The 461,373-nt window shown below is 38.8% G+C and carries 429 protein-coding genes, 11 tRNA genes, 2 other RNA genes and 1 other annotated feature (1 of these 443 cut by a window edge); of the genes, 206 read left to right on the plus strand and 236 right to left on the minus strand.

Annotated elements, in window-relative coordinates; genetic code table 11:
- Nucleotides 1–815: 815 nt before the first annotated feature.
- Genes ACSHZO_RS00760 through folE form a run of 5 tightly spaced genes read right to left on the minus strand, consistent with a single transcriptional unit; the run spans nucleotide 816 to nucleotide 4,607 of the window.
- On the minus strand, nucleotides 816–1,313 hold the full coding sequence (locus tag ACSHZO_RS00760; protein WP_298246235.1) for a DUF192 domain-containing protein: 498 nt from the start codon (nucleotides 1,311–1,313) through the stop codon (nucleotides 816–818).
- 3 nt (nucleotides 1,314–1,316) lie between these two features.
- Nucleotides 1,317–2,129 (minus strand): prolipoprotein diacylglyceryl transferase, encoded by an 813-nt coding sequence (gene lgt, locus ACSHZO_RS00765; protein ID WP_298246236.1) that lies wholly within the window; start codon nucleotides 2,127–2,129, stop codon nucleotides 1,317–1,319.
- A 44-nt stretch (nucleotides 2,130–2,173) separates the two neighbouring features.
- The gene (gene yidD, locus ACSHZO_RS00770) at nucleotides 2,174–2,422 is read right to left on the minus strand and encodes a membrane protein insertion efficiency factor YidD (protein ID WP_295178012.1); all 249 of its coding nucleotides are present in this window, start codon (nucleotides 2,420–2,422) and stop codon (nucleotides 2,174–2,176) included.
- A 1-nt stretch (nucleotide 2,423) separates the two neighbouring features.
- Nucleotides 2,424–3,911, minus strand: a complete 1,488-nt coding sequence (cysS, locus tag ACSHZO_RS00775; RefSeq protein WP_298246237.1) for a cysteine--tRNA ligase — start codon at nucleotides 3,909–3,911, stop codon at nucleotides 2,424–2,426.
- An 18-nt stretch (nucleotides 3,912–3,929) separates the two neighbouring features.
- On the minus strand, nucleotides 3,930–4,607 hold the full coding sequence (folE, locus tag ACSHZO_RS00780; RefSeq protein WP_298246238.1) for a GTP cyclohydrolase I FolE: 678 nt from the start codon (nucleotides 4,605–4,607) through the stop codon (nucleotides 3,930–3,932).
- Between the two features lie 153 nt (nucleotides 4,608–4,760).
- Between folE and ACSHZO_RS00785 the strand changes: the two genes are divergently transcribed.
- On the plus strand, nucleotides 4,761–6,590 hold the full coding sequence (locus ACSHZO_RS00785) for a T9SS type B sorting domain-containing protein (protein ID WP_298246239.1): 1,830 nt from the start codon (nucleotides 4,761–4,763) through the stop codon (nucleotides 6,588–6,590).
- 54 nt (nucleotides 6,591–6,644) lie between these two features.
- On the opposite strand, the gene ACSHZO_RS00790 is transcribed toward ACSHZO_RS00785, so the two are convergent.
- Nucleotides 6,645–8,156: an OmpP1/FadL family transporter gene (locus ACSHZO_RS00790; RefSeq protein WP_298246240.1), complete on the minus strand. Its 1,512-nt coding sequence runs from the start codon at nucleotides 8,154–8,156 to the stop codon at nucleotides 6,645–6,647.
- 69 nt (nucleotides 8,157–8,225) lie between these two features.
- The gene (locus tag ACSHZO_RS00795; RefSeq protein ID WP_298246241.1) at nucleotides 8,226–9,362 is read right to left on the minus strand and encodes a hypothetical protein; all 1,137 of its coding nucleotides are present in this window, start codon (nucleotides 9,360–9,362) and stop codon (nucleotides 8,226–8,228) included.
- Nucleotides 9,363–9,468: 106 nt separating this feature from the next.
- On the opposite strand from ACSHZO_RS00795, the gene proS reads away from it, so the two are divergent.
- The 4 genes from proS to rpsT all read left to right on the plus strand — a co-directional run bounded on the left by proS (nucleotide 9,469) and on the right by rpsT (nucleotide 11,513).
- The gene (gene proS, locus ACSHZO_RS00800) at nucleotides 9,469–10,947 is read left to right on the plus strand and encodes a proline--tRNA ligase (protein ID WP_295177998.1); all 1,479 of its coding nucleotides are present in this window, start codon (nucleotides 9,469–9,471) and stop codon (nucleotides 10,945–10,947) included.
- 77 nt (nucleotides 10,948–11,024) lie between these two features.
- Nucleotides 11,025–11,096 (plus strand) — tRNA-Glu (locus ACSHZO_RS00805).
- Between the two features lie 66 nt (nucleotides 11,097–11,162).
- Nucleotides 11,163–11,234 (plus strand) — tRNA-Glu (locus ACSHZO_RS00810).
- 30 nt (nucleotides 11,235–11,264) lie between these two features.
- Nucleotides 11,265–11,513, plus strand: a complete 249-nt coding sequence (rpsT, locus tag ACSHZO_RS00815) for a 30S ribosomal protein S20 (protein ID WP_026915233.1) — start codon at nucleotides 11,265–11,267, stop codon at nucleotides 11,511–11,513.
- A 78-nt stretch (nucleotides 11,514–11,591) separates the two neighbouring features.
- On the opposite strand, the gene ACSHZO_RS00820 is transcribed toward rpsT, so the two are convergent.
- Together ACSHZO_RS00820 and pepE are read right to left on the minus strand one after the other, a co-directional pair.
- Nucleotides 11,592–12,506, minus strand: coding sequence for a glutaminase (locus ACSHZO_RS00820; RefSeq protein WP_298246242.1), 915 nt, complete (start codon nucleotides 12,504–12,506; stop codon nucleotides 11,592–11,594).
- Between the two features lies 1 nt (nucleotide 12,507).
- Nucleotides 12,508–13,212: a dipeptidase PepE gene (gene pepE, locus ACSHZO_RS00825; RefSeq protein ID WP_298246243.1), complete on the minus strand. Its 705-nt coding sequence runs from the start codon at nucleotides 13,210–13,212 to the stop codon at nucleotides 12,508–12,510.
- 115 nt (nucleotides 13,213–13,327) lie between these two features.
- Here pepE and ACSHZO_RS00830 point away from each other — a divergent pair, with 115 nt between their 5' ends.
- From ACSHZO_RS00830 to ACSHZO_RS00860, 7 genes are all read left to right on the plus strand, one after another.
- Nucleotides 13,328–14,143: a carboxypeptidase-like regulatory domain-containing protein gene (locus tag ACSHZO_RS00830; RefSeq protein WP_298246244.1), complete on the plus strand. Its 816-nt coding sequence runs from the start codon at nucleotides 13,328–13,330 to the stop codon at nucleotides 14,141–14,143.
- The gene (locus ACSHZO_RS00835; RefSeq protein WP_298246245.1) at nucleotides 14,136–14,906 is read left to right on the plus strand and encodes a hypothetical protein; all 771 of its coding nucleotides are present in this window, start codon (nucleotides 14,136–14,138) and stop codon (nucleotides 14,904–14,906) included. Before ACSHZO_RS00830 ends, ACSHZO_RS00835 begins: the two co-directional genes overlap by 8 nt.
- A 22-nt stretch (nucleotides 14,907–14,928) precedes the next feature.
- A complete protein-coding gene (locus tag ACSHZO_RS00840; protein WP_298246246.1) occupies nucleotides 14,929–15,756 on the plus strand; it encodes a hypothetical protein in 828 nt (275 codons plus the stop codon).
- A 99-nt stretch (nucleotides 15,757–15,855) separates the two neighbouring features.
- Nucleotides 15,856–16,356 (plus strand): DUF6702 family protein, encoded by a 501-nt coding sequence (locus ACSHZO_RS00845; RefSeq protein WP_298246247.1) that lies wholly within the window; start codon nucleotides 15,856–15,858, stop codon nucleotides 16,354–16,356.
- A gap of 61 nt (nucleotides 16,357–16,417) precedes the next feature.
- Nucleotides 16,418–18,715 (plus strand): M1 family metallopeptidase, encoded by a 2,298-nt coding sequence (locus ACSHZO_RS00850; RefSeq protein ID WP_298246248.1) that lies wholly within the window; start codon nucleotides 16,418–16,420, stop codon nucleotides 18,713–18,715.
- 81 nt (nucleotides 18,716–18,796) lie between these two features.
- Complete coding sequence (locus ACSHZO_RS00855; RefSeq protein ID WP_295180648.1) at nucleotides 18,797–19,078, plus strand: Sec-independent protein translocase subunit TatA/TatB; 282 nt, start codon at nucleotides 18,797–18,799, stop codon at nucleotides 19,076–19,078.
- Nucleotides 19,079–19,088: 10 nt separating this feature from the next.
- Nucleotides 19,089–19,646, plus strand: a complete 558-nt coding sequence (locus ACSHZO_RS00860; protein WP_298246249.1) for a phosphatase PAP2 family protein — start codon at nucleotides 19,089–19,091, stop codon at nucleotides 19,644–19,646.
- Here ACSHZO_RS00860 and ACSHZO_RS00865 read toward each other — a convergent pair whose 3' ends face one another.
- Nucleotides 19,647–20,288 (minus strand): O-methyltransferase, encoded by a 642-nt coding sequence (locus ACSHZO_RS00865; protein WP_298246250.1) that lies wholly within the window; start codon nucleotides 20,286–20,288, stop codon nucleotides 19,647–19,649.
- Between the two features lie 92 nt (nucleotides 20,289–20,380).
- On the opposite strand from ACSHZO_RS00865, the gene kynU reads away from it, so the two are divergent.
- Nucleotides 20,381–21,667 (plus strand): kynureninase, encoded by a 1,287-nt coding sequence (gene kynU / locus ACSHZO_RS00870; RefSeq protein WP_298246251.1) that lies wholly within the window; start codon nucleotides 20,381–20,383, stop codon nucleotides 21,665–21,667.
- A 43-nt stretch (nucleotides 21,668–21,710) separates the two neighbouring features.
- Here kynU and ACSHZO_RS00875 read toward each other — a convergent pair whose 3' ends face one another.
- From ACSHZO_RS00875 to ACSHZO_RS00915, 9 genes are all read right to left on the minus strand, one after another.
- Nucleotides 21,711–22,382, minus strand: a complete 672-nt coding sequence (locus ACSHZO_RS00875; RefSeq protein WP_298246252.1) for a hypothetical protein — start codon at nucleotides 22,380–22,382, stop codon at nucleotides 21,711–21,713.
- Between the two features lie 35 nt (nucleotides 22,383–22,417).
- A complete protein-coding gene (locus tag ACSHZO_RS00880) occupies nucleotides 22,418–23,176 on the minus strand; it encodes an SDR family oxidoreductase (protein ID WP_298246253.1) in 759 nt (252 codons plus the stop codon).
- A gap of 63 nt (nucleotides 23,177–23,239) precedes the next feature.
- Nucleotides 23,240–23,395 (minus strand): lmo0937 family membrane protein, encoded by a 156-nt coding sequence (locus ACSHZO_RS00885; RefSeq protein WP_157514598.1) that lies wholly within the window; start codon nucleotides 23,393–23,395, stop codon nucleotides 23,240–23,242.
- A gap of 136 nt (nucleotides 23,396–23,531) precedes the next feature.
- The gene (locus ACSHZO_RS00890) at nucleotides 23,532–25,079 is read right to left on the minus strand and encodes a cryptochrome/photolyase family protein (protein ID WP_298246254.1); all 1,548 of its coding nucleotides are present in this window, start codon (nucleotides 25,077–25,079) and stop codon (nucleotides 23,532–23,534) included.
- Complete coding sequence (locus ACSHZO_RS00895) at nucleotides 25,067–26,347, minus strand: DASH family cryptochrome (protein WP_298246255.1); 1,281 nt, start codon at nucleotides 26,345–26,347, stop codon at nucleotides 25,067–25,069. Before ACSHZO_RS00895 ends, ACSHZO_RS00890 begins: the two co-directional genes overlap by 13 nt.
- Nucleotides 26,344–26,490 (minus strand): DUF2256 domain-containing protein, encoded by a 147-nt coding sequence (locus ACSHZO_RS00900; protein WP_295180663.1) that lies wholly within the window; start codon nucleotides 26,488–26,490, stop codon nucleotides 26,344–26,346. The genes ACSHZO_RS00895 and ACSHZO_RS00900 overlap by 4 nt, the downstream gene beginning before the upstream one ends.
- Nucleotides 26,480–27,130: a flavin reductase family protein gene (locus ACSHZO_RS00905; RefSeq protein ID WP_298246256.1), complete on the minus strand. Its 651-nt coding sequence runs from the start codon at nucleotides 27,128–27,130 to the stop codon at nucleotides 26,480–26,482. Before ACSHZO_RS00905 ends, ACSHZO_RS00900 begins: the two co-directional genes overlap by 11 nt.
- Before the next feature lie 75 nt (nucleotides 27,131–27,205).
- On the minus strand, nucleotides 27,206–27,451 hold the full coding sequence (locus tag ACSHZO_RS00910) for a hypothetical protein (protein WP_141876933.1): 246 nt from the start codon (nucleotides 27,449–27,451) through the stop codon (nucleotides 27,206–27,208).
- 87 nt (nucleotides 27,452–27,538) lie between these two features.
- A complete protein-coding gene (locus ACSHZO_RS00915) occupies nucleotides 27,539–28,645 on the minus strand; it encodes an alkene reductase (RefSeq protein WP_435066422.1) in 1,107 nt (368 codons plus the stop codon).
- A 202-nt stretch (nucleotides 28,646–28,847) separates the two neighbouring features.
- Between ACSHZO_RS00915 and ACSHZO_RS00920 the strand changes: the two genes are divergently transcribed.
- The gene (locus ACSHZO_RS00920; protein WP_298246258.1) at nucleotides 28,848–30,191 is read left to right on the plus strand and encodes an FAD-dependent oxidoreductase; all 1,344 of its coding nucleotides are present in this window, start codon (nucleotides 28,848–28,850) and stop codon (nucleotides 30,189–30,191) included.
- A 28-nt stretch (nucleotides 30,192–30,219) separates the two neighbouring features.
- On the opposite strand, the gene msrA is transcribed toward ACSHZO_RS00920, so the two are convergent.
- From msrA to ACSHZO_RS00940, 4 genes are all read right to left on the minus strand, one after another.
- Nucleotides 30,220–30,882, minus strand: a complete 663-nt coding sequence (gene msrA / locus ACSHZO_RS00925; RefSeq protein WP_298246259.1) for a peptide-methionine (S)-S-oxide reductase MsrA — start codon at nucleotides 30,880–30,882, stop codon at nucleotides 30,220–30,222.
- 1 nt (nucleotide 30,883) lies between these two features.
- A complete protein-coding gene (locus ACSHZO_RS00930; protein WP_298246260.1) occupies nucleotides 30,884–31,471 on the minus strand; it encodes a hypothetical protein in 588 nt (195 codons plus the stop codon).
- A 182-nt stretch (nucleotides 31,472–31,653) separates the two neighbouring features.
- On the minus strand, nucleotides 31,654–32,433 hold the full coding sequence (locus ACSHZO_RS00935) for a zinc ribbon domain-containing protein (protein WP_295178830.1): 780 nt from the start codon (nucleotides 32,431–32,433) through the stop codon (nucleotides 31,654–31,656).
- A 1-nt stretch (nucleotide 32,434) separates the two neighbouring features.
- Nucleotides 32,435–33,529 (minus strand): Nif3-like dinuclear metal center hexameric protein, encoded by a 1,095-nt coding sequence (locus ACSHZO_RS00940; protein ID WP_298246261.1) that lies wholly within the window; start codon nucleotides 33,527–33,529, stop codon nucleotides 32,435–32,437.
- 88 nt (nucleotides 33,530–33,617) lie between these two features.
- Between ACSHZO_RS00940 and lpxK the strand changes: the two genes are divergently transcribed.
- Entirely contained in the window at nucleotides 33,618–34,622 is a 1,005-nt protein-coding gene (lpxK, locus tag ACSHZO_RS00945; protein ID WP_298246262.1) for a tetraacyldisaccharide 4'-kinase, read from the plus strand.
- Nucleotides 34,623–34,726: 104 nt separating this feature from the next.
- Here the strand turns inward: lpxK and ACSHZO_RS00950 are convergent, their stop codons facing one another.
- The 6 genes from ACSHZO_RS00950 to ACSHZO_RS00975 all read right to left on the minus strand — a co-directional run bounded on the left by ACSHZO_RS00950 (nucleotide 34,727) and on the right by ACSHZO_RS00975 (nucleotide 40,848).
- The gene (locus ACSHZO_RS00950; protein WP_298246263.1) at nucleotides 34,727–36,955 is read right to left on the minus strand and encodes a hybrid sensor histidine kinase/response regulator; all 2,229 of its coding nucleotides are present in this window, start codon (nucleotides 36,953–36,955) and stop codon (nucleotides 34,727–34,729) included.
- Nucleotides 36,956–36,998: 43 nt separating this feature from the next.
- Nucleotides 36,999–38,006: a type I glyceraldehyde-3-phosphate dehydrogenase gene (gap, locus tag ACSHZO_RS00955; protein WP_298246264.1), complete on the minus strand. Its 1,008-nt coding sequence runs from the start codon at nucleotides 38,004–38,006 to the stop codon at nucleotides 36,999–37,001.
- Nucleotides 38,007–38,015: 9 nt separating this feature from the next.
- Nucleotides 38,016–38,897, minus strand: a complete 882-nt coding sequence (lipA, locus tag ACSHZO_RS00960; RefSeq protein WP_141876943.1) for a lipoyl synthase — start codon at nucleotides 38,895–38,897, stop codon at nucleotides 38,016–38,018.
- Nucleotides 38,898–38,975: 78 nt separating this feature from the next.
- Entirely contained in the window at nucleotides 38,976–39,545 is a 570-nt protein-coding gene (locus ACSHZO_RS00965; protein WP_298246265.1) for an RNA polymerase sigma factor, read from the minus strand.
- A complete protein-coding gene (locus ACSHZO_RS00970; RefSeq protein WP_298246266.1) occupies nucleotides 39,536–40,636 on the minus strand; it encodes a glycosyltransferase in 1,101 nt (366 codons plus the stop codon). The genes ACSHZO_RS00965 and ACSHZO_RS00970 overlap by 10 nt, the downstream gene beginning before the upstream one ends.
- Before the next feature lie 5 nt (nucleotides 40,637–40,641).
- The gene (locus ACSHZO_RS00975; RefSeq protein WP_141876946.1) at nucleotides 40,642–40,848 is read right to left on the minus strand and encodes a membrane or secreted protein; all 207 of its coding nucleotides are present in this window, start codon (nucleotides 40,846–40,848) and stop codon (nucleotides 40,642–40,644) included.
- A gap of 166 nt (nucleotides 40,849–41,014) precedes the next feature.
- Between ACSHZO_RS00975 and ACSHZO_RS00980 the strand changes: the two genes are divergently transcribed.
- Entirely contained in the window at nucleotides 41,015–41,635 is a 621-nt protein-coding gene (locus ACSHZO_RS00980; RefSeq protein ID WP_295178843.1) for a fasciclin domain-containing protein, read from the plus strand.
- Between the two features lie 49 nt (nucleotides 41,636–41,684).
- Here the strand turns inward: ACSHZO_RS00980 and murB are convergent, their stop codons facing one another.
- The 3 genes from murB to ACSHZO_RS00995 form a co-directional block, all read right to left on the minus strand.
- Nucleotides 41,685–42,701 (minus strand): UDP-N-acetylmuramate dehydrogenase, encoded by a 1,017-nt coding sequence (gene murB, locus ACSHZO_RS00985; protein WP_298246267.1) that lies wholly within the window; start codon nucleotides 42,699–42,701, stop codon nucleotides 41,685–41,687.
- Nucleotides 42,701–43,897, minus strand: a complete 1,197-nt coding sequence (locus ACSHZO_RS00990) for a pyridoxal phosphate-dependent aminotransferase (RefSeq protein WP_298246268.1) — start codon at nucleotides 43,895–43,897, stop codon at nucleotides 42,701–42,703. The genes murB and ACSHZO_RS00990 overlap by 1 nt, the downstream gene beginning before the upstream one ends.
- Before the next feature lie 149 nt (nucleotides 43,898–44,046).
- A complete protein-coding gene (locus tag ACSHZO_RS00995; RefSeq protein WP_298246269.1) occupies nucleotides 44,047–44,433 on the minus strand; it encodes a DUF1573 domain-containing protein in 387 nt (128 codons plus the stop codon).
- A 134-nt stretch (nucleotides 44,434–44,567) separates the two neighbouring features.
- On the opposite strand from ACSHZO_RS00995, the gene ACSHZO_RS01000 reads away from it, so the two are divergent.
- Entirely contained in the window at nucleotides 44,568–47,198 is a 2,631-nt protein-coding gene (locus ACSHZO_RS01000; protein ID WP_298246270.1) for a valine--tRNA ligase, read from the plus strand.
- A gap of 59 nt (nucleotides 47,199–47,257) precedes the next feature.
- Here ACSHZO_RS01000 and ACSHZO_RS01005 read toward each other — a convergent pair whose 3' ends face one another.
- From ACSHZO_RS01005 to rsfS, 6 genes are all read right to left on the minus strand, one after another.
- Nucleotides 47,258–47,512: an acyl-CoA-binding protein gene (locus tag ACSHZO_RS01005; RefSeq protein ID WP_298246271.1), complete on the minus strand. Its 255-nt coding sequence runs from the start codon at nucleotides 47,510–47,512 to the stop codon at nucleotides 47,258–47,260.
- Nucleotides 47,513–47,534: 22 nt separating this feature from the next.
- Complete coding sequence (locus ACSHZO_RS01010) at nucleotides 47,535–48,191, minus strand: phosphatidylserine decarboxylase family protein (protein ID WP_298246272.1); 657 nt, start codon at nucleotides 48,189–48,191, stop codon at nucleotides 47,535–47,537.
- Nucleotides 48,181–49,017, minus strand: coding sequence for a phosphatidate cytidylyltransferase (locus ACSHZO_RS01015; RefSeq protein ID WP_141876954.1), 837 nt, complete (start codon nucleotides 49,015–49,017; stop codon nucleotides 48,181–48,183). The genes ACSHZO_RS01010 and ACSHZO_RS01015 overlap by 11 nt, the downstream gene beginning before the upstream one ends.
- Before the next feature lie 3 nt (nucleotides 49,018–49,020).
- Nucleotides 49,021–49,632 carry an LUD domain-containing protein gene (locus ACSHZO_RS01020; protein ID WP_298246273.1) on the minus strand — a complete coding sequence of 204 codons (612 nt, stop codon included), beginning with the start codon at nucleotides 49,630–49,632 and terminating at the stop codon, nucleotides 49,021–49,023.
- Between the two features lie 94 nt (nucleotides 49,633–49,726).
- Entirely contained in the window at nucleotides 49,727–51,784 is a 2,058-nt protein-coding gene (gene ftsH / locus ACSHZO_RS01025) for an ATP-dependent zinc metalloprotease FtsH (protein ID WP_298246274.1), read from the minus strand.
- 22 nt (nucleotides 51,785–51,806) lie between these two features.
- On the minus strand, nucleotides 51,807–52,178 hold the full coding sequence (rsfS, locus tag ACSHZO_RS01030; protein WP_141876957.1) for a ribosome silencing factor: 372 nt from the start codon (nucleotides 52,176–52,178) through the stop codon (nucleotides 51,807–51,809).
- Between the two features lie 92 nt (nucleotides 52,179–52,270).
- Here rsfS and ACSHZO_RS01035 point away from each other — a divergent pair, with 92 nt between their 5' ends.
- Nucleotides 52,271–52,999 carry a biotin--[acetyl-CoA-carboxylase] ligase gene (locus ACSHZO_RS01035; protein ID WP_298246275.1) on the plus strand — a complete coding sequence of 243 codons (729 nt, stop codon included), beginning with the start codon at nucleotides 52,271–52,273 and terminating at the stop codon, nucleotides 52,997–52,999.
- 33 nt (nucleotides 53,000–53,032) lie between these two features.
- Here ACSHZO_RS01035 and ACSHZO_RS01040 read toward each other — a convergent pair whose 3' ends face one another.
- A complete protein-coding gene (locus tag ACSHZO_RS01040) occupies nucleotides 53,033–53,425 on the minus strand; it encodes an SRPBCC family protein (RefSeq protein WP_298246276.1) in 393 nt (130 codons plus the stop codon).
- A 1-nt stretch (nucleotide 53,426) separates the two neighbouring features.
- Nucleotides 53,427–54,068, minus strand: a complete 642-nt coding sequence (pyrE, locus tag ACSHZO_RS01045) for an orotate phosphoribosyltransferase (RefSeq protein WP_295178870.1) — start codon at nucleotides 54,066–54,068, stop codon at nucleotides 53,427–53,429.
- A gap of 8 nt (nucleotides 54,069–54,076) precedes the next feature.
- On the opposite strand from pyrE, the gene ACSHZO_RS01050 reads away from it, so the two are divergent.
- Nucleotides 54,077–54,700: an NUDIX hydrolase gene (locus ACSHZO_RS01050; RefSeq protein ID WP_295178872.1), complete on the plus strand. Its 624-nt coding sequence runs from the start codon at nucleotides 54,077–54,079 to the stop codon at nucleotides 54,698–54,700.
- On the opposite strand, the gene ACSHZO_RS01055 is transcribed toward ACSHZO_RS01050, so the two are convergent.
- Nucleotides 54,668–56,419: a M14 family metallopeptidase gene (locus tag ACSHZO_RS01055; protein ID WP_298246277.1), complete on the minus strand. Its 1,752-nt coding sequence runs from the start codon at nucleotides 56,417–56,419 to the stop codon at nucleotides 54,668–54,670. The two genes, ACSHZO_RS01050 and ACSHZO_RS01055, sit on opposite strands and share 33 nt — an antisense overlap.
- 164 nt (nucleotides 56,420–56,583) lie before the next feature.
- Here ACSHZO_RS01055 and ACSHZO_RS01060 point away from each other — a divergent pair, with 164 nt between their 5' ends.
- On the plus strand, nucleotides 56,584–57,876 hold the full coding sequence (locus ACSHZO_RS01060; RefSeq protein ID WP_435066423.1) for a PQQ-dependent sugar dehydrogenase: 1,293 nt from the start codon (nucleotides 56,584–56,586) through the stop codon (nucleotides 57,874–57,876).
- Between the two features lie 9 nt (nucleotides 57,877–57,885).
- On the plus strand, nucleotides 57,886–60,177 hold the full coding sequence (locus tag ACSHZO_RS01065; RefSeq protein ID WP_298246278.1) for a TonB-dependent receptor domain-containing protein: 2,292 nt from the start codon (nucleotides 57,886–57,888) through the stop codon (nucleotides 60,175–60,177).
- Here ACSHZO_RS01065 and coaD read toward each other — a convergent pair.
- Entirely contained in the window at nucleotides 60,174–60,635 is a 462-nt protein-coding gene (gene coaD, locus ACSHZO_RS01070) for a pantetheine-phosphate adenylyltransferase (RefSeq protein ID WP_298246279.1), read from the minus strand. The genes ACSHZO_RS01065 and coaD overlap by 4 nt on opposite strands.
- Before the next feature lie 17 nt (nucleotides 60,636–60,652).
- Nucleotides 60,653–61,630 (minus strand): D-alanine--D-alanine ligase, encoded by a 978-nt coding sequence (locus ACSHZO_RS01075; protein WP_298246280.1) that lies wholly within the window; start codon nucleotides 61,628–61,630, stop codon nucleotides 60,653–60,655.
- A gap of 101 nt (nucleotides 61,631–61,731) precedes the next feature.
- On the opposite strand from ACSHZO_RS01075, the gene ACSHZO_RS01080 reads away from it, so the two are divergent.
- From ACSHZO_RS01080 to ACSHZO_RS01095, 4 genes are all read left to right on the plus strand, one after another.
- Nucleotides 61,732–62,355: a PASTA domain-containing protein gene (locus ACSHZO_RS01080; protein WP_295178882.1), complete on the plus strand. Its 624-nt coding sequence runs from the start codon at nucleotides 61,732–61,734 to the stop codon at nucleotides 62,353–62,355.
- A complete protein-coding gene (locus ACSHZO_RS01085) occupies nucleotides 62,345–63,403 on the plus strand; it encodes an RluA family pseudouridine synthase (protein WP_298246281.1) in 1,059 nt (352 codons plus the stop codon). The genes ACSHZO_RS01080 and ACSHZO_RS01085 overlap by 11 nt, the downstream gene beginning before the upstream one ends.
- 91 nt (nucleotides 63,404–63,494) lie before the next feature.
- The gene (yaaA, locus tag ACSHZO_RS01090; RefSeq protein ID WP_298246282.1) at nucleotides 63,495–64,256 is read left to right on the plus strand and encodes a peroxide stress protein YaaA; all 762 of its coding nucleotides are present in this window, start codon (nucleotides 63,495–63,497) and stop codon (nucleotides 64,254–64,256) included.
- 4 nt (nucleotides 64,257–64,260) lie between these two features.
- Nucleotides 64,261–64,926 (plus strand): uracil-DNA glycosylase family protein, encoded by a 666-nt coding sequence (locus ACSHZO_RS01095; protein ID WP_298246640.1) that lies wholly within the window; start codon nucleotides 64,261–64,263, stop codon nucleotides 64,924–64,926.
- Nucleotide 64,927: 1 nt separating this feature from the next.
- Here the strand turns inward: ACSHZO_RS01095 and ACSHZO_RS01100 are convergent, their stop codons facing one another.
- The 12 genes from ACSHZO_RS01100 to ACSHZO_RS01155 form a co-directional block, all read right to left on the minus strand.
- Nucleotides 64,928–65,062: a 30S ribosomal protein THX gene (locus ACSHZO_RS01100; protein ID WP_141876970.1), complete on the minus strand. Its 135-nt coding sequence runs from the start codon at nucleotides 65,060–65,062 to the stop codon at nucleotides 64,928–64,930.
- Nucleotides 65,063–65,206: a hypothetical protein gene (locus ACSHZO_RS01105; RefSeq protein ID WP_295178889.1), complete on the minus strand. Its 144-nt coding sequence runs from the start codon at nucleotides 65,204–65,206 to the stop codon at nucleotides 65,063–65,065. It lies immediately after the preceding gene.
- Between the two features lie 77 nt (nucleotides 65,207–65,283).
- Nucleotides 65,284–66,048, minus strand: a complete 765-nt coding sequence (gene trpA, locus ACSHZO_RS01110; protein WP_298246283.1) for a tryptophan synthase subunit alpha — start codon at nucleotides 66,046–66,048, stop codon at nucleotides 65,284–65,286.
- Nucleotides 66,049–66,051: 3 nt separating this feature from the next.
- On the minus strand, nucleotides 66,052–67,233 hold the full coding sequence (gene trpB, locus ACSHZO_RS01115) for a tryptophan synthase subunit beta (RefSeq protein ID WP_298246284.1): 1,182 nt from the start codon (nucleotides 67,231–67,233) through the stop codon (nucleotides 66,052–66,054).
- 1 nt (nucleotide 67,234) lies between these two features.
- Nucleotides 67,235–67,933 (minus strand): phosphoribosylanthranilate isomerase, encoded by a 699-nt coding sequence (locus ACSHZO_RS01120; protein WP_298246285.1) that lies wholly within the window; start codon nucleotides 67,931–67,933, stop codon nucleotides 67,235–67,237.
- An 8-nt stretch (nucleotides 67,934–67,941) separates the two neighbouring features.
- Complete coding sequence (gene trpC / locus ACSHZO_RS01125; protein ID WP_298246286.1) at nucleotides 67,942–68,733, minus strand: indole-3-glycerol phosphate synthase TrpC; 792 nt, start codon at nucleotides 68,731–68,733, stop codon at nucleotides 67,942–67,944.
- 12 nt (nucleotides 68,734–68,745) lie between these two features.
- The gene (gene trpD, locus ACSHZO_RS01130) at nucleotides 68,746–69,738 is read right to left on the minus strand and encodes an anthranilate phosphoribosyltransferase (protein WP_298246287.1); all 993 of its coding nucleotides are present in this window, start codon (nucleotides 69,736–69,738) and stop codon (nucleotides 68,746–68,748) included.
- Nucleotides 69,735–70,352, minus strand: coding sequence for an anthranilate synthase component II (locus ACSHZO_RS01135; RefSeq protein ID WP_298246641.1), 618 nt, complete (start codon nucleotides 70,350–70,352; stop codon nucleotides 69,735–69,737). The genes trpD and ACSHZO_RS01135 overlap by 4 nt, the downstream gene beginning before the upstream one ends.
- Nucleotides 70,353–70,362: 10 nt before the next feature.
- Nucleotides 70,363–71,757 carry an anthranilate synthase component I family protein gene (locus ACSHZO_RS01140; protein ID WP_298246288.1) on the minus strand — a complete coding sequence of 465 codons (1,395 nt, stop codon included), beginning with the start codon at nucleotides 71,755–71,757 and terminating at the stop codon, nucleotides 70,363–70,365.
- 216 nt (nucleotides 71,758–71,973) lie between these two features.
- Nucleotides 71,974–72,543: a YceI family protein gene (locus ACSHZO_RS01145; protein ID WP_295178904.1), complete on the minus strand. Its 570-nt coding sequence runs from the start codon at nucleotides 72,541–72,543 to the stop codon at nucleotides 71,974–71,976.
- A 16-nt stretch (nucleotides 72,544–72,559) separates the two neighbouring features.
- Nucleotides 72,560–73,213 (minus strand): NAD(P)H-dependent oxidoreductase, encoded by a 654-nt coding sequence (locus ACSHZO_RS01150; RefSeq protein WP_298246289.1) that lies wholly within the window; start codon nucleotides 73,211–73,213, stop codon nucleotides 72,560–72,562.
- Nucleotides 73,191–73,649 carry a MarR family winged helix-turn-helix transcriptional regulator gene (locus ACSHZO_RS01155; RefSeq protein WP_295178908.1) on the minus strand — a complete coding sequence of 153 codons (459 nt, stop codon included), beginning with the start codon at nucleotides 73,647–73,649 and terminating at the stop codon, nucleotides 73,191–73,193. Before ACSHZO_RS01155 ends, ACSHZO_RS01150 begins: the two co-directional genes overlap by 23 nt.
- Nucleotides 73,650–73,786: 137 nt before the next feature.
- Here ACSHZO_RS01155 and ACSHZO_RS01160 point away from each other — a divergent pair, with 137 nt between their 5' ends.
- Together ACSHZO_RS01160 and ACSHZO_RS01165 are read left to right on the plus strand one after the other, a co-directional pair.
- A complete protein-coding gene (locus ACSHZO_RS01160; protein WP_298246290.1) occupies nucleotides 73,787–74,101 on the plus strand; it encodes a rhodanese-like domain-containing protein in 315 nt (104 codons plus the stop codon).
- Nucleotides 74,102–74,258: 157 nt separating this feature from the next.
- Nucleotides 74,259–74,942, plus strand: a complete 684-nt coding sequence (locus ACSHZO_RS01165; RefSeq protein ID WP_298246291.1) for an outer membrane beta-barrel protein — start codon at nucleotides 74,259–74,261, stop codon at nucleotides 74,940–74,942.
- Between the two features lie 45 nt (nucleotides 74,943–74,987).
- Here ACSHZO_RS01165 and ACSHZO_RS01170 read toward each other — a convergent pair whose 3' ends face one another.
- The 8 genes from ACSHZO_RS01170 to ACSHZO_RS01205 form a co-directional block, all read right to left on the minus strand.
- Nucleotides 74,988–76,811, minus strand: coding sequence for a sodium:solute symporter family protein (locus ACSHZO_RS01170; RefSeq protein ID WP_298246292.1), 1,824 nt, complete (start codon nucleotides 76,809–76,811; stop codon nucleotides 74,988–74,990).
- 270 nt (nucleotides 76,812–77,081) lie between these two features.
- On the minus strand, nucleotides 77,082–77,930 hold the full coding sequence (gene rlmF / locus ACSHZO_RS01175; protein ID WP_298246293.1) for a 23S rRNA (adenine(1618)-N(6))-methyltransferase RlmF: 849 nt from the start codon (nucleotides 77,928–77,930) through the stop codon (nucleotides 77,082–77,084).
- A 60-nt stretch (nucleotides 77,931–77,990) separates the two neighbouring features.
- A complete protein-coding gene (locus tag ACSHZO_RS01180; RefSeq protein ID WP_298246294.1) occupies nucleotides 77,991–79,412 on the minus strand; it encodes an exonuclease domain-containing protein in 1,422 nt (473 codons plus the stop codon).
- Between the two features lie 99 nt (nucleotides 79,413–79,511).
- Nucleotides 79,512–80,636: a PepSY-associated TM helix domain-containing protein gene (locus tag ACSHZO_RS01185; protein ID WP_298246295.1), complete on the minus strand. Its 1,125-nt coding sequence runs from the start codon at nucleotides 80,634–80,636 to the stop codon at nucleotides 79,512–79,514.
- A gap of 60 nt (nucleotides 80,637–80,696) precedes the next feature.
- Complete coding sequence (locus ACSHZO_RS01190) at nucleotides 80,697–83,072, minus strand: TonB-dependent receptor (protein ID WP_298246296.1); 2,376 nt, start codon at nucleotides 83,070–83,072, stop codon at nucleotides 80,697–80,699.
- 167 nt (nucleotides 83,073–83,239) lie between these two features.
- Complete coding sequence (locus tag ACSHZO_RS01195; protein WP_295181468.1) at nucleotides 83,240–83,371, minus strand: hypothetical protein; 132 nt, start codon at nucleotides 83,369–83,371, stop codon at nucleotides 83,240–83,242.
- 64 nt (nucleotides 83,372–83,435) lie between these two features.
- The gene (locus ACSHZO_RS01200; RefSeq protein WP_298246297.1) at nucleotides 83,436–89,885 is read right to left on the minus strand and encodes a carboxypeptidase-like regulatory domain-containing protein; all 6,450 of its coding nucleotides are present in this window, start codon (nucleotides 89,883–89,885) and stop codon (nucleotides 83,436–83,438) included.
- Between the two features lie 102 nt (nucleotides 89,886–89,987).
- Nucleotides 89,988–90,752, minus strand: a complete 765-nt coding sequence (locus tag ACSHZO_RS01205; protein ID WP_298246298.1) for a helix-turn-helix domain-containing protein — start codon at nucleotides 90,750–90,752, stop codon at nucleotides 89,988–89,990.
- A gap of 265 nt (nucleotides 90,753–91,017) precedes the next feature.
- Here ACSHZO_RS01205 and ACSHZO_RS01210 point away from each other — a divergent pair, with 265 nt between their 5' ends.
- The 8 genes from ACSHZO_RS01210 to ACSHZO_RS01245 all read left to right on the plus strand — a co-directional run bounded on the left by ACSHZO_RS01210 (nucleotide 91,018) and on the right by ACSHZO_RS01245 (nucleotide 102,464).
- Nucleotides 91,018–91,413: a YbjN domain-containing protein gene (locus tag ACSHZO_RS01210; RefSeq protein ID WP_141876988.1), complete on the plus strand. Its 396-nt coding sequence runs from the start codon at nucleotides 91,018–91,020 to the stop codon at nucleotides 91,411–91,413.
- Nucleotides 91,414–91,424: 11 nt separating this feature from the next.
- Nucleotides 91,425–92,141 (plus strand): PspA/IM30 family protein, encoded by a 717-nt coding sequence (locus ACSHZO_RS01215; RefSeq protein ID WP_298246299.1) that lies wholly within the window; start codon nucleotides 91,425–91,427, stop codon nucleotides 92,139–92,141.
- Nucleotides 92,142–92,143: 2 nt separating this feature from the next.
- Nucleotides 92,144–92,854: a hypothetical protein gene (locus ACSHZO_RS01220; protein WP_298246300.1), complete on the plus strand. Its 711-nt coding sequence runs from the start codon at nucleotides 92,144–92,146 to the stop codon at nucleotides 92,852–92,854.
- A gap of 15 nt (nucleotides 92,855–92,869) precedes the next feature.
- Nucleotides 92,870–94,945: a flotillin family protein gene (locus ACSHZO_RS01225; protein WP_298246301.1), complete on the plus strand. Its 2,076-nt coding sequence runs from the start codon at nucleotides 92,870–92,872 to the stop codon at nucleotides 94,943–94,945.
- A gap of 75 nt (nucleotides 94,946–95,020) precedes the next feature.
- Nucleotides 95,021–99,898 carry a DNA repair ATPase gene (locus ACSHZO_RS01230; RefSeq protein ID WP_298246642.1) on the plus strand — a complete coding sequence of 1,626 codons (4,878 nt, stop codon included), beginning with the start codon at nucleotides 95,021–95,023 and terminating at the stop codon, nucleotides 99,896–99,898.
- Between the two features lie 81 nt (nucleotides 99,899–99,979).
- Nucleotides 99,980–100,858: a DUF808 domain-containing protein gene (locus ACSHZO_RS01235; protein WP_298246302.1), complete on the plus strand. Its 879-nt coding sequence runs from the start codon at nucleotides 99,980–99,982 to the stop codon at nucleotides 100,856–100,858.
- 21 nt (nucleotides 100,859–100,879) lie between these two features.
- Entirely contained in the window at nucleotides 100,880–101,737 is an 858-nt protein-coding gene (locus ACSHZO_RS01240) for a mechanosensitive ion channel family protein (RefSeq protein ID WP_298246303.1), read from the plus strand.
- 73 nt (nucleotides 101,738–101,810) lie between these two features.
- Nucleotides 101,811–102,464 (plus strand): class I SAM-dependent methyltransferase, encoded by a 654-nt coding sequence (locus tag ACSHZO_RS01245; RefSeq protein WP_298246304.1) that lies wholly within the window; start codon nucleotides 101,811–101,813, stop codon nucleotides 102,462–102,464.
- Between the two features lie 326 nt (nucleotides 102,465–102,790).
- On the opposite strand, the gene ACSHZO_RS01250 is transcribed toward ACSHZO_RS01245, so the two are convergent.
- The 3 genes from ACSHZO_RS01250 to aceB form a co-directional block, all read right to left on the minus strand.
- On the minus strand, nucleotides 102,791–103,006 hold the full coding sequence (locus ACSHZO_RS01250) for a hypothetical protein (RefSeq protein WP_141876995.1): 216 nt from the start codon (nucleotides 103,004–103,006) through the stop codon (nucleotides 102,791–102,793).
- Between the two features lie 568 nt (nucleotides 103,007–103,574).
- A complete protein-coding gene (locus tag ACSHZO_RS01255) occupies nucleotides 103,575–105,194 on the minus strand; it encodes an isocitrate lyase (RefSeq protein ID WP_298246305.1) in 1,620 nt (539 codons plus the stop codon).
- A gap of 81 nt (nucleotides 105,195–105,275) precedes the next feature.
- A complete protein-coding gene (gene aceB, locus ACSHZO_RS01260) occupies nucleotides 105,276–106,874 on the minus strand; it encodes a malate synthase A (protein WP_298246306.1) in 1,599 nt (532 codons plus the stop codon).
- A 119-nt stretch (nucleotides 106,875–106,993) separates the two neighbouring features.
- Here aceB and ACSHZO_RS01265 point away from each other — a divergent pair, with 119 nt between their 5' ends.
- Entirely contained in the window at nucleotides 106,994–108,472 is a 1,479-nt protein-coding gene (locus ACSHZO_RS01265; protein WP_298246307.1) for a helix-turn-helix domain-containing protein, read from the plus strand.
- Here the strand turns inward: ACSHZO_RS01265 and ACSHZO_RS01270 are convergent.
- The 8 genes from ACSHZO_RS01270 to ACSHZO_RS01305 form a co-directional block, all read right to left on the minus strand.
- Nucleotides 108,469–108,879, minus strand: a complete 411-nt coding sequence (locus tag ACSHZO_RS01270; protein ID WP_295179114.1) for a hypothetical protein — start codon at nucleotides 108,877–108,879, stop codon at nucleotides 108,469–108,471. The two genes, ACSHZO_RS01265 and ACSHZO_RS01270, sit on opposite strands and share 4 nt — an antisense overlap.
- A gap of 335 nt (nucleotides 108,880–109,214) precedes the next feature.
- Complete coding sequence (locus tag ACSHZO_RS01275; protein ID WP_298246308.1) at nucleotides 109,215–109,745, minus strand: cyclic-phosphate processing receiver domain-containing protein; 531 nt, start codon at nucleotides 109,743–109,745, stop codon at nucleotides 109,215–109,217.
- A gap of 358 nt (nucleotides 109,746–110,103) precedes the next feature.
- Nucleotides 110,104–110,526: a hypothetical protein gene (locus ACSHZO_RS01280; RefSeq protein ID WP_298246309.1), complete on the minus strand. Its 423-nt coding sequence runs from the start codon at nucleotides 110,524–110,526 to the stop codon at nucleotides 110,104–110,106.
- Nucleotides 110,495–110,938: a GreA/GreB family elongation factor gene (locus ACSHZO_RS01285; protein ID WP_298246310.1), complete on the minus strand. Its 444-nt coding sequence runs from the start codon at nucleotides 110,936–110,938 to the stop codon at nucleotides 110,495–110,497. Before ACSHZO_RS01285 ends, ACSHZO_RS01280 begins: the two co-directional genes overlap by 32 nt.
- 26 nt (nucleotides 110,939–110,964) lie before the next feature.
- Entirely contained in the window at nucleotides 110,965–112,245 is a 1,281-nt protein-coding gene (locus ACSHZO_RS01290) for a Glu/Leu/Phe/Val family dehydrogenase (RefSeq protein WP_298246311.1), read from the minus strand.
- 6 nt (nucleotides 112,246–112,251) lie between these two features.
- Nucleotides 112,252–112,413 (minus strand): hypothetical protein, encoded by a 162-nt coding sequence (locus ACSHZO_RS01295; protein ID WP_295179103.1) that lies wholly within the window; start codon nucleotides 112,411–112,413, stop codon nucleotides 112,252–112,254.
- Between the two features lie 189 nt (nucleotides 112,414–112,602).
- On the minus strand, nucleotides 112,603–113,925 hold the full coding sequence (locus tag ACSHZO_RS01300) for a sigma-54-dependent transcriptional regulator (protein ID WP_298246312.1): 1,323 nt from the start codon (nucleotides 113,923–113,925) through the stop codon (nucleotides 112,603–112,605).
- 3 nt (nucleotides 113,926–113,928) lie between these two features.
- Nucleotides 113,929–115,026 carry a sensor histidine kinase gene (locus tag ACSHZO_RS01305; protein ID WP_298246313.1) on the minus strand — a complete coding sequence of 366 codons (1,098 nt, stop codon included), beginning with the start codon at nucleotides 115,024–115,026 and terminating at the stop codon, nucleotides 113,929–113,931.
- A 670-nt stretch (nucleotides 115,027–115,696) separates the two neighbouring features.
- Here ACSHZO_RS01305 and ACSHZO_RS01310 point away from each other — a divergent pair.
- Complete coding sequence (locus ACSHZO_RS01310; protein WP_298246314.1) at nucleotides 115,697–116,269, plus strand: hypothetical protein; 573 nt, start codon at nucleotides 115,697–115,699, stop codon at nucleotides 116,267–116,269.
- 60 nt (nucleotides 116,270–116,329) lie between these two features.
- Here ACSHZO_RS01310 and ssrA read toward each other — a convergent pair.
- Nucleotides 116,330–116,729: a transfer-messenger RNA gene (gene ssrA, locus ACSHZO_RS01315) on the minus strand.
- A 314-nt stretch (nucleotides 116,730–117,043) separates the two neighbouring features.
- Here ssrA and ACSHZO_RS01320 point away from each other — a divergent pair.
- Nucleotides 117,044–118,252 carry an NAD(P)-dependent oxidoreductase gene (locus ACSHZO_RS01320; protein WP_298246315.1) on the plus strand — a complete coding sequence of 403 codons (1,209 nt, stop codon included), beginning with the start codon at nucleotides 117,044–117,046 and terminating at the stop codon, nucleotides 118,250–118,252.
- Between the two features lie 4 nt (nucleotides 118,253–118,256).
- Complete coding sequence (locus tag ACSHZO_RS01325; RefSeq protein WP_298246316.1) at nucleotides 118,257–119,090, plus strand: endonuclease/exonuclease/phosphatase family protein; 834 nt, start codon at nucleotides 118,257–118,259, stop codon at nucleotides 119,088–119,090.
- Nucleotides 119,091–119,207: 117 nt separating this feature from the next.
- On the opposite strand, the gene ACSHZO_RS01330 is transcribed toward ACSHZO_RS01325, so the two are convergent.
- The 9 genes from ACSHZO_RS01330 to kdsA all read right to left on the minus strand — a co-directional run bounded on the left by ACSHZO_RS01330 (nucleotide 119,208) and on the right by kdsA (nucleotide 127,666).
- The gene (locus tag ACSHZO_RS01330; RefSeq protein WP_298246317.1) at nucleotides 119,208–119,339 is read right to left on the minus strand and encodes a hypothetical protein; all 132 of its coding nucleotides are present in this window, start codon (nucleotides 119,337–119,339) and stop codon (nucleotides 119,208–119,210) included.
- Nucleotides 119,324–119,812 carry a hypothetical protein gene (locus tag ACSHZO_RS01335; protein ID WP_298246318.1) on the minus strand — a complete coding sequence of 163 codons (489 nt, stop codon included), beginning with the start codon at nucleotides 119,810–119,812 and terminating at the stop codon, nucleotides 119,324–119,326. The genes ACSHZO_RS01330 and ACSHZO_RS01335 overlap by 16 nt, the downstream gene beginning before the upstream one ends.
- Nucleotides 119,813–120,036: 224 nt before the next feature.
- Nucleotides 120,037–120,321, minus strand: a complete 285-nt coding sequence (locus ACSHZO_RS01340; RefSeq protein ID WP_295179094.1) for a hypothetical protein — start codon at nucleotides 120,319–120,321, stop codon at nucleotides 120,037–120,039.
- A gap of 99 nt (nucleotides 120,322–120,420) precedes the next feature.
- The gene (locus ACSHZO_RS01345; protein ID WP_298246319.1) at nucleotides 120,421–121,776 is read right to left on the minus strand and encodes a mechanosensitive ion channel; all 1,356 of its coding nucleotides are present in this window, start codon (nucleotides 121,774–121,776) and stop codon (nucleotides 120,421–120,423) included.
- Between the two features lie 155 nt (nucleotides 121,777–121,931).
- Complete coding sequence (locus tag ACSHZO_RS01350) at nucleotides 121,932–122,786, minus strand: universal stress protein (RefSeq protein WP_298246320.1); 855 nt, start codon at nucleotides 122,784–122,786, stop codon at nucleotides 121,932–121,934.
- Nucleotides 122,786–124,414 (minus strand): BCCT family transporter, encoded by a 1,629-nt coding sequence (locus ACSHZO_RS01355; protein ID WP_298246321.1) that lies wholly within the window; start codon nucleotides 124,412–124,414, stop codon nucleotides 122,786–122,788. The genes ACSHZO_RS01350 and ACSHZO_RS01355 overlap by 1 nt, the downstream gene beginning before the upstream one ends.
- Nucleotides 124,415–124,432: 18 nt before the next feature.
- Nucleotides 124,433–125,572, minus strand: a complete 1,140-nt coding sequence (locus tag ACSHZO_RS01360; RefSeq protein ID WP_435066424.1) for a hypothetical protein — start codon at nucleotides 125,570–125,572, stop codon at nucleotides 124,433–124,435.
- A gap of 38 nt (nucleotides 125,573–125,610) precedes the next feature.
- Nucleotides 125,611–126,747 (minus strand): porin, encoded by a 1,137-nt coding sequence (locus ACSHZO_RS01365; RefSeq protein ID WP_298246322.1) that lies wholly within the window; start codon nucleotides 126,745–126,747, stop codon nucleotides 125,611–125,613.
- Between the two features lie 100 nt (nucleotides 126,748–126,847).
- Nucleotides 126,848–127,666: a 3-deoxy-8-phosphooctulonate synthase gene (gene kdsA, locus ACSHZO_RS01370; protein WP_298246323.1), complete on the minus strand. Its 819-nt coding sequence runs from the start codon at nucleotides 127,664–127,666 to the stop codon at nucleotides 126,848–126,850.
- Between the two features lie 124 nt (nucleotides 127,667–127,790).
- On the opposite strand from kdsA, the gene ACSHZO_RS01375 reads away from it, so the two are divergent.
- The 3 genes from ACSHZO_RS01375 (at nucleotide 127,791) to ACSHZO_RS01385 (ending at nucleotide 131,309) form a co-directional block, all read left to right on the plus strand.
- Entirely contained in the window at nucleotides 127,791–128,276 is a 486-nt protein-coding gene (locus ACSHZO_RS01375; protein WP_298246324.1) for a DinB family protein, read from the plus strand.
- A gap of 185 nt (nucleotides 128,277–128,461) precedes the next feature.
- Complete coding sequence (gene typA, locus ACSHZO_RS01380) at nucleotides 128,462–130,264, plus strand: translational GTPase TypA (RefSeq protein ID WP_298246325.1); 1,803 nt, start codon at nucleotides 128,462–128,464, stop codon at nucleotides 130,262–130,264.
- A gap of 139 nt (nucleotides 130,265–130,403) precedes the next feature.
- Nucleotides 130,404–131,309, plus strand: coding sequence for an EamA family transporter (locus ACSHZO_RS01385; protein WP_298246326.1), 906 nt, complete (start codon nucleotides 130,404–130,406; stop codon nucleotides 131,307–131,309).
- Between the two features lie 86 nt (nucleotides 131,310–131,395).
- Here ACSHZO_RS01385 and ppgK read toward each other — a convergent pair whose 3' ends face one another.
- The 5 genes from ppgK to ACSHZO_RS01410 form a co-directional block, all read right to left on the minus strand.
- Nucleotides 131,396–132,142 carry a polyphosphate--glucose phosphotransferase gene (gene ppgK, locus ACSHZO_RS01390; protein ID WP_298246327.1) on the minus strand — a complete coding sequence of 249 codons (747 nt, stop codon included), beginning with the start codon at nucleotides 132,140–132,142 and terminating at the stop codon, nucleotides 131,396–131,398.
- Between the two features lie 213 nt (nucleotides 132,143–132,355).
- Nucleotides 132,356–132,610, minus strand: a complete 255-nt coding sequence (locus tag ACSHZO_RS01395; RefSeq protein ID WP_298331691.1) for a fasciclin domain-containing protein — start codon at nucleotides 132,608–132,610, stop codon at nucleotides 132,356–132,358.
- Nucleotides 132,540–132,752 carry a fasciclin domain-containing protein gene (locus ACSHZO_RS01400; protein ID WP_298246645.1) on the minus strand — a complete coding sequence of 71 codons (213 nt, stop codon included), beginning with the start codon at nucleotides 132,750–132,752 and terminating at the stop codon, nucleotides 132,540–132,542. The genes ACSHZO_RS01395 and ACSHZO_RS01400 overlap by 71 nt, the downstream gene beginning before the upstream one ends.
- A 15-nt stretch (nucleotides 132,753–132,767) precedes the next feature.
- The gene (locus ACSHZO_RS01405) at nucleotides 132,768–132,911 is read right to left on the minus strand and encodes a hypothetical protein (RefSeq protein ID WP_298246328.1); all 144 of its coding nucleotides are present in this window, start codon (nucleotides 132,909–132,911) and stop codon (nucleotides 132,768–132,770) included.
- Nucleotides 132,912–133,320: 409 nt separating this feature from the next.
- On the minus strand, nucleotides 133,321–134,004 hold the full coding sequence (locus tag ACSHZO_RS01410; RefSeq protein WP_298246329.1) for a cell division ATP-binding protein FtsE: 684 nt from the start codon (nucleotides 134,002–134,004) through the stop codon (nucleotides 133,321–133,323).
- A 161-nt stretch (nucleotides 134,005–134,165) separates the two neighbouring features.
- On the opposite strand from ACSHZO_RS01410, the gene ACSHZO_RS01415 reads away from it, so the two are divergent.
- The gene (locus ACSHZO_RS01415) at nucleotides 134,166–137,186 is read left to right on the plus strand and encodes a tetratricopeptide repeat protein (protein WP_298246330.1); all 3,021 of its coding nucleotides are present in this window, start codon (nucleotides 134,166–134,168) and stop codon (nucleotides 137,184–137,186) included.
- Between the two features lie 26 nt (nucleotides 137,187–137,212).
- A complete protein-coding gene (locus ACSHZO_RS01420) occupies nucleotides 137,213–138,949 on the plus strand; it encodes a TonB-dependent receptor (protein ID WP_298246331.1) in 1,737 nt (578 codons plus the stop codon).
- Between the two features lie 49 nt (nucleotides 138,950–138,998).
- On the opposite strand, the gene ACSHZO_RS01425 is transcribed toward ACSHZO_RS01420, so the two are convergent.
- A complete protein-coding gene (locus ACSHZO_RS01425; RefSeq protein WP_298246332.1) occupies nucleotides 138,999–139,568 on the minus strand; it encodes a hypothetical protein in 570 nt (189 codons plus the stop codon).
- A gap of 122 nt (nucleotides 139,569–139,690) precedes the next feature.
- Here ACSHZO_RS01425 and ACSHZO_RS01430 point away from each other — a divergent pair, with 122 nt between their 5' ends.
- From ACSHZO_RS01430 to ACSHZO_RS01440, 3 genes are all read left to right on the plus strand, one after another.
- The gene (locus ACSHZO_RS01430; RefSeq protein WP_298246333.1) at nucleotides 139,691–141,319 is read left to right on the plus strand and encodes an amidohydrolase; all 1,629 of its coding nucleotides are present in this window, start codon (nucleotides 139,691–139,693) and stop codon (nucleotides 141,317–141,319) included.
- A gap of 36 nt (nucleotides 141,320–141,355) precedes the next feature.
- On the plus strand, nucleotides 141,356–142,288 hold the full coding sequence (locus ACSHZO_RS01435) for a peptidylprolyl isomerase (RefSeq protein ID WP_298246334.1): 933 nt from the start codon (nucleotides 141,356–141,358) through the stop codon (nucleotides 142,286–142,288).
- A 61-nt stretch (nucleotides 142,289–142,349) separates the two neighbouring features.
- Nucleotides 142,350–142,898, plus strand: coding sequence for a YfiT family bacillithiol transferase (locus ACSHZO_RS01440; RefSeq protein WP_298246335.1), 549 nt, complete (start codon nucleotides 142,350–142,352; stop codon nucleotides 142,896–142,898).
- A gap of 30 nt (nucleotides 142,899–142,928) precedes the next feature.
- On the opposite strand, the gene ACSHZO_RS01445 is transcribed toward ACSHZO_RS01440, so the two are convergent.
- Both ACSHZO_RS01445 and ACSHZO_RS01450 read right to left on the minus strand, forming a co-directional pair.
- Nucleotides 142,929–143,573, minus strand: coding sequence for a peroxiredoxin (locus ACSHZO_RS01445; protein ID WP_298246336.1), 645 nt, complete (start codon nucleotides 143,571–143,573; stop codon nucleotides 142,929–142,931).
- Nucleotides 143,574–143,669: 96 nt separating this feature from the next.
- Nucleotides 143,670–144,227, minus strand: a complete 558-nt coding sequence (locus tag ACSHZO_RS01450) for a thioredoxin family protein (protein ID WP_295179362.1) — start codon at nucleotides 144,225–144,227, stop codon at nucleotides 143,670–143,672.
- Between the two features lie 65 nt (nucleotides 144,228–144,292).
- Between ACSHZO_RS01450 and ACSHZO_RS01455 the strand changes: the two genes are divergently transcribed.
- Nucleotides 144,293–144,634 (plus strand): tRNA-binding protein, encoded by a 342-nt coding sequence (locus ACSHZO_RS01455; protein WP_295179360.1) that lies wholly within the window; start codon nucleotides 144,293–144,295, stop codon nucleotides 144,632–144,634.
- Here the strand turns inward: ACSHZO_RS01455 and ACSHZO_RS01460 are convergent.
- From ACSHZO_RS01460 to ACSHZO_RS01480, 5 genes are all read right to left on the minus strand, one after another.
- A complete protein-coding gene (locus ACSHZO_RS01460; RefSeq protein ID WP_298246337.1) occupies nucleotides 144,631–145,341 on the minus strand; it encodes a potassium channel family protein in 711 nt (236 codons plus the stop codon). The genes ACSHZO_RS01455 and ACSHZO_RS01460 overlap by 4 nt on opposite strands.
- A 3-nt stretch (nucleotides 145,342–145,344) precedes the next feature.
- Nucleotides 145,345–147,135 carry a TrkH family potassium uptake protein gene (locus ACSHZO_RS01465; protein WP_298246338.1) on the minus strand — a complete coding sequence of 597 codons (1,791 nt, stop codon included), beginning with the start codon at nucleotides 147,133–147,135 and terminating at the stop codon, nucleotides 145,345–145,347.
- A 146-nt stretch (nucleotides 147,136–147,281) separates the two neighbouring features.
- On the minus strand, nucleotides 147,282–149,795 hold the full coding sequence (locus tag ACSHZO_RS01470) for a M14 family metallopeptidase (RefSeq protein WP_298246339.1): 2,514 nt from the start codon (nucleotides 149,793–149,795) through the stop codon (nucleotides 147,282–147,284).
- A gap of 77 nt (nucleotides 149,796–149,872) precedes the next feature.
- A complete protein-coding gene (locus ACSHZO_RS01475) occupies nucleotides 149,873–150,253 on the minus strand; it encodes a PUR family DNA/RNA-binding protein (RefSeq protein ID WP_295179352.1) in 381 nt (126 codons plus the stop codon).
- 73 nt (nucleotides 150,254–150,326) lie between these two features.
- Nucleotides 150,327–152,084, minus strand: coding sequence for an ABC transporter ATP-binding protein (locus ACSHZO_RS01480; protein WP_298246340.1), 1,758 nt, complete (start codon nucleotides 152,082–152,084; stop codon nucleotides 150,327–150,329).
- A 133-nt stretch (nucleotides 152,085–152,217) separates the two neighbouring features.
- Between ACSHZO_RS01480 and ACSHZO_RS01485 the strand changes: the two genes are divergently transcribed.
- From ACSHZO_RS01485 to yajC, 4 genes are all read left to right on the plus strand, one after another.
- Nucleotides 152,218–153,321 carry a Glu/Leu/Phe/Val family dehydrogenase gene (locus tag ACSHZO_RS01485; RefSeq protein ID WP_295179349.1) on the plus strand — a complete coding sequence of 368 codons (1,104 nt, stop codon included), beginning with the start codon at nucleotides 152,218–152,220 and terminating at the stop codon, nucleotides 153,319–153,321.
- 84 nt (nucleotides 153,322–153,405) lie between these two features.
- Nucleotides 153,406–154,350 carry a transcription antitermination factor NusB gene (gene nusB / locus ACSHZO_RS01490; protein WP_298246341.1) on the plus strand — a complete coding sequence of 315 codons (945 nt, stop codon included), beginning with the start codon at nucleotides 153,406–153,408 and terminating at the stop codon, nucleotides 154,348–154,350.
- 53 nt (nucleotides 154,351–154,403) lie between these two features.
- Nucleotides 154,404–154,868, plus strand: a complete 465-nt coding sequence (locus tag ACSHZO_RS01495) for a DUF1573 domain-containing protein (protein WP_295179344.1) — start codon at nucleotides 154,404–154,406, stop codon at nucleotides 154,866–154,868.
- 8 nt (nucleotides 154,869–154,876) lie between these two features.
- A complete protein-coding gene (gene yajC, locus ACSHZO_RS01500) occupies nucleotides 154,877–155,170 on the plus strand; it encodes a preprotein translocase subunit YajC (protein WP_295179343.1) in 294 nt (97 codons plus the stop codon).
- A 50-nt stretch (nucleotides 155,171–155,220) separates the two neighbouring features.
- On the opposite strand, the gene ACSHZO_RS01505 is transcribed toward yajC, so the two are convergent.
- The 3 genes from ACSHZO_RS01505 to pepT form a co-directional block, all read right to left on the minus strand.
- Nucleotides 155,221–155,382, minus strand: coding sequence for a YdeI/OmpD-associated family protein (locus ACSHZO_RS01505; RefSeq protein ID WP_298246342.1), 162 nt, complete (start codon nucleotides 155,380–155,382; stop codon nucleotides 155,221–155,223).
- 11 nt (nucleotides 155,383–155,393) lie between these two features.
- Nucleotides 155,394–155,633, minus strand: coding sequence for a DUF1801 domain-containing protein (locus ACSHZO_RS01510; protein WP_298246343.1), 240 nt, complete (start codon nucleotides 155,631–155,633; stop codon nucleotides 155,394–155,396).
- Nucleotides 155,634–155,821: 188 nt separating this feature from the next.
- Nucleotides 155,822–157,063 (minus strand): peptidase T, encoded by a 1,242-nt coding sequence (gene pepT, locus ACSHZO_RS01515; RefSeq protein WP_298246344.1) that lies wholly within the window; start codon nucleotides 157,061–157,063, stop codon nucleotides 155,822–155,824.
- Nucleotides 157,064–157,173: 110 nt separating this feature from the next.
- Here pepT and ACSHZO_RS01520 point away from each other — a divergent pair, with 110 nt between their 5' ends.
- The 7 genes from ACSHZO_RS01520 (at nucleotide 157,174) to ACSHZO_RS01550 (ending at nucleotide 166,078) form a co-directional block, all read left to right on the plus strand.
- On the plus strand, nucleotides 157,174–158,196 hold the full coding sequence (locus ACSHZO_RS01520) for a quinone-dependent dihydroorotate dehydrogenase (protein ID WP_298246345.1): 1,023 nt from the start codon (nucleotides 157,174–157,176) through the stop codon (nucleotides 158,194–158,196).
- A 5-nt stretch (nucleotides 158,197–158,201) separates the two neighbouring features.
- On the plus strand, nucleotides 158,202–158,816 hold the full coding sequence (locus ACSHZO_RS01525) for a LysE family translocator (protein ID WP_298246346.1): 615 nt from the start codon (nucleotides 158,202–158,204) through the stop codon (nucleotides 158,814–158,816).
- 105 nt (nucleotides 158,817–158,921) lie between these two features.
- Nucleotides 158,922–159,785 (plus strand): hydroxymethylglutaryl-CoA lyase, encoded by an 864-nt coding sequence (locus tag ACSHZO_RS01530; RefSeq protein ID WP_298246347.1) that lies wholly within the window; start codon nucleotides 158,922–158,924, stop codon nucleotides 159,783–159,785.
- A gap of 134 nt (nucleotides 159,786–159,919) precedes the next feature.
- On the plus strand, nucleotides 159,920–161,131 hold the full coding sequence (locus ACSHZO_RS01535; protein ID WP_298246348.1) for a DUF4856 domain-containing protein: 1,212 nt from the start codon (nucleotides 159,920–159,922) through the stop codon (nucleotides 161,129–161,131).
- Between the two features lie 43 nt (nucleotides 161,132–161,174).
- Nucleotides 161,175–162,293 (plus strand): imelysin family protein, encoded by a 1,119-nt coding sequence (locus ACSHZO_RS01540; RefSeq protein WP_298246349.1) that lies wholly within the window; start codon nucleotides 161,175–161,177, stop codon nucleotides 162,291–162,293.
- 7 nt (nucleotides 162,294–162,300) lie between these two features.
- A complete protein-coding gene (locus ACSHZO_RS01545; RefSeq protein WP_298246350.1) occupies nucleotides 162,301–163,665 on the plus strand; it encodes an HTTM domain-containing protein in 1,365 nt (454 codons plus the stop codon).
- Nucleotides 163,646–166,078 (plus strand): TonB-dependent receptor domain-containing protein, encoded by a 2,433-nt coding sequence (locus ACSHZO_RS01550; RefSeq protein ID WP_298246351.1) that lies wholly within the window; start codon nucleotides 163,646–163,648, stop codon nucleotides 166,076–166,078. Before ACSHZO_RS01545 ends, ACSHZO_RS01550 begins: the two co-directional genes overlap by 20 nt.
- Before the next feature lies 1 nt (nucleotide 166,079).
- Here ACSHZO_RS01550 and ACSHZO_RS01555 read toward each other — a convergent pair whose 3' ends face one another.
- A complete protein-coding gene (locus ACSHZO_RS01555; RefSeq protein WP_298246352.1) occupies nucleotides 166,080–166,322 on the minus strand; it encodes a hypothetical protein in 243 nt (80 codons plus the stop codon).
- Nucleotides 166,323–166,523: 201 nt separating this feature from the next.
- Between ACSHZO_RS01555 and guaB the strand changes: the two genes are divergently transcribed.
- Nucleotides 166,524–167,996 (plus strand): IMP dehydrogenase, encoded by a 1,473-nt coding sequence (gene guaB / locus ACSHZO_RS01560; protein WP_298246353.1) that lies wholly within the window; start codon nucleotides 166,524–166,526, stop codon nucleotides 167,994–167,996.
- A gap of 68 nt (nucleotides 167,997–168,064) precedes the next feature.
- Here the strand turns inward: guaB and ACSHZO_RS01565 are convergent, their stop codons facing one another.
- Nucleotides 168,065–168,616 (minus strand): OmpH family outer membrane protein, encoded by a 552-nt coding sequence (locus ACSHZO_RS01565; RefSeq protein ID WP_298246354.1) that lies wholly within the window; start codon nucleotides 168,614–168,616, stop codon nucleotides 168,065–168,067.
- 65 nt (nucleotides 168,617–168,681) lie between these two features.
- Complete coding sequence (locus ACSHZO_RS01570; protein ID WP_298246355.1) at nucleotides 168,682–169,134, minus strand: SRPBCC family protein; 453 nt, start codon at nucleotides 169,132–169,134, stop codon at nucleotides 168,682–168,684.
- A gap of 196 nt (nucleotides 169,135–169,330) precedes the next feature.
- Here ACSHZO_RS01570 and ACSHZO_RS01575 point away from each other — a divergent pair, with 196 nt between their 5' ends.
- The 5 genes from ACSHZO_RS01575 to ACSHZO_RS01595 all read left to right on the plus strand — a co-directional run bounded on the left by ACSHZO_RS01575 (nucleotide 169,331) and on the right by ACSHZO_RS01595 (nucleotide 176,045).
- Nucleotides 169,331–170,191, plus strand: coding sequence for a peptidyl-prolyl cis-trans isomerase (locus tag ACSHZO_RS01575; RefSeq protein ID WP_298246356.1), 861 nt, complete (start codon nucleotides 169,331–169,333; stop codon nucleotides 170,189–170,191).
- Nucleotides 170,154–171,602 (plus strand): peptidylprolyl isomerase, encoded by a 1,449-nt coding sequence (locus ACSHZO_RS01580; protein ID WP_298246357.1) that lies wholly within the window; start codon nucleotides 170,154–170,156, stop codon nucleotides 171,600–171,602. Before ACSHZO_RS01575 ends, ACSHZO_RS01580 begins: the two co-directional genes overlap by 38 nt.
- Before the next feature lie 3 nt (nucleotides 171,603–171,605).
- Entirely contained in the window at nucleotides 171,606–172,556 is a 951-nt protein-coding gene (locus ACSHZO_RS01585) for an AAA family ATPase (RefSeq protein ID WP_298246358.1), read from the plus strand.
- A gap of 488 nt (nucleotides 172,557–173,044) precedes the next feature.
- A complete protein-coding gene (locus tag ACSHZO_RS01590) occupies nucleotides 173,045–175,312 on the plus strand; it encodes an aconitate hydratase (RefSeq protein ID WP_298246359.1) in 2,268 nt (755 codons plus the stop codon).
- Between the two features lie 172 nt (nucleotides 175,313–175,484).
- The gene (locus ACSHZO_RS01595) at nucleotides 175,485–176,045 is read left to right on the plus strand and encodes a TlpA family protein disulfide reductase (RefSeq protein WP_298246360.1); all 561 of its coding nucleotides are present in this window, start codon (nucleotides 175,485–175,487) and stop codon (nucleotides 176,043–176,045) included.
- Here the strand turns inward: ACSHZO_RS01595 and ACSHZO_RS01600 are convergent, their stop codons facing one another.
- The 8 genes from ACSHZO_RS01600 to ACSHZO_RS01635 all read right to left on the minus strand — a co-directional run bounded on the left by ACSHZO_RS01600 (nucleotide 176,046) and on the right by ACSHZO_RS01635 (nucleotide 181,361).
- Nucleotides 176,046–177,182 (minus strand): lycopene cyclase family protein, encoded by a 1,137-nt coding sequence (locus tag ACSHZO_RS01600; RefSeq protein WP_298246361.1) that lies wholly within the window; start codon nucleotides 177,180–177,182, stop codon nucleotides 176,046–176,048. It lies immediately after the preceding gene.
- A gap of 13 nt (nucleotides 177,183–177,195) precedes the next feature.
- A complete protein-coding gene (locus ACSHZO_RS01605; protein ID WP_141879178.1) occupies nucleotides 177,196–177,645 on the minus strand; it encodes a sterol desaturase family protein in 450 nt (149 codons plus the stop codon).
- 9 nt (nucleotides 177,646–177,654) lie between these two features.
- Complete coding sequence (locus ACSHZO_RS01610) at nucleotides 177,655–178,494, minus strand: phytoene/squalene synthase family protein (protein ID WP_298246362.1); 840 nt, start codon at nucleotides 178,492–178,494, stop codon at nucleotides 177,655–177,657.
- Nucleotides 178,495–178,497: 3 nt separating this feature from the next.
- Nucleotides 178,498–179,964 carry a phytoene desaturase family protein gene (locus tag ACSHZO_RS01615; protein WP_298246363.1) on the minus strand — a complete coding sequence of 489 codons (1,467 nt, stop codon included), beginning with the start codon at nucleotides 179,962–179,964 and terminating at the stop codon, nucleotides 178,498–178,500.
- Nucleotides 179,965–179,973: 9 nt separating this feature from the next.
- On the minus strand, nucleotides 179,974–180,876 hold the full coding sequence (locus ACSHZO_RS01620) for a MerR family transcriptional regulator (RefSeq protein ID WP_298246364.1): 903 nt from the start codon (nucleotides 180,874–180,876) through the stop codon (nucleotides 179,974–179,976).
- 157 nt (nucleotides 180,877–181,033) lie between these two features.
- Nucleotides 181,034–181,117 (minus strand) — tRNA-Leu (locus ACSHZO_RS01625).
- Between the two features lie 71 nt (nucleotides 181,118–181,188).
- Nucleotides 181,189–181,261 (minus strand) — tRNA-Lys (locus ACSHZO_RS01630).
- Between the two features lie 27 nt (nucleotides 181,262–181,288).
- Nucleotides 181,289–181,361: transfer RNA gene (locus ACSHZO_RS01635), tRNA-Lys, on the minus strand.
- 125 nt (nucleotides 181,362–181,486) lie between these two features.
- Between ACSHZO_RS01635 and ACSHZO_RS01640 the strand changes: the two genes are divergently transcribed.
- Nucleotides 181,487–182,008 (plus strand): shikimate kinase, encoded by a 522-nt coding sequence (locus ACSHZO_RS01640; protein WP_298246365.1) that lies wholly within the window; start codon nucleotides 181,487–181,489, stop codon nucleotides 182,006–182,008.
- On the opposite strand, the gene ACSHZO_RS01645 is transcribed toward ACSHZO_RS01640, so the two are convergent.
- Genes ACSHZO_RS01645 through ACSHZO_RS01655 form a run of 3 tightly spaced genes read right to left on the minus strand, consistent with a single transcriptional unit; the run spans nucleotide 182,000 to nucleotide 183,494 of the window.
- Nucleotides 182,000–182,500 carry a phosphoribosyltransferase family protein gene (locus tag ACSHZO_RS01645; protein WP_298246366.1) on the minus strand — a complete coding sequence of 167 codons (501 nt, stop codon included), beginning with the start codon at nucleotides 182,498–182,500 and terminating at the stop codon, nucleotides 182,000–182,002. The genes ACSHZO_RS01640 and ACSHZO_RS01645 overlap by 9 nt on opposite strands.
- Nucleotides 182,501–182,503: 3 nt before the next feature.
- Nucleotides 182,504–183,079, minus strand: a complete 576-nt coding sequence (locus ACSHZO_RS01650) for an SAM-dependent methyltransferase (protein WP_298246367.1) — start codon at nucleotides 183,077–183,079, stop codon at nucleotides 182,504–182,506.
- The gene (locus ACSHZO_RS01655; RefSeq protein ID WP_295182313.1) at nucleotides 183,072–183,494 is read right to left on the minus strand and encodes an RNA-binding S4 domain-containing protein; all 423 of its coding nucleotides are present in this window, start codon (nucleotides 183,492–183,494) and stop codon (nucleotides 183,072–183,074) included. The genes ACSHZO_RS01650 and ACSHZO_RS01655 overlap by 8 nt, the downstream gene beginning before the upstream one ends.
- Before the next feature lie 80 nt (nucleotides 183,495–183,574).
- Here ACSHZO_RS01655 and ACSHZO_RS01660 point away from each other — a divergent pair, with 80 nt between their 5' ends.
- Nucleotides 183,575–184,522, plus strand: coding sequence for an FKBP-type peptidyl-prolyl cis-trans isomerase (locus ACSHZO_RS01660; protein WP_298246368.1), 948 nt, complete (start codon nucleotides 183,575–183,577; stop codon nucleotides 184,520–184,522).
- Between the two features lie 53 nt (nucleotides 184,523–184,575).
- On the opposite strand, the gene ACSHZO_RS01665 is transcribed toward ACSHZO_RS01660, so the two are convergent.
- Together ACSHZO_RS01665 and ACSHZO_RS01670 are read right to left on the minus strand one after the other, a co-directional pair.
- Nucleotides 184,576–185,352 (minus strand): hypothetical protein, encoded by a 777-nt coding sequence (locus ACSHZO_RS01665; RefSeq protein ID WP_298246369.1) that lies wholly within the window; start codon nucleotides 185,350–185,352, stop codon nucleotides 184,576–184,578.
- A 40-nt stretch (nucleotides 185,353–185,392) separates the two neighbouring features.
- Nucleotides 185,393–186,094: a class I SAM-dependent methyltransferase gene (locus ACSHZO_RS01670; RefSeq protein ID WP_298246370.1), complete on the minus strand. Its 702-nt coding sequence runs from the start codon at nucleotides 186,092–186,094 to the stop codon at nucleotides 185,393–185,395.
- Here ACSHZO_RS01670 and ACSHZO_RS01675 point away from each other — a divergent pair.
- Complete coding sequence (locus ACSHZO_RS01675) at nucleotides 186,094–186,588, plus strand: YkgJ family cysteine cluster protein (RefSeq protein WP_298246371.1); 495 nt, start codon at nucleotides 186,094–186,096, stop codon at nucleotides 186,586–186,588. The genes ACSHZO_RS01670 and ACSHZO_RS01675 overlap by 1 nt on opposite strands.
- A gap of 43 nt (nucleotides 186,589–186,631) precedes the next feature.
- Nucleotides 186,632–187,474: a thioredoxin family protein gene (locus ACSHZO_RS01680; RefSeq protein ID WP_298246372.1), complete on the plus strand. Its 843-nt coding sequence runs from the start codon at nucleotides 186,632–186,634 to the stop codon at nucleotides 187,472–187,474.
- Between the two features lie 4 nt (nucleotides 187,475–187,478).
- On the opposite strand, the gene ACSHZO_RS01685 is transcribed toward ACSHZO_RS01680, so the two are convergent.
- Entirely contained in the window at nucleotides 187,479–188,720 is a 1,242-nt protein-coding gene (locus ACSHZO_RS01685) for an exo-beta-N-acetylmuramidase NamZ family protein (RefSeq protein ID WP_298246373.1), read from the minus strand.
- Between the two features lie 6 nt (nucleotides 188,721–188,726).
- On the opposite strand from ACSHZO_RS01685, the gene ACSHZO_RS01690 reads away from it, so the two are divergent.
- The 3 genes from ACSHZO_RS01690 to ACSHZO_RS01700 all read left to right on the plus strand — a co-directional run bounded on the left by ACSHZO_RS01690 (nucleotide 188,727) and on the right by ACSHZO_RS01700 (nucleotide 193,173).
- Nucleotides 188,727–189,959, plus strand: a complete 1,233-nt coding sequence (locus tag ACSHZO_RS01690) for an ABC transporter permease (RefSeq protein ID WP_298246374.1) — start codon at nucleotides 188,727–188,729, stop codon at nucleotides 189,957–189,959.
- 89 nt (nucleotides 189,960–190,048) lie between these two features.
- Nucleotides 190,049–191,029, plus strand: coding sequence for a PLP-dependent cysteine synthase family protein (locus tag ACSHZO_RS01695; protein WP_295180514.1), 981 nt, complete (start codon nucleotides 190,049–190,051; stop codon nucleotides 191,027–191,029).
- Between the two features lie 38 nt (nucleotides 191,030–191,067).
- Nucleotides 191,068–193,173: an amino acid carrier protein gene (locus ACSHZO_RS01700; protein ID WP_298246375.1), complete on the plus strand. Its 2,106-nt coding sequence runs from the start codon at nucleotides 191,068–191,070 to the stop codon at nucleotides 193,171–193,173.
- Nucleotides 193,174–193,211: 38 nt separating this feature from the next.
- Here ACSHZO_RS01700 and ACSHZO_RS01705 read toward each other — a convergent pair whose 3' ends face one another.
- Both ACSHZO_RS01705 and ACSHZO_RS01710 read right to left on the minus strand, forming a co-directional pair.
- Nucleotides 193,212–193,583 carry a hypothetical protein gene (locus ACSHZO_RS01705; protein WP_298246376.1) on the minus strand — a complete coding sequence of 124 codons (372 nt, stop codon included), beginning with the start codon at nucleotides 193,581–193,583 and terminating at the stop codon, nucleotides 193,212–193,214.
- Entirely contained in the window at nucleotides 193,580–193,780 is a 201-nt protein-coding gene (locus tag ACSHZO_RS01710) for a hypothetical protein (RefSeq protein ID WP_298246377.1), read from the minus strand. The genes ACSHZO_RS01705 and ACSHZO_RS01710 overlap by 4 nt, the downstream gene beginning before the upstream one ends.
- Before the next feature lie 209 nt (nucleotides 193,781–193,989).
- Here ACSHZO_RS01710 and ACSHZO_RS01715 point away from each other — a divergent pair, with 209 nt between their 5' ends.
- The 7 genes from ACSHZO_RS01715 to ACSHZO_RS01745 all read left to right on the plus strand — a co-directional run bounded on the left by ACSHZO_RS01715 (nucleotide 193,990) and on the right by ACSHZO_RS01745 (nucleotide 201,595).
- Complete coding sequence (locus ACSHZO_RS01715; RefSeq protein ID WP_298246378.1) at nucleotides 193,990–194,682, plus strand: SGNH/GDSL hydrolase family protein; 693 nt, start codon at nucleotides 193,990–193,992, stop codon at nucleotides 194,680–194,682.
- Nucleotides 194,683–194,730: 48 nt separating this feature from the next.
- Entirely contained in the window at nucleotides 194,731–196,008 is a 1,278-nt protein-coding gene (locus tag ACSHZO_RS01720; protein WP_298246379.1) for a DUF2851 family protein, read from the plus strand.
- A 9-nt stretch (nucleotides 196,009–196,017) separates the two neighbouring features.
- Complete coding sequence (locus ACSHZO_RS01725; RefSeq protein WP_295180503.1) at nucleotides 196,018–196,248, plus strand: PspC domain-containing protein; 231 nt, start codon at nucleotides 196,018–196,020, stop codon at nucleotides 196,246–196,248.
- The gene (locus ACSHZO_RS01730; protein WP_298246380.1) at nucleotides 196,245–197,255 is read left to right on the plus strand and encodes a potassium channel family protein; all 1,011 of its coding nucleotides are present in this window, start codon (nucleotides 196,245–196,247) and stop codon (nucleotides 197,253–197,255) included. Before ACSHZO_RS01725 ends, ACSHZO_RS01730 begins: the two co-directional genes overlap by 4 nt.
- A gap of 144 nt (nucleotides 197,256–197,399) precedes the next feature.
- Nucleotides 197,400–199,472, plus strand: a complete 2,073-nt coding sequence (locus ACSHZO_RS01735; protein ID WP_298246381.1) for an amino acid carrier protein — start codon at nucleotides 197,400–197,402, stop codon at nucleotides 199,470–199,472.
- A gap of 12 nt (nucleotides 199,473–199,484) precedes the next feature.
- Nucleotides 199,485–200,348: a ComEA family DNA-binding protein gene (locus ACSHZO_RS01740; RefSeq protein WP_298246382.1), complete on the plus strand. Its 864-nt coding sequence runs from the start codon at nucleotides 199,485–199,487 to the stop codon at nucleotides 200,346–200,348.
- A gap of 80 nt (nucleotides 200,349–200,428) precedes the next feature.
- Nucleotides 200,429–201,595, plus strand: a complete 1,167-nt coding sequence (locus tag ACSHZO_RS01745) for an acyl-CoA dehydrogenase family protein (protein ID WP_298246383.1) — start codon at nucleotides 200,429–200,431, stop codon at nucleotides 201,593–201,595.
- 189 nt (nucleotides 201,596–201,784) lie between these two features.
- Here the strand turns inward: ACSHZO_RS01745 and ACSHZO_RS01750 are convergent, their stop codons facing one another.
- Entirely contained in the window at nucleotides 201,785–202,657 is an 873-nt protein-coding gene (locus ACSHZO_RS01750; protein WP_298246384.1) for an MBL fold metallo-hydrolase, read from the minus strand.
- Nucleotides 202,658–202,797: 140 nt separating this feature from the next.
- Between ACSHZO_RS01750 and rpsU the strand changes: the two genes are divergently transcribed.
- The 19 genes from rpsU (at nucleotide 202,798) to ACSHZO_RS01845 (ending at nucleotide 218,768) form a co-directional block, all read left to right on the plus strand.
- The gene (gene rpsU / locus ACSHZO_RS01755; protein WP_026915408.1) at nucleotides 202,798–202,992 is read left to right on the plus strand and encodes a 30S ribosomal protein S21; all 195 of its coding nucleotides are present in this window, start codon (nucleotides 202,798–202,800) and stop codon (nucleotides 202,990–202,992) included.
- A gap of 88 nt (nucleotides 202,993–203,080) precedes the next feature.
- Nucleotides 203,081–203,971 carry a tyrosine-type recombinase/integrase gene (locus ACSHZO_RS01760; protein ID WP_298246385.1) on the plus strand — a complete coding sequence of 297 codons (891 nt, stop codon included), beginning with the start codon at nucleotides 203,081–203,083 and terminating at the stop codon, nucleotides 203,969–203,971.
- Nucleotides 203,972–204,008: 37 nt separating this feature from the next.
- Nucleotides 204,009–204,311: a ribosome hibernation-promoting factor, HPF/YfiA family gene (gene hpf, locus ACSHZO_RS01765; RefSeq protein ID WP_298246386.1), complete on the plus strand. Its 303-nt coding sequence runs from the start codon at nucleotides 204,009–204,011 to the stop codon at nucleotides 204,309–204,311.
- A 103-nt stretch (nucleotides 204,312–204,414) separates the two neighbouring features.
- Nucleotides 204,415–204,488: transfer RNA gene (locus ACSHZO_RS01770), tRNA-Thr, on the plus strand.
- Between the two features lie 202 nt (nucleotides 204,489–204,690).
- Nucleotides 204,691–204,772: transfer RNA gene (locus ACSHZO_RS01775), tRNA-Tyr, on the plus strand.
- A gap of 137 nt (nucleotides 204,773–204,909) precedes the next feature.
- Nucleotides 204,910–204,982: transfer RNA gene (locus ACSHZO_RS01780), tRNA-Gly, on the plus strand.
- Between the two features lie 156 nt (nucleotides 204,983–205,138).
- Nucleotides 205,139–205,210, plus strand: a tRNA-Thr gene (locus tag ACSHZO_RS01785).
- Nucleotides 205,211–205,267: 57 nt separating this feature from the next.
- The gene (gene tuf / locus ACSHZO_RS01790) at nucleotides 205,268–206,455 is read left to right on the plus strand and encodes an elongation factor Tu (RefSeq protein WP_298246387.1); all 1,188 of its coding nucleotides are present in this window, start codon (nucleotides 205,268–205,270) and stop codon (nucleotides 206,453–206,455) included.
- 58 nt (nucleotides 206,456–206,513) lie between these two features.
- A tRNA-Trp gene (locus ACSHZO_RS01795) sits at nucleotides 206,514–206,586 on the plus strand.
- A gap of 18 nt (nucleotides 206,587–206,604) precedes the next feature.
- Nucleotides 206,605–206,802 carry a preprotein translocase subunit SecE gene (gene secE / locus ACSHZO_RS01800; RefSeq protein WP_026915412.1) on the plus strand — a complete coding sequence of 66 codons (198 nt, stop codon included), beginning with the start codon at nucleotides 206,605–206,607 and terminating at the stop codon, nucleotides 206,800–206,802.
- Nucleotides 206,803–206,816: 14 nt separating this feature from the next.
- Complete coding sequence (gene nusG / locus ACSHZO_RS01805; protein ID WP_141877088.1) at nucleotides 206,817–207,368, plus strand: transcription termination/antitermination protein NusG; 552 nt, start codon at nucleotides 206,817–206,819, stop codon at nucleotides 207,366–207,368.
- Nucleotides 207,369–207,444: 76 nt separating this feature from the next.
- Complete coding sequence (rplK, locus tag ACSHZO_RS01810) at nucleotides 207,445–207,882, plus strand: 50S ribosomal protein L11 (RefSeq protein ID WP_026915414.1); 438 nt, start codon at nucleotides 207,445–207,447, stop codon at nucleotides 207,880–207,882.
- Nucleotides 207,883–207,901: 19 nt separating this feature from the next.
- A complete protein-coding gene (rplA, locus tag ACSHZO_RS01815) occupies nucleotides 207,902–208,600 on the plus strand; it encodes a 50S ribosomal protein L1 (RefSeq protein WP_298246388.1) in 699 nt (232 codons plus the stop codon).
- 9 nt (nucleotides 208,601–208,609) lie between these two features.
- On the plus strand, nucleotides 208,610–209,131 hold the full coding sequence (gene rplJ / locus ACSHZO_RS01820) for a 50S ribosomal protein L10 (RefSeq protein WP_298246389.1): 522 nt from the start codon (nucleotides 208,610–208,612) through the stop codon (nucleotides 209,129–209,131).
- A gap of 56 nt (nucleotides 209,132–209,187) precedes the next feature.
- Nucleotides 209,188–209,562 carry a 50S ribosomal protein L7/L12 gene (gene rplL / locus ACSHZO_RS01825; protein ID WP_141877091.1) on the plus strand — a complete coding sequence of 125 codons (375 nt, stop codon included), beginning with the start codon at nucleotides 209,188–209,190 and terminating at the stop codon, nucleotides 209,560–209,562.
- Nucleotides 209,563–209,698: 136 nt separating this feature from the next.
- Entirely contained in the window at nucleotides 209,699–213,511 is a 3,813-nt protein-coding gene (gene rpoB / locus ACSHZO_RS01830) for a DNA-directed RNA polymerase subunit beta (RefSeq protein WP_298246646.1), read from the plus strand.
- 72 nt (nucleotides 213,512–213,583) lie between these two features.
- On the plus strand, nucleotides 213,584–217,885 hold the full coding sequence (gene rpoC / locus ACSHZO_RS01835; RefSeq protein WP_298246390.1) for a DNA-directed RNA polymerase subunit beta': 4,302 nt from the start codon (nucleotides 213,584–213,586) through the stop codon (nucleotides 217,883–217,885).
- 84 nt (nucleotides 217,886–217,969) lie between these two features.
- Entirely contained in the window at nucleotides 217,970–218,410 is a 441-nt protein-coding gene (locus ACSHZO_RS01840; RefSeq protein ID WP_298246391.1) for a DinB family protein, read from the plus strand.
- Between the two features lie 37 nt (nucleotides 218,411–218,447).
- A complete protein-coding gene (locus ACSHZO_RS01845) occupies nucleotides 218,448–218,768 on the plus strand; it encodes a DUF3467 domain-containing protein (protein WP_141877094.1) in 321 nt (106 codons plus the stop codon).
- Nucleotides 218,769–218,835: 67 nt separating this feature from the next.
- Here the strand turns inward: ACSHZO_RS01845 and ACSHZO_RS01850 are convergent, their stop codons facing one another.
- Nucleotides 218,836–220,203: an alanine/glycine:cation symporter family protein gene (locus ACSHZO_RS01850; RefSeq protein ID WP_298246392.1), complete on the minus strand. Its 1,368-nt coding sequence runs from the start codon at nucleotides 220,201–220,203 to the stop codon at nucleotides 218,836–218,838.
- Between the two features lie 88 nt (nucleotides 220,204–220,291).
- Entirely contained in the window at nucleotides 220,292–221,881 is a 1,590-nt protein-coding gene (locus ACSHZO_RS01855; protein WP_298246393.1) for a peptide chain release factor 3, read from the minus strand.
- 316 nt (nucleotides 221,882–222,197) lie between these two features.
- On the opposite strand from ACSHZO_RS01855, the gene idi reads away from it, so the two are divergent.
- The 5 genes from idi to ACSHZO_RS01880 all read left to right on the plus strand — a co-directional run bounded on the left by idi (nucleotide 222,198) and on the right by ACSHZO_RS01880 (nucleotide 223,985).
- A complete protein-coding gene (gene idi / locus ACSHZO_RS01860) occupies nucleotides 222,198–222,716 on the plus strand; it encodes an isopentenyl-diphosphate Delta-isomerase (protein WP_298246394.1) in 519 nt (172 codons plus the stop codon).
- Nucleotides 222,713–223,123 carry a 6-pyruvoyl trahydropterin synthase family protein gene (locus tag ACSHZO_RS01865; RefSeq protein WP_298246395.1) on the plus strand — a complete coding sequence of 137 codons (411 nt, stop codon included), beginning with the start codon at nucleotides 222,713–222,715 and terminating at the stop codon, nucleotides 223,121–223,123. Before idi ends, ACSHZO_RS01865 begins: the two co-directional genes overlap by 4 nt.
- Nucleotides 223,123–223,575, plus strand: a complete 453-nt coding sequence (locus ACSHZO_RS01870; RefSeq protein WP_298246396.1) for a peroxiredoxin — start codon at nucleotides 223,123–223,125, stop codon at nucleotides 223,573–223,575. Before ACSHZO_RS01865 ends, ACSHZO_RS01870 begins: the two co-directional genes overlap by 1 nt.
- A gap of 63 nt (nucleotides 223,576–223,638) precedes the next feature.
- A complete protein-coding gene (locus tag ACSHZO_RS01875; protein WP_141877100.1) occupies nucleotides 223,639–223,905 on the plus strand; it encodes a hypothetical protein in 267 nt (88 codons plus the stop codon).
- 6 nt (nucleotides 223,906–223,911) lie between these two features.
- Nucleotides 223,912–223,985, plus strand: a tRNA-Thr gene (locus ACSHZO_RS01880).
- Nucleotides 223,986–224,134: 149 nt separating this feature from the next.
- On the opposite strand, the gene mqo is transcribed toward ACSHZO_RS01880, so the two are convergent.
- From mqo to ACSHZO_RS01920, 8 genes are all read right to left on the minus strand, one after another.
- On the minus strand, nucleotides 224,135–225,631 hold the full coding sequence (gene mqo / locus ACSHZO_RS01885) for a malate dehydrogenase (quinone) (protein ID WP_298246397.1): 1,497 nt from the start codon (nucleotides 225,629–225,631) through the stop codon (nucleotides 224,135–224,137).
- Nucleotides 225,632–225,740: 109 nt separating this feature from the next.
- Entirely contained in the window at nucleotides 225,741–226,487 is a 747-nt protein-coding gene (locus ACSHZO_RS01890) for a DUF4369 domain-containing protein (protein WP_298246398.1), read from the minus strand.
- A 52-nt stretch (nucleotides 226,488–226,539) separates the two neighbouring features.
- A complete protein-coding gene (locus ACSHZO_RS01895; protein WP_298246399.1) occupies nucleotides 226,540–227,805 on the minus strand; it encodes a DUF819 domain-containing protein in 1,266 nt (421 codons plus the stop codon).
- Between the two features lie 63 nt (nucleotides 227,806–227,868).
- Complete coding sequence (locus ACSHZO_RS01900) at nucleotides 227,869–228,678, minus strand: HAD family hydrolase (RefSeq protein WP_298246400.1); 810 nt, start codon at nucleotides 228,676–228,678, stop codon at nucleotides 227,869–227,871.
- Nucleotides 228,678–228,848 (minus strand): Arc family DNA binding domain-containing protein, encoded by a 171-nt coding sequence (locus tag ACSHZO_RS01905; RefSeq protein ID WP_298246401.1) that lies wholly within the window; start codon nucleotides 228,846–228,848, stop codon nucleotides 228,678–228,680. The genes ACSHZO_RS01900 and ACSHZO_RS01905 overlap by 1 nt, the downstream gene beginning before the upstream one ends.
- Nucleotides 228,849–228,851: 3 nt before the next feature.
- Nucleotides 228,852–229,790 carry an alpha/beta hydrolase family protein gene (locus ACSHZO_RS01910; RefSeq protein ID WP_298246402.1) on the minus strand — a complete coding sequence of 313 codons (939 nt, stop codon included), beginning with the start codon at nucleotides 229,788–229,790 and terminating at the stop codon, nucleotides 228,852–228,854.
- Nucleotides 229,787–230,266, minus strand: coding sequence for a hypothetical protein (locus ACSHZO_RS01915; protein ID WP_298246403.1), 480 nt, complete (start codon nucleotides 230,264–230,266; stop codon nucleotides 229,787–229,789). The genes ACSHZO_RS01910 and ACSHZO_RS01915 overlap by 4 nt, the downstream gene beginning before the upstream one ends.
- 1 nt (nucleotide 230,267) lies before the next feature.
- Nucleotides 230,268–231,128, minus strand: coding sequence for an SPFH domain-containing protein (locus ACSHZO_RS01920; RefSeq protein ID WP_295182269.1), 861 nt, complete (start codon nucleotides 231,126–231,128; stop codon nucleotides 230,268–230,270).
- A 117-nt stretch (nucleotides 231,129–231,245) separates the two neighbouring features.
- Between ACSHZO_RS01920 and ACSHZO_RS01925 the strand changes: the two genes are divergently transcribed.
- Nucleotides 231,246–232,028, plus strand: coding sequence for a S1/P1 nuclease (locus ACSHZO_RS01925; RefSeq protein WP_298246404.1), 783 nt, complete (start codon nucleotides 231,246–231,248; stop codon nucleotides 232,026–232,028).
- Here ACSHZO_RS01925 and ACSHZO_RS01930 read toward each other — a convergent pair.
- On the minus strand, nucleotides 232,025–232,603 hold the full coding sequence (locus ACSHZO_RS01930) for an alpha-ketoglutarate-dependent dioxygenase AlkB family protein (RefSeq protein ID WP_298246405.1): 579 nt from the start codon (nucleotides 232,601–232,603) through the stop codon (nucleotides 232,025–232,027). The two genes, ACSHZO_RS01925 and ACSHZO_RS01930, sit on opposite strands and share 4 nt — an antisense overlap.
- Nucleotides 232,604–232,607: 4 nt before the next feature.
- Nucleotides 232,608–232,964, minus strand: a complete 357-nt coding sequence (locus ACSHZO_RS01935; protein WP_298246406.1) for a DoxX family protein — start codon at nucleotides 232,962–232,964, stop codon at nucleotides 232,608–232,610.
- Nucleotides 232,965–233,111: 147 nt separating this feature from the next.
- On the opposite strand from ACSHZO_RS01935, the gene ACSHZO_RS01940 reads away from it, so the two are divergent.
- Entirely contained in the window at nucleotides 233,112–235,343 is a 2,232-nt protein-coding gene (locus ACSHZO_RS01940; RefSeq protein WP_298246407.1) for a response regulator, read from the plus strand.
- A gap of 1 nt (nucleotide 235,344) precedes the next feature.
- Here ACSHZO_RS01940 and ACSHZO_RS01945 read toward each other — a convergent pair whose 3' ends face one another.
- The gene (locus tag ACSHZO_RS01945; protein ID WP_298246408.1) at nucleotides 235,345–236,160 is read right to left on the minus strand and encodes a DUF6503 family protein; all 816 of its coding nucleotides are present in this window, start codon (nucleotides 236,158–236,160) and stop codon (nucleotides 235,345–235,347) included.
- Between the two features lie 71 nt (nucleotides 236,161–236,231).
- Entirely contained in the window at nucleotides 236,232–238,118 is a 1,887-nt protein-coding gene (gene htpG / locus ACSHZO_RS01950) for a molecular chaperone HtpG (protein ID WP_298246409.1), read from the minus strand.
- A 211-nt stretch (nucleotides 238,119–238,329) separates the two neighbouring features.
- Here htpG and ACSHZO_RS01955 point away from each other — a divergent pair, with 211 nt between their 5' ends.
- Both ACSHZO_RS01955 and ACSHZO_RS01960 read left to right on the plus strand, forming a co-directional pair.
- Nucleotides 238,330–239,001, plus strand: a complete 672-nt coding sequence (locus ACSHZO_RS01955; RefSeq protein WP_298246410.1) for a TetR family transcriptional regulator C-terminal domain-containing protein — start codon at nucleotides 238,330–238,332, stop codon at nucleotides 238,999–239,001.
- Nucleotides 239,002–239,011: 10 nt separating this feature from the next.
- The gene (locus tag ACSHZO_RS01960; protein ID WP_298246411.1) at nucleotides 239,012–240,319 is read left to right on the plus strand and encodes an ABC1 kinase family protein; all 1,308 of its coding nucleotides are present in this window, start codon (nucleotides 239,012–239,014) and stop codon (nucleotides 240,317–240,319) included.
- 124 nt (nucleotides 240,320–240,443) lie between these two features.
- Here the strand turns inward: ACSHZO_RS01960 and ACSHZO_RS01965 are convergent, their stop codons facing one another.
- The gene (locus ACSHZO_RS01965) at nucleotides 240,444–242,900 is read right to left on the minus strand and encodes a S9 family peptidase (RefSeq protein WP_298246412.1); all 2,457 of its coding nucleotides are present in this window, start codon (nucleotides 242,898–242,900) and stop codon (nucleotides 240,444–240,446) included.
- A 135-nt stretch (nucleotides 242,901–243,035) separates the two neighbouring features.
- Between ACSHZO_RS01965 and ACSHZO_RS01970 the strand changes: the two genes are divergently transcribed.
- Nucleotides 243,036–244,046 (plus strand): 3-oxoacyl-ACP synthase III family protein, encoded by a 1,011-nt coding sequence (locus ACSHZO_RS01970; protein WP_298246413.1) that lies wholly within the window; start codon nucleotides 243,036–243,038, stop codon nucleotides 244,044–244,046.
- Between the two features lie 45 nt (nucleotides 244,047–244,091).
- Here the strand turns inward: ACSHZO_RS01970 and ACSHZO_RS01975 are convergent, their stop codons facing one another.
- The 3 genes from ACSHZO_RS01975 to ACSHZO_RS01985 all read right to left on the minus strand — a co-directional run bounded on the left by ACSHZO_RS01975 (nucleotide 244,092) and on the right by ACSHZO_RS01985 (nucleotide 245,312).
- The gene (locus ACSHZO_RS01975) at nucleotides 244,092–244,289 is read right to left on the minus strand and encodes a hypothetical protein (RefSeq protein ID WP_298246414.1); all 198 of its coding nucleotides are present in this window, start codon (nucleotides 244,287–244,289) and stop codon (nucleotides 244,092–244,094) included.
- Nucleotides 244,282–244,524, minus strand: coding sequence for a putative signal transducing protein (locus tag ACSHZO_RS01980; protein ID WP_295179489.1), 243 nt, complete (start codon nucleotides 244,522–244,524; stop codon nucleotides 244,282–244,284). Before ACSHZO_RS01980 ends, ACSHZO_RS01975 begins: the two co-directional genes overlap by 8 nt.
- Before the next feature lie 65 nt (nucleotides 244,525–244,589).
- Nucleotides 244,590–245,312, minus strand: coding sequence for a hypothetical protein (locus tag ACSHZO_RS01985; RefSeq protein ID WP_298246415.1), 723 nt, complete (start codon nucleotides 245,310–245,312; stop codon nucleotides 244,590–244,592).
- 192 nt (nucleotides 245,313–245,504) lie between these two features.
- Between ACSHZO_RS01985 and ACSHZO_RS01990 the strand changes: the two genes are divergently transcribed.
- Both ACSHZO_RS01990 and ACSHZO_RS01995 read left to right on the plus strand, forming a co-directional pair.
- Nucleotides 245,505–246,065, plus strand: a complete 561-nt coding sequence (locus ACSHZO_RS01990; RefSeq protein WP_298246416.1) for a fasciclin domain-containing protein — start codon at nucleotides 245,505–245,507, stop codon at nucleotides 246,063–246,065.
- Between the two features lie 129 nt (nucleotides 246,066–246,194).
- The gene (locus ACSHZO_RS01995) at nucleotides 246,195–246,773 is read left to right on the plus strand and encodes a DUF4136 domain-containing protein (RefSeq protein WP_295179483.1); all 579 of its coding nucleotides are present in this window, start codon (nucleotides 246,195–246,197) and stop codon (nucleotides 246,771–246,773) included.
- 74 nt (nucleotides 246,774–246,847) lie between these two features.
- Here the strand turns inward: ACSHZO_RS01995 and pheT are convergent, their stop codons facing one another.
- The 3 genes from pheT to recG all read right to left on the minus strand — a co-directional run bounded on the left by pheT (nucleotide 246,848) and on the right by recG (nucleotide 252,561).
- Nucleotides 246,848–249,280 (minus strand): phenylalanine--tRNA ligase subunit beta, encoded by a 2,433-nt coding sequence (gene pheT, locus ACSHZO_RS02000; RefSeq protein ID WP_298246417.1) that lies wholly within the window; start codon nucleotides 249,278–249,280, stop codon nucleotides 246,848–246,850.
- A 132-nt stretch (nucleotides 249,281–249,412) separates the two neighbouring features.
- Nucleotides 249,413–250,318, minus strand: coding sequence for a hypothetical protein (locus ACSHZO_RS02005; RefSeq protein WP_298246418.1), 906 nt, complete (start codon nucleotides 250,316–250,318; stop codon nucleotides 249,413–249,415).
- A gap of 143 nt (nucleotides 250,319–250,461) precedes the next feature.
- On the minus strand, nucleotides 250,462–252,561 hold the full coding sequence (gene recG, locus ACSHZO_RS02010) for an ATP-dependent DNA helicase RecG (RefSeq protein ID WP_298246419.1): 2,100 nt from the start codon (nucleotides 252,559–252,561) through the stop codon (nucleotides 250,462–250,464).
- Nucleotides 252,562–252,721: 160 nt separating this feature from the next.
- Between recG and ACSHZO_RS02015 the strand changes: the two genes are divergently transcribed.
- Genes ACSHZO_RS02015 through ACSHZO_RS02025 form a run of 3 tightly spaced genes read left to right on the plus strand, consistent with a single transcriptional unit; the run spans nucleotide 252,722 to nucleotide 256,627 of the window.
- Nucleotides 252,722–254,800, plus strand: coding sequence for a M1 family metallopeptidase (locus ACSHZO_RS02015; RefSeq protein ID WP_298246420.1), 2,079 nt, complete (start codon nucleotides 252,722–252,724; stop codon nucleotides 254,798–254,800).
- A 1-nt stretch (nucleotide 254,801) separates the two neighbouring features.
- A complete protein-coding gene (locus ACSHZO_RS02020; RefSeq protein WP_298246421.1) occupies nucleotides 254,802–255,704 on the plus strand; it encodes a patatin-like phospholipase family protein in 903 nt (300 codons plus the stop codon).
- The gene (locus tag ACSHZO_RS02025) at nucleotides 255,704–256,627 is read left to right on the plus strand and encodes a patatin-like phospholipase family protein (protein ID WP_298246422.1); all 924 of its coding nucleotides are present in this window, start codon (nucleotides 255,704–255,706) and stop codon (nucleotides 256,625–256,627) included. Before ACSHZO_RS02020 ends, ACSHZO_RS02025 begins: the two co-directional genes overlap by 1 nt.
- On the opposite strand, the gene ACSHZO_RS02030 is transcribed toward ACSHZO_RS02025, so the two are convergent.
- Genes ACSHZO_RS02030 through ACSHZO_RS02045 form a run of 4 tightly spaced genes read right to left on the minus strand, consistent with a single transcriptional unit; the run spans nucleotide 256,611 to nucleotide 260,554 of the window.
- Nucleotides 256,611–257,132, minus strand: coding sequence for a hypothetical protein (locus ACSHZO_RS02030; RefSeq protein ID WP_298246423.1), 522 nt, complete (start codon nucleotides 257,130–257,132; stop codon nucleotides 256,611–256,613). The two genes, ACSHZO_RS02025 and ACSHZO_RS02030, sit on opposite strands and share 17 nt — an antisense overlap.
- Before the next feature lie 5 nt (nucleotides 257,133–257,137).
- Complete coding sequence (locus ACSHZO_RS02035; RefSeq protein WP_298246424.1) at nucleotides 257,138–258,733, minus strand: FMN-binding glutamate synthase family protein; 1,596 nt, start codon at nucleotides 258,731–258,733, stop codon at nucleotides 257,138–257,140.
- Entirely contained in the window at nucleotides 258,733–260,007 is a 1,275-nt protein-coding gene (locus ACSHZO_RS02040; protein WP_298246425.1) for an amidohydrolase, read from the minus strand. Before ACSHZO_RS02040 ends, ACSHZO_RS02035 begins: the two co-directional genes overlap by 1 nt.
- A 10-nt stretch (nucleotides 260,008–260,017) precedes the next feature.
- A complete protein-coding gene (locus ACSHZO_RS02045) occupies nucleotides 260,018–260,554 on the minus strand; it encodes a DsrE family protein (RefSeq protein ID WP_298246426.1) in 537 nt (178 codons plus the stop codon).
- Nucleotides 260,555–260,707: 153 nt separating this feature from the next.
- Here ACSHZO_RS02045 and ACSHZO_RS02050 point away from each other — a divergent pair, with 153 nt between their 5' ends.
- The 4 genes from ACSHZO_RS02050 to ACSHZO_RS02065 all read left to right on the plus strand — a co-directional run bounded on the left by ACSHZO_RS02050 (nucleotide 260,708) and on the right by ACSHZO_RS02065 (nucleotide 265,091).
- A complete protein-coding gene (locus ACSHZO_RS02050; protein WP_298246427.1) occupies nucleotides 260,708–263,029 on the plus strand; it encodes an ATP-dependent helicase in 2,322 nt (773 codons plus the stop codon).
- 234 nt (nucleotides 263,030–263,263) lie between these two features.
- On the plus strand, nucleotides 263,264–263,476 hold the full coding sequence (locus ACSHZO_RS02055) for a DUF2945 domain-containing protein (RefSeq protein WP_141877135.1): 213 nt from the start codon (nucleotides 263,264–263,266) through the stop codon (nucleotides 263,474–263,476).
- A gap of 55 nt (nucleotides 263,477–263,531) precedes the next feature.
- Nucleotides 263,532–264,152, plus strand: coding sequence for an L-threonylcarbamoyladenylate synthase (locus ACSHZO_RS02060; RefSeq protein ID WP_298246428.1), 621 nt, complete (start codon nucleotides 263,532–263,534; stop codon nucleotides 264,150–264,152).
- Nucleotides 264,153–264,254: 102 nt separating this feature from the next.
- A complete protein-coding gene (locus ACSHZO_RS02065) occupies nucleotides 264,255–265,091 on the plus strand; it encodes an alpha/beta fold hydrolase (RefSeq protein WP_298246429.1) in 837 nt (278 codons plus the stop codon).
- A 47-nt stretch (nucleotides 265,092–265,138) separates the two neighbouring features.
- Here the strand turns inward: ACSHZO_RS02065 and ACSHZO_RS02070 are convergent, their stop codons facing one another.
- The 4 genes from ACSHZO_RS02070 to ACSHZO_RS02085 all read right to left on the minus strand — a co-directional run bounded on the left by ACSHZO_RS02070 (nucleotide 265,139) and on the right by ACSHZO_RS02085 (nucleotide 268,704).
- Complete coding sequence (locus ACSHZO_RS02070) at nucleotides 265,139–266,200, minus strand: hypothetical protein (RefSeq protein WP_298246430.1); 1,062 nt, start codon at nucleotides 266,198–266,200, stop codon at nucleotides 265,139–265,141.
- Nucleotides 266,201–266,323: 123 nt separating this feature from the next.
- Entirely contained in the window at nucleotides 266,324–267,169 is an 846-nt protein-coding gene (locus ACSHZO_RS02075; RefSeq protein ID WP_298246431.1) for an OmpA/MotB family protein, read from the minus strand.
- 90 nt (nucleotides 267,170–267,259) lie between these two features.
- Complete coding sequence (locus ACSHZO_RS02080) at nucleotides 267,260–268,258, minus strand: glycosyltransferase family 2 protein (protein ID WP_298246432.1); 999 nt, start codon at nucleotides 268,256–268,258, stop codon at nucleotides 267,260–267,262.
- On the minus strand, nucleotides 268,255–268,704 hold the full coding sequence (locus ACSHZO_RS02085) for a type I restriction enzyme HsdR N-terminal domain-containing protein (RefSeq protein ID WP_298246433.1): 450 nt from the start codon (nucleotides 268,702–268,704) through the stop codon (nucleotides 268,255–268,257). Before ACSHZO_RS02085 ends, ACSHZO_RS02080 begins: the two co-directional genes overlap by 4 nt.
- An 83-nt stretch (nucleotides 268,705–268,787) precedes the next feature.
- Between ACSHZO_RS02085 and holA the strand changes: the two genes are divergently transcribed.
- The 8 genes from holA (at nucleotide 268,788) to ACSHZO_RS02125 (ending at nucleotide 276,464) form a co-directional block, all read left to right on the plus strand.
- Nucleotides 268,788–269,792, plus strand: a complete 1,005-nt coding sequence (holA, locus tag ACSHZO_RS02090; protein ID WP_298246434.1) for a DNA polymerase III subunit delta — start codon at nucleotides 268,788–268,790, stop codon at nucleotides 269,790–269,792.
- Complete coding sequence (gene menA / locus ACSHZO_RS02095; RefSeq protein WP_298246435.1) at nucleotides 269,793–270,695, plus strand: 1,4-dihydroxy-2-naphthoate octaprenyltransferase; 903 nt, start codon at nucleotides 269,793–269,795, stop codon at nucleotides 270,693–270,695. It begins immediately after the preceding gene.
- 87 nt (nucleotides 270,696–270,782) lie between these two features.
- Nucleotides 270,783–271,463 carry a metal-dependent hydrolase gene (locus ACSHZO_RS02100; RefSeq protein WP_298246436.1) on the plus strand — a complete coding sequence of 227 codons (681 nt, stop codon included), beginning with the start codon at nucleotides 270,783–270,785 and terminating at the stop codon, nucleotides 271,461–271,463.
- Between the two features lie 2 nt (nucleotides 271,464–271,465).
- Entirely contained in the window at nucleotides 271,466–272,500 is a 1,035-nt protein-coding gene (locus ACSHZO_RS02105; RefSeq protein ID WP_298246437.1) for an o-succinylbenzoate synthase, read from the plus strand.
- A gap of 7 nt (nucleotides 272,501–272,507) precedes the next feature.
- Nucleotides 272,508–273,422 (plus strand): CPBP family intramembrane glutamic endopeptidase, encoded by a 915-nt coding sequence (locus ACSHZO_RS02110; protein ID WP_298246438.1) that lies wholly within the window; start codon nucleotides 272,508–272,510, stop codon nucleotides 273,420–273,422.
- 69 nt (nucleotides 273,423–273,491) lie between these two features.
- Complete coding sequence (locus tag ACSHZO_RS02115) at nucleotides 273,492–274,586, plus strand: AMP-binding protein (protein WP_298246439.1); 1,095 nt, start codon at nucleotides 273,492–273,494, stop codon at nucleotides 274,584–274,586.
- Nucleotides 274,587–274,628: 42 nt separating this feature from the next.
- The gene (locus tag ACSHZO_RS02120) at nucleotides 274,629–275,120 is read left to right on the plus strand and encodes a CIA30 family protein (RefSeq protein WP_298246440.1); all 492 of its coding nucleotides are present in this window, start codon (nucleotides 274,629–274,631) and stop codon (nucleotides 275,118–275,120) included.
- A gap of 24 nt (nucleotides 275,121–275,144) precedes the next feature.
- Entirely contained in the window at nucleotides 275,145–276,464 is a 1,320-nt protein-coding gene (locus tag ACSHZO_RS02125; protein ID WP_298246441.1) for a M24 family metallopeptidase, read from the plus strand.
- 27 nt (nucleotides 276,465–276,491) lie between these two features.
- Here the strand turns inward: ACSHZO_RS02125 and ACSHZO_RS02130 are convergent, their stop codons facing one another.
- Genes ACSHZO_RS02130 through ACSHZO_RS02140 form a run of 3 tightly spaced genes read right to left on the minus strand, consistent with a single transcriptional unit; the run spans nucleotide 276,492 to nucleotide 280,634 of the window.
- A complete protein-coding gene (locus tag ACSHZO_RS02130; RefSeq protein ID WP_435066539.1) occupies nucleotides 276,492–278,138 on the minus strand; it encodes a M1 family metallopeptidase in 1,647 nt (548 codons plus the stop codon).
- Nucleotides 278,128–279,000: a hypothetical protein gene (locus tag ACSHZO_RS02135; protein WP_298246443.1), complete on the minus strand. Its 873-nt coding sequence runs from the start codon at nucleotides 278,998–279,000 to the stop codon at nucleotides 278,128–278,130. Before ACSHZO_RS02135 ends, ACSHZO_RS02130 begins: the two co-directional genes overlap by 11 nt.
- A gap of 5 nt (nucleotides 279,001–279,005) precedes the next feature.
- Nucleotides 279,006–280,634 carry an acyl-CoA carboxylase subunit beta gene (locus ACSHZO_RS02140; RefSeq protein WP_298246444.1) on the minus strand — a complete coding sequence of 543 codons (1,629 nt, stop codon included), beginning with the start codon at nucleotides 280,632–280,634 and terminating at the stop codon, nucleotides 279,006–279,008.
- A 180-nt stretch (nucleotides 280,635–280,814) separates the two neighbouring features.
- Here ACSHZO_RS02140 and ACSHZO_RS02145 point away from each other — a divergent pair, with 180 nt between their 5' ends.
- The 3 genes from ACSHZO_RS02145 (at nucleotide 280,815) to ettA (ending at nucleotide 283,226) form a co-directional block, all read left to right on the plus strand.
- On the plus strand, nucleotides 280,815–280,994 hold the full coding sequence (locus ACSHZO_RS02145; protein WP_141877153.1) for a CAL67264 family membrane protein: 180 nt from the start codon (nucleotides 280,815–280,817) through the stop codon (nucleotides 280,992–280,994).
- A gap of 1 nt (nucleotide 280,995) precedes the next feature.
- Nucleotides 280,996–281,472 carry a DinB family protein gene (locus tag ACSHZO_RS02150; RefSeq protein WP_298246445.1) on the plus strand — a complete coding sequence of 159 codons (477 nt, stop codon included), beginning with the start codon at nucleotides 280,996–280,998 and terminating at the stop codon, nucleotides 281,470–281,472.
- Between the two features lie 62 nt (nucleotides 281,473–281,534).
- Nucleotides 281,535–283,226, plus strand: a complete 1,692-nt coding sequence (gene ettA / locus ACSHZO_RS02155) for an energy-dependent translational throttle protein EttA (protein ID WP_295181957.1) — start codon at nucleotides 281,535–281,537, stop codon at nucleotides 283,224–283,226.
- A gap of 121 nt (nucleotides 283,227–283,347) precedes the next feature.
- Here the strand turns inward: ettA and ACSHZO_RS02160 are convergent, their stop codons facing one another.
- Nucleotides 283,348–283,584: a DUF1456 family protein gene (locus ACSHZO_RS02160; protein WP_295181959.1), complete on the minus strand. Its 237-nt coding sequence runs from the start codon at nucleotides 283,582–283,584 to the stop codon at nucleotides 283,348–283,350.
- Between the two features lie 2 nt (nucleotides 283,585–283,586).
- Nucleotides 283,587–284,876: a DUF2254 domain-containing protein gene (locus tag ACSHZO_RS02165; protein ID WP_298246446.1), complete on the minus strand. Its 1,290-nt coding sequence runs from the start codon at nucleotides 284,874–284,876 to the stop codon at nucleotides 283,587–283,589.
- 196 nt (nucleotides 284,877–285,072) lie between these two features.
- Between ACSHZO_RS02165 and ACSHZO_RS02170 the strand changes: the two genes are divergently transcribed.
- Complete coding sequence (locus ACSHZO_RS02170) at nucleotides 285,073–285,516, plus strand: Hsp20/alpha crystallin family protein (protein ID WP_295181963.1); 444 nt, start codon at nucleotides 285,073–285,075, stop codon at nucleotides 285,514–285,516.
- A 53-nt stretch (nucleotides 285,517–285,569) separates the two neighbouring features.
- Here ACSHZO_RS02170 and ACSHZO_RS02175 read toward each other — a convergent pair whose 3' ends face one another.
- From ACSHZO_RS02175 to ACSHZO_RS02200, 6 genes are all read right to left on the minus strand, one after another.
- Nucleotides 285,570–286,790: a hypothetical protein gene (locus tag ACSHZO_RS02175; protein WP_298246447.1), complete on the minus strand. Its 1,221-nt coding sequence runs from the start codon at nucleotides 286,788–286,790 to the stop codon at nucleotides 285,570–285,572.
- A gap of 91 nt (nucleotides 286,791–286,881) precedes the next feature.
- Nucleotides 286,882–288,885, minus strand: a complete 2,004-nt coding sequence (uvrB, locus tag ACSHZO_RS02180; RefSeq protein WP_298246448.1) for an excinuclease ABC subunit UvrB — start codon at nucleotides 288,883–288,885, stop codon at nucleotides 286,882–286,884.
- 70 nt (nucleotides 288,886–288,955) lie between these two features.
- Nucleotides 288,956–290,560: a T9SS type B sorting domain-containing protein gene (locus ACSHZO_RS02185; RefSeq protein ID WP_298246449.1), complete on the minus strand. Its 1,605-nt coding sequence runs from the start codon at nucleotides 290,558–290,560 to the stop codon at nucleotides 288,956–288,958.
- Between the two features lies 1 nt (nucleotide 290,561).
- The gene (locus tag ACSHZO_RS02190; RefSeq protein WP_298246450.1) at nucleotides 290,562–293,318 is read right to left on the minus strand and encodes a T9SS type B sorting domain-containing protein; all 2,757 of its coding nucleotides are present in this window, start codon (nucleotides 293,316–293,318) and stop codon (nucleotides 290,562–290,564) included.
- Nucleotides 293,319–293,343: 25 nt separating this feature from the next.
- On the minus strand, nucleotides 293,344–294,180 hold the full coding sequence (locus ACSHZO_RS02195) for an ABC transporter permease (protein ID WP_141877163.1): 837 nt from the start codon (nucleotides 294,178–294,180) through the stop codon (nucleotides 293,344–293,346).
- Nucleotides 294,180–295,085: an ABC transporter ATP-binding protein gene (locus tag ACSHZO_RS02200; protein WP_295179664.1), complete on the minus strand. Its 906-nt coding sequence runs from the start codon at nucleotides 295,083–295,085 to the stop codon at nucleotides 294,180–294,182. Before ACSHZO_RS02200 ends, ACSHZO_RS02195 begins: the two co-directional genes overlap by 1 nt.
- A gap of 94 nt (nucleotides 295,086–295,179) precedes the next feature.
- Between ACSHZO_RS02200 and ACSHZO_RS02205 the strand changes: the two genes are divergently transcribed.
- Complete coding sequence (locus tag ACSHZO_RS02205; RefSeq protein WP_295179662.1) at nucleotides 295,180–296,244, plus strand: hypothetical protein; 1,065 nt, start codon at nucleotides 295,180–295,182, stop codon at nucleotides 296,242–296,244.
- Between the two features lie 47 nt (nucleotides 296,245–296,291).
- Here the strand turns inward: ACSHZO_RS02205 and ACSHZO_RS02210 are convergent, their stop codons facing one another.
- From ACSHZO_RS02210 to ACSHZO_RS02240, 7 genes are read right to left on the minus strand one after another with little or no spacing between them, the layout of a single operon-like run.
- Nucleotides 296,292–297,350 carry a nucleoid-associated protein gene (locus ACSHZO_RS02210; RefSeq protein ID WP_295179661.1) on the minus strand — a complete coding sequence of 353 codons (1,059 nt, stop codon included), beginning with the start codon at nucleotides 297,348–297,350 and terminating at the stop codon, nucleotides 296,292–296,294.
- A gap of 51 nt (nucleotides 297,351–297,401) precedes the next feature.
- A complete protein-coding gene (locus ACSHZO_RS02215; RefSeq protein ID WP_298246451.1) occupies nucleotides 297,402–297,920 on the minus strand; it encodes an IS1096 element passenger TnpR family protein in 519 nt (172 codons plus the stop codon).
- A 24-nt stretch (nucleotides 297,921–297,944) separates the two neighbouring features.
- Nucleotides 297,945–298,970: a COX15/CtaA family protein gene (locus ACSHZO_RS02220; RefSeq protein ID WP_298246452.1), complete on the minus strand. Its 1,026-nt coding sequence runs from the start codon at nucleotides 298,968–298,970 to the stop codon at nucleotides 297,945–297,947.
- Nucleotides 298,971–298,989: 19 nt separating this feature from the next.
- The gene (locus ACSHZO_RS02225; protein ID WP_298246453.1) at nucleotides 298,990–300,426 is read right to left on the minus strand and encodes a CCA tRNA nucleotidyltransferase; all 1,437 of its coding nucleotides are present in this window, start codon (nucleotides 300,424–300,426) and stop codon (nucleotides 298,990–298,992) included.
- Between the two features lie 2 nt (nucleotides 300,427–300,428).
- Nucleotides 300,429–300,998, minus strand: a complete 570-nt coding sequence (locus ACSHZO_RS02230) for an L-threonylcarbamoyladenylate synthase (protein ID WP_141877170.1) — start codon at nucleotides 300,996–300,998, stop codon at nucleotides 300,429–300,431.
- Nucleotides 300,973–302,094, minus strand: a complete 1,122-nt coding sequence (locus ACSHZO_RS02235; RefSeq protein WP_298246454.1) for a glycosyltransferase family 4 protein — start codon at nucleotides 302,092–302,094, stop codon at nucleotides 300,973–300,975. The genes ACSHZO_RS02230 and ACSHZO_RS02235 overlap by 26 nt, the downstream gene beginning before the upstream one ends.
- Before the next feature lie 9 nt (nucleotides 302,095–302,103).
- Entirely contained in the window at nucleotides 302,104–302,919 is an 816-nt protein-coding gene (locus ACSHZO_RS02240; protein WP_298246455.1) for a hypothetical protein, read from the minus strand.
- Nucleotides 302,920–303,162: 243 nt separating this feature from the next.
- On the opposite strand from ACSHZO_RS02240, the gene ACSHZO_RS02245 reads away from it, so the two are divergent.
- On the plus strand, nucleotides 303,163–303,909 hold the full coding sequence (locus ACSHZO_RS02245; RefSeq protein WP_298246456.1) for a lipopolysaccharide kinase InaA family protein: 747 nt from the start codon (nucleotides 303,163–303,165) through the stop codon (nucleotides 303,907–303,909).
- 193 nt (nucleotides 303,910–304,102) lie between these two features.
- Here the strand turns inward: ACSHZO_RS02245 and ACSHZO_RS02250 are convergent, their stop codons facing one another.
- From ACSHZO_RS02250 to ACSHZO_RS02265, 4 genes are all read right to left on the minus strand, one after another.
- Entirely contained in the window at nucleotides 304,103–305,092 is a 990-nt protein-coding gene (locus ACSHZO_RS02250) for a Stealth CR1 domain-containing protein (RefSeq protein WP_298246457.1), read from the minus strand.
- Between the two features lie 274 nt (nucleotides 305,093–305,366).
- Nucleotides 305,367–306,428, minus strand: coding sequence for a CDP-glycerol glycerophosphotransferase family protein (locus tag ACSHZO_RS02255; RefSeq protein WP_298246458.1), 1,062 nt, complete (start codon nucleotides 306,426–306,428; stop codon nucleotides 305,367–305,369).
- Nucleotides 306,429–306,430: 2 nt separating this feature from the next.
- Entirely contained in the window at nucleotides 306,431–307,444 is a 1,014-nt protein-coding gene (locus ACSHZO_RS02260; protein WP_298246459.1) for a glycosyltransferase family 9 protein, read from the minus strand.
- A 35-nt stretch (nucleotides 307,445–307,479) separates the two neighbouring features.
- On the minus strand, nucleotides 307,480–308,295 hold the full coding sequence (locus ACSHZO_RS02265; RefSeq protein WP_298246460.1) for a 2,3,4,5-tetrahydropyridine-2,6-dicarboxylate N-succinyltransferase: 816 nt from the start codon (nucleotides 308,293–308,295) through the stop codon (nucleotides 307,480–307,482).
- Nucleotides 308,296–308,381: 86 nt separating this feature from the next.
- On the opposite strand from ACSHZO_RS02265, the gene ruvX reads away from it, so the two are divergent.
- Genes ruvX through ACSHZO_RS02280 form a run of 3 tightly spaced genes read left to right on the plus strand, consistent with a single transcriptional unit; the run spans nucleotide 308,382 to nucleotide 309,907 of the window.
- Nucleotides 308,382–308,789: a Holliday junction resolvase RuvX gene (gene ruvX, locus ACSHZO_RS02270; protein WP_298246461.1), complete on the plus strand. Its 408-nt coding sequence runs from the start codon at nucleotides 308,382–308,384 to the stop codon at nucleotides 308,787–308,789.
- A 44-nt stretch (nucleotides 308,790–308,833) separates the two neighbouring features.
- A complete protein-coding gene (gene def, locus ACSHZO_RS02275) occupies nucleotides 308,834–309,424 on the plus strand; it encodes a peptide deformylase (RefSeq protein WP_295179642.1) in 591 nt (196 codons plus the stop codon).
- A 57-nt stretch (nucleotides 309,425–309,481) separates the two neighbouring features.
- Complete coding sequence (locus ACSHZO_RS02280) at nucleotides 309,482–309,907, plus strand: DUF5606 family protein (protein WP_298246462.1); 426 nt, start codon at nucleotides 309,482–309,484, stop codon at nucleotides 309,905–309,907.
- A gap of 98 nt (nucleotides 309,908–310,005) precedes the next feature.
- On the opposite strand, the gene ACSHZO_RS02285 is transcribed toward ACSHZO_RS02280, so the two are convergent.
- On the minus strand, nucleotides 310,006–312,471 hold the full coding sequence (locus tag ACSHZO_RS02285; RefSeq protein ID WP_298246463.1) for a DUF5686 and carboxypeptidase regulatory-like domain-containing protein: 2,466 nt from the start codon (nucleotides 312,469–312,471) through the stop codon (nucleotides 310,006–310,008).
- Nucleotides 312,472–312,516: 45 nt separating this feature from the next.
- Complete coding sequence (gene smpB, locus ACSHZO_RS02290; protein WP_295179636.1) at nucleotides 312,517–312,972, minus strand: SsrA-binding protein SmpB; 456 nt, start codon at nucleotides 312,970–312,972, stop codon at nucleotides 312,517–312,519.
- 109 nt (nucleotides 312,973–313,081) lie between these two features.
- Here smpB and ACSHZO_RS02295 point away from each other — a divergent pair, with 109 nt between their 5' ends.
- Entirely contained in the window at nucleotides 313,082–313,834 is a 753-nt protein-coding gene (locus ACSHZO_RS02295) for a DUF6503 family protein (RefSeq protein ID WP_298246464.1), read from the plus strand.
- Here the strand turns inward: ACSHZO_RS02295 and ACSHZO_RS02300 are convergent.
- Both ACSHZO_RS02300 and ACSHZO_RS02305 read right to left on the minus strand, forming a co-directional pair.
- Nucleotides 313,827–314,351: a SixA phosphatase family protein gene (locus tag ACSHZO_RS02300; protein WP_298246465.1), complete on the minus strand. Its 525-nt coding sequence runs from the start codon at nucleotides 314,349–314,351 to the stop codon at nucleotides 313,827–313,829. The two genes, ACSHZO_RS02295 and ACSHZO_RS02300, sit on opposite strands and share 8 nt — an antisense overlap.
- A 24-nt stretch (nucleotides 314,352–314,375) precedes the next feature.
- Complete coding sequence (locus ACSHZO_RS02305) at nucleotides 314,376–315,473, minus strand: esterase-like activity of phytase family protein (protein ID WP_298246466.1); 1,098 nt, start codon at nucleotides 315,471–315,473, stop codon at nucleotides 314,376–314,378.
- Between the two features lie 114 nt (nucleotides 315,474–315,587).
- Here ACSHZO_RS02305 and ACSHZO_RS02310 point away from each other — a divergent pair, with 114 nt between their 5' ends.
- Entirely contained in the window at nucleotides 315,588–315,773 is a 186-nt protein-coding gene (locus tag ACSHZO_RS02310; RefSeq protein ID WP_295179629.1) for a CsbD family protein, read from the plus strand.
- Between the two features lie 48 nt (nucleotides 315,774–315,821).
- Here the strand turns inward: ACSHZO_RS02310 and clpB are convergent, their stop codons facing one another.
- Nucleotides 315,822–318,425 (minus strand): ATP-dependent chaperone ClpB, encoded by a 2,604-nt coding sequence (clpB, locus tag ACSHZO_RS02315; protein ID WP_298246467.1) that lies wholly within the window; start codon nucleotides 318,423–318,425, stop codon nucleotides 315,822–315,824.
- 169 nt (nucleotides 318,426–318,594) lie between these two features.
- Here clpB and ytxJ point away from each other — a divergent pair, with 169 nt between their 5' ends.
- On the plus strand, nucleotides 318,595–318,993 hold the full coding sequence (gene ytxJ, locus ACSHZO_RS02320; protein WP_298246468.1) for a bacillithiol system redox-active protein YtxJ: 399 nt from the start codon (nucleotides 318,595–318,597) through the stop codon (nucleotides 318,991–318,993).
- Nucleotides 318,994–319,065: 72 nt separating this feature from the next.
- On the opposite strand, the gene fahA is transcribed toward ytxJ, so the two are convergent.
- Nucleotides 319,066–320,355, minus strand: a complete 1,290-nt coding sequence (gene fahA, locus ACSHZO_RS02325; protein ID WP_298246469.1) for a fumarylacetoacetase — start codon at nucleotides 320,353–320,355, stop codon at nucleotides 319,066–319,068.
- A 110-nt stretch (nucleotides 320,356–320,465) separates the two neighbouring features.
- Here fahA and glyA point away from each other — a divergent pair, with 110 nt between their 5' ends.
- On the plus strand, nucleotides 320,466–321,740 hold the full coding sequence (gene glyA / locus ACSHZO_RS02330; protein WP_298246470.1) for a serine hydroxymethyltransferase: 1,275 nt from the start codon (nucleotides 320,466–320,468) through the stop codon (nucleotides 321,738–321,740).
- A 72-nt stretch (nucleotides 321,741–321,812) separates the two neighbouring features.
- Here the strand turns inward: glyA and ACSHZO_RS02335 are convergent, their stop codons facing one another.
- From ACSHZO_RS02335 to ACSHZO_RS02345, 3 genes are all read right to left on the minus strand, one after another.
- On the minus strand, nucleotides 321,813–322,043 hold the full coding sequence (locus ACSHZO_RS02335) for a DoxX family protein (RefSeq protein WP_298246471.1): 231 nt from the start codon (nucleotides 322,041–322,043) through the stop codon (nucleotides 321,813–321,815).
- 220 nt (nucleotides 322,044–322,263) lie between these two features.
- The gene (locus ACSHZO_RS02340) at nucleotides 322,264–322,665 is read right to left on the minus strand and encodes an acyl-CoA thioesterase (protein ID WP_298246472.1); all 402 of its coding nucleotides are present in this window, start codon (nucleotides 322,663–322,665) and stop codon (nucleotides 322,264–322,266) included.
- Nucleotides 322,665–323,729 (minus strand): glutaminyl-peptide cyclotransferase, encoded by a 1,065-nt coding sequence (locus ACSHZO_RS02345; RefSeq protein ID WP_298246473.1) that lies wholly within the window; start codon nucleotides 323,727–323,729, stop codon nucleotides 322,665–322,667. The genes ACSHZO_RS02340 and ACSHZO_RS02345 overlap by 1 nt, the downstream gene beginning before the upstream one ends.
- An 87-nt stretch (nucleotides 323,730–323,816) precedes the next feature.
- Here ACSHZO_RS02345 and ffs point away from each other — a divergent pair.
- From ffs to fsa, 3 genes are all read left to right on the plus strand, one after another.
- Nucleotides 323,817–323,915, plus strand: an RNA gene (gene ffs / locus ACSHZO_RS02350) — signal recognition particle sRNA small type.
- 44 nt (nucleotides 323,916–323,959) lie between these two features.
- Nucleotides 323,960–324,781, plus strand: coding sequence for an SDR family oxidoreductase (locus ACSHZO_RS02355; RefSeq protein WP_298246474.1), 822 nt, complete (start codon nucleotides 323,960–323,962; stop codon nucleotides 324,779–324,781).
- A gap of 49 nt (nucleotides 324,782–324,830) precedes the next feature.
- Nucleotides 324,831–325,487, plus strand: a complete 657-nt coding sequence (gene fsa / locus ACSHZO_RS02360) for a fructose-6-phosphate aldolase (RefSeq protein ID WP_298246475.1) — start codon at nucleotides 324,831–324,833, stop codon at nucleotides 325,485–325,487.
- A 44-nt stretch (nucleotides 325,488–325,531) separates the two neighbouring features.
- Here the strand turns inward: fsa and ACSHZO_RS02365 are convergent, their stop codons facing one another.
- Complete coding sequence (locus ACSHZO_RS02365; protein ID WP_298246476.1) at nucleotides 325,532–326,944, minus strand: hypothetical protein; 1,413 nt, start codon at nucleotides 326,942–326,944, stop codon at nucleotides 325,532–325,534.
- A gap of 166 nt (nucleotides 326,945–327,110) precedes the next feature.
- Between ACSHZO_RS02365 and ACSHZO_RS02370 the strand changes: the two genes are divergently transcribed.
- Nucleotides 327,111–328,736, plus strand: coding sequence for an ABC-F family ATP-binding cassette domain-containing protein (locus ACSHZO_RS02370; protein WP_295178803.1), 1,626 nt, complete (start codon nucleotides 327,111–327,113; stop codon nucleotides 328,734–328,736).
- A gap of 67 nt (nucleotides 328,737–328,803) precedes the next feature.
- Here the strand turns inward: ACSHZO_RS02370 and ACSHZO_RS02375 are convergent, their stop codons facing one another.
- Entirely contained in the window at nucleotides 328,804–331,161 is a 2,358-nt protein-coding gene (locus ACSHZO_RS02375; protein WP_298246477.1) for a TonB-dependent receptor domain-containing protein, read from the minus strand.
- 293 nt (nucleotides 331,162–331,454) lie between these two features.
- Here ACSHZO_RS02375 and ACSHZO_RS02380 point away from each other — a divergent pair, with 293 nt between their 5' ends.
- Nucleotides 331,455–331,817, plus strand: a complete 363-nt coding sequence (locus tag ACSHZO_RS02380; RefSeq protein ID WP_298246478.1) for a CoA-binding protein — start codon at nucleotides 331,455–331,457, stop codon at nucleotides 331,815–331,817.
- Here the strand turns inward: ACSHZO_RS02380 and ACSHZO_RS02385 are convergent.
- A complete protein-coding gene (locus tag ACSHZO_RS02385; RefSeq protein ID WP_298246479.1) occupies nucleotides 331,794–333,233 on the minus strand; it encodes a sodium:solute symporter in 1,440 nt (479 codons plus the stop codon). The two genes, ACSHZO_RS02380 and ACSHZO_RS02385, sit on opposite strands and share 24 nt — an antisense overlap.
- A 77-nt stretch (nucleotides 333,234–333,310) precedes the next feature.
- Here ACSHZO_RS02385 and recR point away from each other — a divergent pair, with 77 nt between their 5' ends.
- Together recR and ACSHZO_RS02395 are read left to right on the plus strand one after the other, a co-directional pair.
- Nucleotides 333,311–333,928, plus strand: coding sequence for a recombination mediator RecR (recR, locus tag ACSHZO_RS02390; protein ID WP_298246480.1), 618 nt, complete (start codon nucleotides 333,311–333,313; stop codon nucleotides 333,926–333,928).
- A gap of 217 nt (nucleotides 333,929–334,145) precedes the next feature.
- Nucleotides 334,146–335,474 carry a dihydrolipoamide acetyltransferase family protein gene (locus ACSHZO_RS02395; RefSeq protein WP_298246481.1) on the plus strand — a complete coding sequence of 443 codons (1,329 nt, stop codon included), beginning with the start codon at nucleotides 334,146–334,148 and terminating at the stop codon, nucleotides 335,472–335,474.
- Between the two features lie 58 nt (nucleotides 335,475–335,532).
- Here ACSHZO_RS02395 and ACSHZO_RS02400 read toward each other — a convergent pair whose 3' ends face one another.
- Nucleotides 335,533–336,036, minus strand: coding sequence for a BLUF domain-containing protein (locus ACSHZO_RS02400; RefSeq protein WP_298246482.1), 504 nt, complete (start codon nucleotides 336,034–336,036; stop codon nucleotides 335,533–335,535).
- A gap of 90 nt (nucleotides 336,037–336,126) precedes the next feature.
- On the opposite strand from ACSHZO_RS02400, the gene ACSHZO_RS02405 reads away from it, so the two are divergent.
- The 15 genes from ACSHZO_RS02405 (at nucleotide 336,127) to ACSHZO_RS02475 (ending at nucleotide 347,210) form a co-directional block, all read left to right on the plus strand.
- Nucleotides 336,127–336,903 (plus strand): 3'-5' exonuclease, encoded by a 777-nt coding sequence (locus ACSHZO_RS02405; protein WP_295178789.1) that lies wholly within the window; start codon nucleotides 336,127–336,129, stop codon nucleotides 336,901–336,903.
- Nucleotides 336,904–337,854, plus strand: coding sequence for a carboxypeptidase-like regulatory domain-containing protein (locus ACSHZO_RS02410; protein ID WP_298246483.1), 951 nt, complete (start codon nucleotides 336,904–336,906; stop codon nucleotides 337,852–337,854).
- 1 nt (nucleotide 337,855) lies between these two features.
- Nucleotides 337,856–338,737, plus strand: coding sequence for a carboxypeptidase-like regulatory domain-containing protein (locus tag ACSHZO_RS02415; protein ID WP_298246484.1), 882 nt, complete (start codon nucleotides 337,856–337,858; stop codon nucleotides 338,735–338,737).
- A 1-nt stretch (nucleotide 338,738) separates the two neighbouring features.
- Nucleotides 338,739–339,353 carry a fumarylacetoacetate hydrolase family protein gene (locus ACSHZO_RS02420; protein ID WP_298246485.1) on the plus strand — a complete coding sequence of 205 codons (615 nt, stop codon included), beginning with the start codon at nucleotides 338,739–338,741 and terminating at the stop codon, nucleotides 339,351–339,353.
- Between the two features lie 6 nt (nucleotides 339,354–339,359).
- On the plus strand, nucleotides 339,360–339,701 hold the full coding sequence (locus ACSHZO_RS02425) for an Hpt domain-containing protein (RefSeq protein ID WP_298246486.1): 342 nt from the start codon (nucleotides 339,360–339,362) through the stop codon (nucleotides 339,699–339,701).
- Nucleotides 339,698–340,957: a competence/damage-inducible protein A gene (locus ACSHZO_RS02430; RefSeq protein WP_298246487.1), complete on the plus strand. Its 1,260-nt coding sequence runs from the start codon at nucleotides 339,698–339,700 to the stop codon at nucleotides 340,955–340,957. The genes ACSHZO_RS02425 and ACSHZO_RS02430 overlap by 4 nt, the downstream gene beginning before the upstream one ends.
- Nucleotides 340,958–341,184: 227 nt before the next feature.
- Nucleotides 341,185–341,424 (plus strand): 50S ribosomal protein L28, encoded by a 240-nt coding sequence (gene rpmB, locus ACSHZO_RS02435; protein ID WP_026915534.1) that lies wholly within the window; start codon nucleotides 341,185–341,187, stop codon nucleotides 341,422–341,424.
- A gap of 29 nt (nucleotides 341,425–341,453) precedes the next feature.
- Nucleotides 341,454–341,636, plus strand: a complete 183-nt coding sequence (rpmG, locus tag ACSHZO_RS02440) for a 50S ribosomal protein L33 (protein WP_057480125.1) — start codon at nucleotides 341,454–341,456, stop codon at nucleotides 341,634–341,636.
- A gap of 7 nt (nucleotides 341,637–341,643) precedes the next feature.
- Entirely contained in the window at nucleotides 341,644–341,793 is a 150-nt protein-coding gene (locus ACSHZO_RS02445; RefSeq protein ID WP_084509775.1) for a DUF4295 domain-containing protein, read from the plus strand.
- 140 nt (nucleotides 341,794–341,933) lie between these two features.
- Entirely contained in the window at nucleotides 341,934–342,887 is a 954-nt protein-coding gene (gene ftsY / locus ACSHZO_RS02450; protein ID WP_298246488.1) for a signal recognition particle-docking protein FtsY, read from the plus strand.
- On the plus strand, nucleotides 342,887–344,521 hold the full coding sequence (locus ACSHZO_RS02455) for an amidase family protein (RefSeq protein ID WP_298246489.1): 1,635 nt from the start codon (nucleotides 342,887–342,889) through the stop codon (nucleotides 344,519–344,521). Before ftsY ends, ACSHZO_RS02455 begins: the two co-directional genes overlap by 1 nt.
- Nucleotides 344,514–344,798 (plus strand): hypothetical protein, encoded by a 285-nt coding sequence (locus ACSHZO_RS02460; RefSeq protein WP_295178765.1) that lies wholly within the window; start codon nucleotides 344,514–344,516, stop codon nucleotides 344,796–344,798. The genes ACSHZO_RS02455 and ACSHZO_RS02460 overlap by 8 nt, the downstream gene beginning before the upstream one ends.
- 196 nt (nucleotides 344,799–344,994) lie before the next feature.
- The gene (gene rimO / locus ACSHZO_RS02465; RefSeq protein WP_298246490.1) at nucleotides 344,995–346,347 is read left to right on the plus strand and encodes a 30S ribosomal protein S12 methylthiotransferase RimO; all 1,353 of its coding nucleotides are present in this window, start codon (nucleotides 344,995–344,997) and stop codon (nucleotides 346,345–346,347) included.
- A 15-nt stretch (nucleotides 346,348–346,362) separates the two neighbouring features.
- Complete coding sequence (locus tag ACSHZO_RS02470) at nucleotides 346,363–346,776, plus strand: hypothetical protein (RefSeq protein WP_298246491.1); 414 nt, start codon at nucleotides 346,363–346,365, stop codon at nucleotides 346,774–346,776.
- Nucleotides 346,776–347,210: a hypothetical protein gene (locus ACSHZO_RS02475; protein ID WP_298246492.1), complete on the plus strand. Its 435-nt coding sequence runs from the start codon at nucleotides 346,776–346,778 to the stop codon at nucleotides 347,208–347,210. The genes ACSHZO_RS02470 and ACSHZO_RS02475 overlap by 1 nt, the downstream gene beginning before the upstream one ends.
- A 233-nt stretch (nucleotides 347,211–347,443) precedes the next feature.
- On the opposite strand, the gene ACSHZO_RS02480 is transcribed toward ACSHZO_RS02475, so the two are convergent.
- The 3 genes from ACSHZO_RS02480 to ACSHZO_RS02490 are packed head-to-tail and all read right to left on the minus strand — an operon-like array spanning nucleotide 347,444 to nucleotide 353,592.
- Nucleotides 347,444–350,278: a M16 family metallopeptidase gene (locus ACSHZO_RS02480; RefSeq protein WP_435066475.1), complete on the minus strand. Its 2,835-nt coding sequence runs from the start codon at nucleotides 350,276–350,278 to the stop codon at nucleotides 347,444–347,446.
- Nucleotides 350,268–352,754 carry a M14 family metallopeptidase gene (locus ACSHZO_RS02485; protein WP_435066541.1) on the minus strand — a complete coding sequence of 829 codons (2,487 nt, stop codon included), beginning with the start codon at nucleotides 352,752–352,754 and terminating at the stop codon, nucleotides 350,268–350,270. The genes ACSHZO_RS02480 and ACSHZO_RS02485 overlap by 11 nt, the downstream gene beginning before the upstream one ends.
- A 52-nt stretch (nucleotides 352,755–352,806) precedes the next feature.
- Nucleotides 352,807–353,592, minus strand: coding sequence for a prolyl oligopeptidase family serine peptidase (locus tag ACSHZO_RS02490; protein ID WP_298246494.1), 786 nt, complete (start codon nucleotides 353,590–353,592; stop codon nucleotides 352,807–352,809).
- Nucleotides 353,593–353,733: 141 nt separating this feature from the next.
- Between ACSHZO_RS02490 and bshC the strand changes: the two genes are divergently transcribed.
- The gene (gene bshC, locus ACSHZO_RS02495) at nucleotides 353,734–355,350 is read left to right on the plus strand and encodes a bacillithiol biosynthesis cysteine-adding enzyme BshC (protein ID WP_298246495.1); all 1,617 of its coding nucleotides are present in this window, start codon (nucleotides 353,734–353,736) and stop codon (nucleotides 355,348–355,350) included.
- 1 nt (nucleotide 355,351) lies between these two features.
- The gene (locus ACSHZO_RS02500; RefSeq protein ID WP_298246648.1) at nucleotides 355,352–356,716 is read left to right on the plus strand and encodes a pyridoxal phosphate-dependent decarboxylase family protein; all 1,365 of its coding nucleotides are present in this window, start codon (nucleotides 355,352–355,354) and stop codon (nucleotides 356,714–356,716) included.
- A gap of 3 nt (nucleotides 356,717–356,719) precedes the next feature.
- Here ACSHZO_RS02500 and ACSHZO_RS02505 read toward each other — a convergent pair whose 3' ends face one another.
- Nucleotides 356,720–357,445: an SIMPL domain-containing protein gene (locus ACSHZO_RS02505; RefSeq protein ID WP_298246496.1), complete on the minus strand. Its 726-nt coding sequence runs from the start codon at nucleotides 357,443–357,445 to the stop codon at nucleotides 356,720–356,722.
- 87 nt (nucleotides 357,446–357,532) lie between these two features.
- Here ACSHZO_RS02505 and guaA point away from each other — a divergent pair, with 87 nt between their 5' ends.
- Genes guaA through ACSHZO_RS02525 form a run of 4 tightly spaced genes read left to right on the plus strand, consistent with a single transcriptional unit; the run spans nucleotide 357,533 to nucleotide 362,039 of the window.
- A complete protein-coding gene (guaA, locus tag ACSHZO_RS02510; RefSeq protein WP_298246497.1) occupies nucleotides 357,533–359,062 on the plus strand; it encodes a glutamine-hydrolyzing GMP synthase in 1,530 nt (509 codons plus the stop codon).
- Between the two features lie 22 nt (nucleotides 359,063–359,084).
- Nucleotides 359,085–361,109, plus strand: a complete 2,025-nt coding sequence (locus ACSHZO_RS02515; RefSeq protein WP_298246498.1) for a LysM peptidoglycan-binding domain-containing protein — start codon at nucleotides 359,085–359,087, stop codon at nucleotides 361,107–361,109.
- Nucleotides 361,099–361,500, plus strand: coding sequence for an OsmC family protein (locus ACSHZO_RS02520; RefSeq protein ID WP_295178745.1), 402 nt, complete (start codon nucleotides 361,099–361,101; stop codon nucleotides 361,498–361,500). The genes ACSHZO_RS02515 and ACSHZO_RS02520 overlap by 11 nt, the downstream gene beginning before the upstream one ends.
- Entirely contained in the window at nucleotides 361,497–362,039 is a 543-nt protein-coding gene (locus ACSHZO_RS02525) for a DUF922 domain-containing protein (RefSeq protein WP_298246499.1), read from the plus strand. The genes ACSHZO_RS02520 and ACSHZO_RS02525 overlap by 4 nt, the downstream gene beginning before the upstream one ends.
- On the opposite strand, the gene ACSHZO_RS02530 is transcribed toward ACSHZO_RS02525, so the two are convergent.
- From ACSHZO_RS02530 to ACSHZO_RS02545, 4 genes are all read right to left on the minus strand, one after another.
- Nucleotides 362,036–362,986 carry an NAD(P)H-dependent flavin oxidoreductase gene (locus ACSHZO_RS02530; RefSeq protein ID WP_298246500.1) on the minus strand — a complete coding sequence of 317 codons (951 nt, stop codon included), beginning with the start codon at nucleotides 362,984–362,986 and terminating at the stop codon, nucleotides 362,036–362,038. The two genes, ACSHZO_RS02525 and ACSHZO_RS02530, sit on opposite strands and share 4 nt — an antisense overlap.
- Nucleotides 362,986–364,566, minus strand: a complete 1,581-nt coding sequence (locus tag ACSHZO_RS02535) for a S8 family serine peptidase (protein ID WP_298246501.1) — start codon at nucleotides 364,564–364,566, stop codon at nucleotides 362,986–362,988. The genes ACSHZO_RS02530 and ACSHZO_RS02535 overlap by 1 nt, the downstream gene beginning before the upstream one ends.
- A gap of 25 nt (nucleotides 364,567–364,591) precedes the next feature.
- Nucleotides 364,592–365,806, minus strand: a complete 1,215-nt coding sequence (gene mnmA, locus ACSHZO_RS02540) for a tRNA 2-thiouridine(34) synthase MnmA (RefSeq protein ID WP_298246502.1) — start codon at nucleotides 365,804–365,806, stop codon at nucleotides 364,592–364,594.
- A gap of 84 nt (nucleotides 365,807–365,890) precedes the next feature.
- Nucleotides 365,891–366,301 (minus strand): lipocalin family protein, encoded by a 411-nt coding sequence (locus ACSHZO_RS02545; RefSeq protein WP_298246503.1) that lies wholly within the window; start codon nucleotides 366,299–366,301, stop codon nucleotides 365,891–365,893.
- A gap of 186 nt (nucleotides 366,302–366,487) precedes the next feature.
- Between ACSHZO_RS02545 and ACSHZO_RS02550 the strand changes: the two genes are divergently transcribed.
- Nucleotides 366,488–367,498 (plus strand): fasciclin domain-containing protein, encoded by a 1,011-nt coding sequence (locus ACSHZO_RS02550; protein ID WP_298246504.1) that lies wholly within the window; start codon nucleotides 366,488–366,490, stop codon nucleotides 367,496–367,498.
- A 72-nt stretch (nucleotides 367,499–367,570) separates the two neighbouring features.
- Here ACSHZO_RS02550 and yidC read toward each other — a convergent pair whose 3' ends face one another.
- The 6 genes from yidC to ACSHZO_RS02580 all read right to left on the minus strand — a co-directional run bounded on the left by yidC (nucleotide 367,571) and on the right by ACSHZO_RS02580 (nucleotide 373,296).
- The gene (gene yidC / locus ACSHZO_RS02555) at nucleotides 367,571–369,424 is read right to left on the minus strand and encodes a membrane protein insertase YidC (RefSeq protein ID WP_295182175.1); all 1,854 of its coding nucleotides are present in this window, start codon (nucleotides 369,422–369,424) and stop codon (nucleotides 367,571–367,573) included.
- A gap of 45 nt (nucleotides 369,425–369,469) precedes the next feature.
- Entirely contained in the window at nucleotides 369,470–371,110 is a 1,641-nt protein-coding gene (locus tag ACSHZO_RS02560; protein WP_298246505.1) for a CTP synthase, read from the minus strand.
- A gap of 111 nt (nucleotides 371,111–371,221) precedes the next feature.
- Nucleotides 371,222–371,458 (minus strand): DUF3820 family protein, encoded by a 237-nt coding sequence (locus tag ACSHZO_RS02565; RefSeq protein WP_141877230.1) that lies wholly within the window; start codon nucleotides 371,456–371,458, stop codon nucleotides 371,222–371,224.
- Nucleotides 371,459–371,827, minus strand: a complete 369-nt coding sequence (locus ACSHZO_RS02570) for a response regulator (RefSeq protein ID WP_298246506.1) — start codon at nucleotides 371,825–371,827, stop codon at nucleotides 371,459–371,461. It lies immediately after the preceding gene.
- A complete protein-coding gene (locus ACSHZO_RS02575; RefSeq protein WP_298246507.1) occupies nucleotides 371,824–372,693 on the minus strand; it encodes a histidine kinase in 870 nt (289 codons plus the stop codon). The genes ACSHZO_RS02570 and ACSHZO_RS02575 overlap by 4 nt, the downstream gene beginning before the upstream one ends.
- 15 nt (nucleotides 372,694–372,708) lie before the next feature.
- Complete coding sequence (locus tag ACSHZO_RS02580) at nucleotides 372,709–373,296, minus strand: carboxymuconolactone decarboxylase family protein (RefSeq protein ID WP_298246508.1); 588 nt, start codon at nucleotides 373,294–373,296, stop codon at nucleotides 372,709–372,711.
- A 228-nt stretch (nucleotides 373,297–373,524) separates the two neighbouring features.
- Here ACSHZO_RS02580 and ACSHZO_RS02585 point away from each other — a divergent pair, with 228 nt between their 5' ends.
- Nucleotides 373,525–375,060, plus strand: coding sequence for a GH3 family domain-containing protein (locus tag ACSHZO_RS02585; RefSeq protein ID WP_298246509.1), 1,536 nt, complete (start codon nucleotides 373,525–373,527; stop codon nucleotides 375,058–375,060).
- Here ACSHZO_RS02585 and ACSHZO_RS02590 read toward each other — a convergent pair.
- The 12 genes from ACSHZO_RS02590 to ACSHZO_RS02645 form a co-directional block, all read right to left on the minus strand.
- Entirely contained in the window at nucleotides 375,057–375,638 is a 582-nt protein-coding gene (locus ACSHZO_RS02590) for a hypothetical protein (RefSeq protein ID WP_295182579.1), read from the minus strand. The two genes, ACSHZO_RS02585 and ACSHZO_RS02590, sit on opposite strands and share 4 nt — an antisense overlap.
- Nucleotides 375,639–375,860: 222 nt before the next feature.
- Nucleotides 375,861–376,319, minus strand: a complete 459-nt coding sequence (locus tag ACSHZO_RS02595) for a DUF4168 domain-containing protein (protein WP_298246511.1) — start codon at nucleotides 376,317–376,319, stop codon at nucleotides 375,861–375,863.
- A gap of 135 nt (nucleotides 376,320–376,454) precedes the next feature.
- A complete protein-coding gene (locus ACSHZO_RS02600; RefSeq protein WP_298246512.1) occupies nucleotides 376,455–376,901 on the minus strand; it encodes a DUF1801 domain-containing protein in 447 nt (148 codons plus the stop codon).
- A gap of 40 nt (nucleotides 376,902–376,941) precedes the next feature.
- Complete coding sequence (locus ACSHZO_RS02605; protein ID WP_298246513.1) at nucleotides 376,942–378,126, minus strand: MFS transporter; 1,185 nt, start codon at nucleotides 378,124–378,126, stop codon at nucleotides 376,942–376,944.
- 60 nt (nucleotides 378,127–378,186) lie between these two features.
- The gene (locus tag ACSHZO_RS02610; protein ID WP_298246514.1) at nucleotides 378,187–380,091 is read right to left on the minus strand and encodes a S9 family peptidase; all 1,905 of its coding nucleotides are present in this window, start codon (nucleotides 380,089–380,091) and stop codon (nucleotides 378,187–378,189) included.
- Between the two features lie 83 nt (nucleotides 380,092–380,174).
- Nucleotides 380,175–380,534, minus strand: a complete 360-nt coding sequence (locus ACSHZO_RS02615; protein ID WP_298246515.1) for a cupin domain-containing protein — start codon at nucleotides 380,532–380,534, stop codon at nucleotides 380,175–380,177.
- Nucleotides 380,534–381,349, minus strand: coding sequence for an alpha/beta hydrolase (locus tag ACSHZO_RS02620; RefSeq protein WP_298246516.1), 816 nt, complete (start codon nucleotides 381,347–381,349; stop codon nucleotides 380,534–380,536). The genes ACSHZO_RS02615 and ACSHZO_RS02620 overlap by 1 nt, the downstream gene beginning before the upstream one ends.
- Nucleotides 381,350–381,390: 41 nt before the next feature.
- Entirely contained in the window at nucleotides 381,391–382,671 is a 1,281-nt protein-coding gene (locus ACSHZO_RS02625) for a hypothetical protein (RefSeq protein WP_298246517.1), read from the minus strand.
- A gap of 137 nt (nucleotides 382,672–382,808) precedes the next feature.
- Nucleotides 382,809–383,861, minus strand: a complete 1,053-nt coding sequence (arsB, locus tag ACSHZO_RS02630; RefSeq protein WP_298246518.1) for an ACR3 family arsenite efflux transporter — start codon at nucleotides 383,859–383,861, stop codon at nucleotides 382,809–382,811.
- Nucleotides 383,854–384,468 (minus strand): protein-tyrosine-phosphatase, encoded by a 615-nt coding sequence (locus ACSHZO_RS02635; protein ID WP_298246519.1) that lies wholly within the window; start codon nucleotides 384,466–384,468, stop codon nucleotides 383,854–383,856. The genes arsB and ACSHZO_RS02635 overlap by 8 nt, the downstream gene beginning before the upstream one ends.
- Before the next feature lie 9 nt (nucleotides 384,469–384,477).
- Nucleotides 384,478–384,942: a DUF6428 family protein gene (locus ACSHZO_RS02640; RefSeq protein ID WP_298246520.1), complete on the minus strand. Its 465-nt coding sequence runs from the start codon at nucleotides 384,940–384,942 to the stop codon at nucleotides 384,478–384,480.
- A 46-nt stretch (nucleotides 384,943–384,988) separates the two neighbouring features.
- On the minus strand, nucleotides 384,989–385,324 hold the full coding sequence (locus tag ACSHZO_RS02645; RefSeq protein ID WP_298246521.1) for an ArsR/SmtB family transcription factor: 336 nt from the start codon (nucleotides 385,322–385,324) through the stop codon (nucleotides 384,989–384,991).
- A gap of 232 nt (nucleotides 385,325–385,556) precedes the next feature.
- On the opposite strand from ACSHZO_RS02645, the gene ACSHZO_RS02650 reads away from it, so the two are divergent.
- Together ACSHZO_RS02650 and ACSHZO_RS02655 are read left to right on the plus strand one after the other, a co-directional pair.
- On the plus strand, nucleotides 385,557–386,495 hold the full coding sequence (locus tag ACSHZO_RS02650; RefSeq protein ID WP_298246522.1) for a L,D-transpeptidase: 939 nt from the start codon (nucleotides 385,557–385,559) through the stop codon (nucleotides 386,493–386,495).
- 39 nt (nucleotides 386,496–386,534) lie between these two features.
- Nucleotides 386,535–387,293 (plus strand): hypothetical protein, encoded by a 759-nt coding sequence (locus ACSHZO_RS02655; protein ID WP_298246523.1) that lies wholly within the window; start codon nucleotides 386,535–386,537, stop codon nucleotides 387,291–387,293.
- Here ACSHZO_RS02655 and ACSHZO_RS02660 read toward each other — a convergent pair.
- Nucleotides 387,286–388,083 (minus strand): HAD family hydrolase, encoded by a 798-nt coding sequence (locus tag ACSHZO_RS02660; protein WP_295179234.1) that lies wholly within the window; start codon nucleotides 388,081–388,083, stop codon nucleotides 387,286–387,288. The genes ACSHZO_RS02655 and ACSHZO_RS02660 overlap by 8 nt on opposite strands.
- A 195-nt stretch (nucleotides 388,084–388,278) precedes the next feature.
- Here ACSHZO_RS02660 and ACSHZO_RS02665 point away from each other — a divergent pair, with 195 nt between their 5' ends.
- Nucleotides 388,279–390,717, plus strand: coding sequence for a TonB-dependent receptor (locus ACSHZO_RS02665; protein ID WP_298246524.1), 2,439 nt, complete (start codon nucleotides 388,279–388,281; stop codon nucleotides 390,715–390,717).
- Nucleotides 390,718–390,768: 51 nt separating this feature from the next.
- Nucleotides 390,769–391,890: a PepSY-associated TM helix domain-containing protein gene (locus ACSHZO_RS02670; RefSeq protein ID WP_298246525.1), complete on the plus strand. Its 1,122-nt coding sequence runs from the start codon at nucleotides 390,769–390,771 to the stop codon at nucleotides 391,888–391,890.
- A gap of 5 nt (nucleotides 391,891–391,895) precedes the next feature.
- On the opposite strand, the gene ACSHZO_RS02675 is transcribed toward ACSHZO_RS02670, so the two are convergent.
- The gene (locus ACSHZO_RS02675) at nucleotides 391,896–392,252 is read right to left on the minus strand and encodes a phage holin family protein (protein ID WP_141877250.1); all 357 of its coding nucleotides are present in this window, start codon (nucleotides 392,250–392,252) and stop codon (nucleotides 391,896–391,898) included.
- 51 nt (nucleotides 392,253–392,303) lie between these two features.
- Nucleotides 392,304–392,948: a SanA/YdcF family protein gene (locus ACSHZO_RS02680; RefSeq protein ID WP_298246526.1), complete on the minus strand. Its 645-nt coding sequence runs from the start codon at nucleotides 392,946–392,948 to the stop codon at nucleotides 392,304–392,306.
- A 120-nt stretch (nucleotides 392,949–393,068) separates the two neighbouring features.
- On the opposite strand from ACSHZO_RS02680, the gene ACSHZO_RS02685 reads away from it, so the two are divergent.
- Entirely contained in the window at nucleotides 393,069–393,701 is a 633-nt protein-coding gene (locus tag ACSHZO_RS02685; protein WP_298246527.1) for an NAD(P)H-dependent oxidoreductase, read from the plus strand.
- Here the strand turns inward: ACSHZO_RS02685 and ribB are convergent.
- The 12 genes from ribB to ACSHZO_RS02745 all read right to left on the minus strand — a co-directional run bounded on the left by ribB (nucleotide 393,698) and on the right by ACSHZO_RS02745 (nucleotide 405,735).
- Nucleotides 393,698–394,846 carry a 3,4-dihydroxy-2-butanone-4-phosphate synthase gene (ribB, locus tag ACSHZO_RS02690; protein ID WP_298246528.1) on the minus strand — a complete coding sequence of 383 codons (1,149 nt, stop codon included), beginning with the start codon at nucleotides 394,844–394,846 and terminating at the stop codon, nucleotides 393,698–393,700. The genes ACSHZO_RS02685 and ribB overlap by 4 nt on opposite strands.
- A 31-nt stretch (nucleotides 394,847–394,877) precedes the next feature.
- Complete coding sequence (locus ACSHZO_RS02695) at nucleotides 394,878–396,323, minus strand: LptF/LptG family permease (protein ID WP_298246529.1); 1,446 nt, start codon at nucleotides 396,321–396,323, stop codon at nucleotides 394,878–394,880.
- Nucleotide 396,324: 1 nt separating this feature from the next.
- Entirely contained in the window at nucleotides 396,325–396,966 is a 642-nt protein-coding gene (locus tag ACSHZO_RS02700; RefSeq protein WP_298246530.1) for a LolA family protein, read from the minus strand.
- Nucleotides 396,967–396,976: 10 nt separating this feature from the next.
- Complete coding sequence (locus ACSHZO_RS02705; protein ID WP_298246531.1) at nucleotides 396,977–399,358, minus strand: DNA translocase FtsK; 2,382 nt, start codon at nucleotides 399,356–399,358, stop codon at nucleotides 396,977–396,979.
- 112 nt (nucleotides 399,359–399,470) lie between these two features.
- Complete coding sequence (locus ACSHZO_RS02710; protein ID WP_298246532.1) at nucleotides 399,471–400,466, minus strand: alpha/beta fold hydrolase; 996 nt, start codon at nucleotides 400,464–400,466, stop codon at nucleotides 399,471–399,473.
- Between the two features lie 11 nt (nucleotides 400,467–400,477).
- Entirely contained in the window at nucleotides 400,478–400,843 is a 366-nt protein-coding gene (locus ACSHZO_RS02715; RefSeq protein ID WP_295179255.1) for a diacylglycerol kinase family protein, read from the minus strand.
- A complete protein-coding gene (gene tpx / locus ACSHZO_RS02720; protein ID WP_295179257.1) occupies nucleotides 400,843–401,343 on the minus strand; it encodes a thiol peroxidase in 501 nt (166 codons plus the stop codon). Before tpx ends, ACSHZO_RS02715 begins: the two co-directional genes overlap by 1 nt.
- Nucleotides 401,344–401,468: 125 nt before the next feature.
- Nucleotides 401,469–401,717, minus strand: a complete 249-nt coding sequence (locus ACSHZO_RS02725; RefSeq protein ID WP_295179259.1) for a DUF6952 family protein — start codon at nucleotides 401,715–401,717, stop codon at nucleotides 401,469–401,471.
- Nucleotides 401,698–402,012: a thioredoxin family protein gene (locus ACSHZO_RS02730; protein WP_298246533.1), complete on the minus strand. Its 315-nt coding sequence runs from the start codon at nucleotides 402,010–402,012 to the stop codon at nucleotides 401,698–401,700. Before ACSHZO_RS02730 ends, ACSHZO_RS02725 begins: the two co-directional genes overlap by 20 nt.
- A gap of 37 nt (nucleotides 402,013–402,049) precedes the next feature.
- Nucleotides 402,050–402,688: a peroxiredoxin gene (locus tag ACSHZO_RS02735; protein ID WP_298246534.1), complete on the minus strand. Its 639-nt coding sequence runs from the start codon at nucleotides 402,686–402,688 to the stop codon at nucleotides 402,050–402,052.
- A gap of 203 nt (nucleotides 402,689–402,891) precedes the next feature.
- Nucleotides 402,892–404,364, minus strand: coding sequence for a Na+/H+ antiporter NhaC (nhaC, locus tag ACSHZO_RS02740; RefSeq protein ID WP_298246535.1), 1,473 nt, complete (start codon nucleotides 404,362–404,364; stop codon nucleotides 402,892–402,894).
- Nucleotides 404,365–404,520: 156 nt separating this feature from the next.
- Complete coding sequence (locus ACSHZO_RS02745; RefSeq protein WP_298246536.1) at nucleotides 404,521–405,735, minus strand: aminotransferase class I/II-fold pyridoxal phosphate-dependent enzyme; 1,215 nt, start codon at nucleotides 405,733–405,735, stop codon at nucleotides 404,521–404,523.
- Nucleotides 405,736–405,914: 179 nt separating this feature from the next.
- Here ACSHZO_RS02745 and ACSHZO_RS02750 point away from each other — a divergent pair, with 179 nt between their 5' ends.
- Nucleotides 405,915–406,373, plus strand: a complete 459-nt coding sequence (locus ACSHZO_RS02750) for an Lrp/AsnC family transcriptional regulator (protein WP_298246537.1) — start codon at nucleotides 405,915–405,917, stop codon at nucleotides 406,371–406,373.
- 101 nt (nucleotides 406,374–406,474) lie between these two features.
- Nucleotides 406,475–407,878, plus strand: a complete 1,404-nt coding sequence (gene lpdA, locus ACSHZO_RS02755) for a dihydrolipoyl dehydrogenase (protein ID WP_298246538.1) — start codon at nucleotides 406,475–406,477, stop codon at nucleotides 407,876–407,878.
- Nucleotides 407,879–408,073: 195 nt separating this feature from the next.
- Here lpdA and ACSHZO_RS02760 read toward each other — a convergent pair whose 3' ends face one another.
- Complete coding sequence (locus tag ACSHZO_RS02760; RefSeq protein ID WP_298246539.1) at nucleotides 408,074–408,784, minus strand: LytR/AlgR family response regulator transcription factor; 711 nt, start codon at nucleotides 408,782–408,784, stop codon at nucleotides 408,074–408,076.
- Nucleotides 408,777–409,853 (minus strand): sensor histidine kinase, encoded by a 1,077-nt coding sequence (locus ACSHZO_RS02765; RefSeq protein ID WP_298246540.1) that lies wholly within the window; start codon nucleotides 409,851–409,853, stop codon nucleotides 408,777–408,779. Before ACSHZO_RS02765 ends, ACSHZO_RS02760 begins: the two co-directional genes overlap by 8 nt.
- Nucleotides 409,854–410,061: 208 nt before the next feature.
- Here ACSHZO_RS02765 and ACSHZO_RS02770 point away from each other — a divergent pair, with 208 nt between their 5' ends.
- Nucleotides 410,062–410,502: a hypothetical protein gene (locus ACSHZO_RS02770; protein ID WP_298246541.1), complete on the plus strand. Its 441-nt coding sequence runs from the start codon at nucleotides 410,062–410,064 to the stop codon at nucleotides 410,500–410,502.
- Between the two features lie 282 nt (nucleotides 410,503–410,784).
- Here the strand turns inward: ACSHZO_RS02770 and ACSHZO_RS02775 are convergent, their stop codons facing one another.
- Complete coding sequence (locus ACSHZO_RS02775; RefSeq protein WP_298246542.1) at nucleotides 410,785–412,128, minus strand: DEAD/DEAH box helicase; 1,344 nt, start codon at nucleotides 412,126–412,128, stop codon at nucleotides 410,785–410,787.
- A gap of 60 nt (nucleotides 412,129–412,188) precedes the next feature.
- Nucleotides 412,189–413,073, minus strand: coding sequence for an aldose 1-epimerase family protein (locus tag ACSHZO_RS02780; RefSeq protein ID WP_298246543.1), 885 nt, complete (start codon nucleotides 413,071–413,073; stop codon nucleotides 412,189–412,191).
- Between the two features lie 84 nt (nucleotides 413,074–413,157).
- Between ACSHZO_RS02780 and ACSHZO_RS02785 the strand changes: the two genes are divergently transcribed.
- From ACSHZO_RS02785 to ACSHZO_RS02815, 7 genes are all read left to right on the plus strand, one after another.
- On the plus strand, nucleotides 413,158–413,694 hold the full coding sequence (locus ACSHZO_RS02785; RefSeq protein WP_298246544.1) for an NADPH-dependent FMN reductase: 537 nt from the start codon (nucleotides 413,158–413,160) through the stop codon (nucleotides 413,692–413,694).
- Nucleotides 413,695–414,987, plus strand: a complete 1,293-nt coding sequence (gene pabB, locus ACSHZO_RS02790; protein ID WP_298246545.1) for an aminodeoxychorismate synthase component I — start codon at nucleotides 413,695–413,697, stop codon at nucleotides 414,985–414,987.
- Nucleotides 414,988–415,029: 42 nt separating this feature from the next.
- Nucleotides 415,030–416,343: a tRNA lysidine(34) synthetase TilS gene (gene tilS / locus ACSHZO_RS02795; RefSeq protein WP_298246546.1), complete on the plus strand. Its 1,314-nt coding sequence runs from the start codon at nucleotides 415,030–415,032 to the stop codon at nucleotides 416,341–416,343.
- Between the two features lie 102 nt (nucleotides 416,344–416,445).
- On the plus strand, nucleotides 416,446–418,299 hold the full coding sequence (locus ACSHZO_RS02800) for a CocE/NonD family hydrolase (protein ID WP_298246547.1): 1,854 nt from the start codon (nucleotides 416,446–416,448) through the stop codon (nucleotides 418,297–418,299).
- 8 nt (nucleotides 418,300–418,307) lie between these two features.
- Nucleotides 418,308–420,122 carry a DUF885 domain-containing protein gene (locus ACSHZO_RS02805; protein WP_298246548.1) on the plus strand — a complete coding sequence of 605 codons (1,815 nt, stop codon included), beginning with the start codon at nucleotides 418,308–418,310 and terminating at the stop codon, nucleotides 420,120–420,122.
- A 2-nt stretch (nucleotides 420,123–420,124) separates the two neighbouring features.
- The gene (locus ACSHZO_RS02810) at nucleotides 420,125–421,126 is read left to right on the plus strand and encodes an aldose epimerase family protein (protein ID WP_298246549.1); all 1,002 of its coding nucleotides are present in this window, start codon (nucleotides 420,125–420,127) and stop codon (nucleotides 421,124–421,126) included.
- A gap of 37 nt (nucleotides 421,127–421,163) precedes the next feature.
- On the plus strand, nucleotides 421,164–422,813 hold the full coding sequence (locus ACSHZO_RS02815; RefSeq protein WP_295181446.1) for a solute:sodium symporter family transporter: 1,650 nt from the start codon (nucleotides 421,164–421,166) through the stop codon (nucleotides 422,811–422,813).
- Nucleotides 422,773–422,875 (plus strand) — a sequence feature (His leader region). (Overlaps the previous gene by 41 nt.)
- 15 nt (nucleotides 422,876–422,890) lie before the next feature.
- On the opposite strand, the gene ACSHZO_RS02820 is transcribed toward ACSHZO_RS02815, so the two are convergent.
- Together ACSHZO_RS02820 and galK are read right to left on the minus strand one after the other, a co-directional pair.
- Nucleotides 422,891–423,931 (minus strand): UDP-glucose--hexose-1-phosphate uridylyltransferase, encoded by a 1,041-nt coding sequence (locus ACSHZO_RS02820; protein ID WP_298246550.1) that lies wholly within the window; start codon nucleotides 423,929–423,931, stop codon nucleotides 422,891–422,893.
- Nucleotides 423,924–425,099, minus strand: coding sequence for a galactokinase (gene galK, locus ACSHZO_RS02825; RefSeq protein ID WP_298246551.1), 1,176 nt, complete (start codon nucleotides 425,097–425,099; stop codon nucleotides 423,924–423,926). The genes ACSHZO_RS02820 and galK overlap by 8 nt, the downstream gene beginning before the upstream one ends.
- A 71-nt stretch (nucleotides 425,100–425,170) precedes the next feature.
- Between galK and ACSHZO_RS02830 the strand changes: the two genes are divergently transcribed.
- The 3 genes from ACSHZO_RS02830 (at nucleotide 425,171) to ACSHZO_RS02840 (ending at nucleotide 429,442) form a co-directional block, all read left to right on the plus strand.
- On the plus strand, nucleotides 425,171–425,899 hold the full coding sequence (locus tag ACSHZO_RS02830) for an NUDIX hydrolase (RefSeq protein ID WP_298246552.1): 729 nt from the start codon (nucleotides 425,171–425,173) through the stop codon (nucleotides 425,897–425,899).
- Between the two features lie 74 nt (nucleotides 425,900–425,973).
- Nucleotides 425,974–426,861, plus strand: coding sequence for a hydroxypyruvate isomerase family protein (locus tag ACSHZO_RS02835; RefSeq protein ID WP_298246553.1), 888 nt, complete (start codon nucleotides 425,974–425,976; stop codon nucleotides 426,859–426,861).
- Between the two features lie 13 nt (nucleotides 426,862–426,874).
- Nucleotides 426,875–429,442: a hypothetical protein gene (locus ACSHZO_RS02840; protein WP_298246554.1), complete on the plus strand. Its 2,568-nt coding sequence runs from the start codon at nucleotides 426,875–426,877 to the stop codon at nucleotides 429,440–429,442.
- Between the two features lie 74 nt (nucleotides 429,443–429,516).
- Here ACSHZO_RS02840 and ACSHZO_RS02845 read toward each other — a convergent pair whose 3' ends face one another.
- From ACSHZO_RS02845 to ACSHZO_RS02865, 5 genes are all read right to left on the minus strand, one after another.
- Complete coding sequence (locus tag ACSHZO_RS02845; protein WP_298246555.1) at nucleotides 429,517–432,072, minus strand: adenosylcobalamin-dependent ribonucleoside-diphosphate reductase; 2,556 nt, start codon at nucleotides 432,070–432,072, stop codon at nucleotides 429,517–429,519.
- 367 nt (nucleotides 432,073–432,439) lie between these two features.
- Nucleotides 432,440–433,894: an alpha-amylase gene (locus tag ACSHZO_RS02850; protein ID WP_298246556.1), complete on the minus strand. Its 1,455-nt coding sequence runs from the start codon at nucleotides 433,892–433,894 to the stop codon at nucleotides 432,440–432,442.
- Nucleotides 433,895–433,958: 64 nt separating this feature from the next.
- On the minus strand, nucleotides 433,959–435,116 hold the full coding sequence (locus tag ACSHZO_RS02855; RefSeq protein ID WP_298246557.1) for a SusF/SusE family outer membrane protein: 1,158 nt from the start codon (nucleotides 435,114–435,116) through the stop codon (nucleotides 433,959–433,961).
- Between the two features lie 18 nt (nucleotides 435,117–435,134).
- Nucleotides 435,135–436,745: a RagB/SusD family nutrient uptake outer membrane protein gene (locus tag ACSHZO_RS02860; RefSeq protein ID WP_298246558.1), complete on the minus strand. Its 1,611-nt coding sequence runs from the start codon at nucleotides 436,743–436,745 to the stop codon at nucleotides 435,135–435,137.
- A gap of 26 nt (nucleotides 436,746–436,771) precedes the next feature.
- Nucleotides 436,772–439,699 (minus strand): SusC/RagA family TonB-linked outer membrane protein, encoded by a 2,928-nt coding sequence (locus ACSHZO_RS02865; RefSeq protein ID WP_298246559.1) that lies wholly within the window; start codon nucleotides 439,697–439,699, stop codon nucleotides 436,772–436,774.
- A 222-nt stretch (nucleotides 439,700–439,921) separates the two neighbouring features.
- Here ACSHZO_RS02865 and ACSHZO_RS02870 point away from each other — a divergent pair, with 222 nt between their 5' ends.
- From ACSHZO_RS02870 to ACSHZO_RS02965, 20 genes are all read left to right on the plus strand, one after another.
- Nucleotides 439,922–440,950 (plus strand): LacI family DNA-binding transcriptional regulator, encoded by a 1,029-nt coding sequence (locus tag ACSHZO_RS02870; protein ID WP_295181038.1) that lies wholly within the window; start codon nucleotides 439,922–439,924, stop codon nucleotides 440,948–440,950.
- Nucleotides 440,951–441,079: 129 nt separating this feature from the next.
- A complete protein-coding gene (locus tag ACSHZO_RS02875) occupies nucleotides 441,080–442,513 on the plus strand; it encodes an MFS transporter (protein ID WP_298246560.1) in 1,434 nt (477 codons plus the stop codon).
- On the plus strand, nucleotides 442,500–443,180 hold the full coding sequence (gene pgmB / locus ACSHZO_RS02880) for a beta-phosphoglucomutase (protein ID WP_298246561.1): 681 nt from the start codon (nucleotides 442,500–442,502) through the stop codon (nucleotides 443,178–443,180). Before ACSHZO_RS02875 ends, pgmB begins: the two co-directional genes overlap by 14 nt.
- Nucleotides 443,180–445,486, plus strand: a complete 2,307-nt coding sequence (locus ACSHZO_RS02885) for a glycoside hydrolase family 65 protein (protein WP_298246562.1) — start codon at nucleotides 443,180–443,182, stop codon at nucleotides 445,484–445,486. Before pgmB ends, ACSHZO_RS02885 begins: the two co-directional genes overlap by 1 nt.
- Before the next feature lie 49 nt (nucleotides 445,487–445,535).
- Nucleotides 445,536–447,404 carry a glycoside hydrolase family 13 protein gene (locus ACSHZO_RS02890; RefSeq protein WP_298246563.1) on the plus strand — a complete coding sequence of 623 codons (1,869 nt, stop codon included), beginning with the start codon at nucleotides 445,536–445,538 and terminating at the stop codon, nucleotides 447,402–447,404.
- A gap of 5 nt (nucleotides 447,405–447,409) precedes the next feature.
- Nucleotides 447,410–448,855, plus strand: coding sequence for an alpha-amylase family glycosyl hydrolase (locus ACSHZO_RS02895; RefSeq protein ID WP_298246564.1), 1,446 nt, complete (start codon nucleotides 447,410–447,412; stop codon nucleotides 448,853–448,855).
- A gap of 125 nt (nucleotides 448,856–448,980) precedes the next feature.
- Complete coding sequence (pfkA, locus tag ACSHZO_RS02900) at nucleotides 448,981–449,967, plus strand: 6-phosphofructokinase (RefSeq protein WP_295181026.1); 987 nt, start codon at nucleotides 448,981–448,983, stop codon at nucleotides 449,965–449,967.
- A gap of 16 nt (nucleotides 449,968–449,983) precedes the next feature.
- Entirely contained in the window at nucleotides 449,984–450,982 is a 999-nt protein-coding gene (gap, locus tag ACSHZO_RS02905; RefSeq protein ID WP_298246565.1) for a type I glyceraldehyde-3-phosphate dehydrogenase, read from the plus strand.
- A 78-nt stretch (nucleotides 450,983–451,060) separates the two neighbouring features.
- A complete protein-coding gene (locus ACSHZO_RS02910) occupies nucleotides 451,061–451,918 on the plus strand; it encodes a BadF/BadG/BcrA/BcrD ATPase family protein (RefSeq protein WP_298246566.1) in 858 nt (285 codons plus the stop codon).
- A 153-nt stretch (nucleotides 451,919–452,071) separates the two neighbouring features.
- Nucleotides 452,072–453,610, plus strand: a complete 1,539-nt coding sequence (locus ACSHZO_RS02915; protein ID WP_298246567.1) for a YifB family Mg chelatase-like AAA ATPase — start codon at nucleotides 452,072–452,074, stop codon at nucleotides 453,608–453,610.
- Nucleotides 453,611–453,723: 113 nt separating this feature from the next.
- Entirely contained in the window at nucleotides 453,724–454,884 is a 1,161-nt protein-coding gene (locus ACSHZO_RS02920; RefSeq protein WP_298246568.1) for a DUF2891 domain-containing protein, read from the plus strand.
- Complete coding sequence (locus tag ACSHZO_RS02925; protein ID WP_298246569.1) at nucleotides 454,881–456,101, plus strand: Nramp family divalent metal transporter; 1,221 nt, start codon at nucleotides 454,881–454,883, stop codon at nucleotides 456,099–456,101. Before ACSHZO_RS02920 ends, ACSHZO_RS02925 begins: the two co-directional genes overlap by 4 nt.
- A complete protein-coding gene (pxpA, locus tag ACSHZO_RS02930; protein ID WP_298246570.1) occupies nucleotides 456,098–456,838 on the plus strand; it encodes a 5-oxoprolinase subunit PxpA in 741 nt (246 codons plus the stop codon). Before ACSHZO_RS02925 ends, pxpA begins: the two co-directional genes overlap by 4 nt.
- Before the next feature lie 5 nt (nucleotides 456,839–456,843).
- The gene (pxpB, locus tag ACSHZO_RS02935) at nucleotides 456,844–457,572 is read left to right on the plus strand and encodes a 5-oxoprolinase subunit PxpB (protein ID WP_298246571.1); all 729 of its coding nucleotides are present in this window, start codon (nucleotides 456,844–456,846) and stop codon (nucleotides 457,570–457,572) included.
- Nucleotides 457,541–458,419, plus strand: coding sequence for a biotin-dependent carboxyltransferase family protein (locus tag ACSHZO_RS02940; RefSeq protein ID WP_298246572.1), 879 nt, complete (start codon nucleotides 457,541–457,543; stop codon nucleotides 458,417–458,419). Before pxpB ends, ACSHZO_RS02940 begins: the two co-directional genes overlap by 32 nt.
- A 250-nt stretch (nucleotides 458,420–458,669) precedes the next feature.
- Complete coding sequence (locus ACSHZO_RS02945; protein WP_298246573.1) at nucleotides 458,670–459,062, plus strand: hypothetical protein; 393 nt, start codon at nucleotides 458,670–458,672, stop codon at nucleotides 459,060–459,062.
- 8 nt (nucleotides 459,063–459,070) lie between these two features.
- Nucleotides 459,071–459,808: a hypothetical protein gene (locus ACSHZO_RS02950; protein WP_298246574.1), complete on the plus strand. Its 738-nt coding sequence runs from the start codon at nucleotides 459,071–459,073 to the stop codon at nucleotides 459,806–459,808.
- Between the two features lie 59 nt (nucleotides 459,809–459,867).
- Nucleotides 459,868–460,656 carry a sensor histidine kinase gene (locus tag ACSHZO_RS02955; RefSeq protein ID WP_298246575.1) on the plus strand — a complete coding sequence of 263 codons (789 nt, stop codon included), beginning with the start codon at nucleotides 459,868–459,870 and terminating at the stop codon, nucleotides 460,654–460,656.
- Entirely contained in the window at nucleotides 460,649–461,281 is a 633-nt protein-coding gene (locus tag ACSHZO_RS02960; protein ID WP_298246576.1) for a response regulator transcription factor, read from the plus strand. Before ACSHZO_RS02955 ends, ACSHZO_RS02960 begins: the two co-directional genes overlap by 8 nt.
- Nucleotides 461,282–461,371: 90 nt before the next feature.
- Nucleotides 461,372–461,373, plus strand: partial view of a bifunctional GNAT family N-acetyltransferase/carbon-nitrogen hydrolase family protein gene (locus tag ACSHZO_RS02965; protein ID WP_295180317.1) — a 2-nt sliver only. It continues 1,522 nt past the right edge of the window; only 2 of the gene's 1,524 nt are visible here; the start codon is cut by the window's right edge — 2 of its three bases fall inside, at nucleotides 461,372–461,373; its stop codon lies beyond the right edge, outside the window.

Genomic DNA, 461,373 nt, shown 5'->3' on the forward strand with positions numbered 1-461,373 from the left:
TGCTGAATCATTGCTGAATCATTGCTGAATCATTGCTGAATCATTGCTGAATCATTGCTGAATCATTGCTGAATCATTGCTGAATCATTTCTGATTTTTTTGTTTTAGAATGACTTCCGAAGGCGAACTTCAACCTTTCTTCTGAAGCAATAAGCAAAATGGAGATTTTGAATATGTTAAAAGCTCGCTGATATTTCTGAATATCATTCTAAACGAGGTTGTACGCCTTAATTGCGTACTAAGCAGACTATATTCTAGCAAGAAGTTTCTACTGAAAATATATAATTGCCAACATCACTAACGAAGGTTGTGGGAGATGCTTATCTGTTGAGTTTGTATTAATTCACACAGTTAGACTGATTGTTTTCATCTAAATGTAACTGCTACCGTCTATTCAAGCTGGTAGTTTGCCTTCCTTTTCAGCGATAAAATTTTTCAGGTGTAGTCAATTAGAAAATTTGTAACAATAGTCATAATACCCACAATGATTGCTAGTCTTTTAAATCTGAAGTGTTTAAGAAGCAACACCACTATTAAACCCGAAATATTGGTCATTACAGTTTTTAGATAGGAAGTGTTTACTTCTGCCTTTGAGGCTTGGTCGATTAAAGGGTTGTTTAGGTCTAAATTGTTTCTTAGAACTTCGGCAATTGATACTATGATTAGAACAATAATTGAACTGATTACAATCAGGAAGATTGAATTAATTGCATTTTTGTCATTCATTGCTGAATTCGTATTTGAAGACGCATCCATTCTATAGAAATTTGACGTTTTGCGACATTGCTCAGAAGCAACGTAAATGTTAGGATTTACTATTCTCTATCTACACTAAATTTACTTTCTGAATTAATTCCCCACTCATCGGCAAGACCTGCATTGATCTCTAGTACAAATTGCGCTGGTCCATCTGAAGGTAGGTTGGTTTCATCACGCGGGGTCGCATTCTTTTGTATACTCACCAGCGTACTGTCTGTGTCATAATAGAGAATGTCCAGAGGTATATAGGTGTTTTTCATGTAAAAGTTCCTTACGCGAGCATTCTCGTATACAAATAACATTCCCTGATCGCTTCCCAGGCTTTCACGGTACATCAGCCCCGTTTGCTTTTCATAATCTGTTTCTGCAAGCTCTACGTCGATCTTTCGGAGTGTGTCACCATTAGAATGAATTAAGTACACTTCCCCTTCCTTGTTAAATACAATAGGATCGGTTTCAATAGATTCTTCTTTTTCCGTAGAATTATCACAGGAAGTAAAACCAAAACCAAGCAACATGACGAGCAATCCAATACGAAAGAGGCCTGTTCTCATGATCTATTTTTTAACAGGACGATACATGAAGTAAAGCCCTGCGATTACGAATGGAATACTTAACCATTGCCCTGTATTCAATAACCAGTTTGCGCGTTCACCTACTTGTGGTTCTTTAACAAACTCTACAAAGAATCTTACGGTCCATAGTAGTACCAGGAAGAGTCCGAAAATGTACCCAAGCTTTAGTCGCTTTTCAGTTTTCCAGTAAATGAACCAGAGAAGTAGAAATATTAGCAGGTAACAGCCAGATTCATAAAGTTGTGCAGGATGTCTCGCGAAATCTTCGCCTAATTTTTCAAATACTACTCCATAATCTGTTCCGGTAGGCTTTCCTATAATTTCAGAATTAATAAAGTTTCCAATTCTAACAAAGATAGCTCCACTGGCCACTGGAATTACGATCCTGTCCAGGATCCATAAAACTGGTTTTTGAAGTACTCTCTTAGCATATAAAAACATGGCCACTATAATTCCTATGGCAGCTCCATGACTCGCAAGTCCTCGAAATCCTGTAAATTGAAATTCTGGCTCAAACCTTACTGGCAAGAAAATCTCCAGCAGGTTATTTTGAAAATATTCCCAGTCGTAGAACAGGACATGTCCTAATCTGGCACCTATTAAAGTTGCCAGCACCGTGTAGATAAATAACGAATCCAGTTTCTCTATGTCTATTCCTTCGCGAACATAGATCTTTTTCATGATGTACCAGCCAAGCGTGAACGCGATGATAAACATTATACTATAATAGTGCAGATTGAAAAAGCCCAGATCCAGTCCTTCTGATGGATTCCAGTGTATAGCATTAAATAACATAGAGATTAATTTGAATAGCGGTAAATATACATATTTGAAGATTCTTAACCTTCTTTCGAGTCCGATTTTGGCGGTACGGGATCATAACCTTGGCCACCCCAAGGATTGCAGCTAAAGATTCTTTTGATAGCCAGCCAACTTCCATAAACTGGTCCATGAACTTCTATGGCTTTAACAGCATAGCTTGAACATGAAGGTGTGTATCTACAGGTAGCCGGTGTTAACGGAGAAATGACAGCCTTGTAAAATCTGACCAGTGAGATCAAAAATGCAGACAAAGCTTCGCGTAACATTTTAATTTAAACTAAATGTGGTTCCTTCTTTCCCATCCTTCAGCTGAATACCCATCTCCATTAACTGATCCCGGATCTGGTCGCTTAAGGCAAAATTCTTGTTTGCACGTGCTTCAGCTCTAAGTTGTATCAATAATTCGATCGTGCCACTTAGTTTATCGCCATCTGTTTCCGCTTCAGAATTCATTTCGCTTAAGCCTAGAATATCAAACATAAAGGCCTTCATGGTGCCCTTCAATTCTTCCCTGTCTTCCGAAGTAATACTTACAGAACCTTCCTTGATATTATTAATGATCTTAACTACATCAAAAAGTTTAGCGATGACGATCGGACTATTGAAGTCATCATTCATGGCGTCATAGCAGGATTGTTTCCACGATGACAGATCAAAATCTGTTTTATCTGAAGTCTGGATCTCATCAAGACTATTATAGGCGTCCATCAACCTGTTGAATCCTTTTTCACTACCCATAAGTGCATCACTACTAAAATCGAGGATGCTACGATAATGAGCCTGAAGAATGAAAAATCGAACTACGTTAGGGCTGAATGCTTTTTTTAGCACATCGTTTTTTCCGCTAAATATTTGTTCCGGTAGAATAAAATTACCGGTGCTTTTTGCCATTTTCTTCCCATTTAGGGTCAGCATGTTGGCATGTAGCCAGTAATTTACAGGAGACTTTCCGCTGGCAGCTTCTCCCTGAGCGATCTCGCATTCATGATGTGGAAATTTTAAATCCATTCCGCCACCATGAATATCGAATTCTTCTCCAAGGTACTTTGTGCTCATGACTGTGCACTCGAGATGCCATCCAGGAAAGCCATCACTCCATGGTGAAGGCCACCGCATGATATGTTGCGGTTCAGCTTTTTTCCATAAAGCAAAATCCTGAGGACTGCGTTTGTCACTTTGAGCGGCAAGTTCACGTGAATTGGCGATCATATCTTCGATCGCTCTACCGCTTAATTTCCCGTATTGATGATCCTCATTGAACTTGATAACATCAAAATAAACTGATCCGTTTGCTTCGTAAGCATAACCCTTTTCAAGTATAGTTTTGATGATCTCTATCTGCTCCACGATATGACCCGTTGCAGTAGGTTCGATACTGGGAGGCAGGTTATTGAATTTCTGAAGAATATTGTGGAAATCGACCGTATACTTCTGGACTACTTCCATAGGCTCTATCTGTTCCAGTCTGGCCTTTTTCGCGATGCGGTCCTCTCCGGTGCTATCTGCTTCATTTTCCAAATGCCCGGCATCGGTTATATTTCTTACATACCTAACTTTATAGCCAAGATGCTTTAAATACCTGAATACAAGATCAAAGGAGATAAAAGTTCTGCAGTTTCCTAAATGAACATTACTGTAAACGGTAGGTCCGCAAACATACATTCCAACATTACCTTCGTTTATTGGCGTGAAAATCTCTTTTTCACCGCTCATAGAGTTATAAAACTTAAGGCCTTGTTCCTGGTATAGCGCCATGAAGAAAATTTTTAATTCTTAGAAAGAAGTATCTAATTTAATGTAGTCAAGAAATTCTCTGCGAACTTCTTTTTCTTTGAAAGCTCCGCCAAACTCACTCGTTACGGTGCTACTTTCGATATCACGAATTCCACGGCTATTCACACATAAATGTTTTGCGTCAATGACACACGCGACATCTGGTGTTCCAAGTGCATTCTGCAATTCCTGAACGATCTGCATAGTCATTCTTTCCTGAACCTGTGGTCTTTTTGCGTAATAATCCACGATTCTATTCATCTTGGATAGACCTATTACCGTGCCGTTAGATATATAGGCAACATGTGCTTTTCCTACGATAGGCAGAAGGTGATGTTCGCAAGTAGAATAAACAGTGATATTTTTCTCCACAAGCATTTCTCCATACTTGTATTTATTCTCAAAAACTGAAGCTTTGGGTTTGCGTTTAGGATGTAGCCCTGAAAATATCTCGTTAACGAACATTTTTGCAACCCGCTGCGGAGTCCCTTTAATGCTGTCGTCTTCAAGGTCCATTCCAAGAATATCAAGAATATTTCTTACATCCTTTTTAATAAGTTCGATCTTTTCATCGTCGCTAATCTCAAAGGCGTCATCTCTAAGAGGGTTTACAGCGCTACTGCCAGCGTGTGCATCACCCATTTCATCTATATCGTTCAAAATTTTATCTACTTTCATGCGTTTTGCAATAATAGTCGGTCAAAACTGTTTTGGCTTGCAAAGATACATAATTTATAAGGTTTACAGAATCTGCAAAATCAAATGAACGTGGGAGATTGTTTGCCCATATTTTCATATTTTGCACTAGTTTGGTTGAGGCAGCCCGAAGGTATGAACATCAGATTTCAGTTATTTACATTTCTATTTATCATTGCGGGTTTTTCGGCCTTTGCTCAGGGATCAATTTGTTCGAATATTGAGCCTTTTTGCGCTGGAGACCAACGACTAACTTTCCCTAATTCAAATTCTACAAATAGCAGCCAGATTTCAGGTGAATTTGGTCCGGACTATGGTTGTCTGGAAGAACAGCCATATCCAGCATGGTTTTTCCTTCAGGTAGAGGATAATGGAAATTTAAGATTCAGAATAAGTCAGAATAGCAGAGAAGATGGAAGGGGCGTACCCCTTGATGTGGATTTTGTGGTTTGGGGACCATTTCAAAGAGATGAAGATTACTGCAGTGCAGCAAACCTTAGTGAAATGAACCAGGTGGATTGTAGTTATTTGCCAGATTCGATAGAAACTATGACCATTCCAAATGCCAGGGAGAATGAGATCTATGTCGTGGTGATCACTAATTTTGAACAGGTGCCGGGCTTTATAAGTCTCGAACAGACCAATACAGGAGAAGGCTCAACAGACTGTTCCATCCTTGAGTTTGATCTTGGAGATGATATTGCGGTTTGCGGCGAAGATGAATATTTGCTCGATGGAACTTCAGATGAGGATGCAGAGTACCAATGGTTTAAATATGATGAGTCATCACTGGAATATGTTGAGATTCCAAATGAAACCGGGCCAACCTTACTGGTAACTGAAGAAGGAGATTATAAGCTGATTGTTACTGATGTTCTGGAAGATAAAACTGAAGAAGATGAGATCAATATTTCCTTTTATGATATTCCTGAAATATTTCCTGCGGAAGATCTTGCCAAATGTGATTCGGGTGCTACTGTAGATTTGACACTAAGAAACTCACAATTACTTGGAGTTGGTGCTGAAGTATCCGATTTTACAGTGAATTTTTACGAAAGCTTACAGGCCGCTGAAGATAATAATGCAATTATAAGTCCTCAGAATTTTCCATTCGAGCAGGGGAAACAAATTTTTGCCAGAGTAATTCAGAATATGTCTGGATGTCTTTCTGAAATCGAATCATTTCATCTGACTATTTTCGATTTCCCGCAATATACCTTAGCTGAAGAAACAATTTTATGTGTCAATCTCTCTGGGGCTGCCATCGGTAGTTCCATCGTGGGGGAAGATCTTGGTGAAGGTTATCAATATGAATGGATTCTGGATGGAAATGTTGTTAGTACAGAAGCTCGTTATACTTTAAGAGAATTACCTGGCAATGGCATATTGGAGCAAAATATCATTCATGATGAATCTGGTTGTTTTCAGTCGTATTCTACAACCATTCAGCCAGTTTCCCGACCTGAAACTCTTGAAGTGAACATTTCAGGCTCAGATTTTGGAGATGGATACGTAATCAACCTTGCCACAACTGGAGGTATCGGACAGGATTTTGCATCTTACGAATATCGTTTAGATGGAGGAAACTGGAGAAGTTCACCAAGATTCAAAGACGTTAGACCTGGAAATCACGTAGCATATATTCGAGAATCGAATGGCTGCGGAGAAACCAAAAGCGCTTCATTTTTTTTGGTTGGTTATCCACGATTTTTCACTCCGAACGGCGATGGATTTAATGATGACTGGCAATTAATTACAGATCAGAACATAGAGATACACGAAGTGATGATCTTTGATCGCTATGGAAAATCTATTATAGAGCTTAAATCTGGAGAAGATTTTTCCTGGGATGGCACAACTAATGGTAGACCGCTTCCGGAAACCGACTATTGGTTCAAGGTAATTTTTAGTACTAGTGATAAAGACCGGGAAGAGTTCATGGCTAATTTTAGTCTTATTAGATAAAAAAAGAGCAGGTCTTAAGACCTGCTCTTTTCTGCGTTAAATATAATATTGAATTTACAAGCCTATAGTAAGGGTTGCCACAAATTGAGATAGATCTCTGTCCAAACTTACAGGATTGAGAACTCCAGAATTGAGTGGGCGAATCTGCTCTTCATAATTTGAATTTTCATAAGCTATATCCAGGTTTACCGACCCAAAATTATAACCTAAACCCGCGCTATAACCATTTAAATCACTACGAATCTCTTCATTTTCAAACGGACTGGCTTCATAGCGATATCCAGCTCGAAAACTTAAAGCTTTCAACCTGTATTCTCCACCAACTTTAAAAGCAGGTGCCATTTTCATTGTTTCAGATATAGCATCGTTCAAACTCTGGAAAAACAAATCGTTCTTTGGTTTAAACTGAACGTTACCATAATCGGTTAGTTTTAGATCACCGCTTATTAATCCATTTTTTCCGAATAGAAAGGCAACGCTACCAGTATGAGAAGAAGGAGTTTGGAAATTATATTCAGGATACACATTGATAATATTTGGAGAAACACTAACGAATTCACCGGTACTGCTATATGTTTCCAAGTACTGGGATGTCTCCTCGAACATGTTAAACCAGGTAGGTGATTGGTAGGTGTAACCAAGTCTTACATAATCACCAGCTTTTGCAATAGCACCTAATTGAAAACTAAAACCATCTCCATTGGTGCGTAGATTGTTTCCGAAATCAATTCTGGAAGTGACATTAGGATCATTTGAGGTATTAGAATGTAGTTCAGAGATCTCTGTGAACTTATCGTAGTTTATAAAATGACTATTTAAATTAAGTCCAAGATATAGCCAGTCTTCGTACTGTGTTGCGATATTAAAGCTCAATTTTCCATTAAGACCGGTTGTATTGTATCGGTATTGCTGATCAAAACTTCCGTCTTTAACAAGAGAAAAATACTCAGTATTATTGGGGTCGTCTTGGTTGGCTTCTATTACATAACCCTGGTAACCTAAAAAGGCCTGTTGTTCATCAAAACCAAAGTTTTCTCCAAGGAAAGAATACAAATCGGCTATATTCTCATCATCTCTAAGCTGAAGCTGGTCCAGTGGAATTCCGTTGGCTTTCTGCAGAAAGTAGGCGTCTACAGATTGACGGGATAATCCGCCGGTTAAAAAGTTATTATCAAAATTGGAAGTTGTATTGAAATTGAGTCCAAGGCTGAATTTACTTAACTTTTTATCTGAACTTCCCTGGAATACAAAAACTCCACCAACATTTCCCAGATCGATCTCGTCACTCTTGGAATATGAGGTGCTACCATGATACCTTAGATTATCATCTGTATTTCTTGACTTCAAACTGATAGTAGTAATACTATTCAGGAAAACTGCAGATGAGGCAGGATTAATGGATATTGCTGAAATGTCTCCACCCAAAGCTCCAAACGCACCACTCATACCTATATATCTGGCAGTTCCGTTAAGTTCTGATCTTGAATAACGATAAGCATCATCAATACTTTGTGACCATAGATTTCCTGCAAGAACTAGCAGGCATATTAGAAATATCTTATTCATATTGTATAAAATAAAGGATGAAAAAAGCCTTGCTGAAATTAACCAACAAGGCTTGAATATTGTGAAATTTTATCTTCCGCCTCTACCACCGCGCGAGGTTCTGCTAGACCCACCGGAAGAACCACGACTGGTACTTCCAGATCTTCTGGATGAACTACTAGAACTACGAACGCTTCTACTGTTCGAAGAACTTCTTCTTGATGGCGAAGTAGTTTGTGTTGACCTACTACTGCTAGTTCTTGTGGATCTATAAACTGGACTTGAAGTTCTTGTATTAGAAGTATCGTAGTATCCACTTCTCTCCGTTCTTCTACTAGTACGTGAATACACATTATTACGATCGTAACCATCACTTGTGCCTCTGGCTCGAGATCTGGATCTAGCTGCATCAGCCTGAGCATTTCTAATACTTCTTATGCTTTCAGAGTAACCGCTTCTTCTATCATTGGATGACCTATAATCATTAGTATTCCTTCTGCCACGATTATAGGCGACATTATTACGATTTCTACCTATATAAGGATACCCATAACCGTATCTATTATAAAAACCATTGTTAAACCAAGGATTTCCAAATCCAAAGTTATAACCGTAGGACCAGCCATATCCAAATCCACCATACCCCCAAGGTCCGCCAAATCCCCCATAACCCCAACGATTACCGAATCCAAAAGCCAAACCTCTACGTGCGTAAGGATTAAAGAATGGATCGAAAAATGGATCATAGAACGGATCATAAAATGCGCCAAAGTATGGGTGTCCAAATCCGTACCCCCAACCAAGTGGTCTTCCAAATCCGAAACCAGATCCATTATTTATAATGTTGACAGTATAAGTATCAGGATCATTACCCCATGGTACATTCCCTTCAACATACGCTACATCTCCTCCAACTTCAGAATAATTATCATAACCATCATTAGATGAGTAGCTATCCACATCTGTGAAAACATCACTCTCGAGAAGTTCACCAACCATTTCAGATTGCTGGGCAAACATATTTTTATAATAATTGTTCTGATTATTTGGTTTCACCTGTGTTTGCTCGTTACCTGCCTGTTCCCATATACCTGGTCTGGATTCGCCATAAATCCCATCAGTTTCATATCCAGAATACTGGTAAGATGAGCATGCTCCAAGACTTAAAATTATAGCAGGAAGAAACAACAGTTTTAGCCGGTTTCGTAAGAGGTAGTAAGTTTTCATCGGTTATTCTTTTTATTGTTGGGCATTCTAAAAATGGTTAGTTTTGCCCGAACGGTTAGTACTTGACTAACCTTAAAAACACAAGTTTTGTGCCAAATTACGAACTATGGGTAAGAAGTTAACAAGCAGGAGCGAAGATTATTCAAAATGGTATAACGAATTGGTGGTCAGGGCAGATCTGGCTGAGAATTCAGCAGTTAGAGGCTGTATGGTTATTAAGCCTTATGGATATGCGATCTGGGAGAAAATGCAGGCTGAATTGGATAGAATGTTCAAAGAAACAGGACATCAGAACGCTTATTTTCCACTTTTTGTACCCAAAAGTCTGTTTGAAGCAGAAGAAAAGAATGCAGAAGGCTTTGCTAAAGAATGTGCTGTCGTTACTCATTATCGATTGATGAATGATGAAGATAACCCTGGCAAGTTAAAAGTAGATCCTAATGCAAAACTAGAAGAAGAGCTCGTTGTAAGACCAACTTCAGAAGCGATCATTTGGAACACTTACAAAAACTGGATCCAGTCCTATAGAGATCTACCTATAAAGATTAATCAATGGGCGAATGTGGTTCGATGGGAGATGAGAACTCGCTTATTTCTAAGAACTGCGGAATTCCTCTGGCAGGAAGGTCATACTGCGCATGCAACCAAAACCGAAGCGCTTGAAGAGACTGAATTGATGAATAATATATATGCTGAATTTGCCGAAAACTTTATGGCAATTCCAGTAATAAAGGGTGCGAAAACTGAAAACGAACGATTTGCAGGAGCATTGGAAACTTACTGTATTGAAGCTCTTATGCAGGACGGAAAGGCTTTGCAAGCTGGAACCTCTCACTTTTTGGGTCAAAATTTTGCGAAAGCATTTGATGTGAAATACGCTACAAAGGAAGGTGGATTAGAGCATGTATGGGCGACGAGCTGGGGCGTTTCCACAAGATTGATGGGTGCATTGATCATGACCCACAGCGATGATCATGGACTGGTTTTACCTCCGAAACTTGCTCCCACGCAAGTCGTGATTGTTCCAATATATAAGGGAGAAGAGCAATTAGCTCAAATTTCGGAAGTTGCAGATGATTTGGTAAAAGATTTAAGAGCAGCAGGGGTATCGGTAAAGTTTGACAATAATGATAACCAGAAACCAGGCTGGAAATTCGCTCAGTATGAATTACAGGGAGTTCCATTAAGAATTGCAATTGGTCCTAAAGACCTGGAGAAAGGTACGGTTGAACTTGCCAGAAGAGATACGCTGTCGAAAGAATTCTTGAATAGAGATGAAGTAGTAGGTAAGATACCTGCATTATTAAACGAAATTCAGGAAACTTTATATACCAAGGCCAAGAATTTTCGGGATACTCATATTACAGAAGTAGAGACTTTTGATGAATTTAAAAATCAATTAAAAGACAAGGGTGGTTTTATCTCTGCTCACTGGGATGGTAGCCCGGAAACTGAAAATAAGATCAAAGAGCTTACGAAAGCTACTATTAGATGTATTCCTTTTAACAGGAAAGAGGAAACTGGTAAATGTGTTCTAACCGGTAATCCATCGGAAGGAAGAGTGCTTTTTGCAAAAGCCTATTAAAAAATTTAAAAATTTTTGTAGAACATTTGCGGCATTCCAAAAAAGTTGTATTTTTGCATCCGCATTTGAAACAAAATGGTCCGTTCGTCTAGGGGTTAGGACGCCAGGTTTTCATCCTGGTAACAGGGGTTCGATTCCCCTACGGACTACTAAAGAAACATCGCAGTGATGTTTTAATAATAGCAACTTGAATGTTGCGCATTGAAATAGATAATGGTCCGTTCGTCTAGGGGTTAGGACGCCAGGTTTTCATCCTGGTAACAGGGGTTCGATTCCCCTACGGACTACTTTTAAAACTTATTTAAATAATAATTGTAATGGCAAATCATAAGTCAGCGTTGAAGAGGATTCGTAGCAATGAGACTAAGCGTCTTAGAAATCGCTACCAGCATAAAACTACAAGAAACGCGATCAAGAAATTGCGTGAGGCCGATAAGAAAGAGGCTGAGGCTATGTTGCCTTCTGTAATTTCTATGATAGATAAATTGGCTAAGAAAAATATCATTCATGATAATAAGGCTGCTAACCTAAAGTCTAATATGGCTAAGCACGTTGCAGCACTATAATTTTAGCAGTGTTCAATTCATAAAAAAATGCTTTTCGATCTACGGAAAGCATTTTTTTGTGCATTAAATTTAAGTTCTCTAAAAGACAGAAACTCCAGTAAGGGTCGTAAGTCTTTCCAGCGCCTTCATTCCTAATTCTGAATTTCCTTTTTCATTCAGTATAGGGCTCCAGACGGCTACTGAATAATTTTCTGGATGTATGGCTACAATGCCACCTCCAACACCACTCTTTCCTGGTAATCCTACCTGGAAACTAAATTCACCAGCCTCATCATAGAACCCACAGGTTTGCATTAAGGCATTGATACGTTTTACGGTCTTTGGTTTAAGGATTTTTTTATCATTTTCAAGAATTCGTCCTCTGTTGGCGAAAAGCATAAATGCTTTTGAAAGCTGTTCACAGGTCATAGCGAGCGAACATTGGTGAAAATAGAAGTCTACAATGGATTTTACATCGCATTTAATGTTTCCCAGCGCTTTGATGTAATTGACCAGCGCTACATTACGGTATCCCGTTGCCTGTTCTGAAGCAGCGACGGTTTCATCATAGTGAATATCCTCATCCCCGGTAATTTCCCTTACAAAATCGAGTAATTCCTGTTTTGGATCTTTTAACTGGTCTACAAGAATGTCTGAAATTACCAGTGCACCGGCATTAATAAATGGATTCCTTGGAATTCCACTTTCGTATTCAAGCTGAGTAAGACTGTTGAAAGGATCACCAGAAGGTTCTACATCAACACGATCCCATAGATCTTCTCCCATAAGACGCATACCCATTGCCAAAGTGAAAACTTTAGATATACTTTGAATTGAAAATTTCTCTTTACTATCACCAAAATTAAAATGCTGGTTATCTCCGCAATATACATGCATTCCGAATTTACGGCGATCTACCTTGGCGAGTTCCGGGATATAGGACGCGACCTTTCCTGAAACGTCTCGATAGCTCATTTCATTATATATCGTATCTAAAATTTTCTGGTATTCCATATTAATTAAGGTCGCTAAGATCTGAATCTGTTTCTATTTCGAAAGGTACCTTATCCTTCCTGAAGATCCGGGCAGGTAGATCTCCTTTTAACGTAACTTTATTATCACTTAGCTCCAGCCAGCTTCCCTCCCTAAGTCCCACTACTGGCGGTGAATTAAGCGTATGAAATTCCTTAATTCGTGTTTCGCGGGTTTCTCCTTTATGCTTTGTGTTTAGATCTGGATCGAGATAATGCGGATTAATATTAAAAGGAACTAGTCCTAAAGTCTGAAAGGATGGAGGATACACTATAGGCATGTCATTGGTCGTTTGCATGCTTAAACCTCCAATATTGGTTCCGGCACTTGTTCCCATATAAGGAGTTCCGCTTTTTATTTTTTGCTTCAACACAGCCATCACCCGATTTCTGTATAATTCTGAAACCAGTAGAAACGTATTTCCGCCTCCAGTGAAAACGCCTTCAGAATTCTGGATGGCTTTTTCAGGATCTTCAAATTCATGAATACCCTTGATCTTAATTTCAGCTTTTGCAAATGCTTCCTTTGCCCGTAATGTGTATTCATCCAAAGATATGCCGCCAGGTCTGGCGTAAGGAATAAAGATGACTTCCGCTACATCCTTATATAGTTTGGGTAAATGTGGAATCAAGTATTCAAGATAGTCCTGGGAATGTAGGGTGGAGGTGCTGGCTAATATTGCGTTCATATACCTTTTTAAGGTAAAAATAAAGAATCGAATACGTTAACAAAAGTTTACAGAGTTAATAAAGGCTAATTTTAGTTTTGGAACGTTATGATTAAACCGAAACCAACTAACCAACTTGGAAATTACTTTTTGTAGTAGAATGAAATACCTGCTATTGTTCAGTTTTCTGGGCTTTAGCCTGAATTGCTTTGCACAGGATCCCGAAATGATCAGCGGTAGAATTCTAGCCGGAAACCAGCCACTGTCAGGGGTGCATGTGATTAATATGAATTCCAGAACCGGTACCACTTCAGATGATTCGGGAATTTTTAAAGTTTCTGTACGCCAGAGCGATATTCTTTTATTTACTTCTGTACAGTTCGAAAAAATAGAAATAGAGGTTTCCGAAGAACATTTGAGGTCCGGAACTATTGAAGTCATCGTCACAGATGCCAACAGACTGGAAGAAGTTGAAGTCGGTAAAAAGCAACTTAGCGGTTACCTTAACAACGATCTCAGGCAAATAGAATATTTTGATAGAGATCAATATCATATTCCGCATCCAGAGAGAAAACTTACTCCCAACGAATTAAGACTTTATACCGCGAGCGAAGGCATTACGAGCCGGTGGTCATACATTGGGATTCTTCTGGGCGGTGTATCACTCGATGTTTTGATAAACGATATCAATGGGAAAACGAAATACCTGAGGGAAATGATAGAACTGGACGAACTACAAGTGAAAGTGCAGGCAGCTATCGATCTCTTCGGAAGGGAATTTTTCAACGAACACTTAAATTTACACGGCGACGAGATTATCAACTTTATTTATTATTCTTTTGAAGATGAAGATTTCAGTTCGATGTATGAGCAGAGAAAAGAGCTTGAAATGATAGAATATTTCCAAAATAATATTGTTGAATTCCGAAGAATGAGAACTCAGGATGAATAGAAGTAAAAGAAAAATTACAATGTATGCACTGCTGTTTTTTCTTGTAGGTTTTGCATCCGAAGTAACAGCACAGGAAAGAAAAATTGTTTCAGGAAAAATTGTTAGTGATAGTTTAATGGATAAAAGCGGAGTTCACGTTATTAATATGACTGCGGAAAAAGGCACCGTGACCAATGAGAATGGTGAGTTTGATATGATGCTGAAGTTAGGTGACAGTATTTATTTCTCATCGGTACAATTCGAGAATGAATTCAAAGTGATTGGAGAACAGCAGCTGAAGAATGGCTGGACCAAACTTTTATATCCTAAAATGAATGAACTTGCTGAAGTTCAGCTCGATAATATTAAACTTTCGGGAGTGCTTGATCAGGATATCACCAGGATGCCTAAGAGTATTTACGAAAAACTTGGTATTCCCTTTCCTAAACCCAGGCGAACAAGTCTTGAGCTCGCCATGCAAGCAAATACAAATGATCCGGTTTCACAGGTAATAAATATGCTTAATGGGACCACCAAGCAACTAAAAAAGGCTGAAGAGAATGCGGAATTAACCAAGCTCGTCAATCGTGCAAGAGGTCGTATGCAGGAAGCTTATTTCGTAAATGGATTGGGATTACCTGAAAATGAGGTCGTCAATTTCCTTTATTACTGCGTCGATTTCCCCACCTTTGAAGCTCTGCTTGATGAGACAACAATTTTCGCACTCATGGAATTTTTTGAAGAGAAACTCCCGGAATTTAAATCAAGAAGGCAGCTTGAATAATACTATCCTTAAATCCTGAACGTTGAAGTACGACACGAGAATACATATGTTATATAAATACCTGGGCACCGTCCTAATTATTTTCTTATCCTCTGTGCAGCTGAAGGCCCAGGAAACGGGCTTGCTTAAAGGACAAATTATTTCTGAGAATAAAGATGTTCAGAATGTTCACATTGTAAACCTTACTCAGGAAACCGGAACTACGAGTGATGTTAAAGGGCAATTTTTCATTGGTGCTGCAATTAATGATAGTCTCTTTATTTCTTCGGTTCAGTTTCAGAATAGAACAATTGTGGTACGCCAGAATATGATCGAAAGCGGAGAAATTAAGATCGAGCTATACGAAGCCATGAACGAACTTTCCGAAGTTTTTATCGATGATATTGAGCTTAGCGGTTACCTCGCAAATGATCTAAATTTAATTTCCATTAAGGAAGTGGAGACCAAAAACCGTTTACAGCAGAATCTGGATGACTTCATTCGGAAAGACAGGGAACTAAATCCCTATTACCAGCCTAGTATGACCGAAGGTATTCGTATCGATAAAATTGCCATGGCTATTGCAGAGAAGTTGTCTAAGAATAAAGAGACTCCGATAGTTTATAGTCCGAAGGAACTAGCCAATCTTAGTCTGAAGATAGTAGGAGAGAAGTTTTTTAGCAAGGATCTTGATCTTGATGCGAATGAAATCTGTAACTTCCTATTATACTGCGATAGAGATCAGAATTTCGAGAAGCTGGTTCTTACTAATAATGCATTGGTTTTAATCGAATATTTTGAAACCAGGATCGAATCTTTCAGAAAACTTAGAGCTGAAAATCTCAACGCAGGAAGACAGCTTCCTGGCTAATTCTTCAAATTAAACCATTTACTTATTTCTAAGTCTAAAAGCTGACTGCTCAATCTCTATGTATGGCGCAGTAATTGTTTTATCTTCGGAAAAAAATATATGAAAAACCTCATTTTGAGTCTGTGCTGCCTGTTTATATTCAGCTCCTTCAGCAGTGCAGATCATGAGACCTACTTAAGTGTTACCGAAATTGAATACCGGCAGGAAAGCAAGTCGGTGCAGGTGATTTCCAGGGTTTTTATCGATGATATGGAAGATGTGCTTAGCAAACGTTTTGGTAAGGATGTAAGTCTTTCCTATAAAAAAGATCTTTCAGATAATAAGGATCTTCTGGAAAAATACTATTCCAAAAAATTAACTATCAAAGTAAAGAATCAGGATATTCCATTGAAATTGCTGGGGAGCAAATTTGATGCTGATCAAATTGTCTTATTCCTGGAAGGCAAAAACGTGGAAACTTTCAAAACCGTAGAAGTAGAAAATCTCGTGCTTACAGATCTATTCGATACACAGAAAAATATTGTTCATGTGAAGAAAGGTGATGTAATCGAAAGTATGTTGCTGGTGAAAGCCAAAGGTAGTGACACGGTTAATTTCTGAAAACTTTCTCAATGACGTTTAAAATCTTATTTTTAGCAACCTATAAATTAAAATTTAGTAAATGAAGCGATTAAAATTGTTGACCTCCGTGTTCATGATGTTTGTCTTTGCAGGTATCAACGCACAGGAAACTGAACAACAGGAGCCACGGCAGCAAGGCCATACCAATCAAAACAAATTCAGGCAGATGTATCAGGAACTGGCAACTCCAAACCAATATAGAACTGCATCTGGAGCTCCTGGACCTGCGTATTATCAGAATGAAGCAGATTACAAAATGGATATCGTTCTTGACGATAAGAATTCTGTGCTTACCGGAGAGGAAACTATTACCTACCACAATAATTCTCCACAGGATCTTGAATACCTATGGGTTCAATTAGATCAGAATATCAGAAAAAAAGATGCTCCTCAAAAAGATGGAGACGGAATGGCTCCGGTTGCTACTGCAGCTGGTTTCGCTAATAAATATCTGGAAACTCCTTTTGATGGTGGTTTCGATATTAAAGAAGTTTCTGCTAATGGATCAGATCTTAAATATACGATCAACCAGACAATGATGCGCGTTGATCTTCCAAAGCCTTTAAAAGCTGGGGAGACTTATACGTTCGATATCAAATGGTCTTACAATGTGAATAACCACGTAACTAATCGTGCTCGTTCAGGATATGAGTTATTTCCTGAGGATGGAAATAAGGCATATGTGATCGCTCAGTTCTTCCCGAGAATGGCCGTTTACAATGATGTTGAAGGTTGGCAGAACTACCAGTTCTGGGGCAATGGTGAATTTGCACTTCCATTTGGTGATTATGAAGTAAATATTACTGTACCTGCAGATCATATCATGGAAGCTACAGGTGAACTTCAGAATAGAAAGGATGTTTACTCTAAAGAAATGATGAAGCGCTATGAGCAGGCTAAGAAAAGTTATGACAAGCCAGTAATCATTGTAACCCAGGATGAAGCTGAAAAGGCTGAGAAGAACTTTTCAGAAAAAACTAAAACCTGGACTTACAAAGCAGATATGGTTCGTGATTTCGCTTTCTCAACTTCAAGAAAATTTATTCTTGATATGATGGCGGTTGATGTGATGGGAAAAGATGTTATGGCTGTTTCTGTTTATCCTAAAGAAGGAAATCCTCTTTGGGAAGAATGGTCTACAAAAGCTGTAGCTGCAACTTTAGAAAGCTACTCAAAGCATACTTTCCAGTATCCTTATCATAAGGCAGTTTCAGTTCATGCTAAGAATCAGGGGATGGAATATCCAATGATTTGCTGGAATTATGGTCGTCCTGATGAGAATGGTAACTATAGTGACCGTACTAAATTTGGGATGATAAGCGTGATTATTCATGAAGTTGGACACAACTTCTTCCCAATGATTGTAAATTCTGATGAAAGACAATGGGGTTGGATGGATGAAGGTATCAACACTTTTGTTCAGTATGTTGCAGAACAGGAATTTGGGAAAAAACATCCTGAAGCTATTGCACCAGAATCAAATTATCCTTCAAGAAGAGGAGCGCCAAGTAAGATCGTTCCCTATATGAAAGGAAACCAGGACTATATTTCGCCAATTATGTCCAATCCAGAGCAAGTTTATCAATTAGGAAATAATGCCTATGGTAAGCCGGCTACTGCGTTAAATATTCTTCGTGAGACGATCATGGGTAAAGAATTGTTCGACTATTCTTTCGCTACTTATTCTAAAAGATGGATGTTCAAGCACCCAACTCCGGAAGATTTCTTCAGAACGATGGAAGATGCTTCAGGCGTAGATCTTGATTGGTTCTGGAGAGGATGGTTCTATACGACAGATTATGTGGATATTGGAATTAAAGATGTTCAGAAATACTATGTGACCGATAATCCTACGGAAGCAGGCAGAGAAATGCTGAAGAGATACGGAACAACTCCTGAAGAAACTAAAGCACTTTATGTGGTTTCCGAAGATGATGAAGCATTTTCAGAAGATATGAAAGGCAAATCCTTAATGGAAAATTCTGAAACGTTACAGGCTTATGTAATGGATAACTTTAGCGAGGAAGAGCGTAAGAACCTTCAAGCGCCTAAGTATTTCTACCAGGTGACTTTTGAAAAACCAGGTGGGTTGGTAATGCCGATCATTGTAGAATTGAGCTATGCTGATGGAACTTCAGAAAAAGTTACGTATCCGGTTCAGATCTGGAGAAAGAATGATCATAATGTAAGCAAGGTAATTCCTTCTAATAAAGAGATTACTAAGATCACATTGGATCCAGATCTTGAGACAGCAGATGTTGATGTGAACAATAACAGCTGGCCTAAGAACGAAAACAAAAGTGAGTTCGATGAGTATAAAGAATCCACTCAGGACTAGGTTTTAAGCTAATAATATTTAAGCCGACTTTAACGAGTCGGCTTTTTTTATGCTTAGATTTGTATATATATTTGTTTTACTATGCATATGTTACCATTATTTATTAGCGGAGCTGAGATAGGCTTTATTTTGTTCATCCTGGTGATGGTTTTTGGAGCTGATAAAATTCCTGATATTGCCAAAGGTTTGGGTAAGGGGATGAAAGCGGTAAAGAACGCGTCTAATGATATTAAAAGCGAAATTCAGCGTAGTGCTGAAAAACAAGGCATAGATACAGACTTCACGAAAGACGTTCGGGGCGAGATTGACAAGGTTAAGGAAGATATCGATGAAATCACAGGTTCTGTTCGTCGTAAGCTATAATATGTAATCGATGTGGGACCAGATCGAAGAATGGGACAGGCAACTATTTGTATACCTGAACAACCTTGGAATAGAAAAGTATGATACTTTTTGGATCTTTGTCACCAATCCGGCTCACTGGATCCCGGTTTTTATAGTTTTCTTTTTACTTTTTTTTATAGCATTTCACTGGAAAAAAGGACTTTTCACCAGTTTATTTCTACTACTTACTGTAGCCGTCACTTATGGCTTTACAAATCTTGTAAAAGCTCTAGCTGTCCGTAACAGGCCTAATAATACGCCGGAATTATCGGAACTAATTAGAATATTACAGGAGCCAACTAACTATAGTTTCTTTTCAGGTCATGCTTCAACCTCTTTTGCTGCAACAACGTTTATCGTTCTCGCATTGAGACTATGGAGCAAATGGATATATCTTGCTTATATCTGGCCATTCCTTTTCGTTATGAGTAGGATCTATGTAGGAGTTCATTTTCCAGGCGATATCATCGTTGGGATGATCGTTGGAATAATAATGGCCTTTCTCTTCTTTAGTCTTTATAACAAAGCAGGAACAAGGATTTATTAGCTATATAACTCTTGAAAGTGTAAGCCCATCACGAATTGGCAGGATCACAGTTTCTACCCTTGGATCATTATTTAATAGAGCATTGTATTCCAGTAGAGCTTTTGTAGAGAGGTCGTCTTTTTTAAGGTCTTCCAAAACCTTCCCACTCCATAAAACATTATCTGAAAGTATAATTCCGCCGCTGTTCATTTTATCAATAATAAGCTCGAAATACTTTGGGTAATTAGGTTTATCGGCATCAATAAATACCAGGTCAAATGTTTCTTCAATATCGGGAATGATTTCTGTAGCATCACCAATATACTGTACGATTCTATCGCTATATGCTGAAGCCTGAAAATGTTTCTTCTGAAAGTCTTCTAGTTCTTCATTGATATCTATCGTATGTAAGATTCCGTCTTCAGTAAGACCTTCAGCCAGGCACAGGGCAGAATAGCCTGTATATGTGCCAATTTCCAGGATGGATCGAGGATTTTTAATTTTGGAAAGTAAACTTAGTACCCGGCCCTGGTAATGTCCGCTTAGCATTCTGGGCTGCATGACTTTCTGATTGGTTTCACGATTTAATTTTGCCAAATGTTGAGGTTCTGGTTGAGAATGTGCTACTATATACTCGTCAATATTTTCAGGTAAGAAATGCATATTCAAAGTTTAGGTAAAAATATGGATTTTCTCTTTCCTGCGGGTCCCGAAGTATTGAAAACGAAATTGTATTTTTACAAAAAACACAAGTTATGAAATTTGAAAATTCACTGGAATTTGCTCAGCGCCTGGATAAGGAAGATGAACTGGCAAATTACCGGAATGAATTTATCTTCCCGAAAATCAAAGGTAAGGACGCTATATATTTCGTCGGAAATTCTTTAGGTCTGCAACCTAGAACTGCAAAAAAGTACGTAGATGATATTATGCAGGATTGGGCAGAATTGGGAGTTGAAGGACATTTTAAAGCTGAAAAGCCCTGGTGGGATTATCATGAACGATTTGCCGGAAAACTTGCCAGCGTAGTAGGTGCAAATCCTTCTGAAGTAACCGTGATGAATACACTTACTGTAAATCTTCATCTTTTGATGGTAAGCTTTTATAGACCTGAAGGCAAACGTTATAAGATCATTTGTGAAGAAAAGGCATTTCCCAGCGATCAATATATGATCTCCAGCCAGGTTCGTTTTCATGGATTTAAACCTGAAGATGCCATCGTAGAGATCAAAAAGCGGGATGGAGAGCATAATTTTAGAACAGAGGATATCCTTCGTAAAATTGATGAAGTGGGAGAGGAATGTGCTCTTGTACTTATTGGTGGGGTAAATTACTACACTGGTCAGGTCATGGACATGGATACTATCACTAAAGCAGGTCACAAAGTTGGAGCCTTCGTTGGTTGGGATCTTGCACACGCAGCCGGAAATATAGAACTAAAATTGAGTGAATGGAATGTGGATTTTGCCGCCTGGTGCAGTTATAAATATATGAATTCCGGCCCGGGAAATGCTTCGGGATGTTTTATAAACGAGAAGTACCACAACAAAAAAGATATTCCCAGATTTGAAGGTTGGTGGGGACATAATAAAGAACGACGATTCTTGATGGAGCCAGAATTTCAACCAGAACCCAATGCAGATGCCTGGCAAATTAGCAATGCACCAGTTCTTGCCCTTGCTCCATATCTTGCATCTCTGGAAATGTTCGCTGAGGTTGGAATGACTAGCTTGCTAAATAAAAGAGACAAAATTGTCGCATACCTAGAGTTCGTATTGCACGAGATAGACAAGGATGTGGACAGTACTTTTGAAATTATTACTCCTTCAGAACAGAAGGAAAGAGGAACCCAGCTTTCAGTTTTTTTACACGGTGAAGGAAAAGATATTTTCAATTATTTAATGGAGAATGGGGTGATGCTGGATTGGCGTGAGCCGAACGTGATCAGGTTAGCACCTGCACCTTTTTACTGTTCCTATGAAGATATTTATAGATTTGGTCAAATTTTGAAAGAGGGGATACTCTCAAAAAATAAGTCATAAAAAAAGGAGGCAAGTGCCTCCTTTTTTTATGACCTGTTTAGTTCTATTCTACTGTAATGTCATCAAAGAATAACTCAAAACTATCATCCTTAGATTTATGCATGGTAGCAATCTTGATACCTTTAAAATCTTTATAATCTTCCCAGGTTGTAGCCATTTCACGACCTCCATCTGAAGATTTGTAAACCCACTCACGAATCATGAATTCATCATCGAAATAGATATCGTAGCTATCACCCGGAGTGTAACCACCATCTTTTGGATAACTTACTGTAAGCATCTGCATTTTGTCTCCGCTAATTGGTGCTGTTGCTTTCTTTGGTTCACTAAGATCTGCCAATGACCATTTTAATTGAAAAGGGAACAGTAACCAGTAGGAATCATTCACAAACCGCTGATCGATATATTTTTTATCTTCAGCCAGGCTATCTTTTCTCGTATAACTCATCACAGAGTCATTTTCGGTTAGACTAATCTTGTTTGTTCCCACATTCCAGTTCCATCGTCTTTCAGATCTAATAGAATCGTTCACTTTTACATTAAAGGTGAACTTAATTTTTTTAATACTATCAAATTCTTTGAAGCCATTGACCATAGCGATCTTTTCATGAACTTCAAGGTTTGGATTCTCTTCAGGAGTTACCTCTTTCTTTTTGTCTTCGTTGCAGGAGATAAGCGCAATTCCAGCAAGAAATGTAAGCAGTAGTTTTTTCATAGTTCTAGTTTATTTAAATATAGTTATTCTTTTCATTATAGTGCATTAATGCTCATTCCACCATCAGCTACGATGTTCTGACCGGTTACAAATGAGGAAGCTGGCATTGCTAAAAATGCTACAATGCTGGCAATCTCTTTTGCTTCTGCAACGCGGTAAAGCGGAGTTCTGGAAATAATAGATTTCATTTTTTCCTCATTGTGCAGGTAGCCTTCAGTTAGTGGTGTTTTCGTAAACCACGGTGAAACTGCATTAACTCTAATTCCTTCTGAAGCCCATTCCACAGCAAGACTTCTTGTTTGTTGTAATAAGCCTGCTTTGGACATGGCGTAAGGAGTTCCTGTACCAACATCCTGAAGTGCTGCGGAAGATGCGACATTGATAATCGTAGATTCGCCTGAAATTTTCAGAAGAGGAAATAAGAGTCGGCTGAGCGTAAACGGAGCTAACAGGTTAATGTCCAGAACATTCTTATATTCTTCTTCAGAATATTCATGAGCCTTTTTCCGGATATTGATACCGGCATTATTAACGAGTACATCCAGACTACTCCAATTTTCAGAAATCCATTTTAGAACATTTTCAGAATCAGATAATTTTGAAGCATCAGCAACCAGGCCTTTCACTTGATAGCCCTGATCTTTTAATTCAATTTCCAGGTCCTGCACCTCCTTTGATGTTCTGGAAGTGAACAGTACTTTTGCACCCAATTCCAGGAATTGTTCTACACATGCTTTTCCAATTCCTTTCGTTCCACCGGTTACCAATACCTTTTTAGATGCTAATCTCCACATATTTCGATTTTAAACAGAAAACCCTTTGATCGCTCAAAGGGTTAGTATCAATTATATTGAATATTATAGTCTACGACCTGTAAGTAACTTGTACAGGATTAGTATTACAGCTACAACAATAAGGATATGTATGATACTTCCTAAATCTGGGAATGCAAAATATCCAATTAGCCATCCAATTACTAGCAATACGATAATAAGCCAAATTAAATCTCTCATAATGTTCTGGTTTTAGACTGGTTTTATCCTGCCTTTGGTTAATGATTTTTAGTTAGGTGGTTTAATAATTCCAAGACTAAATTAGATAAAGCATTAACCCACTGGTTTTCATTTAACCTTGATTTAACTATAAGTACTAAAAGCGTTCAGGATTTGATATTATTTCTCCCGCACGATTTCTTATTTTCTGCATTTCTTCCGGAGGCTTCTTTTCCAGTAGGCTCATCATCATATTCATCCTCTGGTTTCCGGCAAAATGTTCCCGGTTAGCATCCAGAAAATTCCAGTAAAGACTGTTAAATGGGCAGGCATTATCTTCGGTCTTCTTGCTTACTTTATAGTGACAATCCTTGCAGTAGTTGCTCATTTTATTAATGTAACTACCGCTGGAAACGTAAGGTTTCGTTGCAACAATTCCACCATCTGCAAACTGGCTCATTCCACGAGTATTAGTGATCTCTACCCATTCAATGGCATCGATGTAAATTCCCAGATACCACTGGTCAACTTCGTCTGGGTGAGTTTCGGTAAGCAGGGCGTAGTTACCGGTAATCATTAGTCGCTGAATGTGATGGGCATAGGCATTTTCCAGACTATTCTTGATAGAATGATGCAGGCAATTCATTTTTGTATTCGCATCCCAGTAGAATCCAGCTAGTTTGTTTTGATTTCGAAGTTTATTACTCCGGCGATAACCTGGCATTTCTTTCCAGTAAATACCTCTCATGTATTCTCTCCATCCCAGTATCTGCCGTATAAATCCTTCTACCTGCGAAATATCGATCTCGTCCTTATGGTCGTAATAATAGTTCAGAACAGAGTCTATGACTTCTTTTGGACTCAGCATTTTTGTGTTCATGCTGAAGGATAGTCGGGAATGGAACAGGTAAGATTCATCGGTATGCAAAGCATCCTGGTAATCGCCAAAATGTACCAGTAAGTTTTTACAGAAATAATTTAATACTATAAGTGAGTCTTCGCGAGAGGTAGGCCAGTTGTAATTATTCGCTTCAATAGATCCAAAAGTTTCTACACCAGCATTTTTAATTTCTTCAACTAGATGAGATACATCTTTACGGAAACCTCTTTCGTGTGGAATTTCAGGCTTGCCTTTCCATTTCTGCCGATTACTTTTATCAAAATTCCATTTCCCTCCTTCAGGATCTTTAGCATTGATCATTAAAATATTGTTTTTCTTCCGCATATCACGGTAGAAATATTCCATGGTCATTTGCTTCTTGCCTTCGTAAAACCTTTCCAGGTCGCTACGGGTTGTGAAAAAATGTTCAGTATCAAAATTGTTAGTTTCGATCTCCAGATTTTCGCACAAATCTTTTAACTGCTCATCAAGACGATACTCATCTGGTAATTGATATTGAAAACTTTCAAAATCATGTTTATCGATCAGGTCTTTTATGTTCTTTTCAAGATTCTGAGTATTATCCTCATGATCGATCTTGTAATAGATGACGCGGTGATCTCTCTCTTCCAGGTAGCTGGCAAAATTGCGCATGCTTCTAAAGAAACCTACAACCTTTTGGATATGATGCTTCACATAATCGGTTTCCTGTCGCATTTCCATAAAAAGATATGTCACATCTTCAAGGTCGTCTTTGAACCAGCTATGTTGATGATTTAGTTGATCACCTAAAATAAGTCTCAGCGTTTTTTTTACTTCAGCCATAAATCTTGATAATCGTTATCGGGATCGTAGCGATCTGCCTGACTTTTAATATTAAATTTTCTATCGCGTGGATCATTTCCGACTCCGCTATTGTACATCCAGTTTCCCCAGTTGCTATGCACATCATAATCTATGAGCAGACTTTCAAAATATGCAGCGCCTTTTCGCCAGTCGTGTTTCAGCTCTTTCGCTAGATAACTATTCACATTTTGCCTTCCGCGATTGCTCATAAAGCCGGTATGGTCGATTTCCAGCATATTGGCGTTGACAAAATCCTCTTTAGTTTCTCCATTTATCCAGGTTCTGAAAGTTTCATTATCATCATTCCAGTCGTGAGATTTTCCTCGAATTCCCTCTAATTGAAAAATCTTGTTCCCATGCTTAAGGGAGATGTACTTAAAGAAGTCGCGCCATATTAATTCAAAAATAAGCCAGTATGTACTCTGATTGCTTTTAATTTCTTTTTCATATTGCTTGACTTTGAAATAGATCTGTTTGGGTGAGATGCTTCCATTGGCTAACCATGCTGAGAGCTTAGAGCTGTAATCTGTGCCAATTAAACCATTTCTTGTTTCCTTGTAAGTTTCCAGGTTCCTCTGTTTAAAGAAGTATTGTTCAACTCTTTTTAATGCTTCATCTTCTCCACCGTGAAATGGGAATGCAGACCGCTCGTCGATTGTAAATTCGGTAAAATCGAGGTCTTTTAAACTCGGTATTTTGGTGTCATTATCAAACTCAAATGCTTCAATTTTTGAATTGGTAAGTAATTCTCTTACTTCTGTTTTCTTCTCACATTTTTTTCTGAATTCAGTAAATACCTTTGGAATATCATTAAAGGAATCATAGGGGATATCGTCAGGATGAAATAAAAACTGCTGATAATGATCTTTGAATTTAACATCAGGAATAGCTTCCTTCAGATTTCTTTCAACTTTCTTCTCTTCATCTGTCCACTCTTTCTGAAAGTAAATGGTGTCTATCTGATGCTCATTTGTAAGTTCAGCGATTCTAACTTCCGGTTTATTCTGAAAAACCAACATTGGAATATGTAACTTCCCAAGGTTATTCCGCAGATGATGAATAGTTTCTATCAGAAATTTTGCCCTGAATTTTCCGGTTTTTCGAAAGCCTATGTCCAGTTCTTCATAATGTCTGGGATCGAAACAGTATACAGCGATAACTCTATCGTGATTGCTTGTAGCAGTTGCTATTCCTTCATGATCCTGGGTTCTAAGATCATTTCTAAACCATATTAATCCTGTACTCATTTCTTATTTTTTCTGCATTTATCACTGCAATAGCGCACCTGTTCCCAATCTTTTTCCCACTTTTTACGCCACGAGAAAGGACGTTCGCAAACCGGGCAGATCTTTTGGGGCAAATCAGACTTCTTAATCGTTCTATTCGCCATCTTTACTAAAGAAAGATCTTACTTCCTGTCCTGGGCGGGCGTAATGAAATCTGTCAAGCAGGCTTGGCAGGGAATAGCCATCAAGACCATTTACAGCTACTGTACCAGCGTCATCTAACCTCAGCCAGCCATCAGGCATTTGAATGCCTTCATCAAAATATATGTGTTCAATAGACGCAACGACAAGTACGGTGTCATTTTCTTTGATATGGTATTCATTCACGAATTTGCAGCCCAGCTTTACTTCAGATTGCTTCACGTAGGGAGCATGCAATCCATCAAGATATTCCTCATCCAGACCTGTTTTGTTAAATTCTGAAATCTCTTCATCATACTTCGCTGCAGTTTGATGAGCTTGCTCGATCATTTTATCCTGAATATGATTGACCGTAAAGTATTCCGTCTCTCGAATATTATTATAGGTGTTTCGAGCAACACTCAGTGGCCTGGTCACAAAACCAAGCATTGCCGGGTTGCTGCCAATATGAGTCACCGAGCTAAATACGGCTACATTGGGATTTCCAGATTTAGATCTGGTGGCAATGAGGTTTGCAGATTTATATCCTGTACAACTATTTACAAGGTTCAGGCGGTAAATTTTTTCCATTTCCTCAATGTCTGAGGCTTTGATATGTTTCATAAAAAAAGGTCAGTTTTTTAGACTGACCTCAAGTTATCGAATGCTTTACTATAAAGCTGTTAATGGATTTTTAAATTAACTTTGATTTTCCATCTTGTTGATGGCCATCTCATATTCTTCCATTGCTTCTCTTACTGCATCTATGTTGTCTGACGCTTTTTGGTGAGCATCTTCCATAACCTTCTCCAGGTTCTTGTCTGGATGCTGGAACAAATCTGTGATCACATGGTTAATTTTATCGATTATACTGCTTTGAGTATTCTTGATATCCTCCAGTTTGTTCAATGTAGACCTCATGTGGTCTAGTTTTTCCTGATCCATAATAATAAATTTAGTTTATCTAATATACCACCTCGCCTTTATGAAGCATTACCAGTTAACAGCTTTTAGAACAGCTTTATCAAAAAATTAGGATTCACGTTGCTCCTCGTAAGCAGGGTAATCTATGTACCCTTTCTTCCCAGGTGTATAGAAAGTATCCTCATTATACTCAGCCAATGGCCATTTATTTTCAAATCTCTCAACAAGATCTGGATTGGAAATATACCATTTTGCATAACTTACAAGATCTGCATCTCCATCTTCTATAACTTTGTTTCCAGATTCTCTGTCAAAACCGGCATTGATCATTAAAGTTCCTTTGTAGATCTTTCGATAGTGTTTCGCAATATCAGTTATAAGGTAAGGCACGTCGCTCACATCTGAGAATGGTTCTGAAAGGTGAACATAAGCCAGATCGTAAGCATTTAGTTTTTCCATAATATAATCAAAGGTCTCAATGCTTTCTTCTGAAGCTACAATTCCGAAGATCTTATGCAGAGAGGGATTGAATCTACAACCAATTCTATTTTCTGGCCACACTTCATTGATGGCATCCAGAACTTCAAAAAAGAATCTTGCCCTGTTTGGAATGCTACCTCCATATTCATCGGTACGCTGATTAGAATTTTTATTGAAGAACTGGTGTATGAGATATCCATTGGAAGAGTGAATTTCTACTCCATCAAAACCGGCATCTTTAGCATTTTGAGCAGCAGATTTAAACTCCTGCACAGTTTCCTGAATCTCCTGAAGGCTCATTGCTTTTGGATCAACGGTTTTTTCCTGACCATCGGGTGTGTACACGTCTGCATTTGGATTTATAGCACTGGGAGCAAGTGGCTTGTCTCCATTATGGAATTTAGGGTGTGAAATTCTACCAACATGCCATAGCTGAATAAAGATTTTTCCACCATCCTTATGAACTGCTTCGGTAACTTTCTTCCATCCTTCAACCTGTTCCGGCGAATGTATTCCCGCAGTATTTATATATCCAACAGCCCGGGAAGATACCTGTGAACCTTCAGAAATAATTAATCCGGCACCTGCACGTTGAGTGTAATAGGTTACATGCATATCTGTAGGAGCATTTGCATCATTCTCGGCACGGCTTCTGGTCATTGGCGCCATGATCACCCGGTTTTTTAAATTGAGGTCTCCCATCTGGTAGGATTGTAGTAAAGCTTGTTTTTCCATAGTCATAATTTAATTTTTCTTAAAATTACCAGTTTCAGGGTTTTCGGGGTGTTAATGAACTGGTAAATCAAAAAAGAGCTAGCGGAAAGAGACTCTAAGTCGTTGGGACTGCCAGTGAATTGAATATTATTGAGTAATTTCGTGATTCTAATTAATATATTTCTGGAGAGCATTTTACTTGCCAGGAATTAGTTTATACTTCATGCAAAATCAAAAAGAAGTAGCTATTGTAGGATCCGGACTGGTGGGATCTCTATTAGCCATTTTTCTTAGAAAACAAGGTTATAAAGTCACCATTTTCGATCGACGTCCCGATGTTCGTCTGGTAGAATTTTCCGGAAGATCTATAAACCTGGCCATGTCTAATCGCGGCTGGAAAGCTTTAAGAGAGGCTGGAATAGAGGATGAGATCAGGGAGTTGGCGTTACCGCTGGATAAACGGGCGATGCATGTAGACGACAAACCAGTTTACTTCCAGAAGTACGGAGAAGAGGGAGAAGCGATCTATTCCATTTCCAGAGGTATCCTTAATCGTAAGATGATAGATCTTGCGGAAGAAGCTGGTGCTGAATTCAGGTTTGAAGAGAAGATTTGGGATGTGGATCTGCCAAATGCTAAGTTGTATACAGGCGAATCTGAAAAGAGCGTCTGGAAAGAATATAAGTTCGATCTTATTTTTGGAGCAGATGGCGCGTTTTCAAGAACCCGTCATAAGATGCAAAGACAAAGCAGGTTCAATTATTCCCAACATTTTATTGATGTAGGATATAAAGAGCTTACAATTCCTGCGAATGCCGATGGATCCCATAAACTGGATAATGCTTCTTTCCATATCTGGCCTCGAGGTAATTTTATGTTGATCGCAATGCCCAATCTGGATGGAAGTTTTACCTGTACACTTTTTATGCCTTTTGAAGGAGATGTTTCTTTTGAAAGCATTCAAACAGAACAGCAGGCAGACCAGTTTTTTGAGCAGTATTTTCCTGATATTAAAGATGAAATATCGAATTTAAAGCGAGACTTTTTTAAAAATCCTACAAGTGCAATGGTAACGATCAAATGTTATCCGTGGTCTTATTTTGATAAGATCACTCTGGTAGGCGATTCTGCTCATGCAATTGTTCCATTTTACGGGCAGGGAATGAATGCGGGATTTGAAGACATTTCTGTTTTAAATGAAAAAATGAATCAACACAGGGATAATTGGGAAATTATCTTCGAAGAATATCAAAGAGAACGAAAACCTAATACAGATGCGATCGCAGAATTGAGCTATCGTAATTTTGTCGAAATGAGTAGTAAAACAGCCGATCCATCTTTTTTACTGCGGAAGAAAATAGAAAAGAAGTTCGCTCAGAAATATCCTGAATTATGGGTGCCTTTGTACTCACGGGTCACATTTTCAGACAAAGCTTATTCAGATGCGCTGGATATTGGAGATTACCAGAGAGGAATCATGGATGAAGTCATGAAAATCCCTGGAATTGAAGAAACCTGGGATTCTAAAGAAGTAGAACTTAAGATCAAGGATTTACTTAATAAATAAAAAAAAGCTGCCATCTGGCAGCTTTTTTTTAATGTGTATCCTTCTTAAGAATGTCCGGGAACTTTTCCTTAAATCGATTCAGCCTTGGAATTGACACATTCTGAATGTATGGATTTTGAGGATTATTTGCTTCGTAATTTTGATGGTAATCTTCAGCTACCCAGAATTTCTGAAAAGGCAGTATTTCTGCAGCAAGTGGTTTCTGGTAGTCTTTAGCAACTTCAATTTTCACTTCATTTATAATATTTTTCTGTTCTTCTGTTTGAAAGAATACGATCGAACGGTATTGTGATCCATTATCTGGTCCCTGGCCATTCACCTGCGTTGGGTTTTGAGAACCAAAGAATACCTGAACCAAGGTTTTGAAATCTACAACTTCAGGATCATAAATTACCTCTACTGCTTCTGCATGACCTGTTCTTCCAGTATTGCTTTCTTCATAGGTGGGATTCTTGGTATGCCCACCAGCGTAACCGCTTATTACTTCATCTACTCCTTCAATACTTTCATAGATAGCTTCAACGCACCAGAAACAACCACTGGCGAAATATGCCTTTTTCATCCCATCCTGCATCTCAACTTCTACCGGAGTAGCATTCGCAATTTCAGGTTTGGTAACAGATTGTTGGGTGTTTTGATTTCCACAGGCTAGAAGTACAAGGCTTATGAAATTAATAAATAATAGCTTCATGTTATTTAAGTTTATAAGTTCCTTCAAGAGTTTTCTTGCCTAACAATGCATATTCCACGGCAGTCTTACCATCGATTTGAAAACCCTTCCAGTCAAGTTTATATTCGTTTGCACTTACTTTGCTAAATGTAGCAACCGCTGTGCCAGTATCGAGATCATTCCACGGAATTTCATTCTGCTTACTTTTTACTGAAGCGCCTTTGTAGAAAACATGAATTTCATTACCTACTTTTTTAAAGTCGGCTTCCATATATAATTCATCGGGCTTCAGGCAAAGTTCTGAACTCTTTCCAGCTTCGACTTCCAGGCAGTAGCATTCGCAGTTAGTATCTTCAGCAAACGCGAGATTGGTATAAGTTCCAGAGTAATCTGTGTTCTTTTCTTTTGGTGTAGTTGTAGTGTCTTTGGTCTTAAGTTCTTCAGATTGATCTGAACTTTGTTCGTTCAAATCTTTAAAACCAGTTTCCTGAGTAGTAATGGTATCTTCCACCTTATTCTCATTTTCAGAATTAGCAGAATCCTTACAACCTGTCATAGTTAATATAGCCAGACAGATGGTACAGGTTTTAATTGCAGTGAGTAATTTCATAACGGGTTAAAGTTAGACTATAATTCATTGAAAAATTGTAAAATGAATGTTAATCCAGAGCCCGTGTGAATAGGAGAGTGGCTTAAAATTAGGCATAAAAAAACTGCCTGAAAAACTTTTGCTTCAGATCCTAAGATCTTACTGTTATTCTCCAGGCAGTTTAAAGTGTTGCTTAAGAAGTATTAGAACTTCTTGAACATTGATTCCATTTTTTCCTGCTCTTCTTTAGCTAGTTCTTCGTCTACCAGAATTCTACCACTGTGCTCATCTGTAATGATCTTTTTACGACCAGCAATTTCCATGATCACCTGTGGAGGAATAGTGAAGAAAGATCCTCCAGATGCTCCTCTTTCTACAGGAACCACGGCTAAACCATTCTTTACGTTTGTACGAATTCTTTTGTAAGCAGTAACAAGCCTGTCTTCAATGTTCTTTTCGTATTCCTTAGACTTGTCTATTAGTGCTTGCTCTTCTTTCTCAGTTTCCTTCAAAATTTCGTCAAGTTCACTTTTCTTATGCTTAAGGTGAGCTTCTCTTTCAGCTAATTTCTCTTTTGTTTGAGCAATAACTTCTTTCTTCTGCTCGATCTTCGCCTTGTACTCATTAATATGCTTCTCTGAAAGCTCTATTTCCAGTTCCTGGAATTCAACTTCTTTACTTAAAGCATTAAATTCACGATTATTTCGAACATTCTTTTGTTGCTCAGAATATTTTTTGATCGTCGTCTTAGACTCCTCTATCTGGTTCTTCTTGTTCTTGATATCATTATCAATCACTTCGATATCCGCATCCAGTTTTTCCAGGCGTCTGTTCAAACCTGCTACTTCATCTTCAAGATCTTCAACTTCAAGAGGAAGTTCTCCACGTACATTTCTAATCTCATCAATTCGTGAATCCACCAACTGAAGATCGTACAGGGATCTTAACTTCTCTTCTACAGTAACATCGTTTTTTTTCGCCATATTATAAATAATGTATTGGATTGGTATTTGTATCTGCTAAAATAAGTGCAAAACTACTAATTTTTTTGCTAAGAAAAGAATATAGTAAATTTTTTGTAAACTGTTCACTTTCATAGTGTCCAATATCTGCAACGACCAGCTTTTGCTCGGCTTTGTAGTAATCATGATATTTTAGATCTGCCGTGATGAATATATCTGCACCAGCACTTTTTGCATTCTCGATGGCAAAGGCTCCGCTACCTCCCAGAACAGCAACTTTTTTTATAGGTGATTTAAGTATTTCAGAATGACGAATTCCATTACTATTAAATGTTTCCTGAACTTGACTTAAGAAGCTTTTCCCATCTACAGGAGTTTCGAGTTCCCCAATCATGCCCATTCCTAGCTGCTGATTCCTGTTTTCAAGACTATGAATCTCATAGGCAACTTCCTCATAAGGATGACTTTGAAACAAAGCTTTCAATATTTTGGATTCGAGGTGTTTCTTATAGGTAATACCAATTTGCATCTCATCCTCAAAATGAATTGTGCCTTTTTCACCAACTACGGGATTTGAATCTTCGTTTCCTTTGAAGCTTCCGAAGCCTTGAACATTAAAACTGCAATTATCGTAATTTCCAATGTTACCTGCACCCGCCTGGAATAGAGCTTCTCTCACCTTAGCAGCATTTGAAACCGGAACATAAGTTTGCAGTTTTTTGATACTATCGCTTCGGGGGATCAGGATCTGCCTGTTCACCAGTCCCAGCTTTTCAGCGATCATATCGTTGACACCTTTGTGCTGATTGTCTAGAGCAGTGTGAATCGTATAGATCGCAATATCATTCTTAATTGCTTTAAGAACGGTACGCTCCACATAATTTTTCCCGGTTAGCTTTTTCAAACCTGAAAATATGATTGGATGAAAGCTTATGATCAGGTTGCAGTTTTTAGCAATGGCTTCATCTACGGTAGCCTCCAAAGTATCTAAAGTTATAAGTGCTCCTTTCACTTCTTCGGAAGCGTTTCCTACCAGCAAACCTACGTTGTCGAAATCTTCAGCATAATCAAGCGGTGCAAATTCTTCTATTATAGTAATTACTTCTTTAATAAGCATATTTTGATAATTTTGCCAGAAGCCTGGAAATTAAATTGTCTGCGTAATTCTCAGACTTCAGACTCAAAGATACTTATATTAAGCGTTTATGCCGAATCCCAGAAAATTGCTTTTACCTTTTTCCGTAGTCTACAAAACTGTGACTGGAGTTCGAAATCAATTATATGATCAGGGATTCTTTAATTCCTTGAAATTTGATATTCCTGTAATCGCCGTTGGAAATTTAAATATGGGAGGCACAGGGAAATCTCCCATGATCGAATATCTTATTCATCTGCTTTCGAAGGATGCTAAGCTTGCGACATTAAGTAGAGGTTATAAACGTGAGAGTTCAGGGTTCCAGATCGTGGAAATCAATGACACTGCGAGTAAGAGTGGGGATGAGCCTCTTCAGTTTAAGAATAAATTCCCAGAGATCACGGTAGCTGTAGATGCCAATAGGGTAGAAGGAATCAACAGGTTAAAAAAGTCCGGTTCCAATCTTATTTTGCTGGATGATGCGTTTCAACATCGAAAAGTGGAGGCGGGGTTGTATATTCTACTTACCTCTTATACCGACCTTTTTACAGAAGACTTTGTACTCCCTGCTGGAAATCTCCGAGAGTCACGTAAGTGCGCCAGTAGAGCCAATATAGTGGTGGTAACCAAATGTCCGCAGAATCTTGATGAAACTAAACAGGAAGAAATTCGGTCAAAGATCAAAGTATATTTTAAAGGACCGGTTTTCTTCAGTAGTATCATATATTCTGAACTGATCTTCGCAGAGAAAGAACGTAAGCTACTGAAGGATATCGAACAGAAAGATTTTGTACTTGTTACGGGAATTGCCAATCCCGATCCAATGATTTCATACCTGGCTGAAATGAATATTGAACTAAAGCATTTTAAGTTTTCAGATCATCATAATTTTTCCACAGACGAAATCGAAAACCTAGACACCTTCGAGAGTATACTTACGACGGAAAAAGATTACATGCGTTTGAAAAGTACAAAACTTGCCCGGAAGCTTTATTACCTACCTATTCAAACCAAAATAATTTATGATGCTGAAAAGTTTGATGAACTAATTTTGAGTTACGCACAAAAAAAATGAGGTGCGAAGCACCTCATTTTATCTTGGCTAATTCAAATTATATGTGTTTGTTGTCTTCAATATAATTCTACTAGCATTTACTTTACAAAGGCTGTGCCATTTTTCTAAACTGTTGTTTCTCTGGCAGCTAGATACTTGTTGATCTTGTGGAAGAACTCTTCTGTCTTATAAGGTTTGGGTATAATATCATTGAAACCGTTCATGTAAAATTCGTCTAGGTTATCATCTAGAGTTACTGCGGTTAACGCAATGATCGGTATGTCAGGATTGAACTTTCTAATTTCTATGGTAGCTTCTATTCCTGAGATTCCAGGCATATGAATATCCATAAGGATAAGATCAAATTCATTATTTTGAACTTTCTCGATCGCAATAGTACCATTGTCTGCGACATCACAGATCACTTTGTTTTTCTCAAGGATCTTGCGTGTGATCATTTGATTGATCTTATTATCCTCAACGATAAGGATATTTTTATCTTTCATAATATCGTTGGTAAGAACGATATCTTTAGATGGTGCTACTGGTTCAGCTGGTTTAGTTTCCAGAGTTTCAGCTTCAAATTGCAATTCAAAAGTGAAAGTAGATCCTTTGCCAAGATCGCTCTTCAGTTCAATTTCAGAATTAAGAAGACTTAGAAGGTTTTTGACAATGGATAAACCAAGTCCCGTTCCCCCAAATTTTCTGTTAATCTGGGTAGAACCTTGTGTAAAGTTTTCGAAGATTGCCTTTTGCTTCTCTTTACCAATTCCTTCACCATTATCCTTTATTTCGAATAGAAGAGAAACAAACTTCCCATCTTGTCGGGTTTTATTTACCGCGATCCAGATATCTCCATCTTCCGTAAACTTAATAGAGTTACCAATAAGATTGATGAGAATTTGAGAGACTTTTAGAGGGTCTCCAATCAGTTTAGCTGGAATGTCCTTATCATAGGAGAAATGTAATTTCGTATTCCTGTCGTCTGCGGAATTCTTTAACGCAATCAATACGTCTGAAATACGCTTTTCGAGATCAAAGTTAGTCTTAACGATTTCCACTTTGTTCGCTTCAAGCTTATTGAGGTCGAGTATATTATTGATGAGGGAAAGGAGATATTCACCTGAAAACTTTAATGAATTTAGATGCTCTTTCTGACTTTCTGTAGGGCTTTCTTCTAACAGTAAATGGGTTAGTCCTGTCACCGCATATAAAGGTGTTCTCAGCTCATGTGTTATGGTAGTTAAGAATTGAGCTTTTGCCAGAGAAGCTTTCTCAGCATTTTCCTTAGCCAGTATCAATTCTGAATTCTTCTTTTGAAGTAACTCATTCGCTCTAGCACGAAGATTGTTGTTTTTATATAAACTCAATGTTAGCAGCGAGAGAATTGTAATAAGAGCTACACTAAGTATTGTAGTTAGCTTGTTAACTTTTAGCGTCCTTTCATTTTCCGCCTGCTGTGCCGTTAGTTGATCTACCGTAGATTTCAAAGCAGAATTACCAAGTCTGGCATTTGCTTCAGTTGCAAGAGCTTCCTTATTAACATCGAAAATAGTTTCTCTTATCTTATTACCTTGTCGAAGTAATTCGAGTGCGCTGGCATAGTTACCTCTTTCCTGAGCAATTTCACTTAGCAAATTATAACTATACATGATCATACCCGTATAACCTGCTGCTTTTGATATTTCAAGCGATTTTTTAGCTGACTGCTCTGCTCGTTCGTAGTTTCCATCGTATTGAAATGCGCGAGCCAGGAAATAATTTAACCGGGTTTTTTCATATTGATTGTCCGAATCACTGAGATAGACTTCTGCGTTTCTTAATTCGGTCAGTGCTCTGGGCTTGGTGTTATTATCAGCAAAATAAATTACGGCTCTATTCAGGGCAATAATTCCTAGTTGTTCCCGGTTGTCTTGCTGGGTATAGTATTTTTCTGCAAGCACCAGGTAGTTTAATGCTCGATCAAATTCTCTTTTGGATGTAAGTATTTTGGAATAAAGTACATAAGAATAATTAAGGCCTGCGTCATCATTGATCTCTCTTTGAATGGACATAGCTCTATCCAACTGCGTTATACCTTTATCATATTCGTGCCTTACATGATACATACGACTTAGAATCGTACTGGTTAGCGCGATGTAACTCTTAGCGTTTATACGTTTAGATAATTTAAGTGACAGATCTAGTTGTTCCTGGGCTTTATCAAAATTCATGGTATTGATAGAACCCTCGGCTTCATTCAACAGTTTTTTGATCTGTTCAGGTTTTGGGTTTTCTTCATCGATCGTGGACTCTTGGAATCCAAAGATGGCGAAGCAACATACTAAAAGGATGAAACGCTTGAAGTTTTTCATTATGGAAAAATAGCTAGCAGCTTTAATAAGTTGTTAAATATAGCTATTTATCGTTAACAAGTGAAATTAAATCGATAAGACGATTAGAGTAACCAATTTCGTTGTCATACCATCCTATTAACTTGATGAGCGTACCATCGATGACTGAAGTCATTCCGGCGTCAAAAATGCAGCTATATTTATTATCAAGGATATCTACAGAAACTATGGGGTCTTCAGTATACTCCAGAATTCCAAACATCTCATTTTTTGCAGCATTCTTGAAAAGTTGGTTTACTTCTTCAATGCTCGTTGATTTTTCAACATTAAGTGTCATGTCTGTAAGAGATCCATTAGGAACAGGAACCCTGATTCCGCATCCACCAATGACCTCACTAAGGTCAGGGAAAATTCCTGTTAAGGCCTTCGCCGCTCCGGTGGTAGTTGGTATGATAGATTGTGCTGCTGCCCTACTTCTCCTTAGATCCTTATGAGGTTTATCATGTAAGCTCTGGTCTGATGTATAGGAGTGAACGGTTGTTATATAAGCCTGAGTAACTTTTAAGTGATCATGGACCACCTTGAGCATAGGGGCTGCATTATTAGTCGTACAGGAAGCGTTCGAGATGATTTTCTCGTCGCCCGTAAGTATATGTTCGTTTACCCCAAGTACGATCATCTTAATTTCATCGTCTGCTGGTGGAACCGAAAGTATCACCTTCTTTACCCCATCCTTCAGATGAGGTGATAGCGTTTCAGTAGTTTTGAATTTTCCGCTGCATTCTACCACCATTTCCACTCCAAAACTATTCCAGGGAATATCTGCAGGTTTTTCGAAATTCAGCAAAGGAATAGATCGACCGTCAACAATTATTTCACTGTCGCCCGCAGAAATATCATTGAATATTCTTCCGTGGATGCTATCATACTTGAGCAAATGTGCGAGACTGCCGGCATCATGAATATCATTGATGGCAATAACCTCAATCTCGGGATGACTCAGTAGAAGTCTGAAAAGGTTTCTGCCAATCCGACCAAAACCATTAATGGCAATTTTTACAGGACCCGCCATGTAAACTCCTTAATTTATATGCTTTTGAGCCTTATAAGAGGATCTTACCAGGGCACTACTTTCAACGTGTCTAAAACCTAGTTCAAGACCGTATTCTTCGTAACGCTTGAATTGATCTGGGGTGATAAATTGCTTGACAGGCAAATGCTTTTTACTTGGTTGAAGATACTGTCCAATAGTCACGACATCAACACCTGCACCGCGTAGATCTCTAAGCGTCTGAAATACTTCTTCTTCCTTTTCGCCAAGTCCTAGCATAATTCCCGACTTGGTTCTTCGAATTCCATTATCCTTAAGATACTTTAGAACTGCAAGGCTTCGGTCGTATTTCGCTTGTATACGAACTTCTCTGGTAAGACGCTTAACGGTTTCCATATTGTGGGAAACTACTTCAGGGCTTACTTCGATAATACGATCTATGTTACGTTCATTTCCCTGAAAATCGGGAATTAAAGTTTCCAGTGTAGTTTCAGGATTCATTCTTCGAATCGCTTTGACAGTCTCTGCCCAGATAATTGAACCCATATCCTTAAGATCATCACGGTCCACGCTGGTCACTACCGCATGCTTGATTCCCATGATCTTGATGGATCTGGCAACCTTTTCAGGTTCATCCCAGTCTACAGTTTCTGGTCGGCCGGTTTTAACACCGCAGAATCCACAGGACCTTGTACATACATTCCCAAGAATCATAAAAGTAGCGGTCCCTTCACTCCAGCATTCACCCATATTCGGGCAACTACCAGAGGTGCAAATAGTATGTAGATCGTATTTATCAACCAGGCTTCTTAATTCGGTATATTTCTTACCGGTAGGAAGTTTCACTCGCAACCACTTTGGTTTTGGAGTTCTTTGTGTTTTGGTTTTTACTGGAGCAACGTCTGTATTCATAGCAATAAATCTCTGTTTCAAAGATACAATAATAAGCTGAACTGCATAAATTAGACTCCCGCCGATTCTAATCCTTACTTAGCTCTTTCGGCTTTCAATAATAGCGGCGAGTAACTTCTTGGCACGCAACAGTTTTACCTTAATATTATTCATGGGTTCATCCAGGAATTCTGCGATTTCTTTATATGATTTCTCCTGAAAGAATCTAAGATTGATGACTTCCTGGTAATGAGGTTTCAATTGCTTAATGTCAAAGAGTAATTGCTCTAGATTTTGCTCCTTGATAAGCTTATCCTCAATTCCCGGAGTATCATCTGCGATCTGGTAGACCTGGTCTTCATCCTGCATGGAAGTTTTAGATCTAATAGAAGCTTTTTTCTTTCTTATTTGATCTATATGGATATTCTTGGAGATCGCAATAAGCCAGGTGGCGAAGGAATAATTAACATCAAAAGTTTCTATACGATTAAAAGCTTTAGAAAAGGTTTGAATCGTAATATCTTCAGCTTCATACTCATTTTGGGTCTTTTTAAGCTGAAAACCATAAACATCTCCCCAGAACCTGTCTACCAGGTAATTGAATGCCGACTGACTTCCTTTCTTGGCTTCACTGATTTTCTCAGAGAGCTGACTGGGGTTTACTTCCACTGTCCTGGTTTTGAAATGAGATTGGAGCTAAATATAGCTAATTGGAAAAATATTAAAAATATATCTAAAAATGGATAGAACCAGATGACGTCCTTTTCGTCTAGCTTTTCCGCAGCATTATAATAGACAATTCCGTCAAAGATCAACTTTATAAAAAGAATCGATAGTACGGCGATAGGGAAGATCTGAAGAATTGAAAGTAGAATAAAAAGTAGCCAAAAAAGTAATCTTGCCGAGTAATATACGCCAAGCAGAACCCGGTGTTTCTGTTGGTATTGTTTAACAGTAGAAACGTGTCTGCGTTTCTGTTTTGTCCATTCTGAAAAACTTTTTTTGGGAACACTTCGTGTGATTGAATTTTCAGAAAAACAGATGGCGGTATTTTCATGATTCGCAGCTTCATTAACGAATAGATCATCGTCGCCAGATTTTATGTGTAAATGACTCGCAAAACCTTTCAACTCATAAAACCTCTCAGAGGTGTATGCTAAATTACGGCCAACGCCCATATATGGTATCCCTAATTTTGCATAACTGAAATACTGAATGGCTGTTAATAGTGTTTCGAACCGAATTAACTTATTCAGCAGTGATTTCTTTTGTTTGAAGTAGCCACCATATCCAAGAACGATCTCCTTGGTTGTAAAATGATTTGTCATTTCTGTGATCCATTCCTTAGATTGAGGAACACAATCGGCATCTGTAAATAATAAGTATTTGTTCGAAGCTTTTTTAATACCCAGTGTAAGGGCATATTTTTTATTTGCCCAGAATGCTTCAATATTCTGCACATTTACAATTTTTACTCTTGGATCTATATTCTGAAAATGCTCCATTACTTCCAGACTATTATCTGCGGAAGCATCATTAATAAGGATAAGTTCAAAATCTGGATGATTCTGTTCAAGAATTTTTGGTATGCTGTTCTGAAGGTTCTCTTCTTCATTCTTTGCACACACAATTACTGAAACGGGAAGATTTAATGCTTGTGACTTTTCCGAAGAAGCAGATGTAAATGAAAAAAAACTTAAGTTATAGAGGATATTGATTATACCGGTGAGTATAAACAGGCCAAATAAAATTATCTCCATTTAATCTAGGTAGTCTTGGCGGTATCTGAACAATTTTCCATTTCATCCGGCAACTTACCACAGAAACTACATGGTTCACCAGATTTATTAAGGTATGGATTCTGGCTCGCGCAGGTACCAGCGAACTTTCCATCTTTTTTACCCCAGATTTTAATTGCAATTCCTGCAAATGCAAGACCTAGCAGGACTAAACTGATTATAAATAGTTTCATAGACTTTGGATTCTGTTGCAAAAATAATAATAAAAACAGGCAACTGAAAATTGGTCGTATCATTAGTATATCGTTTACAATATTTAACTAAACTTTAATCGAATAAGTAGCGCTATCAGTTAATTCAGAGATATCTTGCAGCGTTAACCACGAGAAAAACTACAATATGAAATTTAAAATGTTATTTACAACTCTTGCACTTTCAGCAGTCGTTTTCACTTCTTGTGAAGATGGTAATAAAAAAGAGCAGGAAGAAAAAGAGAAAATGGAGCAAATGGAAGCCGAAGAAAGGGAGGCTGAAATGCAAGCTGAGAAGGAAATGCAGGAAATGCAATCCAACAGCATCGCAGCAAAAGCTATGGCTACCGATACTTTAAGTACACTAGTATCTGCTCTACAAGCTGCTGATCTAGCAGAAATGATGAAGACAGAAGAAGGTCCTTTTACTGTATTCGCACCTAACAACGCTGCATTCTCTAAAGTAGACCAGGCAACACTAGAAAGCCTGATGATGGAAGAGAATAAAGATAAACTAGCTGGTGTTTTGAAATACCATGTAGTTGAAGGAGAAGTTATGGCTGCAGATCTTGTAAAAATGATCCAGGATAATGACGGAACTTATGCAGTTTCTACCGTTGGTGGAGGAGAGCTTACAGCATCTTTAGAAGGTGAAAATGTAATTCTTACTGACGAGAATGGAAACAAAGCGACTGTAGTTCAAGCTGATGTTGATGCTTCTAACGGAGTTGTTCACATCATTGATGCAGTAGTGATGAAGAAAGCTTAATTCGACAACGAATTATAAAGAAAAAAGGAGCGCATTTGCGCTCCTTTTTTTATTCAATTATATTGACTTCAGCTTCAAGGGAAATTCCAAACTTCTGAGACACCTTATCCTGAATCATTTTAGCGAGCATTAAAATCTCTTCTCCAGTAGCTTCACCATAATTAACCAGAACCAATGCCTGGTTTTTATGAACACCGGCATCTCCATTACGGTAACCTTTCAAGCCCGATTGATCAATGAGCCAGCCAGCAGGAACCTTTATTTCATCTTCAGATACATGGTAAGAAGGTATTTCAGGATGATCCCGCTGTAATTCTTCAAATTTATTCCTGGTGATCACAGGATTCTTAAAGAAACTACCACTATTTCCGATTTCCTTGGGATCGGGTAATTTTGATCGTCTAATAGTGATAACTGCATTCGAAATATCCTTGATTCCAGGGTTTTTTATTCCCGATTTCTCCAGTTCATTACGAATTGCTCCATAATCCAGATTTAATTGATGATCTTTTTTAGTTAGCCTGAAACGAACAGAGGTAATAATATAAAGACCTTTCAACTCATTCTTGAAAACTGAATTTCGATAACCAAAATTGCAATCTTTACGAGTGAACTCTTTCTCTTCAAGGGTTTGAATGTTCATCGCATGACAACTTACAAAGCTGTCTTTAAGTTCAACTCCATAAGCGCCTATATTCTGGATCGGAGAGGTGCCTACATTGCCAGGAATAAGAGATAGATTCTCTAATCCTCCGAACCCTTTTTCTATAGTATGAAGTACTAATTCATGCCAGTTTTCTCCGGCAGCAACTTCCAGAATTACTTCATTTTCATTTTCTGTTACGACTTCTATACCCTTTAGGGCAATATGAACTACCGTTTTATGAACATCCTGAGTAAGGAGCATGTTGCTGCCGCCTCCAAGAATAAATAATTCGGAAGAATAACTTTTTTTTAGAAGACGTCTCAGTGCGTCAATGCTTGAAACCGATACAAATTTATCTGCCCGAACATCGATGCCGAAACTATTGTAATTCTTCAGTGAAAAGTTACGAATAACCCGCATTAAGCCTTATTGTTATACTGCTTTAACGCTTTCTCAAGAATTACCAGCGCACGCTCAAGATTTTCTTTTTTCAATACATACGCGATTCTAACCTGGTTAAGTCCGGTATTAGGAGTAGAGTAGAATCCTGCAGCTGGTGCAACCATGATGGTTTCATTGTCATCTTCAAAATCTTCCAGTAACCATTTTGCAAAATCATCTGCATTATCGATAGGAAGCTCGGCGATACAATAGAAAGCGCCTTTTGGGTTTGCAACCTTAACACCGTCAATTTTTTCCAATCCTTTTACAAGAAGATCTCTTCTAAAAGTATATTGCTTGATCACCTCGTCAAAATAGCTCTGTGGTGTATCCAGTGCAGCTTCACTTGCAATTTGGGCGAAAGTAGGTGGGCTTAGTCTTGCCTGAGCAAATTTCATGGCGGTAGTGATCACTTCAGTGTTCTTAGACACCATGCAACCAATTCTTGCTCCACACATGCTATATCTCTTTGAAACTGAATCTACCATGATCGCATGGTTCGCCAGCTCAGGAATGCTCATAATTGAATGATGTTTTACACCATCATAGGCGAATTCACGATAAACCTCGTCTGAAACAATAAAAAGGTCGTGTTTTAGTGCAAGATCGGCAAGTTGTTGAATTTCTTCTTTTGTATACAGGTATCCTGTTGGATTGCCAGGATTACATATAAGTATAGCTTTAGTTTTCTCAGTGATCAGTTTCTCAAATTCTGAAATAGGAGGTAATGCAAAACCATCTTCAATTTTGGACTGAATTGGTTTTATAGTTACTCCTGAAGCCGTTGCGAAACCATTATAGTTCGCATAAAATGGTTCTGGAATGATTACTTCATCACCCTGATCTGTGATGCTTCCCATTGTGAATAGAAGCGCTTCAGACCCTCCGGTGGTGATTATGATATCCTGCTTTTCAACGGGAAGAGAGGTGTTTTTGTAATAGGAAGCGAGCTTTTCACGATAACTCTCAAAACCAGCAGAATGACTGTAAGACAGTACTTCAATGTCATGATTTTTTACGGCATCAAGCGCTACCTCAGGAGTCTTAATATCAGGCTGGCCAATATTTAACTGGTATATAACTTTACCCTTTGCAGCAGCTTCTTCAGCATAAGGGACTAATTTTCTTATAGGTGATTCGGGCATTTGCTGCCCTTTATTTGAAATCTTCGGCATGATAGTTCTTTTATAGGTTTGCAAAATTGCAAAAATAAAGCCTGAATCAAGAATAAACAATCCTGAATTATTCTGCTTAAGCCGTTAAATTTCAGCATAAAAAAGCCTCCTGTAAAGGAGGCTTAGGTATTTACTTTTAGAAGTTATCCTTAACTTTCTGTGTCATCTGTTATCTGACCCTTTATTTTCAATGCTTTGATAGGTTCTTCAGCGTTCGAATAAACCGTAACAGTTTTCCTGATATGTCCAACTCTTTTAGTGTCATACTTTACTTCTATCTCACCCATTTCGCCAGGCATGATCGCCTTTTCAGGTTTCTTGGGGATCGTACAACCACAGCTGGATTTCACATCTTCCACGATCAAAGGTTCGTCTCCTACGTTCTTAAATTTGAAGACACGTACTCCATCGCTACCTTTTTTTATAATACCATAGTCGATCGTCTCAGACTCGAACTCGAATTTGGCCGAGTTTTGCGCCTGGGTAGTAGCAAATCCTGCCAGTACGAAAACTACGATTGCAATAAATTTTCTCATAATTCAGTTATTTAATCGAATTAGTAAATATAAGCTGAAAAGGCTTAACTCTCAAAATTTTAATCATTTCAGCAGCTTTCATAATCCTTCATTAATAATTACTTTTGCCATTATTTCAAAAACCAGACCAAGAAATGGCAATTGCTTCACAATACAATGCGAAAAAAGTAGAGGATAAGTGGTATGACTACTGGATGAAGAATAACTACTTTCACTCTGAAGTAGACGAACGCGAACCTTATACTATAGTGATCCCGCCACCTAATGTTACGGGAGTTCTTCACATGGGACACATGCTGAACAATACCATTCAGGACGTGCTGGTTCGTAGAGCGAGATTGAAGGGCTATAATGCTTGCTGGGTGCCGGGTACAGATCATGCTTCCATCGCTACAGAGGCTAAAGTTGTAGCTAAATTGAAGGAGGAAGGTATTGATAAGAATGACCTAAGCCGTGATGAATTTCTACAACATGCCTGGGACTGGACTCATAAGCATGGTGGAATTATTCTACAGCAATTGAAACATCTTGGAGCCTCCTGTGACTGGGAGCGGACTAAGTTTACAATGGACGATAACATGTCTGCTTCAGTGATCAAAGTTTTTGTAGATCTTTACGAGAAAGGTCTTATTTACCGTGGTTACCGTATGGTGAACTGGGATCCTCAGGCAAAAACAACACTTTCAGACGAAGAAGTGAATTATGAAGAGCGTAATGGAAAGCTTTTCTATCTGAAATATAAAGTAGAAGGTAGCGATGATTATCTTACCATTGCTACGACAAGGCCGGAAACCATCCTTGGAGATACCGCAATTTGTATTAATCCTAATGACGAGCGTTTTGCACATCTTCGAGGCAAAAAAGCAATCGTACCAATTTGCAATCGAACTATTCCTATTATCGAGGATGAATATGTGGATATGGAGTTTGGAACCGGATGTTTAAAAGTTACTCCGGCGCATGATGAGAACGATAAAAATCTGGGTGAAAAGCATAATCTGGATGTTATCGATATCCTGAACGATGATGCAACCCTGAACAATTATGGTTTACATTATGAGGGAAAGGATCGTTTCGTTGTTCGTGCAGAGATTGTGGAAGAACTGGAGCTTTCTGGAAACCTTTCAAAAGTGGAAGATCACGTTAATAAAGTGGGAACCAGTGAAAGGACAGGTGCCGTGATCGAACCGAAACTTAGCGATCAATGGTTTCTGAAAATGAAAGAGATGGCGGAACCTGCTATCAAAGCTGTAGTAGGAGATGATATAAACCTGGTGCCAGAAAAGTTTTTGAACACTTATAAGCACTGGATGGAAAACGTTCGGGACTGGAATATCTCCCGACAGTTGTGGTGGGGACAGCAAATTCCTGCTTTTTTCTACGGAAATGGAAAAGAGGATTTTGTGGTAGCTGAAACTGCTGAACTGGCACTGGAGAAAGCCAGGAAAGTTACTCAGAATGATTCACTACAAGCTGAAGATCTTACTCAGGACAAAGATGCCTTGGACACATGGTTCTCATCATGGTTGTGGCCAATGAGCGTCTTTAACGGAATCCTGGAACCGGAAAACAAAGAGATACAATATTACTATCCTACCAATGACCTGGTAACAGCGCCTGAGATTTTATTCTTCTGGGTAGCGCGTATGATCATGGCAGGTTATGAATACCGTGGAGAGAAACCTTTTAAAAATGTATATCTTACCGGAATAGTTAGGGATAAGCAGCGTCGTAAGATGTCAAAATCTCTGGGGAATTCACCAGATCCTCTTGGTTTGATCGAGCAATACGGGGCAGATGGTGTTCGTGTGGGAATGCTATTGAGTTCTCCCGCCGGGAATGACCTCATGTTCGATGAAGATCTGTGTAAGCAGGGTAGTGCCTTTACAAATAAAATATGGAATGCTTTCAGACTCGTAAAAGGCTGGGAGATTTCCGAAGAAATAGAGCAACCGGAAACTGCGAAAAAAGCGATCGAGTGGTATAAAGCTAAATTTCAGCTTAGTCTTAGAGAGATTGAAGACCATTATTCTAAATACAGGATAAGTGATGCGCTTATGTCTACCTACAAGTTAATATGGGATGATTACTGTAGCTGGTTCCTTGAAATGGTGAAACCTGGTTACGGGGATCCAATAGATGCGGTTACTTACAACCAGATCATCGAAATACTTGAGGACAACTTAAAAATACTACATCCATTTATGCCATTCGTTTCTGAAGAGATCTGGCAAACTATTACTGAAAGATCTTCAGAAGAAGCATTGATCATTGCAAAGTGGCCGGAACAAACTTCATTTGATGAAACTATCATCAAGGAGTTCGCACATGCCTCTGAAGTGATTGCAGGAGTAAGAAAGATTAGAAAGGACAAGAACATTGCCTTTAAAAATCAGATAGAATTAATGGCAATGAATAATGAGAATACCAGCAATAGCTTTGATTCTGTTATTGCCAAAATGGGTAATATCTCTAGTTATAATTACGTAACTGAAGCTGCTGTAGGTGCTTTGTCTTTTAGAGTACGAAGCAACGAATACTATATACCTATTGTTGGAGCGATTGATGTAGATGCTGAAAAGGCCAAGATCCAGGAGGAATTATCTTATACTGAAGGTTTTCTGAAATCGGTAGATAAGAAATTATCCAACAAAAGATTTGTAGACAATGCGCCAGAAAAAGTGGTAGCTATAGAAAAGGCTAAAAAAGCAGATGCAGAAGCTAAAATCGAAGCGTTGAAAGCCAGTCTCAAATACCTGAGCTAGATATAAACAAATTAAAAAATAAAAAAGAGGATCATGTGATCCTCTTTTTTTGTTTTATACTAGTTGATCTTACCTATATATTCTTCAACCAGTTCTATATATCTATCTTCTGCTTCCTTCTTACTAAGTTTTCTTACCTGCACCAAAGCATTGATCTTAAAAGCGCTTCTTAGATCGCCCTGATTGCCTGGTGGAATATAGAAACCATTTCTTTCCGTAGCACGCTTGTAAAGTGCGTAGAAATGTAGCATAACATCTGGAGGAAACTGTTCCTCAGTCTTACTGGCCATTTCATAGGCTTTAAGAAATTTCATATTTTCTTCTGCCATGGTGTGGTTATGATACAACATCAGCAATTACGCTTACGCCGCCTTTTACTTTGTCATTAATTCCAACCCTGACCTTGGTCCCAATAGGTAAGAATACATCTACGCGGCTACCAAATTTGATAAAGCCACTATCACTTCCCTGAACTACCTCAGTTCCCTCTTCAGCATAATTCACAATACGTTTAGCAAGTGCTCCCGCAATTTGTCTATATAGAACTTCTCCAGCAACCTCATTTTCTACAACGACAGTAGTCCTTTCATTTTCTTCGCTGGATTTAGGATGCCACGCGACAAGAAATTTACCAGGATGATATTTGCTGAATTTCACTTTTCCTCCAACCGGGTGGCGGGTAACATGCACGTTCAATGGCGACATGAAAATTGAAACCTGTAATCTTTTATCTTTAAAGTATTCTTTTTCAAAAACTTCTTCGATTACTACAACTTTACCATCAACAGGAGAAACTACATGTTCGTTGTTATGAATTGTAGGTCTCTTGGGATTTCTGAAGAACTGAACGATCAATAAAAAGAAAAGTACTGAGGCTACCAGGATGGCAAATTTCAACCAGTAAAGGTCAATTAAGCTATAAGTTACTACGTTGATCGCAATTAGGATCAGCGCAGTCAATATCATTAATTTGTATCCTTCTTTATGAAACATAATTCAATATATATAAATATGCATAGACGAATGGGCTTGCAAATATAATACTATCCAGCCTGTCAAACAATCCACCGTGACCAGGCATCAATTTTCCGCTATCTTTTACGCCAGCCTGTCTCTTAAATTTTGACTGGATCAAATCTCCCAATGTACCGAAAATGCTCAGTATGATAGCCATTCCTAACCATATGAGCGGTGTGTTAAACTTGCTAAAATCAGAGAGAGTTGTGGGAAACAACGGGCTATAATACCATATCGCGTAACTCATAAGGCAGCTAAATACGAGTCCACCTAGGAATCCTTCAACCGTTTTATTCGGACTGATTTTTTCATAAAGTTTATGTTTTCCGAAATTTTTACCTACGAGATAAGCAAATGTATCGTTCGTCCATATCAAAAAGAATATTCCTATAACCAGCTTCGGAATAAATACACCTTCTATCGTAGGAATGAGGGTGAGGAAGATCGTAGAGGAAATAAGATAAAAGATAATGATGATGTATTTCTTCTTTTCGAAAACAGGAATTTTTTTAACGATGATAAGATCCTTGACCAGAAACAGGTTCACAAAAATCGTAATGAAGAGTAACATTACAGTGGCATCCTGGTTAAACTTAAGAAAACTAAATAGATAGAACAGTACCGCCTGTAAAATGAACAAAGCGTAGCTTTTGAGTCGGAGTAGTTTTTGCATCTCAACCAGGCAAACCAGGCTCAATAGGTAAAAAAGAATTATAAATATTAATTCTGAAGAGAGTATCGAAGCAACCAAAATGGCTGTATACAATAGTCCTGATACAGTACGTATAATGGTTTCCTTCATAAATTACAGATCTTCCAGCAGTAGCAGGTATAAGTTCTTCGTACTACTTCCGTAACTCATGAAATCACCTTCTTTTTGAGTTTCAAAATTCTTTATAGTAGTAATGTTTGAAGGGATTTGCTGCTTGTTTTTAAATTTGATACCTCTTAGTCCTTCTCCTATAGTGTCAATTAGCTGACTTGTACTCGAAAGGATGATGAAATTAGCAGGAAGGTCGTGAAGTTTTCTTTCCTTGATCTGGTTGGATGATATTAGAATCGAACCATCGTTGGCAACAAGAAATTCACAAGTTGAAAGATAGAATTCTGCTTTTGCCGAATGATTGAATTCGAGGTTGAAACCTTTGAACTTTTCCTGAAGGTTATCATCAAAGCAACAGCATTCTGTTTCGTACCAATCGTTTTCAAGGAGAATATTATCGAAAGCTTCCTGTACTTCAGTTTCATCAATGCAGTATAAGAATTTCCCCCCGTTATTTTTAAAATTGAGCATAAAACGCTCATCAGTAGGTAATTTTACCTCTGGCATATATTTCCCGCGGTCTGCTTTCTCAGGCGTGTCCTGATCCTGCTCTGCTCTCGCCTTGGGATTAAGAAACCTTTTGAATAGATTCATGGGGTTGGGTTCTGATTCTTAGACATTTTATCAAAGTTAAAAAATCTGAAATTAACCCTTGTTTAATTTCAGATTTTTTAGCTATAGTTCTACACTACTTATTAACCGAATCGGGATCGAGTTGATCATTCGGTTTTGCAGCTGAATCATTGGAGCTAATAGTTTCGTTTGAAACATCGTTCCCCTCTGGAAGTGTGTTGGTTTCTTTAACCGGTTTTCCAATTGGCTCTTCTCTTTCGTAAGGTCTTTTTCCGAAGATCTTTTCAAGGTCATCCTTAAAGATCACTTCCTTGTCAAGAAGAATATCGGCCAGTTGAGAAAGCTTATCCTTGTGCAGTTCCAAAAGATCAATTGCACGTTTATATTGTTCTTCAATAAGATTTGAAATTTCCTTATCAATTAATTCGGAAGTTTTCTCACTATAGGGCTTTGTAAAGTTGTATTCACCCTGTCCTGAACTATCGTAATAGGTAAGATTTCCAACAGCAGCATTTAAACCGTAAATGGTTACCATTGCTCTCGCTTGTTTTGTAACTTTTTCAAGATCACTGAGTGCTCCAGTAGATATCTTGTTGAAAATAACTTTCTCTGCGGCACGACCACCAAGAGCGGCACACATTTCATCAAGCATTTGCTCTGGACGAACTATTAGGCGTTCTTCCGGTAAGTACCATGCAGCTCCAAGAGATTGTCCACGGGGGACGATAGTAACTTTAACCAGCGGGGCAGCATGTTCTAACATCCAGCTTACTGTAGCATGACCAGCTTCGTGGAATGCAATAGCTTTCTTCTCACTAGGAGTAATGATTTTATTCTTTTTCTCTAAACCACCTACGATTCTATCAACAGCATCCAGAAAATCCTGTTTACCTACTGCTTTGTTTCCTTTACGAGCAGCGATCAAGGCCGCTTCGTTACAAACATTCGCAATATCTGCTCCAGAGAATCCCGGGGTTTGCTTCGCTAGAAATTCAGTATCAAGTTCATCTGCAACTCTTTTTAAAGGAGCTAAATGAACTTCGAATATTTCTTTTCTTTCATTTAAATCTGGAAGGTCTACATAGATCTGTCTGTCAAATCTCCCTGCACGCATTAAGGCTTTATCAAGAACATCTGCACGGTTGGTTGCAGCGATGACGATAACATTTGTATTCGTTCCAAAACCATCCATTTCAGTTAACAGCTGGTTCAAGGTGTTCTCTCTTTCGTCATTAGAACCGGAGAAATTACTTTTTCCTCTTGCTCTACCTATAGCATCGATCTCATCTATAAATATGATAGATGGAGACTTTTCTTTCGCCTGTTTGAATAGGTCACGTACTCTGGAAGCACCAACACCCACGAACATTTCTACGAAATCTGAACCAGATAAAGAGAAGAAAGGAACTTTCGCTTCACCAGCAACGGCTTTTGCTAATAAAGTCTTTCCTGTTCCAGGAGGTCCTACTAGTAAAGCTCCCTTTGGAATTTTACCTCCTAATGCTGTATATTTCTCTGGTTGCTTAAGAAAATCTACAATTTCCTGTACTTCTTCCTTGGCACCTTCAAGACCTGCAACATCTTTAAAAGAAGTTTTAACGTCTGTGTTCTGATCGAATAATTTTGCTTTGGACTTTCCTATGTTGAAGATCTGTCCGCCAGCTCCGCCACCACCTCCGGCGCTCATCTTTCTCATGATAAATATCCATACACCAATAATCAAGATGAATGGAAGCAGGGTAAGGAAAAGATCGCCCAGAATGTCGCTGCTCGTATCGTAAGTAACTACCGTCGTTAAATTGTTCTCGTTTTTGATCTCGTCGATGTCGTCTTCAAAATTCTGAAGATCACCAAATTGAAATGAGTAAACCGGAGAATCTCCGCTCGAAAACAGGTCTGGATCGATATTTTTCTTGTGTATTTCTTTCTCTTTTGCTTCCTGAGTAAGAAACACATGCGCTTGATTACGGTTGATGATCTCAACTCTCTCTACATCACCGTTTTTAAGATATTCTTTAAATTCTGCTGGGTTTGTTTTTGCAGGTTCAGAGAAGCCGCCGTTCCCGAACAAATTGAGACCAAGAAATATTATAATGATCGCAGCGTAAATCCAGTAAGCACTGAATTTAGGTTTTCTGGGATCGAGTTTTTTCTTCGCTTTTTGATTCGCCATTATGTCTTGCTAAAAATTAAATTTAATAACTTGTTTGGATAGAAGTGATCTTCGCGTCTCCCCAAAGGCTTTCAATATCGTAAAATTCCCGGATATGCTTCTGAAAAACATGTACAACAACGTTGACGTAGTCCATTAGCACCCATTCGGCATTCTCGCTACCTTCGATGTGCCAGGGTTTATCCTTTAATTCTTTACTAACCGTTTTTTGTATGGAATTGACTATGGCGTTAACCTGTGTGTTTGAAGTACCGTTACAGATTATAAAGTAGTCACAAACTGTGTTTTCAATTTCTCTAAGATCAAGGATATCAATGTCATTACCCTTTACTTCCTCAATCCCTTTAATAATATGTGCAATAAGTTGATCGCTGTTTTTTTCCTTTTCTGACATTAATTTGATTTATTTATGCAAATTTATCATTTTTTGCTCTTTTCGAAGAGATTCTTACAGAAGATTTAACGCCTATATCTCTTATAACTATCATGCGTATAATCAAAGTTGATGCCATTGACTCTACCAACACTTTCGTGCGTAAGTTCTATGACAATAAAGGTCATTTTGAACCTGTGTGTGTGAGTGCAGCTCATCAAACAAACGGCAGGGGGCAGAGAGGTGCTAACTGGGATGTGCAACCCGGTCATAATCTCACTTTTAGTATACTTTACCCACAACGGGAACTCAATATATCGCGATATTTCAATCTCAATATCTGTATATCCCTGGCTATTTTAGAGGTTCTTGGAGCTAAAAATATACCTCATCTCAAGGTTAAATGGCCTAACGACATTATGTCACAAAGAAAAAAGCTCGGAGGAATCCTTATCGAAAATATTGTCAAGACCGAAGGCATTGTCGCAAGTATCATTGGGATTGGTATTAATGTGAATCAAACCAACTTTAATAATCTGCCCCAGGCCACTTCTCTAAAGAATGTCACCGGTATGCACTGGAATGTTGATGAACTGCTTCACGAGCTTTGCGAAACGCTTGATCTACAATTGAAGGCATTAAGTAAAATGAGTACAAAAGAGCTAATGTATGAGTATCAGCAGAACTTATTCCGAAAGGATATCATTTCCACGTTTGAAACTAATGGATCCAGATTTAACGGCATTATAAGAGGGATTACTTCCGAAGGAAAATTGAAAGTAGAGCAGGAAGAAGATTTATTGCAAACTTATGATCTTAAGGAGATCAAATTGCTGTATTAAAAAAGCCGGATTTGAATCCGGCTTTTGTAAAGTTTAGAGCTTACCAATATTCTCCGTAAGAGAATTGATGAACTTCTGCAGCGGGCCTTTGATCATCATTCCCATCATCGCATTAAATTTTCCTACAAAATCCATATGCACTTCACTGCCGTTTTCACCAGCAGAAGCAATATGGGTATTTAAGCTAAATGGAAACTTATCTGAAGTAGATCCAAGAACCACTAATTCCGGTTCCTTTGTTTCTGTGATCTTCAGTTTAATTTCTGGCATACCTTTCAGTTGAAAAATAAAGGTATCTTCAGCAGTAACTACGAACTTTTCCTTGCTCTTAGGCATGATCTCCTCGTAGTTTTCAACATTGGTCAGGAAATTAAACATTTCCTGCTGACTTTTATTCGCTTGTACTTTTTGACTTTCTAATTTCATATTATGGTTTCCAGTTTGCCGGATCTTTTCTCCAGGTTCTAAGAATATCGGCTTCTTCAGTGTTTATATAATTAGTGTTCTGAGCAGTGTCTATCAAATGATCGTAATCGCTCAAAGTGTGTAGATCTATTTTTGCTGCTTTAAAATTTTCTTCGGAAGCATCAAAACCATAGGTGAAAATAGCGAACATCCCTTTAACATTGGCACCAGCTTCTTTTAGTGCGTTAACCGCATTCAGACTGCTTTTACCGGTACTTATAAGGTCTTCGATAACGACAACGCTTTGTCCCTGCTCCAGGTTTCCTTCGATCTGGTTTTTTCTACCATGGCTTTTTGGTTCAGGCCGCACATAGACAAATGGAAGACTCAAATATTCTGCTACCAGCATTCCAATTCCTATAGCACCGGTCGCAACTCCAGCAATAACATCTGCTTTGCCGTATTTCAATTCAATTTGCTTGGCGAAATGCTCTCTAACATAGTTTCTTATGCTAGGGTAGGAAAGAATAATTCTGTTATCGCAGTAGATTGGCGACTTCCAGCCGCTGGCCCATGTAAAAGGCTCTTGCGGTTCTAATTTTATTGCTTTAATTTGCATTAAAAGCTCAGCGGTCTTTTTTGCTGTTTCCTTATTCAAAATCATAGATACAAATGTATAAAGTTTTTGTGAATGATATCCCCATAATAATTTCTACGAGAAAGGATTTTGGAGGAAACTATAAGAACTATCGATTAAAAACAGTTCGTCTTAAAAAAATAGTCCGGAAGATCCTCGATGGCAGACTCACCCACGTAAATCTTTATAATAAGGATGAAACCAAATTGCTGGATCTTCTTCTGAAGAAAATGAAAGTAGTTACTGCTGCCGGTGGTATGGTGATCAACTCAAAGGAAGAAATCCTATTTATCTATCGCAATCATCGTTGGGACCTTCCGAAGGGGAAAACAGAAAAGGATGAAAGTATTGAGGATTCCGCTATTCGTGAGGTAGAGGAGGAGACCGGTGTTCAGGGACTCGAGATCAAACGTTTTATCACCAGAACTTTTCATATTTTCAAAAGAAATGGCAAACTTCGCCTGAAGGAAACTTACTGGTACGAAATGTATACTGAATATGAAGGTGAATTAGTTCCGGAAGCTAAAGAAGGGATTAAAAAAGCTAAATGGAAGAATTATGAGAAGACCCAGAAGGCACTCACCAAATCCTACGCAAATATCTTGATGCTTTTTCCTGAACGTTATTTAGCGGGGCAATCTAAAGATAGGATAGCGTAAATGTGCTTCTTCGTAGTTTGAAGATTGCTTATGCAACCAATCCAGTTGCGCATACCAGTTATTTCTGAAATCTGCGTCTTCCCTTTTCTTTTGATCGAATTCCCTCTGAAGATCAGGATCGTTTTCAAGCAATTCTTTCGCTTTATCTTCGAAAACATAAGGAGAAAAGCCTTCTTTCTGCTGAAGTACGGTATCAAAGAAATTCCAGTTGAAGAAAGAATCTGTCGCAGTAGGTTCCAGAGTTTCCAGAAGATACCGCGCTCCATCCTGAAAAGTAGTTACCAGGAAGTCACCTTTTCTAAAACGAACTTCCTCCGTGGATTTACTCACTTTTGTATTCTGATGTGGGTAATGACCTTCATATGGGTTTTTTGAAGTATCGTAATCCTCAATCTTATAGACTTCAACCTGAATTAGTGTATCACGATCGAACGATTCCATCTTAATATTATTCATTTTCAATCGATCCACAACTTGCCACCAACCCTGGGGAATTACATAAGCTCGTGGGATCTCTACTTCTTCAGTAACCTTGAAATTATCGTAATACTCTATCTCTTTAGTAAATTTTTTATTATCGTCGTACTTCAGGCGTTCGCCACCTGTCACTTCGCTGGCTATTTTTTCAGCTTCATAGCCTTTAAAATCTCTCTTGCTCGGGTTTTCCTCGTCAACTTCAAATTTCAGGTTATAATGCCTGTCTGTTAAATACTTTCTTTTAGCCTGGTTGCGTAAATCCTTGATTCTGGATGATTCTTTGTCCGTGATCCTGATCATGGACTGCATCAATTCGTAGGTTCCATATACCCGCCTGTCATATCTTTTAAGCATATGTGTCTCAACCATCATTCCAAGGGTATTCCACAAAGTGGTGTAACCTGTGCTGTATCTTGGTGAATCCATAAACTGGGAAAAACCTGCTTCAGGAACATCATTGAAGACATTTACATAAGGCGTGATATCCCAATTCTTGTTCTTTAAGGAGTCTTCCAGAGCGGGCATCATGGTTTCATTTAAATATTTACCAAGATTCCCTCCAAGTTTGTCATGCTGAGTGAAAAGGTGTGTAAGTGTATACTGGTAATCTGCGCCATTACTTACGTGATTATCGATAAATACTTCCGGGTCTATGTAATGAAAAATCTCGTAGAAGGTTTGAGCATTTTTGGTATCGGCTTTTATAAAATCCCGGTTAAGATCATAATTACGCGCATTTCCGCGGAAACCGTATTCCTTTGGGCCATTTTGATTGGTTCTTGTGCCGGAGTTACGATTTAGTGCTCCGCCAACATTGTAAATAGGAATGGTGGCAACGATCGTATTCTTTGGTGAGTTAATGGAATCTCCAGCCATATCTCGAAAAAGCATCATGGTCGCATCGATTCCGTCACTTTCTCCAGGATGAATCCCATTGTTGATGAGGATGAAACTGTGCGACTTACGTATTTTGTCCAGGTCAAATTCGCCATCGGCATTGTAAATTGCCAGGTGCAAAGGATAGCCGCTATCTGTGCTTCCAAATTCAATAAGGTCTACGGAAGGATATGCTTCAGCAAGTTTTTCATAATAGCTAATAACTTCCTCGTAGGTGCCAGTTTCCTTACCACCAGATTTTTCGAAACGCGTTTCGAAATCGTAATCCTTAACCAGTTTGTATTTCGAAAAGTCGCAAGAACTAAAGCCGATTGCCAGCCCCAATATCAACCACAATTTTTTCATAAATATTTCTAAAAATGGAAGCGTAAACTTACTCAAAAACTGACACTCTTGCTAAAAATGAGAGCATTTCTAGAAGCTTGCTGGTCGATGTTAAATTAAAACTAATCCCTTCGCCAGTTTCCTGCAGCCATTTAAAACAGGTTATTTTTGTTGAAAACAGAAAGATGAGAAAGAATATAAGAAATCTGTGTTTGGCTGGAACCGTCCTATTTTCGGTAAATATGACCGGTCAGGCTATCGAGAATTTAAGTGAGCAGAAAAAGAATGAATTAGCTCAATCTGGACCAGATATCGTTAAAACGACCGTTGGGGAACTAAAACTACCAGCACCGTTTTCAACTGAATCCGTAAGTAAGAAAAGCAAGCTAGTTGAATGGCCGAAAGGAGAGATGCCTAAGGCACCGGCTGGTTTTAAGGTAACAAAATTTGCCGAAGGCCTTGAACATCCAAGACGAACTTATGTCGCGCCAAATCATGATATTTTCGTGGTAGAGTCTGATGATGCCAAGAAAAGTGCGAATAAGATTACGATGTTTCGTGATAAGGATCAGGATGGAGTTCCCGATGAAAAATACAGTTTTCTTAAAAATCTGAATCAACCATATGGAATGCTGGTGATGGGAGATTGGTTTTACGTAGCCAATGTAGACGGCGTGGTTCGTTTTCCATATAAGGAAGGACAGAATGCTATTGACCATAAAGGGGAAGATGTTTACGCGCTTCCTGCGGGAGGTTATAACCACCACTGGACTAGAAATATGATCGCCGGTCCTGATAATAAGAAGATATACATCACTGTAGGTAGTTCCAGTAATGTTGGTGAACACGGGATGGAGAAAGAAGAACGTAGAGCCAATATAATCGAGATCAATCCTGATGGAAGTGGTGAAAGAATTTATGCTTCTGGTTTAAGAAATCCAGTTGGTGTGGATTGGAATCCAATTACTGGTGAACTTTGGGCAGCGGTAAATGAAAGAGATAAAATTGGTGATAACCTGGTGCCAGATTATGTGACCAGTGTGAAGGATGGTGGTTGGTATGGATGGCCATATTCTTACTATGGTGATATCAAAGATCCAAGATGGGCCAATGATCCACATGATGAATTGGTAGAAAAGGCTATTATTCCAGATGTGCCAGTGGGTGCTCATACTGCATCACTTGGATTGACTTTTTATACTCAAGAAGCATTTCCAGAGAAGTATCATAATGGAGCGTTTGTAGGGCAGCATGGATCATGGAACAGATCGAATTTTGCAGGATATAAAGTGGTATTTATTCCATTCGATGAGAACGGAATACCGCAGGAACCGGAGGATTTCCTTACTGGTTTTATTGCCAGCGACGATTCTAGCCAGGTTTATGGTAGGCCAGTTGGTGTAACAACGCTTCCTGATGGATCGCTGCTTGTGAATGATGACGACGGAAATACAATTTGGAGAGTCTCCGCAGAATAATTAGAAAATTTGAAGAAACTACATTTAGTCCTTACTTTCTTGCTATTCACCTCTGCTATAGTAAATTCTCAGAATTTTAGCGCGAAAGTGAAGGACTCCGAATCTGGAGAATTTCTGAATGACGTAACGGTAACTGCCTTAAGATCAGGTAAAATCCAGGTAACAGATACTAATGGATATTTCAGTTTTGACGGAATCAGTTTTCCGTTGAAGCTGAAGTTCTCATTTATAGGCTATAAGACCTCTACTGAAATTTTTGATGCTTCAGAAGAAGGAAAAATTATCAAACTACAGCGAGATATTGATGTGCTGTCTGAAGTTGTTTTACGTAGTTCCAATATTCCGCAGAAATTATTGAAGGAATCAGCTGCGGTGAGTGTGCTTTCAGCAGAAGATCTTAAGAGAGTTGATGATTTTAATCTGGTGCAAATTCTCAATTATGTGCCCGGTGTTTTTGTTAGCCTGGGTGCGCTGAATACCAATAAGATCGATATTAGAGGAATTGGTGCTCGTGCTCAATATAGTACCAACCGCATCAAGGCTTATATCAATGGAATCCCGCTCACAACTGCGGAGGGCGAGCTAACGCTGGATGATTTTGACAATTCATACCTTGACCGGATCGAGATCTATAAAGGTCCGGTTTCATCAATTTTTGGAGCTGGATTAGGAGGTGCCATCCATCTTTATACTCAGCGAAACAGGCAGGATCAACGCTCTGTAGAGACGAGTTTTAGCTACGGAAGTTTTAATACCATGAAAACGGGTGTGAATGTGAGCTATGTAGAAGATAGTCTTGATATTGCGATCAATTATAATAAACTGGATAGCGATGGGTATCGTGATAACGGTGCTTACGATCGAAATTCATTCGTGGTAACAGCTGGTTTGCTAAATAAAAACGGAAATCGCTGGGATCTTTTCTATAATTATACCAATCTAAAAGCCTATATTCCCAGTTCTCTGAATCTGGATGATTTCCTGAACTCACCCACAAAGGCTGCTTTTACATGGGCAAGTGCTGAAGGTTATGAATCTTATGATAAGAATATTCTTGGTTTAGCATATACTCATAACTTTTCTGAAAACTGGAAAAATCAAACCACCGTTTTTCTGAATTCTCGTGATGGATACGAACCACGACCATTTGATATTCTTGATGAAGACAGGAATTCTATAGGTCTGCGAACCAATTTTAATCACGAAACTGCAATCGCCAGTATGCCTGCGAAAGTCAGTTTTGGAGCTGAAGGGATGCTGGAGTTCTATGAAGTTCAAACTTTTCAGAATTTGTATCAGGATTTTGAGAATCAAGGCAGTGTTCAGGGAAACAGTCTAAGCAATAATGAACAGGATCGAAATTATATCAATTTCTTTGGTCAGGTTCAGCTGGAATTAAGCTCAAAATTGACTGCCGATCTTGGAATGAATTTTAATACTACTTCCTACGATCTGCAGGATAATTTTAATCAGGATTCAGAAGATCAGTCCGGGGATTATAGTTTTGATGCAGTACTTTCTCCTAGACTGGGATTAAGCTATGAAGCTTTTGGTGGAAAGCACTTCTATGCTTCAGCAAGTCATGGGTTTTCTACTCCTACGGTAGCGCAAACCTTAACTCCGGAAGGAAATATCAACACCAATCTTCAAACAGAAACTGGCTGGAACTACGAAATAGGCTTTAAAGGTAACTGGCTTGAAAACAGGTTATATACTGAAGTGAACGCTTATTCTATACAGATTCGGGATCTTCTGGTAGCCAGAAGGATCGACCAGGATCGATATGTGGGAGTCAATGCAGGAAAGTCTGATCATTATGGGCTGGAATTTACTTCAGTCTACCAAAAGCTAATTTCGAATGATCTCTCATTGAACTTTATGCTGAATGCAAATCTTACCGATTATACGTTTGATAAATTCGTGGATCTTGGTGAAAATTATTCTGGAAACCAATTACCAGGTGTTCCGGAATATATGGTGACACCAACTATTGGATTCTATTATAAGGACTTTTCAGCAAATATAAATTACCAGATGTTTGGAGAAATGGCGTTGGATGATTCAAATTCCGGATATACTGAAGCTTACGAATTGCTGAATTTCAGAATGAATTACAATACAAAACTAACCAGTTACTTGCAGGCAGGTGCGAGCTTTGGAATCAATAATATCACAGATGAGCTTTATGCTTCAAGTATTGTAACTAACGCGGTAGGTTTTGGAGGTTCTGCACCACGTTATTATTACCCGGGAATGCCAAGAAATTATTACGCGGGTCTAAATTTGAAATTAAGCCTTTAAGAAGACTGGGTTTTTACGACTTCAGGAACCATGAATTCATAACTTCCACCGTGACGCATCACATCTCTTACCACGGTGGAAGAAATATGAGCGAGGCCAGAACTGGATATTAGAAAAATGGTTTCGATACCAGACATTTTGTAATTAGTTTGTCCAATCGCTTTCTCAAATTCAAGATCCTGGGCATTACGCAAACCTCTTAAAATGAATTCTGAGTTTTTGGATTTGCAATAGTCTACGGTAAGTCCGCTGTAAGTTTCTACAAGTACTTTAGGTTCGTCTTTATAAGTTTCTTTTAGAAAATGCAATCTTTCTTCCAGGCTGAACATATATTTTTTACTGGAATTAGTGCCTATAGCCAGAATGATCTTGTCAAAAAGAGGCAAAGCTCTATCGATAATATCTGTATGACCTAAGGTTAGCGGGTCAAAACTACCTGGGAAAACTGCTATTTTCATAATTCGCGATTTAATTCCTATTGATTCAGTGCTGCTTCCACGGCACTACCAAATAGGTCTTTTAATGTGATTCCTGCTTTTTCGGCTTGTTGAGGTAAAATACTCGCCTGACTAATTCCAGGATTGGTATTCATTTCTATAAAATGTGGTTCACCATCATGAAAGATAAATTCTGATCTTGAAAAACCTTTCATTTTCAGTTTACGGTAAATCATTTTAGCGATCTCCTGTACTTTCAAAGTATCTTCTTCAGAAATTCTGGCTGGTGTGATTTCCTGGGATTTTCCGAGGTATTTAGCTTCATAATCGAAAAACTCCCCATCAGGAACGATTTCAGTAACCGGCAAAGCAACAATTTCACCTTTGTACATAATCACCCCAACAGAGACTTCAGTTCCATCCAGAAATGATTCAATGATCGCTTCATCATCTTCAGTAAAAGCAGTTTTTGCCGCAGAAACTATTTCTTCTTCGGTCTTAACTTTAGTTACCCCAAAACTACTTCCCGCACGATTTGCCTTCACGAAACATGGAAGACCAACGCGATCCACGATAGCCTTTGTGTCGATATCCTCACCTTTATTCAGAAAATAGTTTGTAGCAGTTTTGACTCCGTAAGGTCTTAAAACCGAAATAAGATCCCGTTTGTTGAAGGTCAATGCCGACTGGTAGTAGTCACAACTTGTTTGCGGTACTCCAATAAGCTCTAAATATGCCTGAAGTAGTCCGTTTTCTCCCGGTGTACCATGAATTGTGTTAAAAACGCAGTCAAAGCTAATAACCTTATCATCTATAGTTACTGTAAAGTTGCTTTTATTGATAGGATAAGGGGTGTCATCTTCTGTAACCACGAACCATTCGCTTTGCAGGATATGAACGCGGTATGGCACGTAAAGGTCACGATCAAGATTTTTATAAACGATATTACCACTGTTTATCGAAATGCGGTATTCACTGGAATAACCGCCCATAGCGATGGCGATAGTTTTCTTCATATTCAATATTTCCGGTTTGAAGTCGTTAAACAAAAATATCACTTAATAGGGCAGTCACCAAAACCAAAGGGTTTTATATCTTTGTCCATTATCATGAAACTATGGGATTTTTTCGATTTATTTTCAGCAAGACCTTTTTAATTCAATTGGTGCTTGCCGGTATTGTATTGGTTGTACTTGCTTTTCTGGCTATGCAATGGCTGGATTACTCCACTAATCAGGATCAGCGAATCGAAGTTCCCGACCTCGCCAAGATGAATCTGGATATAGTAGAGGATCGCCTGGATGAACTAAATCTTGATTTCGAAATCCTCGATTCTGCAAATTTCAATCCGGATTTCCCGAGATATTCAGTAATAGAACAGGCACCAGCACCAGGTAAATTTGTAAAGGAAGACCGTAAGATCTACTTGACCCTGAATCCTTCCGGATATCGTAAAGTTGAAATTCCGGAGAATTTGATTAGGAAAACTCGCAGACAGGTAGAACCAACCTTGAGATCTTTAGGTTTTGAGATTGGCGATGTTAGCTACAAGCCAGACATTGCTGAAGATGCTGTGCTGGAAATTAGACATAAAGGTAAGCTGGTGGAAGCTGGTGAGAAATTAATGAAAACTTCTGTATTAGACCTTGTGTTGGGCGATGGTAGTGGAAGATATAGAGAACTTGAAGACGATAGTCTGGATGTTCAACAGGAAACTGAAAGCGAAGTAGATGAATTCTAATATAGACCAGAACGACGAAATTGAAGATAACGACCAGAATGAAAGTCTTTATGAACATCATAAGTTCGTAGCAGATTCCGGTCAAAAACCACTAAGAGTAGATAAATTCCTGATGAATTTCATCGAGAATGCGACCAGGAATAAAATTCAGAAGTCGGCTAAGAGTGGAAACATTTATGTAAATGGTGAAACTGTAAAGCAAAATTTTAAGGTAAAAGCTGGAGACACCGTTCAGGTGATGTTCGAGCATCCTCCTTACGAGTTCTTGCTGGTGCCTGAAAATATTCCGCTTGATATTGAATATGAAGATGATACGCTACTGGTAGTTAATAAACCTCCCGGAATGGTAGTACATCCCGGTCATGGAAACTATAGTGGGACTCTTATCAACGCACTAGTACATCACTTTGATAATTTACCGAATAATAGTAGTGATCGACCAGGATTGGTTCACAGGATCGATAAGGACACAAGCGGACTACTGGTGATCGCGAAGACCGAAGAAGCGATGGCGCATCTATCAAAGCAATTTTTTGATAAGACCAGCGAAAGAGAATATGTAGCGATCGTCTGGGGAAACGTAGAGGAAGATGAGGGAACTATAGAGGGAAATATTGGAAGAAACCCAAAGAATAGATTACAGAACTTAGTTTACGAAGGAGACCTTGCAGATGAAGGGAAACCAGCGGTGACGCATTTTAAAGTGATTGAAAGACTTGGGTATGTAACCTTGGTGTCATGTAAACTGGAAACTGGTAGAACTCACCAGATACGAGTTCATATGAAATATATTGGACATACGCTTTTTAACGATGAGCGCTATGGAGGAGACAGGATCCTTAAGGGTACTACATTTACCAAGTACAAACAATTTGTAGATAATTGTTTCAAAATACTTCCTAGGCAGGCCCTGCATGCAAAAACTTTAGGCTTTACACATCCAAAAACAGGAAAATGGATGAGCTTTAATACTGAAATACCTGAGGATATTCAAAATTGTGTGGATAAGTGGAGATCTTATGCAAAAAGTCAGCTTGAGAATCTTTAGGATAAAAGCTGTCTATTGATCTATCGATAACTAATTTTATTAGGGTTCAGGAATTTTAGTGATTCGGCTTATATTTGGGAAAAACAGGAAAATGAAAATTGTTGTTTCCCCAGCCAAAAGTCTGGATTACGATTCAAAACTACCCAGCAATCGTGGTACACAGCCACAATTTCTGGAAACCACCGCTAAACTCAATAGAAAGCTGTCTCGCCAGACCAAGTCAGATCTTTCAGAATTAATGAGTATCAGCGATAAACTGGCTGACTTGAATTATACGAGGTACCAGGAATTCGAAGAAGATCACACCAAGAAGAATTCAAGACCGGCGATGTATGCGTTCGATGGGGATGTATATACCGGTTTGGATGCTTATACAATTCCTACAGATAAACTTGATAAACTTCAGGATACCCTAAGAATACTTTCCGGAATGTATGGGATTCTAAGACCATTGGATCTAATGCAGCCGTACAGGCTGGAAATGGGTACTTCTATTGGAATCGAAAGAAATGTTAATCTTTATGAAGTCTGGAAAGAAAAGATCACCAAGTTTCTCAATGATGAGTTGAAAGAAGATGAGTTGTTTCTGAATCTTGCCAGTAATGAATATTTCAAGGCTGTCGATACGAAACAATTAAAAGTTCCGGTTATTTCACCAGTTTTCAAAGATTACAAAAACGGGAAGCTTAAAATCATTAGTTTTTATGCGAAGAAGGCCAGGGGTTCTATGGTAAGATATATCATTGACAAGAATTGTGAGACTCTGGAAGATATTAAAGGATTTGATTACGATGATTATCGATTTAGTGAAGAACATACGGAGAAAGAAGATCAGCCAACCTTTATAAGATAATATTCTGGAGCTTTTTCATCATACCCATCCATTTCCGCCATTCATTCCTGAAAACGCCATAAAACTAATTGTTGGTACGTTGCCGCCTCCACGATTTACCCACAGAGAATTGAAGCCAGATGATGTCGATTTTTGCTACGGAAGCAGGGATGGTTTATTGTGGCCAGTTTTAGATCGTATATTTCAGTTGAACCTGAAATATGAGAATACTTCAGAAGCGATACAACAACGACAGGATTTTTTGAAAAGTAGAAACATTGGGATCTGCGATATAGTCGAAAGTAGCCGGCGCGAAAAGATCGATGCAAGTGATCTGGGAATGCAAAAAGTTGAACTACGCGATATGCTGCAAATTCTTCGGAAGTATCCAAAAATTGATACGCTTCTTTTCACCGGAGGTAATTCTAAAAACGGACCAGAATATTTCTTCAGAAAATATCTCAAAGAACAGTCGGCAGAGGTCGAGCTAAAGATCGTATCAAATAAATCACCCAGAGTTCATCAGTTTATTTTGGATGGACGATCAATCAAGACTGTTTCGCTTATAGCACCGTCTGGCGCTGCGAATATTTCAATTGGCAGTTCTGAACTTTATAAAGAAATGAAAAAGAAAAACCCTGAATTCAATACTCTTGATTTCAGGGTTCTTCAGTATAAAGAATTTTTCTAGATCATTGCAATTCTTTTTTATCTTGGTTAGCCAGTGTGGTAGGTTTGATCTTAAATTTACGACGTTTTGGTCTTAGCTTCCCGCTGGTTCCAATCGCGATCTTACCTCTTTTAGTTTTCTTATCACCTCTACCCATTTATTTTTTGTTTTGCTGATCTTTAATGGTCTTTTCATCGATATCCACCTTATTCGTCTTTTCATTGCGATTTCCGGTTGGATTCGTTGGATTTTTCTGCTCTTTCGTTCTTTCTCTCTTGTTATCTTCAATTGGTCCTCCCATAACTAGTAATTTTTATGATTTACTCTAAGATAAGGACAAGTAGTTTAAAAAGCTGCCAAGAGGCTGTTACAATTAGGTTAAAGCTTGATAGGTTCGATAAAATTTGAAATTTCTGAGGTTCCTTCGCTATCAAGATGTTTTATAAAAGCACTACCTATGATCGCACCTTTGGCAAATTGTGTAGCTGCTTTGAAAGTCTCCTGGTCCTTTATTCCAAAACCTACAATTTGAGGGTTCTTCAAATCCATTTCATGAATTCTGCGGAAGTAATCAGTAGTTTCACTTCCGAAACCTGAAGTAGATCCGGTGACACTGGCGCTACTTACCATATATATAAATCCGTTGGAAATGGAATCTATAAACCTGATTCTTTCTTCTGAAGTTTGAGGAGTGATTAGGAAAATATTGATCAATCCGTATTTTTCAAAAAGCTTCTGGTATTCTTCATGGTAAACATCTACTGGTAGATCTGGGATTATGAGTCCGTCGATACCAGTTTCAGCACACTTTTTACAAAAGTCCTCCACTCCGTATTGTAGCATGGGATTAAAATAACCCATGATGATCAGCGGAATCTCCACTTTAGGCCGGATATCTTTGAGTTGATCGAAAAGCTTTTGAGTGGTCATCCCATTTCGCAGAGCTTTGGTCGAACTTTCCTGAATAGTAGGCCCATCTGCCAGTGGATCGCTAAAGGGAAGTCCGATCTCAATAAAGTCAACACCGCTTTTTTCAAGATCCACAATGATCTGTTCAGTATCATCAAGGTTTGGAAATCCTGCACTAAAATATATGGAAAGAAGTTTTCTGTCTTCTTTTAATTTCTCCTGAATTCTATTCATTTTCTATAAATTGAAATATTCAATATATGTGTTCAAATCCTTGTCGCCTCTACCTGATAGATTGACCACCACGATATCATCCTTTTTAAATTTCCGGTTTTCAAAAACTGCCAGGGCATGGGAAGTTTCTATAGCGGGAATAATTCCTTCCAGTTTAGCTAGTTCTAAACCAGCCTTCATAGCTGCTTCATCTGTAATGCTAATAAATTCTCCTCTTTTACTGGTAAAAAGATTAGCATGCATTGGACCAACTCCCGGGTAATCCAGGCCAGCTGAAATACTATAAGGTTCAGTGATCTGTCCGTCGCCGGTTTGCATTAAAAGTGTTTTACTACCATGAATAATTCCGGGTTTTCCCAATGCTGAGGTTGCAGCACTTTCACCGGTATCAATACCTTTTCCAGCTGCTTCCACGGCGATGATCCCAACTTTTGGATTATCGAGATAATGGTAATAAGCTCCGGCAGCGTTGCTACCACCACCAACACAAGCGATCACATAGTCAGGATCTTCTGTATTCTCCTTTTCCATTAGCTGGTACTTGATCTCTTCAGAAATAACACTCTGAAATCTTGCCACCATGTCTGGATAAGGATGTGGTCCAACTACAGAACCAATGATATAGTGAGTATCTACAGGATTATTAATCCAGTCACGAATTGCTTCGTTAGTAGCATCCTTTAAGGTACGGCTTCCAGATTTTGCAGGAACTACTTTAGCTCCCAGCATTTTCATTCTGGCAACGTTTGGTGATTGCCTTTCAATATCCACCTCGCCCATATAAACAATGCATTCCATTCCCATCAAAGCGCAGACTGTTGCCGTCGCAACGCCATGTTGTCCAGCGCCGGTTTCAGCAATGATCCTCCTTTTTCCAAGTTTTTGCGCCATCAGGATCTGCCCGACTGTGTTGTTCACCTTATGTGCACCAGTATGGCAAAGATCCTCACGCTTTAAATATACCTTGGTTCCATAATGCTCACTAAAGCGTTTTGCATAATATAAAGGGGTAGGTCTGCCTACATATTCTCTCAATAGATCATGAAACTCTTCCTGGAATGAATCTTCCTGCATGATCTCGATATACCTTGAACGCAGTTCTTCTACGTTAGGATACAGCATTTCAGGAATATAAGCTCCACCAAAATCCCCGTAATATCCTTTTTCATCTACCTGATAGCTCATCTTATGAATTTATCTTTAGTTTGAACTCTTTTAATTCTTTCAATTTTTTTAACCCGGGTTTCAATTCGAATTTACTATTTACATCTACTGCATACAGAAGATCTGGTTTTCCTTCTCTATAGAAATGATTCTTCAACTCGGCGATGGCTTCCCCATGTTCGGGCCCAATGCCACCACTAAGGAAAAATGGTGTATTAGAAGGATATTCTTTTAAAATCTGCCAGTCGAATTCCTTACCATTACCTCCTCGTAGAACTCCTTTAGTATCAAATAGGAAATAGTCTGCGATACCCTCGAATGCCTGTATCTTCTGAAAATCGAAGTGGTCGCCAACACTGAAAACTTTTATCAACTCTGGAGTGTTGCCATGTTGCTGAAAATTACTCTTCAGCTTTTGACAGAATTCTGCCGACTCCTCCCCATGCAGCTGAATTGCATCAAGCTTATGCTGCTTTGCAATCTCCAGAATCCTTGAAACATCTTCATTAACGAAAACTCCTGTTTTTTTGATATCAGCAGGGAGTTCAGGAAGTTTTCCTTCAAAATAGCGGGGAGATTTTTCGTAAAATATAAAACCCATATAAGTAGGTTTTAGATCTGCTACCTGCAACATGTTTCCAGGTTGTTGCATCCCGCAAACTTTTAGACTCAATCCAGAACTTTGTCCTGAGGCCGGTGTTGTTAAGTTTCGTTCCTGCATAATGTGACTTATGACTTCCTGTTAATTTCGTTTATAAAATCTTTCGCTGCCCTCCCGGGATCTTCTGTTCTCATAAAATTTTCTCCAACCAGAAAACCCTGATATCCATAATCTTTAAGTTCTGCGATTACTTTTGGGTCGCTAATTCCACTTTCTGATACTTTCACGAATTCGTCTGGTATATGCCTGGATAGATCTTTGGAGTTTTGGATACTAACTTCAAATGTTTTAAGATTCCTATTATTTACCCCGATCATGTCCACATTCGCTTCAATTGAATTCTCAAGTTCCTTCAGGTCGTGTACTTCCAGTAAAACATCCATCCCAAGATTTCTCGCAAAAGTCGCCAGACGCTTCAATTCTTCAGTCGGTAATACCGCCGCTATCAGCAGGACTACATCAGCACCAAATGCTTTGGCTTCCAGGATCTGGTAATCATCTACGATAAAATCTTTACGCAAAACAGGCATTTCCACAACCGCCCTGGCATATAAAAGATCTTCCAGAGAACCTCCAAAATATTTACCATCGGTAAGGACAGACATACCGCAGACTCCGGCATCCCGATAACCACTCGCCACATCCTGTACATTAAGATCGTGGTTAATGACCTGCTTAGACGGTGATCTTCTTTTATGTTCCGCGATGATACCGCTGCTTGAATTTCTTAGTTTGTCTGCCAGTGAAACCGGATTTCTTTGAAATAAGATCGAATTTTCGAGCTGTTCTACCGGGAAAATCGATTTTTTCAGGTTTACTTCCCGACGTTTATCAGCAACAATTTTATCTAGAATATTCATAATCTCAGCTAATTATTTACTTAGGTCCTGTAATTTCTTGAAACATTTAAATGCATTACCAGATGCGATAGATTCCTTAGCGCGGGCGAAACCATCCTGAGCACTTAGATTTTCGACAGTTGCGATGGCCATACCGGCATTTGCGCATACGACATTTTCCTGTGCCTGTGTTCCATTGCCTTTTAAAATGCCCGTTAGAATTTCTGCTGAAGATTCAATTGAACCACCTCCGGCAATTTGTGATTTTTGCAATTCTGAAACTCCAAAATCTTCTGGTTTCAACATACTTTCAGAATCGTTCCGAATGCTTTTGGTCTCACAGGTTAACGAAATTTCATCGTAACCATCGAGAGCATGAAGTATCGTATAATTCTTATCGGTATTTTGATAAAGATACGCATACATACGTGCCAGCTCCAAACTGAAAACGCCTACGAGTTGATTCTTGGGAAATGCAGGATTTACCATAGGACCAAGCATATTAAAGAATGTTTTTACAGCTAGACTTTTTCTTACCGGTGCAACGTTTTTCATCGCGGGGTGAAAAAGTGGTGCATGGAGAATGCAGATATTGGCTTCTTCCAGAGTTTTCTGAAGAAATCCCTGGTCACTGCTAAACTTTATCCCAAGATATTCCATGACATTGGAACTTCCACTTACTGAAGATACACCATAATTACCATGCTTGGACACCTTAATTCCGGCGCCTGCGGTTACAAATGAGGCAGTTGTCGAAATATTGAAAGTATCTTTTCCATCACCGCCGGTTCCACAAAGATCCACGGTGTTGTAATCCTTGAGATCTACCTTTACACATAGTTCGAGCAATGCATCTCTAAAACCTTCCAGTTCCTGGATGGTAATACTTCTCATCATGTAAACCGTAAGAAATGCTGCGATCTGTGTTTCTGAATATCTCCCTTCAGAAATATTAAAAATAGCCTGTTTTGCCTCGCTGGTTGTTATAGTTTCGTGACTAATGAGCCTGTTTAAAAGATCTTTCATGAAGTTTTTTTCTCGTTTTCCTTATTCTGAAGTGATTCTGTTGAAGATTCATGTTCTACCCAGTTTTTTATCATCTTTTTACCATCTGGTGTCAACACAGATTCCGGGTGAAACTGAACTCCCCGAACATCATATTCTTTATGTCTCAACGACATGACCTCACCTTTTATATCATAACTGGTAGCCTGTAGCTGTGGAGGAAGTTCTTTGGCAACTACCCAACTGTGGTATCGTCCAACTTCCAGTTGTTTTTCCAGTCCTGAGTATAAATATTCATCTTCGACGAAAACCTCAATATTGGTAGCGACGCCATGATAAACCTCTTTTAGGTTCAATAATTTGCCTCCATAAACTTCACCTATCGCCTGCATGCCGAGACAAACCCCCAAAATACTTTTGGTAGCGCCATATTCTAAGATGATTTGCTTTAAAAGTCCTGCCTCATCTGGAATACCCGGACCCGGGGAAAGCAATATTTTATCATAATCAGCCACATCTTCCAGATCAAGCTGGTCATTTCTTTTAACGGTCACCTCACAATCCAGTTCTTCAAGATAATGAACAAGATTATATACGAAAGAATCGTAATTGTCTATTACAAGGATCTTTTTCATCTTTTCCATTCTAAATTTCTTCAGCTATTTCCAGAGCTTTGGTAAGTGCTCCCAGTTTATTATATACTTCCTGTAACTCATTCTCAGGCTTGGATTCTGATACGACTCCAGCACCTGCCTGGTAATGCAATTCGTGATTTTTACTTACAAAAGATCTAATGATGATCGCATGATTAAAATTGCCTTCAAAATCCATAAAACCAATCGCGCCTCCATAAGCTGAACGATTCACATTTTCGAATTTTTCAATAAGTCGTAATGCCATTGGTTTTGGAGCACCGCTTAATGTTCCAGCAGGAAAAGTGTCTGCAACGATCTGTGGTGTTGGCACATTGGCGGCAATCTTTCCGGTGACTTTGCTAACTAGATGAATAACATGAGAAAAGAATTGAATTTCGCGGTAATTTTCAACCAAAACATCACTTCCATTTCGGCTTAGATCATTACGGGCTAGATCAACAAGCATCACATGTTCCGAATTTTCCTTGCGATCTGCAGCGAGTTCCTTGGCGAGCTCTGCATCTTTTTCATCATTTCCGGTACGCTTGAAAGTTCCGGCAATTGGATGAATTTCAGCTCGACCCTCGTTTACTATTAACTGTGCTTCAGGTGAACTTCCGAAGATTTTAAAATTTCCGTAGTCAAAATAAAAGAGATAGGGGGAAGGGTTTACATTCCTTAGCGCCCGATAAACATTAAATTCATCTCCCTTAAATTTCTGAGAGAAACGTCTTGAAAGCACCAGTTGGAAAACATCACCACGCTGGCAGTGTTCCCTGGCCGCCTCTACAACATCACGATATTGATCATCATTCAGGTTCGAGTATGGCTGCTCGGTTCTGGAAAAATTATAGGAAGCAAAATTCTTAACCTTCAATAGTTGTTCAATTTCCTCTAATTTGGATTCAGATTCATAACTATGGTCGAAGATATAAGCCTCGTTCTTGAAGTGGTTGATCGCGATAATGTTTTGATATACTGCATAATAAACATCCGGGATTTTTAAATCCTTTTCTTTACGTTTGATCTCTACATTTTCAAAATACCGAACGGCATCATATCCTATATAGCCAAATATTCCATTATTGATAAACTTAAAATCTGAAGCATCAGCTTTAAAGCGCTTTGAGAACTTCTGTATCGCAGCAGGGACTGAAGCAGTTCTATCGATCTTAGTTGTTTGAACCGTACCGTCTGGTAGACTTTCAGTAATAACATCATTTTCTACTTTAAATGAGGCTATAGGATTGCAGCAGATATATGAAAAGCTATTATCACTTGCATGATAATCACTACTTTCCAGCAAAAGACTATTTGGATAACGGTCGCGAAGCTTCAAATAGATACTTACCGGAGTAATTGTATCTGCAAGGATCTTTTTTGAAGTTGTCTTTAATTCGAACATTGAATCTTAATTTTTTTGAATAAAAAAAGGCTTGTCGTGAGACAAGCCTTATATATCTATATATGAAATGGCGTATCAGCTCACGATCTATTGCGTAAGTTGCTCCACCACCAGTTATGTGTATTCGTGATAAACATAGCTCCAAAGATAGAAATCAATTATTTCTTATCAAACTAAATTTTAAAAAGAATCCCAAGATTTACCTAGGGAGTCAATTTAGAATTTCAAAGTGATGTCAAGATCAAAATTGTCGTAGATCGTCTTGTCTCCCAGATTGTCAAAGAAACTACCCGACCCGTAACGAACATCATATTTGGTTCTATCAATAGTTACCTGTGTAGTAGCCGTGTCACCGTTCATGGTAAGATCAAACGTTAATGGATGAGTTTGTTCCTTGATAGTAAGGTCTCCAACTATTCCGTATTTCCCATTGCCTTTAGAAGCTGCACTGGTAATTACAAGCTTTGCTTTAGGGTGATCACTCGTTCCAAAGAAATCATCAGACTTTAAATGACCTTCAAGTTTTTCTTTGCTGTCACCAGAAAGGTCGGTCACTGTAATAGTACTCATATCCATTACAAACTCTCCGCCGGTGATCTTATCATCTTCCATCAATAGGTATCCGCTTTCTAGCTGGATAGTTCCTTCATGAGATCCGGTCACTTTTTCTCCGGTCCATTTAATAGTACTTTCAGAGGTATTTACTTCTTTTTTCGAATTGGTAAATGCTACGGTAGTCAAAACTACCAGCATAATTACTGCTGAATTAATTAATTTACTTTTCATGATGTGAGTTATTATATTATATAAAATGAATTAAATCTGAAGTTGATTTTCTAACCTTTGCAAGGTGCTGATACTGATCTTCAGCGCTACGATATCCAATAGGAGCGATTACTGCGGTAGTTAGATCTTTATTTTCAAGCTGAAGAATTTCATCAAACTTGTCAGCATTGAAACCTTCCATTGGACAGGCGTCTATCTTCATATGAGCAGCTGCAGCTAATAAGTTACCTAATGCTATGTAAGCTTGTTTCGCAGCCCATAAGTTCTGTTTTTCCTGAGGCAATTGAAGTGTTGTATTCTTGATCATGTCCTCCATTCCTTTCAAATCTTCCCGGGACATGTCGCGTGTTGCCGCAATATTGTTTAAATAAGTATTAACATAATTTTCAGTCACCTTAGTAAGATTCGCAAAAATTACGAGATGAGATGCTTCAGTGATCTGGGTTTGATTCCAGGCTTCAGCTTTAAGTTTCTCCCTTATTTCAGGATTTTCAACCACGATCACCTCATAAGGCTGTAACCCATAAGAGGAAGCGGTAAGCTGAACGCTTTCCAGTAATTGATCAAGGTCTTCGCGATTTATCTTTTTCTCGCTATCAAATTTCTTTGTAGCATATCTCCAATTCAGGTCTTCATTAAATCTAGTTTTAGTTTGTGTTTCTAAGCTCATTTAATTTATTATTTAAATCTGTTAATTCTTTTGTTGTTAATTTTTCTGAAAATCTATTCTCCATTGATTCTACCAATGGATCAATCTCTTTTAAAAGTTCCTGTCCAGCTTCGGTAATAGTAATTTCAACTTTTCTTCTATTGGAAGGACACGTGATTCTCTGGCAGAATCCTTTTTCGATCAGTTTGTCAACCAGTCTTGTCGTGTTACTCATCTTGCTGACCATTCTTTCCTGAATGGTGCCTAAGTTCGCAGGTTTACCTTTTTGACCTCTTAAAATTCTTAGGACGTTGAACTGCTGAGAACTGATGCCGTATGGTTTTAATACTTCCTGCATTTCTTCGCTTAAAAAATTTGCAGTTACAATAAGATTAAGAACCAATCTTTTGGTTTCAGAAATCTTACCGGAAGTTTTTAAAAGATCCTCTATTTTCATTTGTTGTTACAACATTTGTACATACAAATATAATGAGTTTAGTCTTGACTGATAATAAAATATTGTTAAAAGTAGAATTGAAGACTTTACGGTTTTTCAGCAATCCTATCTTTACGGTAACCAAAAACTTGATTAACATGAAAGAATTATCACAGGATGAGTGGCAAAAGAAGGCCAAAAGCGACGATAAGGCAGTTCTCCTGGATGTGAGAACAGAGGAAGAAGTTGATGAGGGATATATTCCGAATTCTAAAAATATTGATATCTATAAGGGTCAGGAATTTGTTGATGAAGTAGACAAACTTGATCGTGACAAACATTACTATATATATTGTCGTTCCGGAATAAGAAGTTCTCAGGCCTGTACCTTACTAGATCAAATGGGCTTCGCAGAAACTTATAATCTTGCTGGCGGTTTCTCTGAATGGGAAGGCGAGAAAGAGACAAATTAAAATATTCAAAATCAGATTGAAAGCACCACTTGTTGGTGCTTTTTCATTTTCAGTAATACTGAAACACTTGTTTATGCGTTAAAAACTTAAAGCGGATTATTTGATTAGTCTATTTAATTGATATATTTAACCCCGATTGACCTCGAATTAAAGCATCATGAATAAATCTTTATTTTTTATAATTACAGCGCTATTGTTCGCTACGAGTCTAACTGCCCAGGATTTTAGCTTCGGAATAAAGGGAGGACCTAGTTACTCCTCAGGTGGTACTATTACCGGAATAAGTTCCAATGGATTATATTTTGACGGTGTAGTGGAAGCGGAATCTGAGATAACTTTTCACGCCGGTGCCTTTTTCGAAGTAAGATTCGGAAAATTCCTACTTAGACCAGAATTTATTTACAGCACAATGGAAACGGAATTTCCTTTTCCAACAGCATCTTCAATCTACGCAGTTGATAAAATTAATGTGCCATTATTAATAGGATATAATGTTTGGGGACCAATTGATATTTATGCTGGACCGGCTTACCAGAATATTTTGGATTCAAGTTTAGAAGGAACGGAACCACCAGATCAGGAAATAGTAGCTCAAAACTCACCACTTAGTGGACAGATAGGAATCAAGGGGTCTTTTGGAAGGTTTGAACTGGACCTGCGCTACGATCGTTCTTTATCTTCAGAAGAGAACCAGGGAATTGATATAGTAAATGCCGATTATGGAATTAATCGAGCCACTTTTAATGATACGAGATTAAACCAGATCATGCTAAGTATTGGTTTTAAAATCTTCGATAGTTCAGCTAATCCTGGAAGAAGAAAAGGTGGATGTTACTTTTAATTTGATAAAACATAAAAATTATAAAGGGCTCCATTGGAGCCTTTTTTATAGTACCTGAGTCCGGATCTTGAACCAAAGCCTTCTTAAAACAAATGCCAGAATTAGAACAATACCCGTAGTAATACTTGCTTTGAAATATTCACCGTAGATCCAGTACCCGGTGCTGAAAAGTGCGCTGTATACTGCAAAGCAACCAAGTATAGTAGCTAATATTCCGGAAGGAACATTCCAGGAATTATTCTTGCTATCTACAAAACCATCCATACCGATTGCTTTCCATCCCGGTCCGCCGGGTTGTGTGCGTTTGTAAAAGTTGATGAGTACTTCTTTTTTCTCAGGTCTTGTAAGGAAGGTAACCAATAACCAGGATAAGGTAGTGATGCCAACCACAATAGGATATGTTGCCCAGCCAGGAAGTAAACCTGCTATTTTAGTGTTTGTGGCATTATCTACACCTCCAAACATATAAATCCCAACACCGGTAAAATTAAAAACTACCGAAATAACGCCTGAAACCAACATGGCTGTAATTTCACTCCAGGCATTAATTCGCCACCAGAACCAGCGGAGTAAGAAAATAAGACCGGTTCCTGCACCAAACATCAGTATGATATTGAATAGTTGAAGTGCATTCTGTAATACCAGAGCCAGAACTGCACTAATAAGCATGAGTACTACGGTACTAATTCTTCCAACGTTAACAAGTTCTTTTTCTGAAGCAGTTTTTTTGATATATCGGGAGTAAAAGTCATTCACAATATAGGAAGATCCCCAATTTAGATGTGTTGAGATAGTAGACATGTATGCAGCAACTAAAGAAGCAATAACCAATCCCAATAGCCCGGCTGGTAATTTAGTTAGCATTGCAGAATATGCCAGATCCTGTCCAAGCTTATCTTCACTTACATTAGGGAATGCTATCTGAATGCTATCCAGATCTGGATAGACGATCAGGGAAGCGAGAGCCACCAGGATCCATGGCCATGGTCTTAATGCGTAATGAAGCACGTTGAAAAAGAAAGTGGCTCCGATAGCATGATTTTCGTTCTTTGCAGCCAGCATTCTCTGTGCTACGTAACCACCACCTCCTGGCTCTGCGCCAGGATACCAGGCGCTCCACCATTGAACTGCCAGTGGAATAATTAAAAGAGTGATAAGTGCTTCGGTGTTTGAGAAATCTGGAAGCATGCTAAGTTTACCGGAAACATTCTCGTGAGTTAGCATACTTTCCAGTCCGCCCACTTCAGGTAAATTCACACAATAGTAAGCAGCTCCAACACCACCAATAATTGCCGTAAAAAATAGTATGAAATCTGTGTAAACTACTCCTTTGAATCCTCCGAGAGTACTAAATATAACTGTCACGATTCCGGCTAGTGCCAAAGTTTCGATGGCAGATAGACCGAGCATAACCTGTCCAATTTTAATAGCGGCAAGACTTACTGCTGCCATGGCCATCACATTGAAAACGACCCCCAAATATAGTGCACGAAATCCTCTAAGGAACTTTGCAGGTTTTCCACCATACCTCAATTCGTAGAATTCAATATCTGTATCAACATTGGATTTACGCCATAATCTGGCATAAACGAACACAGTAAGCAGACCGGTTAATAGAAACGCCCACCACACCCAGTTACCAGAAACTCCATTATTGCGAACAATATCAGTTACCAGGTTTGGAGTATCAGTAGAAAACGTGGTCGCGACCATAGAAACACCAAGTAGCCACCACGGCATTGTTTTGCCAGATAGAAAATATTCTTTGGAACTTTTACCGGAAGTTTTTGAAACATAAAACCCTATGCCCAGGGTAAGCGCGAAAAAAGAGAAAATAAGGATATAATCTATTGTAGCTAATTCTATCATTCTAAGATCATGGTATTTGCTACAATAACGAAAATTAATTCGATATATGTAAGACCTATATTAGCATACAATAAAAAAGGGATAACTATGTTATCCCTTTTTTGGTTGGTTAGTTAAAGAATAAGGTAATTATACACCTATGCTATACTTACTCGATAACCAAAACTTTAAGCTTTAAATGTAGACATTTTTATGATAATACCTAATAAGGGTTTCCACTTAAAATTCAATTGTTTACGAACAGTTTGAGATTCAAAAATTCTAGAAGCTTTAAAATTTCCAGGCTACAAATCTTGTCTTTTTGTTTCCTAATTCCATGTGGATTATTTCAAAATCTGCATTGAGTTTGTTTAATTGTTTTTCTATAGCCGGTAAGTTTTCTTGTTTTGATACCAGGGAAGTGAACCACTGTACTTTTTTGTTCACACTAACACTATCTCTAATCATTCTCTTTAGAAATAAAGCTTCGCCACCACGGCACCATAGTTCATTGGACCGTCCTCCAAAATTTAATCTCCTGGTCTCGATTCCAAGATTAGTATTTTTCCTGAAATTAGCTTTGTTAGCTTCTTCTGCGGAATCATGAAAGGGAGGATTACACATACTGAAATCAAATGACTCATTTTCTTTGATCACATTTTTCAGGATGGAACCACGGTCTTCCTGTAGTCGAATTTCTATATTGGATTGAAGCTTATTGTTGATGACGTTTTGCTGCGCTGCTTCAATAGATTTGATTTCGATATCACTACCAAGCATTTTCCAGCCCATGTGCTTTGCAGCCAGAATTGGGTAAATACTGCTGGCTCCCACCCCAATATCAAGTCCGGAATAGTGTTCTTTTCCAATCTTAATATCCAGAAAATCTCTAAGATGTAACAAATAATCCATTCTTCCGGGAATTGGAGGACAGAGATATCCCTGCGGAATACTCCAGTTTTTAACCTGGTAATGGTAATTTAAGAGCGCTTTATTCAAATTGAGTACAGCTTCAGAAATACTGAAATCTATAGTAAGATTATCGTATTTGTTTCTGAATACATAAGGTTTGAGATCGCTATTGACTTTAACTAATTCAGTGAAATCGTATTGTTCCCTATGAGGGTTATCTGGATGCATAAATTCTTTTCAGAAGGTAAAAATAGGCGAAATATAAATGTCTCAACGGGGATCTGGCATCTATCCAAACCAAATATCGTTTTCTACCAATTCTTCGGAAGAATTTAATTTTACGGGAGAGAGATTCTTCTTCGTGTTCAAATACCGACTTACAATACGATCTGCATAGCTGGAAGTTTTCGCCTGGACTAAAAAATTCCGGAATTCATCAGGATGGTTAAAGTCATCTGAAGGTCCAATGTACCCGTAGCCGGCATACTTACCTTTATCCAGATAAATAAAACTTCTTTCACCTTTAGTTCGACCCTTTTCCATTAAAAGACAGGACTCATCATAGGTTCCAATAAAATCTACTGCTTTTGCAACCCGGGAGTTATATTCGGTAACTGAAATTCCTTCTTTACAAACTCCGCTACAGGCTTCCAGTTTGTAATGATTACAAGCGGAAGTAGCGCTTTGCAAGCCAGTATATTTCGGGCAGAGATCAAAATCCTTACACAGGTTTTCTAAAAAGCTTATCGCTTCTTCACGGGTATAGAATTTCATCCAGCTTACCGGTGCAATTTTGTTTTTGTGCAAGGCAAATACTTCAATGCCTTTTTGATTATGATAGGAGGTGAGCGTATAAGGTCTAGAAACTTTCTTCTGAGCTTTATTGTATTTTGGATAATATTTCAGAATCAATTCAGCTTCGCGAAGTAGCGCGAGAAATTCAGAACCAGTCAGCTCATAATCGATGCTATACGTTTCCTGCATCAACTGGTATTTGCGATTACTACGTTCCTGGAAATGCGATTTTATTCGGGTTTTGATATTTTTCGCCTTGCCAATATATAATGGAATACCATCTTTATCTCTGAAAAAGTAAACGCCGGTATATTTCGGAAGCTTTTCAAAATCGGCATTTTTAAAGTGCGGCGGTAAATATTCTGCACCACTTTTTCTGTTCAAAAATTCGGTAACAACTTCGAGTTCAGGATCTAGCGAAAGACAACGTTTTAACAAGATCACCGTTGCCTCACAATCACCCTGCGCACGATGTCTATCGTAAATGGGAATGTTGATGGAGGTACAGATATTTCCCAAACTGTAAGAAAACAAGCGTGGAATCAATTTCTTTGTAAGTCTTACGGTACAAAGACGCTTTCTTTTAAAATCCATGTCCAGCATCGCAAACTCAGCCCTCAGTATATTATAATCGAAGTTCACATTATGAGCGACGAAAATACAGTCCTTTGTAATTTCCATGATCTCTTCTGCGACTTCAGAAAACTGCGGTGCACTGCTTACCATTTCGTCATTGATTCCGGTAAGACTTTCGATATACAATGGAATGGACTGGCTGGGATTTACAAGCGATGTAAAGGTCTTTGTGATTTCACCATTCTCAAGAATGATCACGCAAACCTCTGTGATCCTGTTTCCTTTGATACCGTTCCCGGTAGTCTCAATATCAACAACCGCGTATTTCAACTCCTCCATGGCTGCAAATTACTACAATCTTCAGAAAAAATAAAGGAAAAAATCCAAACTAATGGAATTAATCCAAAAACGTTAATAATTCGAGCATTTGAGTTCAGCCTACAATTTTCGTTTTTTCTTCTTCATTTTATTCAGCCAGATGATAGTTCCAGTCACGGGTAGGGAAGTGGCAATCAGGCAAGCCAGGAAATAAATAATCTTGGAAAAGATCCCAAATATCTCACCGGTATGCAAAGGTTTAATGAGCGAGGCGATCTTCACATTGAGATCCTTATCATCAAAAAGTTCTTTTTTCAACACCGTTCCATTCCGATCAAGCACCAGCAGATCTGAAGGTGACGGAGACCAGTCGTTGTCATCATATTTTCTGATTTCGAACACATTGGTTTTTTCTTGTGGGATGCTGATACTTGTTTTTCCGGCATATTTCAACTCAGAATTGGAGATAGTATAGGCTTCTGAAAGTGAAATTATCTCAGAACCTGGCTCTTCAGAAGTGATTCCGGGACCACCTCTTCCTCCAAAGAGCTTAGTTCCCAGAACCTGGCTCCCTGCTTCCCGATACCATTCAAAAGACCAGCAAAGTCCCGTAAGAATCATGATCACTAAAAAAATACAGGAGTAGAAACCAAGAGTATTGTGAAGATCATGATTAATTCTTTTCCAGTTTGCAGACCATTTGATCTTGAATCCTGGTTTGAAAGCTTTCCATTTCCATCTCTTCGGAAACCAAATAATAATACCACTGATGGATAGAAATAAAAAGATAATTGTCGCCACACCTACAATGGGTCTTCCAATGCTGGTATCCAAAAGAAGCCACCGATGCATTCTAAACATTACACTGAAGAATCCGTCTAGAGGTGAAGGTTCAGGTTTGAGAATTTCTGCCGAATACGGATCCATCATAAAGGTGGTTCCACGACGATCTTCTGGTGAGGTCTTTACCCGAAATTCATAGGCTTCAGAAGCTTCAGTTGGAATTGAAACAGAAGAAACAGTACCTTTTTCCGACATTCTGCTGGTTAATTCATCGATCGATAACTTTTCCGAAGAGGGAACAACGTGAAGTTCTTCAGCAAAAATTGATTCGATCTCCTTTTCAAAAACCAGCATGGTTCCGCTAAAACAAACCAGAAATAGAATAATTCCGCTAGCCAGACCCAACCAGAGATGGACGTCTGTCATAAAGTTTCGAAAAGTATATGCTTTCTTTTTTTTCATTTTTAATATTTAAGGTTAGGAACCACGCTGTTTAGATTGTTATTTATGTAAATCGTTTAATTAGAATCTATAGGAAATTACTCCGCTAAAAGTTCTTGGGTCCGTTTGATTGATAAACCTGGTTCTATAGGCATTGTAGCCAATTTTATCAAAAATATTATTTGCGAGAATCCTAACATTCCAGTTCTTATCAACCTGGTATGCAGCCTGTAAGTTTACCTGCGTGAGACTTTCCACATCGAAAGGTTTTTGATTTGGTACAATTCCCTGGTGAGTTACTGCTCCGGCAGACCAGTCATTAACAGGTCTGTCACCCGTGTAGTAAACACCTCCACCAAGAGATAATCCTTCAAGATGCTCTAAAAATGAATAATTCACATAGGTGTTAAAGGTGTGTTTTGGTGTATTTAGAGGTGCAGAGCCATATACAAAGGAAGTGTGATCTTTATACTGCGCATCGATATACGAATATCCAGCGATCACTTCCAGATTTTGCAATGGCCGCCCCGTAAGTTCTACTTCAACTCCCTGCCGTTGATCATTTCCACCTTGTTGAAAAAATCCAGTTGCGATCCAGTTTTCATCGTATACCGGAAGATTGATGTTCTTATTATTTATTCTGAAGAGGGTAAGGTTAAAACGCAACCTGCTATTGAGCCAGTTGGTTTTGATACCTGCTTCTACCTGATCGTAACGTTCATTCCCCAATTCTTCACCATTTTCTCCAATTCTGGCTGCTGTTCTAGGGTAAGAGCTATTGGTATAAGATGCAAAAACATTTACATTTTCAAACGGAGAAACGATAATTCCAGCAAGCGGATTAAATGAATCACTTCTATTGTTTTCATCGCCGTTAATGGTTTCTACAGAAGAGTAACGCACTCCTAAAAAAGTCTTGAACCATTCAGTAAAAGTAATCACATCCTGAGCAACAAAACCTATAGCTTTAGACCTGGCGGTTCCTTCATTTGCTGCCGCAAAATTAATTCCATTTGGTAACGACCGGCTATTGGAATTATTGAAAACATCAATAGTATCCACAGCTGAAGCAGATTTGCTGAAGGTTTCGTAATTGGTTGTACGATAATCAAAACCAACCTGAAAAATATGACTCACGGCACCGGTTTCGATTTCATCTCCAATTAGATCAAATTGTACCACGCTGTTCTTGTCATTACGGGTGCTTATTCCGTAGCCACGAGTTCTCTGATTATAGACGGGTACATCGTTTTCCATTACCACATTTCCAAAACTGGCACCCTTGTTATCAAGATCCAGATTAGACCTGTAGTAGGCGGCGCGAAGGCTGAGTTTGTCGCTTAGATCCCGATTGATTCTAATGGCGTAAGTACTATTTTCTGTATTATTGCGATCGTTTTCGTAACCTAAAAAGACATCGTATGGCAGGTCGTAAATCGCGTTTTGATCATTTTCAGCAAGATTAACTGTTCCCACATCTGGAGTTCTGCTATCTGAGAAATAATCCATTTCAAGAGTTATTTCGGTTTTATCATCTGGCTTCCATTCCAGCGAAGGATTGATATAGAAGCTCTCTCCAGAAATTTCGCTGCGGTAAGAATCTTTTCTCTCCAGTGCTGCATTTATTCTGAAGGCAATATTCTTTTGCTCATTTAGAGGACCATATACATCGAAAGCCGGTCTAATTAGTCCGTAACTGCCAACTCTCATTGAAGCTTCACCACCAAACTGATATTTTGGAGTTTTGGTAACGATATTTACGACACCACCAGGACTTCCCAGGTCGGTAGCAACGCCTTGTGTAATGGAAGCTGCACCTTTAAGAACCTGGATGTTGTCAACACCCTGCATGTCGGTTAGAATACCTGTTCCTCTAAAATCTGAATGTACACGCACTCCATTTTTCAAGATTGGAATTCCACGAAATCCCCGGGAAGAAATACTCTCACTTCGGTTTCCATAAGTAGCAAATGTATAAACTCCGGGAACATTCCTTGTCGCTTCTGATATGCTGAGTGCTCCCTGTTGTTTGATGAGCTTATCTGAGATTACTGAGATACTTTGGATCTGTTCGTAAGGTTCTAAAGGCAATCGGGTAAGAGCCTCGATCTTATCTGGATGGCTAAACCTGTTTCCAAAAACCTCAACTTCCTGCAATTGATCATCAATTTCGAGATCAATATTTAATACAGCCGGGCGATCGCTGAATTGTACTTTCACTTCGGTAGTCTGGTAACCAATCGCCGAAATGCTTAGTTGAAGCTCTTCATCTGGTAAATTTTGAAATCTGAATTCGCCTTTAGCATCTGCCGAAATTCCCTTATTTAATTTCTGGATGATAATTGTAGCAAAAGGAACAGGTTCAGAATTATGAAGTATTTGACCTTTGATGGCTGGTTCGGTTTGAGCTAGTGTTAGAAAGGGTATTGCGAGTAGTAGAAGTAGTAATTTTTGCACCTTTATTTATTTAGACTAATTATAAACAAGCTGCGAATATATTTAGATTTATAAAAATTTAAAAATTGTTTAGAATGATTTTAATTAAAGTTTTATTCTGAAATGGCTAAGTGGTTGAGGTTCAAAAGAGAAAAGCTTTCGCATCGCGAAAGCTTTTCTCTTTTGATTTACTGAAACAAATAGAGCAGGATCATAATTCCTATTCCAGTAGTTAGAATAGCATACTTCATCATGTTGTAGCTTCTTTCTAAACGTTCGATCTTCTCAGTAAATTCATGGTCTTCATTTGATCTGTCCACGATTTTTAATTTGGGTGTTTCAATATCTAAAGATTTTGTTAAAACCCCAAATTACTACTCTATTTTATCTTTGTTGTTCTCTGATTTCCACTCGAATTCCGCTGGTATGTCCGGAAAATTCAGGAGCATACATAGATTCTATTGTGCTTATCCCATTCGAGAAAGATCCAGCATTATTGGCTCTTACGGTATATTCAAGAACATAAGTTCCCTTTCTTAGCGTATCAAAGAAGAAATGGGTAGCAGCATCTCTGGTGCTCTCATAATAGCTTGTACTATTTTGGTACTTATGTTCACTAATCACGTTTGTTGGCTCAAAACCACTGGCACGCATATCCTTCAAGTGAATGAATTCCATATCTGCTTCAGCTCGTACGACTAATCGAACACTTACCAGATCTCCAACTTTCAGTGGAGTATCGGTATCTATTCTCTTGAGTTCTTTATTTCCAGTATTCAGATATAATTCTTTTTCGATATTAAGCGGACTCTCAGAATGAGTTTTGATCTTATCCAGATTCTCAAAATACTGCCAGTAAGCGCCACCATATCCGGCGGTAGTATTATTGTTCTCTATTTCAATATTTCCGAAATCTTCTGAAAATTCTCCGGCTTTCCAGGTTGTTTTCACATAGCCAGATCCAGCTTCAGTATTACTCAATTCTTCCATGTCCAGTTTTTCTCCACCAATTACGAATTGAGTATTCGAGGACACTGGAAGTATATCCATTCCCTGCATTAGCAATGCATACACCGCTGCAGTGGTAGACTTAGTAGTTTCCCAGTAGTTGGTTCTCTTATTCTGAATTAACCAGATCTTAAGTTCTTCAATTGTTTCCATATCATTGGAAACTTCAGCAAATGCTTGAATTATTAAGGCTTGTACTTCAACAGGAGTATTAAATGATCTCCAGCTCGCAGTATTTTCTTTCCAGTACATGCCATAAGTTTTAGATTTTACTGCCGTCTGTTTCAGCGATTCAATGATCTCCAATGCTTTTGCGGAGTGACCAAATCGATTTAATATTATGGCCAGTTCAGCCTTTTCCGAAAGACTATAATCTGTCCAGCGTTCCTTTTGATATTCCAAAGCTTTGTCAATGAGATCTTTTTGTTCAGCCGGTATCGGAAACTCTTCCTGGTGCATGCTTCTGGTATGTGCATAGGCAAGTACAGTATAACTTTTATAAAACTCGGTTGAATTGCCAGACTCTCTTCTTTTCTTCTGCTCCATCAATTCCTTATCCAGATAAGCAATCGCATTGGCAAGAATTCTTCGATCATCCAGCTCAATTTTCATATTCTTTAGTTTTCCGAAGCCTTCGATGATATGAGAAGTAATATAATAATTATCCCTACCGCCGGCGAACCATGGAAAAGCTCCCGAAGAATTCTGCATTCTCCGCAACCTGGTCAACATAGAAGTTAGTTCTTTGTTGATTCGCCCGGTTTCGAACAACAATCCTACTCGTTGTTGCTGTAAACTTTCAGATTCAGCATCCTGTACCCACGGAGTTTCAGCAAGTAAAAGGCTCTTGAGTTCTTCATTTTTCTGAAGATTGCTCACCATACTGGAATCTTTTCTCCATGCTTCATAAACTTCAGCGATCTCAGGTTTTGAGTTCACAATTTTCTGTCCAACGGAATTAGCGAAGATCTTTGAAAACATCTGTTCAGAACATTCATGTTCGTACTCCATGAGGTATGGCAAACTTTGCAAGGCAAACCACCCGGGATTGGAAGTATATTCAAATGTAAACAGATGATTCTTCAGGGTTTTAGAGTCATTCGATTTCAGGTTTTCAAATTCAAAGCTTTTAGTTTCTCCAGCTCTTACAAACAGCGGGATGCTTTCGTAAACCAGCATCCTGTTCTTCAACACAGGAAGTAAATTCTCTTCCCCATCACTAAAATCTCCTGCTGTCGCAAGGATTCTATAGGTCACCGCAGGAATGGTTTCAGGAACGAAAAGTTTCCAGCTTACCACCCTGGTCTTTCCTTCCTGGATCTGGAAGGCTTGCAGCGTTTCAGTATTTCCCATCGGGATGTCCACAGGCTCCATCGTCACGGCATTGAATAACTTCAGCACTGCGTTGCCGGTCATTGGTTCACTGGAAAGGTTGGTCACTTTCGCCTTAAAAATGATACTATCACCTTCTCTTAAAAATCGTGGTGCATTTGGTACTACATTTAGATCCTTATTTGTAGTTACAATTTTCTCCAGTTTACCGGTGCTCCAGTTGCTGCTATGAGCCAGCAATCGTAATTTCCAGCTCGTTAGTGCTTCCGGAGTGGTAAAGCTGAACGATAAACCTCCATTTTCATCCAGTCTAAGATCCGGGAAGAAAAAAGCTGTTTCCTGTAAATTTGTTCTTGCATCAACATTTTCAAGCGCTTCCAGGGATTTGCTGGTGGTGATGATCACAACACCATCAACCGCTCTACTTCCATAAATTGCGGTAGCTTCAGCACCTTTTAGAATTTCGACGCTTACAATATCTTTTGAATCTAATTCGTAGTCCTCAACAGGCTTACCGTCTACGATAAACAGCGGACTTCCACTTATGCTTGAACTACCTCTAATTTTAAACTCGGTGTTGGCTCCGGTTCTGGATACCTCTACGCCGGCAACCTTGCCTTGTAACAAGGCTGTAGACTCACTTTCCTGATCGGCAACTTCCATGACTTCTTCGGCCACAGCCTCACCATAACCTACAGCTACGACTTCATCCAGACTGGCAGAATCGGCTTCAAGATCAATAAATACTTCAGTCTTATCACCAAGCTGGAATTCCTGACTCACATAACCTACATAACTAAAAATAAGAGTAGCATTTTTGGGAGCATCGATTCCAAATTCACCATCGAAGCCTGTCTGCGCTCCAAGACTCGAACCTTTGATTATTACATTCACTCCTGGTAGCGGTTCCCCGTTTTCATCAACCACTCTTCCCTGTACACGAGCATCAGAATCCACCTTACCGCTGACCTTTAATGTACGTAGATAATTCCTGTACTGGTAACTGTTAGGCTGTCCAAAATAAAAACCTAATTGAGAAAGCTGATCAAATCGAAGATTCACCCGACTGTAATAATTATTTCTACCAAAATATCTATACAGGTTGACGCTTCGACCTAAATTATCAAAATACAGGGATGGATAATCAGATCTAAATCCAGTAAACCCGGTATCTGTATTCCACTCATCTTTTTTAAATTGATCAAGCGAAATATCATACATAGAAGCCAGAACTTCAGCTTCTTTTTTCTCACCAGGAGTTGATACATTAAAACTCCAGGTTTCTTCAAGTCCAGGTTTTATTTTATTTCTGAAGGTTTCCGTAGAGATTTCAAGATCTTCGGAATCTTTTCTGAAGTTCACAACCTCGCTGAATTCAATTTGCCGGTTGTTCATCACTGAAGAAACATCCAGTTTAAATTCAGGGTCTTCCAGAGCCTTTAGCGGAATCTTCAATTTTAACTTCCCATCAAGCTTATAGTATTCTCTAAAAATAGAAGTACGACCGTTTCTGAATGCTGAAACACGAATTCGCAAATTATTTATGGGAGAGCTGATCTCAACCTGCGCGTGTTCATCTGAAGCTAATGTTTCTTTATTGATAATACTTACGAGAAGATCCTGATCTGTATAAGCCTTATTGCTTTCAGGATCCTGAATGCTAATAACCTTTAATAATTCTTCTGTTTTTTTTTCATGTCGCAGTTCGAAACTCAGTAAGTAACTACCTTCTTTCCAATTTCTGGTAGCGATATCATCCTCAAAATCCCCATCTGAATCAAAATTGGATTCGTATACTGTCTCCAGTTTCTCCCAATTTTCTGGCTTTGTCAACTTTCGGTAAGGTTCATTAGGGAATAGTCTTTCAAATTCAGCTTTAGAAATAAGTTCGAATTCTGGAGCCTCCCACCATCTTTCCTGGTAATGCTTTTCAGGACTCTTGAGTCTATAGATCTTATAAGTACCCGTAGCAGGAACCTTTTGATCATTCAGATTTCTTGTTGCCAGATCGATTTTCAGCGTATCGTTAATATCGATCTTTTCTGCAATTTCAAGTTTTGGAAGAAAATTCTTATTTCCGATTTTAAGAGACTGCTGTGCATCCCTGGTTTCTCCACTCACATCGGTTACAGCGGCAGATACGGAGTAGCGATATATGAGATCATTAAGGTTGGTGTTCTGGTCTGCCTTCGCTTCAAAAGGAATGATAAATTCCCCATTTTCATCTGTTTCAGTAGTATCAGTTTTAATAATTACTGCATCTGAATAATAACTTCTCCACCACGAATAATGCATACGTTCCCTGGTAACTGTGTAGGCAACTTTAAGATTTGGAAGCGAGGCACCAATATAAGCTTCAGCAGAACCCTTAAGTGCAATTTCTTCGCCTAACTCGTAAGCTTTATTTATGGTGTCAAAACTTACTTCAAAAGTTGGTCGTTTATATTCTTCTACACTAAAGTATTTGTAATCATCCTGAAAGTCATCCAACTCATCCCAGAAATTGGAATCAGTTTCAATATATTCGTCGGCATAAATAGAGAACTGGCCGGTAAGGTTATTGACTGGAAGATCAAAACTACCTTTAAAAGATCCATACTCATTGGTCTTGAATCTAAATTCATGAATTTCATTTTCATTCGGGTCATCTACGAATACGTCTATATATTCATTAGGAACTACGCTGGTAGAATCATTTCTATGCTGAAGAAAAACACCTTTAAAATGCACTTTCTGACCCGGACGGTAGATCGCACGATCCAGGAAGAAAAGTACCTTCGCCTGTGAATCTTCATCTTCATTATTGCTATAATTATAACGATTACCACCGCGATTGTAAGATGAAGAGTAGAAATCATCTCCCTTTGTAAATTCGGTATGTTCTTCCCAATAGCGACTACCGGAATAGTTATCCAATGCTATCTCCCCATTACGATCAGAGGTTCTGGAAAGAATCGTGGTATTGCCCTTTTTTACTCTTAGAACAACGTCACTTAGATTTTCTCCTGATTTTCGATCAACTACATGGAACAGGTTCTCTTTCTCGAAATCTGTTCTGGAGACGGCGATATTGGTTACCAGGTAAGTCCCGGAAGTATGATTGCCTTCTGAATCGTATAAATGAACAAGATACCATCCGAAATCATTTCCCGGAATTACAATTTCAGTGGAATGTTCATTATAATCTGTTTTTCCTGGTAGAATGATCTGTACGCTATCTGAAATTTTTGCAGCTTCTTTTTTTATAAAATCTGCTCTATCTCTGTAATTTACCTTATCCAGGAAATTCATGCTAACCTTACCTAATTTCATATAGATAGTATCTACATTTTTATAAGTAAGCTTGGCACGACCTGGTTCATCTCGGGTCAGGATATTTTGTAATTGTGCCTCCAGACTTGGTGCGGTAAGTCTTTTCAAAAGATTCTGGGCATTCTGCCGGGTAAGCGTATTGCTATAGTTGGACTCAATAAGTTTTAAAAGATTGACCCCTTTTGCATTATATTCGGGATACTTCAGTAGTCCTTCTTCATCTCTTTCTGAAGCTTTTTCAGCATAGGCATTAGCCAGTTTGAATAGAAGAAGAGCCTTAATTTTCCGGTCTTTTGAGTTTTCTTCCAGCTTCTCAATAGCACTAATGTATTTCTGAAAGTCATCATGAAATTCAGCATGAACAAATTCAATACGTTGTAACTTCCAGTAATTCAGCGATACATCACTTTTGTCTTTTGAGTGAATTTTTTCGAGTTCCTGATACCGTCGTAGAGCAAGCAGCCTGGAATTCTCAACCTCAGCAATCTCAGTATTTACAAATCTGGAGTCTGTCGCGAAAAGAACCTCTTTGCTAATTTCGGTTTTCGCAGCTTCAAATTCAGTACTAAAAAAGCTTTCGTCTCTTAGAAATTCCAGGTAACGTCCAGCCAGAAGATCATAGATAGAAGGTCTGAAATCTCTCGTTATGGTCTTAGCATTTAAAAGCACGTCAATTTCAGAATTGGGAAAGTTGGCCAGTTTGCCGGGATTGACAATAGATTTTTTATGAGCGGTATGAATACTGTCTTTTATAGTTTCGAGAGACCAGGTGCTCAAATCTTTTCGATCTGGATCATTGATTTGTTTCTGTTCACGGCGGCTCCACCGGTTCTGTCTGTAATAATCACTTAGTAACTCAGCTTTATAACTCTGCAACACCTGATCAAATGGAAAAGGGATCTGGGCAATAGTATTATTGATATCTTTTAGAATATAGCTCTCAGCGTTCTCGTGATTGATCTGGTATAGACGGTAATGATAGACCTTAGACTTAATAAGTTCATCATACTTTTTCTCACTTTTAGCGCGCTGCATTAAAATATTGGTACGCTCTAATGCAGTCTCAACTTTTCCATCTTTCTCAAGAGAATTGATCTGTATCCAACTTTCTTTATAACTTGGATTTTGGGCGAATAGTAAACTTTGGGATATGATGAAGATCCCTAAAAGCAATTTTTTCATAGGTAGCAGGTTAGGTTGTAATGCTATTAAAAAGGTACTAAAAGATTTAGCACCGCAATAGTTATGCCTGTAATTTTACAACTTTATCTGAACCATGAAAATTTAATTGTTGAGAGACGTACGCAGTTTATGAAATTCTTCCTCTAAAAAACTCAGTTGTTGTTTGATGTCGGTATTTCTACTATCTGGAATACGATGGTAAAAAGCGTATTTGATCTCCCATAGCTCTTTAACATCAGCGTAAAGAATCTCAATATCTTCAATGCCTTTATGGTCTGCTTTCAAAATGAATTTTTTAGCCGACTGGTATATTCTTCTCAGGAATACTTTTTCTTCGGAAACTATCAGGAACAAACATGCGCTCGCGAGATTAGGGTATTGCTTCTTCTGAACTTTCTCACCTATCACCACATCTTTCGGGTAAAATCCATCAGAATCTGTGCTCATCTCGAGGTCGTGAATTACAAAAGCTCGTAGATTTTCTTCATTATAGATAGGTAGATGAATTTCCGGTAGATCTTCTATAAAATTATTCTTTGTGTGATGCTGAATATATTCCTGTTGCTGTTCCGGGATGATGCAGGGCACCTTTTTGCAAATATCTGGTTTAGCTTTCAGGTCATCATGCTCAGGTTTGCCTCTAAACTTCAGCAGTTCATTTACCGTAAGTTCGCTGGTAAGCAGGTCATCTATTGGAATGCTAAAATAATTAGCAATCTTAATAATGGTTTCGATCTTAGGTTCGCTTCGTCCTTCTTCATAAGCACCCAATGTACCCCGTTTCAGGTCGAATAGCTCAGCAAATGCCTGCTGACTCAAACTACGAACCGATCTTATTTTCCTGATATTTTTTCCGAATAAAGACATTTATTGCTAATAATATTTGCAGAATTGAATAATTATTGTAAATTAGTCTAACAATATTAGCAAATACATTTCAGTATTGCTAATTTTTTTAGTCTGAAATGTTTGAACACTCAGAGATTATTATTAACCAACTAAAGAATTAGAATTATGATCTCATTTATTATCGATATAGCCACCGAGCTAATCACGTTTCTTTAACAAAGTCTTAATACTTTTTTGTATTATTAGGCTCTCAAAATAGTAGTACTAACCGTAATAACCACCTATGAAAAATCACTTTAATATTACGAGAGATTTTTTGCTGGAATTGAATTTTAATATCACCCGGGAGAATCCGGAAGATGGACTTTTGGTGATTCAAAAAGAAAATTCTGGAATTAGAAATCTCATCGTAGGCGTTGCTCCGCCAATCTTAATAATGGAGCAGTACATTTTCAAGATCAATAACCAGTCTGAAAAGATCTTTAAAAGCTTGTTACAGAAGAATCGCGATATCGTTCACGGCGCTTTTGTACTGGACGAGTCTGGTGAAAAAGTCATTTACCGCGATACCCTTCAGATTGAGAACATGGATCTGAACGAATTGGAAGGGAGCTTAAACTCACTCAGTTTATTAATGAGTGAATATTCAGATCATATCATAGAATTCTCAAAATATTAAAATTCAGCATTATGAACATCTTTAAGAGATTATTTAAAATAGGAGAGGCAGAAACAAATTCTGCCCTGGACAAAATGGAGGATCCAATCAAAATGACCGAACAGGGCATTAGAGACATGAAGCTTGACCTGGATAAAAGTCTGGAAGCACTGGCACAGGTGAAAGCACTTGCGATTAGAGCGAAGAACGACCAGGAGGAATTTCAGAATAAAGTGGACGATTACCAGAATAAAGCAATCATCATCCTGAAAAAAGCACATTCCAAAGACATGCAGCAGGCAGAAGCAGATCGCCTGGCGCAGGAAGCTCTTGTGCAAAAAGAAGCTGCGGAACAGCAGGTTTTAAGAGCCAAGGAGGAGTCGGTTAAATTCGATAATAACGTAGCTCAATTGCAAAAGAATATCCAGACCATAAAAGCAAATATTGGGAACTGGGAGAATGAACTCAAGACGCTAAAAGCAAGGGTTAAAGTATCGAATGCTACCAAAAACCTGAATAAACAAATGGCAGAGCTGGATAGTACCGGTACAGTATCTATGCTGGAAAGAATGAAGGAGAAAGTAGCCCAGGAAGAAGCGCTGGCCGAGGCTTACGGAGACATCGCCAATGCTTCTAAATCCATCGATGAGGAAATCGATAAGGCGGCAGATACCTCGAAAGCAAAAGCAAGTGATGAACTGGCGAAGCTTAAAGAACAACTTGGAATGAAAGATTCTAAAAACGAATAAACTTGGATAACCTAATCAACATACTTTTTTCAGAGGTAAACGTGATCCTGAGCGTGTTGCTCATTATTCTGATTCTCTACTGGATCATCACCATGATAGGAGGTCTGGATTTCGATCCGGACTTTGATATCGATGTGGATGTGGATGCAGATGTGGATCTGGATTCCGGGATCGAAGGTGGAAATATGGATTTTGAAGATATTTCCAATACCGAGATCAACCAGGAAGACGTGGTTGGGAAAAGGCGAAAACCTTTAAAGTGGTGGCAGATATTCCTGATCTATTTCAATTTCGTGGGACTGCCATTCATGTTCACTTTTACTTTCTGGATCTTTGTCTGGTGGTTCATAACTACCCTGGTTACCGCGATCACTTCAAGCTATGATAATTTTATAGGTTTTGGGATCATGCTGCTGGCATTATTTCCGGCACTATTCGTCACCAAGATACTTACCACACCTTTTAAAGGTTTCTTTAAAAATCTGAATAAGGATGGCGATGCTCCTATCGATTACCTGGGTCGCAAAGCAACCCTTTTATCCACGATTTCTAAGGATAGAATGGGAAATGCCGAGGTGAGCGTAAATGGCGACAGCCTTTCCATTTATGTAAAATCGCTCAGCGGAGAGCCTCTAAATTATGGAAGTAGCGTTCTTATTATCAAGCGGTCTGCAGATCGCAATTATTACCTCGTACAATCATACAACGAATAATCTAATCTAACTACAATGGAATCAATCTTACCAATTATTGGAATTGGAATAGGCGTATTACTATTTCTAATCATCGTTTACTTCGCGATCATCGCGATGTTCTACAAAAAAATTCCCCAGGGACAGGCGCTCATCAGGACCGGTTTTGGAGGAACAAAGGTCGCTACAGATAAAGGTCTGTATACGGTACCTGTTTTTCATAAAACCGAAATCATGGATATTTCTGTCAAGAAGATCCAGATCGAAAGACTGGCGCATGAAGGTCTTATTTGTAGAGACAATATGCGTGCAGATATCAAAGTTGCCTTTTTCGTTCGGGTGAACAATGATATTGAATATATTAAAAAAGTGGCGCAGACCATAGGTGTGGACCGTGCATCTAAAATTGCCACTCTGGAAGATCTTTTTGAAGCAAAATTTTCAGAAGCATTAAAGACGGTTGGTAAAAAATTCGATTTTATCGAATTGTATGAAGCCAGACGTGAATTTCGTGATGAGATCGTAAATATTATTGGCACAGATCTTAACGGCTATACGCTCGAAGATTGTGCGATAGACTTCCTGGAGCAGACTTCAGTAAAAGAATTAAAGCCAGACAATATTCTGGATGCAGAAGGGATTAAGAAGATCACCGAGCTTACGGCAGTTCAGAATATGAAAGCCAATCTTATCAAGCGTGATGAGGAAAAAACCATCAGAAAGCAAGATGTGGAAGCCAGGGAAGCAATTCTTGAACTGGATAAGCAATTAGCTGAAAAAGAAGAGCAGCAAAAACGTGAAATATCAAATATCAAAGCACGCGAAGAAGCTGAAACCTTGAAAGTAAATGAAGAAGAAAGACTAAAATCTGAAAGCGCCAGAATTGCTACGGAAGAAAAAGTAAAGGTTGCTGAAGAAAACATGCAGCGCCAGATTATCGTTGCTCTGAAGAATAAAGAGCGTACAGATGCTGTGGAGTCTGAAAGAGTTGAAAAAGACAGATTGCTGGAAGCTACCGAGCGTGAAAGAGTGGTAACTCTTGCTCAGATTGAGAAAGAAAAAGTAGTGGAGGTTGAGAAGAAAAACATCCAGGATGTGATTCGCGACCGCGTGATGCTGGAAAAAGGTGTGGTAGAAGAGCAGGAAAACATGAAAGATATCCAGGCATTCAAAACTGCCGACAGGGAAAAGCAGGTTAAAATTACTACTGCGGAAGCATCTGCCCAGGAAGAACTTATTAAAACGACCATTGCTGCGGAAGCTCAAAAAGAAGCTGCCAAGCAAAAAGCTGAAGAGATCAACATCGAAGCACTTGCTCATAAGGAAGCCAGCCAGAAACAAGCCGAAGCCAGAAAGATTCTTGCGGAAGCTCAGGCGAAAGAGGAAGCAACTGTTGGTATGTCGGAAGCTCAGGTAATGCATGCGAAGGCCGATGCTAACGAACGTCAGGGACTTGTAGAAGCAAATATCATCGAGAAAAAAGCACGTGCGGAAGCAGCCGGAATGGAAGCGAAAGCAGATGCGAAACGTAAAGATGGTCTTGCTGAAGCCGATGTTATTAAGGAAAAAGCGATTGCCGATGCTTCAGGAATCGAGGAGAAAGCTGCAGCCATGAAGAAACTTGATGGAGTAGGAAAAGAGCACGAAGAGTTCAAATTAAGACTGAACAAAGATCTTCAGGTAGATCTTGCCAATATCAATATTCAGAAGGAGATCGCTGATGCGCAGGCGCAGGTAATTGGAGATGCGTTAAAAGCTGCTAAGATCGATATCGTTGGTGGGGAAACTATGTTCTTCGATCAAATCGTTGGCCAGATCACCAGAGGTAAAGGATATGACAGGCTTGTGCAGAACTCTACGAACATCCAGGAGGTAAAAACTGCCATTCTTGGTAGTGAAGATGTAAAAGGGAATCTGCTTGAAAAAGTGAGAGACTTCGCTTCTAAATATGGAGTAAGTACCGAGGATATTAAAAACCTTAGTATTGCGTCACTCATCACAGATCTTAAAATAAAATCTGATGATCAGGAAGAGCAAACCATGCTCGGCAATCTTCTAAACCTTGCAAAAGGATTGGGAATTCAGGATAAACCGATCTCAAAACTTAGATAACTGGAAATGCCGGTGCCTGGCACCGGCTTCTTTTTTAATCTACATCAATTACATCACAAACTTCAGGAAGAGAACATGGCAAAGGAACCCATAAAGGAAGAGAATGCGCAAAAACTGGATGTTGGTACCTATGAGGTAATCCAGGGCAGACTGCAAAAGCAAAAAACTGAGTTGCAATCCCGACTTCAGAAATTAAATGAAGAGCGGCAAAAGGTTTTTGGCTCACTGGAAACAAGGCTTATTGCTAATGACCGTATCAATACTGAAAACAACTGCATCGCGAGGGATATCGTTTCACTTGGCAACACCTGCATTTTTGGTTACAATGTGCATTTTGGTTTGCGTAAAGAAATTTCTTTGAATGATGTGATGAGCGTTTACAGGTTTGAGAACAATGCTTTTGAAGCGATCGATACAGATCTACTCAAAAATGATGTTTTCGAATCTGATTTTAAAAATCTTTATAAGTATTATAGAAATACTATTTTTTCAAAATTCGCGGTTATTGGAAACTACCTTTATATGGTTTTCCGGTTAAGCGAGAGTGTAACCGATATTAAAACCTTCAAATGGCTTATTAAAGATGAAGGTTTGCAATATGTGGACAATCGCAGTGATCACGAGTACAAACTACCGTCACAACATGAATTTAATTGGCAGGAAGTTTCCAGGGATCAACACAGGCAGGGAGTTCATGCTCATGTTTCTATTCTGGATCGTGTTTTTGTAGAGACAATTGGCGGTGATCTTACGATCAAGATCGAGGATAATACCAATGATGGCAAAGGTATTTTTTCAGAAGAAGTGGAGCATAGAGATCAAACGCTTGACGACGGGCAGTATCGTTTTGCCAATCTTGGCAATCTTATCATCCTGGAGATCAAACCATTTCAGGAAGGTCCGCGTTATTTTGTGTACAATCATAAACTTCGGGAAGTTCAAAAGATCAGCAGTATTAAGGATACCTGCGTTTTGTTACCAGATGACCAGGGAATAATATTTCCAACCGGGTACTATTTGCAAACCGGGGAATATCATTTATTCGATCATAGTATTCCGAATTTAAGATTTCAAGAAAAGATAAGTTCTCCAAATGGCGAGGATTTTCTGTATGTATTCTACGCTCCGGAAAATGGACTTTACAACCTGATGAGCTATAATGTGATCTCCCAGGAAATTCAGACTCCAATTATTTGTAATGGTTTTACCATCCTCGAAAAAGGTGAACTATGCTATTTCAAGAACGAAAATGAACAAACCAAACACCATGTGATCCAGATCTGGCAAACGCCATATTTTAAAGGTGATTTTATGCCTTCCAGTCATGAGGATAGCATGTTATATAAGATAGGGAACAAGGATATCGTAAAAGCGATGGCTGAGGTAAACGGACTCGTAAATCTTCTAAATAAAGAGGATAATTATGATGGTTTGTATGCAGATCTTTCCAAACGTTCCAAGGATATCCTGGATGCCTATTACTGGCTGAAAGAAGAGGAAACTCAGCTTCTAAATGAACCACTTCGGGAAATTAACCAGGCTGCAAATGCGGCGATGGATGAGTTTCAAAAGGTGCTGGAACTCAAGAAAAATGCAAGGCAGAAAACGAATGAAATTGGGAAAAAAGCCGAGCAGATTTTTAATAAGATAAAAAGTTCAGGCTTTCGGAATATCAATGATTTCGTAAATGCATTAACTCAGCTCAGGTCATTAAGAGGAGAAGCGATCAGCCTTAAAGAAGTACGTTATGTAGATGAGCAATTTATTGAAAACCTCGAAGAGCAGATTGCAGAGCAAACTACGAAGATATCGCGAAGATGCGTAGATTTCTTACTGGATGAAAAAGCTCTGAATCCTTATCATAAAGCAGTAAGTGATAAAGAAGAGCAGCTATCTGATATCAAAAAGGTAGTTGATGCCCGTAAACTGGAGGAAGAAGTCAATAAAATTTCAGAAGATCTTGAATTATTAATTGATATTGTTTCAAATCTTGAAATAGAGGATACTTCGCATTCTACCAAGATTATCAATAATATTTCACTAATTTTTTCTTCGATCAACCAGTTAAAGGCAGAGATCAGGAAAAAACGAAAGTCCCTTGGTAGTGCAGAAGCTCAAGCCGACTTTGCCGCGCAATTAAAGCTTATCGATCAAAGTATCATCAATTACCTTGATATCGCTGATACTCCGGAAAAATGTGATGATTTTCAAACCAGGATTTCCATTCAGCTAGAAGAATTGGAGGGCAAGTTTGCCGATTTTGAGGAATTTATTGAGCTTATTATTGAGAAGCGGGAAGAAGTTTACAATGCTTTTGAAGCGCGTAAGAATACACTCGTAGAAAAACGGAATAAACGTGCGGTAACTTTACAAAATTCCGCAGAAAGAATCCTGAAAGGGGTGCGTAAGAAATCTCAATCTTTCAACGAGGTTTCAGAGATCAATGCCTATTTCGCTTCAGATATCCTGGTGAATAAAGCGCGTGATATTGCCGTGCAGCTTCAGGAAATGGATGACAGTGGTAAGGCTGAGGAAATCCAGTCCATGCTGAAGTCGGCCCGCGAGGATGCACTTCGAAAACTGAAGGATAAGAAGGAAATTTACGAGGATGGCGATTCGATCATCAGGCTTGGGAAACACAAATTCGGCGTTAATAAACAGGAGCTTGATCTAACGATCTTATTTGTGGATGATGCTTTACATTATCATATAACAGGAACCGACTTTTATCAGAAAATTGAAAATGAGACTCTTCTAAAGTCTGAAAGATTCTGGAGCCAGGATTATATTTCTGAAAATTCAACTATTTATCGTTCCGGTTTTCTGGCCTATAAGCTCTTCCGAAGATTTGGTAAAGAACTAAAAAACCATACGGAGGAAGATTTGGTCAGGCTGGTGCAGGAGGAAAGCAGCAAAGATTATTCTGAAGGATATGTGAAAGGAATTCATGATCTGGATGCGGCAAAAATCCTATCCGTACTGCTGGAAAAACACGAGGCTTTGGATTTGCTTCGCTATCATCCTGTTATTCGTTCCTGCGCGCAATTTTTCTGGAAATTTTCTTCTGCGGAAATACGGTCAAATTTAGATCAGAATATAAAAGCCGCGGGAGAAGTATTGCAAATTTTTCCAAATTCCAGAGAATACCACTCATTGCTGAAAACCCTAACCAAAGAGATTCAAGATTTTGGTCAGAAATCAGGAATTTTTGAACCTGAACTGGCTTCTGAAGTTGCTGAATATTTGTTTGAAGAATTGCAAAATGATGATGATTTTCAAAAAAGCGGAATAGCTATTGGGATCAAAGAAGATTTCCTGAATATGCTGAAGTCTGAGAATGCCGATCTTAAATTTAAGGACAGTCTTAAAAGCCTGAGTTCAAACCAGGCAAAAGTCGCCTTGATCGAGCAGTGGTTGAAGGCATTTTTGCAAAGCAATTTAGGTGAACAAACGAGTTTGAAAACCAAATACGTAAGTGAAGCAGCAGCGCTTATACTTTTTGAAGATGAATCTGTTTTAAACACAAAATTCACTTCGCCATCTCAGCATATTGAGAATTTAAGAGGTGAACATCGCCTGGTTAAAACAGGAGTACTCGATTTTAACTATCATGATTTTATAGCGACCTACAGAAGCTATTTTGAGATCGATGTTCCGGACTACCAGGAATTCAAGAAAGCGCGTCACGAAGTGACTATTCAGTTAAAGGAAGATCTAAAACTTGAAGAATTCAAGCCGGGAACACTAAATTCTTTTGTTCGTAATAAATTGATAGACCAGGTTTATTTTCCACTATTTGGAGATAATCTTGCCAAACAGCTGGGCACCGTTGGAGATCAGAAAAGAACCGATAGAATGGGTTTACTATTGCTCATTTCGCCTCCGGGTTATGGGAAAACCACCTTAATGGAATATATCGCGAACAGGCTCGGACTGGTTTTTATGAAAATCAATGGCCCCGCGATTGGTCACGATGTAACTTCAGTGGACCCATCTTCAGCAACGAATTCTGCCGCCCGTGAAGAGTTGAAAAAGCTGAATCTTGCATTTGAAATGGGGAATAATGTGATGCTGTATCTTGACGATATTCAACATTGCAATCCAGAATTTCTTCAGAAGTTTATATCACTTTCCGACGGAACCAGGAAAATTGAAGGGATTTACAATGGCAGATCACGAACTTATGATATGCGCGGGAAAAAGTTCTGCGTGATCATGGCTGGAAACCCGTATACTGAAACTGGTGAAAAGTTCAGAATTCCGGATATGCTGGCCAACCGCGCAGATATTTACAATCTTGGTGATATTATTGGCGATACCGCTCATCTATTCAGGCTGAGTTTGATCGAAAATTCACTGACCTCCAATCCTATTTTACATCAGCTAAGCAGTAAAAACTTTGATGATGTATATAGATTATTGGACAGAATTGAGAATAATAATCAGGAGATTCAATTGAGCGGAAATTATTCGAACCAGGAAGTGCAGGAATATGTGTCGGTTCTCGAAAAGGTCATACAGATTCGAAACAATGTTTTGAAGGTGAATGCTGCGTATATCAAAAGTGCTGCGATGGAAGATGAATATCGAACAGAACCATCTTTTAAACTACAAGGCTCCTACCGTGATATGAATAAACTGGTGGCGAAAGTGGTTCCGGTAATGAATGAAGCCGAATTGCAAGCGCTTATTCTGTCACATTATGAAAGCGAATCTCAAACGCTTACTTCAGCTGCGGAAGCAAACTTATTGAAATATAAGGATCTTACTGGCAGTTTGAACGAAGAGGAACGGATCAGATGGAATACCATCCAGGAAACATTTCAGAAGAATAATAAACTAAAAGGTTTTGGGAACAAAAATGAGATGGCGCAATTGCTTTCTCAAATGATGGAATTCACAGATAATCTGGAAGGTATCAAAGAAGCACTGCAGAATGGTTTGAAAAGGTAAAACCTGTGAATATTTGAATAAAATTTTTCAGATTTCAATTAATTGATGGAACTTTCCATGTTCTAACCAAACCAAATTTTTATGGCCTCAGGATTTTTTGCTTTATTGGATGATATTGCAGCGTTGATGGATGATGTTGCGGTGATGAGCAAAGTTGCCGGCAAGAAAACTGCCGGATTACTTGGTGATGATCTTGCTGTTAATGCAGAAAAAGCCAGCGGATTCATTTCTGATAGAGAATTGCCAGTATTATGGGCGATCACTAAAGGCTCCTTACTTAATAAACTCATTATTCTACCGGTCGCATTTTTACTGAGTGCTTTTGTTCCGGTGGCTATAAATATCATACTCCTTATTGGTGGATTGTACCTGGCTTATGAAGGTGCAGAGAAGATCCATGAATATTTGTTTCCTCATAAACATGCGAAATCCACACCTGTTCCAGAAGATCTCACCAAAGAACAGATGTTAGAACGAGAAGATGAGAAGGTTAAATCGGCTATTCTTACAGATTTTATACTTTCAGTAGAGATCGTAATTATTGCATTAGGAACGGTGAGCGGGGAGGAATTACCAACTCAAATTGGGGTAGTAAGTGTTATTGCATTTGTAGCTACCGTTGGTGTTTATGGAGTTGTTGCTCTTATCGTAAGGATGGACGAATTCGGCGCCAAACTTATCAATATGAATGAGCAAACGGATAGCTTTTCAGATAAAGTAGGTAAATTTTTAGTAAATGCATTGCCATGGGTGATCAAGGGTTTGGCCCTTATTGGTACGATAGCTTTGATGTTGGTTTCCGGAGGGATCTTCGTGCATAATCTTGAATTTATACATGACCTGGTACACTCTTTACCCACTATACTTGGGGAATTCCTGGTTGGATTGGTTGTAGGAGCAATTGTTTTACCTCTGGTTGGTTTAGGTAAGAAGTTATGGAAGTCGCTTTCCAGCAAATAAATTTTAAATTTAATTACATACATGGATAGAAATTTCTGGCTCGAACTTAAAGAACAACTGCTTGACTTTTTGATCGAAATTGGTCCAGAGATATTTTATTCTGTTATCACGCTCATCATTGGAATTTTTGCTATAAAAATTTTAATGAATTTGCTGAAAAGCACTTTACGAAGATCTAAAGTGGAACTTTCCCTGAAAACTTTCGTAGAGAGTCTGAGTGTCTTTGTGCTCTATGGCTTTTTGTTTTTTGTAATTGGTTCCATTCTAGGAATTAAGACGACCTCGTTTATTGCGATATTTGGAGCGGCTGGTATTGCCATTGGTCTCGCTTTACAAGGCAGTTTATCTAATTTTGCAGGTGGTGTGCTTATTCTGGTGTTTAAACCTTTTAAAGTTGGAGATCTTATTTATGTAAATGAGAACCTGGGTTTTGTTGAGCAGATAGATATTCTTTACACACGTATAAAAACGTTCGACGGAAGGATCATTACAATGCCCAACGGAAATGTATCTAACAGTGATATAGATAATCGTACGATGGAAAAGTATCGCCGGATAGATCTTAATCTGAAATTCGCTTTTGACGAAGACATTGATAATTTAAGAAAGATCATTATCGCAGGGATGAATAAGCATCAAAAATTAGCTACGCACTTACCTGTTGATGTCTGGCTAGATGAAATTGGAGAGTACGAAATGAAACTCAAGGCTAGATGTTGGGTTGAGTCTATTGAATTCTGGCCGGCATACTGGGAACAATTAGAGGCGGTTAAAAAGGAATTGGATCGTGAAGGGATCAAAATACCAATTCCACGCCACGAAATCTACAGAGGTGCTCAGGAAACCAATGAATTAGGTATAAGATCTTCTAATAATTGATTCGAACAAACATAATTGAGTGTAACTAGCTAGAATTAGTCAATCAATATTAAATCTACAATTGTATTTATCTGTGAAAAATAAAAAACCATGGCCTACTAAAGAAGCAATGGAACAGGTGTATGCCATGAACCTATGGGGGAAAGGTGAATCTGCGTTCTACTCAGGAAATGGTTCACATGATGAAGTTCTTGTGAAGCCATATCTTGAGGTAGTTAGAAACTTTCTAAAAGCACATCATAATAAATTTTCTGTATGTGATCTTGGTTGTGGTGATTTCAACATAGGAATGCAGCTGCTGGAATATGCAAAGCATTATCTTGCTGTAGATATCGTTCCAGCTTTGATCAACTACAATAAAACTCATTTTAAGTTTGATCATCTGGAGTTTCAATGCCTTAACATCGCGAAAGATGAACTTCCACCAGGAGATGTGGTAATTCTGAGACAGGTTTTGCAGCATTTATCCAATTCTGAAGTACTAAGTGTCCTGAATAAGATTGAAGCTTACAAATATCTCATATTGACGGAGCATCATCCCGAATCTATTTTTACTCCGAATAAGGATATTATATCTGGCCAGGGAATAAGATTGAAGAAGAATAGTGGCCTGGAAATTACTAAACCACCTTTCAATTTTAAATTTGACAATAAAAAGGAGCTTCTATCGATTCAAGATCCAGATGGGAAAGGTATAATTAAAACTACTCTTTATAGAATTCAGTAGAAAAAATACATAATCAATTTTTAAAGGTCTGAATAGAAAAATCAGGCTCATATTATTTCTTCACTCACAGGTATTTCAACGATCTAAAATAAGTTTTAGTTCACAAATTGGACTGCACTAATAAGCCTAATAAAGAATTAAGAAGTTTAGATAGAAGATGAAAGGGGCTACTCGTAAAATCTGGGTGGAATAGAGAACGAAAGGAATTGCGATTCCTGGAGTAAATGCAAGGTTTTGCTTCGGAAGGTAAGAATGAGCGAGTTGTAACTAGTTGTATAACTCGCTCGAAATTCTTTTATAGCTTTGTTTATCTGAAGATTTTCAGATTAGGATTCAAGTCCTGGAATAGGAGTGAACTTACCATTAGTGGATTTCCCAAGAATGATAACATCTTTGATATCGCGGTATTCTTCAATCGCTAATTTTAGTTGATCTACTGTGTCCCGGCGTACTTTAACTCCTCCTGTTTTTTTATTTTTGTTTCTAACTTCAATATAATAACCGTCTCTGAGATCTTTCGGTTTTGTAGAAGGTCTGCCCATAATTTTGATTATTCGAGATTAAATTAAATTTAGTGTTACGTATGTAAAACTAAGCAGTTATAAACTAGCAACTTGAGTGAATATATGAAATTCAGAACAATTATTTAGCGGCTTAAAGCACGAAAAAAGTTGAACGTCAAAAATTGTTGATAGAGATAACTACATTATACTATAATTAGGCAAAGGTAAGGAGTCTAAAAATTTATTTGGTGAAAATTGTAATATTTTTACTCAAATAATTCTAAATTCCATAATTTTTATTGTAGAATCTTATTAAATGTCGGGATTTGATTATGAGAATTCCGTTTTTATAAGCTTTGTGAAAGATGAACTAATTCATCTCATTCAAAGCGAGTAGGATTTCAGAAATGAGTAATTCCTTTTCAGAAAAACCTACAGTGGAGGATCCAATTACTATTAAACTTACAGGTAGATAGATAATTTCTATATTATATTCAGCAGGGATAAATTTCGGCTTTCATATCAGCAATATGATTCACTAAATATAGAAACAGCTCCATACATTGCTATTAAAATGCATGGAGCTGTCCATTATACAATTTTAAAATTAGCTTACCAATTCAAGTTTCTTTCCGGCGACTTTTTCGCTAAACTGATTACTGGTATTCTTTTCACCGCCAGCTTTCAAAGCTTTTTCTCCCGCAAAGAAACTTTTGTGATCATCACCTAGATCAGATCCTGCCATTCTCTGATGCTTAACGCAGGATACACCTTTTCTGATCTCCTGTCGCTGAACACCTTCTACATAGGCCAACATCCCTTCTTCGGAAAAATAACCTTTTGTGAGATCGTTCATATGTAAAGCAGTGGTGTGATAAGTTGGTAGGGTGATTAGGTGATGGAAAACCCCAGCTTCTTTGGCGGCATCCTTTTGAAATGTTCTGATCTTCTCATCTGCTCGATGGCATAGTTCAGATCCATCATATTCAGCAGCCATCAGGTTATTTCTATCGTATGCGGTCATATTCTCACCTTCAGCAAGCATTTCTTCATACACCTGGTTTCTGAAGTTCAATGTCCAGTTAAAAGAAGGCGAGTTATTATAAACCAGTTTGGCATTAGGAACAACCTCTTTTACACGGTTTACCATATGCGCGATCTGCTTTACATTTGGTGTAGGAGTCTCGATCCATAACAGATCTGCGCCGTTTTGAAGGCTGGTAATACAGTCTAAAACCACACGGTCTATATTTGAGCCTTCCTTAAATTTATACAACCCATTTGACAATCTAACTGGGCGAACCAGTTTCCCGTCTCTTTTAAGAAGAACATCGTCTTCTTTTGCTTCGCTAATATCAATGTTTTCAGCTTCCAAAAATGCAAGGTATTTTGAAGCCAGATCTCCTGGTTCATTACTTACCGGTAATTTCTGGGTTAGACCAGCACCTTCAGAATCTGTTCTGGCTACGATCACTCCGTCTTCCACCCCTAATTCAAGAAAAGCATATCTAACGGCGTTCAGCTTGGCGATAAAATCTTCATGAGGCACGGTTACTTTTCCATCCTGATGTCCGCATTGTTTTGCATCTGAAACCTGATTTTCTATCTGAATCGCACAGGCTCCAGCTTCGATCATTTCTTTAGCCAGAAGGTAAGTTGCTTCCTCATTTCCGAAGCCAGCATCAATGTCAGCAATAATTGGTACAATATGGGTTTCGAAATTATCGATCTGGTCCTTTACATCTTCACCTTTTTCAAGTCTTTTAAAAAGATCGTTGAGTTCTACAGCATCTGCCTGTCTAAGAAAAGTATATATTTCCTTGATCAAGGCAGGCACTGCGGTCTTTTCGTGCATAGATTGATCTGGCAGTGGACCAAATTCTGAACGTAAGGCAGCAACCATCCAGCCGGATAGATAGAGATATTTCCTATTAGTTGTTTTATGATGTTTTTTAACCGCGATCATATTTTGCTGAGCCACGAATCCATGCCAGCTACCAAGGGATTGGGTGTATTTGGAGGAGTCGGCATCATAAGCTGCCATATCCTTTCTAATAATGCCAGCGGTATATTTTGCAATATCCAGTCCTGTTCTAAAACGGTTCTGGCTCATCATTCTTGCGGCGTGTTCAGGTTTTACTGAGTTCCAGGTTTCCCCGTACTTTAGTTTCAGATTTTTGACCGTCTCCAGGGCAGATTGATAATTTGATTGCGATAAATTTTCCATAATTTTGTGTTTGATTATTAAGTTTTTTGAAAGTTTGATAATTAGGTCTCGCAATCTATGCCAGTAGTTGCGAGACATTTTTTATATATGTTTATATGCTGGGAGCGTTAAAAACTCTTGGAATCTTTCAGAAATAACGAGCGTATCAAAAAGTTTAAAAGCCAATTCGAATTTCGTGTTCTTAATATTGGATTCCCCATACTCGGTAATAATCTTCTCAATTTCATCTTCAAAGATTTCAATATAAAGTTCCATATTAAATTTCCTGCCGTCTTCGAGAACCACTTCATTTTTGAGCCATTGCCATAATTGTGTTCGTGAGATTTCAGCAGTAGCAGCGTCCTCCATCAGGTTGTATAGAGCGACCGCACCATATCCACGCAGCCAGGCTTCCAGGTACAGAATGCCTACATTGATATTTTTTCTAATCCCTTCTTCGGTAACCGTTCCATCAGGAATTTTGAGGAGATCCTGCTCTGTTATTTTTAAATCATCCCTGGTTACTGAGAGTTGATTAGCTTCAGGCATATGTTTATCGAACTCCTTGAGTGCTATTTCAACCAAAGCTGGATGAGCTACCCAGGTGCCGTCATGACCGTTCATAACTTCTCTTTCCTTGTCTTTTCGAACTTTTTCGATCGCTTGTTCATTGGCACGCGGGTTATTTTTAATTGGAATTTGGGCCGCCATTCCTCCAATTGCAAGAATTCCTCTTTTGTGACATTTCTGGATCACCAGTTTCGAGTAAGCATCCATAAACGGTGAGGTCATGGTGACCTGATCACGATTAGGAACGACGAAATCAGGGTGGTTTCTGAATTTTTTGATATAGGAGAATATGTAGTCCCAGCGACCGCAATTAAGTCCAACAATGTGTTCTTTTAGTTCATAGATGATCTCATCTAACTGGAAGCTCGCTGTGATCGTTTCAACAAGGACCGTTGCTTTAAATGTACCTGTGGGAACATTCAGGTATTCCTGTGCGAAAACAAAAACCTCATTCCACCAACGAGCTTCTTCGTAGTGTTCAAGTTTTGGCAAGTAAAAGTAAGGGGCTGTCCCATTTCCAAGCATCGTTTTGGTATTATGAAATACATACAGGCCAAAATCTACAAGGCTTCCAGATGCTTCCTCTTCAGTAATTAAAAGATGCTTTTCATTAAGGTGCAGTCCTCTAGGGCGCACGAGCAAGACTGCTGGGTCAGGATTCAAAGTATAGGATTTTCCACGTGCGGCGTCTTCCAGTGAGATAGTTCCTGCATTTGCATCTTTAAGGTTTTGCTGACCTTCGATCACATTTTCCCAGGTAGGAGAGGTGCTGTCTTCCAGGTCTGCCATAAAAGTTCTGGCGCCTGAGTTTAAAGCGTTAATAATCATTTTTCTGTCTACCGGTCCGGTGATCTCTACACGCCGGTCTTGAAGATCTCCTGGGATTTCACCGGCTTTCCAGTCTCCACTTCTTATTGAAGCTGTTTCAGCAGGGAATTCAGGTAGGTTACCGGAGTCAAAGTGTTGCTGCTGAGCTTCTCTTTTCTCGAGAAGAGCAAGTCTTTTATGGTTGAATTTTTCATGTAATGCGATTAGAAATTCTAGTGCTTCTTCGGAAAGTATTTGCGGATAGTAATTAGTAACCTCTTTACTGAAGTTTAATAGTAATGAATTTAGTGTGTTGTTTTCCATGGTGTTAGTGTTTTGCATGACAATATTATAATAAAGAATTCAATAAAACAAGCGAACGTTCGCTAAAAGTAATTATTCGCAGGATATGAGTATTCGCAGAATTGGTTATATTTGGTTTCATGGAGGAAGATTATATCAAGCTAATTTTTGGATTGAAGTTAAAACAGATAAGGACTGAGAAGAGTTTATCTCTATTTGGATTATCCAAACTTTCAGGGCTTTCCAAGTCCTATTTGAATGAGATTGAGAATGGAAAAAAATATCCTAAACCTGATAAAATCGCTTTACTTTCAGAAAAGTTAGAGGTTCCGTATGATCAAATGGTTTCCCTTAAGCTTGATAAGAACCTCGCGCCCATAGGAGAATTGCTTCAGTCAAAGATCCTCAAAGAAATTCCGCTTGAATTGTTCGGCATCAAGGAGAGCAACCTTATCGATATAGTTTCCAATGCTCCGGCAAAGGTGAATGCTTTCATTAGTACCATTATCGAGATAGCCAAGCACTATAACTTTAGCCGGGAAAGCTTTTTCCTGGCTTCCGTGCGCTCTTTTCAGGAAGCGAATAACAATTATTTTGATGATCTGGAACAGCAGGTTCTAAAATTCTCAAAAGCCTACCAGGTTGATCTTACCAAATCACCAGGTTCTAAAGTGCTTGAGGAGATTCTGGTAGAGGAGTATAACTATGTAATTAATGAAGAAGAGTTGGATAAATTTGAAGCTTTAGAGAATTTGCGCTCTGTTTTTGTTCCGAAAACCAATACACTTCTGCTGGCAAAGGGAATAGACGAAGATCAGCGCAGTTTTATATTTGCAAAGGAACTCGCGTATAATTACCTCGAAATTTCAGACCGGCTGCATTCTTTTCCGTGGATTAAATTTGAAAGATTTGATCAGGTATTAAATAATTTTTATGCCTCTTATTTTGCAGGAGCATTAGTGATCCCGAAGGATGAACTTACCATTCAGCTGGAAAATCTATTTCAGAAGGAAAGTTTTGATCATGTTCATTTTTTGAATATGATGCATAATTTCAATGCTTCTCCGGAAACATTCTACCAGAGACTCACCAATATACTTCCGAAGGAATTCAACATAAAGAACCTGTTTTTCCTAAGGATCACGCATAAAGCTGATAGCGGTAAGTTTTATTTGAACAAAGAGTTGCACCTAACCCACCATCATTCCCCTCGTGCGAATGAGACCAATGAGCATTACTGTAGGCGCTGGATGTCTTTAAAGGTGATCCAGGAAATAAGTAAGTCTAAGAATTCACACGAATTTGATGTGCAGATTTCTAACTATCCCAGTCATGAGAACAGGTATCTTATCTTTTCTTCAGCAACCAAAGATCCTTTTCGAGAGAATCAATTTAGAAGTATCAGCATTGGTTTGCTAATTAATAAACAACTCGAGCGAAAGCTGAAATTCCTTGAAGATCAAAATATCGTTAGAAAGAATGTTGGAGTAACCTGCGAGCGTTGCGCTATTGCCGACTGTAAAGTAAGAAAAGCACCTGCGATCGTTCTGGAAAAGCGAGAGAAGAACAGTAAAATTGAGTCTATTGTAGATGAATTAACGGCTAAGTTCCAGGCCTAAGAACTCTTTCTAGCTTTAAGTAAATTAAAAAATACATAGGTGAAGAACAGGAAGAATATCCAGTCGTTCACACCATATACCGCATAGAACATTCCGGCAAAAAGATCTTTTTCGAACACCTCTGTAATACTATTATTAAGATGCCAGTTGATCCATGTAAAGCCATAGATAAATTTCTCTATAGCAAAGACTGCGATTAGCCACTTCACTTTATGAAAATTATTGGCGACTGAAATATAAGCCAGACCCCATATCAGGATCATTAATAAGCCGAAATTTGACATGACCACCGGGTCAAATTCGGGAATAACCGGGTTGGTAAATAGTTTTGAAAATAAGAGCACGGACATATTCATTAAACCGGCGAGAATAAATCCTTTGCGAATGCTTGATGAGCTACTTTCCATGTTCTTCAAATTAAATACTTCTGAAATTTAGAAGGATCGTCATGTTTGACGAAATTTCAGAGGAAAGTTAAGTCTTTTCGGGTCATAAGAAATTATAACAGCAGACTTATTCAGATTAATACAAATGTTGGGCATTTGGAAGATAGAGATATATTCTAATTTCCAAAGCCAGATTTATTCTGAATGCTGTATCGTTGTAAAGGATATTTCCGAAGAAAAAAATAGAGAATTCCAGATCTGAGAGTGTTGTGCTTAGTCTGAAGAAACCGCTTTATAAAGTAAATTTCGGAAGCTTTCCGGATTAAAGGATCAGCTGTCTTCTGAGTTTGGTGCTTCTAATCTGTAAAACTTTTAAAATTCATGCGTTTGGCTAAGATCAGGTAATTCTTGAGAAGTCTGTTAATACGTGCTTTACCTTCAGGATTAGTGCTGTGAGAAGACCATTGCGGTGGTAGCAGTTGGTGATTATAGCAATAATCGATCAATACTTCGGCACAGTCCAAGCCATTGAATGAATTGCTTAAATCGTAATCAAAACAAATTGCATCTGGCAATCCATTTGTATGGATCCAGGTTTGAAATTCAATGATCTCTTTCAGCCATATAATATTGACATCACGGCCAATGGGACTGAATGCCAGCCAATCCATTTTTTTCTCCAGGGGATCTATTCGGTCATCCAACCATATTAGCGTTTTACGACCAATTTTTCTGCTTTTTTTAATAGGAACCGTGGATGATTTCTTTATAAAAGCTGGTCTATTCAAAGCAAAGAGATTCTGCAACCACATTGATAAGAAGTCTTTCAGGAACAAAAGATTCCGAAGAATATGACTCTGGTAAGCTTTCATTAAAAAATATCTCAAAGGTTGGTGAATTTAAAAACAGAGGAGGCTATAGTAAAATGAACCCGGGATCTCCTAAATCTTTTGAATTCGCACCACGAGAAAAATGAATAGCATGAAAATAGCTCCAATAAATAATACGGTGTACAGATTTTCTTCCCAAATGCGATAGTAGAATTCCTGATGTAGATAAATTGACCTGCATAGAACTGTAGCGATCACTAGACACAAACTCTTGTAAAATTTACTTTTCATATTATTGATCTTTAAAAAACCAGATAGCCCGCGCATTAATATTGCTGAAAATTAACTTCTTCTCTAAACCCTACGAGAAGAAAATGACGAAGACTATCTGGATCAACTAGGTTTGTTGAATTAATTAATCTAAAAACTTTTCAATCCCATCCTTCAAAAAGCAGAAGGCTGAAAATTTTATATTCCGCACCTCCTTCAGGTGCTTTTCAATTTTTTTTCGTAAAACGATATGAGCATTAATAAAAGCATGATCACACTGTATATCATCACATTCATTCATCTCATCCAGCCTGGGAAGAAATTTCTGACAGGTTTTCAAAATGCGGTGATTTACCTCTCTTAGATCCTGGAATTGATCGAAGAGATATTCAGCGTCAATACGATTTACCTTTGTTCTTTTAATAAGTGAAGAATTAAAAATATCCAAGTAAAATTCAATCTCCTGAGCCACAAAATCCAGTTCTAGTTTCCATTGTCTAACCTCATTTTGAAGCCTGATCGTTTCTATCTCCTCTTCACTGTGGTGTTCCTGAATGTTGCTTATCATAGTTCATATTCATTAATCCTGATTCTATTTGTTTTACTTCCTGGATATGTATGTGACTTTCTCCAAGTGGAAAGGTCCAGGTAATGTTGTCTCCCTTTGCATATCCAAAAAGCGCAAGTCCCATGGGAGCCAGAACAGAGATCCTGTTCTTACGCAAATCACCTTTATCTGGAGTCACGATCTGGTAAGTTCTTTCTACTGAGTAGGCAGTTTTAATACTTACAAACGAATTCAATCGAATCACATCTGCAGGCATCTTAGCATTGCTTACCACATTTGCACTTTTGAGCTCCTCATTCAATTTATGGAGCGATGCTTTGTACGAGGTATCTTTGTAGTATTTGGCCAGCGACATGATTTGTTTTAGAAAATCATATTCCTTTTTCTCAATTATTAATTCTCCGTATTTCATTTCTTACTTATTTATTTGCAGACCTATTAAGGAAAAATCCCTCTTTGTTTGTAGGCCGTTTCCACTCTGGAAATAGCCAGGATAAATGCCGCTGTTCTCCAGTCCACCTCACGCTTCTTTACTTCATTATGGATCTTATGAAAGTTTTCGGTTAATTTCTTCTGGATCTTGGCCATCACCTCATCCAGCTGCCATAACTCTCCGTTTCTATTCTGAAGCCATTCAAAATAACTTCCAATTACACCACCAGAGTTGCAGAAAATATCAGGAATGATCTTCACTCCATTTTGAAGCAGAATTTGTTCACCCTCTTTATCTGTAGGTCCGTTGGCTCCTTCAGCAACGATCGAAGCTTTGATTTTAAAGGCATTTTCAGCAGTGATCTGGTTCCCAAGAGCTGCAGGAATAACGATGTCGCAATCCAGTCCGAAAAATTCATCAGCATCAATTTCCGTAGCGCCATCGAATCCTTTTATAGATCCTTTTCTTGGTTCACAATGCTGAGCCAAAGCTTCAGTATCTATCCCATTTTCGCTGTATACTGTCGCGTGAGCATCCTGAACAGCTATTAGCTTTGCGCCATCCTGAGATAAAAAGTGGGAGGCCCAGTAGCCTACATTTCCAAATCCCTGTACGATGAATCTTTTATCTTTAAGATCCTGCTGTTCGGTTTCCAGCAATAACTTAATGGACAGATACACCCCAAACCCGGTTGCACGATCACGACCTTCCAGACCTCCTGCGCCTACAGGTTTTCCGGTCACCACATGCTGATTATGTGAACGTTCTGAGGATGAAATGGTAGACATATAGGTGTCTACGATCCACGCCATGGTCTGCGGATTGGTATTTACATCTGGTGCCGGGATGTCATGTTCCGGTCCAATGTTCTCGCCCAGAGAATAGGTGAATCTACGGGTAATACGTTCCAGCTCAGAATCTGAATAATTTCGAGGATCTATTTGAATACCTCCTTTTGCACCACCAAATGGTAGTCCGGCGAGGGAAGTTTTCCAGGTCATCCACATGGCAAGTGCCTTGGCAGCGTCAATATCTACTGTATCGTGGTATCGAAGTCCGCCTTTATAAGGTCCTAATGCATTATTATGTTGAACACGGTATCCGGTGAAGACCTCCACTTTGCCATTGTCCATTTTAACTGGAAAATGAACAATGATCTCATTATTGGTAATACCCAGGATCTTTCTAATGTTTGGGTTCAAATCTATCATATCTGCCGTATTATTGAACTGGTTCATTACGGTCTCGTACATAGATTGCTTAATCACTTTTTTAGTGTTTATCATTTTGTATTATTGAAAGTGTTCACAATGAAATTTTCTGTCCTCTTTCCAGGTACAGGTTCTGCGATTGTCGCAGTTAAAGCATAAGCCTTTGAGCATTTCCTGGGTGATACCTTCAGGATGCTCCCTATTTGGAATAGTGGCTGTAGCTATTTCCTTAATCAAATTCATTCGGTCATAGATTTAATTTTTTCTGATTACAGAAAGTCAAAACCTGTGCCTGTGCTAGGAACATTTCACAAAAAGGATTTTATGATACTGATAACCAGTAAATTATATAGGAAAAGAATATTTATGACTCTATTTAAATCGAGGAGAAACGCCCCGGCTGGGAAGAAACGTACCGGTACTATATGATCGTTATTTTAGCTTTTTTCGAAGTGTTTTACGATCGATTTGGAGAATTTCGGCTGCTTTGGTTTTATTATTATCCACACTGGCCATTATTTTAAGAATATGTTCCATTTCCATTTCTTTCAAAGACTTTGAAGTAGAATTATGGTCTGGGACCGGGTATTTGAGATGGTCTGGAAGCTGTTCTAAATCGATACAGTCTTCGCTCATAATAATAGCTCTCTGAACCACATTTTCCAGTTCACGTACATTTCCAGGCCAGTTATATCTTTCCAGAATTTCCAGGGCTTTTGAAGTGAACTCTATTCGTGGTCTGGCATATTCTGAAGCATATTTTCGAAGAAAATTCTTAGCGAGTAACGCGATATCACTTTTATGGTCTCGAAGTGGTGGAGTTTCGATATTCACGACATTTAACCTGTAATAGAGATCTTCTCTAAACCTACCTTTTTCGACCATATGGAGGAGGTCACTATTCGTTGCAGCGACTATGCGGAGTTCTATTTTTTTAGCTTTCTGTTCTCCAATTCTTCGAACTTCTTTCTCCTGAAGTACTCTCAACAACCGTGTTTGAACGGTTAATGGAGCAGTGCCAATTTCATCCAGAAATATTGTACCACCGGCGGCAGCCTGAAAAAAACCGGGTCGATCCTCATTCGCTCCTGTAAATGCTCCTTTCCTATAACCAAAAAGTTCGGCTTCCAGAAGTTCTCCCGGGATAGCACCACAGTTTACAGCGATAAAAGGGTTTGCAGCAAAGGAACCTTTATAGTGAATAGCTCGTGCAACCAGTTCTTTACCCGTCCCGCTTTCGCCCTGAATTAATACGGTGGCGCGGTTATTCTTAACCCGTTCTATCAGATCAATAAGTTGTTCGATCTTTTCTGAATCACCTACAATTCCGGCATAAGCGGTTGCTTTGTTATTGGAGGGAATTGTAACTTCAGAATTCTGGGATTTTTTAGGAAGTGATTTTTCTACAGATTGTTTTAATTCTTCCGCAGTAAATGGTTTCACGATATAATCGAGTGCGCCAGATCGCATGGCATTCAATGCGCCGTCCATGGATGGATATCCGGTGATGACCAGCTTCGGAACTTTCGGAAAATGCTCTTCTACATATTTTATGAGTTCCATACCACCAATACCAGGCATTTGCAGATCGGTAATAAGTAGATCCACGGCATTGAATTTTAGAATATCGATGGCTTCCTTTACTGAAGCCGCCTTGTAAGAGTGAAAGTGTTGCTCCTGAAGTTGACGTTGTACTAATTCAAGCATGTCATAATCATCATCAACTATGAGAATATTGGCCTTTTTTAGCAACATAACTTACATTTTTAGAGGTAGCTTAATTTGAAAAACAGAACCCGTAGGTTTATTATCAAAGTTAATGATTTCTCCTTGATGACTTTTAATAATTCCATGAACCACACTAAGTCCTAACCCGGAACCTTCGCCTACAGGTTTTGTAGTGAAAAATGGTTCGTAGATCCTGGCATTTAGATCGGCTGGAATACCAGGTCCCTGGTCTTGAATTTCCATTATAAAATGGGAAGCCGTGTTCGTTACTTGAATAGAGATGAGGCTTTTTTCAGGGGAAGCGTAAATAGCATTTATAAGCAGATTAAAAAGTACCTGAGTAAACTGAATCGTATCAATTTGAGCTTCCAGATCGGGATTGTCAATTTTAAATTTATGAGTAACCTCTGCTTTGTAAAAATTTTGAGATAGTAATTTTAATGCCTGGTCAATGATTGGTTTGATCTGAACAAACTCTTGATGCTGCGGCATTTCACAAGCAAAGAACATTAATTTTTTTACAATTTCGCGAGAATAAATAGCTGCTTTAATGATCTTGCCTGTATCTTTTCCGGTCTGATTTTCCTGAGTTTTTGATTTGATCAATTCAGCAAAACCTAAAATATTTCCAAGAGGTGTATTTAGTTCATGGGCAATTCCCGCAGTTATTTCTCCTAAAATGGAAAGTCTGTCATTTCTTTCTGCACTTCTCTTTAAAAGTTCTTCTTTTCTGGTGATTTCTCTGCGTTCAAAAAATTCACTAATCTCGATCGATATCTTGTTTAAAAGTTTTTGTTCTTCTTCCAGGAAGTATGCGTTTTTAAGCTTTGCAGTATCATAATATACCTTGATTGATCCTTTAGTCTCATTGAAAAGGCTGATAGGGCTTTCCTGAACAATAGAATTTTCTGGTATTTCTGAAGTTGAAATAAAAAGCTCATCTACTTTCAGCTCAACGATCGCATGGTTTGGGTAGAACCAGGCTTTTTTTGTGATCTCACAAATTTCTTCCATCGTGTTATCCACTGAATCTGAATGTTTGCGAATTGCGGAGGATACTTCGTAAAGGCAGGACAGTTCCTTGATGCGTTCTTCGAGCTTTTTAGATAAGGAGATTTCTTTCGGCATTTATATAGATTTTCGAACAGAATGATTCTATTATTCCAAAATTTAAGGATAACTATATGATGATTCCACGATCGCTAAAGATCAAGAAATATTATATAATTAGACTGGGAACGATGCTGAAGTTAATTATTTTCTTTCAGGCCTTTTTGCGATCAGCTATAAATATAATCTTCCCGACAAGTTTTAGAAGTAACGTTGAGGCATTCTTTAAAATTGAAATTTTGGATTACGTCATGTTGCCCACTCGATTTTCCAGTAAGGAGTATTCCACATTTAGCGCAATTTCAGCAATAAAAGCACGAATCATTTATAATAGTTATTTAAGTACTCAGATCTGAACGGTTATTGTCATTTAAAAAAGTGTTCATTTCTGGGTCAGTTATTTAAAACCAAAAAAATCCTGCTTGAGTCAATTCGGTAGGATTTCTTTGATTCAAATCACAATGCAATTGTGAATGATTGTCGAACTTGTTTTGTCTTGATTTTACTTAACCGTTATGTTTTTTAAAAGCCTGACTTGTTAGAAAACTTAAAATTTTATCATTTGATAATATACTAAGCAATATGTAATCCTATCACTTTAGATTGCCACCGGGTCTGTAAAAGATAATCCAAATCAAAAAAGGATTCATTAGTATACTTTTCTTGATATTTTTAGGAAAATTTAAATTTGAGAACTTATTTTATTTTAATTTTCTGTGCATTTGGCTCGCTGGTTTACCCGCAAGATCATTGTATAGTTAGAGCAGATATTTCATACACTAGTTCGGAAAAAGAGTATAAAATAGAACTTGACAGGAGGCAAAATGTCTCTAGTTTAATCATATATAAGCTCTCTTCGGAAAGAAAAAGCTATAGTCTGCGTGATCAAAAAAGAGTAGATGAATTACGTGGAAAGTGGAAAACTGCTGAAGAGCATAGAGAACTCGAAAAAATGATAAATAGATATAAAATTTTCGATAAGGATTCTATTTTAATTTCTAATAATAGTATAACCTTCAAATATTCTGACTCCCTATTATTCCACAGTGTGAAATTTCTGAAGGAAAAATTAAATCAACCAGTATTTACCGATGCTATGTATGTAGAGATTTATGAAAATGGACTTCAAAAGTATAAAGTCTATAATCCTCAGACAGATATTTATTCAATCGTTTATTACTTTATTCAATCGGCATTACAAGAATACTGGCAGAAGGTTTCAAAACCTATCTTAACAAAAGACTATACCTCTATTTATTAGTCACCTAGTTTGTCACCTGAAACTAATAAACCCCGTAAACACAATGCTTACGAGGCTTTAAAGTGGAGTCGGAGGGGTTCGAACCCTCGTCCAAACAAGCAATTCAGATGCTTTCTACACGTTTAGTTTTCACTTGATTGTCGATGCAAAGCCGGCCGAAAACCACCAACTTTACACGTATTCTCGATTAAGTTTCAGAAACTCATCAAGACCCTGAGCTTCCTATATTTACTTTATCGGTGCCTCTGTTGTGGATGCCGTAAATCAAGGCCTTCACGAGACATCTCGGCTCCCTGCCTTGCAGGGACTAAGTATAACCTACTGTAATTCGGTTACGCAGCCAAGGCGTAGTTATTCTCGCCGTTTGAAAAAGTGTGAAACATGAGATTTAAGAGCTATATCCCGGCGCTCTACGTGCTTACAACTCAATTAGACTCGCTGTCAAAACCAAGTCGACCCCATAAAATAATGAACATTTTCTTTGTAATCTTCTGGGCGTTCCGCTCCTCCCTTCGTCCCTTCGACAAGCTCAGGGCTCAGGGCCTCGCGGCGGGCTATACGCTTCAATCTTTTTATATCATCACCCTTCGACATGCTCAGGGCGACATAAAAAGGATTTCCGCTGCTATCCCTAACGCAACTACTATTTATTTCAAATAATAGCATTCAGAATTTCAAAGAATAGCCGATCTCTAAAAGAGTTCGGGCCTGCAAAGATACTCATTTTAATTTATATCTTTGAGACACATCAAATTCTACAAAAGCTATACCATAATGATAAAATTCGCCCTAATCAGGGAGCGAAAAACTCCACCAGACAGGCGTGTGGTTTTTTCTCCTCAAATGCTTCAGGAAGCCCAGAAACAGTTTCCGCAGGCAGTATTCAAAGTCGAAAGTTCTGATATCAGGATATTTAGCGACCAGCAATACAGAGAGGCTGGTTTTGAGGTAAGCGATAATGTGACAGATTGCGATGTGCTTATAGGAGTAAAGGAAGTTCCGATTCCCCATTTGATACCTGACAAAAAGTACTTCTTCTTTTCTCATACGATCAAAAAGCAGCCATATAATCGTGATCTGCTTCGTGAAGTTCTGAAAAGAAGGATTGAATTGTACGACCATGAGGTCATCACGAATAAGAATAATGGCAGGTTGATAGGTTTTGGACGTTATGCAGGTTTAGTAGGAGCTTATAACGGGATTCGAATGATTGGTAAGAAGGAAGATCTGTTTGATCTCCCTAAAGCAGAAGATCTTCCGGATCTTCATTCACTTTTGAAACAACTCGAAAAGATAGATCTGCCTAAGTATAAATTTGTGCTTACGGGCAGCGGCAAAGTAGCTCACGGAGCCAGAGAAATTCTGGAGCATTTAAAAATAAAACAGGTCGACCCAGAAACTTACCTGGTGCATGAGTTCGATGAACCGGTGTTTTGTCATATTGATGTCCTGGATTACGCCAAACGCAGGGATAAGGCTGAAGGCAGCCGAATGGAATTCTATAAAGTTCCGCAGAATTACGATCCAGATTTTATGAAATTTGCAAAAACCAGTGATGTCTTTATTGCTGGTCATTTTTACGGAGAAGGTGCTCCAGTGTTCTATTCCGAAGAAGATATGCAGCATAAAGATTTCAGAATAAAATATGTGGCAGATATTTCCTGTGACATCGCCGGACCCATAGCGAGTACTATACGACCTTCCACGATAGCGGAACCTTTTTATGGTGTCGACTTAATCACTAATGCGGAGGTAGATTTCAAAAGTAAAAATGCTCAGGCCGTAATGGCTGTAGATAATTTGCCATGTGAACTACCCAAAGATGCTAGCGAAGGTTTTGGAGAGATGTTTCTCAAACACGTAATTCCGTCATTTTTTAATGAGGATAAGGATACTATTCTTGGTAGATCTAAAATGACCGCAGATGGAAAATTGACCCCTTTGTACTCTTATTTACAGGATTTCGTAGATGGAAAAGAATAAAACTATGAGCAAAATTCTTAGTAGCTTCTTAGTTATTCTGATAAGTGCATTTTGTAGTGCGCAGGAAGTTAGCGTGATGAGCTATAATATTAAGTATGCCAACGAGAATGATGGTGAGAATAGCTGGTCTAAGCGGAAAGATTTTATTACTGATCAAATCCAGTTCTACGAACCTCAAATCCTGGGACTTCAGGAGGCGGTAAAAATTCAGATCGAGCATTTTCTAGTTGAGGTCGATGGTTACCAATCGATTGGAGTAGCCCGGGAAGATGGCCATAATAAAGGTGAATTCACCGCTATACTGTATAAAACCGAAGATTTTGAAGTTGAAGAGTCCAGTACTTTCTGGCTTTCAGCAACTCCAGAAGAAGTTTCAACAGGATGGGATGCAGCACTGCCCAGGATATGTACATATGCACTTTTCAGAAGTAAGGATAGCGGGAAAAAGTTCTGGGTATTCAATACTCATTTTGATCACATTGGTAAGAATGCCAGGACTAAAAGTGCTGAGTTGATCCTAAAAAAAATTGCAGAACTCAATACGAATCAACTTCCGGTATTTCTAATGGGTGACCTCAATTTAGAACCAGATGCAGAAGGCGTGATAAATATTCTGAAACAACTTCAGGATTCCTGGGAAATTGCACAAAAAACACTTGGACCGGAAGGAACTTTTAATGGATTCCAATTCGATAAACCAGTCGATCGACGCATAGATTACATTTTTGTGAATGACCAGATTAGTGTCAACAAATACGCTGTATTAACAGATTCGAATGATCTTAAATATCCTTCAGATCATTTCCCGATTTATATTGAAGCTGAATTCGAGGAATAATAGAGATAGTAAAAGCAACTTAGTTCCAAATATCTAATTTTTATAGAAGAAGGTGACAAAGTGCTTTCTCGTAGCGTAGTAAAGACTTTTTAACATAGTTTCTCTTGAATTAGAAATCTATTCAATTTCAATTACTTCTCCATCATTTGGTATAAATGTCTTCTCTGAAAGACCGTTTTCTGCCAGTTTTTCACGTAGCTGAGTTCTGGTAACGGGAGAATGAATGACTGCTTCTAAATGGTTTGCCACCACAGATCCTGTGTAGCTTTGCTGAATTTTACAATATCTTCCATAGTCATTAACAAAGGTTGAAATAGATCCAACTGTGCTGTTCCACAAGCAACAACTGCGACATCTGGTTTATATTTATGCAGTAATTTCTCTACATCATTTGTGTAAATCGTGTCAGCACTCAAATACAATGATTTTTCGTTTGGAAGTTGAACGTAAAAACCCATTACATTTCCCATTGGTTTAAATACAAATCCATAACCGTGTTTTGCAGGGATACCCTCAATAGTTCCATCTAAAAAATTAGATTCCTGCCAGTAATTAACTGTATTCACCACATTGAAACCTCGATTCTTCAGGTCTTTTTCGTCTTTGATACTGTAGGTAATTGATGTCTGATTCGATTTAAGAAATTCTTCTCCGGCAGCATCAAGATGGATGTAAATGAGTGATAAGACAATGTGTAGTCTTTCTAACGATCTCCATCGCATTAGTGGGTAAATCCAGGATTAGATTTCTTTTTGGTTTAAATCTGAATAGTGTAAAGGGTGGTCCCGCTGTTCTTCTTTCGCCTAACATAGGGTTCACTAGGATAAATTTATCCCCTGACTCTATTACCATCGTGGCATTACGTAAATGATGTATCTTTATTGAAATTGTTTTTTTCTAATTGATTGATGTTCTATTTCTAACATCAACTTTCAAAATTTTAGATTCAACTACCAGCGAAAGGAGTGCCAAAAATTCCGACTGCAAGTTCTGCCCATATAATGAATAGTAATATAAGAATCGCAAGGCTTGCGATAATTCTGTTTTTTCTGTTTTTTAACTTGTAACGCACAAACTGAATAGCAAGTCCGCTTAGAAATAATAGACTTCCCATCACTAGGAAATCAAAACCACTCCAATTTACTTCCTTGGTTAATTGCATAGCCAACAAGGGAATGAGTAAAATTGTTGCTACTATAAACAAGGTGATAGTCAAATCTTTAGTTCTCATTTTGCTAAAATTATAATTCCTTTCAATAAAGTTAAGTATTTATACCTTACTGTATAAAAAAACCCGCAAAATTTGCGGGTTTTATTTTCTAAATCTGGATTATAGATCCAGCCTGTTTTCATCAGACCTTCCCGGTGAAGGATTATCTGGCCTGTTTGGATTTGCAGGATCGTTGATATTTCCCGGTCTTGTTCCCGTATGTTTATCCTGTCTGGTGTTTCCAGTAATTCCGCTTGTACCTGGATTTTGAGTCGGATTCGTATTTCCACCATGCTGAATGTTGGAGTTATCATCCTTCAGTTTCTGCACGATCTCTTTAAAATGCTCGCCGGCAGCTTCGCGTCCACCAAGTCCATAACTCAGGGCTACCGCAACGGCAATGGCTCCAAGTGTAAGACCAAAAGCAAGTTCTACGATCTCATTGGCGATACCCATAGTTTCCAATGCGATTGCAAGGAACAATGCAAAAGAGGCCCAGCGAACTATCTTTGCGACGAAATTGCTTCCGTTCGCTTTACTCATACTGTTGTAAATAAGCAGCGAAATATAATTCCCTACCGCAAGAATGATCAATCCGAATAAGATCTGTCCTGTTAGAACAAGTATCTGGTCAAGGATCTCTGTTAGTTGAGTAAGTCCTATGATTTCGACAGCGGTGATAATTCCGAAGAAAACAAGAAAGAAATAAACCAGGTTAGCCACCATTTTAGAAAGTGACTGGTCTTTCCCTATCATATTATGGATCTGTATTTTCTCCGCAGCGCGGTCCAGTCCCATACTTCTAAATAGGTCTTCCAGGAAGTTTGCAAGATATTTTCCACCCCAGATAAACACTGCTAGAATAATTGCAGCGATCAGGATTTCACCAATAAGTGCTGTAAAATCTGCAAGAATATCATTTGCAGGACCCGAAATCGCGTCCAAACCTAAAGCATTGAATGCCTGGATGAGGAAGGGAATAAAGATTACGATAAATACAACTTTCTTAAGAATATTGATAAGTTTATCGGTATCCTTAAAACCGGTTTTATCAACCATTCTATCCAGAAAAGTTCCTCCAATGTTGATAAGATTGGAGACAAATTTTGCCAGAATATACCCAATAAATCCAATAAGTATAGCTGCTACCAGATTCGGTATGAAGCCAAGAAATTCACTTACCATATTTTCCAGTGGAGTCAGCACCTGATCTACACCTAGAATTTCCAGAACGATCAGTATCACAATGATCATGATAACATAGTATACAATGTTGGCAAGAAAGACGTTGGTATCCTCAATCTTACCTTTTCCAAAGACACGCTCATCCCAGCGAGTTTTTTTAAGTAAGCGTACAATGACCGCTTTGATACCCTTGGCAATAAGCCAACCGATCAACAAGACCAGCAAAGCACCTAATAAATCTGGCAGAAAGTCGCTAATCCTGTCTGCAATATTTTCCAATTCGTTTCTCATAATTTAATTTGGTTAGTTAGACCGAATGAAATTAGGGGAATTGTAAGTTTATTGTCAATTGATTAACAATAGTTTAGGTTATAAAATGTATAAAGTGTAATGAATTAACTGAAATCGTTAATTCATTACGCTTTTTTTATTCGAATTGAAAGAATCTACTTCGAGATCCAGACTGGAATATTTCGCTTCATTCTAAAGAGTTCACCTGCTACACTACCCACCAGCAATGATGAAAATACATTATTTCCTTTACTGGCAATAATTATAAGGTCTGCCTGTTCCTTGTAAGATTCCAGGACTAGACGTTCGGCGACACTAGCATCTTTAGCACGAAAGATCTTCGTGGTGGTATCTCTTATGAGGTAGCGCTTTAAAAATTTATCAAATTTCTCCTGACTATGCTTCTGAATCTTTGGTAGCATCGCATCCTTCTCAATATATGGTGTAAACTGCATTGGAATAGAATACACATGGATGGACGAAACTCCGGCTTCGGTGTAGTTTGCGAGCGTAGAGGATGTTTCAAAAGATTTAGCCGACTCGCGGGAAAAATCTGTTCCAACCCATATATTATTCATAGTAGCTAATGAATTCTCAGGAACAGAGACAATATCACATTTTAAAGTTTTCATCAGTTTTTCTGAGATTCCTCCAGAACCTTCGGTGATTCTTTTCTTTCCAACAATTACGAGATCGATCGCATATTTGTGAACTACGTAGCTCATCAAACTTTCGGTATAAGGATCTTCGGATATTAAAACTTCAAATTCAGTAGAAGCTGAAAAATGCTGAGAAACCTTCTCGTCCAGCTCATCACTGATCATAGTCTCCAGATCCAGATCCTTCAACTGCTCCTGAAAAATTTCAGAAATTTCATATTTCTTAATATTATGTACAAAATATATCTTTTCAGGCTTCAGAGTATCGGCAAGGAAAGATGCATATTGAATGAGGGTGTCATCTATTGTGCTCAAATCCAGAGCTACCAGAATGTTGTTGACTTTCTTCATTACTGATTGGTTTTATTTTCATTCTTAACATTACGCTTCTGTACAATTTCAGAAACGATCTCTTCATAATTCTTCATCTGCTTTTCAGACTTCTTCTCTTCCATTTGCTCATGATCTTCCTTCAATCCTTTGTACAAAGAATAACACATGACCATAAGAATAATGGCGAAGGGAAGTCCGGTGACAATGGTTGCGGTTTGTAATGCCTGCAAACCACCTCCAATGAGAAGCACGGCTGCCACTGCACCTTCAGTCACCGCCCAGAAAATTCGCTGTCCAACCGGAGCGTCGATCTTTCCACCGGTGGTCAAACTATCAATTACCAGTGATCCGGAATCTGAAGACGTGATAAAGAAACCTGCAATAAGTAAAATGGCGACCACATTAATTACCATCGATAATGGGTAATCCTGGAAAAATACAAAGAGGGCAGTAGCGATATCTGCATTTACAGCTTCACTTAAAACATTATTTCCAGACATGATCTGTTCAATAGCTACACTCCCGAAAGCAGACATCCAGAAAAATGTGACAATTGCCGGTACTAGTAGTACACCTAGAATAAATTCCCGAATCGTTCTTCCTTTGGAAATTCTGGCGATGAACATCCCAACGAAAGGAGACCATCCAATCCACCAACCCCAATAGAATACGGTCCAGTCATTTTGCCAGGTTCCATTAGTATAGGTTTCACTCCAGGTGGAGATTTCAAGGAAATTATATAAATAACTTCCTGTATTTTGAACAAAACTTCTGAAAATAAATAATGTAGGTCCTAATATGAGTGCAAGCACCAATAGAACGACAGCAATCCTTATGTTCCATTCACTAAGGATCTTTACTCCTTTGTCTACACCCAGGACTACGGAAGTAGTTGCGATCAAAGTAACGATTCCAATAATTATAACTTGTGTCGTAATACCGTCTGGTAAGCCAAATACATGGTTTAAACCTGAAGCGATCTGCTGCACCCCAAAACCAAGTGAAGTAGCCAGACCAAATAAAGTCGCAAGCACGGCGAAAATATCGATTATATCACCTATTTTTCCATAGATCTTGTCTCCCAAAAATGGATAAAAAATAGATCTAATTGTGAGAGGTAGCCCCCGCGAATAGGTGAAATATGCCAAGGATAAACCTACAAGTGCATATACTGCCCAGGCATGAAATCCCCAATGTAAAAAGGTGAAATTCATGGCTTCAGTAGCCGCAGCAGCAGTGCCCGCTTCAGCTGTTGGTGGGCTATTAAAATGCATAACGGGTTCACCAACTCCAAAGAAAAGGAGTCCAATCCCCATCCCGGCACTAAATAACATAGCGAACCAGGAACCGGTTTTAAACTCTGGTTTAGCTCCCATGCCCCCAATTCTCATATTTCCGAACTTTGACACCGCCAGATAGATCAGAAATACCAGAAAAATATTGATGGAGAGGATAAAAAACCAATCGGCATTTTCCGCAACTCCGTGCTGCAATTCACTGAAAAAGCTTTCAGCCTGTTTTTTAAATAAAAGCGTTAATGTAATTATTGCGATAATAATAGCGGTGGAAGTGAAAAATACCGGACCATTCACTTCAAGTCCGAATATTGATTTCTTTTCGTCGCTTCTAGTAACTTTTTTAGCCATAAATTAATCTAAGTCTGATTAAAAGTAATATCCTATATTAATATTAAATCGTGCTTCCCATTTCGCATCGGGATTTCCGGTGGAGAAGTCATCTACAAAATTTCCTCCTAGCCAGGATTGATTATATCCCGCGGCATAGTCTACATAAGTATAAACCTGGCCTGCGGTGATCAACATTCCTGTGACACTCATAAATGAATCTTCAAAACTCTCTACTTTCTTGTCCTGGTACCCAAAATCGTTGTAAAACTGAATATTGCTAATGGGCCCAAGTTCTACAGGGATGCTTTTGGAAACTGCAAGGGTATAGACATTAAAGTCTGATGCAACTTCATAAGGAAAACCGTATGCTCCCATTTTAATGATCTCTTTGGATTCTCCAGGTAAATTTTCAGGATCATGATCTATATTCATTGCCTGTAATTTTAAATTCCAGTTCTTATAAAAAATCTCGTAATGTAAGGCGAGCCCGTAATGAGTTCCTGTTTTTTCTGTATCAAGGTTGTATAAACCTCCGTATTGAACGGAAGTTCCCAGTCTATTCTTGATGGAATCACCAAATTTATAGATTAGCTTTCCATTAAATTGATTCACCTCTTTATTTCTGCCAACGACATCATATGAATATCTATCTGGAGAAACTTCAGAAGTTCCACCAAAACGTAATTCTTCAGCATTTTTAAAAAAGGCAAGATTATATTCAAACTTATCATCAATATGAACATATTTCACTCCCATATCGTGGTCGTCTTCTAGCCCGAAATAATAGGTAAGATTGAAAAACCAGTTGTGAGAATTATATTGCTGTATTCCGAAGGGAACCTGTGCTAATCCAACCTGGATTTCCTCTTTTTCATTGAAACGATAACCAAGCCAGCCTTGCTTTAGAAAACCTTCGCCAAAAGATCGGGAATATAATCTGTATTCTGCGTCCACATAAATTCCCTGGTAAGATCCATTTACATTGACCCGGAACATATCATACCCAAAATCACCACCACGGTCTTTCTGTCCTTCTTTCCAGGAGGATAGATTGTAATTGAATCTAAGCGCTCCGCCAATTTTCACTTCCGGATCTTCCTGAGCAAAAGAGGACTCGAAGCTCATAAATGCAAATAGCATCATTAATAGCAAGCTGGAAGAAGTAGTTCTTAGCATTCTTTAACGGTTATATCTTAATAGTTAATCCTGAAATTCTAGAAGTAATATCCAATGTTGATATTAAATCGTGCTTCCCATTTAGCATCAGGGTCTCCAACTCCAAAATCATCGACGAAATTTCCTCCAAGCCAGGAATGATTGTAACCTGCAGCATAGTCTACAAAGCAATAAATAGGACCAGAGCTGAACAATACACCTGTAACATTCATGAAGGAATCAGTGAAACCTTTTTCTCTCTTATCCATAAAGCCGAAATCATTATAAATTTCCAGGTGTCTAAAAAGCTTTGTGTCAATATCTATATATCTGGAAACCCCGAGAGTATATATCTCGAATTTAGCTGCAGTGTCATAAGGGACACCATAAGCTCCAAGCAATAGTTTATTTCTTGGTTCACCGGGTGCATTAATTGGATTAAATCCGGCAGTCAAAATTTGCGTTTTTATTAGCCAGTCTTCAGTATGATACTGATGGTGGATCGCAAAGGCATACCGGTCACCAATTTCTTCGGTATCCAGATTATAGATGCCACCATATTTTGCAGAGGCACCAACCCGGTGTTTTTTGGTTCCTAATGGCTTCCAGATAAATTTACCATTTACCTGGTTGATCTCTTTATTTCTACCAACGATGTCATAAGAATACCTGTTAGAAGAATTTTCAGAATTGCTTCCAAATCGCAATTCTTCAGAATTTTTAAAGAAACCAAGATGATACTCATAATCATCATTCTCATAGGTATAGGTAATTCCCATGTCGTAATCATCTTCCAGACCCACATAATATGGTAGATTCAGAAAAAAGTTATTGGAGTTATAGCGTTCTATTCCAAATGGGACTTTGGCTAGACCTACTTCTATTTTGCCATTTTCATTCAATTCATAACCAACGACTCCATGCTTCAGGAAATCTCCTCCGAAGGCTTCAGAATAAAATCTGTACTCCGCATCTACATAAATTCCCTGGTATGCTCCATTTACATTCAATCTGAATAGGTCATACCCAAAATCTCCACCTCGATCTTTCTGTCCTTCTTTCCAGGAAGAGAGGTTATAATTAAAGCGAAGGGCACCACCAATATCAAATTCCAGTTTTTCCTGTGAATGGGCCGAGCTGAAAAGGCATAAGCTAAGTGCTACCAGTAAACCCTGATAGTATTTTGAATAAAACATTGGTATAGTATTGTTAAGTAATCTTAAGTTACAGGAATATCTGAAGATTTTCCGCTTATGATTTAAAAAAAGAAACCGCTATAGGGCGGTTTTCAAAGTTTTAGAACGAATTGATGGTTTTTCGAATACTTACCAGGTTACTTAACAGATTCTCCAGGTATGCCAGATCGAGCATATTTGCACCATCACTTTTTGCGTTCGCAGGATCAAAATGAGTTTCGATGAAAAGTCCGTCAACATGATTCACCACTCCGGCACGGGCGATTGTTTCGATCATATCTGGTCGGCCTCCTGTTACACCACTGCTCTGATTTGGCTGTTGTAAGGAGTGAGTAACATCAAGAACTGTAGGAGCAAATTCTCTCATCGTAGGAATTCCTCTAAAATCCACGATCATATCCTGATACCCAAACATGGTTCCACGATCTGTGACCATTACCTGCCCATTGTTACAATCGGTTACCTTGGTAACGGCATGCTTCATGGATTCCGGACTCATAAACTGTCCTTTCTTCAGGTTAACCACTTTGCCGGTTTCTGCCGCTGCGACTACAAGATCTGTCTGTCTAACCAGAAATGCAGGAATTTGCAGCACATCCACATATTCGGCAGCCATGTGGGCATCACTTACTTCGTGAATATCGGTAACTGTAGGAATCTCAAAAGTTTCAGAAACCTTACGTAGGATCTTTAGAGCCTTCTCATCCCCAATTCCGGTAAAACTATCTATTCGACTACGGTTTGCCTTTTTAAAAGAACCTTTAAATATGTAAGGGATCTCCAGTTTAGAAGTGATCTCCACCACCTTTTCGGCAATTCGCAACGCCATCTCTTCACCTTCGATCGCACAAGGACCTGCAAGTAGAAAGAAATTATTGGAATCACTATGTTTTATCTGCGGAATTTTACTCAGTTCCATTTCGTTGGTTTTTTGCAAAGATAGTTCAATTAATTACGCATCAAAAAATTGGGAGAACTCGATTTTGCTCAATCTTAGCAGTAAAAGCTTTAATTTAGAAAGAATTAACTATAAACTTAATCTTATGAAGATCTATGAATTTCTTATTCCACAGTTAAAACAGGAAACGGCACTTACTCTAAAATTTCTTAAGCGCATTCCAGAAGATAGAATGAACTATAAGCCCCATGAAAAATCTATGAGCATCAAAGAGCTCGCAAATCACCTTGCGGAAATCCCAACCTGGATTAGCGGCACCATGGACCATGGGAGTATGGATCTCTCAGGATATAAAGCACCTTCAGAATCAACTGTTTCAGAAATTATCGCAACGCTTCAGAAAAATTCCGAAGAAGCTATGAAAGCTTTGCAGAAACCAGACGAAGCTTATCAGGAAAACTGGAAAATGACGCAGAATGGTGAGATTTTAATGGAGATGCCTAAGTTTAATGTTTTACAGACTATCGTGATGAATCAATTTCCGCATCACAGGGCGCAACTGGGTGTTTATTTTCGATTACTAGACTTACCGGTTCCTTCCACATATGGACCTTCTGCAGATGAGCAATAAACTGAATGAATTTTACTCGAAATTGTCATTTCCAGAATGTTTAAGCTTTTTCCATATTTAAGAAGTATAAATTCAGAATAGTATACTGATTAAAATAATTGATAATCAGCAAATTAAAATCTTTTAAAGATACGATGGATTAGCGAAAAATAGGTGTACATTTGCAGCCTTAAAAATAAGGCTTCATGACAGCTATTAGAAATATCGCGATTATCGCACACGTTGACCACGGTAAAACGACCCTGGTTGATAAAATAATGTATCACTGTGAATTGTTCCGTGATAACCAATCTACAGGTGATCTTATCCTGGACAACAATGATCTTGAAAGAGAGCGTGGAATCACGATTACTTCCAAGAACGTTTCTGTTGTTTATAAAGACACGAAGATCAATATCATTGATACTCCTGGTCACGCCGATTTTGGTGGTGAGGTAGAACGTGTTTTAAACATGGCAGATGGTGTTCTTCTATTAGTAGATGCTTTTGAAGGTCCTATGCCACAGACCAGATTCGTTTTGCAAAAAGCGATCGATCTTGGTTTAAAACCTTGTGTGGTTGTAAACAAAGTGGACAAAGAAAACTGTACTCCTGAAGAAGTTCATGAGAAGGTTTTTGATCTAATGTTCGAACTTGGTGCTGAAGAGTGGCAGTTGGATTTCCCAACAGTTTACGGATCTGCCAAGAACAACTGGATGAGTGACGACTGGAGAAATGAAACTGAAAATATTGAGCCGCTACTTGATATGGTAATGGAACATATTCCTGCACCTAAAGTAGATCTTGAAGGTTCTCCTCAAATGTTGATAACTTCTCTGGATTTCTCTTCATTTACAGGTCGTATCGCGATTGGTAGATTGCAAAGAGGAACTTTGAAAGAAGGTCAGCAGGTTTCTTTGGTGAAGCGTGATGGAAGCATTAAGAAAACAAGAATTAAAGAATTACATACTTTCGAAGGTTTAGGCCGTAGAAAGATTGAAGAAGTGCAGGCAGGTGATATTTGTGCTATCGTTGGACTGGAAGGATTCGAAATTGGTGATACTGTTGCCGATCTTGAAAATCCTGAAGGACTTAAGACGATCGCTATCGATGAGCCTACAATGAGCATGCTTTTCACTATTAACGATTCTCCTTTCTTCGGAAAAGATGGAAAGTTTGTGACTTCAAGACATATCAAGGAAAGACTGTACAAAGAACTTGAAAAGAACCTTGCGCTTCGTGTTCAGGAAACTGATAGTGCAGATAAATTCATGGTCTTTGGAAGAGGGGTACTTCACTTATCTGTTCTTATTGAGACAATGAGACGTGAAGGTTATGAGCTTCAAATTGGTCAGCCACAGGTAATTATTAAAGAAATTGACGGAGTGAAATGTGAGCCAATAGAAGAGCTTACGATCGATCTTCCGGAAGATGTTTCTGGAAAAGCTGTGGAAATGGTGACTATGAGAAAAGGGGAGATGCTTTCTATGGAATCAAAAGGAGAGCGAATGAATATTCAATTCCTTATTCCTTCAAGAGGTATTATTGGTCTTAGAAACCAATTGCTTACTGCTACTGCAGGTGAGGCGATCATGGCGCACAGATATAAAGAATATCAGCCGCTTAAAGGTGGAATTCCTGAAAGACAGAACGGTTCTTTAGTTTCTATGGAGAAAGGAAAAGCAATTCCTTATTCTATCGATAAACTTCAGGATAGAGGTAAGTTTTTCGTAGATCCGGGTGAGGATATTTACGAAGGTCAGGTAATTGGTGAGAATTCACGCCAGGATGATATGGCGGTGAATATCACTAAAACGAAAAAGCTTTCTAACGTACGTTCTTCAGGAGCAGACGACAAGGCGAAGATCGTTCCTGCAATTAAGTTCTCTTTAGAAGAAGCTTTAGAATATATTCAGAAGGATGAGTATGTTGAGGTAACTCCACAGCACTTAAGACTAAGAAAGATCTATCTTACCGAAAACGAACGTAAGAGAAATAAGATCGTATAATCTTATCAACCATAATTTTGAAAAGCCTACCGTAAGGTGGGCTTTTTCATGCAAAATTTTCGCCTGAAGTTTTAAAATAGCTGTCTGCGGGGGTGTTCTGCGAAGAAGGAACGCTCTAAACTTAATTGTTTAAAAATACATGGATAAATCTGTACTTAAAGGATCAATTCTGGTAGCACTTGGAGCGTGTAGCTACGGGATGCTTACCACTTTCGTGAAATTAGCCTATGAAGATGGTTATACTTCTCATGAAGTTACCTTTTCACAAATGGCACTTGGTCTACTGGGACTTTTACTTATAAATCTTTTTGTACGAAAGAAAGACAATACTGTCACCGGAACTTCCAGGAACCGCAGTAAATTGAAATTGATCGCGGCTGGAACTACATTAGGTCTAACCAGTTTTTTCTATTATCTCGCTGTGAAATATATACCGGTCTCTATTGGGATCGTAATGTTAATGCAGAGCGTATGGATGGGTGTTGTACTGGAAGCCATCATGAAAGGGAAAAAGCCAGGTACTAAGAAGATTCTAGCAGTAATTGCTATTCTTGCAGGGACGCTACTGGCCACTAATGTTTTTAAAGATTCATTCGAGATCGATTGGAGAGGAATAGGCTGGGGAGTTCTGGCTGCCATGTCCTACACAGGAACGATCTATTGCTCTAACACAGTTTCTCTGGAAATGCATTCCCTAAAACGAAGTTTATGGATGATGCTAGGTGGTTTTATCGTGGTGAGTGTCATTACATTGCCTTACCTGATCGTTGAGTTCAATACACGTATCTTCCTGAACTGGGGATTGATATTAGCCTTGTTTGGAACTATCCTGCCTCCGTTGTTATATACAGCTGGAATGCCGAAAATTGATGTGGGTCTTGGTGCGATAATTTCCTCTATCGAATTGCCTGCAGCTGTTTTGATGGCATATTTTTTACTGAATGAGCAGGTGGATCTTGCGCAATGGATGGGAATTGGTTTAATTCTGCTTGCCGTAGTTCAAATGAATTTAAAGAAGAGTCAGCACGTTACGGCAAAGGAGTAGTCTTTCTTCGGAATGGTACGAAAATTCTGGTTTGCCATCTGAAGTTTTTAAAAATAGCAAGATTCTGTGGTATTTAGAAAAGAGATTTACCTCGCATATTTTAAATAGGCTGCAAGTGCTGCACCCAATATACCGGAATCATTTCGAAGTTCAGCGGGAATTAAAGGGACTTTGATCTTTAGATGATCTTTAAATTTATCCCAGTCATTTGAAATTCCGCCACCAATAATGATGGTATCTGGATTCAGAATTTTTTCGACGTATTCAAGGAAGGTGTTAAATCTTTCACCCCATTCCTGGTAGCTAAGTCCTTCTTCGGTCTTAATGGAAGAAGCCGCCCATTGTTCAATTTTCTCGAACTCTTTGTATGGGATCTGGCCGAGTTCAAAATTTGGAATGAGTTCGCCTCGCAGGTAAGCACCACTGCCAAGGCCTGTTCCTATAGTGATCATTAATACAAAACCATCATGATCTTTTCCTGCACCAAAATTGATTTCAGCCAGACCGGCGGCATCTGCATCATTGATAACACTAAACTCAAGTCCGGTGGAGCCTTCGAATAAGTGATCTATATCTTTTTCCACCCAGTCGGGGTGTAAATTTCCTTCGTGTTTACAAATACCTTTTTTGACTATGGTTGGAAAACCACAGCCTACAGGTCCTTTATGATCGAAATAAGAAACCATTTGAGAAACGGCATTTACTATACCTTCAGGTTTGCGGTCTTGTGGAGTCGGAATTCTGTGAACGGCAGTTTTCAATGATCCAGTCTGCATGTTTACAATGGCTCCTTTCAAACTGGAACCGCCAATATCTATTCCTAAAATATCCATGAATTTATTTGAGAGGATACAAGTTAATAAAAATGAAGTTTTTACTCAGCTGTTTCCTGAAAATTCTCAATTCTGAAATTCTCATGAACGATGTCTAATTCTTAGGCAGTTGTATTTATGATCTAAATCTTAAATATCGATTTGTTTTGAAATTTAGAAATAAAAAAGCCACCCTAAGGTGACTTTATAAATATGGTAGATTATATATGAGCATTATAATTCGGGAACCAGTACTTCATCGATTACGTGAATCGCTCCATTGCTAGCTGGAATATCGAATAAGCCAGCACCTACCAGAATAGAAGCGTCTGTTTCCATGTCACTGTCGTTTGTATCTATTCCAGCAGAGCTGTTCACATAAATCGATGGACCAAGTAAGGTTTCAATTTGCCTTGGTTTATTTTTTGGGACTACACCATTGCTGAAACGTCTTCCCTTCAGTAACGTGATAAGAAAGAACTGCCGCAAGCTCTTCAGGTGTAAAATCGGTTAGAGAGTTATCTCCCAGAAATCTTTGAAATGCTGCATCTGTAGGAGCGAACACGGTATATTGATCAGATTCTGCGAATAATGAAGTAATACCAGCATAATTTAAGGCAGCTAAAAGCAGGGTGAACTGTGCGTCCTATTCAGCTGAAGCAAACTGTACTACGATAGCAGCAATACTTTCGTCACTTTTCTGGGCAGCAACAGAAGCTTTTGCACTAGCATCTGCAGTGTTCAGTTCTTCTGAGACAGGTTCCTGTTCACAGGAAATAAAAAGAATCATTAGCAGGGCAATTCCGAAGGAAGATCAAATTCTCATAATATTTAAGTATTTGATTATGAGATAAACATAGATTCAAAAACGATATTGTCTAATGTTATTAATCAAACTTTAAACAAAGTTTAATCTGTTGATAATGAAGGTTTTATACTTAAGGGTTAAGTATAGTTGCAATAGTAAAAATTAGGGTGAATAAGTGCTATCGCTGAAAGGCAATTCTAAAATTCGGATGAATCAGTCCTGTTTTTCCGCTTCCTGAAGCTTATAACAGATGCAATCAGAATAAACAAATTCGATATGGTAAGCAGGTAAAAAACAATATCAAAACTATCAGGGTAAGCGAGCCAGAAGTTTGCCGCTATCAAAATTACTGCAAGTATAGCAAGTATAGATGCCCCTTTTCCTAAATTCATTAAACCGATTTCTGAACTACCTCGAAAACTCTCTGGCCATCGCACTTTAAGGTTTTGGAAGGATACTTTAGCAGTAAGGCGTAATCATGGGTTGCCATAAGGATAGTGTTTCCATTCTTGCTAATTTCCTGCAATACCTCCATTACTTCCACAGAGGTTTGTGGATCCAGGTTTCCGGTAGGCTCATCTGCAAGGATCAATTCAGGATCATTCAACAATGCTCGGGCAATCGCCACACGCTGCTGTTCTCCACCAGAAAGCTGGTAAGGATATTTAAATCCTTTGGTTTTCATACCCACTTTATCCAGTACTTCATCGATTTTACTGTCCATTCCTTTTTTGTATTTCCAGCCTGTAGCCTTCAGTACAAAAAGCAGATTGTCTTTTATATTACGATCTGTTAGCAATTTAAAATCCTGAAAAACAACTCCCAGTTTTCGTCTTAGAAATGGGATATCCTTTTCCTTCAAGGTCCGAAGATTATAATCTACAATGCTTCCTTCACCTTCAGTTAAAGGCAGGTCTCCGTACAATGTTTTCATAAAGCTACTTTTACCAGTACCTGTTTTTCCTATCAGGTAAACGAAATCACCTTTGTAGACGGTTACATCCACTTCAGATAAAATAAGGCTTTCGCGTTGGTAGATGGCGGCGTTTTTTAGTTCAAGTACAGTTTGAGACATGGGTTGCTAACGTTGAATATTCGGGTAAAATTATGCTCAAATATACATTTTTCAAGGTGCAGCTACATACTTTTTTTACCATTAACATAATTATAGAAGTTAAACAACGTTATAGAATCAAGCTTTAAATTATCTTTGATTTCCAATCTAAAACATCATAAATGACACTGAGAAAAGCTTACCTGCTAGTCGTTTTCATATCCTTCTCATTTTCCGGTATTTGTCAGCAATCTGCTGCATATACACATGACCTGGTTGATTTCAATCGGGCACTGGAATTGTATAATAATGAGCAATATCTCGCCGCTCAAAACCTTTTTGACGAGGTGATGGACGAGACCGATGATGAAAAGATCAAGGGAGATGCTGCGTATTATATCGCCAATGCTGCGGTGAGATTGAATCAACCGGGAGCCGACAGGCTTATGGAGAATTTTGTGACCAGGTATCCTACCAGCACAAAAACCAATTCGGCTTACCTTGATGTAGCCGATTATTATTTCCAAACCGGTAAATATGCACTCTCCAGAAAGTGGTACGACCGCGTGGATGAGAATGCCATGAGCAAAAAAGACAGGGAGAGATATTACTTTAATAATGGGTATGCATATTTCCGTTCCAATCAATTCGAGGAGGCTCAAACTTACCTGAACCGCGTTCGGGATTCCAAAGAATATGGCGCACAGGCGAAATATTATCTTGGTTATATCGCCTATGAAGGGGACGACTATGAGGAGGCCAACGAGTATTTCGAAGAAGTAAAAGGAAACGATCGGTACACCGAAGATCTTTCTTATTTCCAGGCAGACATGAACTTCAAGCTTGGGAATTTCGAAAAAGCAATTGAACAGGGACTTGAGCAGTTACCGAAAGCTAACCGACAAGAGATTCCGCAGTTGAATAAAATAATAGGTGAGAGCTATTTCAATCTTGGGAACTACCAGGAAGCGATTCCTTATCTAAAAGGTTACAACGGCCTGCAAGGTAAATGGAATAACACAGATTATTACCAGCTTGGTTACGCTTATTACAAACAGGGTAATTATGAAGCGGCGATCAGTGAATTTAATAAGATCGTTGATGGTAAAAATGCGATCGCACAGAACGCTTACTATCACCTTGCTCAATCATATCTTGAGAGTGACCAGAAGCAACAGGCTTTAAACGCTTTTAAAAATGCGTCTGAAATGGAGTTTGATGCAAAGATCAAAGAAGACGCGCTTTTCAACTACGCCAAACTTAGTTACGAGATCGGAAATTCCTATGAGAGTCCATCACAAGTGTTGATCAATTACCTAAATGCCTATCCAGCATCAGAACACAAATCTGAAATGGAATCGCTACTTATTGATTCCTTTATTACTTCAAAAAATTACGAAGAAGCGATGAGATTGCTGGAAAATAACAGAAACTTCAGTGATAAACAGGCTTACCAGAAAGTTGCTTATTTCTACGGACTGGAACTTTTCGAAGAAGCAGAGTATTACGAGGCGATCAAGAATTTTGATAAAGCTCTTAAAGAACCTAGAAACCAGGATATCACAGCGAAAGCTACTTACTGGAAAGCTGAAAGTGAATACAATATTAATAGAATGGATGATGCCATTCTTGGATATCGCGAGTTTAAAGGAATGAGTGCTGCAAAAAATACTCCGGAATATGAAGATCTGGACTATAATATTGGGTATGCGTATTTTAAGAAGAACGATTATACTCAGGCGGTCAACTACTTTAAGTCATTTGCCTCTTCAGCTTCTGCGGAAGGAGCAAAGAAAAACGATGCACTTTTAAGACTTGGGGATACCTATTATGTAACCAGCCAGTACTGGCCAGCGATGGAAGCTTATCAAAAAGCTATAGACAACGGAGTGAGCAATGCAGATTATGCTGCTTTCCAGAAATCTATCAGTTACGGTTTCATAAATAGAAATGATACCAAACTGGAAGAATTGAATGGTTTCATTAATCGTTACCCACGCTCACCATATCGTGATGACGCGATGTATGAGTTGGGGAATACCTATGTAGCTGCAAATAATACAGACCAGGCGATTCAATCTTACAATCGACTTATTCGTGATGTGCCGGAAAGTGCACTGGTTCCAAAAGCGATGCTAAGGCAGGGGCTTATCTATTACAATAACAATGATGGGAATAAAGCATTGGAGAGACTGAGAAAAGTGGTTGCTGAATTCCCTAATACTCCGGAAGCAAAGCAAGCAGTGTCTACCGCAAGAAACGTATATGTAGATTTAGGTAGAACCGACGAGTACGCAAATTGGGTAAGAAATATTGACTTTGTAGAAGTAAGTGATTCAGATCTTGACAATGCTACGTATGAAGCAGCAGAAAATCAATATCTGAACAACAATACTGCGAAAGCAATGGCGAATTTTGAAAAATATGTTCAGAATTTCCCGAACGGGATTCACTCCATCAATGCTAATTTCTACCTCGCTCAGCTATATTATCGTGATGGAAAAGTGGACAGATCGATTGCTAATTATCGATATGTGACTTCCAAACCTAAAAACGAATTCAGCGAGCAGGCACTAACACGTTTATCTGAAATTTACCTGGAGAAGAAGGATTATGCACAGGCACTTCCTCTACTGGAAAAACTTGAAAAACAGGCAGATAATAACGAGAATGTGGTGTTTGCTCAGCAAAACCTAATGAAGTCTTATTATGAAACTGGAAACTTTGCAAAAGCTAATGTGTATGCTGAAAAAGTATTAAGCAACGCTACAGCAGATACTGAAGCCAGTAATGTTGCGAGGATTATGGTTGCTAGAGCAGCTATCAAATCGGGTAATGAATCTAAAGCGAGATCTGCTTACAAAGAAGTTCAGAAAACTGCTACGGGAGAACTTGGTGCAGAAGCATTATATTATGATGCTTATTTCAAGAACAGGGATAAGAACTTTGAAGCTTCGAATGCTGCTGTACAGATCCTGGCAAAAGATTTCTCAGGATATAAAATGTGGGGAGCGAAAGGTCTTGTGTTAATGGCTAAAAACTTCTACGCTCTGGGCGATGCTTACCAGGCGACTTACATTCTGGAGAATGTGATCAAGAACTTCCAGAATTACCCGGATATTGTTTCTGAAGCAAAAGCTGAACTAAGTAAGATCAAAGCTCAGGAAGCAAAAACCAATTCTTCAGTAGAAACCAACAACTAAAAATAATCTAATAGATTCACTGCTATATGCGATTTCAAGCAATTAAGAAAAATCTGTTTTTCGGTCTAATCCTGTTTGGTGGGATATTATATGCCCAGGACCCTTTAGGTAGCGAAACGGTAACCGTAGTTAAACCATATACACCATCTGTTCGAGATGCGAGTAAGATAAAAGCCAGTCCGGTTAGAAATGACTCGGTTACTTTGCAAAAAAAGCCTGTGCTATATTCCATTTTTTCTGTTCCGGTGGCCTCAACATTTACTCCGGTAAAAGGTCGGGCTACCACCGTGGAGCGTGTAAGACCACCAAAGGTCTATGATAATTACGCGACACTTGGATTTGGAAACTACTCCAATGTTCTCGCAGAATTCTACTCTAATATCGAAATTGATCGTAGTAAGAATTTTGGTGTATTTCTAACGCATAATTCGTCCCAGGGAGGGATTGATGATGTCTATCTGGATGATAAATTCTACGATACCGAGTTAAATTTAAATTACAACACGAGAAATCGGGATCTTTCCTGGATTGCCGAGTTTGGAGCTGAGCATCAATTGTTCAACTGGTATGGACTACCGGAATACAATGTGCCGGCAAATCCTGATACCTCTCAATTTCTGGCTAATCTAGATCCTCAGCAAAATTACTATTCTGTTTACGTTGGAAGTGAGATCGAATTATATGATAGCTTCTTCGAAAAGGCGAAAGCCAAATTCAGACATTCAGGAGATTCATTTTCCACTGCCGAAAATCACTTTAATGTAGATGGTCTTTTTGAAGTGGAGATCGCTGAGGAGTTGATCACAACCAAAGTTGGAGCAGATATTCTAAATGGGAAGTTCGAGCAACGTTATGATTCTAATGAAGGGTATGATTATACCTATATGATCTTTAATGCAAACCCAAGTTTATTGATCCTGAGAGATGATCTTAGTATTAATCTGGGTGTGAATTTCGTGTATGGCGCAGATGTGGAGAACAGCGATGGAGACATTTATATCTATCCTACTGTGAATGCTAGCTATAAACTTGCTGGAGATTACTTTACGGCATATGCTGGTCTAGATGGTGACCTTGAACAGAATACTTATTATAATTTCTACCAGGCAAATCCATATATTTCACCAACGCTTACGATCAGGCCAACCGATAGTAAATACAAAGGGTATATTGGTGGAAAAGGGAAGCTATCCAACGCGATCTCTTATAATCTAAAAGCCAGTTATCAGTCTCAATTTGACAAACCATTGTTCCGAAGAAATTACGATGCGATGGTCCTGGATGGGGAACCATATACTAATGGAAACAGTTTTGATGTGGTGTATGATGATGTGAAAACTCTTGCACTTGCTGCGGAATTGAATGTGGATGTAAATAGAAACTTCAGGTTAGGAATTAATACTGAATTTTTAAATTATAACACAGACGACCAGGCAGAAGCATGGAATTTGCCAAATATGACGGCTAGTCTGAATGCAGATTATCAGATAACTGAAAAATGGTATTCTGGAGCGAACCTGTTTTTTGTAGGTGAACGTAAAGATGAAAACAGGTCTCTAAGCCTGACCTTCGTAGATCCAATAGTTACTCTAGATAGTTATTTTGATGCTAACGCTCATGTTGGATATAGATTCAATGATCAATTATCTGCATTTGTAAAGGGAAGTAACCTGTTGAACAATAATTACCAGAAATGGATGGACTACAACGTTCAGGGTGTTCAGGTTCTGGGTGGAGTAACCTATAAATTCGATTTTAATTAATTATTACATCCACTATAAAATTCAAAGGAACCTGAATAGGTTCCTTTTTTTATTCTACAGTAAATCTAAATAGATCGGGTTCATCTGAATTTTTGAAAGTAGTAAGTAGATAAACTAGTACTCCGTTATTGCTATCTACATAAAGGTTGAGAGGTTGCTGATAGTAACTGCTAACAAAAAACTCTCCAGGCTGTTTTAGAACGATACCAAATTCACTTTGAAAGTTCTGTCCGTTTAAAAAAGCGGTAGCAATGAGCGCACTACTGGTAGAAACTTCCCCTTCACGAATTATTACTTCATTTTGGCTAAGGCTAAGTAGCGTAGGATTCTCGAATCCTGTTTGCTGGTACAGGTCCAGGTAGGCATACAACCTATCTGAATTTCCAGCTACTTCAGAAATATTAAGTACCTCACCATTATGTTCCAGATTCACGGGAACTTCTGTTTTGATCCATATCGTATCGTTCAATGTATAGTTTGTCCTTGAATCTTTAATTTGAATAAGGTCCGGAACTTGTATGGTGTAGGTGGCGGGTTCGATATAATCATCCTCTCCGGGACAGCAGAAACCTGCGCAAAGAAAACCAAGTGACCAGCTAAATGTGCTTAATTTCATCATGGTATTATGAAGATACAGATTTATATATTTGGTTGCGTGCCGCTACTCGCATTTCCTTAATTTTCCGTGAATTACACTTCAAGCTTATACTTCTTTGATTATTTTAGTTGAAAATTTAAAATATGAGAAGATTATTACTGGTTTTTGCCATTTTTCTTACGTTTTCAAGCGTAGCACAGAAACAGGAGGCAGATCTTTTAGTGTTCAATGGCGTAGTTTATACCGTCGATTCTGAATTTAATACTACGGAAGCTTTTGCCGTCAAAGATGGTAAGTTCCTTAAAGTTGGAACTGAAGAATCCTTGAGAGAAAAATTCGATTTTTCTGAAGAATTAGATGCTAAAGGAAAAGCAGTATATCCAGGTCTTATCGATGCTCATGCGCATTTCTACGGTCTTGGAATGCAGCAACAGCGAGTGGATCTTACCGAGACTAAAAGCTTTGCTGAAGTTGTTACAAGAATCGAAGAATTTCAGAAAAGAAATAAAACAGAATTTATCGTAGGTCGTGGATGGGATCAAAATGACTGGGAAGTAAAGGAATTTCCTTTAAAAGACACCCTCGATCAATTATTTCCTGATACGCCAATAGCAATTACCAGGATAGATGGTCATGCGATGCTGGTAAACCAGGCTGCTCTTGATAAAGCGGGTATTACTACGAATACAGAATTTGATGGTGGGGATATTGAGCAAAAAAACGGGAAACTAACCGGGATTCTTGTTGATAATCCAATGATGCTTATCGAAGAGATCACAGAACGCACAGACATTGAAACACAGAAGAAAGCCTTACTGGCTGCTCAGGAAATCTCATTTTCTTATGGATTAACCACGGTAGATGATGCAGGACTGGACAAGCAGGTAATTGAGCTTATTGATAGTTTAAATAATACTGGAGAATTGAAAATTCGCTTGTATGCGATGCTAAGTAACAGCGATAAGAATCTTGATTATTATCTTGCAAAAGGACCTTATAAAACTGATCTGCTCAACGTACGTTCAGTGAAATTCTACGGAGATGGAGCACTTGGTTCTCGTGGAGCAGCATTGAAAGAACCTTATTCAGATCGTGATGATCATTATGGTGCATTGCTTTCTCCGGTTTCAGAATTCAAAGCCACCGCCGAACGTATTGCGAAAACCGGTTTTCAAATGAATACGCATGCCATTGGTGATTCTGCTAATTATATGGTTCTCAAAACCTATGATTCACTTTTAAGTGATTCCGAAGATAGAAGATGGAGAGTGGAGCATTCGCAGGTGATCGATGCAGATGATTTCAAATATTTCAGTAAAAATATCCTCCCATCCATCCAACCCACGCATGCAACCAGCGATATGTACTGGGCTGAAGAAAGACTTGGAGAACAAAGGATCAAAGGCGCTTATGCATATAAAAAACTTTTAAACCAGGCGGGAATGGTAGCTCTTGGAACAGATTTTCCTGTAGAACAGGTTAATCCATTTCATACATTCTACGCTGCCGTAGACAGGCAGGATACCAAAAACTTTCCTGAAGGTGGATTTATGAGAGAAGAAGCACTAAGTAGGAAAGAGACCTTACGCGGTATGACCATCTGGGCTGCTTATTCAAATTTTGAAGAAAACGAAAAAGGTAGTATAGAAGAAGGGAAATTCGCAGATTTCGTGATCCTGGATCGTGATCTAATGAAAGTAGAGATCGACAAAGTGCCAGATACAAAAGTGATCTCAACTTTTGTAGCAGGGGAGCAGGTCTATAAGAACTAAAGCAATTATCTTTGTAGCTTATTAAAAATTAAAATAATGAACGACGGATTATACGCAAAATTCCATACTTCTAAAGGAGAGATCCTGGCTGAACTGGAATTTCAAAAAACACCTGGAACTGTAGGGAACTTTGTAGGTCTTGCAGAAGGGAAGATAGAAAATGACCCGAAAGATAAGGGAGTTCCTTATTACGACGGACTCAAATTTCACCGAGTGATTCCAGATTTTATGGTTCAGGGAGGAGATCCTCAGGGAACCGGAGCTGGTGGACCTGGTTACAATTTCGATGATGAGATCCATGCAGATCTTAGACACGATGCGCCTGGTAAACTGTCTATGGCGAATGCCGGACCGGGTACTAATGGAAGTCAGTTTTTTATCACTCACGTGGAAACGCCATGGTTAGATGGTAAACATACAGTCTTCGGAAGTGTAGTTGAAGGACAGGATGTAGTAGACAAGATTCAGCAAAACGATACGATCGAAAAGTTGGAGATCGTAAGAGTTGGTGCAGAAGCTGAAGCATTCGATGCAGCTAAAGCATTCAATTCATTCACCGCTCAAAAGCAGGAAAAAGAAGCTGAAGCAAAGAAGAAAGCTGCCGCTGAAGTTGACAAGCTTGCTGCAGGTTTTAAATCTACAGAAAGTGGTTTGCGATACCAGATCATCCAGAAGGGTGATGGCGTACAAGCTGAAAAAGGTAAGAACGTATCGGTACATTATAAAGGTCAGTTAGCTGATGGTACTGTTTTCGATTCTTCTTACAAAAGAAATCAGCCTTTGGAATTTCCAGTAGGTGTAGGCCATGTGATCCCGGGATGGGATGAAGGTATACAATTACTACAGGTTGGAGATAAGGCAAGAATGGTGATCCCATCAGACCTTGCTTACGGAGAGCGTGGTGCAGGTGGTGTCATTCCACCAAATGCCGTGCTTATTTTCGATGTGGAATTGATGGATGTAAAATAATATAGACTTATATATTTCTTAAAAACGCCCTGATTCTTCAGGGCGTTTTCTATTTTTAGATATGAGTACAGAAGAAGAGATTGAAAATTTGAAATTTCCTATCGGGGAATTTGAAATTCCGGAACAGGTTTCCGTGGAAAACATAAGAAATTATATTGATGAAGTGGCCAGATTGCCTCAGGCATTGATCGAGGAGGTCGAACATCTTGACCAGGCTCAATTACAAATGGTCTATCGTCCTGAAGGCTGGAACATCCGGCAATTGGTGCATCATATTGCCGATAGCCATATGAGTGCATTTATGCGCTTTAAATGGGCGCTTACTGAAGATGAGCCAACTATTAAGGCATTCAATGAGAAAGGTTTTGCAGAACTGGCAGATTCAAAATTCACACCTGTAACGTTATCCCTTGGATTCCTTAAAGCCCTGCACGCGAAATGGATCATCTTGCTGGAGAATATGAGCACAGAGGATTTCGAGAGAACTTTTATACATCCGGAATCTGGCTTTCGTTACAGTTTAAAACAAAGTCTGGCTAATTACGCCTGGCATGGGAAACATCATCTGGAGCACATCATCGAACTTAAAAAAAGAAAAGGCTGGGATTAACCAGCCTTTTAGATTTATTAAATCGAAATATTACTTTTTTAATTCCGGTTGTGCAGTTGTTCTCAGGTAAGGTTTTACCGTTTTGTAGCCTTTTGGGAACATTTTGTCTGCCTCCTCATTGCTTACCGATGGGCTAATTACAACATCATCACCATGTTTCCAGTTTGCTGGCGTTGCTACTTTATTGTAAGCAGTAAGTTGTAAAGAGTCAATTACCCTTAGTAATTCCTCAAAATTTCTACCTGTACTCGCAGGGTACGTAAGCGTCATTTTAATGGACTTATCTGGAGCGATCACGAATACCGAGCGTACGGTAAGTGTGTTGTCAGCTTTTGGATGGATCATTCCGTATAGATCTGAAACCTTTTTATCCTCATCTGCTATGATCGGAAAGTTCACCGTGGTATTCTGAGTTTCATTAATGTCCTTAATCCAGTCTTTGTGAGACTTTACTCCGTCAACACTAAGCGCCAGTACTTTTACATCCCTTTTCTTGAATTCTTCAGCATAATTCGCGGCAGCTCCTAATTCAGTTGTGCAAACTGGAGTATAATCTGCCGGGTGAGAGAATAGGATTCCCCAGCTATCGCCTAGAAATTCATGAAAACTAATTTTCCCTTCAGATGTATCTGCTGTAAAATCTGGTGCTATATCGCCTAATTTCAAATCACTCATAATCAATCTGTTTTTTTTGTTATTAAATCCTACTGAAATAGTAGGTTATTCAAATTTAAAGAATTGTAGGGAGTCAAATGAAAAGATCAAGTTAAATTAAGTGTTCCATTTGATGTTACAACCAATCGATGGCTTTTGATCTTTATTGACCTTACGATTATTCAACACCGCATCCATCGCTTCCCTGATGTCTCTTCCGTTGGAATGCAGACCATTATTTGGTCTGCTGTCATCCAGTTGCCCACGATATATCAATTTAAGTTCAGCGTCAAAAAGGAAAAAATCTGGAGTGCAGGCTGCCTGGTATTTTCTTGCGATCTCCTGAGTGCCATCGAATAAATAAGGAAATGAATATTGATTTTTCGATGCAACTTCTGTCATCAGGTCTGGATGATCTTCCGGGTAACTTTCGGGATCATTACTACTTATACCCGCGAAGCCAAAGCCAAGTTGCCTGTATTCATTCGCGAGTCTCACAATTTCCCCGTTAATATGTTTTACAAAAGGACAGTGATTTGAAAGAAACATGATAAGTGTTCCTTTTTCGCCTTTGATATTTTTTAGATCCAGCAGATGTCCGGTTCGGGTATCCATCAGTTTAAAGTCTGGAGCATCGCTTCCAAGCGGAAGCATTTTGGAGGATGTAAGTGACATCTTTTTCTTTAAAATTAATTATTAATGCTCAATATTCTCTATTTTTCCATCTTTAAATTCTGAATATGATAAGTGAAATTAGCTGGGAGGATTTCGAGAAAGTTGATATGCGAGTAGGAACAATTCTGGAAGCTGAGGAACTTCCGAAGGCTAGAAAGCCGGCCTATAAGATGCTGATAGATTTTGGAGAAGAAATTGGTACGAAGCGAACATCTGCACAGATCACCAGGCGGTACACGATAGAAGAACTTCCCGGTAGACAGGTGATCGCCGTAGTCAATTTCCCGGTAAAAAGAATTGCCGGTTTTAAAAGCGAATGTCTGGTGATGGGAGTGGTAAGTGATGAAACTGATGTTGTATTGCTCTCACCAGATCAAAAAGTACCAAATGGACTCAGGATCGCTTAATTCTGGGCTTCCTTAAACTTTTTATGTTGATCGAGTAATTTACGAATATCCTTATTGTGTCCATAAAGCACCATGATATCGTCTTTATATAATTTGGTATCTGCATGCACAATTCCCTGTACGGTGTTTCTTTCAGTTGGAGTTCCAAGCTCGTTTTTACCTACAGAAACATTCATGGTCGTAAGTATAAGAATATTGAATTCTCCCTTGATGTCCAGTTCCTTTACAGTTTTGTCGTGATACTCTTCAGGTATTTTAGTCTCAACAATGCTAAAATTACTGTCCAGTTCAAAACTATCTACCACACCTTCAAGATTTAATCTTTGTGCCCAGCGGTGAGCAGTTTCTTCTTCAGGATGAATAATTTCTGTAATACCCATCGTTTGCAATACCGTTCGCTGTAGTGGATCTATCGCGCGGCTTATAATTCTTTTCACCTTCATTTGCTTCATAAGCGCGGCTGCCATGATATTGGCACCTTTATCTTCTCCAATCCCAACGATCACCACGTCGCAATCCTTTAGTGGTAAATTCTTAACGGCTTCCATATCTGTTGCATCCAGACTAATAGCATGAGTAATTTTCTCCTTCATGCTTTCAACCTTGCTCATACTAATATCCACACCAATAACTTCGTTGCCCATTTCTGCAAGCTGTTCTGCAATGGACGATCCAAAGTTTCCAAGACCAATTACGATATATTTCATGTGTTAGTTTATTAAAATTTCATCTGTAGGCACTCTGTAATTAAGGTGTTTAGCCTTCCGAAGCATAGCAATTAAAAGGGTGAGCATGCTAACTCTTCCTATAAACATCGTAAATATAAGAACGATCTTAGACGAAGATGAAAGGCTGGAAGTAATTCCTGTGGAAAGTCCCACGGTACTATAAGCCGAAAATGCTTCAAATGCAATATCTATGATCGCTATATCTTTTTCGAAGATCGTCATCAGGAATATAGCGATGCTAATCACCATAAGTGAAAGCGATATAATCGCAAATGCCCGGCGAATAGAATTACTTGATACTTCTCTTTTGTACACCTCGATGCGATCCTTGCCTTTTCCAAGACTAACAAAATTTAAGGCGGCAATGGCGATAGTGCTCGTCTTTATTCCACCACCCGTAGATGCAGGAGAGGCTCCAATCCACATGAGCATAAAAATAAGCATAAGCGTACTTACATTTAATGCCTGCATGTCTACAGTATTAAAACCGGCTGTACGCGGCGTAGCAGCTCCAAAGAATGCAGTGACGATTTTCCCAAACCAGTTATGTTCCGCCAAAGTGTTGTTATATTCTAAAATATAGAAACCTAAAGTTCCCACGCTTAAGAGGATTATCGTGGTAACAATGACGATTCGTGTATTGAGATTGATCACCCATGGCGAGTAAGGTAAAGGCCGTTTATTATTGAGCTTAAGCAGTAGATTTGAAAATGTATATTTGAGATATTTATAAATATTCAGAACTATAGGAAAACCAATCCCTCCAAGAATGAATAATACGGCAATTACCAGATGCAGCGGATAATTAAATCTGAAAATTGGTTCATAAAGACTGTTTTCAAGCGTGGAGAATCCTGCATTACAAAAGCCACTTATCGCGTGAAATAACGAAAAGAATATGCGGTCACTAATCTGGCTCAATTCATTTTCGCTTAAGCTGAAATATATAAAAACAGCTCCCAGCAATTCAGTAATAAAAGTGATGGAAAGAATTTTCTTAAGTACGCTGAAAACTTCACCTATACGTTCTGAATTGGTAGCATCTTTGAGTAAAAGCTGATTCTCGAAACTGGTCTGTCCACGAAAAAAGTAGCTAAAATAACTGGCAAAGGTCATGACCCCGAGTCCGCCCAACTGCATCAAGAGTAAAAGGATAGACTGTCCAAAAGTGGTGAAATACGAACCAGTATCTACAACGATAAGACCGGTCACGCAAACTGCGCTGGTAGAAGTGAAAAGTGCATCCAGAAGTCCGATTCCTTCATGTGTGGCTTTAGGTAGCATCAGCAAACCAGTGCCAACTAATATAATTCCCAGGAAACTGCTAATAAATAGCTGAGCCGGATTTAAGTATGCTTTATTAAACCTGAAATTGATGGTGGCAAGCTCCCGTATAAAGTAAACGAGCGATGCGAAATACATGTAAGCCATCTTATTGAGGAATTGCAAACCCGGAAAATTCTCCATAAGAACATCCGTCTTCACAATGCTTAGCAGGAGAATAAGCGTTCCAAGGATTGCGTCGAGGATCCGTATTTTTGCAGGAACCTTAACCTTTAGAACAAAATACCTACACAGGATCGCAGCGATCCCAATCAATAAGACTACATAATAAAAGCTATTTAATTGTGCTTCCTGAAGATCTTCCTGTTTAAATCCTAGATCATATAGAGTTACAAGCAATGCAATGCAACTGGCGAAAAAGGAGAGCCTGTTGAGGTAACTCAAAAACCTCTCATTTCTCAACCATGATTTAAATCCGGAGAATTTCAATAACTGGAATTTATAAGCATGAAATTTAAGTGATAGAGAATAGGTCCAATAAGTTTGAGATTATAGGAGCTATTGTTCCTTAACAAACCGGTACAAAGTTATGTAACCGACTATATAAGATTGCTAAAATTTACCCAAACTATCGGTTACATTTCTGTTCCGAAGAAGATAGCATTCATGAGTAATTTATTAGTACCGTACCAGAATGCTCTAAAGTTTGTGTTGTCTGTAAAGAGCATCACTTCCCCGCGGCCAAGTCTGTCATATTTAAACGGAACCGTTCCGGCAAGAGAATCCAGGTTTGGTTTGCTTATATATCCACTCAGTAAGGGATTTTCAGTATATCGAATCGGGTTCTTATAGCTCTGCTTATCGGCTTCCATAAAAATCGTGGTGTTTCTGAAGAGCGCGATTTTATCTCTATTGTATCCAAAAGCGATTGGATGAGTTCTGTCCAGATCTGCTTCAAAGATCGCTCCACCAATTACTTGTGCGCCACGGAAGTCACCACGTTCTCCAAAACTGACATCCTTTGCAGTATTCTCTGTTTTTTTAGTCTCAAAATCAATGAAATCATTATTTTTTAGCCAGTTTACAGCACTTCTAAAGCCTATGATGGTTCCTCCGTTTTTAGTCCAATCCTTCAGCTGATTAGCAACTCCATCGTTCAATCCACCACCCCAGGCACTTGGAACGATAATATCGGTATACCTGCTCAGGTCACTTCCGGAGAGATCTTTAAGATCGAGTTTGGTAATTTTCATGTCGTAACGCTGATCGAACAAATGCCAGATCTCACCGGCATCATAGGAAGATATGGATCCACCAACCAGAATGGCAACCTGTTGGTGTTCGATTGCCCTAAACTGGTTACTTCCAGGATTAATTCCGCCGGTCATTCCGGTTGGAATTCCCTTAATGGCTATATGGCTTGCTTCTGAAACTTCAGTCATGAAATTATAAAGCTCATCCTGCTCTAATTTTTGATTCTGGACAGGAATCATGATCGTTCCTGTAGCGAATTCATTGCCTTCAAAGGTAAATGCTTCCATGGAAACTTTAGCGCGAAGACCTTTCTCCAGGATCATATTCAGAGCTTTTGGAGCAAGGTAATTTTGCCAGTCTAGCAAATACGCATAAGAACTTTTATCAGGTTGTTCTGGTGTAGGTATTTCCAGTTCCTGGATCTTCTGTCCGGCATTTTTCATCGCAACATCTTCAGAAAAGTCAAGATTGAACGCTAAGGGGAATGTCCATGCAGATATATCGTAGAACAGGCTATCCTGAAACTCAATTCTTCGTTCAAACATCGCCTTTAATAGTCGGTGTTGCCTTTGATTCTTTGGTACTACATAGGAATTTCCTTTTTTGAATTTTAAGCCCGCTTCCATAAAATCTTTATCCACTTTGTGAACTTCTATCTGGTGACGCTTCAAAATTTTTGCAAGTTCATAAGCCTTGATAGGATCATGTTCACTACCAAAAGCATAGGCACCGCTTGATGCACTATTCCGGGATTCTTTAAAGAAATTACGCTGATAGTTTAATAATTTTTCACGCATATTTTCAGCAGCTTTTAAAGTTGAAAGTGCCGCTGTGAACTGGTTGCGAATCGTAAATGGAAATGTAAGGATACCATTATCAGTTTCCTGAGCGTGACCCCGAGAACTTCCCTGCTCGAAAAGAATTCCTATACTTCCATTAATATCTGGGAAAGTAGAGCCTTTTCCGTAGTAGAAATCATCGTAATTTTCTTCGGTGTAATACAGAGATCCAATTTCATCGAAAGCCTGAGCATGATAAGTTCCAATTTCTTTAGTCAGATCCTGGTTTAGCTGTGGAGTAAGCGGGTGCGTACGTGAAGGAATCCCGGGTTGAAAGAAGAAAGAAGAATTTGATCCCATCTCATGATGATCTGTTAGAACATTGGGATACCAGTCATGAAATGTTTTGATCCTTGCCTGGGACTCCGGTAACTGCACAGGTAGCCAGTCACGATTCATATCGAACCAGTAATGATTGGTTCTTCCGCCCGGCCATATCTCGCTGTATTCTCTGTCCTGAGGATCTGGATTGATGTTTTTACTCTTATTAGTATTTGCCCAGTAGGCGAAACGTTGAAGCCCATCTGGATTGAAAGCGGGATCTAAGAGAATTACTGTATTTTTTAAAGTTTCTTCGATTTCGGGACCTTCAGCTGCGGCGAGGTAATAGGCGTAGAGAAGGGCAGCATTGGATCCACTGGCTTCGTTTCCGTGGATGGAGAATCCCTGGTTGATCACAACGGGCATGTTCGACAGATCTTCCGAAGAATTTTCAGAGACTAACCCAATATGTCTTATTCTAATATCTTCAAGATTAGCAATATTTTCTTCCGAAGAGACAGTGAGCAAGATCAATGGCCGACCTTCATAAGTAGTTCCACGATTTTCAATTTTTAGTCGGGGAGAGGCCGCTGCCAGGGTATGCATATACGAAACTAGACGATCATGACTAACATGCCATTCACCGGGTATAAATCCAATGCTTTCTTCAGGAGTAGGAATGGATTCATTGTAAGAAATATCAGCCGGTAAATAATAGCTCATAGACAGATCATCCTGCTGAGCGAAGCTGATCTGAAATACTAGAAAAAGAGAAAAAAATAAAAGTTTACGCATTGGTTTATTTTTGAAAAGCCCTAATATAAAAAAACCGTCCTGATAGGGACGGTTTATATAGTGTATAGACGTTTTGTCTAGATATCATCAAAACTTACATCTGTAAATTTCTCTGCTGCCGGAGACGCTGTTTGCTCAACTGGCTGCTCATCATATTCTTTCTTGAAATCTTTCTGGTGACGTTCGCTGATCACTTCCTCACCTTTTTCATTAACGATAAAGTCCGTCATTTCCTCAAGGATCTCTCTAAATCCATCAAAATCTTCTTTATAAAGGTAGATCTTGTGTTTTTTGTAGTAGAAAGAACCATCGTCGTTCGTGAACTTCTTGCTTTCAGTAATTGTAAGATAGTAATCATCTGCACGGGTACTTCTAACATCGAAAAAATAAGTTCTTCTTCCTGCTCTTAAAACTTTAGAGAATATTTCCTCTTTCTCCATCATTCCCTTGTCGCTCATAAAATAGATTCTTTAATGGTTGTTATTAACGAGCTCAAAAATCTAAAAATTTTTAACATCTAGCAAAAAATTTTCACATTTCTTTTTCATTTAGCTGTTTTGCGTAGAGTTCTTTGTAGTATCCTTCAGTAGTAATTAGTTGCTCATGACTGCCTTCCTGTACTACCAGTCCGTCTTCGAGGATAATGATCCTGTCGGCATTTTTAGCTGAAGAAATTCTGTGACTTACGATGATCGTGGTTTTCTCCTTTGTGATTTCGAAGAGATTATTGAGTATTTCCTCTTCAGTTTCAGTATCAACTGCAGATAAGCAATCGTCGAATAAGAGAATTTCGGGGTCATGTATAATTGCTCTCGCAATAGATACCCGTTGCTTTTGTCCGCCAGAAAGTGTGATTCCGCGTTCACCAAGAACTGTGTCGTAACCTTTACTGAAGCCTTCAATATTCTTGTGTACAGAAGCATTTTTCGCCGCTGTAATAATTTCTTCTTCGGAAGCATCTGTTTTTCCGAATTTGATATTATTTCTAATACTGTCACTAAACAGGAAAGCATCCTGTGGTACATAACCAATATTTTCCCGAAGACTTTCCAGGTTCACCGTATCTATTTTGCGACCATCGATCAATAATTCACCCTCATCAATATCGTAAAGACGACCAATTAATTCAAGAATGGTTGATTTTCCAGAACCAGTCTTTCCAATCACCGCCAGTGTTTCCCCTTTTTCCACCTTAAAGCTTACGTTCTTAAGTGCGGTAATATTAGTATCATCGTAAGTAAAGCTCACATTCTTAAATTCAATACTACCGTTGATCGCATCCTGTTCGGTCTTGGGATTGGTAATTTCAGGTTTCTCACTAAGAAATTCATTGATACGTTCCTGAGATGCTTCCGCCTGCTGAACCAGGGAGGTTACCCATCCAATGGCTGCAACCGGCCAGGTAAGCATATTCACATAAAGTATGAATTCTACCAGTACGTCGATATTCTCGATCTTTCCGGAAATTATCTGTCTTCCTCCAATATAAATCACGATAATATTACTGATCCCAATTAAAAGGATCATAAGCGGGAAGAAAAATGCCTGTACTTTTACCAGGTCAATATTCTTATCTCTACTACCATTAGAGAGCTCTGTAAAGTTTTTGTTGGTTTGAGGTTCAAGACCATAGGATTTTATAACAGCGATCCCGCTGAAACTTTCCTGGGTGAACGTATTAAGTTTTGAAAGATATTGCTGGACAACGGTACTTCTTTTGTGAATGGCAACACTTAATTTGTAAATGGAAAATGCCAGAATGGGTAAAGGAATTACTGTGTACAATGTTAGCAAAGGAGCGGCCTGAATCATGAAGATCAAAACCACAACTGTAGAGGTAAATGTGGTGACACTGTACATGATGGCCGGACCCAAATAAAGTCTGACCTTTGAAACATCCTCGCTAATCCTGTTCATGAGATCCCCGGTCCTGTTCTTCTTGTAAAAATTCAGGGAAAGATCCTGGTAGTGACGGTAAACTTCGTTTTTGAGATCATATTCAATATGTCTGGAAACCACAATAAAAGTTTGTCGCATTAGAAAAGTAAGAAATGCAGATATAAGAGTAGTTCCTACTATAAGGAGGATATTGTAAAGAAGTTCATCTTTGAGGACAGAGACATTGGTCACTTCGCCATTAATGTATTGTTCTATAATGACTGTACTTTTACCAATTAAAGGGATGTAGTAGATCCCAAAAATTCTGGCGGCAATCGTAATAACCAATCCAATAAGTAGTTTCCATTTGTATTTGTAGAAATATTTATTGAGATGCTGAAGATTTTTCATTCAGTGAGATTCTATAAAGTTGAGGATTCTGTAATTTAACACGTTTAGAATCCATGCTTTTTAAATAATTATTATTTTTGCGGCGGATTTTTGATCAAATTCAAAATCTGAATAATTTAAAAATCAACAAATTATGCAAGTTGACGTTCTAAATGCAAATGAACTAAAAAAAGCTGCTCCGGTTTTTGGACAGGTGTCTTTTGACGAACACGAACAAATCGTTTTTTGCAACGACAAAGATACAGGTTTAAAGGCAATAATTGGTATCCATAATACGGTTTTAGGACCAGCTCTGGGAGGAACCAGAATGTGGAATTATACCAGTGAATGGGAGGCTGTAAATGATGTATTGCGTCTTTCTCGTGGTATGACCTTTAAGAGTGCGATCACCGGTCTAAATCTTGGTGGTGGGAAAGCTGTTATTATAGGTGATGCTAAAACAGATAAAACTCCGGCGCTAATGAAGCGTTTTGGAGAATTTGTACATTCTTTAGGTGGTAAATACATTACTGCAGAGGATGTAGGTATGGAAACTTCAGATATGGATACCGTACGTGAAGTAACACCTTATGTAACCGGGATCTCAGAATCCCAGGGTGGAGCAGGGAATCCTTCTCCAATTACTGCCTATGGTGTATTTATGGGGATCAAAGCTTCAGCTAAGTTCAAGTATGGATCAGATGATCTTGAAGGTAAAAAAGTTCTGGTTCAGGGAATTGGTCATGTTGGAGAAACCCTGGTAGAATATTTAACCGGAGATGGAGCTGAAGTTTATATCACAGATATTAACGAGGACAGACTTGCAGAAGTAAGTAAGAAATACGGAGCTCATATATTTACAGATAGAGATATTTACTCTGCTGAAGTAGATATTTATGCACCTTGTGCACTTGGAGCGACCATTAACGATGATACCATAGACAGATTGAAGGTTGATATCATCGCCGGAGCTGCGAACAATCAACTTGCAGATGAGGTTGCTCACGGGCAAATCCTTCAGAACAGAGGTATCGTCTATGCGCCAGATTTCCTTATTAACGCAGGTGGGATCATTAATGTGTATGCTGAATTGGAAAATTACGACAAGCAGGAGATCATGCGCAAGACGGAGAATATCTACAATACCACTTTGAGAATTCTTGAAAAAGCTTCTAAAGACGATATCACTACGCACTTTGCAGCTTTGCAAATAGCGAAGCAACGTATTGCCGATAGAAAAAAACAGAATTTAAATTAGTCAGTTCTAATTTATTAATATTTTTGCAGGGCGAAAGCGAAAAGCTTTCGCCCTTTCTAATTCCTAAAAAGTTCTTTTACAATTATGTTGACAAGAAGACATATCAGGGTTAAAGTAATGCAGTCACTGTATGCATTTAACCAAAGCCAGAATGACAACCTTGCCACAGAAGAGAAATTCCTGCTGAAAAGTATGCAGGAAATGTACGACCTATTTCTGCTTCAGTTAAGTTTGATCACCGAGATAAGAGAACATGCTGAAGTGTACCTGGAGAAATCCCAGCAAAAGCACCTTGCCACTAACGAGGAAAAAGATCCCAATAGAAAATTTATCGATAACCAGATCTTCCAGATCCTGAATGAAAACGAAAGTATTCAGAAGGCATTAGAAGACCACAAGATCAATCACTGGAAACAGGATGATGAATATGTAGCGATCATCTGGAATGAGATTAGAAACAGCGAACTGTATTTAGAATATATGAATACTCGTGAAGGAAGTTTCAAGGATGATAAAGAGCTTATTATCCAGATTTTTAAGGAGATCATTGCTCCTAACGAGAAATTATACGATTACCTTGAAGATAAAAAGTTGACCTGGGTAGATGATCTTCCGTTAGTAAATACCGCCGCCCTTAAATTTCTTCAGAAGTTAAAAGAATCCACCGGTAGAGAAAAGCAGATCGCTCGTTTGTTCAAGAACGATGAGGATAGAGAGTTTGCCTTAAAATTATTCCAGAAAACCTATCTAAATGACGAGGACCTTTCCGAAGAAATGCTGGGGAAAACTCCAAACTGGGATAAAGACAGGATTGCTGAAGTAGATATGGTGCTTATAAAAATGGCCATCTGCGAGTTTTTAAAATTTAGCAGTATCCCTGTAAAGGTTACCATTAATGAATACCTGGAGATCGCAAAGGAGTATAGTACTCCAAAAAGTAGCATTTTCATTAATGGTGTACTGGACAAACTTTCCAAGGAATACCAGACAGAAGGCAAGCTAAATAAAATGGGCAGGGGCCTGATGTAGTAAAGAATTTTTAGTATTTTTACCCATTAGAAATTAAACAAAATAACTTCGTCATGAAAAGAACAATTTTGATGTTTGCAGCTGCAGGGGCTATGCTGTTTACCGGATGTAAAGACAATGCCTCAGACAAGGTAAAAGCAGAGAACGTAGAAGCTTCAGCTGAACGTGATGCACAGGCGACTGTTTATCCTGAAATCTCTTTCGAAGAAACTGAATTTGATTTCGGAAACATAGCTAAGGGAACAAACGTTGAGCACGTATTCAAATTCACTAACACTGGAAAAGCTCCTTTAGTGATCACCAATGCTTCAAGTTCTTGTGGATGTACGGTACCAACTTATCCTAAGAATGAAACTATCCAACCAGGTGAATCTGGAGAGATGTTAGTGAAATTCAATGGTTCTGGTAATGGACAGGTAACTAAGACTGTAACAGTATCTGCAAATACTGAAGCTGGAAAAGAACAATTAAAGATCAAAGCTTTTGTAGAAGCTGCGGAAACAGAAACAGCTAGCTAAAAGCATTTATGGATCAATTAACCCAGTTTGCACCGATTATATTGATGTTTGTGGTGGTGTATTTTTTTATGATACGCCCACAAATGAAGAAAGCAAAACAGGAAAAAACATTTGCCGCTGAACTTAAAAAAGGAGATCGTATTATTACTAAAAGTGGTATGCACGGTAAGATTATTGACTTCAGTGAAAAGAATAATTCGGTAATTATTGAAACAGGCGCCGGTAAGATTACTTTTGATCGTTCATCCATTTCAATGGAAATGAGTCAGAAACTGAATGCTCCGGTTGTAGAGAAGAAATAATCTTCGAAGACATATTATTAAACGAAAAAGCAGCTCATTGAGCTGCTTTTTTATTTTATATAGCGGTCGTAAAATCCTATTCCCTTTAAAATTAGAGGTTCGATCTTTTTGATCCTGTTTGTTCGAGTTGCTTGTTTTTTGGCTTCATCAATAAATTGAGCGTATTCCTTTTGATTACCAAAGCTTAGATCCTGAAATGCTCTTTGTAGCACTTTATTACCATTTATAATATAGCTTCAAGTTCTTCAGGTATTTCAAGCGACTTTGGTTTCACTTTTAATTCCAAACCCGCTTTCTGGTTGGCTATTGCTTCTTCTATATAAGAAATAATTGCATCCTTACTAATTCTATCATTTGGCTCAAACCTGATCTGCCTCAAGGACTTTGTCTTGCCTTCCTGAGCATTGACCAGCAGCGCTGTGTTCTTTTTAAGAAATACGCCGTGGAAGAACCAGATGGCCAAATGGTTTTTAAAAGCACTAAGGCCTATGAGATTTTTGCTATCCAGGCTATATACCGGTGCTCACCATTTGATGGAAGCTGTCAATTCGGTTTGTTCCATTAACCCTACAAGCTGCCTGAGTTGTACATCCCAATCGGCATGAAGGAGTACATATTCTTCAATGGAAGGTATCTTCTTACTCCAATCTTTTATTCGTATTTCTTAGCCGTAAGTTCCGCAAGTTTTACGATCACTTCCGCAGCTTTTTGCATACTCTCTACCGGGACATATTCATATTTACCATGGAAATTGTGACCACCAGCAAAGATGTTTGGGCAGGGAAGTCCCATAAAGCTCAGTTGAGCACCATCTGTCCCGCCACGAATTGGTTTGATAATAGGTTCGATGTCCACCGCTTTCATCGCATCACGGGCCAGGTCTACAATATGCATTACCGGTTCTACCTTTTCTCGCATATTCCGGTATTGGTCAGTGATTTCAACAGTAATCAGATCCCGGTCATATTGTGAGCAGATCTCACTGGCCAGATCCTGCATCATTTCTTTACGCGCCTGGAAGTGCCCCAGGTCATGATCTCTTATAATGTATTCCAGAATAGTTTCCTCCACATCTCCATTTATACTGCTTAGATGAAAGAAACCCTGCCTGTCTTCAGTATGCTCGGGGGTTTCCATTCTTGGTAGGGAATTGATAAAATCCTGAGCGATATACATGCTGTTCACCATTTTATCTTTGGCATAACCAGGATGTACGCTTTTGCCTTCCACTTTTACAACTGCGCGAGCTGCATTAAAATTCTCGTATTCCAGTTCTCCAATCTGGCTACCATCCATCGTATAAGCCCATTCTGCTCCAAACTTTTCTACATCAAATTTATGTGCTCCACGACCAATTTCTTCATCTGGCGTAAAACAAACTCTTATTTTTCCATGCGGAATTTCAGGATTATTAACCAGGTATTCCATAGCGGTCATGATCTCTGTGATCCCTGCTTTATCATCTGCGCCTAGAAGGGTTGTGCCATCTGTAGTGATAATCGTTTTGCCTTTATATTGTAATAGGTCGTCAAAGTATTCCGGAGAGAGAATGATATTTCTCTCTTTATTTAGAACAATGTCCTTACCGTCATAGTTTTCGATGATCTGCGGATTCACGTTAGTACCGGAAAAATCTGGAGTTGTATCAAAATGCGAAACAAAACCGATTACAGGAACTTCGTGTGGAACATTTGCAGGCAGACTTGCCATAACATAGGCATGCTCATCTATGGTTACATCCTGCATTCCAATAACCTTCAATTCATCTACAAGCTTATTCGCCAGGTCCCATTGCTTCATGGTGCTGGGCGTCGAAGTACTTTCAGGATCACTTTGTGTATCTATCCTTACGTAGCTTAGAAATCTGTCTATGATATGTTGTTTATTGGTCATGAAGTATAGCTTTTGCTCAAAAATACATATATAGCGTAGCGCGCCAAAACCTTTTAAGTTTTCATATAGATTTTGCTGAAATCCTGCTATTTTTGCATAAACCTACCTAGATGTATAAGTCACTTATAAGACCAGCGCTTTTCAAGTACGATCCAGAGCAGATTCATTATTTCACCTTTAATTTTCTTCGGAAATTTTGCAAGATCCCCGGAGCATTAGCCTTTCTAAGATCAAGATTTAATATTTCTGATAAACGTCTGGAACGGGAAGTCTTTGGACTGAAGTTTAAAAACCCTGTAGGTCTGGCCGCAGGTTTTGATAAAGATGCAAAGCTTTACAAAGAACTTTCAGCTTTAGGTTTTGGTTTCGTAGAAGTAGGAACTGTAACACCAAAGCCCCAGTCAGGGAATGAGAAAACCAGGTTATTCAGGTTACCCGAAGATTCAGCCATTATAAACCGTATGGGTTTCAATAATGAAGGAGTGGAGCAGATGGTTGCCAGATTAAAGGAAAATACAAACGTGCTTATTGGTGGTAATATTGGAAAGAACAAGCTTACTCCCAATGATAAAGCGGTAGATGATTATGTTTATTCTTTTGAAGCACTCTTTGATTATGTAGATTATTTTGTGGTGAATGTTAGCTCACCAAATACTCCGAACTTAAGGGAACTTCAGGATAAAGATCCACTAAAATTACTACTGAACACTCTTCAGAAGAAAAACGAACTTAAAAATAAGTCGAAGCCTATTTTATTAAAGATCGCACCAGATCTTACAGACGAGCAACTTTTGGATATCATTGAGATCGTTCAGGAAACCAGAATCGCCGGGGTGATCGCTACTAATACTACAATTTCGCGTGAAGGACTGCAGTCTGAGAACAAAAGCGAAATGGGCGGACTTAGTGGAAAACCTCTCACAAAAAGGGCTACACAAGTGATACGTTTTCTTTCTGAAAAAAGCGGTCGTTCTTTTCCTATAATCGGGGTTGGTGGAATACATTCTGCAGAAGATGCTGTTGAAAAACTGGAAGCCGGAGCAAGCTTGGTTCAGCTATACACAGGCTTTATTTATGAAGGTCCTCAGCTAATAAAAGATATCAATAAGAAGATTCTGCAGAAAGGATTATAGTTAAGATGCTCGAACAACTAATTCCTTTTCTTACCGCTTCCATACTACTTACATTTTCTCCCGGACCGGATATCATCTATGTATTGGTAAGATCGATCGCATACGGAGCGAAACAGGGTGTCGCTACGGCGTTCGGCCTTGTTTCTGGAATAATTATTCATACTAGCCTGGTAGCTTTTGGAGTTTCGGCGATCATCCGGCAGTCTGATACTACTTTTCTCATCATCAAAATACTCGGAGCTTTGTATTTACTATACCTCGCTTACCAGGTATACAGGTCTAATCCTGAAATTGCCTTTTCTTCGGAAGGAATTAGACATAAAAGTCTGTTGTCATTATTTCGACAGGGATTTATCATGAACGTCCTGAATCCAAAAGTTGGAATCTTTTTCCTGGCATTCTTTCCTGGATTTCTATGGGAACCTGATGGCAATACCGTCTGGCAGTTTTATGTACTTGGATTTGTATTCATGTTACAGGCACTGGTCATTTTCTGTCTGGTGGCTTTTGCCGCAAACAGGATATCTGGCTGGGTAAGATCATATCCTTCTTCTGGAATATTTCTTAAATGGTTACAGGTCGTCATTTTTATTCTTATAGCGATTCTAATTCTTATCTAATTATAGAATCCTTAGCTATCCTGGGAATAATTGATTCTGAAATTTCAGATTATCAATGAAACTATATTCTTTTTAAATTTTCTTTAAAATACTATCTTTGACCATATGGCTCAAGTGAAACTAATCGAGTGTCCCCGCGATGCGATGCAGGGAATTAAAGAATTCATTCCTACAGAGAAAAAGGCGCAGTATATTCAGTCACTTTTAAGGTGTGGATTCGATACTATCGACTTTGGAAGTTTTGTTTCACCCAAGGCTATCCCGCAAATGCAGGATACGGCAGATCTGCTTTCCAGATTAGATCTTTCAAAAACCCAATCCAAATTACTTGCTATCGTTGCTAATACTCGCGGAGCTCAGGATGCCTCTGTTTTTGAGGAAATAGATTACTTAGGTTATCCTTTCTCAATTTCTGAAAATTTTCAAATGCGGAATACCCACAAAACCATTGCAGAATCTGTAGAGGTATTGCAGGAGATCCTGGACATTGCCAATGGTTCAAATAAAGAAGTGGTTGCTTACCTGAGCATGGGATTTGGCAATCCTTATGGAGATCCATGGAACGTAGAAATCGTTGGAGAATGGACAGAAAAACTGGCGGGAATGGGAGTGAAGATTCTAAGTCTATCAGATACGGTTGGAACATCTTCGCCAGATATCATTGAATATTTGTTTTCAAACCTAATTCCCAAATACCCTGAGGTAGAATTTGGTGCGCATCTGCATACGACTCCATCGAAGTGGCATGAAAAGATCGACGCTGCTTATAAGGCAGGATGTAGAAGATTTGATGGCGCTATTCAGGGATTTGGTGGTTGCCCTATGGCTAAAGATGAGCTAACGGGGAATATGCCTTCAGAAAAAATGCTCTCTTATTTTAACGCAGCCAAAGCAGATCATAACATTAAAATGACAAGTTTCGAGTCATCCTACAACGAGGCTTCAAAGATCTTCAACGCCTATCATTAATAGCGTTTATCGAAATGAATACAGGTATTTAGAAAACCTATTTAAAATTAATCTAAATAAATTTGCGGTAATTATAAGCTCATATTATATTTGCGCTGGAATTAGTTATTTTAAACCGGTCTAAATAAAACTATATGAAAAAGCTGTTCGTTTCAGCCTTTGTTGCAGCCCTAACTTTAAGCTCTTGTTCATCTGATGATGACTCTGATATCCTAAACGAAAAAAATATTGAAGTCCCAGTTTCTTATGAATTTACAAGAAACGGAGCTTCTACCGTTAATTTTGAAGGCCAGACTACCAGGTTACAGATGTCTGCGGAAATCCTTTCAAACTTTACCGATTTTGACAACGCTTCAGAAGAAATGTTGCTGAATATGTTTGCGAATGAGAATTCACCTTTCGCGAATGCAGATCTTAATGCTTCCAGTAAAAGTATCAAATCCAAAGTAGCAGCTTCAAACCTGTACTTTGCTACCAATAATGTAGAAGCCAGTGAGATCAAAGCTGATTTTGAATCCTGGATTACCGAGCAAATGACTACTGTTAAAGCAAATAAAGATGTGCTTGCAGAAGCAGGTCAGGCAGGACAGATCGCTCAGGGAACGCTTGTAAGATACGTGAATGGAAAAGGTCTGGAATTAAATCAGGCATTTGCCAAGTCGCTAATTGGTGGTCTTCTGGCAGATCAAATTCTTAATAACTACCTGTCTCAGCCAGTTCTTGACGAAGCCGATAACAGGTTGAACAACGATGATGAGCTACCGGAAGAAGGTGAAAATTACACGACGATGGAACATAAGTGGGATGAAGCTTATGGTTACTTATATGGTGATCCATCAATTCCAGCTTCTAATCCAAATTCTATCCTGAATGAAAGCGATGATAGATTATTGTTCAGCTATTTAGGACAGGTTGATGAAGATGAAGATTTCACCGGATTGGCTGAAGAAACTTTTGAAGCCTTTAAAACTGGTAGAGCAGCAATCGTTGCAGGGAATTATATAGTACGTGATGAGCAGGTTGCTATTATTCGTGAGAATATTTCCAAAACGATCGCGGTAAGAGCAGTGTACTATTTGCAGGATGGTAAGAACCTTCTTGCGAATGGTGAGTTTGGCGCAGCATTCCATGCCTTATCTGAAGGTTATGGTTTCCTTTATAGCTTAAGATTTACCAATGATCCTATGACAAACATGCCTTATGTAAGCGTGTCTGATATCAACAATTTTAAAGATCAATTATTAAGCGGGAATGGTTTCTGGGAAGTAAGTCCTGATACTCTGGATAGTATTTCAGAAAAGATCGCTGCAGAATTTGATTTTAGTGTAGCTGAAGCTGCAGAATAATAATTTGCCGGAGTCCTGTGCTCCGGTTTTTCAATTAAACGATATGATTAAATTTTCAAGACTATTCATTGTATTTGCACTGATCTTCGCGGCTTGTTCTTCTGAAGATGACGGCACCGAGACAGGTGGGGAAACTGGAGGAACAGATTCTTTTGATCGTGGCGCAATGCTGGTAAACTGGGCAGATAATATCATTGTCCCTGCTTACAATAATATGGCTACCAAGACTCAGAATGTTGAAACCGCAGCCACTGCTTTTACCTCAGCTCCAGATGCTGCAGGTTTGCAGCAACTTCGTGAGGCTTATGTAGATGCATACAAGAGCTTCCAATCGGTTTCTATGTTCCAGGTTGGAAAGGCAGAGGAAATTAACTATCGTAGTTATCTAAATACCTATCCGGCTAATACTTCAAATATCGATTCTAAAATAAGTTCAGGTTCTTTCAATCTGGAATTACCATCCAGTTTTGCAGAACAGGGACTGCCAGCTTTGGATTACCTTTTATTCGGTATGGGAACTTCGGAAGAAACCGTGGCCCTATATAGCTCTAATGAGAATTACCGTACTTATTTAAATGCTGTAGCCTCAAGAATGAATGCTCTTACTACTGAAGTTTCAAATTCCTGGAATGGAGATTACAGAGATACTTTTGTAAGTAATACTTCATCATCAAGTACAGGTTCTGTAGATAAATTTACGAATGACTATGTAATGTACTTCGAGAAGATTCTTAGATCTGGAAAGATAGGATTTCCGGCAGGTGCATTTACAGGGACTGCGTCTCCTTCGAATGTAGAAGCGCGTTTCAATTCTGAGATTTCAAGAGAACTTTACCTGGAAGCGTTACAGAGCTTCGAAGACTTTTTCTACGGAAGACATTTTTCAGGAAACGGAACTGGAAGTAGTTACAAACAATACCTGGAGTATCTGGATAGTATGAAAGAAGGATCAGATCTGGCTAGTTTAATTGAAAACCAGTTAGATGCCATTCAATCTCAAAGTTCATCTCTGGAATCGAATTTGAAATCACAGGTAGAAAAAGATAACACTAAAATGCTGGAAGCTTATGACGAATTACAGAAGGCTGTGATTCTTCTAAAAGTTGACATGATGCAGGCATTATCCATTAGTGTGGATTATGTAGATTCAGATGGAGATTAATATCTGAATGCTGTTTTCTGCAAATAAATATCTAAAAAAGTATACGGAAGCTGCCCCTTTGGCAGCTTTTCGTTTATTTTTTGGTTTGATGATGTTTGCCAGTATCGTGCGTTTCTGGGCTAACGGCTGGATCGAGAAACTCTACATTGCCCCGAAATTTTTTTTCTCTTATTATGGATTTGAATGGGTACAGCCAATAGGTGAGTATACCTATTTTATATTTATCATCTGCGGACTTTCTTCCCTGGCTGTCGCAGCAGGTTTCAAATACCGACTTTCAATCATTTTGTTTTTCCTGAGTTTCACCTACATCGAGCTTATGGATAAAACAACTTATTTGAACCATTATTACTTTATTAGCATCCTGAGCTTTTTGATGATCTTTCTACCAGCGAATGTGTATTTTTCTATAGATGCCTGGAGAGATAGAAAGAAATCCTTTCAAAAAGTACCGGCCTGGTGCGTGGATTCTTTAAAACTGCTTCTGGCCATCGTATATTTCTATGCGGGACTGGCAAAACTAAATTCAGATTGGTTGTTAAGAGCCATGCCTTTGAAAATCTGGCTACCCTCCAAATACGATCTGCCGTGGCTGGGAGATCTCATGCAGCAGGAATGGTTGCATTACGCCTTTAGCTGGAGCGGAATGCTGTACGATCTCTTTATTCCATTTTTACTACTGTGGCGTCGTACACGATTTACAGCTTTTGTCATGGTGATCATTTTTCATGTTCTCACCCGTGTACTTTTCCCTATTGGAATGTTCCCTTACATCATGATCGTAAGCGCTTTGATATTTTTTAGTCCGAAGCTACACCACAGAATCCTGAATTTTATTGCTGAAATATTTAAGATCAATAAATCAAGATTCGATACTTCTGAAGTATACCAGTTTCCTGATATTACCGGCAAGATCGTGAGAACTGTCGTCGTAATATTCTTTACAATTCAGCTTTTACTACCGTGGAGATATTTAGCATACCCGGGAGAATTATTCTGGACTGAAGAAGGTTTTAGATTTAGCTGGAGGGTGATGCTTATGGAAAAAGCTGGTTACGCTCAATTTAAGATAGTAGATGCTGAAACCGGAAATCGCTTTTACGTAAATAATTCAGATTTTCTTACCCCTTTTCAGGAGAAGCAAATGTCTTTTCAGCCAGACTTTATTTTGCAATACGCGAAATTTCTTGAAGATCATTTCAGCAAAGATGGTCATCAAAACATAGAGATTTACGTAGAGAACTACGTGGCCCTTAACGGCAGAAAGAGTGCGCCTTACATCGATCCTGATGTAAATTTGCTTAATTTTGCCGACTCGTTTGAACACAAAGAATTCATATTACCATTCCAGGATGAAATTAAAGGTCTTTAGTATCATATTCTTGTTTACTTCACTGGCTCAGGCCCAATTCACGGTAAGTGGAACGGTTACTTCAGTAGAAGACGGCTCACCTATTGCTAATGCTGAAGTATGGAACAAAACAGTTTCAGAAATGGTCCTTACCAATGAAGATGGTGTTTTCAGCATAGAGAATCTTCAGCAGGGTAATTACGAATTTGCAGTTTTCAGTTTTGAATATGCGATCGCAGATAAAGAGATCTTTATCAATGCAGATACTCGAGTGAATTTTGAGCTTGCAAAACTTTCCAACAATCTTAGTGAAGTAATGATCACTAATCGCAGGGAAGAGATTTTCGCCCTACGAAAACTGCGTAAGGTTGAAGGAACTGCAATTTATGCAGGTAAGAAAAGTGAAGTGGTTCTGCTTGATAAAACAGTAGGAAACCTGGCGGCGAATAATGCCAGGCAGATCTATAACCAGGTTGTAGGACTAAATATCTATGATAATGGCGATGCAGGTTTGCAATTAAATATTGGAGGTCGCGGGCTTGATCCCAACCGAACCCAGAATTTTAATACCAGGCAAAACGGTTACGATATTTCTGCCGATGTTTTAGGATATCCTGAAAGCTACTATACACCGCCGGCAGAAGCTCTCAAAGAAATTCAGGTGGTTCGTGGAGCTGCTTCTTTGCAATACGGGACGCAGTTTGGTGGAATGATCAATTTCAAATTCAAGGAACCTGTAAAGGATAAGAAAATAGAACTGATTTCCAGGCAGAGTGTTGGTTCATATAACCTTTTTACCAGTTTCAACAGCCTTAGTGGGACTGTGGGAAAATTAAGTTACTATACTTATTTTCATTATAAGGGTGGCGAAGGTTTCCGTCCTAACTCTGGTTATGATTCCAGGAATGTGTTCGCACATCTTGGTTACCAGCTTAGTGATCGCACCAATATTAGTTTTGAGTATACTTACCTGGACTACCTGGCACAACAACCAGGAGGGCTTTCAGATTTTCAATTCTATGAAGATCCGGATTTCAGCAATCGGGAGAGAAACTGGTTCGATGTTAACTGGAATCTTTATGCATTCAAACTCCAACACAAACTTACAGACAGAACAGATGTTAGTGTAAATTTCTTCGGACTAGATGCCACAAGAAAAGCGCTCGGATTTAGAGTGGATAGAGTTTCCCAGGTAGACGATCTCGATGCACCAAGAGAATTGCTGGTAGATAATTTTTCGAACTGGGGAATCGAAACGAGGTTATTAACAAGGTACGATCTGCTTAATGATCAGTCAGTATTTTTAATTGGAGCAAAGTATTATGATGCCAATAATGACCAGAGACAAGGACCTGGCTCCAATGCGACCGGTCCCGATTTCTCATTTGCAGATACAACATATCCAGATTACGCGAGACAGGCTGAGTTTAACTTCCCTAATAAGAACCTTGCAATTTTTGGAGAAAACATTTTTAATATTTCTGAAAGATTATCGGTTACACCAGGCTTTAGATTTGAATATATAAATACGGCTTCTGAAGGCTCTTACAAAAATATTATTCTGGATCTGGCCGGAAATCCACTTCAGAATGAAACTGTAGAAGATAGTCGTGATTTCGAGCGATCTTTTGTCTTACTTGGTGTTGGTTCCAGTTATTCCCTGAATCCTAAGAACGAACTCTACGCAAATATCTCCCAGAATTATAGGTCTGTTACCTTTAATGACATAAGGGTTGTAAATCCCAATCTGGTCATTGATCCTGAAATTACCGATGAAGAAGGTTTCACTGCAGATATAGGTGTGCGCGGTAGACTGGCCGATAAGGTTTCTTACGATGTTAGCATTTTTGGATTAAGATATAATGACAGAATAGGGGTTGTAGATGTCGCTACAGCTACAGATTATTACCGATATAAATCCAATATTGGCGATGCCTTTATATACGGACTGGAAACATTCGCTGATTGGGATCTAAAGAATACTTTCTTTGAAACTTCGGAAGATCATAAGCTCAACTATTTTGTAAATACTGCCTTTACAAGTTCTGAATATGTGGATTCTAATGAGATCAACGTAGAAGGAAATGAAGTTGAATTTATTCCGAAGGTAAACCTGAAAACCGGTCTTAATTTTGGCTATAAAAACTTCCTCGCAGGTCTGCAATACACCTATTTATCTGAACAGTTCTCAGACGCTACAAATGCTCCTCAGGATGTGGATGACAGAATTAACGGAATTCGAGGTTCCATTCCATCTTATGGAATTATGGATGTATCGGCCAGCTATACACTTGGCAAATTTAAGCTGGAAGCCGGGATTAATAACCTGTTGGATAATAGTTACTTTACACGTAGGGCCACAGGATATCCTGGGCCCGGGATCATTCCTGCGCAACCGCTTACCTGGTACTCAAGTCTGCAAATTAAATTATAGATCACGCAGTAGCTTGCGGTGCCCAGTGACTGCATAACATTCCTGGCGCGGCCTTTTGGGGATTCGCACAGGTTGGACTTTCATATCTGGCACAATTAAGGCAGTTCTTCTCATTTTTAATAGACGCTCTCATTTGAAAACTGTCGCAGGTATGCTGAACATTGACCGCGGTCTCATGTTTGGTACAAAAATTATTCTGAAAATTGTCGCAATTGGTGCAGCTGTTTCCTAATCTAATACTCATAATCGATTCATTTTAAACTAAAGATAGCGAGCAATGCATTAAGAATGAATTTAAATATCTGTAAGCCATATAATTAGATAAAGGTGTAAACTTTTGCGGTCTTCTATTTCTTATAGGAGATTTATGTTTTGTTAAGTGGAATACTTCATTGATTGTCACTTATAAACCATATCTTTGCATGCAATTAAATCCCTAATTGCAATGATCGCACACGATTCCAAAATTCTAGGTGACGGACTAACTTATGACGATGTACTTTTAGTACCGGCATATTCTGAAGTTCTCCCAAGAGAAGTAAGTATTCAGTCAAAATTTACACGCAATATTCCAATTAACGTTCCTATCGTTTCCGCAGCGATGGATACCGTAACCGAATCCAGAATGGCAATTGCCATGGCAAGAGAAGGTGGAATTGGCGTACTTCACAAGAACATGACGATCGAGCAGCAGGCTTTGAAAGTTAGAAAGGTAAAGCGTGCAGAAAGTGGGATGATCATAGATCCTGTAACCCTGCCAATTACAGCCAAGGTTGGAGATGCTAAAGATTCCATGAAAGAACATAGCATTGGAGGAATTCCAATTGTAGATGATGCCGGGAAACTTATTGGAATTGTAACCAATCGTGACCTAAGATTCGAAAAGAATACAGGAAGACCTATACAAGAGGTAATGACCTCAGAAAACCTGGTAACAGTTTCTGAAGGGACTTCACTGGAGGATGCAGAAGTTATTCTACAGGAAAATAAAATTGAAAAACTTCCGGTCGTAAATGCTGAGGATAAACTGGTTGGTTTGATCACGTTTCGTGATATCACCAAGCTTACCCAAAAGCCAATGGCGAACAAAGATACCTACGGAAGACTTCGCGTAGCCGCAGCGGTGGGTGTTACCGGAGATGCAGTGGACCGCGCTGAAGCTTTAGTAAATGCAGGTGTGGACGCCATCATTATAGATACCGCTCATGGTCACACTAAAGGAGTGGTGCAGGTGCTTAAAGAAGTAAAAAAGAAATTCCCAGATCTTGACGTAGTTGTTGGAAATATAGCTACCGGAGAAGCTGCTAAATACCTGGTAGACGCAGGCGCAGATGCTGTTAAGGTGGGAATTGGACCAGGTTCTATTTGTACAACGCGAGTTGTAGCTGGAGTCGGTTTTCCACAATTTTCAGCCGTACTGGAGGTTGCAGCAGCAATCAAAGGTTCTGGCGTACCGGTAATTGCCGATGGAGGAATTCGTTATACCGGAGACATCCCAAAAGCGATCGCTGCAGGTGCAGATTGCGTGATGCTTGGTTCACTGCTCGCAGGAACTAAGGAATCACCGGGTGAAACGATCATATACGAAGGTCGTAAATTCAAGTCTTATCGTGGAATGGGATCTGTTGAAGCTATGGAAAAAGGTTCGAAAGATCGATACTTCCAGGATGTGGAAGATGACATCAAGAAACTTGTACCAGAAGGGATTGTTGGAAGAGTTCCTTATAAAGGAGACCTGGAAGAAAGTATTCACCAGTTCATTGGTGGGCTTAAAGCTGGAATGGGATATTGTGGTGCAGGAGATGTAGAAACCTTGAAGGAAACTGGAAAGTTCGTAAGAATCACAGCTGCCGGAGTTCACGAAAGTCATCCTCATGATGTAACGATCACGAAAGAATCTCCTAATTACAGTAGATAATTTAAGAAATTGAAATAAAAAAGCCCCGCAAGTTGCAGGGCTTTTTTTATTTGAAATGATTAAAATTTCTAGTTTTCTGTAGTAGTAGATCCGGCTGCCTGTTGAGTAGTTTCAGGTTTTAATTCTATACCCATTTTTTCCATCACTTTAAGCGTGATATCATCCTGTTCTCTTGAGAATGCAAGTCCGCCAGAACCAGAATGAAATATTTGAGTATAACCTTCTTCCTGGATCACTTCTTTCATTGCTGTATCGATCTTTGCATAAAGTGGACCGGTTAGTTCACTTCTTTTCATTTGAAGCATTACAGATGCTTTCTGTCTAAAGCCTTTGATCTCATTCTCCATTCCAATGATCTCGTTTTCTTTTTCTTTCTTGACATCATCTGTAAGACCTACATTGGTTTCCTGGTATTCCTTTACCGCTGTTTCATATTTCCCAATAGTGTTCTTCAGGTCGCCCTGAAGCTCTTCGTTGTAAACTTCCAGAGATTTATTTACATCAGCATTTTCTGGCATTTGAGCCAGGATATATTCTGCGTCAATAGTTCCAATTTTTGATTGTGCGTTTGCAGAAACTACTACAAATAGCATTAAAATGGCAATACTTAATCGTTTCATTCTAAATATTTTTTCGCAAATATAACAGGCTGAGGTAAATATCAGCTATCCTTCAGAAAAATTAATTATTTATCGAGCACACTTTTACCTTCTTCAGCAAAAGCTTTGAAGTCTGTCATGAATTGTTTTGATTGCTTTTTAAATGCTCCGGGCATCATCATTCCAATAGCTTTCATAAATCCTGAGAACCTGAACTCATTATGCGTGCGCCACAGCGTTTTCCCAGGTTCGATCTCCTCGAAATAATTTGCCTGTTGGTTAAATACACCTTTAGCGATATAAGTGGCTTCATATTTTTGAGGGAGTTCGTTGGCGAGTATGGTCTCGGTCATTTCGATCTCACGACCATTCATCTTGAACTTCAGAAGATTCTGAGAGCCTTTTTCTCCAAGTACTCCGTTTATGGGTTTCATGAAAATAAAACCTTCCTGCCAGTGTTTAAGACTATCCGGATCTGAAAATTTTTCTATGACCTCGTTAAGAGGTTTGTCGATCACAATTTTCTGTTCGTATTTCATATGATTTTGCGTTAGCTTCAGTCTAAGATACTACGGAAATAAAAATCTTTCAGAATTTATAATTTCGTAGGTTGCTTATTCGTTAAGCCTTTAGCTTGCAGAACCTCAAGTAATTGTTATTTTTGCGCGGATAGTAAGTTTAGTAAGAGCTGAAGGTGTTTTCAGCTTAATAAAAGAGGTGCTTAAACGATTGATTTTGAATAGACGTTTTTATTGGTTTTATCTTGGATTGTGCTCATTGCTGTTTGGCAGTTGTGAGTATTTTCAGCAAACCGATAACAGGGTACAGGTAGTAAGAGTCAATGATTCTTATTTATACGAGGAGGATATACAATCTCTTATTGATGAAGATACTTCTCCTGAAGACAGTTCGATAATCGTTGGGAATTACGTGACTCGCTGGGCGACTCAGCAATTGTTGATAGACAGGGCAAAACTCAATTTACCAGGAGAGCAACAGGCAGAATTCAATGCCCTTGTGGAGAACTATAAGAATGAGTTGTTTACCAATGCATATACAGACGCTATTGTCACCCGGGATCTTGATACCTCCCTCAACAAGAACGAGATCGAAGCTTATTATAAGAAGAATGGGGAAAATTTTATTCTGAATGAGGACCTTGTAAAACTCAGGTATATTAATCTTCCGAAGAATACGAACAACCTTGATGAAATAAGAACTAAATTTCGTCGCTTTGATGTTGAAGATCAGGACGCATTAAGCAATATGGCGATTCAGTTTAAAAATTACAGCATGAACGATTCTGTTTGGGTGAAAACAAAATCTGTTTATGATAAAATTGGTCCGCTTTCTGTAGAGGATCGGTCAAAGCTATTGCGAAATTCAAATTTCCTGGAGTTAAAGGATTCATTAAATGTGTACCTTGTTTATGTGAACGATGTACTGGCAAGAAATGAACAGGCTCCTTTAGATTATGCTTCAGCAACCATTCGCGAGATTTTACTGAATAAAAGAAAGCAGTCGCTTATTAAAGAATTAGAAAAGGATATTACTAAAGATGCAATTAAAAATAATGAATTTGAAATCTACAATTAAACCGCTATTTTCAGGAGTGTGCATGATGTTCACGGCTCTTGGATTTTCACAGGAAGTGATCGTAACAGATAGTACATCGATCCAGCCAGATGCTGAGGTGAAGAAGGTGGAAAACGAAATGCAGGGGAAACAGCGCATGAAAGTTGATGGGATCGCTGCAGTAGTTGGAGAATATATCATTCTTGAAAGTGATATCGACCTGATGTATAAGGATATGCAGTCACAGGGAATGACCACGGCAGAGGTGAATGATTGTAAGCTGGCTGGTTCTCTAATGGAGAACAAATTGTATGCGCACCATGCAATACAGGATAGTATCATCATTAACGACAACCAGATAAATGGGATCGTTGATCAACAGATACAGGGACTGCAGCAACAGGCTGGCTCTATGGAGAAAGTGCTTGAATTCTACAAAAAGGATAGCGAAGCCGAATTGAGGGATGAGATCTTTACACTTACCAAGCAAAGACAGCTTGCGCAGCAAATGCAGGAAAAGATCATTCAGGATCTGGAAGTTACTCCGGAAGAAGTGAGACAGTACTACGTGCAAATGGATGAAAAGCCAATGTTTGGTACTGAAATTGAACTTTCTCAAATCGTAATCGAACCTGAAATTCCTCAGGAAGAAAGTCAGAAGGTTATAGATAGATTGAAAGGTTTTAAAGCTGATATTGAAGAGAACGGTTCAAGTTTTTCTACCAAGGCAGTTTTATATTCCCAGGATCCAGGAACTGCTCCAGATGGAGGTAGAATTACACTTACCAGAAAAGATGCCTTTGTAAAGGAATTTAAGGATGTAGCCTTTAGTCTTCAGGAAGGTGAGGTTAGTGAACCTTTTGAAACTGAATTTGGTTACCATATTATCCAGATCGACAAGATTCGTGGACAAACCGTAGAACTTAGACATATATTGTTGATTCCAGATGTAACGAATGCATCTGTACAGGCAGCGAAAGCTGAAATCGATACCTTAAGAAGTAAGATCGTAAAAGGGGACTTAAAGTTTGCGGCAGCTGCTCGTGAAGCTTCAGATGAAGAAGAAACTAAAACTGAAGGTGGGAAACTGATCAATCCAAGAACTGGTGATACCAGATTTGAACTAACCAAGATCGATCCTAAACTATTTGAGCAGGTGGAATCTTTAGATGAAGGTGAAGTTTCCCTGGTTCTTACACAACAGGACAGGACAGGAAGACCTCAATTCAAGATCATCAAGGTTACTAAGAAAATTGAGGAGCACGAAGCAGATTACGCAACAGATTATCTTAAGATCAAGGAACTTGCGCTAAGAGACAAACAGCTAGATGTCATCGAGAAGTGGCAAAAAGAGAAGATCGCAGATACTTATATTAAAGTAAACGGAAAATACCGTGATTGTGATTACGCTAACGACTGGTTAAAACAATAATGCATGTCTGACGTTGCCCTGATAGAAAACCTGGTAAAGAAACATGCCGAACTTAGAACAGAGATCGCGAAAGTGATCGTTGGTCAGGATGAGGTTGTGCAGCAGGTTTTACTTTCTATATTTTCAGGGGGACACTCATTATTGATCGGAGTTCCAGGCCTTGCAAAAACGTTGATGGTCAATACCATCGCTAAAGCGCTTGGTCTGGATTTCAAAAGAATACAATTTACCCCAGATCTTATGCCCAGCGATATTCTAGGATCAGAGATCCTGGATGAAAATCGCAAATTCAAGTTCATAAAGGGTCCGGTTTTCACCAATATTTTACTGGCAGATGAGATCAACCGTACTCCGCCAAAAACTCAGGCAGCTTTACTTGAAGCCATGCAGGAACGAGCTGTTACGGTAGCCGGTCATCATTATAAGCTTGATAAACCCTATTTTGTTCTGGCTACGCAAAACCCGATAGAACAGGAGGGAACCTACCCTTTGCCTGAGGCCCAGCTGGACAGGTTTATGTTTGCAATAAATCTTGAATATCCAAGTTTTCAGGAAGAAGTGGATGTTGTCAAATCTACGACCACAGATGTTCAGAAAACAGTGAATCCATTATTTAATGCATCAGAAATATCTGAAATTCAACAAGTGATTCGGCGTATCCCGGTACCGGATAATGTTATAGAATATGCTGTGAGACTGGTAGGAAAAACAAGACCTGGCAAAGATGCTTCAGATTTTGTTAAGAATTATATTGATTGGGGGGCGGGACCAAGAGCTTCTCAGAATTTAATTCTGGCTGCCAAAACTCATGCCGCAGTACAGGGTAAATTCTCACCAGATATTGAAAATGTTCAGGCGGTTGCCATTGGAATTTTGAGACATCGTATCATTAGGAATTACAAAGCAGAAGCTGAAGGGATTTCTGCTGAAAAAATCATAAAAAATTTATTCTAGTGATCAATATTCTAGAGCGCTATAAAATTCTCTTTTCTATACTTTTTTTGATCTTGCTTTTGGGAATAAGTTTTTTGCTAGCATAGCAGGACTGGATGAATCTTCAGCATTTATCCTGAGATTTGTATCCTCTGTATTTTTATTCGGATTCTGGATCATCATTCTCCTGGATATGATTCTGAATAAGCTACGTGACAAAACATTCTGGATCCTGTCCATGTTTTTTATTGCTTTTATGGCTCCTGTAGTTTATTTATTCCGAAGACAAAAGTCGCTCCGCGAACCTGCCAAATATTCGATATAGACTTCGGAAGTTATCGAATTCTTAGAAATCTATCCTAAAATTCATTTTTATTGAATTTTATATCGTAAAAATTACAATTTCAGAAATAATTTACAGCGATTTCTGAGTATTGCTCCTTATTTTTAAAATCGGTCTAAATTTCCTATTTTTGCAAGACTTTTTTAGAATAAAAACAAAACAGAATATGGCATACGATATTGATATGATTAAGAAGGTGTATAGCCACATGGCTGAACGTGTGAATACAGCACGTGAAGTTGTTGGTAAACCTTTGACGCTTTCAGAAAAGATCCTTTATTCTCACTTATGGGATGGGAGTGCTAAAGAAGCATTCCAAAGAGGTAAGGATTATGTAGAATTTTCACCGGATAGAATTGCTTGTCAAGATGCGACTGCGCAAATGGCATTATTGCAATTTATGCAGGCAGGTAAGAAGCAGGTAGCTGTTCCTACAACTGTACATTGTGATCACCTTATCCAGGCGAAAATGGGAGCTGCGATAGATTTGCAATCTGCAAATAAAAGTAGTAGTGAGGTTTTCGATTTTCTGGAATCAGTATCAAACAAATATGGAATTGGTTTCTGGAAACCAGGTGCAGGTATTATCCACCAGGTTGTTCTTGAAAACTATGCATTTCCAGGTGGAATGATGATTGGAACCGATTCTCACACGGTGAACGCCGGTGGATTAGGAATGGTTGCTATTGGAGTAGGTGGAGCAGATGCTGTAGATGTAATGGCTGGAATGCCTTGGGAACTTAAATTTCCTAAACTTATTGGAGTGAAGTTAACCGGAAAACTTTCTGGTTGGACTTCTTCTAAAGATGTGATCTTAAAAGTTGCAGGTATCCTTACTGTAAAAGGTGGTACCGGAGCAATCATAGAATATTTTGGTGAAGGTGCGCGTAACCTTTCCTGTACTGGTAAAGGTACTATCTGTAATATGGGTGCTGAAGTTGGAGCGACAACTTCTACTTTTGGTTATGATGACTCGATGGAGCGTTACCTGAGAGCTACCAACCGTGCAGATGTTGCAGATGCAGCGAATGAAGTACGTGAGCACTTAACTGGTGATGAAGAAGTATATGCAAATCCAGAGCAGTATTTTGATGAATTGATCGAGATCAATTTAGATGAATTAAAGCCTCACTTAAATGGACCATTTACTCCAGATCTTGCAACTCCTATTTCTGAAATGGGAGCGAAAGCGAAGGAGCATGACTGGCCAATCAATGTTGATTGGGGTCTGATTGGTTCCTGTACGAACTCATCCTATGAAGATTTAACCAGAGCAGCTTCTATCGCAAAACAGGCGGTGGATAAGAAAGTAAAGGCTAAATCTGACTTCGGGATTAACCCGGGATCTGAACAAATTAGATTCACGGCTGAAAGAGATGGATTGCTTCAGATCTTTGAAGATCTTGATGCAACTATATTTACAAATGCCTGTGGACCATGTATTGGTCAATGGGATCGTTCAGATAGAAAAGGTGAAGAGAAGAACACGATCGTGCATTCTTTCAACCGTAACTTCTCTAAGCGTGCAGATGGAAACCCAAATACACACGCTTTTGTAGGTTCTCCTGAAATGGTTGCAGCAATTGCAATTTCTGGTAGACTGGATTTTGATCCAACCCGTGATAAGTTAATGAACGAGGATGGTGAAGAAGTAATGTTGGATGAACCTCAGGGAATTGAACTTCCCACAAAAGGATTTGCTGTAGAGGATGCTGGATATGTTGCTCCAAATGAGGATGGAAGCAGTGTGGAAGTTAAAGTGGCTGAAGATAGTGAAAGACTTCAATTGCTTACACCTTTCGAGCCTTGGGATGGTAAAAATCTTACTGGTGCTAAATTGCTGATCAAAGCATGGGGTAAATGTACTACCGACCATATTTCTATGGCAGGACCATGGTTAAGATATAGAGGACATTTAGATAATATTTCTAATAACTGTCTAATTGGAGCTATTAACGCTTACAATGAGAAGACCAACTTTGTTAAGAATCAGCTTACTGGTGAGTACGATGGTGTGCCGGCAGTACAGAGAGAGTACAAAAAAGCAGGGATTCCAACCGTTGTAGTAGGAGATCATAACTATGGTGAAGGTTCTTCCAGAGAGCACGCAGCTATGGAACCAAGACATTTAGGTGTTAAGGTGGTACTTGTAAAGTCCTTTGCTCGTATCCATGAGACAAACCTTAAGAAACAGGGAATGTTAGGTCTTACTTTCGCAAATGAAAGTGATTATGATCTAATCCAGGAAGATGATACTTTCAACTTTATAGATCTTGAAAACTTCGCACCAGATACGCCTCTTACTATAGAGATTGTACATGCAGATGGAAGTAAGGATACCATTAAAGCTAATCATACTTATAATCAGCCACAGATAGAGTGGTATAAGCATGGATCTGCATTAAACCTTATTAAAAAGGAGAACGCAGCATAAGCATTTAGTTATATAATTCTAAAGAACCTCAGGAGTAATCCTGAGGTTTTTTGTTTTTCGAGAATTTGTGATGATTTGGAGTCTTGAATTTTTAGTTACTATTCAAATTGAATCAAGATGATCACCGTCCAAAATGTAATTTTTCCGTTCTTTGCAGGACTTAAGCAATGCTATGAAATTATTCAAAAATCAGTGGTCAAATATTATTATTATCGTGATAATTCTGGTGATGGTGATTCCTCAAACCAGGAAGCCGGTTCAGATCTTTGTAAACAAACTTATTTCCTTTGCACCTTCTGTAAATGATGAAGAGGATCAGGAGAAATTAGCCAGTTATGATTGGGTACTGGAAGATAAAAGAGGTAAGAGAATAGAATTTTCTAAATTTGAAAATGAAGTTATCGTAGTCAATTTCTGGGCAACCTGGTGTCCGCCATGTATTGCAGAAATGCCAAGTTTCCAGGAAGTTTATGAGGATTATGGTGAAAAAGTACGTTTTGTATTTGTTTCAGGAGAACAGCATCAAACCACAGATAATTACATGAAGCGTAAACGTTTTACTTTACCTTCCTATAAGATGCGGACTAAAGCACCTGAGCCAATGCTGGGTAAAACGTTGCCAACTACTTATGTGATCTCAAAATCAGGAAAAATTGTGATCGACAAAGTTGGGTCTGCCGACTGGAACTCGGACAGCTTTCGAAGCACTCTTGATAAATTGCTGAAAGAGTAATTATAATTTATTGAAGAAAGATTTTAAGAACTGCGGGTGAAACATGCTTTGCATGATCTTGATCTCTTTGGAAAATGTGGTTTCTTCATCCAGAAATTTGAATATATTCTGAATACTATTTTTCGTATAGAACTTAGTGAAGAATGATTCACCAAGATCATTCCGCTTTTCCAGAACATCCAGAAATATCGCATCATACCGCTGAAATCTTTTGCTGAACAAACCTTGCGCTGGCTTCTTACCACTTTTGATGTTTGACAGTAACTTGCTTACTTTTCGTTCAGTACTCTTAAATGAATAGCCTGAAGATGCCTTTACCCAACCACCAGCCGTTCCTATCTTCGTAACATGTTTGGAATTATGCTTATGGAAAGGGTAGTCGGTCATTGGAATTACGCCCGTTTCACTTTCAGTGATGCTGTAATTATCAATTTTTAAAACTTCCCGAATATATTTTTCTAGTTGCTCATCATATACTTTTTCTTCGGTTAGAAAAGGAGTAAAAAAGGTAAACTCTATAAGAGCGTTTTTAGGAAATACTGGTAGGACATAAGTAAAACAAGTGCTGTTCTTGTATTTGCTCCGATAATCCATCATTGTAAAGCGGTCAGGGTCAAATTGAGCTTCCTGAGTTTCAATATAAATCCCTTTAAAGTGCTGATAGATTTTGGCGCTACCAGAATCATCTTTATAAGCATGTGGTGGTCTGCTGTCAAAAAAATGAGTAGCGGTGTAAGAATCTTTCTTGCCTAATGCAGTACGTGTAACTTCATCGATCTTACTAATCTCATCCTGAATGAAGTATGTGTCAGGATCCTTTGTTAATTCGCATTTCGCATAATCATAAAAGTCGATGGACCTTAACATCTTATAGGAATACGGTGCAAAATCCAGTTCTTTCTCTACAGAATCTGCTATAAATAATCCTTGCTGCCATTCCTTCTGAATAAGCTCGTCCCATTTACCTGAACCTTCTTCCCAGAAGCACCAGGTTTTGTCGTTTTCATCTTTGAGCGAAGGATCAATAATCGCAATCTTTTTTCCTTTAAAGAAAATGTCCTTCCTGATTTCAAGAGCAAGCTGTAGCCCAGCCAGTCCACCACCAACGATGATGTAGTAATAGTCTGGCGTGATCATTTGGGGGTATATTTTATTTTCTGAAATATTTGAAAGGTACGAATAGCATTCCGAAGCATTCGCCGTCATCCTTTCCTAAATGTTTATGGTGCATTTTATGCGCTCGTCTTATACCTTTTGCGTATTTATTATTCGCATTTCTAAAGATCTTAAACCTTTGGTGTATAAAAATATCGTGCACTGTAAAATATGTGATGCCATATGCGAGAATCCCAAGTCCAATAGGTAGGCCGAACCATACATCTTCATACCTCCAAAGCAGGAAACACCCAATACTTACAAGAGCGTAAAAAACGAAAAAGAGATCGTTTCGCTCCCACCAGCTACTGTGATCTTTGTGGTGGTGATCCTTATGCAATTTCCATAAGAAACCATGCATCACATATTTGTGTGTGAACCACGCCATTCCCTCCATCATCATAAAGGTTCCAAAAAATACTAATAGCCATAATATCACTTGCATCATCATCAATTATATTAAATTCAGTCTATAAGAAATATAGGATTTTGCCAGTAATCCTGCCTTTTGATAATTAGGAACACGAACCCGGCAATTTTTAATTTCCAAAGATGGCACGTTTTTAAGTTTCTGAAGTAGTTTTCTATAATATATATAAGCAGTATACACACCAAACTTCGCTTCTACCGGAAGATGAGCGATCCCGCTAAGACCTTTACTGAAGTCTTCTTCAATTTCAGCAACAATCTGTTGTTTATTTACTTCGTCTAATTCTGAAAGGTCCACATTTGGGAAATAGGATCTGCTAAGATCTTCATAATCTGCCTTAAGATCCCGTAGAAAGTTCACTTTCTGGAAAGCCGAACCTAGACTCATAGCCGATGATTTTAACTCCTCGTACTTCGCCTGGTCACCTTTTACAAAAACTTTTAAACACATAAGACCAACAACATCTGCACTGCCGTAGATATACTGGCGATATTCTTCCATGCTCAGGTATTCAGATTTATGCAGATCCAGTCGCATACTATCCATAAATGCCTTGTAAAGCTGAGGTTCTATATCGTAACGGTGAACCGTTTCCTGAAAAGCATTTAGAATAGGATTAAGAGAAATCCTTTGATCCAGCGCCTTATATAGATCAGCTTCAAAATCTTTAAATAATAAATCCTTGGCATAATCATGAAAGCTATCCACGATTTCATCAGCAAATCTTACAAATCCATAAATATTATAGATATCCTGCCTGATAGTGGGGGCCAGCATCTTAGTGGCCAGACTAAAAGAAGTACTGTAGCTATTGGTAACAGTTTTGCTACAGGACCGGGATACCGTATCAAAAATCGCCTTCATAAATTAGTTTTGTTCATTTTGTTGTATCAGTCCAGCTGCAAGTTTACCAGATATAAGGGATGGCGGTACACCCGGTCCGGGAACGGTTAACTGCCCGGTAAAATATAATTTTTCCACCTTTTTACTTCTAATTTTTGGTCTTAAAAATGCTGTCTGGAAAAGTGTATTTGCCATTCCGTAGGCATTCCCTTTATAGGAATTATAAGCTTCCTTGAAATCCTTTACACAAAAGGATTCCTTAAATATAATATTTGTTTTTATTTCCTGCCCTGTAAGCGCCTGAAAACGTTCGATTATCATATTAAAATAACGTTCCCGAATCTCATCGGTATCTTCGAGATCTGGAGCAAGAGGAATTAAGAATATTCCTGCTTCCTTTCCTTCCGGAGCTACGGTATCATCAGTCTTTGAAGGGAAACTGGCATAGAACAGTGGATCTTCAGGCCAGGCAGCTTCATCATAGATGGCTTTTGCATGATCCTTAAAACTACTATCAAAAAATAGTGTATGGTGAGATACATTCTTCAATTTCTTATCAAAGGCTACATAAAACAGTAGGGACGAGGGTGCAAACGTTTTCTTCTCCCAGTACTTTTCAGAATACTGTCTATCGAATTCCGGAAGTAAGGTTTCTGTATGATGATAATCTGCACCAGAAAGAATGATATCTGCAGGATAAAGTTTCCCGTCTATTTTCAACGCTTTTGCTGCACGATCTTCAGTAGTAATAGCCTCGACATTAGCATTGAGCTGAAACTTTACGCCTAAAGACTCTGCGAGCTCTTTAATGCCTTCTATAACTTTGTACATCCCTCCATGAGGATGCCAGGTGCCCAATCCAAAGTCGGCATAATTCATAAAACTATAAAAAGCTGGAGTATCACTTGGTTTTGCTCCCAGAAACAATACTGGAAATTCGAGAATCTGTCTTAGTTTCTCATTAGAAAACTCTTTGCGAACATCTCCGCTAATATTTGTAAAAAACCGGCCTAGTCTTGTTGCGGTCGCAGTTGTTACAAGTTCCATTGGAGAAACTCCAGGACGATAAACCAGATCTTTAATGGCTATATCATAATTGTCACGTGCTTTGGCAATGAATTTCTTCAGTTTTTCAGAACTTCCCTTTTCAACTTCTTCAAAGGTCTCATAGATCTCTTCAAGGCTACCCGGAATTATAACGGAATCATCTTTACCGAAGTAAACTTCATAAGCTGGATCTAATTTGTTCAGCTGAAAATAATCTGAAGCTGATTTTCCGAAGTCAGAAAAGAAACGTTCAAAAACATCTGGCATCCAGTACCAGGTTGGACCAATATCAAAAGTAAACCCAACACGTTTCAATTGGCGGGCTCTACCACCTACCGTATCATTCTTTTCGAATACTTCTACCTCGTAACCGGCTTGAGCCAGGTAGCAGGAAGCTGCTAGAGATGAAAAACCGGATCCTATAATATTTATCTTTTTTGGCATTGAGGATTTTTAGAGACTATTTATAAAATCTTTAATGGATGTCTGTACTTTGATGTTTTCAGGAAGAGTGGCCTGATCTATTTCTTTTGTTCTTTGTCCAAATAACAAGAATTCTCTTGGTTTATCCCGGCATAACTTCTCCTGGAACTCATTTATAAATTCTGAGACATCTGTATTTACAGGTGAGATGGTAAGATAACTTACGAATACCGGATCATTATGGATTTTCATCAGGTAATCCATATTGTCTAATGGTAAGCTTGGACCAACATAGATAACATTTTTACCTGCGTTTAAAAGCTCATAGTTGAGATACAAAATCCCAATATCGTGGATTTCATTGTAAGGAAGAAAAAGCACATATAATTTGTCATTATTCTCTTCCTCGCCGTTAGATTTTAGTTCGGCTATATTGATATATATCTTTTGTTTAATAAGCTCTATGATGTAATGCTCGTGAATAGGTTTGATGGTATCAGTCTGCCAAAGCAGCCCAATCTCTTCAAGCAGCGGAATAAAAACATCGTAGAAAACATCTCGAAATGATAATTTTGAGACCAGATCATTATAGGTTTTCTGAAACAATCTGTCATCAAAATTCATCATCGCGAGCTTGAGAGCATTCTTTGCTCTGTTCTCAACACTTGAAGATGCTGAAATTCGCCTAACAAGCGCATGAACTTCGTCTTCTTTCATTTTGGAGATCCGTGAAATCTTGTATCCATGAATATTCAAAAAAGAAATATTGAGTAGCTTCTGCAGGTCTTCACCATCATAAGTACGAATATTGGTATCTGTTCTCTCAGGATCAAGAATATTATATCTCTTTTCCCAGATCCTTATGGTGTGGGCTTTAATTCCACTTAGGTGCTCCAGATCCTTAATACTAAAGTTTTGTTTGATGTGTTCCATACTTCTTTTAAGCTATTAAACAAATCTAAACAATATTTAGAGTGAAAATGATAGAGAAAAGTTAAAATGTTTAATTAAATGTAATTTATATTAAACAAAATTGAGATAGGATATAAAAAAAAGCCTCAGCGGCTAATTGTAATTTTTTGGAAAGTAGTACCCGAGGCGGGACTTGAACCCGCACGCCCTAATGGACACATGGCCCTCAACCATGCCTGTCTACCAATTCCAGCACTCGGGTATGAGTTTATGGAATGCCTCCATAAGGCTGGTCAACAAGTTTCGATCAAAAGATCGAAGCGAGCAAAATAGTGATCTGGCTGGGGCTCGAACCCAGGACCCTCTCCTTAAAAGGGAGATGCTCTACCAACTGAGCTACCAGATCTTGAACAATAAAATATGAACTTATTTGTGATCTGGCTGGGGCTCGAACCCAGGACCCTCTCCTTAAAAGGGAGATGCTCTACCAACTGAGCTACCAGATCATTAAAAAGCATCCGTCTTTTTGCGAATGCGGGTGCAAATATACATGCATTAATTTATTTTTCAAGACATAATTGCTATAATTTTACCATAGTTTTGCCTTTTGCTCATTTTAAGTGATTTACAGATGAAAATTTTTTTGATTGGATACATGGGAAGCGGTAAATCAACCGTTGGAAAACTACTATCTGAAGAGTTAAACCATAAATTTTATGATCTTGATAACGAGATCGAAAAAGAATATGACTTGGCGATCTCTGAAATCTTTGCGAGAAAGGGAGAGATCTTCTTTAGAAAAGCTGAACGAAAGATGCTGGAGAAATTAATATACCTTAATGAGGACGCTGTAGTTTCTCTTGGAGGAGGAACTCCGTGTTATGGTGACAACATGGAGCTTATAAAAAATGCAGATTCGGTACGATCTATTTATCTCAAGCTGAACATTCCAACCTTATTGGAGAGATTGCAACGTGAAAAAACAGACAGGCCAATGATAAGTCATTTGGAAACTGAGGAGCTGCTGGAAGAGTTTATCAGAAAGCATTTGTTCGAAAGAGGCTTTTATTACAATCAAAGTGAGCTAATTTTAGATTGTGATGATAAAGATCCTTCAGAAATCACACGGGAATTAGTGAGGACTTTAAGATAACTCTACACGTTCATGATCCTTTTCAAAAATAACTTTTACTGTTTCGCTTAGAGAGGTCGATAGAGATAGACCTTTAAAATCGGCTTTCACCGGGTAGCGTTTGTGATTCCTGTCTACAAGCACTGCGGTCTTGAAATTTTTAATTGGAACGTCCAGAAAATATCGTACTCCATAAATAAGAGTGGAACCTGAATTCAATACATTGTCCACCAGGATCAAAGATTTGTTTTGATATTCTTCGGGCTTTAAGGAAACAATTATAGGATCTAATGGTGATTTTTTGTTGATCACCACCTTACCCAAAATAGTTTTTAAAGGTGAAATTTCCTGAAGTTCTTTTTCAAGTTTCTGAGCTAGAATATATCCATTACTCGCGATGCCTGCGATAATAATCTCTTTCTCGTCCACATTACTTTCATAGATCTGGTAAGCTATTCTCCTGATTTTATGCTTGATCTCGTCCTGGTTTAGAATTGAATGCTTAGCTTTCATAAATTACTTTTTTCGAAATTTGAAGAATAGTTCAGTCCCTAAACGAGGTTTTATGGAATTGTATGCTTTCTCCAGAATTTCAATATGATAATACGGACTAAAATAAGTTAAATATTCTTCACGACTGCCGCCAAAAGGTGGGCCGTCTTCCTTTAATTCAAAATTGAATAATAAACCTGCCAGTACTCCTCCAGATCTTAGAAGTTCACTGGTTTTTTGAGCATATGCACTTCGTTTAGTAACCGGTAACGCGCAGAAAAAGGTTTGCTCCAGGATTAGTTCGAAGGAATTCTCAATTTTAAAAAAATCCTGGTGCAGCATTTGGTCTTCAGGAAATTCAGGATTGCGAAGTGAAAATGAGTTTAAAGGTATTTCAGCAATATCGCATAGAAAGACATTTCTAAAACCATTTTTAAAAAGGCATTCTGCTTCATAAGCATTGCCTGCTCCTGGAATCAGGATTTTTAGATCCTTGTTCTCAATACCATCTGCAAATGCCTTAATTGGAGGGGAAACAGCTCCCAGATCCCATCCAGTTTGATGATTTTTATATCTACTGTTCCAGTAATTTTTAGTCATCTTTTTTCTTCTCTAAACCATCATCCTTCTTTTCGTCTAAGCCGTCATCTGTATTTTCAAACCAATCATCAATATCACGACGGTCCTTCTTCGTAGGGCGGCCAGTACCTTTCTTGCGGTAATAGTCCTTGGAGTATTTTAAAAGATCCAGTTTCTCAAAGGCTTCTTTCGGGGTGATATCATGAACATAGATATTTACAAGTTTCGCCCCAACACGACTTTTGGGGAGATCGAGGATTTCCAGCTCATAATTGATCTGGTTTTTCCGAACCCTTAGTTTATCACCAGGGAATACGTCCTTGCTAGGTTTCAGAATCTCATCGTTCAATCTTACCTTTCCTTGCTTGCAGGCAGTTGTTGCCAGACTTCGGGTTTTAAAATAGCGTACGCACCACAAAAACTTATCAACTCTCATACTTATACCTTCAAATCGCCGTTCAATATTGAACAAAAATACAAGATTATTGTATCTTGCGGCTCCAAAATAAAATTCTGATGAGAATAAACAAATTGATGCTGGTTGGTCTTACGGCTTTTCTTGCATTTGCATGTAATAATGATGATGATGGCGGTTTGGCCCGGGTTGAAGTTCGTGACCGTACAGAGGTTGCTGTCGAAGACGACCAGGCACTTTTAGAATACCTGTCAACGCACTTCTATAACTATGAAGACTTCGAAAGTCCTTCTGAAGATTTCAACTATCAAATCGTATTCGATACGATTGCAGGTGAGAATGCAGATAAGGAGCCGATCATCAATTCAGATAAATTGATAACGAAAATTGTTAATCATGAAGGTGTAGACCAGAATCTATATGTCCTCAAAGTACGTGAAGGTGCTGGAGCGAAACCTACCTTTGCAGATTCTACCTTTGTTACTTATGAAGGAGAACTTCTAACAGGAACTGTTTTTGACTCTAACTTAAGAAATCCTGTTTGGTTTAATCTTTCACCATATTTTGGAATCGTGGATAACCGTGTAACACCTCTTGGCGGAGTTATAAAAGGATTTCAGGCTGGATTGACTGAGTTTGGTTCAGCTACTGGTTTTGAAGTGAATGCAGACAATTCTGTAGAATGGAATAATGACTACGGGATTGGTGCTATTTTCATGCCTTCCGGGTTGGCCTATTACTTTAATTCACCGGAGACGATACCGGTTTACTCACCGCTCGTTTTTCAAATTAGTAGTTATGTGGTAAACCAGGCAGATCATGATAATGATGGTATCCCTTCATTTATGGAAGATCTGGATGGAGATAACGATGTGACTTCGGATGATACAGATGAGGACGGACTTCCAAATCTATCAGATCCAGATGATGATGGTGATGGTACTCCTACAAGGGATGAAATCGAAATTACTGAGGATGGAACTTTGATCTTAACTGATTCAGATAACGACGGAACTCCAGATTACCTGGATCCAGACGTGTTTCAATAGTGGAATAGCTATTATAAATGGAAATAAAAAAACCTGGCGATCGCCGGGTTTTTTTATTTTCCGCCCGCAGATTGTAAGTCCAGAATACAAGCATCATCCAACTGAGGAAGATTATTATTGTCTATAGTGTTGATGACTCCGCTACCAAATTCAATACTGGCTTTCATCAGGCATTTATCAGTAATGCAGTGTGCGGTGTTATTTGGGTCCTCGTGATCTGTGACCGGCTCAATGCCCAGGTTGACCAAACCAAATAAATGACCAAATTCATGATTTAAGGTCGCGGCCTCAATAATTGCTTTACTCGGTGCGTTGAACTTGCTTGCAAAGTTTTTGATTGTTTCCCCGTAGAGGATGATTGAAGTATTTCTGAATGCGGTACCCAGAGTGATCTTAGTTTCAGAGTCGTTGATCTTCTTGCCAGCTGCAAAATAGATCCAGACTCCAATTTCATCGCCTACAGTATAAACCGTTCGTGTGCTGCTTTCTACGGTTCTCAAATCATCTTCATCGAAAGGAGTGAGTCCGGAACTTGCTACAGAGCGTAAAATGATGGTTATTCCATCGGGTTTGTAAACCCTGCTTTCCAGAAAACTTCTGAAGGCATCGATTGCTGCAGTCTCTGGTCTAAATCCCTCAGCATAGACGACTTCAATATTCATTGAAGTAAATTCGGTATCACTTAATAGCTCTGAAGCAGATGAACCGGTAACCTTTAAGTTAGCCGCTTTATTGTTTCCTTCTTCGGAATCATTATCAGAATCCTTACTACACGATACAGCGAGGCTGCTCAGAAACAGGATTAAAAAAGCTTTGTAAATTTTATTCATTCTGTATTAGATCTTGCGCAAAAATATGAAAAATAACGAGTTAGACTTTTTTCAGAATCGCCAGGTAATCATAATGTTCTCCTTCAAAAACGATCTCACAAGAAAAATTGTTGTTGTTTGCTGCCTTCTGAAGAATTTCTTTATCGACATATAACCAGTCAAAAGGATCTGAAGTTTCTCCCTTGTAACTCAATTCATAAGTGAGTTCCCCGTAATATTCTTCGGAATCAATAAACTCGTCATCGAAAAGATAAGTAAGATCTGAAGAATCAAGAATCAGCTGTCCGTTATCATTCAAGAGCTCATGACAGTGCTGAAGGAAATCATTGATATTATCAAGTTTTCCAATGATCCCGGTTCCATTCATCAACATAAGAATGCTATCAAATCTTTCCGAAGAGATCTTATAGAAATCCTGAACAACCGCATTGTTGAGTCCGCGCTCTTTTGCGATCTCTATAGCTCCGGAAGAAGTATCTATAGCCTTAACCTCCAATTTGCGCTCATTTTGAAGATAAAGGGCATGACTGCCGGCCCCGCAACCAACATCAAGAATACTGCCTATGCAAAGTTTTAGTGCTTCCTGTTCGAGCTTTGGCATTTCTTCAAAATTCCGAAATAGATAAGCGACGGGAATTTCATCATTATCAAAATCTGGTGAATGTACCGTGATGGGAGTTTCATCTTTTTCTTTGTAGTAGCCTGCAATGGCTTTGCCGAATATATCCTTATTTTTGTCCAATGGATGAAGAGCTTAAAAGTTTACCTAATCGCGCCAAAGATAAGAAGAAGGAAAATAGAAAATTCTTTTCGCGACTAAAGAAGCGTCCTCCAAAGGATCTGGATAAGCTCATGGTGGAATTGCACGAGGAAGAATTTTCCAGAACCGACTGTTTGCAATGCGCCAATTGCTGTAAGACCACGGGACCTTTATTTACACAAAAAGATATTGGAAGGATCAGTAAACATTTTCGAATGAAGCCCGGGGATTTTATAGACACTTATCTCAGGCTGGATGAGGAGAACGATTATGTGCTACAGCAGGTGCCATGTCCTTTTTTAGGCGACGACAATTACTGTGGAATCTATGATCAGCGACCAAAAGCCTGCCAGGAATATCCTCATACAGACCGCAAGGACTTTCATAAAATATCTTCTATTACTATAAAAAATACTAGCATTTGTCCGGCTGCTTACAATATCGTCGAGGAAATGAAAAAAAGATTAAAATCGTAACACTTAGGTCTAAAAAATTTATATTTTTGGAAAAACCTTAACGATGAAAAGTCTTATTCTTCTCCTGCTTTTGTGTGGGTCTAATCTCTTTGCAAATAACTGGTATACAGATCTCGAAGCAGCGCAAAATGCAGCTATCGCCAGTAATAAATTAATATTGGTAGACTTCTGGGCTACCTGGTGCGGGCCATGTAAAGCTATGGATCGTGATGTTTGGAGTGATCAGGAGGTGCAGGAAGTGATGCAAAACTATATCCCTTTAAGAGTTGATTTCGACACTCAGCGACAATTGAACATGGAGTATGGCGTTAAAGGAATTCCGTATGTGGTGATCATGGATGCCAATGGCAAGGTGATCCATAACAATCTTGGCTATACCAATAAACTGGAGACCATGAGAGTTCTGGAGAAGTTTAAATTGAATACTTCGTTTTTGCAGGTAGAGTCAGCGTATTACAAAAGAAAACCAAGTTACTCCACTGCTCTTAGACTGGCACAGAAATACCTGGATTATAGTTTATACCTGGATAAGGATCTTCGACGACCGATTCTAAATATAACCGAAGAATATCTTAATGAAGCTCAGGATCTGCTGGACGAAAAACAGTCTAATTATAAGATGATTAGTCAGAAACTGGATTTACTAGTCACCAATGTTAATCTCTATCAGGGTAATTACAGAAAGGTTGAAAGGTTTTTAAAGAAGAAAATTAATGAAGAAGAATTGCGTAAATATAACTGGGGCTTATATACATTTCTTAATTACTGCATGGCCATAGAAAATGGTGAAGAGGCACAAATTAGTAAGTGGACCGAAGAATTGGAAAAACTAAACAATTCAGATCTTTATAAAACCAGGGCTAAAAATCTGCAGGAAATTAGCTGATCATCTAAGGGTACATCAAATATTTTTTACGAGTCTTTTGAAAAGCTTCGAGACCTGGCTTCCAGGATTCCCGGATTTCTTCAGCCGAGAGACCTTTTATAATTTGATCTTTCAGTAAAGAAGTTCCAGCCAGTTTCAGGAAGAAATCGTTAAAAAACTGGTCCTGATATTCTGTATTCTGATAAGCTTCCAGCAACCATTCCAGGTTGATGAAATTCAATGTTTCCGCAGTGCTTAAATTGCGCCCGAAACATTCCTTATTCTCATGCTTTGGATATTTGGCACCCTCCATGGACTTTGGAGTATAAGCATAATCGAAATCCTCCTCATCCAGAAAAGGGGAGCCAAAAACCTGGAATTGAAGATTCGTACCGCGGCCGGCATTCACATTCGTTCCTTCAAAAAAGCAAAGACTTGGGTAGAGATTGATCGATTTAGCGTTGGGGAGATTTGGGGATGGTTTTACAGGTAGTTTATACTTCATCGAATGCTGGTAATTCTGCATAGCAATTGTTTCCAGATCACACTGAATTCCGTTATCGAGCCATTTTTCTCCGTTGATCATTTTTGCATATTCAGCAATGGTCATTCCGTGCACTACCGGTACTGGATGCATTCCCACAAAGCTCTGATGTTGTTTTTCGAGAATTGGGCCATCGATATAATGTCCATTAGGATTTGGTCTGTCCAGAATTAGAACCGGAATTCCTTGTTCTGCACAGGCTTCCATGACATAATGCATGGTTGAGATGTACGTATAGAACCTGGCTCCAACATCCTGGATATCGAAGATTAGTAATTCTATGCCTTTCAGGTCTTCAGCAGTTGGTTTTTTATGGCTGCCGTAGAGAGAAATAACCGGAAGGCCACTAATTGGGTCCTTGCCGCTTTTAACGGTCTCACCAGCATCTGCAGTTCCGCGAAAACCATGTTCGGGTGCGAATACCTTTTTTATATGGACTTGCTTGCTTAATAAAGTATCCACAAGATGAGTATACTCTCCATTCTTTCTTTTTACTACGGAAGTTTGATTTCCCACAATCCCGATAGTTCTGTTTGCTATCTTCGGAAGTATAAGATCCATCCTGTTTGCAGCTGGTAAAATTTCAGAAGGAATCGAATCTGAAAGTTTTTCCTGTGTAACTACTTCAGAATTTTCCGAAGAGCTTTCACTATGAGCGTTTCCGCAGGAAAGAATTCCAAAAACAAAGAATAATAATGTACTTTTGACCAACCTCTTAATCATAGCAATTTGAATTTCGAGTACTTTATAGTAAAGCGCCTTATTAGCGCGAAAAAATATAAAAGTAGCATATCTGCTCCTATAATAAAAATAGCGATCACCGCAATTGCTATAGGGGTTGTGATGATGCTTGTGTCTTTTGCGACCGGCCTTGGTTTGCAGGAGAAAATAAGGGTTAAGATCGCTGCTTTTAACGGTCATATTAGTATCTCCAGCTATGATAACAATAGCTCCAAAGTTTCATTAACTCCAGTTTCAACAGATCAGGATTTTTATCCCGAATTCACCAGCGTGGAAGGTATCGATCATGTCCAGGCCGTTGCAAGTACTTTTGGCGTTATTCGAACAGAGGAAGATTTTGAAGGGATTGTGGCCAAAGGTGTAGGAGCCGATTACAAATGGGATTATTTCGAGGAATTCCTTACGCAGGGTAGATTACCCAGCTATTCTGAAAACCTTAATAACGAAATTCTAATCTCTGAATATCTCGCCAACAGGCTTAAGCTGAAGAATGGTGACCGGGTGGCTACCTATTTTATGCGTGATGATAGTGATCTGCCTTTACAGCGTAGTTTTGAAATTGTGGGTATTTACGAATCCGGTTTTCAGGAATTTGATGAGTTGTATATGCTTACAGATATCAGGCATATCCAGAGAATAAACCGGTGGGAAGAGGATGAGATTGGTAATTTTGAAGTTTTCGTAGAAGATTTTGATGAACTTGATTCTAAAGGAAATGAGGTTTATGAGAATACAGGGTCTTTTCTGGATACTCAAACGATCAGTCAGAAATACTACTCGATTTTCGAATGGTTGTCCCTTTTCGATTTTAATATGGCGCTTATTCTTGGTATTATGATCCTTGTTTCAGGAATTAATATGATCACCGCATTATTGGTTTTGATCCTGGAAAGAACCCAAATGATCGGAATGCTGAAAGGACTTGGAGCGGCAGATTGGAGTATTCGGAAGATCTTTCTGTATAATGCCGCTTATCTAATAGTGTTGGGACTCTTCTGGGGAAATTTAATTGGAATTGGTCTGCTGGCGCTTCAGAAATATTTTAAACTGATTCCGCTTGATCCCAGAACTTATTATGTCACCGAAGTTCCAATCTATTTAAGCTGGGATTATATTCTACTCGTGAATATCGGCACTTTGATTCTCTGCATGCTTATGCTGTTAATTCCATCAGTGATCATCTCCAAAATCTCTCCGGTTAAGGCGATCAAATTCGATTAATAATTACAGCTCTCATAGTTGACGTGGTAAAGCTTGGTTTAAGGCCAAAGGTTTTTTTACATTTGCAGACGTTAAAGAAAATTGTAAGCATGGATTACGCTGAGAATATTTTAGGAACCATTGGGAATACTCCTATGGTTAAGATGAACAAGATCGTTGAGGATATCGATGCGCTTGTACTGGCAAAGTATGAAACCTTTAATCCCGGGAATTCGGTAAAAGATAGAATGGCTGTGAAAATGGTAGAGGACGCCGAAGCCAAAGGTTTATTAAAACCAGGAGGAACCATCATTGAAGGAACTTCAGGGAATACTGGAATGGGGCTGGCACTTGCAGCCATCGTTAAAGGTTATAAAATGATCTGCGTGATGAGTGACAAGCAGAGCAAGGAAAAGATGGATATTCTTCGCGCAGTTGGAAGTGAAGTGGTGGTTTGTCCTACAGATGTGGAACCAGATGATCCCCAATCTTATTATTCTACTTCCCGCAGACTTGCTGAAGAAACTCCGAACAGCTGGTACGTAAATCAATATGATAATCTCGCAAATCGTGAAGCTCATTACGAATCTACAGGCCCTGAGATCTGGAAACAAACAGATGGAAAAGTAACCCATTTTGTTGTTGGAGTAGGGACTGGTGGAACTATTTCTGGTGTTGGAAAATATTTGAAAGAAAAAAATCCCGATATTAAGGTTTGGGGAATAGATACTTACGGTTCAGTATTCAAGAAATATCACGAAACTGGTGAATTCGATGAAAAGGAAATTTATCCTTACGTAACCGAAGGAATTGGAGAGGATATTTTGCCTAAAAACGTTGACTTTGATGTGATCGACGGTTTTACGAAGGTAACAGATAAAGATGCAGCAGTTTATACGCAGAAATTATCAAAGGAAGAAGGGTTTTTCTTAGGTAATAGTGCAGGTGCAGCGGTAAAAGGGCTGTTACAACTAAAAGAACATTTTACTAAGGATGATGTCGTGGTAGTGCTTTTCCATGACCACGGAAGCCGATATGTAGGTAAAATGTATAATGATGACTGGATGAGAAAAATGGGTTACATTGACTAACACCGGTTATAGAATGTAGGAACTAATTGATTTTTTATATGACTAAGAATGCGTGGTTTTTAACCAGTTTATTCTTTATGCTGTCGCTCTCAATACATGCGCAGGACGATGAAAGGAAAGAATCAGATCTTAAAGTAACTTTAGATCTGAATAATCCTACCAGGGAGATCAACGACGGGGTCACCATGGTTAATGTTGAAGGAGGAAAAGCTCCTTACACCTACAAATGGACAAAGCAAAGCACTCCCCTTCAATCTAATAAATCCACAGGTATAACTGAAGGTCAGGAAGAATCGGTAACTGTGACCGATGCCAACGGAGTAAGTGTTACCAAAAAGTTTGAAATACCTGCTGAAGCGATCACTGAAGTCGTAAACAGTAAAGTGCAGCCGGCAGTAGATTTTCTAGGCGGCATATTATTCTGGGATCCTTTTGCAGCAGTTGGGATCTACGACCCGGTTGTTTATACCAATGACAGAGAAATACCAATCCCGAACTGGGATGCAACTACAAGTAAAACTTTCAGTTTGAAGCGATGGCTGGTTGAGGATGGTGGTCAGGTAGCTGCAGGTGATAAAATTGCTATTATAGAAAGCGAATCTGGAGAGGAGAAAGAGATCTTTTCAGAAGTTGATGGTACCATGAACTACCTGGTTCTGGAAGGCAACGAGATTTTTGACCCAAATGACCAGGATGATGTGATTGAGCAAAATGCTCATATGATCGCCAAAATTGAATTCAACGAGCCTCAGCCTTTGCATCATCCCAATGGTGATGTGATCACGAACTCCATTCCTTTTATCGTGATCTGGCTTATTCTGGGAAGTATCTTCTTTACTATAAGACTTGGTTTCGTAAATATTCGTGGTTTCTCTCATTCTATTCAGTTAGCCAAAGGGAAATATGATGATCCGGATGCACCGGGTAGAATAACACATTTTCAGGCAATGGCTACGGCAGTTTCAGCAACCGTTGGTCTTGGGAATATAGCCGGTGTTGCGGTTGCAATTTCACTTGGTGGGGCCGGAGCAACTTTCTGGATGTTCTGTGCCGGATTCTTCGCGATGTCACTAAAGTTTACTGAGTGTACATTAGGGGTGAAATATAGAGAGATCAACGAAGATGGTAGAATCTTTGGTGGGCCAATGAATTATTTGCGTTACGGCCTGGAGAAAAGAAATATGAAAGGTCTTGGGAAATTCCTTGCCAGCCTTTTTGCAATATTAGGTGTTGGAGCTTCTTTTGGAGGTGGTAATATGATACAGTCCAACCAGGCATTTAAAATAGTTTCTGAACAATTACCTTTTCTGGAAGGTCAGGGATTCTTGTTTGGAGTTGGATTCGCCATCCTTGTTGGAGCGGTGATCCTTGGAGGAATTAACAGTATCGCACGGGTCACTGGTAAAGTAGTACCTGTAATGGCGATTATCTATATCCTAGGTTGCGCAGTTGTGATTGGGGTGAATATTGAAAATATTGGTGCTGCATTTTCAGCGATTTATAACGGAGCCTTTTCCGCAGATGCTTTAAAGGGTGGTTTTATCGGAGTACTAATTGTTGGTCTGCAAAGAGCAGCATTTTCCAGTGAGGCCGGGGTTGGTTCAGCAGCTATCGCACATAGTGCTACCAAAACCAATAATCCTATTGCAGATGGGTTTACTTCTTTAGTAGAGCCTTTTATCGATACGATGGTCGTGTGTACGATGACGGCATTGGTGCTTATTTTTACCGGAATGCATGAAGTAGGCGGTGGAATAAAAGGGGTTGAACTGACTTCAGATGCTTTCGGAAGCGTTATTTCCTGGTTCCCGGCAGTACTGGCACTTGCGGTTTTCTTATTTGCTTTTTCCACGATGGTTTCCTGGTCATATTACGGGATGCGTTCCTGGACCTATCTATTCGGGCAAAGCAAGAAATCTGAAATTATTTATAAAGTCTTATTCCTGATATTTGTAGTAGTAGGAGCATCAGTAAGTCTTGGAGCAGTTTTAAGCTTCTCAGATATGATGATTCTCGCGATGTCATTTCCCAATATCATTGGATTATATATTATGTCCGGGGAAGTCAGAGCTGATATGGAAAACTACTGGGAGCGACTCAAAAACGGAGAATTGTTTATCAATCCTAAATTCAGAGATGCCTGATGAGGTTTTTACTGAAAGATCTATAAAAACTCTTCCTTCTACGGAAGAGTTTTTTGTTTCATATTAGCAGATGCTTGTAAACAGAGAAATAGAGTGGCTCCTGTAAAATAGAGCAGAACATCAACGAGATCTGCAGTATATCTATCTACAAACTGCGGAAGTATCAATTCAAAATATATAGCATAAAAACACGTAAGCACTAGCGCCTGGGCAATACTTATTTTGATCGATCTATCCTTTGTGAGGTAATGCACCATTTTCAGACATATGGTCAAAATGATAGGCATGCATAAAATGTCGTTGAGGTATGATGTGGTCCATTCTGGAAAGTTCACTCCAGTAGACTTTAGAGCTTCGAAAATTATAAAGATCAATGCGTATAGAATAAAGGTGGCATTCAGTAATCTCATAAGAGCGCAACAGATACTACAAAGGCAATTACAATGCCTATTCCAAGTACAATGAGCCAGACTGTGTACCCGGTTCTGGCAAGGAAACGTACAATAGGATTTTTATGTTCTTCTGCAGGTTCCGGTGCTGACTTTCGTTTATATTCTCCGGGTCTTCGACTGGATTTTAATTTAGTTTTCTTCGGATTCTTCTCCATGTTGTACTGGGCTTTCTCGATTAGTTTAGTTGAATGAACTCGACTGCTGAAATTCTATTGATCTTCAAATTAATTTCTAAGATAGAAAAACTGGTCATGCATCAACTCCAATTAATGAAGCTTTATGAAAACCCTAGTCTTCAGAATTATACTAAATTCTATTTCAGAATAAATTTATATAAAGTAATTTCATTGCTGAAATTGAACTTATGAAAAAATTATACTTTTTACTCTTGGCAATACTAATGGTATCCTGTAATGCAACCATGGATACTACGAGCAACGAAACTCCAGAAACTCCGAAATATACCTACCTGGCACTCGGTGATTCTTATACGATAGGGGAGAGCGTTCGGGAAACTGAAAGATGGCCGGTACAATTAACCGAGCAACTTCGAAATAGAAATTATGAAATGGCGGCGCCAATGATTATTGCAAAAACGGGATGGACGACTTCAGATCTCTTGCGGGGAATGGACCAGAACCTGGAAGTGCAACGCGATTTTGACCTGGTTTCTATTTTGATCGGGGTTAACAACCAGTATCAGGGAAAACTTATTACAGAATACGAAGAAGAATTACGCCAGATCTTCAGGCGTGCAATCAATCATTCTAAAACCCTAGAAAAAGGTGTTTTCGCCGTAAGTATTCCGGATTATGGTTATACACCTTTTGGATCTTCAAACCAGGAGAAAATCAGTGCTGAAATTGACAGGTTCAACCAGGTTTTTAAAAGAGTTGCAGATGAATTTGGAGTAGTGTTCTATAACATTACCCCAATTTCAAGAAATAGCAGCAACCCTGAACTGGTAGCAAGTGATGGTTTGCATCCAAGTGCATTACAGTATCAACTTTGGGTAGAGCAATACATATCTCAGGTAGCAGAAAAATTACCTAATTAATTTTCTTAGCACTTCATTTTCAAATGAATAATTTGATACATTCGGAGAGTGAAAGAAGACCTTCTTTATTATCTCTGGAAGTTTCAGAAGTTTGATTCCGAATGTCTTAGAACTTCGGAAGGTGAGCCTTTACAGATCATTTCGACCGGTTCTCAAAACGACTTATCTGGTCCCGATTTCTTTAATGCTCATTTAATAATCACTGGAATCAAATGGGCTGGGAATGTTGAAATGCATTTAAAATCATCAGACTGGTACCTTCATCATCATGAAACAGATCCTGCCTATGACAATGTGATCCTGCATGTAGTATGGGAACACGATGAGAATATCTTCCGAAGAAATGGAAGCCTTCTACCAGTATTTGAACTGAAGAATATCGTCGATTTTTCTATGATCGCAAAATACCGTCACCTGCTGGAGAGTCGTCATCATAGTATCAATTGTGAAGACAGTTTTTCTGAATTTTCCAGTTTTGAGATTGACCACTGGTTCGAAAGATTATATTTCGAAAGACTCGAAAGAAAGTCAGCATTGATATTCGAAGTGCTGCAACGTTCCAATAATGATTGGAACACGGCATGCATGATCCTGCTTTTTAGAGCGTTTGGTTTAAACATCAACGGCGATTACTTTTCAAATATAGCGGAAAATCTGGGCTATTCTTTGGTTGCAAAATTAGGCGGGAATCAGTTTTCTTTAGAAGCACTGTTTATGGGTTATTCTAATTTGATCCATGGAGCAGATCAGTATTCAGATGAACTAGGCACAGAATTCGAGTTTCTAAAACACAAATTTCGTATACCTTTAATTGATACTAAACCAGAATTTTTCAGATTAAGACCTGATAACTTTCCTACGATTAGGCTGGCCCAGCTCGCAGGTTTGTATGCTCAGCGAGCCTCATTCTTTTCAGACATTATTACTGCGAAAGATTTAAATGAAATAAGATCTCTTTTTTCTATTGAGGTTTCAGACTACTGGAAGACTCACTATAACTTTGATAAACCACATAATTGCAGGTCAAAAAAATTAAGCAACACTTTCTTCGAACTTTTGGTGATCAATTTTGTAATCCCATTGAAATTCGCATTCTCAAAAAGTTCTGGAGAACCAGAGTCCAGTCTCTATGAAATAGTAACAAGCCTAAAGCCCGAAAAGAACTCGATAGTGAATATGTTTAATAATTTAAGAACGGGTACAGTCAGGAATGCACTAGAATCGCAGGCGGCGCTTGAGCTCAAGAAGAATTATTGTAGTAAGGATAGATGTTTGCACTGTGAATTAGGCGCGACAATATTGAAAAAATCTGTTAAATACGCTTAAATTTGTAATATGGCAGGCATGGTATCGAACATGAGACATTATCTCGAAAAGCACGGATTCTACGTATCTACAAGGATGGCAGATAAGATGGGAATTCGCGCTAAGAATGTTCGGTTGTTCTTTATATATGCCAGCTTTTTTACCATGGGTGCAGGCTTTATCGTATATCTGATCCTAGCATTCTGGCTAAAGCTTAAAGACCTGGTCTACACAAAAAGAACCTCTGTATTCGATCTATGAGACAATTAATAGATTCCAGGATCAGACTGGCTGTAGTCTTGATTATTATGGTATTCGTTACCGGAATCGTTGGTTTCAGGTTCTTATATGACTATACGTGGGTCGATGCGCTCTATATGACTATTATTACCGTAAGTACAGTAGGTTATGGGGAAGTCCAGCCTATGGGAGCCTACGGAAAACTATTTACTTCTTTTTTCATTATTTCCGGACTATTCATCTTTGGATTCGGTCTCTCCACAATCACAGAACATATCCTGAATAAAAATAACATTGGTAATCTAAAACGTAATAAAATGAAGAAAAGGATAGACTCCCTGAATGATCATATCATTGTTTGCGGTTACGGTCAGAACGGGAAGCAGGCAGTTCAGAAATTATTAGACTACCGAAAGGATTTTGTTATCATAGATGATCATGAGGAAGTCTTTCAGAATCTGGAAAATGACAGGCTCAATTATATTGTAGGAAATGCTACCGAAGATGAGGTGCTTAGCCTTGCTGGTGTGGAGCGAGCATCGACTTTGATCTGTGCACTTCCCAGGGATGCAGACAACCTGTTCATCGTTCTTTCAGCAAGACAGTTGAAAAAGGATCTTAAGATCATTAGCAGGGCCACGGAAGAAAACAGTTATAAAAAGTTGAAACTTGCCGGTGCAGATAATGTGATCATGCCCGATAGAATAGGAGGAAGTCACATGGCTTCGCTCGTAGTGGTTCCAGATCTGGTCGAATTTCTGGATAATCTTTCTGTCTCAGGAGAGCAGGACAGTATCAATGTAGAGCAGGTCTCATTTTCCAAGATTTGTACAGATGGAGTGGAAAGGTCAATTTCTGAAACCAATATTAGGAAAAAAACCGGTTGCTCTGTTATTGGGTATAAATCACCCTCTGGAACTTATGTGGTGAACCCGGAGCCATCTCAACGTATCGAGCGTGATTCTAAGTTGATTATGATTGGCAGACCTGATCAAATTGAGCATTTAAAAAAGTATTATTCAGTTTAGAAATTGGATTCAAATTTTAATAAAAGCCTCGTTTCCTTTAACATGACATTCACAATTTAACTCCCAAAAGTTTGTTTTAGCTCAATTTTTTAGCATATTCACGCGCTGAAAATTTAACTTCATTATAAATAACCAAATTTCCATATGAGAAAGTATTTGCTTTCAATGTTCTTTTTATTTTCGATTGTAGGACTATCTGCACAGGAACTAGACGTAAAAGCCCAGGTAGGAAACCCCTCCAAAGTAATAAATAATGGATTCATTGAACTGGATGTAAAAGGAGGAACTCCTCCTTACCAGTATAAATGGTCCAACCAGGGAACCAGCCTGGAATCTAATAAGACCGCAGGTCTTACAGAAGGTGTTCCTTATACGGTAGTAGTAACTGATGCTGCAGGAAACAAATTTGAAGGCGAGTACCAGGTAGAGGCAGAAGCTATTACCGAACACTTCAATGGAACTTTTTCTCCTATCGTAGCAAGTATGGGAAGTGTCCTTTTCTGGGATCCATTTACGGCTATGGGAGTTTACGATCCTGTTATTTATGCTGATATCAAAAGAATTGAAGCTCCAACCTGGAGTGCTTCTGAAGATGCTAAATTTGTTCTCGAAGAATGGCTGGTGGAAGATGGCGAGCATGTGAACGAAGGAGATCCTATCGCGATTGTTACTAAGAATGACGAAAGCATAGAAGTGCTTGCGAACGCTGATGGTACACTGGATCAATTTCAAGCGGAAGGTGAAGTTATTTATAATTCTGAAAATAAGCAACATGTTATTGAGCAGGGAGCTCAGTACTTTGGCAGCATTGTATATGATGAGCCGGTAGCGCTTCTTCATCCTAATGGAGATCCTCAAACTAAGAATATTCCATTTATCGTGGTCTGGCTTGTTCTTGGAGCATTGTTCTTCACGATCAGGTTAGGTTTTATTAATATTAGAGGATTCAAACACTCCTTGCAACTGGCTAAGGGTAAATATGATGATCCAAACGCTCCCGGACAGGTAACTCACTTCCAGGCTTTGGCTACTGCCGTTTCTGGTACAGTAGGTCTAGGTAATATTGCTGGTGTGGCAGTGGCGATCTCATTAGGAGGTGCCGGTGCAACGATGTGGATGATCCTTGCGGGACTTCTTGGAATGTCTTCTAAATTTGTAGAATGTACTTTAGGTGTAAAATATAGATTCATTAATGCTGATGGTCGTGTGTTTGGTGGTCCAATGAACTACCTGAGATATGGTCTTGAAAAAAGAAACAAAAGAGGTCTTGGTAAATTTCTTGCCGCTTTTTTCGCGATACTTGCGATCGGTGCCTCTTTTGGTGGTGGAAACATGTTTCAGGCCAACCAGTCATTCTCTATTCTTGCTGGAGAATTTCCAATGCTGGAAGGAAATGGATTTATATTTGGGATCGTAGTAGCAGTATTGGTAGGTATTGTAATTATTGGAGGTATTAGCAGTATTGCTAAGGTAACTGGTAAGATCGTGCCAATCATGGCAGGAGTATATGTATTGGGTGCTCTAGTCGTAATAGGTGTAAATATCGAAAATATAGGTCCTGCATTCACGGCGATCTGGGATGGAGCTTTTAATCCAAGTGCTCTTAAAGGTGGAGTTATTGGTGTTCTCATCGTAGGATTCCAGCGTGCAGCTTTCTCGAATGAGGCTGGTGTAGGTTCCGCAGCGATTGCGCATAGTGCAGCGAAAACGAATCATCCGCCATCTGAAGGTTTTGTTGCTCTTTTAGAACCATTTATCGATACCGTAGTAGTTTGTACGCTAACGGCATTAGTGTTGATTTTTACAGGAATGCACGAAGTAGAAGGTATTGGAGGAGTAGAATTAACATCTAGTGCTTTTGGAAGTGTGATCTCATGGTTCCCATATGTTCTGGCAACTGCAGTATTTTTATTCGCATTTTCAACGATGATCTCATGGTCTTATTATGGAATGAGAGCCTGGACTTATTTATTCGGAAAAAGTAAAACAAACGAAATCATTTATAAGGTTTTATTTCTAATATTCGTGGTAGTTGGAGCCTCTGTTAGTTTAGGAGCAGTGCTCGATTTCTCAGATATGATGATCCTGGCGATGTCCTTCCCTAATATTATAGGTCTCTATATTATGATTGGAGAAGTTAGTAAAGATCTTAAGGATTACTCAAGGAAGCTTAAGGCTGGAGAGTTATTCCATAAAACTGAAGAGCCAGCCGCATAGGCTCTCTCTAATATGAAATTTTTGAAATCCCATTTCGCGCTTTCAAGAAGTCAGCAGAATGGGATTTTTATTTTGGTGCTGGTCATTATCATCTTGCAGTTGATTCTCTTTGGAAGTGATTATGTATCTAAAGATAGCGAGCCTGTAAATGATGAAAAAATTATAAAATTCCAGAATCAGTTAGATTCTATCCGCAAGCTGAAACCTATAGTGAAGGATACGATATATCCTTTCAATCCAAATTATTTATCAGATTTCAAAGGATATCAAATAGGAATGAGCGTAGAAGAGATCGATAAATTATTGAAGTACCGTGCTACCAATAAATGGATTAATTCTGCTGAAGAATTCCAGACAGTGACCGGAGTAAGTGATAGTTTGATGATAATCATAGAACCTTCTTTCCGATTTCCTGAGTGGGTTAAGAACTCAGGAAAGCTTCAGAAACCTATAACTGAAAAAGCTGTTGATATTTCGATTGCCGACCTTAATACTGTTTCAGCTGAAGACCTTCAGGTTGTAAATGGCATTGGTGAAAAACTTTCAGAAAGGATCGTGAAATATAGAAAAAGTATTGGAGGTTTTCTTTCCGAAGAACAATTGAAGGATGTGTATGGATTAAGTCCTGATGTGATCGCCAGGATCAATGAAAAGTTCCAGGTTGTCAATAAACCACAGGTAATCCTCCAGAATATTAATTCTATCACAGAAGCCGAACTGGCAGAATTGCCTTATTTTAATCCTGCTCTGGCCAGGAAAATTATTAATTACAGAATCATGAATGAAGGGATTCGGTCTTTTGAAGAATTGACAAAAATCAGTGGGTTTCCTTCCGATAAAATCGATAGAATTAAATTATATTTGTCAGTACAGTGATTTTTGTTAGAAAATCGATCTGAAATTGTAAATATAATAATTGCTAATACGGCTTTTTTGCCGGGAAAAAATATATAGAAATGAGTAGATATTTTACAGAGGAACATGAACTTTTCAGGAAGAGTTTCCAGGAATTTCTTCAGAAGGAAGTAGTGCCTCACGTAGATAAATGGGAGGAAACCGGAACCATTGAAAGGTTTATCTGGAAGAAGTTTGGAGAAATGGGTTATTTCGGTCTTAATCAACCGGAAGAGTATGGAGGAATGGCCCTAGATCTGTTTTATACGATTATATTTCTTGAGGAACTTCAGAAAGTAAACTCAGGTGGTTTTGCAGCAGCGATGTGGGCGCATGCTTATCTTGCTATGACGCACTTAAAGGTTGAAGCCAGTCATGAGCTCAAAGAGAAATACCTTACACCTGCGATTGAAGGTGAAATGATTGGTTGTCTTGGGATATCAGAACCATTTGGAGGATCTGATGTTGCTGGTATGAAAACTACGGCTGTTAAGAAGGGTGATCATTATGTGATCAATGGTTCAAAAACTTTTATCACCAACGGAGTGTATGCAGATTTTTATGTGGTAGCTGCAAAAACAGATCCTGAAAAAGGAAATAAAGGAATGAGCATGTTCCTGTTGGATAAAGAGTTTGCAGGAATTTCAGCAAATAAACTAAATAAACTGGGCTGGAGAGCATCAGATACTGCAGAACTTGCATTTGATAATGTAAAAGTACCTGTTGAGAATTTACTTGGTGAAGAGGGAATGGGCTTTAATTATATCATGCAACATTTCGCTCTAGAGCGTTTGATCATGGGTGTAAATGCTCATGCACGCTCAGAATTTGCACTGGAATACACGATGGGTTATATGCATGAGCGTGAAGCTTTTGGACGTTCCCTGGATAAATTTCAGGCATTGAGACATACTGTTGCCGAAATGGTAAGTGAAGTAGAGGTGATCAAAGAGTTTAACTATGCAACGACTCAACGTTTGAATGATGGGGAATATGTAGTAAAAGAGGCAAGCATGTCTAAACTACTAGCGACTAAAATTTCAGACGAGGTAATGTATAAATGTCTGCAAATGTTAGGTGGATACGGATATATGGAAGATTACCCAATGGCAAGAATGTTCCGTGACAGTAGGTTAGGACCAATTGGCGGTGGAACTTCTGAAATTCTGAAAGAGATTATCGCAAAAATGGTAATCGATAAGAAGGAATACAAACCAGCAGCTAAGTAGCATTTTTGCGAAAATTCATTTTCGCGTAAAAATGGTAATTGATAAGAAAGAATACAAGCCTGCAGCTAAATAGTATTTTTGCGAAAATTCATTTTTCTTCCGAAAATGGTAATAGATAAGAAGGAGTACAAGCCAGCTGCTAAGTGGGCGAATAATTATTATAAGAAAATAGCCCTGGAATTTCCGGGGCTATTTTTTTAAACTATTATAAAAGGTTCTCCTGATCTTTTCTCCGTTGATAAAAAATTCACTGGCTTCTTGATCAGTATAAAATTCAGAAGTGAGCGATTCATCAAGTGCGATTTCTTCTTCAGTAGCACCCTGATCGATTTTCTTCTGAACATTTTCCCGGATACTTTTTAGCATAGATAGATAATTTGAATAATCCTCATAGCTTGCGAGATCACCATGTCCCGGAATTATCTTTGTTTTTTCATTGATAATAGACAGGCCTTTTTCCGCAGCTTCAATATCACCATCTACACTACCGCCGCTACTCAAATCTATATAGGGAAACATTCCGTTGAAAAAAGTGTCACCAGTGTGTAAAACATTGCTTTGTGGTAGGTATACAAGCGCATCACCATCTGTATGAGCGTTGTGAACGTGCAATACCATCACATCATTTGCATTGATATGTAGATTTAACTGCTCATTAAAAGTAATAACCGGAATGCCAGCAGTACTGTCTGTCGCTTTCTCTTTCAATCGCCCGCGAACATTTTCATGCGCCAGAATAAGCGCTCCCTGGTCATCAAAGTTTTCGTTCCCGCCAGTATGATCTCCATGATGATGTGTGTTCACCAGAAATCGAACGGGCTGTTCACTAATAGTAGCGATAGCCGCGATCAATTTATCTGATAGCGCCGCGAATTGATCATCTATCATGAACACTCCATCTGGCCCTGTAAGAATTCCAATATTCCCACCAGCACCCTGTAAGAGGTATACCTCTTTGGTAATCTGCTGCGTTTTAATTTCCACCTGTTCCATATTCTGGAATGCAAAACTGCTGAAACTGCAGGCAAAGGCAAATACTATTGATAGTGTAAGTTTTCTCATGGAAGCATACATTATTTAGGGAAGTTAGGTAAAATAGGCTTACGTCATATTAATAAGGAAATAAATCGCTAAATCATTGGAAGATTTAATAATTGAATTATCTTTGCAGCCGATTCCAAAAGAGAGGAGGTTATGACACTATGTTAATTATACCAGTTAAAGACGGAGAAAATATAGATAGAGCTCTTAAGCGTTTCAAGCGAAAGTTCGACAAGACAGGAACTATGCGCCAGCTAAGAAGCCGCCAGCATTTTACGAAACCATCTGTAGAGCGTAGAGCTCAGATTCAAAAAGCGGAGTACATCCAGCATTTGAGAGACGCAGAAGATATCTAGAGATATCAACAGGCCTTTGTAAAGCTGAAAATTATAAGAACTGTTGCTAGTTTAAAGTTTACTAACTTTGACTATCAACAGTTTTTTTATGCCTTTGAAATCCTTTCTTGAGTATCTTCAGTTAGAAAAGAATTATGCCGAAACTACCATTAGGGCATATAAGGCAGATCTCACCCAATTTCAGAAATTTATTAATCAGGAATTTTCCGAAGAGAAGATTGAGAAAGTATCATACAACCAGATTCGAAACTGGATCGTGGAGCTTTCAGATTCTGGTATTTCGAACCAGAGCATCAATCGAAAAATGTCCTCTCTTAAAGCTTACTATAAATTTCTACTGAAAACTTCAGCGATAGGAAGTTCTCCACTTGCAAAACATCGATCCCTAAAAGCGGCAAAGAAAATTCAGGTTCCATTCTCTGAAAAAGAGGTTTTGGCTGTACTGGATGATTTTCATGGTGATACTTTTGAAGAGCTGCGCGATAAATTGATGATAGAGCTATTTTATTCTACGGGAATAAGAAGGGCAGAATTAATCAATATAAAAGAGCAGGATCTTGATTTAGGTAGTAATATGCTAAAAGTACTGGGGAAAAGAAATAAGGAGCGTTATATACCGTTATTGAAACAGGTGGTTAGCACGGCAGAAAGGTATGTGTCACTTAAGCGCTCTAATCCATTGCTGCGAGATTGTCCTTATTTGTTCGTTACGGCGAAGGGATACAAAAGCTACGAAAGCCTTGTTTATAGAATTATAAATAATTATTTTAGTAAGGTGTCTGGTAAGGTTAAGAAGAGTCCGCATATACTGCGTCACACTTTTGCCACGCATTTATTGAACCAGGGAGCAAACATGAATGCTGTAAAAGAATTGCTGGGACATTCAAGTCTGGCATCTACGCAAGTTTATACGCATAATAGTATTGCTGAATTGAGTAAAATTCATAAGAGTGCTCATCCCAGGAACAATAATAAGTAACCGCTCTTTTATTTGTTTAATTAAATTCAACCTGATTATGAAAATGAATCTGCAGTCTGTGAACTTTAATGCTGATCAAAAGCTAATTGACTTCACTCAGAAAAAACTAGATAAGCTTGACAATTATTTTGATAAAATTATCCATGCGGATGTATTCTTTAAAGTTGAAAATACCAGTGGCAAGGAAAATAAGATAACAGAGATCTTATTGAGTATTCCTGGGGGCGAGCTAATGGTTAAAAAGACCTGTAATAAATTCGAAGCCTGTGTGGATGAATGTGTTAGTTCATTACAAAGGCAGCTTATCAAGAAAAAAGAAAAAATGAGTGCTCATGTTTAGGAGATTTTTTTTCTAATAATGTTTTGATAAAGAAATAATTTATATACATTTGCAGTCCGTTAGAAATAGCGGACTTTTTTATGCGGAATTTTAAGCATAAAAGGCCGATGTAGCTCAGCTGGCTAGAGCAGCTGATTTGTAATCAGCAGGTCGTGGGTTCGAGTCCCTCCATCGGCTCTTGAAATACTGAAAACACCGAAGTTTCTAAAGAACTTTCAAGTTTAAATCATTGCTGATGAATAGCTTGCAAAAAATCTGACAGAAATTTTAAAAAATGCTTTGGATGGTGCTGTAAAATTACTTTAATTTGCAGCCGTTAAAAAAACCATTATAAGCTAAGCTGTTTCAGTAATGGTTCTATGAAATAGTGGTAATTATTGGGGAGATACTCAAGCGGCCAACGAGGGCAGACTGTAAATCTGCTGACTACGTCTTCGCAGGTTCGAATCCTGCTCTCCCCACAAAGATTTTAAATAAAGCTGTTATCAAAAGATTGCTTTTGTATAACAGAGAGTTTAAAATCTGTGTTCGGGGCCACCCGAACAGGATCATCAAGCAAAGCGAGATAATTCTAAAGATTAAAGTCTAAAATGGTAATGCGGGAGTAGCTCAGTTGGTAGAGCGTCAGCCTTCCAAGCTGAATGTCGCCGGTTCGAACCCGGTCTCCCGCTCTAATTTTAATTGAATCAGGATTTATCCGGTCACTATAACCGACTTTTATCGGTTTGCTCTTTAAGGGTTAAAATGACTGAAGTACCTCGAGCCTGATCTTTTCCATAAGCCTGATAGGTTTATGGATATCGCTGTTTAAAACAGTCAATTGTCTGGCCGACGTAGCTCAGGGGTAGAGCGTTTCCTTGGTAAGGAAGAGGTCACGGGTTCAATTCCCGTCGTTGGCTCTAGTTTTGTATAAAATTGAACACTAATATATAACTAAGATTAAATAAGTATTAATTATGGCAAAGGAAACTTACGATCGTTCCAAACCGCACCTAAATATTGGTACAATTGGACACGTAGATCACGGAAAAACTACTTTAACTGCAGCTATTACTAAAGTAATGGCTGATGCTGGATATTCAGAAGCTAGTGCGTTTGATCAAATTGACAACGCTCCTGAAGAAAAGGAAAGAGGTATTACAATTAACTCTTCTCACGTTGAGTACTCAACAGCTAACCGTCACTACGCTCACGTTGACTGTCCTGGTCACGCCGATTACGTAAAGAACATGGTAACTGGTGCTGCTCAAATGGACGGTGCTATTCTTGTTGTCGCTGCGACTGATGGTCCTATGCCTCAAACTCGTGAGCACATCCTTCTTGGACGCCAGGTAGGTATTCCAAGAATCGTTGTATTCTTGAATAAAGTTGACCTTGTAGATGATGAGGAGCTTCTTGAACTAGTTGAAATGGAAGTAAGAGATCTTCTTTCTTTCTACGAGTATGATGGTGATAATGGTCCTGTAATTTCAGGTTCTGCACTTGGAGCGCTAGAAGGAGATGAGAAATGGTCTAAGACTGTTCTTGATCTTATGGAAGCAGTTGATAGCTGGATTGAACTTCCAGAACGTGATGTTGATAAGCCTTTCTTGATGCCTATCGAAGATGTATTCTCTATTACAGGTCGTGGTACAGTGGCAACTGGACGTATCGAAACTGGTGTTGCAAACACAGGAGATCCTGTAGAGATCATTGGTATGGGAGCTGGAAAACTTACTTCTACTATTACTGGAGTTGAAATGTTCCGTAAGATTCTTGATAGAGGTGAAGCTGGTGATAACGTAGGTATCCTACTAAGAGGTATTGAGAAGTCTCAAATCTCTAGAGGTATGGTAATTACTAAGCCAGGATCTGTAACTCCACACGCTAAATTTAAAGCTGAGGTTTACATCCTTAAGAAAGAAGAAGGTGGACGTCACACTCCATTCCATAACAACTACCGTCCACAGTTCTACGTACGTACAACTGATGTAACAGGAACAATCAACCTTCCTGAAGGTGTAGAAATGGTAATGCCAGGTGATAACCTTACTATTACTGTTGAACTTATTCAGCCAATCGCAATGAATACTGGTCTACGTTTCGCAATTCGTGAAGGTGGTAGAACTGTAGGTGCTGGACAGGTAACTGAAATTCTAGACTAAGAATTTTCAATATATAAAAAGGTATCCCGTGACAAGCGGGATGCCTTCACTTATATTTACGGGTTTAGCTCAGTTGGTAGAGCACTGGTCTCCAAAACCAGGTGTCGGGAGTTCGAGCCTCTCAACCCGTGCAAATATTTTTTTAGAACATGGCAGGATTTGTTAATTACATTTCAGAATCATATAACGAGTTAAAAAACCACGTTACCTGGACAAGCTGGTCTGAAGCTCAGAGGCTAACAGTGATTGTTGCTGTATTCTCGATTGTTTTTTCATTGGCAATTTGGGGTGTTGATACGCTTTTTAGTGGAGCGATTGAGCAGTACTTCGAATGGGTTAAATCATAAAACAATAAAGAGTGATGGCTGAAGCTAAGGAGAAAAAGTGGTATGTGGTTCGCGCTGTAAGTGGACAGGAAAATAAAGTTAAGGACTATATAGAGAAAGAGATTGCTCATATGGGTCTTGAAGATTTCGTGGACCAGGTTCTTGTGCCTACTGAAAAAGTAATACAAATTCGTAACGGGAAAAAAGTAAATAAAGAAAGAGTTTATTTTCCTGGTTATGTAATGATTCAAGCTAATATCAGCGGTGAGATTCCTCACATTATTAAAGGGATAAATGGCGTTATTGGATTTCTAGGTGAAACTAAAGGGGGGGACCCGGTGCCACTTAGAAAATCTGAAGTGAATAGAATGCTAGGAAAGGTAGATGAGCTATCTGTGAAGACAGACAATGTTGCAATCCCATTCACAATTGGAGAAACAATCAAAGTTATCGATGGTCCGTTTAATGGTTTCAATGGAACTGTAGAGAAGATCAACGAAGAAAAGCGTAAGCTTGAAGTAATGGTTAAGATTTTCGGAAGAAAAACTCCATTAGAGTTGAGTTATATGCAGGTAGAGAAAGTATAAAAAATTACTGTTACATATATTTTTTGATAGTTTTTTCAGCTTCCACTCAATAAACTATCATTTAAAAATTTGAAAAATGGCAAAAGAAGTAAGTAAAGTTGTAAAACTACAAGTTCGCGGAGGTGCTGCTAACCCATCACCACCAGTTGGACCTGCTTTAGGTGCTGCCGGAGTGAACATCATGGAATTCTGTAAGCAATTCAATGGTAGAACTCAGGATAAGCAAGGAAAGGTGCTTCCAGTAGCAATTACTGTTTATAAGGATAAGTCTTTTGATTTTGTAATCAAAACACCACCTGCAGCAGTGCAATTGATGGAAGCGGCAAAAACTAAAAAAGGTTCAGGTGAGCCGAACAGAAAAAAAGTAGCTAGTGTTTCTTGGGATCAGGTTAAAGCGATTGCAGAAGACAAAATGCAGGATCTTAACGCATTTACTGTTGAATCTGCAATGAAAATGGTTGCCGGAACAGCTCGTTCGATGGGAATAACTGTAAAAGGTGAAGCACCGTTTTAATCCAAAAAGAAATTAGAAAATGGCAAAATTAACTAAAAAGCAAAAAGAAGCTCAGGGAAAGATCGAGAACGGTAAAACGTACACGGTTGCTGAGGCGTCTGCTTTGATAAAAGATGTTACCAACGCAAATTTCGATCCTTCTGTAGATCTTGCAGTTCGTTTGAACGTGGATCCACGTAAAGCTAACCAAATGGTTAGAGGTGTTGTAACTCTTCCACACGGAACAGGTAAGGATGTTAAAGTTCTTGCGCTTGTTACTCCAGATAAGGAAGAAGAAGCAAAAGAAGCTGGTGCAGATTTTGTTGGATTAGATGAATACCTTGAGAAAATCAAAGGTGGTTGGACAGATGTTGATGTTATCATCACCATGCCTAGCGTTATGGGGAAACTTGGACCATTAGGACGTGTTCTAGGACCAAGAGGGCTTATGCCTAACCCAAAGACCGGTACGGTAACTATGGATATTGCTAAAGCAGTGTCTGATGTGAAGGCTGGAAAGATCGACTTTAAAGTTGACAAAACAGGGATTGTGCACGCTGCAATTGGAAAAGCATCCTTCGATGCTGAGAAAATCGCAGGTAATGCAAGAGAATTATTAACTACGCTGGTAAAATTGAAGCCTCAGGCAGCTAAAGGTCTATATATAAAGAGCATTTATATGACTAGTACCATGAGCCCGAGTATAGAGATAGATACTAAAAGGTTTACTGAGCAATAATTTACGATTATGACAAGAGAAGAAAAATCACAAGTTATAGAAGACTTAACTGCTCAGCTAGCCGGATTCCAAACTATCTACTTAGCTGATATTTCTGGCCTTGACGCTGGAAGTACTTCTAACTTACGTAGAGCTTGTTTCAAAGCAAACGTTAAGTTATCGGTAGTTAAAAACACGTTGCTTGCAAAAGCTATGGAGGCATCCGATAAAGATTTCGGAGAACTTCCTACAGTTTTAAAAGGTAACACATCAATTTTGCTTTCGGAAACTGGAAATGCTCCAGCGAAAGTAATTAAGGATTTCAGAAAGAAATCTGATAAGCCTCTACTTAAAGGTGCTTTCGTTGAAGAAGCTATCTATGTAGGTGATGATTATCTTGAGACATTGGTTAACATCAAGTCGAAAGAAGAAGTTATCGGGGATATCATTGGATTACTTCAGTCTCCTGCTAAAAATGTTGTTTCTGCACTTAAATCAGGTGGTGGAAAGATCGCAGGAATCCTTAAGACCCTTTCAGAAAAGGAAGGATAATATAGTACGCACTTTTTAACAATTATAATTAAAGAACTTTTTAAAAACGATAGAAAATGGCAGATTTAAAAGATTTCGCAGAACAACTAGTTAACCTTACTGTAAAAGAAGTAAACGAGTTAGCTGATATTTTGAAAGAAGAATACGGTATCGAGCCTGCAGCTGCTGCTGTAGCTGTTGCTGGTGGTGCTGCTGCTGGTGGTGAAGAAGCTGAAGAGCAAACAGAATTCGACGTAATTCTTACAGCTCCAGGTGGATCTAAGCTTGCTGTAGTTAAGCTTGTAAAAGAACTTACAGGTCTTGGTCTTAAAGACGCTAAAGCATTAGTAGATGGTGCTCCAGCTCCCGTAAAAGAAGGAGTAGCTAAAGACGAAGCAGAAGCTCTAAAATCACAATTAGAAGAAGCAGGAGCTGAGGTTGAGCTTAAATAAGCTTAGCACAAGCAATATTATTTAGGTTTAGACCTCAGGAATTACTCCTGGAGGTCTAAACCATTTTGCGTATATAGAACTCAACGTTTAACAAGCGCACTATTTTTTATATAATAAATTATAATCCCGTCCATTGATGTTAGCAAAGCAAACTGAAAGATTGAGTTTCTCTTCTGTTAAGAATAAGCCTGCTTATCCGGACTTTCTGGATCTGCAGATTAAGTCTTTTCAGGACTTCTTTCAATTAGAGACAAAATCAGAAGCGCGGGGAAATGAAGGTCTTTACAACACCTTCCTAGAAAACTTCCCCATTACGGACACCCGTAATCAATTTGTACTAGAATTCTTAGATTATTTTGTGGACCCACCAAGATACTCCATCCAGGAATGTATCGAACGTGGATTGACCTACAGTGTACCACTTAAGGCTAGACTTAAATTATACTGTACCGACCCTGAACACGAAGATTTTGAAACAATCGTACAGGACGTATACTTGGGAACTATCCCATATATGACACCTAGTGGAACTTTCTGCATTAACGGTGCTGAACGTGTAGTAGTTTCTCAGCTACACCGTTCTCCAGGGGTTTTCTTTGGACAATCATTCCATGCAAATGGAACAAAACTTTATTCTGCCCGTGTAATTCCTTTCAAAGGATCATGGATAGAATTTGCGACCGATATCAATAGCGTTATGTACGCTTATATCGACCGTAAGAAAAAATTACCTGTAACAACTCTTTTCCGTGCAATTGGATTTGAACGTGATAAGGATATTCTCGAGATCTTCGACCTTGCGGAAGAAGTGAAGGTGTCTAAAACAGGACTAAAAAAATACCTGGGTCGTAAATTAGCGGCCAGAGTACTTAATACATGGTATGAGGATTTCGTAGATGAAGATACTGGTGAGGTTGTTTCAATCGAACGTAACGAAATTGTTCTTGACCGTGATACTGAACTTGAAAAAGATCACATAGAAGAAATTCTTGAAACCGGATCTAAAACTATCCTACTGCATAAGGAGGATAATCAGACTGGTGACTATGCGATCATTCACAATACATTACAAAAAGATCCTACTAACTCTGAAAAAGAGGCAGTAGAACATATCTACCGTCAGCTGCGAAATGCTGAACCGCCAGATGAGGAAACTGCTCGTGGAATTATCGACAAGCTTTTCTTCTCAGATCAGCGTTACAGCCTTGGAGAAGTTGGTAGATATAGAATGAACAAAAAACTTGGTCTTGAAGTTGAAATGGATAAGCAAGTGCTTACCAAATTAGACATCATTACTATTGTAAAATATCTTATCGAGCTTATTAACTCTAAAGCTGAGATTGATGATATTGATCACTTATCTAACCGTCGTGTTAGGACTGTAGGTGAGCAACTATCTCAGCAGTTCGGTGTTGGTCTTGCACGTATGGCAAGAACAATCCGTGAGAGAATGAACGTTCGTGATAACGAGGTGTTTACTCCAATCGATTTGATCAATGCGAAGACATTGTCTTCTGTGATCAACTCATTCTTCGGAACAAACCAGTTATCTCAGTTCATGGACCAGACGAACCCTCTTGCAGAAATCACGCACAAGCGTAGACTTTCAGCATTAGGACCAGGTGGTTTATCAAGAGAAAGAGCAGGGTTCGAGGTACGTGATGTTCACTATACTCACTACGGAAGACTTTGTCCTATTGAAACTCCTGAGGGACCAAACATTGGTCTTATTTCATCACTTTCGGTTTATGCCAAAGTAAACGGAATGGGATTCATCGAAACACCATATAGAAGTGTTACCGATGGTAAGATCAACATTTCCGAAGAGCCTATTTATTTAAGTGCTGAAGAAGAAGAAGGTAAAAAAATTGCTCAAGCCAACATTCCTTTGAAGGATGATGGTACTATAAATACAGATCGTGTAATTGCACGAATGGAAGGTGACTTCCCGGTTGTAGATCCAAATGAGATTCACTATACCGATGTTGCACCAAATCAGATATCATCTATCTCCGCATCCCTTATTCCATTCTTGGAACATGATGATGCCAACCGTGCGTTGATGGGATCGAACATGATGCGTCAGGCTGTACCACTTTTAAGAACAGATTCTCCTATCGTTGGAACTGGACTTGAAAGACAGGTTGCAACAGACTCTCGTGTATTGATCAATGCCGAAGGTGAAGGAGAGGTTGAGTACGTTGATGCGAACAAGATTGTAATTAAGTACGATCGTACGGACGAAGCAAGGATGGTAAGTTTTGATGATGATTCAAAATCTTATAATCTTATTAAATTCCGTAAAACTAACCAGGGATCCTGTATCAACCTGAAACCAATCGTTAGTGTTGGGGATAGAGTTACTAAAGGACAGGTTCTTTGCCAGGGTTATGCAACCGAAAAAGGTGAGCTGGCTCTTGGTAGAAACATGAAGGTTGCCTTCATGCCTTGGAAAGGTTACAACTTTGAGGATGCGATCGTAATTTCAGAAAAAGTGGTAAGAGATGATATTTTTACCTCTATCCATATTGATGAATACTCGCTTGAAGTTAGAGATACAAAACTGGGTAACGAAGAATTGACTAATGATATTCCTAATGTTTCTGAAGAGGCTACTAAAGACCTTGATGAGTACGGAATGATTAGAGTTGGTGCTGAAGTGAAGCCTGGTGATATTCTTATTGGTAAAATCACTCCTAAAGGAGAAAGTGATCCTACGCCTGAAGAAAAATTATTACGTGCGATCTTTGGTGACAAAGCTGGTGATGTAAAAGACGCTTCTCTTAAAGCTTCTCCATCACTTAGTGGTGTTGTTATCAATAAAAAATTGTTCGCAAGAGCGATCAAGGATAAACGTAAGAGAGCTCAGGATAAAGAAGATGTTGCGGCATTAGAGAAAAAGTACGATGCTAAATTCGCTAATTTAAAAGCTGAACTTATTGAGAAGCTATTCGCCATTATTGGAGGAAAGACTGCTCAGGGAGTACAGAATGATCTTGGTGAAGAAGTAATGCCGAAAGGTAAGAAGTACACTCTTAAGATGCTTAACGCTGTAGACGATTATGCTCACTTAACTACGGGTACATGGACTACAGATGATCATCTTAATGAACTTGTAGCTGATCTTTTACATAATTATAAAATTAAGGAGAACGATCTTCAGGGTAACCTTAGAAGAGAGAAATTCACTATATCTGTTGGAGATGAACTTCCATCAGGAATTCTTAAACTAGCTAAAGTTTATATCGCTAAGAAGCGTAAACTTAAAGTAGGGGATAAGATGGCAGGACGCCACGGTAACAAAGGTATTGTTGCAAGAATCGTTCGCCAGGAAGATATGCCATTCCTTGAGGACGGGACACCAGTAGACATCGTCTTGAACCCACTTGGGGTACCATCGCGTATGAATATTGGACAGATCTACGAAACAGTTCTTGGATGGGCTGGACAGAAGAACGGGAAGAAGTACGCAACACCAATTTTTGATGGTGCTACTATTGAAGAGATCAATGATCTAACCGACAATGCTGGAATACCTAGATATGGTCATACTTATCTTTATGATGGTGGTACCGGGGAAAGATTTGACCAGCGTGCAACTGTTGGTGTGATCTACATGCTTAAGCTTGGTCATATGATCGACGATAAGATGCATGCTCGTTCTATTGGACCATACTCACTTATTACTCAACAACCGCTTGGTGGTAAGGCACAATTTGGTGGTCAGAGATTTGGAGAGATGGAGGTTTGGGCTCTTGAAGCTTACGGTGCATCTAGTACTCTAAGAGAAATTCTAACAGTGAAGTCTGATGACGTTATTGGTAGAGCTAAGACTTATGAGGCTATTGTGAAGGGTGAGCCAATGCCGGAACCAGGATTGCCGGAATCTTTCAACGTACTTATGCACGAATTGAAAGGTCTAGGTTTGGATATTAAACTTGAAGAATAACATTCAGTTTGTACCGGGACGTTCCGGCGTCCCGTCTAAACTGAATATTCACAATAAATAGCAGCAGTTATTATGGCTAGAAATAATGATAAAAATACAGTACAGAGGTTTAACCAGATCTCTATAGGTTTAGCTTCTCCAGAGTCCATCCTTGCGGAATCTCGTGGTGAAGTTCTTAAGCCTGAAACGATCAATTACCGTACGCACAAACCAGAGCGTGACGGTTTGTTCTGTGAGCGTATTTTTGGTCCTGTAAAGGATTATGAGTGTGCCTGTGGAAAATACAAAAGAATCCGATACAAAGGAATCGTTTGTGACCGTTGTGGTGTGGAAGTTACAGAGAAAAAGGTTCGTAGAGATCGTGTAGGTCACATCAACCTTGTAGTACCTGTAGCACATATCTGGTATTTCCGTTCTTTACCTAACAAAATTGGTTATTTGCTAGGTCTGCCGTCTAAAAAACTTGACATGATCATCTACTACGAAAGATATGTAGTGATTCAGGCAGGTAATGCGACAGATGAAGAAGGGAAGGCTCTACAAAAAATGGACTTCCTTACTGAAGAAGAATATCTAAATATATTAGATGAACTTCCTCAGGAGAACCAATATCTGGACGATAGCGATCCAAATAAATTTATCGCTAAGATGGGAGCTGAATGTCTAATCGAGATCCTTAAGAGAATCGATCTTGATGAGCTTTCTTATGAACTAAGACATAAAGCGAATAACGAAACTTCGAAGCAACGTAAAACTGAAGCACTTAAACGTCTTCAGGTTGTGGAAGCTTTCCGTGATGCGAATAAAAATAGAGAGAACAATCCAGAGTGGATGATCATGAAAGTTGTGCCGGTAATTCCGCCAGAACTTAGACCTTTGGTGCCTCTTGACGGTGGTCGTTTTGCGACTTCAGATTTAAATGATCTTTACCGTCGTGTGATTATTCGTAACAATCGTTTGAAGAGATTAATGGAGATCAAAGCTCCTGAAGTAATCTTACGTAATGAAAAACGTATGCTTCAGGAATCTGTAGATTCATTATTCGATAATACAAGAAAATCTTCAGCAGTAAAAACTGACTCTAACCGTCCTCTTAAATCACTTTCAGATTCATTGAAAGGTAAGCAGGGACGTTTCCGTCAGAACTTACTTGGTAAGCGTGTGGATTATTCAGCACGTTCTGTAATCGTTGTAGGACCAGAACTTAAAATGTTTGAGTGTGGTCTTCCGAAGAATATGGCAGCCGAGCTTTACAAGCCTTTTATCATCAGAAAACTGATTGAAAGAGGTATCGTTAAAACAGTGAAGTCTGCGAAGAAGATCATAGACAAAAAAGAGCCTGTAGTTTGGGACATTCTGGAAAATGTGCTTAAAGGGCATCCGGTACTATTAAACCGTGCTCCTACGCTTCACCGTCTGGGAATCCAGGCGTTCCAACCTAAACTTATTGAAGGTAAGGCAATTCAGCTTCACCCACTTGCATGTACTGCATTCAACGCCGATTTCGATGGTGATCAGATGGCAGTTCATTTACCACTTGGGCCAGAGGCTATTTTGGAAGCACAGTTATTAATGCTGGCTTCTCATAATATTTTGAACCCTGCAAACGGTTCTCCAATTACAGTACCTTCTCAGGATATGGTCTTGGGTCTTTACTATATGACCAAACATAAGATTGGTACGAAAGAGGAGCCGGTAAAAGGTGAAGGACTTACATTCTATTCTGCTGAAGAGCTAGTTATTGCTTACAACCAGAAGCGCGTGGATCTTAATGCAGGTATTAAGATTAGAACTAAAGATTTCAACGAAGAGGGTGAATTGGTTTATATGATCAAGGATACCACCGTTGGTAGAGTATTATTTAATGAAGCTGTTCCTGAAAAGGCCGGTTACATCAATGAAGTACTTACTAAGAAATCACTTCGTGAGATCATTGGTAATATTCTAAGAATTACTAGTGTTCCTGAAACTTCAGAATTCCTTGATGAGATCAAAGGTCTTGGATATGGATTCGCTTTCCGTGGTGGACTTTCCTTCAGTTTAGGTGATATTATTATCCCTGAAGAGAAGCAATCCATGATCGATGAAGCTAACGAACAGGTTGAAGGTATTATAGGAAACTATAACATGGGTCTTATTACCAACAATGAACGTTATAATCAGGTAATTGATATCTGGACTTCTACGAACGCAGGTCTTACAGATCTTGCCATGAAACGTATCCGTGAAGATAAGCAAGGGTTTAACTCTGTGTATATGATGCTTGATTCTGGTGCGCGTGGTTCGAAGGAACAGATTCGTCAGTTAACAGGTATGCGTGGATTGATGGCTAAACCTAAGAAATCCAACTCTGGTGGTGGTGAGATTATTGAAAACCCAATTCTTTCTAACTTTAAAGAAGGTCTTTCAATTCTTGAATACTTTATCTCTACCCACGGTGCGCGTAAAGGTCTTGCTGATACCGCTCTTAAAACTGCGGATGCTGGTTACCTAACCCGTCGTCTGGTAGATGTTTCACAGGATGTAATTGTTAATGAAGATGATTGCGGAACTTTAAGAGGTGTAGAAGTTAAGCCACTTAAGAAGAATGAGGAGATCGTTGAATCATTAGGAGAGAGAATCCTTGGACGTATTTCTCTACATGATGTAGTAAATCCTTCTACAGAAGAACTTATCGTTGGAACGAACGAAGAGATTACTGAAGAAATTGTAGCTAAGATCGAAGCTGCGCCAATCGAAGGTGTTGAAGTACGTTCACCACTTACCTGTGAGGCGAAGAAAGGAATCTGTATCAAGTGTTACGGTAGAAACCTTGCAACCAATAAGATCGTACAAACAGGTGAAGCTGTTGGTGTTGTTGCTGCACAATCTATTGGAGAACCTGGTACACAGCTTACACTACGTACCTTCCACGTTGGAGGTATTGCAGGTAACATTTCTGAAGACAATAAACTTGAAGCAAGATTTGATGGTGTTGCAGAAATAGAAGATCTAAAAGTTGTTAAAGGTGAAGCCCCTGATGGTGGAACTGCAGACATCGTGATCTCCCGTACTGCTGAACTAAAAATCAAGGATAAGAAAACAGGTGTTGTATTAAGTAATAACAACATCCCTTACGGTTCTCAGATCAATATCGAGAATGGTGCCAAGGTAACTAAAGGTGATGTCATCTGTACCTGGGATCCATATAACGGTGTAATTATTTCTGAATTTGCCGGTAAGATCAAATACGAAAATATCGACCAGGGTGTTACTTACCAGGTTGAGATTGATGAGCAGACAGGATTCCAGGAGAAAGTGATCTCTGAATCCAGAAACAAGAAGTTGATCCCAACACTACATATCTTAGGGAAGAAGGATGAAGTGATTCGTTCTTACAACCTACCGGTAGGAGCTCACCTTATGGTGGACAATGCTGAAAAGATTGGTGTAGGTAAGATTTTGGTGAAGATTCCACGTAAATCATCTAAAGCAGGTGATATTACCGGAGGTCTTCCAAGAGTTACTGAACTTTTCGAAGCACGTAACCCGTCTAATCCAGCTGTAGTATCTGAGATTGATGGTGTTGTTTCCTTCGGAAAAATCAAAAGAGGTAATCGTGAGATCATCGTAGAATCTAAACTTGGAGAGGTTAAGAAATATTTGGTTAAACTATCTAACCAGATCCTTGTACAGGAAAATGACTACGTGAGAGCGGGAATGCCATTATCTGATGGATCAATTACTCCTGAAGATATCTTGAATATTAAAGGACCAAATGCGGTACAACAGTATCTTGTGAACGAAGTTCAGGAAGTTTACCGACTACAGGGTGTGAAGATTAATGATAAGCACTTTGAAGTTGTTGTAAGACAAATGATGCGTAAAGTAAGAATTGTTGATCCAGGTGATACGATCTTCCTTGAGAATCAACTAGTACATAAAGCTGATTTCATTGACGAAAACAATAAGTTATTCGGAATGAAAGTAGTTGAAGACGCTGGTGATTCAGAAAGATTGAAAGCTGGACAGATCATTACTCCACGAGATCTAAGGGATGAGAATTCAATTCTTAGAAGAGAGGATAAGAACCTTGCAAGTGCAAGAGACGTGATCACTGCAACTGCTAATCCAGTACTTCAGGGTATAACGAGAGCATCGCTACAGACTAAGTCATTCATCTCGGCTGCTTCCTTCCAGGAAACAACTAAGGTGTTGAACGAAGCTGCAGTTAATGGTAAGATCGACAAACTTGAAGGATTGAAGGAAAATGTAATTGTTGGACATAGAATTCCAGCAGGTACAGGTATGAGAAAATACGATAGTATTATCGTTGGTTCTAAAGAGGAATTTGACGAAATGCTTGAGAAGAAACAGGAAGTTAATTATAACTAATTCCCTGATAAGTTTATCTTAAAAGGCTCCGCTCACCGCGGAGCCTTTTTTATTTATACCCATCTTTGCAGCATGAAGAAATTTATGAAAGAGATACTGCAGTATTCTCATGAGACGAACCTTGAAATCATTTCAAAATTCAACGATGGAGATCTGCATTATGTGATCGCAGAAAGTTCCAAAAAACTTATATCCCATATTTTAAACTCCCAGACCTTATGGAATAATAAAATTAATGGTGGTGGAGTGATCGATGTCTGGAAAGTATGGGACCCTGAGAAATTGAAAGAGATCGAAGAGCATAATTATAAGATTGCTCTAAAAATTCTGGAAGAGAGAGAACTGGATGAAATTATTTCATTTTCAAATACTAAAAATGAATCCCATCAGAATTCAATTAGTGATATTATATTCCACGTGGTGAATCGCGCTACTTATTATCGTGGACAGATCGCAGCTGAATTCAGGGAAAAGAAGATAGAGCCTGTAAGTGGCGATTTTGTTAACTACAAGAGAAAAGCCTAGGCATTATTTTATATCTTATGAGCTTAAAAATTAAATTATGAGTGACGACAATAAAAAGAATCAGGATAAAGGAAAGATCAATATAGAATTAGACGAGGCAGTTGCAGAAGGAACATATTCCAATCTCGCTATTATCAATCATTCAGTATCTGAATTTGTAGTTGATTTTGTGAATATCATGCCAGGTAGGCCTAAAAGCAAAGTGAAATCGAGGATCATCCTGACTCCTCAGCATGCTAAGCGATTGTTGAAAGCTCTGGGTGATAATATCCAGCGCTTTGAGAAAGCTCATGGAGAAATCAAGGATTACGATAAAGCACCAGTACCATTAAATTTCGGACCAACTGGTCAGGCATAATTTAGTACAAATACTTCAGTAAAAGGATTTCTATGGTATGGTTTAGTTTCCAGACTTTAGAAATCTTTTAATTATACTTCGCAAAATATATTTTTGCAGCTTTCATAACACGTGGAGCCATAATTAGAGTAGCAATCATTGTAGGAATCGCCATTAATGCGAAAAACCCATCAATAAGATTCAGAATAAAGCTTAAAGATGTGGTGGCTCCTACGAGAATGCTAAGAACATAGACGTAATTGTAATACTTCTTATTTTCAGCACCAGCCAGGAATGATAAACATTTTGTTCCGTAGTAGGAATAGGAGAATAGCGAGGATACGCTAAAAGCTAGTATACAAAGCAGCAATAGATAATTTCCAACATATGGTATTGCTTCGTCAAAAGCGGCCGCTGTCAGGCTTACTCCGTTGACATCTTCAGTTTGCCAGACGCCAGTGACCAGAATAGCCATCGCTGTGAGTGTACAAACAACCAGCGTGTCAATTGCCGGTCCCAGCATAGCTATAAGACCTTCACGAACAGGTTCAGATGTTTTACTGGCCCCATGCGCCATCGTAGCAGTTCCAATTCCAGCTTCATTGGAAAATGCACCTCTACGTATCCCAAGTAAGATCAAGCCACCCAGGACACCTCCTAGTAAAGGGTCTCCTTTATAATTTTCCGCAGCAAAAGCATCGGTAAAGATCATGCTAAAATAGCTGAGTACCACATCATAATGCACGAACAGTATGGCGACCACAGACACAAAATACAGGAGCACCATTGCCGGCACCAATTTTGAAACCGTTTTGCTAATACGATCCAGTCCGCCAATGATGACAATGGTGGTAATTATAGTCAGCATAATTCCTATGACCAGACTTGTTCCAAAGCCTGTTTGCACCCCATTAGGCTCGAGCAGAATATAATTAATAGCCTGAGTTAACTGATTTACATTAAAAACTGGCAGTGCACCTACCAGACCAGCGACCGCAAAAAAGGCAGCCATTGGTTTCCATTTCTTACCGAGCCCTTCAACGATAAAATACATCACACCTCCCTGAATCTTTCCTTCGGAATCCTTTCCACGATACATAACCGCAAGGGTATTGGTAAAAAACTTCGTAGCCATACCAACGATCGCACTTATCCACAACCAGAAAATAGCGCCTGGACCACCAACAGCAATGGCAACGGCCACACCGGCAATGTTTCCCATTCCAACGGTGGAGGATAGCGCCGTGGATAAAGCCTGAAAATGATTAATATCGCCTGGGTCTTCAGGGTTGTTATATTTCCCACGAAGTACTTCTACAGAATGCCCTAAATAACGAAAAGGTAAAAAACGTGAATAGATCAGGAGATAGATTCCGCCACCAATTAACAAAATTACAAGTGGTATTCCCCAAACGAGGGAAGCGAAATCTGCAATGAACTTATCTATCTGGGACATAGTAAAGATTTGTCCCGAAAATAGTGAATTTTATAGGTCTATTTTCAGGATATTTTAGTTTCTACGATTATCAAAATTTCTAGTAATTCTAAAATTCAGATGTACTATGGAATTTGATAGAAGGGTATTTTTGCTGAGTCATTTGGAGTGAAAACTGCGAATCTGCGAGAAATACCAATTGTCCAGATTTGTCTTTCGCAAGGTATTTTGACTTCACACGTTTAAATTCCTTAAACTCTTCAGACTTCTCATTTTCTGCTTCAACCCAGCTAGCTTTATGCACATTGAGATTTTCATAGGTACATTTTGCTCCGTATTCATGTTCCAGTCTGTATTGAATAACCTCGAACTGTAACGCACCAACCGTTCCAATCACCTTCCTGCCATTAAGTTCCAGGGTAAACAATTGCGCAACACCTTCATCCATCAACTGGTCGATACCTTTTTCCAATTGCTTGGATTTCATAGGATCTGCATTATTGATATATCTAAAGTGTTCTGGTGAAAAGCTAGGAATACCTTTGTACATGAGGTTCTCACCTTCAGTCAATGTATCACCAATCTTAAAACTACCGGTATCGTGAAGACCTACAATGTCCCCAGGGTAGGAAGTGTCTACAATTTCTTTCTTTTCAGCAAAGAAAGCATTTGGAGAAGAAAACTTCATGTTCTTATTATTCCGAACATGTAGGTAATTTTTATTTCGTTCGAATTTACCGGATACTATCTTTATGAACGCTAATCGATCCCGGTGTTTGGGGTCCATATTTGCGTGAATTTTAAAAACAAAACCTGTAAACTTTTCTTCTTCTGGTCTTACAATTCGGGTATCACCTTCTTTTGGGCGGGGAGGTGGTGCTATTTTGATAAAACAGTCCAGTAGTTCGCGTACACCGAAGTTATTCAGAGCAGATCCAAAAAATACGGGTTGCAATTTACCATCCAGGTAATCCTGCCTGTCAAAATCTGGGTAAACTCCTTGAGCTAATTCCAGCTCTTCACGTAAGTTATTAGCAGCTTTATCACCAATTAATTGATCAAGTTCCTCATTCTGCAGATCATCGATCTCAATAGTTTCTTCAATATCTCTTCTAGGATCCCCGGTGAATAGGTTTACATTTTTTTCCCAGATATTATAGATTCCCTTAAAGTCGTAACCCATCCCGATTGGAAAACTAAGCGGAGTTACTTTTAGATTCAATTTTTGCTCAATTTCATCCAGGAGTTCAAAAGCATCTTTTCCTTCACGATCAAGTTTATTAATAAAAACGATCATGGGAATATTCCGCATACGGCAAACTTCCACAAGTTTTTCAGTTTGCTCTTCTACACCTTTGGCAACATCTATTACAACGATCACACTATCTACAGCAGTTAGTGTTCGAAATGTATCTTCAGCAAAATCCTTATGCCCGGGAGTATCCAGGATATTGATCTTGATATCTCTGTATTCAAAAGCAAGTACTGATGTTGCTACCGAGATCCCACGTTGACGTTCGATCTCCATAAAGTCACTCGTAGCTCCCTTTTTTATCTTGTTAGATTTTACAGCCCCAGCTTCCTGGATGGCTCCTCCAAACAAGAGTAGTTTTTCAGTTAAGGTAGTTTTACCGGCATCTGGGTGAGATATGATCCCGAATGTTCTTCTTTTATTAATCTCTTTCTGGTACTGCTTCATAACGGATATTTGCAGCTGCAAAAGTAAGATTATTTTAAGGATTTATGCGCGTGCTAATTATTTTGAATGATTGATTAACTAGAAGTTTAGGGAAATGAAAAAGGAGCCCCCCACAGACTCCCATTTTTTTCATAGCGATCGTTTCCCCAACAATTCGCAAACATATTTACGCAATCCGAGGATCGCTGGTTCTGAAAGATCGGCTTTAAATAAAGTTTAGGATGGCTGTATTCTTCGGAAAACTTTAGGAATTGCTTAATCGGCATCTTTATGAAACAAAACCCTGATTTTGTACATTTGAGCTTCAAATTTAATAATGGCGCAGGAAAAAGTAATTTTAGTTAACGAAAAAGATGAGCAAATAGGGCTGATGGAGAAGATCGAGGCCCACGAAAAAGCATTGCTTCACAGAGCTTTTTCGGTATTTGTTTTTAATGATAAGAATGAATTGATGATTCAACAAAGAGCTTTGTCGAAATATCATTCACCTGGTCTCTGGACGAACACCTGCTGTAGTCATCAGCGCGAGGGGGAGTCCAATATTGAAGCTGGAAAGCGTAGATTACAGGAAGAGATGGGTTTTTCAACAGAACTTAAAGACACCATTTCTTTTATTTACAAAGCGCCATTTGATAATGGTCTTACGGAGCATGAATTCGACCATATTCTCGTAGGATATTTTGAAGGTAAGCCAGATCTAAATCCAGATGAGGTAGCAGAGTGGAAGTGGATGTCTCTGGATGCTATAGAAAAGGATATGCAAACTAACCCTTCTATTTATACTGAATGGTTTAAGATCATCTTTGATAAATATTATTCACACATTCAGCAATGAGAGTAACAGTTCACAGAAAAGCTCATTTTAATGCAGCTCATCGACTATATAGAAAAGACTGGGATGATGCCAGGAACCTTGAGGTTTTTGGGAAATGCAGTAATCCAAATTATCATGGTCATAATTATGAGTTGATCGTTTCTGTGACTGGTAATATTGATCCGGAAACTGGTTTTGTGATGGATTTAAAAGTTCTGAAGGACCTCATTCGAACTGAAGTTGAAGATGCTTTTGATCACAAGAACCTGAATGTTGAGTTGGAAGAGTTTAAGAATCTGAATCCTACGGCTGAGAATATTTCGGTAGTCATATGGAATAAACTTCGAAAACAAATTCAGGAAACACACGACCTGGAAGTTACGCTGTATGAGACTCCGCGTAATTATGTTACTTATAAAGGGGAATAATGAAAAAAGGAGATTTAGTGCCAGATCTTAAGTTGAAGGATCAGAATCGTAAAGAATTTAACTTTAGAGATCTTGTGGGTGAGAAAGCATTTGTAGTTTATTTTTATCCAAAGGATTTTACTCCGGGATGTACCAAGGAAGCCTGCAGCTTTCGTGACAGTTACCAGAAATTTCAGGATCTGGGTGCTGAGGTTATTGGGATTAGTGCAGATACTACTGCCTCCCATGCGAAATTCAGTAAAAAGTATAATTTGCCATACATTTTCCTGTCTGATAGAGATAAAAAAGCAAGAAATGCTTTCAATGTAAAAGCCAGTCTTTTAGGACTTCTTCCCGGAAGAGAAACCTTTGTTTTTGGTAAGGATGGCAAACTACTGCACAGGTTCAATAGTCTGAATGCTTCTAGACATATGCCTGAAGCACTTGAAATCCTGAAAAAATATCAGAATTAAATTTTGATAAAATCATTTTCGTTTCGAAAAATAGTTTAAATTCGCAGCCGAAATTAAATGATAATGGCTAGTAAAAGACTGCTTAAGAAAAACGTGAATTATGTAATGGGAGACATCATCGATGCTGCCTATATTCACCAAATGGCTAACCCGAAGAAAGATGACAATAAGTCTGAAGCTATCGTGGACGAAGCTATCAGCGATTACGATGAATTGATCAGAGAGATCAATCGACGTGACGTTGAGAACAAACAGAAACACTTTAGAGATATCGAGAAGGATCTTGAGAAGAAGGCGAAAGACCTTGTTGAGAAACTGAATGCACTTTAATAAGTTGCCGATGTAGCTCAGCTGGCTAGAGCAGCTGATTTGTAATCAGCAGGTCGTGGGTTCGAGTCCCTCCATCGGCTCTTAATGAAAAGCTTCCCTGAAAGGGGAAGCTTTTTTGTTTGAAGAATATTCGGTTTACGCCAGTTCTTAGGGAGAATCGGAAGGCAATTTCCTTTGATAAAAAAAGCCTATCAAATGAGAGGCTTTTTTTGTGATCAAAATTTTGTTCTTAGTGCAGAGCGTCAAGTTGCAACAACTTACTGGTGCGTTCCTGGACAGCTTTAAAGCCTTCTTTATCTTCACGAACATCTCTGTTCCAGAAGGGGATCATTTTATCCAATTCTTTACGAAATTCTTTAGTTCTTACTTTCTCTGGAAATGCAATCTGCATCACTTCAAGCATAATATGAACAGCAGTAGATGCACCCGGTGAAGCTCCGAGTAAAGCTGTTATTTTACCATCCTTGCTATGTACTACATCTGTACCAAATTCCAGAACTCCTCCTTGTTCTTCATCTCGTTTAATGATCTGAACTCTCTGGCCAGCCACTTTTAACTCCCAATCCTCCGGTTTGGCATCCTTAAGAAAAACCTTTAATTCATCTACCCGGTCTTCGTGATTCATTCTTACCTGATCAATGAGATAGGTAGTAAGCGGAAGATTGTGCCAGAAAACACCCCACATAGATGGAATATTGTCAAAACGTAAAGACTTAGGCAGGTCAAGAATAGATCCTTCTTTTAGAAATTTTGTACTGAAACCTGCAAATGGGCCAAACAGTAATTCTTTCTTACCATCAATGAATCTCGAATCCAGATGAGGTACCGACATTGGTGGTGCATCCACACCAGCCTTACTATAAACTTTTGCATCATGTTGCTCGATTACATCTCTGTTCGTACACGAAAGCCACTGTCCGCTTACTGGAAAGCCTCCATACCCATCTTTTTCAGGGATCTCGACTTTTTGTAATAGAGGCAAAGCGCCTCCTCCAGTACCAATAAAAATATGTTCCGCGTCGTAATAGGATTTTTCGCCGGTATTCAGATCTTTAACTATAGCCGACCAGTCATCGGGTCCATCAGGATCAATGTCCAGAACCTCCGTGTTTCTTATAACCGGAACTTTAAAATGATTTTCTAAAAGATCAAAATATTGTTCAGTAAGAGAACCAAAGTTTACTCCAGTTCCCAATTCCATTCGGGTTGCCGCCATTTTTTCATCTGGTTCACGATCTTTCATGATAAGCGGGAACCACTTTTTCATCGTTTCATGATCTTTGGTGAATTCCATTTCTTCAAACATAAATTCAGAACTCATACGCTCAAACCTCTTTTTGAGAAAATTGACATTATTTTCCCCGCGCACCCATGCATGATGCGGAATACTATGAATAAAACTCTGTGGGTCTTTTATTAATTGCTGGCTGGTTAAATGGGCCCAGAACTGTTTTGATTTCTCGAACTGCTGAAAGGTATCAATCGCTTTGGAAATATCTACAGAGCCATCTTCCTGCTCAGGAGTATAGTTCAGCTCACAGAATGCTGAATGTCCAGTACCTGCATTATTCCATGCCTTTGTACTTTCCTGTGCGATCTTATCCAATCGTTCAAAGATGATAATCTTAATTTCCGGATCTATTAATTTCAGCATAAGAGCAAGGCTTGCACTCATAATACCTCCACCAGCACAGATCAGGTCATATTCGGTATTCGTTTTATTCATATTTGTTTTTTTTACAAAATATGGAACACTGTTCTTCTTTTGACCCAAAGAAATATTAAGAAATAAAAAAAGGAGCCAAATGGCTCCTTTAAGTAGTTCTTTTTCTAAACTAGGAATTTTCCACTTCCTGCGCCTGCACTTTATCTTCCAGTTTTTCTTCTTTTCTACGTTCCTTCAGAAAGCTTTTCAATTCCTCACCATACTTGGACTTCTTGATCTTTGGTTCCAAAGAATTATAAATAGTATCCAGGTACTTGATGTTAGCATCAAAAACTTCAGATAGTGCAAGATAGGGTGCTATTTCATGTTGTTTGTTATTCAGTGCGAAATTTACAGTATAGAGGTACTTTCTACGTAGTAATTTATCATACTTCTGGTCGATCTCCATGAGTTTCTCCTCATCCTGATCTTTTTCTGCTTCAAAACTTGCTTTGATCAAATCCAGGTTTTGATCATTAAACCTGCTTATCATTTTCCGGTATTCAATTAACTTCTCCTGGTTCACAGACCCAATTACTTCTGCACTGGTTTCAAACTTATCCAGTTTTGTGTTGATAGTGATCTGCCCTTGATCTGCGAAGAAATCTATACGATCATCGTATTGGTTGTTGTCAACCTTTTCAAGATACAGGTACATGATCTGTGGACTCTCCAGATAGGTTTCCATAGAAAATTTTGGATCTCCGGTTACCTGAACTGAGTCTACATTTACCAATGCAGTTTCTTCAATTTTTTGAAGATACAAAGTTCCTTTTTTCAGACCTTTGATCTCTCCGTTTACAATCAGGTTGCTTTCTTTTTTAGAGCAGGCACTAATGCTGATCAGAATAACTAAAAGAAGAGCTAATTTTTTCATTGTGGGATGCAGTTTTAAAGTGCGCAAATATCTTATATTTTTCTGTTTATTACTAACTGGTAGCCGCTAATTGCATTAAAATTGTACACAAAATAGCGCCATAAGTACCCACCACATAACCAAAGACTGCCAGCAGTACACCTACCGTAGCAAGCGATGGGTGAAAGGCTGCTGCAACTACCGGAGCTGAGGCTGCACCACCTACGTTGGCCTGGCTTCCTACCGCAAGGAAAAAGTACGGGGCCTTTATAAGTTTCGCAGTTATAACCAGTACGATCACATGAATTAGAATCCATACGAGACCTATCGCTAGAAGTCCGGGATTATCAAATACTGAAGTCAGGTCCATTTTCATGCCAATTGTGGCAACGAGAATATAGATAAATATGCTTCCAATTTTACTGGCACCAGCACCTTCGTATTTTTTAAATTTGGTAAACGAGAACATGATACCCAGGGCAGTAGCGATCGTGATCATCCAGAAGAATTTGGAAGAAAAGGAGGATAGTGCACTTTTACCATCATTGAAAATATCAAAATTCGCGGTTAGGTATGTAGAAATTCCATCTGCTCCCCAATGTGCTATACCAACTGCACCAAATGCCAACGCCAGCATGATCATAAAATCCGGTAGCATTGGAATCCTGTTAACGCTTTCAGCGTAAGTGCTAACTTTAACTTTCAGTTCTTCAATGGCTGAATTGTCTGCCTGTAGCCATCGATCAATTGCTTCATTTTTCCCGATTCCCATCAAAACAACAGCCATCCAGAGGTTGGCAACGATAATGTCGACAAGAACCATCCCTCCATAAAGATCCTGATTGTATTCGTAGATCTCGAGCATTGCGGCCTGGTTCGCACCACCACCAATCCAACTACCTGCAATTGTAGAGAGGCCACGCCAAACTGCATCTGGTCCAACACCGCCTACCGTTTCCGGAGAAAATGCAGAGATGAGTAAAATCGCTAGCGGTCCCCCAAGAACGATACCCAGGGTTCCGGCAAAGAACATAATAAGAGCTTTGGGACCCAGGTTGAATACTGCTTTCAGGTCTATACTTAAAGTCATTAAGACCAGAGCAGCAGGTAAAAGGTATCGACTGGCTACAAAATAAAGTTGTGAAATGTCATCATCTATGAGTCCAACCGAATTAAATATCGCCGGGATGAGGTAGCACATAAGTAGTGCGGGAACGACTTTATAAAATTTACTCCAGAATCCTTCTTTTTGAGAAGAGGTGTAAAAGACAAAACCCAGAGCGATCATTAATAGTCCGAAGACGATCGCATCATTGGTGAATAAGGCAGTTGTTTCCATAGAATTTTTAAAAGTTGAGCGACAAAATACAATTTTTAAAATTTCTGCCGGTCTCCTTTTCAGTTATTGCAACAGGATCTCGCGAATACTTTTCGCTACTCCATCTTCCTTTCCGGAAGCGGTAACCATGTGCGCTATTTCAAGCACTTCAGGCTTGGCATTCCCTACGGCGATTCCTAAACCAACACCCTGCAGCATTTCCTTATCATTATAGTTATCTCCAAAAGCCATGCTTTGTGAGAGAGGTAGGCGAAAATGCTCATTTAGTAAATGCTCTACGGCAGTAAGCTTTGATATTTCTCGGGGTGCGATCTCAAGGTAACTTGGTTTGCTTCGGTATAAGTGCAGATCTTTACCATGATTTTCGATAAGGAAATCCCTGATGCTATCGATGTTTTCCTCTTCACCCATCGCCATAATCTTATGTGCGCCTTTCCCAGCAGTTTTCCAGGTTTCTAAAACTTCAGCATTACTACTCAGTGCAGGTTGCACCTTAGTATTGTTAATTTCTCTTCGCGTCCAGAAATCTTCCCTGGGAACATACCATTCGTCAGCATGAAAGAGACTTAGATGTACATCATCTACAATATTAAATTGGTGCAAGCTTTCCAGCGTACTAATGGGAATTTCCGTAGAACTTACAGCTTTTCCATCTACGAGTATGAGTCCGCCATTGTAGGAGATAATTGGGTGGTGTTCTATTCCAAGCTTTTGCTGAAGATGACGCATGGCTGCTGGCATTCTGGAACTAATTAAAATGAATGGAATATTTTTTTCTTCCAGAGATTGAATGGTTTGTATGGTAAGTGGTGAGAGGTCACGGTCAGCATTTAATAGCGTGCCGTCAATATCTGAAAATACTATTTTGAACATTATTCCTGGTCATTTTTTGGTTTAGGGTGTCGCTTTGCGTCTTTCAGGGCCTTGTTAAGCATCCACTCGATCTGTCCATTGGTACTTCTAAATTCATCAGCTGCCCATTTTTCGATCGCTTTTAGCATATCTTCATCTATACGAAGTGCGAATGCCTTTTTTTTACCCATAATTTAGTCAAGTTCCTTTACAAATTCAGTTAAAATTGAAATTAGCTCGGGGTGCAAAGGTAAGTTTGGTTCATTATATGATTTTGAATTTACCAGTCGATCTTTTGCTTCAATTTTTCTAAATATGTGATTCATTTGGTCCAGAATTACTAATTCTGAATTCTCATTCGCCTCAGCCAGCTTTTGAGCCTGCTCTTCACTCACCTGAATATCTGAGGTACCATTTACTACAAGAACGGGGATCTCAAGTTTACTGATTTCTTCTGAAGGGTCATATTTCATCCAGCTCGCCATAAAGGGCTGAACTGAAGGTCTGAACACTGCTTCCAGCATGGGACTATAGTTGGAAGTTCTTCCGTTTTCTGCCATTTCATCAAAAGCGGTACGTGCGCTTACTCCTAATTCAGGAGCCATATTCGTGACCTGCTCCGTGATGATCTCGTCAATAGGATCTGCAGCGCCAGCTAATGAAATAAATGCATCAGCATTTTCCTGAGCAACCAGTATACCAATAAGACTACCTTCGCTGTGTCCCGCTATCATGATGTTGCTGAATTTTTCTTCTTTTCTGAAATGCATTACTACATTTTTCGCATCCTCTACAAAATCCTCAAAGATCATATCTTTCTCACTTAACTGAAGTTCTTGTGCTTTAAAGATTCGTTTGTCATATCTAAAAGAAGCAATACCATTGCCTGCCAGTTCCCGGGCTATTTTCTTTATTCCGTCATTCTGTAACATAGGCTGATTAGCATTTCTATCTGTAGGGCCAGACCCCTGGATGAAAATGATGAGGTATTTATTATTTTCCTCGGTCGGTAAGGTTAATGTACCATCTGTAAATTTATCGATACTTAATTTAATTTCTGTAAATGTTGTATCCTGCGCTACTGTGATTAGCGAGTAGATGATCATCAAAACAAAACAGATTAATTTCTTCATTTTTTATAATTTTTAAAATTCTTGTTAATCGCTCTTTTTGCCAGATCAGGTTTTTCTGTACCAATTAAAAAGCGTTCATTAGTTTTTGTAATGATCTGTATGCCTTTGTTACCTGAAACGCTATAGGCTTTTGCTCTTCCGAAGCCTCGAATTCCCCATCCTCCATATTCAGAAACAGGTGTATAGGTTCTTACGAAACATTCCTGAATCTCATCCCAGTTATAATTTCTTCTGAGGAAAGGTAAAGGTTCAAAGCCTGCACTAATTCCTTTGCTGTTAATCCTTGTTTCAAGATTTAGAATAAATACCAGGACGAATACCAATAAGCTAATTACTGGCGCGATCAGACTTTTAAGCTTTACCTCATTTAGAGATATTTCAGAAAAAAGCGGGAGTGCACTAGCAAGTACAATAGTGATCAAAACAATAATGAGCCACCATTGTCTGAATCTCTGGTTCTCCTTGAATATGCGCATTCTAGTGATTCAAAGTTCCGGCATTCACAACGGGTGTCGCATCCCGATCTCCACATAACACCACCATAAGATTACTAACCATTGCAGCTCTTCGTTCTCCATCCAGTTCAACTACTTTTTTTCTGCTAAGTTCCTCGAGTGCCATTTCCACCATACTAACTGCACCTTCTACGATCTTATGCCTGGCAGCCACAATTGCCGTAGCCTGTTGTCTCTTCAACATCGCGCTGGCGATTTCATTTGCATAGGCAAGATATCCAATACGTGCTTCGAGAACTTCAATTCCAGCAATATTCAATCGTTCCTCCAGCTCTTTTTCCAAAGCATCGCTTACCTCATTTACACTGGACCTCAAGGTGATATCCTCGTCCAGACCTTCATCTGCAAAGTTATCATATGGGTATAAACTGGCTAATTTCCGAACGGCTGCATCAGTCTGCACTACTACGAAATTTTCAAAATTATCTACATCAAATGAAGCTTTGAAAGTATCCTGAACCCTCCAAACCAGAATGGTACTTATCATTACTGGATTACCAAGCTTATCATTCACTTTTAATCTTTCACTGTCAAAATTTCTCGCTCTTAACGAGATCTTCTTTTTGGTGTAGAACGGATTCACCCAGAAAAGTCCATTTTCTTTAACAGTTCCTTTATAATCACCAAAAAGCAGAAGTACTCTAGACTCATTTGGATTCACCAGGATAAGGCCGGGAACTATAAGAAAAGCGAGGAGTACTCCCAATGCCCATACTGGACTACCGGTATTGAAAATGGCAATAATACTTCCAAACAAAAGGATCAAGAATGCGAATAGCATAATATATCCATTAAATCCAGTAATAGTTTTTTCTTCAGTCATGTGAAATATGATATTAAAATGATATCATAAATATACTATATTAAATTTAATGAATTTCAATTCTTAACACTAAAATTTTATTGGGAGCCTTATATTTGGATTCTTTAAATTACTACTATGAAAAAAATATTATTTCTTTTTTCCGTTTTCCTGATGTGTGCTAAAGCTCAGGCAGCTGATTCAGATTGGGGGAAAACAGGTCATCGTGCAACTGCAGAGATTGCGCAAAGTCACTTATCTAAAGAAGCCCAGAAGGCAATCAATGATCTACTGGATGGCCATGGACTGGCATTTGTGGCTAATTACGCAGATGACATCAAAAGCGATGCTGCATACAGAAAATATGGGCCCTGGCACTATGTAAACATTGATCCAGAGCAGGATACTTATATCGAAGCTGAAGCAAGTGAAGATGGTGACCTGGTGCATGCGATCAGAAAATGCGTGAAAGTATTAAAGGATAAGTCGGCTTCCAGGGATGAGAAGCAGTTTTATTTAAAAATGCTCGTCCACTTTGTAGGAGACCTGCATCAGCCATTCCATACAGGACATTCTGAAGATAAAGGAGGAAACGATATTCAGGTGCGATGGTTCAATGATGGTTCGAACATTCACAGGGTTTGGGATAGTGAGATGATCAATTTTTACCAGATGAGCTATACCGAATTAGCGATGAACACAGGTAGGCTTAGCAAAAAACAAAAGGCATCAATACAGAAAGGTAAATTACTGGACTGGGTTTATGAATCGAGAGATATGGCAGAGGATCTATATGACGGGGTAGAGAATGGTGAAAAGCTAGGATATAGATATATGTATGATCATATGCCGCAGGTATTGGCCCAGTTGCAAAAAGGCGGACTAAGACTTGCAAAAGTGTTGAATGATATTTACTCTTAATATATTTTTCGAAACGTGAGATTTATTCTGGGTCCAATCTGCTTCTTTGTTTTAGGCAATTGATGCTTCCAGAATTTCTGAGTTTCACCTCGCATTACTAAAAGGCTGCCGTGTTGCAGCCTTTTTTTGTAGGTTAGGTTTTTATCTTTTCGGTGCTTTAGATGAAACATGCGGGGCTCACCAATACTTACTGAAGCAATTACAGGATTGGTTCCAAGCTCTTTTTCATCATCGGCATGCCAGCCCATACTATCCTGACCATCGCGATAGAGATTCGCCAGGCAGGCATTAAAAGACTTTTCGCAAATCTTTTCACAGCGTTCCTTGATAACTGTTAAATACGTAGGAAATAGCTCCGGATGCATAGTAAGACCAGAGTAGGTGTATGCGTTGTTATTATCACTGAATAAAGCGGTAAGTCTTGGCTGAAGTATCTCCTTGCCAAACATTTTGATATGATCCTGCCTCCATCGCTCGTAATGCAACAATTTTTCAAAGAGTTCATCCGCTTGTTCATCACTTAGAAAATCTGCAATATAGAGCAGACTTGCACCTTGTAATTCTATAGTTTCCATAAGCCTAGATCAGGTAAAATAGTGCCCACCAGATAAGAACAAACTGTAGGGGAATTCGTGCAATTAAAATCCAGCGAGAAATTCTTGCTGCGGCTTTTTTTGAAGACAGCATATAAAAGTGTACCAGTAAAAAAATAAGCAGCATGATCACAATACCATAGATGGAAGCGTTTCGTGTTGTAGTAAATAATAATCCAATTCCAAGAAGGATTTCAGCGAGACCACTGAGTAAAACCAGCTGCTTGTGGGCAGGCAGGTATCTTGGCATAATGCGCATATACATTTTAGGTTTTAAAAAATGCATTATTCCTGCGAAAATGTACATAATGGACATTAGATAAAGATGCCACGGATTTTCCATAATTAAGATTTTTGGTGAAGATAATGCAAATAAATGCTTAGCTAAATTGTTAATAGTTAGACGTTTTTTGAAAATTTTAGTTGTGTAAGTACTTTAAATGGAGTAATTTCAGCGTCCAAAATCTATCGATAAACTAATATAATTTAATTGAAAACAAACGTTTCAGTTTATTTTCTCTTGTTTTTTTTATGCTTCAGCGTTACTTATGCGCAGCATAGCCGTGAAAAACCGAAAGATACACTTCAAACTCTGCTTGAAAAAGTCAATGAGGATATTTTAAAATACCAGTATCAGCAGGCGGTAGACAAAGCTTACGATCTTGTTACTTTAGCAAAAGAAAAGGAGAATAACCTTTATGTTTCTCGAGCTTATCATTCCTTGGGACATATATATTCTGATACAAAAGATCTAGCACGTGCCCGGCAGAATTATACCTTTGGTCTGGAATATGCCGCAAAGACTGGAAATGACTCCATAATCTTAACTTCCTATAATAATCTTGGGAATGCCCTATCTGAGAATCCAGCATTTAGGGATGAAGGGATCTCTTATTATAATAAAGCTATAAAGCTCGCAAAAGAGCTAAATATGAAGGAAGAGCTCATAGCGCCAACTACCAATATTGGATGGACCTATCTTGATGCAAATCAATATGACAAAGCATTTCCATATTTAGATCGTGCACTTGAACTAATGCTGGATGAGGTTCAGGAAAACGATTCCCGTTACAATTCCTGGTTATCTCAAATGTATATGCTGCATGGAAGGTATTATGCGCACAAAAAGGCATTTGATTCTGCTCATGTATATTACGATAAGTCACTGCAGTTAGCTGAAAAGGACAGCCTGTATATTACAGCGGCTGAGGCCTATAAATATTATGCTGGGTTTCTCGAAAAGGAGGGTGATTATCAGGGAGCTTTCAATGCACAAAGAAAGTTTACCGAATTCAACGATCTTATTTTCGAGAATGAAAAAGTTCGGGAGATGGAAATCGCTGATGCGAAATTCAAATTATCAGAGTATGAAAAGGATCTTGAAATTGCCCAGAGGGAACAGAGCCTCAAGGATGAATTGATAGACCGTTCTAAGGAAAAAGTGATCATTATGGTCATTTCTTCAGTAGTATTGGTTTTTATATTAGTGTTTCTTTTCAAAATAAACCGTGATAGACGAAATCTAATTTCTGAGCTTCAGAAGAAAAATAAGCAGTATAAATCTGCACGTGACCAGGCTGAAAATTTATCCAGAATGAAAACCAGGTTTTTCAGTACTGTAAGTCACGAGATTCGAACGCCTTTATACGGAGTAATTGGACTTACCTCGCTACTACTGGAAGATAAAAGGCTGAAAAAACACAAAACTGATCTTAAATCATTAAAATTTTCTGCAGATTATCTTCTGGCCCTCATCAACGATGTTCTGCAAATGAATAAGATGGAAAGCAATGAAGTTAAATTGGAGAGTGTATCGTTCAACATTAGGGAACTTCTAAGTAGTATTGTAAATAGTTTTGAATTTACGAGAGTACAGAATAAGAATGAGATCAATCTGGATATAGACGATCAAATTCCATCATACCTAATAGGCGATTCTGTTCGTTTGTCGCAGGTCCTTATGAATCTGGTTGGTAATGCTATGAAGTTCACCGAGCGTGGCCTTATTAAAATCAGCATTAATCATCTGGAGGAAAATACAGATTCCGCGAAGATTCATTTTGTAATTGAGGATAATGGTCCAGGGATACCTGAAAGTAAGAAGAAGATGATCTTTGAGGAATTCTCGCAATTAGAGAATAGTAATTATAATTATCAGGGAACTGGATTAGGTTTACCTATTGTGAAAAAATTACTGAAACTCTTTGGTTCTAAGATCAAACTGGATACTAAAGAAGGGGAAGGTTCGTCATTTAGTTTTACTATAGCCTTCGGAATTGATCATACTAAAGCTGAAGTTCCGGTTATGGAGGATGATCTGGATCAACTTGCTCTGCATGGTAAAAAACGTATCCTGATCGTTGATGATAACAGAATCAATCAGGTAGTTACCAAAAGAATTCTTGAGAAGAAGGATTTTGAATGTGAGGTTGCCGGCGATGGTACTACAGCTATAGAAATGGTCAGGGAATCTAATTACGATCTTGTACTTATGGATGTGAATATGCCTGGTATTAGCGGACTGGAAGCTACCAGTGAAATACGTACCTTCAATAAATATCTGCCTATTGTAGCTTTAACGGCCGTGGAGGTAGAAGAAATTCGTGAGGAGATCCAATCCGCAGGGATGAGTGACATCATTATAAAACCATATGATGTGCAGCAATTTTACCAGATCATTTATAAGAATTTAAGCATGTCTACTATTCCAGAGAATGTTTAGCTTATTTTTTAACCTCTTTTGAGTTTTCAGGTATTTGAAAATAATTCTCTTCAGATTGAAAGAACTGTATATTCGAGATCTTAGCCTCTCCAATTTTTTCCCCTAATCCGCTTTTTTCATTCCAGTTGTGGAAACTCCAGGTAGTGGCGAAACTCACATCTTCGACTGTATCATAATCACTATACATGATCGCATGTGGATTTTCTTCAGCTTTAGACTTATCTGTGCCAAAGGTCACAATATAAGCCGCAGCCTTTAGCAACTTGCTTTTATCGTCCTGATATACAACATACCAGTCATCTGGTGAATCTCCCGTGTTACTCTTAAAAGTTAGTTTTGAGGATGGGTATTCCAGGCTATCAAGTTTGCGCTGACTTGATTTTTCCCAAACGGTACCTGGATCTGTAAGTTTAAAAGGCATAGCAAAGAAATACTGCCAGGTAAATATATCAAAACGAGCGCCATCTGTAGCACTGGAATCCGGTGATATGGCCACCTTACTACCATCAAAAATTATGGTAGAACCATTATTTTTCTCGATTCTGATTCCACTTGAGTTCGTATTCATAGCCAGTTTTGCCTTAAGTCTTTCTGAACCTCCAAAATTGAGCTGAATATCGAAAGAAACTGCTTCCTTCATTTTAAAGGCTGCTTTGTTATGAGCCTCTTCGATATTTTCCAAAAAACTTAGAACCTGAGGAGGTCCTGCGCCATCTCCAATACCATTATCAGGTTCAACAGGGATTCTTTCTTCTTCGGAAGAATTCTTACAGCTTACGATGCTGGCAATTAAGAATAGTGCAATGATTTTCTTCATGTTATTTAATTTACTGGTTCATAAAAAAAGCCGCTGTAATTCAGCGGCTTTGTTAGTCGAGAGTAAAGTGATTACTTTACCATATCGAAACTTCTTTTAATAAAATCGGTGAGTTCTTCACCTTTCAAAAGATTTTGAGATAATCTTGCAAGGTCTAGCGATTGCTTGATCAAACGTTGCTGTTTCTTCTCAGTTTTGGTGTTTAGAATAGTATTTATCAACTCGTGATTGGTGTTAACCACAAGGTTATACATTTCAGGCATATTACCCATTCCAAACATTCCGCCACCACCGGTTTGCTGCATCTCTTTCATTCTACGCATAAATTCCGGTTGTGTAATGATCAAAGGCGCGGCAGTGCTATCCATGGCTTCCATCTGGATTGTATACTTTTCCGCAGGAATTACTTTTTCAAAATCTCCTTTAAGCTGTTCCTTTTCTTCATCAGATAATTTTGAGATTTTCTCATCATCTGTCTTGATAAGGTTATCTACGTGATCTGCATCTACTCTTACGAATGAGATATTCTCATGAGTTGTTTCAAGCTTTTGAAGCAGGTGAGAGACGATAGGGCTATCCAGCATTAATACTTTGTAGCCTTTATCCTTAGCTGCCTGGATATAACTATGTTGCTCGTCTTTATTAGAAGCATATAGAATAACCAGTTTATCATCCTTATCGGTTTGATTATCCTTGATCGCTTCTTTCAACTCTTCAAAAGTGAAAAATTCATTATCCGTAGTTGGATACAGCGCGAATTTATCAGCTTTTTCGAAGAATTTATCTTCGGAAAGCATTCCGTATTCGATCACGATCTTGATATCATTCCATTTTTTCTCAAAATCTTCACGATTGCTGTTGAATAAACTTTTCAGTTTGTCCGCTACTTTACGTGTGATATAACTCGAGATCTTCTTAACAGCTCCATCAGCCTGTAAATAAGATCTTGACACGTTAAGTGGAATATCTGGAGAATCGATCACTCCACGAAGCATTGTAAGGAATTCCGGTACGATACCTTCCACATTATCGGTTACATAAACCTGGTTCTGGTATAACTGGATCTTATCCTTCTGAATGTTCATATCCTGAGCCATTCTCGGGAAATAAAGAATTCCTGTCAGGTTAAAAGGATAGTCTACATTTAAGTGGATATGAAATAATGGATCTTCGAATTGCATTGGATACAATTCCTTATAGAAATCATTGTAGTCTTTTTCCCCTAGATCTGTAGGTTGCTTTGTCCATGCAGGATTTGGATTGTTGATGATATTATCAACAGTCTTTGTTTCTGGCTTCGCATCCTCTTTAGCATCTTCAGGGAGAGGTAGGGTTTCTTCCCTGGTACCAAATTTAATTGGGATAGGCATAAACTTATTATACTTCACCAAAAGTTCCTGGATTCTGCTCTCTTTTAGAAATTCTTTATCCTCATCGTTAATATGCAGGATCACTTCAGTTCCGTGGGTGGATTTTTCAGCATCTTCAAGTGTAAATTCTGTAGTACCTTCACATATCCAGTGAGCCGCAGGTTCATCTTTATGAGACTTAGTTAGGATCTCTACTTTGTTCGCTACCATAAAAGCAGAATAGAAACCAAGACCAAAATGACCTATAATTCCACTGTCTTTTGCTGAGTCTTTGTATTTATCAAGAAATTCTTCAGCTCCAGAAAAGGCAACTTCATTGATATATTTCTTAACCTCTTCTTTCGTCATTCCAATACCCTGATCAATAATATGCAGCGTATTGTTTTCCTCATTAACTTTTACTTCAATCGTAGGATTGCCGTATTCAACATTAGCTTCTCCAAGACTACTAAGGTGCTTTAACTTTAAAGTTGCATCGGTTGCATTTGAGATCAGCTCCCTTAAAAAGATTTCATGATCACTGTATAAAAACTTTTTAATAAGCGGAAATATGTTTTCAACAGACACATTTATTTTTCCGGTTGCCATATAATTTGATTTAAAATTTTGTTCGGTTTGAGAGATTCAAAAAAAATACCAATAATGCTTTGCTGTCAAACTGACACCTTCTGTAATGAAAGTTCGAAATAGACGTCTAAGCCATTGTATTTAGCTGAATGAGAACTTTTAACAAATTTTTGTTTATCGAATAACCTAAATACTTAAACAAAGTAGTATCTTTGAAAAAGAAATTAATATTATGGCAAAGGGAACAGGAAATAGTAAGGTGAAGAAGAAGCCAAGTGAGGACAAGCTAATAGCAATTTACATGGATTATGTACTTGTGAATGAAAGTACTCCAAGAAGTGTATATAAGTTTGCGAAGGAAAATGATATAACCGAACAAGAGTTTTATGAATTCTTCGGAAGTTTTGATGGTTTAAGAAAGAAGATCTGGGATAAGTTTTTTGATAATACCCTATCTGTCATGGAGAAGTCACCAGATTATCACTCCTTCAGTAATCGTGAAAAGCTGCTCACTTTTTTCTATACATTCTTCGAGGTATTAACTGCAAACAGAAGTTACGTACTCTACGCACTTAGCGAGCATAAGGATCGAATGAAGAATCTGGAACAACTTAAAGGTTTACGTAGGAAGATGCGCAGTTTCGCTAAAGAATTGATAGCTGACGGTAATAGTGAAAAGTCATTTAAACTATTTGAGCAGAGCGAAAGTATTTTTAGCGAAGGAGTATGGGTTCAATTCTTATTCCTTCTAAAATTTTGGATGGAGGACAACTCGCCATCCTTTGAAAGTACAGACGTCGCAATCGAAAAATCTGTACATACCGTATTTGATCTATTCGATAATACTCCTTTGGAACGTGTGGTAGATTTCGGAAAGTTCTTATGGAAAGAACGAATGGCCTAATTAAAAGATTATGAAAACTATAGATAAAATTCCAACAGGCAAATTAGGCCGTACCAGTAAACTGGTTCAAACCGGGGTTAAAATTGGTGGGAATTACATCAAGTATTACGGTAAAAAGGCATTTAATTCTGAACTTACTCGTGATGAGCTGGATGAGGATAATGCTACAGATATTTATGACGGACTCAAAAGTCTAAAGGGAAGCGCTCTAAAGGTAGCTCAAATGCTATCAATGGAGAAGAATTTACTTCCCGGTGCTTACGTAGAAAAGTTTAGTCTGGCACAATTTAGTGTGCCGCCACTTTCGGCACCATTGGTTAGAAAAACATTTAAGAAATATAACGGAGCATATCCGGAAGAACTATATGATACTTTTGCAACCCAGTCGGTAAATGCTGCCAGTATCGGTCAGGTACACAAGGCGACAAAAGATGGGAAAAAACTTGCTGTGAAAATCCAATATCCGGGGGTTGCAGATAGTATCAGTTCAGATCTTGCGATGGTAAAACCAATTGCTCTAAAGATGTTCAATATTTCAGCAAAAGATTCTGAAAAGTATTTTAAGGAAGTTGAAGGAAAACTTCTGGAAGAAACAGATTATATTCTGGAAGTGAAGCAAAGTAAACACATTTCCAAGGCTGCTGCACACATTCCTAATATCAAATTTCCAAAGTATTATGAAGATCTTTCCAGTGAAAGGATCATTACGATGGACTGGATGAATGGAATGCATCTTAGTGAATTTTCAAAACAGAATACGTCACAGGAACTTGCAGATAAAGTAGGACAGGCGCTTTGGGATTTCTATATGTTCCAGATCCACGGATTACAAATGGTTCATGCAGACCCACATCCTGGAAATTTCATGGTGGATTCTGAGAATAATCTGATCGCCATTGATTTTGGTTGTATCAAACAAATTCCAGATGATTTTTATACTCCTTATTTCTCATTGACAGATCGCAATAATCTTGATAATTCAGATTATTTCCACGGAAGATTATTGGAACTGGAAATTCTTCAGCAAAAGGATACAGATAAGGAGAGAAAGTTTTTCTCTGAAATGTTTTACGAGATGTTTGTGATGTTTTCAACTCCGTATCAATCTGAAGTATTCGATTTTACAGATAAAGAATTCTGGGATAATCTTTCCCAGCTAAGTGAAAAATATTCTAAGGATCCAGAATTACGTCGTACGAATGGAAATAGAGGAAGTAGGCATTTTCTTTATATGAGCAGAACATTCTTCGGGTTATATAATTTGTTACATGATCTCAAAGCTAAAGTTGAGGTTAATAAGTTTAGAGGACTCCTCTAATGGTTGATTTATTGGTTAGGTTGAAGAGAGCGTAGTTGTTGGTAGCAGCTGCGCTTTCTTTTTTTGGTACAAAAAAAGCCCCCGGGTTATCCCGGGGGTTTTTTATTCCGAAGCGGAAAATAAATTAATTCCCAGCTTCCTGCTGTTCGTTATTAGCTCTGATTTCTCTATTCTTCACATATTTTTCCAGCCATTGGTCCTGTTCCCATAATACGTGCAGTATAGATTCCTTTGCGCTATAACCATGACTTTCCTTAGGCAACATCACCAATCTAGCAGTTGCGCCTAGTCCTTTAAGTGCATTAAAGTAACGTTCGCTCTGCATAGGATAAGTTCCCGAGTTATTGTCTGCTTCCCCATGGATCATTAATAATGGAGTATCCATTTTTTCTGCATGCATAAAAGGTGACATGGTGTTATAAATTTCCGGAGCTTCCCAGTAATTTCTTTCTTCGCTTTGAAATCCAAATGGAGTAAGGGTACGATTGTAAGCACCACTTCGAGCGATTCCTGCAGCAAACAAATCTGAATGAGAAAGAAGGTTAGCAGTCATGAATGCACCATAACTGTGCCCTCCAACGGCTACCCGATCACGATCCACAAATCCTCTTTCATCAACAGCATCTATAGCCGCTTTCGCATTTTCCACCAATTGCTTTCTGAAAGTATCATTTGGTTCTTCATCACCTTCTCCTACAATTGGGAACGAGGCATCATCAAGCACTACGTAACCTCTGTTCACCCAATATACTGGCGATCCGTAATAAGGATATGTAAAATCGTTAGCATTGGAAGTGTTCTGAGAAGCTGAATTTTTGTCCTTGAATTCTCTTGGATATGCCCACATGAACATAGGGAGTTTTTCCGGGTTAGACATATCATAACCGGCAGGAAGATAAAGAGTGGCATTTAGTTCCAGACCGTCATCTCTCTTATAAGTGATCACTTCCTTGTGAACGTCTTCCAAAGATTTAAAAGGATTCTTGAAATTGGTGATCTGGGTAAGTTTAGTCTTAGAATCTATATCTCTGATAAAGTAATTAGGATACTCGGTAGAAGACTCTATACGAACCAGGATCTTGCCTTGATCAATATCCAGGGCTTCCACAAGGCTTTCTTTTTGATCTTTTAGTTCAGACTGGTACATGCGTTCAGTTTCACCAGAACTTAGATCGATTTTATCCACAAAAGGAAATTGGCCATCCTCTGTAAAACCTGATCCCATCAGGAAAGCTTCATCTTTATCAAGTTCGAGAACAGAACGTCCCCACTTGTTTTTTGACATTACGAATCTACCTGGATCGCTATATACATCCTGATAATTTCTGTCAAAAATGATTTCAGGCTTCTGGGAAGAATTAGATGGGTCGAAAACATAAGTTTTCGTATTCCTGGTATTCCACCAGTAATCGTTCGCTAAGGCAATATCATCATCGCCCCAGATGATTCCGCTTGCACGATTCTTTAGTTTAATGAGTGATTTTCCCTCCCCTTTAAATGGCGCTTCAAGTTGGAAATATTCATCTCGGTATTCAACTTCTTTTTCAGGATCTCCGCCATCAAGAGCCACAACATACGTTAAGGTTGCAGGACGATCACTTCTCCAGCTCCAATCTCGTTTGCCTTCTCTTTCTGCCATAAAACCTTTTGGCAAATCTTCAATCAATGGTACCTCATTGATCATATTCACTAGCTGCCCATTCTTATCGTAAATGTTGGTTTCTGAAGGGAATCTGTAGTATGGAACCAGGTAGGAAAATGGTTTTTTTAAATGTGTAACCATCACATATTCCCCATCTGGAGAAAAGGAGATGTCTGAATACATTTTAGGAGCCATCCATGACGAAACTGTACCATCCAAATTTACTTTCATGATCTCAGATCTGGCTAATTGTTCAAAATTATATTCATCATTAGGATTCTTCAGTAGATCCTGATAAGTTCTGTTCTGGGCTTCTTTCCCATCACTAACCGAAATTGTAGGACCCGAGGGAACCGAAGTTTCGGTATCGATCAGGGCTTTTCTGTCTTCAGGAAGGGTCGTGACCAGAATAGCAGAATTATCTCTAAACCAGTTTACAGTGCTGCGCATATTCGCATTAAGATTGGCCTCGGTAAGTTTTCTTGCAACAGCATTTTTAATGTCAAGTACCCACAATTCCACTCCTGTATCTGTAGTATGAGTAAATGCCATCATACTTTCATCTGGCGACCAGGAAAAATTTGTAAGTCGAGGGTTTTCCGGAAGTCCGTTGACCTGCACCGGTTCTTTTGCATTTACAGATTTAACTTTGAAATTATTGTAATAACGTGCCCTGCTATTAATATTGGTCACGGGGTTAATTCTCAAACCACCAAGGCGTAATTCTTCTTCGCTTAGTTCAGCTATACTTTTAAATTGATCCCGGTATAGGAAGATCATCATTTCTGCATCACTATCTATAAGAGTGGAAGGTGTCAGGGGAACATCGATAAGTTCAAGGATCTCCTGAGGTGGTTTCTGGTAGTCCAGGTTTTCCTGAGCTGCCATTTCATTAAGGAACAGAATGGATCCCGCCAGACATAACAAAAGTCGGTTCATAATATCAATTTTAGATTTGCATTTAAATGATTACAAGCTTAATTGTAGTGTTAATGTTTCTTATATTGCGCGTCGGAATTTTCGCAAATTCATTAAATTTAATAAGAATTATTTTTAATATCATAATTTTTACCCATGTATCAAACAAAAATTGCAGGATTAGGAAAATATGTACCGGAAAATGTTGTCACGAACGATGATCTTTCGAAACTGATGGATACGAACGATGAGTGGATCACCGAGCGTACAGGAATTAAGGAAAGAAGACATATCAAGAAAGGAGATGGCAATACTACTGCAAGCATGGGAGTGAAAGCTGCCAAAATTGCCATCGAAAGAGCAGGAATCACAAAAGACGATATAGATCTTATTGTATTCGCAACACTAAGTCCAGATTACTATTTTCCTGGTTGTGGAGTTCAGGTTCAGGAAATGCTGGAAATAGATACATGTCCTGCCCTGGATGTACGTAACCAGTGTAGCGGTTTTATTTATGCAGTTTCAGTAGCAGATCAATTCATCAAAACGGGAATGTATAAGAACGTACTGGTCATTGGTAGTGAAAATCATAGTGGTGGTCTTGATTTTACGACCAGAGGGCGATCGGTTTCAGTTATTTTTGGTGATGGGGCAGGAGCAGCCGTACTCACGAGAAGTGATCACAACGGGCAGGGAATTCTTTCCACACATTTACATTCTGAAGGGAAACATGCACTTGAATTGTCACTAAAAGGACCAAGCACGAACCATTGGGTGCCAGAGATCATAGCAGAGAATCCACAAGGAGATGATATTCCTTACTATCCTTATATGAATGGGCAGTTCGTGTTTAAAAATGCGATCCAGAGATTTTCAGAAGTGATCAATGAAGGCCTTAAGGAAAACGGACTTTCAGTTTCAGATATTGATATGCTTATCCCGCACCAGGCGAATTTGAGGATATCTCAATTTGTCCAGCAGAAATTTAAGCTCGCCGATGACAAGGTTTATAATAATATTCAGAAATATGGAAATACCACTGCGGCCTCTATTCCTATTGCTCTTACTGAAGCCTGGGAACAGGGTAAAGTAAAACAAGGAGATACCGTGGTGCTGGCTGCTTTTGGAAGTGGCTTCACCTGGGGAAGTGCAATTATTAAATGGTAGTGAAAAAATTGAATTTAAAAAGACCGGCAATTGCCGGTCTTTTTTTTAAACGCCTTTATAGTATTTATAAAGATCGTAAATCCCGAAGAGAATAAATCCCGCGGCGATCGCAGTTCCAAAATTATCAGTTTCTATTGCAGTCAGTTTTTGATAGAGTCTAAAGCTTCCGTAGCAAATAAAGACGATCCCAAGGATAAGATTCCATTTGTTACGTTGAGGTCTTTCTTCAAGTTCATTATTCATTATCGAAGTCATTTGGGAATGTAGACTTAGCGATCTTCAAAGCTTCGTCGAAATCTTTTTCAAAAACGAATAATAATACCATCCCGTGCGTGGAACCAAAACCAGCAAGTCTGGCCGACTCCACATCGTTTCTTATCCTAGAGTGGATATTGCTTTCGCCAAAAAGTTCCTGCAGGTATTGCACGTTTGTTTCTGGTCCGGTATAGACTCTTTTATATTCTTCTGAAGTACTCATATTTTACAAGATAAGATTACAAATACGAATATACCGAAGTATTTGGCTACTTCATCAAAATTTAATTAAGCGTTGAAATATTTGCTGTCCCAAATCTCTGTACTAAAGTTTTTACCCATTTTGAAGCCATAGAAAATAGAGATCCCGGCAAACCATTTAAATATAAAAAAGAAAATCATGAAAAACTGAGTAGTGGATTGCTGCGGACTAAATAAACCATCGGGAACCAAAAGAGCGGTAAGAAAGCTGGTGATAAGTAATAGCGCAAGAAAATTCTCAAGAGTTTTAAAGGGCCACATGATCATTCTTCTTAAAGGATGGAGATCATTTCCCCATTTATGGATGAGGTAATAATAATCATTCCCCATTGGAGCAAATAATAGTGGATCATCAGCATTCTTCAGCTTAAACAACTTAGAAGGAGCTATGATCTTAAAACCTTTTAAAGTAGTGTCATGTTCATTCTCCAGACTTTTGATCCTGGTGATCGCTTCGTAAGGAATTTCAGATTTAAACAGTCCGGAATCCAGGAACCTAAGTCTATAAATCACACATAACTTATAGATATCATCTTTATGATAAATTCGGTTTGATTCCAACAAATCGAAATTAAGATCATTCGATTCCTCTTGTATTTCCTGAAGATTTTTCTGAATAGTTTCTTCCCGGAGGTTGTCCTGCATCAGGATCTCGCGAACCTCATCCATGATCAACTGCTCATCGATACGTTTACTCCGTGTTTTATTTAATTGATGCTGTAGATTCGTGCGGGATATTTTCAACTTCATGTTCATAGTCTTTAAGCTGTACTAAATTAATTATTAAGCTCAAGACTAACAACGACTTACTATATTTTTTGTGCTAAAGATCAAAACTTTAGGAGATGTTCTATCTTGTTAAAAGAATCCCAATTGCCTTCAATTTAAAAACCGTTGAAGCAGCCTACGCGTAACTTAGATACATAATCAAAACAAATAATTATGAAAAAGTTACAATTGCTAAGTTTACTAAGTTTTTTATTCATCGCGACTAGCGGTATTGCTCAAAATTCAAAGGACACTAAAATGGTTGGAGGAGCTGAAATGTACCCAACAAAAAATATCATAGAGAATGCGGTAAATAGTAAAGATCATACAACTCTGGTTGCTGCTGTAAAGGCTGCTGAACTGGTAGATGTATTGAGCAGTGATGGACCATTTACAGTATTTGCTCCTACAAACAAGGCTTTTGAAGCACTTCCTGACGGAACAGTAGAGACTTTGCTAAAAGAAGAAAACAAAAGCAAATTACAGTCGGTTTTGACATACCATGTACTTGCAGGAGACTTTAAAGCTGCAGACATCGTAAATGCTATCAAAAAAGGAAACGGAAAAGCAACTTTCAAAACAGTAAGTGGTGCAGATATCACTGCTATGATGGATGGTAAGAATGTAAAGGTTAAAGATGCTACTGGAAATGTAGCTACTGTAACTATTGCAGATGTAAATCAATCAAACGGAGTGATCCACGTAATTGATACAGTTCTTTTACCAACAAAATAATTCAGAATATCTGAAATTGTGAAAAAAGCGGCTATTAGCAGCTTTTTTCAGTTAAATAAAAGTCAAACCGGGTCTGTAATTTTACTATTCTGTTCTTTCCGTTTACATTCAGAATTATAAAAAAAAGCTATGAAAAATTTGAAAACATTTCTCGTTATAAGCATTGTGGCACTAACCCTAGCTTCTTGTGGAAGTAGTGCTCCAACGGCAAAAGACGATCTAAAACAATTAAAATCTTATGACACTTATGCCTTCCTGGCGAATAAGGATACCATCCTGAATCGCAAACTGGATAATAAGGCGATCAATTCAACGATCGTGGCGACCATCAATGCGAACATGAAAGAAGAAGGTTTTAGTCTTGATAAGCTACAACCTGATGTTCTTGTGTATGTTCACCCGATGTTCGATGAAAAGGTAGCCGTAAATGCAAATCCTGTTTACACGAATTACCCATATTACAAGCCGGGCTTCTTCATTGGATCCTATTACGAAGATTACCTGTATGAAAACTATTTTACAATTCAAAGAATTAGCGGATCCAGAGTGAAGCAGGTGCCCTATCGTGAGCGCTCGATTGTTATTGACCTTATAGATCGAAGAACGAACGAGATCTTATGGAGAGGAACTTCCGAAGAGACTATTGAGACTAAGAGAATGGATCGTGAGATTCGTGAATATGTTGATGAGATCTTTAAAGATCTGTAATTTGAAAAATGATCTGAAATAAAAAAACCGTACTTGATGTACGGTTTTTTTATTTTGATACTACGTAGAGAATATTAGCGTAATTCTGCTTTCAGTTCCTTTTCGAATCTATACCGAAGCTTACTCATCATCTTATCTACTTGCTTGTCTGTAAGTGTTTTGTTTTCATCCTGAAATACAAAGCTAACTGCGTAACTTTTCTTGCCTTCTGGAAGGTTTTCACCTTCGTAAACATCAAACAGGCTTACATCTTTCAATAATTTCTTTTCCGTTTGTTTTGCGATTTGATCGATCTCATCGTAAGTCACAGAATTATCAAGAAGTAAAGCAAAATCTCTTCGCATGCTAGGATACTTCGGAATAGCACTAAACTTATTCTGATGTTGTTTAGCAACTTCTATGATTTCATCCCAGTTAAAATCTGCATAAACTACTTCCTGATCTAAATCGAATTTCTTCAGAATTGACCTTTTAACCACACCAAAGTCTACCAGTTTCGACTTCTTCGTACTCATCTGAAGACTTTCAGAAAATACAGAGCTTTTACTGGTTTTGGTTTTAAGCGTATTCAAAATTCCTAATTTCTGAAAAATCGATTCGATCACTCCTTTCAGGTAAAAGAAGTTTCCAGCAGGAAAATTTGGTGCGTTCCAGGTCTCAGCAGTTCTGTTGCCAGACATGAACAACGAAAGATGTTTCTTTTCTTCCCTGCCACTAACAAAAGAATGATAGGTCTTTCCGAATTCAAATATGCGAAGATTGCCTCGTTTCCGGTTTAGATTGTAACTAATAGCTTCCAGCCCTGAAAAAAGCATGGTTTGTCGTAAAACCGAAAGATCCTGACTTAGCGGATTCAACATTTTCACCTGGTACTCATCTTTAGCATCATCGCTAAAGTCATTATAAGCTGGCGTAGTTAGCGAGTTGGCCATGGTTTCATAGAATCCCTGTCCTATAAGCTGTTGAGCGATAAGATTCTGAATCTTGTAATCTTCGTATTTTGAGGAGTTTGCTACAGATAAACTTAGTTTATCGCCAAACTTGATATTATTGTAACCATAGACTCTAAGGATCTCCTCGATCACATCAGACTCTCTTTGCACATCCACACGATAAGAAGGGATCGTAAGACCCATCCCGGTTTCTGTAACATTATTCACTCTGATCTCAAGAGAAGCAAGAATAGATTTTATAGTTTCTTCCTCAAGATTCTCACCAATAAGTTTGTTAACCTTCTCAAAGGTTAGGAAAACCTGGAAATCGTCGATCTTTTTGAAATAGAGATCATCAATATCGCTGGTGATCTCACCACCGGAAATTTCCTTGATTAGCAGTGCAGCTCTTTTTAAAGCATATTCTACCGAGTTGATATCAATTCCTCTTTCAAACCTAAAGGAAGCATCGGTATTGATCGTATGTCTCTTTGCAGTTTTTCGAACGCTTACAGGGTTAAAGTACGCGCTTTCAAGAAATATTTGGGTAGTACCTTCAGTAACTCCGCTTCCAAGTCCGCCAAATATTCCGGCGATACAAAGAGGTTTTTCAGCATCACAGATCATGAGGTCTTCAGCATGTAATTCGCGCTCGACTTCATCAAGTGTTGTGAATTTAGTTCCTGCCTCAACGGTCTTAACGTTGATCTCGTTACCAGCGATCTTACCGGCATCAAATGCGTGTAGTGGCTGTCCCAGTTCATGCATTACATAATTGGTAGCATCCACAATATTGTTCTTTGGAGCAAGTCCAATAGCTTTCAATCTATTCTGAAGCCATTTCGGGGATTCACCAACCTTTACATCAGAAATGGTTACCCCGCAATATCTTGGAGCAAGATTAGAATCATCTACTTTGATCTGGATCTTTAGACTTCTGCTATCAACATGAAAACTACTAACTGAAGGGGTTATAAGCTCCAGGAATTTTCCCTGTTGCTGGTAGCCTGCTTTTAAGTCCCGGGCAACGCCCCAGTGACTCATTGCATCTGCACGGTTAGGTGTAAGGCCAATTTCAAAAACTTCGTCGTTCTCTACCTCAAAAAGCTCAGCAACCGGAGTCCCGGGAACCAGCTCATTATCCATCACCATAATACCTTCGTGACTCTGGCCTAAACCAAGTTCTTTTTCAGAACAGATCATTCCGTAGCTTTCTTCACCACGAATTTTTCCTTTTTTGATTTCCCAGCTTTCACCTTTTTCATCATATAGTACTGTACCAATAGTCGCCACAGGAACTTTCTGTCCTGCTGCGATATTTGGAGCGCCACAAACGATCTGTACTTCTTCACCGTTTCCAAGATTCATTCTGGTGAGGTTCAACCTGTCTGCATTTGGATGAGCTTCACAGCTTAAAACATGACCAACAACTACGCCGGCCATACCTCCTTTTACACTTTGAAAAGTATCAATACCTTCTACTTCCAGACCAAGATCTGTAAGAAGTTCTCCGGTAGTCTCTGCATTTTCAGGTAGTTTGATAAACTGTTTTAGCCAGTTGTATGAAATCTTCATGGATTAGTCTTTTTCAGCCAGCAAAGATAGTATTACAGATGGTTTTGTCATAATCTAGAATCCTATTTTGTAGACCTTAAAAAACAAAGGAGACCATTGATGTCTCCTTCGCTGTTTTAAAGTTTAAAATCTTTAATCTTTACGGGTAAGATTCATTGTTCTGGATTTGTTCCAGCCACTTTCGGTTTCTTCATAAACTGCCCATTTAACCAAGCCGTCTTCTTTTGTAATATCGTGTTTAAATCTAAGCTGTTGGTTGCTATCATCGAGATAGCTCTCTACGATCTGGTATTGATCTGGTCCCATTTCCTTTACTTTCATCTTTGAATTTGAAATTCCTTCAGGCGCATTTCTTCGCATAAAGACCACATCAAATTCATCTTCCAGTGGATTGTACACCATGACTCTTTTACAACATGGCTTATTATCACCTGTATCATGATCCATAACCAGCATGGAACCGGCCTCATCAAATGAAATTTGGTTCGAACTATTCGTGGTATTCAAAACTTCCCCATTTTGGTAGACCTGTGTTTCGTTATTCCAGTTTCCAATTAGAAAGTTTAGTTGCTTATCTCTGTTCTCCAGAATGGCAATTTTTGCCAGACCTGCTTCCATGATCAAATCATCCTGTTCATGATCGTGCTTTTCAGCAATGGCAAGAGACTTTTCTATGTATTTAACGGCTTCATCTTTTTTATCCATTTCCAGCAAAACATCCGAAAAGGAATCATAAGGATTGGCTTCCTGTGGATATTCATCGATCTGAGCCTGGAACAACATTTTTGCGGCTTCCAGATCATTTTCTTCCTGCATCAATCTGTAAGCTAGAATATTCAAGGGTTCAGCCATGCCTTCGTAAGCGGTATTTGGATTGTTCTTCTGGTAGCTCTCCAAAACAGCTTTTGCACCCTGGTTCTTATAGACCTGGTAAAGTTCATCTACAGTTTCCTGCGCCTGATCCTGCGCATTCATACTAAGAATTAGAAAGAATAATAATGTTCCAATTCTCCATTTAAGTTTAAAATTTCTGCCCATGATTTATTGAATTTTGTGGTTATACCGAAGCTATAAAGGGGCATTCTAAAGTACAGAATAGGTTGAGGCTATTTGCCGGGGGTAAGTCTTCTAAAGATAACTAAAATTTAATCAATTGATTGTCAGTAACTAATAAGATTCGGTTAGCTAATGTAATTCCAGATCGTTTTGTTCTTGACCAGCCGTGAATAGGCGTTTTTCACAGTGTTGTTTTTTTCATTCTCCAGGTTTGGATCTTCTTTGAGCAACCTGTTGGCATAAAATCTGGCTGATTGCAGAATTGCATTATCCTTCACGATATCTGCGATCTTCAAATTAAGAACCCCGCTTTGCTGAGTTCCCATAAGATCTCCAGGACCTCTTAGCTTCAGGTCAACTTCAGCGATCTCAAAACCATCGTTGGTAGAAGTCATTGTTTCCAATCTCGTTTTACTGTCGTTGGAAAGTTTATGACCCGTCATAAGGATGCAAAAACTCTGTTCAGCACCACGCCCCACACGTCCTCTTAACTGGTGTAGCTGCGAAAGACCAAACCTTTCAGCACTTTCTATGATCATCACACTGGCGTTAGGAACATTTACTCCTACTTCGATCACGGTAGTGGCAACCATAATATCTGTTTCTCCCTTGACAAAACGATGCATTTCAAAATCCTTATCGGCAGGTTTCATCTGGCCGTGAACAATAGAGATCTGGTTCTCTGGAAATTCTCTGGCGATACTTTCATACCCATCCATAAGATCCTTGTAATCCATTTTTTCAGATTCCTGTATAAGCGGATATACGATATAAACCTGCCGGCCTTTCTGAATTTCATCCCGGATAAAAGCAAAAACCTTTAAGCGATTGCTATCATAGCGATGAACGGTTTTAATAGGTTTACGACCCGGAGGTAGTTCATCAATGACCGAAATATCCAGATCTCCATACAAACTCATAGCCAGAGTACGTGGAATTGGAGTTGCGGTCATCACCAGAACATGAGGTGGAATATGGTTCTTCTTCCATAACTTCGCTCTTTGTGCCACTCCAAAACGATGTTGTTCATCGATCACAGCAAGACCAAGATTCTTAAATTTCACTTTGTCTTCCAGAAGAGCATGGGTGCCAATAAGAATATTGATCTCGCCAGATTCCAGTTGTTCATGGATTTCCCGGCGCTCCCTGGTTTTGGTTGATCCGGTAAGCAATCGAATATTCAATTTTAGTTCTACACAAAGTTCTACTAAACCCTGATAATGCTGAATAGAGAGAATTTCTGTAGGAGCCATCAAACATGCCTGGAAATTATTATCGAGCGCAAGGAGCATGGACATTAAGGCAACAATGGTCTTTCCGGAACCTACATCTCCCTGTAAGAGCCTGTTCATCTGGGCGCCACTTCCCATATCACCTCGTATTTCCTTGACCACACGTTTTTGAGCATTGGTAAGTTCGAACGGTAAATGATTGCTGTAAAAGTCGTTGAAAATATGACCTACTTTGTCAAAATTGAAACCCTTGATCTTTTGTTTGTGCATAAGGTTTCTGCGTAGTAATTGCAGTTGCACATAAAAAAGCTCCTCGAATTTGAGTCGGAACTGCGCTTTTGCCAACAATTCCTGGTTCTTCGGAAAATGAATATTGAATAGTGATGCCGCCTTTCCCAGAAGTTTTAGTTCTTCCAGCAATTCCGGATTCAGACTTTCAGAAAATTTCATCCCGGTTTGTTGCAGCACTTCCTGCATCAATTTCATGATCACTCTATTAGTAACTCCTTTCTTCTGAAGTAATTCAGTAGAAGGATATACCGGTTGCATCGCTACCCTTAGATTCCTCTTATAATCTGATACCAGTTCAAGTTCCGGATGTGGCATACTGAACATCCCACTGTAAAAATTCGTTTTTCCGAAGATGACATAAGGCGTATTCAATTTGATGTTTTCCCTTATCCACTTATGGCCTCTAAACCAGACCAGCTCCATTCTTCCGGTGTCATCAACAAAATCGGCTACCAGGCGTTTGCCTTTCTTCTGTTCAACCATCTTTAGATGGACGATCTTGCCAACAATTTGTACTTCCGAAGAGTTTTGCTGCAATTGTGCGACCTTATAGAAACCTGTTTTATCTATATATCGATTAGGAAAAAAATTGATGAGGTCTCGATAGGTGCTGATGTTGAGTTCCTTCTTAAAAAGATCGGCCCGGTTGGGACCAACTCCTTTAAGATACTCAATAGGGGTTTGCAGCAGGTTCTGGATCATAAAAACGAAGATATTAAATACGTTTGATTTACATGGGCGGCCTTGCAGAAACTAGTTTTAATCTTCAGGAAATCTCATAACAGCTTCAATTTTTTGTAATTTGCATGAGATATTTTAAATCTGAATGCGATATTTAACAGCACTTTTTTTAATTCTGAACATGTCCCTTATACATGCTCAGAAGATTCGTGATAACCAGGTAGAACGATTTGATTTTCAGAAAGTGGATGCTCACCTTAAAATTGATCCATCTCGAAAAAAAATCGAAGGAAACGTACTCTATAAGATAGAGGTACTTTATCCTGATGACAGCTTGTTCATAAACGGCAACAATATGCATTTTAAAAATGTACAGCTGGATGGTAAAAGCATTGATTTTTCAGTAGATACAGAAGGAATTTATATTCTTCATGACTTCAAGGTGAATGATAGTATTTCCTTATCCCTTAACTATGAGGTAACTCCAAAAAAAGCTGTCTATTTCATCAATTGGAATGATCCTGATATTGCCGAAGAAGAAAGGCAGGTTTGGACGCAGGGTCAGGGGAAGTACACTTCCAGCTGGTTGCCAAGTATCGATGATATGAATGAGAAAGCAGAATTTGACCTTAATTTTGAATTTCCCATTTCTTACGAACTCATAGCCAATGGCGAAAATATTAGCAGTGAAATTATAAACGATTCCGTTAGACTGTGGAAATTCAATATGGAAGAACCTATGAGTTCTTATCTGGTTGGATTCGCAGCAGGAAAATATCTTTCCAAAACCATAACTTCTACTTCAGGAATTGAGATCCAGAATTATTATCTGCCGCAGGATTCTTTACTGCTGGAGCCAACTTACAGGCATTCTGTGGAGATCATGGATTTCTTTGAACAGGAAATTGGTATAGCGTATCCATGGGCTAAATATAAGCAGATTCCCGTAAGAGATTTTCTGTATGCTGGTATGGAGAATACAGGAACTACTATTTTTTCTGAATCTCTTATGGTGGATTCCATAGGTTACCATGATCAAAATTATGTGAATGTAAATGCACATGAGCTGGCTCATCAATGGTTTGGAAATCTTGTTACCGAGAAAAGCGGAAAACATCACTGGTTGCACGAAGGATTTGCCACTTACTATGCATTATTAGCTGAAAAAGAGATCTTTGGAGAGGATTATTTTTACTGGAAGTTATACCAGTCGGCAGAGGTTTTAAAGGAATTAAGCGATTCAGGAAAAGGACAGAAATTATTGTCTTCAACCGGAAGTTCCAGTACTTATTATCAAAAAGGAGCCTGGGCTTTACATATTCTAAGTGAAAAAGTTGGTGAGGAAGCTTTTAGAAAGGGCATAAAAAGTTATCTCGAAACTTATGCTTTTAAGAATGTGGAAACCGATAATTTTCTTGCGGAAATGGAACTTGCTTCGGGAATGGACCTTAGTCAGTATAAAACTGACTGGTTAGAACAGTCAGCTTTTAAAGCCAACCAATCGCTGAACGCTTTAAGAGAATCAGAATTTATCAAATCTTACCTTGAGCTTGCTGCACTGCGGGAAACTCCGCTAGAAACGAAACATGAATATCTGGACAAAATCCTGGACTTCCCTGTAAATGATTATTTAGGTCAGGAGGTAGTATATCAACTGGTCGGCGAAAATTCAGATTTAAGCAGGAGTTTATATAAAAAGGCATTTGAGTCTAACAATCTATATGTGAGACAGGCGATCGCTACCAGTATGCAAATAATTCCGCAGCAACTGCAATCCAGTTTTGAAAGTTTATTAGATGATGAATCTTATCTCACCATCGAAAAGGCATTGTTCGAATTATGGGAAAGATTTCCACAGAAAAAAGTAGATTATCTGAATAAAACCAGGAATATAGACGGATTCTATAATAAAAACGTACGTGTGCTCTGGCTAACCTTAAGCCTGGTAACTGCCGAATTCGAGCCGGAAAAAACTTCTGAATACTTTGAGAAATTATCAGGTTACACAAATCCATCAAATCCATTTGAAGTAAGGGAAAATGCCTTTGGATATTTATACCAGCTAGGAGCTTTTAATGAGTCTAGTTTGGAGAGCCTGTTGATGGCAACAGATCATCATGCCTACAGGTTCCGGGATTTTGCAAGAAAGTTACTAGATGAATTGATCGAAAATGAGGAATATCGAGAGAAATTGATAAATGTTTCTGCAGACTTAGAGGAGAAGCATAGCAGATATTTAAACTCTAAAATTTCAAGTTAGGATGAGAGCACTCGTAATTTCAGGAGGAGGAAGCAAGGGAGCTTTTGCCGGCGGAGTTGCGCAGTATCTTACTGAAGATCTGGGGCGCGATTATGATCTTTTTATAGGAACCTCTACAGGAAGTTTGCTTCTTTCCCATATGGCTCTGCAAAAGGCAGAGAAAGTTAAAAAAGCTTTTACGAGCGTTAATCAATCCAGCATCTTTAGTAGCAGACCATTCCTTATTAAAAAGAAGCACGGGCAGGAAACAATCAGCATTAACCATTTTAATGTTATTCTGAATTTTCTAAAAGGAAGTAAAACCTTCGGCGATAGTTTAAATCTCAAAACCCTGCTTCAGAAGACCTTTACGAAAGAAGAGTTTAAGCAACTGAAGGACAGCCATAAGGAAGTTGTGGTTACTGTTTCCAATCTCTCGCTGAACGAAGTGGAATATAAGAGTATCAAGGACTACGATTACGATGCATTTATAGACTGGATTTGGATTTCCTGCAATTACACGCCATTCATGAGCCTGGTCACCAAAAATGGATGTGAATATGCTGATGGTGGTTTGGGAAGTATGGTGCCTATTGAGGAAGCGATTAAGCGGGGTGCCACAGAAGTGGATGCGATCATCCTACAAACTGAAGTAACTTATTTCAACAGGATGCCTTCAAAGAATGTATTTTCGCTCATCACCAATCTTTTTGCATTTATGCTGGACAGGATCGAAACTCAGAACATCAGGATCGGAAAATTTTCAGCAGCGAATAAAGATTGTATAATCAATTTTTACTATACTCCAAGCGTTCTAACAACGAATTCTCTTATTTTTGATAAGGATAAAATGCTGGAATGGTGGGAGAGTGGTTATGAGTTTGCCAAGTACAGAAACGAAGAAATTAACGAAATTGAACCTTAATGCGAGCACTGGTTATATCTGGAGGAGGAAGTAAAGGCGCCTTTGCAGGCGGCGTGGCCCAACATCTAATTCAGGAACAAAAAAGAAGGTATGATCTTTTTTTAGGTACCAGTACCGGCAGTTTGCTTATTCCTCACCTCGCTGCAGGAAACATCCAGAAGGTTTACGATGTCTATACCAATGTCACCCAAAGAACGATCTTTAGCGTCAACCCTTTTGTAGTGAAGAAAAAAGATGGCCGGGAATATGTGACGATCAATTACCTCAATACGATCTGGCAATTTATAAAACAGCGCCGAACCTTTGGGGAAAGTAAAGCTTTACGTAGAAGCATTCGAAAGAATTTTTCTCAGCAGGATTTTAACGAGCTCAAATCCAATATTAAAGATGTGGTCGTCACCGTATCCAATCTATCCAAAAATAGGGTGGAATATAAATCTATCCACGATTTCGAGTATGACGACTTTTGTGACTGGATCTGGATAAGTTGTAATTATATACCTTTTATGAGTCTCGCGACCAAAGATGGTTTTGAATATGCAGACGGTGGTCTGGGATGTGTGGTTCCTATCAGGGAGGCCATTAAGCGCGGTGCTACAGAAGTGGATGCGATCATTCTGGAAGCCGAAAATATGGAATACAATAAAGTTCTAGGTAAGAATCCTTTTTCATTAATGGTCAACCTCTTCGGTTTCTTGTTGGACCAGGTCGAGTACCATGATATTGTGGAGGGGAAACTGGCAGCCATGAATAAAAAGGTCAAACTGAATATCTACTATACCCCGACTAAGCTGACCGAAAATTCTCTTGTTTTCAACAAAAAAGATATGACCGACTGGTGGCAGCAGGGTTTTGAGTATGCCGAAAAAAAAGAAATGGAGCGTAAAGCTGCTAAATCTTCGTGGTTTAAGCTAGGTTTCTAACTTCCTGCTTGATGAACCCTAATGCAGCTTCGGTAGGTGATTGTTTTTCCATCATTGCCTCAAGAATAACTTTTCTTAAATCATCCGGATTCGATACAATTTCTTTACCTGAAGCATTTCTGATCATGCTGATCATAGCATTTTTCGAAGTTCTTATATAGTCCCAGCATTCATTGCTAACATAGATTTGCTGCGCTAGATTATGCTCGAATTCCTGTTCAATATTAGCTATTAATAAACTTGTATAAGCTGAAACATCTTCAGCAACAGGCTCAACACGAAATAGTAGTTTACCGGGAGATATTCTCTCCAGGAATAAGGTCAGTCGTTCGTATGCCTGTAATCTAATGGGTAATGAAGTTTTCTGTTTTTCTCTAAGCAATAAAAACCTTCTACGATTTTCCTCATTACTGGAATAGGTGTGAAAAAAGTAAAAACTTACCAAACCAACAATTACTGCCGGAAGTATTCCATAGATCAATTGAAAAACATCAGATTCGTTCATAAGTATTAATGTATAGCGTCTTCAGTTATTTGTAGCGATTTTAAATCAAGGTTACCACCTAAGTGTGGACACGTCACTAATTCTGTTACAGACTGGAAATTTACTTTATCCTTAGTATATCCAAAAGTAGATTCTAATGTATTTGAAAGATTCTTATCACTTAAGTTGATCTCGATATCGTTGGTGGTGAACTGTGCGGGATGTTCATGACCACAGGCATGCGTAATTTGAAGCAGCTCTTTTCTGAATTTTACAAAGTAGAAATTAGTACGCATCGATTTATCTGCAATATCAATACCTCTTTGCAGCCATTTATTCTGAGTTGCAATTCCAGTAGGGCAGGTATTGGTATGACAGCTTTGAGCCTGTATACAACCAATACTCATCATCGCTTCCCGACCAACGTTGATACAATCTGCACCCAAAGCAAATGCCATCGCAGCTTTTGCGGGGAATCCAAGTTTACCAGCCGCTACAAAAACGACCCTTTCAGTAAGCTCATATTCCTGAAAGATCTTGTAAACATCACTAAAACCGTAGATCCAAGGGACGGAAACATGATCTGCGAAACTTGGAGGCGCAGCACCGGTACCGCCTTCACCCCCGTCTATAGTAATAAAATCGGGTCCGTGATTTTTAGATTTCATGATCCCTGCAAGTGTATGCCAGTCATCAAGATTTCCAATGGCAGCTTTAATTCCTACCGGAAGACCTGTGGCCGCTGCAATTTCCTCAAGAAAAGTAATCATTTCTTCAAGGTCGCCGAAAGCTGAATGGTAAGCCGGTGAAAGAACATCCTTTCCCATTGGAACTCCCCGTATTTCTGAAATCTCTTTTGAAATCTTTTTGGCTGGAAGAACACCTCCTTTTCCAGGTTTTGCACCCTGGGATAATTTAAGTTCGATTGCTCTCACCTGTGGATTTTCCTGTACCAGTCTGACTAATTTGGACATGTCGAAATTACCCTGTTCATCTCTGGTTCCAAAGTATCCGGTTCCTATCTGGAAAACAACATCTGCACCTTTTTTGTGGTAAGGAGACAATCCGCCTTCACCAGTATTATGATAAGCTCCGGAAAGTTTACAACCTTCGTTCAAAGACTCTATAGCCTTTGCTGAAAGTGAACCATAACTCATTGCCGACACGTTAATTACTGAAGCCGGTCTAAATGGTCGTTTCCGATTATTGTAGGTTCCCATTGCCTTTGCGCAAGGGATCAATCCCGAGTTTTTCTGGTTTGGATGTCCTGCAGGTAATTTATAAGGGAGAATGGAATTTTTGACAAAAATATAGTGCGAAGAATACATGTCCTGGTCTGTACCGAAGCCCTCATAATTATTTTCATTTTTTGCTGAAGCATATATCCAGCTTCTTTCACGCCTGTTGAAAGGTAATTCTTCCCTGTTATTGGCTACCAGATATTGTCTAATTTCAGGTCCAATGCTTTCCAGGAAGTAGCGAAGATGCCCAACCACGGGGAAATTGTGCTTAATAGTATGCTTCCGATTAAAGAGAACATCGTTAATAGCGATGATTACTAATATGAGTAGTATCCATCCCCACCATGGGATAGAGGTTAAAAAGCTTAAAATTTGATCCATTAGGAATTACTTAAAAAATCAAGGGTTAATTGTGTCATTGTTTTCACACCAAGTAAAAGTCCGCTTTCATCAATAAAAAAGTCGGGAGTATGGTGCCTTGTAGGTTCGGCATTTTCAGGCATTCCACCTAAAAAGAAATAAAATCCTGGAACTTTTTCCTGAAAAAAGGAAAAATCTTCTCCACCAGTGGTTGCCTTCATTAAATTTACGTTCTCTTTTCCAGCAACATTTTCAAGTGTGGGAAGCATTTGTTTAGTCAGGGCTACATCATTAAAAGTGATCGCGGTATTATTCTGAATATCGATCGTAGCAGAACCACCGTATGCCTTGGCAATTGCCGGGACAAGTTCGCGCATTCTGGATAGGATCACTTTTTTATTTTCTGGATCTAATGTTCTAACGGTACCAATAAGTTCGGCAGTTTCAGGAATGATATTAAATCGCACACCACTGGTGATCTTTCCAACCGTAATTACAGAAGCCGACTCCGTTAAATCTGCGTTTCTACTGATGATAGTTTGCAGACCATCAATGATCTTTGCAGAAATAAGTATTGGATCCACACCACTCCATGGAGCTGAACCATGCGCCTGTTTACCCTGGACATTGATTACAAATCTTTCCACTGCTGCCATGGTGCCTTCAGGTTTGTATTTGATCGTACCTACTAGAGTAGCAGCATTAATATGCAATCCAAAGATGGCATCTACATCAGGATTTTCAAGAACACCTTCTTTGATCATTAGGGCAGCTCCACCTTCCTCACCCGGTGGCGGTCCCTCTTCAGCAGGTTGAAAAATAAATTTCACGGTTCCATTGATCTTGTCCTTATGCTTTGAAAGAATTTCAGCAACACCCATAAGAATTGCGGTGTGAGTATCATGTCCGCAAGCATGCATCACTCCGGTTTGAGAACCTAAGAATTCAGTGGTTTTAATTGACTTAAATTCCAGATCATTTTTTTCTGTCACCGGTAGCGCATCGATATCTGCTCTAAGAGCCAGGGTTTTGCCAGGCTTGTCACCTTTTAAAATTCCCACCACCCCGGTCTTTGCAATTTCAGTAGTAGTTTCGATACCAAGTGACTTCAGGTGTGCTGCTATCTTTTTAGCGGTTTCGAATTCACGATTGGATAATTCCGGATTTTCGTGAAAATCTCTTCGCCAATCGATCACCTTATCTTCTATATTCTGAAATTCATCTTCTGGAACATTCTGCTGCGCCTGAAGTCCAAGTGTTGCCAGAAAAATGCTTAAAGTAATTATATGTTTCATCTTAGAAAGTTTAGAATTTTATCAAATGATAACCATCTGCCTGAAGTTGCACAAGTGCTGTCATTGCTGAAAGAGCATACTTTATATCTTTATGAACATTTTCAGGATCTACATTATGATGTGCTGCACTCTGCCCGCATACGATAAGTTCTGTTCCGGCATTTGCCAGTGCTGTAAACAGCGGAGTATTCGGATTTTCTTCAGTATCAGGATACGCCTCAGAATACGAAGCATCATCGAGAACATCCTTGTTGGCTGAGCCATGAAAGACCAAAGCGAGATGCATATTTTCAGGATCTACTCCAGCTTTTTGATGCATATTTAAAAATCGGGCGGCTGTTTCTACCAGTTTATTGACTTCTGCAGGATCAAAATTCCTGTCGATATCAAATACCACATTGTATACCAGATTGGTATCTGCTTCAATTTCGGCATGAGGAACAATGATGGTTTTGCCATATTCAGGAATAACATTTCCAGGTTCAAATTTTTGAGCAAAAGATAAATTTACCCAAAGAATAGTAAATAGCAAAATCAATTTCTTCATGGAAGTAAGATGGAATAATGTTGAATTTTTAAAGATATTAAAATATCGTGCAATGCTTCAGAAGACTTCCTTAATGTTTAAAAATCGGTTGGATACGGGTTTAGTTTTTTGAGCATTTTAGTTACCTTTCAGCATTAATAAAATGGAGAAGATTTGGAAGCTTACTTAGCTGAATTAAATGATGCACAAAGGGCCCCGGTGCTGCAGAAAGACGGACCAATGATCGTTATTGCCGGTGCGGGATCTGGCAAAACAAGGGTGTTAACCTACAGGATTGCTTACCTGATGAATCAGGGAGTGGATGCGTTCAATATTCTTTCGTTAACCTTTACCAACAAGGCAGCACGGGAGATGAAACAGCGTATTGCCAAGATCGTTGGAAGTAGCGAAGCGAAGAATCTCTGGATGGGAACTTTTCACTCTGTTTTTGCTAAAATGCTGAGGTTCGAAGCCGATAAACTTGGTTACCCTTCAAATTTCACCATTTACGATACTCAGGATTCTCATTCGGTGATTAGAGCGATCATAAAAGATATGCGTCTGGACAAGGATGTGTACAAATACAAACAGGTCTACAACCGGATTTCTTCTTATAAAAATAGTCTTATCACGGTAAAGGCCTATTTCCAGAATCAGGAATTACAGGAGGCCGATGCTATGTCCAAAAAGCCAAGATTGGGAGAGATCTACCAGCAATATGTAGATCGCTGTTTCAAGGCGGGTGCGATGGACTTTGATGATCTGCTTCTAAAAACGAATGAATTACTGAACAGGTTTCCGGATGTACTTCACAAGTACCAGAGTAGATTTAAATATATCCTGGTGGATGAGTATCAGGATACCAATCATTCTCAGTATTTGATCGTAAGAGCACTTTCAGATAAATTTCAGAATATATGTGTGGTAGGAGATGATGCCCAGAGTATCTATGCTTTTCGTGGTGCCAATATTAATAACATTCTGAATTTTCAGAAGGATTATGATAATGTACAGATGTACAGGCTTGAGCAGAATTACAGGTCTACCCGAAACATTGTACATGCTGCCAACTCAATTATTGATAAAAATAAGACCAAGCTGGATAAGATCGTATGGACCGCGAATGATGACGGGCCAAAGATCGTTGTGAATAGGTTACTTACAGATGGGGAAGAGGGGCGTTATGTTGCCAGTTCTATCTTTGAGAACAAAATGCAACAACAGCTTAATAATGGTGATTTCGCCATCCTTTATAGAACGAATGCGCAGAGTAGGGCGATGGAAGATGCGCTGCGGAAGAGGGATATTCCTTATAGAATTTATGGCGGACTTTCATTCTACCAGCGAAAAGAGATCAAGGATGTTCTTTCTTATCTAAGACTTATACTGAATAATAAGGATGAAGAGGCTCTGAAAAGAGTGATCAACTATCCAGCGCGAGGAATTGGACAGACCACGATGGACCGGCTTTCTGTAACCGCCAATCAGCATAACAGGTCTATTTTTGAAGTTATTCAGAATCTGGACAAACTTGATCTTAAGATCAACCGAGGAACGCAGACCAAACTGGAGAATTTTGTGAATATGATCCAGAGTTTTGCCATTTCCAACGAAACTATGGACGCCTTCCAGATCGCTGAAATGGTGACTAAAAAGACCGGGCTGGTTCAGGAACTTAAAAAAGATGGTACACCTGAAGGAATTGCCAGAATTGAAAACATAGAAGAATTGCTTAATGGTATCAGGGATTTTGTGGAAGGTCAGCGGGAGATCGCAGACGCCACTGGATCTCTATCAGAATTTCTTGAAGATGTGGCACTTGCTACAGATCTGGATAATGATACCGGGGATGATGATCGAGTTGCACTCATGACCATTCACCTGGCCAAAGGTCTTGAATTTCCTTATGTATATATCGTAGGAATGGAAGAAGATCTTTTTCCATCGGGGATGAGTATGAATACAAGAAGCGAACTTGAAGAAGAACGCCGATTGTTTTATGTAGCTATAACCAGAGCCGAGAAGCAGGCCTATCTTACCTATACACTTTCCAGATATCGCTGGGGTAAACTTGTAGATGCCGAGCCTAGTAGATTTATTGAGGAAATCGATGAGCAATACCTTGAAACTCTGGTGCCACAGGATGATTATAAGTACAAGCCCTTAATAGACACAGATATCTTTGGAGATGATGTGGATAAGAGCAAATTAAGACAATCCAAACCCAGAACAGGGACACCACCTCCTGCACATAAACCTTCTGAAGAACAGCTGCGTAAACTTCGAAAACTAAGGCCAGCTGCAAAAGAGCCGGAGAAAGCAATGAACACTTTGAATCTTTCCGCGGGGGATGAAGTAGAGCATATGCGTTTTGGAAAAGGTAAAGTTCTTAAACTTGAGGGTGTTGGCCAGGATCGAAAAGCTGAAATCGAATTTGAACAGGGCGGTATAAAGAATTTACTCTTACGTTTTGCGAAGCTGAAAATTCTTTCCTAAAAATTTCTAGAATTACTGTAGAAAATACATATATTAGCTCAGAGTCGTATAAATCCCTACATTTTTACAACTCCAGAAACCAAATAAAAAACAACGTTTTTATAGAGACCTGCTTTTAGGTCTCTTTTTTTATGCCTCTTCGGGAATAAGTTAATCTTCTTGTAAAACACTGTTAGCGATTTATTTAAATTCCTTCGGTAATTTGATCTATGAACTATCTTGAAAAAAAAAGTTATGATTAAAGAAGGAAGTAAAGTAAAATGGGAATGGGGAAATGGAACTGCGGAAGGAAAAGTGCAAAGTACATTTACCAAGAAAGTAACCCGTACGATCGATGGAAATGAAGTGACCCGCGATGGAGAAGAAGGCAACAAAGCATTGTACATCGAACAGGAAGATGGTAGCAATGTTTTGAAACTTGAAAGCGAAGTTAAAAAGGCAGACTAAGACCTTAGATTTGCGCGGAATATCTTAATTTTAAGAAGATCAAAAACATACTAATATGGCTGAACTTCTAAGAATTTACGATGAAAATCCTGCACCAAAACATATAAATAAGGTAGTAGAAGTCCTCAAAAAAGGAGGCCTTATCATATATCCAACAGATACCATATATGGGTTGGGATGCGATATCACCAATAACAGTGCATTAGAAAAGATTGCGAGGATCAAGAACGTAAAACTGGAAAAAGCTAATTTTTCCTTTGTTTGCGAAGATCTTAGCAATCTTTCTGATTATGTAAAACAAATCGATACAACTACCTTCAAGATTCTTAAAAGATGTTTACCAGGCCCATATACTTTTATATTACCGGGCGGAAATAATCTTCCAAGTGTCTTCAAAAAGAAAAAAACAGTAGGGATCAGGGTTCCGGATAATTCCATTTGTCAGGCGATAGTCAAGGCACTTGGTAACCCAATTATTTCAACCTCGATTAGGGATGAAGATGAGGTACTGGAATACAGTACAGATCCAGAATTAATTCGTGAGAAATGGGATAACCTGGTGGATCTGGTAATCGATGGTGGTTATGGCGATAATGTTGCTTCAACTGTAATCGATCTTACAACGCCAGAGCCCGAAGTAATCCGTGAAGGAAAAGGTTCCGTTGAAATCATGTAAAATTTTAAGATTTCCCGCTCTTTCTAGTTAATTCGCTATTAAAGCCTTATCAGGTTTTTTCAAACTCATTATGGGATAGTAACTTAAAAGAAAAAATAAGTTATGAGTACATTAGAGACTACAACTAAAGTTAAGGGGCAACCTATTAATTTATATTATGAAGACTATGGTGAAGGTAAACCGGTAATTTTAATTCATGGTTGGCCATTAAGTCATAGAATGTGGGAATACCAGATAGAACCTATCGTTGAGGCAGGATTTAGATGTATTGCCTACGATCGCAGAGGTTTTGGAGCAAGTGATAAGCCATGGACTGGATATGATTATGATTCGCTGGCAAAGGATTTGAATGATCTTATCAATAAATTAGACCTTAAGGATGCTACGATCGTTGGTTTTTCTATGGGTGGAGGAGAAGTAGCCCGCTATATCGCAAACTACGGAACTTCTAAATTAAGCAAAGCGGCATTGATATCCGCAGTGCCACCATTTATGCTGAAGACTGACGATAATCCTGATGGATTGGAAGAAGAGACATTTGAGGGTTTTAAAAAGAATCTTAGAAAGGACCGTCCCGGATTTTTATCAGAATTTGGAGACCAATTTCTCAACTTCGAAGACAATGCAGATAGAATAAGTGAAGATATGGCGCACTACTATTGGTCTATAGGATGTCAGGCATCACCGAATGCCACTTTGGAATGTGTCGACTCGTTCGGAAAAACAGATTTTAGAGAAGATCTAAAGAAATTCGATATTCTTACGCTGGTTGTTCATGGTACCGCAGATCAAGTCGTACCTATTAAAATGTCTGGAAAAAAGAGTGCCGAAATGATTGCAAATAGTGAATACCACGAGTTGATGGATGCTCCACACGGTCTTGTTCTAACTCACACTGCAGAGTTTAACAGGTTACTCGTAGATTTTCTTAAGAAGTAACCTATAATTAACTAAATGAATGAAGCCCTCTAGCGAGGGCTTTTTTATTACATGGATTCCAAAAACGCCGTATGTATTTCTAATGGATTTCCTGGTTTTCCTTTCTTTTTCTCAGAGTACGCCAGTTCGAAACCGCTTTGGGCAGCTTTCAATCTTTGAGCAGGTGTTCCATGATGACCTGGACTTTCAGTAAAACAATCTCCGGAACTATAGCTCATGTCGAAAAATGATTCGATGCGCTTCCAATTATAAGTTGCACCTCTTTTGTGACCCAGAAAATAAGCTGCTGCAAAATCTGCCTCTAGTTCTCTTAAAAGCTCAGGATTCTCTAAATTGATATAGTCACTCTTCCATTGTTGATTATACTCAAATTGAGCCTGGTGCCACCATTCGTGAGCAAGGAGTCCGCTAAAGGCTATTTCTCCGGGAATCCCTGATTCTTCCAGTAACTCCAAAATACCATCACTTATGACCAGAAGACCATTTGATCTGGTAAATGCATCGAGGGCAAAGAAGGTATTTTCGGGGATCTGCGTGCTTTTCTCATAAGTTTCAATAATATGTGAAGCTTTAATTCTGGCTTCTGTAGCATTGCGAATGCTACGATCGAAGCTTTCTATCATATCTGCTAATTGCTGCGGATCTTCCAGGGTTGCGGTATGCTGTCCATTTAAATAGATCTGCCGGTCAAGCTGCCAGAATTTCTGAAGTTCTCGTATGCGTTTATCTGCTAGATGATCGTATTGTCCATCACTACCATAATAATTCGGACCAATATAATGAGTAACATATTTGGTATGAAGGTCTCTTAAATAGAAAACCGGTTCCACATCAAAGTTTGGATCTTCAATCAGTTTCTCGAAATTCTTCCGAAGTAGACTTTGAAACGACGTGATTTCGCAGGATCGATTTTTAGCCGGAGGATATTCAATCTCGGTAAGCATTTTATAAGAGTTGAGATCAATTTCTCTAATTTCAAACTCAGCTGAAGTATAAATGTTTTCTGTTGATTCGGTCTTAGTTTCAATAGTTTCCGAGGAGCAGGATACCTGGAACAGGGAGAGACCTAGAAGAAGTATTCCGCTACTAATTTTGAGTGCTTTCATCATTAGTGATTTAGAGAGTAGGGAATACTACTAAAATAATATAAATTCCTGAAGATCAGATGTTAAAACTGATAAATAAAAAAGCCCCTGCAATGCAGAGGCTTTGATATATAGAAAGGTTTATAATTAGTTAGACTGAGAACTAGCTTTCTCCATTCCATCTTCGATCATACTATAGAATTGATCAAGTTTAGGAAGAACAACAATTCTTGTTCTACGGTTCTTAGCACGACCTTCAGCAGTTTCATTGCTTGCAAGTGGTACATAGTAAGATCTACCTGCAGCAGTCATACGAGCTGGCTCAACACCAAACTCATCCTGAAGAACACGTACTACAGAAGTTGCACGTTTCACACTTAGATCCCAGTTATCTTCGAACATAGAAGTGCTGATTACTTTGTCATCTGTATGACCTTCAACCATAAATTCGATATTTGGCTTGTTGTTTACAACAGTAGCTACTTTACCAAGAACTTCTTTCGCACGAGATGTTACGTTGTAACGACCGCTATCGAAAAGTAATTTGTCTGAAATAGATACGTAAACAACACCTTTCTCAACATTAATCTCGATATCCTCATCATTAAGGTTGCCAAGAGCTCCTTTAAGACTGGTTACAAGAGCAAGAGTTACAGAATCTTTCTTGTTCATTGCATCTTGCATAGAACGAATTGCAAGGTCTTTTTCTTTGATACTTTCCAAAGAACGTTCCATGTTCTCAGCTTCTTTCTTAGAAAGAGTTGCTAAGTTCCCTACGTTGTTCAATAACGCAGCATTGGTATTATTTAAATTTGCAACCTGGCTATTTAGACGCTCTTTTTCATCAAGACAGGAGTTCAATTTTACTGTAGCAGTATTTAATTGATCCTGAGTTTCACGTTGTTTTGTTTCAAGTTCATTGTATTTTTTCTGTGAAACACATGAAGATAGCAAAAGGGCCGCAGTAGCCGACATTAGCATGATTTTTTTCATAACTAGTTTCTTAAATTTTAAATTGTTTAGAGGTCAAAAATATCAAAAAAATAGCAAGGTGGAAAGCTATTTTAACATTTCCTTTTTATATTATTTTTTGAGTTCACAATAGCGGGCCTTTTTAAGGATAAAATGTTGATACACAATAGAACGCAATTCATAATATCGCTCAATTTTAAAATGATCGGGACGCTTTTTTCTAATCTTGTTAAATGATGAATAGAAGCTGCCATGAGCTTTTAAAATTGCCGTAAAATGATCCACTTTTCCTTCGCTTAAAAACTTCAGAGCAGCAACTCCGTCAAGGATCATTCTTCCAAATAATATTGGAAGTAAATCTGTCAATCTAAGGTTTTTCAGCAATAAAAAAAGACCATTTCTAAAATTATAATAGGTTTTTTTGGGATCCATACTTGATAAGGTCGCTCCACCTACGTGGTAAACGACAGAATCTGCTGTATATTTTATGCGATATCCCATATTCTGAATTCTCCAGCAGAGATCTATTTCTTCCTGGTGAGCGAAGAAGTCTTCGTCAAGTCCGCCAGCTTCCTGGTAAACTGAATTTCTAATGGCAAAGCAGGCGCCTGAAGCCCAGAAGATTTCATGGTTGTCGTCATACTGTCCTTTATCTTCCTCCATTTTCTGAAAAATCCTTCCCCGGCAGAAAGGATATCCAAATTGGTCTAGATAACCACCGGCTGCACCGGCGTACTCAAAATGATCCTTTTTCTTGTAATCAAGTATCTTTGGCTGAATTGCCGCTACCTCTGCTTCTTTCTGAAAGATTTCCTTTATTGGAACCAGCCAGTTGCTGGTCACCTCCACATCACTATTCAGTAAAATGATAATTTCTTCGGAAACCGACTTTAAAGCCTCGTTATATCCGCCGGCATAACCATTATTCGACTTATTCTGAATAATTTGTACCTGTGTAAAGCTGCTCTTTAATATCGCTACCGATTCATCTGTAGAATTATTATCAGCTACATATAATTGCGCCTCGTTAGAATTTGTAATAACCGAAGGCAGGAATTTTTTCAAAAGATCTTCCCCGTTCCAGTTCAGGATAACTACAGCTATATTCATGTTCGTTGATATTCCGGTAATTCGGTTAGAAATATATAGGTTTCCTTTTCATAATCCATCTGGCAAAAGTAATGTTCAATCCCGTTAGTTACCATCAAATAATTTGCTTTTAAGCTCAGGTTATACCTGGCGATCTGGTCGAAGGTGTCCTGAGTGATCTTAATTTTTGGTGCTTTACATTCCACGATAATATGGATATTACCTTTTGGCTCGAACACAACCACATCATACCTTTTAGTGAGACCGGCGATCTTTAATTGCTTTTCAACATTGATAAGACTTACCGGGTAATTTTTTTCTTTTTCCAGAAACTTAACGGTATGTTGACGTACCCATTCTTCAGGCGTAAGGATGATAAACTTTTTCCGTAGATCGTCAAAAACAGCTACTTTATTTTGATTATTTTTGAACCGAAATGAGTAGGATGGAAAATTCAGCTTCTGCATTTTTCAAAAGTAATGAAGATTATTCAGTGATAAAATATCACCTTCAGTTTTCCATCCATTCATAAATCGCCGTAAACTCCTCTATGGACGAAGCCAGAAAAATTGTAAACGAGATTAAACAAGGTGATATTAAACCTATCTATTTCCTGATGGGTGAGGAAACCTTTTATATAGACGGAATTTCGAATTATATCGCAGACAATCTTCTTTCCGAAGAAGAAAAGGGTTTTAATCAAATGACCCTCTACGGAAGAGATACGAATATCGAGGAGATCGTGAGTAATGCAAAGCGGTATCCCATGATGGCCGAAAGGCAGGTAATTATCGTAAAAGAAGCTCAGGATCTTTCCAGGACTATCGAAAAACTGGCAGATTACGCTGAAAATCCTCAGCCTACCACAGTATTGGTGATGTGCTATAAATATAAAAAGATCGATAAGCGACGGAAGCTGCATAAAACCATTGCGAAAACTGGTCTTATTTTCGAAAGCAAACGACTTTATGAGAACCAGGTGGGAGATTGGATCATGAAGACAATGAAAAGTCGGGGATATTCAATTTCTCCAAAGGCTTCTCAAATGCTGGTTGAATTCCTGGGAACAGATCTTGGGAAGATCGATAATGAACTTCAAAAGCTTCAGCTTATTTGCAAGAAGGAAACGCTTATTAGTCCGGAGATCATTGAAGAAAATATCGGGATTAGCAAAGATTTCAACAATTTCGAATTGCGTAAGGCGATTGGAGAAAGAGATACTTTGAAGGCGCATAGAATAATCAATTATTTTGCTCAGAATCCTAAAGACAATCCACTGGTAGTGACCATTAGTCTGTTGTTTTCCTATTTTTCCCAGATCCTGCAATACCATGGCCTTAATGACAAATCCAAAGGAGCTGTTTCCAAGCAACTAAAGATTAGTCCTTATTTTGTGGGTGATTATATCACTGCAGCGAGAAATTTTCCAATGAAAAAAGTAAGTAAGGTGATTAGTGATCTGCATGAAACTGATGTGAAAAGCAAAGGGGTAGGCGCTGCAAACGTTTCACAGGGAGATCTTCTAAAAGAACTTCTTGTAAAAATCATGAATTAAATGAGCAAATTTTCAACCTGGGTTGGTGCGGCAAGGCTGAGAACACTTCCATTATCCATTTCAGGGATAATTGTAGGTAGTAGTATCGCTGCGCAACAAGGACAATTCAACCTCGCAATTTTTAGTCTCGCTCTGGGAACTACTCTTGGTTTACAGATCCTTTCTAACTTTGCTAATGACTACGGTGACGGAGTCAAAGGAACCGACAATGAGGACCGGATAGGGCCTATGCGGGCCTTGCAAAGTGGTATCATCACCCAGAAGGAAATGCTTCGTGCGATGGTTATTACCGCGGTTGCAACTTTTATACTAGCTGTATTACTGATCTATGCTTCTTTCGAAGACGAAAATTGGATCGCTGCGCTGGTGTTTTTGATATTGGGAATAGGTGCTATCGTCGCTGCGATCAAATACACGGTTGGGAATTCTGCCTATGGTTATCGCGGTAGAGGGGATATATTCGTTTTTATATTTTTTGGACTCGTTGCCGTCTATGGTAGTTACTTTTTATATACTCATGATCACAACTTTATAAGCTTCTTACTGGCAGTAGCCATTGGTTTTTTAAGTGTCGCGGTTCTCAACCTTAATAATCTTCGGGATAGAATTTCAGATGCGAAAGCTGGTAAAAATACGCTGGTGGTGAAATTGGGAGAGCGAAAGGCGAAGAATTACCATTACCTGTTAATTATTGGAGCTTTGTTCTTTATGATGATCTATTCAGCAATGGTATCCAGGGAACTGGATGATTATATGTATCTGGTAGGTTTTATTCCACTCATTTTTCATTTAATACGCGTAGGTAAAAATGAGAACCCTAAAGATCTGGATCCCGAGTTAAAGATAGTGGCGCTCTCCACATTTGGAATCTCAATTCTATTTGCGATAGGACTTGTGCTCTAAGGTTTAAGTTTAACAAAACTATATAGCCAGCTAATTATAAGAATTTAGCCGAATCCTTAATTTTATAAAAACCGAAAAACTCATTTTATGAAAATTACATTTTACGGACAGAATTCGCTCTCTCTCGAGATTGGAAATAAACATATTATCGTTGATCCTTTTATTACCGGAAATGACCTATCCAAGGATAAAGTAGACATTAAAAAATTAAAAGCTGATTATATTTTGCTTACCCATGCACATGAAGATCATGTGCTGGATGCTGAAGCTATTGCAAAAAATACAGGCGCCAAGATCGTTAGTAATTACGAGATCGCCAATCATTATGGAGATAAGGGCTTCGAAGTACATCCCATGAATCACGGAGGTAGCTGGAATTTTGACTTTGGAAAAGTGAAATACGTAAATGCTTTGCATACCAGTTCATTTCCAGATGGCAAGTATGGAGGACAACCCGGCGGTTTTGTGATCGAAACTGATAGCGGGAATATTTATATCGCCGGTGACACAGCTCTAACGCTCGACATGAAATTGATACCCATGAGAACTAAAATCGATCTCGCGGTTCTTCCAATTGGCGATAACTTTACCATGGGTGTAGAAGATGCCATCCTCGCCAGTGATTTCATCGAATGTAATCGTATCCTTGGATGTCACTATGATACCTTCGGTTTTATTGAAATCGATCATGATGATGCTAAAAAGAAATTTGCCGCCAAGGGTAAAGATCTTTTACTGCTAGATATTGGTGAATCTGTTGAAGTATAGTTATGAAAGCTTCTTACAAACGATACCTTTTAGAATTCAAACGCCCCAGTGGAACTTCCCGGGGCGTTCTTACTGAAAAAGAAACGTGGTTCCTGAAGATCGAGGATAATGATCGCTACGGGCTAGGTGAATGCGGAATTTTAAGATCATTGAGTCATGATGATCGACCAGATTACGAAGACAAGCTACATTGGGTTTGTGAGAATATCAACCTGGGAAAGGAAATGCTGTGGGAAGAATTACGTGAATTTCCCAGTATCCAGTTCGGAGTTGAAATGGCGTTTCGTAGCCTCGAATCAAGCACTCCTTTTGAATTATTTCCTTCGGAATTTACTCAGGGAAATGATCATATTGCAATAAACGGACTCATTTGGATGGGGGACAGGGAGTTCATGAAAAAACAATTTTCAGAAAAGATCGAACAGGGTTTTCGCTGTATTAAGCTGAAAATTGGGGCGATAGATTTCGAAACTGAAATTGAATTACTTAAATCTATTCGGGAAAATTTTTCCGCAGAATCCATGGAGTTAAGAGTAGATGCAAATGGAGCTTTTCATCCAGCAGAAGCCTTGCAGAAATTAGAGCGGCTTTCAAAATTCGAACTTCATAGCATTGAACAGCCAATTAAGCAAGGGCAAATAACAGAGATGAGTCAGTTATGCTCAAAGACGCCAATTCCAATTGCCCTCGATGAAGAATTGATAGGAGTTACAGATGTAACAGAAAAGGCCAAACTGATACAAACTATACAACCACAATATGCCATTTACAAACCAAGTTTGATCGGTGGAATGAAAGGTGCCCAGGAATGGATCGATATCTGTGAGGCCAACCAGGTGGAATGGTGGATCACCAGCGCGCTGGAAAGCAATGTAGGACTCAATGCAATCGCGCAGTGGACTTACACGCTGGATACAGATCTTCCCCAAGGTTTGGGAACTGGTGGTTTGTATACAAATAACTTTACCAGTCCGTTGCTGGTGCAGGATGGTAAAATTCAATATGATCCTCAGGTAAACTGGGATTTTAAATTTTAAGTAAACTATGTTTATAGCGCAGGCGTTCAAATACGAACATTCTTTCTGGAGATATCTGGTGATTCCAATTCTATTTTTTGGCCTGATGGCTCTCAATTATGTAGCGGTGGAAATGCTGGATCTTGATGTGAATGAAATGATGCGGCAACAAATTGAAAGTAAAGGTTCCAACAGGGTGCTTTTCGAGAATCTCTTATCATTCCTTGTGTTTCTTGCCGGGCTCTTGCTTTGGGTCAAATATGTTCATAAACAGCCAATTAAAACCCTGACCACCAGTCGACAAAAAGTAGACTGGAGTAGATTCTGGTTCGCCTTTGCCCTGGTGGCGGTGTTCAATATTGGTATTACCGTACTGGATTATTATTCGAATCAGCAAGATTATGTTTTTAATTTTCAATGGGAACCTTTTTTATACCTGCTATTGATATCAGTTTTTCTGATTCCTATTCAAACGAGTTTTGAGGAATATTTCTTCAGAGGTTATTTGATGCAGGGGATAGGTGTGCTTGCTAAAAACAGGTGGATACCTTTGGTGCTTACTTCTGTGATTTTTGGGGGTTTACATTATTTTAATCCTGAAGTTACCAAACTGGGTAATATAATTATGATCTATTATATTGGAACTGGTTTTATGCTTGGAATCATGACCTTGATGGATGAGGGAATGGAGCTTGCTTTAGGATTTCATGCTGCGAATAATTTAATTACAGCCTTACTTGTTACTGCCGACTGGACTGCCTTCCAGACCAATTCCATCTTAAAGGATGTATCAGAACCTTCTGCAGGATGGGATGTATTAATTCCCGTTTTAATCATTTACCCTATCTTCCTTTTCATCTTTGCCAGGAAATATAAATGGAATAACTGGTCTGAAAAACTCTTCGGAAGAGTGAAAAGACCTGAAAATGTAACAATTACTTAGGATATTCAGGAATTTAATTGCAAATTCTTAACTTTAAGTAATCGGTGAATGTCCAACTTAGCTTGAAGTATGAATAATAATTACAAGATTCCTGAAACTCACCCTGACTTTAGGTTGAACAAACGGCACTTCACAAATGCCGAATTGAAGCATATCGCTTATAGTTATATCAAGGAAGGTGAGCCGTTTGAACAGCAAATTGGTAATTTCCTGCTGGACTGGTTAAAACCGACAGAATATATTGAAGTACATACTTCGGGGTCTACCGGGAAACCCAAAAAGATCAGGCTTACCAAGGAGCACATGATCAACTCAGCGTTGGCGACTTCAAAATTCTTTAAACTTCCCAACCATACCAAAGCATTATTATGTCTTCCTGTAGATTATATAGCAGGAAAAATGATGCTGGTAAGAGCAATGTTTTTAGGTTGGGACCTGGATTCGGTTTCACCATCATCAAATCCTTTCGATCAACTATTTAAGGTTTACGATTTTTCAGCGATGACCCCTTTCCAACTGGACAATTCCATAAGCAGGCTTCATCTGGTAAAAAAACTTATTATTGGTGGAGGAGCAGTTTCACCAAGGTTACGAAAAATGCTGACCGATATAGATACACGGATTTATGAAACCTACGGAATGACAGAAACCTGTAGTCATATCGCTGCAAAACGTTTAAATCCTACGAAGAAGAAAGTATCAAAAGCCTTCAAATTATTACCAAATGTAAGTATTACTAAGGACGACCGCGATTGTCTTGTGATCAAAGCTCCAAAAGTGCTGGATGATGAAATCGTTACCAACGATGTTGTAGAGATCATAACCTATAAAAAATTCATCTGGAAAGGGAGATATGATAATGTGATCAACTCCGGAGGAATAAAGATCTTTCCTGAAGAAATAGAACGTAAGATCAATAAAAAACTAGATCATAGATTCTTTATCACTTCAATGCCAGACGATGCTCTGGGTGAAAAAGTAGTCATGTTTGTGGAAGATGATTTTTCCGAAGAAAGACTTACGGAGCTTAGGGAAATGGTTGGGAATATGAAATCGCTTGGGAAATATGAGAAACCAAGAAAGATCTATTTAATCGCTAAATTCGAAGAAACTCCAAACGGCAAGATTCACCGTGAAAATACTGCGAAAAGCAAAGTGTCCTAAATCCTGATTAGAACTGCTCTTATCATTATAATCTTGTTCAATGTGAATGAAAAATTAATTTTCGATTTTAATTCCGATATCAAAATCAGTGAATGGGTGGTAGTGGAAGATCGAGTCATGGGTGGTAGATCCAATGCTGAGATCAGCCTTACTGATGAAGGTGATGCTAAATTTAGTGGTAATGTTTCGCTTGAAAACAATGGAGGTTTTGCTTCAGTTCGACATCGATTGAATGTAGAAGGAGTAAATAAGTTCAGCAAAGCAGTGATAAGGCTTAAAGGGGATGGTAAGAATTTTCAATTCCGACTCAAGAACAAATTGAATGATCGTCACTCCTATATACAGGAATTCTCTACCAATGGAGAATGGCAGGAAATTGAGCTTGATTTAGCAAAAATGTATCCTGGGTTTCGAGGTAGAAAATTAGATATTCCCAACTGGGACCATGATATCATACGGGAAATCACCTTTCTTATTGGCAATAAAAAAAATGAAGAATTCAGTTTATTTATAGACTATATTCGGCTGAAATAAATCCATTCCCATCATCTTATACTTATGCGTTATTTACTAGGTTTTATACTTTGTATGCTCACTTTTAGCGCTCAAACCCAAATACTTTCAGAAAAAGATCGCGCATCTATTCGCGATGAGATACTTGCTGAGCGATTTGATAGGCTTCTGCCAGTCTTGATGGATCGAGCTGAAATTGATATGTGGGTGATTATTTCAAGAGAATATAATGAAGATCCTGTGATGAAAACCATGCTTCCTTCCACCTGGCTAAATGCGAGAAGACGAACCATGCTGGTGTTTTCCAGAAGGGGAGATTCTATAGAAAAACTTGCGGTCGCCCGTTATTATTTTGGCGATGCTATCAAGTATGTCTGGGACAAGGAGAAGCAGCCTAATCAATGGAAGGCTCTCGCAGATATCATTAGCTCTCGGAATCCAGAAAAAATCGGGATCAATATTTCTGAAAATTATGGTCTTGCAGACGGATTGGTTAAAACCGATTATGAGGAACTTCTAAAAAGTTTGCCGCAAGAATATCATTCAAGGTTTATCTCCGCGGAAGATCTTGCCGTAGGATGGATAGAAACCCGAACCCTCAAAGAGATGCTGCTATTTAGTTCATTGGTGGAACTAACGCATGAGGTCATTCAAGAAGCCTTTAGCACTCAAGTGATAGAGCCGGGAGTAACTACTACAGATGATGTGGTCTGGTGGTTACGACAAAAAGTGACCGATCTGGGACTGGAAACCTGGTTTCATCCAACCGTGGATATTCAAAGAAGTAACGAGCAACTTGTAGATCATATCACTGCATTCTCTGATGAAAATGGAAGCGATATTATTCTGAAAGGAGATCTGCTTCATTGTGACTTCGGAATTTCATATTTAGGTTTAAATACAGATTGTCAGCAAATGGCTTATATTCTTCAGGATACCGAAACCGAAGCTCCGCAATTTTTACAGAAAGCCCTGGCAAAAGGAAACAGGTTGCAGGATATTCTTACTGAAAATTTTAAAACTGGCAGAACAGGAAATGAAATTCTGGCTGCGAGTCTGGAAAAGGCAAAAGCTGAAGGTTTAAAACCTTCGATCTATACCCATCCACTTGGCCTTTACGGGCATTCTGCAGGACCAACCATTGGAATGTGGGATCAACAGGGTGGAGTTCCCGGGCCTGGAGACTACCCACTTTATGAGGACACGGCCTATGCAATTGAATTAAATACGGAAGTGAACATTCCAGAATGGGATAAGGATATAAGAATTATGCTGGAAGAGGCAGGATTCTGGGGAAAAGAGGGCTTTCGATACGTAAATAAGAGACAGACATCTTTAATACTTATCGATCCTTCTGCGGAATAAAAAAAGCAGCTTTTCAGCTGCTTTTTTTTATTTAATTTTTTCTACCCGAACATAGAATTCCAAATCATTTAGTATAACTTCATCCAGTTCTTCACCGGTTTCCATACGTTGCCAATCTGAAGTGGCATCGAGTCTTATCTCCTCTTCATCTATAAAAACATCTACAGGCATGCTAAAATTAATGACATCTGCTTTCCATCGATACTGGAAGTGATCATCGCCTTGCTTTAGTTGTAATATCGGTAATGCTGAATGTCGTAAATATTGATCGAAGACCGGTTTTAAATCCACATTGGTAGCTTTATCGAAAAAGGCCTCAGTATCTTCTGTAGTAATGGTTTTGTGTCTGTAAGTGCTGGTATAGTCTCTAAGTGTATTCCACCATAGTTCGTCATCATCATAAATACTTCTGATCATATTCAGAAGATTTGCTCCTTTAAAATACATGTCTCCGGAACCTTCAGAATTAACGCCATAATCTCCAATGATTGTGTTGTTATTACTAATACCTCTTCTTGTTCCTTTCAGATATTCCTGAGCTTTTTCTTTACCCCAACGGCATTCTACATAAATAGATTCAGTATAACTGGTAAATCCTTCCTGTATCCACATATCTGCAATATCCTTAGCGGTGATACTATTCCCATACCACTCGTGACCAGATTCGTGGATGATGATGTAATCCCAAAGTAATCCGATTCCGGTTCCGGAAAGATCATTTCCAAGGTAACCTTTCATATACTCGTTCCCATAGGCCACAGCCGATTGGTGCTCCATTCCCAAATAAGGTGTTTCTACGAGTTTAAATCCATCTTCCTCAAAAGGATAGGGACCCATTTTTTCATAGAAACAAGCCATCATATCCTGAACCTCCTCGAACTGTTTTGTTGCTTTATCGAGGTTGTAAGGCAGGACGTAATAATCCAGATCAAGATCTTTAAATTTATCAGAGAAATGAGTATAATTCCCAATATTGATCATGATATTGTAGTTGTTGATGGGGCTCTTTACTGCCCATTTCCACTTCGTGTATCCATCTTTCAATTCTTCTTTACCTGTAAATCTACCATTGGAAACATTCATGAGTCCGTTTGGGACCGCAATATCAATTTGAGCAGCATCCGGTTCATCGCTTTGATGATCCTTGTTAGGATACCAGAGACTTGCGCCGGTTCCTTGCACTGCAACTCCTACCCAAGGGTTTCCGTCTTCATCGGTATCCCAGACAAAACCTCCATCCCAGGGTGCGTTCTTAGCTACAATAGGATTTCCGTGGTAATAGAATTTAATAGAGTCTGAAGTTTTCTCTTTTAAGGCTTCTTCAAAATTTACAAATACCGCATTGTACTTACGGGTGTACTCCAGATTTGCGTTTTGATGTACAATAGAGTCTATCTGCATATTTTCGAATAGATCCAATTGCATCACTGGCAGAGAGCCAAGAACTTTGAAATGTATGGTATTACTACCGGCAATTGACCGTGCTTCCGGGTTCACTTTAAGATCCAGGTGATATTTTGTAACATCGTAATTGGATCTTTCAGGGCGTAACGAACCTCTTAAAGTATCAGCTTCAGTATAAGTAGTATGATTTGAGCCAACTACCTGAGCTTCCAGGTTCATTGATAGCAACAATGAGACCAGCAAGCCGACAAATAATAATTTATTCTGCATGGATAACAAATAATTGAGCATTAGGATCCTCTTTAAGTTTCTCCTGCATGCTATTGGTTAATTGGGTAAAACTTTTCAAAGACTGACCTTTACAAACACCATACGAGTAATGATACTTCAATAGTTCCAGATCTTCATCAGATAATCTTCTATAAGAATTACAAGCAGATAAGATACTTTCACAATTAAGATCCTTACTGGAAGCGAAATATCCCAGAGACTTGAAAAAATGATATTTCAGTAGATTTTCTTTCAGTAGATTATTGGTAACCACCGCGGTGTTCACTTTCAATGAAGCTTTATAGATCTGGCTTTTGCCATTCCAGCTTACATAATAACCACTTTTGTTGCCAATTCGAGGTTCATGTTCTGTCTTGTGATCTTTGTTCAAATAATAGACAATATAATTACTCTTCTCCCTAATAAAATTCCGACTAATCTTAAGAGAGTCAACTTCGCTGGATAGTTTTTCCGCAAAATTCATAAGAAATCTTGCATCGTCTTCAGGAACACTTTTATCAAAGTAAATACGAAGCTCATCTTTCCAGTAACGCATGAATCTAGAAGAATCAACCTTGTTTTCCGTATTGTACACTACCGCTTTGTAGGTGTTGAGAAAAGCCGAATCTTTAGGTTCGTAGCGAACCTGCTTCTTACCGCGAAAAGGATCATAATCCATTGGCACCTGGACCATGGAATCGCCTTTTATATAACGAACATCCACGGTATCAGGAATAGATTTGAACTGTGCGAGATAAACCGTTTTTGGAATGTATTTCCTTGAACGTCTCAGACCAATCGTATCCTGAGCATATCCCTGGCAGGCCATCATTAGGACCAAAAGAATTATCAGTTTCTTCATAGAAATCAGGTTTGGATAACACCCATATTGAAATCCTTTTCAATCGGGGCGTGGTCTGCAGCTTCAATTCCCATTGAGATCCATTTCCTGGTATCTTTAGGTTCTATCACTGCATCTGTCCAAAGTCTGGCTGCAGCATAATATGCTGAGGTTTGTTCGTCATACTTCGCTTTAAGCTTCTCGAAAACTTCTTTTTCCTTTGCTTCATCTACCTTTTCGCCTTTCTTCGCCATGGAAGCAGTTTCGATTTGTGCCAGTACCTTTGCAGCCTGAGTTCCTCCCATCACAGCAAGCTCTGCACTTGGCCAGGCAGCGATCAATCTTGGGTCATAAGCTTTTCCACACATCGCGTAATTTCCAGCGCCATAGGAATTCCCCAGAATGATAGTGAATTTTGGTACTACCGAATTACTTACGGCACTTACCATTTTTGCTCCATCTTTTATGATCCCGCCATGTTCACTCTTACTTCCTACCATAAAACCAGTCACATCCTGTAAAAACACCAGCGGAATTTTCTTTTGGTTACAATTGGCAATAAATCGTGTCGCCTTGTCTGCTGAATCTGAATAGATCACTCCGCCAAACTGCATTTCGCCTTTTTTCGTCTTTACGATCTTACGCTGATTCGCCACGATACCAACAGCCCAGCCGTCAATACGCGCATAACCGGTAATGATCGTCTGGCCATAGCCTTCCTTATATTCTTCAAATTCAGAATTATCAACCAATCTCTCTATGATCTTACGCATATCGTATTGATCACTTCTTTTCTTCGGAAGAATTCCGTAGATCTCATCTGGATCTTCTTTAGGTTTCACAGACTTTTTGTGGCTAAAACCGGCTCTGTCAAAATCCCCGATCTTATCCATGATATTCTGAATCTTGGTAAGAGCATCTTTGTCATCTTTCGCTTTGTAATCTGTTACTCCGCTAATTTCTGAATGAGTTGTAGCTCCGCCAAGAGTTTCATTATCGATACTTTCTCCAATGGCAGCTTTTACAAGATAACTTCCGGCAAGAAAGATACTTCCTGTTTTTTCTACGATAATCGCCTCGTCACTCATAATTGGAAGATAAGCTCCGCCAGCTACACAGCTACCCATTACGGCGGCGATCTGGGTAATTCCCATACTGCTCATTACCGCATTGTTTCTAAAGATCCTTCCGAAGTGTTCTTTATCAGGGAATATTTCATCCTGCATTGGTAGAAAAACTCCTGCACTATCCACCAGGTAGATAATTGGAAGTCGGTTTTCAATAGCGATTTCCTGTGCTCTAAGATTCTTTTTTCCTGTTATGGGGAACCATGCACCGGCTTTTACCGTGGCATCGTTTGCCACGACGATACATTGCTTTCCTGAAACATGCCCGATCTTCACCACGACACCTCCACCAGGACAGCCACCGTGTTCTTCGTACATTCCTTCTCCGGCAAACGCACCGATCTCTATGGCTTTTTCAGCATCATCAAGTAGGAAATTGATGCGCTCTCTCGCAGTCATCTTCCCTTTCGCATGATGTTTTTCTATTCTTTTCTCTCCACCACCTAATTTTACCTTGGCAAGTTTCTGTCTTAATGTGGAAACCAGTAACTTGTTATGATCTTCATTCTTGTTGAAGTTGATATCCATTATTTTGAATTTATTACAGGAATTTGATTATTTTAATGTGATTAATTCGAAATTAATCTATTTTCTGAATAATTTTTAAGAATTCTCACTCAGAAATGACTTTTGCTAAAATACAAAAAGACAGCAATTCTTCAGATTAATTGCGCTAATTATAATTACAAGGACACTAAAATCGCATCTATGGCAATGAACAAAAATACCATCTTCGCATGGGCCTCTTTTCTCACCTTTTTAGTTGGTGCAGCATTAGTATTATTAGGAGTATTAAAATATAAGGAATATGCCATCGGGTTTTCGGTTACCGGGATAGGATTTTTCTTTATTTCATGGGTATTCAATGCTTTAAAAGGTAGAATCTAGTATGAACACAAGTATTGTTAAGAACCAGATCGCCGCGCATCTGGATGGAGGTGAGGCGTTTCTTCCCGTTCAGAATTTGATAGATACGATCCCTTTCAACAAAACAGGTATACGACCGCATAATTTGCCTTACTCTTTATACGAACTATTTTATCATATCGTATTCGCACAAAAGGATATTCTGGATTACTGTGTCGAAAAGAATTATTCCGCTGCCAACTGGCCAGATGACTACTGGCCTGTAATGCACAAGCCACAAAACGAACAGGAATGGGAAGACCTGAAGACTCAGTTCCTTCAGGACCGGGAGAGTTTAAGAAACTTTATTACTTCCGAAGAAAATGCGCTTGATGACCTGGTCCTGAATTCAACAGAACATACAATTATAAGACAGGTTATGCTGGTAATTGAACATAATGCGTACCATACAGGTCAATTACTTCTTTTATGCAGATTATTGGAAATCCATGATAATTGATTTCTCTGAAAATTTCAGGATATTTGCACTCGCAATCAATTGAAAATTAATTATACAGAAATATGTCAGACGATAAAAAAGTGATCTTTTCGATGTCTGGTGTGACCAAAACCTTTCCGAAGGCAAACACACCGGTATTGAAAAATATCTATTTAAGTTTCTTTTATGGCGCTAAGATCGGGATACTTGGTCTTAACGGTTCAGGTAAATCTACCTTGATGAATATTATTGCCGGGAAGGACACAAACTTCCAGGGTGATGTGGTGTTCTCTCCTAACTATACGGTTGGAATGCTGGAACAGGAACCGGAACTTGATGATGAAAAAACGGTGCTGGAAGTGGTAAAAGAAGGAGCTGCTGAAACCGTAGCGATCCTTGATGAGTACAACAAGATCAATGATATGTTCGGGTTGCCGGAAGTTTATGAGGATGCAGATAAAATGCAGAAACTCATGGACAAGCAGGCAGAACTTCAGGATAAGATTGACGCCAGCAATGCCTGGGAACTTGATACGAAACTGGAAATCGCAATGGACGCTTTAAGAACTCCAGAGCCAGATAAAAAGATCGGAGTACTTTCTGGAGGGGAAAGAAGAAGAGTTGCTTTATGTAGATTGTTACTTCAGGAACCAGATGTTCTTTTACTTGATGAGCCTACCAACCACCTTGATGCAGAGTCGGTACACTGGCTGGAGCATCACCTGCAACAATATAAGGGTACTGTGATCGCGGTAACTCACGATAGATATTTCCTTGATAATGTGGCTGGTTGGATCCTGGAACTGGACAGGGGAGAAGGTATTCCATGGAAAGGAAACTACTCTTCATGGTTAGATCAAAAATCTAAACGTCTTGCTCAGGAGCAAAAACAAGCAAGTAAAAGACAGAAAACTTTAGAACGAGAGCTTGAATGGTCAAGAATGAGTCCGAAAGGAAGACAGTCCAAGCAGAAGGCAAGATTAAAGAATTACGATAAACTTCTTAGTCAGGATCAAAAGCAAATGGATGAAAAGCTGGAAATCTACATCCCAAACGGACCACGATTGGGAACAAATGTGATCGAGGCTGAGGGTGTAAGTAAAGCTTTTGGAGATAAACTTCTTTATGAAGACTTGAACTTCCAGTTGCCACAGGCAGGAATTGTTGGAATTATTGGACCAAACGGTGCAGGTAAGACCACGATCTTTAAAATGATAATGGGAGAGGAAGCTCCAGATAAAGGATCTTTCAAGGTAGGTGAAACTGCCCAGATCGCTTATGTGGATCAAAGCCATTCCAATATAGACCCTGAAAAAACTATCTGGCAGAATTTTAGTGATGAACAGGAGCTGATCATGATGGGCGGTCGTCAGGTTAATTCGAGAGCTTATTTAAGCAGGTTTAACTTTAGCGGTAGCGAACAGAATAAGAAAGTGAACATGCTTTCGGGTGGAGAAAGAAACAGGTTGCATCTTGCTATGACTCTAAAAGAAGAAGGAAACGTTTTGCTTCTGGATGAGCCTACCAATGACCTTGACGTCAACACGCTTCGTGCTTTGGAAGAAGGTCTCGATAACTTCGCAGGATGTGCTGTAGTGATCTCTCACGACCGTTGGTTCCTGGATAGGATATGTACGCATATTCTAGCCTTCGAAGGAGATTCCCAAGTGTACTTCTTTGAAGGTAGTTTCTCAGATTATGAAGAGAATAAGAAAAAGCGTTTAGGTGGTGATCTAATGCCGAAACGTATCAAATACAAAAAACTGGTTCGCTAAAAATTAGTTTTTCAGAAATAAAAAGAGGAGTTGAAAATAGTTTCAACTCCTCTTTTTTAATTTTGTCTAAAGTCTAAAGTCTAAAGTCTAAAGTCTAAAGTCTAAAGTCTAAAGTCTAAAGCTACTTCTTCTTCGGCATTGGTCCACGTAAATGGATGATCAAGCCATCAAGGAAGTTACGAAGGAACTGATCTCCACATTCCACGTATTTATCATGATCTTCTCTTCTGAAGATCGCTCCAAGTTCACTTTTACTCACCTTGAAATCCACGAGTTCGCAAATCTTAACGATATCATCATTAGTAAGTTTATGAGCAACTCTTAGTTTCTTAAAAATATCATTGTTAGTTAGCGCCATGCTTATGTTGTTTGTAAATTAAAACGTTTAACCAGATTAGTAACAGTGTTAATATCCACTTCATTTTCAATAGAACTTCTGGCGTCTACAAGTAGGTTTTGTGCTTCCTTACGTAAACATTCAGAATATTCATTATTTTTTACCTGCTTTTCAAGATAATAGAACATCAGAAGTAATTTCTGCACCAAAGTTATATCATGTTTGCAATATGTACGAATTGAGGCCATGATATTATACAAAAGATCTTCAAAATCTATCGTATTTAGTTTTACGTAAGCTTCTTCATCCCTAAAAATATAGCTGGTATCTCTTTTTTGCATTCTTAAGGCAAGGAGTTCCGTGAGATAATCAATGCCATTGATCGCAGTACCAGGATCATTAATTCCCGGGGACATTGCTTTTACAATGATCTCGGTTATTTGTTTAAAAGCAAGCGTATAGTTATCGGCCACCAGTTCCTCTCTCGAAAAATTGAAATTAGATAATATCAACTTTACGATCTTCTCGTCAACTTCCTTGCTGACTTTAAATAGCGGAATACCGCTTAGAACAAATTTCCCCTTGACCGGTAGAATATGGATTTTTACATCGTGTTCCACGCATATATCCACGAGATTAGTAAAAGAAATATTCTGAAGATATCCGCTTTTCTCACTATGATAACTGGTCCAGTTTTCTGTCTCCGGAAATTCAACTTCCTTAAATTTTTGCTTGTCTACAAGTTCCTGTAGCCTGTCTTTAGCCACCTTGTAAATGTTCTGAAGGATATTGCTAATCTGAATACTTTGCGAAATATTATGAATGAAATAAATGAAAAAATAAAAGCAGATCACTGTTTGAAGAATTCCTAGCAGCACAGCTACCCCGGGTAATTGGTACTCATCTCCGGTAGGTTGTATGGCAAACAGTACGAATATGCAGTAAAGGATGGTAAATAAGAAAATTCCAAGGATAATTTGATGCCGTTTGTCACTAATCAATCCCGGTAGCAATCTGGGTGTAAAATTGCTGGAGGCGTTGCTGAGTAGTAACATTACCATTGAGAAGCTGAAAACCATCATCGAAATAAGTCCGGAGATTAGTGAACTTAAGATGGTCATAGCGGTATCGCCATTTTCAATAACCAGTGGAGGGAGATGTTCCAATAGAAATTTCGAGATACCTCGATTTTCGAGGTACAACATAAAAAAGGCAAAGTTGAATCCAGCGAAGGCAAGTAATGTAGGGTAGAACGCAATCTTGCTTTCAAGTACATTGAAGAATGAAAGAGTGCGGTTATAAAGTTGCTTCATACAAATAAGATTGAGTATAAAATTAAGCAATCATGATTTAGTAGTCGGATTTTTGATAAAAATTAGACAAAAGAGACATTGTGACATGTTATAAATGAATTAAAACGACAAAAAGGCATGTTTTTCCTGATGGTACCGGAATTGCTATTCCTTCTACGAAATCAAAAATGATTATTAATCTAAAAACATAAAAACTATGAGTCTTATTAAGCGAAATGAAACAGGTTGGTTACCATCAGTGATTGATGATATGTTCAAAAATGACTGGCTTGGTGGAACTACAAACGTGAATAGTATTGGAACCAGTATTCCAGCAGTAAATATTAGAGAAACTGAGGACAGTTTTTCTGTTGAAGTTGCTGCTCCAGGAAAGGGAAAAGAAGATTTTAATATTGAACTCGATAATGATGTTCTAACTATTTCTTCGGAAGCTAAAAAAGAGGTTGAGAAAACTGAAGAGCAGGGTAGATTTACCAGAAGAGAATTTAGCTACAGTAATTTTAGAAGAGCTTTTAGCTTGCCAGATTCTGTAGATAGTGGTAAAATATCTGCAACCTACAAGAATGGTGTTCTGGAAATAGCCCTTCCAAAAAAGGAAGAAGCAAAAGTACAGGCCAAAAGGTTGATCGATATTTCGTAACCAAAGGTAGTTGGATTAGTTAAGGTTGAAGAGCGCTCTACGGAGCGCTTTTTTTATTGACTTAAAAGTATCCACCTGTTCCCGGCACTCTGGATTGTAAAGATCTGTCCAGACTTGATGCTAAGAACTTTGGTGTTTGTTCTTGGATCGAACAGATCATCTCCACCTGCAAATTGGAAAAACTTCTCAGAATTTCCAGGCCAGTTGATAAGGCGTAATATTCGTCCTTTATTCGAAGCAGACGCAGGCATGATCAAACCAGTTACCTGGTTGTTAATTCTTAGGGTTCCAACTTCATCTCCTATTGTATAGTCTGCCACGACGCTGGTTGTAGAACTGTAATTTTCAAAGCCAGCATTGGTCCAGCTTACCTGTCCGCTCGCATTGAGAGACATTACCTGACCTTCGGTGCCACGATTTAAAGGGAGTACATATTCCGTTTCCGGGCTGGTTCCTATTCCTATTCGTCCGTTAAAGTAGCCGGCATAAACATTGCTGTTAGCATCTCCGGTAGCAATACTATAAATCCCGAAAATATTTCCAACTCCCTGAATGGATCCAATTTCAGAATAGATTCCGTAGTTATTACTTCTCGCTCCAAAAGTTCTACCTACGCGATTGTATATTCCGTAGATATCATTCGTGCCTGTATTCTGATAGGTTTCGTTGAATATCCCGTAATGAATCCCAAGACCAACCCCACCAACATTATTTTTAATTCCGTATTTGTTACCGTTGGTAGCGCTTCTATTATCACTGATAATTCCGTAAGTGGTAAGATTATCTGTAGCGGAGTTCGCATTATCTACCTCAAGGCCCTTCTTGAGCCCGGTATCTTTCCCCGAAGCAATGGCAACCTGTAATCTTGACGAAATCTGATCTGTACCAAGACCCATACTGGCTTCGCGAAAAATAGGATCTGTAATATTATTCGGAGAGACCGTCGTTCCGGTTTTATAGAAGTTTGCGGAATTAGTTTCTGCAGCGATCGCTTTCCATTTCTTTTCCGAGCCATTCCAGAAATAGAACCCTTCCGGAAAACCGCTAACGCTCTTACTTAAAAAAACCAGCATTCCATGTTGATCTTCCGAAGGTGCAACAACAGGAAATTTCGTAATTCTAGGTATGAGAATACCGTCACTGCTCGCAGGATCTGCAGTGTTAGTCGCTACAATATCTAACTGAGCTTTAGGTTCTGAGGTTCCAATTCCTACCTGTGCCTCGAGTTGAGACATTATCATACCCATCAAAAACAGGCATATAATTTTTTTCATGAACAAACATTTTAGCTTGCCATAGAAGTCGATCTAGGACGAATTGGGTGATCCAAATATAGACGAATAATTAACACGGCAACTATTTATTTTAGTCACTATCGTTAATTTTTCCCTGGAGTATTTTGATCTCATCTCTCAACCTGGCGGCCTGCATAAAATCAAGTTCTTTAGCGGCTGTTTCCATAGCTTTCCGCTTCTCGCGAACTTTCTTTTCCATCTGTGGCTTGGTGAGATATTCGGCTTCAGCTTCCGCAGCTTTTAAGTCGGTACGCTCCTCGTCACCATAAATATCCAGCTTCTGTTTTACCAGGGCGCTATCAAATTTCTTATTAAGCTTAGTAGGAGTGATGTTGTGTTTCGTATTATAATCCATCTGTTTCTGGCGACGATACTCAGTCTGGTCGATCGTTTTCTGCATACTATCTGTGATTTTATCTGCATACAGAATAGCTCGTCCATCCACATGTCGGGCAGCTCTACCAATGGTCTGAGTCAGAGATCGGTTGCTTCTTAAAAAACCTTCTTTATCGGCATCGATGATCGCAACCAGAGAAACTTCTGGCAAATCCAGACCTTCACGCAGCAAGTTTACACCTATAAGAACATCAAAGATTCCGCGTCGAAGATCCTGCATGATCTCCACGCGTTCTAAAGTGTCTACATCTGAATGTATATAACGGCAGCGCACATCGATACGCGTCAGATATTTCGCCAGCTCTTCTGCCATTCTTTTGGTAAGCGTAGTAACCAGCGTTCTTTCATCTCTTTCTACCCGAACATGAATTTCTTCAATTAGATCATCGATCTGGTTCAAACTTGGGCGAACTTCCACAATTGGATCCAGCAGGCCTGTAGGTCTAATGACCTGCTCCACATAAACTCCTTCACTTTTCTGAAGTTCATAATCGGCTGGAGTTGCGCTTACATAAATCACCTGGTTTTGCAGGGCTTCAAATTCCTCAAATTTCAATGGCCGGTTGTCCATCGCAGCGGGGAGTCGGAAGCCATAATCAACCAAGGTCTCTTTTCTAGAGCGGTCACCACCATACATGGCATGAACCTGCGGAATGGTCACGTGACTTTCGTCTACGATCATCAAGTAATCATCTGGAAAATAATCCAGCAAACAGAAAGGTCTTGTCCCGGGAAGACGGCCATCCAGGTAACGGGAATAGTTCTCAATACCCGAGCAGTATCCCAGTTCCCGTATCATTTCAAGATCGAAATTCGTTCTTTCATCAAGCCTTTTTGCTTCGAGAGTTTTACCAATATCAGAAAAGTAATCAACCTGTTTTACCAGGTCATCCTGAATTTGATGGATCGCACCTTTTAAAACATCAGGTGAGGTCACGAACATATTCGCAGGATAAATATTCAGTCTTTGATATTTCTCGATAACATCATTAGTTCCGGGATCAAAGGCTTCAATCTCCTCAATTTCATCTCCAAAAAAATGAATTCTGAAAGCATTGTCGGCATAACTTGGAAACACGTCTACCGTATCGCCTTTTATTCTGAAATTTCCATGGGAAAATTCAGCTTCTGTCCTGGAATACAGCGACTGCACCAGGCTATGCAAAAATTTGGTTCTGCTAATTTCCATATCACGTTCAATGGAAACCACGTTCTTTTTGAATTCTACAGGATTACCGATTCCGTAAAGACACGAAACTGAAGCAACCACGATCACATCCCGTCTTCCGCTTAGAAGAGAAGAGGTGGTGCTTAAACGCAACTTTTCGATCTCCTCATTGATCGAAAGATCCTTTTCTATATAAGTTCCGGAAGTTGGTATAAATGCTTCTGGCTGGTAATAATCATAATAACTCACAAAATACTCAACAGCATTCTCCGGGAAGAACTGCTTGAATTCTGAATATAACTGGGCGGCAAGAGTTTTATTATGTGCCAGCACCAGCGTTGGCTTTTGGACCTCTTCAATAACATTGGCGACCGTAAAGGTTTTACCAGAACCGGTTACTCCCAGTAACGTCTGGAATTGTTCGTTTTTATTGATCCCGCTAACGAGTTGTTTGATGGCATTGGGCTGATCTCCCGTAGGTTTATAATCAGATTTTATATCGAATTTCATGAGGCAGTCTTCCTTTTTCCTAGCCCGACGAAATTAAACAATTACAGAGCTTTATTCAAGTTTTTGGCATTTACCTAACAAGTGAGAAATGACCTTTAAATTCCTGTCCAGTTTGTAACAAGACTCGAAACCAGTAGTCATCTGCCGGCAATGGCTGACCATCAAATGTGCCGTCCCATCCTTTGTCTGCCGCAGTTAGTTCTGTAATTAATTTTCCGTAGCGGTCAAATATGCTAATCTTATTGGCAGCAGCCGTTTCGCTGCTAATACCATTTAACTGCCAGAAATCATTGATTCCATCCTGATTGGGAGTGAAAAAGTTATCATACCCAATGATAGCAATTTGTGTTTTGATAATGGCGCACTGCTTTAGATCACGGATATAAAGATCCTGAAAACCGGAAGTAACATTCTCAAAAGTAGTACTCGTTTGAAAAGGACCATCTTCGTTTCCTATAGAATATTCATATGCTTCTGTGTTCGGAAAACTTATTTCAATAGTATTACTATTTGAATTAATAGCAGGCTGAACGAGAGAAATAGCTTCAACATTGGGAGGTTCATTCAGAATAAGTTCGATTCTCGTGATATTGAAGCAATCTGGATTCCCTGCTTCGGAAGTTCTTGCAAACAGGCTTTCTGCTCCTGCTGAAGTATATAAACTTGAAACAGGATTCGAATTTTCCCGGGCGGCATTTTCCGAAGTGAAAAAAGCGATATCGTGAGCTCCATTGATCCCACTCAGAATTTCATTATAGAGATCGCTTAATTCGTAGTCAGCGAGATTATTTTTGTCCAGATCGCATTGCATAAATTCTAAATTTTGAGCCACCAGAGGTCCATCATTGATGGTAAGGGTGAAATCTGTGATTTTTGAACAACCGGTAAGATCATTTTCAATGCGAGCAAAAATTGGTTTACTTGGGACGTCACTGGTATAAATATCGCTCAAGGCGTTGATACCGTCAGTAGCATCAGCAATAGTTTCATGGTAAGTAAGAGTAGTGTTATTCTGGATATTGATAATAGGTGTATTCTGGCTAAGATCGAAAATCGCGCTCCCGTTCGCATTGCAGGTTTCCAGGTCCATGCCTTCATTGTATTGTGGGCCATCTGGGAAAGGAAAGCCGCCGGTAGTAGCTGTTCCTGTCCACTCCAGTTCAAACGGACTGTTTCCCACAGGTCTGTCTATCACGATAAAATAGGTTTCCCCGGGCTCTACATCGAGATTTGCAACAAAGCTATCCCCATCTGGCCCAGGTCCTTCACTCGTTTCTGTCGATCTGGCATTTAAACCGGTGAAATTGGATGCTAAACCGGCGGCATTAGGATTCGTCGTAGAACAACGAATAGCGTTTCCGAGGTTGTTACAGCTGGCATTTGGACCAAAAATAAAGAAATCATAATCTACGTTGATATCATTACTGGTAGGTTTTAAATTAAACCCTAGTGATCCCGCTTTGGTAATTTCGATCTCCAGCCAAAGCGAGTTAGTCTCCTGGCTTGCACAATTGTTAGTGCCATTGAGTTCCTGGGTACCTATGCCATCTGCATTGCTGGAAATCCTGCCATCGCCACAAATTTTAATCGCTCCACTACAATCACTTGCAGGATTCTGAGCCCAGGAAAGTGCAGGGAACGTAAGGAAAAGAATTAAAATTCTTAATAATTTCATGTTATTCTCTAATAAGGGAGAAATGTCCTTTAAAAATTTTACCATTTTCGAGGCTGACTTCAAACCAGTAATCATCTGCTGGCATAGGTCTGCCATTAAAGTTACCATCCCAACCCTTAGTTTCGGGAGGAAGCATGGCTATGATTTTACCATACCTATCAAAAACTATAATTTTCTGAAATTCAAATCCGGGTTCAGAAATATCGTAGGGCCTCCAGAGATCATTCGAACCATCATTGTTTGGAGTGAAAAACGGCGGATGACCGTATAAAGAAACCTGCATTTCGCCAATCGAACATCCCATGCTGTTCTTAACATAAACAGTATGTTGCCCTCCGGGAACTCCTCGAAATTCCGGATTAGATTGATAGGGTCCATTGATATTATCCAGTGCGTAAACCGTATTTTCATCGGTTGAATTGGTAAAAATTAAGAGATCATTTTCGCTGCCATTATTGGAAATCTCTATTTCAGAAATTTCAGGAGCTTCAAATTTTTCGACATTAAAATCGATAGATCTTCCGCAGCCAGACTTCTTTAATGTAAGGCTTAATGAATAGTTGCCAGAATCGTTAACTTCGATGGTTCTACCAGTTTCGCCGGTACTCCATGTATAATCAAATTCATCCGGATTAGCAAGATCGAGATCATTACCAAGAATTACCGGGAAATCTGTTGCGCAACCATTCAGGCTCATCAGAGATTGAACTGCTGGGAAACCGGTCATTTCCAATTCTATACTTCCAAATCCATAGCAAATATTATCTGCATCTGCCCGAATATATAAGGTTTTTGGACTCGTAACATAATTATCAGGCAATGCATTAGTGCCAAGAATCGCATCATCTTCTGAAGTGTGAAAGCTCAGTTGAACGTTAGAATTTAAGCCAAGATCGTTTCTGGCATTTTCAGCAATAGTACCCAGATTATATTCAGCCGTACCATCACCCAGATCACAACCTGTAGCTGTTTCCAATGATAGATCCACACTTTCGGTAGTTTGAAGTCTGAAGCTTTTTATATCGTAACAATCACTTCCGAAGCCACTAATTTTTACAAAAACCTCTTCATTAGGAGCGTTGTTCCGGTAGATGTTATCCAGGGTAAGTTCGTTGTTCACATCGGCAATGGCATCTGCCTCACTTCCGTAGAAAAAAAGCTGAATACCGGACTGGCCCTGTGATAACTCTTCCTTGGCAAGTTGAAGATTAAAAGTTGCAATTCCATCTGTTGGATCTGAATCCTGAACATCACATTGTTTCAGAATAAAACCTGATGGTACATTGGGAATTTCAAAAATAGTCACTTCTTCGCAAACCGGGTCTTGAGGAATTCCATTGATGATCCCTGTTAGACTCACCGTATAAGTTCCTGCGGCACTATAGGTATGCGTAGGTGATGCGGCAGTTGAAGTGGCACCATCTCCAAACTCCCACATAAATGCGTCATATTTCGAGGCATCTCCTGCGGTAAATTCTGTAGTCTGTCCCAAGCAGATATTTTCATATTCAAAATTATTATTGAAAAGCGACTGTACAAATGGTGGCAGACCGAGCCTAACGACTTTGGGAGAAATATCTAAACTGTTGTGTCGGTAATTTACGTTTGCAGCGTCTTCTTCCGGTTCGTTGATCACAGACATCAGGTTCCATCTAACGAAGCCACCATCAGTAGAGTAACCAGCACGATATATCTTGCCATTAGGCGCTAATTGCAAAGCTCCAGCAACATTTCTGGAGGAATTTATCAAAGTGGCTGAAGCAGCAATATCTGTAGCTTCGAGATCAAATTGATATAATTCACCATTTTGTAAGACATCTTCTGTATTATAATTATTGGAAGTTGCGTACAGTTTAGTGGATTCCGGAGAAAATTCCACGCCGTATGGATAGGCATTGGCCAGCAGCAACTTTTCATTGGAAACTCTACCACTAAGATCATTGAAATCGTAGAGAAATACCTTTCCAGTTTTCTTAGCACCTCCGGAACGCGGACTCCCAATACTGGTTCCACTATAAGCCGCAGCCAGGTAATTTCCATCTGGAGAGATCTTCATATAGCCAGGAGCCGTAACGTTTAGATCCTGTTCGTTGATCCTGGGAGGAAAATTATTATTGATAGTGGAAATCACTGCGCTCGTATTTACTCCTGCGGAACTTACTCTAAAGGAGTAGAATTTATTAGTAAACTGAGTGACCACCCAGTACGAAACACAATCTCCCGCGATCACTGCAGAAATCTTTTCAGAACTTTTGAATTCTTTTTCCACGGGATCTGAAGGATCATAGGTAACGAGGTGAGTATTCTTGGTGCTCGCAATAATGCCACCATTTCCATTGTCAAGACTCATGTCTACTTCAGAAAAATGAACACCTTCAATAGGATCATTGGATATGCGGAAATAGTCTGGCTTGTCTACCGTGAAAATATAATAGAACCCGGGATTTGCAGGCTTCGGAACAATGATCGCCGATTGCGTACTAGAAACATTTCCTTTAAGATCACTCCCATTTAACATTACCTGATGATTGCGATTGTAAACTGTAGAACCATCAGTATAAAAAAGCAGATTTCCGTTTCTGTCTGAAATGCTAGCAGAACCTTCGATAGTGTTCAATACTCCATTGGTAAGCGGAACCGCTTCGCCTGAAGTAAATGATAATCCAGCGCCAACACCAAAATACCAGTTTGCTGCTTCCTGCTGGCCGTACATGAGTGTCGGCAGCAGGAATATGGCAAGGATCACTTTCAACTTCATACTAACGTAAAGCTATAAAATAAGTTTACAAATCACGCTTCTTCAGTAGAAATAATGAAAGGTATACAAATATGAAAACCCAGGCGATCACGATGAGTAACTGGTACCAGTGGATACCATAATCTTTATCCAACTCCCCACCAATCTGGTTGGCCGCTGCTTGTACTGCATTCAACCTGGAGAATGGTTCTACAACAAGATTGCTCATGGATTCCAGAGGGAAAAACTGCATGATATTAGTGGCAATATCGGTCCCTTTAAAAACCTTGAAATTTAGGACGCCATAAAGAATGCTTTCAAAAATAGCCCAGACTACCAGGAATCCCAGGGCGAATGCAGATCTTTTGATCAGTATTCCAAGAAACATACAGAAGGCAAAGAACCCGGTAAGTTTGACAAAATAAGCCAGCAGATATTCCAGGTCTGAAACTACTATAGAGAATTCAGTAAAATCTGAAAAGGAGTACCCAAGGATAATGGTTACTATAAAAAGGAAGATCGTAGATATTCCAGAAAACACCAGTACAGTGAGAAATTTGGAAAGAATAAATTCCTTTTTACTCAATCCATCAATTAAATTCTGTTTGATCGTACGGTTGCTGTATTCGTTCGACATCATGGAAACGATGACGATCGCAAGAAAGATCTTCAGCAGTGCAGCGATATAACTATTAAAATGCCATATATAAGGAAAGTTAAAAATTCCCTGGTCTGCAACTCTAAACTGTATCTGGCCAATATTAAATTCAATAGAGGCGATAAGCGCAATAAATGTGATGAGTATAAAATAAGTAATAATCAGGATCCTGGCAGATCTGCTATATCTTAATTTATTGTATTCTATCTCGAGTAAACGTAACATTATGCTTCGGCGGTTTGGTTGGTTAATTGAAGGAACTGTTCTTCCAGGCTTTCCTTACGCTTTATCAAAAATGATAAGGACAAGCCCTGGTCAAACAAATAGCGGTTGATCTCTTCTGCTTCCATTGGTTCATCAAGGAAAGCGGTAAGAGTTCCTTCTTTGTCGGTGATCTTGCCAATTTTAGGATGCTTTTCCAGCAATTCCTGAAGTTTTATCATGTTGCCGGCTTTCAGTTCAAAGAATCCGTGACTGCTAACGATTTCGTCAACGGGACCACTATATAGTTTTACACCTTTCCGAATGATAACTACATGAGAACAGACCTTTTCTACTTCGTCCAATAAATGTGATGCCAGTAAAATGGTGGTTCCACCAGAGGCGATCTTTCTTATGATCTCCCTAATCTGGTGGATTCCCTGAGGATCGAGTCCGTTTGTAGGTTCATCCAGAATTAAGATTTCAGGATCGTTAAGCAGGGCAGATGCGATAGCCAGACGTTGTTTCATTCCTAGCGAAAAAGTTTTGAACTTACTATCCTTTCTGTCGAGCAAGCCAACGATCTCCAGTTTTTCCTGAACCTTTGCTTTGTTCGTACCTTTAATCTTGCAAACCAGGGCCAGATTTTGTGCCGCAGTCATATAGGGATAAAAGTTAGGATGCTCGATAATGGCACCCACCTTTTTTAAAGCATTATGTGTAGAGGTGTTGCCATCGAACCAGCGAAAATCGCCTGAAGTTTTATTCACGACATTAAGAACCATTCCAAGCGTAGTGGATTTACCGCTTCCGTTGGGTCCAAGTATACCGTAAACGTTCCCTTTTTCAATGCTGAAACTCAGGTTGTCCACGGCGGTCATTCCGCCAAATTTTTTGGTGAGATTGTTTAGTGTTAGTATTGTTTCCAAGATTGATGAATTGTTTGATATGTGTTGACGAAGTTAGACTTTTGTTACAAGTTTTAGCATATTAAGCTTATTTTTGAGCAAAACGAGGGATTTTATGGAAGAAAAACTGATGTCACAAAAGAAGCCGGCGTTCCCCGTGAACGAACGCTTTAACCGTTATCTTCAGAAATATAACCGTAATACCAAGATTCCAGTTTTTTATGATGATCTACTCAGGTTTTCAGGTTCTGTGGTAGTGTACGACCAGCATGATGAGGATACGTTCTGGGTGCGTTGTTATTATCCTGAATTTGAGCGTGTAGAGATCGATAACAGTCTTAAAAAGGTATATACTATCCTACACTCCGATGGTAGTGATGATTCTCTCAATTATCTAAATGTGGATGCGATCGATTACTGCACCTTCGGAAATTCAAAACCCTTCAGAATAAAAGTTCGGAATATTCTGAATGATAGTTTTACCTATTTCTATGTAAAAAAAGCTGATGCCTCCAGATTATACGGACTCGAATTCGAGCACTTGCTTTCTCCACACAGGATCAACTTTCTGGTTTACAAAGATACCCTGATTGAAGAGCATATTGCAGGAATTCCAGGCGATGTATTTATTGAAGACCACTTACCAAAATGTGATCTTCGGGCACAAACCCAGATCGCCAAGCAGTTCGTAAAGTTCAATGAACGCTGTACTGTACGATTATTAGGTGATATGAGATCTTATAATTACGTGGTGATCCCAACTCATGATTTCGATCATGTAGAGTATCAGATTCGGGCGATCGATTTTGATCAGCAGTGTTTCGAGGGTAATTTAAAAGTTTACCGTCCACAATTCTTCAAGGAAAACTTCCAGATGGTGCAACTGGTTTCAGATAAGCTGGAAAACTCATCGATAGAACAATATAGAAAAGAAGAGCGATCCTTGCTGGCTAAGAGAATGATCAATACGCAGAGCAGGTATAAAGAGCTCATTCGTTGTATGATCAATGACCATGTGTCTACAAAGGATAATGTGAAAATGCTTAGAAATCAACTATATGCTTTCTCAAAGGATATGAAATTCAAAAGGGCAAGTACCATGGGACAGATTCTGCGAACTGCGCTGGATTTCGTGAGAAGAAATTATGAAAATGTGAATACTCAGCGTATGCTGGATTAAAAAAAAGCGGTGAATTATTCACCGCTTTTTTTTAAGTCTTTACTTTTCTATTTCTTTTCCTCTTTGTTGAAGTAGACGAGATAGTAATACATCTGTTTATCTTCATCCCATCCTTTTTCTACAAATTTTTCAGCCGACTCTGCACTAACAAAATCCATTTTAATCTGTATGTTCGTATCTAAGGTGATCACGTTTTTGATCTTCTTACGTGCATCTGTCACCGCTTTATTTGCGATGGGGAAACTGGTGAGATCTTCAACTTTATATTTTGGAGCTTTTTCAGTTTTATAATTCTGAAATTCGGGGATAAGATCTGGATTATCGATCACAGAATTGATATAATTGGACTCCTCGAAGTCATCGTTCTTAGCGAAGTAATCCATACTTCGGTTCATGAACATTACTTCCTGTTTTTTATCTTCCGCAGGCAATACCACATCCTTCGCAAAATTCTTGGCAAAATTCAGGTAGTTCTTGGTGAAATAATTCTCATCTGCAAGTACATCCACACCTAGAAAGTTTTCCAGCCAGTATTTCGTGTCATAGCGGTTAGAATCCACAGAAAGAATTTTAAAACCTTCAGCCTGGTTGCTATTAAAGATAATCGCGCCTTTATCCAGTTTCTGCAAATTCACTCCCTGCTGCACGACCATTTCCAGGTTGCTCTGGCTTTGTTCAAACTGCAGGAAATCGTGCTTTAATTCAGATTTAAAAATGCCAATAGCCGGAACTTTGATGTTATCCAGTTGCATTCCTTCAAAGTAAACTACATAAACTTCACCACTTTTGATATGTGGGTGAGTAGACTGCTCATACAATAAAGTCGCTATCCTCTTGGAATATTCGTGGGTATTATATGGATCGTCAAAGATTTTATTAGAAAGATTGTACAGCTCGTTGAACTCAATATCGGTTTCATGATGAAAACGATAATATGATTCCTCTTTTTCGCGGAAAGGTTTAAGGAAATATTCCTTGATAAGAGGTTTGATCTCATCATCAAGTTTAAAGGTAGAAGCGGAAAGAAAAATATTTTCACCGCGATTCTTATTTCCAACCCTGTGGATAGATAGCGATTCTATCTGCGCATTAAAAAGATTGATCATATATTTCTGAAGTTATTTTAAAAGTTAGTATTCATTCTGAAGTAGTGCTACTTAATTCCAGTTCTCGTCGAACTCAAAATCATCGTAACCATCGGTTCCGTAGCTATCATCAAAACCATCGTCATCTGGTGAGCCATCTTCATTTTCACCTGTAAATTCCTTTTCCGGAGCATCATCAGGAATTTGTCCATGAACATACATCAGGTTTGGATAATCTGTTCCTTCTTCAGCTTCTGCAATTTGAGCAAGCTCCACAAAGAAAGTCCACATTTTCAGAAAATCGTACACGTAGATAAGCTTTGTTTCTTTTTCAGAAAGAACACTATCCAGCGTTGTCTCATTCATCAACTTGATAGAAGTATCATTTCCACTCATATCGAACTGGTGGATTTCTTCACCCTGGTTCCATTCCTCGTCACTTATGTAAAAAGAAGCCATTTCGGTTCCGTCGAATCCAAAAGACTGAACGATAGTGTTATGGAGATCTTCCAATGTGCTGTCATGCAACATTTCGATATCTCTGAAAACATCTTCCTTGGCATCTAAAATTACACGAAATCTATATATCATATCTCAAAAAATTGGAGGGCAAAGTTACGTTTTTTTAATCTTTTCAGGCGCATAAATAGTCTCCATTAACAGGTAGAATTGAACACCAAACAGGAGGGAGGCTATCACCAGGTGAAGTGGTTGCGATAGAAAGGGGAAGTCGAAATTATACATAGCGACTCCAGTTGCAACTTCCAGTAGAATAAAGACGATTACCCAATTCACCCGTGACTGGAATAAGTTATTCTGGCGATTTTTCCACCATAAGAATACATTCAATAAAAGCACTATGATAGAGAAAGATCTGTGAATATAAAAAGTAAGATTCGGGGCGGCCAGCCATAATTCTTCAGCGTTATATCCGAAGCTTCGAACCTGCTCATCTACAAATTGTCGAACCTGTGTGCCCATCACCACCTGTATGAGCGTTAGGATCACGGCGAAGATCAAAAGATTCTGAAAAGTAATGGTTTTAAATTTTCCTGAAGCGTGCTCCCGGCTTATATACAATAGGTATAGCAAGACCGCCACGATTACCAGGGCCATTACCATATGAATAGTGATCTTGGCCGGTGCCAGTACCGAATATACCACGGTAGCTCCAAGCCATGCCTGGAATCCCATCATAAGCACGCTAAGCCAGGATAGGATCGTAATTCTTTTACTTTTTCTGAATTTTTTAAACGACAGTATTGCCATGATCAGGACGGCAATTCCTGCAAGAGCTCCTACAAGCCGATTAATATATTCTACCCATGTATGAGTTGGATTGAAAATGGCGTAATCATGCTTTTCGTAACTTTCCCAATTATTCGGATTGTAGTTTTCTGCTGAAGTAAAATCTGAAGCAGCAACCTGTAAGGTTTCATCTACGATGATCACCTGTCCTTCTTTATAAGCCCTGTTCGGCTGGAATTTTATTTCTGAAACTTCAGAAGGAGGGATGTAGTATCCAAAGCATTTTGGCCAGTCTGGGCAGCCCATGCCTGAGCCGGTCATTCTAACCACGGCGCCGGCAACTATTACAAGATAAACCAGGATTAACGAGATTTTGACCCAATTTCTATACATAGCAATATTAATTTAAAGCCTAACTTTTTTCTGCAACGCTCAATCCGAGTTTGTTACCCATCTTCAGCATAAAATCCATGGCAGCGTTACGCTCATTCGGTATTTCACCTTCGAGAATTGCCTCTTTAATGGCATCCTTAATTTGTCCAACTTCACGACTTGGTGTGATTCCAAAGGTGCTCATAATTTCTTCGCCACTTACTGGTGGCTGGAAATTCCTAACATGATCTCGTTCTTCCACTTCTTCGATCTTTTGCCTAACCAGTTGAAAGTTGTTATGATATTTTCTGAAGCGTTTAGGATTTTTGGTCGTGATATCAGCCTCACAAAGCGTCATAAGGTCTTCTATATGATCGCCGGCATCAAAGATAAGTCGGCGCACGGCAGAATCGGTCACATGATCGTCTGCTACCGCAATAGGTCTCGAACTCATCAACACCATTTTCTGCACGAACTTCATTTTCTCATTTAAGGGAAGTCGCAACCGCTTAAATAATTTGAAGACCATTTTCGCACCTACAAATTCGTGACCGTGAAAGGTCCATCCAATATTCTTATGAAATTTCTTGGTTGGAGCTTTTCCAATATCATGTAGTAATGCGGCCCAGCGCAACCATAGATCATCGGTATTCTTTGCAATATTGTCTACAACTTCCAGAGTATGCCAGAAATTGTCTTTATGGGTCTGACCCTCTACTTCATCAATTCCCTGTAAAGCGGTAAGCTCAGGTAAAATCTTAGCCAGAAGGTCAGCTTTAAATAAGAGTGATAGACCTTTCGAAGGTTTTTTACTCAACAGGATCTTATTTAGCTCATCCATGATGCGCTCTTTTGAAATGATCTTGATCCTTTTATTATTTCTTTTAATTGCTGAAAGTGATTCTGCTTCGATCATAAAATTAAGCTGCGAAGCGAATCTAATGGCACGATACATTCGAAGTGGATCGTCTGAATAGGTGATATCCGGATCTAAAGGAGTTCTAATGATCCTGTCCTGAAGATCTTTATATCCATCAAAAGGATCGAGCAGGTCTCCAAAACCATTTGCATTCAGTTTTAAAGCCAGTGCGTTGATGGTGAAATCACGCCGATTCTGATCATCTTCCAGGGTTCCGTTTTCTACGATTGGTTTGCGACTATCCTTGCGATAACTTTCCTTCCTCGCACCCACGAATTCGATCTCCATATCATTGGCTCGAAGCATGGCCGTACCAAAATTTTGAAACACCTGAACCTTGGGTTTATTTGGAAGTAGATCTGAAACCTTTTGCGCAAGTTCGATTCCGCTGCTAACAGCTACTATATCAATATCTTTAGGTTCACCGCGCTCAAGAATATGATCACGTACAAATCCACCAATCACATAGGCGTCGACTTCAAGCTCATCTGCAGCCTGGGAAATAACAGAAAAAATTTTATGATGTAAAGCTTTGCTGTAATTATGGTATTTCGGCATCTTTATTTGCGTATCACACTCACCTGCCCATCGTTACTTAACTTGATAATTGCTGATGGTTTTAGCGATTTTTTTGAACGCTGCAAATTTACTACATAGTCTACACCTTTTAAAATTTGAGGTGTGATTTGATCAAAGGATTGTGGTGTAGGCTGGCCGCTAACATTCGCCGAGGTAGATACCAATGGACGTTTTAATTTTTTAATAAGGTCTGAGCAAAAGGTGTCTCTTACTACGCGAATTCCAAGAGATTCATCATCACTTACCAGGTTTTCTGCAATATGTACAGGCTTATCATAAATGATAGTCGTAGGTTTCTTTGCATACTTCAAAATATCGTAGGCAGTTTCAGGCACATCTTCCACATACTGTTCCAGCATTTTGAAATTTGAAACCAGGCAGATGAGTGCTTTAGATTCTTCTCTTTTCTTGAGCTGAAATATCTTGTCCACTGCATTCGCATTCGTAGCATCACAACCTATTCCCCAAACTGTATCGGTTGGATAAAGTATGATACCTCCTTTTTTTAAGACATCTATGCAATTTCTAACTTCCTGTTCCATTTTTTCCATAAAGCACTTCTTTATATTGAGCCAAGGTATTGGCCGCCATTCTTTCGGTTGTATAATTTTCGAGGAGTCGCTGGTATGAAATCTTTGTAAACTTTTGTTGTAACGACCTATCCTGGGACAAAAGTACTAATTTATTGGCCAGGCTCACCCCGTCATGCGGTCTACTTAGAAAACCATTTTCTCCATTCGTAATAATTTCTGGAATTCCACCAACTTCCGTAGCAACCACAGGAACCTTATAATAGAAGCTTTCGTAAATAAATTGCGGAATACCTTCACTTTGGGAGGTCATTAAAGAAATATCGAATTGAGGAATGAATTTCGAAGCTTCCGGCACAAAACCCAGAAAGTTTATATACTTCTCCAATTTGAGTTCTCGAATATTATTTTTTAGTGTCTTAGTAATTTCAGAATAACTTCCGAATTGGACGAATCTAAAAATAGTATTGTTTTTAATATTTACGATTTCATTGATCACTGCAACCCAGGTGTGAAGATCCTTTGGTTTCACGTGATTTGCAATCATACCTACAATTACTGTCTCAGGCTCTATATTAAATTTCTCTCTTAATTTGAATGGAGGTTGTCCAGATTTACTGTGAATATCCGTTCCATGATAAACAGTTATTAATTTTGAATGATCCTGAATACTTGGCTTGCTGATATCCTTTGTTTTTTCTGAGACACAAAGAATCCTTTTTAAATTAGGGTGATTATATTTAATTAAGGTGCCTCTATTCTGTCTAATAGTGAAGCTTGTCTTTTTACTAAATATGAAGGGTGGAAGTTTTTTGAGATGATAAGCTAGCACCGCTATAGTTAGTGCAGTCGGGCCATGTATATGGATTAAATCTATTTTATATTTTAAACAGACTCTTATTAATTTAATGGCGGCTCTCAGATCTGCTTTGAAAGCCATTGGGGTAACATGAAGATGGATGTTTTTATCGGAAATTCTTTTATGAAGTTCTCCATCAGCTATTGTTAATAAGTGTAGCTCAAAATCATCAATGTTAATAAGTTCTTTACAGAGATTTTGAATTTGGTTCGCGCCTCCACCCCATTTTTTAGTTAAAGCCAGATGTAAGATTTTCATTTGCAATCCTTATTGTAATTCCAGGTACTCTGAAACTTTATGGTAAAAAATTTGATTAATAGATTTACACTCTTCTAAAATACCATCGTAAGATTGTGCCTTCTTATAGTCAGTGAGCGAATCTTCAAAGGTTGTAAAATTTGGCTGGTATTTAAAATCGAAGAATTTAGAAGAGTTTGGAACTACCGAAACTTTCTTTTTTAAAAGCATGCCCCAATACATACCATGATAACTGTTAGTAATGATATTCTCACAGGAACCAATTAAGCTAATTACTTCTTCAAGGCTTGCATTGTTAGAAATATTTGGAATGCTTGAATACTTTTCAATTAGACTCGGACTCTTTAAGCTGTCAGTGTGAAAAACAATTCCCAGTTCATTTTTTGAGCTGAAATTCTCATTAAATATTGGATGCATACAACTAACGCACGGCACATATTCACCAGGTGCTGAAAAGTCTCTAGTTCCAGCTAGTCCGAACTTCGAAATATCAATATTGTATTGGTATATTTTTCTATAGTTCTTAGAGCTTTTCGAGTTATGTCCTACTCCCCACATCACTACTTTCTTATCATTTACGGCAAGTTGTTCGAATAACTTCATTTGCTTTTCAAAGCTACCTCTGTTGAGTAAACCACCACCGCCAATAATAAGTGAATTACGGCTTATGGAATTTACAAAATGATCTAGTTTACTCTTATCGGTTTCTCGATAGCCGAAGATATCTAACTCTGAATTTTGCAGGCTTTCAAAGTAGTGATGCGGAGCACAATAAAAATCACCTACATTTTGAGGATTTACGCGGTGCAAATTAACAACGCCCATATTAGATTGATTTGCATTTTGAATTCTTTTCAGTGATTCTTTCCTGGATTGCTTTCTTTGAAAAGATTTAAATAAACTATTTAACATTCCAATATTTTGTTCGAAGTTAATTAATTTCTTAGCATTATTTTTCTTCGCTAGAATATCCAAAATGCTCTATTGTATAAGAGACTAATTTCTTAGCATCGAAATAAATTGGTTTGCTATATATTGTAGAAATATGTAAAGATTTAAATTTGCAGCATGAAATTTACCGTAAATCCTGAAAGTAGAATTCCTAGAGAGAAAATTGAATCACTCATAATGGAATTTGATGAGGAAGGAAAAACTTTATTCGACAAAGGAAGGAATACAATCAAAACTTTTGAATTGGAAAAGGGCACCATAAACGTCAAATCATTTAAGGTCCCAAATGTGGTTAATAAAATTGCTTACAAATATTTCAGAAAATCTAAGGCTGAACGTTCTTTCAGTTTCGCAACAATTTTGAAAGAAAAAGGTGTGGGAACTCCAAATCCTATAGCTTATTGTGAAGAGAATTCAGGAATTCTTTTTGGTGGTAGCTACTATTTAAGTGAACACTTAGATGTAGATCTAACCTATCGCGAATTAATTACTGAACCTGATTTTCCCGATCATGAAATTATTCTTAGAGCTTTTACAAGATTTACATTTGAACTGCACGAAAAAGATATTCAGTTTTTAGATCATTCTCCGGGGAATACACTTATAAAAAGGGAAATTAATAATTACCATTTTTTTCTCGTTGATTTAAACCGAATGAATTTCAAGAATTTATCGTTTGAAGCTAGAATGCAGAATTTTTCCAGATTAACTCCCAAGAAGGCAATGGTTGAAATTATGGCGAATGAATACGCAGGTTTGATAGGTAAAACGGAAGATGAGGTCTTTGAAAAAATGTGGTATTATACGCGTAAATTTCAGCAGAAGTTTCAAAGAAAAAAGAAGATGAAAAGAATAATAAAGTAAAATATCATAGAATATAGCTTCTTTCCAAATGCGAAATCTCCAGGATCACAAATTCTTAGAGTGGTATACAAAGAGGGTAGAACTGTATAGCACTTGAGGCTACTATTTAGCATTTAGCAGGAATGCTTAGAACTTCTAAGTATCTATTAATTTAAACTTAAAAACAGTTTTAATTTTCTGAAATTGAGAAATCTCAATGTTCTTCAAATTGTATTTCAATCCAATTTAATATATACTCTAATATTCTATCATTTGCCATATCCAGAGTCTGAAAAGTGAGGAAGAGTTTCTTCCGGTTTCTTTCAAACCATTTTAACTTTAATTTAGTCGAGGTTAAATTTTTATAGGAGCGAAAGTAAGTTAGTTGCGAATAATTTCGGTAGTGATAAGTTTTATTCTTAATTTCCAGATGTTCAGATAGGGAAGACAATAGAAATTGGTCTTGATTTCTAAACCTGTGTTGCACATTTTTTCTGAGTAAGGAGTTTGTGCTAAAAAAATTCGTAAGGGTTGATTTTCTCACACTTACCGGGGTGTGGAAACGTCTCACGTATTTATCCATACCAGCTAATTTGGCGCTATTCTGCTGTAACTGCTTGAAACTAATTTTATCTTCCTCAATTTTCTTGCCCAATAACCCAAGCACTTTCCGATAGAATTTTCGTAAATTTTTATTTTCGTTGAAAGATTGCCACTCACCTCTTATTATTGGTTCTCCACCAATAAAAAAATCATCTACAGAGACCCTTTTCATTAAAAAAGTATCATCATTAAAAATTATAAAATGCTCAGATAAGTTGGGTATTTTAAACAACATACTTATTATGGAACATGAATTGAAGGTTGGTAGATACTCCTCATATCCGGAAAAGATAATAGTATGATCAACTATTTCTAAATTGATATCTCTATTTTGAGCTGATAATTTTAGTGAATTAAAGGATTCGGGAGTTTGATCATCAGTTACCAGAAAAATATTCCTAATAAATGGAGCGAATTTGATTATAGATTTGATGGCTATTTCAATTTCTCCTATAGAATTGTATCTTTTAAGGTGTTTTTTGGAAGCGAAATTTATTTTATTTTCAGAATATGCATTTATTTTTTTTTGCCAGTTTTCATCGTTCCCATCGACCCACGTGATGACTGCATCAACTTCTATATTTGTTAAGGGTTCTGTCATATTATTTAATTCAATTTTTTACTCTTTAAGCTGAAACAATTTATTGTAAATCCAATAATATAAGTTGTCAGCTATTTTCAGAATTCACTCTCGAAGGTATTCATTTAGCACAAATAATATTCTTGCGCTCTCAAACGTTGTAACGTGCTAATAATAAGTCGCTGTAATGTCCATAATTAAATCTTTAGAATTGCTTATATATTGGAAAGCCGATCTTCCATTTATAGAATGTACGGATTTCAGAAGTTAATTAATACAAATAACTTGCACAAATTTACAATGTTGGAGGTTGCCGGTAAGTTCTTAAGGGGTAGACGCCTAGATTATTACGCACTTTTAGTTTTCGGATAAAGTTTAACGGCTTTGGTTTTAAATAATGTTTGTCAGCATGCAGGAATTTTATGGAAGCTTTAATTAGTCTTTCGCTGGATTTCCCGTCCCTATATGGATGCATTCTGAGATTGAATTTTCGTATATTTTCAATCAAATAAATTTCAGGTTTCATCGCACGTTCTATAGCATTTTCAATCTCATCAACCTCTAGTATATTTATTAAGTGCTCTCCAGGTTGGGAATTTCTAAATGTTACTACAGGCTTTTCCTGAAGTAAAAACTCTGTCGCAACTGAGGTGGAATCTGCAAACAAAATATCACTTTCTCTGAAAAGCGGTATTAAATCTGTCGTGTCGTAGTAAGTGAGATTCATACTTTCAATTTGCTTGAACTTTTCAACACGTTCCGCAGGGATTTTTGGATGGAGAACTACCTTGAAAATCCATTTGCCTAGTTCAGATAAACGTTTTATTTCTTTAATAACATCATCTCTATATGCCAGACTTAACTTCTTACTAAAAGTAGATGATATTAGAATTGTAGGTTTTTGATTAGATGCTTTTTGTAAAGGAAATAGTGGATCTAATTTAGGCCATCCAGTTTCTATTACTTCAAAATGTTTGTGTTCAATCTGTAGATCCTGAAAAGGTTTGGTTGTTGAAGGGCCTTGGGTACAATAAAGGTCGAAAAACCCGCGAATTCTAAAGTGCCCCTTCTTAAAGTTACGCTTCGACGGTGCTATTCCATGAAATACCTGAACCTTTAAACCTGATAAAAAATCTGCAACACTATTTGTTATACAAAGAATTATATGAGGGTTATAAGAAATTACATCTTCAATATTTTTCAACACCGTTTTATCAGCGCTAAATTTTACATAGGTACTTGGTTCGTCGGCAAACCATTTAACAGTATATCCAATTTTGCGAATTTCTTGTTCTAAAGGCTCTCCTATTGGAAATGCATAGCTGTAACTAATATATATAAGAAACCTGTAATTCATATTTAGAGATTTTTTAAAAACTTAGTTAATTTTGGAAAAATCAATTCCGGTACTAATTGAAAATATAGAGCTTCATTGGTTCGCTTATCAATTTTATGTTTAGGTTTGGTGATATATGGATAATAGTCTTCAATGTGGACGGAGACATTACGTTTGCCGTCTTCGTATATATTCCAATTTGATTTATTTATCATAGGAGTATATATAGCAAATGTTGGAATATTCAAAGCTTTTGCCATATTTATTGCGCCACCTTCGTTACCAATTAATGCATCACAGTGATAAGTTAAGGATAAAAATTCTCTAATATTTTGTCGGTATATATCTAGATGAATATTCTTTTGCGTTCTTGTTTTACAAAGATCGTAGAACAAGTCGATGTAGCTTTGCTGAATTGGTATATAGTTGAATAAAATATCAGCATCTGTGATCTCTACAATATGATCGAGTAACTTTGCTAAGTAGGGAAGAGGGTAGGTTTTTTCTCTCCTACTGCCTAGAACACTAGCCATAATAATCTTTCTCGAACCAGAAATTTGCGAAGTTTTCAAAGTCTTAGCTGCTTTTTCTATCTCATAATTTTTGAGGTAGATTTTCGGTTTGATCTCTAGCGGAATATCATCCAAAAGTGGAGTGAGCAATCTTAGTCTCTTTTCTATTGCTTCTCCTGCATTAGTTTTAGCCTCCATTTTCCTGCTGAAAACATGTGTGGAGACCCGCCTAGTATAAACTTTATCGTAGGAAATTCTGACTGCAGCACCAGATATTCCTGTCAAAATAGATGTTTTGAAATTGGAGAGAACGTCTATAACTACATTATACTTTTCACTTCTGATAATTCTAGCAAGCCCAGAATAACTCTGATGCCTACCAAAGGGAATTATGTTGTTTATGAAAGGATTATTCTCCACAACGGGCGTGGTATGCTTGTAAATTAAATAATCCAGCTGAGCGGTCGGGTACTCTTTCCGAAGTGCTTCAAATAAGATTGAGGACGTAAGTACGTCCCCAATCATTTTCATCTGTATTACAAGTATCTTCAAACCTATTACTAAACTGCCACGTTATATTCACGTAGTGCATCATTCAATGATGTTTTCTTGTTCGTGGATTCTTTTCGTTTACCAATAATAAGGGCGCACGGAACCTGGTATTCACCTGCAGGGAATTTTTTGGTATAACTTCCAGGGATCACTACCGATCTCGCCGGAACATAGCCTTTAAATTCTTTTGGTTCATCGCCGGTTACATCAATGATCTTGGTAGATGCTGTAAGTACCACATTTGCACCAAGTACTGCTTCTTTTTCCACAAGAATTCCTTCTACCACAATGCTTCGGGATCCAAGGAATGCATCATCTTCTATGATTACTGGCGCTGCCTGAAGTGGTTCCAGAACTCCGCCAATACCAACACCACCACTTAAATGAACATTCTTACCAATTTGAGCACAGCTTCCAACGGTCGCCCAGGTATCTACCATGGTACCTTCATCCACATAAGAACCGATATTTACATAACTTGGCATTAGAATAACGCCAGATGAAATGTAAGCACCATGTCTTGCTACAGCATTTGGTACAACTCTAATTCCTTTTTCTTTATATCCTTTTTTCAAAGGCATTTTATCATGATATTCGAATATACCGGCTTCCAGAGTTTCCATTTTCTGGATCGGGAAGTAAAGTACTACTGCTTTTTTAACCCATTCATTCACCTGCCAGCCATCTGTTACCGGTTCAGCAGTTCTAAGCTCTCCCTTATCTAGAAGGTCGATCACCTTTCGGATAGCATCTGTAGTTTCAGTATCTTTTAGAAGGTCACGATTTTCCCATGCCTTTTCAATTGTAGCTTTCAACTGGTCCATTTTCTATTTTTTTTCAAATATAACAGCTATCAGCCAATATTTATGGACAAACCAATATAAACCTTACCTTTGCCTAAATTTTGAAGATGGGCAGAATTTTAGCGCTTGATTATGGTACTAAACGAACGGGAGTCGCCGTTACAGATGAATTGAAAATGATCGCATCTGGTCTTAAGACGGTAGATACACCTGAGCTGCTGAATTTTCTTAATACCTATTTTCAGGACGAGAATGTAGAAAGAGTTTTAGTAGGGGAACCAAAGCGAATGAATGATATGCCTTCTGAAAGTGAAGTTCATATCCAGGAGTTCCTGAAGAAGTTCTCTGAAAAGTTTCCAGAGATGCCATTGGATCGGGTTGACGAAAGATTCACCAGTAAGATGGCGGTGCAAACCATGATCGATAGCGGACTGAAAAAGAAAAAGCGCAGGGATAAAGCACTCGTGGATGAAATTAGTGCCACGATCATTCTTCAAACCTGGCTTTATAAGTAGAACAATGACGGCTTTTAAACTAGCAAAGTCGAAAAATTTATAGAATGATTTTACCAATTGTAGCTTACGGGGATCCCGTTCTAAAGAAAAAAGCTAAGAATATTGACAAGGATTATCCAAAACTGGATGCCTTGATCGACAATATGTGGGATACCATGTACAATGCTTATGGTGTAGGACTCGCAGCTCCTCAAGTAGGTCTTCCTGTTCGAATCTTTATGATCGATCCGGCTCCTTTCGCCGAAGATGATGACCTAAGTGAATCTGAAAAGGAGGAACTTAAAGATCTTCGTAAAGTTTTTATCAACCCCCAGATCACAGAAGAAAGTGGTGAAGAATGGGCTTTTAGTGAAGGATGCCTTAGCATTCCAGATGTTCGGGAGGACGTTTTTCGTCAACCAGATATTACCATCGAATATTATGATGAAAACTGGGAAAAACATGTCGAGCAGTATAGCGGTTTAGCAGCAAGGGTCATTCAGCATGAGTACGATCATATTGAAGGTGTGTTGTTTACAGATAAGCTTTCAAGTTTAAAGAAAAGATTGATTAAGAGTAAATTAGGCAATATCTCGAAGGGAAAGATCAACGTAGATTATAAAATGCGATTTCCGAATGCGAAAAAAGCCCGCTAAAGGCTTTGATAATTAAGTCTGGGACTTGATATTTGCCAACCTAAATTTAAAAAGACTATGGGATTAGATAAAATTCTTGCTATTTCGGGAAAACCGGGACTTTATGAGCTTACCGCGCAAACAAGAGGCGGCTTTGTTGCTAAATCTATGTTAGACGGAAAGAAAATTGCCGTAAACATGCGTCACAACGTAAGTATTCTAAGCGAGATCGCAATCTATACCTACACAGAAGAGATTCCGTTAGGTGAGGTTTTTCAAAAGATTAATGAAAAAGAGAATGGAGAAAAGACAATAAATCACAAGGTTTCCAAAAATGAAATGGAAGCATTCTTTTCTGAAATTCTTCCTGATTATGATGAAGATCGTGTATACGCGAGTGATATGAAAAAGATCATCCAATGGTATAATCTTTTAGTGGAGAACGGAATGACCAGCTTTACGAAAGAAAATAAAACTGAAAAAAATACAGACGAAGAGGAATAGTTTCTTCTGAATTGAAAACTAAAAAAGGCTGAAATCATCGATTTCAGCCTTTTTTTGTTTAGAAATACTTCTGAAGTATAATTTTCCAAAGCTTCAGTTTAGAACTTCAAACCAAAGATAAAAGCGCCATCTCTTTGACCGTTAAAATCGGAAATCACATAGTCAAGTCTTAAAAATCTGTATTTTCCGAAGCCAATATTATCGAGACCTATGGAATATTCAGAATAAGGAGCTCTGTCGTCTGTCGTTAAGCGATGTGCACCCAGGATTAGATTATAATTTAATTTATTAATAAGCGGAATTTTGCCCAGGAACCAACCCTGGAAATCATGTTCCGCATGAAATTCCGCATAATTCTCATTAGTGCTGAAGTTATAGTAAGGCATCAGGTTAAACGCTCCCAAGTAACTGCCGAAACCAATTCGCGTCTGGTTCGCATTAAAATGCTGGTAATCTACCAGGCTAATACCTTCCGCATTACTAAATAGTCCGCCGTTCGCCATATATTGGAGAGTTCCTTTATTTCCAATTTTGACGCTTTGTTCTACCCGGGCCTTAAACTGATTATAGTTGAAGTGCTCCTCACTTGCTCCAAATCCGCTTTCCCATGAAATATTCAATTTTGGATACTTGTTCTCATATACATTGTAGCGCCCATTAGGATAGCTCATATATTTCTGACCAAAGCGTATTCCAAAACCCAACCTGGATTTCAAGAGATGATGATCCTCGAATAAACTCGTTCCTAAACTGTTCGGCTGTAGAGGATTGTTGGAAGTATATTCCCGATCTTCCCAGTCGATGATCACATGATCTGTAGAATTTGTTAGAGCTGTCCTGTCTTCCCAGCCCAATTCGCTAAAGATTTTTAAACCTGGAAAAACATCACTGCCATATGCAACTTTAGCAAAGCTTCTCTCAAAAAGCTTCATATAGTTTCTTTCGAAAAATATCGTTGTAATGCTATTCAGTAATGGGGAAATAGGTTCGTTTGCATTGATCTGTGCGCTTTCCACACCTCCGGAAAGTCTTAAAAAATCCTTGCTGTAATTATTGAATTTTTTTTCAAAACCACCGTTCAAGCGCAATCTGTCTTCGCTAAGCCCATAGTCTATATCTGTAAAGACTCTCCAGTAATTCTCATGATCTTCGCCGGTACGTTGTGTGTAATTCACTGTAATATCGGTATTCCAGCCCTGTACCGTATTAAAACCGATTCCAGAAACCGGAGCGCTAATACTAAAAGATCTGTTCTTCCAGCTATTTCTATAACTATATCCAAAAAGCACATCGGTTATTCCAAATTGATTTCTTTCGGTATCTACGGAATCCTGGTATTTTTTAGTACTGCGAACTTCCTGGATGCTGTCTTTCTTTACATAATCATTAATTTCTTCTGAAGTTAGAGGCACAGGACGTACTTTTTCCCAGAAAACCGAATCCTTTTCATTTGCATTCTGTGAATAGCTTAAGATCTCTTTTCCGAAGCTGCTTTTAGAGAAACCAGGATCGAAATCATAATCGCTATAGACTGCGGTAAATCTTCCATTCCCTCCAAATCCAAAGATCTTAAAACTGAAATCCACACTTTGAGAGATCTGGATAAAGAGTTTATTTTCTTCAGAATATTTAAAATTCTGCTTAAATACTATTTCTTCGATTGGTGCAACCTGTATGGCCGTGCCAGTAGTAGTAAGATCTATCCCATAAATTTGCCAGAGGTCTTCAACGATATATACAAAACCAGAAAATACTCGATCTTGTTTACGCTTTGGAGTGACCTCGATTTTATTGATAAGATTTCCCCGGTCATCAAAAAAAGTACCGGCCAGCTTGTACCGATAATAGTTAAATCCATAATCTGCCAGCGGAGAAACCATTTCGCTGTTTAGATTAATAGTATTCTCGTAAAAAGAATAATAAGCTTCCTGTGCCGAATTCAGGCTAAAACCGTTGTCATCTCCAGAAACTTTAGAAGCAATGATGTTTTCCTTAAAATCATCTGGTTTCTGGAATGAGATATTGGAAATAGTTTCACTTAAATAAACGATTCCGCTTCTGGTAGAGTCAAGTCCGCCGCCAAGATCGCCAATTTCCTGCCCCATAATTTTCTCTGGAGCATTTTCAATTCTCCATAACCCCCGGGAATAAAAATCGGCCGTAAAACTTTCCAGTCGGTTCGAGTTTTGCTTTCTATTTTTAATCGCCAGTCGCATGATCCTGTTGGCTGGATTCTCATCATTTTGAATGGTCACTTCATCCAGGCTCGTGCTCTCTGAGCTCAACTGGACGTTAAGTTCGTAAGGAAATTGGGTGATATTGACTTTCTTCTTCTGAGTTTTAAAGCCAAGGAATTGAAATACGATCACGTATTCACCAGTTTCCTTCAGTTTAAGTTCATACAGGCCTTCATTGTTGGAAGTCGTTCCAATATTACCAGATTCTGTGTAGATATTTACATAAGGTAGAGGCTCATCATCTTCCGAAGAAATTTTACCGGTAATTTGAGCAGAAAGGGTGGAAAATGCCAGAAAAAGGCAGAACCCAAGTAGTTGTTTTAGCATGAGGTAGTTTTCAGATGCTAAATAAACGCAAAAAGTTGCAGTAAATTATTTGTATTCCTTCTGAATTCGATCCAGACGTCTTTTATTGTCACGATCTTTAATCGTGTCCCGCTTATCATAAAGCTTTTTACCCTTTGCCAGTGCGATCTGCAGCTTAGCCAACCCGCGATCGTTAATGAACATTTTTAGAGGTATGATGGTCAATCCCGAATTGGTCACTTCTTTTTCCAGTTTACGTAACTCTCTCTTTTGCAATAAAAGTTTACGTTCACTTTTTGGGTTATGATTAAAATGAGTAGCATGAGAATATTCCTCCACATGCATATTGATCACAAATAATTCGTGATTACTGAATTCACAAAAACTTTCAGCGATGTTCGCCTTACCTTCACGAATTGCCTTGATTTCGGTACCCGCAAGTTTGATCCCGGCGGTATACTTATCCAGAAATTCATAATTGAACTTCGCTTTTCGATTCTTGATGTTTACAGAATTCTTCATAGTTCACAAAAATACAAGCTTTAAGCTAAAAACATACTAAAGCAATTTTAAAATTAGCGGTGAGGAAGCTGATCAAAGTTTATTATTTTTGCGAACTCAAAATTCAACTATGAAACGTTTGCTTCCAGCCTTAATTTCTCTTCTTATAATCAGCTGTGCAGAAAAAGAAAATACATTGTCGGCAGATGAGATCGTTCAAAATGCTATAGAGAGATCTGGTGGCAAATTATACGAAATGGCGGAGATCGACTATACTTTTCGTGACAGAAAATACAAGAGCTATAGAAAAGGCGGGAAATTTCGCTATACGCGAATCATGATCGATACCTCAGGAAATAGACTGGTAGATGTTCTAAATAATGAAGGGCTGAACCGATCGATCAATGATAATAATGTTGTCATCCAGGATTCTTTGTTGCTACCAATTGGCAATTCTATTAACTCGGTCAACTATTTTGTGCATTTACCGTACGGACTCATGGCTGAAGCCGCCAACAGGCAATTGATTGGAAAAGATACTATCGCAGGAAGGGAATATTATGAGATCAAAGTTACTTTTTCAGAAAATGGGGGAGGAACAGATCATGAAGACGAATACCTTTACTGGATCGATACCCAAAATTTTGAAGTAGACTATCTCGCCTATAATTTTGAAGTGAATGATGGTGGCGTAAGATTCCGGAAAGCTTTTAACCACAGGGTGATCGAAGGAATTAGCTTTGTAGATTACGAGAACTATGAATATAAAGATAAAGAAGTTGAGCTAACCAAACTGGATAGTCTTTACCAGGAACGCGAGCTGGATCTCCTGTCTATTATAGAGACAAAAAATATTGGAGTAAAACTGGACAGCATTAATTAATATAGAGTACCTGGTCCAGAATTTCATTATTTGGTAGTACCTGCACGATAAATAACGCTCCGTTCTCGGTATCATCAATATCTGCATACTTTTCTTCGCCCAGAATCTCATTGACGAATTGCGGAGTCGTGTTACTATGTCCTACCACCAAAACGCGCTTTCCGCTAGTTCTTTTCCTGAATTCATCGTCATATCCATTGCCTGCATTATAGTTTTCAATAGATAATTGCTTGCTGCCTGCAATTGGAGCGCATGTTTGTAGGGTGCGTTTGTAATTGGTGCTCAAAACCATATCCAGAGGTATATCCTTTAAAACTTCAGCCCAGATTTGTGCTCTTTTTAAACCTTCAGCGGTTAGGTTTGGATCTTTTTCAGATTTATTACTGCGATCTTTTTCCGCATGTCTTATGAAGTAATAAGTAGTTGTTTCCTGAACAATGTTGTTTTGAATATTGTCTTCGGAAGAGATTCCAAAAAGAAGAATGAACGGAAGTACTATTTTGAGAATTGCAGACATGAGAAAGATTTTTAGGATCGTAAATTACTCTGAAATATTTATTTCCATGAGAATAAATTGATTTAACTGCCTAACAAAAGAGTTGAAATTATTGTCGGCAACCAGGATCAAGCTGCGGTTTCCGTTTTCCAGTTCCGGTCCAAAGCACATTCCTTCGATATTATCAACGATCCCATCGGTTAGCTGATCATTGACAGATTTAAAGTTGAAAATTAGCTTCTTTTTTGCCGTTTGATACTTTGCCTTTCGAAGCAAATTCTCGTTTAAGGTATTGGTAGCTTTGCTTGCATCTACATCAAAGATCTTCACCGTGTTCCCGTGGGAACCGTAACCGGCAGAGTAGGAGCGTTCCATGACCAGAAATCGATCTTGTGCATATTCAAGGATCTCTGTGATTCCGTTCAGCGCAAAATAATTAATGGGCAGCTTCGCGATTCCTTCAAGTGGATAGACAAATTGAGAAACCGGATTTCCGGTTTCAGTATCAAATCTGGTGATCCTGGAGTGGGAACGTGAAGGAAAGATCTTTGGTTTGGAAGAGTCTTTTTCTAATGGTAATTCTGTAGCAACCCAAACTCCAGCTCCATCAACACTCTTAGTGATTCCTTCAAAAACTCCGTTGTTACGCGGTTTTTGCTCGTTTTTAGATCCAAAATATTCTGGGATACTATAAGAGCTGAGTATTTCCCCTTGAGTATTTGTTTCATAAATTCCGGGATCTCGTCTATCTGAGATCAAACCTTCGCTAACTACGAGAAAGCCGTTATTATTGGAATCGTAACGTACACCTTCTAGATCCAATACAACTTTTGAATATTCTTCAGGCCTGGTAATCTCTATAAGATCATTGATTTCAATATTTTGGATTCTGGAGTCGGCTATTTTGATAACGGCCTGGTAAATTCTTGGATTGGAAGACTGATCGCTGACCAGGTAAAATTTTCCGCTTGCGTAGTCTATTCCCGAGAGTCCACCAATCTTTGTATTTTCAAATTCCAGGTTTTCATCTATTACAAATTCATCCAGGTAATTCAGGCTAACATGATCATTCTCTATTCTGGAAGTGACGGCGCAGCTGCTAAAAATAAAAATTAAAAAGAGTGAAAGTAATCGAAGTTTCATAGCGAGTTTTGAAGAAATCAAAAATAACAAATCCTTAAGACAAAAATAGGACTTCCTTGGGACGCTTAGGCCTATGCTATGAATACATTTATATATTAACCAAAATCAATAGTTATGAATGAAGATCAAAGAGAAGGAAAATGGAAACAGATCAAAGGACAATTCAAACAAAAGTATGGAGATCTAACCGATGATGATACCACTCATGCTGAAGGAAAATTTGATGAGATGTTAGGTCGTATGCAGGAAAAGACTGGAAAGACTAAGGAAGAATTGAAAAATGAAATTGATAAGTGGTAGATTGAGTAGTTGAAAAAAGGGCGGTATTTCTACCGCCTTTTTTTATGATCAATTTTCTGAAAGTTCTTCCTGATTTCTAAATACCAGTTCTTCATTGAATTCATCCAGAAGAATGATACTGTCTGTGCTAATACTGCCAGACAGGATTTCCTTGGAGAGCTTGTTTAGCACTTCTCTTTGTACTACTCTTTTCACGGGTCTGGCTCCAAATTGTGGATCGAAACCTTTCGCAGCAAGATAATCAAGTGCTTCATCTGTAGCATCCAGCACTATATGCTGTTTCGCGAGCATTTTCTTAACACCCTTCAATTGCAAGCCCACAATTTGCCTGATGTCTTTTCGAGTAAGCGGACTAAACATTACTATATCGTCGATCCTGTTCAAAAATTCCGGTCTTACCGTTTGCTTCAGTAATCCAAGTACATCCACTTTCGCAGATTCCATGGCTGCATCCACATCCTTGATCGCTTCAAATCTCTCTTGGATGATCTGGCTTCCCATATTGGATGTCATCACAATAATGGTGTTCTTGAAATCTGCTACACGACCTTTGTTGTCTGTAAGTCTACCTTCATCCAGAACCTGAAGTAGAATGTTAAAAGTATCCGGATGAGCTTTTTCGATCTCATCAAGTAAGACTACAGAATATGGTTTTCTTCGCACCGCTTCAGTAAGCTGGCCACCTTCATCATATCCTACATATCCAGGAGGTGCCCCAACTAATCTACTAACCGAGTGTCTTTCCTGGTATTCACTCATATCGATTCTGGTCATCGCAGATTCGTCGTCGAACAAATATTCTGCAAGCGCCTTGGCTAGCTCTGTTTTCCCAACTCCGGTTGTTCCCAGGAACAGGAATGATCCAATGGGTCTATTTTGATCCTGAAGTCCGGCACGACTACGACGAACTGCATCACTAACGGCGATGATCGCTTCATCCTGTCCAACCACACGTTTGTGCAGATCATCTTCTAATTTGAGCAATTTCTCACGATCGCTCTGAAGCATTTTAGTCACCGGTATACCGGTCCATTTGGCAACTACTTCCGCGATATCTTCATTGGAAACTTCTTCCTGGATTAATGATTTTTCATTCTGATTCTCGGCAACGTTCTGTTGTAGCTTTTCGAGCTTCTCCTGCGCTTCCTTGATCTTTCCGTAGCGAATCTCAGCTACTTTACCGTAATCACCTTCGCGCTCAGCTTTTTCAGCTTCCAGCTTGAAATTTTCGATATCAGATTTTAGTGTTTGAATATTGTCCACTATATCTTTCTCGCTCATCCATCTGGCGTGAAGATCATTTCTTTCTTCTTTAAGATTCGCGAGATCTGCTCGTAGCGTTTTGAGTTTTACTTCATCTTTCTCACGCTTAATTGCCTCGATCTCGATCTCCAGCTGCATGATCTTTCTATCCAGCACATCAAGTTCTTCCGGCTTGGAGTTGATCTCCATACGTAATTTAGAAGCAGCTTCATCCATCAGGTCGATAGCCTTGTCTGGAAGGAATCTGTTCGTGATATAACGCTGTGATAATTCTACTGCAGCGATGATCGCTTCATCCTTGATTCGTACTTTATGATGTGTCTCGTATTTTTCCTTGATCCCACGTAATATGGAAATCGCACTTTCAATATCCGGCTCTTCTACGTATACCTTTTGAAATCTTCGTTCCAGCGCTTTGTCTTTCTCGAAGTATTTCTGGTATTCATCAAGTGTAGTAGCACCAATGGCTCTCAACTCACCTCTAGCAAGAGCCGGTTTAAGAATGTTGGCAGCATCCATGGCGCCCTGACCACCACCGGCACCAACAAGCGTATGAATTTCATCAATGAATAACACTATGTTACCATCGCTGGAAGTCACTTCTTTTATAACCGCTTTAAGTCGTTCCTCAAATTCCCCCTTGTACTTTGCACCAGCAATAAGGGCTCCCATATCAAGGGAGTAAATGAGTTTGTTTTTTAGGTTTTCTGGGACATCACCATCTACGATTCTATGCGCAAGTCCTTCTGCTATCGCTGTTTTTCCAGTTCCAGGTTCCCCAACCAGCATTGGATTGTTCTTTGTTCTTCGAGATAGGATCTGTAGAATTCTACGAATTTCCTCGTCCCGACCAATCACAGGATCCAGCTTTCCTTCTTCAGCAAGCTTATTGAGGTTTCGTGCGTACTTATCTAAAGATTGATAGGTTTCCTCAGCACTTTGAGAGGTTACTTTGTCGCCCTGTCTTAGTTCAGCGATTGCAGCTTTCAAGCCTTTCTCGGTCGCTCCCTGGTCTTTCAGCATTTGAGCAACTTTGCTGGAAGATTTCAAGATAGCAAGGATCAAATGCTCAATAGAGACATATTCATCTTCCATTTTCTTAGCAATGCTGGTAGCTTCATTCACAGTCTTTCCAGCATCCCTGGATAGCATGATGTCTCCGCCACTTACCTTCGGAAAGCTCTCCAGACTCTTATCCAGTATCTGCCCGAAAAGAGAAATATTAATATTTAATTTTTTCAGTAAAAAAGGAGTCACATTTTCGTCGACCATAGTAATCGCTTTAAAAATGTGCTCATTTTCTATCTGTTGGTGGCCCATTTCCTGAGCAAGCTGCTGAGCTTGCTGGATAGCCTCTTGTGATTTTATAGTAAAATTATTAAAGTTCATCGTAAATGTTTTTCAGAGTAGGTCAATCAATATACCAAATTCAAAAACAGACATTAAGGCAGCTTAATTGTAATTATAAGCGACAAAAAGGCAGTTTTACTGAAGTAAAATTAACCTGAATTTGATTTTATTAAATTTAGATAGATTTACTTTTGTAAAAAAGAAGATTATGGGATTATTCGATAAAGTATTTGGCGGAGAAAAAGGTACTTCTGAAAAGAAAAAAAACAAGGTACCATGGAATCCTCTTACTGAAATCTCTCAACTGGATGAGTTAGAAAAACTATCAGAAGGTAAAACGGTTGCTATTTTCAAGCATTCTACAACTTGCGGGATTAGCAGGATGGTATTAAAGAACTTTGAAGCAGACTATGAGCAACAATTAAATGACTCTGTGGATCTTTATTTTCTTGACTTGAAAGCTCACCGGGATATTTCTAATGGAATCGCAGATAAATTTTCTGTTAGACATGAGAGTCCTCAAATGGTGGTATTAAAGAACAGGGAAGTTGTACATCATTCTTCTCACCAGGCAATATCAGCAGATAAATTAAAAGAACTGGCTTAGTAGCGAGTTGCTTTAAAATTAAAAAGCCCGAAGATAATTCTTCGGGCTTTTCTTATGATATAAAACTTTATCCTATTTTTTCTTTGGTTCGTAAACCGGCAATAGTTTACTGCGAACTTCGCCAAAACCAATTCTGGAGGTTTCGTTCTGGCAATATCCTCGCATGATCACTGTATCATGATCTTCTACAAATTTACGTTCTGAACCATCTTTTAGTTTGATAGGTTTACTACCACTCCAGGAAAGTTCCAGCATAGAGCCGAAAGAATCTTCAGAAGCTCCAGAAATAGTTCCGGAAGCCATCATATCACCGGAATTCACGGGGCATCCATTTACGGTGTGATGCGCCAGTTGCTGACTCATATTCCAGTATAAATACTTAAAGTTTGATTTTGACAGAGAATTCTCCTCGCCACCTTCAGGTTGCAGGGAAACTTCAAGATTAATATCGAAACTCTTTTCTCCGGAGTATTTTAAATATGATAATAATTCTTTTTCAGGTTCCGGGCTTGCAGTCCTAAATGGCTCCAAAGCGTCCATGGTAACGATCCATGGTGAAATGGAAGATGCAAAGTTCTTAGCAAGAAAAGGTCCTAGTGGAACATATTCCCACTTCTGGATGTCTCTGGCGCTCCAGTCGTTGAATAGTACCATCCCAAAGATATATTCTTCAGCTTCATCCACAGGAATTGGTTCTCCCAGGTGATTTGCATCTGTTGTAATAAAAGCCATTTCCAATTCGAAGTCCACTCGTTGTGATGGACCAAATACAGGTTCGTCTGAATCTGCTGGTTTTGTTTGGCCCTGTGGTCTATGTACAGGAATTTCCGAAGGAATAATAGAAGAACTTCTTCCATGATATCCAACGGGAATATGCAGCCAGTTTGGAAGCAATGCATTGTCTGGATCACGGAACATTGTACCAATATTGGTAGCATGTTCTTTAGAGCTGTAGAAATCGGTATAATCACCTACCTGTACAGGCATTTGCATTTCAATTTCATCCAGTGTGAATAGAACAGTATTTCTGTGGTCCTGGTTATCCTTCAGCTTAGCATTATCAGCGTCGAAAATATCAGCAATTCGGTTTCTAACCAGTCTCCAGGTTTTTTTTCCGTCAGAAATAAAATCGTTTAGAGTATCTTGCAGGAATATATCGTCTGTCAACGGTATACCTTCAAAATATCCCAGTTGATGCAGAGCACCAAGGTCTATAGCGTAATCACCAATTCTGGTTCCAATGGTAATGATATCATCACGAGTAAGGAACACTCCAAACGGAATATTTTGAATAGGGAAATCGGTATCGCCAGGAATATCCAACCAGGTTTTTCTATTTGGATCATTAGCGGTAATTGACATAAAAAATGTTGGTTTTTTGTTAAAATCTAGTTGTCTCAAATATATTATTTTCCTGTAATTAACCGAATGTATTTCTTACTTTTACCGAATATTTAACTTAAAAATTTGTGATGCAAAAAGACACCCAGATATTTGATTTAATTGCGAAGGAAAAGGATCGCCAGTTGAATGGTTTGGAACTAATTGCGAGTGAAAATTTTGTAAGTGACGCCGTGTTGGAAGCAGCAGGATCTGTACTTACAAATAAGTATGCTGAAGGCTATCCACGTAAAAGATATTATGGCGGCTGTGAAATCGTAGATCAGGTAGAGCAACTTGCTATCGACAGATTAAAAGAATTGTTCAATGCTGAATATGCTAACGTACAACCGCATTCTGGTTCCCAGGCAAATACAGCAGTATTCCATACCTGTTTAAAACCAGGAGATAAGTTTCTTGGTTTTGACCTTTCACATGGTGGGCATTTAACGCATGGTTCTCCGGTTAATTTCTCCGGAAAATTATATGATCCTGTATTTTACGGGGTTGATAAGGAAACCGGGTTGATCGATTATGACGCAGTTGCTGAAATTGCAAAGAAAGAGAAGCCAAAAATGATCATTGCCGGAGCATCTGCTTACAGTCGTGAAATAGATTATAAGAGATTCAGGGAAATAGCTGATGGTGTTGACGCAATTCTACTTGCTGATATCGCGCACCCGGCAGGATTAATTGCCAAAGGTTTGATCTCAGATCCTATAGAGCATTGTCATATTGTGACTTCTACTACACATAAGACGCTTCGTGGTCCCCGTGGTGGAATCATCATGATGGGGAAGGATTTCGACAATCCTTTTGGAGAGAAGCTTAAAAATGGAAATCTAAAGAAAATGTCGGCTTTACTAAATTCGGGGATCTTTCCCGGAAATCAGGGTGGGCCTTTAGAGCATATCATTGCTGCAAAAGCGATCGCTTTTGGAGAAGCTCTTACAGATGAATTTCTTCATTATACAGTGCAGGTAAAGAAAAATGCAAAAGAGCTGGCTAAAGCTTTCGTGGATAAGGGTTACCAGGTAATTTCTGGAGGGACAGATAATCATATGATGCTTATCGATCTTAGAAATAAAGGCGTAAGTGGCAAGGAAGCAGAAGAAGCGCTTAGTAAAGCAGATATTACCGTGAATAAGAACATGGTGCCTTTCGATGATAAATCACCATTCGTAACCTCAGGAATTCGAATTGGAACTCCGGCAGTGACCACACGTGGTCTTGTAGAGCAGGATATGCTAAAAATCGTTGAGTTTATCGATAGAGTCATCACTAATATTGAGAGTGATGAAGAATTGGTTAAAGTTAAAAGCGAAGTGAATACAATGATGAAAGATCTTCCATTATTTAAAATGTAAGACCTTTTGGATTTAGATAATAAAAGCCATTCGAAAGAATGGCTTTTTAATTTATAGAAAATATATAGCGAATCACATAAGCAGTACAATGATCGAAGGTATATTTTTACAGAAAGGATCACTTATCTTAAGGTGCATGATGATTGCCCCCAGCATCATAACAGTTAGCCCGATCGCTGCAGGATCTACCAGGTATTCCAACCAGATTCCGGCGAGTAGGGCAATGGCCAGAGCTACTTTAATAAAGCCTACAATGTAAACCATTATTTCGGGCAGGCCATAAGCTTGAAATTCTTCCTTCAAATTACCGGCGTTACCCCCTCTGTAGCTGGTTTTACTATTAAATCGAAGTAACCAGACATTAAGAATTCCAAGTCCAACGATTACCTGTAATATTATTTTGACGATCTCAAAATATTATTTTTCAGCAACATAGAGATGTTTATTAATAAACAGAAAAGATTAGACAAAGTTTAAGAAGTTTGAAAGTCAAATGAAAAGAAAATTAACCTTTTCTCAGTGTTTACTGGAATATCTCCTTGAGCTCATCAGAAATGCGCTGCGGTTTCTTTGTTTTTTGATCTAGCAGGCACCAGGTAGTTTTAGCCTTCGCCAGCAGTTTCCCGGAATTATTATTCTTAATCGCCACTTCCCGCACTGATGTCACATGCGTAGTATCGATAATCCTTGTCTCTAGCAGGATTTCATCATTTAGAAGAGCTTCCATTTTGTAATCGATCTCATGTCTTACCACAACCCATGCAAAGCTTACTTTCTGCTCTTCGGAAGCTCTGGTTTCCCAGTGCTCCTGTGCTACATCCTGTATCCATTGCACATAACGCACATTGTTGACATGCTGCTGATCGTCCAGATCATCTTCTGAAACAGTAAGGTATTTTTTATATACTTCGGAGTTTACAGACATTATTTCTCCATGATTTTTACTTCAAATAGTGTGTCCCATTTTTTACCGGTAACATACAGTTTTCCAGTCGCAGCATTGTAGGCGATCCCGTTAAGAACATCATTATTTGGATCTAAAGAATCTTTGTTACCCAGTTTATCCTGTAGTCCTTTAAAATTGATAATTCCTTCAATGGTGCCATTTTCAGGATTGATCATCGCAACACTGGGAAATTGATAAGTGTTTGCGTAGATAAGTCCATCCACCCATTCCAGCTCATTAAATTTTGATTTAATAGCAGTATTGGTAGTTGGCTGTATAAAGCTTTTTTCAGCCAAAGTTTCAGGATCAAGGATCCAGATCTTCTCAGACCCATCACTTTTATATATTTTCTCCTCGTTGTTACATAAACCCCATCCTTCCTTACTGGAATTGTACGCAAATGTGCCTTGCCTTTCAAAAGTGTTTGGATCATAGATAAATCCCTGACCTTCTTGCCAGGTTAATAGTAATAAACGGTCGTCTAAAATTGTGATTCCTTCAGCGAAATATTCATCCTCCAGGCTTATCTCTTTGTACACTTGGCCAGTTTCCAATTCGGTTTTGCGCAATTTTGATTTGCCGTATTGTCCAATGCTTTCGTAAAGAGTATCGTTATGAAACTCAAGTCCCTGTGTGTATGCATCAGTTTGATGTGGATACGTATTAACTATCTCGTAGGTATAAACTTTTGGAGCTTTTGCACTCATTATTCTTATCGACTTCTGAAGAGTATCCTTTGTGGAATCATAATATACTACTGCAATGAGTTCCTGGTTTCCCAGTAAAACTGAGTTTAGTTCAATGGACAGATCTGAAGTGTTGCCAGATGCAAGACGCATTGTACCTATAAAATAAGCGACCGAATCAAAATTCTTGTTTTCCTTACTAGATATACTAGCTTTCAGAATTTCGTTCTGGCTGAATTCCTTCTTCTTTTCAGAAATATTCAGAGAAAAGTCAGATTTCTTATTTCCGTTATTGCTTCCGCAGGAAAAAATAAATATGCTTAAAATAAAGAGTAACAGGAAGTTAAATTTTTTCATGTCAAAATAGGCTTGAATACTGAGCTAAATTAACCAATTCAGGATAAAAAAAGCTTGCGAAAAGTTACAAAGATTGTATATTTGCACCGGCAAGTCCCACACAACCAGCTCCTGCTGAATCCCCCAGGGCGGGAACGCAGCAAGGGTAGGCGGTCGTAGCGGTGTGATGTGGGTCGCTTGCCATTTTTTGTTTCTACAAAGTCCTAAAATTTATTGCATATTTTTGCGGTATGAAAAAGGGGAATTCTTCAGAAAAAATCGTACTTATCACCGGCGCTTCCTCAGGAATTGGTAAGTCGATAGCAAATTATCTTAGTCGGCACCATTTTAAAGTTTATGGAACCTCACGTACGCCTCAGAAGTCTGCGGGTGAACTCTTTACATTTTTACAGTTAGACGTAGCCAGGGAAGATACTATTAAGCTGGCTGTTGAAGATATTATCGCCAGAGAAGGTAGGTTGGATATTTTGATTAATAATGCAGGAGTCGGTATTACCGGCCCTTTAGAAGAAACTCCGGAAGAAGAGATCAAGAAGGCTTTTGAGACCAATTACTACGGTCCGCTTAGAATGATTAAAAACGTGTTGCCTTATATGCGTGATCGTAAATCTGGACTTATCATTAATGTCACCAGTATTGCTGGTTATATGGGCTTACCATATCGTGGAATATATTCTGCATCTAAAGGTGCTCTGGAAATTACTGCTGAAGCTTACCGTATGGAAATCGCTCAGTTCGGAATTACAATGACCAATGTAGCTCCTGGTGATTTTGCTACTAATATCGCTTCTGGAAGATACCATGCTCCCGTTTTACCAACTTCACCTTATAAGAAAGTATATGGCGAAACACTGGATCTTATGAATCAACATGTTAGTGCAGGGCAGGATCCGGAACTAATGGCAAAGGCTATCTTAAAAATCATTAAGGATCCAGAACCAAAAGTGCACTATCGGGTAGGAGAAATGTTGCAAAAAATGTCTATCATGCTAAAGGCGTTACTGCCAGACAAACTTTACGAGAAAATGCTTATGAAGCATTATAAATTGTAATTTTGAGGAGCTTTTAAAAATTAAACAACACAATTAATTCTATACAACTATGAAATTTTTTATTGATACAGCGAATCTGGATCAAATCAAAGAAGCGCAGGCTTTAGGTGTGCTGGATGGTGTAACTACCAATCCTTCGCTTATGGCTAAGGAAGGCATTACCGGGAAGGACAATATTATCGAGCATTACAAAAAGATTTGTGAGCTAGTAGATGGTGATGTAAGTGCAGAAGTAATTTCAACCGATCTTGGTGGAATAATCAGGGAAGGTGAGGAGTTGGCAAAACTACACGACCAAATCGTGGTTAAGATTCCAATGATCAAAGAAGGTGTAAAAGCATTGAAATACTTTAGTGACCAGGGAATTAAGACAAATTGTACGCTAGTATTTTCAGCTGGGCAGGCACTTTTAGCTGCAAAAGCTGGAGCTACCTACGTTTCACCTTTTATTGGAAGACTTGATGATATCTCAACAGATGGGTTGAACCTTATTGCAGACATCAGACTTATATATGATAATTATGGATTTGAAACACAGATCCTGGCAGCTTCAGTTAGACATACAATGCATGTACTAGAATGTGCGAAAATTGGAGCAGACGTTATGACTGGACCAATTTCTTCTATTGAAGGTTTATTAAAGCATCCTTTAACCGACATTGGTCTTGAGAAATTTCTTGCAGATTATAACAAGGGAAATAAGTAAGACTAAATAAAACCTTACAAAAGGCTACCGTGAGGTGGCCTTTTTTATTTGGCAATAAATTTTTCTAATTCCTCTTCAAAATCGGTATTGCCAAACTGAATATCGCCTTTAACAATGATAGCATCTTTATTCAGGAAGAATAGTTTATTTAGATATCTACGGTAGGAATCTTTGGTAATCTGTCTCCGCGCTATCTGATATTCAAACGATTTATCGTATCCGAAAGTCTCCAATGTCCTAAGCCATTCTTCACGCTCGTTAATGTCTACATTGACACCTATAAAGTCCACTTGCGGATACTTATCTCTTAGCGAACTAATAATATTATGTTGCCAGCGATGATGCGCAGGAGCATAAAGAGACCATGCATAGGTGACCGTTGGTCTGTTGATAATTTCACCATATTCTAACTCTTTTCCTGAAGTGTTCATAGCCCAAAGATCAGCAAGAGATTGACCATTTAAATAAACTTTTTGAATTTCAGCAAGGTCACGAGCTTCGTCTATATGCGTGTATTCGATATCTTTTAACAACTGTAATATGGAATCTATTCTGCTAACTTTTTCAGCATTAACGATCGCCAGCGTAGCAAGTCTGTCTAAAAATTCATTTTTCAGCGATTCAATATTAGAAAGTGAATCAATCAAGATCATTCTTCTTTCAATATTCTTATAGGAATTGATATTATAGCAATCTTTATGCTCATTATGCGATCTGGTGCAGTATTCGATCGCTTTGGATCTCAGGTAATCATCAATAAAATTTGTATACACGTAATAGTCCTGAAGTTCGCGATTATTGAAATCTATCTCCTTACGGTAATTATTAAAATCTTCTGGAATCTGATCCCTAAAATCTTTGCGGTATTTATTAATAAGAAACGTGTATCGTTCTCTTAGATCAAAATATTCATAATCTATACTCGCGTGAGCGATCTCTAGAAAATCTTCGGAAAATTCCCTGTCTTCAGAAAGAGTCTCCAGCTTATCGATTCGTTGTTGTCTTATTGAGTCTGTGATTCGTGCAAATTCTGAAGGAGCTATCTTATAATAAGTAAGAATAAGGTCATTATTCTGCTCATTTTTAAGAAACATGTCTAGAAGAAAATTGCTTTTTTCAGCGCCGGCACCGCTAAAATTCAAAGACTCATCAAAGGAAAGTGTATTCAGGTAGATAAGAACACTGTCGCCAGGCTCCATATACATGATCTGGCTTTCAGGCGGGTGGTTAAAAGTGTAAATTCCAGCTTCCAGTTTAGGGTAGTTCTTTCCAAACTGGTTCTTCGCATCCAGGAATAAGGTATCAATGATCTCATTCTCTTTTGAGATCACTACAAAATCAGTTTCCGGATTGTTAATCTGGCCTCCTAGGTAGATCGTACCATCCTCCTTGGAATCGCCTGTACATCCACTGAAAATGAGTGCGCAACAAAGCGAAAGAAAATAACAGTATTTCATTATGGGTATTGGTATGAAGCTTTTCGGTCACTTCATTTTTAACAAATATATTCGGTGCACCTGCGGAGCGGTGTTAAGTGTGCGTTAAAACGTATTTTTAAAACGTTAATCTTTCTTAGTAAGCATCATAATAGCTACTTTTGCAAAAAATTAATTTTTATAGTTTATGCTTTCAGTATCAAACCTTTCTGTACAGTTTGGAAAAAGAGTTTTGTTTGACGAGGTGAATACTACATTCACCCAGGGAAACTGCTACGGAATCATTGGTGCCAACGGTGCCGGTAAATCTACTTTCTTAAAGATATTATCTGGTAAATCTGAACCTACTTCCGGTCATGTTCATCTTGAACCAGGAAAGAGAATGTCTGTTCTGGAACAAAATCACAACGTATACGATGATTACCCGGTGCTGGAAACAGTAATGCGAGGTAACAAGCCTCTTTTTGCAGTAAAAACTGAAATGGATGCTTTATATGCCGATTATTCTGATGAAAATGCAGATAGAATTGGTGAATTACAGGTTTCTTTTGAAGAAATGGATGGATGGAATGCTGAAAGTAATGCGGCTTCCATGCTATCAAATCTTGGGATCAAGACAGAGATGCATTATGCACAAATGAAAGATCTTGATGGGACACAAAAGGTACGTGTGCTTTTAGCGCAGGCACTTTTTGGAAGTCCTGATGTGTTGATCATGGATGAGCCGACAAACGACCTGGATTATGAAACGATCACATGGTTGGAAAACTTTCTTGCAAATTATGACAATACGGTGATCGTGGTTTCTCACGACCGTCACTTCCTTGATTCCGTTTGTACGCATATTTCAGATATTGACTTCGGAAAAATCAATCACTTTTCAGGAAACTATACATTCTGGTATGAGTCTTCTCAACTTGCTGCAAGACAGAGAGCACAGCAGAATAAAAAATCTGAAGAAAAGAAAAAGGAACTTCAGGAGTTTATTCAGCGATTTTCTGCCAACGTGGCGAAGAGTAAGCAGGCGACTTCCAGAAAGAAAATGATCGACAAGCTTAATATCGATGAGATCAAACCTTCCAGTAGAAGATATCCTGCTATCATTTTCGAACGAGAGCGTGAAGCTGGAGATCAAATCCTGAATATTGAAGGTTTGGAAGCTAGTCTTGAAGGAGAAACTCTTTTCAAAAATATTAATATCAACCTTGCCAAAGGAGATAAAGTGGTAGTGTACTCTAAAGACTCCAGAGCCACTTCAGCTTTCTATGAGATCATCAACGGCAAACAGGATGCTGTTGCAGGGAAATTTCAATGGGGTGTGACCACTTCTCAAAGTTATTTGCCAGCAGATAACTCAGAGTATTTTGAGTCAGATCTAACATTGGTAGACTGGTTAAGGCAATGGGTGAAAACAGAAGAAGAGCGGGAAGAGGTTTACATTCGTGGATTCCTTGGAAAGATGTTGTTTAGTGGTGAAGAAGCCCTGAAAACCTGTAAAGTTCTTTCTGGAGGAGAAAAAGTAAGATGTATGCTAAGTAGGATGATGATGATAAGAGCAAACGTTCTTATGCTTGATGAGCCTACCAACCACCTTGACCTGGAATCTATTACTGCTTTTAATAACTCGCTTAAGAACTTTAAAGGTACGGTGATGTTTACAACACACGATCATGAATTTGCGCAAACGCTTGCAAACCGTGTGATCGAATTAACTCCTGGCGGAGTTATTGACAGGTATCTAAGTTTTGATGAATATATGAACGACAAAACTATCAAAGAACAACGAGAGAAAATGTATGCGGTAAAAGCCTAGTACATTCGAATAAATAGAATAAGCCTGAAGAAATCCTTCAGGCTTTTTTATTTGGGCTAAAACAAAATTAAAACATTCCGCCACCGTCATTATCCTTATCCCGGTCCTTACGCTGGAGACTACGGTTCTTTCCACCGCCAAATCTATAAGAAACTCCAAGGTACACGGTTTGAGTTTCTCCTTTAAATCGTCCAACCTGATCAAAAGGTCTTCCGGCCAGGATATTGAATTCCTGAGTGTCAAAAACATCATTAAAATTAAGACTTACAGTTGCGCGGTTATCCTCGAGGAAGCTGTACCGTGCTCCAAGATTTATAAAATACATATGATCAATGTCGTATTGGAGTGATTTCATTTTGCTTCTGTAAAAACCAAATGCAGAAAAAGAAAGAGCCTCTGTGGCTTTAAAGTTATGACTGGTTCTAAAAGTAAAGGCAGTATTATCTATTTCAGTAAATTCAGCACCTACCAGTCCGCTAAAGGTTTGTTCATAAATCTCAAAACCGGAGTTGGTACTCCACCATTTTGTGAATTTGTAGTTGCTTGAGAATTCTAAGCCATACATATCTGCATCTCCAGAATTCTGAAATGTTAGAAACAGCGAGCCAGGTTCATTATCCAACTCTGTGAAAATTTGATTAATTTCATCTACGGTTCTTCGGAAGAAAACACCTGCGCTTAGGCTTCCCTTGCGTTCAAATTTTCGAGTATAATTAAACTCGAATGAATTGGTGAATTGTGGATCCAGCTCAGGATTTCCGGCAACGATAAGTCTTGGAGACGACACTTCCCGAATCGGGTTGATCTGGCTGAAACCTGGTCTGTCAACTCTCCTGCTATAACTTAAATTGTAAGTATTTTTATCATCTGGAGTAAAGTTCAGGAAGCCTGTAGGGTAGATCGTAAGATAGTCATCTTCATAGACTCGTTCACCCTGGAAATTTGCTGTCACCTGGTAGCTCTCCAGCCTGGCACCAACCTGATAGCTCCATTTTTCAAAATTCTGACCGAAAGTCGAATATAAACTCAGGATATCACGATCATAGATATAGTCGCCATTGGTAAATTGCGGATTGGTAGTATTATAATCATTTTCAGTTTTTAGTAACCTGGCTTCTGCACCAAGTTCCAGCCGGGAAACATCATTTAATGGATTGGTATAGTCGATATTGGAAATAAAATTTCTACGGTCTTCAAATACCCGATCGATATAAGGAATTAACTGAAGTTCATTTTCCGCGAAATCAATATCTGCAACTTCATCTCCGTTATAATCATTGAAATCTGCTTCGAACTGAATTTCATGACCATCTTTTTCAAAATCGTGATCAAAAAGAAAGTTATAGCTGGCATTACCGTTATCGTAATTTACATCCAGAAACTGGCGAAAGTTTCGTGAAGCCTCCTCAAAATCTGTAAAACTCAGAGCGCCAATCGGCCCGCCATCATAAAGGTTCTGATTGGTATATATACTGAAGGTATTATTGTCATCTAGGTAGAAGTCAACACCAATTTTGTATAAATAGGAATTATTTCGGTTTTCAACTTTAAACTCCTGTAGACTTTGAGATTCGGGAAGAAATATAGTTCCGCCGTTTTCGCGATCGCCAAAGTTGCTTCCCAGGTTTCCGAAGAAATTGAATTTCCCCTTACGATAATTCATGTCGAGCGAACCATTAAATCTCAGGTTTTCACCGTAGGTAAGGCCGGTATTTAGATTACCGTTAAAGCCATCACTCGCATTTTTATGCAGCACAATATTAATAATTCCACTCATTCCTTCGGGATTGTATTTTGCTGAAGGATTTGTTATAAGCTCTATACTTTTAATGGAGGTGGAAGGAATTTGCTTTAGAAGTTGTGCAGGATCCATGTTGGTAGGCTTGCCGTCCACCAGAATTCGTACATTGGAATTCCCACGAAGAGAAATATTTCCATCCTGGTCTACATTCACAGATGGTATATTTACCATAATTTCTGAAGCACTGGCGCCGGTTGTCATAAGATCTTTCCCGATATTGATCACTTTGCGATCCACTCGCTGTTCGATGGTAGTCCTTTCAGCAACCACAAGAGTTTCATCGAGCATAGCCACATCGGGTTCCAGGTAAAGAGTCCCAATTTCAATATTGGTTCTTCGCTGTTCGATTACAATGTCTCTACGGAAGGTCTTGTAGCCTATAAATTGCACCTTTAATTCATAGGTTCCGGCCTTCAGATTTTCTACAATAAAGCTGCCGTCTTCAGCTGAAGTAATACCGGTAACAAGTTCACCTTCCGTATTATTGATGATGATCGTGGCATAAGGGATCGCTTCCTGGAGTTCAGCATCCATGATGGTTCCGGAAACATTTCCATTGGGATCGGTTTTAGCATTTGCAATTGATAAAAAGCCTAAAAATAAGCATAGAATAAACTGTTTCATTTTTTAATTGATTAGATGATTAATTATAACATATTACCTTGCAATACATAATAGATGAAGCCATAGATTGCAAAATGTGATGATACTACCTATAAGACGACCAAAAAATTATCTTGTTACAATTTTTTAAAAATAACCTGCGCTCATCAATAAGATGAACGCAGGTTTGTGATATCATAGTCATTAACACTAACCATCATAATTAATTCGATGATACCACAAAGGGCCGGTCCTCAATTTAATGACTGATCTATCTGGAGATTGTTACAGTAAAATTTATTTACTTTACCATTATGAAGAAGAAAACACTGGTTATGGGTGCTTCCTTGAAACCCAATAGATATTCCCATCTTGCTATTAATGCGCTTGTAAGATTTAAACAACCCACTGTGGCAATTGGTCTTAGAGAGGGGACGGTGGATGGTGTAAAGATCCATACAGAAATGGAAGATTTTGAAGATATAGATACCATTACCTTATATCTTAATGCGAAAAGGCAGGAACAATATTACGATTATATCATTTCGCTGAATCCAAAGAGAGTGATCTTCAACCCTGGAACTGAAAACCCTGAGCTTTACACCTTGCTTCGGAAGAATAATATCTACTTCGAAAATGCCTGTACGCTGGTACTACTTTCTTCTCAGCAATATTAATCCTAAGAAAGTTAGAAAACCATTCAGAATCAGGATAAAGAATCCAAATTCGAATCCAAGCCAGGCAAGACTGTTTACGCTGATGATATAAGAAAGTACCGGAGCAAGAATCGCAATTATCGGCACTAGTTTATCTTTTACCTGCCACTTCGTAAAAAGTCCAAAGGCATACAAACCAAGCAAGGGCCCGTAGGTGTACCCAGCAAACTGAAACAATTTGTTGATCACACTTTTATCTGCGATCGCATATTTAAAGACCAGCATTACCAGAATTAAAAGAACGGAAATCGCAATATGAATTTGCTTTCTGATCCTGATCTGTTTCTTCTCATCATATTTTTTTTCAATATCAAGGATATCGATACTGAAAGAGGTTGTCAAACTTGTAAGAGCGCTGTCTGCACTGGAATAAGCGGCAGCAATAAGTCCCAGAATAAAGAAAACTGCCACGGCAAAACCTAGATTACCGCTGGCGGCAATGGCAGGAAATAATTCATCTTTAGTTTCGGTAATACCATTCAAATCGGCATAGTCGGTTAAGAGAACTCCCAATGCCAGAAATAAGAAGTTTACGAAAACAAGAACGATGGTAAACCAGAACATATTTTTCTGGGCATCCTTCAGGCTTCTACAGGTAAGGTTTTTTTGCATCATATCCTGATCCAAACCGGTCATAACGATAGCGATGAATGCTCCTGAAAGGAACTGTTTTACAAAGTGATCTTTGCTCTTCCAATCATCGAAGAAGAAGATCTGGGAATGCTCACTTTCAGCTAAATAATTCATGAGATTTGCTACAGAGAACCCGAGATCTTCAGAAATAAAATAGATGGTGATCCCCAACGCAAGCAGCATAAAGAATGTTTGCAGGGTATCTGTCCAGACGATGGTCTTTATTCCGCTTTTAAAGGTATACAGCCAGATGAGCAGTATGGTGATAGAAACCGTAATATAGTATGGAACACCTAACGCATCAAATACGATAAGCTGTAGCACATTTGCCACCAGGAATAGTCTGAAACTTGCACCAACAACACGGCTTAACAGAAAAAAAGAAGCACCTGTTTTATACGAAGCATTCCCAAATCGGGTATCTAGATAAGTATATATGGAGGTAAGATTAAGCTTATAATAGAGTGGAAGTAAAACCTGCCCGATCACTGCGTATCCAACTGTGTATCCAAGTACGACCTGGAAGTAACTAAAGGAGTCAGTCTCAACCGTGCCGGGGATAGAAATAAAGGTGATCCCACTCAGTGAGGCGCCAATCATTCCGAAAGCTACCAGATACCAGGGAGCCTGTTTATTCGCTTTGAAAAATTCAGCATTACTGCCTCCTCTTCCAGTGAAGTAGGAAATAAGAATAAGTACTGCAAAATAGGCGGCGATTAGAATTAGTACCTGGTATGGCTGCATAATTTTTCTTTAAAGCGGGCAATTTACAAATTAAGCTGAAGCTAATTTCATGCAACAAAAAAATCATAAATTCGCGTATGGATTTTTCATCAAAATTACTGGAGCAGGCAGTAGACGAAATGTCTCAGTTGCCGGGAATAGGAAAGCGAACAGCGTTAAGACTGGTGCTTCACTTACTGAAGCAACCGGAGGAGCAGACCTCCAGGCTTTCAAAATCCCTGCTCGATCTTCGCGAGAAGATAAAGCTTTGTAGTAATTGCTTCAATATTAGCGATACCGAGCTTTGTGAGATTTGTGCAAATCCAAATCGTGTTTCAGAAATTGTATGTGTGGTCGAAGATATTCGCGACGTGATGGCCATTGAAAATACCGGGCAGTATCGGGGGCATTATCATGTGCTTGGAGGAAAGATAAGTCCTATGGATGGGGTTGGACCTTCACAGTTAACGATTAAAGCTTTGATTGAAAAGGTTAGAGAAGGGAAGATCGAGGAGATCATATTTGCCTTGAGCAGCACACTGGAAGGCGATACAACGAACTTCTATATTTTCAAACAACTGGAAGGTACCGGAATCAAAACCTCTACGATCGCCAGAGGAATTTCTGTAGGAGATGAACTGGAATATGCAGATGAGGTGACCTTAGGAAGAAGTATTACGAATAGAATTCCGTTTGAAAACAGCCTTAAAAGCTAGAACTGGCCTAGAAACTAATTATATTAAGTAGCTAAAATTATCCGAAACTTTTTCAATTGCGTAGTTGAAATTGTAATTTTAGCGAGAGTTTGACAAGGGCACTTGTTTGAAAGAATATCAGTATAATCCAATTTTATTGATTTTTTAATATTTAATAAGTGTTAATTTGATTAAATTCGCAACCTGAATAATAAAAAATCGCATCTGATTTAACGATATGGCAAAATTTGAATTGAAGTTACCTAAAATGGGTGAAAGTGTTGCAGAAGCAACCATAACAAGCTGGCTTAAGGAAGTTGGAGATACTATTGAAATGGATGAGCCGGTACTTGAGATCGCTACAGACAAAGTTGATAGTGAAGTCCCTTCAGAAGTTGACGGAACCCTTGTGGAAAAACTTTTCGAGGCAGATGATGTGGTAAAAGTAGGTCAGGTGATCGCTATTATTGAAACCGATGGTGATGAAGATTTTTCTTCAGAAGAACAGGAGGAAGAAGCAGCTCCTGCTGAAGCAGCCGAAGTTTCTAAATCTGTTGAAACCGCCAAAGAAACTGCTTCCGCAGAAACTAGCAAAGATTATTCAGATTCTGATAAATTCTATTCTCCACTAGTAAAAAATATTGCGAAGGAAGAAGGGATTTCACTTTCTGAACTTGATTCTATAAACGGAACGGGAAAAGATTCGCGAGTAACTAAAAATGATATCTTAGAGTACGTAGAGAACAGAAAAAAAGTCGGAAATACTGTAGCGGCGGAGTCAGCCCCAAAAGCTGTCGAATCTAAAGGTCTGGATAAGAAAGTATCCAGTCAGCTGGAACCCGTAGTTAGCGGGGAAGATGAGATCATCGAGATGAGTAGAATGGGTAAAATGATCGCACATCATATGGTGGACAGCGTTCAGAAATCTGCGCATGTACAGTCATTTATTGAAGTAGATGTTACAAATATCTGGAACTGGAGAAATAAACACAAAAATGAATTTCAGAAGAAAGAAGGAGAGAAGCTAACTTTTACTCCAATCTTTATGGAAGCTGTGGCGAAAGCAATTCGTGATTTCCCGTTGGTGAATATTTCGGTAAATGAAGATGCTTCTAAAATAATCAAGAAGAAAAATATTAACCTTGGGATGGCTGCGGCACTTCCAGATGGTAATTTGATCGTTCCAGTGATCAAAAATGCAGACAGGCTTAATCTTGTTGGGATGGCCAAGGCGGTGAATGACCTGGCTAATCGCGCAAGACAAAATAAATTAAAACCGGACGATATCCAGGGAGGTACTTATACGGTAACCAACGTGGGGACTTTTGGAAGTATCATGGGAACTCCTATTATCAATCAGCCACAAGTAGGTATTCTTGCTCTCGGTGCAATTCGTAAAATGCCAGCGGTGATCGAAACTCCTGATGGTGATTTTATTGGAATACGATATAAAATGATCCTTTCTCACAGTTATGATCACCGTGTGGTGAACGGCGCCCTTGGTGGACAGTTCGTACAGCGTGTGGCTCAATACCTGGAAGGATTTGACAAGGATCGCGAGATCTAGCTGTCTAGGATTAAAATAACTATAGAAAGCTGTGAAGATAAACTTCGCAGCTTTTTTTTTACTGAAGATTGTTTAAAAAAGAATCGAGCAATTTTAAAGCAGGATGTTTGCCTTCCATTTTATCACTTTCTATAATGGCATTTTTGTCCAAGTCTCTGTGACCTAAGATTGCTTCCGCCTTTTTACTACTAAGTTTGCGAAAAGCTATAGACCAGTTTCCAAATTGGCGGTACTCTAGGAAATCGGAAGAAATTTCTACAATTGAATGGTGTCTCGGGTCCTTTTTAATTCTTTGAAAGAGATTGTCTACTGTTGAGGCTTCTCCTTCTATATATTGGATGAAAAGTCCCTGATATGAAATTAGTAATCCAGTAACATCACTCGCAGCATTATTTTTTCTGCTACTGTTGAGTAATGTTTCCATATCTGCATCTTTAAGTATATGCGATTGCTGGCTTATATAGGAGATGTATTTCAAAATGTATTGAGACTTGTAAAGGTTCAAATATATAAAAGGTATTTTCAAAAACAAACTCCTCGATTTCGTTCTAATCCCTTGCATTTGTATAGATTTTTTGCGTCTCGAAACCTCTTGCTGAATTTAATTGCGGCTCATAATTATAGTATATTTGCTACAAATAAATCATTTCTCATGGAGCTTAAACTTACCAGACCTATTTGCTTTTTTGACCTTGAAACTACGGGAACCAATATTTCCAAAGACCGTATTGTGGAAATGGCAGTGCTCAAAGTCTACCCAAACGGTAATAAAGAAAGCTATACCTGGCTGGTAAATCCCGAGTGTGAAATTCCTAAAGAGGTGATCGCAATTCATGGCATTGATAATGAAAAGGTAGCGAATGAGCCAACCTTCCAACAACTGGCAACGAAAGTTCATGATCTTATCAAAGGCTGTGATCTTGCCGGCTATAACTCCAATAGATTCGATATTCCATTACTCGCTGAGGAATTGCTTCGTGCGGGAATTGATTTCGAGATGAAGAATGTCGTTGCCGTAGATGTTCAAACGATCTTTCATAAAAAAGAACAGCGTACATTATCTGCGGCTTACCAGTTTTACTGTGGAAAAGAACTTGAAGGTGCACATGGAGCAGAAGCAGATACCGAAGCGACTTACGAAGTTTTAAAATCACAACTGGATCGATACAATGATCTTGAAAACGATATGAAATGGCTGGCAGACTTTAGTTCTCGAAAGAAATTTGCAGATTTCGCCGGATTCATAAGTTTTGATAAAAAGGGAAGAGAAGTGTTTTCTTTTGGTAAGTATCGCGGAAAGCAGGTAGAACAGGTGCTTGAGGATGAACCTGGATATTTTGGCTGGATGCAAAATGCAGATTTCCCACTTTACACCAAGAAAGTACTTACTGCCATTAAATTGAGAAAACTAAACACCAAACTATCCTGATTGAAAGCCTCCGTTTTTCTCTTAATCCTTTTCTTTACTACCGCTTTTAGTGTAGCTCAAAATTCCAGGATAACTGGAAGAGTAATCGATAGAGCTACTAATAGGGCCTTGCCATACGCTCATATCATGTTTCAGGATTACAGGCTTGGCACCAGCACAGATGAACAGGGTATGTTTGCATTTAATGTTGCAGACAGCCTGAAAAGAGAAGTGCTCATATTTACCCATGTTGGTTATGAGCCGGAATTACTGAAAATCTCTGATTTGGAAAAACAGAGGTTAGTACCCATGAATGCACTTACCGAAGGTTTGGGCGAGGTAATGATTACACCAATTAGACATAATAGATCGTTTACTTACAGGCCTGATTGGCGCTTTGAAGCCGTTGGGATAGGAAATATGAACGCAGCGCTTTATCCTTCCACCATAGCGCGTTATTACCCGAAACCTGATAAGTTTGAGGGAGCCGCTTTTTTGAAAGAAATCACGGTTTATTTTTATGCTACGGAAGAACAAAAAGGCTTGAATCCGAAATTCCGTATTCATTTGTATAATGTAGACGAAAACGGACTTCCCGGGAAAGATATCACCCAGGACATCGTTGTCACCAAACCAGTAGGTAAAAATAAGGTTAATGTCGAATTGCTTGACCAGAAAATTCAGATTCCTGAAGAAGGTTTTTACGTAGGTCTTGAGCATATATTCATCACGGAGAATGAATATTTCGAAGTCAAAGACTATTACATTAATAATGAACTTGTAGCTGAAGATTATAGAAACAAGCGTTATGGACCAGTTTATAAAGGAGTATTCGCTCCTGAAGAATCCAACTTCAAAGTATATTTTTTCGAACCCGGAGGCTGGGTGGATATTAGAACCTGGGACATCACCTATAATGACAGGGAAGGGAAATATGTAATGCCTGAATTTAAAATCAAAATCACTGATTAGTATGAGGAGATTTTACAGTTTAATGGTTTTGCTGATGATAGCTATTTCTTCAAATGCTCAAAGTGAGATGATTGATGGAGTAGTGGTCGATTCTGTTAGCAAAGAACCTCTGCCGTTTGTCAATATCTATGTATTAAATACCAGTCAGGGGACCACTAGCAATGAAAATGGATATTTTCAGCTTAAGGAACCTAAAGCAGGTCAGAATCTTCGGTTTGGGTATGTGGGTTACGATTCAAAAGATATCACCTATGTCAAGAAACAGATGGATACTATTTTTCTCTCCCAAAATAAGGAACATCTAAACGAAGTAATTGTTCAGGCTCCTTTACAGGATAAAACCATTAAAATAAAAGCCTCAAAATCTAAAGATAGGTTGGGAATTTCAAATTCAGGAGACAATGAAGGAGCTCGTATATTCTTACGCTATTTTCCAAAGCCTTCAGAATTAAAAGATGAACCTGCTTACCTCAAATCAGCAGAAATCTTTCTTTTTAAAGGTATAGGTAGTGTCAAGTGTGATTATATTTTCCGGATCCGGATCATGAGTCTTACTGATGATTCAGAACCAGGTTATGATCTCATTGATAATATTACTGTTACCGGGAGACCTGGGTCAAAGGTTCGTGTAGATCTAGAGGATGAAAGAATTCTTATTCCTGAGAATGGGTTTCTGATAGGGGTGGAAGGCTTGCAGATTGACCAGAATTATATAAGAACCGCTAAGTTGCTTCTTGAAAATGGTAAGTATATGGATTTAAAAAAGTACGGTCCTACATTCAAAGCTGTGGAATCAAAAGTTCCGGTTTACTACCTAAGTAGAGGAGAATGGAAAAAAATGAAAATGCCGGTACCGGCAATGAACCTTGTAATCACCAATTAGTATGAAAATTATTTGTGTAGGTAGAAATTATACAGATCATATTACAGAATTGAAAAATGAGAGACCAGAGGAACCGGTTCTGTTTCAGAAGCCGGATACTTCAATATTATTAAAAAAGCAGCCATTCTTTATTCCAGACTTTTCAAATGATATCCATTACGAAGTAGAGGTTTTAGTGAAGATCAAAAAAATAGGGAAACATATTCAGGAGAAATTTGCGTATAAATATTATGACGAAATAGGCCTGGGAATTGACTTCACGGCCAGGGATCTTCAGAATAAACTTAAAGAAAAAGGGTTGCCCTGGGAGAAATCCAAAGCTTTCGATGGTGCTGCTGTGATATCAGACAAGTGGTTACAAAAAGAGCAACTACCTGCGGTAGATGAACTCAATTTCAGGCTCGAAAAAAATGAAGCTGTAGTACAATCTTCCTCAACCGCACATATGCTTTGGAAAATTGATGAATTAATTGCTTATATTTCGTCGTATTTCACCCTGAAAATTGGTGATATCATCTTTACGGGAACACCTGCCGGAGTAGGAAAAGTCGCTACAGACGACAGATTAACGGGTTACCTGGAAGATCAACAAATGTTTTCTATCAAAGTAAAATAATTTTGAATGAGTAATTACAATCTTGACGACGTTAAGGAAATGGCTGGCGGCGATGAAGAATTTTTGTTAGTAGTAGTCCAGACTTTTCTTGAAGAAATCCCGCCAGACGTTGCTGCGATGAATGAAGCCATTGATAATGATAATCCTTCACTGGCTTACCAGTACGCTCATAAAATGAAACCGAACCTTCAGATGTTTGGTCTAAACCTGATGGAGCAGATAAAAGTTATTGAAGCCTGGTCTAAGCATGGTCAAAGAAAGGATGAGGTACCGCAAGCTTCAGAAATTATTACTAAAAAGGTGAATGTAGCTTCAGAGGCTTTGAAAAGAGATTTTAATCTAGGATGAAAGCTGAAATCGTAACCATTGGTGATGAGATCCTCATTGGACAGATCGTGGATACAAACTCGGTTTATATTTCCAAAGAACTTAATAAAATTGGTGTAAGCGTTCACCAGATCACTTCTATTCAGGATGATCGTGAACATATATTGCAAACCTTGGAGGAGGCTTCTGCCCGGGCAGATATCATCATTATTACTGGAGGTTTGGGACCTACTAAAGACGATATTACCAAGAAATGTCTTTGTGAATTCTTCGATGATACCCTTGTAAAAAATGATAAGGTTCTCCATCATATTGAAGAGCTCTTTGAAAAATATATAGACACGCCAATTTCAGACCTTAACCGGGAGCAGGCGATGTTGCCATCCAAGGCTGTTGCACTACATAACGAATATGGAACTGCTGCAGGAATGTGGTTTAAAAAAGGAAATCAGGTCTTTGTATCCATGCCGGGCGTGCCATATGAAATGCGCGGAATCATGGAGCACGAGATCATCCCGCGAATAATGACTGAATTTTCCAGACCGGTTATTCTGCATAAAACTGTTATTACCCTTGGGCTTGGAGAAAGCGCGATCGCCGAACGTATAGAAGCCTGGGAGGATCAATTACCTGCGCATATCAAGCTTGCTTATTTACCTAATCTTGGCAGAGTGAGGCTCAGACTTAGTGCGCGAGGGACAGATCACAAAGAGCTGGAAGATGCCATTGATGAACAGATCATTGAGTTGCGAAAGCTCATTGGGGACATCATGTATGGTTTTGAAGATGATGATCCAGTGGAAATGGTCATTGCCAGGCTACTTAAAAAAAATAAATGGACGCTTTCTACTGCGGAAAGTTGTACAGGAGGTCGACTGGCTTCCAGGTTTACAGAGGCGCCAGGTTCCTCAAAGACTTTCAAAGGAAGCGTGGTATGTTATGCAACCCAATCTAAAATTGATCTGCTGGAGGTTCCCGAAAAGCTAATAAAAGAAAAGTCTGTAGTAAGTGCTGAAGTTGCTAAAGCTATGGCAGAAGGAGCCCGTAAAAAGTTTAATACAGATTTTGCTCTATCTACTACCGGTAATGCCGGACCTGAAAAAGGTGATAGCGAAGCAGAAGTTGGTACCGTTTTTATTGGACTGGCTACTCCCGGGAAAACACTTGCGTTTGAATTTATGTTTAGCAATCACCGGGAGAAGGTGATAGGTAAAACAGTGAATAAAAGCCTGCAGATCTTACTGGAACAATTACTAAAACTTCAGTCTACAGATTGAGACTCAATCTAATATCTTAAACATTTTTAAAAATTGGTATTTGATCCTTTGATCATTATCATTAAAAAAATGTATTTTTGCATCCGCTCAGGCTTAATGGCGGTACTTAACGGCGATTCGAGAAGAATATTTTCAGGGTAAAATATTTTTTTTCATTTTGTTGTCTGTTAGGTAAAAAAATCGTTAATTTGCAGCCTGTTTTGAAATAACGAGAAAAGTATAGAGCAATGTCAAGAGTTTGTGAACTTACCGGGAAAAAAGCAATGGTTGGGAATAATGTTTCTCACGCCATGAACAAGACTAAACGTAAATTTAACGCCAATCTGGTTAAAAAACGTTTTTTCCTTCCTGAAGAAGATAGATGGATCACTTTGAAAGTGTGTACATCTGCATTAAAAGATATCAATAAAAAAGGCATTTCTGCCGTAATTAAGGAAGCTAAAGCAAAAGGATTTCTTCAGAAATAATCCCAAGCAGCACCTAAAAATATTTCACAATGGCAAAGAAAGGTAACAGAGTTCAGGTAATTCTAGAGTGTACAGAGCATAAAGCAACTGGACAACCAGGTACTTCAAGATATATTACTACAAAAAATAAGAAGAATACACCGGATAGAATGGAGTTGAAGAAATTCAATCCTATTCTTAAGAAAATGACGGTTCATAAAGAAATTAAATAATTGAGTCATGGCAAAGAAATCAGTAGCATCTATTCAAACAGGATCTAAAAGATTAACCAAAGCAATAAAAATGGTTAAATCTGAGAAAACCGGTGCCTACACATTTGTAGAACAAATCATGGCTCCGGAAGACGTTAACGACTTCTTGAAGAAGTAAGTATCGTTCACAAACGATTTTAGATAATCATAAAAAGCCGTCCTGGATTTATTCTGGACGGCTTTTTCTTTTTATGTATCTTTATTGCCGTAAAAAAGGGGCCGAATGGCTTCTTTTACATATTAACCTGCCAGAATATAATGAGTTTATTTAAAAAGATATTTTCTAAAGAGAAAAAAGAAAACCTTGACAAGGGACTGGAAAAATCCAAAGCCAGTTTTTTTGATAAAATGAGCAAGGCAGTTGCCGGAAAAACCAAAGTTGATGAAGAGGTTTTGGATGATCTGGAAAACGTACTTGTAAGTAGCGATGTGGGAGTTGCTACCACCATTAAGATCATTAATAGGATTGAAGAGCGCGTCGCCAGGGATAAATACCTCGGTACAAATGAACTAAATAAAATTCTACGGGAAGAGATCGCGGCATTACTATCTGAAACCAATAAGGGTGAAGGTTCAGACATTAGCCTTCCTGAAGTGAAAAAGCCATACGTCATAATGGTGGTTGGTGTAAACGGTGTTGGTAAAACCACCACGATCGGGAAACTTGCCAATCAGTTTAAAAATTCAGGTAAAAAGGTAGTACTAGGAGCGGCAGATACTTTTCGCGCCGCTGCGATTGATCAGTTACAAATCTGGGCTGATCGTACAGATGTACCAATCATTAAGCAGAAAATGGGAAGCGATCCCGCTTCTGTTGCTTTTGATACAGTGCAAAGTGCTGTGAAGCTAGGTGCAGATGTGGTTCTTATTGATACTGCCGGAAGGTTGCACAACAAGGTGAACCTCATGAAGGAACTTACCAAGATCAAAAGGGTAATGCAAAAAACCATTCCAGAGGCACCTCATGAAGTGATGCTGGTGTTGGATGGTTCTACCGGGCAGAATGCTTTTGAGCAGGCTAAGCAGTTTACTGCGGCCACAGAAGTAACTTCGCTTGCTGTTACCAAACTGGACGGTACGGCAAAAGGTGGTGTGGTGATTGGGATTAGTGATCAATTTCAGATTCCTGTAAAATATATTGGCGTAGGGGAAAGAGTAGAGGATTTACAGGTTTTTAATAAATATGAATTCGTAGACTCATTCTTTAAATAATGAAACAATTATTTCTTCTTTTCGTGCTGGGAACTCTGCTGACTTCTTGTAAAAATGATCCTGAAAATTCAGAAGAAGTTCAAACTGATGAAGATTCTACTTCGGTTTCTTCGGAAGAGCGGGAATTTAAAGTTCTGGATTCAGAATATATTACGGCAGACAGTTTATGGGTGCCATTTGAGAAAGATTTAGATGAATTTACTTCCGAAGTTTATGAGGAAGTAAAAGCTTTGGTTTTCGAAAAGTCCATTCCGGAAATTCAGGAATCTATCGCCTCTGGAAAACTTACTTACGAAGAGCTATCTTTGTTTTACTTAACCAGAATCAGAGAATATGACCGCGAAAACGAACTTTCTCTAAATTCGGTGATCTCACTAAATCCTGATCTTATTTCTGAAGCAAGAAAAAAAGATGAGCAACTAAAGAACTCAACCAACAATCATCCTATTTACGGCATTCCGGTACTGCTGAAGGATAATATCAATACGAAGGCTATGCCAACTACAGCCGGTGCTGAAGCTTTGAAAGGCAATCAAACCGGTGATGCTTTTATTGTAGAACGACTTAAAAAGAATGGTGCACTTATACTAGGCAAGGCCAATCTAAGTGAATGGGCTTATTTCTTTTGTGGTGAATGTCCAAGTGGATATTCGGCAGTTGGAGGACAAACTCTGAATCCTTATGGTAGAAAAATTCATGATACCGGCGGATCAAGTTCTGGAAGTGGAGTGGCAGTAGGCGCGAATCTTGCTCCCGTAGCAGTAGGATCTGAAACTTCCGGTTCTATCTTATCACCATCAAGTTCAAATTCGATCGTAGGATTGAAACCAACTATTGGCTTATTAAGCCGAGGCGGAATTGTACCCATTTCAAGTACATTAGATACTCCTGGTCCTATGACCCGGTCTGTGATCGATAATGCGATCTTGCTTTCTGCTATGACCGGAGTCGATTCAGAAGACCCTGCATCTTCCATAGCAAAACAGCCTGCAAACCTTTATAAGGATCTTAAAAACTCCAGTCTTAAAGGAAAACGTTTTGGAGTGATCAAAAGTTTAAAGTCAGATTCTCTATACATGAGGGCAGTGGCTGACCTTGAGAAAGCCGGCGCGACTATTATTGAGTATGAAGTGGAAGAAATTGATCTTCCAAATTTCTTAAGATTACTGAACCTGGATATGCAAAAGGATCTTCCAGAATATTTTCAAAAATATGGAGGCGACGTTGATTTCCAGAACGTTCAGGATGTCGTAGATTATAATGCCATGGATTCAGTAAAAAGAGCTCCTTACGGACAGGCTTTATTTCTGGGGATCTTAAAGGATTCAGCCAGTACTGAGGAATTTGCAGCGATCAAGGATACTTTGAAAATCAACGGTACGCGATTCCTGAGCAAACCGATGAAAGAGCATGATCTGGATGCGATCATATCTATTAATAATTATCATGCTGGTTATGCTGCGGTAGCAAAATATCCAGCGATAACGGTTCCTATGGGTTATACTTCAGAGAATCAACCAATGGGATTAACCTTCATCAGTGAACCTTTTTCAGAAAAGCAATTGCTGGAATTTGCATACGCATTTGAAAAGACTTCCAAACGTAGAAAAACACCAAAGGATTATAATGAGTGAAAAAGCAGACAGATACCTGGTCCTGATTTCCAAAATCATATTTTTTTACAGCATCTTTTTCGTTGTGATGAAAGTCATTTCAATGTTTCAGGGTGCATGGGTGATCCCGAATTTAATTCTGTCTCTACCATATTTAGTTTTTGGACTGGTTGGCGGTTATATGGTAAAATATAACAGGTATCACTGGGCATATGTGATCGCTGGGGTTATCTTGATAAGTATTGTTCGTTATTATGAAGTAGAGTGGATGCTTCAGTTGCAAGAGCGCTTTTCATAACTAATGCACTAGAGACTTTTTTCTACTTGAAATCTTTACAGAAAGTTTAGGTTACCAATCGCGACCTATACAAACCTGAATTAATACCAATTAGTTTATTCAGCTTAAAATTAGGTGTATAAATTTTACACCTTATCTTTGCACCCGCTTAGATTTTTGGATTCAGAATTCTTAAGCATTTAGAAAGCAATATATTATGAGGACGAAATCGCTTAAAAAGAACAGGATTAATGTAGTAACTCTGGGTTGTAGCAAGAACGTATATGATTCAGAAGTTTTGATGGGGCAGCTTCAGGCGAATGATAAAGATGTGGTTCATGAAGGCGAAGGTAATATCGTAGTGATCAATACCTGTGGTTTTATTGATAACGCAAAGGAACAGTCGGTTAATACAATTCTTGAATTCGTTGAGAAAAAGCAGGAAGGCTCTGTAGATAAAGTGTTTGTAACCGGTTGTTTAAGTGAGCGTTACAAGCCAGATCTTCAAAAGGAAATTCCAGATGTGGATCAATATTTTGGAACTACTGAACTACCAGGATTGCTTTCAGCTCTGGAAGCCGATTATAAGCATGAACTTATTGGTGAGCGTCTAACAACTACTCCAAAAAATTACGCATACCTAAAGATTGCTGAAGGTTGTGACAGACCATGTTCTTTTTGTGCTATTCCATTAATGCGTGGTGGACATAAGTCGACACCAATCGAAAACCTCGTGATAGAGGCAGAGAAACTTGCTGCGAACGGAGTCAAGGAACTTATTTTGATCGCGCAGGATCTCACCTATTACGGTCTGGATCTATATAAGAAAAGAAATCTCGCAGAATTGCTGGAAAATCTCGTAAAGGTAGAAGGCATTGAATGGATTCGTTTGCATTATGCTTTTCCTACGGGATTCCCAATGGACGTTCTCGATGTAATGAACAGGGAATCTAAGGTTTGTAATTATCTTGATATTCCTCTACAACATATTAATGATGATCTTCTGAAGTCTATGCGACGAGGAACCACTCATGAAAAAACCACTAATTTGCTTAAGAAGTTCAGAGCAACTGTTCCAGAAATGGCGATTAGAACTACTCTTATTGTTGGTTATCCAGGTGAAACTGAAGCGAACTTCCAGGAATTGAAAGAATGGGTGCAGGAAATGCGCTTTGAAAGACTTGGATGTTTTACTTATTCTCATGAAGAGAACACTCATGCATTTAACCTTGTAGACGATGTTCCACAGGAAGTGAAGCAGGAACGTGCAAATGAGATCATGGAAATACAGTCTCAGATCTCCTGGGAGCTTAATCAGCAAAAGATAGGAAAGGTTTTTAAGGTCATCATAGACAGAAAAGAAGGTAATTACTTTATTGGTAGGACCGAGGTAGATTCACCAGATGTTGATAATGAGGTTTTAATCGATGCTACGACAGTTTATCTAAAGACCGGTGATTTTTACGAAGTTGAAATTACAGATGCTGCCGACTTTGATCTTTACGGTAAGCCTATCAATGTAGAAACCAGGAAGCCTGTTCGTAAAGAACTTAAGATCCGTACAGTCTAATTTAAAAACCTAGATTTGAATAAAATAGAGAAAACTCCACATTTTCTTAGAGGGAATATGCCATATTTTCTTGGTGGTTTCTATGTCCTTATGGGTATCGCAGCATACTTCAGTATAGGTGATTCATTTTATCTTTCTTATTTACCATTAGGAATTATAGCCGTTGTAGTTGGTTATTTCCGAAGAGAGAATAGGAAAGAATTTATAAAGTGGGACAACAAGAAGATCGTGCTTCAGGACCAAATCAATGGAAAGAAATCATATTCATGGACAGCGGTGGATGACTTCATAATTAGTGAAGAAAACCTGCTTATTAAGTCTGGGCCTGCGGATGGTATTTATTTCGAGATTAGAGAATTTTCACAATCCGATATAGCGAAACTGAGATCTGCCTATCCCGAGTTTGCTAATCTTAAACACTCTGCCTGATGCAGCGTATAACCAGGAAGCTAAGTTTTTTTAGAAGGAACCAGTTTATATTATTTGGTATTTTCTGGACTTTAATGAGCATTTTTTACCTGCTCTCTCAAATTTTAGTAGAGGAAGACGGTACTTTCAATTATTTTATGAGTTTCGGATATCTCATCATTGGACTGCTCTATTTTTATCAAAACTACCGTGGTGGACATAAAAAGGGAGAGTTTATAGAGTGGAACGATACTGTGTTGAATTACCAGCAAAACTTCGGAAAATTATTTTATTCTTTTAAGTTAAGTAGCCTTATTAATGTCACAGTAACTCGGGAGAATTTTATTATCAAAGCTCAAAATGCGCAGGGTACTATGGCTTCTCTTAAGGGTTATTCTGAAGAAGATATAGCGAAGCTTAGAGCAAGATTTGGTAATCAGACTTCTTCACTATGATTAAAAGACCAAGCTGAAGCAAGGCAATTAAGGATCGTTTTCAGTGTTAAAAATAGTGATAGTTATACTTAATTATCCCTCCGATCTAAAAGCAAAGAAGAACTAAAGACCATCGGTAGATATTTTGCTATAGATAACTCCATGTGCTGCTATTCTAAAATTCTTGACGATTACCATAAAAAAAGCAGGAACTCTAGTTCCTGCCTTTTCTAAAAATCTCATATTATTTATTGCTATTCTTCCTTGTTAAGCAATACCGGATCACCATATCCAAGATTCTTCAGTTTTTCGAACTGGGTTTCAGCATCACCAACAATAAGGAAATACATTTTATCAGGATCAATATATTTCTTCGCCAGCTCCTGAATATCCATCACCGTCATTTCCTCTACCTGCTGCTGCTGTTCTGCAACATAATCATCATTATAACCATAATCGCTAATCTCTTTAAGCATGTTTAGTTTTGCGCCCAGAGTTTCAAATTTCCTGGTGCTGCTTTTAGTCATAAAACTTTTGGTGACCTCAAGATCATCCTGAGTAAAAGTATCGGCGTAATCTTTAAGAATGTCCCGAACCAATTCAGTAGCCTCATAAGTTATATTGGATCGAACACCGCTGGAAATAAGGAATGGCCCAATGTAGGATCTATCCTCGAACCTGGAACGAATTCCATAGGTGTAACCTTTTCCTTCTCTAAGTTCCTGGGTAAGCCTGGATGCGAAACTTCCACCACCAAGTCTGTAATTCATCACCTCTGCTGCATAAAAGTCTTTATCACTAGCGCTTAATGCTGGAGCACCGAACGTAAGAACAGATTGTTTTGCACCCGGCACATCATAAAAATAGATTAGAGATTTTTCCGGTGCTTCGAATTCTGGAAACTCCGGGAAATCTACAGTTTTCGGAGGCCAGGAAGCTGAAATTGCTTTTAGTGAATTCTTCGCCTTTTCGAGATTCAGATCACCTACTACGAGATAGGTAGCGTTAAGAGGTGAAAGATTTTCAGAATAATAAGCTTTAAGATCGTTCAGCGTGATATTCTCCACACTTTCTGTAGTTCCCATTTCATTCATGGAAAGTATACTGTTTTCACCATACACCAATTTTCGAAATTCATTCGAAGCAATATTGTTAGGATCTCCTTCCTGCTGTTTGATCCTGCTAAGGGTTTGTTGTTTAATAAGTTCGAACTCTGACTCATCCCAACGTGGTTGAAGCAGCATCTCATCCACAAGTTTCATCGTCTCGGCATAATTCTTTGCCAGTGTATTTCCGGTGATACTAATTTTTTCTTCCGAAGAACTTACATAAATACGCGCTCCCAATAGTTCTATTGCTTCCTCTAGCTCTGCCGGAGTTTTTTTAGCGGTACCACGATTCATCAAGTTGGCCAGTAGATTTGCTACTCCTGCTTTTTCTTTTGTTTCCTGTAACTGTCCGCTTTTAATTTCAAGACTAAACTGTACAAGTGGTACTTCTTTATTGGTAATACCCATTACTTGGAGTCCGCTTGGCATCGTCGTTTTCCAGATCTCCGGAATTTCCAGTTCAGGTTTTGCTGAATATGGAGGTTCAATGCTGCGATCAAAGCTAGAGGCTGTTTTTGGATAATCTACAGCCTGTGATGCATCGAAGTCTTCTTCAGCTCCTTCCACGATCTTTTCTTCTACAACTTCAGCTTTTTCTGAATTTTCCAGGGCAAGATTTAATTGATCTTTTGGAACAAAACTGGTAGCAACATAATGCTGATCTTTTATATATCTTCTAAAAACACTCATGACATCTTCCAAAGAAACCGCCAGTAATTTTTCGATCTCTTTGTTGATGAAATTGGGATCATTCGCAAAGATATCATACTGTGCTAATTGAAAACCTTTGCCAAGAACACTTGAAATGGAGTTATAGAAATTTGTCTCTAAACCGGCTTTAATTCTCTTAAGGTCTTTCTGCGGAATGCCATTTTTTTCGAATTCGGCAATTCCCTCCTTGATCACAGCATAAACAGAATCAAGGTCCTTTCTATCATAAGCACGAACCTGAAGCATTAACTGCCCCGAAAGTTCAGAAGTGTAGTTAAACATGCTCACATTGCCAGAAAGTTTGGCATCTTCCACAATTTTCTTGTATAAAGGAGCATTTTTACCATCAGCCAGGTAGCTGGTCAATATCTCCAATGCAAAGCTATCAGGATGGTAAGAGTATACCGAAGGCCAGGCGAGGGTAAGCTCAGGCAGTTTGGCAAAATTGTCTTCGTGGTAGACTTTTTTAGTTTTTTTGAGACTAACAAGCTGCTTTTCCTGTTCTTCGATCTTCTCTCCACGTGGGATCTCATCAAAGTATTTGTGCACCCATTCCTTGGCCTGATCTTTATTAAAATCACCTGCGATCGTCAGGGTTACATTGTTAGGAGTATACCACTTGTTATAAAATTCCTTTACATCCTGTAAGGTCGCGTTTTGCAGATCATCAAGACTTCCAATCACCTGCCAGTTGTAGGGATGATCTTTAGGATACAGGTTTTTATCGATCACATAGAAAGTATGTCCATAAGGCCGGTTGTCCACTCCCTGGCGCTTTTCATTTTTAACTACCTGCTTTTCCTTGGCAAGGACCGGTTCTGTAACCGTGTTGATAAAGTATCCAAGTTTATCTGCTTCGGCCCAGATCATTTTTTCCAAAGCATCTTTTGGTACGGTCTGGAAATAATTGGTGCGATCACGACTTGTAGAACCATTGGCACCGCTACCACCAATTCTTGCCGAGAGCTTATCCAGTCCACCTTTTCCAAGGTTTTCAGATTCGAGAAACAGTAGATGTTCAAATAAGTGTGCAAATCCTGTTCTGCCTTCTTTTTCCCGGGCACTACCCACGTGAGCGGTAAGCGCTACTGCTACGACAGGGTCAGATTTATCTTCGTGAAGTATCACCTTAAGCCCGTTTTTAAGGGTGAAAGTTTCGAAGTCTACCGAAAACTGATTCGTTCCTTCCTGGGCAAAACCAATAATATTTGCTATTAGAAAAAAACATAAAACAGATAAAAATTGTCTCATTTTCATATTAGTAATCATATCCTCTATTATTTGTTAGGAATAATGCATTGGTAAAAAATAACTTTCCGTTCTCCCAGAAAGCTCTGAATAGTGGATTGTCTACCATATAAATGATACTACCTCTACCTATATTTTCTTCGCCAAAAATAAGAGAGTTTTCAAGCTTTTTCTGAGCTTCGCTACCAGCAAATCCAGAAACGATCTCAGGTTGCTGAATGTAAACCACGTTGTAGCCTGAATCCAGAAGCTCATAGCTGTCACCGCTGAGTTTTAAGCTGAAATAAGTATCGTCATATCCAAATGCCAATGGGTGACTTGAATCGACCGAAGTTTTTACGATACTTCCGGTGATCATATTCTTTACATATTCTCTTTCTCGTTGAGAATAGGGAACAAGCTTGTCGGCAGTTTTTAGTGAATCTTTCTTGGAATCTTTTTCTTTAATCCCAAAATTATCTTTTCCTGCAAATGCTGAAACAGTATCCCCGATGGCAATCACCTTTCCACCGCCACGAATCCAGTTCTCAAGCATTTTCAAATTATCTTCATCAAGAAAACCGGAGTAATTCCCTGAAGGGATCACCAGCACGTTGAGTTCACTCAGTACACTGGAAGAAAGATTACCCGTTTCCAATGGAATTACCGGATACTTCAAATCCTGTTCGAAAAAGTACCAGATCTCTCCAAAATTAAGCGAAGAAACCTGTTCACCTCTCAGGAGTCCAATTTTTTGCTTATTAATGATCTTTATATTTCCAGATCCAAAATCGGGTCCCTTATCCGAAAATCCTGTATTAGTGGCTATAAGTTTTCGCTGCATGTTATTGGCGATCTCCACCACTTTCTGCTGGAAATTTTCAATTGCTGAATTATCACTTTTAGAAATGATCAGGCTACCGGCATTCAAATCTTCACCGGAATTTTGAAATTGTTTTTCACTAAAACGGACCTTGATGTCATTTCTAATAAGTTCAGCCAGAAATCTCGCATCCTCCATGCTATTCCATTTTGAAAGAAATGCCGTAGCTTTAGCGTTCGCTGTATATTGCTCAAAGGTTTCAGGATTATTTGAATTCCCATTGATGATTTTGGAACTGGCAACTGTCTCCAGACCGTAGGCATAAGGCAGACTCCAGGCGGTAATATCGTACGTAAGAGAATCTACAAGTTTGGCTTTAGGTTCGAAAAGCACTTTGACCATTTTTGATTTTGGCTGATTCCCAGATACCAACAACGTTTCTTTAGAGGACTCAAGATTTCCACTTTTGGAATCCTGATAAGAATAACCTTTGATGGTACCTGAATTGGCAAAACTATATTTGATCTTATGCCTGTCCAGTAGATCAGTTAAAGCGTTGATCTTATCCTTTTCGCCATTCATTGCATAGGTTTTAAATTCTGAATCACCTTCAGCAAAAAAATCTGCAAATTCTGAAACCAGTTCGGCCGCATTTTCTGAAGCCATTTCCACCGTGGAAATTCCAGTTGTAAAATGATGTTCTATGCGATCTTTTAAAGTTAGAATATAACCTTCGTTGGTTTGAACCCCTAAACCAGCACGACCATGACCAGCCTGTTCGTAGGTCATCCCGATGGCGCCCATATAGGTTGGATACGTATCCCCGTAGCTTGGATAAAGCAGGTCAAATTGCTCCCCTGTAAAATATAACCAGCCATTATCGTCAAAATATTTCGCATGATTTTTTCCAATTCTGGTCTGGAAATCACGCTGAAAGTCGGTAATGATCTCATGAAACGGTTCAGCAGCAGGAGCGAAATAATAAGGATCGTTGATATCCTGTTCGTGGAAATCTACATGGATATGTGGCATCCATTCATTATAAATTTTTAAACGTTGTCTTGTTTCTACCTGCGTTGCCCAGGCCCAGTCACGATTTAGATCAAAAAGATAATGATTAGGTCTTCCACCCGGCCATGGCTCATCATGCTCGGCAGAAAACTGACTCGTATTATAAGGAGTTGCTTTTACCTGGTTGTACCAGTTTGCATAACGGTCACGACCATCTGGATTGACACAAGGGTCAATAATTACCACTGTATTTTCCAGAAGTTCTCTCTTTCCGGTAACCAGTTCATATAGGGTTTTCATTGCAGCCTCGGTACTGGAGGCTTCGTTACCATGCACATTATAGCTTAGCCATACGATCGCTTTTTCAGAAGTTTCATTAGCATCGGTTAGTCCGGCACTCGCAAAATGCTTCTGCTTAATGGACTCCACATCTCGTATATTTTCTTCCGAAGAAATAATGGCATAAGTAAGTGGTCGACGTTCGTTGGTAAGACCGTACTGCTGGTAATTTACCAGGTCAGAATTTTCAGCTACATGTTCAATATAGTTTACGACATCTGCATGCCTGCTAAACTGAGAGCCTAATTCGTAACCAAGAAACTGCGACGGACTTTGAACCTCCTGTCCAGATAATGTTGTGGTAATTACAATGAGAAAGGATAAAAAGAATCTGATTTTCAAAATTTTAGATTTTCAAAAGTGAATGCATCCAAAATTAAGTAAAAAAATTCGCGATTTAGTCCCAAACTTCATCCTGTAGCCAACTCGCAGCATTTTGCAAATATGGAGCATAATTACAAGACTCATAATGCGTTAAACCAGGAGCTATTTCCAGCGTGACATTGGTACCGGCATCTTTTGTTGCGGCAACCCATTCCTGAGTTTCAGCAAGAGGAAATAATTCGTCTTTCTCCCCGTGAATAACGTATAGTGGGGTTTCTATGGTTCTAACACTTCCGTTAGAACTAAAAGTACTATAACTGCTGGCCATGGGAATAGATGCAGTAAATATTTCAGGGTAAATTTCAGCATAGAACCAGCTGCCATTTCCACCATTACTGTAACCTGTTACCACGGTTCTGTCTCTATCTACGTTTAGGTATTTCTGAGTTAGATACATTAGGCCAATAACAAGATCCTGATTAAAAGCACTATTCCAAAGCTGGGTTCCTCCGTTGGGACTAACAATAATTGGATCCAAAGCTGCAAAACCAGGCTCTGCATAACAGGCAGTGTTTTTATGCGCATCTACATCTCCGCCAGCTGCACCATGAAGTGTTAGCACAAGAGGTCTCTCAGAAGATGAAGCACTTTCCGGGATGATCACTCTAAAATTCCAGGAACTTCCGTTAAGGTTTTCAAGTGTTACATCGTTAATCCCTTGTTGCAGGTTCAAAGCTTGAAAATCTGCTTCGAGATCTTCAATGCTTCTGCGATCTGTCGTTGAAGCGTCATCATCACTTGAACAGGATGTAAATGAGAATAGGATTAAGAGTGCGAAAATTAGTCGTTTTAAGATCATGAACTAATGGTTTTTGATTGATAACCGGAATTTAAGAATTTTATAGATGTTAAGTTAATTGTAAAGAATAAATATGCGGCTGGTCTCGATTTAGTTTCCTTCCTAAAAGGTTTTATCTTTACGGCAATTATAAACAGGTTGATGTCTACAGATCATATAGCTTATCCCGATACCAATTATTTTACTCCGTTAATCCTGGATTATCTTTCAGAAAAAGAAAGTTTGGAACATTTATATCATCGTTTTCCTAATATTGAAAATTTCAGGGCTCAAATCGATGAAAAATCTAGGTCTTATAACAATTCCATTCGTAAGGATCTGGTTGAAGTTCTAAAAGAGCAATATGCAGATCTTAAAGTTTCTGAGGCTACCTCCGGTAACATCGATCTTTTATCTTCAGAAAAGACATTTACAGTGGTTACGGGGCATCAGCTCAATCTTTTTACGGGTCCGCTTTATTTTCTTTATAAGATAGTTTCCACGATCAATCTTACCAGGAAGTTAAAAGAAGAACATCCAGAGAATGATTTTGTACCGGTATATTGGATGGCTACAGAGGATCATGATTTTGAAGAGATCAATTTTTTTAATCTCCACGGAAAAAGATTCAAATGGAATAATGCTGAAAAGCGGGCAGGAGCGACTGCTGTAGGTAAACTTTCTACGGAAGGGCTTGAGGAAGTTTTCAAGCTTTTTTCTTCCGAGATTGGTGGAGGAACTAATGCCGAAGAATTGAAGGAGATGTTCCAGAAAGCATATCTGGAGCATAATAACTTGACCGATGCCACGCGCTATCTGGCGAACAGGTTATTTGGCAAAGAAGGCCTTGTTATCGTCGCAGCTGGAGATTCCCGTTTGAAAAAGCATTTTTCCATCCATATAAAGAACGAATTATTAAATGAGTCTTCTTCAAAAGCGTCTCAGGCAGCTATAGATTCCCTGCAAGAACAGGACTATAAAGTACAGGTGAATCCGCGCGATATCAATTTATTTTATCTCAATGATGAGATTCGGGAACGTATCGTTAAAAAAGATGCTCAGTACTTTGTTCATGAAACAGAGATAAGCTGGAGTAAAGAGGAAATACTTGCAGAAGTGGATGCGCATCCGGAACGTTTTAGTCCAAATGTCATGATGCGACCGCTTTACCAGGAAGTGCTGCTTCCAAATCTTTGCTATATAGGCGGAGGTGGAGAACTTGCTTACTGGTTGCAGCTAAAGAATTATTTCGAAGCTGAAGATGTGGTTTTTCCAATGTTGTTACTTCGGAATTCAGCATTACTGCAAACTGCTAAACAGGATGCCAAACGCAAGAAACTCGATATTTCACTGAAGGAATTATTTCTGAAACAACATGAGCTGATCAATCGAAAGGTTCGGAAAATCAGCAATATCAATATTGATTTTTCAGAACAGAAAGAGCATTTGATTCAGCAATTTCAGCAAATGTATGAGTTGGCTGAGAAAACCGATAAATCATTTATTGGTGCAGTAAAAGCTCAGGAAGTAAAGCAGCTTAAAGGTCTCGACAATCTCGAAAACCGACTCCTGCAAGCACAAAAAAGAAAATTAAAGGATGAAGTAGAGCGAATCGCTGCGCTACAGAATGATCTATTTCCAAACAGGAGTTTGCAGGAGCGGCAAACAAATTTCTCTGAGTATTACGGTGAATACGGTCAGGGGCTTATCGAGCGCCTTTTAACAAAATTAGATCCTTTAGACGCAAACTTTAAAATTATCACTTTTGGAAAAGAATAGAATGCATACCATAGATATGGATCTGGTTGAAATGACGCTGGACGTGATGAAGTATGCTATCGATCGTATATCTAATGTAACGCCAGAACTTGGTGCACCAAAGAAGGAAGAAGAACTGTTGAGACTTGTTGGAGAAACTATAACTCCTGAAGGTATTGGAGGTGAAAGTGCATTCCAGTTATTTAAGAACGTACTGGTGAAAGCAACGGTACCTATTGATCATCCAAGACACCTGGCATTTGTTCCCGCTGCACCAACCAGGGCCGCGATCATGTTCGACCTGGTAACTTCAGCTTCCAGTATTCATGGATCTTACTGGATGGAAGGAGCCGGAGGGATATTTTGTGAAAACCAGGCGATGAAATGGCTGGTAAGTTTAACCGGTCTACCGGAAACTGCTTTTGGTGTATTTACAAGTGGTGGTACAGCTGCAAATCTTTCAGCATTAGTTACCGCAAGAGAGGAGTGGCGAGAACAAAAGCCAGCTCACGCCAGAGATAGGGCACTTTTGATTACTTCAACAGGTGCACATTCTTCAATAAAATCCATGGCGAAAGTAATGGATGCAGATGTTCACCTGGTAAATTCAGAAGAAGAATTTTTGTCGGGAATTGTACTTCAGAAGGAATTAGAAAATTTAAGTGAACAGGATAGAAATAGACTTTTCGCTGTGGTAGCTACGGGTGGAACCACCAATGCCGGAATCATAGATGATCTGGAAGGAGTGGCAAATGTTTGTGCCAATGAAAATATCTGGCTACATGTAGATTGTGCTTATGGAGGTGGAGCGCTGGCTGCAGATTCTGTAAGACATTTGTTTAACGGTATCGAACAGGCAGACAGTATCACAATAGATCCTCATAAATGGCTGTTTTCACCTTATGATTGTGGCGCGGTGATTTATAAGAACCTGGAACTCGCGAAAAAAGCACATTCTCAAAAAGGAGCGTATCTAGAAATATTCAAGGACGAGGGAGCACAAGGATTCAATCCTGCAGATTACCAGATCCAGCTTACCCGTAGATTACGAGGGATGCCATTATGGTTTTCACTGGCGATGCATGGAACTAACAAGTACAAAGAAGCCATCGAACGAGGGATAGAACTTGCAAATATTGCCGCTTCCAAAGTGAAGCAGAATGATTTGCTTGAACTGGTAAGACCGGCAAGTTTATCTGTAGTCTTATTTAAGAGAAAAGGATGGTCTGCGGAAGATTACCGTGAATGGACCTACAAGAATCATAATTCAGGATTTGCACTGGTCACGCCGTCTCTGTGGAAGGATGAAAGCGTTGTGAGATTCTGCTTTATCAATCCGGATACTACTGAAGAAGATATTGAGCAGATACTGGCTACTTTAGACTAATACTTAATCTATCTCATATTCAAGCCGCATTGTTATAGATGCGGTCTTGTTTTTATCTGCCGTGTTATATGCACCGCTCCAGCTAAAATCCTCGCCGCTATTCTGGCCGGTGATCTGAAACACGCCCATATTCGCACTTTTAAGATCGCCAAGATCTTCCCCGCTGTTCGATGCGATTTTTTCTGCACGTAGTCTGGCATCCTCTGTAGCTTTAGAGATCATTTCAATTTTGAGATCAGTCATTTTGGTATAGTAATACCTGGGAGGAGAGGAATTAAACTGGACGCCTTTATTCAATAATTCCGTGATCTCACGTGACACATTTTCGATAAGTTCTACATTATTGCTTTCGATTTTTACAGGTTGCGTTAGTTCGTAACCCTTGAAAATACTACCCACATAATTCCCGTTTTGATACTGATTCTCTTGCTGTTCATTAGTTTGAACTGAATTAAAAACAATGTTCTCATCTTTGATCCCTTTACCAATAAGATAGGATCTTACAATATTTTTATCCTGATCAAGTTGATTATATGCTGCTTCCAGATTAGGAGAATTTCTACTGAATCTACCTTCCCACACAATTAGATCTGAAATGAAATTTTCACTACCTGAACCGGTCACCGAAATGACACCATCGGGATTAGCTCTGGAAACATAAGCATCACTCAGAAAATAGGCTGCAGCCATGATCGCGATGGCAAAAATTATAGCATTTAAATATTTCATAATGGACAAAGTCTTAATGCATTTTAAATATAGAAAATTTCCATCTTCCTTTGCCGGCTTTTTTTACCTAAATTCCTATTTTTGCACATGCAAAACAACGTACTCATCCTAGACTTTGGTTCGCAGTATACACAGCTTATTGCAAGGCGTGTTAGGGAACTGAACATTTATTGCGAGATCTATCCATACTCGAAAATTCCAGAAGATTTATCAGGTTTTAAAGCGGTTATCCTTTCAGGAAGTCCATTTTCTGTAAGAGCCGAAGATGCCCCGCACCCAGATCTGTCACAGATAAGAGGTAAATTGCCTATGCTGGCAGTTTGCTATGGTGCTCAATATCTTGCTCACTTTTTCGGTGGAAAAGTTGAACCTTCAGATACGAGAGAATTTGGAAGAGCGAATCTTTCAGTGATCAAGGATGCAGAATTGTTGTTTGAAGATATCAAAGAGAATTCACAGGTTTGGATGAGTCACAGTGATTCTATTATAAACCTTCCTGAAAATGCGGTAAGACTGGCGAGTACTTCAGATGTGCTAAATGCAGCTTACAGAATTGAAGGTGAAGAGACTTACGCAATCCAGTTTCATCCGGAAGTTTATCATTCAACCGATGGTAAGCAATTATTAGAGAACTTTCTTGTAAAGATCGCGGGTACCGAGCAAAGCTGGACACCTGGTGCCTTTGTGGATCTAACAGTTTCAGAATTACAGGAAAAGATCGGAGATGACAAGGTAGTTCTGGGTCTTAGTGGAGGTGTGGATTCTACGGTTGCTGCCGTTCTATTACACCAGGCAATTGGTAAAAACCTGTACTGTATTTTCGTTAATAATGGTCTTCTACGAAAGAATGAATTCGAAAGTGTACTGGACCAGTACAAGGACATGGGGCTTAATGTAAAGGGAGTGGATGCTTCGGCACGATTTCTGGATGCGTTGAAAGGTCTTTCAGATCCTGAAGAAAAGAGAAAAGCGATCGGGAATACTTTTATTGAAGTTTTCGATGATGAAGCTCACGAGATCAAGGATGTTGTTTACCTGGCCCAGGGAACTATCTATCCAGATGTGATCGAGTCGGTTTCAGTTAATGGACCTTCAGTAACGATCAAGTCGCACCACAATGTGGGAGGATTACCCGATTTCATGAAGCTGAAAGTGGTAGAGCCGCTAAGAATGCTATTCAAAGATGAAGTTAGAAGAGTAGGAAAGGAACTTGGAATTGACAAAGTATTACTCGGGAGACATCCATTTCCAGGTCCGGGACTGGCGATTAGAATTCTTGGTGATATAACGGCAGAAAAAGTGCGAATACTTCAAGAAGTAGATCATATCTTTATACAGGGATTAAGAGACTGGATGTTATATGACAAAGTATGGCAGGCCGGAGCGATCTTACTACCCATACAGTCGGTAGGAGTCATGGGTGATGAAAGGACTTACGAGCAGGTTGTAGCATTGAGAGCTGTGGAATCCACAGATGGAATGACTGCAGACTGGGTGAATCTACCTTACGAGTTCTTGCAAAAGACTTCGAATACAATAATCAACCGGGTGAAAGGCGTTAATAGAGTAGTCTATGATATTAGCTCCAAACCGCCGGCAACTATAGAGTGGGAATAAAATCTCGAAAAAAGATAAAAGAATGAAGTACCTATTTGTGTTATGTTTCCTGTTCCAGGTGATAAGTATGTCTGCAAACGCGCAGTCGTACAAATATCATACTGTGAAAAAAGGTGAAACTGTTTTTAGTATCTCCCAGTCTTACAGTATTGATGAGGAGGATATCTATAAATACAATCCGGAAGCAAAGAACGGAATAGGGATCGATGAAAAACTCGTTATTCCAATTTCGGAGAATAAAACTGAAGTGTCTTTAAATACAGAAACTTCAGCTACATCTATGTCTTTCAAAGAGCACCAGGTAAAGAAAAAGGAGACGCTTTATAGTCTTTCAAAGGAATACGGAGTTAGTATCGATAATATTAAAAGGTATAATAAGCAATTATATTCCAAGGAGCTCCAAATAGGAGAAACCATTCAAATTCCTGTTGGAAATATTCCTGCGGAAAACGTGGTGGTAAAGAATACTCCGCAACCGGAATCAACAAATCAGTCAGAGAAAGCTCCCGCAGAGAAACCTGTGAATTCTAAAGTTTCCAGTAGTTCGCAAAACTTCAAGACAAGAGAGCATATCGTACTTCCGCAGGAAACCAAATATGGAATTGCAAGAAAGTATGGGATGACGCTGAAGGAGCTGGACGAGATGAATCCTAAAGTAGAAATATTACAGCCTGGTATGATGATTCGTGTTGGCACTGCTGTCCTGGATGAGGAACCGGTGATTATCACTGATGATCGTTTTAGATTTTACGAAGTAAAACCACAGGAAACCCTTTACCGACTGTCTAAAAAGTTTGAAGTATCTCAGGATTCTTTGATTAGGTTGAATCCTGCACTAACTGAAGGATTGAAATTTGGGATGGTACTTAAGGTTCCTAAAAAGGATGGAAATTCTGAAAATGAGGAGAATAACCAGTATACTGGTATGGAAGCAGGTTCGCAGTCTAAAGTAGATCTCAAATCTTTTATCGATAATCGCGATCCCAAGGAGATCGCTTTGATGCTGCCGTTCCATCTCGATAAGGTGGATGCCGATTCAATTCCTACCTATCGTAACGCTATTCTAAATGAAAGAGTGATACGAATTTCTCTTGATTTCCATAGTGGTGTTCTAATGGCTGTGGAGAAAGCGAAAAGCATGGGGATTTCTACAAAGCTTAAGGTGTATGATACCAGAAGAAGTACTGGGGAAGTCTCAAACATTTTAAGAACGAATAACTTTGATCATGTAGATGCGGTTATAGGTCCGCTAATTCAGGATGTAACAGAAACTGTAGCTGGAGCGCTCGAGAATAGGAACATTCCTGTGATCAATCCACTTAGTAATCGAAGTATGAAAGGCTACGGAAACTTATTCCAGTCCCGACCAAGTGAAGAATTTCTAAGATCGAAAATGGTTGACTATATCGCCAGAAATGCGAGTGGAAAAAATGTGATTGTTATTGCCGACTCAAAATCTTTTGCCATCAAAAATGAATTGATGAGTGCGGTACCTTCAGCGAGAACGGTAAATCCTTCAGATAATTTTGTTTCCGAAGCAAAACTGACGGAAGTAATGTCTTCCGGCGAAAACTGGGTGATTCTTGAGTCTGAAAATATGAACCTTATAAGTAGTGTTGCTGCTGCTTTGAACAGGTTAACAAGAAATAATAAGATCACGCTGCTTACTACCAATAAGAATAATGGATACGAAAGTGATGTGATCTCCAACAATCATCTGGGAAAATTGAAACTTCATTACCCATCAGTAGACAAGGAATTCGATACCCAACAAGATGATGAATTCATAAAAGAGTATGCTAAGAAATTTAAAGTTCAGCCTAACCAGTACGCCATGCGTGGTTACGATCTTACAATGGATGTATTGTTAAGACTGGCTTCTGCGGAAGATCTATACGAAAGCTTTGAAAAATATCCTGGCTATACTGAATATTACGAGAGTAAATTTCATTATTTGATGAAGCCTGAGGGTGGATATACTAATGATGCAATCTATATTTTAAACCTGAATGAAGATCTAACTATAACTGAAGCAAATGACCTCTAAAGTTACATACCTCGGAAATTTAAGAACAGAAGCTGAACATTTGCAAAGTGGATCGAAGATGATCACCGATGCTCCTGTGGACAATCATGGTAAAGGGGAAGCTTTTTCACCAACAGATACGGTGGCAACGGCACTTGCTTCATGCATGCTTACGATCATGGGAATTAAGGCCAATGATCATCAAATGGAAATTGAGGGTACTACCGCTGAGGTTACCAAGGTGATGACCGATAAGCCTCGAAGGATTTCGAAAATTGAGATCAACATATCTGTAAAAGGAAGCTTTGAGGAGAAGGAAAAGAAGATCCTGGAGAACGCGGCACTTACCTGCCCGGTCTATCATAGTCTGCACACAGATATTGAAAAGCTAATAAATTTCAACTATTCGTGAGAAAAGTATTTCTCGTTTTATTTCTCTTAGGGATTGTCCATATTGGCGGTGCACAGGAACAAAGAAAAATTGCTTGGGCTGATATAGATCTTCTTAGCTGGCAAAATTTTGAAGCTGCGCCAGATTATAAAATAGATTTTTCAGCAAATACAAATTCCGGGATAAGCTATTCCTGGAACTATAGTACGAGCACAGGAAAGCCTGAGCTTACCCATGAAGTGAAAAGTAATTTTTATCCAGATCTAAGTTGGGTAAAGGACGTAAAAAATCCCGAATATTTACTGGCTCATGAACAATTACATTTTGATATAACTGAATTGCATGCAAGGAAACTGAGAAAGCGGCTTGCTGAATATGAACCTGGCAGAAGGATCCGACAGGATTTAAAAAGACTTTATAATATTACTGAAACTGAAAGAGTCGCTATGCAGAATCGTTTTGATAAAGAAACTTCACATAGTGAAAATAAAGAAGCAGAGTTACGTTGGAGAAAATTCGTGGCTTCTAAATTGGCTGACTACGAAGATTACGCGCTTTAAAATTGTTGGCAAGCGATTTTAGTTTCTTCAAATTCAGAAATCATTTCCTTTACAATTTCAGCAGCAGGTTTGATCTCATTGATCAATCCGGAAATCTGGCCTATTTCAAGTTCGCCTTCTTCCAGATCACCTTCATACATCCCTTTCTTTGCTCTGGCTCTTCCGAGTAAAGAAGTAAGATCTTCTTTGCTTGGAGATTTAGTATAAAGTTCCTGAACATCTTCAAAAAACTTGTTCTTCAGTAGTCTGACAGGTGCAAGTTCTTTCAGGGTAAGTACAGTGTCACCTTCTTTTGCTTTTACTACCATATCCTTGAAATTCTGGTGAGAACTTGCCTCGGGTGTCGCTACGAACCTGCTTCCAACCTGTACGGCATCAGCCCCGAGGACCATAGCGGCAAGCATTCCTTTTCCATTGCCAATCCCTCCAGCTGCTATCAGCGGAATATCGATCTTTTCACGAACCATAGGAATCAAGGTAAAAGTGGTAGTTTCATCACGACCATTATGACCACCTGCTTCAAATCCTTCAGCAACAATAGCATCTACACCGGCTTCCTGAGATTTTACAGCAAATTTCACACTGCTTACTACGTGTACCACTTTGATCCCATGACTTTGTAGGTGAGATGTCCAGGTCTTAGGATTCCCGGCAGAAGTAAATACGATCTTAACATCCTCATCAATAATAATATCCATGATCTTCTCAATATCGGGATAGAGCATCGGCACGTTTACCGCAAAAGGGTGATCGGTAGCTTTTTTACATTTTTGAATATGTCCCTTAAGGATCTCAGGGTACATGGAACCTGCCCCAATAATTCCAAGACCACCGGCATTAGAGACCGCACTGGCTAATTTCCAGCCGCTTGCCCAGATCATTCCCGCTTGTATTAATGGATATTCAATATTGAAAAGTTCAGTGATTCTATTGTGCTTAAAACTCATTACTTTTTGATGATAAGAAATTTTTCAGTCGTGTTTTCAGATTCAAACATAGCAATATAAATACCACGAGAAAAGCCGGAAAGATTAATTTCTGAAGAAACGCTGCGTTCGCTTAAGACCATTTTTCCTGCGGTATTGAAAATCCGGATATTATAATCGGTTGCTGGTCCGGCAAATTTCAGAAATTCGTCTACTGGATTTTGATATAAAATTAATTCCGAAGAATTAGGAGCTACGGGATTAGCGGGAGTTGAAAAGTCTGGAATACCATACCCCAGGAAATCATTCGTGGAATTGCCAAGATGCCCCAGATCTCTAATCAATTGCATCACTTCGAAATTAGTCCATTCCCGGTTTAATTGCCAGAAGCATGCAATGGCTCCTGCCATGATCGGGCTGGAGAATGATGTGCCATTCACGCCAACGAGCCTGTCATCTTCGTTGATAGCTGCGACCTCGATAGCCTGAGCCACCACATCAGGTTTAATTCTCCCGTCTGCGGTGGGCCCAACAGAACTAAATGGGGCATAATTACTTGAAGGATCAACTCCGCCAACGGCAAGCACATTAGCATCTGCAGGAGCACTTATGATATTGAAATAACCCTCGTCTCCACGATTTCCTGCTGAAGTTACCACAAGCATCCCCTTCTGCATGGCCATATTGGCTCCTCTGGAAATAAAACTTGTCTTCCCATCCATATCTGCCGGAGTATAACTATATGCCGGCTTATCGTAAACGGTGTATCCAAGTGAAGTATTGATGATATCGACGCCCAGACTATCAGCTCTCTCGGCTGCCTCCACCCAATAGGCTTCCTCAACTGGAGTTTCGGTAGCCGAAACTTCAGTAACAAAAAGATAATAGGCAGCATCTGGCGCAGTGCCTACGTAAAGATTCTCTCTAAAAGCAGCCATGGTGGAAAGTACCAGTGTACCATGATTATCCAGGGTGATTGCGGAATAATCCTCTGATCGATTTGTGAAATCATAGCCTCCCAGTAAATTGTCGTTGTTCCTTAAATTCTCAAATGACACCAGAGAATTAACATTTGGAAAACCAGAGTCCATCACGGCGATGACGATGTTAATACCGGTTAGATCCTGCTCATGTAAATTCTGAAGATTAAGCATTCTGACCTGGTTAGCGGTTGAAGCATAATTGAAATCTATTTTTGTTTCAAGCTTATTCTCGTTGCTTTTCTGCGGATTGCTTTGACTCCTGCTAGATAGTTCTTCAAGGAACTGGACATTAGCAACATGCTCCAGACTTTCTAAAATCTCAATTGAATTTCGTTCACCTATTGCATAAACGCAATTAAACCATTTGGATTTAGCCTTTATTTCGAAACCAGATCTTGCTTTAAGATCGCTAATAAAAGGTTCATGAACCGGAACATCAAGAAAATCAATGGTTGTTCCTCTCAATAATTTACGCTCGTAAGCTCTTTCAGAAAAAAGATTTGCGGGAGTTTCGAGTGCTTCAACGGCATTAGGTTTGTTTGTAAAATAAACCAAAGCATGATTCTGCGCGAAAGCACAACTGGAGATAAAAAAGACAAGTAGGAATATTCTTTTCATAGCAAACTGCCGGCAGGCAAGTAAGTTACGAAATTACCCCAGAACCCAGCAGTTCATCTTTACTATACCATGCTACAAACTGACCTTCGGTAATAGAAGCTTGAGGTGTTTCAAAAACCACATACAAACCATTTTCGGTTTGATGTAAAACTGCTTCCTGCAAAGGCTGGCGGTATCGAATACGAGCTTTAACTTTCATCTCTTTTCCATTTCCGATAGCCAGGTCCTTGCGAACCCAGTGCACTTCATCATTTGAAATGAACAAAGCCTGCCTGTAGATCCCGGGATGGTTCTTGCCCTGTCCCGTATAGATCACATTTTCATTTACATCGGTATCGATCACGAATAAAGGTTCCGGAGTACCACCCACAGCGAGACCTTTTCTTTGTCCCTTTGTGAAATAATGCGCACCTTGATGATTTCCTACAACCTTGCCCTGATCTTTATGATAATTGTATTTTTTAGAAAGATATTGCAGTTCCTCTTTTTTAGTTGAAAAGCTCAATTCTTCCTCGTTATAAATACTGTCTTCGGAAGAGACCTCTACAATAACCCCTTCTTTTGGTTTTAATTTTTGCTGAAGAAAATCCGGAAGTCTTACTTTACCAATAAAACAAAGTCCCTGAGAATCTTTTTTATCAGCAGTTACCAGATCCTGTTCTGAAGCGATCTTTCTTACTTCAGATTTCTGAAGTTCTCCAATAGGGAAGAGGGTTTTAGAAAGCTGATCCTGGGTTAACTGACAAAGAAAATAAGACTGGTCTTTATTGGAATCCATTCCAGACATAAGCTGGTAAATGGTTTCTCCATCCTTCTCAAATTCAGATTTGCGACAATAATGACCGGTAGCGACGTAGTCTGCACCCAGAGACAGCGCGATCTTCATAAAAACATCGAACTTAATTTCTCGATTACAAAGTACATCTGGATTTGGAGTTCTACCTTTTTCATATTCGTTGAACATATAGTCAACGATACGTTCCTTGTATTGTTCGCTTAGGTCTACGGTTTGAAATGGGATCCCTAGTTTTTCTGCCACTAGCATCGCGTCATTGCTATCATCCAACCAAGGGCACTCATCTGAAATGGTTACCGTATCATCATGCCAGTTCTTCATAAAAAGACCTATCACTTCATATCCCTGCTCTTTCAACAGGTATGCTGAAACACTGGAATCTACACCTCCAGACAAACCAACCACTACTTTTTTCATAGGTATCTTAACTTTTCTTTGACTCACATAAGAGTCGGATAAGAAGCTGCAAAATTACGAAATAAAAAAGGGTAGCGAAAGCTACCCTTTTCAATAAAATTTTGGTGCGGATTATTTTTCGAAGACAACCTCAAAACCAGGTAAATCTGAAGTTGTGAGTATAAAGCTATTTTCACTGATGAAATTGACATTTCCGGTTGTCCTTTCATCTAGATAAGGTAAAAAGAATGTGTAATTATCACCTCCTTCGTAAGTCCAGTTACCTGTATTCTCACTTTCTAATTCACATTCCGAATCTGAACTTTGATAAAATTCTGAGACTGAACTTCCATCCTGATTAAATTGGATAAATGAGTCTTGATTACAAGTATCCAGAAGATTGCTACCTCCAATTGGTCTCACGCTTTGTAGATACCAAGTACCAATTATTTGACTTCCGTCATTATCTACTCCTGCATCATCGTCATCACTACAGGAAGCAAGGATTCCTGTAAATAGTAATAATATTAAAATCTTCTTCATAAATAGGTATTTAGGTTTCTCAAATATAAACAAAGTTAATTCGAATTCATGGATTGATTTAATCTGTAAATGATTGAATATCTTAAAACCAACTGTTTAATGAATTTTAACAAAGATTAAACAGAGTTATGAAAAATTCAGTAGTAGATTTATGTGATCAAAAATTTTAACTAAAAATCAAATGATATGAATTCAATTCTCAAAATCTCAAAAATTAGTATTCTATTGCTGGCAATCTGCTTCAGTTTTACAGCATGTGATGAAGACGATGACTTCATGACTTCAGATGATGTCATTGAAACTCCAGACCCAACAGATGATGTAGTAGAATCCAATACTATTGCAGATTTTGTGGTTGCTAACGAAAATTATTCATCACTTTTAGCCGCTTTAGAGGCTACTGGTTTGACCTCTACTTTTACAGGAGATGATGTTTATACCTTTTTTGCTCCAGATAATGATGCTTTTGCTGCTTTCCTTGATGAAAATGGATTTGATACCCTGGAAGATGTGCCAACAGATGTTCTTACGCAGGTTCTTTTAAATCATGTACAAATGGGGGAGATCTTTTCTTCAGATCTATCTACTGGCTACATAGAAAGTATGTCTACAGCTGGACCTGATGGTGAAAACCTAAGTATGTATATCAATACTGAAAATGGGGTGGTTATTAATGGTGTAAGTACTGTTGAAACTGCAGATATTGAGGTGGATAACGGTGTGATTCACGCTGTAAGCAATGTGATTGGATTACCTAATGTGGTAACTTTTGCACTTGCAGATCCTACTTTTGACACTTTAGTTGCTGCATTGACCAGAGAAGATTCTTATACTTTTGTATCCACTCTACAAGCTTCTGATTCTCCAGCGCCATTTACTGTTTTTGCTCCTACAAATTCAGCTTTTGGAGATCTTTTAACTGAGCTAGAACTTGAGGAACTTGGAGATCTTGATGCTGATACGCTGGCCACAGTGCTTAGCTACCATGTTCTAATAGATATGAATGTAACTTCAGATGAACTTGAAGATGGTATTGTAGTAACCTCGCTTCAGGGTGAGGATTTCACTATAAATCTGGGTGATACTGCAACCATTACAGATGCAAACGGAAGAACCTCAACAATCATCGCTACAGATGTTCAGGCTACAAATGGAGTGATTCATGCGATTGATACTGTTATTTTACCTACGCTATAATCGAAACTCAAAACTAAGAAAAAAGCCTCCGCATTTGCGGAGGCTTTTACATTAATTATATTTCAGAAGAAATTATTTACCCTTTTGTTTCTTTTGCTGCTCTTCAGCCTGCTCCATCATTTCCTGGAACTTTCGTGTGAACTTATTCTGTTTCTTAGGTTTTTTCTTGTTTTCCTGAATTTTCGCATGAATCTTATCTTCGTCTACGATTACATATTTTATCACTAACATGATTCCAATCGTAATTAGGTTCGAAGTAAAGTAATACAAGGAAAGTCCACTCGCAAAGTTGTTGAAGAATACCAACATAAATAATGGAGAAAGGTACATCAGGAACTTCATATTAGGCATTCCTGGTTGTTGATTCGCCTGCATGCTTTGTCCGGTAGTCATCATCATGTAGATAAATATTGCTACAGAAGCAAGTATCGGGAACAAACTTACATGATCTCCATAGAACGGGATATGGAAAGGAAGTTCTGCGATCACATCATAACTGGAAAGATCGTCTGCCCATAAGAAACTTTTCTGTCTAAGTTGAAATGCACTCGGGAAGAACTGGAATAACGCGTAGAACACCGGTATTTGCATAAGCGCTGGCAAACATCCACTCATAGGACTGGCGCCTGCTTTGCTATACAGCTTCATGGTTTCCTGCTGCTTTTTCATCGCATTATCCTTGTACTTCTCATTCAGCTCATTGATCTCAGGTCTTAAGATCTTCATCTTAGCCTGTGATAAATAAGATTTATAAGTCACCGGAGAAAGAACAATTCTAACCACGATCGTCATGGCAATAATCGCCAGACCGTAACTTGGAAGAACGCCTCCTAAAAATGCAAAGAATGGAATGAATAGATATTTATTGATCCATCCAAAGATTCCCCAACCTAGCGGAATAATTTCATCCAGGTTTCTATCATAATCATTCAGGATCTTATAATCTGAAGGACCATAGTACCAGTTCATGTTGTAGTTAAGTTCCCCAGCCTTTAGTTCCAAAGGAATGCTGGAAGCGAATGTCTTGGTATAAACGGTGTCGATCTCTTCGTCTTCAACAAGATTCTCTACTTCGAAACTTGCAGTTGCAAATGGTGTATCCGTAAGTAAAATAGAGGAGAAGAAATGTTGCCTGTAAGCGATATAACTTATGTCCTCATCGTCGTCATCACCATCACTTAAACTGTCATCATCACCACCGTCATATTCCCAAATAAGATCAGTGTACTTGTTCTCATATGAAATACTCTTCGCATGACGGTATCCTTTCAATTTCCAATCAAGTACAGGTGTTGCTGAAGAATTCAATACACCGGTTAGTCCTTCTGAACGTACGCTGAAATCCAGCATATATTCTCCCGGTCTCATCGCGTATCGGTATTCCAGGTACTCATCTTCTGAAACCTTTAGTTTCATTGATAGGATCTGGTTTCCGTTATTTTCAGTTAACTCCGGTTCAAAATACAGGTTTTCAGTATTAAGAGTTCTTCCATCAGTAGTGTTTAAACTCATGTTCATGGAAGCATTCCCATCCTTGATAAGGTAAACGGGAATCGAATCGAAAGTCTTGAAATTCTTCAGTCTGGCTTCTTCAATATAACCACCTTTATTAGAAATCTTTAATTCCAGTAGATCGTTTTCTATTGTCGTAGAACCTCCTTTTGCAGAAGACAGTGTTTCAGAATATCCAAAAGCACCCAGACGTTTTTGAGCATCTACAAGAGCGGTCGAGTCGCTTGCTGGGGTAGCTGTGTTTTCTTCGAATTCAGGAGTCGTTTCCTGATCTCTACTAATATTTTCTTCCGTAGTTACTTCATCTACGACCTCCGCTTCGTCTGGAGTGTTATTGTAAAGCATCCAGAGAAGGATACCACCAATTAAAATAAATCCAATGATGGATTGGACATCAATTTTCTTTTCTTCCATTACTTAGTATTGCTTAATCTACCCAGTCAAATAAACGACCAGTTTCTATTTCTGCGCCATTTTGGCACTTTGTCTCTTTTCTGAATATTCCAATGCAGCTTTTACAAAAGAGACAAACAATGGGTGTGGACTAGCCACGGTACTCTTATATTCAGGGTGATATTGAACACCAACAAACCATGGATGGTCTGCGAGTTCAATCACTTCCACCAGTTTTGTTTCTGGATTTATACCGGTACTTAGCATTCCTGCATTTTCCAGTTGTTCCTTATATTGATTGTTGTATTCGTAGCGATGACGATGTCTTTCTGAAATCATGTCTTTCCCGTAAGCGTCATGAATTACAGACTTCTTACTCAGTTCACAATCCCACGCGCCAAGTCTCATCGTACCACCTTTATGTGTAACTTCTTTTTGGTCTGCCATAAGATCGATCACCGGATGCTTGGTATCAGGATCCATTTCAGAAGAATTCGCACCTTTTAATTTAAGCACGTTTCTGGCAAACTCGATGACAGCCATTTGCATTCCCAGGCAGATTCCTAAGAATGGCATATTGTTTTCACGAGCAAATCTCACCGCATCGATCTTTCCTTCGATACCACGTTCTCCAAATCCTGGTGCAACCAGAACTCCGTCAAGATGACTTATTTTATTGTGGATCGTACTGTCGTTTATAAATTCTGAATGAATGTATTCTACTTTTACCGAAACTTCGTTCTCGGCGCCAGCATGGATGAAAGATTCCAGAATAGATTTATAAGAATCCTGAAGTTCAACGTATTTACCAATAAGTCCAATATGTACTTCAGCCTTGGGATTCTTATGTCTCTTTAAGAATTGATTCCAGCGATCAAGATTAGGAGTAGAGTCGGTAGGGAGATCCAGTTTTTTCATGGTCACCGTATCCAGCCCTTCCTTAAGCATCATATTGGGGACATCATAAATAGTTCGCGCATCGATACTTTGTATCACAGCTTCCTGTCTCACATTGCAAAAGATAGCAAGTTTTCTTCTTATATCATCTGATAGTTCATGCTCGGTTCTGCAAACAAGAATATCGGCTTTGATACCGCTTTCCATCAACGTTTTTACACTATGCTGAGTTGGTTTGGTTTTCAATTCTCCTGCAGCAGAAAGATATGGAACAAGAGTAAGGTGAATTACCAGAGCATTATCATCACCAAGTTCCCATTTTAGCTGTCTTACAGCTTCAATATAGGGTAGAGATTCAATATCACCTACAGTTCCTCCAATCTCAGTAATAACAATATCGTAATCGCCATTCTTTCCGAGGATCTGTATTCTTTCCTTGATTTCATTGGTGATATGAGGAACTACCTGTACTGTTTTTCCTAAAAATTCACCACGTCTTTCTTTCTCTATGACGCTCTGGTAAATTCTTCCGGTAGTAACATTATTTGCCTGGGAAGTATTCACATTGAGAAAACGCTCATAATGGCCAAGATCTAGATCTGTTTCAGCTCCATCTTCAGTCACATAACATTCTCCGTGTTCGTAAGGATTTAAAGTTCCCGGATCTACATTAATATAAGGATCCAGTTTCTGAATAGTTGCTCTAAAACCCCTAGCCTGTAATAATTTCGCCAGAGACGCGGCAATAATTCCTTTTCCAAGAGAGGAAGATACACCGCCTGTGACGAATATATACTTGGTATCGGCCATTTTTAGTCGTGTTTGTTGTGTTGTTATTCAGGGCGCTAAATTACAAAGAAGAATAGAAAAACCGCTTACTTTGAAGTCCTAATCTTAAGAGGTTTTTAACAGGAGAAGATCCTATTTTCTGGGACGGGGATAGCGCATGCGAATTTGTCTCAAAAGGCCTTCGAGACTATTAACTTTGAGTTCGTAAACCTGTTGCATCTGGTCGCCAAGTTTTCCCTGCGGAAATCCTTTTTGTCTAAACCATACATAATATGGTTCGGGGATATCCGATAGATAGACACCTTTATATTTGCCAAAATGCATTTGTGCATAGGCTAATTCTAATAATTTCTGAGGATCTGGTTGCAATCAGGAAGCTTTTAAAAGTCCCGAAAGTTCGGAAAACTTCTGCTTATTCATAGGTTTCACCATGTATTTAATTACTGCCGGATAATCTTTAGCCTTATCTACATCGATCTTGCTGGTGCTGGAAGTAAGAATGATGATACGGTGACTGCAGTTCCTGCTCTGTAGCATTTCCAGAAATTCCCAGCCATTCATTTCTGGCATGTTTAGATCAAGAAATATTATTGCATCACGGTCTTCAGAAACAAACTCCATAGCTTCACATGGGTTTGTAAAATCTTTAACAGTACCTTGATATCCTTCGATTTCAAGAAGTTTCTTGGTAATAAAATTCGAAATTGGCTGGTCATCTACCAGGTAGATCTTACTCATAATTCTTCAGCTTTTAAAGCCACTATTTCTTTTGATGCCATTTCTACTACTTCATGCAAAACCTCATCAAGTTCGTTTACAGTCGATTCCAGTTTTGGCATCATTTCACTTTTAAATGTTTCGGTATCCACTAGTTCAGCAAGCTGTACAATACCTTGTATTCTGGATAAAGGCTCACGAACGTTATGCGCATTCAAGGCTGAAATATGAAGCAACTTCTTATTCTTTTCAGCTATAGATTCGGTTCGTTTTGTTATAGTTTGCTGTTGATTTTTAACGATGGTTTCGATTTGCACATTCTTAAGCTTAATGGTCTCATAAGCTTCGGTTAAATTTTTATTCTGAATAGCGAGCTGCTTCTTAATATAGATCTCGTTGAGCTTAGATTGTATGCAATCAACTACCAGCTTCAGAATATCAATATCTCCTACTGAAAATGTCATTTGTTGATCGGCTAACAGGGATACTATCACCTTTGAATCGGTTTTATCAAATGACCATCCCCAGAGTACCGGATCAAATAGATCTGACCTTTCTACTTTGTTTTCTAGAAGTTTATCAGGAATGCTTCCGGTGAGTAGCGGAATGCCCGTTTCTTTAAGATCTCTCTCGTACGTAAATATTTCGGTCTCTGATTCAAAATCATACCAAATGTTACCAGAGAACTGTTCAACGATGAAATTATCTTCTTCCCGAATAATACACATTCTCAAGATCCTGAAATTTATAAGATACTTCAGGTTTGTCTTACAAACATTAGCGATCTCTTCCAGGTTCGAACAGCGATTTATACCGTTGGCGAACTTGGAATAGGCTTCATAGGTGATCCTGTAAAGTTGGGAAATATTACTGCTAATATCCTGCATCGTAGAAGAAAATCCTTATTCCGGCGTTTCTAAAAGTTCGTTGTCGATCTTTATTCCAGATACATCTGCAATCGTATTCAGCATGTTTACCAGGTCTGCCTGAGCCATAAGCTCCTGAATTTCTCTCTTTGTAAAACCTGCTTTTTCCAGACTATTAAAATCTTCATCAGAAATATCTGAATGATTTAAAGCTGCTTTGGTAACGATCTGTACAGCGGTTCGGTAGCTTACCGGCATCGACGGACTGTTGATATGTTGTGTAGCCTTAAAACCTTCATCCTCTGAGATCATACTACTCATACTATTTGCAAAGATTCCGTGTGCATGAGAGCAGTAATTGCAACCTCTTTCTTTTGAAACGTTATAGATGATCAATTGCTTTAATACGTTTGGTACTTCACCTTCCATAAGCGTATTCTTCAATTTGCTCCAATTCCCTTTTAATAAAGTGGCATTATCGCCCTGGCATTTAAACCAGTTTAAAACGAAGGGAAGTTGTAAGGTTTTTTTAGTGTCGTCGTAAATCGTCTGAACTTCCGGAGAAGCTTCATCGTAGGAAACCATTCTATAACGAGACTGGTTCTGGGGTAATGTTTGATTCATGTAGTTGTAAAGGGTATAATTATATTTCGGACTGTAAAAATTACAGTAATTTTTTGCATTTCATCGATGTTCAGAGGAATTTAACTTTATTCTAGAATGTCTTCGTACATATTAAATACAAAAAGTAAGATAAGACCTACAAAACTAACGAGTTAAATATATTGTAATCTTTAGTAGGATAGCGATCGTATCTTTAGTTTTGATGAGATTAAAAACTACTTACACAAAATGGCAATATTCGGTTCTATTATCAAGAGTTTGATTGATATAAAAGATTCTTTTACTTCTGAAGGTGATGCTAACACGGAGCAACTCGATGTTTTAAAAAGTCTGTTGGATAAGGCAAAAGATACAGCCTTTGGGAAGCATTATAAGTTTGCAGAAATCCTTGAGGCAGAAGATGTGGAAAAGGAATTTGCAAATAGAGTTCCTTATTTTGATTATAATAAAATTGATAAAGAGTGGTGGCATTTATACCACGAAGGAGAAACAGATGTCACCTGGCCCGGAACACCACCATATTTTGCTTTGAGTTCGGGGACTACTGGTAAAACCAGTAAAAGAATCCCGGTTACTGAAGATATGGTTGATTCTATTCGGAATGCCGGAATACAGCAGGTGAGTGCCCTGAGCCATTTTGATCTTCCAGCAGATTTTTTCGAAAAAGAAATAATGATGTTGGGAAGTTCTACAGATTTGCAAAAAGAAGGAGATCATGAGGAAGGTGAAATCAGCGGTATTAGCGCCAGTAATATTCCATTCTGGTTTAGAGGTTATTATAAGCCCGGCGTTGAGATTGCCAAGATTGACGAATGGGATGAACGTGTTAAGAAGATCGCAGAGACTGCTAAGGAGTGGGACATAGGTGCATTAAGCGGAATTCCATCATGGATGGAACTTATGTTGAAAGAAGTTATTAAATATCATAAAGTTGATAATATCCACGAGATCTGGCCTAATCTACAGGTCTATACCTCTGGAGGGGTGGCATTTGAACCATACGAGAAAAGTTTTAATGCGTTACTTGGGAAACCAGTACAGGTTATTGATACTTACCTGGCTTCAGAAGGATTTTTGGCATTTCAGCAAAGACCAGAAACGCATTCAATGAAGTTGATCACTAATAATGGGATCTATTTCGAATTTGTACCGTTCAAGCCAGATTACATTAATCAGGATGGTTCACTCACTGATGATGCACCTGTAATTTCCATAGATGATATAGAAGAGGAAGTGGATTACGTATTATTGATCTCGACCGTGAGTGGAGCCTGGAGATATATTATTGGTGATACTATTAAGTTTACAGATAAAGAAAAGCATGAGATCAGAATTACTGGAAGAACAAAATTTTTCCTGAATGTGGTAGGCTCTCAACTTTCAGTAAATAAAATGAACGATGCTGTTCAGGAACTTGAAGAAGAGTATGATATCAGGATCCCGGAATATGTAGTTTCAGCTAAGCGAGGAGAAGATAATGAATATTATCATTACTGGTATCTAGGTACTGAAGATCCTGCAGATGCAGATAAGTTATCTGAAAGCCTTGATAACGCCCTGAAAAATGCCAATAAGAACTACAAAGTAGCACGTGGAAAAGCCCTGAAAGGTGTTCGTGTGCAAACTATAGATCCTAATACTTTCCATGAATGGAACGCAGCCAATAAGAAAAAAGGTGGTCAGGTTAAAATGGAAAAAGTAATGAATGAAGAGAAGTTCGCTGAATGGGAAAAATTTCTTGAAGATCTTAAATCGAAGAATTAGTCGATAACTTCTTCATGAATTTCATCGATTAGCACCATAATCTCTTCCTGAGACAGATATAAATCCTGAATCCTGCTCTTATAGCTTTCACTAAGTTTGGAGTGATTCAGGATAAAATCTTTAGTAGCAATAATGTTCTGTCCTAATCCGTGGTTTACAGCATACGTATCTGCAGCTCTTTCAGCTTCACGAATATAGTTATTAGAGGTTACGTAACGAATTCCAAACCACAGCATGTCTATGGCAGATCGATCGCGATAGTCCATTACATGGCCAAGTTCATGACCAAGCCATCCAATTAAAACTTCAGAAGGGACGTCCTTTACACTAAAGGTCTCGTCTTCGATCTTAAACTTTTCATTTATATAAATAACATAGCTCCTATTCTTCCTGTTTTTGAAGAATCCGCTCAACTTAGGTTGAGCCTGCATGAAGGACTTTTTTATGTTCTTTTTGAATTTAAATTCAATAGGAGTGTCTTTAAGCTCCGGATAGTGAGAAAGTGCTACATAGGTTTCACGCCATATATTATCTGGTACGATCTTATTGCTATACTCTAAACTGTCCTTTTGATGCATATTCAATTTCTGCTGGGCACTGCACCACGTAAACATCATCATGATTATGATAAAACTGAATCTGCTTTTAAGTAGGCTTGCCATAGTTAGTTAATATTTCTAAAATTACAACAAAATCGATGCCTCCGGGACATTCAAATTTTAAAATAGACTTAAATGTTTGGGTCGTAGGCATAAAAAAAGTGGGCGGAGCCCACTTCTCTATACTATGAAACCAAAAAATTATCCTTGTAGTGCCTTCTGTAATCTTTGTTGAAGTTCAGGATCTTTTTGTAATGCCATCACCAATTGTTGGTAACGTTCCTTACTAAGATTACTTTCACCAATTAATTTCTCCATTCTTTGTTGAAACTGTGGTTGAATTTCTTCCAATTCTGCAACTACGATCTTGTACTGTTTCGATTCAGCTTCAGTAGTTTCCACCTCTTTGTTTGGATCCATGTTTGCCTGATGAATTTCATTAAATCTCTGAAGATCCAGTTTCTGTTCCTGAACAACCAGTATCATCTCCTGTTGAGCTTCCTGGTTTACCATTCTCATTTTCTGAAAAACTTCAGCAAATTCAGTTAATTCAGAATCCGTTACCTCTATTTGTTGTTGTGGTAGTGGTGCATTTTGAGCATTTACCGTTGCTGTTCCCAGTGCAAAGATCATCGCAATTCCACCTAGTATCTTTTTCATAAAACTTTGATTTTGTATTTAAGCTGGTGAACTTACAGGTTTTAGTAAAGCTCACCAATTCTTTAAGAAAGATGATCAAATACTTAAGAGAGGTTTAACTGCATTCACACTAATCTGTTAAACCTAAAATGTTTTTCAACGATTTTGATAAAGTGTGACCCATTCTTCAACAGAGAATCTGGTCATAAGCTCACCTATAAGATCATAAGGAATAGCTTGCATATTCTTAAACCGAACACAACTTTTTCCCATATCCGGTTTCTTCCCGGTCATACTTTTATAGCTTTTTATAAACCAATTTCTCAACTCAGCGTCTGCATAAATACCTGAATGATAAAGTGCAAGGTAATTTTTTTGATTGGCAAGATGTGCAAAGGGGAGTGGTAGTTTGGGATCACAATGATATCCTTCTGGAAATATAGAATGAGGCACCACGTAACCTATCATTTTATAATTCATGATTTCCTCGAATCCTTTGGGAAGGTTCTCCAGAATACTCTTTCTCAAATTCTGGAGCGCTTCTCTTTTTTCTGCTGGAGCTTCGGAAATATACTGTTCTGGAGAACTGCCTTCAATTTGCATGATCTTATTTTCTTCAATATAAGGAATGCCGTGGATTTTTTTATAAACTTTTACTTCTGAAGTTTTTGAAATAAATAACTCCCAGAATTGGACCTGCAGCGAGGATCACGAACATATATTGCTGAGGAAGCAGTTCCTGGCTCCTACCGACAATCTGGATACTCAAGATAGTGATCGCGTATCCTATAGAGTTGACTAAAGTAAGTGCAGTTCCCCGACCTTCAGCAGGAGCAGATCTTGCGATAAGTGTTGAAAACAAAGGAGAATCGGCAATAACCATAACACCCCAGAAGATCAGAAAAATAATAAAGAACACTTCCGAAGCAAATAACATTAGCAAAGGAGATATGAGACAACATATTCCTGAAAAGATCAATGCAGTTCTGGCAACACGAGCCACGCCGAATCTTTCAGATAAAATACCACTGATAGCACAAGCCACCGCTCCAGAACCAATAATGAGAAAACTATAAAGAGGAATATTCGAGATACTATCAGGGTGGAAGTGATTGTAAATTTTTATCATAAAAGGGACAAAAGCCCAAAAGGCGTAGAGCTCCCACATATGGCCAAAATACCCAAATGCAGCGCTTCGAAAATTAGAATTATGGAAGAGTTTGAGAATATTAAAAGAATCTTTAGCCCCATGAGGTTTCCGAAATGGTCCATCGGGAACCAGCATCCTGAGGAGAAGTCCGCCTGAAAGCGCCAATGCGCTTGTGCTAATAATAACCACATTCCAGCTCAATTGAACAATTTCGCTGGTAGCTTTCAATAAATGAGGAAAACCCGTACCCAGAACCAGTGCGCCTACCAGAAACCCCAGAGACCGGCCCAATCCTTTCTCGAAGTGATCTGAAGCTATTTTCATCCCAACCGGATAAATACCTGCCAGGGAGAATCCTACCAGAAACCTAATGATCATAAGACTATACAGGTTGTTCTCTTCCAGGATCGTGGCGAGATTGAAGATTGAGCCAAAAATGGCACATAGAAAAAATACTTGAGTAGGAGAGAATTTATCTGAAATGCTTAAAAAAGCAAATAATAAGGTCCCGAGAATGAATCCAGATTGGACCGCAGAGGTAAGTAAGCTTAGAGCATTGGAAGATAACTCGAAAACTGAAGTTAGCTCTGGCATTACAGCGTTGCCCGCGAACCATAAGGACGTACAGCAAAATTGGGCAAATACGATAACAGGTAATATCCGGGAAGGTACTTTCAAGAATGAGTTGTTTTCTTACTGGATATAACCTGTTTCATTGCATATAGCTAAGTAGCTAAATTAATCTTTTAATACATTATCTAGCATTGTTACATCCTCGTCTTTCAAATACTTGTCCAGAAATGCAAGGATTTGCCGGTAGCCTTTGATCTCATTCTCTTTCTTAATGAAGCCATGACCTTCATCTGGGAAGACCATATATTCCACAGGAACATTGTTTGCTTTTACTGCCTCCACGATCTCATCAGATTCAACCTGCAGCACTCTTGGGTCATTAGCACCCTGTAAAACCATGATCGGGTTCTTTACATTATCAGCATGGAACAAAGGAGAAATCTTTTTAAGTCTTATGGAATCTTTTGTAGTTGGATCGCCTAATTCATCGTAAAGTGCTTTTCTAAAGGATTCCCAATAAGGCGGAATAGATTTTAATGTTCTCAACCAGTTGGTGACCCCAAAAATGTTTACACCCACTTCAAACTCGTCAGGCTCGAAGGTCATCGCGGCCATGGTCATATAACCTCCGTAACTACCACCAATGATTCCAATTTGGTCTTCATTGATATAACCCCGGGATGCCAGCCATTTTTTTCCATAGATCACATCCTGAAGATCTTTTCCTCCATGATTTTTGTCGTCCATCTTATAAAAGCTAGCTCCATAACCACTACTACCCCGGTTATTCACGGCGAGGACAGCGTATCCATTGTTCACTAAATATTGTAGAAGAGCAAAATACCCGACACGGGATTGACCACCGGGTCCACCATGTACCCATACCAGGGCCGGTTTTTTATTATCTGCAGTAGCATTGAGAGGTTTGTAATAGATCGCTGGTATTTCTAAACCATCAAAGGACTTATACCTTACCACCTCAGCCGAAACCAGGTCGTCTGGATCTATTTCCGGATTTAAAGTGCTGGTTAATTTTTTAATCTCCTTAGTCTTAATATTGAAAACGTAAATATTATTTGGAGTTTTAGAAGTTCCAACCGTAAGTCTTAAAAGCTCTTCACTATTAGAAAAATTTGCAGCCACTATATTACCATCCTTGATTGCAGGTAATTCCAACGGAGTCTGGCTGGCGTTTTCCCACAATAGTAATTTATTTGCCCCGTCTTCGTTAATCGCGATCACTCTATAAGTGTCATTTTCACTCAAACTGCTATACATTACATCCCAGTTCGTTTCGTAAATTACATTAGACTTCTTGGTATCAATATCATATGCCATTAATCGGCTAAATTCACCGCCGTGATTGGTTGTATAATAAAGCTCTGTCTCATCCTTGTTAAAACCTGTACCACTGTAATAGAATCCCGGTTTAGATATCTCAGTTAGTTCCTCTGTCTCTGTGTTTAGTAAGAATAGTTGATTTTCGCTGGTTGTGATCTCATTGGATAATACAAGGTATTTTCCTGAAGCTGATATATCAGAAACCATATAACCTTTCTCATTCTTATAGAGCATTTTTGGTTCCCAACTACCAATTTCCATAGTATATACGTCAAAAAATTGCGCGTCTCGCTTGTTTGAAAGATAATACATGGCAGAATTAGTATCGTTCCAGCCACCGAACTCGGCCTTTTCATTTTCTCCCGGAGTCAGGTCCTTAGAGGTTCCATCGGGTTTTAACAGGTATAAATGGTTAATTTCATTCCCTCCTTTATCTGCGGAATATAACATGTCGCCTGAGCCTGGTACATAATCCACCGCAAATAAAGATTCGTTTTCAGAATTCGTAACAGAGGTTTTGCTTCCATCTGAAATATCTATTTCATATAGATTAAATATGCCCGACTCATCACTGCTTATCAGTATTTTGGATTCATCTGGAGAGAAACTACCACCCGAAACACGAGTGTTTTCATAGAATTGCTCAATACTGTATTCTGTAGGTTCTTGCTGAGCATTTACATTCAGTATGGCAGCAAGAAAAATAATAAGGAAACTGTTCGATTTCATTTTTTGCGAGAATTAGCTTGACATTAAGTTGATTTTCAGACTAATATACGAAAATTGAGTCTTCGAAAATGAATTGTTCAGAACTATAGATGTTGCTGATTATTATTGGTGAGTTCGTGCTTTTCATTCCCGGTATGTTTGGTCGCTGCCGGTTCAAATAACATTACCTGAACTTCATTTTCAGCTATGGGCTTATGTTCAACGCCCTTTGGAACAACGATGAACTCACCAGGATTGATGGTGACAGAGCTATCCCGAAATTCGATCTTTAGCACTCCCGAAATGACCCAGAATAATTCATCTTCTTCATCATGGGTATGCCAGATAAACTCACCTTTTAGCTTAGCTAATTTTACCTGCTGTCCATTTAATTCTCCAACGATTCTCGGATTCCAGTGATCCTGAAACTGGTTTAATTTTTCCTGAATATTAACTTTTTTCATTATTTATTAATTGGTTCGATCAACCATTGATAGGCTTCGCCGAAATTCTCTCTCCACAGTTTCTCGTTGTGTTCTCCGTCTTCGACAAATTTCACGATCATATTTTGAGGTTGCAGGCCTTCTGAAATTAGAAGGTTTTTCATGTTTTTCACTTCCTCAACCATGGAATCTGACTCTCTTTTCCCTGCAAGTATATAAAACTTCTGATTGTTTGCTATTTCTGAATTTCTTACTTTTTCATAGATCTGTTCACTAAACCAGAAGCTGGGAGAGAAGACGCCTATTTTACTGAAGACTTCAGGGTATTCAAATGCCGCATAGAAGCTTATTAGTCCGCCCAAAGATGAACCAAAAATTCCTGTATTCGCCTGATCTGCCATGGTACGATAGCTGGCATCAATATGCGGTTTAAGAGTAAATCGTATAAAATTAACATATTTCTTCCCATTCCCACCGCCATATTTTTCGTTTTGATAAGGAGTAAGTTCTGATATCCTATCGTCCCCACCATGCTCAATGGCGACAATGATCGCTTTCTTTAAATTAGTTTCGTCCAGAAATTCATCTACATTCCATTCACCAGCATAAGCGGTAGAATCATCAAAGACATTCTGGGCATCGTGCATATAAATGACTGGATATTTCTGCTCATCCAAATCGTAATTTGCAGGAAGATAGATCCATATCTTTTTGTGGCTATTTAATTGGGGTGCCTCGATTTCAAAAGTTTTTACATTTTTAGAAAGTGTACTCTGGGCCATTAGTGGCGCAGGGCAGAAGAGGCATAATAAAATGATGGAAAAGAGATTTCTCAATTAATGGCGTATTAATGAAAATCAAAAATACATTTTAAGATCTAATTTTCAAGATCACAATCAAAGCAGGCAAGTTGGGAAGAACTTAGGTCAAGATCTTCAGATCCTTTTAATGCATCGCTCAGTTTCCCCATTTCTTGCATTTGCTGAAAGAACTGCGCAGCATATTCCTGTATCTTATTCCTGCGGCTCTTAAGTTTTTCTGTGATTTCTTTCTCGTTGAGCTTTCGTATTTTTTCAGGCCAGACTTCAAAAGCTTTAGCAATCTTTTCATCACTCAAACTTTTCTGAAGTTCGCTTGCTCGTGCAATGAACATTTCTTCCGAAGTATTCAAGAGAAAATAGCGATCGAAAGGATAAACCAGGCCGGGCATATGATCGATCTCTTTCTCAAATGGTCGAACCAGAGGCTCAATATTTTTGTTCGTAATGATGGAAGGAATCAAGCCAGAAATATTAAAAAATGCATTGTCTCTATCGCCGGCAACCGGTATTGCTATATTTCCACGATCAGATTTCTTAATTGCCCAGCCCCACTGCTCAGCGTGACGATCCCAGTCACCTATAAGCAAATCGAATAATCTTCCTTTTATCAGGGCCTCTTGATCTACTGAAATCTTTGTTTTGGTTTCGAATTTTAATTTCTGAAGGTCTTTGGTTTCAATAATTTCTGAAACATTTTTTAATGAAGTCCAATTAGTCTTGCTTTCGGTTTCGTATTCCAGAAGGAATAGCCGGTTGCCAAATTTTTCATTAAAATCACCCAGAACATTTTGCTTCGGAATAAAGACCATTCTAGGATGTGTATGCAGAATGTCGAGTTCCTGAGCTAACTCAGCTGCAAGGATCGCCGCATAGGGATGTTGTGCAGATATGCCATCTACAATAATATTTTCAAGGCCAAGATCTTCTGCAATTTCAGGTATAAGCTTTCCCGGGTCTTTAGTGACACTGCGCAAGGTGTAAATGATATCATTCTTCGCGCGTAATTTTAAGGAATGCGTTTGTTTACCTCCACCTTCTTTAATGATTTCCATGCCACCGTATAGGGTGTCCAGAAATACAATTGGAAATTTTACTTTTTCAGACCAGGCATCCCGATAGTTACTTCCCTGCACTAAATCCTTCAGAAGATTAGCTTCATATAAAATGCTTGGAGCGATTAGAACCGAATCATGGTTTCTGAAATTTGTTCTTTGGAGCTCTTCAAAATTGGATATATAGCAGGTCTCAAAAGTTTTCTGGGTGCCGGAAACAGACAAGTAGATCGAGCCGATGAGGATGATTACTACTCCCAGTAAAATGATCAAAACTTTCTTCATATTACTTTCAGCTAAATAAAATAAAACTAAGGTTTTCAACCCGTATTATTTCAGCTAAAGGCGTTATAAAATTGGTAAATTCTATTGATTTAATATATTATTTTCCGAAGAGTAACAGTCATCAGAATTTAAGATCTTCAGGCATGCTCAACTGCGGTTTTCTTATAAAATCTCCTCTTTAACCAGAACGAAACCCGTACCAGTAAAATTAAGGCTGGCACTTCTACTAGCGGACCAATCACCCCTGCAAACGCCTGACCGCTATTCAAACCGAATACTGCAATGGCAACCGCGATCGCCAGTTCAAAATTATTCCCGGCTGCCGTAAAAGCAACAGAAGCGTTGCGTTCATAGCTGGCTCCAAGCAACTTACTTGCGAAAAAGCTAATTAAAAACATAAGGCAGAAATAAATAAGAAGCGGAACCGAGATTAGTAAAACATCAAATGGAATTTCAACAATTAAACTACCCTTCAGCGAAAACATCAAAACGATGGTAAATAGCAAAGCAATTAAAGTAATGGGTGAAATTGCTGGAATAAAACTGTTTTCATACCAGGATTCCCCTTTTAGACGCACCAGGATAATTCGGCTTAAAATACCCAATACGAAGGGTATTCCAAGGTAAATCAAAACACTTTCCGCAACACTTTCAATAGAAATATCTACGATAGCAGAATCGAATCCGAAGAAAGGAGGGAGCCAGGTAATAAAGACCCATGCATAAAAACTGTAGGCGAAAACCTGGAAAATACTATTCAGTGCTACCAGGGCTGCTCCATATTCGCTACTACCTTCCGCGAGGTCATTCCACACCAATACCATCGCAATACATCTGGCGAGTCCAATTAATATAAGTCCGATCATATATTCGGGATGGTCATGCAAGATTGTTATGGCCAGGAAAAACATCAAAAAGGGCCCGATGATCCAGTTAAGTACCAGAGACAGAGTGAGAATTTTGACATTTTTAAATACTTTGGGCAGGAGTCTGTATTTTACTTTCGCTAGTGGAGGGTACATCATAAGGATGAGTCCAATGGCCAGCAGCCAGTTTGTAGACCCGGAACTCATTGCATTGATCTGCTCTGGAATTGCCGGGATAATATTGCCCAGGATCACACCAACGGCCATAGCAAGAAAGATCCATAGCGTTAGATTTTTATCAAGAAAGTTCAGTTTTTTAGCCATTGGATATTGCTTTTTTAAAGGCGTATAGCATTTCAGAACCTATCTGGTCACTTCGTTCCATGTATTTCTCTGCCATTTCTGGCGTATCATCAAAGCTCTTGGGATCTTCGTAATTCAAGGGTATTCTGGATTCGGCGCCAACTATGAACGGGCAATTTTCATCTGCATGACTACAGGTCATTACCGCTGCAAAGTTCTTCGTCGGGTTTTGTTCATCGTCAAATATTTTTGAATAAAAAGTTTTTGAACTTGCACCAGTATCTACTGTGATTTGAGGATTATCACCAGGTTTTTCATCAATTCCAAAACCAGAATCACTCAAAGTTATTATGGCCTGCGGAAAGAAAGCCGTAGCTTCTGTTCCACCAGAATAGCACTTGGCTGGAATTTCATAATAATCTGATGCCGCCATAGCCCAGGCCTGTGCGAGCTGACTTCGTCGGGAATTGTGTGTACAGATAAAATTGAGTTGCAGTGTGTCTTCTGAATCAATTTTTTTAGAGATGAATTCCACTAAAGGTTGAAGCACCTTCTTTCTCTCTTCGGAAATGGATAACTTTTCAAGGTTTTTGATCTTTGAACTAAGTTCTGGATATATGTTTTTCATATCAAGTGATTAACAGCAACCTGAATTTGGAGAGCATTGTTGCTCTGAGACGTTTGCTAATTTTACTTTAGGTTTGGATTCTGGTATACCGCAATTATCTTTTGCCAGGCAATCAGTTTGTGTATTTAAGAGGAGAAATTTTTCTCCGTCAAAATCAAGATGATATTTATTGATGCTCTGATCCTGATATTCCACTTCGATTTCAACATCCTGAAGGTTAAGTTTGTCTTCGGCAATGGAAATGATCTGCATTAATTTCTCCGGATGCAATTGGTGATCGTAATCATGGGCTTCCCAAAGTTGAAATGATATTTTACGCTCATTTCTTAATACACCACCACAATCAATAAAATTCTTGCGAATACTTCCAACTTCAGTCACGTGGAAGTGAGATGGTACAAGCTCACCGCCTGGTAGTTCAAAATATAGTCGGCTTAAGTTCTTAAGTTCTTTTTTAAATTCTGATAAAAGCATAGTCTTCCAATTATCGCAATATTACGATGTTAATATTTAAATTTTTTTAGCAGCAATCCTTCGGTTCGGGTTTCTTTAAACCATCGAATAGTACATTTAGCAATTGCTGAATTTTATACCAGTTGGTCGTATCAATACAATAACTAACTGACACTCCTTCAATGGATCCCTGTATAATTCCGGCATTTTTTAACTCACGTAAGTGCTGACTGATCGTAGCCTGCGCAAGACCAAGTTCGTTGACCAGGTCTCCATTGATACACCTATCAGATTTCAGAAGAAATTGAAGAATGGCAATTCTTGCAGGATGAGCCAGTACTTTGGCATAACACGCAAGTTCATTCTGTTCCTTAGAAAATAGATCGGTCTTCGTAACTCCCATTCGATATAATTATATTGCAATATTACGATGAATAAATAATCATACCAACATCAAATGAAATTTTTCCCAAACACTTTAAAAAAAGCTCTAAACCTTAAAATATTAGGAAAACTTGTACGGAAAAACTCTTAAAATTGGTTAATTATCATAAAGCCAACAAAGCCTTAACTCAGGATTAGCGGTAGATACGCGTGTTCAAAGGTATTTTCGTTTAAAACTAACTACAATTACAATGAACAGATCAATCACACCTTTTCGTTATTTAAGTCTACTAGCCGGAATTTTGTTGTTCTCCTGTAATTCCAATCCACAAATTCAGGATCCGATTAAGGAGGAGCAATCTCCGGAATTGAGTATGAAAAATCCTATTGTCAAGAGAGAAGCAAAGATCTTCCGTAAGGAAGTAAAATACTCGGTGGATTCTCTAAAATCCCGTGAGACCATAGATAGTTTGCTTAGTAACTATAACGATGATGAACTAAAAACAGTTCTTGCCATCAATCGTATCGAAAAAAATAAAATACGCCCTAACCGTCCATTTGTAATTCCAGAATGTGCTGCGGAAGACTTTAATAACTACAGTCCGTTTCCAGAAGATCTTCAGGAGTTGCATTGTATCCCTAAGACAGTTTTGATTAACAAAAGAGTACAGGCATTCGGTCTTTACGAAAATGGAGAACTGGTAAAATGGGGACCGGTTAGTACCGGGAAAGGTTCAACTCAAACTCCGGCAGGTCTTAATTATGGGAATTACAAGGCGAAAAGAAAGGTAAGTACGGTAGATGCTTCATGGATACTTCCTTATTATTTCAATTTTATGAATTTTGAAGGTGTTGGGGTACACCAATATGCTTTACCCGGATATCCAGCGAGTCATGGATGCGTAAGGTTATATATGGATGATGCTAAATATATATTCGATTGGGCTAGCATGTGGGAATTGGAAAATTCAGATATTGAATACAACGGAACGCCATTTATGGTATTTGGAGAATATGACCACTCCGCCAACAAACCATGGTTGGATCTTAAGCAAAATATGAAAGCAAACGATCTTTCACAGGATGAACTTAATACGATCAGGGAATATGTAAGTGATTATCAAGAAGATCCAAAGAACTATCACAATATTGTTTCGAAAACAAAGGATGCTGAATTAGCCGATGCATAAAACTTAGTTTTCCTAAATTAGCCGGTAAAGATCATTACTATGTATAGCAATAATTTTTACCGGTTTTTTTGTGTCCTAATATTTTCTATTTCTTCTCTTAGTTCTGCCCAGGAGGTAGAAGTTATGGTAAGAGCGCAGGCCGGCGACGCTAAATTTATAGGCTCTTCTATTGGTGGAGCTAAAATCCTGATCAAGGACGCTCTGACTAATGAAGTTCTGGCAGAAGGTATTACCAAAGGAAGCACTGGTAATACTGAAAAGATTATGAAGCAGCCAAAAGAAAGGGGCATCCGAATTACAGACGATCAAACGGCAGGTTTTAAGGCTAAAGTCCAGATAACTGAACCAAAATTTGTGACTATTGAAGCTTACGCACCCTGGAACAAGAAGCAGGCTATTGTAAAATCAAGTACTCAATTATGGCTGCTTCCTGGAAAAAACATAACCGGTGAAGGAATCATCCTGAAAATACCAGGCTTCGTAGTGGACATTATAACTCCTCAAACACACCAATCCTATTCCAGTTCAGAAATTAAAATTCAGGCAAATATTGTTATGATGTGTGGTTGTCCTATCACTCAAGGTGGTCTGTGGGATGCGAACCAGTATGAAGTGACCGCGATCTTAAAAAGTGAGAACATAGATACCAAAACCATAAAAATGGAACAGGAGGGAGGTTCCAGTAATTTTACGGGAAGTGCTAATTTAGAAAAAGGCTCTTACAAATTAATCATCCAGGCATTCGATCCTTTAACCGGAAATACAGGGATAGATCGTACTACTTTTATGGTTAACTAAAACTTGCCAGTCCCAGATCTGAGATCGTCCTAAGCACGCCATGCTCATTATTGTCATGACTGGTAATGAACTTGCTCGCCTCTTTAACTTCAGGGTGAGCATTTTTCATGGCATAACTATGGGCAGAGACCTTCATCATTTCAAGGTCATTCAGATAATCTCCAAATACCAATGTTTCCTCTTCCGTAAAATTCATTTCCTTCTGAATTCCTTTTATTGCATTCCCTTTATTAGCATTTAGAGCGGTAATATCGATAAATATCTTTGCAGCGATGGCAACTTTGAAGCGGTCGGTATAATCTACAAAGTGTGGATAGGTATTATCTTCAACTCCATTAAAATTACAGTAGGTAACTTTTAAATAGGTGTCATCAACTTGCGTAAGATCTTCCACAACTTTTAAACGTTCATAAAACTGAGAAATATGATCGATGAATTTCTTGTCACTGGTTTCTATATAAGCTGAATCTTTTCCGCAGAGCACAACGTAAGTATCTTCCAGTTTCCGGCCCATTTCTATAAAATTGACAGCGGCATCCTTTTCTATAGGATTCACATAAAGCTCTTTACCCTTGAATGAAACATAAGTACCGTTTTCTGCAAAGAACATGGTTCGGTGCTTAATTCTTTCAAATTTACTTTCCAGATTATAAAACTGTCGGCCGCTGGCGATGGAGAATTGTATGCCTTTAGCACTCAATTCTTCCTCCATTTTCCAGAAATCAGGATGAATCTCATGCTGATCATTTAATAGGGTGCCATCAACGTCGGTTACTATAAACTTAATCATATCTGCAAATTTAGAAGCTGCAAAAATACTATAATCAAGTTGCGCACACTTTAATATTGTATTAATTCTGAAGATCTTCAGAATCAAACATTTATACATTTTTGTTTAAAATTATTCTAAATAAGGTTTTAAAACGCGAAATCCCTCAGTATGTTTGCATCACTATTTATAACAAGTCTAAATAAAATTAAACAGATGAATCATAAATTACTACTACTATTTATGTTCTTTGGATACAGCGCATTTGCTCAGAATTCTGGGAATATCATGGGAAAGATTACTAATTCAAAAGGAGAGGCAATTTCGGCAGCAAATGTAGATGTTCAGGGTACAGAAATTGGAACAGAAACAGATCTAAAAGGTTCTTATTTAATCGAAAGCGTTCCTGAAGGAAATTATCTTTTAAGGATATCTTATGTTGGATATGAGCCAAAGGAAATTGCTATTACCGTAAAGCCAGGTGCAATGACCAATCTTCCGGTTATTGTTTTGCGATCAGGTGAAGAACAATTGGAGGAAGTAGTAATCCAGGGTAACGGAAGTTCCATTGAATATGATCGTGCTAAAAGTGTATATGTTTCCAAGCTACCTTTAAAAAATATAGAGAATCCGCAGGTCTATGACAATATAACTTCAGAGTTGTTAGAGCAGCAGATTATCACAAATTTTGATGATGCTCTAAAAAATAGTTCTGGAATTACCAAATTATGGGAATCAACAGGTAGAGGCGAAGACGGCGCAGGTTATTTTTCGCTTCGAGGTTTTCCTGTACAGCCAACAATGGTTAATGGCCTGCCAGCTCTTACCAATGGTAGTCCTGATCCCGCTAATATCGAAAATATCGAGGTTATAAAAGGTCCATCCGGGACTTTGTATGGAAGCAGTCTTATTTCATATGGAGGATTGATCAATATCACCACAAAAAAGCCATACGATTATTTTGGCGGAAATATTACTTATACTCTCGGTAGCTATGGACTTAACAGAGTTGCCGCTGATGTAAATACACCATTAGATGAAGATGGAGATGTGGCTCTACGAATTAACTCTGCATATCAAACTCAAAATTCTTTTCAGGACGCAGGATTTTCGAAATCTTTTTTCTTCGCGCCATCTTTAAGTTATCAGGTAAGCGACAGACTTTCTTTTTTAATCAATACTGAATTTTATAATGGAGAGTCTACAAATCCTACGATGCTATTTGTAGATAGGGGAGCACCTTTGACAGCAACAAATATTGAAGAATTAGGTTACAATTCGAATAGATCCTACACCAGTAACGATCTAACTCTAAAAAATCCAACTTATAGTCTACAGGGTCAGATGAATTATAAATTATCTGAAAACTGGACTTCTCAAACTGCTATTTCTCGTGGAAGTTCGAAGTCTGAAGGTTATTATTCTTACCTCTATGAAACCACCAGATTTTACGAAGGTCTGGATGAAGGTGTAGTGTTTACGAGGTATATGAATAATCAGAATTCTACCACCCTTACCACCGATCTTCAGCAGAATTTTATAGGTGATTTTGAGATCTTCGGATTGAGAAATAGGATTGTAGCTGGTTTAGATTATTTTCAACGGGAAACCATAGATAATGGTACCGGTTATGTAGGCAACGGAAATATTTATAGTGGAAATGCGAGTCTTCAGAATGTGAACGAGAGTGTTTATGGTATATCAGAGCAAGCGAATTATATTACAAATGGAGACAGCGGAATTCTTTCCACAGCGGCAGTTGATGGTCTCCTGGCCAATTCAAATCGTAATAATAATACTGTTAAAGAGGATATTTATAGTGCTTATGTATCTAATGTATTAAATATTACTCCGGCATTATCTGCCATGGCCAGTTTACGAATAGACCAGTTCGAAAATGATAGCAATAGTCAAACTGCACTTTCCCCTAAATTTGGAGTGGTTTATCAGCCAATTTTAGACCGGGTTTCCATATTTGCCAATTATATGGATGGTTTTAGTAACGTAGCACCTTCAGAAGTTATCAATCAGGATACTGGGGAAACAAACAGAATAACTTTTGATCCTGAACATGCTACTCAATTTGAATTTGGAACGAAGCTTAACTTTTTTAACGATAAGCTCTTTGCAACCCTGAGTTACTATGATATCCAGGTCGAAAACATTGTATTAGGTAATGGCATTACTGTCAATCAGGATGGAACTCAATACAGTCGTGGTTTTGAAGCCAGGCTTACCGCTAGTCCAATAGATGGATTAAATCTTGTCGCAGGAATCAGTCACAATGATAGTGAAGTGACCGAAGCTTCAGAAAATGATGATTTCCTCGGAAGAAGACCAGAATCTGCGGGACCTGAGACTCTGGCAAACCTTTGGGCAAGCTATAAATTTACTACCGGTGTAGCTGAAGGATTCGGTCTTGGCTTTGGAGGTAACTACGCCAGTGAAAACATGATTTTTAATCGCAACACGGCGGGTGTATTTACACTTCCATCTTATACAGTACTAAATGCAGCTGTTTTCTATGATGTAGATAAATTTTCGATTAACCTGAAATTGAATAATCTGACGAATGAAGATTATTTCAACGGTTGGTCAACGATAAATCCTCAGGCACCGAGAAATTTCGCTGCCGCACTTACCTATAAATTTTAGTTTGAGTTAGCTGGAGATCGCCGTAATGGTGATCTCCTTTTTTTAAGTATTATGAAGAAAAAACAGAAACGAAATACACTTAGAAAATGGAGTGGCAGAATCCATCTCTGGTTGGGTCTATTAACAGGTATTATTGTATTTATAGTTGCAATTACCGGATGTATCTATGTATTCCATGACGAAATTAAAGATGCTATCTACGACTACCGATTTGTAGAACAGCAGGATAGTGAATATTTGGCACCATCTAAAATTAAGGAGATTGTACAGTCGAAATATCCCGGAACTACAGATGATTTTGTACTCTATGCGGGGCAGGACAGACCAGTCGCGGTGTATGGAGTATATGAAGATACTCCCTATTACTTTTATCTGAATCCTTACACAGGTGAATGGTTGTATTCTCAGGATTTTACAAAGGATTTTTTCGAGATCGTAAAAGCACTGCACATGTATCTTTTGTTACCTGAGAAAATTGGCAGGCAGGTAGTAGGTATATCAACTTTGATATTTATTCTGATGATGATCACAGGAGTTATTCTATGGTGGCCTAAGAAGCTTAAAAATCTAAAAAAGAGTCTGAAAATAAAATGGAATGCTCGTTGGAGAAGAGTGAATTACGATCTGCACAATATCAGCGGATTCTATCTTCATATTCTTGCCATTGTTGTAGCCATCACCGGTTTATATTTTTCGTATGATTGGGTGAAAGATGGGCTTTATTTTGCAGGAAATCTAGGTGAAGATGTTGAAAGTGATCATCATGTTGAAAATATTGTGCAGAAACCACGAATTCCAAAGGAGCCTATAGATATAGCTTTTGTTGAAACTTTAGAAAAAGCGCCTGGCCATGAGATGTACTTTGTGTGGACAGAAGGTGACCATCATCCGGTGGTTACCGGAGCCTATACCGAATCTCGGGACTACGATCACCAATCCAATTACTATTTTCATCCACAAACTGCTGAATTACTTCAGGAACAGCCTTATGAATCTAAAAGTACTGGTTTAAAACTACAGGAAATGAGTTACGGTATTCATACAGGTCAGTATTTCGGGATGACCGGGAAGATCATCGCTTTTATTCTGAGCATTTTTGTCGCAAGTTTACCTGTTACAGGATTTATAGTGTGGTGGGGAAGAAAAAACCGGGTGGAACATCTCACCCGGTGATATTTTTAAAATAATAGTGCATCTACAATCGCTCCTACGATTGCGATCAGGATCGCTAACCACAAGCTTGGTAGAAAACCTTCAGTTTTGAAATCTGAAGTTAATTTGTCTGCTATTTCTATTACGATCGCATAGGCGACCACTCGAGTGATAAAGCCTAGTCCAAGGAAGTAGAAAATTCCGAGTGTAGCAATATTTAATACGGCGGTAAGTAACCAGCTCAATAGAAAGCTTAATACTCCAATGATCAATGCAACAATCAGTGCAGATTTGAAGCCATTAAGATGAACTTTACTTAGAAATTTCGCAGCGATTAGCAGGACGACTGCATCCAGTACGATATGGATAATCCATTGTAACATAATTTTGGTTTTAAAGTTAATTACTACGAATATACTTAAAAAAGCTTCAGATTAATCTTCGGAAGAATCGAGCCTGTATTCCATCGTACTGGGTTCTTTATTGATCAAAACTTCCCAGAGAGCCTTAACATTTGCCAGTTTCTCTCTTTGCTTCAGCCTGTATTCGGTTTGGTAAGTACGTTGATCTGCCGTAAAACCGAAGTAATTAAATCCCAGCTGATCCGAAATGAAAAGTGCTCTGGGCAAATGGAATTCTTGAGTAACAACAGTAGCATTCTCTATATTGAAAAGTTTTCCCGCCCTGTACATGCTGTCATAAGTATCCAGTCCTGCGTGATCTGAGGTAATCCGGTTTTGAGGAATACCTCGTTCCCGAAGATAGGAAACCATGGCAGCGATCTCATTATAATCTTCGGTTCGATGATCACCAGTTAGATGAAAATTCTTGACCTTGTTACTGCGATATAATTTAATAGCGGTATCTACCCGATCCTTTAAAATTGGAGATAATTTACCATCAGAATGGACACTTGCACCCAGAACAATTACTGTCTCTCTGGGAGGTATTTTAGAAATATCAGAATAAATATCTTCTGAAGTGTGTCTCAAGAAAATGGCTTCAATACCCAGGATGGTAAAGATGATAAGCACAATTCCAATGACAGAGAATAAGATGAATTTTTTAAGTTTTTTCATTTCTCTGGATGAATATAAGGTCGAAGATAGCCATAAATAATTGGATGTATCAGATTAATCGATAGCTAACGTAAATGTTCTTTTCATCATTGTGTACCTTTGTATTTTAAGATCATAATTATGAGTAATTTAAAAGCGCTGAACTGGCGTTACGCTACTAAAAAGTTTGATGATTCCAGAATTCTTTCCGAAGAAAAACTGGAGATCCTTAAGCATGCATTTAATCTCACTGCCACTTCCTATGGGTTACAACCATTAAAGATGCTGGTAATTAGTAATAAAGAGGTTCAAAAACAGCTTACAGAATTCTCAATGAATCAGCAGCAGGTAAGTAACGCTTCTCATGTACTGGTGATCTGTACTGAAAAAAATGTGGATGAAAAGTTTATATCTGGATACTTCCAACGTGTCAAGAATTTAAGAGACACACCAGATGAGGTTTTACAGCCTTTTCACAATTTTCTGGTAGATGATTTTAAGAATAAGGCAATCGAAGAAATTGAAGCATGGGCCCGTAATCAGGCATACCTGGCTTTAGGAACACTGTTGACCGTATGCGCTACTGAAGAAATAGATGCCTGTCCCATGGAAGGTTTTGAGCCTGAAAAATATGATGATTTCCTTAAACTTGGAGATAAAAATCTGCAGTCGGTACTTGTACTTCCCGTCGGTTATCGTGCTAAGGATGATTTCTTTTCAGAATTAAAAAAAGTACGTCGCCCGCTGGAAGAGGTGATCATTGAAATGGATTAATACTCTACGTATTCTTTGATCTCCAGACCGTAACCAATCATTCCGACTCTTTTAGTTTGCTGAGAATTTGATAGTAACCTGATCTTATGGATTTCAAGATCATGAAGAATCTGTGCTCCAATTCCAAAATCTTTAATGTCCATCTTCACTGGAGGCGCTTTAATTTCTCCTTGCTTCTGACTTTCTTTCAATTCCGTAATCCTGGATAAGAGGTTTGGAGATGGGTTAGCCGGATTAATAAAAACGATCGCACCACGACCTTCATCGTTGATCGCCTTAAACATTCCATCCAGTTTTTTATCTGCATTATTAGTCAAAGTGCCTAGGATATCATTGTTTACCATGGTTGAATTCACTCGTACAAGAATGTCTTCGTCGGTCTTCCATGAACCCTTAGTCAATGCTATATGAACCTGTGAATTGGTAGTTTGTTTGTAAGCGCGAAGCCTGAATTTTCCGAATCTTGTATCCAGCTCAAAATCCTCTTTTTTCTCTATAAGACTATCATGCTGCATTCTATAGGCAACAAGATCTTCGATAGAAACGATCTTTAGATCAAACTTTTTGGCGACTTCCAGCAGTTGAGGTAAGCGTGCCATGGTTCCATCTTCATTCATGATTTCCACGATGACTCCGGCAGGCTCTAAACCAGCAAGTCTTGCAAAGTCGATCGCCGCTTCGGTATGACCTGTTCTACGTAAAACTCCGCCTTCTTTCGCTTTCAGCGGAAAAATGTGTCCTGGTCTGTTAAGATCCTGCGGTTTTGTTTCAGGATCTATCAGGCTTTTGATGGTTTGAGCTCTGTCTGAAGCTGAAATACCCGTAGTTACACCTTTTCCTCTCAGGTCAATCGAAATCGTAAATGCGGTTTCCATAGGATCGGTATTATTACCAACCATCATTTCCAGTTTTAGATCATTACATTTTTGCTCGGTCAAAGGAGCGCAAATGAGTCCGCGGCCGTGAGTAGCCATGAAATTGATCATCTCTGGAGTAACCATTTCTGCAGCGGCTATAAAATCACCTTCATTTTCACGGTCAATATCATCTACTACAATGATCACCTTCCCGGCGCGAATATCATCAATAGCTTCCTGAATGGTATCTAGTTTGACCTGATACTGGTTGTTTTCTACCTCTGCCATAGTTCCAATTTTATGGCTGCAAAGATATTTATTATGATTTACTTTTGTTCCGAATCGCTCCGGCTTTTTTGAAGAGTTTTTTTATAGGATCTGTAAGGCTGTCAAAAGCTAATAATCCCTGATCTGTGGTAGCTCTGTATGTTAGGAAAACACCAAGCGGGAGCATGATCCAGGTAGGCAGCCATGTAGCCACAAATGCAGGAACACTTCCATTCTCTGCTGAATTTTTCGTGAAAATCCCTATAAAGTGATAGGTAAGAAAGAGCAGGATCGCAACTACGATAGGTAAACCAATTCCACCTTTCCTGATAATGGCTCCAAGAGGAGCTCCTACAAAGAATAGTACGATACAGGCAATTCCAAGAGCATATTTTTCATGTAGTGCGATCTCGAATTTATTGATTTGCTTTACATTGTTTCTAAACTCCTGCTTCTGCATTCCCAGATGGGCAATAGCGCTGTTTACAGTTCCTAAAGCCAGGTTAGAAATTTGTGCCGCATCGTAGGTGTTGTAATGTGAAAGGATGCTTTCTTCAGTAGAAACAACAGTATCCTTTGGCTTTAAATTATTCTGAACATTAACGATCCCGGAACGATCATACATATTAGATTTAAGGCTAGCCAATTTAGTGTTGTAGTTGACTGAAAATGAATCTATGCTTTCACTCAGTTCTGAAATTTTCAACATTCCGTGAGTGGAATTATAGTTTTGATCCTCCAGATCTACATTATTGAAATTCGAGAGATCTATATTGATGATATATTCGTCAAAATAAGTCTTCGTAAATGGTTTTCTTTTCCTCTTTTGATAATCTGAAGGTGTTACTTCATCGTAGTAGTTTCCTTCCTTCAGAATAAGTGAAAGCACATCAGAATTAGTACTTCCAACCAGTTCGCCTTCCCTTGCCTTGATCACCGTAGTATTCCCGCCATTTTTTTCTTTTTGATGAATGATCACATCGGTAAGAAACTGATCATTCTCACCACTTTTTTCTTCTACTTTGATGTTGAAAGTTCCAATATCATTGAAGATTCCTTCAGAAATAGCCATGGCAGGCTTTAACTGAGCTATATTCTTCCGAAGATTGATCGATTTAAATTCTGCCGCGGGAATCACATTATTGGCAAAAAAGAAAGCTGTAAGACTTACCAGCACTATAAATACCGTCAAGCTTCGCATGGCACGACCCAGCGAAATGCCTGAAGATTTCATCGCGGCAAACTCATAATTTTCAGCAAAAGAGCCGAACGTCATGATGGAAGTAAGCAGGATCGTGAGCGGTAATACCAGTGGCACCAGCTTTGGTGAGAAGTAAAGTAAAAACTTCAGGATTACTTCTGTATCCAGGTCTTTACCAGCAAGTTCACCTATGTACAACCATATCGTCTGGAGTACAAAGATGAACATCAGTATTATAAAGACCGAGAAAAATGTTTTTAAAAAGCTGGTAAGTATGTACCGGTCGAGTATCTTCAATTTAGTCTAATCTATTGATATAAAAGTCGCTGTATCTAGCTTCGTTAAAGGTAAATAGATTTTTTGCAAGTGGTTGATCTGTCTTGAAACTTTTCACAGTGATCGTCACTTTAGTTCCGTTCTCCTGGGTCTGGATCATATTGTAAATATGCTTGGTTTGAGTATCGATCCCAAGAAGAATATTCTTGATCTCAGCTTTGCTATCTTTTGGTGTAAGTTTAACATACTGGATCTCTCTACCTTTCACATTCTGAGTGATATCCATCTTGTAGTTATACCCATTTTGATAAAATGTGAACATTTTTGAAGGTGTGATACTGTTGCTATCTTCCTCAACATAATTGGAAATGTTGATCTCCTCATCTTCCGGAATGATCGTATAGATCTTTTTCCCGTCGAACATCTGTGTGGTTCCCATTAAATTCAACAGGTATTTGTCCCCGTCAATACTAACAACTCCTCGAGTTTCCTGACTCACATTCTCAGCTTCGTTTTCAAGTGAGTACTTGAAATCTATAACCATATTGTCATAATTCCTCACCTTTGCTGAAACTTCATTTAGTAATTTCTGAGCTTTTGATGCTTCCTGCGCCTGTACTCCAAAACTGAGTATAACTGCCAAAATAAATACTAATCTTTTCATTCTAATTTTTTTAGTCTGGTTTTTCATTTAATAGTTGATCGAGCGCTACCATATCTGTAATTAAAACCTGTCTTGCCTTGCTTCCTTCAAACGGACCAACGATGCCAGCGGCTTCCAGTTGATCTATTATTCTACCTGCACGGTTATACCCAAGTTTCAATTTACGCTGAAGCAAAGAAGCCGAGCCCTGCTGGGCGGTTACGATTACTTCTGCAGCTTCGCGAAACAGCTTGTCTCGCTCGCTCACATCTATATCAAGTCCTGTGCCACTTTCCTCGCTTTCGTAGGCAGGAAGTTGGTGAGCTTCAGGGTAAGCTTTTTGAGAACCAATGAATTCGGTGATCTTGTCTACCTCTGGAGTATCCACAAATGCACACTGTAGTCTCTTAAGTTCATTCCCCTGCGTAAACAACATATCTCCACGACCAATTAATTGATCTGCTCCCTGGCTATCCAGAATAGTCCTGGAATCGATCTTGGACGTTACTCTGAAAGCTACTCTGGCCGGGAAGTTTGCCTTTATGATTCCGGTAATTACGTTCACCGAAGGTCTTTGAGTTGCAATGATCAAATGAATTCCAATGGCACGTGCTAGCTGCGCCAGTCTGGCAATTGGCGTTTCCACTTCCTTCCCGGCGGTCATGATCAAATCTGCAAATTCATCCACTACCAAAACGATATATGGCAGGAATTTGTGTCCGTCGTTCGGATTTAACTTTCTTGCCTTGAACTTCGTATTGTATTCCTTTAAGTTACGGCACATGGCATCCTTTAAAAGATTGTATCGATCATCCATTTCGATACATAAAGAATTCAGGGTATTGATCACTTTTGTATTATCTGTGATGATCGCTTCCCCATCATCTGGTAATTTTGCGAGGTAGTGGCGCTCTATTTTATTGAATAAGGTAAGTTCCACTTTTTTAGGATCTACCAGGACAAATTTCACTTCAGCTGGATGCTTGGCATATAGCAGCGATGTTAGAATCGCATTCAAACCAACAGATTTACCCTGTCCGGTAGCACCCGCCATCAACATATGTGGCATTTTCGCCAGGTCGACTACGAAGGTTTCGTTACTTATCGTTTTACCCAAAGCTAGCGGTAATTCCATCTCTGCATTCTGAAATTTAGGTGAAGCGATCACCGAACGCATGGATACTATGCTGGCATTTTTATTTGGTACTTCAATACCAATGGTTCCTTTACCCGGAATTGGAGCAATAATTCTGATTCCAAGTGCAGAAAGCGAAAGAGCAATATCATCCTCAAGATTCTTGATCTTCGAAATACGAATCCCGGCTTCAGGGACGATCTCATATAAGGTTACTGTTGGACCAACGGTTGCTTTGATCTGTGCAATTTCTATCTTATAATTCTTGAGCGTATCAACGATACGATTCTTGTTTTCTTCCAGTTCTTCCTGGTTGATCGTGATAGTACCGCCGTAATCCTTAAGCAGTTCGATCGTGGGAAATTTGTAATTCTTCAGCTCCAGGGTTGGGTCAAATTCACCAAAATCCTTTACCAGTTTTTGACTCAGGTTATCTTCTTCTTCCTCTTCAGGAGCAGCTTCAACTTCCATTGCCACATTATCCTCTTCCACCGGAGCTTTTACTTCCATCTTCGGAATAGCTTCCGGGCTGTTTTTCTTCTCAGGCTTCTTTTCAGGTTTGCTGCTTAGGTCAACTTCTGCCGGTTTTTCTTCGTCTTTTGGTAAGACTACTTCTTTTTTCCATTCAATTTCTTCTTCAGTTTCTGAAACACTGGCCTGATGCTTTTGCATTGCGGTCTGAAGTTCCTGTTTACCAGAATTAAGGTAAGAACCAACCATTTCCGGTGTGACTTTCAGTCGTATCGCTAGGTAAGCAATTAGCAGAAATAGCATTAATAGAATGCTTCCGAAGAAGCCAAGATAATCCTGTAAAAAATCATTGGTTTCATAACCGATTCTACCTCCCAGAAGTGCATTTTTTTCAGCAAAATAACCAAGAATTACAGAGAGCCAGATCATCACCAGAATTCCCCAGAACCAGTATTTCCTCAGGCTGGAAATCTTAAATCCAAAGAATAAATAGATGCCGCTTAACAGTATTAAAAATGCGATAGAGAAAGAGGCTAGTCCGAAGCCTTTATATACGAAAAAATCACTTACAGATGCACCAAATTTACTCAACCAGTTCCTGGCTTCAACATCACGATTCCCAAGTTCCTGGAGTACGCTCTGGTCTGCCTGCCAGTTAAAAAGAAAAGATATGAAGGCGACTATAAGACCCAGACCAAATAGCATAAGAAAACTTCCAAGCACTACTTTTTGCTGCCTGTTGAGGCTGAAAGATAATTTACTGGATTTTTTTGTTGTTTTCCTGGTCTTAGGTTTCTTTTTGGCCATAGGTAGGTTGACGAATTTCGGCAAAAATACAAATTAGCCTTATCCAAATTAAGGAAAAAAAACTTCAATTTTCAAAGTTGCCCCGATTACAAGTCGTAAACGACTGGTTTTACTATTTATTCTTTAAGTAGGGTAGAAGTGCTGCTGTAAATTTATCGAAAGCTTCAATATGTGGTAAGTGTCCGGTATCTGGAATTTCCACCAATTTCGCATTCGGTATTTTGTTTTCGGTTATTTCTCCGAGTTCATCGTATAATCCCATGCTCGCTTTTACTTCCTTACTCACCAGGTTTTTACCCAAAGCTGTTCGATCCCGGGTCCCAATGATCAATAATGTTGGCATTTGCAGATTCTTAAACTCATAAACTACAGGTTGCGTAAGGATCATATCATAGGTGAGTGCGGCATTCCAGGCTATCAATGGATACTTTTCATTCAATGTCCATCCCGCAAGTAATTTAGCCCACTGTGCATAATCATCATTCCAATCGCCAGCATAATAGCTTTCCTGCTGGTATGTCTTGATACCCTGGTAGTTTTTATCCAATTCCTGCTCATACCAGTCGTCTATACTTTGATATGGAATTTTGGTCTTCCAGTCTTCAAGTCCTATTGGGTTGAGTAAAACAAGTTTACTGGTTATTTCGGGATACATCAAAGCAAAACGGGTGGCCAGCATGCCTCCCATAGAATGACCTAAAATAGAGGTCGTCGCGATCCCAAGTGTATCGATAAGCTTTTTGGTGTTTTCTGCCAGTTGCTGAAACGTATACTGGAAATGTTCTGGTTTGCTGGACTTTCCAAACCCTATCTGGTCTGGCACCAGCACATTGTACCCTGATTTTTGAAGAGTATCTATGGTAGTTTGCCAGTATGCGCCGTTGAAATTTTTGCCGTGTAATAAGACTACGGTTTCACCATTTGGATTCTCCGCCTCTATGTGCATATAAGCCATAGAATAGGTGCTGTTCTGAATATTAAGTTCGAGAAAATTTACATTATAAGGATATTCATAATTCTTAAGATCTATGTCCAATTCCCGCAGTTCCTGAGTTGTAACAGAAAATACGGTACACAGGCAGAGAACATATATTAGATACTGCTTCATGTAGTGGGGTATTAACTGGTTAAATAAGGAATATAGATAAATCCCGCGATGACGATCGCGATTATTGCAGCGATAAACACAGCACCTGCAGCAATGTCTTTAATATGCCCGATCTTATTATGAAAGTCGGGATGTACAAAGTCTGCCATTGCTTCTATGGCTGAATTCAATCCTTCTGCAGACATGACCATTCCAATTGCTACGAATTGAAACATCCATTCTGTTCTGGTAATATCAAAATACCAACCCGCAATGCAAACCAAAATCGAAATGACAAATTGCACCTGTATGCTGGCTTCATGGCTAAGCAGCAGTAGTGCACCTTTTAAGGCGTATCCTCCTCCTCTGATTCTCTTTCCGAGGAAAGTGTTTTTCATTATAACAGTGTTTTCAGCGCAGCAAGATAGTCTGGTTCATCCTCGATTTGAGGTACTTGCTGGGAATGTATCACTTTAGCATCTTCATCAAGAACCACTACTGCACGAGATAATAAACCTTCAAAGGGTCCGTCAAGAATTTCAACACCATAGTCTTTACCAAAATTTCTATCTCGAAAATCTGATAAATTTACGACCTGGTTCAATTCCTCATCGCTTACAAATCTTTGTTGAGCAAAAGGCAGATCCCTGGAAATACAAAGTATTACGGTATCTTTTAATTCTGAAGCTCTCTTGTTGAAGTTGCGAACTGAAGTCGCGCAAACTCCGGTATCAATACTTGGAAAGATATTGAGAATAACTCGCTTTCCTTTAAAATCATCCAGGGTTCCAATCGAAAGATCAGATTTAATTAATTCAAAATGAGGAGCTTTCTCATCTAGTGCTGGAAGTGAGCCGTATGTAGTTACAGTTTCTCCACCAAGTTCAATCTTTGCCATTTCTATTCATATATTAGATTGCTAAATTTATAGGATTGTGTTTCGGTTATTACTAAAATTATCATAAAACAACAAAGGCTGTTTCACAATGAAACAGCCTTTGCTATCTGGTTTATCAAAAAGGATTATTTGTCTATAGACCCTAAAACTTTCTTGACAAAATTATTAGCAGCATCCCTTTCAGGAGTACCGTCTTCTATCATTTTATGCACTTCTACAGCACCACAAAGATTTGTAAGTAATTCACCAATCACGTCCATTTCTTCTTCAGAAACTGAACGGTGTTCGGTAAAGCTTTCGAGTACATCAATCGTACTTTCAAGTTTGTTTACATCGTTGTTTCGCTGTAAATGCTTAATTACTGGTAACTTCATCTACTAAGTTTTTTAATTGGTCAAACTTATTCGTTTGAACCTGATTCTTAAAACTTCCATTTTTAAAGGTTGCAAATGTTGGAAGGTTATCCACTTTCGCCAGTTTTCTCGATTCCGGATACTTTTCAGCATCAACAAGAATAAACTGTGCATTTTCATGCTCTGCAGATAACTTCTTGAATTTTGGCTTCATTAAACGACAGTTTCCACACCATCCCGCCATGTACTGTACTACTACAGTATCATTAGCATTTACAATTTCATTTAAGTTATCCTGATCTAATTCCTTAATCATAGCAATTTTTTTAATGTTATTAATTCAGGGATACTTCTTAGTTAAGGCTTAAGTATGAAGCTACACCTTCGCGGTTTGCATTCATTCCTTCTTTACCTTCTTCCCAGTTTGCTGGACAAACCTCACCTTTTTCCTGTACATGCGTGTAAGCATCGATCAATCTCAAGAACTCATTTACGTTTCTTCCAAGTGGCATGTGGTTTACACCTTCGTGGAAAATTGTTCCTTCTTCATCAATAAGGTAAGTTGCTCGGTAAGTTACGTTATCACCTTCAAGAGTTACAGCTCCTGTTTCATCATCATAAGTTTCGCTCATGATGTCAAGAATGTCAAGACTTGAACTTAAGTTACGGTTACTGTCAGCAAGAATTGGGTAGGTTACACCTTCAATTCCGCCATTATCCTTAGGAGTGTTCAACCATGCGAAATGAACTTCAGGAGTATCACAAGATGCTCCAACTACCATTACGTTTCTCTTTTCGAACTCAGCCATTGCATTTTGAAATGCATGTAGCTCTGTAGGACATACGAACGTAAAGTCTTTTGGGTACCAGAATAAAAGAACCTTCTTATTATTCTTCTGAGCCTCCTCCAAAATGTTTAATTTGAAAGTATCACCCATTTCGTTCATTGCGTCTACACTAAGATTTGGAAATTTTTTTCCTACTAAAGCCATATTGTTAAATTTTTTTAAAATTAAAAATGTTCTTTTTCTACGCTGCAAAAGTATAATCTTCACTGCGTTTCCAAGACTTTTTAAATTTTATGATTTTATCACACAATAGAGTCTGTCTATGCATTGTAAAATCAATGATAGCGACACTCTATAACCATCAAATACTCAGAAATTTAGCAGTTATTCTAAGGTTTTGACAATGATTATTTGGTAGAAATTTTTCTAATTTTTAGTCCGATGGCAGCGAAAAGAAGGGTCATAAATGGACTCAAATAATTGAAGAAAGCGTAACCAGCATAGGAAAGTACAGGAACACCCAGAACTCCACTATGATAAGCTCCACAGGTATTCCATGGAATAAGTACAGAAGTCACTGTTCCCGAATCTTCAAGACTACGACTAAGGTTTTCTGGTGCAAGACCTTTATCCTTATAAGCTTTTGCAAACATTTTTCCCGGTACTACAATAGCCAGGTATTGGTCTGAAGCGGTTACGTTCAAGGCAAGACAACTAAATACAGTACTTGCAAACAATCCGAAGGTGGTATGGAATAGATTCAGAAGGGCTTTACTGATTCTGGATAAGGCTCCAATTGCTTCCATAATTCCGCCAAATACCATGGCACAAATGATCAACCAGATAGTTCCTAGCATTCCCTGCATTCCGCTGGAAGCAAACAGGTCATTAAGAGTTTCAGAATCGGTTTCTACCGCGGTGTCTACCGTGATGGCATTCATGAGTCCTTTATATCCACTAATAAAATTAAGTTCATTCATTCCACTTACTGCCAGTACAATGCCTGGTTGTACAATAAGTGCGGCAACCGCTCCGGCTAGAGTTCCAACTAATAATGCGATAAGCGGAGAGGTTTTCTTGACGATAAGAATGATTACGATGACAGGAACTACAAAGAGCCAGGGCGTTATCGTAAAACTCTTTTCTATGGAAGCCAGGATCGTAGAAGTATCTGTAGTTCCACTCGTGTCCAGGTTAAGTCCAATTATGATAAAGGCGATTAGAGTTATGGTAATTGTAGGCACGGTGGTTAATGCCATATATTTTATATGTGTAAAAAGATCTGTTCCCGCCATAGCCGGAGCAAGATTTGTAGTATCACTTAAAGGAGACATTTTATCCCCAAAATAGGCTCCAGAAAGAATTGCACCCGCCGTCATGCCCAATCCAATTCCCAGCGCATCAGCGATCCCGATGAGGGCAATACCAACGGTAGCTGAAGTTGTCCAGCTACTTCCTGTAGCCACAGAGATCACAGAACAGATAACAACACAGGCAGCCAGAAATATTGTGGGATTTAGAATTAATAGTCCGTAATAGATCATAGTAGGGATAATTCCACTAATAAGCCAGGTTCCTGCGAGAGCTCCTACCATCAATAAAATAAGAATCGCTCCGGAAGTGCTTTGAATATTGCCGGCAACTTCATCAACCATGGTATCAAACTTTACTTTATTGAAGTAACCAACGATCGCGGCAACGGCTCCTCCAAGTAATAGAATGAACTGATTAGAACCTCCAAGAGCATCATCACCGAAAACGAAAACATTGAAAGCTAACATAGCAACAAGAATAAGTACCGGAATTAATGCTTCCCAGATACTTAATTCCTTATTCTCAATTACAGGTTCATTTTCAGGATTTGCAGCAGAGTTTTCCATTCAGGAGATTCTATTTTTAAGGCATAAATAAAGCCTTAGGGTATTCTGAAAATCGTCAGATCTACCTTAAGGCTTGGAAATTTATAACCGGTCGTTAATGTTGTTCATATTTTTATGAACGTAATTTTACGACATTCGGCTTAATCCTGCAAAATTTTAGACCATTTCAGCACTTAGAATACCTACTTCTTCCATACAATCTTTCATCATTTCATAAGTTCTTGCAATATCATTATCCAACCCTATGGAAAATCGAATTAAACCATCACTTAATCCCATTTCTTTCTGCTCTTCTTCAGGAATTTCCGAAGAGGTTGAAGTTCCGGGCGCGCTGAACAGGGTTTTGTAAAATCCTAAACTTACAGCCAGATAGCCCAGATTTCTTTCCTGCATAAGTTCCATCAATTCATTTGCTTTATCCAGTGAACCAACATCGAGGGTCAGCATCCCGCCAAACCCATAAGATTCGTTCATCATGGTTTTGAAAGTTTCATGTCCTGGATGGGATTCCAATCCCGGATAGACTGTTTTCAACCCATCCTCCTGAAATTTATGAGCCAGGAACATTGCGTTGTGACTATGTTGCTTCATGCGAATATGTAGGGTTCGTAAATTTTTCAGAATAGAGGCAGCACGCAGACTATCCATAGTTGGACCCAGTAGCATAGCTGCGCCATCATTTACATTTCTAAGGTCGTTAATAAATTCCGTAGTGCCACATACAACTCCGCCAACAGTATCACTGCTACCGTTGATAAATTTCGTTAAACTATGAATCACCACATCTGCACCAAGTTTAATCGGACTAATAGAAAGTGGTGAAAATGTATTGTCTACTACCAGTTTTGAATTAGAAGCTTTAGAGATTTTAGCCAGGGCTTCTAGATCTGCGATTTCAAGTAATGGATTGCTCACACTCTCGCAGTAGATCACTTTTGTATTCTTCTGAAGGGCATTCTGCACCAATTCAGGTTTAGTGATATCTACAAATGTGGTTTCAATGCCAAATTTTGGTGCGAAATTTTTCAGAAATGCATAAGTGCCGCCATAAACGGTTCTGCTACAAACAATATGGTCACCGGCATTGCAAAGCTGCATAAGAACCGATGTGATCGCACCCATCCCGGAAGCAGAGACATTAGCAGATTCTGTTCCTTCCATTGCTGCGAGTGCTTCGCCCAAATAAAGATTGGATGGGGAGGAATGCCGGGAATATAAGTAACAACCTTCGGCATTACCTTCAAAGGTATCGAACATGGTTTTGGCTGAAAGAAAAGTGTAAGTTGAAGAATCTGATATCGAAGGGTTCACACCTCCAAATTCTCCAAAATATTGTAAGTCCTGAATGTGATCTGCTGGTTTGTATTTCATGATTTCTGAATTTAAATATTCAAATTTCTGGTAAAACCGACTTAAGAACAAGTAATATAGGTATGAGTAGAATATAAAACTACGAGGTGGTAGTATTATAGATTAAATAACTAATTTTATAGTCTGCAAATAATTTTAACCGAAAAATTTTAAGTTCAGACACCCAAAAAAATAGGCGTATGAAAATTGATGAGCTGGATAAAAGAATTTTAAAGCATCTTCAAGAGGATAGCAAAAAGACGAATAAGGAGATTGCGAATGACCTGAAACTTTCAGTTACTGCGATTTACGAACGTATTAAAAAGCTGGAACGCGATGGAATCATTGCGAAATATGTTGCATTGGTGAACCCGGAAAGTGTCGGCAAAGGTTTTATGGTTCTTTGCCAGATCAAACTTATTCAGCACAAAAAAGAAATACTTACAAAATTCGAAAAGGATATCACCAGTCTGCCCGAAGTTATCGAATGTTTACATGTGAGCGGAGACTATGATTATATATTGAAAGTTCTGGTAAGAGACATGGATGAATATCGTGAATTTATGGTAGCTAAGCTTACCAGCCTAGATCATATTGGGAGTACAAAAAGTGTCTTTACGATCAACAAAGTGAAGCAAAGCACGATCATTAATCTGTAATTCTTAAAATTTTGTCAGGACTCTCAGGTGCATTGGTCATTGTAGAGAATAGTCGTACTTTTGTAATCAATTTGTTCAAAAATTAGTAAAAACATACAATTATGAGTACATATGATGTTGCAGTTATAGGATCGGGACCAGGTGGATACGTTGCTGCGATTCGCTGCGCACAACTTGGGATGAAAACTGCGATCATAGAGAAATATTCCACACTTGGTGGGACCTGTTTAAACGTAGGTTGTATTCCAAGTAAAGCTCTACTTGATTCCTCACACCATTTTGAGGATGCGATCAAACATTTTGAAGACCATGGTATCGAAATTCCGGGAGAGGTAAAGCTTAACCTGGAAAAAATGATGGATAGAAAATCATCTGTTGTTCAGCAAACCTGTGACGGAGTGAAATTCCTTATGGATAAGAACAAGATCGATGTTTATGAAGGAGTAGGTTCTTTTGAAGATAAGACTCACATCAAGATCGAGGGAGAAGGAGATACCAAAACTATAGAAGCAAAAAAAATTATTATTGCTACAGGTTCTAAACCGGCAAGTCTTCCTTTTATTGAACTGGATAAGGAAAGAGTGATCACTTCTACCGAAGCACTTAAACTTAAAGAGGTTCCTAAACACATGATCGTAATTGGTGGTGGTGTGATTGGGCTGGAATTGGGGCAGGTTTATCGTCGCCTGGGAGCTGAAGTAACGGTTGTTGAATATTTGGATCGTATCATTCCTACTATGGATAGCGCACTTTCCAAAGAGCTGCAGAAAGTTTTAAAGAAGCAGGGAATCAAATTCCATGTTAGTACCAAAGTGAAGTCTGTTGAAAGAAACGGTGACGAGATCACGATAAAAGCAGATGATAAAAAAGATAAGGAAATCGAGATAAAAGGAGATTACTGCCTTGTTTCTGTAGGAAGAAAACCTTTTACAAATGGTTTGAACGCAGATGCTGCAGGAGTTGAACTTGATGATAAAGGTAGAGTTAAGGTAAACGAGCATTTGCAAACCAATGTAGATAATATCTATGCAATTGGAGATGTGGTGCGAGGTGCCATGCTTGCTCATAAAGCTGAAGAAGAAGGAACGATGGTTGCCGAATTGATCGCGGGTCAAAAACCTCATATCGATTATAACCTGATTCCGGGAGTAGTCTACACCTGGCCTGAAGTTGCTTCAGTAGGAAAAACTGAAGAGCAATTAAAGGAAATGGGAGTGAAGTACAAGGAAGGTAAATTTCCTATGCGAGCATTAGGACGTTCAAGAGCCAGTGGAGACATTGACGGGCTTATAAAGATCCTTGCCGATGAAAAGACCGATGAGGTTCTTGGAGTGCACATGATTGGTGCAAGAACTGCAGATCTTATTGCTGAAGCGGTAACTGCTATGGAATTCAGAGCTTCTGCGGAAGATATAGCGAGAATGAGCCATGCTCACCCGACCTATGCTGAAGCTGTTAAGGAAGCCGCTCTTGCCGCTACTGAAAACAGAGCTTTGCATATCTAGAGTAAGATAAATTACGGTATATTTTTAAGCCCGTACGTTATGATGTCCGGGCTTTATTTTTTTAAATCATTAATCTTTAATCCAATGATTGTTCCCGATATTGAAATTAAGCCTACTATTGAAGGCTTTAGGAAAGGTGAAGATGAATTGCTTAATAAATCAATCGATATAATTGAAGATTCTAAAAAATTGTAACTAAGAGAATTTTTTCATTTCTCTTTGTAGATTCTCCTTATAAGTCCGACTAATTGGTAACGACTTATTCTCTATAACCAATTCTTCATGAGAATACGATTCAATTTTACTGATGTTAATAATATATGATCTATGAATTCTTAGAAAATTAGCATCTGGAAGTTTCTCTTCAATGGAGGAAATTGTCTCTCTGGTAACTTTCGTGCCTTCGGTGGTTTCTATTTTCAGGTAATCGCTCAAACTTTCTATCCATAAGATCTTCTGAAAATCTATTTTATGCATTTTCCGGTCGATCTTAACAAAAAAGAACTCATTGGAAGAAGCAGGCAGATTTTCGTTTGTTTGAAAAGAATAGAGGTGCCTGAAATTATTAACTGCATCAAGAAATCTTTCGAAGGAAATAGGTTTAAGTAAATAATCTGCTGCGTGAAGATCAAATCCCTCGATCGCAAATTCTCTGTAAGCGGTGGTGAAAATGATCTTGATATCTTTATTAATAGATTTTGCAAATGCGATCCCTGTAATTCCAGGCATGTTGATATCCAGAAATATCAAGTCAATTTTGTTCGAACTAATACAATTAAATGCTTCTATAGCATTCCGGCAAGCCAGTACGATCTCCAGGAAATCTATCTTTGAAATATGATTTTTCAGAATGTCCAGGGCAACAGGTTCATCATCTACTATCAAACAGCGAATGTTATCAGGCATAAACAGTATTTTTGGAAAATTTCAGCATCAATCTTACATAATAATGATCTGGTCTGGTCTCAATATCAAGTTGATAATTATTCTCATATAGCAGATCAAGTCTTCGTTTAATATTTTCAAGACCAATACCATCTTCTGAATGTTCTGCTGAGAGCTGAGCTTTTGAATTTTCTATCAAAAACATTAATTGGTCATTCTTTACTTTTATTTTAATGCTGATTTCCAATTTTCCATCGGCGCCACGACCATGCTTGAAACAATTTTCTACAAAAGGCAATAATAACATGGGCGCAATCTGAATTTCTTCTATGAATTCCTCGATTTCAAAATCAACGATGAGGAGCTCCTGAAAGCGTTTTTTTTCCAGATCAATATAGTTAGTGATATGTTTTATTTCATCCTTCAGCGAGACCACTGGCTTTTTGGTTTGGTAAAGAATATAATCCAGTAAATCTGATAGTTGCAGGATCATTTCTGACGTAGTATGATGATTGGCTAAACTCAATCCGTAAATAGTATTTAGCGAATTAAAGAGAAAATGAGGATGAATCTGCATCTTCAGATATTTAAGCTCCTGTTCTTTTAATTTCAACTGCGCTTCCAGGATCCTGTTCTTCAATTCTTCATTCTTAGATGCAGTAGAATAATTATACTTCAGCAGACTAAATGCAGAAGCAAGCGCCACTACCAGATAGACGCTAATCATGATATAAATAAGGCTTTTTGTAATAGGAAAACTTCCCTGATATTCATAACCGGAAGTCAGCACCTTGGCGTAAAAAGCCGAAGTTGTGATATAGCAGGCTGAAATTACAAGTGCAGCTAAGCTATATAGACCAAATTGCAAATACTTTTTCGGAATAAGATATCGAGGAATGATCCTGTAAATAAATGTATAGGTGGTCAAAATGGTGACAGGAAGAAAAAAAGATGAAAAGTTCATTACCTGCCTGAATTCTGAATCTTCAAACCCAAAAAAGAAGGTGAAATAAAGCAAGACCACGAGCCAGAAAAGGCTGTGTAGTAGAAATTTCCTTCCCATTCCCAGGATGATCGAACTTAGTTTCATTAGTGAATAAAAATGAGACTTAATTTCGGTTAATAAAAATTATTGCGACGAATTACTATTTTAAGGAGCTGGATAACATCGCTTTCAGAATAGAACTGGAAAAATTCGGTAAATGGTAGAATCGGCTCAAAAACACGTAACTGGTCTCAATTCTATATTTTAAAACTAACTTCCTCCTAAGTTTGCTATCATTAACTAATAAAACTAAATGATGATTTTACTAAGTAGTATTCTTTTTCAAAACCCGGGTTTCTTTCAGCAGCTTGGGGATCGAATTAATGAAGGTGGACCACTGGCTATGAGTCTCATCTTAATTTCATTCTTTATTATAATATTCCTGGTCGTTCGGGCAGCAATCAATGTATCCGCAGTTGGGCATAAATTCCGAAAGAACATTTCTCTTATTAATCAATTGGCATTGATCGCATTGGTAGTCGGACTGTTTACGCAATTTATAGGCCTGATACAGATCTTTGATGCATTTGAGTCTCTTGATAACGTGAACCCGGCAATGTTTGTAGCAGGGCTTAAAGTGAGTTTGCTAGCTCCATTATTCGGTGGATTTACCTTCCTGTTTGGTAGGATCTCCAGTTTTATTCTCAACTGGATTCGTAAATCTGATCTTGATGCGAATTCAGCCAAGGCTTAGGTACACCAATTCATCTTTTTCATCATTCAAATTACGAACGCCAAAAATCCATGATACATAAGTTGAATTATTCACTTAATTAATTTTTCATTTTCGTAGAGAAACATTCACTACATTTAACCGTTAATTCTAATTTTAGAAATCATGGCGAAAGAAAAATCACCTTCAAAGAATTCAGCTAAGAAAGAACCTGTGCTGAGTTTAAAAGAAAAGAGAGCAGCCAAGGCAGCAAAGAAGAAAAACAGATCATAAACATAAAGGAGCGCAAATGCGCTCCTTTTTTTATTTTTTCCATCTCCGGTTGGCGTTCTTGTCACCACGGGTTTTAGGTTTCTTATATTTCTTGGCAATTTCCCGGCGATAACTACCTCCAAGATTTACCTTTTTATTCTTGTCCTTTTTCTCGTGAAAGGCCGGTCCTGCTTCCTGATCATCTGAATGCGGATTATAGATTTCTATAGATCTTGGCTTCTCTTCCTCGATCAATTCCGTAGAAATTTCAACGGCTTCCGGTATCGAATGTTCCAGAATTTGCATATCCATCAGAGTTTCGATCTTTTCGTAATTTTCGGCTTCAGCTTCGGTCTTAAAAATAATCGCAACACCTTTCTTTTCTGCCCGACCGGTACGACCAATACGGTGCATATAGTTTTCAGGATAATGCGGAGTATCAAGGTTGATCACATGTGATACATTCTCGATATCCAGTCCACGAGCCATCACATCTGTAGAGATCATGATACGCGTACGACCTTCAGCAAATTCCTGCAGACTGTTAAGTCGGTAATTCTGACTTTTCCCTGTATGAACCATGCTTACCTGATGCCTGAATTCGGCATTAAGAATATCGTATAGTTTGTCAGCAAAACGCTTGTCGGTCGTGAAAATAAGCACTTTTCGGTATTCATCATCATCTGTGAACAGCTCTTTAAAAAGATTTGCCTTCGTATTGAAGTTAGGAACTTTATAAGCTCGCTGCTCTATATTTTCAAGAGGTGTACCACTTACGGCAACCGATATTTTCTCGGGAGTTTTGAAATTTGCGTCGATCATCGCTTCCACGGTTTCGGTCATAGTTGCCGAAAACATAATACTTTGCCTGTTCTGTGGAAGCAATTCGAGGATATTATTCACCTGGAACTTGAATCCAAGATCTAGCATCACATCCACTTCATCGATCACGAATTTCTGAATGGATTTTAACTGAACAGCTCTGCGCAGCACCAGATCATACAATCGTCGTGGGGTTGCTACCAGGATGTCCTGTCCCTGCATTAAATCCTGGTGTTGCGTATTTATGTTCACGCCACCATAGATTCCTGAAATTCGTACATTAATATACTTTGCGATCTTTTTTATTTCCTCAACAACCTGAACAACAAGTTCACGGGTTGGAACAAGAATCAAGATCCTGGGATTTTTTTGTTCCGAATATTTGAGCATTCTTAAAAGTGGAAGCAAATAGGCAAAGGTCTTACCAGTTCCCGTTTGCGCGATCCCAACAACATCCCGTCCAGACGTGATCGATGAAAACGCCTGTTCCTGGATTGGAGTAGGTGTCTGGAAATTAAGATCTTCCAGTGCATTACGCAGTGGAGTGTTTAGGTTTAGATCCTGAAAGCTCAAAGTATAAGTTTTTATTTTTGCAAAGGTACTGCTTAACGTGCTAACCTGCACATTTATATACTAGTAAATGCTAATCTGGTAACTAGCCTTAAAATCATCATTCGCATTCAGCACTTCATTCCCAGCTTTTTCCTTGAAATTTTTACTAGAATCTGCAAGATCTGTATAGCCAAGCCATGGTTCGATACAAACGTAGGATGCGTTTGGTTTTGCCCAGATTCCAAGGTCTTTAAAATCTTCAAATTCAACTCCTAAAATAGCACCTTCAGTTTTGCTATGTAGCTCTACTTTTTTTGATGTAATACTTCGGAAGATCAATGCGTCCTTGTCGAAAAGATCTGATCTAAGTTGCAGGTTTTGCTCATTTTTAAGTATCACTTCCTCTTTCTCACCAAGTAAGCCGTTTTCATCAAGGATCTCCGTCGTAAGGTTTAGTTTCTGGTCAAACTGAAGAGAATAATCTTCAGTTTTTTCACCTTCAGAATAGAGAATATTGAAAGCTGGATGACCTCCAAGTGAAAAATATAAAGGCTTTTCATCAAGATTAACAATATGATGCTTTACTTCCAATTGCTTATTCTTCAGAATAAAATAGATCCTGAAGGAAAATTTGAATGGATACATCTTCAAGGTTTCTTGAGAATAAAGAAGTTCAAAAACAAGCTGATCTTCAGTTCTCTCTTTTAGTCTTATCTGATCGTTATGCCGAATGATTCCATGTTTTGGTAGACTATAAGTTGCGCCTTCAAATTTATATTCCCCATCTTTCAGCATTCCAATGATTGGAAAAAGATTAGGCGCATGACTTCCCCAAACATCTGGATTTGCCTGCCAGATATGTTCTCTTCCAGATTTTTTATTCAGAATACTGCAAAGCTCGGCGCCAGTTTCCAGAACTCCGATCTTTAGATGTTCATTCTCTATATAATGAGTGGTCCTCTCCATAATTTTTATTTCAGTTACTCTCTTACCAGATTTTTGAAACGAAAAGCTAAGATAAATTTTCAGTAATTTTAGAGAAAATCAAACATGAAAAAGATTCTCGCATTTGCCGGTTCTAACAGTAGTACTTCCATAAATCAAAGACTCCTGGATCATATCACAGGACGTATCCAGGGACATGAGATCAAAATGCTCCAATTAACCAATTTTCCTTTCCCAGTTTATGATGAGGATATCGAAAAGGAATCGGGAATTCCAATGAACGCAAAGATCATTCACAACTATATTCTAGATCACGATGCCTTGATCATTGCGGTGAATGAGCACAATGGGACTGCTTCTGCATTTTTTAAGAATATCATTGACTGGTTATCCCGGAATCAAAAAAACTTTCTTGAAGGAAAAAAGATCCTTTTGGTAAGTACTTCTCCGGGTAAACGCGGAGCCAAAAGTTCCCTGGATTATTGCCGTGATATCTTCGGAAGATTTGGCGGTGATGTCATCGAAAGCTTTAGTTTTCCATCTTTCCAGGATAATTTTGAAGATGCTAAGGTGACAAACGAAGTGCTGGATATGGGAATTGAAGATGTGCTTACTACCTTTGCCCATCAAATCGAAGCTTAATTGAGAACAAAAAGATCTTTTGCCGTACAGGATATGTCAGATTTCAAAAAGAAATTACTCACCTGGGGAAGCAGTTTTCCGGATATCGTATGGCTGGATAGTAATCTGGATTCTTCGGAAAATACCGAATTTGAAGCAGTACTTGCTGTAGAAGCTTTTACCGCTATCAAAACCGATCACCAAAACGCCTTCGATAAACTGAAGGAATATCAGCAAGCTACCAAAGATTGGATCTTTGGTTATTTAAGCTACGACCTAAAAAATGACGTAGAGCGATTAAAATCTTCTAATTACGACGGACTTCATTTTCCAGATCTTTACTTTTTTCAGCCTCAAAAACTGGTATTTTTAAAAGATAACATAGCCGATTTCATTTACCTGAGAATGGTAGATGACGAAATTGAAACTGATTTTGAAGAGATTCAGAATCTTAAGCTTAAAACTGAAATTTCTGTAGAGAAAATAGAAATACAATCCAGAATTAGTAAGGAGGAGTATCTTGAAAAGGTAGGAGCAATGCTTGAGCATATTCATCGTGGGGATATTTATGAAGCGAACTTGTGCCAGGAATTCTTCAGTGAAAATGTGGATCTGGATGCATTTTCTATCTACCAAAGTCTTAATGAGATCTCAAAACCTCCTTTTGCTGCATTCCTGAGACTCGAAAACATCAATCTTGTTTCGGCTTCCCCGGAGCGTTATCTACGTAAAAAAGGTGAACAATTGCTTACCCAGCCCATTAAAGGCACAGCGAGAAGATCTTCCAATCCTGAGGAGGATAAGGAAATTGCTCTTAATCTGGCCAGGGATCCAAAGGAAATGTCAGAAAACGTAATGATTGTGGATCTTGTTAGGAATGATCTTTCCAGGATCGCTGAAAAAGGTTCAGTAAAAGTGGATGAACTATGCAAAGTGTATTCTTTTAAACAGGTACACCAGCTGATTTCTTCAGTCACTGCTACGATCGCCAGAGGCATTGAGCCAGTAGAGGCACTACGAACGAGTTTCCCCATGGGAAGTATGACCGGAGCACCCAAGATTTCAGCAATGAAGATCATAGAAAAGCTGGAAAGTACTAAACGCGGACTCTATAGCGGCGCTGTGGGCTATTTCTCTCCAGAAGGTAATTTCGATTTTAACGTGGTAATTCGTAGTATTCTTTATAATTCTACGAATAAGTATCTGTCATTTTCTGTAGGAGGAGCTATTACTGCCAAATCGAATCCCGAAAAAGAATATGAAGAATGTCTGTTGAAATCCAGGGCATTGCGTGAAGTTCTGGAGAATCTTTAAGCTGCTTTTTATTAAATTCAGGCTTTGTATATTTGATTAGATATGGAAAAAGCCTTCAAAAAGATCATCAAAGAGGAATACCCTTTTCTTTGCACCAATAAATTGTTGATCGCCGTAAGTGGTGGTGTGGATAGTGTTGTTCTAGCGCATCTATGTAAGTTGTCAAAAATGGAATTTTCCATAGCACATTGTAATTTCAATCTTAGAGGAGAAGAAAATGATGCAGATGAAGCCTTTGTAAAAGAGCTTGCAGAAAATATGGAAGTCCCATTTTTCACTCAGAGTTTTAATACGCTGAAGTTTGCTGAAAATGCTGGTATTTCTATTCAAATGGCTGCCCGGGAATTACGTTACAACTGGTTTGAGGAACTTTCAAATTCCATGGAGTTTGATTATACTTTAACAGCACATCATGCGAATGATAATCTTGAAACTTTTTTGATCAATCTTATTCGTGGTACCGGCCCGGAAGGTCTGCAGGGAATTAAAGATAAACATCATCAACTCATAAGACCACTAATCAATTTTTCCAGGTCTGCAATCGAAGAATATGCCAATAGTAAAAGTTTAAAATGGCGCGAAGATTCCAGTAATGCTTCAGATAAATATATGAGAAACCGTATAAGACATCATATGGTGCCACTTATGCAGGAGCTTAATCCACAATTACTTGAAACTTTTGCGAAAACTCAGCAACATTTGAACGAAAGCATGGAATTGGTAGAGGATTATATGAGTCTGCTTTATCCAAAGATCATCAGTAGGGACGTGTTTGGTTACGCCCTGGATATTGCCTTCTTAAAGAAAGTGCCTAATTCGAAACAGGTACTTTACCAATTGCTCAAATCCTTTGGATTTACTGAATGGAACGATGTTCATGACCTTATGGACGCGCAGACTGGTAAAATGGTGCTTTCAGATACCCACAGGCTTATTAAGGATAGGAATAGGTTATTGCTTACTGAGATTCAGGATGAGTCGGTCAATAAGGAATATCAACTTGAAAAAGGGGAGGAGTTTGTTATGATCCCTGAATTTGGAACTCTGCATTTGACCGAAGTTGAAAAATTTGACAAGGCCGCAACCCACAGTATTTTTGTGCCCATTCGAAAACTTAAATTTCCTTTGCTGATCAGGAAATGGAAAGAGGGTGACTTTTTTGTTCCCTTCGGAATGAAAGGAAAAAAGAAGCTGAGTGATTATTTTAAAGATGAAAAATTCAGTTTACCACAAAAGGAGCAAACCTGGCTACTGTTTTCCGGAGAAGATCTTGTCTGGATCATCAACCAACGTGCAGATAATCGCTTTTCCGTAGAAAAAGGAGATCGGGAAATCCTTAAAATCAGCTTCAGCTAAGAGAATTGACATATTTAATATGTGCAAACTCTTGTTTTTCCTGAATTCCTTCAGGAATACTTACCTAATTTCTATCTTTAGACGCTTTATAAAAATAATCGAATGAAAATATTCAATACTTCCCTGTTTTCAGTATTACTTCTTTTTATACTGAATCCCTTAAATGCTCAAAATGAGACAGATTACGATGTCAAAGACCATTACGATAAAATGGAAGTAGACATTCCCATGCGAGACGGTGTAAAACTTCACACTACGATCTATACTCCAAAGGATACTTCATCTGAATATCCAATGTTGATGCAGCGAACTCCCTATAGTTCCCGACCTTATGGAGAAGATCAGTTCAGATCCAAGATCGGTCCTAATGAGATCATGATGAAAGAAGGTAACATTATCGTCTATCAGGATGTACGCGGTAGATGGATGAGCGAAGGAAAATATGATAATATGCGTGCCTTTATTCCGAATAAAAAAGGGAAAGAGGTAGATGAAGCCAGCGATACTTACGATACGATAGAATGGCTGATCAATAATGTGAAAAATAACAATGGAAAGGTTGGAACCTGGGGAATTTCCTATCCAGGATTTTACAGTACGTATTCACTTTTAAGTGGGCATCCAGCTCTTAAAGCAGCATCTCCTCAGGCAAGTATCGGTGATTTCTTCTTTGATGATTTTCACCATAATGGCGCTTATTTACTAAGCTACTGGAGAGCTACGGCGGTTTTTGGATATCAGAAAGATACTCCTGTAGATACCAGCTGGTACGAATTTCCAGATCTGAAAACTCAGGATCAATACCAGTTTTTTATGGATGCGGGTCCTTTGAGCAATCTTGATGAATATTATAAAGAGGATAACGAGTTCTGGCAACAGCTAAAAGAACACCCAAATTATGATGAGTTCTGGCAAAAACGAGGAATCGTTCAGCATATGAAAGATATTAAGCCGGCGGTAATGATCGTGGGCGGACTATTTGATGCAGAAGATCTGTACGGACCTTTCAATATTTATAAGAGTATAGAAAAGAAGAGTGATAATCACAATATGATCGTTTTTGGTCCCTGGAGTCACGGTGATTGGGCTAGGGAATCTGGAAGACAATCTGTAGGGAATGTCTATTTTGGTGATAGTATATCCACACATTTTCAAAGAGATTATGAAACTGAATTTTTCAATCATTTTCTGAAGAAAAAAACTAAGGATGCTTTGAGATTGCCTGAAGCACATATTTATGATACAGGAGCTCGCGAATGGAATGATTATACTGAATGGCCGCCGAAGAATACTATGGAGAAAACCTGGTATCTGGGAGCTAAGGAGCAATTATCAGAAAAGTCATCAGATCATGAAGAAACTTTTGTGAGCGATCCAGCAAAACCAGTTTCTTATAATAGTGAGATCAAAATGGTGTTTACGCCAAGAGAATATATGTCTGGAGATCAGCGATTCGCAGCCAGAAGACCAGACGTCCTGGTATTTGAAACTGAAGTCCTGGAAGAAGATATGAAAATGACCGGACCCATTGAAGCGATGCTAAAGGTGGCGACAACGGGAACTTCAGCAGACTGGGTGGTAAAATTGGTGGATGTTTATCCTGAAGATACAGAGAACTACGAAGAAACCATGCCTCATCTTAAAATGAGCAATTATCATATGATGGTTCGTAGTGAGGTGATGCGCGGAAGATTCAGAAATAGCTTTGAAAAACCGGAAGCATTTGAGCCTAATAAAAAAACCGATGTAAATCTTACGTTGCAGGGTGTGAATCATACTTTCAAAAAAGGTCATAAAGTGCAGATCCAGATTCAGAGTACATGGTTTCCACTAATCGATAGGAATCCACAAACTTATGTAGATAATATCTTTGAAGCTGAAGAGGAAGATTTTCAGAAGCAAACACATACGATCTACGGAGATTCAGCCATTAAATTTTCAGTTTTAGAAGAATAAATCTTAGAATGAAAAAATCAGTTTACCTATTGTTATTCGGAATTTTGCTAAGCTCATGTGCCAATGAAAAGCAAAATTCAGATTACTCTGAAGAGGAGCAGCAAAGCGCTTCCGAAGAAATGAACGCTTACTTTGCGCGTGAGTTCGAAAAAGAAGTTCAGGAATCTCCAGAGACCCAGACCCGAAGAGGGCTGAAAACAAATTATGATCGATGGGATGATTATTCCAATCTTAAATATGCTGAAGATCTTGAACAGGCACGGGAACGTATGGATTATCTCGATCAGGTAGATGTAGCGGCTTTGGATGAAGATACCAGGTTAAGCTACGACCTGTATCGCAGGCAGGTTCAAAATGAGATAGATGATTATGATTTCAGGTTTTACAATTATCCAATTGAGCAAATGCACGGGCTACATGCAGAACTTCCTGCTTTTTTAATCAATATGCATCGCATAGATTCCATCGGTGATGCCAGGGCTTATATTGCCAGACTGGAGGGACTGGAGAAAGTAATGCAAGATGTGATCGAACAGTTACAGCTTAGAGAGCAGAACGGAATTATTCCGCCTAAATTCGTTTTCGACAGAACACTAGATGCTTCAAGGAATATTATCAAAGGAAAGCCATTTTCAAAGTCGGCTAACGCCAGTGCTTTAATGGAAGACTTTACCACGAAGATCGATCAATTAGATCTGGAAGATGCGGAACGAACAAAACTGGTCAATGCTGCGGAAGAGGCACTTGTAGATCATGTTCAGCCTGCTTACCAGAGTTTGATAGATCATTTGGAGAATCAGCAGTTGCGCGCTACTGAAGAAGCTGGTGTATGGAAATTCCCAAAAGGGGAGGAGTTCTATGAACTTGCACTGAAAAGGGTCACTACTACAGATCTTTCAGCAGAAGAAATTCACCAGATAGGATTAAGTGAAGTAGCTCGAATTCATTCAGAAATGGAGAAAATCATGGAACAAACAGGTTTTGAGGGAAGTCTTCAGGATTTCTTTGATTTCATGAAAAATGATGAGCAATTTTATTTTGCAGATACTGAAGCCGGAAAAGAAGAATATTTATCACAAGCTAAACAGGTGATCAATACTATGAAAACCAGGCTTCCGGAATTGTTCCATACCATGCCTGAAGCAGATATCGTAGTAAAAGCGGTAGAACCTTTTAGAGAAAAAAGTGCTGGTAAAGCTTTCTATCAACAACCTGCTTTGGATGGTTCCCGCCCCGGAACTTACTATGCCAATCTTTATGCCATGAAAGCGATGCCTAAATACGAAATGGAAGCACTGGCTTACCATGAGGGAATTCCAGGCCATCATATGCAGATCGCTATTGCGCAGGAACTGGATTCTATCCCGGATTTTAGAAAATTCAGCTTTTACACTGCATACGTGGAAGGTTGGGGATTATACAGTGAATATATTCCGAAGGAAATAGGATTCTATAAAGATCCGTATTCAGATTTTGGTCGGCTTGCAATGGAACTTTGGAGATCCTGCAGACTGGTTGTAGATACTGGTATTCACGCCAAAAAATGGACGAGACAGGAAGGTATAGATTATTACCGTGAAAATACACCAGCTGCTGAAAGCGCCTGCGTTAAAATGGTAGAACGACATATCGTAATGCCAGGGCAGGCGACTGCTTACAAGATAGGTATGAACAAGATCCTGGAACTAAGAGAAAAGGCGAAAACTGAACTGGGAGAAGCCTTTGATATACGTGAATTTCACGATGTTGTATTAACAGATGGTGCTTTACCGCTAACGATCCTGGATACTAAAGTGAACAACTGGGTACAAAGCAAAAAATAAGTATGTTGAAAACAGTACAGGAAGAAGATCTAAAGATCATCGAGTTAGAAAATGGGCAGCAGAGCAAGCTAAAGATTTTGAACCTTGGTGCGACATTGTTTAGCTTTAGTTTAAAAGATAAGAATGACAAGCCGGTAGAAGTTGTTGCAGGTCCTGCCCAGATCACCGATTATATTAGCGAAACTTACTGGGAGCATAATAAATGTTTTGGAGCCAGTATTGGTCGTTTTGCGGGAAGAATTGCTGAAGGGAAATTCAGCATTGGAGAAGAAGATTTTAAGCTGGAGGAAAATTTGGAAAATGCGCATTTACATGGAGGAGCAAATGGTTTTCAAACGAAAATCTGGGAAATCAAAAAGATCACAGAAGCACCGAATCCTTCGGTAAAAATGACTTACGTAAGTAAGCATATGGAAGAAGGTTACCCTGGCGAAGTCACAGTTGAAGCGACTTACACTCTGACTGAAGATAATCATGTGAAGCTTTCCTACCGCGCCACAACAGATAGAAATACGATTATTAACCTTACCAATCATACTTACTTTAATTTGAATGGTGGTGGAAGTATTAGTGATCATTTTATGCAGGTAAATGCTTCTAAGATCCTGGAACTGGATGAAAATAACCTACCGACTGGAAATTTGACAAAACTCAGGGATCATCCTAAGGACTATCGCGAGAATAAACTGCTTGGCAACAGGGAACTTGATGATGTGTATATTCTGGATGTTATGGAAAATGAAGTGCAGGCACAGTTATTCGCTCCGCTCACTGGTATCAAGCTAAAAGTGATGAGCAATCAGCCCGTATTAGTCATCTATTCTCCGGAAAGTCTTCCGGCAGATGTAGTGTATCTCAAAAAGCTGGATAAGAACTTTCCAGCGGTCGCGATCGAAGCACAAAACTATCCTGATGCTCCCAATTTCAGAAACTTTCCTAGCAGTCTGCTAAAACCGGGTGAAGTCTATGAAAACAACATCGTTTTTGCTTTTTCTGTAAAATAATAATTCTATATTTAACCGAAGATTTTAAGAAAAGATTATGATAGGAATTTTATCCTTCGTTGGATTTACAGCACTCGTAGCTATTATTGCATATTTCGCAACCAGAAGAACTGATGAGTCCACCAGTGATGGTTATTTCTTAGGCGGTAGGAGTCTGACTGCCGGCGTAATAGCAGGTTCGTTATTACTAACAAATCTCTCTACCGAGCAGATCGTAGGATTAAATGGAAGTTCATATGCCAACGGTTTATCGGTAATGGCCTGGGAAACGCTTGCTGCTATCGCCATCGTAGTTACGGCAATTTTTTTACTACCAAGATACTTAAAAGGAGGGCTTACAACGGTTCCGCAGTTTCTGGCTGAACGATATGATGTTACCACTAAAACACTTACTTCAGCCCTATTTCTTACAGGTTATGTAGTTGTCTTATTACCAATTATTCTCTATTCTGGATCTGTAGCGATTAGCGGGATGTTTGACGTTCCAACTCTATTAGGAGTTTCTGATGATGCAGCAATAAAGATTTGCGTATGGGGAATTGGAATTATTGGATCTATTTATGCTGTTTTTGGCGGATTAAAAGCAGTAGCCGTATCTGATAGTATCAACGCAATCGGACTATTAATTGGAGGGATTCTGGTACCTATTTTTGGACTGGTGATCATTGGAGATGGTAGTTTTTTGGAAGGAATCACAACGCTAACAGAAACTAATCCAGAGAAATTTCAGTCCATGGGAGATGAGACCAGTCCGGTTCCTTTCCATACTCTTTTTACAGGAATGATGTTAGTACAACTTTTCTATTGGGGAACTAATCAACAGATCATTCAACGTGCTCTTGCTGCTAAAAATCTGAAGGAAGGACAGAAAGGTTTAATGTTGGCCTCTTTTATCAAGATCCTAGGGCCACTGATCGTTGTTCTTCCTGGTATCATCGCTTTCCATATTTTTGGTGCAGATCTGGAAAATGGAGATGAAGCATACCCGCTTTTGGTGAATAGAGTATTGCCTGGTTATTTAATTGGATTCTTTGCAGCTGTTATTTTTGGAGCAATTCTAAGTTCTTTCAATAGCGTATTAAATAGTTCGGTAACCCTCTTCGGAATCGATATTTACAAGCAACATATTAATAAGGATGCTAATGAGAAAACCATTGTTCGTTATGGTAAAATCTTCGGAATAGTGCTTGCCGTAGCAGCAATGTTCATTGCTCCTTTAATAGCCAATGCAGGTAGTTTATTTGACTATCTACAGGAAGTGAATGGAATATATAGTATTCCCATCTTAACGATCATTGTAGTTGGTTACTTAACCAAGTATGTTCCAGCTATTGCTGCAAAAATCGGACTTATATCAGGATCTCTATTATATATCCTAAGCCAGTTTGGACTGAAGCCGTACCTCGCTGAAAGTGCTTTAGAAGATGCCGCTGCCAGTGGAATTACAGATGCTGCTGAATTAGCAGCCATTGAGGCAAGCGCCTATCCTCACTACCTGGATGTTATGGCAATTCTTTTTGCCTTGAACGTTGTGATCATGCTGGTTATTGGAAAGTTAAGACCTCGTAAAACACCTTACTTACAAGAACATACAAAACAAGTGGATATCACTCCGTGGAAATTTGTTAAACCGGTTGGTTTTGCAATTATCATCATTGTTGTTGGCGTATATGCATATTTCGCTTAACACTAAACAAAGAACAATAAATAAAAACCCTCGAAAGATCGATCTTTCGAGGGTTTTTAATTACAGAATGTTCAGAATTAGCTCTTGTTAAAATGTTTATCAGGTTGCGCATTCAGCATTGTAACCGCCTGTTCTGCGGTGATGTCTCGCTGAGGTCCTGCAAACATCTCATAACCCACCATAAATTTCTTAACCGTGGCAGATCTTAATAATGGCGGGTAGAAGCTCATATGAAAGTGCCACTCAGGATGGTTCTTGCCGTTAGTTGGGGCCTGGTGTATCCCGGAAGAATATGGAAATGACGTTTTAAACAGGTTATCATACTTTATAGTCAGCTTCTTTATAATATCTGCAAAAGCGATCTCTTCATTCTCGTCAAGATCTGTTATTTGCTGAAGATGCCTTTTAGGAATGATCATCGCTTCGAAAGGCCATACCGCCCAGAAAGGAATTAAGGATACGAAATGCTCATTCTCATCGAGAATTCGTTCTCTTAAAGCCAGCTCCTGACTTAAATAATCACCCAGTAGGCTGGAATTGTTCTTTTGCCAGTATGCTTCGAATCTTTCAGATTTTTTCGAAATTTCGGTTGGAATGGAAGATTGCGACCATATTTGTCCATGAGGATGCGGATTGCTACACCCCATAATAGCGCCTTTATTTTCAAAAATCTGGACGTAATTGATGTCTGGATTTTTCCCTAGCTCAGCGAATTCGGTTTTCCAGATCTGCACAACCTTCGTGATTTCTGAAACTTCCATCAGTGGCAGCGTTAGCGAATGATCTGGAGAGAAGCAAACAACTTTGCAAATTCCCTTTTCAGTTTCAGCCTTCAGCAGGCCTTGTTCAAAATTCACTTCAGGAGTATCCGGCAACAGAGAGCTGTAATCGTTTATGAAAGCATAAGGTTCAGAATACTTAGGATTCGTTTCTCCGCTTGCCCTGGTATTTCCTGGACATAGATAGCAACCCGGATCGTACGAGGCTTTATCATGGGTTTTATTCTCTTCGGTTTTGCCCTGCCATGGTCTATTTGTGCGATGTGGTGAGACCAGTATCCATTCACCGGTCAAAATATTATACCTGCGATGAGGTAGTTTGTTCATTTCATCATTCATGGGATACCAGTTTTATTATTTCTGTTCCGGCTGAAGGTGCAACTTTGATTGCTTCCGGGTAGATCTTAAATCTTTCAAAATATGCTTCGGAAATTTCAGTAATATAGCTTTCAACATCTTCAGAATTTATAAGGTTAATGGTGCAGCCGCCAAAGCCACCGCCCATCATTCTGCTTCCGTAGATAAATTCTTTTTCTTCAGCAAAATTAACCAGAAAATCAAGTTCCTGGCAACTCACCTCATATTGATACTGCAAGCCGCGATGAGAAGCATACATCAATTTCCCCAAGGCCTGAAGATCGTTATTGCGAAGCGCATCTGCAGCTGCCTCCACACGCTCATTTTCCTGCAGTACATATAAACAGCGTTGGTAAGTCTGCTCAGAAAGTTCAGATCGATAATCTTCTAGCAAGTCATAATCCACATCTCGCAAGCTTTTTATTTCCGGATTCTTCAATTTAATTAGCCTGATCGCTGTTTCACATTCCTCACGCCTGGAATTGTAATCACTGTCGGCCAGGTTATGAGATACCCTTGTGTTTAGCAGTAGCAATTCAAAGTTTCCGAGATCTGCAGGAATATATTCAGTAGCAAGACTTCGACAATCCAATTTGATAAAATGATCCTTTTTGCTAAGAACAGAAGCAAATTGATCCATGATTCCGCAATTAGAACCTACAAATTCATTTTCTGCACATTGAGATATCTTTGCGATCTCAATGTCGCTTAAATTCAGAGAAAATAATTCATTAAGGCCCGCACAGAAACCACATTCCAGTGCTGCGGAAGAACTTATCCCGGCACCGGTAGGAAGATCGCTGGAAATCATACAATCAAACCCTTCCAGCAATTTATTCTTCTGCTGAAGTACGTGAATGATGCCGATTAAATAATCTCTCCAGTCGCTCTGCTTCTTTAATGGCTGGTCGAGGTGAAATTCAAATCCATTATTAAAAGTATCACTGTATATCCTGCAGAAGTTTTCCGTTTCATTTATTCTGAATTTGAAACTTATTTGCTTATCGATCGCGGTTGGCATCGCGAAGCCTTCATTATAATCTGTATGTTCTCCAATCAAATTGATTCGACCAGGAGAATTAACGAGTAATTCCGCTTGGTAATCATCAAAAACCGAAGGCTTCGTAGAAAAAGATCTGATATTTGTCAAGACTTGATTAATTTTGAGTAATTCAAATATAATAAATGTCATAATTACATTTATTATTTCAGAATATAATTATGCACACTAAGAACTCACAACCGGAAGTTTTCGAGCCAACAGACCTTTACCAGATCAGGGAGAAAATGTATGTCGCAACAGACTGTATTATTTTCGGATTTCATGAGGGCAAGCTTAAATTGCTGGTTTTCGAGCGCCAGGTAGAGCCCTTAAAAGGATCCTGGTCACTTGTTGGTAGCTTTGTACGGCTGGATGAAGATCTTGAGCTGGCAGGGCAGAGAGTTTTAGAAGAGGCTACCGGATTGAAAGAGGTTTTTATGCAGCAATTAAAGACTTATGGTAAACAGGACCGTGATCCTGGCTTCCGCTGTATATCTGTGGCTCAGTACGCTTTAATTAGAGTGGAGGATTATATAGACAAACTAGAAAAGCATTATGGTGCCCACTGGTTTGAAATTGATGATCTTCCCGAATTGGTTCTGGATCATGATCAAATGGTACAGGATGCATTGGAACAACTTAGACATAATGCGCGTCACAAACCCATTGGATTTGAGCTGCTGCCAGAAAAGTTTACGATTCCACAATTACAAAACCTATATGAAGCGATCTATCAGAAGCCACTGGATGCGAGAAACTTTAGAAAAAAGGTTTTATCTCTTAATGTTTTAGAAAAACTGGAAGAAAAAGATAAATCGGGTAGTAAAAGAGGAGCATTTTTGCATAAATTCAATAAAGAGAATTACTTACAATTATTAAAAGCAGGATATAATTTCGAGATTTTCTAAATTCTGAAAATAATTTCTTTAAATAATAATTGTATGAATTACATTTATTATTAATTTAGGAAAAACATTTCAGGATGGCTAAAGATCAATCTCGTAGAAAATTATTAAAGAACCTGGGAATTGGAGCTGGTTTACTTGCCATTCCATCATTTTCGAATGCATCCGGTTTCGATGTTGTAATTAATAATTTGCAAGACCCTACTTCAAAGATCAATCATTCTGTATGTCGCTGGTGTTATGCAGATATTCCACTTAAGGAGTTTGCGAAGGCCTGTAGAGAATTAGGAATCAGCGCTATTGATCTTTTAAAACCTTCAGAATGGGAAATCGTGCAGGAGGAAGGTCTGGCATGTTCCATGGCTACCGATGATTTTATCAGTTTAACCGATGGATTCAATGACCCTGAAAATCATCAGAAATTGCAAACTTCTTATAGAGAACTCATCGACAAAGCTGCTGATAATAATATTGAGAATGTCATCTGTTTTTCCGGGAGTCGGCGTGGGATGGATAATGAAACTGGCTGGAACAACTGTGTAGAAGGATTAATGCCCTTGTTGGACCATGCTGAATCACGCAAGGTCACGCTCGTCATGGAATTGCTAAATAGCAAAGTAAATCATCCGGACTATATGGCAGATCATACGTTCTGGGGAGCTGAGCTTGCCAGAAGGCTGGACCGACCCAACTTTAAATTACTCTACGATATTTACCATATGCAGATCATGGAGGGTGACGTTATTCGAAACATTAGAGAATTTCATCCGTACATCAATCATTATCATACCGCGGGAAATCCGGGGAGGAACGAGATCAATAATTCTCAGGAATTGAATTACCCTGCAATCATTCAGGCGATTCATGACACCGGTTTTGATGGTTATATCGCACAGGAATTTATTCCAACCTATGATAATAAGCTAAAAGCGCTTGAAGAAGCCATCGGCATCTGTACACTCTAAACTTTAAATTTTAATGTCTCGTATATTCGATTGGATTACTGTTCTTATTGTACTTTTTTTAAATATTTGTCCCGTTTTTTCTCAAATAACTACAGTTGTTGACGAAAATGGGATAATTCACTGGGAGCCTTCCGGAGAGGAGGTAAAGGGTTTTGGAGTCAATTATTCGGCACCATTCGCGCATGCTTACCGATCTGGTGAGAAACTCGGGCTTGATATCAAAGCTGAAATTGATAAAGATCTCTACCATTTTTCCCGACTTAACTTTGATCTGTATCGTCTTCACGTCTGGGATACAGAAATTAGCGATGCAGATGGGAATTTACTGCAGAATGAACACCTGGATGCGTTCGATTATTTACTGAGTGAACTCAAAAAGCGCGAAATCAATTTTGTAATCACTCCAATAGCATATTGGGGAAATGGCTGGCCGGAACCAGACGAGGATACTCCGGGATTTTCCAATAAGTATGGCAAGGAAGGAAGTTTGACCAATCCCAAAGCGGTCGCTGCCCAGCAAAATTATCTCACGCAATTTATGAACCACGTGAATCCTTATACGGGAATTGCGTATAAAAATGATCCGAATCTAATCGCTGTTGAAATCAGCAATGAACCACATCATCGCGGTACTCCTGAAGAGGTAAAAGAATTCATTAATAAACTCGCGAAGGCTATTCGGGATTCCGGTTCTCAGAAACCTGTTTTTTATAACGTCACCCATAGTGTTCACCTTGCAGATACTTATTTTAAATCTGATATTCAGGGTGGTACTTTTCAATGGTATCCAACCGGACTTGGTTTTAAGAAGGAAATCCCGGGGAATTTGCTTCCCAATGTGAATGATTATAATATTCCATTTAACAATGCTATCGAAAATAATAATGCCGCTAAACTGGTGTATGAGTTTGATGCTGCCGATGTTAATAAATCATATATCTATCCCGCAATGGCACGCAGTTTTCGAGAAGCGGGAATTCAGATCGGGACGCATTTTGCCTATGATCCATCTTTTCTGGCTTATGCGAATACAGAATATAATACCCATTATATGAATCTCAATTATACTCCGCATAAGGCTTTGGGTCTTATGATCGCCGGGGAGATATTCCATCATAACAAATTAGGCGAAGATCAGGGAACCTATCCCGAAAACTTAAAATTTGGAGACTTTCTCATTCAGTATGAAGATGATCTTGCTGTTTATAATTCTGCGGAAAAGTTTATTTACACGAATTCCAATGCTGAAAAACCTAAAGCGATTTCAGAATTAAGAGAAATCGCGGGTCACGGTAGTTCTGAAGTGATCGAATATGACGGAAAAGGAGCTTACTTTCTGGATAAACTAGAAGAAGGAGTCTGGCGTCTGGAAGTAATGCCCGACCCATTTCTTATCCAGGATCCCTTCGGAAATAATAGTCTTGAAAAAACAATTGCCGTGATCAGGTACAATTTGAACGAGATGAAAATAGCTATTCCCGGGCTTGCTGGAAACTTTGAGTTCCAACAGATGAATATTGCGGAATCTGAAGTTCAGGAGGCTGAAGCTGGTACGATTTCAATTTCTCCTGGTACCTATCTACTAACTCAAAAAGGGCAGAATTTTGATATTAAAAATTATAAAGGAGACTTTCGTTTGGAACTCGACAATTTTGTGGCGGTAGAAGAGTCGGTTGAACGTACCTATGTCCTGCATGAAGCAGTTAATGCCGCGGAAGCTAATCAGAGCTTTTCTATTGATGCAGAGATCGTTTCAAATGAGGAGATTAATAAAGCCGAAATATGGTTTCAGAATGGAAATAGCTACGAAGCAGTAGAAATGAAAGCAGAAAATCAATACGATTATTCTGCAGATGTACCGCAAAATTTGATGGTTCCAGGAATACTTACTTACCGTATTATTCTGGAAACAACGAATGGAAAACGAACATTCCCGGGTGATGTTTCGGGTAGTCCGGAGAACTGGGATTTCTATTCAGAAGATGTTTATTCTACTCGTATTTATGATAAAGGTTCTGCTATCTCAGTTTTCGATGCTTCTATGGATGCAGATATGGTGGTTCATTCATGGAAACCTGGCAATCAGATTGTTCCCTTAAATTCAGTTGAGGCCGAATTTCAGGTAAGACTGGATGAATTATTTTCAGAAGATATAGAGAACAAAAACGCAACTCCAATTTATGATTACTCTTTTCGATTTAATTTTCAGAATAAAATAGGAGTAAGGCTACCTCGAGATCAGAAGGAACTTATCATTAAGGCTCGTAATCTTAAGTCGGGTACCGAGAAACTTCAGGTTGCGTTATTGATGAAAAACGGTTCGGCTTTCGGAAAAGTGATCGAATTAGATAATCATTTAAAAGAGATACGGATCAAACTTGATGAGCTTAAACCAGTGAAAACGGTTACGCTGCCACGTCCTTATCCTGGTTTTCTACCCTATTATTTTGAGCATCAGAACCCGGAAGGTTTTGATTTGCAAAAGGTAGAAGCACTTCAATTTTCTATTGGTCCCGGGATCGAGCCAGAAAATCTTCAGAAGAAGCATGAAATTGGTATTGTAAAGGTTACACTTCAGTAGTAGAAATATTCAAACAAAAAAAGGTCTCGTTCTCACGAGACCTTTTTTTCAGTTTAACACTTACAACAAATAAATTATCCACATTTTGAAGAGCCACAATCTTTACAGGTGAGGCAACCTTCCTGATAAATAAGGTTTGAAGAATTACAGTTATTACATTTTTCCTTCTTGGCAACTGTTCCATCAGCGATAAAGCGTTTAAGCGCTCTTACCACTCCGTTTTTCCAGGTATTAATGGATTCGTTATCCAATTGAAGGCTGTTGATCAAATCTACCACTTTATCGATAGACATTCCGTGACGTAATGTGCTGGAGATCAATTTTGCATAATTCCAGAATTCTGGATTGAATTTATGTGAAAGTCCTTCGATCGTAGTTTTGTAACCACGCTTATTTTCATATTGGAAATCGTAACGAGAAGATCCGTCTTCATTTCTGGCTTTAATGATATAACCTTCAGTCACCCAGCGAGGGATAAGAATACCTTCTTCATCATCTGCAAAACCTGTAAAAATCTCGTACGGTCTGTCATCTACAAGTCCTATAAATGCGATCCATTTATCCTTGTTATTCTGGAAACGAACCACATCTGCAGTAAGAACGTCTGGTCTTTTTAGAGGGAAAGATCCGGAAGTCTGTTCCTCGTCTTCCTCTTTTTTCTCATCATTAGAGATTAAAACACCAGATCTTGAACCATCACGATATACAGTAACACCTTTACAACCAGCTTCCCATGCTTCCAGGTACAGTTTTCCAACCAGTTCCTCTGTAGCATCGTTTGGAAGGTTAATGGTCACACTAATAGAGTGATCGATCCATTTTTGTACAGCTCCCTGCATTCTCACTTTGCTAAGCCAGTCTACATCATTAGACGTTGCCTGGTAGTAAGGTGAAAGTTTAACCAGTTTGTCAAGTTCTTCGTTCGAGTAATTTTTATCGGTATCATAACCTTTGGCGCTCATCCACTGCTTAAAACGATGGTGGAAAACCACATATTCTTCCCACGAATCTCCAACTTCATCAACAAAATCTACGCGAGCCTCCTTGTCATTTGGATTTACTTTTCTTCTTCTTTTGTAAACCGGTAGGAAAACAGGCTCAATTCCCGAAGTGGTTTGCGTCATAAGACTGGTCGTTCCAGTTGGAGCGATCGTTAATAGCGCGATATTTCTACGACCGTGCTCAAGCATGTCGTAATACAACTTTTCATCAGCTTCTTTCAGTCGAAGAATGAATGGGTTATTTTTCTCTCTTTCCGAATCAAAAATCCCAAAAGCACCTCTTTCTTTCGCAGTTTCTACGGAAGCTCTATAGGCTTCAACAGCAATACTCTTATGAATGTCTACAGAGAAATCGATTCCTTCCTTGCTACCGTATTTAATACCTAAACCGGCAAGCATATCACCTTCCGCAGTAATGCCTATTCCAGTTCTTCTACCTTCATGTGCTTTTTTACGGATATTAAGCCATAGATTTTTCTCCACTGCCTTTACCTCTTCATTTTCTGGATCTGCATCGATCTTACCAATGATGTTGTCGATCTTTTCCAGTTCAAGATCAATGATATCATCCATAATTCTTTGGGCAGCAGAAATATGTTTTTTGAACAGTTCGTAGTTAAAGTGTGCATTTTCTGTAAATGGCTCTTCTACATAAGAGAAAAGATTGATCGCAAGCAAACGGCAGGAATCATAAGGACAAAGTGGAATCTCTCCACAAGGATTGGTAGAAACCGTTTTATAACCAAGATCTGCATAACAATCTGGCACAGATTCGTTGATCACTGTATCCCAGAAAAGAATACCAGGTTCAGCCGATTTCCATGCATTATGAACGATCTTTTTCCAGAGTTTATCTGCCTCGATCTCTTTTGAAACCTTTGGCTGTGCGGAAAAGATTGGATATTTCTGAGTATAATTAGTGTTGTTCTTTACAGCTTTCATGAACTGGTCATCGATCCTAACCGAAACATTGGCACCTGTAACTTTGCCCTGCTCCATTTTAGCATCGATAAAATCTTCAGAATCGGGATGATTTACTGAAACCGAAAGCATCAAAGCTCCACGACGTCCATCCTGTGCTACTTCTCTTGTAGAATTAGAGTAACGTTCCATAAAAGGAACAATTCCGGTAGAGGTAAGCGCTGAGTTCTTTACAGCCGATCCTTTAGGACGTATGTGAGAAAGGTCATGACCTACACCACCACGTCTTTTCATTAACTGAACCTGCTCCTGGTCGATCTTCATGATCCCACCGTAAGAATCTGAATTTCCATCATTACCGATCACGAAACAGTTAGATAACGAACCAACCTGGTAAGGATTCCCAATTCCAGCCATAGGACTTCCCTGTGGAACGATATATTTAAAATCCTTGATGAGATCGAAAACTTCGTCTTCGGTCATAGGATTTGGATACTTTTTTTCAACTCTTGCAATTTCGCTGGCGATACGTCTGTGCATATCGTTTGGAGTGAGTTCATAAATATTCCCGTCAGAATCTTTAAGGGCGTATTTATTTACCCAGACTCTGGCGGCAAGATCATCGCCTTTGAAGTATTTTAGTGAAGCTTCGAAGGCCTGTTCCTGAGTATACGTCTTTGGAACAACTGGATTTTCCTGTACAGGCATAAAAATGAGATTTTTAGGTTAGAAATGCTCTAATCGGCTGGTATAAAACTAGGCATTATTTCCGGACAATTAACAAATCGTTTGAAAAAAGTTTTCAAACAAAAACAGTTAAAATACTGATAACCAATAATCTAAAAATTTACTAACAATAAAAAGTTGACAAATAATGAAAACAATTAATTAAAGGTTTGGAAATTCTATTCTATTGAGATTCAGTAGTAGAAATAGGGGATTGGGTTCGAAAATAAGCTAAATTATATGCTTTTTGTAGCGTATTTCAGAGAAAAAATGACAAAAAAAAAGAGGCCTCACAAATCTGTGAGGCCTTCTTTGAATTAACACCTATGAAAATTCAAAATCAAAATCTTTATTCTGTAATAGACCAGATCGAATATCCATTGGCAGGAGCCTCGATGGTCACCGCTCCAGTTTCATCGGAGGTAGGGAAATATGTTGAATTCGAACTATAATCCTGTAGCGTAACATTACTCCAGTTCGAACTTACGGTTCTTCTTTTTGTACCATTATTGATGCTAATATAAAGAATTAATCCAGGATTAGTACCTGATCCATTTCTTTTCATAACATATTCATCCTGGTCTGCATAAAGTAACTCCGTGTCCCCAGTTGCAAGACTGTTATGAATCGAAATTAACGTCTTCAACTCATCTTTAAATTCTTCATTCTCATAATCTGAATAGAAGATCGTAGGATAGCCAGGGTGAGTTAAGATATATGCATAAGCCTTCATTTTATTGGAGCTCATGATATAATTATCCTCATTAGAATCTTTTTCAGTATCATGATTCGCAGTGAAGGTTACTGCATCTTCAGGATTTGTTTTCCAAAGCATATCACTTTCTAGAATGCTAAGATCTTCAAATCTGTCCAGGCTTTCTTCGAGTTTATAAAAAGTAGAGAAATCAAATGCAGGTGATCCTGAAGCTTCGATCCAGTCACGAAGTACATCTGGATTTCCGTCGAAATTTTCTCCTACAGAAAATCCTCCAACAGCCTCATTCCATTCTTTTACGACCCATGGTTCAAAACCTTTTACATAATCAAAACGCCAGCCATCAAATCCCATTACATTTTTGTAATATTTGGCTACTGAATTTTCGTCTCTCCATAGCCAGTCCTGAACTCTTTCTCTATGGTGATCAAGATTGGTCTCTTCATAAAAAAGACTTCCCGGATCGTACTGGCTCACACTATTTGGATAAAAATCCTCGTAAGTTCTATTGAACATCCCTGAAGCATTTCCATTTGCTTCATCAAATAAAGTGTAAGTATCATATTCCCGGTACGGATTGTATTGCAAACCTCCACCAGAATTATGATTCAGTACAATATCTGCGATCACTTCAATATCGTTGCTGTGAGCTGTAGCAATTAAATTTTCAAGTTCGGTTCTTGAACCAAATCTTGTTTCCACGGTTCCATGCTGATCATAATCACCAAAATCGAAATAATCTGACACATCGTAACCCATAGAGTAACCACCAGACTGTCCTTTGGCAGGAGATGGTATCCAGATTCTGTCCACACCGGCTTCAGACCATTCCGGTACTTTTTCTGAAAGGTTGTCCCACCAGGCAAATTTTGGTTCTACATCCCAGTAGAAAGCCTGCATCATTACCCGGTTGCCATTGTCCAGGGATGCCAGGTCCAAAGCCTGAGGTTCAGATGGAGCAGGGGTTTCTGGAGTACCAGTTATATCATCTGTCTCATCCACGATGTCATCTGAATCATCACTGGAGCACGAACCTATAAAGAGTGCACCACCCAGCAGCAGACTGCATAAAAATTTATTAGTATTCATAATTAGTTCAGTTTAAAGAAAAAAAAGGGGCTAATTAAATTAGCCCCGGTATAAAATTGTATGATTATTCTCCTGCAGGAATAAGAATATATCTTGCAGTTAGGTCATTAAACCAGATATCATAAACTCCTGCAGTAACAGGGACATTTGGATCATTTGCGTTTGCGCCCTGACCACTGATAGGTGTACTTGCACCCCAGCTTACATCCCATGCGTTGTTTGCTCTGAACTTAAGTTCACCGTCAAACAGTTCCACATCGTTCATGTACCAGATGTGAGAATCGAAATCTGACTGGGTCATATCCATATCATCATTCCAACCTTCATCTGTACCCGTTGTAGCAGTACCAATAATACCTACCATATCGTACATTGTTGCTGCGGAAGCATCCATAGCTTCAAAAGTATACGTCATATCTTCAGTGTTCAATGAAAGCGTGTAGTAAGCATCATCTTCTACTGAAATTGCTGCCGGATCTTCACTATCACCTGCATTTACACCTAAAGTTCCATCTGTACCTCCCCATTGTGGCTGCCATGCTCCCAGAGTTTCAAGTAATTTGAAACCTTCTACACCATCACCACCAGCAAATCTTCCGGAAAAGTTGAACATGTTGTCATTTTCAGGATTTCTAAAAAGTGGCATGTTGTTGTTGTCATTAGACCAACCAGCTGCAGTCGCGTCACCTACTAAGAATAGATTCATCTTTGAAGGATTCTCTTCCTCTTCAATAACAGCTTCAGGAAGTACAACTCTTAAAGATATCACTTCGGAAGTAGCGTTCAGGCCGTTACTTCCGTCAGTTCCTGCATAAGCACGAACTCTGAAGTAGATATCTCCTGCATTTGGCATTTCGGTTTCAGGGTCGTTATCCAAACCTGCTTCCGTAGCTAAAGACATTAACTGGCTAACAGTAACTCCAAGGTTATTTTCTCCTGTTGTTCCAATAATATTGAAAGAAGAGAAATCTGCATCAGAGGAACCCTGAAGTTCATAAGTAACAGTGGTTGGAGCATCAAAATCAACTTCACTCCATACAAATCGCTCAGCGATATTGTTTGCAGTTTCTGAAGTGAGGGTGTAAGATTCTGCAGTTGCACTCATAAACATGATCCCATCGGCATCAGGTTGAGCTGTAAAAACCACATCATCATCATGTTCACAGGATGTAAAACCTACGAATGCGATCATTATTAGTAAGAAAATTGAAAACTTTTTCATTGTTGTAATAGTATTTTGTTAGTATCCTGGATTTTGTGTCAAATTCGTGTTCACTCCTAGATCTGAAGCTGGTATTGGCATCAGGTCTCTGAAAGATTGTGTAGTAGTTCCCTGTGGAACACCACCTTTAAACGGCCATATGCCACCATCAGAAAATTGTCCAAATCTTATAAGATCTGTTCTTCTGTGAGCTTCCCAGTAAAGTTCTCTAGCTCTTTCTTCCAATAGAAAGTTTAGTGTTAGATCTGGGGACGAGATATTGTTGCTATCATCGTTAAAAGCTCTTTCTCTCAACTCATTGATGTAATCTACAGCAGCAGATTCACTTCCACCACCACCTCTAACTACGGCTTCAGCATACATTAGGTAAGCATCTGCAAGACGGAACATTGGGAAATCTGTATCTGGAAAATCTCCTGTAGGGTCTGATCCTGCGTTTCCATTCACATCTACGTTCTTGTATTTAGCAACGGCATAACCATCAGTGAAATTTGAGATATTACTAATCTCTTTAGACTGACCGTCTGTATAAAAAATAGCTCTTTCATCGGCTACTGTTTCAATATCATCATCCTCATTCTCAAGGAAATCATTGATAAGGGCAGAAGTGGTTCTTAGACCGGCCCATCCACCATTAATTCCGAAGTTATCCGGATCCATAGATCCTCCCACTGCTGCATGAATGATAAAAGTCATTCCACCATAAGCCTGAGTATTGATCCCATCAAAAGTGATCGGGAAAATGATCTCGCTCTGGGCTCCGTTCATATTGTTATCTGCAAGGAATAACTTCTGGTAGTCATCAACTAAAGTAAATCCTGAGTTGATCACCTTTTCAGTGTAAGTGATCACATCTGAAGATCTATCAGATCCAGTGTACTTTTCTGAATTCTGGTAAAGTTTTGCAAGTAACATCCAGGCTGCTGCCTGATCTGCACGGCCATATTCATTAGCACCTGCAGCGGCTAGTTCACTCTCGATCGCTAAAAGTTCACTTTCAATATAAGTGAAAAGCTCTGCTGAATTGGTTTGCTCCGGAAGGAACGCTCCAACAGGATCCTGCTCTGTAACGAAAGGAGGATTACCATAAAGATCAAGTGCATGCCAGTAGCTTAAAGCTCTCAGGAATCTTGCTTCTGCACGATATACCTGGATATCTGCCTGTGTTGCGGCATCCACACCACGACCTTCAACTACTGAAGTTTCAGTTTGTCTAAGGAATTCGTTAGACTGTGCGATCTGGTACATAATTCTGGAATACATCGTACGAATAAATTCGTTTCCTGAAGTCCAGTTCTGGTTGTGTAGATCTTTAACCGTTCCATCATTCCATCCAATTACCGCTTCATCTGTAGTAAGTTCCTGCACCATCCAGTACAAACGCATGTACTGTGAGAATCCTTCATCCAACCCAGATAGATCGGCATTTCCAGCAGGACCATCCTGACCACTAATTGCAAAACCTGCATATAATTTAGCCAAAAACTGTTTGTAAGCTGCGGGATCTTCAAAAGCTGAAGCCGCAGTTTCCCTGTTATCTTCAGGAGTAAGTTCCAGATCGCTTTCGCATGACCATAGAACCGCCATTCCGAAGAGAATAAGGAAAGTAGATTTTAATTTATTAAACATAGTTCTAGTAATTTTTCTATTATTCATTAAAAAGCAAAATTCAGTCCCAGTACGAATCTTCTTGATCTTGGGTAGAAGTTGTTATCGATTCCACCAAAAACTTCAGGATCAAGCCCATCGTAATCTGTGATCGTAAGTACATTTGTCGCCGTTAAAGAAGCTCTGAAATCAACTTTTTCTCCCGGGATCGTATATCCAATGCTTACGTTATCAAGTTTTACGAAATCTGCTGCCTGCAGGTAGTAATCTGAGAAGAACTGACTGTTAACAAAACCAGACTCCAGTACGTTCGAATTAAAATTAGAGTAATAATCTGAAGGTGTGTTTGTTCCAGCTTCTATAAAACCATTTGCAGATTGCGTGTTGTTATAAATATAGTTTCCAAAACTTCCTCTAAAAGTAAAGCTGAAGTCAAAGTCTTTATAATTCATGGTGTTGGTTAGACCCATATAGTAATCTGGAGTTGCCTTCTTGTATGGCTGCTTATCTGCTTCTGTGATCTGGTTGTCACCATTTACATCTACATAAGCACCTTCAATTGGCTGCCCGGCATCATTATAAACCTGTCTGAACACAAAGAATGTAGATGGGTCATAACCTTCTTTCCAAAGCTGAATGTTGTTTCCTGTACCACCACTAATTTCTCCCTGTGGGATAAAGAAGTTTGCATCATCACCTAAAGAAAGTTCTGTGATCTCTAATTCCTGGAAGGAAATGTTATAACCTAAAGTCCAGTTAAAATCTTCAGACCTGGCGATATCACCACTAATTCCAATCTCGATACCTTTACTTACAGTCGTTCCAACATTCGTTAATAATTGATCTGAAAGGTTAGCACCTGCTGGTACCGGTACGGTTGCGATAAGATCTTCAGTTTCTCTGTAATATGCATCTACAGAGCCACTCAATCTATTATCGAATAAACCGAAGTCGATACCTGCGTTATAGTTAATAAGGCTTTCCCATTTAAGATCCTCATCGTACTCTTCAGGTCTGATGGTACTTACGAATTCATTTCCAAACTGGTAACTGGCACCACCCTGACTCGGTGTGTATAGACCTAAATATCCATAATTTCTATCGATCTCATAGTTTCCAGTTTCACCGTAACCACCACGAAGCTTCAATTCGTTAAGCACTCTTGAACCTTCAAGGAATTCTTCATTGTGAATTTTCCAACCTATAGAGGCTGCCGGGAAGTAACCCCAACGATTGTCTGGAGACACTCTTGAAGAACCATCAGCACGAATACTACCAGAGATCAGGTACCTGTTATTAATATCAAAACTAGCTCTCGCGAAGTAAGACTCTAAAGAGTTCCTGTTAATATCTCTTGGAAGTGCTCTAATTTGATCCTGCTCCGTTCCAAAAACATTGCTTGTAGAATAAAATTCCTGGTAAGAATGACCTGCGGTAACGTCAACATCTGTTTCAAAGAAACCAAGTTCAGTCTTATAGTTTAAGTAAGTATCAAGAAGAAGGTTACGGTTTATATTACTATAATCTTCGAATTGATCGATGTTAGAAGTGTTCGATGCTGCAAATACAGGAGTGAATTTATCACCATTTGCTTCAGCATAATCAAAACCAGCACTTACTACTGCTTTAAGACCCGTTAAGAAAGGAACTTTATATTCAGCATTCAAGTTTGTAATAGAACGTCTGGTCTGGTTCTGGTCTGTAGTTTGCTCTAAAAGAGCGATCGGGTTTCTGGTCGCAAGATTTTGTTGTGTGATTTCACCTCCTGAAAGTCTGTTGAATTCAAAGAATCCACCAAAAGGAAGGTTGTCATCATAAATAGGTTGTGTAGGATCGAAAGCTACTGCAGATCCAATGGCACCACCGTTCGAAAACTTGTTCTTATCCAAAGAGTTCTTCGAAGTAAGAGTCAGTTTCAACGAATTGTCAAAAAGGTCCTGGTTCAAAGAGATATTAAAAGCATTACGTTCGTAATAATCCTTTCTGATAACTCCGGTTTCAGCAGTATGGTTAAAGTTCAAACGATAGTAGAAATTCCCGATACCCTGAGTAGCTGTAAAGTTATGTATAGCTCCAACTGAAGTTTCGTAGATCTCATCCTGCCAGTCTGTATTTGCATTTCCTAATAAAGAAGGATCTGTTCCTGCAGTATTGTTGATCAGGTTTCTAAATTCATCGGCATTTAAAACGTCTACTTTATCTATAACATTCCCAATGGAAGTTTTTAGATCATACGTAAACTGAAATGGAGAATCCTTTTTACCTTTTTTCGTGGTAATAAGAATTACCCCGTTGGAGGCTCTGGAACCGTAAATAGAAGTTGCTGCAGCATCTTTTAATATAGTGAAATCTTCGATCTCATTTGGGTTTATAGAGTTAAGCGCGTTTCTTGAACCTGCAACTCCACGTTGATCTAATGGTACACCATCAACTACGATCAAAGGATCGTTAGAAGCCGATAGTGATGAACCACCACGAATTCTAATTGTTCCTCCCTGTCCTGGAGCTCCACCACCCGGGGTGATCTGTACTCCGGCAGATTTACCAGCGATCAGCTGTTCCGGGGCAACTACGGCACCCTGGTTAAAGGTTTCCGAAGAAATCTTCTCAACGGCTCCGGTCGCATCCTGCTCTGAGGTTGCTCCATAACCAATAAGAACGACTTCGTCCAGCGTAGCTGAGTCCTCATCAAGAGTAATGTCTATAGTAGACTGACCTTCGAAAGGAACCTGTTGTGTTACGAATCCTATAAAGGAGAAAACAAGTATATCTTCATTAGATACATTAGATATGGTATAATTACCATCAAAGTCGGTCGTTGTACCATTACTGGTACCTTGAACGATTACGTTCACACCTGGAACCGGAAGGCCTGTGGCAGTCTCTGTCACATTTCCGCTAACGGTGTTTTGTGCAAAAAAGCTCATTGGTAGCATGAACAGCAAAAACAATGTGCTTTTAATTAAAGTCCTCATAAATTTTTTATTGATTTTTGATAAAAATTAACCTTATACTTTTACTTCCTGAGGTTAAATGTATGTAAATTCAAATCCAATATTTGGCGAAAACTAACTATTACTGGAACGAAAACGTTTTCGTGTTGAAAACTTTTTCTTCTTAAGAGATTCACAATCAAATATTGCTAATTTTGCGAGATCGAAAATATATTCCGCCTAATTCACGATTATCCGAAAAGAATGAAACCGAAACTTACCCTTAAGAAAATTGCAAAAGAGCTTGATGTATCTATCTCCACCGTTTCAAAAGCACTTCGAGACAGCTCAGAGATTGGTGAAGAAACACGTGCCAAGATCAAGGCTTTTGCAAAACACTATAATTATAAGCCTAATAACATTGCTTTAAGTCTTAAGAATCGGAAAACCAAGACAATAGGGATCATTATTCCCGAAATTGTACATCATTTCTTTACAACAGTTATTAGTGGAGTGGAAAAAGTGGCCAACGAAATGGGATATAACGTTTTGGTGTGCCTTTCAGATAATTCATTTGACAAAGAGGTTCTGAATATGGAAATGCTGGCGAATGGAAGTACCGATGGATTTATTCTGTCACTTGCCAAGGAAACCATGCAAAAAGGGGATTATCACCACCTTGCGGAAGTGATCAACCAGGGAATGCCTTGTGTACTTTTTGATCGTGTTGCTGAGGATATTTCCTGCGATAAAGTGATCATTGATGATGTTACCGGAGGGAAAAAAGCTGTTCAATACCTTATAGATATAGGCTGCAGGAAGATCGCTTTAATTTCTACCGTGGATTATGTAAGTGTGGGTAAACTGCGTACGCATGGTTATAAGCAGGCTTTAGCTGAAAATGGTATAAATATAAATGAAGATCTTATTCTGAAGATCGAGGAAATGGAGGACAGTGAAAAGGAAATTGAAGCATTTCTGAAGGAACGCGATGTGGATGGAGTTTTCGCTGTAAATGAACATTTTGCCATTTCTGCTGTAAAATCCATACACGATCAGGGGAAAAAGGTTCCTGATGATGTCTCTGTAATTGGTTTTACAGATGGTGAATTGTCAAAAAGATTTATTCCGAGTTTGACTACGGTAAGTCAGCATGGGATGAGAATGGGAGAGGAGTCTGCACGTCTTTTAATTGAAAAGCTTGAGCGCACACCTTCCGAAGATGATTACTACAAAACTATCATTGTAGAGACCGGCCTGGTGGTTAGAGATTCAACAAAATCGAGGAAATAGCTATTGCGTTTTAAAAAAACTTTATATTTGCCGTAGTTGAAATTTTATCAGAACTTATATTTTTACTTCCTATCTTTTATAAGTTTTGATAAGTCTTAGTGCTTATCGTAGAACAATCAAAATCACGATATGCAAAAACCCCGTTTAAAGTTTTGGGACATCTGGAACATGAGTTTCGGATTTCTGGGTATACAATTTGGTTTCGCGCTTCAAGGCTCGACCATGTCCCGTATATTCGAAACATTAGGTGCTGAAAAGGACAACATTCCATTATTATGGATCGCTGCTCCATTGGCAGGCCTTATCGTGCAACCAATAATTGGTTATTTAAGCGATAATACCTGGCATAAGAGTTTAGGTAGAAGAAGACCATTTTTCCTCCTTGGAGCCATACTTAGCTCCATCGCTCTTTTGCTAATGCCATACTCTTCTGCAGTATGGATGGCAGCAGGCTTGTTACTTGTGCTGGATGCCTCCATTAATATATCTATGGAACCATTCCGCGCCCTTGTAGCAGATAAGTTACCAGATTCTCAAAGAAGTTATGGATTCGTTATTCAGACATTAATTATAGGAATTGGAACCTGGGTGGCCAGTAACCTCCCTAAATTCATGAATAACGTGCTTAATATTAGTAACGAGGCCGCTCCAGGAGTAGTTCCAGAGTCGGTTCGAGTTGCTTTTATCGTTGGAGCTGTTGTATTCATTGGATCTATTCTGGTGACCATTTTCACTACCAAAGAGTATTCGCCAGAACAAATGCAAAAATTCGAGGATGGCGATGAACCTGAGAAAGATCAGGGTATGATCAAGACCATCCTGGGAACCTACGCTTTGATGCCTAAGATCATGAAAAAACTGGGTGTAGTTCAGTTTTTCTCGTGGTTCGCTTTTTTTGCGATGTGGACTTTGGCAAACCCGGCGCTTACCAGTCATATTTATAATGCACCTAAGCCTCAGATCGAAGAATTCGCCCAGTTGGATAGTGAAGGAGAACTTCAGTATGACGCAGACAGGGTGATCTTATTTCAGGATGACCAGGCGAGGCTGGAATATTCAGAACAGGATAAGAGCTACAATGAAGCCAGTGATGATGTAGGATCCAAAATGGGAATCTACGGACTATCTTCCATGGCATTTGCTTTGCTATTAACTTTCTACACTTCAAGATTTGCGATCAATCGTAAACTCGTACATATGGGAAGTTTAATTCTTGGAGGTGCCGGATTTTTACTGATGTACTTTATTCCCGGGGACCCAGAAATGCTATACGTATGTTTTGTACTCATTGGTTTTGCCTGGGGAAGTATACTTTCCATGCCTTATGCAATGCTGTCAAGTTCAGTAGCATCATCAAAAATGGGATTGATGATGGGTGTTTTCAATATGTTCATAGTGATTCCACAAATTATCGCAGCACTTGGAGGTGTTGTATTTCTACAAAAACTTATTGGAGAAGAATCGATCCATGCAATGACCGTCGCAGGTGTATTCCTGTTATTCGCGGCATTTTCAAACTTATTAATTACAGATAGAAAAGCTATTAAATATGACCCAGCATAGAACGAATACAAAAGCTGCCGTAATTTTCGATCTCGACGGAGTGATCGTTGATACAGCGAAATTTCATTTTCAAGCCTGGAAAAAACTGGCTAATGATCTTGGTTTTGACTTCACTAAGGAACAAAACGAGCAATTAAAGGGAGTGAGCAGAGGGGAATCTTTAAAAAAGATCCTACGCTGGGGAAATATGGAACTTTCTGAAGAAGAATTCAACAGACAAATGGCATTGAAAAATGAGAATTATCTGGGCTATGTTGAAAAAATGGATGAATCTGAAATCCTTCCGGGCGTTAGAAAAATCCTAGACTATTTAAAGCAGAATAATATTCCATTCGCTTTAGGTTCTGCCAGCAAGAATGCACGCCGAATTTTAAAGCAGATCAATTTATATGATGATTTTGACGCGATCGTAGATGGAACCGATGTTTCAAAAGCGAAGCCAGATCCGGAAGTTTTCCTGATCGCCGCAGTTAAGCTTGGTGTACAAGCGCATAACTGTGTGGTATTTGAAGATGCTCTGGCAGGAGTCCAGGCGGCCAATGCAGGAAATATGACGAGTATCGGTATTGGCTCTGCCAGAGTTCTAGGCGAAGCAGATCATGTTTTTAATGACTTTACCGAGATCGAACTAGAATTTATTGAAAATTTATTGAGAAACGAGAAGTAATGAATCAGGATTATATAAAGCCGGACGAGTGGTCCATCATTGAAGAAGAATTTGACGCAGGTAGAGTGAAATCCTCAGAAAGCCTTTTCAGTATTGGAAATGGAGCTATGGGACAGCGTGCAAATTTTGAAGAACAGTATTCCGGACCAAGTTTCCAGGGAAGTTACATTGGAGGGGTTTATTACCCCGATAAAACCAAAGTAGGCTGGTGGAAAAATGGTTATCCCGAGTATTTTGCGAAAGTTTTGAATGCTCCGAACTGGATTGGTATCAACGTTTTCGTAAACGAAGAACCACTGGATCTGTTCAATTGTAAATTGGTTAAAAACTTTCGCCGTGAGTTGAATATGAAAGAGGGTACTCTTTCAAGAAGTTTTGAAGCCGAGCTTCCAAATGGAATTGTAGTGGAAGTAAAAGCTTTGCGTTTTGTTTCTATTGTTGAAGACGAGCTTGGAGCGATAAAATTTGAAGTAACTCCGTTAAATCAGGATGCCGAGATCAGGTTCGATCCTTATCTTGATGGAAGTATTACTAATACAGATGCAAACTGGGAAGAACGATTCTGGGAAACTCTGGAAGTAAAGGAAGACTCTGAGCGCGGCTATATCGTGAGTAAAACTTTGAAAACCGGTTTCCATGTTGGAACCTTTATGCAGTCTAAAATTTTACTGAATAACGAAAAAGTTACTACTGAAGCAACTTCTTCAGTTGGAGAAGATCGTATTTCTTTTGCTTATAAAGTAAAGACCGCGAAACAGGAAACGGCTGCTATTATAAAATATGCCGGTTATGTTTCAGATATGAACCATAAGAAGGAGCAACTGTTTCAGGCGGCAGGCAAAGTTCTTGACTCGGCTACTTCAAAAGGATTTGAATCTTTAAAGAAGGATCAGAAAGAAGCCTGGGCTTCGATCTGGGAAATGGCAGATATTACAATTTCCGGAGATGTAAAAGCTCAGCAGGGAATTCGATTTAATATTTTCCAGCTCAATCAAACTTATTTAGGAGAAGACGATCGACTAAATATTGGTCCGAAAGGTTTTACCGGTGAAAAGTATGGAGGTAGCACCTACTGGGATACAGAAGCCTATTGTATTCCTTTTTATATGGCGACCAAAGATCAGAAAGTAGCACGTAAGCTACTTACGTATCGTTATAATCACCTTCAGAAAGCCAAGGAGAATGCTGAGAAATTAGGCTTTTCGAATGGAGCCGCGCTTTACCCGATGGTAACTATGAACGGTGAGGAATCCCATAACGAGTGGGAAATCACTTTTGAAGAAATTCATAGGAATGGTTCCATGATCTTTGCGATCTACAATTATGTACGTTACACCGGCGACTTCAGTTATATCCCTGAAAAAGGACTGGAAGTAATGATCGCCGTAGCCAGGTTCTGGCATCAAAGATCAAACTTCAGCAAGGATAAGAATAAGTATGTGATCCTTGGGGTGACCGGTCCTAATGAATACGAGAATAACGTGAATAATAACTGGTACACGAACTACCTTGCTAAATGGTGTATTGAATATTGTCTTGAAACAATCAATAAAGTTAAAGATGGTCACCAGGAAGATTACGCGAGAGTGATGGGTTTAACAGATCTTAATGAAGGCGAATTAGCCAAATGGAGAGAAGTTGCTGAAAAAATGTACTTCCCGTATTCTGAAGAACATGGCGTGTATCTGCAACAGGATGGTTTTCTGGATAAAGAGATCATCCCGGTAAAAGATCTGGAGAAAAAGCATAGACCAATTAACCAGAAATGGAGCTGGGATAGGATTCTTCGTTCCTGTTATATCAAACAGGCAGATGTGCTGCAGGGATTCTATTTCTTTGAAGATCATTTCAGCAGAGAGCAACTAGAAAAGCATTTCGATTATTATGAGCCGCTAACGGTTCATGAATCTTCATTGTCTCCGTGTGTACACAGCATTCAGGCTGCGGTTCTGGGAAGAATGGAACAGGCTTATGAGTTTTATGTGAGAACTTCAAGATTGGATCTTGATGATTACAACAAAGAAGTAGAGGAAGGATGCCATATTACCAGTATGGCTGGAACCTGGATGAGTATTGTAGAAGGTTTTGGAGGTATGCGTGTGGAAAATGACCAGTTGTCATTCAAACCACAGATTCCTGAAAACTGGAATGCCTATTCTTTCAAAGTGAATTTTAGAGACCGCATTATCAAGGTTTCAGTTTCTTCCAAGGGGACCGAGTTTTTTCTTGAAGGATCAGAATCCCTGGATATCCAGGTAAATAATAAGGAGCTTACATTAGTCCCTAACGAACAAATTACAGCTTAGTAATACTGGCTCTCTTTTCAGGAAGGGAGCCTTTTTTTATTGAAAACATATGAGAAAAATTTTATTGCTTTGTGGTCTGCTTATCGGGCTACAGGCTTTTGCTCAAATCGAGCGCGTGGAACCACCAAACTGGTGGACAGGTTTTGAACAGGACAGTTTGCAGTTAATGCTCTACGGACGCAATGTTGGTGCTGCGGAAGTATCTTCAAATTACCAGGGAGTTCAAGTGCTGGGAACAGAAAAAGCATATAGTCCGAATTATTTATTTGTAAATCTTGTAATTACTGAAGCTGCCAAGCCCGGTAGCATGAAGCTGAATTTTAAGTTTGAAGATGGTTCTTCTGAAGTAATTGATTACGAATTAAAAGAACGTGAACAGGCGGCTGAAGATTTCGTAGGATTCGACAACACTGATGCAATCTATCTGATCACGCCAGACCGTTTTGCTAATGGTGATTATAGTAATGATGTGGACGAAAGTCTTAACGAGAAAACAATTGATCTCGAGGATGATTACGCCCGTCATGGCGGCGATATTCGGGGAATCATAGATCATCTTGATTATATCGATGACATGGGATTTACCGCTATCTGGTCTTCTCCATTGTTGATCAATGACATGAAGTCCGGCTCTTACCATGGTTATGCGATGACCGACTTCTATAAGGTAGATCCGCGTTTTGGAACTCTGGAAGAATATAAAGAACTTGCACAAAAGGCAGACGAAAGAGGTATCAAATTGATCATGGATATGGTCGCGAACCATACGGGCGTTGAGCATTGGTGGATGGATGATCTTCCATTTAATGTCTGGATCAACTACCAGGAAAAGTTTGAAAATGATGAAGAGTTGATTTACTCTAATCACCGTAGAACTGCTAACCAGGATCTATATGCTTCCGAAGCAGATAAAAAGGTGATGAGCAATGGTTGGTTTGTGGAAACCATGCCAGATTTGAACCAAAAGAACCCGTATCTGGCTAAATATATTATTCAGAACAACATTTGGTGGGTGGAAACTTTGAAGCTGGGAGGAATTCGGCAGGATACCTATCCGTATCCAGATATGGAATTTATGAGTGAATGGGCCGGAGCCATCATGAAGGAATACCCGAACTTCAACATTGTTGGAGAAGAATGGTCCAATAACCCACTGCTTATTCGTTACTGGCAGGATGGTATTGAAAATGGATATGATTCTAATCTGAAATCTACGATGGATTTTGCCATGCAAAGCAATATCGTAAAAGGATTGAATGAGGAATCTGGCTGGGACACAGGATTACAACGTTTATACGATGGGCTGGCGAACGATTTTGCCTATGCTTCACCTGAAAATATTATGATCTTCCCAGATAATCATGATATGAGCAGGATCTATACTCAGCTTAATGAAGATTTGGAAAATACGAAAATGGCGCTTAGTTACATTCTTAGCCTTCCGCGTATCGCCCAAATTTACTACGGAACTGAGATTCTTATGAATGATACTGCAAAACCAGGGGATCATGGTCTTATTAGAACCGATTTTCCCGGTGGCTGGAAAGATAGCGACAGGAATGCGTTTACCGGCGAAGGACTTTCCGAAGAAGAGAAAGAAATGCAGAAATTTCTAAAAACTTTACTGAATTACAGAAAGTCCAGTAAAGCCATCCAGGAAGGAAATCTGGTGCATTTTACACCACAAAATAAAATTTACCTGCTCTCAAGAACTTCGGGAGGTGAGACGATCGTGCTAATCCTCAATAAAAATGAAGAATCTGTTGATCTTGATCTTTCCAGGTTTGCTGAACTTGAACTTGAAGGAATGCAGTTTCAAAACCTTCTGACCAACGAAAAAATGACCTGGGATAAAAGCCTGGAGCTTCCATCACGTGGGGCCTATTTTTTTACAACTAAAATGAATAATTCAAACTAATACACATGAAGAAAATAACCTTTATACTGGCTCTCATGATTCTCTTTGTTTCCTGTAAAAATGAAACAAATCAGCCAAAGAATGCAGAGAATGAAACCGCAAAAGATTCACTGGCACCAGTGAATGACGATATGCTGGAGTCGGCTATAATTTATGAAGCGAATATCAGGCAATACTCGCCAGAAGGTACATTTGATGCTTTCACCCAGGATATTCCGCAGCTTAAAGAACTTGGAGTAAAAGTGATCTGGTTAATGCCAATGTATCCTATTTCCATGAAGAAAAGGAAAGCGACCGGAGATAAATCCATTGAGGATATTGAAGATCCGGAAGAGCGTAAAAAGTATCTTGGAAGCTATTATGCAATTTCAGATTACAAGGCGGTAAATCCAGATTTTGGGACCATGGAAGATTTTGATGAACTGGTTCGAACTGCTCATGATAATGATATGTTCGTTATTCTTGACTGGGTGGCGAATCACACCGGCTGGGATCATGCATGGATCGAGGAGCATCCTGAATATTATACTAAAAATGATAAGGGTGAGATCACAGATCCTATCAATGATGCAACTGGAGAACCATGGGGCTGGACAGATGTTGCCGATCTAAATTTTGACAACGAAGATTTAAGAGAAGCGATGAAAAAAGACATGATTTTCTGGATCGAGGAACACGATATTGATGGGTACCGTGCAGATGCTGCACACTCGGTTCCTACAGATTTCTGGGAAGATATTGCTGCTGAATTGCGTGAAATTAAACCGGTTTTTATGCTGGCTGAAGCAGAAAGTCCTAAAGAATTATTCCACAATGCTTTTGAAATGGGATATAACTGGGAAGGACACCATATCATGAATAGCATTGCGCAGGGAGATAAAACTGCCAAAGACTGGGATGATTATATGGAAAAAGTGGATTCTACATTTCAGGAAGATGATTACCTGATGAATTTTGTAACAAATCACGATGAGAATTCATGGGCTGGAACCGTAGAAGAAAGAATGGGAGATGCTTCGGAAGCGATGCTGGCCATGATCTATACTTTACCGGGAATGCCTTTGATTTATAGCGGACAGGAATACGACATGAATAAAAGACTGGAGTTCTTTGTAAAAGATACTATTCCGAAGAAAAAAGGCAAAGTATATCCAATACTTGAAAAACTTGGCGAATTAAAAACTTCCAGTGTGGCATTGCATGGAGGGAAGTCGGCTGCCTCTTATAATGATGTTGCAACATCTGCAAATGAAAAGGTGCTGGCGTTCAAAAGAGAGAAGAATGGAGAAACTCTTTATTATATAGCAAATATGACTGCCGAACCTGTAGAATTTTCAGCAGAAATAGAAGGTGATTTTATCGATTATATGAACGATTCTGAAATGAAACTGACCAAAGATCAACAGATGAGTTTTAAAGGCTGGGAATACCGAATTTTGATAAATAAGTAATTAAACTGCCAATAAATTGAAAAAAGCCACATTATTGTGGCTTTTTTTATTAGTTATTAACCGAAAACGTTTTAGTTTTTTCCGAAATTAGGTAATTGGTTTGAAAGAAGTTAGCTTTGAGGGTAATGGTCGAAAAAATTAGAAACATCGCTGTTCTAACTTCCGGAGGAGATGCTCCGGGAATGAATGCTGCTATAAGAGCAGTTGTTCGTGCCTGTTCATATCATGATCTTGAATGTACAGGAATATTTCGTGGGTATCAAGGTCTTATCGAAGCAGATTTTGAACCACTTGATGCACGTTCAGTTAGAAATATAATCAATAGAGGAGGAACTTTTTTGAAGTCTACCCGTTCCAAAGAATTTCAGACTAAAGAAGGTCGTCAAAAAGCCTACGATAATCTTAAAGCAAACAATGTAGATGCACTTATCGTAATTGGTGGAGATGGTACTTTTACTGGAGGACAACTATTCAGTAAAGAATTTGGTTTTCCGGTAGTAGGAATTCCTGCGACCATCGATAATGATATTAATGGAACCGACTTTACCCTGGGTTACGATACTGCTTTAAATACAGTCGTTGAGGCGATCGATAAGATTCGTGATACGGCAAGTTCCCATAACAGGTTGTTCTTAGTGGAAGTGATGGGACGTGATGCTGGTGATATTGCTTTAAATAGTGGTATTGGTGCTGGTGCTGAAGAAATTTTGATCCCTGAGGAAAACCTTGGAGTAGAAAGACTACTGGATTCACTAAGAAAGAGCAAAAAAACTGGTAAAACTTCCAGTATCATCGTGGTTGCAGAAGGAGATAAGAGCGGGAAGAATATTTTCGAACTCGCCTCATTTATAGAAGAGAATCTCGATGAATACGAAGTTAGAGTTTCTGTTTTAGGTCATATACAGCGTGGAGGTTCTCCAAGTTGTTTTGATCGTGTTCTGGCTAGTAAGCTAGGAGTGGGAGCAGTAGAAGCCTTGATGAACGGAGAAACTGAGATCATGGTAGGAATTCACCACCAGAAAGTCGTATATGTAGATTTACTAACGGCTATTAAAGGTGAAGCAAAAATAGATAAAGAATTACGGAGGGTGGCAGACATCACTTCGGTATAATTAAAAACCAAAGAAAATGAGTACTAAAATTGGAATTAATGGATTTGGTCGTATTGGAAGAATTGCTTTCAGAATTGCGGCGCAAAGCGAAAAAGTAGAAGTTGTAGCTATCAACGATCTTCTTGATGTAGATCATTTGGCATATTTACTGAAGTATGATTCGGTTCACGGAAAATACGCAGGTTCTGTTGAAGTAAAAGACGGAAGTCTTATCGTTAACGGAAACAAAATTAGAGTTACTTCAGAAAAAAATCCAGCAGACCTTAAATGGGGTGATGCAGGAGTCGATGTAGTAATGGATTGTACAGGAATCTTTACAGATCTTGACAACGCACAGGCTCACCTTGATGCTGGTGCTAAAAAGGTTGTAATTTCAGCTCCTTCTAAAACCGCTCCAATGTTCGTAATGGGAGTTAATCACCAGGATGTAAAGGCAGATCAGAATATTGTTTCCAATGCTTCCTGTACTACTAACTGTCTTGCACCGCTTGCAAAAGTGATTGATGATGAGTTTGGTCTTGTAGAAGGATTAATGACGACTGTTCACGCAACCACATCTACTCAATTTACGGTTGATTCTCCATCTAAGAAAAACTTCAGACTAGGAAGAAGCGCAATGGCGAATATCATCCCAAGTTCAACTGGAGCTGCAGTAGCGGTAACTAAAGTAATTCCTTCTCTAAAAGGAAAACTTACTGGGATGGCATTTAGAGTTCCAACTACCGATGTTTCTGTAGTGGATCTTACTGTTAAAACTGAAAAGTCTACTAGTTACGAAGAGATTAAAGCTGCTTTTAAAAAGGCTGCTGAAGGAGATTACAAAGGTGTAATTTCTTATACTGAAGAAGAAGTAGTAAGCCAGGATTACGTTTCAGATCCACATACCTGTAATTTTGATGCAGGTGCTGGTATCGAACTTAATGACAAGTTCTTCAAACTAATTGCATGGTACGATAACGAGTATGGATATTCTTCCAAGCTTGTAGATCTTGCAGCTCACGTAGCTTCACTATAATTTATTCTGAATAAAACTAAATAGCAGTTCGGTGTTACAGCTGAACTGCTTTCTTTTCAATTTAATCCATCTCAGAACATGATATTGATTGCCGATGGCGGGTCCACTAAATGTGACTGGATCTTACTGAACAATGAAGGTGAGCAGATTTTCAAAACCAGAAGTAAAGGTTTGAATCCTGCTGTTTTTAAGGAAGCTGTTCTTGAAGAACGTCTTGCTGAAAATCCTGAACTTGCAGAAGTAAGAGATACGATCGAAAAAGTACATTTTTATGGTGCCGGTTGCGGTACACCAACTCCCACTGAACTTCTTAGAAGTATTATCGCGAACTATTTCACGAATGCAGATGAAGTAAAAGTGATGGAAGATACGGTAGCAGCTGTTTATGCTGCGACTACCGAGCCTGGTATCGTATGTATACTTGGTACCGGATCCAACAGCTGTTATTTTGATGGTAAAAATATCACTCAGGCAGTTGCATCTCTCGGTTATATTCTAATGGATGAAGCCAGTGGTAATTACTTCGGAAAAAGACTGATCCGCGATTATTACTACAAAAGAATGCCTCCTGAGATTGCTGAAAAATTTGAGCAAAAGTTCGATCTCAATTCAGATACGATTAAGATGAACCTTTATCGTAAGGACAACCCTAATACATATCTGGCACATTTCGCAGAATTTATTTTTACGAATGAGCGTAATGGCTACTTCTATAAGTTGCTACACGAAGGCCTTTCAGATTTTGTTCATTCAAGAGTGATGAGCTACCCACAGGTGACTTCTGTTCCTGTTCATTTTATAGGTTCTATCGCATACTTCAGTCAGGATATTATTAAGGCAGTTCTGCAACCTTACGGGATCGAAGTTGGAAATATCGTAAGAAGACCTATTGATGCATTAATTGAATATTACCGTCAAAATGTGATCGGTAAATAATACAACTCATTTTCAAAAATTAAAAAGACTCGCAGATAGCGGGTCTTTTTTTTTATGAAAAATTTGGCGATACAACCCATTGGAGATGTATGACATATAAGTTTAAAATGTACATTTAGCGGCGTTTAACGACCCTACATTTTAAGTGATTTTATGCTTGTAAAAGTTTATGGAAGTGCTGTTTTTGGTGTGGATGCCACCACTATCACTATCGAGGTCAATATTGCCTCAGGTATTGGATACCATCTCGTTGGCTTACCAGATAATGCAGTCAAGGAGTCCAGCTACCGCATTACTGCTGCCCTTCAGAATAACGGTTACAAACTACCAGGGAAAAAGATCATCGTAAACATGGCACCTGCCGATCTAAGAAAGGAAGGTTCAGCTTATGATCTTAGTTTTGCCATGGGCATTCTGGCCGCATCTGAGCAAATAAAAGCGATCAATATCTCAGAGTATATCATAATGGGCGAATTATCTCTGGACGGCAGCCTTCAACCCATCAAAGGAGCACTCCCAATAGCAATACAGGCTAAAAAAGAAGGTTTTAAGGGTTTCATTCTATCTGAGCAAAATGCCAGAGAAGCAGCGATCGTTTCAGGTCTGGATGTATTCGGAATAAGTAACATCAAGGAAGTTATCGATTTTTTTCATTCAGGTAAGCAATTGGAGCCTACGATCATCAATACCAGGGAAACTTTTTTCCAAGATCTTGACAATCTTGAGCATGATTTTGCCGATGTGAAAGGCCAGGAATCAATCAAGAGATGTATGGAGATCGCTGCTGCGGGAGGCCATAATATTATACTTATAGGTCCACCGGGTGCGGGAAAAACCATGCTTGCCAAAAGGTTGCCCAGCATCCTCCCGCCTATGACTTTGCAGGAAGCATTGGAAACAACTAAAATTCATAGTGTGGCCGGCCGAATCAAAGATAATGTTGGCCTGCTGGCTCAACGACCATTCAGGAGTCCGCATCATACAATTTCTGATGTTGCTCTTGTTGGCGGGGGTGGATATCCACAACCGGGTGAGATCTCGCTATCTCATAACGGCGTGCTGTTTCTGGATGAGCTGCCAGAATTTAAAAGAAGTGTATTGGAAGTTATGCGCCAACCTCTGGAAGATCGCGAAGTTACCATCTCCAGAGCTCGGTTTACCGTTACCTATCCTTCCAGTTTTATGCTTGTCGCCAGTATGAACCCAAGCCCAGGCGGTTATTTCAATGATCCAGATGCGCCTGTATCTTCATCTGCTTATGAAATGCAACGATACCTGGGCAAAATTAGCGGACCGTTACTTGATAGAATCGATATTCATATAGAAGTGACTCCGGTTCCATTTGATAAGTTAAGTGAAGAAAGAAAAGGTGAATCCAGTAAATCTATTCGGGAGAGAGTTAGCAAGGCCAGAAGCATCCAATCTGAAAGATTTAAGGATCTCGAAAATGTTCATTACAATGCCCAGATTGGTCCAAGGCAGATAAGAGAGCATTGCCAATTGGATGATGCGTCGAAGACTTTATTGAAAACGGCAATGGAAAAACTAAATCTCTCTGCCCGGGCTTATGATCGTATTTTAAAAGTTTCCAGAACAATTGCAGATCTGGCTGGTAGTTCTCAAATACAGGGAGAACATATTAGTGAAGCTATACAATATAGAAGTCTGGACAGGGAAGGATGGCTGGGTTAATATCTTGAGTTTTAATTAACGAAACCTTTGCCTGTTTTTTATATTTTTGGATAAAACCTACTAAATCAATCTGTAAATTTCGAAATTCACCGAAAGAGACGCAATTACAACCAATGAAACAACTTCTTTTAGCCTCCGTATGTTTGCTTATTTTATCCTGTAAAGGAAATTCAGAAGATCCTGTTGAAAATTCTGGAGATACTGACAGTTTAATAACTGAGAGTATCCTGCCAGATGCACTCAAAACCACCGATAAAGTAACATTAAATCTTACTGAAGCCAATAATCTTGCGGAATTACCATTAAGTTGTTTAAACACAGAATACCCTAATAAATTGGGACAAACTCTCGAAAATGCAGAGGCGATGGACGAACCCAAAGCTTTACATCCAGCCTTTTATGGGTGTTTTGACTGGCATTCGTCTGTTCACGCACACTGGTCATTGGTGAGTTTGTTGAAGCAATTCCCGGATCTAGAGAAGAATGAAGAGATTCGTGAAAAATTGAAAACCTCTCTCTCTTCAGAAAATATTGAAGGAGAGGTTGCATACTTCAATCGTAAAGAAAGTACAGCATATGAACGTACTTATGGCTGGGCATGGTTGCTGAAGTTGTCACAGGAGCTTAAGTCCTGGGAAGATCCTCTTGGAAAGGAACTTGCCGCAAATCTTCAACCACTTACAGATTTAATAACGACGCGATTCATTGAATTCCTTCCGAAGTTAAATTACCCGGTAAGAGTAGGAGAGCATACCAATACTGCATTCGGGCTTACTTTTGCATATGATTATGCAGAAGCAACCGAAAACCAGGAATTAATAGAAGTGGTCAAGAAAAGTGCACAGAGTTTTTTCCTGAATGACGACAACTGCCCGGTAAGCTGGGAACCAGGAGGATACGACTTTATTTCTCCCTGCCTGGCAGAAGTGGATATCATGAGAAGAGTTCTTCCAAAAAGTGCTTTTAACCTTTGGATAGAAGATTTTATGCCACAATTGAAAAACGAAGATTTTGAGATGGAAGTTGGTGAAGTTTCAGATAGGACTGATGGTAAACTAGTTCATCTTGATGGTCTTAACTTCAGCAGAGCGTGGATTTTCTCTGGTCTTGCTAATCAATATCCTGAAAAATTCGGTCATTTACGAGCTCTCGCTAATGAGCATGTGGCCTATTCTTTTCCAAATGTATCCGGTGACGCTTATGAAGGTGGTCATTGGCTGGGTACGTTTGCGATTTATGCTTTGCAGGAATCTGGAAAGCAACCCGAAAAATGAAAAACTTCTTCAGAAATCTAGGTCCTGGAATCCTTGTTTCTGCTGCATTTATTGGTCCTGGAACCGTTACCGTATGTAGTCTTGCAGGTGTGGAATTTGGTTATAGTCTGCTATGGGCTCTACTGGTTTCAATTATTGCCTGTATCGTATTGCAGGAAATGTCTGCCAGGCTTGGTTTGGTAACGGGCAAAGGTCTAAGTGATTCCATACGACAATCCATAACCTCTCCGGTACTCCGCTTAGTAGCGCTAATTCTAATTTTTTCTGCAATTGTAATTGGAAATGCAGCTTACGAAGCTGGGAATATATCTGGTGCGGTCATGGGTGTGCAAAGTATCATGCCTATTGAGGAAATATCAATTTCTGGAAATGTCATCAATCTTTGGAGTTTTATAATTGGAGGTTCCGCATTTCTACTGCTTTACCTCGGAAGTTATAAGCAGCTGGAAAAAGTATTTATAGGATTGGTAGTTTTTATGAGCCTGGCATTCATTATCACAGCTTTTCTTACCCAGCCATCCTGGTCTGGAATTCTTCGAGGCTTTGTGCCGACTTCCATAAGTGATGAAGTTCTAACAATCATCGCATTGGTGGGAACTACCGTAGTGCCTTACAATCTTTTTTTGCATGCATCTTTGGTTGGTGAGAAATGGACTGGCGTTAATCATCTTAAAACTGTACAGAGTGAACTAGTATTTTCGATTATTCTGGGTGGCCTGGTTTCCATGGCAATCCTAATATGCGCAGCTTCATCCGGATTGAGCTCCATTGATGATGTAGCTGGTCTGGCAGTAGGACTGGAGCCATTGTTTGGAAATATGGCCACTACATTTTTAGCAATCGGATTACTGGCAGCCGGGATCACCTCGTCCATAACAGCCCCTTTGGCGGCGGCATATGTTGTGAAGGGTTGTCTTGGGTGGAAGGGCGGAATGGCCAATTGGAGGTTTAAAGCAGTTTGGATGAGCATAATTATCCTTGGTGTATTGTTTAGTTCCCTGGGGATAAAACCGGTCGAGATCATTCAGTTTGCGCAGGTGGCAAATGGAATTGCGCTTCCTGTCATTGCGATATTTCTCTTATGGATCGTCAATCAGGAATCAATTTTGGGGAAATTCAGAAATTCAGCCTTTCAAAACATAATTGGTATCTTGGTAATTGCCCTGGCAATATTCCTCGGGGCGAAATCAATTTACACTGTAATACAGAATCTATGACAAAAGAAACTATCCATATAAATTGTGATCTTGGAGAAGGTGGAGAGTTTGACGAAAAGTTAATGCCACATATTTCTGCTTGCAATATTGCCTGTGGAGGGCATGCTGGAAACCTCGAAACGATGCATAGAACTGTAAGGCTGGCTCTTGAAAATAACGTGGAAATTGGAGCGCATCCGTCTTATCCAGACCGGGCAAACTTCGGAAGAAATCATATGGAAATGACTGCTGAAGAATTGAAACTTTCTATTGAAGGACAGGTACTAAGTCTGAAGCAAATTGTGGAATCTGAAGGAGGGAAACTAAGTCACGTGAAACTGCATGGTGCTCTCTATAATGACGCTGCTAAGGATAGGAATATTTCCGAGATAGTAGTGAAAAGTCTTGAAGATTTTGGAGATGATCTAAGGCTCTTCGTGCCTCTCAATTCCCAACTTGGAGAACTTGCTTTAGGTAGATTTGAACTCTTTCATGAAGCTTTTGCAGATCGCAATTATGAAAAAAATTACGCACTTGTTTCCCGGTCAAAATCGCATGCCATCATTACAGATGAGGAACTGGTTTTCGATCATGTCTGGCGAATCTATAAGCTGAATGAGATAATATTGAAGAATGGGGAATTTTTGAAAGCTTATGCAGATACATTTTGCGTGCATTCTGATACCCCTTCGGCGGTGCAAATTCTACAATATTTACAACGTAAATTAGCTGCAGAAAACATCTATATTAAATCGTAAGACCGATGAAGTGGAAGAGTATTTCGAGAATGGGAGATCGCGGAATTCTGATAGAATTCCCTCAGGAAATTTCAGAAAAAATACTTCAAACTATACTGGAGGCAAAAGTTACGCTATCAAAAATAAAGCTTGAACAGAAGGTTGAAATAACTAATACATACGACTCGTTATTAATAAGTTATCCTTCAGCTATAAGAGATGTCTATAGTGAGTTAAAAGTCGTTTCCAATGCTCTTAGAGCTACGAATATATCAAAAAACATCGACAAGCGAATTTTCAAGATTCCTGTTTGCTATGAAGCAGAATATGCTCCAGATTTAAATGATGTAGCCGAGCTTAAAAACATAAAAAAGGAAGAGCTGATTTCCCTTCACTCCACTCCAGTATACCTTGTTTATTTTACCGGGTTTTTACCGGGCTTTTTATACCTGGGTGGATTGAATCAAAAAATTGCAACGGCACGAAAAAACACTCCGCGTAAAATTGTAACAAAAGGTAGCGTGGGAATTGCAGAAGATCAAACCGGAATATATCCGCAAGAGAGTCCGGGTGGATGGCAAATTATTGGTCGAACACCCCTGGATCTTTTCAGTGCGAAAAGCAAAATTCCCAGTCCGTTTGTTGCCGGAGATTTTGTCCAATTTCATCCAGTAAGTAATTCGGAATATTTCCAAATTGAGGAAGAGGTTAAGCAAGGAATTTATGAATTCGAAATCATCAAATCCAATGGGTGAAGTAGTTGTTAAGCAGCCGGGATTATTTTCCACGATTCAGGATTTCGGAAGATTTGGATCGAGAAAATATGGTGTTCCTGAGAGTGGAATTATGGATAGATATGCCTTCAAAATTTGCAATCTAATTCTAGGGAATTCTGAGAATGATGCGGTGCTGGAAATAACATTTATTGGACCTGTTCTTGAATTCAATGCAGCTACAAATATTTGCATAGGAGGAGCAAATCTCAGTCCGAAGATTAACGATTTGAAGATCGATCTAAATACAGCTTATCAAATTAAGGCCGGAGATATTCTATCCTTCGGAAAAAGAAAATCTGGATTCCGATCCTACCTTGCGATTAAAAATGGTTTTCAATCTCCGGAAATTCTGGGAAGTCGAAGTTGGTTCGAAGCTGTTACAGGAAATCATCGACTTCAGAAGAACCAGCTTTTACATTATCAAGCTTCAGAAGCTATCAAAAGTTTTTCTCATTCAGCTATTCAGTTAGATACAGATTATCTCAACTCAGAAATGATCGAAACTTATGAAGGTCCAGAATTTGGAAAACTACCAGAATCTTTGCAGAAACTAATTTTTCAGAAGAAATTTAAGGTACATGGAGACAGCAACCGTATGGCTGTACAATTTGAAGAATCTATCCAAAATGATCTCAAAGGCATTCATACCTCCCCGGTCATGCCGGGAAGCGTTCAACTCACTCCATCAGGAAAACTGATTGTGCTTATGAGAGACTGTCAAACTACGGGAGGTTATCCAAGGGTTTTACAATTATCAGAATATGGAATCCAGGTACTCTCTCAAAAAATTCCTGGTGAAGCTGTACAATTTTATAGAAAAAGATGATTTCTTTAAATAGCAAAAAGTGCCAACTAAGTTTATTAATGCTATAGAAAAGACCCTACTCAGAACTACAACTAAACTATGATTGACACTTTTTTTGTCCCCAAAACATTCTAGATAAACTAAAATGACTCTACAAATATAGATACAGTAGTGGCTGTAGAGTAGGGGAATTTTCCCCTTTCTTGTAGATAAACTCGATTTTATTTTTAGAAATTATATTTTAGAGCCAGCAAATCAAACCCTTATCATCGTGAATCCACCAAATAAGTGCATTACTGTCCAGGAAGCTAAAGAACTTCAAAAGGAATGGCGTGAAACCAGATCTATAGTTACTACGAATGGAAAAGAACATAAGGATACCTGTGAGTTCCATTTTGATCTTGAAGAACTTCAGGAATATATCAACTACGTTCGGGAACAATCTAATCAGAATAATGCGGAAAGGCCTGGAATCAATGTCTGGCTCGGAGCTTATCAGGCTGATGGCGATAAACCTAGTCTTAACACCGTTTTTTTCTCAGCTACGCGTAAAATGAAAGCTGAAGAGGAAGATGGTTCTGGGAGAGATTACCTCGAAAATGATGAAATTGAACCAATGAATACTGTAGGAGGTATGTGGCCTCCTTTACCATATAAAGGCTAGGATTTTCTGTGATAAAATTCATTATTGAAAACAAGCTATACATAGGATATCTTATGGAATTCCTTGCGGCTTGTGCTGGAACATTACACCTCATCAAAGCCCGGAATTTAAGAACTGGTGTAAAAATTTTTGTTGGATTCCTATGGTTCAATTTTTTCTATGACCTGCTGGGCATGTACCCAATCTGGGCATATTATGATAATTACCAGTTGGCACCATTTTTAAAAGACACTGCTTTTGCACGTAATTTCTGGTATTATAATAATTTCTATGTCATAAAGTATTTTGTGCTGGGGCAGTTATTTATTTTACAGTTAAACCATCCTGAAAGTCAAAGTCTAAGGAAGATCCTGGCTAAGCTAAAATGGGCCTTTGTGATCTACAGTGTACTATGTTTTGGAAGTTTTGGTAACTATTTATATCAATATGACTATACGGTCATCATATTTGGAACATTCTTTCTTGTGGGGTGTATCATGGCTTACCTGATTCAAATGCTTCGTACAGATGAAATTCTTCAATTTAAGTCAGATGTCATTTTCTATATCGCGGTAGGGCTCATCCTATACGAGTTATGCATTGCACCTATTAATATTTATGGAGGATATTTTAATGAAGGTAATATGGAATTTGTACAATTTTATGCGCGTATTCTCAGGTACGGGAATATTTATTTATACGGAATCTTTATCATAGGTTTTCTGGTAACTTTGAGGAATGGAAGAAAAACTGATATCTTAGCTTAGAATTAATGTTTAATTCTAACAGCTAAATAAGGCCTGCCAGTATTTAAAATCCCATAGAAATGCTTCGGAAAGAAGAGATCATTCTAATTCTCTATTTTATACTGGTGATCGTACTACTCACCGTATTCATCGTCTTTTTTGTGATCACTTATCAAAAGCGGAAGAATAAGATCTTACAGGAGAAATTTGAGGCAGAACAACAATTTTTAATTGAACTCAATAATACAAAGATCGAGATACAGGAAGCTACATTGAAGAATGTAAGCTGGGAACTCCACGACAATATTGGTCAGTTACTATCTGTGGCCAGTATCCAGTTGAACATACTTTTAAAGAGATCTAAAGAGGATGCCGCTCCAGCGGTTACAGAGATCAAAGACCTGGTGGCTAATTCTTTAAATGAAGTGCGTTCACTTTCCAGGACGCTAAATAACGAAGTAATTCATACAACCGGGTTGCACAAGTCTGTTCGCGACGAGCTGGAGCGCTATAATCGTATGGATATCCTGCAGGCAGAATTGGAAATTAAAGGTGAGGCCAGAGAAATTAGGCCTGAAAGTGAGATCATTATATTCCGGATTATGCAGGAGTTTTTTAATAATGTCATCAAATATGCTGAAGCCTCTTCACTTGAAGTTCAATTAAACTACCTGGAAGATTCACTGCAGATTCATGCTAGAGATAACGGGAAAGGTTTCGATGATACTGAAGTAGAAAAAGGTTCCGGAATAATTAATATGTATAGCAGGGCCAGGCTTATAAATGCTAAAATTGATATCCAGAGTAAAGTTGGAGAAGGAACTTCGCTGAAATTAAATTATCCTATTCAAATAACCAGCAATGTCTAAAAGTATAAGCATAGTCGATGATCATAAGCTGTTCGCAAGTTCACTTCGCGTTCTGGTGAATTCGTTCGACGGTTTCCGGGTGCTTGATTATTTTAAAAATGGTCAGGAGCTTGTAGACCATGTGCAAAGTGACCTGGAACTTCCAGATGTTTTACTTCTGGATATGAGAATGCCAGTAATGGATGGTCTGCAAACAATGACCTGGTTAAAAGAACATCAGCCAGATCTAAAAGTTCTTGCTCTGACTGTAGATCAGGAAGATGAAACGATCATCAGGATGTTGAAACTCGGTGCTCGAGGATATCTTCTGAAGGATATAGATCCAGATGAATTTGAACTCGCCTTAAACAGGATCGTTGATACTGGTTATTATACGAATCAGCTAATTTCTGAAGCTTATAGAAATGAAGGAAAAGCTGAGAAGTATGAAGTACTTACTGGCAGGGAGCAGGAATTTTTATATTACGCCTGTAGTGAGCTTACTTATAAAGCGATCGCTTCAGAAATGAATCTTAGTCCTAAAACTGTAGAAAATTATCGGGAGAGCCTTTTCAATAAGTTACGGGTTAAGAGTAGAGTAGGCCTGGTCATGGTTGCTATAAAAGAAGGGTATTTCAAGATCTAAAAATTTAAGAATACTTTATATCAAAAGCAGCTTTACGTCATTACATAATTCTCGAACTGCAGTATCTTCGTACTTTCAAATTAAATATTCGT

Origin of the sequence: Christiangramia sp. 3-2217-3z, assembly GCF_051195275.1 — a bacterium.
GTDB classification, from domain to species: domain Bacteria; phylum Bacteroidota; class Bacteroidia; order Flavobacteriales; family Flavobacteriaceae; genus Christiangramia; species Christiangramia marina.

Coding starts and splice junctions, on each gene's coding strand:
- ACSHZO_RS00760 (WP_298246235.1), bottom strand. CDS start 1,313: ATGAGAACAGGCCTCTTTCGTATTGGATTGCTCGTCATGTTGCTTGGT.
- lgt (WP_298246236.1), bottom strand. CDS start 2,129: ATGTTATTTAATGCTATACACTGGAATCCATCAGAAGGACTGGATCTG.
- yidD (WP_295178012.1), bottom strand. CDS start 2,422: ATGTTACGCGAAGCTTTGTCTGCATTTTTGATCTCACTGGTCAGATTT.
- cysS (WP_298246237.1), bottom strand. CDS start 3,911: ATGGCGCTATACCAGGAACAAGGCCTTAAGTTTTATAACTCTATGAGC.
- folE (WP_298246238.1), bottom strand. CDS start 4,607: ATGAAAGTAGATAAAATTTTGAACGATATAGATGAAATGGGTGATGCA.
- ACSHZO_RS00785 (WP_298246239.1), top strand. CDS start 4,761: ATGAACATCAGATTTCAGTTATTTACATTTCTATTTATCATTGCGGGT.
- ACSHZO_RS00790 (WP_298246240.1), bottom strand. CDS start 8,156: ATGAATAAGATATTTCTAATATGCCTGCTAGTTCTTGCAGGAAATCTA.
- ACSHZO_RS00795 (WP_298246241.1), bottom strand. CDS start 9,362: ATGAAAACTTACTACCTCTTACGAAACCGGCTAAAACTGTTGTTTCTT.
- proS (WP_295177998.1), top strand. CDS start 9,469: ATGGGTAAGAAGTTAACAAGCAGGAGCGAAGATTATTCAAAATGGTAT.
- rpsT (WP_026915233.1), top strand. CDS start 11,265: ATGGCAAATCATAAGTCAGCGTTGAAGAGGATTCGTAGCAATGAGACT.
- ACSHZO_RS00820 (WP_298246242.1), bottom strand. CDS start 12,506: ATGGAATACCAGAAAATTTTAGATACGATATATAATGAAATGAGCTAT.
- pepE (WP_298246243.1), bottom strand. CDS start 13,212: ATGAACGCAATATTAGCCAGCACCTCCACCCTACATTCCCAGGACTAT.
- ACSHZO_RS00835 (WP_298246245.1), top strand. CDS start 14,136: ATGAATAGAAGTAAAAGAAAAATTACAATGTATGCACTGCTGTTTTTT.
- ACSHZO_RS00845 (WP_298246247.1), top strand. CDS start 15,856: ATGAAAAACCTCATTTTGAGTCTGTGCTGCCTGTTTATATTCAGCTCC.
- ACSHZO_RS00850 (WP_298246248.1), top strand. CDS start 16,418: ATGAAGCGATTAAAATTGTTGACCTCCGTGTTCATGATGTTTGTCTTT.
- ACSHZO_RS00855 (WP_295180648.1), top strand. CDS start 18,797: ATGCATATGTTACCATTATTTATTAGCGGAGCTGAGATAGGCTTTATT.
- ACSHZO_RS00860 (WP_298246249.1), top strand. CDS start 19,089: ATGTGGGACCAGATCGAAGAATGGGACAGGCAACTATTTGTATACCTG.
- ACSHZO_RS00865 (WP_298246250.1), bottom strand. CDS start 20,288: ATGCATTTCTTACCTGAAAATATTGACGAGTATATAGTAGCACATTCT.
- kynU (WP_298246251.1), top strand. CDS start 20,381: ATGAAATTTGAAAATTCACTGGAATTTGCTCAGCGCCTGGATAAGGAA.
- ACSHZO_RS00875 (WP_298246252.1), bottom strand. CDS start 22,382: ATGAAAAAACTACTGCTTACATTTCTTGCTGGAATTGCGCTTATCTCC.
- ACSHZO_RS00880 (WP_298246253.1), bottom strand. CDS start 23,176: ATGTGGAGATTAGCATCTAAAAAGGTATTGGTAACCGGTGGAACGAAA.
- ACSHZO_RS00885 (WP_157514598.1), bottom strand. CDS start 23,395: ATGAGAGATTTAATTTGGCTTATTATCGTATTGCTAGTAATTGGATGG.
- ACSHZO_RS00890 (WP_298246254.1), bottom strand. CDS start 25,079: ATGGCTGAAGTAAAAAAAACGCTGAGACTTATTTTAGGTGATCAACTA.
- ACSHZO_RS00895 (WP_298246255.1), bottom strand. CDS start 26,347: ATGAGTACAGGATTAATATGGTTTAGAAATGATCTTAGAACCCAGGAT.
- ACSHZO_RS00900 (WP_295180663.1), bottom strand. CDS start 26,490: ATGGCGAATAGAACGATTAAGAAGTCTGATTTGCCCCAAAAGATCTGC.
- ACSHZO_RS00905 (WP_298246256.1), bottom strand. CDS start 27,130: ATGAAACATATCAAAGCCTCAGACATTGAGGAAATGGAAAAAATTTAC.
- ACSHZO_RS00910 (WP_141876933.1), bottom strand. CDS start 27,451: ATGGATCAGGAAAAACTAGACCACATGAGGTCTACATTGAACAAACTG.
- ACSHZO_RS00915 (WP_435066422.1), bottom strand. CDS start 28,645: ATGGAAAAACAAGCTTTACTACAATCCTACCAGATGGGAGACCTCAAT.
- ACSHZO_RS00920 (WP_298246258.1), top strand. CDS start 28,848: ATGCAAAATCAAAAAGAAGTAGCTATTGTAGGATCCGGACTGGTGGGA.
- msrA (WP_298246259.1), bottom strand. CDS start 30,882: ATGAAGCTATTATTTATTAATTTCATAAGCCTTGTACTTCTAGCCTGT.
- ACSHZO_RS00930 (WP_298246260.1), bottom strand. CDS start 31,471: ATGAAATTACTCACTGCAATTAAAACCTGTACCATCTGTCTGGCTATA.
- ACSHZO_RS00935 (WP_295178830.1), bottom strand. CDS start 32,433: ATGGCGAAAAAAAACGATGTTACTGTAGAAGAGAAGTTAAGATCCCTG.
- ACSHZO_RS00940 (WP_298246261.1), bottom strand. CDS start 33,529: ATGCTTATTAAAGAAGTAATTACTATAATAGAAGAATTTGCACCGCTT.
- lpxK (WP_298246262.1), top strand. CDS start 33,618: ATGCCGAATCCCAGAAAATTGCTTTTACCTTTTTCCGTAGTCTACAAA.
- ACSHZO_RS00950 (WP_298246263.1), bottom strand. CDS start 36,955: ATGAAAAACTTCAAGCGTTTCATCCTTTTAGTATGTTGCTTCGCCATC.
- gap (WP_298246264.1), bottom strand. CDS start 38,006: ATGGCGGGTCCTGTAAAAATTGCCATTAATGGTTTTGGTCGGATTGGC.
- lipA (WP_141876943.1), bottom strand. CDS start 38,897: ATGAATACAGACGTTGCTCCAGTAAAAACCAAAACACAAAGAACTCCA.
- ACSHZO_RS00970 (WP_298246266.1), bottom strand. CDS start 40,636: ATGGAGATAATTTTATTTGGCCTGTTTATACTCACCGGTATAATCAAT.
- ACSHZO_RS00975 (WP_141876946.1), bottom strand. CDS start 40,848: ATGAAACTATTTATAATCAGTTTAGTCCTGCTAGGTCTTGCATTTGCA.
- ACSHZO_RS00980 (WP_295178843.1), top strand. CDS start 41,015: ATGAAATTTAAAATGTTATTTACAACTCTTGCACTTTCAGCAGTCGTT.
- murB (WP_298246267.1), bottom strand. CDS start 42,701: ATGCGGGTTATTCGTAACTTTTCACTGAAGAATTACAATAGTTTCGGC.
- ACSHZO_RS00990 (WP_298246268.1), bottom strand. CDS start 43,897: ATGCCGAAGATTTCAAATAAAGGGCAGCAAATGCCCGAATCACCTATA.
- ACSHZO_RS00995 (WP_298246269.1), bottom strand. CDS start 44,433: ATGAGAAAATTTATTGCAATCGTAGTTTTCGTACTGGCAGGATTTGCT.
- ACSHZO_RS01000 (WP_298246270.1), top strand. CDS start 44,568: ATGGCAATTGCTTCACAATACAATGCGAAAAAAGTAGAGGATAAGTGG.
- ACSHZO_RS01005 (WP_298246271.1), bottom strand. CDS start 47,512: ATGAAATTTCTTAAAGCCTATGAAATGGCCAGTAAGACTGAGGAACAG.
- ACSHZO_RS01010 (WP_298246272.1), bottom strand. CDS start 48,191: ATGTTTCATAAAGAAGGATACAAATTAATGATATTGACTGCGCTGATC.
- ACSHZO_RS01015 (WP_141876954.1), bottom strand. CDS start 49,017: ATGAAGGAAACCATTATACGTACTGTATCAGGACTATTGTATACAGCC.
- ACSHZO_RS01020 (WP_298246273.1), bottom strand. CDS start 49,632: ATGAATCTATTCAAAAGGTTTCTTAATCCCAAGGCGAGAGCAGAGCAG.
- ftsH (WP_298246274.1), bottom strand. CDS start 51,784: ATGGCGAATCAAAAAGCGAAGAAAAAACTCGATCCCAGAAAACCTAAA.
- rsfS (WP_141876957.1), bottom strand. CDS start 52,178: ATGTCAGAAAAGGAAAAAAACAGCGATCAACTTATTGCACATATTATT.
- ACSHZO_RS01035 (WP_298246275.1), top strand. CDS start 52,271: ATGCGTATAATCAAAGTTGATGCCATTGACTCTACCAACACTTTCGTG.
- ACSHZO_RS01040 (WP_298246276.1), bottom strand. CDS start 53,425: ATGAAATTAGAAAGTCAAAAAGTACAAGCGAATAAAAGTCAGCAGGAA.
- pyrE (WP_295178870.1), bottom strand. CDS start 54,068: ATGATTTTGAATAAGGAAACAGCAAAAAAGACCGCTGAGCTTTTAATG.
- ACSHZO_RS01050 (WP_295178872.1), top strand. CDS start 54,077: ATGTATAAAGTTTTTGTGAATGATATCCCCATAATAATTTCTACGAGA.
- ACSHZO_RS01055 (WP_298246277.1), bottom strand. CDS start 56,419: ATGAAAAAATTGTGGTTGATATTGGGGCTGGCAATCGGCTTTAGTTCT.
- ACSHZO_RS01060 (WP_435066423.1), top strand. CDS start 56,584: ATGAGAAAGAATATAAGAAATCTGTGTTTGGCTGGAACCGTCCTATTT.
- coaD (WP_298246279.1), bottom strand. CDS start 60,635: ATGAAAATAGCAGTTTTCCCAGGTAGTTTTGACCCGCTAACCTTAGGT.
- ACSHZO_RS01075 (WP_298246280.1), bottom strand. CDS start 61,630: ATGAAGAAAACTATCGCCATCGCTATGGGCGGTTATTCCAGTGAATAC.
- ACSHZO_RS01080 (WP_295178882.1), top strand. CDS start 61,732: ATGGGATTTTTTCGATTTATTTTCAGCAAGACCTTTTTAATTCAATTG.
- ACSHZO_RS01085 (WP_298246281.1), top strand. CDS start 62,345: ATGAATTCTAATATAGACCAGAACGACGAAATTGAAGATAACGACCAG.
- yaaA (WP_298246282.1), top strand. CDS start 63,495: ATGAAAATTGTTGTTTCCCCAGCCAAAAGTCTGGATTACGATTCAAAA.
- ACSHZO_RS01100 (WP_141876970.1), bottom strand. CDS start 65,062: ATGGGTAGAGGTGATAAGAAAACTAAAAGAGGTAAGATCGCGATTGGA.
- ACSHZO_RS01105 (WP_295178889.1), bottom strand. CDS start 65,206: ATGGGAGGACCAATTGAAGATAACAAGAGAGAAAGAACGAAAGAGCAG.
- trpA (WP_298246283.1), bottom strand. CDS start 66,048: ATGAATAGAATTCAGGAGAAATTAAAAGAAGACAGAAAACTTCTTTCC.
- trpB (WP_298246284.1), bottom strand. CDS start 67,233: ATGAGCTATCAGGTAGATGAAAAAGGATATTACGGGGATTTTGGTGGA.
- ACSHZO_RS01120 (WP_298246285.1), bottom strand. CDS start 67,933: ATGCAGGAACGAAACTTAACAACACCGGCCTCAGGACAAAGTTCTGGA.
- trpC (WP_298246286.1), bottom strand. CDS start 68,733: ATGAATATTCTAGATAAAATTGTTGCTGATAAACGTCGGGAAGTAAAC.
- trpD (WP_298246287.1), bottom strand. CDS start 69,738: ATGAAAGATCTTTTAAACAGGCTCATTAGTCACGAAACTATAACAACC.
- ACSHZO_RS01135 (WP_298246641.1), bottom strand. CDS start 70,352: ATGAAAAAGATCCTTGTAATAGACAATTACGATTCTTTCGTATATAAT.
- ACSHZO_RS01140 (WP_298246288.1), bottom strand. CDS start 71,757: ATGTTCGAATTAAAGACAACTTCAAAAAAGATCCTTGCAGATACAATT.
- ACSHZO_RS01145 (WP_295178904.1), bottom strand. CDS start 72,543: ATGAAAAGTAAATTAATTAATTCAGCAGTAATTATGCTGGTAGTTTTG.
- ACSHZO_RS01150 (WP_298246289.1), bottom strand. CDS start 73,213: ATGAGCTTAGAAACACAAACTAAAACTAGATTTAATGAAGACCTGAAT.
- ACSHZO_RS01155 (WP_295178908.1), bottom strand. CDS start 73,649: ATGAAAATAGAGGATCTTTTAAAAACTTCCGGTAAGATTTCTGAAACC.
- ACSHZO_RS01160 (WP_298246290.1), top strand. CDS start 73,787: ATGAAAGAATTATCACAGGATGAGTGGCAAAAGAAGGCCAAAAGCGAC.
- ACSHZO_RS01165 (WP_298246291.1), top strand. CDS start 74,259: ATGAATAAATCTTTATTTTTTATAATTACAGCGCTATTGTTCGCTACG.
- ACSHZO_RS01170 (WP_298246292.1), bottom strand. CDS start 76,811: ATGATAGAATTAGCTACAATAGATTATATCCTTATTTTCTCTTTTTTC.
- rlmF (WP_298246293.1), bottom strand. CDS start 77,930: ATGCATCCAGATAACCCTCATAGGGAACAATACGATTTCACTGAATTA.
- ACSHZO_RS01180 (WP_298246294.1), bottom strand. CDS start 79,412: ATGGAGGAGTTGAAATACGCGGTTGTTGATATTGAGACTACCGGGAAC.
- ACSHZO_RS01185 (WP_298246295.1), bottom strand. CDS start 80,636: ATGAAAAAAAAGAAAGCATATACTTTTCGAAACTTTATGACAGACGTC.
- ACSHZO_RS01200 (WP_298246297.1), bottom strand. CDS start 89,885: ATGAAAAAATTGCTTTTAGGGATCTTCATCATATCCCAAAGTTTACTA.
- ACSHZO_RS01205 (WP_298246298.1), bottom strand. CDS start 90,752: ATGTCTTTATTCGGAAAAAATATCAGGAAAATAAGATCGGTTCGTAGT.
- ACSHZO_RS01210 (WP_141876988.1), top strand. CDS start 91,018: ATGAAAAATCACTTTAATATTACGAGAGATTTTTTGCTGGAATTGAAT.
- ACSHZO_RS01215 (WP_298246299.1), top strand. CDS start 91,425: ATGAACATCTTTAAGAGATTATTTAAAATAGGAGAGGCAGAAACAAAT.
- ACSHZO_RS01225 (WP_298246301.1), top strand. CDS start 92,870: ATGGAATCAATCTTACCAATTATTGGAATTGGAATAGGCGTATTACTA.
- ACSHZO_RS01230 (WP_298246642.1), top strand. CDS start 95,021: ATGGCAAAGGAACCCATAAAGGAAGAGAATGCGCAAAAACTGGATGTT.
- ACSHZO_RS01235 (WP_298246302.1), top strand. CDS start 99,980: ATGGCCTCAGGATTTTTTGCTTTATTGGATGATATTGCAGCGTTGATG.
- ACSHZO_RS01240 (WP_298246303.1), top strand. CDS start 100,880: ATGGATAGAAATTTCTGGCTCGAACTTAAAGAACAACTGCTTGACTTT.
- ACSHZO_RS01250 (WP_141876995.1), bottom strand. CDS start 103,006: ATGGGCAGACCTTCTACAAAACCGAAAGATCTCAGAGACGGTTATTAT.
- ACSHZO_RS01255 (WP_298246305.1), bottom strand. CDS start 105,194: ATGGAAAATTTATCGCAATCAAATTATCAATCTGCCCTGGAGACGGTC.
- aceB (WP_298246306.1), bottom strand. CDS start 106,874: ATGGAAAACAACACACTAAATTCATTACTATTAAACTTCAGTAAAGAG.
- ACSHZO_RS01265 (WP_298246307.1), top strand. CDS start 106,994: ATGGAGGAAGATTATATCAAGCTAATTTTTGGATTGAAGTTAAAACAG.
- ACSHZO_RS01270 (WP_295179114.1), bottom strand. CDS start 108,879: ATGGAAAGTAGCTCATCAAGCATTCGCAAAGGATTTATTCTCGCCGGT.
- ACSHZO_RS01280 (WP_298246309.1), bottom strand. CDS start 110,526: ATGATAAGCAACATTCAGGAACACCACAGTGAAGAGGAGATAGAAACG.
- ACSHZO_RS01285 (WP_298246310.1), bottom strand. CDS start 110,938: ATGAAATACGGAGAATTAATAATTGAGAAAAAGGAATATGATTTTCTA.
- ACSHZO_RS01290 (WP_298246311.1), bottom strand. CDS start 112,245: ATGATAAACACTAAAAAAGTGATTAAGCAATCTATGTACGAGACCGTA.
- ACSHZO_RS01295 (WP_295179103.1), bottom strand. CDS start 112,413: ATGAATTTGATTAAGGAAATAGCTACAGCCACTATTCCAAATAGGGAG.
- ACSHZO_RS01300 (WP_298246312.1), bottom strand. CDS start 113,925: ATGTTGCTAAAAAAGGCCAATATTCTCATAGTTGATGATGATTATGAC.
- ACSHZO_RS01305 (WP_298246313.1), bottom strand. CDS start 115,026: ATGCCGAAAGAAATCTCCTTATCTAAAAAGCTCGAAGAACGCATCAAG.
- ACSHZO_RS01320 (WP_298246315.1), top strand. CDS start 117,044: ATGATAAAATTCGCCCTAATCAGGGAGCGAAAAACTCCACCAGACAGG.
- ACSHZO_RS01325 (WP_298246316.1), top strand. CDS start 118,257: ATGAGCAAAATTCTTAGTAGCTTCTTAGTTATTCTGATAAGTGCATTT.
- ACSHZO_RS01335 (WP_298246318.1), bottom strand. CDS start 119,812: ATGCGATGGAGATCGTTAGAAAGACTACACATTGTCTTATCACTCATT.
- ACSHZO_RS01340 (WP_295179094.1), bottom strand. CDS start 120,321: ATGAGAACTAAAGATTTGACTATCACCTTGTTTATAGTAGCAACAATT.
- ACSHZO_RS01345 (WP_298246319.1), bottom strand. CDS start 121,776: ATGAGAAACGAATTGGAAAATATTGCAGACAGGATTAGCGACTTTCTG.
- ACSHZO_RS01350 (WP_298246320.1), bottom strand. CDS start 122,786: ATGAAGAAAGTCAACAACATTCTGGTAGCTCTGGATTTGAGCACAATA.
- ACSHZO_RS01355 (WP_298246321.1), bottom strand. CDS start 124,414: ATGGCTAAAAAAGTTACTAGAAGCGACGAAAAGAAATCAATATTCGGA.
- ACSHZO_RS01360 (WP_435066424.1), bottom strand. CDS start 125,572: ATGCTAAGAACTACTTCTTCCAGCTTGCTATTAATGATGCTATTTGCA.
- ACSHZO_RS01365 (WP_298246322.1), bottom strand. CDS start 126,747: ATGTTTTATTCAAAATACTATCAGGGTTTACTGGTAGCACTTAGCTTA.
- kdsA (WP_298246323.1), bottom strand. CDS start 127,666: ATGGAACTGAGTAAAATTCCGCAGATAAAACATAGTGATTCCAATAAT.
- ACSHZO_RS01375 (WP_298246324.1), top strand. CDS start 127,791: ATGAAGATCTATGAATTTCTTATTCCACAGTTAAAACAGGAAACGGCA.
- typA (WP_298246325.1), top strand. CDS start 128,462: ATGACAGCTATTAGAAATATCGCGATTATCGCACACGTTGACCACGGT.
- ACSHZO_RS01385 (WP_298246326.1), top strand. CDS start 130,404: ATGGATAAATCTGTACTTAAAGGATCAATTCTGGTAGCACTTGGAGCG.
- ppgK (WP_298246327.1), bottom strand. CDS start 132,142: ATGGATATTTTAGGAATAGATATTGGCGGTTCCAGTTTGAAAGGAGCC.
- ACSHZO_RS01405 (WP_298246328.1), bottom strand. CDS start 132,911: ATGATTCTTTTTATTTCCTGTGAACAGGAACCTGTCTCAGAAGAACTG.
- ACSHZO_RS01410 (WP_298246329.1), bottom strand. CDS start 134,004: ATGTCTCAAACTGTACTTGAACTAAAAAACGCCGCCATCTACCAACGC.
- ACSHZO_RS01415 (WP_298246330.1), top strand. CDS start 134,166: ATGACACTGAGAAAAGCTTACCTGCTAGTCGTTTTCATATCCTTCTCA.
- ACSHZO_RS01420 (WP_298246331.1), top strand. CDS start 137,213: ATGCGATTTCAAGCAATTAAGAAAAATCTGTTTTTCGGTCTAATCCTG.
- ACSHZO_RS01425 (WP_298246332.1), bottom strand. CDS start 139,568: ATGATGAAATTAAGCACATTTAGCTGGTCACTTGGTTTTCTTTGCGCA.
- ACSHZO_RS01430 (WP_298246333.1), top strand. CDS start 139,691: ATGAGAAGATTATTACTGGTTTTTGCCATTTTTCTTACGTTTTCAAGC.
- ACSHZO_RS01435 (WP_298246334.1), top strand. CDS start 141,356: ATGAACGACGGATTATACGCAAAATTCCATACTTCTAAAGGAGAGATC.
- ACSHZO_RS01440 (WP_298246335.1), top strand. CDS start 142,350: ATGAGTACAGAAGAAGAGATTGAAAATTTGAAATTTCCTATCGGGGAA.
- ACSHZO_RS01445 (WP_298246336.1), bottom strand. CDS start 143,573: ATGAGTGATTTGAAATTAGGCGATATAGCACCAGATTTTACAGCAGAT.
- ACSHZO_RS01450 (WP_295179362.1), bottom strand. CDS start 144,227: ATGTCACTTACATCCTCCAAAATGCTTCCGCTTGGAAGCGATGCTCCA.
- ACSHZO_RS01455 (WP_295179360.1), top strand. CDS start 144,293: ATGATAAGTGAAATTAGCTGGGAGGATTTCGAGAAAGTTGATATGCGA.
- ACSHZO_RS01460 (WP_298246337.1), bottom strand. CDS start 145,341: ATGAAATATATCGTAATTGGTCTTGGAAACTTTGGATCGTCCATTGCA.
- ACSHZO_RS01470 (WP_298246339.1), bottom strand. CDS start 149,795: ATGCGTAAACTTTTATTTTTTTCTCTTTTTCTAGTATTTCAGATCAGC.
- ACSHZO_RS01475 (WP_295179352.1), bottom strand. CDS start 150,253: ATGAGCGACAAGGGAATGATGGAGAAAGAGGAAATATTCTCTAAAGTT.
- ACSHZO_RS01480 (WP_298246340.1), bottom strand. CDS start 152,084: ATGAAAAATCTTCAGCATCTCAATAAATATTTCTACAAATACAAATGG.
- ACSHZO_RS01485 (WP_295179349.1), top strand. CDS start 152,218: ATGCAAGTTGACGTTCTAAATGCAAATGAACTAAAAAAAGCTGCTCCG.
- nusB (WP_298246341.1), top strand. CDS start 153,406: ATGTTGACAAGAAGACATATCAGGGTTAAAGTAATGCAGTCACTGTAT.
- ACSHZO_RS01495 (WP_295179344.1), top strand. CDS start 154,404: ATGAAAAGAACAATTTTGATGTTTGCAGCTGCAGGGGCTATGCTGTTT.
- yajC (WP_295179343.1), top strand. CDS start 154,877: ATGGATCAATTAACCCAGTTTGCACCGATTATATTGATGTTTGTGGTG.
- pepT (WP_298246344.1), bottom strand. CDS start 157,063: ATGACCAATAAACAACATATCATAGACAGATTTCTAAGCTACGTAAGG.
- ACSHZO_RS01520 (WP_298246345.1), top strand. CDS start 157,174: ATGTATAAGTCACTTATAAGACCAGCGCTTTTCAAGTACGATCCAGAG.
- ACSHZO_RS01525 (WP_298246346.1), top strand. CDS start 158,202: ATGCTCGAACAACTAATTCCTTTTCTTACCGCTTCCATACTACTTACA.
- ACSHZO_RS01530 (WP_298246347.1), top strand. CDS start 158,922: ATGGCTCAAGTGAAACTAATCGAGTGTCCCCGCGATGCGATGCAGGGA.
- ACSHZO_RS01535 (WP_298246348.1), top strand. CDS start 159,920: ATGAAAAAGCTGTTCGTTTCAGCCTTTGTTGCAGCCCTAACTTTAAGC.
- ACSHZO_RS01540 (WP_298246349.1), top strand. CDS start 161,175: ATGATTAAATTTTCAAGACTATTCATTGTATTTGCACTGATCTTCGCG.
- ACSHZO_RS01545 (WP_298246350.1), top strand. CDS start 162,301: ATGCTGTTTTCTGCAAATAAATATCTAAAAAAGTATACGGAAGCTGCC.
- ACSHZO_RS01550 (WP_298246351.1), top strand. CDS start 163,646: ATGAAATTAAAGGTCTTTAGTATCATATTCTTGTTTACTTCACTGGCT.
- ACSHZO_RS01555 (WP_298246352.1), bottom strand. CDS start 166,322: ATGAGTATTAGATTAGGAAACAGCTGCACCAATTGCGACAATTTTCAG.
- guaB (WP_298246353.1), top strand. CDS start 166,524: ATGATCGCACACGATTCCAAAATTCTAGGTGACGGACTAACTTATGAC.
- ACSHZO_RS01565 (WP_298246354.1), bottom strand. CDS start 168,616: ATGAAACGATTAAGTATTGCCATTTTAATGCTATTTGTAGTAGTTTCT.
- ACSHZO_RS01570 (WP_298246355.1), bottom strand. CDS start 169,134: ATGAAATACGAACAGAAAATTGTGATCGACAAACCTCTTAACGAGGTC.
- ACSHZO_RS01580 (WP_298246357.1), top strand. CDS start 170,154: ATGCAATTAAAAATAATGAATTTGAAATCTACAATTAAACCGCTATTT.
- ACSHZO_RS01585 (WP_298246358.1), top strand. CDS start 171,606: ATGTCTGACGTTGCCCTGATAGAAAACCTGGTAAAGAAACATGCCGAA.
- ACSHZO_RS01590 (WP_298246359.1), top strand. CDS start 173,045: ATGGCATACGATATTGATATGATTAAGAAGGTGTATAGCCACATGGCT.
- ACSHZO_RS01595 (WP_298246360.1), top strand. CDS start 175,485: ATGAAATTATTCAAAAATCAGTGGTCAAATATTATTATTATCGTGATA.
- ACSHZO_RS01600 (WP_298246361.1), bottom strand. CDS start 177,182: ATGATCACGCCAGACTATTACTACATCATCGTTGGTGGTGGACTGGCT.
- ACSHZO_RS01605 (WP_141879178.1), bottom strand. CDS start 177,645: ATGCAAGTGATATTATGGCTATTAGTATTTTTTGGAACCTTTATGATG.
- ACSHZO_RS01610 (WP_298246362.1), bottom strand. CDS start 178,494: ATGAAGGCGATTTTTGATACGGTATCCCGGTCCTGTAGCAAAACTGTT.
- ACSHZO_RS01615 (WP_298246363.1), bottom strand. CDS start 179,964: ATGCCAAAAAAGATAAATATTATAGGATCCGGTTTTTCATCTCTAGCA.
- ACSHZO_RS01620 (WP_298246364.1), bottom strand. CDS start 180,876: ATGGAACACATCAAACAAAACTTTAGTATTAAGGATCTGGAGCACCTA.
- ACSHZO_RS01640 (WP_298246365.1), top strand. CDS start 181,487: ATGAAAATTTTTTTGATTGGATACATGGGAAGCGGTAAATCAACCGTT.
- ACSHZO_RS01645 (WP_298246366.1), bottom strand. CDS start 182,500: ATGAAAGCTAAGCATTCAATTCTAAACCAGGACGAGATCAAGCATAAA.
- ACSHZO_RS01650 (WP_298246367.1), bottom strand. CDS start 183,079: ATGACTAAAAATTACTGGAACAGTAGATATAAAAATCATCAAACTGGA.
- ACSHZO_RS01655 (WP_295182313.1), bottom strand. CDS start 183,494: ATGAGAGTTGATAAGTTTTTGTGGTGCGTACGCTATTTTAAAACCCGA.
- ACSHZO_RS01660 (WP_298246368.1), top strand. CDS start 183,575: ATGAGAATAAACAAATTGATGCTGGTTGGTCTTACGGCTTTTCTTGCA.
- ACSHZO_RS01665 (WP_298246369.1), bottom strand. CDS start 185,352: ATGAATAAAATTTACAAAGCTTTTTTAATCCTGTTTCTGAGCAGCCTC.
- ACSHZO_RS01675 (WP_298246371.1), top strand. CDS start 186,094: ATGGATGAAGAGCTTAAAAGTTTACCTAATCGCGCCAAAGATAAGAAG.
- ACSHZO_RS01680 (WP_298246372.1), top strand. CDS start 186,632: ATGAAAAGTCTTATTCTTCTCCTGCTTTTGTGTGGGTCTAATCTCTTT.
- ACSHZO_RS01685 (WP_298246373.1), bottom strand. CDS start 188,720: ATGATTAAGAGGTTGGTCAAAAGTACATTATTATTCTTTGTTTTTGGA.
- ACSHZO_RS01695 (WP_295180514.1), top strand. CDS start 190,049: ATGGATTACGCTGAGAATATTTTAGGAACCATTGGGAATACTCCTATG.
- ACSHZO_RS01700 (WP_298246375.1), top strand. CDS start 191,068: ATGACTAAGAATGCGTGGTTTTTAACCAGTTTATTCTTTATGCTGTCG.
- ACSHZO_RS01705 (WP_298246376.1), bottom strand. CDS start 193,583: ATGAGATTACTGAATGCCACCTTTATTCTATACGCATTGATCTTTATA.
- ACSHZO_RS01710 (WP_298246377.1), bottom strand. CDS start 193,780: ATGGAGAAGAATCCGAAGAAAACTAAATTAAAATCCAGTCGAAGACCC.
- ACSHZO_RS01715 (WP_298246378.1), top strand. CDS start 193,990: ATGAAAAAATTATACTTTTTACTCTTGGCAATACTAATGGTATCCTGT.
- ACSHZO_RS01725 (WP_295180503.1), top strand. CDS start 196,018: ATGGCAGGCATGGTATCGAACATGAGACATTATCTCGAAAAGCACGGA.
- ACSHZO_RS01730 (WP_298246380.1), top strand. CDS start 196,245: ATGAGACAATTAATAGATTCCAGGATCAGACTGGCTGTAGTCTTGATT.
- ACSHZO_RS01735 (WP_298246381.1), top strand. CDS start 197,400: ATGAGAAAGTATTTGCTTTCAATGTTCTTTTTATTTTCGATTGTAGGA.
- ACSHZO_RS01740 (WP_298246382.1), top strand. CDS start 199,485: ATGAAATTTTTGAAATCCCATTTCGCGCTTTCAAGAAGTCAGCAGAAT.
- ACSHZO_RS01745 (WP_298246383.1), top strand. CDS start 200,429: ATGAGTAGATATTTTACAGAGGAACATGAACTTTTCAGGAAGAGTTTC.
- ACSHZO_RS01750 (WP_298246384.1), bottom strand. CDS start 202,657: ATGAGAAAACTTACACTATCAATAGTATTTGCCTTTGCCTGCAGTTTC.
- rpsU (WP_026915408.1), top strand. CDS start 202,798: ATGTTAATTATACCAGTTAAAGACGGAGAAAATATAGATAGAGCTCTT.
- ACSHZO_RS01760 (WP_298246385.1), top strand. CDS start 203,081: ATGCCTTTGAAATCCTTTCTTGAGTATCTTCAGTTAGAAAAGAATTAT.
- hpf (WP_298246386.1), top strand. CDS start 204,009: ATGAAAATGAATCTGCAGTCTGTGAACTTTAATGCTGATCAAAAGCTA.
- tuf (WP_298246387.1), top strand. CDS start 205,268: ATGGCAAAGGAAACTTACGATCGTTCCAAACCGCACCTAAATATTGGT.
- secE (WP_026915412.1), top strand. CDS start 206,605: ATGGCAGGATTTGTTAATTACATTTCAGAATCATATAACGAGTTAAAA.
- nusG (WP_141877088.1), top strand. CDS start 206,817: ATGGCTGAAGCTAAGGAGAAAAAGTGGTATGTGGTTCGCGCTGTAAGT.
- rplK (WP_026915414.1), top strand. CDS start 207,445: ATGGCAAAAGAAGTAAGTAAAGTTGTAAAACTACAAGTTCGCGGAGGT.
- rplA (WP_298246388.1), top strand. CDS start 207,902: ATGGCAAAATTAACTAAAAAGCAAAAAGAAGCTCAGGGAAAGATCGAG.
- rplJ (WP_298246389.1), top strand. CDS start 208,610: ATGACAAGAGAAGAAAAATCACAAGTTATAGAAGACTTAACTGCTCAG.
- rplL (WP_141877091.1), top strand. CDS start 209,188: ATGGCAGATTTAAAAGATTTCGCAGAACAACTAGTTAACCTTACTGTA.
- rpoB (WP_298246646.1), top strand. CDS start 209,699: ATGTTAGCAAAGCAAACTGAAAGATTGAGTTTCTCTTCTGTTAAGAAT.
- rpoC (WP_298246390.1), top strand. CDS start 213,584: ATGGCTAGAAATAATGATAAAAATACAGTACAGAGGTTTAACCAGATC.
- ACSHZO_RS01840 (WP_298246391.1), top strand. CDS start 217,970: ATGAAAGAGATACTGCAGTATTCTCATGAGACGAACCTTGAAATCATT.
- ACSHZO_RS01845 (WP_141877094.1), top strand. CDS start 218,448: ATGAGTGACGACAATAAAAAGAATCAGGATAAAGGAAAGATCAATATA.
- ACSHZO_RS01850 (WP_298246392.1), bottom strand. CDS start 220,203: ATGTCCCAGATAGATAAGTTCATTGCAGATTTCGCTTCCCTCGTTTGG.
- ACSHZO_RS01855 (WP_298246393.1), bottom strand. CDS start 221,881: ATGAAGCAGTACCAGAAAGAGATTAATAAAAGAAGAACATTCGGGATC.
- idi (WP_298246394.1), top strand. CDS start 222,198: ATGGCGCAGGAAAAAGTAATTTTAGTTAACGAAAAAGATGAGCAAATA.
- ACSHZO_RS01865 (WP_298246395.1), top strand. CDS start 222,713: ATGAGAGTAACAGTTCACAGAAAAGCTCATTTTAATGCAGCTCATCGA.
- ACSHZO_RS01870 (WP_298246396.1), top strand. CDS start 223,123: ATGAAAAAAGGAGATTTAGTGCCAGATCTTAAGTTGAAGGATCAGAAT.
- ACSHZO_RS01875 (WP_141877100.1), top strand. CDS start 223,639: ATGGCTAGTAAAAGACTGCTTAAGAAAAACGTGAATTATGTAATGGGA.
- mqo (WP_298246397.1), bottom strand. CDS start 225,631: ATGAATAAAACGAATACCGAATATGACCTGATCTGTGCTGGTGGAGGT.
- ACSHZO_RS01890 (WP_298246398.1), bottom strand. CDS start 226,487: ATGAAAAAATTAGCTCTTCTTTTAGTTATTCTGATCAGCATTAGTGCC.
- ACSHZO_RS01895 (WP_298246399.1), bottom strand. CDS start 227,805: ATGGAAACAACTGCCTTATTCACCAATGATGCGATCGTCTTCGGACTA.
- ACSHZO_RS01900 (WP_298246400.1), bottom strand. CDS start 228,678: ATGTTCAAAATAGTATTTTCAGATATTGACGGCACGCTATTAAATGCT.
- ACSHZO_RS01905 (WP_298246401.1), bottom strand. CDS start 228,848: ATGGGTAAAAAAAAGGCATTCGCACTTCGTATAGATGAAGATATGCTA.
- ACSHZO_RS01910 (WP_298246402.1), bottom strand. CDS start 229,790: ATGAAGAAATTAATCTGTTTTGTTTTGATGATCATCTACTCGCTAATC.
- ACSHZO_RS01915 (WP_298246403.1), bottom strand. CDS start 230,266: ATGCGCATATTCAAGGAGAACCAGAGATTCAGACAATGGTGGCTCATT.
- ACSHZO_RS01920 (WP_295182269.1), bottom strand. CDS start 231,128: ATGACTGAAGAAAAAACTATTACTGGATTTAATGGATATATTATGCTA.
- ACSHZO_RS01925 (WP_298246404.1), top strand. CDS start 231,246: ATGAAAAAAATATTATTTCTTTTTTCCGTTTTCCTGATGTGTGCTAAA.
- ACSHZO_RS01930 (WP_298246405.1), bottom strand. CDS start 232,603: ATGGAAACTATAGAATTACAAGGTGCAAGTCTGCTCTATATTGCAGAT.
- ACSHZO_RS01935 (WP_298246406.1), bottom strand. CDS start 232,964: ATGGAAAATCCGTGGCATCTTTATCTAATGTCCATTATGTACATTTTC.
- ACSHZO_RS01945 (WP_298246408.1), bottom strand. CDS start 236,160: ATGAAGAAAATCATTGCACTATTCTTAATTGCCAGCATCGTAAGCTGT.
- htpG (WP_298246409.1), bottom strand. CDS start 238,118: ATGGCAACCGGAAAAATAAATGTGTCTGTTGAAAACATATTTCCGCTT.
- ACSHZO_RS01955 (WP_298246410.1), top strand. CDS start 238,330: ATGGCAAAGGGAACAGGAAATAGTAAGGTGAAGAAGAAGCCAAGTGAG.
- ACSHZO_RS01960 (WP_298246411.1), top strand. CDS start 239,012: ATGAAAACTATAGATAAAATTCCAACAGGCAAATTAGGCCGTACCAGT.
- ACSHZO_RS01965 (WP_298246412.1), bottom strand. CDS start 242,900: ATGAACCGACTTTTGTTATGTCTGGCGGGATCCATTCTGTTCCTTAAT.
- ACSHZO_RS01970 (WP_298246413.1), top strand. CDS start 243,036: ATGTATCAAACAAAAATTGCAGGATTAGGAAAATATGTACCGGAAAAT.
- ACSHZO_RS01975 (WP_298246414.1), bottom strand. CDS start 244,289: ATGAATAATGAACTTGAAGAAAGACCTCAACGTAACAAATGGAATCTT.
- ACSHZO_RS01980 (WP_295179489.1), bottom strand. CDS start 244,524: ATGAGTACTTCAGAAGAATATAAAAGAGTCTATACCGGACCAGAAACA.
- ACSHZO_RS01985 (WP_298246415.1), bottom strand. CDS start 245,312: ATGAAGTTGAAAATATCCCGCACGAATCTACAGCATCAATTAAATAAA.
- ACSHZO_RS01990 (WP_298246416.1), top strand. CDS start 245,505: ATGAAAAAGTTACAATTGCTAAGTTTACTAAGTTTTTTATTCATCGCG.
- ACSHZO_RS01995 (WP_295179483.1), top strand. CDS start 246,195: ATGAAAAATTTGAAAACATTTCTCGTTATAAGCATTGTGGCACTAACC.
- pheT (WP_298246417.1), bottom strand. CDS start 249,280: ATGAAGATTTCATACAACTGGCTAAAACAGTTTATCAAACTACCTGAA.
- ACSHZO_RS02005 (WP_298246418.1), bottom strand. CDS start 250,318: ATGGGCAGAAATTTTAAACTTAAATGGAGAATTGGAACATTATTATTC.
- recG (WP_298246419.1), bottom strand. CDS start 252,561: ATGATCCAGAACCTGCTGCAAACCCCTATTGAGTATCTTAAAGGAGTT.
- ACSHZO_RS02015 (WP_298246420.1), top strand. CDS start 252,722: ATGTCCCTTATACATGCTCAGAAGATTCGTGATAACCAGGTAGAACGA.
- ACSHZO_RS02020 (WP_298246421.1), top strand. CDS start 254,802: ATGAGAGCACTCGTAATTTCAGGAGGAGGAAGCAAGGGAGCTTTTGCC.
- ACSHZO_RS02025 (WP_298246422.1), top strand. CDS start 255,704: ATGCGAGCACTGGTTATATCTGGAGGAGGAAGTAAAGGCGCCTTTGCA.
- ACSHZO_RS02030 (WP_298246423.1), bottom strand. CDS start 257,132: ATGAACGAATCTGATGTTTTTCAATTGATCTATGGAATACTTCCGGCA.
- ACSHZO_RS02035 (WP_298246424.1), bottom strand. CDS start 258,733: ATGGATCAAATTTTAAGCTTTTTAACCTCTATCCCATGGTGGGGATGG.
- ACSHZO_RS02040 (WP_298246425.1), bottom strand. CDS start 260,007: ATGAAACATATAATTACTTTAAGCATTTTTCTGGCAACACTTGGACTT.
- ACSHZO_RS02045 (WP_298246426.1), bottom strand. CDS start 260,554: ATGAAGAAATTGATTTTGCTATTTACTATTCTTTGGGTAAATTTATCT.
- ACSHZO_RS02055 (WP_141877135.1), top strand. CDS start 263,264: ATGATTAAAGAAGGAAGTAAAGTAAAATGGGAATGGGGAAATGGAACT.
- ACSHZO_RS02060 (WP_298246428.1), top strand. CDS start 263,532: ATGGCTGAACTTCTAAGAATTTACGATGAAAATCCTGCACCAAAACAT.
- ACSHZO_RS02065 (WP_298246429.1), top strand. CDS start 264,255: ATGAGTACATTAGAGACTACAACTAAAGTTAAGGGGCAACCTATTAAT.
- ACSHZO_RS02070 (WP_298246430.1), bottom strand. CDS start 266,200: ATGATGAAAGCACTCAAAATTAGTAGCGGAATACTTCTTCTAGGTCTC.
- ACSHZO_RS02075 (WP_298246431.1), bottom strand. CDS start 267,169: ATGAAAAAAATCATGCTAATGTCGGCTACTGCGGCCCTTTTGCTATCT.
- ACSHZO_RS02080 (WP_298246432.1), bottom strand. CDS start 268,258: ATGAATATAGCTGTAGTTATCCTGAACTGGAACGGGGAAGATCTTTTG.
- ACSHZO_RS02085 (WP_298246433.1), bottom strand. CDS start 268,704: ATGCAGAAGCTGAATTTTCCATCCTACTCATTTCGGTTCAAAAATAAT.
- holA (WP_298246434.1), top strand. CDS start 268,788: ATGGACGAAGCCAGAAAAATTGTAAACGAGATTAAACAAGGTGATATT.
- menA (WP_298246435.1), top strand. CDS start 269,793: ATGAGCAAATTTTCAACCTGGGTTGGTGCGGCAAGGCTGAGAACACTT.
- ACSHZO_RS02100 (WP_298246436.1), top strand. CDS start 270,783: ATGAAAATTACATTTTACGGACAGAATTCGCTCTCTCTCGAGATTGGA.
- ACSHZO_RS02105 (WP_298246437.1), top strand. CDS start 271,466: ATGAAAGCTTCTTACAAACGATACCTTTTAGAATTCAAACGCCCCAGT.
- ACSHZO_RS02110 (WP_298246438.1), top strand. CDS start 272,508: ATGTTTATAGCGCAGGCGTTCAAATACGAACATTCTTTCTGGAGATAT.
- ACSHZO_RS02115 (WP_298246439.1), top strand. CDS start 273,492: ATGAATAATAATTACAAGATTCCTGAAACTCACCCTGACTTTAGGTTG.
- ACSHZO_RS02125 (WP_298246441.1), top strand. CDS start 275,145: ATGCGTTATTTACTAGGTTTTATACTTTGTATGCTCACTTTTAGCGCT.
- ACSHZO_RS02130 (WP_435066539.1), bottom strand. CDS start 278,138: ATGCAGAATAAATTATTATTTGTCGGCTTGCTGGTCTCATTGTTGCTA.
- ACSHZO_RS02135 (WP_298246443.1), bottom strand. CDS start 279,000: ATGAAGAAACTGATAATTCTTTTGGTCCTAATGATGGCCTGCCAGGGA.
- ACSHZO_RS02140 (WP_298246444.1), bottom strand. CDS start 280,634: ATGGATATCAACTTCAACAAGAATGAAGATCATAACAAGTTACTGGTT.
- ACSHZO_RS02145 (WP_141877153.1), top strand. CDS start 280,815: ATGGCAATGAACAAAAATACCATCTTCGCATGGGCCTCTTTTCTCACC.
- ACSHZO_RS02150 (WP_298246445.1), top strand. CDS start 280,996: ATGAACACAAGTATTGTTAAGAACCAGATCGCCGCGCATCTGGATGGA.
- ettA (WP_295181957.1), top strand. CDS start 281,535: ATGTCAGACGATAAAAAAGTGATCTTTTCGATGTCTGGTGTGACCAAA.
- ACSHZO_RS02160 (WP_295181959.1), bottom strand. CDS start 283,584: ATGGCGCTAACTAACAATGATATTTTTAAGAAACTAAGAGTTGCTCAT.
- ACSHZO_RS02165 (WP_298246446.1), bottom strand. CDS start 284,876: ATGAAGCAACTTTATAACCGCACTCTTTCATTCTTCAATGTACTTGAA.
- ACSHZO_RS02170 (WP_295181963.1), top strand. CDS start 285,073: ATGAGTCTTATTAAGCGAAATGAAACAGGTTGGTTACCATCAGTGATT.
- ACSHZO_RS02175 (WP_298246447.1), bottom strand. CDS start 286,790: ATGAAAAAAATTATATGCCTGTTTTTGATGGGTATGATAATGTCTCAA.
- uvrB (WP_298246448.1), bottom strand. CDS start 288,885: ATGAAATTCGATATAAAATCTGATTATAAACCTACGGGAGATCAGCCC.
- ACSHZO_RS02185 (WP_298246449.1), bottom strand. CDS start 290,560: ATGAAATTATTAAGAATTTTAATTCTTTTCCTTACGTTCCCTGCACTT.
- ACSHZO_RS02190 (WP_298246450.1), bottom strand. CDS start 293,318: ATGAAGTTGAAAGTGATCCTTGCCATATTCCTGCTGCCGACACTCATG.
- ACSHZO_RS02195 (WP_141877163.1), bottom strand. CDS start 294,180: ATGTTACGTTTACTCGAGATAGAATACAATAAATTAAGATATAGCAGA.
- ACSHZO_RS02205 (WP_295179662.1), top strand. CDS start 295,180: ATGGAAGAAAAACTGATGTCACAAAAGAAGCCGGCGTTCCCCGTGAAC.
- ACSHZO_RS02210 (WP_295179661.1), bottom strand. CDS start 297,350: ATGATCAATCTTTTTAATGCGCAGATAGAATCGCTATCTATCCACAGG.
- ACSHZO_RS02215 (WP_298246451.1), bottom strand. CDS start 297,920: ATGATATATAGATTTCGTGTAATTTTAGATGCCAAGGAAGATGTTTTC.
- ACSHZO_RS02220 (WP_298246452.1), bottom strand. CDS start 298,970: ATGTATAGAAATTGGGTCAAAATCTCGTTAATCCTGGTTTATCTTGTA.
- ACSHZO_RS02225 (WP_298246453.1), bottom strand. CDS start 300,426: ATGCCGAAATACCATAATTACAGCAAAGCTTTACATCATAAAATTTTT.
- ACSHZO_RS02230 (WP_141877170.1), bottom strand. CDS start 300,998: ATGGAAAAAATGGAACAGGAAGTTAGAAATTGCATAGATGTCTTAAAA.
- ACSHZO_RS02235 (WP_298246454.1), bottom strand. CDS start 302,094: ATGAAAATCTTACATCTGGCTTTAACTAAAAAATGGGGTGGAGGCGCG.
- ACSHZO_RS02240 (WP_298246455.1), bottom strand. CDS start 302,919: ATGGGCGTTGTTAATTTGCACCGCGTAAATCCTCAAAATGTAGGTGAT.
- ACSHZO_RS02245 (WP_298246456.1), top strand. CDS start 303,163: ATGAAATTTACCGTAAATCCTGAAAGTAGAATTCCTAGAGAGAAAATT.
- ACSHZO_RS02250 (WP_298246457.1), bottom strand. CDS start 305,092: ATGACAGAACCCTTAACAAATATAGAAGTTGATGCAGTCATCACGTGG.
- ACSHZO_RS02255 (WP_298246458.1), bottom strand. CDS start 306,428: ATGAATTACAGGTTTCTTATATATATTAGTTACAGCTATGCATTTCCA.
- ACSHZO_RS02260 (WP_298246459.1), bottom strand. CDS start 307,444: ATGATTGGGGACGTACTTACGTCCTCAATCTTATTTGAAGCACTTCGG.
- ACSHZO_RS02265 (WP_298246460.1), bottom strand. CDS start 308,295: ATGGACCAGTTGAAAGCTACAATTGAAAAGGCATGGGAAAATCGTGAC.
- ruvX (WP_298246461.1), top strand. CDS start 308,382: ATGGGCAGAATTTTAGCGCTTGATTATGGTACTAAACGAACGGGAGTC.
- def (WP_295179642.1), top strand. CDS start 308,834: ATGATTTTACCAATTGTAGCTTACGGGGATCCCGTTCTAAAGAAAAAA.
- ACSHZO_RS02280 (WP_298246462.1), top strand. CDS start 309,482: ATGGGATTAGATAAAATTCTTGCTATTTCGGGAAAACCGGGACTTTAT.
- ACSHZO_RS02285 (WP_298246463.1), bottom strand. CDS start 312,471: ATGCTAAAACAACTACTTGGGTTCTGCCTTTTTCTGGCATTTTCCACC.
- smpB (WP_295179636.1), bottom strand. CDS start 312,972: ATGAAGAATTCTGTAAACATCAAGAATCGAAAAGCGAAGTTCAATTAT.
- ACSHZO_RS02295 (WP_298246464.1), top strand. CDS start 313,082: ATGAAACGTTTGCTTCCAGCCTTAATTTCTCTTCTTATAATCAGCTGT.
- ACSHZO_RS02300 (WP_298246465.1), bottom strand. CDS start 314,351: ATGTCTGCAATTCTCAAAATAGTACTTCCGTTCATTCTTCTTTTTGGA.
- ACSHZO_RS02305 (WP_298246466.1), bottom strand. CDS start 315,473: ATGAAACTTCGATTACTTTCACTCTTTTTAATTTTTATTTTTAGCAGC.
- ACSHZO_RS02310 (WP_295179629.1), top strand. CDS start 315,588: ATGAATGAAGATCAAAGAGAAGGAAAATGGAAACAGATCAAAGGACAA.
- clpB (WP_298246467.1), bottom strand. CDS start 318,425: ATGAACTTTAATAATTTTACTATAAAATCACAAGAGGCTATCCAGCAA.
- ytxJ (WP_298246468.1), top strand. CDS start 318,595: ATGGGATTATTCGATAAAGTATTTGGCGGAGAAAAAGGTACTTCTGAA.
- fahA (WP_298246469.1), bottom strand. CDS start 320,355: ATGTCAATTACCGCTAATGATCCAAATAGAAAAACCTGGTTGGATATT.
- glyA (WP_298246470.1), top strand. CDS start 320,466: ATGCAAAAAGACACCCAGATATTTGATTTAATTGCGAAGGAAAAGGAT.
- ACSHZO_RS02340 (WP_298246472.1), bottom strand. CDS start 322,665: ATGTCTGTAAACTCCGAAGTATATAAAAAATACCTTACTGTTTCAGAA.
- ACSHZO_RS02345 (WP_298246473.1), bottom strand. CDS start 323,729: ATGAAAAAATTTAACTTCCTGTTACTCTTTATTTTAAGCATATTTATT.
- ACSHZO_RS02355 (WP_298246474.1), top strand. CDS start 323,960: ATGAAAAAGGGGAATTCTTCAGAAAAAATCGTACTTATCACCGGCGCT.
- fsa (WP_298246475.1), top strand. CDS start 324,831: ATGAAATTTTTTATTGATACAGCGAATCTGGATCAAATCAAAGAAGCG.
- ACSHZO_RS02365 (WP_298246476.1), bottom strand. CDS start 326,944: ATGAAATACTGTTATTTTCTTTCGCTTTGTTGCGCACTCATTTTCAGT.
- ACSHZO_RS02370 (WP_295178803.1), top strand. CDS start 327,111: ATGCTTTCAGTATCAAACCTTTCTGTACAGTTTGGAAAAAGAGTTTTG.
- ACSHZO_RS02375 (WP_298246477.1), bottom strand. CDS start 331,161: ATGAAACAGTTTATTCTATGCTTATTTTTAGGCTTTTTATCAATTGCA.
- ACSHZO_RS02380 (WP_298246478.1), top strand. CDS start 331,455: ATGAAGAAGAAAACACTGGTTATGGGTGCTTCCTTGAAACCCAATAGA.
- ACSHZO_RS02385 (WP_298246479.1), bottom strand. CDS start 333,233: ATGCAGCCATACCAGGTACTAATTCTAATCGCCGCCTATTTTGCAGTA.
- recR (WP_298246480.1), top strand. CDS start 333,311: ATGGATTTTTCATCAAAATTACTGGAGCAGGCAGTAGACGAAATGTCT.
- ACSHZO_RS02395 (WP_298246481.1), top strand. CDS start 334,146: ATGGCAAAATTTGAATTGAAGTTACCTAAAATGGGTGAAAGTGTTGCA.
- ACSHZO_RS02400 (WP_298246482.1), bottom strand. CDS start 336,036: ATGCAAGGGATTAGAACGAAATCGAGGAGTTTGTTTTTGAAAATACCT.
- ACSHZO_RS02405 (WP_295178789.1), top strand. CDS start 336,127: ATGGAGCTTAAACTTACCAGACCTATTTGCTTTTTTGACCTTGAAACT.
- ACSHZO_RS02415 (WP_298246484.1), top strand. CDS start 337,856: ATGAGGAGATTTTACAGTTTAATGGTTTTGCTGATGATAGCTATTTCT.
- ACSHZO_RS02420 (WP_298246485.1), top strand. CDS start 338,739: ATGAAAATTATTTGTGTAGGTAGAAATTATACAGATCATATTACAGAA.
- ACSHZO_RS02425 (WP_298246486.1), top strand. CDS start 339,360: ATGAGTAATTACAATCTTGACGACGTTAAGGAAATGGCTGGCGGCGAT.
- ACSHZO_RS02430 (WP_298246487.1), top strand. CDS start 339,698: ATGAAAGCTGAAATCGTAACCATTGGTGATGAGATCCTCATTGGACAG.
- rpmB (WP_026915534.1), top strand. CDS start 341,185: ATGTCAAGAGTTTGTGAACTTACCGGGAAAAAAGCAATGGTTGGGAAT.
- rpmG (WP_057480125.1), top strand. CDS start 341,454: ATGGCAAAGAAAGGTAACAGAGTTCAGGTAATTCTAGAGTGTACAGAG.
- ACSHZO_RS02445 (WP_084509775.1), top strand. CDS start 341,644: ATGGCAAAGAAATCAGTAGCATCTATTCAAACAGGATCTAAAAGATTA.
- ftsY (WP_298246488.1), top strand. CDS start 341,934: ATGAGTTTATTTAAAAAGATATTTTCTAAAGAGAAAAAAGAAAACCTT.
- ACSHZO_RS02455 (WP_298246489.1), top strand. CDS start 342,887: ATGAAACAATTATTTCTTCTTTTCGTGCTGGGAACTCTGCTGACTTCT.
- ACSHZO_RS02460 (WP_295178765.1), top strand. CDS start 344,514: ATGAGTGAAAAAGCAGACAGATACCTGGTCCTGATTTCCAAAATCATA.
- rimO (WP_298246490.1), top strand. CDS start 344,995: ATGAGGACGAAATCGCTTAAAAAGAACAGGATTAATGTAGTAACTCTG.
- ACSHZO_RS02475 (WP_298246492.1), top strand. CDS start 346,776: ATGCAGCGTATAACCAGGAAGCTAAGTTTTTTTAGAAGGAACCAGTTT.
- ACSHZO_RS02480 (WP_435066475.1), bottom strand. CDS start 350,278: ATGATTACTAATATGAAAATGAGACAATTTTTATCTGTTTTATGTTTT.
- ACSHZO_RS02490 (WP_298246494.1), bottom strand. CDS start 353,592: ATGATCTTAAAACGACTAATTTTCGCACTCTTAATCCTATTCTCATTT.
- bshC (WP_298246495.1), top strand. CDS start 353,734: ATGTCTACAGATCATATAGCTTATCCCGATACCAATTATTTTACTCCG.
- ACSHZO_RS02500 (WP_298246648.1), top strand. CDS start 355,352: ATGCATACCATAGATATGGATCTGGTTGAAATGACGCTGGACGTGATG.
- ACSHZO_RS02505 (WP_298246496.1), bottom strand. CDS start 357,445: ATGAAATATTTAAATGCTATAATTTTTGCCATCGCGATCATGGCTGCA.
- guaA (WP_298246497.1), top strand. CDS start 357,533: ATGCAAAACAACGTACTCATCCTAGACTTTGGTTCGCAGTATACACAG.
- ACSHZO_RS02515 (WP_298246498.1), top strand. CDS start 359,085: ATGAAGTACCTATTTGTGTTATGTTTCCTGTTCCAGGTGATAAGTATG.
- ACSHZO_RS02520 (WP_295178745.1), top strand. CDS start 361,099: ATGACCTCTAAAGTTACATACCTCGGAAATTTAAGAACAGAAGCTGAA.
- ACSHZO_RS02530 (WP_298246500.1), bottom strand. CDS start 362,986: ATGAGTTTTAAGCACAATAGAATCACTGAACTTTTCAATATTGAATAT.
- ACSHZO_RS02535 (WP_298246501.1), bottom strand. CDS start 364,566: ATGAAAAGAATATTCCTACTTGTCTTTTTTATCTCCAGTTGTGCTTTC.
- ACSHZO_RS02545 (WP_298246503.1), bottom strand. CDS start 366,301: ATGAAGAAGATTTTAATATTATTACTATTTACAGGAATCCTTGCTTCC.
- ACSHZO_RS02550 (WP_298246504.1), top strand. CDS start 366,488: ATGAATTCAATTCTCAAAATCTCAAAAATTAGTATTCTATTGCTGGCA.
- yidC (WP_295182175.1), bottom strand. CDS start 369,424: ATGGAAGAAAAGAAAATTGATGTCCAATCCATCATTGGATTTATTTTA.
- ACSHZO_RS02560 (WP_298246505.1), bottom strand. CDS start 371,110: ATGGCCGATACCAAGTATATATTCGTCACAGGCGGTGTATCTTCCTCT.
- ACSHZO_RS02570 (WP_298246506.1), bottom strand. CDS start 371,827: ATGAGTAAGATCTACCTGGTAGATGACCAGCCAATTTCGAATTTTATT.
- ACSHZO_RS02575 (WP_298246507.1), bottom strand. CDS start 372,693: ATGCAGGATATTAGCAGTAATATTTCCCAACTTTACAGGATCACCTAT.
- ACSHZO_RS02580 (WP_298246508.1), bottom strand. CDS start 373,296: ATGAATCAAACATTACCCCAGAACCAGTCTCGTTATAGAATGGTTTCC.
- ACSHZO_RS02585 (WP_298246509.1), top strand. CDS start 373,525: ATGGCAATATTCGGTTCTATTATCAAGAGTTTGATTGATATAAAAGAT.
- ACSHZO_RS02590 (WP_295182579.1), bottom strand. CDS start 375,638: ATGCATCAAAAGGACAGTTTAGAGTATAGCAATAAGATCGTACCAGAT.
- ACSHZO_RS02595 (WP_298246511.1), bottom strand. CDS start 376,319: ATGAAAAAGATACTAGGTGGAATTGCGATGATCTTTGCACTGGGAACA.
- ACSHZO_RS02600 (WP_298246512.1), bottom strand. CDS start 376,901: ATGCAAATTGAAGGCAGTTCTCCAGAACAGTATATTTCCGAAGCTCCA.
- ACSHZO_RS02610 (WP_298246514.1), bottom strand. CDS start 380,091: ATGAAATCGAACAGTTTCCTTATTATTTTTCTTGCTGCCATACTGAAT.
- ACSHZO_RS02615 (WP_298246515.1), bottom strand. CDS start 380,534: ATGAAAAAAGTTAATATTCAGGAAAAATTAAACCAGTTTCAGGATCAC.
- ACSHZO_RS02625 (WP_298246517.1), bottom strand. CDS start 382,671: ATGAAGAAAGTTTTGATCATTTTACTGGGAGTAGTAATCATCCTCATC.
- arsB (WP_298246518.1), bottom strand. CDS start 383,861: ATGGCTAAAAAACTGAACTTTCTTGATAAAAATCTAACGCTATGGATC.
- ACSHZO_RS02635 (WP_298246519.1), bottom strand. CDS start 384,468: ATGAAAAACATATATCCAGAACTTAGTTCAAAGATCAAAAACCTTGAA.
- ACSHZO_RS02640 (WP_298246520.1), bottom strand. CDS start 384,942: ATGCTTTTATCAGAATTTAAAAAAGAACTTAAGAACTTAAGCCGACTA.
- ACSHZO_RS02645 (WP_298246521.1), bottom strand. CDS start 385,324: ATGGGAGTTACGAAGACCGATCTATTTTCTAAGGAACAGAATGAACTT.
- ACSHZO_RS02650 (WP_298246522.1), top strand. CDS start 385,557: ATGAACAGATCAATCACACCTTTTCGTTATTTAAGTCTACTAGCCGGA.
- ACSHZO_RS02655 (WP_298246523.1), top strand. CDS start 386,535: ATGTATAGCAATAATTTTTACCGGTTTTTTTGTGTCCTAATATTTTCT.
- ACSHZO_RS02660 (WP_295179234.1), bottom strand. CDS start 388,083: ATGATTAAGTTTATAGTAACCGACGTTGATGGCACCCTATTAAATGAT.
- ACSHZO_RS02665 (WP_298246524.1), top strand. CDS start 388,279: ATGAATCATAAATTACTACTACTATTTATGTTCTTTGGATACAGCGCA.
- ACSHZO_RS02670 (WP_298246525.1), top strand. CDS start 390,769: ATGAAGAAAAAACAGAAACGAAATACACTTAGAAAATGGAGTGGCAGA.
- ACSHZO_RS02675 (WP_141877250.1), bottom strand. CDS start 392,252: ATGTTACAATGGATTATCCATATCGTACTGGATGCAGTCGTCCTGCTA.
- ACSHZO_RS02680 (WP_298246526.1), bottom strand. CDS start 392,948: ATGAAAAAACTTAAAAAATTCATCTTATTCTCTGTCATTGGAATTGTG.
- ACSHZO_RS02685 (WP_298246527.1), top strand. CDS start 393,069: ATGAGTAATTTAAAAGCGCTGAACTGGCGTTACGCTACTAAAAAGTTT.
- ribB (WP_298246528.1), bottom strand. CDS start 394,846: ATGGCAGAGGTAGAAAACAACCAGTATCAGGTCAAACTAGATACCATT.
- ACSHZO_RS02700 (WP_298246530.1), bottom strand. CDS start 396,966: ATGAAAAGATTAGTATTTATTTTGGCAGTTATACTCAGTTTTGGAGTA.
- ACSHZO_RS02705 (WP_298246531.1), bottom strand. CDS start 399,358: ATGGCCAAAAAGAAACCTAAGACCAGGAAAACAACAAAAAAATCCAGT.
- ACSHZO_RS02710 (WP_298246532.1), bottom strand. CDS start 400,466: ATGAAGCAGTATCTAATATATGTTCTCTGCCTGTGTACCGTATTTTCT.
- ACSHZO_RS02715 (WP_295179255.1), bottom strand. CDS start 400,843: ATGAAAAACACTTTCCTCGGAAAGAGAATCAGAGGAGGAGGATACGCC.
- tpx (WP_295179257.1), bottom strand. CDS start 401,343: ATGGCAAAGATTGAACTTGGTGGAGAAACTGTAACTACATACGGCTCA.
- ACSHZO_RS02725 (WP_295179259.1), bottom strand. CDS start 401,717: ATGAAGTTACCAGTAATTAAGCATTTACAGCGAAACAACGATGTAAAC.
- ACSHZO_RS02730 (WP_298246533.1), bottom strand. CDS start 402,012: ATGATTAAGGAATTAGATCAGGATAACTTAAATGAAATTGTAAATGCT.
- ACSHZO_RS02735 (WP_298246534.1), bottom strand. CDS start 402,688: ATGGCTTTAGTAGGAAAAAAATTTCCAAATCTTAGTGTAGACGCAATG.
- nhaC (WP_298246535.1), bottom strand. CDS start 404,364: ATGGAAAACTCTGCTGCAAATCCTGAAAATGAACCTGTAATTGAGAAT.
- ACSHZO_RS02745 (WP_298246536.1), bottom strand. CDS start 405,735: ATGAAATACAAACCAGCAGATCACATTCAGGACTTACAATATTTTGGA.
- ACSHZO_RS02750 (WP_298246537.1), top strand. CDS start 405,915: ATGAAAATTGATGAGCTGGATAAAAGAATTTTAAAGCATCTTCAAGAG.
- lpdA (WP_298246538.1), top strand. CDS start 406,475: ATGAGTACATATGATGTTGCAGTTATAGGATCGGGACCAGGTGGATAC.
- ACSHZO_RS02760 (WP_298246539.1), bottom strand. CDS start 408,784: ATGCCTGATAACATTCGCTGTTTGATAGTAGATGATGAACCTGTTGCC.
- ACSHZO_RS02765 (WP_298246540.1), bottom strand. CDS start 409,853: ATGAAACTAAGTTCGATCATCCTGGGAATGGGAAGGAAATTTCTACTA.
- ACSHZO_RS02770 (WP_298246541.1), top strand. CDS start 410,062: ATGATGATTTTACTAAGTAGTATTCTTTTTCAAAACCCGGGTTTCTTT.
- ACSHZO_RS02780 (WP_298246543.1), bottom strand. CDS start 413,073: ATGGAGAGGACCACTCATTATATAGAGAATGAACATCTAAAGATCGGA.
- ACSHZO_RS02785 (WP_298246544.1), top strand. CDS start 413,158: ATGAAAAAGATTCTCGCATTTGCCGGTTCTAACAGTAGTACTTCCATA.
- tilS (WP_298246546.1), top strand. CDS start 415,030: ATGGAAAAAGCCTTCAAAAAGATCATCAAAGAGGAATACCCTTTTCTT.
- ACSHZO_RS02800 (WP_298246547.1), top strand. CDS start 416,446: ATGAAAATATTCAATACTTCCCTGTTTTCAGTATTACTTCTTTTTATA.
- ACSHZO_RS02805 (WP_298246548.1), top strand. CDS start 418,308: ATGAAAAAATCAGTTTACCTATTGTTATTCGGAATTTTGCTAAGCTCA.
- ACSHZO_RS02810 (WP_298246549.1), top strand. CDS start 420,125: ATGTTGAAAACAGTACAGGAAGAAGATCTAAAGATCATCGAGTTAGAA.
- ACSHZO_RS02815 (WP_295181446.1), top strand. CDS start 421,164: ATGATAGGAATTTTATCCTTCGTTGGATTTACAGCACTCGTAGCTATT.
- ACSHZO_RS02820 (WP_298246550.1), bottom strand. CDS start 423,931: ATGAATGATGAAATGAACAAACTACCTCATCGCAGGTATAATATTTTG.
- ACSHZO_RS02830 (WP_298246552.1), top strand. CDS start 425,171: ATGCACACTAAGAACTCACAACCGGAAGTTTTCGAGCCAACAGACCTT.
- ACSHZO_RS02835 (WP_298246553.1), top strand. CDS start 425,974: ATGGCTAAAGATCAATCTCGTAGAAAATTATTAAAGAACCTGGGAATT.
- ACSHZO_RS02840 (WP_298246554.1), top strand. CDS start 426,875: ATGTCTCGTATATTCGATTGGATTACTGTTCTTATTGTACTTTTTTTA.
- ACSHZO_RS02845 (WP_298246555.1), bottom strand. CDS start 432,072: ATGCCTGTACAGGAAAATCCAGTTGTTCCAAAGACGTATACTCAGGAA.
- ACSHZO_RS02850 (WP_298246556.1), bottom strand. CDS start 433,894: ATGAATACTAATAAATTTTTATGCAGTCTGCTGCTGGGTGGTGCACTC.
- ACSHZO_RS02855 (WP_298246557.1), bottom strand. CDS start 435,116: ATGAAAAAGTTTTCAATTTTCTTACTAATAATGATCGCATTCGTAGGT.
- ACSHZO_RS02860 (WP_298246558.1), bottom strand. CDS start 436,745: ATGTTTAATAAATTAAAATCTACTTTCCTTATTCTCTTCGGAATGGCG.
- ACSHZO_RS02865 (WP_298246559.1), bottom strand. CDS start 439,699: ATGAGGACTTTAATTAAAAGCACATTGTTTTTGCTGTTCATGCTACCA.
- ACSHZO_RS02870 (WP_295181038.1), top strand. CDS start 439,922: ATGAAACCGAAACTTACCCTTAAGAAAATTGCAAAAGAGCTTGATGTA.
- ACSHZO_RS02875 (WP_298246560.1), top strand. CDS start 441,080: ATGCAAAAACCCCGTTTAAAGTTTTGGGACATCTGGAACATGAGTTTC.
- pgmB (WP_298246561.1), top strand. CDS start 442,500: ATGACCCAGCATAGAACGAATACAAAAGCTGCCGTAATTTTCGATCTC.
- ACSHZO_RS02885 (WP_298246562.1), top strand. CDS start 443,180: ATGAATCAGGATTATATAAAGCCGGACGAGTGGTCCATCATTGAAGAA.
- ACSHZO_RS02890 (WP_298246563.1), top strand. CDS start 445,536: ATGAGAAAAATTTTATTGCTTTGTGGTCTGCTTATCGGGCTACAGGCT.
- ACSHZO_RS02895 (WP_298246564.1), top strand. CDS start 447,410: ATGAAGAAAATAACCTTTATACTGGCTCTCATGATTCTCTTTGTTTCC.
- pfkA (WP_295181026.1), top strand. CDS start 448,981: ATGGTCGAAAAAATTAGAAACATCGCTGTTCTAACTTCCGGAGGAGAT.
- gap (WP_298246565.1), top strand. CDS start 449,984: ATGAGTACTAAAATTGGAATTAATGGATTTGGTCGTATTGGAAGAATT.
- ACSHZO_RS02910 (WP_298246566.1), top strand. CDS start 451,061: ATGATATTGATTGCCGATGGCGGGTCCACTAAATGTGACTGGATCTTA.
- ACSHZO_RS02915 (WP_298246567.1), top strand. CDS start 452,072: ATGCTTGTAAAAGTTTATGGAAGTGCTGTTTTTGGTGTGGATGCCACC.
- ACSHZO_RS02920 (WP_298246568.1), top strand. CDS start 453,724: ATGAAACAACTTCTTTTAGCCTCCGTATGTTTGCTTATTTTATCCTGT.
- ACSHZO_RS02925 (WP_298246569.1), top strand. CDS start 454,881: ATGAAAAACTTCTTCAGAAATCTAGGTCCTGGAATCCTTGTTTCTGCT.
- pxpA (WP_298246570.1), top strand. CDS start 456,098: ATGACAAAAGAAACTATCCATATAAATTGTGATCTTGGAGAAGGTGGA.
- pxpB (WP_298246571.1), top strand. CDS start 456,844: ATGAAGTGGAAGAGTATTTCGAGAATGGGAGATCGCGGAATTCTGATA.
- ACSHZO_RS02940 (WP_298246572.1), top strand. CDS start 457,541: ATGAATTCGAAATCATCAAATCCAATGGGTGAAGTAGTTGTTAAGCAG.
- ACSHZO_RS02955 (WP_298246575.1), top strand. CDS start 459,868: ATGCTTCGGAAAGAAGAGATCATTCTAATTCTCTATTTTATACTGGTG.
- ACSHZO_RS02960 (WP_298246576.1), top strand. CDS start 460,649: ATGTCTAAAAGTATAAGCATAGTCGATGATCATAAGCTGTTCGCAAGT.